The organism is Agromyces zhanjiangensis, assembly GCF_040496055.1.
Taxonomy (GTDB): Bacteria; Actinomycetota; Actinomycetes; order Actinomycetales; family Microbacteriaceae; genus Agromyces; species Agromyces zhanjiangensis.
The window spans coordinates 283,272-664,891 of sequence record NZ_JBEPKB010000001.1; the positions used below are offsets into that span (position 1 = coordinate 283,272).

A 381,620-nucleotide genomic window follows, 5' to 3' on the forward strand; every position below is an offset into this window, starting at 1 on the left:
TCGCGCGCCTGGCGGCGCGCCTGGCCCGCATCTGCCTCGTCGTCGGCGACCTCCTCGACGTCGACCGCATCATCGTCAGCGGCGCAGCGAGCCGCTCGCTCCCGATGGTGATCGACCGCGCCGCGCGGCTGATCGAGGAGAGCGACGATCCGAGCGCGCCGGAGCTGCGCACCTCGGCGCTCGGCGAGGACTGCGTGACATCCGGAGCGATCGAGCATGCGCTCGCCGCCGTCCGGGCCCGCGCGCTGGACCTCAGGCCGACCTCGCGCGGCGCTGCCTGACCCGAGCCGACCTGCTCCGTCGGCAGCGCCGAGCCCCGTGCGGTCCGGCGGCGCCTGCGGGCAGGATGGACCCATGAGTTCCCTCGCCGATCTCCACGCCGTCGTGGACGCGTTCGCCCGAGAGGCCGCGCTGACCGACCCCGAGGCGCAGGTGCGCTCGGCGATCTGGCCGACGGCGGGCCGGATCGTCGACCACCTCGGCACCATCCAGCGATGGGCCGCCGAGCAGGCGCGGACGGGAGCGCCCGCCGATCGGCGCGCATTCCGGCGGCCGGAGGGCGCGGACCGTGCCGCGTGGTTCCTCGAGGGCGCCCAGCAGCTCACGCGCACGCTCGAGGGCTCCGACCCCGAGCGCGTCGTCCCCGTCCTGTACGGCGCGACCGGCACGGTCCGGTTCTGGCAGCGACGGATGGCGCACGAGGCGACGAAGCACCTGTGGGACCTCCGCACGGCTCGCGACGCCGATCCGCGGTTCCCGCCCGAGGTCGACCCCCTCGGCCGGGCGGACGCCGTCGACGAGTTCGGCGACGTGTTCATGGCCGAGGCGCGCCGACGCGGCATCGACCCACTCGCCGGGCCGGTCGCGCTCGTCGCGACCGACACCGCCGACGCGTGGCGCGTCTCCCCGCAGTGGGTCCTCGAACGGGAGCCGGCGGACGCGGCATCCGCCCCACCCGTCGCCGCGACGATCTCGGCCGAGGTCGGCGACCTCGCGCTGCTGCTCTGGGAGCGCGCGGACCTCGTCGCTGACGACGGCCGGTTCCGCGTCGACGGGGACGTCGACGTGGCGACCGCCCTCGCGACGACGCCCGTGCACCTCTGAGCACGCGCGACGCGGCGCTGCTCGTTCGCGCGGGGTTCTTCCGGACGTCACCGGAGCGGCCTAGCCTGAGCGCGGATCCGAACGCCAGCAGAGGAGCTCGCATGTCCATGAGACCCGATCGCCCCAGCACCGCACGCCGCACCCCGCTCGTCGCCGCATCCGTCGCGGCGCTCGCGCTGGGCGCCTCCGTCGTCGCCGCACCGGCGCACGCCGCGCCCGGCGGCGAACCCGGGCGCGCCGACACCGTCCGCGTCGCCACGTACAACCTGTCGCTCAACCGCAACTTCGAGGGCCAGCTCGTGGCCGACCTGTCGACGGGCGCGAACGCGCAGGCGAAGACCGTCGCCGAGGTCATCCAGCGCGCGAACCCCGACATCGTGCTGCTCAACGAGTTCGACTACGTCGAGGGCGGGGTCGCGGTCGACCTGTTCCGCGACAACTACCTCGAGGTCTCGCAGGGCGGGGCCGACCCGGTCGAGTATCCGTACGCGTTCGTCGCGCCCTCGAACACCGGCGTGCCGAGCGGGTTCGACCTCAACAACAACGGCGTCATCGGCGGCGGCGACGACGCGTTCGGCTTCGGCTTCTTCCCCGGCCAGTACGGCATGGCCGTGCTCTCGAAGCACCCGATCGACGAGGGCGCCGTTCGGACGTTCCAGCACTTCCTGTGGAAGGACATGCCCGGGGCCCTGCTGCCGGACGACCCGAGCACGGAGGCACCGGCCGACTGGTACTCGCCCGAGGAGCTCGACGTCTTCCGCCTCTCCAGCAAGTCTCACTGGGACGTCCCGGTCGAGATCGGCGGTCGCACGGTGCACGTGCTCGCCTCGCACCCGACGCCGCCCACGTTCGACGGCGCCGAGGACCGCAACGGCACGCGCAACCACGACGAGATCCGCTTCTGGGCCGACTACGTGAGGCCGGGCGCGGCCTCGTCGTACATCTACGACGACGCCGGCGCGACCGGCGGCCTGACCCCGGGCTCGTCGTTCGTGATCCTGGGCGACCAGAACGCCGACCCGCTCGACGGCGACTCGACGGATGACGCGATCCAGCAGCTGCTCGAGCACCCGCGCATCACCGACCCGCTGCCCATGTCGGAGGGGGCCGTCGAGGCCGCCGCGCTCCAGGGCGGCGCGAACCTGACGCACGTGGGCGACCCGGCCTACGACACGGCCGACTTCAACGACAACCCGGCGCCCGGGAACCTGCGCGCCGACTACGTGCTTCCGTCGAAGGACCTCCGTGTCGCCGACGCGGGCGTGTTCTGGCCGGTCCAGGCCGACCCGCTCTCGGCGCTCACCGGCACGTTCCCGTTCCCGTCGAGCGACCACCGGCTCGTGTGGGTCGACGTGCACGTGCGCGGCTGACCCGACAGTCCGTTCGAACGGCCCGTCCCTCACGAGGAGCGGGCCGTTCGACGCGCCGTCGGCGACTCGGGCGCCGGTCGGCGACTCAGCCGCCGGTCGGCGTCGCTGCGTCGGCCGGCGGCGCCGACGCCGGCATCGGCAGCCCGGCGGCCCGGTGGGCGGACGCCACGAACGCGGGCCGAACGCGCTCCCACCCGTCGAGGTACCCGCCGACCATCGCGGCGTCGCGGACGAGCACCAGTTCGGCCGCGCCGAGGCGGGGGTCGGGAGCATCCGCCGCCTCGAGCACGTGCTCGAGCTCGGACCGGAACCATTCGCGGTGGGCGGCGACGGCCCGGCGCACGCCGCTGTCGGCGTCGGGGTACTCGGCCGCGGCGTTGATGAACGGGCAGCCGCGCGTGTGGTGGCGCGCGATGTCGTCGGCGAGCCCGTCGATGACGAGTCCGACGAGTTCGCGCGGCGCGGCGCCGGCCGCCTCTGCGGCGTCGAACGCGGCGCGGATGTTCGCGTCCTCGACGCCGAGGTAGGCCTCGACGAGATCCTCCTTGCTCGGGAAGTGCCGGTAGAACGTCGCGCGCGTCACGCCCGCCTCGCCCACGATGCGGTCGACGCCGACCGAGTGGATGCCCTCGCGGTAGAAGAGCTCGCTCGCGGTCGCGAGCAGTCGCTCGCGTGCGGCGGAGGCGCCGCTGGAGGTCGTTCGTGCAGCCATGACGAACATGATAGAACGATCTTTCTCTTTATGCTTGACATCGGCCCGGCTGCGTGAGTACGGTCTGGGAATACAACAAGATAGAACGATCGTTCTACTTCACAGGACCGCACGAACCACGAGGAGCAGGACCCATGACCACCACCGCGAAGACCCCCATCGTCCTCATCCACGGGCTCTGGATGACCCCGAAGAGCTGGGACACCTGGGCCGAGCGCTTCCGCTCGCTCGGGCACGACGTCATCGTCCCCGGCTGGCCCGGCATCGACGACCGGTCGGTCGCCGACATCCGCTCGAACCCCGAACCGCTGAAGGGCATCGGCCTGGAGCAGATCGCCGACCACTACGAGGCGATCATCCGCGCGCTGCCGCAGAGGCCCATCATCATGGGCCACTCGTTCGGCGGCGTCATCACCCAGATGCTCGCCGACCGCGGGCTCGGCGTCGCGTACGTCGGCGTCACCCCCGGCCAGACCGCGGGCGTCACGACGCTGCCGCCCTCGACCCTCCGCACCGGCTTCCCGATCCTCTCGAACCCCTTCGACCGGAACGGCGCCACGCCGATCTCGAAGGCGCACTTCCACTTCACCTTCGGCAACGACCTCAGCCGCGAGGCCTCCGACCGCATCTGGGAGGACTACGCCGTCAACAGCTACAACCGCGTCTTCTTCGAGGGCGTCGCGTCGACCCTGAACGAGAAGGGCGGCGTCACGCACGTCGACTACGACCGCGCCGACCGGGCGCCGCTGCTCGTCATCAGCGGCGAGATCGACCACGTCGTGCCGCCGGCCATCGGCCGGGCGATCGTGCGGAAGTACCGGAACACCGGCAGCCCGGCCGTCGTCGACTACCGCGAATTCGCCGGCCGCACCCACCGGATCGTCAGCCAGGACGGCTGGGAGGAGGTCGCCGACTTCGCGCTGGCCTGGGCCCTCGAGCACGCCGAGGCGCAGCCTGCCGCGGCGTGAGCCCCGCGCACTGCGCGCCGCTCGCCGCTCGGCTCACGCGGCCGATCAGGCCGCGCCGGGAAGGCCGGGTCCGAACCGATCGGGCACGGCCTTCACGACGCCCGGGAGCCAGCGGTCGACGTCGGGCCACGCTCGCGCCGTCGGCAGCCGCCGGATGAGCCCGGCGAGCGGCGCGTCGCCCGGCTCCCACGGCAGCACCCGATTGGGCGAGGCCGCGGCCACGACGCCCAGCCACCAGTGCATCCACGTGCCGCGCAGCGACTCGGGCTCGAGCACGACGTAGTAGTCGGGCACCCGCAGCTCGTGCCTGGCGACCGCGTCGATCACCTGCTCGATCTCGAGCTGCAGCACGCCGAGGGTCGACCGCTCGTCGTAGAACTCCACCCAGGCGGATGCCACGTGACCGAGCGGGTCGCGGTCGTGCACCACGAACGGCGCGTGCGAGGTCGCCGACCAGGTGACCACCTCGGCGTCCGTGGCCTCCGTCATCTCGGCGAACGTCGCGCTCTCGACGTTCGCGAGACCGGCGAGGGATCCGATCGCAGCACCGGAATCGTCGCCGACGACGACGAGGGTGGTGCTGCCGGGTGCCTCCATTTCCGGATCATACGTCCGGTCGGGCCGGCTCCGGGAGGGGCGTCATCGGCCCGTCGCACGATCGTTCCGGGATCGCAACACGACGCGCTCGGCGCCACGCTCCGCTTGGGCGTTCAGGCGGTGCGGCCGAGCGCCTCGTCGTCGGCGCCGGCCGGGAGCAGCCACGGCAGCACCTCGTCGAACGGCGTGCCGCCGACCGTCAGCACCTGCCACGCGGCATCCGCTCGCCTGACACGCGAGACCGACAGGTTGTCGAGCTTGGGGTACGTGCGGGCGTCGTGGCCGCTGAGCTCGCCGAGCACGTGACGGATCAGCGTGCCGTGCGCGACGGCGAGCACCCGCGCCCCGGCGTGGTCGGCCGCGATGCGCTCGAGCGCTCGCGCCCCGCGCGGGCCGACCTCGTGCTCGGGCTCCTTGCCGGGGAACTCGCGGCCCGGCCACCGCTCGTCGATCTGCGAGACGAGCGTGCCCTCCGCGTCGCCGAAGTCCTGCTCCACGAGGTCGTCGTACTCGCCGACGACTGGCAGGCCGAGCCCCTCGGCGACGATCGCGGCGGTCTCGCGCGCGCGCCCGAGGGTCGAGCTCACGACGACGTCCCAGTCGGCCGGGTCGAGCGTGCGCGCCGCCTGCTCGGCCTGCGCGCGCCCGGTGTCGTTCAGCGGGATGTCGGTGCGGCCCTGCATGAGCCCGCGGAGGTTCCAGTCGGTCTGTCCGTGGCGGACGAGGGCGAGATGCATGGGTTCCAGCCTAGGCGGCGCCCGCTGGGCGGATGCCGCATGGACGGTCAGTCGGCGGCGCCGGGCCTGACCAGGCCGCTCTCGTACGCGAAGACGACGGCCTGCACGCGATCGCGCAGGCCGAGCTTCGCGAGCGCACGCGACACGTACGTCTTCACCGTCGTCTCACCGAGGTAGAGCCGTGCGGCGATCTCGGCGTTCGAGTAGCCCGCCGAGACCTCGACCAACACGTCCCGCTCGCGCTCGGTGAGCGTGGCCAGCCGCGCCGCCAGGTCGGGGCGCACGCGCGGCGCGGCCGCGAACGACTCGATCACTCGGACCGTCACGGCCGGGTCGAGGAGCGCGTTGCCCGCGGCAACGCTCCGGACCGCCGCGAGGAGCTGTTCGGGCGGGGCGACCTTCAACAGGAACCCGCTCACGCCCACGCGGAGCGCGGCCGCGAGCTGCTCGTCGTCGTCGAACGTCGTGAGGATCACGACCCGCGCGTCCGTTCCCTCGAGGATCTCCCGCGCCGCCGTGATGCCGTCGCTGCGCGGCATCCGAATGTCGAGGAGCACCACGTCGGGCCGGGTCCGGCGCACCGCGGCGACCGCGTCGAGACCGTCGGCCGCCTCCCCCACGACGACGATGTCGGGCTGGTGCTCGAGGAGCATGCGCAGGCCCGCGCGGACCATGGCCTCATCGTCGGCGAGGACCACGCGGATCGGCGCGGCGGTCGGAGCGCCCTGCGCCGCGGCATCCGTCATCGGGTCGCCTCCAGCGGGAACTCGGCGCGCACGTCGAACCCGCCGTCGTCGCCGGGTCCCGCTGAGAAGCGCCCGTGGAACATCGCCACGCGCTCGCGCATTCCGACGAGTCCATGACCGCCGATCGCGGGTGCGACGGAACCGCCGGGCGGCGCCGGCCGCGCCTGCGCCGCGCCGCTCGCCGCGCCCCCGGCGCCCACCGGAACCGGCTCGGGCGCCGTGTTCGAGACCGCCACGACGAGCGCACCGTCCGTCCGCTCGACCGCGACGGTCGTGCGGGCGCCGGGAGCATGGCGCAGCACGTTGGTCAGTGCCTCCTGGAGCACCCGGTACGCCGACACGTCGACACCACGCGGCAGGTCGCCCGGGTCGCCTCGCTGCTCGAACGCGACCTCGAGCCCCGCAGCGCGCACCTCATCGACGAGTTCGCCCGCACGCGCCACGCTGGGCGGTGCGGCGGGCGGCACGTCGTCGGTGTCGCGCAGGATGCCGACGAGGGTCCGCAGTTCGGCGACCGACTCGCGTCCGAGCCGTTCGATGCCGCGCAGCATCTCGGCCTGCGGGGCATCCGGCGAGAGCGTCGAACGCACGGCGCCCACCTGGAGGGTCATCACGCTCACCGAATGAGCGACGGCGTCGTGGATCTCGCGCGCGATGCGCTGGCGCTCGTCGACGAGCGCGGCGTGCTCGCGCGCTTCGCGCTCCGCATCCAGCGCGGCCGCGAGCCTCCCCAGCCGATCGGCCCGGTCCCGCGCCCCGCGGGCGACCAGGCCCACGGCCCACGACACCCACGCGAGCGAGGCGAAGAACAGGTTCTCCCAGACCGCGGCGGCGAGGTCGCGCGACGCCGGTGCGGCCAATTCCCCGCCGACGCTCGCGGACAGCGCCCCGCCGATCGCGACGCCGACGGTCGCGAGGAGCTGCACCGAGGCCGGGGCGATCCACGAGCGTCGCGGCGGTCGGCGGAAGGCCGCCCACCCCGGGAGCAGGAAGCAGGCGAGGACGCCGACGCCGGTCGGGCCGCCCAGTCCGACGGCAGTCGCGACGGGGAACATGAGGGACGCGACGGCGGTGCCGGCGATCGGCGCCACCGTCGCGAGCAGTGTCCCCGAGACGACCGGCAGCAGCACGAGGGCGAGCGCGAGCGGCGCCGAACGGAAGCCCGGGTCGAGTGCGATCTCGACCGCGCCGAGCACCGCGAAACCCACCGCGGCGAGCACCGGGATCAGTCGGGCGGATCGGGGCATGGCGACTCCTCATCGTCGTCGCGGACCGGGGCCGGACCGCGCGGTGGCTCAACGCTAGGCGACGGGCGCCGCCGGAGCGGTCATCCTCGTGGACGACACGGCACGGCTGCACGTCCTCCTCACGGTCCGAACGGTCGGGCCGCCCGGCGGCAGACCGGCACCACCGCCGATTCCTAGCGTGATGACCGCCGCCTCGACCGAGCCGGCACACCGACCCGGGAGGACCACGCCATGACCACCGAAACGCTCGACTCCACTGCCGGCGCCGCCGAACAGCGGCCGACCGATGCACCGCTGACGTCCCGACCCGCCCGCCCCGCGCCGGCCGTGCCGCCGACGCACCGCGCGCTCGCGGTTGCGGGTGCCATCGCGCTCATCGCCGGACCGGCCCTGTTCTTCGCCGGGCTCGCGACCTCGCCGGTGCAGGAGGGCGACGACAAGGTCTCGTACATCACCTCGCTCGCGCTCGATTCCACGCTCACCCAGGTATCGGCCGTGCTCCTGCACTACGGCAACCTGCTCATGGGGGTCGGCGTGCTCGCACTGCCGTGGCTCGTGCGCGGCACCCGCGGCGCGGTCGCCGCGGTGATCGGCGGGCTGCTCGCCGCGGTCGCACTGCTCGGCAACTCGGGCGCACTGTTCGCCGACTGGATGCACCTCGAGCTCGGCCGCACGCTCTACCTCGAGGCCGCGGCCGACATCTCGGACGCCGTGCTCGGCCACCCGGCGTTCCAGCTCAGCTTCGGCCTCGCGCCGCTCATCTCGGTCGGCCTGATCGTCGCCGCGATCGGCCTCGCTCGCGCCGGAGTGCTCGGCTGGTGGAGCATCCCGGCCCTCGTCGCCGGGTACGCGGGCATGCTGTTCCTGCCCTACTCGATCCCGATCCTCCCCGCGCTCGGCACGCTCCCGATGCTCGCGGTGCTGATGCTCGCGGGGGTCCGCGTGCTCGGCCGCGTGCGCGCCGATCGTCGGGTGCGCGACGCCTGAGCCGCGGGATCGCAGCGAGCGGATGCCGCAGGGTGCTGCCCGCGGCATCCGCTCGTGCACGCCGCGGATGACGCACCCCTCGTTCGGACGCGGACCCGGTCAGCCCGGCTCGCCGAGCGGACCGGTCCCCGTCCCGTCCGGGACGGTCCGAACCTGGACGAGCTCCTCGCGGCCGGCGCCGCCGGCGATGTCGAGCGCGAGCAGCGGCCCGACATCGCGCGCGTAGAACTTGTACTCGACGACCTCCGGGTCGAGCGGGGTCGTGTCACGGGTGACGAGCACGTCAGCGAACGCGCCGTAGGGTGCCTCCGCACGCTCGCCGACCCGGAGCACCTCGCCCTCGTCCTCGGCCTCACCCGAGAGGTGCTCCTGCCGATACGCCTGGCCGGGCTGCGGGTCCCCGGGGAGCAGGACTCCCGCCTCCGCGCCGTCGACGCCGGCCTCGAACGATCCGCCGGTCGAGACGACCTCGCCGTCCTCGAACTCGGCGGTGTCCTCTCCCAGGTACCAGACCGATCCGTCCTCGTGCTGCGCGTACCAGTCGAGGGTGTCCTCGACGATCTCGCCGTCGAGGGTCGTCACGGTGTCGCGGACGACGCGGGCCGTCACGCCGTTCGCGATCTCGCGCGTGTCGGTCGTGACGGTGACGACGACCCGGAACTCGCCACCCTCGCCGTCGAGCTCGCGGTACTCCCACTGCGAGCCCGGGGTCATCGGCCAGTACGGATGGTCGATGTCGGGGCTGAACTCGGCGGGGTCGAGTTCGACGTGCGCGTCCCCCTGCGGGAGATCGCCCGGCGAGGCATCCGATCCGCTGCCGTCGGTGCAGCCGGCGAGCAGGATGCCCGTGGTCGCGACCAGCGCGACGACGGGGACGTGCGTCCAGGGTCGCGACCTCATGGTCCACCTCCCGTGGAGGCCCGCGACGGACGTTCGCCGCCGCGGCCCCGGTCGAGTCGCCGCGGGACCGAGGCGGCTCGATGCTACGCCGACCCGGGGCGACGCCGACGGGTACTCCGTCCCGCGCAACCCCTCGACCCACGCGGGACCGAGGGCTACCGTGTCGTCCGGGAAGGAGCACGACCATGGGCATCCTCGCCGTCGACCTGTTCATCACGCTCGACGGGGTCTACCAGGCCCCGGGTGCCGCCGAGGAGGACCCCGAGGGCGGCTTCGCATTCGGCGGGTGGCAGGCGCCGTACATCGACGAGAAGTCGGGCGAGGTGATCGGCGCCGGCATCGACCGTCTCGACGCGCTGATGCTGGGGCGCACGACGTACGACATCTTCGCCGACTACTGGCCGCGCCACACCGACACCCCGATCGGCGCGAAGTTCGAGGCGGTGCCGAAGTTCGTCGCGTCGCACACCCTGACCGACCCCGCGTGGGCGAACACGACGGTCGTGACGGATGTCGCGGCCGAGGTCCCCGCGATCACGGACCGCTTCGAGGAGATCCACGTGATCGGCAGCGGCGCCCTCGCACGGTCGCTGCTCGCCGCCGACCTCGTGGACCGCTTGAACCTGTACCTCTACCCGATCGCGTTCGGCAGCGGCAAGCGACTGTTCGACTCGGGCACCGTGCCCGCGGCGTTCACGCTCGCCCAGCCGCCCGTCGCGTTCCCGAAGGGTGCGATCTCGCTCGTGTACGAGCGTGCGGGCGTACCCGTGACGGGCATCGACATGGATCCCGAAGGGCGCTGACGTCGGTCGACCGGATGCCCGGCCGACGCCGGCGACACGTTCGGGTCAGTCGAGCTCCTGGAAGATCGTGAGCTGCAGCCCTGCGGGCGCCCGCACCCGCGCGTTCACCGAGCGCCACGGCGTCTCGCGAGCGGATGCCTCGAGCTCGGCGCCCCCGGCGACGAGGTCGTCGGTCACCGCGACGGTGTCCTCGACCTCGAGCGCGATCCTGATGCGGTCGCTCCGGCCTCCGTCGGTCTCGACGCGGTCGATGAACCGGACCTGTGCGGGGTTGGAGAGCTCGAGCGTCGCGCGTCCGGCGTCGAGGATCCGCACCTCGGCGCCGCCCTCGCCGCTGTAGGCCTCCTGCTCGGGCATCCCGAGCACGTCGCGGAAGAACTCGAGTGCCGCCTCGAAGTCCTCGGCCTCGACGACGAGGCGGAGCTGCCGCACGCGACCTGCCGACCCGTCGCCGCCTGTGCCCGTGCCCGTGCCGTCCGTCATGCTGCGCCCCCTTCGTCGCCGCCGCGGAGCAGCGCCCGCAGCGTCTGGATCGTGTCCGTCTCCCCCGGCTCCTTGTCGGGCCGGTAGCCCTTCACGCGAGCGAACCGCAGCGCGACGCCGCCCGGATAGCGACTCGAACGCTGCACGCCGTCGATGGCGATCTCGACGACCGTGACGGGCGACACGAACACCGTGCTCGCGGTGCGCCGCGTCTCGATCTCGGGGAACCGCTCGGTCTGGAACCGCAGCAGCTCGTCGGTGAGCCCCTTGAACGTCTTGCCGACCATGACGAACCCGCCGCGATCGCCGAACTCGCCCTCGGGGTCGCGGGCGCCGAGCTGCAGGTTCGACAGCCAGCCGGTGCGCCGGCCCGAGCCCCACTCAGCGCCGAGCACGATGAGGTCGTAGGTGAGCACCGGCTTGACCTTGATCCAGCTCGCGCCGCGACGCCCCGCCGCATACGGCGCGCCGACGCCCTTGACCACGACGCCCTCGTGCCCGGCGGCGAGCGCGTCGCGCGCCACGCGCTCGGCGGCCTCGGGGTCGTCGGTCACCTCGCCCGGGACACGATGCTCGCCCGCCACGCGCTCGAGCTCGGCGAGCCGTGCGGCGAGCGGGTCGTCGATGAGGTCGCGCCCGTCGACGTGGAGCACGTCGAAGAACCACGGGTGCAGCACTACCTCGCGTGCGGCCTCGGCGCCGAATCGCGACATCGTCTCCTGGAACGGGCGCGGCGCGCCGCCCTCGTCGAGCGCGAGCGTCTCGCCGTCGAGGATCAGTTCGCGCGCCGGGAAGCCGCGGACGACGTCGACGACCTCGGGCACGCGGTGCGTGATGTCGGCGAGGTTCCGCGTGAAGACCCGGACGTCGTCGCCGGAACGGTGCACCTGGATGCGCGCCCCGTCGAGCTTGAACTCGACGGACGCCTCGCCGGCCTGCTCGAGCGCGGCCGCGGCGCTCGGCGCGGTGCCGGCGAGCATCGGCAGCACCGGACGGCCGACCCGGAGCCCGACCGCCTCGAGGTCGCCCGGCGCACCGGTGAGCGCGATGCGCGCGGTCTCGCCGAGGTCGCCCGACAGCATCGCGGCCCGACGCACCACGTCGCCCGGGCGCTCGGCGGCGCGCGCGATCGCGTCGGTCAGCACCCCCTCGAGCGCGCCGGTGCGGAGCTCGCCGAGGATCACCCGCGAGACGAAGCCCTGCTCGCGCGCCGTCGCGCGCGCACCGAGGTCGGCGAGCACGCGCGCCCGCTCGGCGGCCGAACCCGAGCCGGCCGCGCTCGCGAGCCGGTCGAGCGCGTCGTCGACGTCGAGGATCGTCAGCGTCGCGGCATCCGCCGGGTCGCCGAGGCCGCCCTCGAGCGTGCGCCAGCCGACGCCGACGCGCCCCTGGCGGGGCTTCGCGGAGAGGAAGCCGACCGTGGGCACGATCTCGTCGGGCGCGAGCCCGGCGAGCAGGCCCGCGAGCGCGTCGACCTTCGCGAGCCGCGACCGCGTGGAGGCGACCCGCTCGACCGTCGTCACGACCTCGTCGAGCAGCACCCGATCATCCTCGCACCGCCCGCCGACACGAACCCTCGCGTTCCCTTGTGGTCCGGGAGATCCGGCGGGCAGGATGAGGCTGCGCGTGCATGAGGCGCGACGGATCGACCGAAGGAGCCCCGTGTCCGCAGATTCCCCGAACGTCCGTCCGTCGGACGTCGTGCCGCTGGACCAGCCGCTGTACGGCGCGACGATGGTCCAGGCGATCTCGCGCTTCTTCCGGAAGTACGCGACGTTCACTGGTCGGGCGAGCCGGAGCGAGTTCTGGTGGACCTACCTCGCGTACATCCTCGCCGGCATGGCGATCTCGGGCCTGCTGAGCGTCACGGGGATCGCGAAGGTGTCGCTGACCGACGGCGGCGACGTCGTGTACGCACCGGGGTACTGGATCGTCTGGAGCATCGGCCTCGTCGTCTCCCTCGCGCTCACCGTGCCGTTCCTCGCCATCTGCTGGCGCCGGCTCCACGACTCCGATCGACCGGGCCCGTTCTTCCTCTTCCTCTTCATCCCCCTGGCCGGACCGATCATCCTGCTCGTGTTCCTCGCCCTCCCGAGTCGCCCGTCGGGCGCCCGCTACGACCGCCCGGCCTGATCCGCGGGCGGACGGTCGGCGGCCGATGGGCCGCTCCTCTCTCAGCCTTCCATCGCGCTCGTGCCGTCGGAGAGCACCGGCGAGATGAGCCCGAAGCCGTTGCCGTCGGGGTCGATGAGGTAGCCGACGCGCCCGACGCCCTGCATGTCCTCCGCGGGCATCATCTCGGTCGCGCCGAGCTCGACGGCGCGTCGCATGACCTCGTCGATGCTGCCGTCGACGCCGATGACGAGGTTGCAGCCGTTGACCGGTGCGCCGACCTCGGGGGCCGGCCCATCGCGCTGCGTGAGACCGCCGTTGATGCCCATGCCGGGCTGCTCGTCGACGTTGCCGATCGCCCCCTCTCCCGTGTCGATCGTCCAGTACGGCATGTCGCCGAACTGCGTGAACCGCCAGCCCAGCAGGTCGCCGTAGAAGTCGACGAGCCGCTGCGGCTCGGTCGCGTGGATCTCGAAGTGCACGACCAGGTTGGCCATCGTTCCCCCTCGGATGCGTCGCGCCGGGCGGATGCCGGCGCGGATGCGCGACACGCTACGCCGAGGGCACGACATCCGGCACCCCTCGCACCGCGTGGTCGGTCGTTGGGGGGAGAATCGTCGGGTGCCCCTCTTCTCGCGCCGGACGGCGCCGGTCGACGACGCGCCGCCGATGCCGCGGCTCGTCGAGATCGGAGAACCCGAACGCGACTGGATCGACGCGCACGTCGCCCTGGTCGCCGACGCGGGCGCCGACCCCGACGACCTCGAGCAGGTGCGCGCGCTCTACGAACGATGGTCGGCCGGCTGGCGTCGCATCAACCCGCCCGAGCGCGACGATCCCGCCATCATGGTCAACGCCCTCGGCACCGCGTTCGGCGACTACGTCGCCCGTCGCACGGGCCTGTCGTGGCGGCTCGCCGAGCATGCGCACGGGCCCGAGCTGGCGCTGTACCAGCCCCGCGGCCAGGTGCTCCTGCACCCCATCGCCATCGTCGAGGAGCAGTGGCGCGCCGAGGAGTCGTCGGGGGTGTTCCTCGTCCGGGCCGCCGAGCGCCTGACGCAGGCGCGCCGGCTCGCGCACGGCGACGGCGGCACCACGCGGCGCCGCTGAGTCGACGCCGCACCGCGAGGTGACGCGAGCGGCTGGTCGCGCCTCGTCGGGCAGCGATTCGCGACATCTCGGGCAGCCCGACGTCACGCTCGGGGTTGACGCGAGCCGCTGCATCCGCTGCAATATATTGCATGCCGCTGCCTGCCCTCGCCTCAGCCGAGCGCCCGAAGTCGATGCGCGACCACGCCTACGCGCACCTGCGCGACGCGATCGTCTCGGGCGAGCTCGCACCCGGCGAGCGCCTGCGCGACCCCGAGCTCGAGGCCTGGCTGGGCGTCAGCCGCACGCCCATCCGCGAGGCGATCGCCCGCCTCGAGGCCGCGGGCCTCGTCCAGACCCGGCGCGCGAAGCAGACCGTCGTCGCCCCCCTCGACACGCGCACCGCGCTCGCCGCGCAGCGCATCGCGGCCGAGCTGCACGCGCTGGCCGTGCGCGAGGCGGTCCCCCAGCTCACCGCCGCCGACCTCGAGGCGATGAGCAACGCCAACGCCGCCTTCGCCAGGGCGCTCCACGACGACGACGTCGACGCGGCGATCGCGGCCGACGACGCATTCCACGGCGTCGCCGTGATGGCCAGCGCGAACCCGCTCCTGCCGGGACTGCTCGAACAGGTCACCCCGCTCCTGCGCCGGCTGGAACGCTCCCGCTTCGGCTCCCTCGCCGGTCGCGGCTCGGTCGCCGACCACGACCGCATCATCGCGCTCTGCGCGGCCGGCCTCTCAGACGATGCCGCCGCCGCCGCCCACGACAACTGGTCGACCCTCGGCCGGTTGCTGAACCTCGACGACGATGACGAGCCCGTCGCCGACGGCGCGGCGGGCGAGCCCGCGGCATCCGTCACGCCCACCCCCTGAAGGAGACACCCATGGCCCTCGCCGACTTCCCCCGCCACCAGCTGACATTCGGGCCGAGCCCGATCCATCCGGTCGACCGCCTGAGCGCGCACCTCGGCGGAGCCCGGGTCTGGATGAAGCGCGAGGACGTGAACTCCGGCCTCGCCTTCGGCGGCAACAAGACCCGCAAGCTCGAGTACCTCGTGCCCGACGCGCTCGCGAAGGGCGCCGACACGCTCGTCTCGATCGGCGGCGTGCAGTCGAACCACACCCGCCAGGTCGCCGCGGTCGCCGCGCACCTCGGCATGAAGGCCGTGCTCGTGCAGGAGCACTGGGTCGACTGGCCCGACTCGGTGAACGACCGCGTCGGCAACATCCTGCTCTCGCGCCTCATGGGCGCCGACGTGCGCCTCTCCCCCGCGGGCTTCAGCATCGGCTTCCGCGACTCGTGGAAGCAGGCGATCTCGGATGTCGAGGCCGCGGGCGGCACGCCGTACGCGATCCCCGCCGGCGCGTCCGACCACCCGCTCGGCGGCCTCGGCTTCGCGAACTGGGCCCACGAGGTCGCGGCGCAGGAGGAGGCGCTCGGCGTGTTCTTCGACACGATCGTGGTGTGCTCGGTCACCGGTTCGACCCACGCCGGCATGATCGCGGGGTTCGCCGACCTTCAGCAGAACTTCGGCGGCCGGCCGCGCCGCGTCATCGGCATCGACGCGTCCGCGAAGGTCGACGAGACGCGCGACCAGGTGGCGCGCATCGCGCGGAACACGGCGTCGACCATCGGGCTCGGCCGCGAGCTGCGCGACGACGAGATCACGGTGCTCGAGGGCTGGGCGGGCGAGTACTACGGCATCCCGGTCGAGTCGACCGACGAGGCCATGCGGCTCACCGGGAGCCTCGAGGGCGTCATCCTCGACCCCGTCTACGAGGGCAAGTCGATGGCCGGGCTCATCGAGCTCGTCTCCTCTGGCGACATCCCGAGGCACTCGAACGTGCTGTACGCCCACCTCGGCGGCCAGCCCGCCGTCAACGCCTACTCCGGCCGCTACCACTGACCGGCAGGCCGCCGCGGTGCGGCGAGGTGGCGCGAATCGTCGGCCGCGCGCCGGCGGCGAGCGGTTCGCGTCATCTCGCGGGCGCCGTGCGGCCGTGGGCTGCGAGGATGGGCGGATGGGAGACGGGATCCGGTACTCGGGCGAGGCGGGCGACCTCGACCGGTCGCGCGTGCACGAGTGGATCTCGGAGCACGCGTACTGGGCGCTCGGCCGGCCGCGCGAGGTGCAGGACGCCGCGATCGACGCGTCGTGGAACTACGGCGCGTACGACGCCGAGACCGGTGAACAGCTCGGCTACGCCCGCGTCGTCACCGACGGCGTCACGTTCGCCTGGCTGTGCGACGTGATCGTGTCGCCGGAGGCGCGCGGCCGAGGCGTCGGCGTCGGCCTCGTCGGCTTCGTCGTCGAGCAGCTCGAGCCGCTCGGACTGAAGCGGCTCGTGCTCGCCACGGGCGATGCGCACACCCTGTACGGACGATTCGGGTTCGAGCCGCTCGACCGACCCGAGCAGTGGATGATCCGCGGAACCGACGCCGTCGAGGAGGCGACATGACCGGACACGACGATGCGCACCATGTCTCGCACGAGCGATACGAGGAGCTCAAGGCCGAGTACTGCCGCCGCTGCGGCATCCACTTCGACGCCGCCTCGGCTCACCTGCACGAGGGCCATCACGATGAGCACGCCTGACACGGCGGCCGGCGCTAGCGTCGCCCCATGGATGCACGCACGCGCGGGCGCGAGCGCCTCGTCGACGCCGCGGCCGACCTGATCGACCGCCCCGACGTGACCGTCGGGCGGATGTTCGGCGCCGAGGGCTACTCGGTGCGCGGCAAGCTGTTCGCGTTCGTCGAGCGCGACGGCGACCTCGTCGTCAAGCTCCCCGAGGAGCGCATCTCCGAGCTCGGGCTCGCGCCGATGGTGATGCGCGGCCGTCCGATGCGCGAGTGGGCGGTCGTCCCCTTCGCCCGCGACGACGAGTGGGCGGCGATCGCGGGCGACGCGTTCGCGTTCGTCGACGAGATCACCCCCTGATCGGGCATCGCCCATCCGGCGGGCGACGCACCCCGGACCCGCCCAGCCCGGCCGCCTATCCTCGACGGGTGACCTCCACCGCCCCGATCCGCGACGCCGTCGTGCTCGAGCCCGCCGACTGGCTGGCCCGCGAGCGGGCGCACGCGCAACGGGCCGACGCCCTGACGGCCGGTCACCGCTCGCGGAAGGCGAGCGGCGAGCGGCATCCGATCGAGGACTTCCTCTTCACGTACTACTCGTACTCGCCGTCGCTGCTGCGCCGCTGGCATCCGGGCGCGGGGGTCGAACTGGCGGATGCCGCGGCCGGGCCGCGCGCGGACTGGCGCTGGTACGCCGCCGGCACCACCGAGGGCGGGCTCGTCGTGGACGCGGTCGCGATGCGCGCCGAGAAGGGCGCGATGCTCGACCTCGTCGAGCGGATGCTGCGGCGCACCGCCGCGCGCCCCGGGCAGTTCGGCTGCTTCGGCCTGCACGAGTGGGCGATGGTCTACCGGCAGGGCGAGCATCGCCATCCGGTACCGCTGCGCCTCGGGCAGGGCGCGACCGACGAGGTCGTCGAGGCGCACGAGCTCCGCTGCACGCACATCGACGCGTACCGGTTCTTCACCCCGGATGCGACACCCCGCAATCGCTTCGCGCCGACCCGGCAGTCCCAGCCCGAGGTCGAGCAGCCGGGCTGCCTGCACGCCAACATGGACGTCTACAAGTGGGCGGTCAAGCTCGGCCCGCTGGTGCCGGGCGACCTGCTGCTCGACGCGTTCGAGCTCGCGCGCGACATCCGGTACCTCGACATGCAGGCCTCGCCGTACGACATGGCGCCGTGGGGCGGCGAGCCCGTGCGCATCGAGACGGCCGACGGCAAGGCCGAGTACGTGCGCCGGCAGCGCGGGTTCGCCGAACGTGCGAACGCGCTGCGCGGCCGCATCCTCGACGCCCTGCCGCTCGGCTGAGCCTCCCGCTGTCGGAGCGGCGACTCGCGGTGTTAGCATCCCGAAGCGCCTCCTCGTGCGGGCGGCGCCACCGCTCCGACGCCCCGACTGGAGGCCTGCATGCCCGGATCAGATGACCTCGTCGCCGGAGCGCCGGCCTGGGTCGACCTGACCACGACCGACCTCGACGGGGCGATCGACTTCTACACGAGCGTGTTCGGCTGGACGGCCGACCGGAGCGAGGACGAGCGGTACGGCGGGTACACGACGTTCCTCCTCGACGGCCGGCGCGTCGCAGGCGCCGGGAGCCGCACCGACGACGATCCGGCGCCGCCCCACTGGACCGTCTACCTGCTGACCTGGAACGCGGCGGCGACGAGCGAGCGGATCGCGGAGGCCGGCGGCACCGTGCTGTTCGAACCGATCGACATCCCCGAGATGGGCGTCATGGGCCTCGCGATCGACGCGACCGGCGCCGTCGTCGGGTACTGGCAGCCCGGCGGCCTGCCCGGGTTCGACGTGTACGACGAGACGGGCTCGGCGACGCGGTTCGAGCTCGCGGCGAGCGACTTCGACGCGGCGGAGCGGTTCTACGCGCACGCGTTCCACTGGGACGTCGAGCACGGCGAGGGCGCGCCGCGGTATGCCGTCTACCGGCATGCCGGCCGCACGTTCGCGCGAATCCTCGACGCGGCCGAGCTGCTCGGCGCCGAGCTGCCGCCGACGTGGAACGTCGGCTTCCAGGTCGACGACATCGAGCAGACCGTGGTTCGCGCGGTCGCCGCGGGCGGCACGCTCGTCGTGCCGCCGTGGGACGTGCCCGACGGACGTCGGGCGGGCCTGACCGACCCGAGCGGCGCGTACTTCGTCGTGGCGTCCCCGACGGCCCCGGCATCCGGCACGTCGGACGCCGAGGCGAGCGCGGCGACGTCCGCGCCCGAGGCGACCGGGTAGCGGCGTGGCCACCTGGGACGTCGTGATCGTGGGCGGCGGCAGCGCCGGCCTCTCCGCCGCGCTCATGCTCGGCCGGTCCCGCCGGAGCGTGCTCGTGGTCGACGGCGGCCGCCCGCGCAATGCGCCGGCCCGGCACATGCACGGCGTGCTCGGCCGCGACCACACGTCGCCGCTCGACCTGCTGGCCGCGGGTCGGGCCGAGCTCACGCGCTACGACGTCGCGGTCGAGTCGGGCGAGGTCGCCGACGTCGCCCAGGTCGAGGCGGATGCCGCCGAGCACGGCGCTGCCGCCTTCGAGGTCGTGCTCGAGTCGGGCGAGCGCCACCGCGCGCGCCGGCTGCTCGTCGCGACGGGACTGCGCGACGAACTGCCCGACGTCCCGGGCCTCGCCGAGCAGTGGGGCCGCGGCGTCGCGCTCTGCCCGTACTGCGAGGGATGGGAGTCCCGCGACCGGCGGATCGCGGTCATCGCGTCGAGCGCGGCGAACGCCCACCAGGCCCAGCTCCTCCGCCAGCTCTCCGCCGACGTGGTGTTCTGCACGCAGGGCGCGGTGCTCACCCCCGCCGCACGTGCCGGGCTCGACGCCCGGGGCATCGTCGTGGAGGACCGCCGGGTCGTCGAGGTGTTCGCCGACGACGGCGGGCGGCTGCGCGGCATCCGCCTCGAGGACGGCAGCGAGTGGGAGGCCGAGGCGGTCTTCGTGGCGCCGCGGGCCGTGCCGCACGACGACCTGCTGCGGCGGCTCCGAGCCAGGTCGATGCGACAGGGCGGCGTCGACCAGGTCCTCGTCGACGAGGATGGCCGCACGAGCGTCCGCGGGCTCTACGCCGCGGGCAACGTCGTCGGGCCGCGATCGTCGGTGCCGTGGGCGATGTCGTCCGGCAGCCTCACGGGTGCCGCGATCAACTCCGACCTCGTCGACGAGGACATCCGGAACGCGATCGACGCGCGCGGCTGACGTCGCCCGGGTCAGCCCGCGCGCGCGGCGGCGTCGGGCACGTGCTCGAGCAGCCACTCGTCGAAGGTCTGCCGCCCGAGGGTCGCACCCGGCCCGGGCAGCGTATCGCCGCGTCGCATCGCCCGGAACTGCTTCATCGGAAGCGACACGGGGATGACCGGTCCGCGGAGCCCGGTCGTCTCCGCGAGCCGGCGGATCATGTCGTCGAGGCGCTCCTCGCGCGGGCCCGCGAGCTCCGGGGCATGGCCGACGGGCGGCCCCTCCGCGAGCTCGACGAGCCGCGCACCGGCCTCGGCCGCCGACACGGGCTGCGTGCGCACGCGGGGGGCGAGGTGCAGCCCGGCGACGGTGAGCGCGTGCAGCATCTGGCCCGCGAACTCGTGGAACTGCATGGCCCGCAGGATGGTCCAGGGGACGGGGCCGGCCTCGACGGCGTGCTCCTGCGCGAGCTTCGCGGCGTAGTACCCGAACGGGGCGCGGTCGATGCCGACGATCGAGAGCGCGACGTGGTGCCGGACCCCGGCTGCGGCCTCGGCGGCGTGCAGGTTCCCGGTCACGGTCGTGAAGAACTCCGTCGCGGCCTTCGCGGACGTCGACGTCAGGTTCGAGGTGTCGATCACGGCGTCGACCGCGTCGAGTGCGCCCTCGAGGCCCGCTCCGGTCATGAGGTCGATGCCGTTGGAGCGCGTGAGCACGACGACGTCGTGCCCGCGCTCGCGGGAGGTGTGGACGGCGTGGCGGCCCACGGTGCCGGTTCCTCCGGCGATGGCGATCTTCATCGGGTCGTCTCCTTCGATGCGGTGGGAGCGGGAGCGGACGCCCCTGGCGCGACCGCGCGGCCGCGCGGCGGCAGGCACAGCGGCACGGCGAGCACGAGCGAGCTCGCGAGGGCGACCGGCTGCGCGATCGCGTCGAGCAGCGGGAGGCCTTCGAGGTGCCCGAGGTGGTACACGAGGTGCGGGATCGAGAAGACGACCCACGCCACCCCGACCGCGACGGACGCGTCGGCCCGGCGCATGAGCGCGGCGACGACGCCGGCGGCGACCAGCGCGAGGTAGAGCGCACCGACGTCGCGGACGAGGTGCTCGTTGTACGGCCCGTCGACCCCGACCCACGCCTCGAACAGTGCGGGGAAGGGGAAGCCGTCGGCGAAGCTGCGGGGCGCGACGAGCGCCCAGGCTCCGACGAAGGCGCCGAGGGCGTTGAGTGCCCAGAGGATGCTGCGTCTCCATGTGGTGTTCACGTCGTTCCGACGACGCAGCGTGCCGGAACGTGAGGTCGCGGCCTCCGTCGGCGTGTCGCCCTCACGTTCCGGCGCGCTGCGTCGTCGGAGTCACGAGGCCGGATGCGGCATCCGATGGGAAGGTGGAGTCATGACGAACGACCGCGGCCACGGCCGCGAATCCGCGCCGGGCTTCGACCCGGTCGCGCTCGACGCCGAGCGCGGCCTGCTCATGAGCCTCGCGTACCGCATGCTCGGCACCGTCGCCGACGCGGAGGACGCGGTGCAGGAGACGTACGCGCGCTGGGTGAGGCTCGCACCCGCGGAGCGCGACGCGATCGAGAACCCGGCCGCGTGGCTCACGCGCGTCGTCGGCCGGGTCTGCCTCGACCAGCTCGGGTCGGCGCGTGCGCGCCGCGAGTCGTACGTGGGCGAGTGGCTGCCCGAGCCCATCCCGGGCGGTGCCGGGATGTTCGCGGCGCCTCGCTCGGAGGATCCGCTCGACCGGATCACGCTCGACGAGTCGGTGAGCACGGCGCTGCTCATCGTGCTGGAGTCGCTGAGCCCCGCGGAGCGCGTGGCATTCGTGCTGCACGACGTGTTCGCGGTGCCGTTCGCCGAGATCGCGGAGATCGTCGGCAGGTCGCCCGAGGCGTGCCGGCAGCTCGCCTCGTCGGCACGCCGCCACGTGCGCGAGCGACGATCGGGCGCGGCGACGCGCGAGCACCACGACGAGGTCGTCCGGGCGTTCATGGCGGCCGCGGCCACCGGCGACCTCGACGACCTGCTCGCCGTGCTCGACCCCGACGTGCGCCTCGTCTCCGACGGCGGCGGGCTCGCCTCGGCGGCGATGCGGCCCGTGCTGGGCGGCGACCACGTCGCGCGGTTCATCCTCGGCCTCAAGGAGAAGCGCGGCCCCGCGCTCGAACTCTCGGTCGCCGAGACGGCGGACGGCCTCACGCTCGCCTTCGGCGAGCGCGGCGCGATCGACACCGTGCTGGTCGCCGACGTGCGCGGGGACCGCATCGCGAGCATCTGGATCATGCGCAACCCCGAGAAGCTGCGGCTGTGGAACCGGCCGGCGTGACGGGCTGATCCGCGCGCACGAGGGCTCGCGACCTCACCCGACGTCGCCGGCGGGGCATCCCGCCGGCCCATCCGGGGGTTCACCGGATGCCCGCCGCAGGCGGCCGCCGATACCGTCGCGGCATGACCACGACCCAGACCGCCGTCACCGCCGCCGAACCCGACCCTCGAGCCGGCGGTGCGCCCGTTCCGACGCCGCCCGCCCCGAGCCGCGGGCGCCTCGGCGCCCGTATCGGCTGGACGTGGATCCTGCTCTCCTCGCTCGCGATCGCGGCGTTCGCGGTCGGGCCCTACCTGACGTCGTCGCTGGCCGCGCTCGCCGAGTCGGGCACCGGCGGGCTCGCGGACCACTACGCGGCGCAGCCGGCGTTCGTCCTCGTGGCCTTCTACGTCCACATCGTCGCGGGCGGGCTCGCGCTCATGGCGAGCCCGTTCCAGTTCTGGCGCGGGCTTCGCGACCGTGCGCCGCGGGTGCACCGCTGGACGGGGCGCGTCGCGCTCGTCGCCATCGCGATCGCGGGCCTCGCCGGACTGGCGCTCGCCCCCGTCAGCGTGGCGGGGATCGTAGGCACGTTCGGCTTCGGTGCGCTCGCCGTGCTCTGGGTCGCGTCGGCGTGGCGGGGGTACCGCGCCATCCGCGTCGGCGACGTGCCGTCCCACCGCGCCTGGATGATGCGCACCTTCGCGCTCACCTACGCCGCGGTGACGCTGCGGCTCTGGCTGCCGCTGCTGATGTTCGCGCAGGTGCCGTTCGCCGGGCCGGCCGGGTTCGACGCGGATGCGGCGTTCGCGAACGCGTACGCGGTCGTGCCGTTCCTCTGCTGGCTGCCGAACCTGCTCGTCGCGGAGTGGCTGATCCGGCGGCGCGGGCTGCCGTCGTACCGACTGACGGCGGCGTGAGCGCCGGGCGGGTGCCGATGCCCGGTGCATCGAGCCAACCGACCCGGGGGCGACGCCCGCTCCCGGGTCGGGGCGCGACTCAGGGCACGCGGTAGCCCGCGGCGCGGACGAGCTCGTACCACTCGGCGCGCGTCAGCGGCACGTCGGAGCCCTGCGCGGCGCCGGCGACGCGCTCGGGCGTCGTCGTGCCGAGCACGACCTGCATGTCGGCCGGGTGCCGCGTGATCCAGGCCGTCGCGATCGCGATCGGCGGCACGTCGTAGGCCGCCGCGAGGCGGTCGATCACGGCGTTCAGCTCGGGGTACTCGGGCGAACCGAGGAAGACGCCCGTGAAGAAGCCGGCCTGGAAGGGCGACCACGCCTGGATCGTGATGTCGTGGAGCCGGCAGTAGTCGACGATGCCGCCGCCGTCGAGGGTGGCCGACTGCTCGACGCCCTGCATGTTGGCCGCGAGGCCCTGCGTCACGATCGGCGAGTGCGTGATCGAGAGCTGCAGCTGGTTCGCGACGAGCGGCTGGGTCACCGAGCGCTTCAGCAGGTCGATCTGCGCGGGCGTGTGGTTCGAGACGCCGAAGCGGAGCACCTTGCCTGAGGCCTCGAGCTCGTCGAAGGCGCGGGCGACCTCGTCGGGCTCGACGAGGGCGTCGGGCCGGTGCAGGAGGAGCACGTCGATGCGGTCGGTCCCGAGCGCGCGCAGCGATCCGTCGACCGCCTCGATGAGGTGCTCGTACGAGAAGTCGAAGTACGGGCCGTCCTTGACGATGCCGGCCTTGGTCTGGATGGTGAACTCGTCGCGCTGCGACGGGGTGAGCTGCATCGCCTCGGCGAATCGGCGCTCGCAGCCGTGGAGCTCGTCGCCGTAGATGTCGGCGTGGTCGACGAAGTCGATCCCGGCGTCGCGGGCGGTGCGGACGAGCTCGCGCACGGCGTCGTCGCTCAGCTGCTCGATGCGCATCAGGCCGAGGACGACGTTCGGGGCGGCGAGGTCTCCGCCGCCCAGCTGGATGGTCTTCATCGATTCGACTCCTGTCGTGGTGGGTGCGGATTCACGATAGGCAGTCGCGATTCAGAAGTCCAACAACTCTCCTTCATGCGATTCAGAAGTACTCTGCATATATGGATCTCCGGCAGATGGAATACCTCGTCACGCTCGCCGACGAGCAGCAGTTCACGCGTGCCGCTGCGATCTGCGGAGTCTCGCAGTCCGGGCTGTCGGCCGCGATCCGCAGCCTCGAGGACGAGCTCGGCACCGCGCTGTTCGACCGCACGACCCGGCGCGTCGAACCCACCGACGCCGGTCGCGCGCTGCTCCCCCACGCCCGCACGATGCTCGCACAGGCGGGCGCCGCGCGCGACGCCGTGCTGCGCACGGCGCACGAGCTCACGGGCAGCCTGCGCATCGGCGCCGAGCAGTGCCTCGGGTTCGTCGACATCGGAACCCTGCTCGAACGCATCCGGCGCCGGCATCCGTTCGTCGACCTCGACTTCACCCAGGCGGGCTCGCGCGACCTCGTCGCTGCAGTCCGCGACGGCGACATCGACCTGGCCTTCGTCGCGGGGACCGACGTGCCGGCGCGGATGTCGCGGACCGAACTCGGCCGTCGCCCGCTCGTGCTCCTCGTGCCCCCCGGCCATCCGCTCGCCGGCGACGCCGCCGTCGACTGGGACGACCTGCGCGACCTCGACTTCGTGGACTTCCAGGAGTCATGGGCCGTGCGAGCCGTGAACGACGCCGCCTGCACCGAGCACGGCACGCCCCGCCGCATCCGCTGCACCGTGAACGACGTCCACACCCTGCTCGACCTCGTGCACCGCGACCTCGGCGTCGCGCTCGTGCCGCAGCACATCGCGGCGAAGCCCCAGGCGACGGGGCTCGTCGCACGGCCGCTGCCCGCCTCGGCACCGCAGTGGGTCGTGTCGCTCGTCGCGGGCGACGCTGCCGCCGCGTCGTCGTCGCTCGTCCTCGAGCTGCTCGACGCCGACCTCGCGCTCAGCGCCTGAGCCGCCGGCCTCGCACTCGTCGCCCGAGCCGCGGGGTCGCGCTCACGGCCCGAACACCTGCTCGAAGAGCCGCTCGTACGCGCCCGCGTTCACCGAGACGTTGCCCGCGTACGGGCGGTCCATGTCGGCCGTCGTGAAGATGACGAGGCCGATGAACAGTGCGAGCAGGCCCGCCATGAGCAGGTGCATGCGGAGGCTCCTGACGCTGATGAACGCGATGAGGATGGCGTTGACGGCGGCCCCGACCCAGATCACGACCCAGATCAGCGGCGGCAGGGCGAGCGCGGTCGCGTCGATGCGCTCGCGGCGGGCGTCGTAGAACGCTTCGAACGCCTCCAGGACCTGCTTGAACTCGGACTGCTCGGTCATGTTCCGCACCTCGACGTCGTGCAGGATCTGCTCGATCGCGTCGACCTGCCGGCTGCTCGAATCCGGCAGCACGCCCTGTCGCTGCTCCGGGAAGTCGGCCTCGATGACGGTGAGCACGTACGTCTCGAGCTCGACCCGCAGCCGGTCGCCGACTTCGTCGGGCAGCGCGGTCGTGGCGCGGACGAGCGCGCCGGCCTCGCCGGCCTCGCGCACGGTGACCGCTCGGGTCGCCGCGTAGTTCTCGTAGACCGACACGGCGACGAGCGCGAGCAGGATGCCGAAGAAGAGCCCGAACGTGCCGATGACATGGGCGAGCGTGCGGTCCCATTCGTCGGGATCGCGGACGAGCCGACGGACGACCGGCTTCAGCGCCCACACGAGGAGGCACGAGACGACGACGAACCCGCCGACGAAGACGGGCAGCGTGATCCAGATGGGGGTGTCGTAGAACCAGTTCACGCGGCCTCCCGGGCCCGTGCGACGCGCCCGGCCGAGGCGGATCGCGGACCGACGGGACCCAGCCTACGAAGCTCGCGAGGTCGGGCGCCAGAGCCCGCGCGGGGCGGCGCGGCGCCGAGTCGGGGCGGCGAGGCGCCGCAGTGCATCGCCCGCCGGGCGGCGACCTAGGCCGAGCGCGGCGCCGACGACGATCCGGGCGGCAGCTCGAGCGTCATGAACACGCTGTTCGGGTCGGGCACGTACCCGGCGAACGGGGCGCACTCGCGGAACCCGTACTTCGCGTAGAGCGTGCGCGCCGGGCGGAAGAACTCCTCGGAGCCCGTCTCGAGGCTGAGACGGGCGTACCCGCGACGGGCCGCCTCGGCGAGGACGTGCTCGAGCAGGCGCGTACCCAGGCCACGGCCGCGGGCCGCGGCATCCGTTCGCATCGACTTCAGCTCGCCGTGCCCGGCGTCGAGCTCCTTCAGGGCGACGCAGCCCAGCAGGTCGTCGCCGTCGCCGATGGTCCACAGCGTCACCTCGGGCACCGACAGCCCGGAGACGTCGAGCGCGTGCACGCTCTCGGCGGGCGAGGTCGCGAACATGTCGGCGAGGTGGTCCTCGAGCAGGCGGATGACGCGGGGGTCGGCGAGATCGGCGGGGAGGATGTCGAGGGCGGGGGCGGTGCTCACCGGTCCATTCTCCCGCGCGCGTGTTTCCCCCTCGTGACGACGGTCGGTGCGGAACGTGCGGCTCGTCTCCTCCACGGCACGCCCGGCCGACGTCAGCTCACGAGGCGGATCGGCGGCTCCGGCGCCTCCGGCTCGGGTTCCTGCGTCTCCCCGTTCAGCCGGCCCATGAGCCCGACCAGGAACCTCGCGACGTCCTCGAGTTCCTCCGGGGTCGGCACCCAGTGCACCGCCCCCGCCACCGAGCTCGCGAGCAGGTCGAACTCCTCCGCGAAGGTGCCGGTCAACGCGGGCACCGAGTACGCCGCCGCGTCGATCAGGTGCCGCACTGCGCGCAGGCGCTCGCCGGCGTCCAACCCGCCTTCGTCGGTCGCGAGCCCCGCACGCAGGATCCGCGCCTGGTCGATGAGCAGGGCGAAGTCGTCGTGCGCGAGCCCGAGTTCCTCGCGCAGCGCCTCGGGCGCCGGATCGAGCGGGATGCGCGACGGGTCGAGGATGCCGTGGCGCTCGAGTCTCGGACGCAGCGCCGCGAACCGCGCGATCTGCCATGCCGAGGCGATCGACGGCAGCACGAGCGCCCGCATCTGCGGCTCGTGGCCGAGCAGCATGAGCTCGGGATCGCGTGGCGCCTCGCGCTGGTAGTAGTCGACGTGCCGCGCGTACCTGACGCCGCGGATCGCCTCCTCGATGAGGGCGTCGCGCTCGGCCTGCGCCTCGATCGCGCGCGCCCGGCGCGCCGTGAAGCAGGCGTACGAGTAGCGGATCTCGATCTCGAGCGACGAGCCGGCCTCGCGCAGCCAGCGTCGGGCGGCGGCGGCCTGCCGGGAACCGCCCGCGGTGCCCGCGCGGCGCGATCCGTCCTCCTCGCCCCAGTCCCCCGCGACCTCCGGGTTGAAGATCATGTAGCAGAGGGCTGCGCGCGAGCGCATGCGGGAGAGCACGCGGTTCGGGTCGCGGCGGGGTGCGGCGCTCTCCTGCTCGAGCAGGTCGATGAAGCGGTCCACGGCGATCCGGACGCGCTCACGGCGACCGGCGACGTCGAGGTCGCCGTCGGCCGATCCGTCGAGGTCGGCGTACGCCGCCCAGTTGCGCGCGGCCATCATGTACAGCGTGAGGGTCCGCAGCAGCATCGCGCGCGGCTCAGGGGCCGGCGGGCGGGACTTCCGTCGATCGTCGATGCGGGCCTGGATCGGGCGGACCCCCTTGCGCAGGTCGGCCGGGTCGAGCCGCGCGGGACCGAGCTCGGCGGCGACCCGCACGTAGTCGTGCCACACCTTCCGGGCGACGCCGGCGAACACCTCGGGCTCGCCGCAGAGCCAGGCGGCCTGGTTCACGATGGGCTCGAGGCGGTCGAGGAACGACTCGATCGAGACGCGGTCCTCGATGGCGCCGTACCGGTCGAACACGCGATCGTACTCGGCGAGGATGCTCGTCGGATCCTCCTCGATCGCGCGGCTCAGGTAGTGCCGGCGCTCCTCGCCCCGCGTCATCCGGGCGAGGCCGAGGAACCCGACCGACTTCCAGCTCGTCGCACGGTAGAAGCCGCGCACGTCGGGGTAGCGCTCGGCCATCGTCATCGCGGTGAACCCGGCGGCGAGCGCGAGGAGCTTCCGGTGCTGGTCGAGCTCGATCGAGTCCCATTCGAGCACCAGTTCGACCTCGTCGAGCGCGTTCCCGTTGCGGCGCAGCGTCGCGATCGCCGACCGCGAGTCGAGGATCGTGACCTGCAGCATCCACGGCGCCGAGTTGAAGAGCACCTGGAAGAGCCAGGCGAGGGCGGATGCCACGCCGCTGCCGCTGCGGTCGGCGATCGCGATGAACTCGCCGAGGTCGGGCGAGCTCGGCCGTTCGACGCGCTCCCTCGGATCGTCGAGGTTGGCGTTGCGGACCTGCATGAGCGCGTCGATCGACCACGCCGTGTTCGTCGAGCCGTCGGACCCGATCACCTTCGCGTCGAGGCGCGACCTGGTCGCGAGGCCCGGTCCGAGCACCCCGATCGCGAGCAGGGCCGACGGAAGGGCCACGATCAGCCACGCCGCCGCGCCGTCCTCGGCGTAGGCCGTCGCGATCACGATCACGACGGGCACGAGGACCACGAGCGTCCAGCCGACGACCCGGAGCACGCCCCCCGTGCGTCGGGTGACCCTCAGGTTGCGGACGCCCGGCAGCAACGCGACGAGCCTCGCGCCGACCGCGAGCACGAGCCACGCGACGAGCATCGCGAGCAGGGCGTCGCCGAGCGGGACGAGCACGCCCTCGACGAAGGTGGCCCACCGCGCGCCGATGGCGGTCGTCCAGGCGCTGATCGAGGCCGTCTCGCCGATCGCGCTCGAGCACCCGGCGAGCGGCACGGCAGCGGCGATCGCGAGCGCCGCCCTCGGCGCTCGGATCGGTCGTGCTGGTGTGCTGGTCCCCCGCATGATCCGCGCCTGCCTGGCGCGATTCTAGTGACGCGGCGCCCCGCGGCGACAGGGCGCACCCTGAACCGGCTCGCCCAACTTCGCGGGGGTGTCGCCGCTCAGCGCCCGATGAGGTCGTTGAGCCAGCTCGGGCCGATCGTCGCGACGCCGCGGGCGAGCCGCTCGCGGAGCCCTCGGTCGGCGGTCACGACGAGCACGCGCTCGCCGGCCTCGGCGAAGCGGGCGGCCTCGTCGACGATCGCCCCGTCGCCGTCGGCCGGCGCGAGCACCACGTCGATCCCCTCCGGCGCGGAGGCCGCCTTCGCCGCGCCCTCGAGCACGGCGACCACGCGGGCGAGCACGACGCTCGGCTCCTCGGCGGCGTCGGCGGCGTCGGGGGCGTCGACCGCGCGTCCGACGAGCCGGGGCATCCGTTCGAGCAGTCGCGTCGCCGCGCCGGCGCGGTCGCGCCACCAGCCGTCGGGCCGCGAACCCACGACGTTGGCGACGTCGACGACGACCACGACCAGCGGGGCGGATGACGCCGGCTCGCCGCCCGGCTCGGCGCTCATCGGCCGGGCTCCCCCTCCTTGAGCGGGAGGATCTCACCGCCGGTCTGGCACTCGGGGCAGTACTGCGCGGTCGTGCTCGCGAAGGTGAAGTCGCGGATCTCGCCGCCGCACCCGCCTGGGCAGGGTTCGCCCGTGCGACCGTGCACCTGCATCGCCTCGACCTTCGCCGCCTTCAGCCGGTCGATCGGGATGCCGCGGCGCGCCTCGATCGCGTCGCGGATCGTACGGGTCGTCGCCTCGAAGAGGCGCTCCAGCTCGTCGTCCGCCAGCGTCGACGCGTGCGCGACGGGCGAGAGCCGCGCCGCGAAGAGGATCTCGTCGGAGTAGGCGTTGCCGATGCCGGCGAGCGACTCCTGCTCCTGCAGGATCGCCTTGAGCTGCTTGCGGCGACCGGCGACCGCCCGGTCGAACTCTGCGCGCGTGAAGGCCGGATCGGCGGGGTCGGGACCGTGCTTCGCGACCGCGGCGACCTCGTTCGCCTCGTCGACCACCCAGCATCCGAGCGAGACCCAGCCGCCGGCGTCCGTCAACTCGAGCGCGACGTCGCCGTCGAACTCGAACGAGACGAGAGCGGGCGGCGGCGGCTCGGCTGTGGCGCCCTCGGGGCCCGGCGCGGCGGCCGCATCGCCGTCTTCGTCGGCGGCCCAGCGCGCCCACCCGTGGCGCCCGAGCGAGACCACGAGCAGCTCGGAGCCGTCGAAGTCGACCGCGAACAGCTTGCCGTGCCGGGTGACGGCCAGCACCCGCTCGCCGACGAGCGTGGTCAGCGGTCGGCTCCGCGTCTTCGTGACGCGGAACTCGACGACGTCGACCGCCGCGACGGTGCGCCCGCGCAGCGTCGACTCGAGTTCGTCGACGAGGGCCTGGACCTCCGGGGATTCCGGCATACGGCCAGCCTCGCACGACCCGCTGTCGCTGCCAACGGCCTTCGGTCACTCCGGACGCACCTCGGCCCGGCCCGAGACCCGGCCGGGCCGAGGCGTCGTCGACGTCAGTGGGTCGCCGCCCAGTTCTTGAGCGTCGTCAGGCTGATCCCCGAACGGGAGTCCTTCTTGCTGAGTCGCAGCGCCTTCGCGATCTGCGTCGCCGAGCACCCGCCGGCGTCGACGACGGTGATCCCCGTGGAGACCCCGGTGCCGTCGACGAACTTGCCCGAGGAGTTCGCGAAGTACTTGCCCGCGGTCGGACGCGAGATGCTGTCGGGCAGCGTGGTCGACGCGCACGAGTCGGCGCTGTCGGCGACGCCGTCGCGATCGGAGTCGGACGTGGTCGCGCTGCCGCCCGAGCCTCCGGAGCCGCTGCACGTGAACGTCCACGTCAGATCGCTCGGGATCGTGCCCGAGGTCTCGAGGGTGGGGAACCTCGCTCTCCGGTCGCGGCGTCGGGTCTCGACGCCGTGCCCGTCGAACGGGCGCGCGACACGCCACCCCGGACACCACACCCCCGCATGGTGATTCCATCGAACACCTGTTGATGGGGTGTTTCCAGAGGGGCTTGCGCGGCGCTGTACGAACAGTCAGAATACTGTACATGCGTACAGCCTCGGTCGCCGACGACGACCTCACGGCGCGCGCCCGGATCGTCGCCGCCGCGCTCGACCGCTTCGCCGAGCACGGCTACGACGCGGCGACCATGCGCGACATCGCCGCCCACGCGGGAGTCAGCACCGCCCTCGTCACGCACCACTTCGGCACCAAGCAGGCGCTCCGCGACGAGTGCGACGCGCGCGTCGCACGGTTCATCGCCGAGAAGCAGGGCGCCGCGGCGCCCACCGACGTGCTCGGCGAGGTGCTCGGCACCTACGGCCCCTACCTCGCACGCATGCTCGGCGCCGGCGGCGCGGCATCCGACGCCCTCTTCGACCGGCTCCGCGAGGTCGCGCGCGCGTCGATCGACGACGGCTCGGCCAGCGGATGGCTCCGCCCCTCCCGCGACCCGGACGCGCAGGCCGTCGCCCTGGTGCTGCTCGGCGTCGCCCCGTTCCTGCTGCTCGACCGGCTGGCCGCGTGGGCGGGCGACGATCCGGGGGCGGCGCTCGCTCGCCTCGCCGTCCCGCTCGCCGAGCTGTACACCGGCGGGCTCGTGACCGACGACCGGCTGCTCGCCGCCACCGGCCTGGTCGGCACCGATCTCGCGGGCGCCGATCTCGCGGGCGCCGATCTCGCCGCAGAGGAGGCACGATGAAGCTGCTGCTCGTCACCGCGGGCTCGCGAGGCGACGTGGAGCCGTTCGCCGCGCTCGCGCGCCGCGCCTCGGCGGCCGGCCACGAGGTCCGCCTCGCCCTGCCCGACCGCTCCGGCGTCGACACGTCCGGTCTCGACGCCAGGAGTCTCGAGGCCGACTTCTCGTCGATCATCGAGTCGCAGGGCGTCTCGCCGCTCGCCGCGATGCGCAACCTGCGCGACGTCGTACGGCCCGTGATGCGCGCGGTCATCGTCAACGCCGGGCACGCGGCGCTCGAGTTCCGGCCCGACGTCATCGCGTGGCATCCGAAGGTGCTCTCGGCTCCGCTCGTCGCCGACGCGCTGGGCATCCCGCACGCGCTCGTCGAGATGGTGCCGGCGATGACGCCGACACGCGAGTTCCCCGCCGCCGGCACCGCCACGCGCGACCTCGGGCCGCTGAACCGGCTCACCTACCGCGCGGCGGCCGCCGCGGGCGGGATGTTCCGCCGCGAGGTCGACGAGGCCGCAGCGGTGGCCGGCGTGCCCCGCGCACGCCGGTCGTCTCCTCCCGCGGCGACGCTGCTGCCGATCAGCCCGGCGATCCTGCCGCGCCCGGCGGACTGGCCGGCGTCGGCCGTGCTCACCGGGGCGTGGCGCGCGACGGCACCATCGACCGATGCGACGACGGCGGATGCCCCGGCACCGGGCGCCGCCGACCCGGAGGCCGACCCCGACCTCGCCGCCTTCCTCGCCGGCGGGCCCTTCGCGTACGCGGGCTTCGGCTCGATGGCCGCCGGCGAGCCGGTCGCGCGCGGACGCGAGCTCGTCGCGGCGGCGCGAGCCCACGGCATCCGCCTGCTCGTCGCGACCGGCCTGGGCGGCATCGCGGTGCCCGACGACGCCCGGGGCGAGGACGTGTTCGTGACCCGCTCCGTCGATCACGCGTCGGTCCTCCCGCGTGCCGTCGCAGCGGTGCACCACGGCGGCATCGGCACCGTGCAGGCGGCGACCGCGGCGGGCACCGTGTCGATCGTGGTGCCGTTCATCGCCGACCAGCCGTTCTGGGGCTCGATGCTCCACCGCCGCGGGCTCGCACCCGCCCCGATCCCGCAGCGGAAGCTCACCGCGGAGCGCCTCGCCGACGCGCTCGCCGCCGCGCCGACCTTCCAGGCGGCCGTGGATGCCGCGGCCGAGCGCATGGCCGGCGAGGATGGTGCGGGCGAGGCGCTCGGCGTGCTCGAACGACTCGCCGCCCGGCCGAGGAGCGACGCGCTGCGCCATCCGTGACCGCCTCGCGGTGCGCCCCGATCGCCGATGCCGTTGTGCCCGCGGCCGCACGGGAGGATCCTGAACCCATGAACGACCGCGAGGAATTCCTGATCTGGATCAACAACTCGCTCGTCCGGGCCGAGCGAGCCCTCTTCAACGGCGACGCCGGTCCCAGGCGGTCGACCTGGTCCGCCTCCGACGACGTGAGCGTGCTGGGTGCGTGGCGCAACGCGGTCGGGCGTTCGGAACTGCTCGACGCGTTCGACGGGGTCGCGGCGAGCTTCGCCGACTGCACCGACTACGCGTTCGAGCTCATCTCCTTCGACGTCTCGGGCGACATGGCCTACACCGTCGGCTACGAGCGCATCTCGGCCATGAAGGACGGCGCGCCGAGCACCTTCACCGTGCGCTCGACGCAGGTGTACCGCCGCGAGGACGGCGAGTGGAAGGTGCTGCACCGGCACGCCGACACGATGGCGTGACGGCCTACAGCAGGATCGAGAGCGGCTGCTCCATGCGGCGCTGGAACGCGGCGAGCCAGCGGGCCGCGAGCGCGCCGTCGAGCACGCGGTGATCGGCGGACAGGGTCACGGTCATGACCTGGCCGACGGTGAGCCCGCCCTCGTCGTCCACCACCGGCATCCGCCGCGCCGCGCCGACCGCGAGGATGCCCCCGTGCGGTGGGCTGATGATCGCCGAGAACTCGGTCGTACCGTACATGCCGAGGTTCGAGACTGCGAAGCTACCGCCCTCGAGCTCGTCCTGGCGGAGCCTGCCTGAGCGTCCTCGCTCGACGAGGTCGGCGACGGTCGTTGCCAGCTCGACGAGCCCGAGCCGGTCGACGCCGCGCACCACCGGCATGAGCAGCCCATCGTCGATCGCGACCGCCACCGCGATGTCGGCGCTGCGATGCCGATGGATCACCGACTCGCCCCACGTCGCATTGGCCTCCGGCACGTCGGCGAAGGCCCCGGCGCACGCCTTCACGACGAAGTCGTTCAGCGAGACCTTGACCGGCGCGGCCTCGTTCACGCGACGCCGGAGATCGAGCAGCTCGTCGACGCGGCAGTCCGCACGGAGGAAGAAGTGCGGCACGCTGGTGGCGCTCTCGGTGACGTGACGCGCGATCGCGCGCCGCATGCGGGTGAGCGGGATGTCCTCGACCGGGCCGGCCGGCGAGGCCGGCGCTGCCGGTGCCGGAGCGGTCGCCGACTCCTGCGATGGCGCCGCGATCGGCGCGGACGACGCGGCCGCGGCATCCGCTGCCTGCGCCTCGAGGTCGCGCCGCACGATGCGGCCGCCGGGTCCGGTGCCCTGCAGCCGCGCGAGGTCGATCCCCTGCTCGCGGGCGAGCCGGCGCACGATCGGGCTCGCGAACCGGCGGGTCGTGCCGGCGTCCGGGCCCTCGGATGCCGCAGCGCCGGGATCCGACGCGGGCGACGACGCCGGCCCCGACGCCTCGCCGCGTCCGGCGAGCGGCGAGCCCGCCTCGGGCTCCGCGACGGGCGCTCCGGACTCGGGATCGGCGGCCGTCCCGGTCGCCGGCGCCGCATCGGGCGCGGTGTCCGGCGCAGCATCGGCCGCATCCGCCGCAACAGGCACCGCTTCCGGCGCATCCGCATCGTCGACGGTCTCCCCCGGCGCCCCGATCACCGCGATCGGCTCGCCGATGGCCACCGCGGCGCCCGGGTCGACGAGCAGCCGCAGCACGGTCCCCTCCGCCTCGGCCGCGTACTCGACGACGGCCTTCTCGGTCTCGACCTCCGCAAGCGGCGTGCCGACGGCGACCTGCTGGCCGGGCTCGACGAGCCACGCCTGCACTGCGGCCTCGGTGACGCCGGCGAGCACCTCGGGCATCCGGATCACGGTCGCCATCACGCACCGCCCATGCCGGTGCGGAGCGCGTCGATGCCCGCGACGACCTCCTCGGTGCGCGCGATCGCCGCGCGTTCGAGCACCTTCGAGATGCTCGGGCTCGCCTCGCCGCCCGTCACCCGCTGGACCGGTTGGTCGAGCCAGTCGAAGCATCGGCGCTGGATCTCGTCGGCCAGCCATCCGCCGTACGAGGTGCCGCGGGCGCCCTGCTCGACGATCAGGACGGCGTTCGTCTTCCGCACCGACGCCTCGATCGTCTCCCAGTCGATCGACGCGCGGTCGAGCCAGCGCAGGTCGATGACGTCGGCGTCGAAGCCCGTCTGCTCGACCGCCTCGAGGCAGTGACGGACCATCGACAGGTAGCTGATGATCGTGGCGTCCGCACCGGTGCGGCGGACGCCCGCCCGGCCGAACGGCAGCTGGTAGTCGAGGTCGCCTTCGGGGATCTCATCGGCGAGTCCGTACAGGTCGACGTGCTCGATGACGAGGACCGGGTCGTCGAGGGCGAGGGCGGCGTTCATGAGCCCGACGTAGTCGGCGGCGGTCGACGGCGCGACGATGCGCCATCCGGCACTCGTCGCGAAGATGCCCGCGGGATCCATGAGGTGCTGCGAGCCGTAGCCCGACCCCATGGCGACCTTGGTGCGGAGCACCAGCGGCACCGGGTTCACGCCGCCGAACATGTGCCGCGCCTTGCCGATCTGGTTGAAGACCTGGTCGGCGGCGACCCACATGAAGTCCGGGTACATGAACTCGACGACGGGCCGGAAGCGGCCGTCGAGCGCCATGCCGCCGCCGAGGCCGGCGAACGCGTTCTCGCTGATCGGCGTGCCGAGCACCCGGTCGGGGAACCGCGCGGCGAGGCCCTTCGTGGCGCCGTTCGTGCCGCCGGCGAGCCGGTGCACGTCCTCGCCCATCACGACGATCCGCTCGTCGGACTCCATGCGGCGGCCCATGACGGAGGCCACGGCGTCGACGAACTTCGACGGCGTCATGGGCACGTCGGCGCCGATCGGCTCGAGCGTGCGGGCGCCGGCCAGTTCGCTCGCGTCGCCGCGGACCCCGACGTCGACGAACTCGGGGTCCGGCCAGAGGCCGGGGCGGATGCGGCGCTTGCCCGGCTGCTCGGGGTCGTCCTCGAGCAGTTCGCCGACGGCCGCGCGCATGGCGGCCTGCGCCTGCTCCCGCACGTCGGCGACGCCCTCCTGCGAGACCTGGCCGAGTCGTTCCATCTCGCGGGCGACGAGGAGCAGGGGGTCACGCTCGCGCCACTCGGCCTCCTCCTCCTTGGTGCGGTAGCCGAAGGCGCTGCCGGGGTACGGGCCGTTCTGGTGGAAGAAGCGGTACACCTCGGCCTCGATGATCGCGGGGCCCTCGCCGGAGCGGATCACCTCCTCGGCCTCGCGCATCGCGAGGTGCACGGCGAGCGGGTCCATGCCGTCGACGCGCCAGGCGGGGATCGCGAACCCGAGCCCGCGTGCCGAGAGTCGCGGTTCGGCCGTCGACTCGTCGACGTTGGTGGACACGGCGTACCGGTTGTTCTCGATGAAGAACGCGAACGGCAGCTGCCACGCCGCGGCGAGGTTCATGGTCTCGAGCACCGAGCCGATGTTCACCGCCCCGTCGCCGAAGTAGCTCACGGTGAGGTCGCTGGTGCCCGCGTGCCGCTGCGCCCACGCATTGCCGGCGCCCATCGGCACGCCGCCGCCGACGATCGCGTTGGTGCCGAGCGCTCCCGCCTCGAACCACTGGAGGTGCATCGAGCCGCCACGGCCACGGCAGTACCCCTGCGCGAGCCCGAGGATCTCGGCAAGCGCCTTCTGCAGGACCTCCTGGACGGGCGGGGTGACGACGCCCTCGAGGTCGTGCCGCCCGCCCGCGACGTGCGTGAGGGCCTTCGCGAGGAACTGGTGGTGCCCGCGGTGCGAGCCGTTGACGGCGTCGCTCGAGCGGAGGCCGATGATCGAGCCGACCGCGCCGCCCTCCTGCCCGATGCTGGAGTGGGCGGGGCCGTGCACGAGCCCGTCGGCCGCCAGGTCGAGGACCGTCTCCTCGAAGGCGCGGATCAGGTGCAGCTGGGCGAGCATGCCCGTGAGCAGCGCGGGGTCGGCCGCCTCCCAGTCCTCGGGCGTGGTCGCGAGTTCGATCCACGGCCGGGCCGGATCGAGCGGTCTGCGTTCGGGCATCGTCCCTCTTCTCCGTCGATGAAGGATGCGTGCGCGCGAGGCGTGCGCTGGTCCCGATGCTAGACCCGATTGCATCCAATCGAAACCCTCAGCCGTGACAATCCTCGACTTTCTCCGTCAAGAGCGTCATGCTTGTATCCAATCAAGGAGGATGCGATGCCACTCCCCGGGATGCGCGGCAGCGACCACCTCGGCATCACGGTGCCCGACCTCGACGAGGCCGACGACTTCCTCGTGCGGGTGCTCGGCGCCGAGCGCTTCTACGAGCTCGGCCCGTTCGCGTTCGACGAGGGCGACTGGATGGCCGAGCACCTGAACGTGCACCCCCGGACCGTGATGCGGCGGCTCCGGTTCTACCGCCTCGGCAATGGAACGAACCTCGAGGTGTTCGAGTACGAGCCCGCCGACGGACAGCGGCCCGTGCCGCGCAACAGCGATCTGGGCGGCCACCACCTCGCGATCTACGTCGACGACCTCGACGCCGCCGTCGAGTACCTGCGCGCCGAGGGCGTATGCGTGCTCGGCGAGCCGACCATCAGCCGCAACGCGAGCGAAGGCCAGCGCTGGGTCTACTTCCTCAGCCCGTGGGGCATGCAGTTCGAGCTCGTCAGCTTCCCCGACGGCAAGGCCTACGAGCGCGGCCTCGACCGCACGCTCTGGCACCCGGCGCACCCGAGCCGGTAGGCATGAGGGCATGACGGTCACGACAGGCGGGCGCAGCACGCGCGGCGGCGACGCGGGCGCGCGCATCGCGGAGCAGCTCCGGGAGCGCATCCTCCGGGGCGAGGTGCCGCCGGGCACGCGCATCCGGCAGGAGGACGTGGCGACGCAGTTCGGCGCGAGCCGCGTCCCCGTGCGCGAGGCGCTCCGCATCCTCGAGCACGACGGACTGGTGACGCTGGTGGCCAACACGGGGGCCTGGGTCTCGCGCCTGACGCTCGCGGAGTGCGACGAGATCTACCAGATGCGCGAGCGGCTCGAACCGCTGCTGCTCCGGCTGAGCGCGCCGCACCTCAGCGGCGCCGACCTCGATGAACTGCAGGACCTGGCCGAGCGGATGGCGGCCACGAGCGACGTCGACGAGTTCCTGGAGCTCGACCGGGCATTCCACCTCGGCGGGTATCGCGGCGCGACCACGACGCAGCTCGGCGAGCTCGTCGTGAAGCTGTGGAACACCACGCAGCCGTACCGGCGGGCGTACTCGCGGTCGATGGACGCGGACGCCGCGCGCATCGTGCATGACGAGCACCACCTCATCGTCGCGGACCTCCGCGACGGCGACGTCGACGACGCCGAGCGCGTGCTGGCGGGCCACATCCGGCGCACGCGGCGGCGGCTGTCGCGGCATCCGGAGCTCTTCGAAGCCCTGCAGGCCTGAGCCCGCCGCTCGGGCCGCACCGGCCGAGTTCGCGCCTCAGCCCAGCGCGGCGACGAGGGCGTCGAGGAGCGACGGGTCGGGCTCGAGCTCGCCGCGCTCGATGCGGTGCGCGAGCGACACGACCGCCTCGTTGACGGGGGTCGGGACGCCGACGCGCCGGCCCTCGGCGACGACGTGCCCGTTGAGGTCGTCGACCTCGCTGTGCCGGCCCTTCCGCCAGTCCTGCAGCACGGTCGTGGTCGCGCCGGGCACGACGAAGCCCGCGAAGAGCTTGTCGGTCATGATGTCGACGACGCGGTCGGGGTCGGCCACCTCGTCGGGCCGGAGCCCGAAGATCGGCAGGATCGGATGGCCCAGGGCGACGCCCACGGCGAGCGCCTCGTTCCCCGCCGCGACCATCACGTCGCGGAAGCGCGGCAGGTGCAGCGCGTCGAGCATCGGCAGCCCGAGGATCGCCGAGGTCACCAGCAGCGTGCTGTTGCTGACGAGCTTCATCCACTTCGCGGCCTGGATGTCGTCGACGGCCTGCACGGTGCCGGAGTGGTGGAGCAGCGCGGCGATCTCGTCGACGCGGTCGGCCGGGCCGCCGGGCAGCGCCCCGACCGCGAACCACGACCGCGGCACGCCCGTGTGGCGCTCGACGATGCCCGGCGAGTCCATCGTCGCGGAGCACTCGATCACCGACCCGATCGCTCGGCGTGCACCGACGACCTCCTCGACCGTTCGGGCGGTCATGCCGTTCTGCACGCCGACCATGAGGCCGTCGTCCTCGAGGTACGGCGCGATGAGCTCGGCCGCCCACTGGGAGTCGTACGCCTTCATGAGCATGAGCACGACGTCGAAGCCGTGCTTCAACTCGGCGACCTCGCAGAGGTGCATCGTGCGCGGCCGCACGTGCAGTTCGCCCTCCGGCGAGTGGATGCGCAGCCCGTCGGCGCGCATGCGCTCGACGTGGGCCGGCCACTGCTCGATGAGCACGACGTCGAGTCCCGCCGCCGTGAGGTCGGCACCGATCGAGGCCCCATTGGCGCCCGCCCCCAGCACCGCGATCCGCTGCTCGCCCATGACGCCTCCGCACCTCCATCGGAACGCGACGAGGATACAGCAGGGATGTACACCGGCGCGCCGTTTCGCTGATAATTTGGACGAAACGAGCCCTCGTTGTTCATCGAGGGTGAACACTCCTCGACGACGAGAGCAGGAGCCATGATCCTCCACATCGCCACGTTCCGCTGGAAGGACGACGTCACCGAGACGGATGTCGCGGACCTCACCGACGCCCTCCTCGAGATGGCCGGCCGCATCCCGGAGATCCGCTCCTACGCCGCGGGCCCGAACCTGCACCTGCGGCCCGCGGGTGCCGACTTCGGCGTCGCCGCGCTGGTCGAGGATGCCGCGGGGCTCGACGCCTACCTCGACCACCCGTCGCACAAAGCCGTCTACGACCGGCTGCTCGGCCGCATGATCGCGGAGCGCAGCGCCGTCCAGCTGCCGGTCGAGGAGGGCTCGTTCCGGTGAGCTCCATGCGCGCCGCGGTGCTGCACGACGTCGGGCGCCTGAGCATCGACGAGGTGCCCGTGCCCGAGCCCGGGCCCGGTGAGGTGCTGATCCGCGTCGGCGTCTGCGGCGTGTGCGGCAGCGACGCGACGGAGTACGGTCGCGGCCTCGTGCTCGCGCAGCCGCCGGTGACGCTCGGTCACGAGTTCGCCGGCACCGTCGAGGCGGTGGGCGACGGCGTGACCTCGGTCGCGGTCGGCGCGACCGTGGTGTGCGGAGCGGGCGTCTCGTGCGGCGAGTGCGGGCCGTGCCGGCAGGGGCGCACGAACCTCTGCCGCAGTTACACGACGATCGGGTTCCATCGCGACGGCGGCCTCGCGGAGTACGTGACCGCCCCCGCGGGCATCGTGCTCGACGTGTCCGACTCGGGGCTGCCGATGGACACGCTGGGCCTCGCGCAGCCGATGGCGATCGGCGTGCACGCGGTGCGCCGCAGCGGGCTCTTCGAGGGACAGCACGCGGTCATCGTCGGCGTCGGCGGGATCGGCGCGTTCATCACGTTCGCCGCCGCGGCGACGGGCGCGAACGTCCTCGTCGTCGACCCGAACGCCGAACGCCTCGAGCTCGCCGAGCGGCTCGGGGCGGCCGCGTCGCTCCGCGCGGGCACCACGCCGCTCGCCGAGCACCTCGAGGGCATCGGCATCGAACCCGACGTGTTCTTCGAGGTCAGCGGATCGGCGCCCGGCCTGGCCTCCGTGATCGAGGCCGCGAAGCCGGGCGCGACGATCGTGCCGGTCGGCGTGCAGCGCGGTGAGCCGCAACTGCACCTGGCGCGGGTGACGCTCGGCGAGTTCCTCGTCGTCGGCACGGTCGCGCACGTCTTCGCGACCGACTTCCCCGAGGCGGTGCGCCTGCTCGCGACGAGGCCCGACTGGTCGGATATCGCGGGCGAGGCGATCCCGCTCGAGCGCGTCGCCGTCGATGCGCTCGAGCCGATGCTGCGCGGCGGTCCTCGCCGGATCAAGACGCTCGTCGACCCGTGGATCTCCGAGGCGCGGCCGGCGGTGCACGTCCGCGGGTAGCGCCGCGCGCCGGCATCCGCGGCGGCGCACCGAGCCCGCCGGAGCCGGCCGACGACGACGGGTCAGGCCCCGAGCTCGTCCATGGAGCGCAGCACGTCGACGGCCGAGCCGATGGCCGGCGAGCCGCTCGCCGTGTCGGACCCGGGCGCCGGCGGCATCGATTGGTTCTGCTGGCGCCGTCCGACGACGAACCAGACGCCCTTCGCGACCGTGTCGCCCTCGTTGACGTAGAGGTGCGGGCGCACCGAGTCGAACTCCAGCGAGTCGCCGGGCCCGAGCGTGTACGTGTCGAACTCGAGGTGCAGCGTGAGCCGCCCCTCGAGCAGGTAGGCGTACTCGACGCCCGCGTGGCGCATGAGCTTGCCCTCGACCGAGCTGCTCGCGCCGGGCTCGTACGTCACGAGGAGCGCGTCGGCCGGGCCACTGCTGCCGACCGCGAGGCGCTCCCAGCGCACCCCGTTCTCCATCTCGATGACGGGATTCTCGGCCGCGCGCTGGACGGGGGGCAGTGCCGGGCCGCGATGCCCGTAGAACGGCGCGGGCGCCCCGCCCGGCGCGCCGATGCCGAGCAGGTCGTCGAGTGAGGCACCGAGGTGGTTGGCCAGGGCGTACAGGGTCGCGACCGACGGCTGCGTCTTGCCGATCTCGACCTGCGAGATGAGGCTGGCCGAGACGCCCAGCGCCTGCGCGACGCTCCGCAGGCTGAGTCCGCGCTGCAGGCGTGCTTCGCGAAGGCGTTCACCGAGGCTGTCCGCCATGTGTGCTCCCCTGTTCCCCGGGCTGCGGCGTACGCCCGCTTCCGGCCCGGCCGTCGACGCCATTCTAGGGCTCGACAGGGCGCGAAATGTTAAGCTGTGCTGTACGCGGCGTACAGTGGCGCGCGGAGGAAACGTCAAGGAGGTCTCGATGAAGAGCACCGGTTCGACCGGACCCAACGCCGTCGACTGGGAGGAGCGCGTCGATATGGCGCGACTCCGCGACGACCGCCTGGCGAGGCTCAAGGCGCAGCTCGAGGCATCCGATCTCGGCGCCGTCCTCGCGTTCGACTTCTCGAACATCCGGTACATGAGCGCGACCCACATCGGCACGTGGGCGATGGACAAGCTCATCCGCTTCGCCCTGCTCACCCGCAACACCGACCCGATCGTGTGGGACTTCGGCTCGGCCGCCAAGCACCACGCGCTCTACAACCCCTGGCTCGACCTGACGACGGCCGAGATGGATGCCGACCCCAACGCCCCGCACGAGGGCGCGAAGCGCCCGCGGCTCGAGTCGGGCGCCCGTGCGGGCATCTCCACGCTCCGCGGCGCCTTCCCGCCCGACGCGGAGATCGCCCGAGGGCTCGCGAAGAAGGTCAAGCGCGAGCTCGAGAAGTTCGGCGTCGCCGACCAGCCGCTCGGCGTCGACGTGATCGAGCTCCCCGTGCTCTTCGCACTGCAGCAGGAGGGCATCGACGTCGTCGACGGCCAGCAGCTCTTCATGGAGGCGCGGCGCATCAAGACGCCCGACGAGATCCGGCTGCTCACCCAGGCCGCGTCGATGGTGGATGCCGCGTACGAGGAGCTCTACCGGTTCCTCCGCCCCGGCGTCCGCGAGAACGAGGCCGTCGGGCTCGTCGCGAAGACGCTCTACGACCTCGGGTCCGAGTACGTCGAGGGCGTGAACGCCATCTCCGGCGAGCGCTGCTCGCCGCACCCGCACGTGTTCTCCGATCGGCTGATCCGCCCCGGCGACCCGGCGTTCTTCGACATCCTGCACAGCTGGAACGGCTATCGGACCTGCTACTACCGCACGTTCGCCGTCGGGTCGGCGAGCTCGGCCCAGCGCGACGCGTACACGCGGGCGCGCGAGTACATGGACCGCGCGATCGCGCTCGTGAAACCCGGCGCGACGACGGCCGACATCGTGAAGGTCTGGCCCACGGCCCAGGAGTTCGGCTTCCCCGACGAGGAGGCAGCCTTCGCCCTGCAGTACGGACACGGCGTCGGCCTGTCGATCTGGGAGAAGCCGATCTTCTCGAGGCTGACCTCCCTCGACCACCCCGAAGAGCTCGAGGAGGGCATGCTCTTCGCGCTCGAGACGTACTGGCCGTCGGCCGATGGCTGGGGCGCCGCGCGCATCGAGGAGGAGGTCGTCGTGACCGCCGACGGCTGCGAGGTCATCACGAAGTTCCCGGCCGAGGAGCTCATCGTCGCCGGCCGCAGGTACTACACGGTGGACGGGCCGTTGAACCTCGAACGCGACTCGCAGTCGCACCGCAACACGACGTGGGGCCGGGGGGAGGCGTGACGACGCTCGGGTTCCTCGGCCTCGGCACGATGGGCAGCGGGATGGCGCGCCGGCTCGTCGACGAGGGCCATGCGGTCGTCGCGTGGAACCGCTCCCCCGATGCCGTGGAGGAGCTGGTCGCGGCAGGCGCCGAGCGAGCGGCGACGCCGGCCGATGCCCTCGCCGCGGACGTCTCGTTCGCGATGCTCGCCAACGACGAGGCCGTCGAGGCGGTGCTGACGGATGACGCGATCCGCGCCGCCGCCGGTCGCACGCACGTCATGATGGCCTCGATCAGCCCCGCGCTCGCCGATCGCCTGACCGAGCGCTTCGACCGCGCCGAGGCCGTGTACGTCGCGGCGCCCGTGCTCGGCCGGCCCGCCGTCGCGGCGGCCGGGCAGCTCAACATCATGGCGGCGGGGCCGACCGACGCGGTGGACGCCGCACTGCCGTACCTCGAGGCCATGGGGTCGCGCATCTGGCGGCTCGGCGAGCGGCCCTCGGTTGCGAACGCCGTGAAGGCGGCGGTGAACTACAACATCATCCACGCGATGCAGGCCCTCGGGGAGTCGATCGCGATGACCGAGCGCCAGGGCGTCCCGGCCGCGCAGTTCGTCGAGCTGCTCTCGAGCACGCTGTTCGGCGGGGTCGTCTACGGGGGCTACGGCGGCATCATCGCGGAGCAGCGCTACACGCCGCCCGGATTCCACATCTCGCTCGGCCGGAAGGACCTGGGGCTCGCCCAGGAGGTCGCCGAGGCGGGCGGCGTGACGCTCGCCACCCTGCCCGCGCTGATCGAGGTGTTCGAACGCGCCATGGCCGATCCCGACCTGAAGGACGCGGACTGGAGTGCGATCGCGGAGGTCAGCCGGCGCGACCTGCTCTGAGCCGGCGCGGCGCGTCCGAGTCGGCGGGCGCGGCGTCGGCGTGCGCTGAGGCTGGACAGCGCGGGCCGGACCTCGCGCCTAGGTGATGCTCCAGCCGCGGTCCACGTAGAGGTTGACCGCAGAGACCCCGCGGTTGCGGAGCAGGAACTGCACCGCGTCGACGACGTCGGCCATCGTGGCCAGCTTGCCGCCGGGCGTGCGGCGCTCGTACTGCTCGAGCACGCCCTCGGGCTTGTTCGCCCAGAACGGGCTGTCGCCGATGATGCCGGGGTGGAGCGCGTTGACGCGGATCGGCGCGAGCTCGAGCGCGAGCGTGTTGACGAGGCCCATAACCCCGCCGTTGATGGAGGAGACGGTCGTCGAACCGGGGTAGGGCAGGTCCTTCGCACGACCGCCGAAGAGCACGATGCCGGTGTCGACGCTCGGCTCCAGCCGGTCGATCAGGGCGTGCACGGTCTCGGTGTAGCCGATGAGCTTCAGCGTGACGAGCCGCGTGGCGCGATCGATGTCGTAGTCGCGGACGGTGTTCTGGTCGCGTTCGATCGCCGCGAGCACGAGCCCGTGCACGTCGCCGATCGAGCGGAGCTGCCCGGCGATCGTCTTGGGTTCGGAGATGTCGAGCGCGACCGCCGTGGCCTCCGGCCCGAGCGAGGCGGCGATCTCCTCGGTGCGCTCCTGGTCGCGCCCCGTGATCACCACGCGGTCGCCGCGCGCGATCGTGTCGCGTGCGAGCTCCAGGCCGATTCCCGACGTTCCGCCGACGATGACGATCGTCCTCGCGTTGTCTCCCACCGCTCAGGCCTCCTGAAAGTGTTACTGGACATCGTTGTGCAGCATTGCTTAACCTGAGTCAAGCCGACCGATTCGGTCGAAGTCAAGCGGCCCACCCGCCGCCGACGCCGTCTCGGCGGCGTGCGCGACGACGCGCACGACTGCGAGTCAAGGAGGATGAGCGTCAGAATGAGCGGCACCCCGGCACCCCAGCCCGGCCAACCCATCGTGTTCCGCAACGGGATCGTCCTGAAGATGGACGACGCCCACACCGTGCTCCCCGAGGGCGACGTCCTCGTGATCGACGGGAAGATCGCCGAGGTCGGCACCGACGTGGCGGCACCCGACGGCGCCTTCGAGATCGACGCGAAGGGCGGCATCCTCATGCCTGGCATGGTGGACACCCACCGCCACATGTGGCAGACCGCCATGCGCGCCTACGGCGCCGACTGGACCCTCACGCAGTACTTCGTCTGGTACTACCTCGAGCACGGCATGAAGTTCCGACCCGAGGACGTCGCGGCCGGCAACCTCGTCTCGGCGCTCGACGCCGTCGAGTCCGGCGTCACGACCGCCGTCGACTGGTCGCACGGCCTGCGCACGATCGACCACGGTGAGGCTGCCTACGAGGCGCTCGCGACCTCGCCGGGGCGGTTCGTCCTCGCGTACGGCAACCTCGCGCAGGCGCCGTGGGAGTGGACGCAGGATCCGGCGATCCGCGGCCTCATCGAGCGCGCGCGCGACGACTCCCGACTCTTCGGCGCCCAGATCGCGTTCGACGTCCCGGGCGACGAGAGCTTCCCCGAGCAGCCCGCGTTCGACACGGCGCGCGAGCTCGGCCTGAAGGTCACCACGCACGCCGGCGTGTGGGGCGCGACGAACGACAACGGCATCCGCCTCATGTACGAGCACGGCGTCATGGAGCCCGGCAACGTGTACGTGCACGCCGCGACCCTGAGCGACGAGTCGTACCAGATGATCGCCGCGACGGGCGGCACCGTCTCGCTCTCGACCGAGAGCGAGCAGACCTGCGGTCAGGGCTACCCGCCCGCCCACGCGCTGCGCAAGCACGGCATCCCGACCTCGCTCTCGGTCGACACGAGCGTGTGGTTCAGCGCAGACATGTTCTCGGCGATGCGCACCACGATCGGCGCGGACCGGTCGCTCGAGCACTACATCGCGCACCAGGCCGGCGACACCGTCACGCACGCGACCATCCGCGTCGAGGAGGTCGTCGACTGGGCCACACGGGGCGGTGCCAAGGCGCTCGGCAAGTGGGACGAGATCGGCAGCCTCGAGCCCGGCAAGCTCGGCGACGTCGTGCTCATCAAGAACGACGACTCGCCGACCATGGTGCCGATCGTGAACCCCTACGGTCACGTCGTCTACCAGGCGGGTCGCGGCGACGTGCACACCGTGCTCGTCGGCGGCGAGGCCGTGAAGCTCGACGGCAAGCTCGTCGCGGGCGACCTGCCGTCGGTGCGGTCGAAGCTCGAGAACACGGTCGACTACCTCCGCGGCGAACTCGGCGAGGAGACCTGGAAGGCGGGCATGAACCCCGAGATCCCGGAGACCGAGATCCTCAGCAACCCCTACCAGTACCGACGGAGCGACGCACAGCACGCGCACTGACCCGGCGCGCGGGCGATCGCACCCCCGACGATCGCGAACCGGAGGCCCGGCCCGATCCCCCAGGCGGCCGGGCCTCCATCATGCGCGGATGACGCTCACGGCGGGCCCTTCGACCCGTGTCGCACCGCGGCGGCCCACGCTAGCCTCGCGCCATGACTGCTGCCACCACCCCGCAGACCGACCGCTGGAACGTCTTCGCGATCATCGGATTCGTGACCGTCTGGTTCACCGTCATCCTCGGTCTGATCTTCGGCCACATCGCCCTGTCGCAGATCAAGAAGACGGGCGAGAAGGGTCGGGGGCTCGCCCTCGCCGCCGTCATCATCGGATGGATCGCGGTCGCGCTCGGCGGGCTCACCGCGATGTTCATCCTGATCTTCGGCGGGCTCGCGATCTCCGCCGACAGCTAGCGGCCGGCGGCGGGGCCTCGGCACCCCGCCGCCCGGCCGCGCTCCGCGGCGTCCTACTGCCGCGCCAGCGCGGCCCGCAGCTCCGCCTCGTGGTCGACGATGTGCTCGCCCGACACGTCGAACACGACGCGCTGGATCGTGCCGGTGAACTCGAACGGCGCGTCGTAGGCATCCGTCAGCGGCGCACCGGCATCGAGCCCCACCGACACCCCCGACGCGAGACCGAGCATGATCGGGATGGTGACCGGCAGGTCGCCGCTGCCGATGGGTTCGCCGTCGACGAAGAGCGTGACGGTGGCCGGCGTGCCCTTGCCCTCGCGGATGCTCGGCTGGCCCGTGGGCGCGAACTCCATGCTGACGATGTGCCTGCCGGTCGGCACGTCGGTGTCGCTCGTGACGTGGAAGTACTCCGCGGCCACGTAGTTGTACGTGTAGACGAGCCGCCCGTCCTTGACGTACAGGCTGTAGCCGCCGTCGACGCCGCCCTGGCTGACGATGACGCCCTCGGCGCCGCCATCCGGGATCTCGACGAGCGCGTTGATGGTGTGCGGACGGTTCACGAGCCGCGGTGCGGCGCTGCCGGCGACCTCGGACGTGTGCGGGAAGTAGACGTACCTGGAGCGGTCCTTCGCGATCACGGGCCGCTGCTCGGCGAAGCGCTGCTGGCCCCGCCCGTCGATCGGCAGGACGTTGTACTTGCCGGCTTCGACGTACCAGAGGGAGATGAGCTCGACGAGCTTGTCGGGATACTGCGCGGCGAGGTCGTGGTTCTCCGCGAAGTCCTCGGCCACGTGGTAAAGCTCCCACCCGTCGGCGTCGAGCTCGCGCAGCACGTCGGCGGTGATCGGGTCGCCGAACGCGCGCCCGGACTCGGTGAACGAGGTTCCGGGCCAGGGGCACACGGCGCGCCATCCGTCGTGGTAGATCGAGCGGTGACCGAGCATCTCGAAGTACTGGGTCGTCCGGGCGGATGGAGCGGATGCCTCGACGAGCGCGTCCTTGAAGCTGACACCCTCGATCGGTGACTGCGTGACGCCGCGGATCGAGGTGGGCGGCTCGATGCCGAGCAGGTCGAGGACCGTCGGGACCATGTCGATGGCGTGGGCGTACTGGGCCCGGATCTCGCCGCGCGCCGGGATGCGGTTCGTCCACTGCACCATGAACGGATCGCTGATGCCGCCGCGGTACGTCTCGCGCTTCCACCGCCGGAACGGGGTGTTGCCGGCCCACGTCCAGCCCCACGGGTAATGGTTGAAGTACTTGGGCCCGCCGAGGTCGTCGATCGCGGCGAGGTTCTGCTCGAGCGAGTCTGGCACGAAGTTGAAGAACTTGTTCTCGTTGATCGACCCGGTCGGGCCGCCTTCGGCGCTCGCGCCGTTGTCGGAGATCAGCATGATGAGCGTGTCGTCGAGCACGCCGAGCTCCTCCAGGAAGGCGAGCAGTCGGCCGATCTGGTGATCGGTGTGCTCGAGGAAGCCGGCGAAGACCTCCATCATGCGCGAGTACAGGCGGCGCTCATCGGCGGAGAGCGAGTCCCAGTCCTGCACGTCGGGATCGTGCCGCGACAGCTCCGCGTCGGCGGGCACGAGGCCGAGCTCCTTCTGCTTCGCGAACACCCGCTCGCGGTAGACGTCCCAGCCGTCGTCGAACATGCCGGCGTAGCGGTCGGTGAACTCCTTCGGCGCGTGGTGCGGCGCGTGCATCGCGCCGGTGGCGAAGTACGTGAAGAACGGCTTGGTCGGGGCGACCTGCTTCGCATCGGCGATGAACGTGATCGCCCGGTCGACGAGGTCCTCCGTGAGGTGGTAGCCCTCCTCGGGCGTCTTCGGCGGCTCGACGCGGTGGTTGTCGTGCACGAGCTCCGGGTAGTACTGGTGCGTGTCGCCCCCCAGGAACCCGTAGTACCGCTCGAAGCCGCGGCCGAGCGGCCACCGATCGTAGGGCCCTGCCGCAGTCGCCTGGTCGGTCGGCGTGAGGTGCCACTTGCCGAGCGCGAAGGTGTTGTACCCCTCGCCCTTCAGGATCTCCGCGAGGAACCCGTTCTCGAACGGCACGTTGCCGTCGTACCCGGGGAAGCCCGTCGAGGTCTCGGTGATCGCCGCCATGTGATTGGAGTGGTGATTGCGACCCGTGAGGATGCACGTGCGCGACGGCGAGCACAGTGCGGTCGTGTGCATGTTCGCGAAGCGGATGCCGCCGGCCGCGATGCGGTCGATGTTGGGCGTGCGGATCGGGCTGCCGTAGCAGCCGAGCTGCCCGTAGCCCATGTCGTCGATGACGATGAACAGCACGTTCGGCGCGCCCTCGTGGGCACGCAGGGGTTCGGGCCACGCCGGCGACGACTCGTCGAACGTCCGCCCGATCACGCCCGGGAACGTGGTCCCGGGTCGGTACTCGTGCAGCTGCGGTTCCTCGGACATGGTCTCCCCCAGACTCGCCCGGGGCCGCGGCGCCGCGGCCCCCGTGGAACCTAACAAGGCGCCGCCGGGGCCTGCGGGCCTTCGGTCCCTTGCGGAGTGACCGAAGGCCGTGATCGACGGATCGAGCGGTCAGCAGATCATCCGGCCTGCTGAACCGGTGCCGCCTGCCGAGTCCGGTCGACGACCTCGAGCCATTCGATGACGGATGCCTCGAGCCGAGCGCCCAGCTCGGCGTCGTGATCGGCGTTCGTGGGGTCGGCGAACAGGTGCGCGGACCCCGGATAGAGCTCGAGGTCGCCGTGCGCCTCGGCGACGAGCCCGCGCGCGACGTCGAGGTCGACCCACGGGTCCTGCTCGGTCGTGTGCACCGCGAGCGGGACGCCGGTCGGCCACGGCGTCTCGAAGGCCGCTGCAGGGAGGCAGCCCGACATGAGCAGCGCGCCGCGCGCGCCGGGCCGGGTCTGCGCGAGCAGCTGGGCCGGGCCGGTTCCGAGCGAGAAGCCGGCGTAGACGAGGTCGGTCGGCAACGACTGCGCCGCCGCGACCGCGCGGTTCGCCAGCTCGGGGATGCCGATCTCGTCACGGTACGCGACGCCCTCGTCGAGCGTGGCGAAGACCTTGCCGTCGTAGTAGTCGGGCGTGTGCACGAGGTGACCCGCCGAGCGCAGCGTCTCGGCGAACGCGAGGACTCCGTCGGTGAGTCCCTGGCCGTGGTGGAAGAGGAGGATCTCGTTCATATTGGACAGTGTACATTTAAATTGGTCGGCGTACAATATCGACATGGGACGAACCGCGGGGCAACGAGCCGGCCTCACCCGGCAGCAGGTAACGGATGCCGCGATGGACCTGCTCCGGTCGGAGGGGCTCGACGCCGTCTCGATGCGACGGGTCGCCGACCGGCTCGGCGTCGCCCCGAACAGCATCTACGCGCACGTGGCCGACAAGGCCGCGCTCGTCGACGAACTCATCGACGCGACGCTCGGCGGCGTCGCCACCCCGACCGACGACGGATGGCGCGCCCGAATCGAACGCGTCATGCGCGACAGCCGGCGCGAGCTGCTCGCCCACCCCGACCTCGTGCCGTTCGCGCTGGTGCGCCAGTCGGTCGGCCCGAACGCGCTCCGGCTCGGCGAGGTGACACTCGGCGCCCTTCGCGAGGCCGGCCTCGACGGCCCGGCGGCGGTGACCGGGCTCCAGGTCCTCCTCGTGCACACGATCGGCTCGGCGGCGTTCGAGACCGGGCGCACCGGGGACCCCGACCCGGCGGCCCGCGGTCGTCGCGGGCGAGAGCGCGCGGCGGAGTTCGGCGGGGTGACCGCCGAGCTCAGCGAGCCGATCTCACGATGGAGCGGCGACGAGGTCTTCGAACGCGGCCTCGGTTGGCTGCTCGACGGGCTCGTGTCGGGTTCCGGCCGCGCGCGCTGAGACGCGGCGTGCGCCGGGGGCCGACGTACGCTGGCGGGAGCGACCGGGAGGATGCCGCATGGCCGGACACGAGCACGAGCACGCGCACGGTAGCGGCCATCACCACGCCGGCGGCGACGCCGACGGCCCGAAGATGTTCGAGCCGCCCGCGTGGGACGAGGCGTACTCCGGCGACGAGGCCCGGTGGAGCGGCAACCCGAACGCGCAGCTCGTGGCCGAGGCATCCGCCCTCGAACCCGGCACGGCGCTCGACGTCGGCTGCGGCGAGGGCGGCGACGTGATCTGGCTGGCGCAGCGCGGATGGCGAGTGACCGGCGCCGACTTCTCCGCCAACGGCCTCGCCCGCGCGGCCGAGCACGCCGCGGTGGCCGGGGTCGCCGACCGCACCGAGTGGTGGCAGGTCGACGCGCGCACCTTCGACGCCGACGGCTGGTCGTTCGACCTCGTGACGACGCACTTCCTGCATCCGCCCGACCACGGGATGGTCGACGTCGTGCGCCGCCTGGCCGGCGCGGTCGCTCCGGGCGGGTACCTGCTCGTGGTCGGGCACGCGCCATCCGCTGCCTTCGAGCACCTGTCGGCGAGCCACCGCGATGCGATGTTCCTCGCGGCGGACCTCCTGCCGGGGCTGCCCGACGGCTTCGAGGCGCTCGTCGTCGAGCAGCGCCCCCGCACGACGGTCCGGGCCGGCGAGCCCATGGAGGTGCACGACTCGACCCTCCTCGCTCGCCGCGCGCGCTGATCCGGCCCCGCGACCCCCGCCGCAGCCGCCCTCGTTCGGACGGAATCGGGCGCTCGGCACCCGCCCCGGCCGCCTAACTTCGTCCAAACGCTCGGCACCCAGCGCCCTCGGCCGATCGGCCGAGGCGACCCGAGCCGCCCGGCCGATGCGCCCCGCGACCCCCGCGGCGACGATCGAGGCATGACCGAGACATCCGCCGCCCGCATCAGCACAGGGCATCGCACCCGCTCCCGCCCGCGCCGCGCCGAGTGGCTCGCGCCCGCCGGCCTCATCGCGCTCAGCCTGGTGCCGGTCGCCGCCGGCGTGTTCCGCCTCACCTCGCTCGCGACCGGCGCCCCGGTGACCGCCGAGAACGCCCGCTTCGTCGACTCCCCCGTGCCCGTCATCGTCCACATCATCGGCTCGGTCGTGTTCCTGGTGCTCGGCGCGCTCCAGTTCGCGCCGTCCCTCCGCCGGCGGCGCTGGCACCGCGTCGCCGGTCGCATCGTCGCGCCCGCCGGCCTGCTCTCCGCGGGCTCGGCGCTCTGGATGACCCTCTTCTACGACATGCCGGCGATCAACGGCCCGGCGCTGTTCGTCATGCGACTCGTGTTCGCCTCGGCGATGGCGGCCGCGATCGTGGTCGCGTTCGCCGCCATCCGTCGCGGCGACATCACCACCCACAGCGCGTGGATGACCCGCGCCTACGCGATCGGCCTCGGCGCCGGCACGCAGGTGCTCACGTTCCTGCCGTGGACGCTCGCGCTCGGCGCGCCCGACCAGGTCATGCACTCGGTGCTGATGGGCGCGGGCTGGGTGATCAACCTCGCCGTCACCGAGGTGATCATCCGGCGCCGCGCGGCGCGGATGCCCCGCGGGCCCCGTCGTTCCCGTACTTCCGGCCGATCCCCGGCGGCGGACGCGCGCCTATCATGAGGGGCATGACGAGCCCCGCCCAGGCGCTGTGGGATGCTCCGGCCGCCTCCCCACCGCCGCCCCGCCGGGTCTGGCGCGACTGGGTGCTCGTCGCGGTGCTGCCGCTGCTGATCGTGCTCGAGGCGACCCTGCGAGCGGATGTCCCGTGGCGCTGGCTCTGGGCGGTCGTGCTCGTCGCGCTCGTGCCGACCCTCCTGTGGCGTCGGGTCCGCCCGTTCACGATGCTGGCCCTGGCCTTCGCGGTCGGCTGGGCCGGCAGCCTCATCTCGGGAGGCGACACCGAGCTCGTCACGACCGCGTACTTCCTCGTGCTCGTCTACGCGGTGATGCGGTGGGGCTCGGGGCGCGCGATGCTCGGCGGCGCGGCGCTCGTGCTGGTCGGCACGTTCGTCTCGCTCCCGCTCGGCGAGACCACACTGGGCGACGTGATCGGCGGCATCGCGGTGTCCGCCACGACCATGACGCTCGGCATCGCGTTCCGTCAGCGCGCGGCCGCGCGGGCGCGTGAGCTCGAACAGGTCCGGCTGCTCGAGCGCGAGCAGTTCGCGCGCGACCTGCATGACACGGTCGCGCACCACGTCTCGGCGATCGCGATCCAGGCGCAGGCGGGGTCGGCGGTCGCCGCATCCGACCCGTCCGCCGCGGTCGAGGCCCTCCGCGTCATCGAGGGCGAGGCGTCGCGCACGCTCGACGAGATGCGGTCGATGGTCGGGGTGCTCAGGCGAGCGGATGCCGCCGAGCTCGCGCCGACGCCCGGCATCGCCGACGTGCGGCGGCTCGCGCGGGTCGGGGGATCGCCCGCGGTCGACGTGCAGGTCGACGGCGACCCCGACACCGTCCCGCCGGCCGTCGGCGCCGCCGTGTTCCGCATCGTGCAGGAGGCGGTCACGAACGCGCGTCGGCACGCACGCGGCGCCTCGCGCGTCGACGTCCACATTCGGGTCGACGGTGCAGGGATCCGGATCGACGTCCGCGACGACGGCGCGGCCGCGGCATCCGTCGCACCCGGATTCGGCCTGACCGGCATGGCCGAGCGCGCCGCCGTGCTCGGCGGCACCTGCGATGCCGGCCCGGCATCCGACGGCCGCGGGTGGGCGGTCACGGCCGTGCTGCCGAGGAGCGGATGGTCGGCATGACCGTGCGCGTGCTGCTCGCCGACGACCAGGAGCTCGTGCGTGCGGGGCTCCGCGTGATCCTGGACGCGCAGCCCGACATCGAGGTGGTCGGCGAGGCCGGCGACGGCGCCGAGGCGGTGGCGCTCGCGCGGGATCTCCGGCCCGACGTGTGCCTGCTCGACATCCGGATGCCGCTGATGGACGGCCTCGAGGCGACGCGCCGGCTCGCTGGCCCGGACGTCGCGGACCCGATCCCCGTCGTCGTGATCACGACGTTCGACCTCGACGAGTACGTCTACGGCGCGCTGCGCGCCGGCGCCCGCGGGTTCCTCCTCAAGAACGCCGGGCCGACGATGCTCGCCGAGGCCGTGCACGCGGCCGCGCGGGGCGACGCGCTCATCGACCCGAACGTGACGGTGCGGCTCATCGAGGCGTTCGCGGGGTCGGACGCCGCGACCGCACGATCCGCGGCGCTGCCGCCGCCCGCCACCCCGCTGACCGACCGCGAGGAGGACGTGCTCGCCGCCGTCGCGCGCGGCCTCGGCAACGACGAGATCGGCCGCGCACTGCACATCTCGCTCAGCACCGTGAAGACGCACATCGCGAGCCTCATGGCGAAGATCGGCGTGCGCAACCGCGTCGAGCTCGCGATCTGGGCGCACGAGCGGGGGCTCACGCGCTGACGCTCCGGCGCGTCGCCTCGGCATGCCCCACGCCGAGGCATCCTCTGGGACATGATGTGCGCATGGAGATGCCTGAAACCGAGGTTTCGAACGGCGGACCCCAGTCGACGTCGGCGAAGTCCTCCCTGATCGTGGGGATCATCGGCGTAGCTGCCTACACCATCGCGAACCCGCTGATCGTTGCCCTGCCGCTGAGTCTGCTGGGGTTGGACTTCGAGACGGAGCTGTTCGTCCGCCTCGTGGTGCCGGTGCTGCTCTGTCTGGCCGCCGCCGTGCTCGGGATCATCGCGATCGTCGGCGGCAAGTCGGCCCTCCTCAGCCCGGATCGCGCTCGCGCAGGTGCGGGTCTGGCATTCGGTGTCGTCGCCGTGTCGCAGCCGATCGTCTACCTGCTCTCGGTTCTCGTGAACTTCGCCTCGTAGGCACAGCTCCGCCCGAGGGCGGTGTGCGCAGTCGTCGCCGAAGATGATCTCGCGCTGACGCTGGTGCGCGAACGCCCGGCCTCGAGATGAGGTCGGACGTTCGTGATGTGCGTGCACGGTGGAACCACCGGTGGCGCTATGGGTGCACCCAGTCCGGACCGGTGGGTTCGTAGACGAGCGTGTCGCGGTCGATGGGCGGGCACTGGAGCAGCTTGGTGTTCGTCGCCGGATCGGACGAGATCAGCGTGCAGCCCTCCGGAAGCGGGACCTCCCGCAGCAGCGGGAACGACCCCGTCGGAGTCTGCGCAGCAGCCTCCTCCGCCGCCTTCCTCGCGGCCTCTGCGGCAGCCTTCTCGGCCGCGATCGCCTCCGCGTGCAACCTCTCCGCCTCGGACGCTGCGAGTAGCCAGCGCGGAACGGCCGCCAGGCCGGTCTCCTCGCCCGCCTCGGCGAGCACCGCCTCGCGTGCGGAACGGAGCTCTGCGAGGGCGTCGGAGGACGCCTTGCCGGAGGCCGCGAGGACGCGGTCGGTCCGCGCCTCGACGTCGGCGACGACGGCGGCTGTCGCGCGCGTCGACGACTCGCATGCCGCGTTCCGCTCGATGGCGGCGAGTCGCATCTGCGACGACTCCGCACCGGCGGACGCGCGGAGGTCGCCGAGCAGGCGGATCTCGTCGAGGAGCTCGGCGCGCGTGGGGGCCGGCGCGTCGGAGTACTGCAGCAGTTCGACGACCTCGGCGGCCGGCCCCGCGATCGCGGCATCCGTTCCCGCTCGAGTGATGGCGGCGGTGCCCATCGTGATCGTCGACACCGCGAACCGGCCGGGTTCGGCGACCGCGGGCTGCAGCAGGCCCGCGCCGTCACGGGCGCACCGGTCGGCCTCGTCGGCGATCGCACGGTCGGCGTCGCCCCGAGCGTTCATCACGTCGATCTCGGTGAGGAGTCGATCCCGTTCGACGGCGAGTTCGGCGCGAGCCTCGGCATCGAGGCCGGCGGTTCGCACGGCGATCGCGCCGGCGGCGGAGAGCGACGAGACGCCCAGCAGCACGACGATCGCGAGCGGGCGGCGGCACAGCCAGGATCTGGCGGCGTCAATGGACATGCAGGGGCTCCATCTGCGGCCATCGGGGTCGCCGCTCCCCAAACGTAGCGGGCCGATCCCACCCGATGAATCACGGAACGGACTCGATCCCCGTACGCGTGCGGCGGTGCCCATCGACCCGGTCAGGATCATCGCCCGCGGACATCGTCGATCACGGTCTGCGCGTGACCCGCACCGCCGGGTCATCCGGGAAGTGCAGGAGCATGGCGGCACCGCCGGCGACGCGGATGGTGCCGCGAACGGCCCTCTCCTCGAGCTCTGGGCGCGGCGCACTTCGCTGCGATCTCATGGACTGGTTATCCTGCCGTTCAAGACGGATCGGATCGGGTCGGGGGAACGATGCGAGGGTCGCATGGCGATGAGGCGACGGAGCGCATTCACGACGTCGGCCTGCTCTTCGTGCACGGCATCGGGCAGCAGCAGCGCGGATCCTTCCTCGTCGAAGCCGGGGACGCAGTCGTCGGCTACCTGAGAGACCGGGACTTCGCAGATCGAGTCGACGCCGCGCCGATGAGTCGACTCGGCAGGGTGCGCATGGCGGCAGACGAACCGCCGAGTGCGGTCATCGAGTTCGATGCGAGCGCCGATGATGACGCCACGCAGCGATCGGCCTCCTGGCTGCTCGCGGAATCGAACTGGGCGAGCGCGTTCGTCCCACCGAGTGCTGGAACGACGCTGCGCTGGATCCTCCTGCGTACGCCCGCCCTGGTGGTCGTGCGCGCCATCGAGAGCCTGCTCGCCGCAGCGCGCGCTTGGGGTTGGCGGCCGCAGTACTGGTGGCGTGTCATCCTCCAGGCGCTCTGGACGGCGGTCTCCTTGCCGCTCGTGGCCGCCGTCCTGATCGTCCTCGTGACGTCAGTCATACTTCGCGCGCTCATCCCGTTCGCTTGGCTGCAGACGCTGTTGGGGAAGATCGAGGTCCTGCTCTCGACTTTCATCGGCGACAGCCTGCTCTTCAGCGAGAGCGCCATCAACTCGGCCGCCATGTCCAGCGTTGTTGCGCACGACGTGAACTGGCTCGGAGCCCGATGCAGAACCGTGATCCTCGTGGCGCACTCGCAGGGTGCAGCGGTCACAGCGCAGGCGCTCGAGCACACGCCACCGGTCCGCACCCTGGTCACCTATGGGGCTGGGATCAGCCAACTCCAGTGGCTCCGATCTGTGTCCCGCTGGGAGAACGTCGTACTCGCCCTGATCAGCCTGCTCGTCCTGGGACTCGTGGGCGTCGTCGCCTTCACGATCGTCGACGTCTTCCGCGGCGGGGAGGTCCCGGACTGGATGGTTGCCCTGCTGCTGTTCGGCTGGCCCGCCGCGGCGGCGTTCCTCCAGGCGATGGCGAAACAGGTCACGGCGGCGACCCGTGACGCACGCCTACAAGCGAACTCGAGAAAGCTCGCGCAGCGCTGGGTCGACCTCTGGGCCTCTGCGGATCCTGTCAACGGCGGACCCTCGACGAAGACCGTATTCGAGCAGGTCGAGGAGATCAGGCTCTGGAATCACGGCAATGTCGTTACCGACCATTCCTCGTACTTCGCCAATCGCACGGAGTTCGTGACTCGGATCGTCGCCTACGCCCTCGATGCCACTCGGAACCTCCCGGCGAGCACCGCGGGATCGCTCGAGCGTCTCGCCCGGGTGCGCGGTGATCTCCGCCAGCGGCGCGGTCGTTGGCTCGAGGCGTTCCGAGCTGCGCTCGCCGTCGGCGTCGTGGCTGCCGTCTTCCGTTTCAGCCCAACGCTCGCCGAGGTTGTGTCACCGGTGATCGACTGGGTTGAAGCGTTGCTCCCGGGTCGCCTCGCACCGATACTCGGAATCGGCCCCGAGGTCATCGCCGCGGGAATCGTCATCGCCCTCATCGGGCTTGCCTGCTACGGATTGGCACTGCTCATCTGGGCGGGTTGGGAATCCATCGAGGAACGCGCGGTCGAGGGGGACGCGGCGTTCGAGCGCGGATCCGCCCCGATGGTCGTCATCGCAGGCCTCCTCACGAACCTCGCACTCGCTACCGCTGCCCTCATCTGGTTCGACTGGAGCGGCGCATCCCGTGTCATGGAGGTCGCCTATACTCTCCCAGTCCTGTGCGCCGTCGCCGTCGGGGCAGTTTGGATCATCGTCCGTATGACCCGTCGCACGTGGAGTCGACGGGCGCGAACCGACAAGGCGCTTTCCGCTCGCGCCCTGTGGTCCGGCTTCCTTGCCGGGCTGCTGCTCTGGTACATGATGGTCGCCGTCGTCGGCCTCGAGCGATTCGAGGCATCGCAGACCGATTGGAGCATCGTGGCACCCGTCGTAGCGAGCGTCGCCGTGCTCTCGATGATGTTCGAATTGTTCCCAGTCCGTAGAACCTCGGGGCACTGGTCGTTCGTGAAAGATCCGCGAACATACCAGCCCTTCAAGTACCTCGCACCGCCGGGCGAAGGTGCGGCTCCGGCATCGAGCGCACTGCTTCTGCTCGGCGTTCTCGCCGCCCAGGTCGCCTTGCTCGTATTCGCCTCCGTCATTCCGCCGGGAGCGGACATCCTCGTGATGGTCCTCGTGCTGGTGCTCCCGTTCGCTGCACTCAACGTGGCGATTTGGGCGGGCGACAAAGGCCTGTCCGGCGCGAGAGCCGCGGTCGCATGGTCGCTCGTGATCGTGAGCATCGCACTGTCGGTACTCTTCGTCGTATTGCAGGTCACCCGCTGACCCCGCCCCGGTGCAACCCGCTACCGGGGCGCGCGACGACCCGGCCCTCGAGTGAGGAGCCGGGCCGTCGTGATTGTGGTCTCGATCAGCGCCGCCGCGGCGGTCCTACTCGACCACCGGTGGCTTAAGCCGCGGCCAGGTCGACCGTCGCGTTCGGCACGGATGCCACGACGAACTCGCCGTCCGCGGCATCCACCCGCACCGCCTCGCCGTCGCCGAGGGCGCCGGTGACGAAGAGGTCGGCGATGCGGTCGTCGATCTCGCGCTGGATCAGGCGCCGCAGCGGACGGGCACCGTACTCGGGCTCGTAGCCGCGCTCCGCGAGGAGCGCCACCGCGGCATCCGTCACCTCGAAGGCGATCTCGCGCGCGGCCAGCCGCGACGAGGTCGCACCCAGCATCAGGCGCACGATCTCAGCGATCTCGGCCGACGAGAGCTTCTGGAACAGCACGATCTCGTCGATGCGGTTCAGGAACTCCGGCCGCATGGCCTCGCGCACCTTGCCCATCACGCGCTGGCGCACGTCGTCCATCGACGAGAAGCCGTTGGCCGCAGCATCCGCCGACGCCACGAAGCCGAGCGCACCCGACCGCGACGCGAGGAACTCCGAACCGAGGTTCGAGGTCATGATGACCACCGTGTTGCGGAAGTCGACCGTGCGACCCTGGCCGTCGGTCAGGCGTCCGTCGTCGAGCACCTGCAGCAGCAGGTTGAACACGTCGGGGTGCGCCTTCTCGATCTCGTCGAACAGCACGATCGAGTACGGGTTGCGCCGCACGCGCTCGGTCAGCTGCCCGGCCTCGTCGTAGCCGACGTAGCCGGGAGGGGCGCCGACGAGACGCGACACCGTGTGCCGCTCGCCGAACTCGCTCATGTCGAAGCGGATGATCGCACCCTCGTCGTCGAACAGCGACGACGCCAGCGCACGCGCCAGCTCGGTCTTGCCGACGCCGGTCGGTCCGAGGAACAGGAACGAGCCCACCGGCCGCTTCGCGTCGCCCATGCCGGTGCGGTTGCGCCGCACCGAGCGGGCGACGGCGGTGACCGCGTCGTCCTGCCCGATGACCCGGGCGTGCAGTTCGCCCTCGAGGTTCGCGAGGCGCTCGCGCTCGCCCTCGGTGACCCGGTTGACCGGGATGCCGGTGGCCCGCGAGATCACGGCGGCGATCTGCGCCTCGTCGATGACGGTCGAGTCGGCTGCGGCGCCATCCGCCGAAGACGCAGCCGATGCCACGGCACGGCCCTGCGCCGCAGCCTTTTCGGTCGCCTCGTCGAGCCGCTCCTGCACCTTCTCGATCTCGTCGCGGATGCGCGACGCCTCCTCGTAGTGCTCGGCGCGGACGGCCGCGTTCTTGTCCGCCTCCAGGTCGGCGAGGCGCTCGATGAGGGCGGAGACATCCACCTTCACGCCCAGCTTCAGGCGCAGGCGCGCGCCGGCCTGGTCGATGAGGTCGATGGCCTTGTCGGGCAGCACGCGGTCGGTGAGGTACCGCGCGGAGAGCTCGACGGCGGCGCGCAGCGCCTCGTCGGTGTAGGTGACGCCGTGGTGCTCCTCGTACGCGGGGCGCAGGCCCTGCATGATGAGCACGGCGTCCTCGATCGAGGGCTCGCCGACCTTCACCGGCTGGAACCGGCGCTCGAGCGCGGGGTCCTTCTCGATGGTGCGGTACTCCTTGAGCGTGGTCGCGCCCACGAGGTGCAGCTCGCCGCGGGCGAGGCGGGGCTTCAGGATGTTCCCCGCGTCCATGCCCTCACCGGCACCGCCGGCGCCGACGACGGAGTGCACCTCGTCGACGAAGACGATCAGCTCGCCCTTGTGCTCGGCGATCTCCTCCATCGTCTTGGTGAGGCGCTCCTCGAAGTCGCCGCGGTAGCGGGTGCCGGCGAGCATGGCGGGCAGGTCGAGCGCGACGACGCGCTTGCCGAGCAGCTGCTCGGGCACGTTCTCCTCGACGATCGCGCGGGCGAGGCCCTCGACGATCGCGGTCTTGCCGACGCCGGCCTCGCCGATCAGCACGGGGTTGTTCTTCATGCGGCGGCTGAGGATCTCGATGGTCTGCTCGATCTCGTCGGTGCGCCCGATCACGGGGTCGAGCTCGCCGTTCGCGGCGCGCTCGGTGAGGTCGAGGCCGAACTTGTCGAGCATGGGCGTGGCGGATGCCGCGGCATCCGTCTGCTCGCCCATGCCGCCCATCTCGGGGCCGGCTGTCGGGTCGGATGCCACGTGCTCCCCCAGGCCGGCCGCAAGCGCCTCGGCGGTGACGCCGGCGCGCGCGAGCACCTGCCCGGCGGGGGCGTCCTGCCCGAGCACGAGCGCGAAGAAGAGGTGCTCGGGGTCGATGTACGTCGACCCGCTCGAGCGTGCGACCTGGTACGCGTGGAACAGCGCGCGGCTGGCCGACGGGGTGATGGTCGCCGCGTTCGCGTCGGCGGTGTCGGATGCCGCGGGCAGCCGCGCCTCGGTCGCCGTGATGATGCGCTCGGGGCTCGCGCCCACGCGGGTGATCGCCTGCGCGACGGACTCGTCCTCGACGATGACGCGCAGGATGTGCAGCGCGTCGAGCTCGGTCTGTCCGCGCTCGAGCGCGAAGCGTCCGGCACGCTGCAGGATGCTCTGGGTGCGCGAGGTCAGGAACCGGCTGAGGTCGATCGACCGCGCCTGCCTGGCCTGCTCACCCGCGAGGTAGCGGCTCAGGAACTCGTCGAACGAGCTCGAGCCGGCCTCGTTGAAGTCGTCTGGCACCTAGGTCCTCCTGGGGGAACTTGAGTTGGGTACGCTCAAGTTCAACACGCGCGGCTCGACGGTATTCCCGCCAGATCTGAGCAACGGGAGGAATGTGAGCACGACCGGGCTCGCCTCCGAATCCCGACTCACTTCTTCCCGCCGTCCCCACGGCTCGGTATCCAACGCTCGCCGCCCGCGTTGCTGCCGACCACTGCACCGCATCGCGAGACGCGCGTGCACCGACGCCGAGGTTACGGAAGACGTCCCGAAGCGCACTGGCCACGCTGCGCCCTTCGCCGACTTGGCACCGCGCGAAAGACACATGTCAGCGCACTGCTCGCGTGGACGGCTCGAACCAGCGCAGCCTTCGACCCCTCAAATCGTGTATCGGAGGTTCAACTCGGGGGTGTGCCGGAACAACATTGCGCAACAGGGCCGGATAGCGCCCGGGGGATGACTCACTGGGACAGCCGGCCCGCGGCCAAACCGATGTACGAGGTGAGCGCCTGGATGATCATCGCTGAACCAAACGACAACGGACCAGAAACACGTGGCACAGGCCTGCAGCCCAGTCGTGGACCCACGATGACCCTGCGGCGGATATCCACGATGCCAAAGCGTGCCGCCACCGGATAGGGGATGAATCTGTATAGCGTTAGAGGGTGACGCACCAGCAAGCGCCCGACGATGGACAGGGCCGTCGTCGAACGTGGATCTGGTGGCCAGCATCCTTCGTAGCGTTTGCCTTGGGGCTCCTCGCCGGACACCGTGACGCCGTCGAAGGCCACCTCGAAGGCATCTACTGGACAGCAGTCTGGTCCCTTGGCGTCTTCTATGCTGTCGCAGCGATTGTGTTTGCGGTTCGCTACGTCCATCGCCTTTGGCAGCGTTGGACGATCCTCCGCGAGAAGGCGCGCGATCACGACAGGATCGCTGCGAACCTTGACCGCTGGAAGGTCGCTGCGGCGAGAGCCACGGCGCGCGCTGATGATGCTGAGCGCCGTATCGCAACTTGGAATCGTGACACCCTAGAGGAGGGACGGCGCCGCCTGCTCGCCGAACTCCGCGCGCATTCGAGTGAGACGGTGTTCACCAAGATGGACTGTGGCGAAGATGGCCACGCGGTACTGATAGGGGCTCAATGGAACGGCGACATCCCGCCAATCGACGCCCGTTACGTTCTGCGTAGCGCCATCTTGAAGGACATCAAGGCAGTGCTTGAGCTCCAGGCAATCAGGGCTGATCGCATTGTCGTCTTTCGCGTTGAGTCGGTGAAGTCCTCGGCGTACCGTTCTAGCCTGATCTCTCAAGCGCACGGGGAGCGAGCGTTTCCGAGCGACCTCGAGATCGTGCCGCGCGAGGAATCAGACCTTGGGAAGGAACCACTATGGCCAGAGAACTAAGAGCAAAGATCGCACGGGTACTGAGCGATCGGAGCGTAGCAATAAACGCTGGCGAGCACGATGGCGTCGAAGATGGTAACGCAGTAATTGTTTGGCGCGTCGTTGAGGTGCGAGACCCGGACACGGACGAGCTCCTAGGCAATGTGCGACTGGAGAATCTGCGACTTGAGGTCAACGAGGTGCACGAACACTTTTCGCTTGCGCGAGTCCGTTACACGGGCTTCGATCCCCTCCAGAGTATGTTTGCACCCAGCAAGTTGATCGTCAGTAGTGAGCGAGCGCTCGACCTCGAGAAAGTTCAACTCAATGCAGGTGACGAGGTCACGGTTCTGATTCAACCCAGCTTACTTGGCGCCATGAGTGAAGCAGATGATATGGACTCTGAGACCGAAGCGGATTCGGACAGCGAATAGCACTTCATCCAGCCGCCGCCATGATCTAATCGCGGTCACATCATCTATTCAGCGGGCGCGAGGCCAGCTGCAGACGCCACACGCCACACGCCACACGCCACACGCCACACGTGAGGATCTCAACTTCCCAACCCATCGAGCCACGACAGTCGCACCTGCTGAAACGATGTGTCCCGAATCTCCTCCACGCGAGCCACGGTATCGGAGGACCACCCGCCCGTTGTCGCGAATGCGACAGCGTCAGCACCCAGGAGAACCGCAGCTTCAAAGCGCTTGATCACAGACCGTTGACGCTTCCTACCGCTTCCGAGAGAGCCGTTCGACTTCGATTCAACGACGATCAGTTCATCGTCGATCAGCGCGATGAGATCGATCTCAAACCGGGTCGAGCCTGTCTCCATTGAAGCAAATTCCAGCTCTTCAACATCAAAGTAGCGTCGGGCTGCCCGCGCCTTGAATTCGCGCGCCACGAGGGCACTCACATCTCCATTTGCGCACAGTAGCTCGCCAAGGGCGGGGTGCAAATCGTAGAACCATACTGGCTCATCTGCAGGCGATCTCCATCGGGCCGCAGTCAGCTGATTACGCGCTTCACACCGCGCACAATTCACGACCTGTCCAAGCTCATCAATTGACACGAACGAAGGTGTGTGACAATCGGGGCAATCAAGGACAATCCCTCGTCGCATGAGACGACCCACGAGAAGCTGATCTAGAATGGACCGAACCTCTGCCCTTCCTGCGCCAACGGCGAATTCTGCGAAGGCATCGAAGGTCAGCATTCGCACTCCATGGAGCACGACACCGTCCTCTTTGGGGAAGTCTGAGCGCGAACTCCCACCAGGTTGAGCCGCGTACTGGAGGCCTGCGCGAAGCGGGCCTGCCAATAGCCCAGTCATCGCATCGCGTCCTCCGAGTCGCTGGGCGACGAGCGCTGAGTTCTGACCTGGTCGTGATAGCCGGGGGACCATTCCCCCGTCGCGAGCACGCGCATTGATCCAGTCAGCGAGTCCTGGAAACCGCAGGCGAGGCCGCGCAAGACGTGACCTTAGGACTGTATTCGACGGGATGAAGCCGTGCGAGGCGGCATGGAATGTGATTCCTGCGCGGCTACTTCGAAGGAGCTCAAATTTGGAATCGACCGCTAGGCAACCCGCGTCGACCCGTCGTGCCCGTGGCATCTGGTTTTCAGGCGTCGCTACGTCTACGAGCCACGCAGGTGACCCCAACCCAGTTAATGGCGGGTCTGTTGGTATCGGTGCGCTCAAGCCCGTGGCGAGTTCGACTGTCCCGCCCGTCTGCTCGCTCGCTGCGAGACTCACTACCTCGCCTACTTCATTCGCCAACATCAGCGAAAGCAGTGCATCTTGCGTTGCCACCGGCTCGCGCATCTCGAGCCAATCACCCTCAGCTGGCGATTCATCTTCGAGCTCAGGTAGGTCGATGGCGGCCAAGATCGACCGGATGATCGGCTCAAGCTGAGGGGGCGCTAGTGACATCGACACCGTGGCTAGCGACGGCTGGACAGCGTTATCTGTTGCGCGCAGGCGGAGTCGCTCCGCGAGCATCCAGTTGTTCGATAACAGCTCTACCGCATCTAGTGTCAGCCAAATCGCGAAGCCGATCGTCCTGTCATAGATCATCGCCATCGAGAAGTCTTCTGGGGTGTCGCCTATGACGACCGCGCCGGCGTCTTCGACGAAGCCCCCGCGAATCATCGCCAAGTCGGGATTTGCCGCATGAAACCATGGTGGATGTTCGGTCGAAATTGAGTCGACATCCTCGTCCACGCCGTAGGCAAGTTCTCGTGGCGGATGCGCCCCGGCTGGGTCAATACACCAGCGGAGCAGTTCAACTTCGTCAGGGACAGGCCGTCCTCCTCCAAGTTCAGCAATTCCCACTCTCGCACCGGCCCAGAGGGCCAGCGGAGAGTCCCACTCGGTTGATCCTGTCAGACAGGACATCGGCGTGACACCCACGCGCGGAGCGGCAAGAAGGGACGACTCGCGAGGCGGCTCGCCAAGTCGCAGATGCTTGATTTGCGGGCCCCGATGCGCCCCGGGGTACGCCAGTGTCGAGCATCTCAAGGCGAGGGTGGCGGCCGCCTTCCGGCCCGCAGCATCAGCGACCATTGGCGCCGAGTCGAGCGCGCGTTCAAGCATCTCCGGCGACATGGTGGAGTCCGCAGTGAAGGTCACTACATCCGGTGCCACCTCGTTCCATGTCGTATGACTGTGCGTCATGAGCGCCACGTAGTCGGGGTCGAACTTCGCGACCGCTTCCGCTATGTCCGGAACGATCGAGCCGGTCGGATCATATGGAACGAGGACATACCCTTCGCCGCCCCAGTGGCGGCTAGCTGTATGGATCGCCAGGCGCGCCCATGCACGCCAATGGTCATCGCCGCGGAAGAGCACAGCAATGCGCGGTGGGCGCAATCCAACAGTGGCAGCAATGGTTCGGGGTGACTCGCGGTTCGGCACAGAGTCACGTTATCCGCCGATAGTCGTCTTGGGCGCGACTGCCATCCATTGCGTTCGAAGGACGCGCGCACGCGAATCACGCCGGGGCCGTCGTCGCGTTTTGGAGGAGAAGCCGCTGACGGAATCAGAACGTTGAGCAAGTCGTCTAGCTTGGGCTCGCGGCGTCCGACGCTACGGCTGCTGGCCGACGACCTTCTAAACATGGCCTCGGGGACGGAGATCGGCCTCGATGCGGTCGAAGCTTCAGATTGGGGATCCCCGACTTCGTCACGCACCGTCCGGCTGCCACGCCGGGCCGACGCCCTCCGGGTAGAGCCACTCCCGTTCGGCGGATTGCTCGGCGGCCACGTCGAGGAAGCCGGCGACCGCGGGGCTGAGCGGCTCGTCGCGCCACGCGATCGACCACGGATACAGGGGTTGTAGCTCCTCGGGGCGGTGGATGGGCAGGCCGTGGTCGCGGTAGCGAATGGCGTACGACTCGAACTCGAGGAGGTAGGCCGCGTCGGCGGCACGCCGCATCCGGGCCAGGCACTGCTCGAAGGTTCCGGCGTTGCCGAGCCATCGGAACGTGGTGCTGAGCCGATGCTCGAGGGCGGCGAGGTACTGGCCGTGGACGTTGAAGGTCGCGGATCCCGTGGGATCCCCGAAGACCTCCAACGGACGGTCGTGGAGGGAGACCGCGTCAGCAGCCGGATCACCCGCTCGTCCGACCAGCCAGAACGGCTCGAGGCGCAGCAGGCGGTGCGACCACCCGCTGGGGTGGTCGGCGGTCATGGCCGGCGTGATGCGGATGATCGCGACATCCAGCTGGCCGTTGAGCAGCGCGTCGAGCTGACGCTTGCTGTCCATTGAATTGGCGATCACGGGGACGGTCGGGAACCGATCCGCGAACGCGTCGGCGACGACGCGACTGGAGTCGAGGTCGAAGATGTGCGCGATGCGGATGCCGGGATCATCCGGCCGAGTCATCCGCTCGGCCTGCGCGATCAGCACCCGCGCATCGCGCAGGAATCGCACGCCCTCGGCCGTGAGCGCGACGTGGCGGCTGTCGCGCGTGAAGAGCCGGAAGCCGAGGTCGGACTCGAGGCGGCGGATCTGCTTCGACAGGGCGGGCTGGCTGAGGTGCAGCTTCGCGGCGGCGCGTCCGAAGTGGAGCTCGTCGGCGAGCGCGACGAAGTAGCGCACCGATCGCAGGTCGAGGTCCATCCGTCCTCCTCCCCCGAAGCGTGCCCCTCCCCCGCCATCCATGCAAGATCGGTTATCGATCTCCCTTCGATCGGTCTTGGACACGACGGGTGCGGCGGGTGTGTGCTGATCATGTCCGCCGAGCGCGAGGAGCCTGATCATGGCCGAGAACCGTCCCGTCGTCTTCATCCACGGCCTGTGGCTGCACGCCACGAGCTGGGAACCGTGGATCGAGAAGTTCCGCGCAGCGGGCTACGACCCCGTCGCCCCGGGGTGGCCGAACGAGGCCGACACCGTCGAGGCGGCGCGCGCGAATCCGGATGCCGTGGCCGACATCGGCATCGACGAACTCGCCGCCCACTTCGGGGAGGTCGCGAACGGCCTCGGCGAGGAGACGATCCTGATCGGGCACTCGTTCGGCGGCCTGATCGCGGAGAAGCTCCTCGGCGAGGGCGTCGGCGCCGGGGCCGTCGCGATCGATCCCGCCCAGATCAAGGGCGTGCTGCCGCTGCCGCTCGCACAGCTGCGGTCGGGCTTCCCCGCGCTCGGCAACCCCACCAACCTGCACAAGTCGGTGGCCCTCACGAAGCCGCAGTTCCGGTACGGGTTCGGCAACGCCGTCAGCGAAGAGGAATCGGACGCGCTGTTCGACCGGTGGACGATCCCGTCGCCCGCCCGGCCGCTGTTCCAGGCCGCCGCGGCGAACTTCCAGATGCACTCGCCGGCCGCGGTCGACACCAAGCGGCATCCGCGTGGTCCGCTCCTGCTCATCTCCGGCACCGCCGACCACACCGTTCCCGATGTCGTCACGCGGTCGACGCTGAAGCAGTACCGGGATGCCATGACGGTCAACGAGCTCCAGCAGTTCGAGGGTCGCGGGCACTCGCTGACGATCGACAGCGGATGGAACGAGGTCGCCGACGCCGTGCTCGCGTGGCTGAAGACCCAGGGGCTGTGACGTGGACCTCGGCTTGGACGGCGCCGTCGCGATCGTCACGGGCGCCGGCCGGGGCATCGGACTGGCCGTCACCTCGACGCTCGCCGACGAGGGTGCACGGGTGCTCGCGGCATCCCGCACGCTCACGCCGGCGCTGCTGGAGCTCGCGGAGCACGGAGCGGTGGTGCCGGTGGATGCGGACCTCACCGATCCGGCCGTCCCCGACGCGCTCGTCGAGCAGGCGGCAGGGCTCGGCCAGCTCCGGATCCTCGTGAACAACGTCGGTGGGGTACGCCCGCGCACGGGGGGCTTCGCCTCCGTCAGCGACGAGGAATGGATCGGCACGTTCCAGCTGGACGCCATGACCGCGATCCGGATGACGCGGGCAGCCCTGGCGCCGATGCGAGCGGCCGGCCGCGGGGCCATCGTGACCGTCGCCTCGGTCAACGCGCGACTGCCCGACCCCGCCGTCATCGACTACAGCGCCGCGAAGGCGGCCGTCGTGAACTTCTCGAAGTCGCTGTCGAAGGAGGTCGGTCGCGACGGGATCCGCGTCAACACCGTGAGCCCGGGTCCGGTGGCGACCGACCTCTGGCTCGGCGACGGAGGGGTGGCGGCGACGGTCTCGGCCGCGGCCTCGGCCGGCGGCGGGGCCGGGGCCTCCCCGGGCGGACGTGGTCGCGGGTGCCGAGGCATCCATGGTCACCGGCCGGTTCACGACCTCCGAGGAGGTCGCCGCGCTCGTGGCGTTCCTCGCGAGCGACCGGGTCGCCGGCAACATCACCGGCGCGGACGTCGTCATCGACGGTGGGCTCACGGCGGAGCTCTGAAGCCTGCCGCGCCCGCCGCGCTCTCGGAGGTCAGCTGCGGAGCCAGGCCCAGGCGGCATCCGGGTCGTCGAAGTACGCCGCCTCCTGCGCGTAGAACGGGGTGGCGAGGTGGGCGAGGCGCTCCTCCCACTTCTTGTGGCCGATGATCGCCATGCGCGCGACCTTCTCGTGGAACTCGCGACCGAAGTGCAGGTCGGAACCCCACGCGCCGACCTTCTCCCACCGGAAGTCGCTGAGGTCGAGCATCAGCTTCACCGTGCCGTGCTCCTCGACCGCGGCCTCGACCGCGGGCGTCATCACGTCGTAGTCGGCCTTCGTCACGTCGCCGGACACGACGAACCCGAGGATGTCACCACTACTGCGGTCGGACTGCGTAATCGTCATCGGAGTGCTCCGCTCTCTCGTCTTCCCTGCCCAGCCTTGCGCGCGGGGGCGTCGGCGTCGAGAGGGCGTTGGTCCTGTTGCCCGCCGCGGACCCTCACCCCATCAGCGCGCCGCAGATGTCGAAGCCGTAGAAGCCCGGGTGCGGACCGTGGAGCGTCACCATCCCGTCTTCGAAGGCGAACGAGGCATAGCCGGCGTCCCTGATGAGGGTCCTCCCCTCCGCATCCAGAACGTGGAAGGGCACGCCGACCCACGTGACGCTGTCGTCCGTGTCGGTCTCGACGAAGTTCTCGGCCAGCTGGATGACGTTGGCGCCTCCCGTGATCACGGCCGTGTAGTGGATGATGAACTGCCCCCGGTCTTCGAAGAACAGGTGCGTCTCATGGGCGTCGACCGTCACGGTGAGCGGAATACCGCAGAGATCCGTGAGCTCGGCGCTGAAATCGTCGTCGACGCCCACGAACCTGAACTGCTCGACCTGATCGGTGTTCGCTGAGGCTGCGCCGACGGGTACCGCCGCCAGCACGGCGGCAGCCAGCACGGCGAAGAGCGCTCGAGTGATCATGATGACCTCCTGATCGATGTTCGTTTTCCTTCTTCCAACCCGCTGATGGCTCATCTGTGGCGTCGCGGCCGGTTCGGCCGCATCATCGCCATGGCAGGATGTCGATTCCGTGTTCGGCGGCGATCCCGACGAGTCCCGGGACATCCCACCCATGCGGAGGCGGCAGCCCCGGCCCGGGCGCCGGGTGGCCCAGCTTGGGAAGCAGATCCTCGATCCCCCCAGGGGCGATGATCTGCCAGGCGCGCAGTGGCTCGCGCGAGGCGACCTCGAACGCATGCGGCACGCGTTGCGGGAGGAACACGCACGCACCCGCCTCGGCGGTCCAGGTTCGGTCGCCGCACTGCACGTCGAGGGCACCGTTGCGGATGAGCAGGGCCTCGTCCTCGACCCGGTGCACGTGCCGGGGCAGACGGAAACCGGGTTCGGCCTGCAGGTCGACGAGCGTGAACAACCCGCCGGTGTCGGCCCGCCCGACGTGGATGGTCACGCGGGCGCCGAGGCACCACCACGACCGGGTGGATCCGGCGGCGGTGACCGAGGCTGCGTCGAGCGACGTCATACGCTCACGATGCGCTCGGCGGCCGCGCCGCGCCATCCCGCATGCCGATGGAGAACCCCCGCAAACAGGGGATGCGGGCTGCGGCCCACGGGACTAGCGTTCGGACCATGGTGGCATCCGCGCTGATCCATGCGCGCGACCGGCTCCTCCAGCACTCCGGCGTCGATGAGGACGTCGACGAGGTCCTCCAGGCCGCGCTCCGCGCGCTGCACGACGTGGCGGTGTTCCGATGGGCCGCCGTGATGACCGTCGACCCACGTACCATCCTGCCCACTGCCGGCGTGGTCGAAGGTTTCGATCCCTCCGCATGCGCTCCGTTCTGGGATCTGGAACTGGTCTCACCGGGCTACAACAAGTTCGCTGACCTCGCCCGGCGCGCGCCGCCCGTGAGCACGCTGTTCGACGCCACCGACGGAGAACTGACCCGCTCGCCGCTGTTCAACGACCTGTACGCCGGGCTGGGCGCCTCCGACGAGTTGCGCGTCGCCTTCGTGCTCGGATCGACCTGCTGGGGAGTCGGCACGCTGATCCGCGACGAACCGAACGGCGCATTCACCGACGCGGAGGTCCGCGACGTGCAGACCGTCGGCCATCTCATCGCCCGCGCCCTCCGCCAGGCGGTGATCCACGGCGAGTCCCAAGCGGATGCCTCGACGGCCATCCTGGTCGTCGACGGCGAGAACCGCATCGAGCACCTGACCGCCGACGGCCACCGGATGCTGGAGTCCGTACGCGGGTTCCGCTACGGCGGCGATAACGCGGCCGACGAACTGCCAGGGCTGCTGCTCGCGCTGCTCACCAGAGCACGGCACAGCAACTCCCAGACGATCATGACCACGCGGATCCAAGCCGCGTCGGGCCGATGGCTGCGCGTCACGGCCGCCCCGACCGAGGCCCACGACGGTCATGTCGCCCTGACGCTCGAACCCGCCCGGCCGGCCGATCTGCTGCCGATGATGCTGGAGACCTACGGGTTGACCGAGCGCGAGATCACCATCGTCATGTCGCTCGCCCGCGGCCTGACGAGCAAGGACATCGCCGCCGAGCTCACCCTCTCGCCATACACCGTGCGCGACCACGTCAAGGCGATCTACCGGAAGTGCGGCGTCAACACACGCGGCGAACTCGTCGCGCGACTCTTCACCGAGCATCTCCGTCCTGCGTTCGAAGAACGTGTCTTCGCAGGCGACTGACACGCTCGGCGGCTGCCCAACGGCCAGCGGCGGTAGCCATCATGTGCGGCCGGCGATGATCGGGTGCGATCCTCCCCGGCCCGACGGCACGATGACGCCGGTCGTCGCCGTGCTGGCGGTGCTGAGCCTGCCCGACGCGCTGAGCTGAGACGGCGGATGACGCGGCCGGCCGCCTTCGGGGTGGCGCGACGCTTCGCCGCCGCTAGCGCCGGCGGGCGGCCGGCGTGGGCGTCTGGGGCGGGCGGCGTGCGCGGGCGGGCGGCGGCATCGCTGCTCGTCGACCCGATCCAAGCGCAGGCGCCGTCGATCCAGTGACGTCCATGCTGATCACGGAGCGCGGCACGCCCTGCTGACTTCTCCTCCACAAGGCGCCTTCGCATCGATTCATCCACAGGAAGAATCGCTGGTCAACGGAGATTTCGAGCGCGAGCGGATGTCGGTGGGTGGGTGCAGGATCGAAGCATGGAAGAGCCCCCGACCCCCGCGCAGCCGACGCACCCGGCGCACGCGGCGGTGCCCGCGCTGGCTGCGCTCGAGCGCGGTGTGGCAGCGCTGCGGGAGACGTGGGCGGGTGCGATGCCGGCGAGTGGGGCGGTTCAGGTCGATGTGGAACGGATGGGCGATGCCGGGCTGGTGCGGGTCGTCGATGCACTCGCCGAGGCACGTCGTGAAGTCGATGCGGTCTTCGCCAGGGTCGCCGCCGAGGTGGCGAAACGGTCCGGGCCCGAGTTCGGCGTCGACGGTCTCGCGAAGGCACAGGGATTCCACAATCCGGTGCGCCTGATCGCGGCCGCGACGGGAGCGTCGCGGTCGGACGCACACCGGCTGATCGCCGTCGGTGCCGCGACCGCCGAGCGGCAGGCGTTCAGTGGTGAGCGGATGCCGGCGCGGCATCCGCATGTCGCAGCGGCGGTCGAGACGGCGACCATCAGCATCGAGGCGGCGGCCGCGATCACGTCGATGCTCGACCGGTCGGCGGCCCGGGCTGAGGTGAGCCGGGTCGACGTGGTCGAGGCGGCACTGGTCGATCTGGCAGCGCGGGTGCCGCTCGAGACGCTGATGCGCGGGGTGCGCGAGGCCGAGGCGCGGCTCGACCCGGACGGAGTCGAGCCCCGCGACGACGAGCTGCGCATGGGGCGCTCACTGATGATGCGCGAAGACAACCACGGGGTGGTGCACCTGCATGCCCGCCTCGACCCCGAGAGCGCCGCACCGGTGAAGGCGGCGATCGAGGCGCTCGTCAGCGATGCGCTGCGCCGGCGCGAGCCGGGGGCCATCAGCCCTGCGGTCGAAGACCGGCGGTCGATTCCGCAGCTCCAAGCCGACGCGCTCGCTGCACTCGCCCGCCATACCCTCGGCTGCAGCCAAACGACGGCGGCGCTCGCGAAGACCACGGTCGTGGTTCGCGTCGACCTCGACACCCTCATCGACGGGCTCGGGCACGCGAGTATCGACGGCCTCGAACAGCCGATCTCCCCCGCCACCGCGCGCCGCATGGCTGCCGACGCGGAACTCATCCCAGCCGTGCTCGGTGGCGACAGCCTGCTGCTCGACCTCGGCCGGGCCGCCCGACTCTTCACCAAGGCGCAGCGGCTCGCGCTCGGCGAACGCGACGGCGGCTGCGCCTCCTGCGGCCAGAACATCGGCTACGTCGAAGCCCACCACATCGACTGGTGGGAACGGGACGCCGGCCCGACCGACCTCTCGAACGGAGTCCTGCTCTGCAGCTTCTGCCACCACATGATCCACCGCGACGGATGGCAGATCCGCCCGGGCCCCACCGAGGTCTGGTTCATCCCACCACCGCGCATCGACCCAGCCCAGGTGCCAAGACTCGGGGGCCGGGCGCGATTCGAGCTGCGCGAGGCGCGCGCGGCATGACGCCGGGCGGATGCGTTCAGCGCGCACTCGGGCATCATGATCACCACACGTCGTCGAACTTCTTGCTGCGAGTTCGTGATCTCGAACAACGGCGACGATGCCAGGCCCGCGCCCGAGCTTCGACATCATCGACGCCCGGGCGACTCGGTCGTCGCCTCGGAACCCCGTCAGTGCCCGCCGTCGGCGAGGATCGCCTCGAGCCGCGCCACGCACTCCGCCACGAACTCCGGGAACGTGCCCCAGTAGTACGGGATGCCGCTCACCGCGACCGCGATCGCCCAACCGCGGGCACGCAGCCACGTCGGCTCGTCGAGGTCGAGCGCGTCCCGATAGGCACGGCGCGCCGCCGGCGGCAGGTCCCAGACTGCGGCGTGCTCGGCGTCGGGTGCCCCCACCGAGAGCGCGCCGAAGTCGATGACCGCGCACAGCCGCCCGTCACGGGCGAGCAGGTTGCCCGGGCGCAGGTCGCCGTGCAGCCACACGTGCGGCGCCGGCGAGTCGGGCAGCGCGAGCGCGTCGCGCCACCACCGTTCGAGCCGGTCGACGTCGAGCGAGTCGCCGACCAGGGGGCGGGACGCCGCGAAGGCGGGCTCCACCCACGACACCGGCTCGCGCAGGCTGCCGCCGCGGTACCAGCTCAGCTCCCTCTCCCGTTCGGCCCCCATCAGGTCGATGCGGTGCAGGTCGCGGACGAACTCCGCCAGGTCGGCGCCGAACCGCGCCCAGTCGTCGACCGTGTCGGATGCCGGCGGGGCGCCCTCGATCCACCGGTACACCGACCAGTCCAGCGGGTACCGATCCGACGGAACACCGGCGTGCACCGGCTCGGGTATGCGCACCGGGAGCCGAGGCGCGAGCCGCGGCATCCACTCGCGCTCCTTTCGCAGCGAAGCGACGCCGCCGGGCGTCCGCGGCATCCGCACCAGCATTTCATCGCCGAGGCGGAACATGACGTTGTCCGTGCCTCCCCCGGCACGGACCAGAGGGAGGTCGGCCCACTCGGGGCGCTCGCGTCGAATGACGGATGCCGCGAGGTCGGCGTCGATCGGGATCTCGTCGTGGTGCAGGGCCATCCACGTCAGTCTGGCACCGGAACGCCTCCCCGAACCGACACCCTTGTTTTATACGCACATAGGTGCGTATAGTCGCGACCATGCCACGACGACGCCCTGGAGTGCTCCTCCCGATCGAGCTCGCGATCCTCGATGCGGGGCTCACCATCCAGCCGCGCGAGGGGTCGTTCTTCGGCTTCGCGCTCGCGCGCACGCTCTCCGAACGGGACGGATCCGCACTGATCGCCCACGGCACGCTCTACCGCGCCCTGAATCGAATGGATGCCGCGGGGCTGCTCGAATCCGAATGGGAAGCGCCCGAGCTGGCCGAAGCCGACGGACGCCCGCGTCGACGCCTCTACCGGGTGACCGGAGCCGGTGAGGCCGCGTTTCGTGCGGCCGCCCGCGCCGAGCAGCAGCGCGGCACCGTGACCGGAGAGGCGCTCGCATGACCGGCCGAAACGACCGAGCGGTCGAACGCGCCGCCCGGGCGACGCTGCACTGGACGCTGCGCTACACGGGCGGGCTCGATCCCCTCGTCGCGGCCGACCGGCAGCACGAGATCCTCTCCGACCTGCACGAGCACACGGCGTGGGCGTCCGACGCCGGCATCGGCCGGCGCGCCACGGCCCGGTCGATCCGAACGCGGATGCTGCGCGGCATCCCGGCTGACCTCGGCTGGCGGCGCGCGCAGCTCACCGGCCGCGAGGGCATCCGGTTCAGCCTGCCGCGCGCCGACGGGCTGCTCCTCGCCGCGGTGGCAGTCATCGGCATCGTGCAGGTCGCGGTCGGCGCGTTCACCGCGGCCCGCCAGGTGCGCGCACTCCTGATCGACGACATCAGTTGGGTCCCGAACTCCGCCGCGCTCACCATCGCCCTCGGCGCGGTCGCGCTCGTCGCCACCGCGCTGTTGTGGCACCGACGCACGCGGCACTGGGGTGCGGCGGTGCTCGCCGTCACCGGCCTCCTGATCTTCGCGCAGAGCGTCGAGGCGCTGTACTACATCAGTGCGACCGCGCTCCTCGTGATCAACCGGGTGACGTGGCTCGAATCCGCCGCCTGGGCCATCGGCACCGGCATCGCGATCCTCTGCCTCGCCGGCACCGCCCAGTGGGCGAACCCGGCGCGCCGCCTCCCGACAGCTGCCGCATCCGTCCCTACCGGAGAGGAATCCCGATGAACATGCAGGACCTGCTCGATGACGAGCGTCGACGCGACGAAGCGCGACGGGGCCGACGGATGCCGCGGCGCCGCGTCGCACTCCTCATCGGCGCCGTCGGAGCGGTCATCGCCCTCGGAACCGGTGCAGCCCTCACCGCAGCGGCCGTCTCCGAGGTCAACCGATACGAGCAGTTGTCGGCCGCGGCGTCGGACGTCCCGCCGACCGCAACCGATTCGGCGACGGACCCGACGCTCACGCCGACCGGCCCCGAGCCGAGTGCGTCGCCGGCAGCGGCATCCGCTTCAGGTGAGGCATCCGCTTCGGTCGACGGCGACGTCGAACAGGCCCCCGGCGGCATCGCCACCATCCTCGGGTACACCGTGTACGACGAGACCTCCGACCTCGACCTGATCCCGAGGCCGTCGGCGGAGTTCGTCGAGAAATGGGCGATCGACGTCGAGGTCGGCCTGATGCAGGACCACCTCGACGCGGCGTGCATGGCCGAGAAGGGGTTCCGGGCGGCCTTCATTCCGATGTGGCAGACCTGGGAGAACGGCGACACGATGGCGGTTCGCGACGAGCTCGACGCCTTCAACGACGCCCGGACTCCCGAATGGCAGGAGGCGTTCTGGGGCGCTGACGACCAACCGCTCGGCGACGCCTACGACTGGACGCAGGCCGGATGCCACGGGGCATCCGTGCACTACACCGGAATGGACGACGCCAACTAGGCCGCACCGCTCGAGGCATCGGACACCGGGCGCGCTCCAGCTCCGAGGACCTCAGGCCGCGTCGCGACGGGCCGTGGCATCCCGCACCGCATCGAGCACCGCCTGCAGCGCCGGCGAATCCGCCTGGCTGCGGCGATGCACGGCCGCGACGCCGCGCACCGACGCCGGCCGCACGGTCGGGATCGCCACGAGGTCATCGGGCAGCTGCGACCGCCCGAGGCGCGGCACCAGCGCAACCCCGAGACCGGCGCGCACGAGTTCGAGGTGGTTCTCGAACTCCATCGACTCGTGCACGATGCGGGGCGCGTTCGAGACGCCGTCGAACAGGCGCCGCAGCCACTGGCGGCAGATCGTCGAGTCGAACGTCGCGACCCACTCCTCGTCGGCGAGGTCCTGCGGCGTGAGCGCCGCGGCCCCGGCGAGCGCGAGCGGATGCTCGCGGCGCAGGATCACGTCCGCGACATCCGTGAACAGGGGCGTCTCGACCAGGTGGTCGGGCATCGCGAGCGCGACGCCGCCCCACCGGTGCACGATGCCGAGGTCGCGCTGGCCCGAGGCGACAAGCGCGATCGTCTCCCACGGCTCGCTCTCGCGCATCGGCACCCGCAGCTCCGGATGCTCCGCCCGCAGCCGCGGCAGCACGTCGACCAGCAGCCCCCGCACCGCCGTCGAGAACGCCCCGATGCGCACCTCGCCCGTGATGCGGCGCGCGGCCGCGCCATCCACCCCAGGCCCCCGGCCTGCGAGATGCAGGTCGGCCTCGATGCGCTCCAGGTCGGCGAGCACCGTCGCCGACGACGTGACGAGGTGGCGACCGGCATCCGTCAGCACCACACCGCGACCCGCGCGCTCGAGCAGCGCGACCCGCGTGCCGCGCTCGAGGCGCTTGATCTGCTGCGACACCGCCGACGGCGTGAACCCCAGCGCATCCGCCGCCGCCGCGACGCTGCCGTTCGTGGCCACCGCGCGCAGCGCAACCACGGCTTCGAGATCGATCATGCAGCAATGCTACCGATTCATGAGGAGAAATGGTCTCTGGTGTTTCCGGATGCCTCGGGCCACCCTTGACCCATGACGAGACGCGACATGCTGCTGGCCGCGCTGGTGGCGACGATGTGGGGCTTCAACTTCGTCGTCATCGACTGGGGCATGGACGGCATCCCGCCGCTGTTCTTCGTCGCCATCCGGTTCGCCGTCGTCGCCCTCGCCGTGGTCCTCGTGCCGCGCCCGCTCGCGAGCTGGAAGACCGTCGTCGGCGTCGGCCTCTTCATGAGCCTCGGCCAGTTCGCCCTGCTCTACACGTCGATCGCACTCGGCCTGCAGCCCGGCATCGCCGCCCTGCTGCTGCAGGCGCAGGTCGTGCTCACGATCCTCGTCGCCGCGCTCGCGCTGCGCGAGCGGCCCACGCGGCTGCAGGTCGCGGGAGTGCTGCTCGGGACGGTGGGGCTCGGCGTCGTCGCCCTCGGTCGCGGCGGCGACGCGCCGGCGCTCGCGGTCGTGCTGTGCCTGCTCGCCGCGCTGTCCTGGGCGATCGGGAACGTCATCTCGCGGAAGGCCGGCCCGGTCGCGCCCGCGCGGCGATTCGGCGCCCTGTCGCTCACGGTGTGGTCGTCGCTCGTCGTGCCGCTGCCCGCGCTCGGCCTGTCGGCCCTCATCGAGGGGCCCGACGCGATCGCCGCCGGCGTCGCCGCATTCGGATGGCGCCCGCTGCTCTCGACGCTCTACACCGCAGGCCTCTGCACGCTCGTCGGGTACGCGATCTTCAACGGGCTGCTCGCGCGGAACCGCTCGGCCTCGGTCGTGCCGTGGGTGCTGCTCGCGCCGGTCGTCGCGATGGCGTCGGCGGCGGTGCTGCTCGGGCAGGTGCCGAATGTATGGGAGACAGTCGGCGGGGCCGTGCTCGTGGCCGGGGTGTTCATCGCGAACGCGCCGGAGCGGCGGAAGGCGAAGGCTGCGGCGGCGCCGGAGGCATCCGCTCTGGAGACGGTGGGGCCGCGGTCGGGATGACGCGATCCCGGCCGCCGAGCGTCCACCATGACGATCAGGCGCCGGAACGCCCGAGCTCAGACCTCGGCGGACGCCGCGAGCCGCTCCCCCAGCCAGGCCCGCGCGCGGGCGTGGAACGCCCGCGTCACGCCGGCGGCCCGGGCGATCGACTCGAAGCCGTGCGGCGCGCCCGGCACCACGTCGACCCTGCACTCGACGCCCGCATCGCGGAGTGCGGCGGCATAGGCGAGATCCTCGTCGTGGAACAGGTCGATGTCGCCCACCCCGATCCACGCCGGCGGCAACCCCGCCAGGTCGGCGCGGCGGGCCGGCACGGCGAAGTCGGGCGTGGTGTCGGCGCCGGGCGCAGCCTGGAGATACGACGACCAGCCGACGAGGTTGTCGCGGTTGGTCCAGGCGAAATGCCGCACCGCGTCGAGGTCGCGCCGCGCCGCGGTGCGGTCGTCGAGCATCGGGCAATACAGCAGTTGTGCGACGGGCTGGGTTCCGCCCTCGTCGAACAGGCGCTGCGCGAGCGCGGCCGCGAGTCCGCCGCCGGCACTCTGCCCGCCGACCGCGACACGGGCCGGGTCGATGCCGCGCGCGGCCGCGGCATCCTGCACCCACCGCCGCGCCGCGACGCAGTCGTCGAGGGCTGCCGGGAACGGATGCTCCGGGGCGAGCCGGTACTCGACCGCCACGACGACGATGCCGAGTCGCTCCGCGAGCCGCGCGCACCAGGCATCATCCTGCGCGGCGGCGCCGATCACGAGGCCGCCGCCGTGGATCCACAGCAGCGCACCGCGAGCGCCGGCCCCGGACCCGGCCGACTGGGACTCGGCCGACCGAGGCTCGGGCGACACGGGCGCAGTGGCGTCCGTGGGCGTGAACACCCGGACCCCGGTGCCGGGGACGTCGAAGTCGACCCGCTCGAACCGCACACCCTCGGCGGGCTTCGGCGTCGGGATGAGCCCGAGGGCGGCCTGCGCCATCCGCCGCTGCCACCCGTGTCGGACCTGCGGGCGGGGGAACCACCGATACGCGCGTCGGAGCTCCGGGTGCAGGTCGGCGATGCGCATGCGCGCGGGGGCGGGTTTCACGTCTTCTGCGCGAGGGCTGCTCGTCATGGTGATCTCGATTCTGGTGCACGCGAACCTCCCAGCAGATTCACGACCACCGTCGACGGTGAGCGATATATCGTTGACATATCGTCGAGACCCGAACAGGGCCCCGGTTCAGGGAGGCAGATCATGAGCGATTCAGGTTCGTACATGGGCGGCGGCTTCGGCAGCGGCTCGGGCAACTGGGGCCGGGGCAACCCGGGGCAGGGCCTCTGGGATGCCATGCAAGAGCTGCGCGGGATGTTCGAGCAGAAGGTCGCACCCCGCATGGGCAAGGGCGACGTCCGCGCGGCGGTGCTCGCACTGCTCGCTGAGAAGCCGATGCACGGCTACCAGATCATCACCGAGATCGCCGAGCGCAGCGGCGGGGCCTGGAAGCCGAGCGCGGGCTCGGTCTACCCGACGCTGCAGCTGCTCGCCGACGAGGGACTCATCACCGCGGAGGAGGAGGGTGGACGCAAGACGTACACGCTGACCGAGGCGGGCACGGCCGAGGCCGAGGCATCCGCTGACCGCACCCCGCCCTGGCCGACCCCGCCCGGCAGCGGCACCGGCGGGAGCGGCGGCGGGCGCGACTTCGGCATGTCGGGCGCGCTGCCCAAGGCCGGCATCGAGCTCGCGCAGGCGGCCGCGCAAGTCGGCCGCACCGGCACCCCCGACCAGGTGAAGGAAGCGGTCGAGGTGCTCGAGGACGCGCGCCGCAAGCTCTACTCGATCCTCGCCCAGGGCTGACCGAGTGCCCTCGACACGTCGGCATCCGGCAGGCAGGATGCCCGATGTGGGGAACACGCGCGCCCGCTACCGGCGGATCCTCCGATTCGCCGCCAGGTACATCATCCAGACCTGGTGGTTCGAGATCGTGCTGCCCCGGTTTGGGCTCGCCCGGTTCGCGGCGCGCGGGCGAGCGGCGCGGCTGACGCGCATCGCCGAACGCTTCCACGTGCTCGCCGTCGACCTCGGCGGACTCATGATCAAGGTCGGCCAGTACCTCTCGTCGCGGCTCGACGTGCTGCCGCCCGAGATCACGCGCGAACTCGCCGGGCTGCAGGACGAGGTGCCGCCCGTACCGTTCGACGACATCCGCCGCCTCGCCGAGGCCGAGCTCGGCATGCCGCTCGAGCGCGCGTACGCGTCGTTCGACCCGACCCCGGTCGCCGCGGCATCCCTCGGCCAGGCGCACCGCGCCCGGCTCTCCTCCATCGACGCCGCCGACATGGGCTACGACGACGCCGTCGTGAAGGTGCAGCGGCCCGGCATCGAGGTGATCGTCGACGTCGACCTCAAGGCGCTCCGCCGCGTCGCCGACTGGCTCAGCCGCGTGCGATTCGTCGCGAACCGCGTCGACCTGCCCAGCCTCGTCGAGGAGTTCGCCACGACGAGCCTCGAGGAGATCGACTACGTCAACGAGGCGCAGAACGCCGAGCGCTTCGCGGCGAGCTTCGCGGGCGACCCGCGCGTCGCCGCGCCCGAGGTCGTCTGGGAGCGCACCACGCGCCGCGTGCTCACCCTCGCCGATGTCACCGCGATCAAGATCAACGACCGCGCGGCGCTCATCGCCGCCGGCATCGACCCGAAGGCCGTCGCCGCGCAGTTCGCGACGGTCATGTTCGACCAGCTCTTCCGCGACGGGTACTTCCACGCCGACCCGCACCCCGGGAACATCTTCGTCACGCCGGTCGGGGTGCTGTCGGGTGAGACGGATGGCGCGGGGTCCGCATCGCTGCCGTCGACGGGCACGGATGCTCCGGGGCCGGCGCCCGACGCGGCATCCGCTGCCCCGTCCGGCCCTGCCGAGGCGACCACCGCGCCCGCCGCGCCCGCCTGGCAACTGACGTTCATCGACTTCGGCATGATGGGCCAGGTGCCCGACGGGCTGCGGCAGGCGCTGCAGCAGCTGATGATCGCGGTGGCGGCGCGCGACGGCAAGCGCCTGGTCGAGAGCTTCCGCAGCGTCGGGTTCCTGCTGCCGACCGCCGAGACCGCGGAGCTCGAGCGGGCCATGACCGAGCTGTTCGCGCGCTTCGGCGGCATGGGCTTCGCCGAGCTCGCGCAGGTCGACGAGCGCGAACTGCGACGATTCGCGATCGAGTTCGGGGAGGTCATGCGGACGCTGCCGTTCCAGCTGCCCGAGAACTTCCTGCTCATCATCCGCGCCATGTCCTTGACGTCGGGTATGTGCAGCTCGCTCGACCCCGAGTTCAACATCTGGGACGCCGTCGAGCCCTACGCCGCCCAGCTGCTGCGCGACGAGCGCGGCAACCTCGTGCAGGCGATCGGCAAGGAGGCCATGTCGGTGGTCGGCACCGCCTGGCGTCTCCCCCAGCGCCTCGACAAGGTCGTCGACCGCATCGAGCAGGGCCGCCTCGTCGCTCAGTCACCGCGCATCGAACAGCGGATGACCCGCCTCGAGCGCACGGCCGGCCGGATCGTGTCGGCGGTGATCTTCGTGGGGCTGTTCCTCGGCGGCATCCTGCTGCGGCTCGACGAACCGGTCTGGGGCGGGATCCTGCTCGGGGTGTCGATCATCCCACTCGTGCACGCCGTGTTCGCGGGGGCGTTCGGGCGGCGCGGGGCGGGGTGAGCGGGCTCCGCCACGCCTGACCCAGCCTGCGCTCAAGGCTGGCGCGAAGAGTCAGCCGCGGCGCGCTGCGAGATACGCCACGACCGCGCGGACGCGACGATTGTCAGACGAGGTCGCCGGAAGGTCGAGCTTCGTGAAGACGTGCTGCACGTGGGTGTAGACGGTGGCCAGGCTGATGGTGAGGCGTTCGGCGATCCCCCGGTCGGAGAGTCCCTCGGCCATGAGCGCGAGAACGGACCGCTCGCGCTCGCTGAGTGCCGCGAGTGACGAGTTCGCGGCGACGAGACGCTCGACGAGCATCGCGTCGACGAACGTGCCGCCGTCCGCGACGCGGGCGATCGCCTCGTCGAGCACGTCGGCGCGGAGGACGTTGTCCTTGAGGAGGTAGCCGACGCGTTCCGGGGAGTGCTCGAGCAGCAGCGCCGCGTACGAGGCCACCAAGTACTGGGAGAGCACCAGCACTCCGATGCCGGGATGGTGACGACGGATGCCGGCGGCGAGCCGGAGCCCCTCGTCGGTGTAGGTCGGCGGCATCTTGATGTCGAGCATCACCACGTCGGGCGCGCTCGTCCTCAAGAGCGCCGGCACCGTCGTCGCGTTCTCCGCCATCTCGACGATCTCGTGGCCGCGTGCGGAGAGCAGCGCGACCAAGCCCTCTCGAACGAGGAGGCTGTCGTCGACGACCATCAGGCGCACGGGACCTCCAGGGTGAGCCGGGTGCCGCCCCCGGGCGGGCTGTCCACGATGAGGGCGCCGTCGGCGGTCGCCAGTCGATCCCGGATGCCGAGGATGCCGGTGCCGTTCGGGTCCACTTCACCCGGCCCTTCGTCGGAGACGCGAATCATGAGCCGGCCGTCGTCCTGCGCAACCGAGACCAGCACCGGAGACGGTGCGGCATGCTTCAGGGCATTCGTGATCGCCTCGCTCGTGGCGAAGTACGCGGCGGCCTCGGTCGCCGCAGCGCAACGAGGGATCGGCGAGGCGATCTCGAGGCGGACCCGTTCGCCGAGCCGCGCGACCAGGTCCTCGAGCGCCGCGAGGAGCCCGAGGTCGGTGAGCACGGCCGGGTGGATTCCGGCGGCGAGATCGCGCAGCTCGGCCAGCGCGCTGGCGAGCTCGGACTCCGCTGCCTCGAGCAACGCCGCGTCGCCTGGTTGCTGCCGAAGCAGCTGCAGTGCGATGCCGATGGCCAGGAGCCGCTGCTGCGCGCCATCGTGGAGGTCGCGTTCGAGCCGCGCCCGCGCGGCATCCGTCGCCGTGACGATACGCGTGCGCGACTCGCGGACCTGCATCAGCTGCGCCCGCACCTCGGCCTGGAGCCGGGTGTTCTCGAGGATGAGCCTGGTCGCGGACCCCGCTGCGGTCAGGAGGGCGGGCTCATCGTCGAGCGAGCGATCGTGGCGGATCAACGCCAGCGGCGTGCCGCCGTCACCATTGCTCACCGGCGTCACCGTGGTTCGGCCGTCCGGCTCGGGTCGCGGCACCAGCCGCCCGTGCGAATCGACGAAGCCTCCATCGATCGGGAACGCGATCGAGAGTTCGGGATCGCGAAGTGCCACGGCCAGCGACCGCTCGAGGTCGGTGTCAGTGCCCCCCGCCAGTTCGACGACGAGCTCGCCGATGGGGCGGTAGGCGAGCCGCTCGTGCAGCAGGCTGACGAGGATACTGAGTGGGATGCCCAGCAGCACGATGAGCTGGAAGGCGGCCAGCGTCCCGGTCGAGACGAGCCACGGGCTGCGTTCGCCCTGCATGGCGGCGGTGACCGTCAGGGCGGCGTACAACGTCGCACTGACCGCGATCGACAGGTACGGCAGGCGAAGCAGTCGGCGCTCCCGTCGGCCCGCCCGACGGTACCGTGCGACCAGGATTGCGACGAGGCCGGCGGCGAGGATCACCCACGCGACGACGAACACGATGGTGACTGCACGGTCGACGGGCTCGGTGATCTCAATGGCGACCAGGTGCCGCGTGCACTCGACGCAGTCATCCGGGCCGGCCACGGCGAACGCCCACCAGAGGCCCTGGAGTCCACCCACGACGTATGCCGTGGACACCAGTCGCCGCTCGCCGGGCCCCTTCAGCCGTCCGCTCGGGTACGACGCGAGGAGGTGCGCCGTGAACGCGACCTGTAGCGGAACCAGGATCGCGACGAGCGTGTCGAGCGCCCGGATGGGGATGGCCTCACTCACGAGCCGAGCGGAGCCGACGAAGTTCGCCGCGAGTACGAGCGTGAGCGCGAGGATCCGACGCGCCAAGAACGAGCGGCGCACCCGCAACGCGACGACGCCCACTCCGATCCATGCCGCGACGAACAACGACTCGCGCACCACGGTGATCACGGACGAGCGATAGGAGACGGTGGCGAGCACCCACGCATCGACCGCGAGCATCAGGATCGTAGCCACGAGCAGGACGAGCGCGGGCCGGTCGAGCGGCGACCGACCACGAGACTCGGAGGCAGTCATCCGAACAGCTCTCTCAGGCGTTCGACGGAGAGTTCGTCCTTCTGCAGGAAGCCGAGCAGCGGAAGGTTCTGCAACCGGTCGCCGAGTCCTCCGCTGGGATAGCTCGAGGTCAGGACCACGCCCGGCGGGCGAGGGAGCCTTGCGAGCGTCTCTGCCACATCGGCTCCGTTGCCGTCGGGCAGCAGCACGTCGAGGAGGACGAGGTCGGGACCCAACCGCCGCACTGAATCGACCGCGTCGGCTGCGGAGTCGGCTTCACCGGCGACGACGTATCCCGCGCGCTCCAGCAGGAGGCGGGCCATCCGGCGGAACCCGCCGTGGTCATCCACGAGGAGCACGGTCCTGGCCACGCTTGATTCTCACACCGGGCCGAGCGGGCGGCGAGGAAATCCGGCCGGAATCAATGGTTTCAGGGAGGCCGCCTCCGGTGCTCACCCGCACCGTGGGAGGAGCACGAATCGAAGGAGTTCATCATGGCCATCGTCACGCACCGTCCGAGGCCGGCCGCCATCCTGGCCACGCTCTCGGCAATCGGCCTCCTCGTGGCCGGCCCCGCCCTGCCTGCGACCGCCGATACGAACGTCGTCGTCACCACGACGATCCAAGCCGCAGTCGATGCCGCCTCACCCGGCGACACGGTCGTCGTACCAGCAGGCGTCTACCGTGAGGTCGTTCGCGTCACCACCTCCGACCTGACCATCCTCGGCGAAGATGGCGCAGTGCTCGACGGGACGGGCCTCGGCGCACCGATCGGCATCCGCGTCCGCAGCACCGACGGGAGCCGACTCTCGGGTTTCTCACTCCACGGGCTCGAGATCCGCGGGTACTCGCTGAGCGGCGTCCTGCTCCGCGGCGTCGACGGCTTCCGCTTGACCGAGGGCAGCTATGTCGACAACCCGCTCTACGGGATCTATCCGATCGCGAGCACCGACGGCCGCATCGACCACAACGAGGTGTCGGGCGCGCGCGACTCCGGCATCTACATCGGGCAGTCGACCGACATCCTGATCGACGCCAACGTCGTCCACGACAATACGGTCGGGATCGAGGTCGAACTCGCCAGCCGCGTCACGGTCCGTCGCAACGTCGCCACCGCGAACGCCGTCGGTGCCATCGTCTTCGCAATCCCCGGCCTGGCGGTGAAGACGACCGAGGACATCCTCGTCGAGGACAACACGTTCTCGGGCAACCGGCGAGCCAACCCGATCACCGACCCCGGCGAGCTGCTCAGCGAGGTGCCCGGCGGCATCGGCCTGCTGAACATCGCCGGGGATCGCGTGCGCTTGATCGGCAACACGGTGAACGGCAACGCCAGCGCCGGCATCGGAGTCCTGTCGCTGCCGCCCGAGTATGCCGTGCTCGACCCGGCGGTGGACCCGACCCCCGACGACGGAGTGGTCTCCGGGAACGTCACCCAGGGCAACGGTTCGAACCCCGACCCGCGACTCGCACCGTTCCCCGCCGTGGACGTCTTCTGGGACGGCAGCGGCATGAACTGCTTCGACGTCGCACGCTCGGCCGATACCTGGTCGGCTCCGCTGCCTGCGTGCCCGTGAGCAGTCGCTGGGACGCCGACGTCCGACGTTCCGAACCTCCAATCGCGATCGACAACCGAAAGGCCGAACCGATGAATGCAGAACGAGCACTCCAGCTCCCCGCCACCCGCCTCGGCAGCGCGTTGGCACGACTGAGCCATGCGCTGGCCGACCTGATGGCGCGGTGGCGCCGTGCGGGAAGCACTGCCGATCACTCGGCGATCGTCGGCACGCAGCTGATGGAGTCCATTGCGGAGGACGTGGCCGAGCGGCCGACCCAGACGCTTGGAGGTACACGGGACGACGACCGCGACGCGACGGGCGAGACCCACGGTCCTGAGCGGTCATCGGCGCCGCCATCGGCCTCGCCCGCGCAGACGAGGTCGGAGGCGAAGGCGAACGCGAACGCGAAGCCGAAGCCGCTCGCCGCGTGGCGTATCGCAGCACTCGATCGCATTCGCGAGCTGCACCTCGCAACTCGCGAGATCGAGGAGACCGCGCCTGAGGACATCGTGTCGGCCATCCGTTCGACTCTCGATTCGGCGAGTGCCGTCGCCTCGTCTGCGCCAATGATCCGCCGCCGGTTCGCCACCGCTTGGCGCGGAAGCGATCTCGAACGGGTCTGGCTCGCCATCCACCGGGCCGAGGTGCTCCTCGTCGAGTGGACCGAGGACCGCGTCGAGAACGTCGCCGTGCTCGACGACATCCGCGAGCGGGCGACGCAGCGACTGAAGCCGCGCGACGTGCGTCTCGTTGCGCTCGACGGCGCCACGGACGCCTTCCCGGACGAGCGGTCCGACACGCTTCGGGCCGGCAGCATGAAGCGCGGCGCGATGGCGCTGCGCGCGTCGTTCGCCGTGAGCGCGGAGCAGCATCGTCAGGTCCGGGACTTCCGCAACGTGCTGATCATCACGAGCGTCACCGTGATGGCCGTGGCGGTTGTCGTGGCATTCGGCGGCTGGATCGCTCCCAACGCGATCAACCTGTGCTGGCCGATCGGAACCGGCCCGGAGCCTGCGTACTGCCCGTCTGGCGGCAGTGCTCCCTCATGGGGTGACGTCGCCGTCGTCGAGATGTTCGGCATCGTCGGCGCCGCCGTGGTCGGCGCCATCGGGATCCGCCACCTCCGCGGCTCGGCCGTGCCGTACTCGGTGCCGCTCTGGTCGATCCTGGTCAAGCTCCCGATCGGCGCACTCACGGCGGTGCTCGCACTCCTGCTGTTGCAGCTCGTGGACAGCTTCACCATCTCGAGCCAGCAGGAGATCGCCGCGTGGGCCGTGATCTTCGGGGTCTCGCAGGAGGCGTTCACCCGCCTCATCGATCGACAGGCCCAGGTCGTCCTGGATCGCATCCCGACGTCGGACAAGAACGATGTCGCGACGCCAGGCCGGGATGGGCCGATTCCGAGTCCAGCTCCGTAGGTGGATCGCCCTGGGACACCCGGGGCGATCCCCTTCGCGGAGCGGCGGCACGTCAGGTCACCCGGTCCAGGTGTTCGCCGACCCACTCGGCGAGCGCGTCGAGCTCGACCTCACCCGCAGCGACCGCGCGGAGGAAACGGTCGGTGGCCCCGACGTCCGTCACCGCGAGGTCGAACCCGTTGAGCTCGAGGAACGCGACGGTGACGAACCATGCCAGGCGCTTGTTGCCGTCGGCGAGCGCGTGGTTGCGGTTGACCGCCAGCAGCAGCGCCGCCGCCTTCTCCTCAAGTGACGGATGGACCTCCTCGCCGAACACGGGCATCGGCGACGCGAGCGCGGAGAGCAGCAGGTTCCGGCCACGAACGCCGTCCTTGTAGCAGAAGCCCTCCTCCTCGAGGAGCGCCTCCACGTCGGAGGGGTCGAGGTACTCCGTCACCGGGCGAGGCGGTCGAGCAGCTCGGCGTCCCGCTCGCGCACGCGAGCGAACGCGGCGCGCGTGCGTGCCGACTTGTCCTCCCGCGCAGCCAATTCATCGAGGGCGATCTGGACCACCTCGGTCTTCGAACGGCCGAACCGGGCTGCGAGCGCTTCGAGGAGCTCGTCGTGGTGCTCGTCGAGCCGGAGCGTCATGGCCATCGAATGCCCTCCCGATCGTTGTGGGCATCCATTCTACGCCGGAGTGGTACCAGCGTGGTATCAGACGCCACCGGAGGAGACGCGCTGGACGCGCTCAGCGAAGGGGTCTACTATAAACATAGTAGTTCCGCTCGACGAAGGAGTCGTCATGCGTGCACCAGATCCCCACCGCGATTCCGCCGCCGCAACGACGGCGTGGGCGCCACCGCTGCCCGAGGCATCGGGCTTCGAGCACGTCACGATCGAGACGGCGGGCCTGCGCACCCACGTCGCCACGATCGGCGACGGCGAACCCGTCGTGATGCTGCACGGCTTCCCGCTGCACTGGTGGCAGTGGCGCGGCGTCGCACCTCGCATCGCCGAGCAGGGGTATCGCGTGATCTGCCCCGACCTCCGCGGCGCCGGGTGGACCGAGGCCGACGACCCCGGCATCGAACGCGAGACGCGGATGCACGACCTTCTCGCCGTGCTCGACGCCCTCGGAATCGAGCGCGTGCACCTCGTCAGCCACGACATGGGGGCGATTACCGCGATGCAGCTCGCCTACACCCACCCCGACCGCGTCGGCCGGGCGGTGCAGCTCTCGGTGCCGCCCGGGTTCATCTCGTTCAGCCCGAAGCTCGTCGCCGCGTTCCGGCACATGCCGAAGCTGCTCTGGCATCGCCCGGGCGCATCGCTGCGGGGCGTCTGGGCCGACCAGTACAACGCGCGGCCGACGCCGGAAACGACGATCGACGCCCATCTCGCACCCATGCAGCGGGCCGACATCGACGGGGCCGTGCGCCCGCTCTACCGCGGCATGGTGATCCCCGAGTCGATGCGACTGAGCCGCGGGGCATACACGCGCATGCGCCTGACCATCCCGACCCTGTTCGCGTTCGGCCGGGTCGACACGAGGTTCGAGGAGCCGCTCATCCGGCGCCTCTGCGGGGACCCCGCGCGATACGCCGACGACGTCGAGTTCGCCTTCGTCGACGACGCCGGCAAGCTGCTCCCCGACGACGCGCCCGACGCGGTCGCGAGCCTGACGCTCGACTGGATCCGGCGAGCGCGCTGACCGACGCGATGACGCGCCGACGGTGCCTTGCGCCGCCGCCGTCAGGCCGCGGCATCCGCCCCGACGAAGTGCTCGAGGATCACCTCGGAGACCGCCTCGGGCGCGTCATCCGTGATGAAGTGCGACGCCCCGTCGATGAACGCGAACTCGAAGCGATCGGCGTACCGGGCCGGGTCGCCGCTCAGCCGTCGCAGGTCGGCCTCGGTGTAGGCGCCGTCGCCGCGGCCGAACACGCAGAGCGTCGGCGGACGGAGCCGCTGCGCCGTGTAGGCGCCCCTGGCGATGCGCATCGCCTCGGGCAGCACCATCCCGCGGTAGAGCGGGCGCACGGCGCCGTCGATCTCCGGGCGTCGCATCGGCGCCAGGTACGCCTCGACCGTGCCGGGTGCGAGTGGCCGGGCCGCGTACTCCGGACCGAAGAGTCCCGCGAACGAGCGGCCGGGCCGGTGCCACACCAGCGGTGGAAGGTGACGCAGCGCGCCCAGCATCTTCGGGCTGAACGACATGAAGGGCGGAGGCGCAGCGAGCCACACGAGCGCCTCGACCCGCTCGGGGTCCGCGTAGGCGAGCTGCATCGCGGTGATCGCGCCCATGTCATGGCCGACCAGTCGCACGCGATCGAGGTCCATCGCATCGAGGATCGCGACGAGATCGCGCAGGCGCGTCTCGCGCTCGACCCGGGGGCTCTCGGCGACGGTCCAGCCGGCACCGCGCAGGTCGGGGCAGATCACCCGATAGCCCTGCTCGGCGAGCCGCGGCCCGATGTCGCGCCACTGCCACCAGTGCTGCGGGAAGCCGTGCAGCATGACGACGGGATCGCCCTCGCCGATGACCGCGACGTGCGAGGCGAGCCCCGGGGTCGTGATGGTCAGGTGCTCGAATCCGGATGCCTCGGGCATCGGCGTGTCCATCGGGGAACCCCCTCTGCAGCAGTGGATACTAGCTTCATAGTGGATCCACTAGGTCCATAGTAGATGCGAGACGGGACGGTGTCCATGCCGACGACGAGGGAACGGGCGCTCGAGGCGGCCGTTCAGTTGCTCGGGTCGGAGGGCGTGCGCGCACTCAGTCACGCCCGCGTGGATGCCCGGGCCGAGCTGCCCCCCGGATCGACCTCGAACTGGTTCCGCACTCGGCGCGCGCTGCTCGCCGGGATCATCGACTGGATGGCCGACCTGGAGCGCGCCGACTTCTCCCCCACGCTGTTCGACGAGCCAACTCCCGAAACGATCATCGAGGGACTCTGCGGAGTGCTGCTCGCACAGACCGGCCCGTTCGCCGTGCGGACGCGCGCCCGGTACGCACTGTTCCTCGAACTCGGAGCCGACGACGAGCTCCTCGCGCCGCTGCAGCGCCAGCGCCGCGAGTTCGAGCAGTGGACCGACCGACTCGTCACCGCCGCCCGCATCCCCGACCCGCTCCCCGCGGGGCGTGCGCTCATGGCCCTCGGCGACGGCCTGATCCTGCACCGCCTCACCGTCGACCCCGAGCTCGACGTGCGCCCCATCGTCGAGCGCGCCGTGCGGGCACTCGCCGCGACGGCGTGAGAGTGGCTCGCCGCGAGCGCGGCGTGAGGGCGGTGCCGGCCGCGACGGCGTGAGCCGGGCGCGGGCGACACCCCGGACGCGCCGGACTCGTCCTCCACAGGGCGCCGATCGCATCATCCATCAACACCGAGAATCGCTGGTCATCGGCGATTTCCGGCGCGAACGGATGTCGGTGGGTGAGTCCAGGATGGAGGCATGGAACTCCCCCGGCCACTCGAGCAGGCGACGCTCCCCGCCGCGGTCGCGCTGGCAGCGATCGAGCGCGACCTGGCCGCGCTCGACGAGGCGTGGGCCGGCGCGATGCCGGCGTGGGGCGTGAACGGCGAGTCGGTGCAGGCCGACGTCGAGCAGATGAGCGATCCGGGCCTCGTGCAGGTCGCCGACGCGCTCGCCGTGATGCGGCGCGGAGTCGAGGCCGTGCTCGCGCGGGTCGCCGCCGAGGTGGCGAAGCGCTCCGGGCCCGAGTTCGGCGAGACCGGGCTCGCGAAGGCGCACGGGTTCCGCAATCCGACCCGGCTCATCGCCGCAGCAACCGGAGCATCGCGCGCCGACGCGCAGCGACTGATCGCCGTCGGCACCGCGACCGCCGAGCGACAGACGTTCAGCGGTGAGCGCGGGCCGTCGCGGCATCCGCACGTCGCCGCCGCACTGGCATGGGCGACGATCGGCATCGAGGCCGCATCGGCGATCACGTCGATGCTCGACCGCGCGTCAGTGAGGGCGGATGCCGCTCCGGCCGACGTGGTCGAGGCGGCACTCGTCGATCTGGCGGGGCGTGTGCCGCTCGAGACCCTCACCCGCGGCGTGCGCGAGGCGGAGGCGAGGCTCGATCCCGACGGCGTGGAGCCGCGCGAGGACGAACTCCGCATGGAGCGCTCGCTCACGATGCGCGAAGACGGCCATGGCATGGTGCACCTGCACGCCCGCCTCGATCCCGAGAGCGCTGCGCCGGTCAAGGCCGCGATCGACGCTCTCGTGAGCGATGCGCTGCGCCGAAGCGATCCTCACGGCGATGCACCGACGCCGGTCGTGGAGTATCGCCGGTCGATCCCGCAGATTCAGGCCGACGCGCTCGCCGCGCTCGCACGCCATGCACTCGGCTGCGCGCAGACCCTCGCGCCGCTCGCGAAGACCACGGTCGTCGTCCGCGTCGACCTCGAGACCCTCGTCCGCGAGATCGGGCACGCCCGTATCGACGGCCTCGACCAGCCGATCTCCGGCGGCACGGTCCGCCGCATGGCGGCCGACGCCGAGCTCATCCCGGCCGTGCTCGGTGGCGACAGCATTCCGCTCGACCTCGGCCGAGCGGCCCGGCTGTTCACCCGGGCGCAGCGACTCGCCCTCGGCGAGCGCGACGGCGGCTGCGCCTCATGCGGTCAGAACATCACCTACGTCGAGGCGCATCACATCCGCTGGTGGGAGCGTGACGCCGGCCCGACCGACCTGTCGAACGGCGTGCTGCTCTGCAGCTTCTGCCACCACATGATCCACCGCGACGGGTGGAGGATCCACGCCGGCCCGAACGACGTCTGGTTCATCCCGCCACCGCACGTCGACCCGGAGCAGGTGCCCCGACTCGGCGGGCGAGCACGATTCGAGTTGCGAGGAGCGCTGGCGGCATGACGCCCGCCGGACTCGGTTCGCCCGTGCGGGGATTCCGGTCGTTCCCCGGGCCCGGGCACGCCGTCTCCCGACGGGCTATCGCCTGGCGACGGTGACCTCGGCCGGGTCGCCGACATCCTTGCCGAGGGCCTTGCGCACCTTCGCGTTCAGCGACACCATGTGGCCGCCCGTCCCCGTCACCATCGCGCCCACGTTCTCGAGTCGGACATCGTCGATGCTCGCGTCGACGCGGACCGATTTGCCCGTGCCGAAGAACTCGGCGGGCCCGGGGATCTCGACGCAACTCCACGTCTCGCCCTTGATATCGACGCCGATCGTGGTCTGGAAGGTCAGCTCGTCCTCAGCCATGACGCCAGCGTAGGCGGGCCCGCCGTCATCGACGCAGGGTCCGGAGACGCGGCCCTCGACGACCGTGCCGCCACGGGAACCGCCCCGCGCTCTCCACTCGCGCCGTGCCCTCGGTCGTCAGGCCAGCGGCGACGGCGACGGTGAGATCACCGAGTCGACGATCGCCTCGATGGCGAACTCCGACGCGCGACCGAGGTCGACCGCGTCGGGATCGAGCAGCCACTGCACCTGCAGGCCGTCCATGACGGCGAGGATGCTGGCCGCGGCGAGTTCGATCGTTTCAGGCGCAGCGACGCCGTGCTCCTCGCACACGACCTCGAAGGCGCGGGCGACCTCACCCCGCAGCGTCTCGTAGCGCTTCTGGAAGAACACGCGCCCCGGGTGGTCGTCGGTCACCGACTCGGCCGACAGCACGACGTACGCCTGCACGATGCCGGCCCGGTGCGCGTTGACGAACGCCGTGCGCACCAGGTGTCGGAAGAGCGCCATGCCGCCCGGGATGTGCTGCTCCTCGAGGTCGGCGACATCCGTCTCGTCGCGGTGGCTCAGCACCTCGAGGAGGAGCTGGTCCTTCGACCCGAAGTGGTGCAGGATCCCGGCGTGGGTCATGCCGACCTGATCGGCGATCTCCTGCAGGGTGCCGCCGGCGAAGCCCTTGTTCCCGAAGATCTCGACCGCGGCATCGAGGATGTCGCGCCGACGCGCGAGCGTCTCGGGCCGCGAACGGGGCTGCCGGCGCTGACCGGTCATCGCTCCAGACATCTGTCGCACCCCCCTTCCCAGCCTGTCGGAACCGAGTCTACGCACGCCCTCCGAGGCTCCAGAACCTGCGCGTTGATTAACTTACTTACTTGATAGTAAGTTAACCCAGCAATCACTCGACGCCGGCGTCGCCCTTCAGGCAGGCACGGTGTCGTGCCCCCACACGAAGGAGAAGCAATGAGGCTCAGTACGTCCCTCGGCGTCGTCGGCATCGCCGCGACGCTGGTGCTCACCGGTTGCGCCGGCGCGAACACCGACAGCACCCCGGCGGAGAGCGGCGCCGCCCTGACGATCGCCAAGCCCGACGGCGCGATCACCACCGAATCGCACAACCCGTACCTCGGCGACTCGTCCGCCTCGAAGTACGGCTACGCCAAGGTGATCTTCGAACCGCTCGCCCTCGTGAACCCGACGGGCGACCTCGGCACCACCCCGTGGCTGGCCGAGTCGGTCGAGTGGAACGACGACTACACCGAGCTCACCGTGGTCCCGCGCAGCGGCGTGAACTGGAGCGACGGCACCGAGTTCACCGGCGACGACATCGTCTTCACCTTCGACCAGTTCCTCACCGGCAGGCTCGCCGACACCTCGGGCCTGAAGTACGAGGGCGCGACCGTCGACGGCGATGCGATCACCCTGAAGTTCGCCGACTCGAAGTACATCGCGCAGTCGCGCGTGCTGCACACCCCGATCGTGCCCAAGCACATCTGGGAGGGCATCGACGACCCGAACACCGACCCGCTCACCGGCGAGGGGCTCGCCGTCGGCACCGGCCCCTACGTGCTCGACACCTGGTCGACCGAGTCGGTCACCCTCACCGCGAACGAGGACTACTGGGGCGGCGACCTGGCCGTGCCCGAGCTGCACTACGTCTCCTACGGCGACAACGCCGCCCTCACGACCGCGCTCGTCTCGGGCGAGGCCGACTGGGCCCAGGCGTTCATCCCCCAGATCGAGGACAGCTACCTGGCCGCCGACGAGGACAACCACTTCCTCGCATCGCCCACCGCCGGCGCCGGCACCCTGTTCATGAACCTCCAGGCCGAGCCGTTCGACGACCCCGCCCTCCGCGAGGCGCTCGCGTGGACCATCGACCGCGAGGCCTACGTCGACATCGCGCGAGAGGGCGCGAGCACGGCGATCTGGAGCGCGACGGGCCTCAGCGGCCTGCTCGAGGACGAGATCCTGCCCGAGTACGCGGACGACGTCTACGAGGTCGACGTCGACCGGGCCAAGGGCATCCTCGAGGACGCCGGCTACACCTGGAAGGACGAGAAGCTCATCGACCCCGACGGCGAGGCCGTCTCGTTCTCGATCTCGGTCCCGGCCGGATGGAGCGACTGGAACACCGAGCAGGCCCTCATCGCCGAGGAGCTCGACGCGGCGCTCGGCATCGAGGTCAAGGTCGACCAGCCCGACTGGGGCGGCTGGGACGCCGCTCGCCAGGAGGGCACCTTCCAGGCGATCATCCACTGGCTCGAGGACACCGGCAACGCCTACGGCCTCTACACCTCGACGATGGACCCGAAGTGGATCGTCGACGACCGCGCGCAGTTCAACTTCGGCCGCTTCGACGACCCCGCGGTCACCGAGGCGCTGAACACCTACGCCAACGCGTCGTCCGACGCCGACCGCGAGGCGGCGCTCGCCGTCATGCAGGCCGCGTTCGTCGAGAACGTGCCGGCCATCCCGCTCGGCTCGCACCCGCTGCTCGGCGAGTACAACACCCGCAACTACGTCGGCTGGCCGACTGAGGACGACCAGTACGCCTCGGCGGACCCGACGCAGCCCGGGATCGTCCAGGTCCTGACCAGCCTGCAGCCCGCCGGCTGACCCGGACCGGGTGGGGCGGATGCATCCGGTGCATCCGCCCCACCCGCCCGTCGGACCTCACGAAGGGAACCCCCACCCATGAGCGACACGTTGCTCTCCGTCCACGACTTCTCGGTCGTGTACGACGTCGACCCGGCCGTGGAAGCGGTCAGGAACGTCACGCTGAACCTCCGCCGCGGCGAGATCCTCGGCCTCGCCGGCGAGAGCGGATGCGGCAAGACCACCCTCGCCTACGGCGTGCAGCGCCTGCTCAAGGCGCCGGCGGTGATCACGAGCGGTTCGGTCGTCTTCCACGACGCGAGCGGCGAGGACATCGACGTCAACGCGCTCGAGGCCGACGAGATGCGCCGGTTCCGTTGGGACAAGGTCTCGATGGTCTTCCAGGGCGCGATGAACTCCCTGAACCCGGTCGCGACGATCGGCTCGCAGCTCGAGGACGTCTTCGAGGTCCACCGCCCGAGCCTCACGAAGGCCCAGCGCCGGGAGGCCGTCGTCGAGCTCCTCGAGATCGTCAAGGTGGGGGCGCAGCGGTACCGCTCGTTCCCGCACGAGCTGTCGGGCGGCATGCGGCAGCGCGTCATGATCGCGATGGCGCTCGCGCTCCGCCCGCAGCTCATGATCATGGACGAGCCGACCACGGCCCTCGACGTGCTCGTCCAGCGCGAGATCCTCCACCAGATCTCGGCGCTGCGCCACGAGTTCGGCTTCTCGGTCGTCTTCATCACGCACGACCTCCCGCTCCTCCTCGAGATCAGCGACCGCATCGCCATCATGCGCGACGGCGAGATCGTCGAGCTCGACACCGCCGAGCGCATCTGGCACGACCCGCAGGACGACTACACGAAGACGCTGCTGTCGTCATTCCCGCGCCTCACCGGAGAGAAGGGGATGGTGCTGCGATGACGCTCCTCGAATTCGATGCCGTCACCAAGGTGTACGCGGTGCGCGGCGCCGGCCACATCACCGCACTGGACGACGTGAGCTTCACGCTCCGCTCCGGCCAGACGATCGGCCTCGTCGGCCAGTCCGGCAGCGGCAAGTCCACGATCGCGAAGATCCTGACCCAGCTCGAGGCCCCGACGAGCGGCGAGGTGCGGCTCGACGGGCAGCCGATCCCGCGTCGCGGCGCGGGGCTGCGCGCCTACCGCCAGCAGCTGCGGATGGTCTTCCAGGACCCGTTCGCGTCCCTCAACCCGTACCACTCGATCCGGTACCACCTCCAGCGCCCGCTCCGGCTCGACCGGATCGTGCCGAAGGCGGAGGAGGACGCCGAGGTGCGGCGCCTGCTCGAGCGCGTCCGGCTCGACCCGGACGTCGTGATCGACCGGCGACCGCACGAGCTCTCCGGCGGCCAGCGGCAGCGCGTCGCGATCGCCCGCGCCCTCGCCTCCCGGCCGAAGCTCCTCGTGGCCGACGAGCCGGTGTCGATGCTCGACGTCTCGATCCGCCTCGGCGTGCTGAACCTGCTCGCCGACCTGCAGCGCGAGGAAGGCCTCGGCGTGCTCTACATCACGCACGACCTCGCGACCGCCCGGCACTTCAGCGACGAGATCCTCGTGCTCAACCAGGGGCGCGTGGTCGAACGCGGACCGGCGGACGACGTCATCCTGAACCCGAAGGACCCGTACACGCAGGCGCTGCGCGCGGCATCCCCCGACCCCGACCAGCACTTCGCCACGGCAGCCGGCATCCACGGAGGTGCGCAGTGACCACGACCCAGCCCCACGTCCACACCCGCGGCGGCGGCCCCGTCGACGCCGACGGGACCACGGGCACGGATGCCGCCACCCTCCCCGACGCGGTCGAGGCGGGCACCACGGCGACACGTGCGGTCAGGGGCCGCTCGCGCGTCCCGTGGCGATTCCTCGGCGGACGCGCCGTGTTCTACCTGTTCACGCTGTGGGCGGCGATCACGATCAACTTCTTCCTGCCGCGCATGATGAAGGGTGACGCGGTCACGCAGTACCTCTCGCGCAACCGCAACGTGAGCCCCGAGGCGGCCGATGCGCTGCGCTCGCTCCTCGGGCTCGACACCGACAAGAGCCTCTGGCAGCAGTACCTCGACTACTGGGCGCTGCTCCTGCGCGGCGACCTCGGCGTCTCCCTGCTGCACGGCCTGCGCCCGGTCACCGAGGTCATCGCCCAGTCGCTGCCCTGGACGATCGGACTCGTCGGCTTCGCGACGATCGTCTCGTTCGCGATCGGCACGATCGGCGGCGCGATCGTCGGATGGCGCCGGGGCAGCCGGCTCGACGCACTGATCCCGGTCACGACGTTCCTCAGCACCATCCCCTACTTCTGGCTCGGGCTGCTCGCGATCGCGCTGTTCTCGGTGAACCTCGGCTGGTTCCCGATCGGCAAGGCCTACGGCGTCGGCATGAGCCCGCAGCTCTCGCCCGAGTTCATCGGTCAGGTCATCCACCACGGCACGCTGCCGGCGGCGACGATCATCCTCGCCTCGCTCGGCGGCTGGATGCTCGGCATGCGCAACATGATGCTCACCGTGCTCGACGAGGACTACGTCATGGTCGCCGAGGCGAAGGGGATGCCCCGCAAGCGCGTGCTCTGGGGCTACGCGGCACGCAACGCCGTGCTCCCCCAGATCCAGAGCTTCGCGCTGTCGATCGGCTTCATCGTGGGCGGCACGATCGTGATGGAGATGGTCTTCAGCTACCCGGGCGTCGGCAAGCTGCTGCTGGACGCCACGAACGCGAAGGACTACGCGCTCATGCAGGGCGTCTTCCTCGTGATCACCCTCTCGGTGCTGCTGGCGAACCTCCTGGCCGACGTCGCCTACGCATTCCTCGACCCGCGCACGCGCCAGACGGAGGCCTGAGCCATGGACACCACCGTGACCGACCGGACGAACGATCCGGCGACGGCCCGCCCGGCCGGGGTGCCGGCGACCGCGACCATCCGCACGGCCGACGAGCCGGGCGACCGCCCGCCGCGCACGCGGCCCACGTTCCGCTCGAAGCTGGGCTCCGCCTTCGCGATGTTCCGCAACGGCAAGTCGATCGCAGGCCTGTCGATCCTCGGGTTCTTCGTGCTCGTCGCGATCTTCGCCGACGTGCTAGCGCCGTACTCGCCGACCGCGGTCGACCACACCGCGCGCTTCCAGCCGCCGTCGGCCGAGCACTGGCTCGGCACGACCCACATCGGCGAGGACGTGCTGAGCCAGGTCATCCACGGCACGCGCGGCGTGATCGTCGTCGGATTCCTCGCGGCGATCATCGCGACCCTCATCGCCATCGTCGTCGGCGTCATGTCGGGCTACCTCCGCGGATGGCGCAGCGAGAGCCTCTCGGCACTCACCAACGTCTTCCTCGTGATCCCGGGCCTGCCGCTCATCATCATCGTCGCGTCGATGTTCGAGGACCCGCCGCTGGTCGTCGTGGCCGCGGTGCTCGGCCTCATCGGCTGGGCGTGGGGCGCCCGCGTGCTGCGCGCCCAGACGATGTCGCTGCGCAACCGCGACTTCATCCAGGCCGCGCGCGCCAACGGCGAGCCGCTCCGCCGCATCATCACGGTCGAGATGCTCCCCAACCTCATGGCGCTCATCGCGGCGAGCTTCGTCGGCACGGTGACCGCGGCCATCCTGGCCCTCACGACCCTGTCGTACATCGGCGTCATCCCGGTCACGACCTACAACTGGGGCACCATCCTCAACTGGGCCGGCGCGCAGGGCGCGTTCCGGCAGAACCAGTGGTGGTGGTACCTGCCGCCAGGGCTCTGCATCGCGGCCATCGGCGTCGCCCTCTCGCTCATCAACTTCGGCATCGACGAGTACGTCAACCCGCGCCTGCGGTCCGCCGGCGAGCGGGCCCGCGCGATGAAGAAGAAGGGGCTGAACGTCAACGACACCGTGACCGTCGTGCGCCCCGCCACCCGGACTGAGGAGAACCCGTGACCACCGCCGATATCGTCGCACCCATGTACCTCGACGCGAACCGCCCCGTCGCCGACCGCATCGCCGACCTCCTCTCCCGGATGACGGTCGAGGAGAAGGTCGGGCAGATGCTGCAGCTCGACGCCCGCGAGGACCTCGAGGACCAGGTGCTGCGGCAGCACGTCGGATCGATCCTGCACGCGTCGCCCGAGCGGATCGCGCTCGCCCACGAGCTCGTCGCGCAGACGCGACTGCGGATCCCCCTGCTCGTCGGGGAGGACTGCATCCACGGGCACTCGTTCTTCGAGGGCGCGACGATCTTCCCGACCCAGCTCGGCATGGCCGCGTCGTGGGACGCCGACCTGCTGGAGCGGGTCGCGCGCGCGACCGCCGTGGAGGTCGCCGCGACCGGGGTCCACTGGACCTTCTCGCCCGTGCTCTGCATCGCGCGCGACCTGCGCTGGGGGCGCATCGACGAGACCTTCGGCGAGGACCCGTTCCTCATCGGCGAGCTCGCCTCGGCGATGGTGCGCGGCTACCAGGGCGGCGGGCTCGACGACGACACGGCGATCCTCGCGACCGCCAAGCACTTCGCCGGCTACTCCGAGACGCAGGGCGGCCGCGACGCGAGCGAGGCCGACCTCTCGCGCCGCAAGCTCCGCTCCTGGTTCCTGCCGCCGTTCGAACGCGTGGCGAAGGAGGGCTGCCGCACGTTCATGCTCGGGTACCAGACCACCGACGGCGTGCCGATCACGGTGAACGAGTGGCTCCTGAACGACGTGCTGCGCGGCGAGTGGGGCTACACGGGCACGCTCATCACCGACTGGGACAACGTCGGCCGCATGGTGTGGGAGCAGAAGGTGCAGCCCGACTACGCCCACGCGGCGGCCGCCGCGGTGAAGGCCGGCAACGACATGGTCATGACGACGCCCGGCTTCTTCCGCGGGGCGCTCGAGGCGATCGAGCGCGGGCTCCTCGCGGAGTCCGACCTCGACCGCGCGGTCTCGCGCATCCTGCTGCTGAAGTTCGAGTTCGGCCTCTTCGAGAACCCCCGGAAGCCGGATCTCGCGCGCATCGACGCGGTCGTCGGCAGCTCGACGCACGCGTCGCTCAACCTCGAGGCGGCCCGCCGGTCGCTCGTGCTCCTGCGCAACGACGGCGTGCTCCCACTCCTGCCCGGTCGGGTTCCGGATGCCGCGGGCCGCGCGATCTCGGACGGCACCCCCCGACGGGTCGCCGTCATCGGCCCGCTCGCCGACGACGCGCAGACGCAGCTCGGCGACTGGGCGGGCTCGTCGGGACAGGCGGACTGGCTGCCCGACGGCCACCCGCGCGGCATGATCACGACCGTGCTCGACGGGCTGCGGCGCACCACGCCGGCCGACTGGACGGTCGAGCACGCCGAGGGTGCGCGCATCCTGACCCTCGACGAGGATCCCGCGGGCGCGTTCTTCCCCGACGGCCAGCCGCGACCGCAGGTGGTCGTGCCCTGCGCACCCGACGAGGCGCTCATCGCCGAGGCCGCAGACGCCGCACGTCGCAGCGACCTCGCCGTCGTGGTGGTCGGCGACCGCATCGAGCTCGTCGGCGAGGGCCGTTCGACCGCGACGCTCGAACTCGTCGGCGACCAGGTCGCGCTCCTCGACGCGGTCGCCGAGACCGGCACGCCCTTCGTCGTCGTGCTGCTCGCCTCGAAGCCCCTCGTGCTCCCGCCGTCGGCGGAGCGCGCGTCGGCGCTCGTCTGGGCCGCGAACCCCGGCATGGAAGGCGGGCGGGCCATCGCCGAGCTGCTGCTCGGACTCGTCGAGCCGAGCGGGCGCCTGCCGATCTCGTTCGCCCGGCACGCCGGCCAGCAGCCGACCTACTACAACCAGATCCGAGGCCAGCACGGCACCCGCTACGCCGACCTCACGCAGAGCCCGGCGTACGCGTTCGGCGAGGGCCTGACGTACACCACCGTCGAGTACGACGACCTCCGGGTCCTCGACGACGCCGTCGCGCCCGATGCCACGGTGCGGGCCGAGGTCCGCGTCACGAACACCGGGACCCGTCCGGCACGCGAGGTGGTGCAGGCGTACCTCCGCGACCAGGTGACGTCGGTGAGCTGGGCGGACACCGAGCTGAAGGCGTACCGCCTCGTCGACCTCGAACCGGGCGAGTCGCGCGTGGTCTCCGTCGAGCTCGCCGTCGCCGACTGCACGCTCGTCGACGCGAACGGCACGCGCGTGGTCGAGCCGGGAACGTTCGAGCTGCTGGTCGGGCCCTCCTCGCGCGACGAGGCGCTGCTCGCGGCATCCTTCGCCGTGGTGGCCGCGCCGGTCGCAGCCACGGAGGGGTGACGGTGCGGGGGCGACGACGGGTTCCGGTCTCGTCGTCGCCCCCATTCCTCCCCACGTGGGCGACGGGGTTGCCCGCGTTGCGGCGGGCGATCGCCGGGGCGAGGATCGGACCATGAGCGACGCCCGGATCCGCAACGTGCACGACGCCCTCGACTCGTTCACGGAGCACTGGCAGCCCCACCGGCTCGCGAGCGTGAACGACTACGACGTGAAGGTCGTGAAGCTCCTCGGCGAGTTCACGTGGCACTCGCACCCCGACACCGACGAGCTGTTCATGGTGCTCTCGGGGCAGCTCGTCATCCAGCTGCGAGCGGGCGACGTGGAGCTCGGGCCGGGCGACGTCTACGTCGTCCCGCGCGGCGTCGAGCACTGCCCGAAGGCCGCGGGCGAGGTCTCGGCGATCCTCATCGAGCCGCAGGGCGTCGTGAACACGGGCGACACCCCGAGCGAGCGCACGACCGAGCTCCGCGAACTCGACTGACCCGGCGCCGAACGCGGCCGGCGCCTCAGTTCGGCAGCTCGATCATGTACGACACGATCTCCGTGATCCGGCCGTCGGCCGCGAAGTCGAAGACGTCGCAGGACGCCACGATCGACACCCCGCCGTCGGCGTCGGTGTAGCGAGCGAGCGCATCGACGACGACGCTGTCCTCGCCCACGACCGAACGGAACCGCTGGAACTCCGTCGTGACGTCGGCGAGATCGGCGGCAGTGCGCTCGATCGCCTTCGCCACCGCCTTCCTGCCCACCAGCGGACCGCCGCCGACGGAGGTCCAGATCACGTCATCCGCGAGATGCTGGAGGGCCAGGTCGAATCGATGGCCCGAGAACGCTCGGGCGATCTGCTCGGTGGTGAGGTCGGTCGTGGTCTCCATGCGGCTCGCTCCCTCGCGCGGCATCCCGCGCCATCGCGGTTGACGTGTTCACCATCGCCCCGTCAGGGCCGTTCGTCAAGATGCATGGGTCGGATGGCGCGTGGATCCCATGGGGCGCCCCTAGGCTCGGCGCATGACCATCCAGCGCATGGACAACGTCGCCATCGTCGTCGACGACCTGGATGCGGCGATCGCGTTCTTCGCCGAGCTCGGCATGGAGCTCGAGGGCCGCCAGCACATAGAGGGGCTGTTCGCCGACCAGGCCGTCGGCCTCGACAGCATCCGGAGCGAGATCGCGATGATGCGCGTGCCCGACGGCCACGGCCGGCTCGAGCTGACGACGTACCTCCGCCCCGAGGCATCCGCCCCGTCACCCGCGATGCCACCGCCCAACACGCTCGGGCTGCACCGCGTGATGTTCGCCGTCGACGACCTCGACGACACGCTCGCCCGCCTGCGCCCGCTCGGCGGCGAACTGCTGCGCGAGGTCGCGAACTACGAGGACGAGTACCGTCTCTGCTACCTGCGCGGGCCTGCGGGCATCATCGTCGCGCTGGCCGAGCAGGTCGGGTGACCCGCCCGCTCGGCCCAGCGCGCACCGGTGACCCGGCTCAGCCCACCGGGGGCACGAAGCATCCGCCCTCCTGCCAGCCCCGCTGCTCGAACTGTCCGAGGTTGCAGACGACCGAGTTCACCGGGTAGTACTCGCCGAGGGTCGCGAACGCCGACGTCCACGCCCCGTCGCGCGGGACGTCCTGCACGGCGTTGTGGAAGTCGTCGCTGACGACCATGTGGCGCATGATCATCGCCGCCGGCACGCCGGCCTCCACGCGGAGCACGGTCGCATCGCCGACCTGCTGGCTGTCGCTGAGGTCCGCCGACGACACGATCGCGGTCCAGTACCCGTCCGCGCCGATGGCGAGCCGCGTCAGGCCGTCGGGGTTCTTCACGGGGTCGTACTCGCCGCTGCCGAACGAGCCGTTGGCGCACGACCAGTTCGCATCCTGCGCCGGGTACGGCCAGACCTTCTTGTCGAGGCAGAGCGAGAAGTACCTCATGTCGTACTCCGCCGGATCGTTGTCGTTCCACGGCACCGGGCTCGCACCCACCGGGACGCGCGGAGCCTTGCCGCGGAAGACGTACACCTCGTCCGGCGCCGGGATGAATCCGGCGGCGAGGTACCCGGCGACCGGGTTCGACCACACGCTGTTCTGCGCCGCGGCCGTGGGCGCGACGAACATCAGCGGCGTCGAGCACGGCGTCAGGTCGGCACCCACGTAGGCGCAGGCGTTCGAGGCGCGCGGGACCGAGCCGTCGGCGGCCGCCCCGAAGAAGTCGCCCTGCACCGGGCTCGCGCTCGACGCCGAAGGGCCGTACCCCGAGCCCGTGCGATTCAGCGGCAGTACGTTGAAGTCCGTGCCGTCGCTGGCGAAGGCGCCGGGACCGCCACCGCTGCAGTCCGTGCCCTGCGGATCGGGCACGAGCCGGATGGTGTACGTGTCCTCGTACGCCGTGCTGTCGTCGACCCACGGGTTGACGGAACCGGCATCCGGTTCGATCTGGAAGTCGGTGTTGTACGACTGGCAGATCGTGCCGGCGCCGTTCTCGTAGTAGTAGAAGTCCATGCTCGAGTCGTAGAGCACGTACGACATGAACAGCTGCTCCTGGAACTGACCGTCGATCTCGACGTGGTCGAGGACGAGTCCGTGGCGGTCCGGTTCGGTGCTCGCGTCGAACGGGACCGCCCAGTACGTGGCATCCGAGTCGGGGAGGAAGATGTCCATGCCGTCCTGCACCGGCGTCGTGTTCCGCGTGTAGTCGCGGCTGTCGTACACCTTGGTGTTGATGCGCGCCCACCAGCTGCAGTACGGGAAGGCCGTGCCCGCGCGAGCGAGGTCCTTCTTCTTGAACCCGAGGTCGGCGGCCATGTCGCGGAAGTGCTGCTCGACGGTCTCGCTCTTCGTGTCGTTGAAGAGGTCGGTGAACGCGTCGGTGTCGGTGATGCGCGTCGGGCAGTCGGGCAGTTCGAACCGCGTGAGGTCGCCGGAGGACGGATCGCGCTTCACGATCGTGATCTTCGGCGGGTCGGCGTCGATGGACAGGCGCCCGTCGGCGGGAACGTACGACCGCAGGAGCATGATCCGGATGTCCTCGGCGAGGTTGCCCGTGCCCTCCGGCACCTTCGTCGAGGCATTCGCGACCGCGGCCTGCAGGCCGGCGGCGGTCGCCTGCGCGCCCTCCGCCGGTGGACCGGATCTCGCACCGGAATCGATCGCGGCGGTCGTGAGCACCAGCCCCACGAGCGCCAGTTGCGCGGCCCACTGCATCGACGAGGACTTCATCAGATCACCCCATTGAGATCTGCGGGGCGCGCTCGTCTCCCCCAGGCGCCCCCGCCGTCACGACCGGTCGTCGCGTACGGCCCCAGAACCTAGCCTCATGCGCGGGGCGCGTGGAGTGACCTTGGTCCCGAGGACGAGGCACGTCGGCACGTGCCGGATGCTTGGCCTGACCCCTCCCGCAGCCGCTCGGCGATCGCGGCGCCGAGCACCCGGGCGCCCTCCTCCGACGGATGCAGCCCGTCGGAGGTCATGCCCTCCGCGAACCGCCCGTCGAGGGTGCGCAGGCCCGCGCAGGCGTCGACGAACCGCCACCCGCGCTCGTCGGTCAGGTCGTCGAGGCGCTCGTTCATCTCCGCCGAACGGGACGCCGAACGCGAGGTCGTTCGTGACGGCGAGGATCACGAGCACGTCGGCCTCGACGGGCGCGACCGACTCCGCCATCCGCTCGGTCGTCGCGCCCCACTCCGCCACCCGCCCGCGAAGGTGAAGCCCTGGTCGACGACGTGCGACGCCCACGACGCGGGGCCCAAGGTCCCCGGTCACGAAGTCGCGGCTGTCGGCATCGGTGATCGAGTCGCCGACGGCGGCGAACGTGCCGAGCTCGGTGCGAGCGGATGCCTCCGACCCCGCCGTCCGGTCGGACGCCGGTACGGAGCATCCGACGATCGCGCTCGCGCAGGCCGCGACGGCGAGCAACGCACCCCCGCGACGCGCTCCCGCACCGCCATGCGCTGCTCCGAGCATGCGGCCAGTCCTGGAACCCGTCGTCGGCGCGTCGGCGCGACCGAACGCGCCGTGTGATCCCGCCCGATCGTGGGGTCCGCGCGCTAGCGTGGCGCTGTCGGCACCCAGCCGAGCACCGATCGTTCCGTCCTGCACCCCCGACCCGTGGAGCACCGATGACCGAACAGTCCACCGCCCCCGCCCGGACCAACGCATGGACGGCCTTCTGGGATCGGGGAGGGTGGTGGAAGGCACTCGCCTTCGTGGTCGTCTACCTTGCCGCGTACCAGTTCCTGCCGCTCCTCGCGTCGCCGCTCGTCAGCGGCGCGATCGATCGCGAGAACGTCTTCGCCACTCCTGAGAGCGTGTTCGTCGCCCTCGCGTTCCCGCTCGTCGTCGGCTCGGTGCTGCTCGTGGCGTTCGCGCTCACCGTGCGCTGGCTGCCCTCACCGCTCTTCGCGCGCCAGCCGGTGCGCGGCCGGTGGTGGATGTGGATCGCCGTGGTGCTCGTGCTGATCCCCGTCGTGCTTCGCGCGCTCGGGACGGACTACGGTCGGTACTCCGTCCCGGTGATCCTGATGGTCTTCGCCACCGGCGCGCTCGTCGGGTTCTCCGAGGAACTGCTCACCCGCGGCGTCGCGGTCGTCCTCCTTCGCCGAGCGGGCTACAACGAGTGGGTCGTCGCGGCACTCTCCGCGCTCCTGTTCGCCGCACTGCACAGCGCCAACTTCTTCACCGGCCAGGACGCCGGGACCGTGAGTTTCACGATCTTCTACACGTTCTGCTTCGGCATCCTGATGTACCTCGTCATGCGTGCGACTGGCAGCATCGTCTGGGCCATGATCCTGCACGGGCTCACCGACCCGACGACGATGCTCGCGAGCGGCGGCGTGGACGAACTGAACAGCGGCACGACCAACGTGTTCATCGGCCTCGTCTCGCCCGCGACCGTCCTGCTGATGGTCGGCGCCCTCGTGCTGCTCGTCTTCATCCGCGGCAACGCCGAGGGCCGAGCGGCCGCGGGCGAGCCCGAGCGCATCGCGCTGCCCTCGCGATAGCGTGACCGCATGGAACTCCTCCGCCACCTCGTCGTCCTCATCCACCTGATCGGCTTCGCCGTGCTCTTCGGCGCCTGGGTCGTCGAACTGTTCAACGGCAAGCGCGGCATCACGCGACTCATGAACTGGGGCCTCGCGATCGCGGGTGTCGCCGGGCTCGCGCTCGCCGCGCCGTGGGGCATCGAGTACGACCTGGACTACGCCAAGATCGGCACGAAGCTCGTGATCCTGATCGTGATCGGCGCACTCCTCGGCATCGGTGCCGGCCGTCAGCGCAAGACCGGGTCGGTGCCGCCGGCGATCTTCTGGCTGATCGGGATCCTGACGTTCGCGAACGCCGCGATCGCGGTGCTCTGGCGCTGATCGCGAACTGAGCACGTCGACGCGAGCTCGGCTGGGCGCTGCTACGCCCAGCCGAGCTCGCGCAGCTTCGCGTCATCCAGCCCGAAGTAGTGGCCGATCTCGTGCACGAGGGTGACGCGGATCCGGGCGCGGAGCGCGTCGAGGTCGGCGCTGTGCTCCTCGAGGTTGTTCTTGTAGAGCGTGATGCGATCGGGAAGCTCGCCGAAGCCGTAGACGCCCCGGGTCGTCAGCGGGTGACCGCGGTACTGCCCGAACAGCCGAGGGCGCTGGGCGACCGGCTGGTCCTCGAACGAGATCGCGACGTTCTCGAGCCCGCGGACCATGTCGTCGGGGAGCGCCTCGAACACCTCGCCGAGCATCCGCTCGAAGTCGTCATCCGAGATGTGCACCATCAGCCGGCCCGCTCCCGCTCAGCACGCCGCGACGCTCACCGCGTCGCCCCGCCCCGCTCGACCGCGACGATGCGGTGGTCCTCGGCGTGCGTGAGCTCGGTGCGCAGGAACAGGTCGTCGGTCGGCAGGCGAAGGTCGAACCGGGCGAACGCCGCCACGCGCAGCTCGCCCGCATCGACGACGAGGTCGAGCACGTGCCCGCCGACGCTGCGGTCGTCGCTCAGGAAGTGCAGGTGCAGCCCCGCCACGGCGATGCCCTGGTAGATCGCCGGCGTCCAGAACCCCACGAGCGTGCCGCGGACGCCGGCGGCCACCGTCTCGACCTGGTGCTCCGTCACCTCGGCGAGGGGCGGGAGCGGATGCCGCTGCCGAGGCGTCACGCGGACGCGGACCTCGGACAGCAGCCCGTCGAAGCGCACCGCGTGGAACAGGTTGCGGCTCGTGAGCGAGGCATCGACGGATGCCGCGAAGCCGGCCATGTCGCGTTCGTGCACCTCGATCGGCGGCACCTCCGGGAAGCGGCACACGATCGCGAACGGGAGGGTCTCGTCCCTGCGCATGACCGCCGGCGGACCGTCGAGCGTGCACTCGATCGCCGACGCGTCGAGAATCACGACCTCGCCGCCCAGCTCCTCGAGGCAGCCGAGCCCGAAGTCGCCGACCGCGCACGCCTCGCCGACCGGCAGGCCGGACTCGTAGGCTCCGGCGAGCAGCGCGTCGAGCACCGCGAACTGCGTCACGGCTGCACCGGTCACGGGTGTCGGGGGCACGCTTGGAGCGTACCCCCGACCGGGGTGCGGATGCCGCGGGCGGCTCCGCGGCGGCTCAGCCCAGGTCGAGCCCGTGCCCGAAGGGGAACAGCGGGTCCACGGTGTCGAACGGCGCGTCGGGGCGGTTCGCCTCGACCGCCGCCATGCTGCGCGGCAGGTCGAACGGCAGGCGGCCCTTCGGGCTCGCCTCGCCGAACAGCACGTCGAGCTCGACCCAGGCCCTCGGCCGAACCACGGCGGCTCGCGTCGCCGAGCACCTCGGCGACGGCGGGACCAGTCCACGTGCGATCGATTGGCACCCCGCGACGGGGAAGAACGCCGACCGTGGCCGCGTTCCCAGTGAGCATGAGAGCGATCGCCTACTCCGAGACCGGCCCGTCGAACGTCCTGCGACTCGTGGAACGCGAGATCCCGCAGCCCGGGTCGGGCGACGTGCGGGTGCGCATCGTCGTGTCCGGCGTCAACCCGACCGACTGGAAGGCGCGCATCGGCATCGGCGGCGCGGCCACGCCGTTCCCCGAGGTCGTGCCGAACCAGGACGGCGCCGGCGTCGTCGATGCGGTCGGCGACGGGGTGACCGGGTTCGCGGTCGGCGACCGGGTCTGGGTCTTCCTCGCCGCGCACGAGCGACCGACGGGGACCGCGCAGGAGTTCACGGTGGTCCCCGCGAGCCGAGTCGTGCACCTTCCGGATGCCGCGGGCTTCGACGTCGGCGCTTCCCTCGGCGTCCCCGCCATGACCGCCCACCGAGCCCTCACCGTGCACGACGGCGGCCCGGCGCGGCTCGGCCCGGGCGCGCTCGACGGCCGCACCGTGCTCGTCGCCGGTGGTGCCGGGGCGGTCGGTCACGCCGCGATCCAGCTCGCCCGCTGGGCCGGGGCCCGCGTCATCACGACGATCAGCTCGCCTGAGAAGGCCGCCCTCGCGACCGCCGCCGGCGCCCACCACGTCGTGAACTACCGAACGGATGACGCCGCTCGCGCCATTCGCGCCGTCGCGCCCGACGGCATCGACCAGGTCGTCGAGGTCTCCCCCGCCCGCAACGCGGCGCTCAACGCGAAGGTCATCGCCAACCACGGCTCGATCTCGGTGTACGCCACCGACGGCGGCGCCGAGATGACGCTCGATGTGCGCCACCACTTCTCGCTCAACGCCCGGTACCAGTTCCTCCTGCTCTACACGGTCGGCGCCGCCGCCCTCGCAGCGGCCGCGGACGACCTCACCCGGGCCCTCGAGGACGGCGCACTCCCCGTCGGCGACGCGGCCGGGCTGCCGCTCACGCGGTTCCCGCTCGAGCGCGCGGCCGAGGCGCACGACGCGGTCGAGGCGGGGACGGTCGGGAAGGTGCTGATCGACGTGACGGTAGGTTGACTGCCGCGAAGGAGCTGTCCACCTGTCACGCCTTCCGCACCGGTTGCCGCAGCACGGTCCGCAGCTTCTCCGGGGCCGTGCGCCGCGGGTCGCTGAGGTAGACCTCGTGATGCGGGCCGTTGAAGGTGAAGCCGTGGGCCGGCATCCACTCGTGGTGGAGCCGCGCGAGCGTCGGGGCCTCATCGGCGAACGGTCCGAGGTGGAGGATCTGGGCCGACGTGCCCTCGCTCAGGCGCATCAGGCGGAGCGCGTCGAGCGAGGGCGTACCGCGACCCTTCGAACGGGCGGCCTCGATGCCCGCCGCGACGGAGGGCTCGTCGATCCAGTCGGGCTGCGCGATGAGCATCGTCCAATTCCATGCGGCCCGGTCGTTCGCGGCGAACGCGCCGGGGTCGTCCGCCCACCAGAGCCCCTCGAGTGGAGCGACCGTGAAGTCGCGCCCGGCCCCGTTCTTGCTGGCGAACTTCACCGCGTACGCGACCCCGAACAGCGCCTCGACCGCCTCGGCATAGGCGGGCGCCGTGTTCGGGTCGCCGTGCCCGTCGACGGCGAGGTACTGCATCGGCGGCACGTCGACGAGCGTGAAGTCCGTCGCCGACGGGGCGTACAGGTCGCGATGCGCGCGCTTGACGTCGTACTTGTCGGGCGCGGTCCCCCGCGGGTTCGAGTGGCCCGGGTCCGGCGCGTCCATGCGTGCAGGCTACGCCGGACCGGTGACGCGCACTCGGGGCAGTCCGTCCACTGCCCTTGTGCCGGCGCGGCATCCGCTGCCAGCATGGCGGGAACCCTACCGACCGGAGGTCGCCGTGCCCGAGACGACGATCCAGCCGACTGATCCCACGCTCTCGACGCTGCCCGGCGCGGCCGTGCTGCACCGCGTTCGGCGCCTGCTCGTCTGGGCCCTCGGCACCGGCGTGGCCTACAGCCTGCTCGGCGGCGCGGGCCGGGGGTACTGCCCCGGCGGGTTCTCGGGCGACGGCGGATTCATCGACGCCGACGGTCGGGCGACGGATGCCGCGGGGCAGTGCGTCACGCTGACGCTCGAGCCGAGCGGCATCGTGTTCCTGGCGATCGCCGTCATCGTCGTGATGACCGTCACGCGCGTGCTGCGGTATGCAGGCGACGAGGCCGACGCGATCCGCCGAGTCGACCGCGCGGTCCGCGTGGTCGTCGGCGTCGTCGCCGCGTGGACCATCGCGACGCACGTGTCGTTCTTCATGATCCCGGTCGAGGACTGGGACGGCGTCGAGCCGTTCCAGCTGCCGGCGACGTTCGGCACGGTCGACGTCAGCGTCACGCCGCTCCAGCGCTGAACGACGCGGGCCCATGCACCGGCCGGTCGCGCCGCCCGGCGGTCATCCCGCTGCGTGACACAGTCGCTCGCGCACCCACCCCGCGGCGTCCGCCTGCGACATCGCACCGGACCCGACCAGCCGGGCGAACTCGATCGCCTCGTCGCTCAGCCGGCCGTCCGCCGACGTGGGCGGGTCGCGCAGCACGACCGTCGTGAGCCACCTCGTGAGGGGGCCGCCGATCCGCGCGGCGACGGCCACGGTGCCCGCGAAGTGCCGAGCCTGGCCGTCGGTCCGGTCGTCGACGTGGCGCCGGAATCCGCGCCCTCGCAGGCGATTGACACCACCGGATGCCGCGTCGAGCATCCAGAGCGGACCGCGACGCACCCCGGCGACGCGCCCGAGCTCCTTCAGGAACCGCCGGTCGGAGTAGCCGCGCTCGGCGAGCCGGTCGATCGAGTCGGCGAGGGCGGCGCAGGCATCCACCCGGACAGGCTACGGGCCCGGCGGGCGCACCCCACCCCCGGTGCGCCGAGCCGAGCCGATGCGCTACGGTGACGCCATGCAATGCCGGTGAGCCGCCCTCGCTCGTTCCCGATTCCAGCGCGCCCGCGCGCCATCGAAAGGCTCACCCATGCACGCATCGCTCCCCCTCGCCGGCCGAACGGCGCTCGTCACCGGGGTCTCCCGCCGACGCGGGATCGGCTTCGCCGTCGCGACCCGGTTCGCGACGCTCGGCGCGAACATCGTCGTCCACCACTTCCGTCCGCACGACCTCGACCAGCCGTGGGGCGGCGACGACCTCGACGCGGTCCGCGCCGGCATCCGCTCGTCGCTCGCAGACGGCGCCGTGATGGGCGACGTCGGCGCCGACCTCGCCGACCCCGCGCAGGTCGAGGCGGTGATCGCGGCGGCGCGAGCGCTCACCGGCGAGCTCGACCTCCTGGTCTGCAACCACGCGAAGAGCGGCGACGACGGCGGCATCCTCGACATGACGCCGGCGCGGCTCGACGCGTTCTGGGACGTCAACGGCCGCTCGACGCTGCTGCTCACTGCCGCCTTCGCGCGCGCGAAGCGGCCCCGATCCGAGGCGGATGCCGCGCCGCTCCGCCCCGGCGAACGGCTCCGCCGCACCGCGCCCTTCGACCGGCCGCAGGGACGGGTGTTCTGGATGACCTCCGGCCAGGTGCACGGCCCCATGCGCGGCGAAGTCGCCTATGCCACGAGCAAGGCCGCGCTCGCGGGCATCACGCCGACGGTCGCCGCCGAGTTGCTCGAGCTCGGCATCCTCCTGAACACGATCGACCCCGGCCCGGTCGACACCGGGTACCTGGACCCCGAGACCACGGATCGGCCGCTCGACGACCTCGAGCGGCACCTCGCGACGACGCCGTTCGGCCGCGTCGGCCGCCCGGAGGACGTCGCGAACCTCATCGGATGGCTCGCCACGTCGGAGGGCGCCTGGGTCACGGGCCAGGTGCTCACGAGCGACGGCGGTTTCAGCCTCCGGTGAGGCCCTGCCCTCCGCTCACCCGACCAGGTGCGCGACCTGCTCCACCACGAGCACGGCGGCCAGCACGATCATCGCCGCACCCGACACGCGCGACACGATCCGCATGGCCGACGGTCGGAGGCGCAGCACCGTCCGCGCGCCGTAGCCGACGACCGAGTACACCGCCGCGCACGCCGCGACGAAGATGAGGCCGAGCACCGCGAGCTGCACCGGGATCGGCCAGCTGCCGGCGGCATCCGTGAACTGCGGGAGCAGCACGACGAGTACCAGCAGGCCCTTGGGGTTGAGTCCCGAGACGCCGGCGCCCTGCAGCAGGCGGAGCCAGGGGCGAGCGGATGCCCCGGCCGGCGCCCCCGCGACCGTGGCGAGGGCGGCCGTGCCGGGCGCGCCGTCCGGGCCGCCGGCCGCACCGCCCGCGACGGCCGCCACCACCGGCGGCTCACGCAGCACCCGCACGCCGAGGTGGGTCAGGTAGGCGGCGGCCGCGAACGTCAGCCCGATGATCACCCACGGCACGGTCGCCACGGCGGCTCCGACGCCGACCGCGACCGCGGCGACGGTCGCGAGGTAGCCGAGCAGGATGCCCGCGAGCGACGGCAGGATGGTGCGCTCGCGCGTGCCCGCCGCGATCAGGTACGCCCAGTCCGGCCCCGGCAGGATGACCATGAGGGTCATCATCACCGAGCACGCGATGAGCAATTGGACGTCCATGACCTCCCCCTTCCGCTCGATACGACGAAGGTACGGAAGTCCGCGTGGAAGCCGTTGCCCAGTTTCACCACGGCACGCCGCCCGCGTGGAAGAATCCACCCCATGGATGCCATCGATCGGAGAATCCTTGCCGAGTTGCAGCGCGACGGTCGCCTGAGCCTCACGGAGCTGGCCGAGCGGGTGCAGCTCAGCATGTCGCCCACGCACCGTCGGCTGCGGGCGCTCGAGGCATCCGGCGCGATCACCGGGTACCGCGCGGTGATCGACCCCGACGCCGTCGGCATGGGCTTCGGCGCCCTCGTCTTCGTCACGATGGAACAGGCGAACCGCGCGACCGTGCCCGCCTTCGACGAGGCGGTCGCGGAGATCCCCGAGGTGATCCAGGCGCTGCGGCTCTTCGGCGACCCCGACTACCTGCTGCGCGTCGCCGTGCCCGACCTGCCCGCCTACCAGCGCCTGTGGGACGAGCGGTTGTCGGCGCTGCCGGGCGTGCGGCGCGTCGAGTCCACGCTCGTCATGAAGACGATCGTCGACGACCGGCCGCTGCCGGTCTGAGGCTCGCGGGCGGGCTGCCCTGATTGGGGCTGGACCGCGCCAGCTCGGTGTGGAAGCATCCGCTACGGAGAGCCGGCACGACGGCGTGACCGGCGGGAAGGCCGGCATGCAGCACAGGAACAGGCGGATCTGGGGCGTCGCAACGATCGCGGCACTCGCTGCCGCGACGATCGCCGCCGCACCCGCGTACGCGGCACCGAACCCCAACTCGGTCAAGAAGCTCGCGAACGCCGTGACGGCCGAGGCCGTGCTCGAGCACCTCGACGCCCTGCAGGACGTCGCCGATGCGAACGGCGGAGACCGCGCGGCGGGGCGCGACGGCTACGCGGCATCGGTCGACTACGTCGTCGGCGAGCTCCGTGCCGCCGGCTACGCACCGGTCGTGCAGGAGTTCCCGTTCCAGTACACGGAGGAGAACAGCGAGCTCGCCCGGATCAGTCCGTTGCCGACCAACTACGTGGAGGGCCAGGACTTCCTGCGGAACGCCTTCGACCCCGGAACGCCCGAGGGCACCGCGACCGGCACGCTCGTGCCCGTCGACCTGAACGTCCCGGCCGGAGGACTGCCGAACAACAGCAACACGAGCGGCTGCGACCCGGCGGACTTCATCGGCTTCCCGCTCGGCGCCATCGCCTTCATGCAGCGCGGCTCGTGCGGCTTCGCCCTCAAGGCGCTCAACGCGCAGGCCGCCGGAGCGTCCGGCGCGATCATCATGAACGAGGGCCAGCCGGGCCGCACCGGTCTGCTCAACATGATCGGCGACGCGACGGGCCTCACGATCCCCGTGGTCTTCACGACCTCCGCGGTCGGCGAGGACCTGTATTCGACGACGCCCGGCACGATCGTCACCGTGACCGTCGACTACGAGGCCGAGGAGCGCAGCGCGTACAACGTCATCGCGCAGACCTCCGTCGGCGACACCTCGAACGTCGTCATGGCGGGCGCCCACCTCGACAGCGTCCAGGACGGCGCCGGCATCCAGGACAACGGCTCCGGCAGCGCGGCGCTGCTCGAGACCGCGATCCAGATGCAGAAGGCGAAGCCGAACAACGCGGTGCGATTCGCCTGGTGGGGCGCCGAGGAGGAGGGCCTGCTCGGCTCGGAGTACTACGTCGAGCAGCTCACCGAGGAGGAGGCCGCGGACATCGCGCTGTACCTCAACTTCGACATGATCGCCTCGCCGAACTACATGTTCGGCGTGTACGACGGCGACAACTCGGGCGGGACGGCACCCGACGGCTTCATCCCCGAGGGGTCCGCCGAGATCGAGGACGTCTTCGAGGCGTTCTACGGCAGCCGCGGCCTGCCCTACCAGGACAGCGAGTTCTCCGGCCGCAGCGATTACGGCCCGTTCATCGCGATCGGCATCCCGGCGGGCGGCCTGTTCACCGGCGCCGAGGGCGTGAAGACCGCGGACGAGGCGGCGCTCTACGGCGGCGTCGCCGGTGCCTCGTACGACCCGTGCTACCACGACCCGTGCGACAACCTGCGAGGCGACGGGCAGGACGTCGCCTTGTACGACGCGCTGCGTGCGGACTACGACCTCGTCGGCAACGTCAACGTGTTCGCACTCGACGTGAACGCCGACGCGGTCGCGGCCGCCGTCGCGACCTTCGCGTTCGACACGTCGACGGTCAACGACGTCCGGGTTCCCGGCAAGTCGCACGGAGCCGGCAAGAGCGCCGACGCGTTCGCCGACCGGTTCCCCGGCTGATCGGACGGCTGCGCGGCGGGTGCCCGAGGGGCATCCGCCGCGCGGCCGAACTCAGGCCATCCGCACCACCACGCTCCCGCGCTTCCGCCCGGTGTCGACGTAGCGGTGCGCCTCGGCGATGTCGTCGAGGTCGTAGGTGCAGTCGATGACGGCGCGGAGGTCGCCCGACTCGGCGAGCGCGGTGAGCCGCGCCATCCCCTCGGCGCCCATCGGGCCACCCGCTTGGTTCACGAGGATGCCGCGGCGACGCGGCCGCAGCGCGGCGCCGATCATGCCGGCGAGGTCGGCGATCACGAGCAGCAGCGCCCCGCCCGGGCGGATGAGGTGCGCGACGCGGCCGAACGGCGCGTTGCCGACGCACTCGACGATCACGTCGTAGCGGGGCGCATCGCCGGGCGCGGCGGCCGCGAAGTCCTCGCGGGTGTAGTCGACGACCTGCGCGGCACCGAGCGAACGGACCAGCTCGGCGTTCCCGCCGCTGGTGACGGCGGTGACGCGCGCGCCGCGGCGGGCCGCGAGCTGCACGACCGCCGTGCCGACGGCTCCGGATGCGCCGTTCACGAGCACCTCGGTGCCGGGGCCGACGTCGACCAGGTCGAGGTAGCGCAGCGCGGTGTGCCCGCCGAAGACGACGGCCGCGGCCTCCTCGAACGAGAGGTTCGCGGGCTTCCGTACGACCTCGCCGCCCTCGGGCACGGTCACGAACTCGGCGTGGCAGCCGAAGCGCGCGCCGCGCATCAGGATCACCTCGTCGCCGGGCGCGTAGCGCGTGACCGCCGGACCGACGGCCTCGACGACGCCCGACGCCTCCATGCCCAGGATCGCGTGCTTCGGGCGGCGGAAGCCGATCGCGGGGCCGACGACGAGACCGAGCCCGCGAGGCACCTCGCGCGTGCGCAGGCGGTGGTCGGCGATGCTCACCGTCGAGGCGTGCACGCGGACGAGCAGCTCGTCGGCGGCCGGCTCCGGTCGCGGCCGGTCCGTGACCGCGACGGTCTCGGGGCCCCCGAATCGGTCGACGACGGCCGCTCGCATCGTGCGGGTGTCGGTGGTGGTCATGATCGCTCCCTTACCTTGTAAGTCTTACGTCGTAAGATACGCGTCGATCCCTGCCGTGTCCATACCCCGGAGCGAGAAACCTCACGTTGTAAGGTGAACAGATGGGGCCGAAGACTGCAGAAGCGCGAACGCGCACGCCGCTCACGCGTGAGCGCGTGCTGCAGGCCGCGTCCGACCTCGCCGACCGCGACGGACTCGAGGCCCTCACCATGCGCGCGCTGGCCGAGTCGCTCGGCGTCGAGGCGATGTCGATCTACTACCACCTGCCCAACAAGGACGCGATCCTCGACGGCGTCGTCGAGCTGACGTTCACCGAGATCGCGGCCGAGGCACCGGGACGGCGCGACGAACCGGCGCAGGCGGATGACGCGAGGTGGGCCGCCGCCGTCCGTGAGCGCATCCTCGGGGCGCGCCGCGTGCTGCTGCGGCATCCGTGGGCCCCTGTCGTCATCGACCAGCGGAAGTCGTTCTCGCCCGCGATGGCGACGCACGTCGACGGCATCGTCGGCATCATGCGCGAGGCGGGGATGTCGCACGACCTCATCCACCACTCGCTCCACGCGATCGGCAACCGCATCTACGGATACGTGCAGGAGCTCTCCGACGACGGGCAGGCCCCGCCGCCCGGGCAGCTCGAGCAGATGCGGTCGTTCGCGCCGCACCTCGCCGCGATGCTCGCCGAGGTCGCCCACGTCGACCTCGAGTCGACGCTCGGCTGGTGCGACGACCAGACCGAGTTCGAGTTCGGGCTCGACCTGCTGCTCGAGGGGATCGAGCGTCGGCGGCTCGCCGAGGCCGCCGCGTAGCGCTCACCGGGCGAGCGGTTCGCGAGCGGCGGCGTGGGCTGGTCCACCCTGATCCCCCGGCGTACGTTTGGAAGGGAACGAGGAGGTTCGCGTGAGCACCACCCGAGAGTCCACCGTCTCCCACGTCGATGAGCAGGAATCGCGAGCGGTCGCCGAGGCCGCACGCGAGCAGGAGTGGCGGAAGCCGAGCTTCGCCAAGGGCCTGTACCTGGGGCACTTCGACCTGTCGCTCATCCATCCGCACCCGAGGCCCGACGCCGAACGGGTCGACCGCGGCGAGACGTTCCTCGCCGACCTCGACGCGTTCCTGCGCACGGTCGACGGCGCCGAGATCGAGCGCGACGCCCGCATCCCCGACGCGGTCTTCCAGGGGCTCGCCGACCTCGGCGCGTTCGGCATGAAGATCCCCGTCGAGTACGGCGGGCTCGGCCTCGGCCAGAGCTACTACAACCACGCCCTCACGATGATCGGATCGGTCAACGCGAGCATCGGGGCCCTGCTGTCGGCGCACCAGTCCGTCGGCGTGCCCGAACCGCTCATGCTCGCCGGCACCGAGGAGCAGAAGCGGCGCTGGCTCCCGCGGTGCGCGGCCGGCGCGGTCAGCGCGTTCCTGCTCACCGAGCCCGAAGTCGGCTCCGACCCGGCCCGGCTGCGGGCGACGGCCGTCCCGAGCGAGGACGGCTCGGAGTACGTCCTCGACGGCACGAAGCTCTGGACGACCAACGGCGTCGTCGCGGAGCTCCTCGTCGTGATGGCACGCGTCCCGAAGTCCGATGGGCACCGCGGCGGCATCAGCGCGTTCATCGTCGAAGCGGATGCCCCGGGCATCACCGTGCACCGTCGGAACGCCTTCATGGGCCTCCGCGGCATCGAGAACGGGCTGACGTCGCTGACAGGCGTGCGCGTGCCGGCCGGGAACCTCGTCGGACGCGAGGGCGAGGGCCTGAAGATCGCGCTCACGACCCTGAACGCCGGCCGGCTCGCGATCCCGGCGATCTGCGCCGGCGCGGGCAAGTGGAGCCTGAAGATCGCGCGCGAGTGGTCGACGGCGCGCGTGCAGTGGGGGCACCCGGTGGGCGAGCACGCCGCGGTCGCGCACAAGGTCGCGTTCATCGCCGCCACCACGTTCGCCCTGGAGGCGGTCGTCGACCTCTCCGGCATGCTCGCCGACGAGGACCGCAAGGACATCCGCATCGAGGCCGCGCTCGCGAAGCTCTGGGCCTCGGAGATGGGATGGCGCATCGCCGACGAGCTCGTGCAGATCCGCGGCGGCCGCGGCTTCGAGACGGCCGAGTCGCTCCGGGCCCGCGGCGAGCGCGCCGTCGGCGCCGAGCAGCTGCTGCGCGACCTCCGCATCAACCGCATCTTCGAGGGCTCGACGGAGATCATGCACCTGCTCATCGCCCGCGAGGCCGTGGACGCACACCTCACGGCGGCGGGCGACCTCATCGACCCGAAGCTCGAGGTCGCCGATCGGTTGAAGGCGGCCGTCTCGGCGAGCGGCTTCTACGCACGCTGGCTACCGCAGCTCGTCGCCGGCAAGGGCGACCTGCCGACGGCCTACGACGAGTTCGGACCGCTCGCGACGCACCTGCGCTACGTCGAGCGCACGAGCCGCAAGCTCGCCCGCGCGACCTTCTACGGCATGGCGCGCTGGCAGGGCGGCCTCGAGCGCAAGCAGGGCTTCCTCGCTCGCGTCGTCGACATCGGCGCCGAGCTGTTCGCGGTCGCGGCCTCGTGCGTGCGCGCCGAGATGATCGGCGCCGACACCCCCGACCGGCGAAGGTCGGCCCAGCAGCTCGCCCACGCCTTCGCCGAGCAGTCCCGTCACCGCACCGATCGACTGCTCGACGAGCTCTGGGACAACACGGACACCACCGACGAGCGCCTCGCCTCGCGCGTGCTCGGCGGCGACTACGCCTGGCTCGAAGACGGGATCCTCGACCCGAGCGAGGGCACCGGTCCGTGGATCACCGAGGCGATCCCGGCGGACGCGATGGAGGACGTGCACCGACGGGTGGTCGGGTCGCCCGGCGACGCCTGAATCTCGGACGCGACGCGGACACCGCGTCGGGTTGCCGACCACAGCGCTTTCCGAGCGGACGCCGCTAGGCTCGCATGAGTCCACCGAGTCCTGGAGGCGTCGAGCACCCCGTGCCCAACCCTGTCGATGGTCCCCGACGCGTTCCCGCGTGTCCCGCCGAGGCACTGTCGTGACCGCGGCCCTCCTGCTCCTCCTCATCGGCATCGTGCTGACCGCCGCGATCATCGCCGCGAACGGCTACTTCGTCGCGCAGGAGTTCGCGTACATGTCCGTCGACCGCGCACGGCTGCGGGCGGCGGCCGAACAGGGCGATGCGGCTGCTGAACGCGCGCTCGCGGTCACCCGGCGCACGTCGTTCATGCTCTCGGGCGCACAGCTCGGGATCACGGTCACGGGCCTGCTCGCCGGGTACGTCGCCGAGCCGTTCATCGGCGAGTCGCTCGGAGCCCTGCTCGGCGGCGTCGGCGTGCCGCCGGCCGTCGGCGTCTCCATCGGCACCGTGCTCGCGCTCGCGCTCGCGACGGTCGCGCAGATGATCTTCGGCGAGCTGTTCCCCAAGAACCTCGCCATCGCGAACCCGGAACCGCTGGCGCGGGGCCTCGCCCGGTCGACGCAGGCCTACCTCGGCGTGTTCGGCTGGCTCATCACCCTGTTCGACGCGGCGTCCAACGCCGTGCTCCGCCTCATCCGCGTCGAGCCCGTGCACGACGTCGACTCGAGCGCCACCGCGGAGGACCTCGAGCACATCATCGACGACTCGCGGGCGAGCGGCGACCTCCCCGACGAGCTGTCGATCCTGCTCGATCGCATCCTCGACTTCCCGCGTCGCGACGTCGAGCACGCCATGGTCCCGCGGGTGCGCGTCGACGTCGTCGCGCCCGACACGCCGATCGCCGACCTGCGGACGATCATGGCGAGCGGGCACACGCGCTACCCGGTGATCGGCGACCGCGAGGAACCCATCGGCGTGGTGCACCTCGCCGACGTGATGCGCGCCGACCCGGAGGATCGTCGCGCGGTGCGCGACATCATGCGCGAGCCGCTCGTCGTGCCGACGCTGATGCCGCTGCCCGACGCGCTCGACGCCCTGACCGAGACCCGGAACGAGCTCGCGTGCGTCATCGACGAATACGGCGGCTTCAGCGGCGTCGTGACGATCGAGGACCTCGCGGAGGAGCTCGTCGGCGAGATCGCCGACGAGCACGACGTAGAGACGACCGCCGGTGCGGCCCGTGACGCGGACGGCGTCTGGGTCATGGACGGGGATGTCCACCTCGACGAGGTGGCGCGCATCATCGGCCGCGGGCTGCCGCGCGGCGACTACGAGACCATCGCGGGCCTCATGATCGCGGAGCTCCGCGATCTGCCGAGGCCGGGTCAGGTGGTGGACGTCGAACTTCCCGTCAGCGGTGCGGACCTCGCGGAGCAGGACGAACCGGAGTCGGCGCGACTGCGCATCGAGGCCGCCGAGATCGATCGGCACGTGCCGTCCGTCGTGCGGGTCGCCCTCATCGAGCCGGAGGCCGAGCGATGAACCCCTGGATCGTCATCCCGGTGACCGTCGGGCTCATCGTGCTCAGCGCCTTCTTCGTGATCATCGAGTTCGCCCTGATCGGGGCCCGACGCCACCGCCTGGAGCAGGACGCCGCCGGCAGCGCATCCGCCCGGGCGGCGCTGCGCGGGATGAACGAGCTCACCGTCATGCTCGCGGGAGCACAGCTCGGCATCACGGCCTCGACCTTCGCGCTCGGCGCGGTCACGAAGCCGGCGGTGGACGAGTGGCTCGGCCCGGTGTTCCTCGGGTGGGGCCTGCCGGAGTGGCTGGCCGGCGGAGCCGCATTCGCGCTGGCACTGCTCATCGTCACCTTCCTGCACCTCGTCGTCGGCGAGATGGCGCCGAAGTCGTGGGCGATCGCACATCCGGAGCGAGCCGCGAAGCTCATCGGCCTGCCCTCCCGCGGTTTCATCCGCATCTTCCGGCCGTTCCTGCTGTGGGTGAACCGGATCGCCAACGCACTCGTGGCGAGGACCGGGGTCGAGCCCGTCGATCGCGCGGCGGTCGGCGGGCGCGACGCCGACACCATCCGCAACCTCGTCGAGTACTCGACGCAGGTGGGCGTGCTCGAGCCCGAGCTGCGGTCGCAGATCACGGAGGTGATCGCGCTGCAGGAGCTCACCGTCGACGACATCACCAGGCCCGACGGCGCTCCGACCGCCGCACCGGCGGATGCGACGGTCGCCGACCTCCGCGAGGCGGCACTGGCATCCGGGCACCTGCGCATCCTCCTCGTCGACCGCACCGGTCGGATGGACGAGGTCGTGCACGTTCGCGACACCCTGCTCGCCGCCGACGGCGACCGCGCGGCCGACTTCGCGCGGCCCGCCTTCCGGGTCGACGCCGCGACCCCCGCCTACGAACTCCTCCGGCGCATGCGCGAGGAGCAGGTGCAGCTCGCCGTCGTGGAACGCGACGGCGAGCTGCTCGGCATCGTCACGCTGACCGACGTGATCCAACGCGTGCTGCCCGTCGCCGGGGACCTGCCCGAGAACCGGTGACCATCCGCGGGACGGCCGTTCCGCATCCGCGCCCCTCCGAACAGGACGGCGGGCCCGGCCGTCGTCCGGCCGGGCCCGCCGTGAGCCGAGCTCAGCGCTCTCCGCGCCTGGCGTGGATGTCGACGTCCTTGCTCTCCTTGGCGAGCAGCACGGCGCCCGCGCTCGCGGCGAGCACGACCATCCAGAAGACCGCGACCGGCCACGTCGCACCGAACCCGATCACGAGGCTCGTGGCGATGAGGGGCGAGAAGCCCGCGCCCACCGTCGAGGCCGACTGGTACGCCGCGGATGCCCCGGAGAAACGCAGTGCGGTGGGGAACTGCTCCGCGACGAAGGCGGCGATCGGCCCGTAGACCATGCCCTGCACGAGTCCGTTGCCCAGGATGATCGCGATCGCGAAGCCCCACACGGTGCCGGTCTGGAGCAGCGTGATGATCGGCAGCGCGAGCACGATGCCCAGCGCGCAGCCGGCGACGATCATCGTGCGACGCCCCAGTCGGTCGCTGGCCTTCGCCGCGAGGATGGAGACGACGACCGTCACGACCGCGGCGGTCGCCTTCCAGTTGAGGACTCCGGTGGGGTCGGCGCCGCTCCCCACCGCCTCCGAGACGCCCCAGACCGTCATGAGTCCCTGCGAGGTGGTGAACGAGAGCACCGCGACGAACGCGATGATCACCGCGCGCCAGTGGTTGCGCAGCACGTCGAGGATCGGAACGCGGCGGCGGGCGCCGATCTGCTCCAACTGCTGGAACATCGGGGTCTCGGCGACGCGGAGGCGGATGACGAGGCCGACGGCGACGAGCGCGATGCTGAACAGGAACGGCACGCGCCATCCCCAGGTGAGGAACTGGTCCTCCGGCAGCAGCGAGAAGAAGCTCAGCATGAGCGTCGCGAGGACGGCACCCACCGGGCCGCCCGCGTTCGCGAAGCTCGCCGCGAGTCCGCGGTGCTGCTTCGGCGCGTGCTCGAGGGCGACGAGGATGGCGCCGCCCCACTCTCCGCCGACGGAGACGCCCTGCACGATCCGGAGCAGCACGAGGAGGATCGGCGCGATGATGCCGACCGACTCGGTCGGCGGCAGCAGGCCCATGATCGTCGAGGCGACGCCCATGAGGAGCATCGTCAGGATCAGCACGACCTTGCGGCCGCGCGTGTCGCCGAAGTGCCCGAAGACGATGCCGCCGAGCGGCCGCGCGAGGTAGCCGACGGCGAAGGTCGCGAACGAGGCGAACGTGGCGAAGGCGGGACCGAGGCCGGCGAAGAACACCTGGCCGAACACGAGGCTCGCCGCCGTCGCGTAGAGGATGAAGTCGTAGAACTCGATCATGCTGCCCATGAAGCTCGACGCGATGATGCGTCGCATGTCCTTCGTGGTCATCGACAGCTGCGTGCCGTCGGCCGCGGTGGTCGGCATCGTCGTCTCGTGGGGTGCGGTGCGGGTGATCTGGGTCATCGTCGACCTCTCTGTCTCAGTGTGTCACGGCGTGCGGGCGCGGTCAGGCCGCGAGCACGCGCTCCCGGGCGAAGGAGATGCGGGCGAGGTCGTCGGGGACGAGGACCTCGAGGTCGGCTCCGGCGGCGGCGCGGAGCCAGGCGTCCGTGGGCAGGTGCCCCGGGACGAGGTGGTGCAGGGCGAGGCGACGCGCGCCGGCCTCCTGAGCCAGGGCGATCGCCTCCTCGACGCTGGTGTGCGACTTCCGGTGGTGGTCGATCGAGGCGCGCGAGGTCTCGTCCTCGCGCGATCCGTAGGCCTCGGCGACCCACTCGAAGCTGATGGCCTCGTGCAGGAGCAGGTCGACGTCGGCGGCGAGCCGGACGGTGTTCGCGCACGGCGCGGTGTCGCCGGAGATCGCGACCGAGCCCTCGTCGGTCGTGAACCGGAACGCGAAGGCGGGCGCGATCGGCGGATGCTGCACGAGGATCGCGTCGACGCGCACGCGGTCGTCCTCGAAGACGGTGAAGGGGTCCATGTCGGGCGTCGGGGCGTCGTTCGGGTGGTACCCGATGCCGGCGGGGATCGCGATGTCGCGCGCGTCGAACAGATCCATCGGCGACGGCCGCAGCGCGTCGAGCACGCGGTCGTTGAGGTCGGTGGCCTGCGCCTCCATCAGGAGCCGGAACAGGTCGGCGGTGCCGGGCGTCGGCAGGTGCGGGGCGACCGGCCGCGGCGGCACGGTCGCGCGCGGCGAGACGGGCGGCAGCGCACCGCGATCGCCGGGGCCGATGATCGGGATCGGCGCGCCCTCCCCGCTCAGCCCGAACATGCCGAACAGCGCGAGGTTCGCGAGGTCGGTGGTGTGGTCGGAGTGGAGGTGCGTGAGGAAGATGCCGCCGAGCTGGTCCATCCGGAACCCCGCGCGGGTGAACTGGCGTCCGGCGCCGAGGCCGGCGTCGACCAGGTAGACGCGGTCGCCGACGGCGACGGCCGTCGAGATGCCGAACCGGGAGTGCGCGTCGATCGGCGTCCACCAGCGCGGACCCCCTGCGGTCCCCAGGGTGACGATGCGGTGCTCGGTCTCGGTCATGCGGTGTCTCCTTCGACGTGCCTGATGAGACCATCGTCGGCGGCGCATAATGTTCTGTACAGCGGAGGTTTTCGAAGGTCTTCATAAGGAGAACCGATGAATGGCGTGACGGTCCGACAGCTCGAGTACTTCGTGGCCGCGGCCGACCTCGGCACGCTGAGCGCCGCGGCCGAGCGGTGCCGCGCCTCGCAGGCCGCGGTGTCGACGGGCCTCGCCGAGATGGAGCGCACGCTCGGCCTCCAGGTGCTCGTGCGGCGCCCGGCCAAGGGGGTCGTCCTCACCCGCCCCGGCGAGCGGATGCTGCCCGTCGCGCGCCGCATCATCGACGACCTCGACGAGCTCGCGCAACTCGCCGGCGCGGAGCAGGACGAGGTGGCAGGTCCGCTCCGCGTCGCCTGCACGGTCGCCCTGTCGCCGCGCGTCCTGCCCCCGCTGGCGGAGGCGTTCGCCGAGCGGCATCCGCGCGTCGAGCTCGACCTCGTCGACGGGCTCGCGAGCGAGGTGCAGGAGCTGGTCCGCGCGGGTACGGCGGATGCCGCGCTGCTCTACCGGCGGCAGCTCGCGCCGGGCCTGGCTGCCCGCACCATCCGCTCCCTCGCGCCCTACGCGGTGCTCCCCGAGGGGCATCCGCTCGCCCAGGCCGACGACGTCGCCTTGGCCGACCTCGCCGACGAACGCCTCATCCTCGTGCAGCCCGCGGGCTCGCGCGGCGTGATCGAGACGCTCATCGAGGAGGCCGGCGTCGTGCCGCGCGCCGGCTGGGCGTTCGCGAACCCCGAGACCGTGCGCGCGATGGTCGCCCGCGGCCTCGGCTACTCGGTGTTCAGCGGCCGCCCGCGCGGCACCCAGAGCTTCGACGGGCGGCACGTCGCGTACGTCCGCGTCCGCGATGCGGTCGAGCCCAACGACGTGGTCCTCGCGATGCCGCACGGGCAGCGGCGCACCGCGCGGCTCGACGCCCTGGTCGGGCTCCTCGGCGAGGCGGGCATGCAGGAGGCGATGGGCTGAGGAGCCCACCGCCTCCCGCCGTTCACCCCTTCAGCCCGGTCTGGGCGAGCCCCTCGACGAACTGCTTCTGCGCGAAGACGAACACGACGAGCACGGGCAGCGCGGTCATGGCCGCCGCGGCGAGCTGGATGTTCCACATCTCGCCGCCGTACGCGTCGGTGTAGCGCGTGAGCGCCTGCGGCAGCGTGAAGAGCTCGGGCGTCTGCAGGTAGACGGTGGGTTCGAGGTAGAGGTTCCACACGTTGAGGAACGTGAAGATCGCGACCGCCGCGAGCGCCGACCGGCTGAGCGGCAGGGCGATGCTCCAGTAGATGCGCCAGCGCCCGAGGCCGTCGATGCGCCCCGCCTCCTCGAGCTCGACCGGGAGCGTGATGAAGTACTGCCGCATGATGAACGTCGCGAGCACGCTCGGCGCGCCGAAGGTCGTGACGAGCAGCAGCGGCCAGTGGGTGTCGATCATGCCCCACGAGTTGAACATCTGGAACAGCGGCACGATCGTGACCTCGCTCGGGATGAGCAGCCCCGTGAGCACTACCACGAAGAGCACGTTCTGGCCGGGGAAGCGGATGCGCGCGAACGCGTAGCCCGCCATCGACGAGAACAGCATCGTGCCGAGGGTCACCAGGATCGCGATGTACATCGAGTTGAAGTACTGCTCGGCGAACGGCTGCTCGGTGAAGGCGCCCACGTAGCCGTCGAGCGTCGGGTTCGACGGCCACAGCTCAGGCGGGAACGCGAAGATCTCGCTGATCGGCTTGAACGACGAGGTGACCATCCACCAGGTCGGGAAGACGAACGGCACGGCGAGCAGGCAGAGCACGCCGTAGAAGACGACGTTGCGCCATGGGCTGCGGGGGCGACGTCCGGCGGGGCGGTGGGTCGGGGCGTCGACGGATGCCGCGCCGAGCGGCGGCACCACCGGCACGGCCGGCTCCGCCTCGTGCCGTTCGCGGAGGGCGACGGACTCAGTTCTCATAGAAGACCCACCTCCTGCGCAGCTGCCACTGCGCGATGGTCAGCACCAGCACGATGCCGAAGAGCAGGATGGCCAGGGTCGATCCGTAGCCGAAGTGATGGAAGTCGAAGGCCTGCTGCACCAGGTAGTAGACGAGCACGGTCGTCGAGATGCCCGGGCCGCCCTGCGTGAGGACCGCGATCTGGGCGAACACCTGCAGCGAGCCGACGATCGTGATGATCGAGGTGAGCAGGATCGTCGGCGAGATGAGCGGCACCGTGATGCGCCAGAACAGCTGGCGATCGGAGGCGCCGTCCATCCGCGCGGCCTCCTGGATCTCCTGGGGCACGCCCTGGAGGGCGGCGAGGAAGAGGACCATGTTGAGGCCGACGTTCTTGAAGACCTGGACGACGATGACGGAGGCCATGGCGGTGGGGCCCTCGCGCAGCCAGTTCGGCCCGTCGATGCCGACGAGCTGCAGCAGGCCGTTGATGCCGCCGTTGTCCTGCATGAGGAACGACCACACGATGGTCCAGGCGACGAGCGAGACCACGACGGGCGAGAAGAAGATCGTGCGGAACGCGGTCATTCCGCGGACCTTGCGGTTCAGCAGGACCGCGAGCAGGAGCGCGAGCGCCAGGTTGCACACGACCAGCCCGATCGAGAAGACCGCGGTGGCCTGGAGCACCGGAGCGAGCTTCGGGTCGGCGACGAGCTTCTCGAAGTTCTCGAGCCCGACCCAGCGGAACGTGCCGGCGAGGACGTTCCACTCGTGGAACGAGTACCAGAAGATGAGCCCGAGCGGCAGCAGGACGAAGAGCCCGATGCCGAGCACCTGCGGTGCGACGAACAGGTACCCGGCGAGCGCGTCGCGCGCCCGGTACGAGGGCACGAGGCGTCGCCGCTGCGGCGCGGGGGCGACCCCGGGCCGGGCCTGGGCCCGACCCGGAGTCGTCGTGGTGGTGGCCATGGAGGGAGTCGCCTTCCTCAGCCCAGCAGGGGGTCGATCGCGGTGCAGGTGTCGGCGAGCGTACCGGGGATGTCGGCGTCCGCCACCCAGAGGGCGTCGAGCGAGCTGCGGACCTCCTGGCCGATCTCGGCCGAGTCGGTGTGGCTCGGCCGGGTGACGCCGATCTCGATGCCGGGGATCACCACGTCCTCGATCTGCTCGGGGGTGAGCGTCGGGTTGGTGGCGGCGAGCGTCTCGACGTTCAGCTGCGAGACGCGGGGCGGCGGGAAGTACTGCGCGAGCTGCTGCGAGTTCTCGGGGTTCGTGAAGAACGCGAGGAAGTCGGCCGCGGCATCCGCATGCGCACCCGACGCCATGACGCCGATGCCGGCCTGGCCGACCATCGAGTACTCGCCCACCGGGCCCTCGGGCAGCGACAGCAGGTCCCAGGCGAAGCTGCCGTCGAGCAGCGACGCACGCGAGATCTGGGTCACGGTGAACGCCGACTCGCCCGCGAAGAAGTCCGCGGTGGTGCCGGGGCCGGGCATCGACTGGGCGTCGAAGGCGGCGTCGTGCAGGAACTCGAACGCGTCGACCATCTCGGGCGCGTCGAAGGTGCACTGCGTGCCGTCCTCGCTCCAGGGCGCGGCGCCCCAGCCCATCCACACCGAGGCGAGGTTGTCCCACGTGGTGTAGTCGAAGTCGCGGATGACGAAGCCGGCCTTGCCGGTGGCCTCGTGCACCGCGGCGCCCGCCTCGGAGACGCCCTCCCAGTTCCAGTCGCCGTTCGCCTGCATCTCGGCGGCGGTCGGCAGGCCGGCCTCGGCGAGCAGGTCGTCGTTGGTGAACATCACGAACGGCGACGTCGAGAACGGGTAGGCGACGAGGGCGCCCGAGTCGTCGTGCCAGAGCGCGGTGGCGCTCTCCGAGAGGTCGTCGAAGCCGTAGTCCGGGTCGGCCTCGAGCGTCTCGTCGAGCGGGAGCAGCGCACCCGAGTCGACGAAGTCGGGGGCGGCGTTCTCGAGGATCCACGCCAGGTCGGGGGCGGAGCCGCCGGCGATCTGGGTCGTCACGGTCGAGGTGTAGTCCTCGAACGGGAGCGGGTCGAAGGTGACCTCGGTCACCTCCGGGTGCTCCTCCATGTACGCCTCGGCGATGGAGTCGAACAGGGCGAGGTGGTCCTCGTTCGAGGTCCACACGGTCATCCGCAGCTCGATGTCCTCCGACTCGGATGACGCCCCGCCTCCGGAGCACGACGACAGGGCCATCGCCGCGACCGACGCGAGCGCGAGACCCGTCAGCACCCTTGCTGATCTCATGGTGGTTTCTCCTAGTATCCGGAGACGCCGTGCGGCCAGTGCAGCTCGACGCCTCGCTGTGTGAGCAGGGACTGGAACTCCTCGAGGAGCCCAGGGGTGGTGCGGATCGCGCGGGGGCGGGACGCACGATCGAGGCAGAAGGCCGCGAGGCGGCCCGCCGCTTCGCCGATGTTCCACTCGACCGGGTGGAGCCGGAACGCTCCGTTGGTGATGTGGGTGGTACCGACGTTCTTGCCCGCCGGCAGGAGGTTCTCCAGCCGTCGGGGGATCAGGGCTCCGAGCGGGATCTCGAAGGGACGCGAGGGCAGGTCGAGGTAGTTGTCGCCGCCGCTGGAGGGGTGGAGGTCGATGCGGTACATGCCGACGCCGACGCTGTCGCCGAACACGGCCGGGCCGTCCTGGCCGGATGCCGCGATCGAGAGGTCGAGCTCGGTGACCGTGGTCTCGGCGAGGATGCGGCGCGACTCGCGGATGTAGGGCGCCATCGCGAGCCCGTCTGGCCCCTGCGTGAGGTCGGGCCGGAGCCGCAGCCCGGGGAATCCGGTGCCCCCGTCGGGCCTGGGCGCCTCGGTCTGCAGCCAGTACAGCATCGACAGGGACTGCTGCCGGGCCGCATGCTCGCGCTCCGCCCGCACCTCGTCCGGCACGTCGACGATCGTGCCGTCGACGTGGTCGATCATCGGCCAGTTCACGAGCACGACGTCGCTCGCGTACGCACCGGGCGTGAAGTTGCGACGCGCCACGATGCGGCGGAACGTCCAGAGCTCGCGGTCGCCGGCGTCCGCGCGCTGGTCGGCGACGAGGTCGCCGGGTGCGTCGTCGTTCGGCGTGAACGTGCGGGTGACGGTCTCCAGCGTGCGCGGGTCGGGCCCCGTGAGCGAGATCATCGGCGCGCCCCAGTACTCCGGCTGCGCCGTGCTCCACGCGTCGTACTGCTCGGGACGGTCGATCGTGTGGTCGCCGGCGACGTGGTCGACGACGAAGCACCAGCTGAACGCCTGCTGGTTGTCGGGCTGCGCCGCTTCGGGGGCGCTCGGCTCGCCCGTGTCGTGGCGTGACTCGAACCCGGTGACGTACTCGGCGCCCGTGAGCGGCAGCAGGTCGCCGAGCTCGGTCGCGTCGATGACGTAGTCGGCGCTCACCGTCGTCTCGTGCCCGTCGTCGAGTCCACGCAGGGTGACGGACTCGACGCGGTCGCCGTCGACCTGCGCCGCCACCGGCACGGCCGGCTGGAGGATCCGGAGTCGCCCGGTCGCGCGGTACGGCGCGAGCATCGACTCGAGCACCGCGACGCCGACGAGCGGCTCGGCGCAGATCCGGCCGACGAGGCCGGCGCCGGGGTTCAGGTGCGGGTCCTCGCGCGCGGCAGCCGTCAGCGGGTAGTGCCGCCGGTAGTAGTCGCGGATGCCGTCGCGGAGGGCACGGTAGCGGGCCGTCGCCCCGAAGGACTCGATCCAGGTGTGCTCGTCCATCGGCACTCCCTGGCTCGTGAGCTGGCCGCCGAGCCAGCGGTACTCCTCGCTGAGGACGACCGAGCGGCCGGCCTCGAGCGCGCCGAGCGCGGCGGCGACCCCGCCCAGGCCTCCGCCCACGACCAGCACGTCGGCGTGGAGCTCGCTCGCGGCACGGCCGGTCATGCGGCGTCCTCCGGGGCGACGAGGGTGGTGCCTGCGATCACGGGGCAGGCGAGCGTCTGGCGAAGCTCCTCGTCCGGCATGTCGTCGTGCGGGTCGAGGATGCGCGCGAGGAGGGTGGTCGCGGCACTCGCGAGCGCGCTCCGAGGCGGGCTGAGCCGGGTGAAGTCGCCCGAGTCGCCGTTCGCGCGGGCCGCGTCGCCGAGCACGATGAGCGAGAGCGTTCCAGGCACCTCGACGCCGGCCGCCGCGGCGAGCCCGCGCAGCCGCACGGCGGTCTCGTGGGTCTCGACCACGAGCACGGTCGCGCCCGCCGTGCGGACCTCGTCGAGCGCGGACCGCAGCGCCGCGTCATCCGCCCCGTCGACCGGCATCGCGAGCAGTTCCGCGGCGGCGACGGGACCACCCCGGCGCTCGAGTTCGCCGACGACGCCGGCGCGGCGGTCCATGACCGACTCGCCAGTGCTGTCGACGTGCACGTAGGCGAACCGCCGGTGGCCGAGCTCCCAGGCGCGACCGACGAGCTCGGCCGCGCCCTGCGCGTAGTCGATGGCCACGTAGGGCACGCCCTCGACCTCGCGACGACCGACGGCGACGAACGGGAAGCCGTCGGCGACGAGTCGCTCGAGCTCGACCGGGTCCATCTCGACGCCGAGCAGGAGGCATCCGTCGGCCAGCCGCAGGCGGTTGTTCTCGTGGAGGAGGCGCCGGGTGCCGTCGACCACCGGGGCGCTCGTGAAGAGCAGCAGGTCGCAGCCGAGCTCCTCCGCGGCCTCCTCGATGCCGCTGAGCAGCGGCGCGTAGAAGTCCTGGCTCTCGGTCGGGAACGCGGGCTCGTAGGTGAAGACGCCGAGGATCTTGTTGCCGAGGCCGGCGAGGCGTCGGGCGGCGGGATCGGCCACGTAGCCGGTCTCACGCAGCACTTGGAGCACGCGGTCGCGGGTCTCCTCGGGGATGCGTCCGGCTCCGTCGGCCTTGTCGTTCAGCACGAGCGAGACGGTCGCCTGGCTCACGCCGGCGAGTTCCGCGATGCGGCGCTGCGTGATGCGTCGCGGCGGGGTCTGGGAAGTCGTCATCGAGATCCTTCGGGTCTTGTCCTGCGGTGCTAATCCGCATTAGCGTAGACCGTACCGGATGCTAATACGGATTAGCAAGCCGGATGTCACAGAAGCCCCAGCGCAGGCCGAGGACGGCCCATCCGCCGCAGGGGCCGTCCGTCGCGGCATCCGACCGGTCCCGCGTATCGAAGGAGCTACCGCATGCCCGTCAGCCGGCGCCCACGCGCCGCCGCCATCGCCGCGATCGCCGCACTCGCGATCGCCCCGTTCACCGCGACCGCCCCGGCGGCCGCGGCCGAACCGTTCCCCGACTTCGTCTACCAGGGCGTCATCACCGACAAGGCGGAGATGCTCTACAACCCGACGAACGAGTTCATCTTCCCGAGCGTGTTCCACGCCGGGGCGTACCTGGACGACCCGCTCGGCGAGTGGTACCTCTACCTCGCCCCGCACGACCGCCCCGCCGGCATCATGCTCATGTACGCCGACAGCCTCGACGGCCCATGGACCGAGTACGAGGCCAACCCGATCATCGCCAGCGACTGGTCGCCGTACTACGACGTCTCGCACGTGTCGTCGCCCGACGCGATCTGGAACGAGGAGGCCGGCGAGGTCTTCCTCTACTTCCACGGCGAGAACTCCGTGACCCGGTACGCGACGAGCACCGACGGCGTCCACTTCGACTACGGCGACGTCGCCGTCACCAACGCGATGGGCGGTCCGGAGGTCACGGAGACGAGCTACGCGCGCGTCTTCGAGCACCCCGACCCCTCGTCCGGGTACCGGTACGGCATGTTCTACATGGCGAACTTCACCGACAACCACCGGCACCTGAAGCTCGCGGAGTCCGTCGACGGCCGCACCTGGGACGTGCGGCCCGGCACCGTGGTCGACCCGGGCACCGGCGACAGCGGCAACGTCTCGGGCGGCAACCTCTGGGAGTGGGGCGGACAGCTCTACGTGATCTACCACAACTCCACGGGCAACGTGATGGCGCGCACCATCGACCCGACGCTCACCGAGGTCGGCGACGCGCAGCTGCTGCACCGCTCGAGCGGCGTCGGCGACGACGTCGGCCGGGTCGCCGCGCCTGAGATCCTGTCGCAGGGCGAGGACACCTGGCTCTTCTACGAGTCCGGCGACCGCCTCGGCGCGACCATCGCATGGGCGAAGGCCGGTCCCGATGTCGAGGGCCCCGGCGGGCCCGACCCCGTCGCCTGGCCCGTCGACCCCGAGAACCCCGTCTTCGACCGGTGCGCCGCACCCGGTTCGGACGAGTTCGAGGGCGACGCGCTCTCGACCGACTGGGACCGCGTCGTCCGCGCGGACGCCGCGCGGCACGCGGTCAGCGACGGCGTGCTCACGATCCCCGCGTACGAGGGCGGCGTGGCCGCGGCATCCCTCCCCCAGCAGGAGCTGCCGGACGGCCCGTGGCAGCTGACCACGAAGGTGACGATCGATGTCGCGGAGCGGTACCAGCAGGCGGGGCTCCTGCTCTACGCGTCCGACACCGTGTACGGCAAGTTCGACCTCGGCCGGGCGACGCCGGGCAAGACGCTGGAGGTCGTGAGGTACCTGAACGGGAACAATCGACAGGACACCGCCGCGCCGGCCGTCCCCGAGGCCGACACCGTGTGGCTGCGCATGACGAGCGACGGCGTCGCGATCCAGTCGAGCGTGTCGTACGACGGCGCGAACTTCACCGACTACGGCCGCCCGTTCCTGTTCTCGGAGACGCCGTTCACCCACGTCGGACCGTACGCCTTCCGCGGCAGCCTCGGCGCCGAGGAGATCGATGCGACGTTCGACTGGATCCGCTGGTCGCCGACGCCCGAGGACTACGAGGCGTGCCTCGCGGAGCTGCTGACCGACGACGACGAGTCGGCGGCGCCCGGCACGGCGGTGCTGAGCTCTACGAGCGGCTGGGAGTACGGCCTCGACGACGGGAACTTCGACGTCCGGATGGACCTCTGGTGGGGCACGAACGCCACCCGGTTCCGGCTCTACCGGGACGACGACCTCATCGCAACGGTCCCCCTCGAGCCGTCGTCGCCCGAGGCGCAGCACGCGAGCGTGCCGATCACGGGCCTGCCGAACGGCACCTACGAGTTCCGCGGCGAGCTCGCGAACTCGCAGGGCACGACGGCCACGAAGCCGCTCACGGTGAAGGTGACCGACGCCGAGCCGGGCACGCCCAAGCTGTCGGACGACGACTGGGACGGCGACGGCACGTTCACGCTCTCGGCCGACCTCTGGTGGGGCACCAACGCCGACTCGTGGCGGCTGCTGCAGGACGGCGAGGAGGTCGCCGCCGGCACGCTCGTCGCGGCGACGCCGGCGGCCCAGCACGTCGAGGTGCCCATCGTGGGCCTCACGGGCGAGCACGTGTTCGTCATGGAGTTCGCCAACGGCGCCGGCACGACCGCGTCGAAGCCGCTCACCGTCGGGTGAGCCGAGCGGGGTCGCGGTGCGCACGGGCGGTGCGCACCGCGGCGTTCCCGGGCGGCTCAGTCGAGGTGGAAGATCTCCGGGAGCTCCATCCACCACTCGCCCTGGCCGCGCTCGGGGTACGGGCGCTGCAGCGGCTCGCACACCGACCACCACTGCTGCGTGGTCGGATCGGCCGCGATGGCGGCCATGTCGGCCTCGAGGTCGTCGCCGACGTACTCCATGTACGCGAAGAGCACGTCGCCGTGGCGGTAGATCGAGTAGTTCCGGACGTTGCTGAGCTTCAGCCGCTCGAGCACCTTCGGCCACACGTCGGCGTGCAGGCGCTCGTACTCCTCGCGGTGCTCGGCGGGCAGGCCGATGACCGAGCCGAGGCGGCGCACGCGGGTCACGCCGGTGCCCCGGGTCGGACCCGTGATCGCGGAGTCGCCGCTCATGCCCGGGCTCCCGCCGCACGAGCGCGGACGTGCGTGACGCCGCCGTCGACCTCGAGCGCCGTGCCGGTGGTCGAGCCCGAGCGTGGGCTCGCGAGGTAGGCGATCGCGCCGGCGACCTCCTCGGGGGTGACCATGCGCCCCGTCGCCTGGCGGGCGTCGAGGGCCGCGCGCTCGGCCACCGGGTCGGCGAACCCCTGGAGCATCCGCTCGACGAACGGGGTCGAGACGGTGCCCGGGCTCACGCAGTTGACGCGGACGCCCTCGCCGACGTGGTCCGTCGCCATCGCGTAGGTGAGGGCGAGCACTGCCCCCTTCGACGCCGAGTACAGCGCGCGCTGCGGGAGGCCGTTCAGCGCGGCGATCGAGCAGAGGTTGACGACGGATGCCGCATCCGATCGCCGCAGCCACGGCAGCGCTGCCGCGGTGACGCGGGCCATCCCCGTGACGTTGACGTCGAGCACGCGCGCCCACTCGGCGTCGTCGTTGTCCTCGACGGTGCCGACCGCGCTGACGCCCGCGTTGTTCACGACCACGTCGATGCGGCCGAACCGGTCGCCGATCGCCGCGACGGCGTCCCCGATCGAGGCGCGGTCGGTGACGTCGGCGGCGAAGCCGACGAGCGGCTCCGGCAGGCCCTCGACGCTGCGATCGAGGACCGCGACGCGCGCACCGCGCGCGGCGAGCTCCTGCGCGGCGGCGAGTCCGATGCCCGATGCGCCGCCGGTCACGACGGCGACGAGGCCGTCGAACTCCGCGGCGCTCATGCCTGCACCAGCTTCTGTCCCGAGCGGCCCAGGCCGTCGATCTCGAGCTCGACGGTGTCGCCGTCCCGGAGGTAGGGCGTGCCCGGCAGCCCGAGCGCGACGCCCGCGGGAGTGCCCGTGTTGATGACGTCGCCCGGCTGCAGCACCATGAACTGGCTGAGGTACCAGATGACGTGCGCGACGGAGAAGAGCATGTTCGCGGTCGAGCCGTCCTGGCGGAGCTCGCCGTTCACCCAGAGGCGCAGGCCGAGCTGCTGCGGGTCGGCGACCTGCCCGGCGGGCACGAGGTCGGGGCCGAACGGGTTGAACGTCTCGCAGCTCTTGCCCTTGTCCCACTGGCCACCGCGCTCGAGCTGGAACTCGCGCTCCGAGACGTCGTGCGAGACGGCGTAGCCGGCGACGTGCGCGAGCGCGTCCTCCGGCGAGTCGAGGTACCGCGCGGCCCGGCCGATGACGACGCCGAGCTCGACCTCCCAGTCGGTCTTCGTGGAGTTCCTCGGGATCAGCACGTCGTCGTTCGGGCCGACGAGCGTGTACGGGTCCTTCATGAAGATGACCGGCTCGGCGGGCAGGGCCGCGCCGGTCTCCTCCGCGTGGTCGCGGTAGTTCAGCCCGATGCAGACGATCTTGCCCGGGCGCGCGATCGGCGCGCCGACGCGGGCGGCGTCGCCGTCGTACTCGGGGAGCGCGTCGAGCGCGTCGCGCACGCGGGCGATGCCGTCGGCGGCGAAGAACGCGCCGTCGTAGTCGGCGGTGACGCCGCGAGCGTCGAGCACGCGGTCGCCGACGCGGACGACGGGCACCTCCCGGCCGGGTGCGCCCAGGCGGGCGAGGGTGAAGCTGTCGGTCATCGTGAGCCTTCCGTGTCGGGGAGCGAGTAGAACCGGCGTGCGGTGCCGGAGAGGATGAGGTCGCGGTCGTTGGCGTCGAGTCCGTCGACCAGCGCCGAGATGCCCGAGAACACGCGCTCGTAGCCGCCGGCGATGAGTGAGACGGGCCAGTCGCCGCCGTACATGAGCCGCCCGGGGCCGAACACGTCGAGCGCGTGCTCGAAGGCGGGGCGGACGGTCTCGACGGTCCAGTCGGCCGGGTCGCCGACGGCCGAGTAGAGGCCGGAGACCTTGGCGTGCACGCGCGGGTTCCGGGCGACCTCGGCGATGAGCGAGGCCCAGGGCTCGTGCTCGTCCTTCCCGATCGGCGGCTTGTTGAGGTGGTCGAGCACGAGGTCCAGGTCCGGATGGCGCTCCGAGACCTCCAGCACCGCCTCGAGGTGCTCGGGCAGGACGCCGACGACGTCGAACGGCACACCGGCCGCCTCGAGGACGCCGAGCCCGGCGTCGACATCGTCGCGGAGCAGCCAGCGCGGGTCGGGCCGGTCGTGGATGAGGTTGCGGACGCCGCGGAACAGCGGCCGGCGTCGGAGCTCCTCGAGCCGCTCGGCCGCGCGCTCCGGCTCGTGCAGGGGCACGTAGCCGACGACGCCGACGACGAGCGGCTCGCTCGCCGCGACCTCGAACATGAGGTCGGTGTCCTCGTCGTCGTCGGCGGACTGCACGAGCACCGTCCCGGTGACGCCGGTCGCGGCGAGGGCCGGGAGCACCTCGTCCATGCCGATGGATCGGTACAGCACGCCGGCCTCCGGCGTGAGCCAGTCGTATCGTGCACGGTCCAGGTCCCAGACGTGCTGGTGGGTGTCGATGATGCCGCTCATGCCGCCTCCTCGCGGTTCGTGGTGAAAGGTCTGATGACTCTGGGTCCAGCACCTATGCTGAGCGCATGGGATCGCGTTCGAACGTCGTCATCGACGGAATCCGCCAGATGATCACCAGCGGCGAGCTCGTCGCCGGCTCCCGGCTGCCGGTCGAGCGCGAGCTCGGCGCCCGGCTCGGCGTCTCCCGCGGACCGCTGCGCGAGGGCGTCCGCGCGCTCGTCGTGCTCGGCGTGCTCGAGACCCGCCAGGGCGACGGCACCTACGTGACCTCGCTCGAGCCGGGCCAGCTGCTCGAGCCGCTCGGCATGCTCGCCGAGCTCCAGAGCCCCGAGAACAGCGTGCACCTGCTCGGCGTCCGACGCGTGCTCGAGCCCGAGGCCGCCGCGCACGCCGCGCTCCGGATCACGGACGAGGAGCTCGCCGAGGCGCGCCGGATCCTCGAGCGCGGCGAGGCGATCCTCGCGGCGGGCGACGACATCGACCTCGAGGCGACGATCGACGTCGACACCGAGTTCCACCGCGTCATCGCGAACGCGAGCGGCAACCCCGCGTTCGCCGCGCTCATCGACGCGCTGGTCGGCCGCACCGCGCGCGCCAGGCTCTGGCGCGCCATCCACCAGCACGGGGCGGTGCACGACACCCAGCGAGAGCACCGCGCCATCCTCGATGCGCTCGAGGCGCACGACCCCGACCGGGCCCGCATCCGCATGAGCGTGCACGTGCTCGGCGTCGAGGACTACACCGAACGGCACGTCGACGAGCAGCCCGTCGACGAGGACTGACGACTCAGGCATCGCGCACGAGCCCCCGCTCGGACAGCGCCCGCCAGAACCCATCGGGGATCTCGGCGCCGTAGCGGGCGACCGTGCCGGCGACCTGGTCGGCGGTGCGCATGCCCACCACGACCGAGACGACGGCCGGATGGCGCAGCGGGAACGCGACGGCGGCCTCGGGCAGCGTCAGGCCGAACTCCTCGCACACGTCGGCGATGGCGTTCGCCCGGGCGATCACCTCGGCCGGAGCGGGGCCGTAGTCGTACGTCGCATCGGTGGCCGGGCGGGGCTTCGAGAGCAGGCCGGAGTTGTAGACGGCCGCGGCGACGATGCCGACGCCGCGCTCGAGGGCGATCGGCAGCAGGTCGTCGAGCGCGACCTGCTCGAGGAGCGTGTAGCGTCCGGCGAGCATCATCACGTCGACGTCGTGCCGGGCGACGAACTCGGCGGGCATCGCCGACTGGTTCATGCCGGCGCCGATCGCGCCGACGACGCCCTCGTCGCGCAGTTCGATGAGCGCCGGGATCGCCTGGGCGTGCGCCTGCGGGCCGTGGCCGTCGGGGTCGTGCAGGTAGGCGATGTCGATGCGGTCGAGGCCGAGCCGCTCGAGGCTCTCCTCGACCGAGCGGCGGACGCCGTCGCGGCTGAAGTCCCATTCGCGGCGGAGCGTCGCCGGGACGGCGAAGCCGCCGTCGTCCATCGTGCCCTCGGGGTACCCGCTCGGCACGAGCAGTCGTCCGACCTTCGTGGAGAGCGCGAACTCGTCGCGGGGGCGATCGCGGAGCGCCTCGCCGAGTCGCCGCTCCGAGAGGCCGAGGCCGTAGTGGGGCGCCGTGTCGAAGTAGCGGATGCCGCTCGCCCAGGCCGCGTCGACCGCCTCGCGCGCCTCGTCGTCGGTCGTCGGCCGGTACAGGTTGCCGAGCTGCGCGGCGCCGAATCCGAGCTCGGTGAGGGCAGCGCCGGACCGCAGGGTGCGACTCAACATCGAGGAACCTCCATGGGACGACAAGACTGTCTAAAGGTTAGATGATTCCGTGCCGAGATTCCATTTCTCTGTCACAATGGACCGAAGCACGGCGCAAAGGTCTCCTGAATCTCTCGCGTCGAACCACAGACATCCGCTGGGAGGATCAATGCTGACCGCCGCGTACACGGGCGACTCGACCATCACCGTCTCGGAGGCCGAACCGCGGCCACCGGCCCACGGCCAGGTGCAGGTGCGGGTCGCCTACGTCGGGCTCTGCGGCACCGACCTGCACATCCTCCACGGCAGCATGGACGCGCGCGTGCAGACCCCGCTCGTGTTCGGCCACGAGATGAGCGGTGAGATCGCCGCGATCGGCGAGGGCGTCGCAGGGTGGAACGTCGGCGACGCCGTGACCGTGATGCCGCTCGCGTGGGACGGCACGTGCCCCGCGTGCCTCGCGGGCAACGAGCACATCTGCCAGAACCTCGACTTCATCGGCATCGACTCGCCGGGCGCCCTCCAGGCGTACTGGAACGTCCCGGCCGACGTGCTCGTCGCGCTCCCCGAGGGCACCGCCCTCGACGCCGCGGCGCTCGTCGAACCCGTCGCGGTCGCCGTCCACGACGTGCGGCGCTCCGAGGTCGCACCCGGCGAGAAGGCCGTCGTCATCGGCGGCGGACCGATCGGCGTGCTCATCGCGACCGTCGCGCGCGCCTTCGGCGCCGAGGTCGCCGTGATCGAACTCGACGCGAACCGCCGCGCGCAGATCGCCGGCCTCGGCTTCGCCACGCTCGACCCGCGCGAGGTCGACCAGGTCGCCTGGGTCGAGGAGTGGACCGGCGGCGCCGGAGCCGACGTCGTGTTCGAGGTCTCGGGGGCCGCCGCAGCGGTGCTCGGCGCGACCTCGCTCGTCAAGGTGCGCGGCACGCTCGTCGTCGTCGCCATCCACCCGCAGCCGCGCGAGATCGACCTGCAGCGCGTCTTCTGGCGGGAACTCCGCATCCTCGGCGCACGCGTCTACCAGCGCACCGACTTCGAGACCGCCGTCGAGCTCGTGGCCGACGGCACCATCCCGAGCGACCTCCTCATCACCAAGGTCGTGCCGCTCGCCGAGACCCGGGCCGCCTTCGACGACCTCGAGGGCGGCCGCGCCATGAAGGTGCTGGTCGACGTCCAGGCCGGCCAGCCGGCGACCGGCGAGGAGGCCCCGGCATGACCGTCAGCTTCGACCTCACCGGGACCACGGCGCTCGTCACGGGCGCCAAGCGCGGCATCGGCTTCGCGATGGCCGAGGCGCTCGCCGCGGCCGGCGCCGACATCATCGCCGTCAGTGCGAGCCTCGAGGCCGAGGGCAGCGCGATCGCCGCGGCCGTCGCCGCCCACGGCCGCAGCTTCGAGGCGCACGCGGTCGACTTCGCCGACCGATCGGCGATCCTCGCCTTCGCCGAGTCGCTCCGCAACCGTCGCATCGACATCCTCGTGAACAACGCCGGCACCATCGAGCGGGCGCCCGCGGCGAAGCATCCGCTCGAGCTCTGGGACCGCGTCGTCGAGGTGAACCTGTCGAGCCAGTTCGTGCTCACCCAGGCCGTCGCGCAGGGCATGCTCGAGCGCGGGCGCGGCAAGGTGATCTTCACGGCCAGCCTGCTGAGCTTCCAGGGCGGCATCAACGTCCCCGGGTACACGGCGGCGAAGTCCGGCATCGCCGGGCTCATCAAGGCCCTCGCGAACGAGTGGACCGCGAAGGGCGTCACCGTCAACGGCATCGCGCCCGGCTACATCGCGACCGACAACACGCAGGCGCTCCGCGACGACCCCGACCGCTCGACGGCGATCCTCGACCGGATCCCGGCAGGTCGGTGGGGCCGCGCCGACGACATCGCCGGGGCGACGGTCTTCCTCGCCTCGCCCGCCGCCGACTACGTCTCGGGCGTCGTGCTCCCCGTCGACGGCGGATGGCTCGGCCGATGATGCTCGACGGCGAGCGGTTCGTCCCGGTCATCGTCCTCGACGACGTCGACCGGGCGGTGCCGGTCGCCGAGGCGCTGCGGCGCGGCGGCATCGGGTGCGCGGAGATCACGCTGCGCACGCCGGCCGGGATCCACGCGATCGCGGCGCTGCGCGACCTGCCCGACTTCACGGTCGGCGCGGGAACCGTGCTCACCCCGGAGGACGTCGATCGGGTCGTCGACGCGGGGGCCCGCTTCGTCGTGAGCCCCGGGCTCGCCGACGACGTCGTCGACCGCGCGCTCGCCCGCGGCGTCGACGTCGTGCCCGGCGTCGCGACGGCGACCGAGGTGCAGCGCGCGGTGCGCCTGGGCCTCACGCACCTGAAGCTCTTCCCAGCCGGCCCGCTCGGCGGGCTCGGGCTGATCCGCGCGCTCGCGGGCCCGTTCCCCGACGTGCGGTTCCTGCCGAGCGGCGGCGTGAGCGCGGCCAACGCCGCCGACTACCTCGCCGACCCGAACGTGTTCGCGGTGAGCGGCAGTTGGATGGCGACCCGTGAGCTGATCGCGGCGGGCGACGTCGAGGCCGTCGAGCGGCTGAGCCGCGAGGCCGTCGCGGCGGTGTCGCCGTGAACGCGCCGGGCTCCCGCGGGGTGCTGACGCTCGGCGAGGGCCTCGGGGTGCTCCGCACGCGCGGCCTCGGCTCGCTCGCCCACGAGTCCGACCTCGTCGTCGGCACCGGCGGCGCCGAGGGCAACGTGGCGATCGGCCTCGCGCGCCTCGGCACCCCCGTGACCTGGCTCGGCCGCGTGGGCGACGACGGGCTCGGCACGCGCGTCGTGCGCGAACTCCGCGCCGAGGGCGTGCACGTCGTCGCGCCGACGGATGCCGCGCCCACCGGCCTCCTCATCAAGGAGACGCCCGCGCCCGGGCGGACCGTCGTGACCTACCACCGCGCCGGCAGCGCCGGCAGCCGGCTCTCCCCCGCCGACCTCGACCTCGTCGACGTCGGTGCGTTCGCGCTGCTGCACGTGACCGGCATCACGCCCGCGCTCTCGAGCACCGCGCACGCCGCGATCGATGGGGCCGTCGACCGGGCGCGCGCCGCCGGGGTGCCGGTCTCGTTCGACGTGAACCATCGCAGCTCGCTGTGGCCGGACCCGGCCTCGGCAGCCATCGTGTACCGCTCGCTCGCGGCGCAGGCCGACCTGGTCTTCGCGGGCCTCGACGAGGCCGAGCTGCTGACCGGGCTGGATGGCGCGGGTGCCACGCCGTCCGGCCTCGCCCGCGCGATCGCCGACCTCGGGCCGAGCGAGGTCGTCGTGAAGCTCGGCGAGGCGGGCGCGATCGCGTTCGCCGACGGCGAGGTGCACGAGCGCGCCGCCGTCCCGGTGGCGGTCGTCGACACGGTCGGCGCGGGCGACGCGTTCGTCGCCGGCTTCCTGGCGGCGCGCCTCGCGGGCGAGGACGTCGACGGGCGGCTCGACCTCGCGGTGCGTACCGGCGCCGCGGCGTGCACGCACCCGGGCGACTGGGAGGGGTTCCCGACCCGGCGCGACCTCGAGCGTCGGCACGGCGACGACCCGGTCACGCGCTGAGCCCGAACGCACCCGGGCGCGCGGCACGCGCCGCCCGCCCTCCCGGACGTCAGCCGAGCCGCAGCACGCCGTCGACGCGACGCGGGATGCCCTCGTAGTCGTCGCGCAACTCGGCGGGCAGCAGCGCCTGCGGCGCGTCCTGCCAGGCGAGCGGCCGCAGGAACCGGCGGATGGCGCTCACGCCGACCGACGTGTGCTGCGAGTTCGTCGCCGGCCACGGCCCGCCGTGGTGCTGCGCCCACGAGACGCGCACGCCCGTCGGGTAGCCGTCGAACACGAGGCGTCCGACGCGCGGCGCGAGCTCGCGCACGAGCGCGGCGACCGCGTCGGCCTCGGACGCCTCGCTGTGCACGGTCGCCGTGAGCGAGTCGGGCACGGCGTCGAGCGCCCGCACGACCTCGGCGTCGTCGGCGTAGCGCACGACGACGATCAGCGGGCCGAAGGCCTCCTCGGTCGCCTCTGCGGTGAGCCCGGCGGCCGTCGTGGCGAGCACGGCCGGCGCGGCCGTGAATCCCGCGCCCGGATCGGCCACGCCCTGCGCGAGCACCTCGAGCGCGCCGTCCGCGACCAGGCGGTCGCGGATCTCGTCGAACGAGGTGGCGATGCGCTCGTTGAGCAGCACGGAGGCCGCGGCATCCGCCGCCTTCGACGCGATGCGCGCGACGAGCGCGTCGCCCGCCGCGCCGGCCGGTACGAACGCGACGCCCGGCTTGGTGCAGAACTGGCCGCTGCCGAGCGTGAACGAGGCGTACAGGCCCTCGGCGATCGCCTCGCCGCGCGCCGCCGCCGCGGCCGGCGTGATGATCAGCGGGTTGAGGCTCGACAGTTCGCCGTAGAACGGGATCGGGCGCGGGCGCGCGTCGATGAGCTCCATGAGCGCGCGGCCGCCGCCGAGCGACCCGGTGAAGCCGACCGCCTGCACGAGCGGGTGCGAGACGAGCACCCGGCCGGCCCCGGTGCCGTAGACGATGCCGATGAGGCCCGCCGGAGCGCCGTGAGCGACCGCTGCGTCGCGCAGCACGGCGTGCGTGGCGCGCGAGGTCTCGAGGTGCGAGGAGTGCGCCTTCAGCACGACGGCGTTGCCCGCGGCGAGCGCCGACGCGGTGTCACCGCCCGCGACCGAGAACGCGAACGGGAAGTTGCTCGACCCGAACACCGCGACCGTGCCGAGCGGCACGAGCATGCGCCGGATCTCGGGCTGGGTGCCGAGCGCGGTCGTTCCGGCGTGGTCGATGGTCGCCTCGAGGACGCCGCCGTCCCGGAGGGCCTCGGCGAACATGCGGAACTGGAAGCTCGAGCGACCGACCTCGCCCGTGAGTCGGGGCAGGCCCAGGCCGGTCTCCCGGTCGGCGATGCCGGCGAGCTCGTCGCGATTCGCGTCGAGCGCGTCGGCGAGCGCGTCGAGCAGTCCGGCCCGCCAGGGGCGGTCCTGGGCGGACGCCTCGGCGAATGCGGCATCCGCTGCCCTGATGACGGCGTCGGCCTCGTCGGGGGTGCATGCGGCGATGCCGGTCGGACGGGTCTCGCCGGTGCGGGGGTCGGTGCTGGTCAGCATCTCGTCTCCAGAGGTCGGTGGGCGCGGGCGGGCTCAGCCCAGCAGGCCGCGCACGGTCAGGGATCGGTAGAGGGCGTCGATGCCGAACGTCCAGGGTTCGGCCTCGGCCGTCGAGCGGACGCGGTTCACGAGCGCGCCGAGGCGGGGCTCGGCGATGCGCACCAGGTCGCCGTCGCGGTGCGTGAACCCCCGGCCGGGCACGTCGCGGTCGTCGACGGGTGCGAACATCGTGCCGAGGTAGAGCACGAAGCCGTCGGGGTACTGGTGGTGCGCGCCGACCACCTGGCCGACGAGGTCGGCGGGGTCGCGGCTGATGCGGGCGAGCTCGCTCGTGCCGTCGAGACGGTAGCCGTCCTCGCCGTCGATGGAGAGGCGCACGACCGAGGCGCGCAGGTCGTCGATGCCGTAGCCGTCGTCGAAGAGCCGGATGAACGGGCCGAGCGATGCCGAGGCGTTGTTGTCCTTCGCCTTGCCGAGGAGCAGCGCGCTGCGGCCCTCGACGTCGCGGAGGTTCACGTCGTTGCCGAGGCTCGCGCCGACGATGCGACTCGTCGAGCTGACGACGAGCACGACCTCCGGCTCGGGGTTGTTCCACTGCGAGGCGGGGTGCACGCCGACGTCGACGCACGGGCCGACCGTCGCGAGCACGGGCGCCTTCGTGAAGACCTCGGCGTCGGGGCCGATGCCGACCTCGAGGTACTGGCTCCACCACCCGCGCTCGATGAGCAGGGCCTTGAGCGCCGCGGCCTCCTCGGAGCCGGGCTTCAGCGCGTCGAGCGAACCGCCGATCGTGCCGAGGATCTCGGCGCGGATGGCCGCCGCCGCGTCCTGGTCGCCGCGGGCACGCTCCTCGATGACGCGCTCGAGCATCGAGACGGGGAACGTCACACCGGCGGCCTTGACGACGTGCAGGTCGATGGGCGAGAGCAGCCACGGGAGCTCGACGTCGCGGGTCTCGGGCGGCGTGTTCGCGAGGAGGTCGTCGAGGGTCCCGAGCACGGGGCCGCCTGCCGCGGCGAGCGCGGCGACCGGGTCGTCGTGCTCGGTGAGCGCCCGCATCGTGGGGAAGGCGCGCGAGACGTCGACGACGCCCTCGGGTCGGAGCGCGACGACGCTCGGGCCGCCTGCAGTCCAGGCGCGGCCGACGAGGGTCGCGGTCTCGGCGTCGTCGGGCAGGATGCCGCGGGCATCGGGCCAGGTCGTGGTGGTGCTCGTCATGGTTCCGGTGGATCCTGTCTCGTCGGTCCGGTCGGGTCGGATGCGCGTCAGCGCCGGTGGAAGACGCCCGCGCGCTTCTCGGCGAAGGCCGCGCGGCCCTCGTGCGCGTCGGCGGTGGCGAAGGTGACCGTCTGCAGGTCGCGCTCGTAGCGCATGGCCTCGTCCTGGGTCATGTTGAACGCGGCGCGGAGGTTCGCCTTCGCGGTCTCCGCCGCGATGGGCGGGCGCGAGGCGATGACGCGGGCGAGGTCGACGGCGCGCGCCAGCAGGTGCTCGGGCTCGACGAGTTCGCTCACGAGCCCCCAGCGCAGCGCCGTCCCGGCGTCGATCGGGTCGCCGGTCATGAGCATGACCGCCGCGTTCGACGGGCCGATCGAATGGGCGAGGAAGGTCGACATTCCGCCGCCGCCGATCCAGCCGAGCTTGATCTCGGGCGCGGCGAAGCTCGCCGTCGTCGAGGCGAGGCGGATGTCGCAGATGAGCGACGTCTCGAGCCCGCCGCCGAACGCGTAGCCGTTGATCGCGGCGATGACGGGCTTCCGCGCCTCCCGGATCGCGTCGCAGTAGTCGGTGCGGTTCCGGAACTCCCACGGCGTGGCGTACGTGTCGAGCGTGCGGATGTCGGAGCCGGCGCAGAAGGCCCGCTCCCCCGCGCCGGTGAGCACGATCGCGCGGATCTCGTCGGCGGCATCCGCCCACTCGACGACCTCGACGAGCGCGTACGACATCTCGGGCGTGACCGAGTTGAGCTTCTCGGGCCGGTCGATCGTGACGATCGCGACGTGGCCGTCGACGTCGAGGCGGATGTTCGGGCTGGTCGGCTGCATCAGGCGGTGCTCCGTTCGCGGGCGAGGGCGTCGAACGCCCGGTCGAGGTCGGCGAGCGCGGCGTCGGGCGATCCGCCCGTGAGCAGGGCTCGGCGCAGGACCGCCGAGGCGGCGGACTGGAACGGGATGTACCCGGGCACGCGCGGGCGCACCCATGCGTCCTCGATGGTCGCGAGCGTGCCACGGTAGAAGTCGCCGGATGCCGCGTTCACGGCGTCGTCGGTCCAGGCGCTCCGCAGGCCGGGCTGGCCGGCGTGCTCGGGGATGAAGGTGCGCTGCGCCTCCGGGGCGAGGAGGCTCGCGAGATGCGCGACCAGCGCGGCATCGGGCGCGCAGCGCCTCGAGATCGCGATCCCGGTTCCGCCGATCGTCGAGCCGCGGCGACCGCCCGCGACGGCCGCTGGCGCGTCGTCGAAGCGCAGCGCGCCGGGCCCGGAAGCGGAGTTCACGTAGCCGTAGACGAGCGGGACGTACGCGATGTCGCGATCGCGCCGCATCCGCTCGAGCAGGCCGATCGGGTTGAGGTCGGCGGAACCCTCGGGCACGCGCGCCGTGAGCTCGGCCATGATGCCGAACGCCTGCGCGCCGACCACGAGGTCGACGAGGCCGCCGCCCGGTTCGACCGCGGGCTCGGCGCCGAGCGCGACGCAGATCGACGCGAACGAGAGGAACGCGTGCGGTCCCGCGAGGCTCAGCGCGACCGGGGCGGCCGTCGAGAGCTCCACGACCTCGTCCCACGTCCGGGGTGCGACGGGCACGAGCTCGGGCACGCGCACCGCCACCTGGGTGGCCGCGTCGAGCGGGAGCGCCCAGAGCCGGCCCTCGAGCGTGTACGACGCCGCGCTCGGGCCGACCGCGCCGGCGCGCACCTCGTCGAGCAGGCTCGGGGGGAACACCTCGTCGAGCGGCCGGATCGATCCCGTCTCGAGCGCATCGCCGAGGTGCGGGTGGTCGAGCACGATCACGTCGTACCGCTCTGCGAGCTCCTCGATGGGTGCCGACTCGAAGCCCTCGAGCGAGTGCACGTCCCAGGCGATGAGCGGAGCGCCCGCGGCATCCGTCGCAGTCTCGGCCGCGCGCTCGAGCGCCAGGCGGCCACGCGGGTGGTCCCAGGTGAGCCCGCGGTAGCGGGCCATCACGCGCTCGCGGCGACCGGCGCCGTCTCGGTCGCGCGCGCCGCCCCCGAGGCGAGCAGTGCGTCGACGGCGGCGTCGTCGAACCCCGCCTCGACGAGGATCTCGCGCGTGTGCTCGCCGACGAGCGGCGCACCCCGGTACACCTGCGGCGGCGTCGCCGAGAAGCGGTACGGGAAGCCGGGGGTCTTCACGTGACCCTCGGTGGGGTGGTCGTACTCGACGAACGTGCCGTTGTGCGCGACCTGCGGGTCGTCGACGAGCTCCTGGTATCCGTAGACCGGGCCGATCCACATGCCGGCGGCGCCGAGCGTCTCGATCCAGTAGCCGGCGGGTTTCTCGCGGAGCTTCGCCGCGGTGCGCTCGTGGATCTCGTCACGGCGCGTCCAGCCCTCGACCTCGCTGCGCCAGCCCTCGAACGCGGGCTCGTCGATGAGGCGGCCGAGTTCGTGCAGGTCGGCGAACGCGAGCGCGACGAATCCGTCGCTCGTCTCGAAGACGCCGTACGGCGCGCGGATGTAGACGTGCGCGTGCGGCTCGGCCGAGCGCTCCTGCGTCTTGCGGCCGACGGTGAACACCGAGAGCTCCTGCATCTGGAGGGTCGTCAGCGCGTCGAGCATGTTGACCGTGACGAGCTGGCCCTCGCCCGTGCGCTCCCGGTGCAGCAGCGCGGCGAGCACGCCCTCGAACGCGGTCGACGCGGTCACGGCGTCGGCGAGGTACTGGCCGGCGGGCGACGGCTCGTCGCCATGGCGGCCGGCCGAGAGCATCGCGCCCGACATCGCCTGCAGCAGCAGGTCCTGGCCGGGGCGGTCGCGGTACGGGCCGTCCTCGCCGTAGCCCGAGATCGACACGTAGACGATCGACGGGTTGATCGCGCGGAGCGACTCGTAGTCGACGCCGAGGCGTGCGGCGACGCCCGGGCGGTAGTTCTGCAGGAAGACGTCGGCGCCCGCGACGAGTTCGCGCAGCGCGGCCCGGCCCTCCTCGGACTTCAGGTCCAGCGCGACCGAGCGCTTGTTGCGGTTGAGCGAGAGGAACGAGACGTTGATCTCGTTGCCCGCCGCGCCGCCGGCCGCGGCGTGGCGCTGCCATTCGCCCGTCGTCGGCTCGACCTTGACGACGTCGGCGCCGAGGTCGCCGAGGCGCTGGGCCGCGAACGGGCCCGCCATGGCGATGGAGCAGTCGAGTACGCGGTAGCCCGCGAGCACTCCGGGCTTCGGGGACTCGTGGGTCTGGTCGACAGGGTCCTGGTCGACGGGGGTCTGGGTCACGCGGACTCCTCGTGCTGGTGGGCGACTCCGGCGTCGGCCGGGCCGTGGACGGCGACCTCGGCGCCGCCGTCGGCGGCGCTGCGCAGCATCGCGTCGATGAGCTCGACTGAGCGCGCGGCGACGTCGGCGTCCGAGTTGTTCTCGGTGCTGGCGCCGGTGATGAGGTCGATGAAGCGGTTCGGCGGCACGATGCACTCGTAGGCGCCCGCGCCGGGCTCGATGTCGAGGTCCCACTGCTGCCCGTCGTAGCGGTGCAGCGAGACGCGCTCGCGCTCGGTGTCGAGGAGCAGCACGCCCTCGGTGCCGAAGATGCGGAGGTCGACCTGGTACGGGTTGCCGTCGGGCAGCGTCGCGGCCCCCGAGAGCGACCCGATCGCGCCGCCGTCGAAGGTGATGACGGCCGCGTCGAACAGGTCGACCGCGGCGCCGCCGTTCGAGACCTTGGCCATGACGGATGCCGCGCGCAGCTCGCTCAACCAGAAGAGCAGCGCGCTCGAGTGCGTGACCTGCCCGTGGGCGTATCCGCCGCCGCGCCCCGGCGACTGCCAGGTGCGCGGGTCGGGCCCGCTCGTCTTCGAGTCCCACAGCGAGCGGATGTGGTTGGTGTCGCCGGCGAAGAGTCCGCGCGTGGGCGAGGCCATGTGGCAGAGCACGTGCTGGATCTCGCCGAGGTGCCCGGCCTCGACGAGTCGCTTCGCCTCGACCGTGAAGGGCATGTAGTTCCAGCCGTACGGGGCGAGGAAGTGCACGCCCGCATCGCGAACCCGATCGGCGAGGTCCCAGCCCTGCTCGGCCGTCAGCGTCACGGGCTTCTCGACGAGGACGTGCAGGCCGCGCTCGATCGCGGCGACCGCCTGCGGATGGTGCAGGTCGTGCGGCGTCGTGATCACGACCGCGTCGAGGTCCTGGTCGAGGAGCTCGTCGTAGTCGCCCGTCGCCATGCCGAAGCCGAACTGCGCGCGCACGTCCTCGAGCTCGGGCCCGATGCCGCACACGCCGACGAGCTCGACGTCCTCGCGGCCCGCGAAGATCGGGAAGTGGTTGCTCGTCGCCCACCAGCCGGCGCCCACGGCGCCGAGCCGCACCCGCCCGGTCATCGGACGAGGCTCCAGCGACGGCGGCCCGCGGCATCCGCCTGCTCGGCCACGACGCCGCGAGCGGCGAGCCGCTCGAGGTTGCCCGTCACGGGGAAGACGGCGTAGTCGAGCGCGTCGGCCGGCCACGGGCCGAGCTCGGCGCCCGCGGTGCGCACCAGCTCGAGCGTCGTGCGCGGGCCGTCGGCGGCATCGAGCACGTCGAAGAGCACCTCGTCGATGCGCTCGGTGTACGCCTCGCTCTCGTCGAGGAACCGCCGCACCCCGGCGCCCTCGTACACCGGGTAATGCGCGGTGAGCAGCAGGTCGGCGTCGAGGTCGCGGAACGCGGAGAGGCTCGCGACGTACGGCTCGACGTCGCGGTAGGTGGGCGGGAACGCGGCGCGGCCGTCGGCGTACGGCACGGTGGTGCCGAGCGTGGCGTCGCCGATCAGGAGCGCGCGATTCGAGGGGTCGTGCACCGCGACGTGGCCCGGGCTGTGTCCCGGGACGTGCAGCACGCGCACGCTCCGGCCGCCGAGGTCGAACTCCTCGCCGCCGGCGACGCGCCGGTCGACCCGGACGAGGTCGGAGACGCTCCGCAGGTACGCGGTCGTCTCGGGCGGGTCGTCGAAGCCGTCGGTCTCGCGGAACTCGCCGTAGCGGACGTCGATGAGTCGCTGGATGTCCTCGACGAGCTCGGTGTCGAGGTCGTGCGCGACGATCTCCACCGTCGGGATCGCCGCCTTCAGCGCGCCGTTGCCGCCCGTGTGGTCGAAGTCGCAGTGCGTGTTGACGGCCCAGCGCAGCTTCTCGCGCGGGATGCCGGCCTCGTCGAGGTACGGCAGCAGCGTCTCGGTGATGCTCTCCCGGATGCCGGTGTCGACGAGCAGCGCGGCGTCGTCGCCCACGAGCAGGTAGAGCGCCACGAAGCGCTCCCCGAGCGGCGCCTGCACGCGGTGCAGGCCCTTCCTGATCTCCATCGGAACCTTCCCGTCCGTCTCAGCGCTCGACGCCGTCGAGCACGACCCGCAGGCCGGCGCGCACCGGGCGCATGTGCGGCCCGGCCGGATTCGCCCAGCCGTCGCCGTTGCGCGCGCCCGCGATGGCGGCCTCGTCGATGCGGATGCCGGCTCCCGGCTCGTCGCTCAGGACGATGCCGCCGTCGGCGAACTCGTGGTCGACCAGCACGCCGTCGGCGAACTCGACGGCCTGGACCTCGGTCGTGAGGTGGTTCGGCACCGCCGTCATGACGTGCGCGACGGCCGGGTTCGCGTTGTAGCCGACGGGGCTGATCGGCAGGTCGCGGGCCGCCGCGGCGAGTGCGAGTCGGTGCATGTGGCTGACGCCCCAGATGGCGCCGGCCTGCACGACGTCGGGCGCGCCCGCCTCGAAGAGCGGACGGAACTGGTCGACGCCCGTGAGGTTCTCACCGGTGGCGACGGCGGCGCGGATCGCCGTGCTGAGGCGCGCGTGGCCGACCGCATCCCAGCGGCGGAGCGGTTCCTCGACCCAGAGCAGGTCGACGTGCTCCTCGAGGGCGCTGACGTAGCGCACCGCCTGCTTGACCTGCCAGGACTCGTTCGCGTCGAGCATGAGCCCCGGCCGGGAGGTGTTCGCGGCGAGGGCGTCCGCGAGGATGCCGAGCCGACGCAGGTCGGCGTCGAAGTCGAGTCCGCCCTTCAGCTTGCCCGCGACGAAGCCGCGATCGGCGAACTCGCCGTAGAACGCGGTCAGTTCCTCGTCGCCGAGCGCGATGTCGAGGCCGGAGGCGTACCCGGGGACGAACCGGTCGCGTCCTCCGAGGAGGCGCCAGAGCGGCTCGCCCGCGGCCTTGGCCTTGAGGTCCCAGAGCGCGGCGTCGAACGTCGCGACGCCGCCGTAGGTCGCACCGGCGTGGCCCGACTTGAACACCTGGGCGAGCATGCGGTCGAACAGCGAGGCGACGCCGCGCGGGTCCTCGCCGTCGATGGCCGGGAAGAGGCGCGCGAGGTCGGCATGCGACCCGACGCCGACGCCTTCGATGCCGGCATCCGTCTCGACGATGACGATCGGCACCTCGGTGACGGCTTCGACGATGTGGCCGTTGACGTCGCCGATGGCGCGCCGCCAGTGCTGCTGGGCGGTGAGGGTGCGGTACCCGGTGATCTTCATGGGTCCCTACTCCTTCGTCCCGCCGGCGGTCATGCCCTCGACGAGGAAGCGCTGCGCGAACAGGAAGATCAACAGGATCGGCGCGACCGACAGGAGGGTCGCGAGTGCGAGCGTCGGCAACTGGATGACGATGCTCGACGCCGTCGTCGGGTTGAAGGCGGGCACGTTCGACAGCAGGTTCGCGAGGCCCACCTGGACCGGGATCTTCTGGCCGCCGACCACGAGGAACGGCAGGAAGTAGTTGTTCCAGTTCGCCACGAAGCTGAAGAACCCGACGAGCGCGATGACGGGCGTCGCGAGCGGCATCGCGACCTGCGCGAACACGCGCAGCTCCCCGGCGCCGTCGATGCGGGCCGCGTTCAGCAGGTCGCGCGAGACCGCGGTCGAGAAGTAGATGTACGTGAGGTACACGCCGAACGGGAAGAACGAGAACGGCAGGATGACCGCGAGCGGGCTGCCGATCAGGCGCACGGCGCTGAGCTCGAGGAAGATCGGGAGCACGAGCGCCGTGTTCGGGATCAGCATCACGACGAGCGTGGTCACGAGCAGCAGGCGCCGGCCCTTGAACTCGATGAGCGCGAGCGCGTAGCCGGCGGGGACGCTGACGATCAGCGTGATCGCGAGGGCCGTGAACGAGTAGAAGGCGGAGTTGCCGAGCCAGACCGCGAACACGCCGCTGCCGAACGCGAACAGCTCGTTCCAATTGGCCGCGAGCTGCTCGAACGACCCGAATGCGAAGGGGCCGCTGAGCAGCAGCTCGGAGTTGGTCTTCGTGGGCGCGAGCAGCAGCCAGATGATCGGGAGGATGAAGAAGGCGGCGAAGGTCAGCAGGAGGAGGGCCACGAACGCGCGGCCGATCCACTGCCCTGGGGTGAGTGCGCGCCGCCTGCGGCGCACGGCGAGGTCAGTCACGTTCGAACAGCTTTCCGCGGAAGATGAAGATGGTGGAGAGGCCGAGCGCCACGACCAGGAGCATGACCGAGATCGCGGCGGAGCCGGAGAAGTCGCCCTGTCGGAACGCGTAGAGGTAGGCGAGCTGGTTGAGGGAGTAGTCCTCCGGCACGACGTTCTTCGTCGCCTGCGCGAGGACCTTGGGCTCGACGAAGAGCTGGGTGCCGGCGGCGAGCGACATGATGCCCATGTAGCTGATCCACTTGGTGAGCATCGGCAACTGGATGTGCCAGGCCACCTGGAGGGCGCCGGCTCCGTCGATGCGCGCCGCTTCCATGATGTCGGCGCTGATGTTGTTGAGTGCGCCGTACATGATGACGATCCAGCCGCCGGCCCCGGCCCAGAAGGCGATCACCGTGAAGACCACGGGGAGGTTGCCGACCGCGACGACGTTGACGAGGGACTCGTAGCCCATCGCACGCAGCAGCGCCGAGACCGGGCTCACCGAGGGGTCGAGCACGAAGAGCCAGAGCAGCACGCTCGAGGCGCCCGCGATGGCACCGGGGATGTAGAAGAGGAAGCGGGCGGTGTCGCCGAGCCAGCGGACCCGGATGCCGTGCACGACGATCGCGAGGACCACGACGAGGACGATGAGGCTGACGAGCCAGAAGACGACGTACAGCGCGACGTGTCCGACGGCGGGGAGGAACCGGTAGTCGTCGAAGACCCGGACGAAGTTGTCGAACCCGACGAAGACGCCGTTCCTCGTGAAGGAGAGGAAGAGCGCGTAGAGCGTGGGCAGCAGGCCGAACGCCACGAGGAGCAGCGTGTAGCCGCTGACGAAGACGTAGCCGAAGCGGGACTGGCCCGCGTTCGACCGGCTCGCGCGCCGGCGCTCCGGCCGGCGCCGCCCCGAGGGGACGACGCCGGCAGGAGCCGGAGGTGCGGTGACGGTCACGTTACTCGACCGTGTACCCGTTGACGGTGGCCTCGTTCTCGAGCTCCGTCTGCCATGCGGGGAGGAGGGAGACGACCGACTCGCCCTCGGCCATGCCGGGGATGACGACCTTGGCCCAGGCCGTCTCGGGGCTCCACGGGGTCACGTTCCAGCCGCTCCAGATCTGGCCCGCGGCATCCGACATGACGGTCTCGAAGTCGTCGTTGACGAAGTAGCCGGCCTCGGCCTGCTTGGCGAGCCACTTCTCGGCGGCCGTCGTGTACGCGGGGTAGCCGGATGAGGCCTCGACCTGGAACTCGTCCGCGCTCGTCACGAACTCGAGGAAGGTCGTGACGGCCTCGAGGTTCTCGGAGTGGCGCGAGGCGTACCAGATGCCGCCGCCGACGTTGCCGGCCGCGACGTCGCCGCCCTCCCACTTCAGCGGGGGTGCGACGCCGATCTCACCGGCGGGCGTCGCGAGGCCGCCCTGGAAGATCGCGCCCGTGTACCAGACGGGGCCGGGCACGCCGACGAGCTTGTCGGCGTAGTTCGCGGCGAACTCGGCGCTGAAGAAGCTGTCCTGCACGAGGGTGCCGTTCTCGAGCATGCCGTCGATGATCTCCGAGATCTTCTGGGTGTGCTCGTCCGAGGTGTCGGAGTGGAACACGCCGGTCTCGGGCGACTGGAAGACGGGCGACTCGGAGCCGCCGTAGTAGACGTACGTCATGAAGCTGTCGCCCATGCTGCCGAGGATGTAGCCCGGGTGATCGGCCGCGAGCTGGTCGCCCAGCTCCGCGTACTCCTCCCAGGTCGTCGGCACCTCGTAGCCGAACTCGTCGAGCAGCTTCTGGTTGTAGTAGAAGACGGTCTGGGCGAGGTCGTTGCGGAGCCCGTAGACGGTGCCGTCGATGGTGGCGTAGTCGAGCGAGCCGTCGGCGAAGCCGTCGAGGAAGTCCTGGTCGATGAGGCCCTCGTTGAGGGGCGCGGCGAAGCCGGCCTCGCCGTTCGGGGTGTCCTTGGACGCCCAGATCGCGTCGTTCTGCTGCGTCGAGAAGACGACGTCGGGCCAGCCGTCGCCGGCCTGGTCCATGAGCGAGATCTTGCTCTGGAAGGAGCCGCTCCCGCCGGCGTTGCCGTCGTAGGTCTCGAGCACCACGTCGATGTCGGGGTAGGCCTCCTGGAAGGCGGTGACCGCCGGTTCGCGCGAGGCGTCGACCCAGACGGTGATGGGGCTGTCGGCGACCTGCTCCGCCGCGGCGAAGCCGTAGGTGTCGTCACCGCCCGCCTCGGCGCCCGTGGAGCATGCGCTCAATACGAGGAGTCCGGTGGCCGCGACGGCCCCGGTGGTGATCAGCCGAGTTGCTCGGCGTCGGAAGGACGAGTGCTGTGACATGTCGCGCATTCCTGTTCTGGTCGGCGTCTCTGACGACTGGGCACACCCGGGGGTCGGGCTTGAAGCGAGTACATCATACGTCTTACAAAGACGCAAGAGAAGATCATAGGTATTACCACTTTCGGCGGCTATGCTGTCCGCATGTCCATCGAGACCCGCGCCGGTGCGGAGCGATCCGCCGCCTACCCGACGATCGCCGCGCGCCCGCGGACGCCTCGACTGGGAGTGACCGTCGTCGCCGACCTCGTCGACGCGATCGTGCGCGGCGACCTCGCCCCCGGCACGTCGCTGCCGCCCGAGGCCGTGCTCTGCGAGCAGTTCGGAGTGAGCCGCACGGTCATCCGCGAGTCCGTCAAGCGGCTCGAGGAGAAGGGCCTCGTGACCGTGGCCCAGGGCCGCGGCACCCAGGTCCTCGGCGCGCAGTCGTGGAACATGGTCGACGCGACCGTGCTCTCGGCGCTCGTCGCCAACGACGCGACGCTCGGCATCCTCGACGACCTCAGCGTCGTGCGCGCGTCGCTCGAGGGCGTCATCGCGCGCGACGCCGCCGCCAACCGGTCGCCGGAGGAGCTCGAGCGACTCCGCGAGGCCCTACACCTCATGCGCGACACCATCGAGGACGAGCCGGCGTTCAACGCCGCGGATGTCGTGTTCCACACGACGGTCGGCGAGATGAGCACGAACCGGCTCGCCGTCAACCTCGTGAACATCCTCTTCGGGCAGGCACGCGAGAGCGCCCGCTTCCACCTCCACAGCCGCCTCGAGACGACCCTCGAGGAACACGAGCACGTGTTCGCCGCCATCGAGGCCGGCGATCCCGACGCGGCCGAACTTGCGATGCGCTCGCACATCGCGGACGCGTGGGAGCGACGCCGTCCGCCGAGCCCGCGCCGCTGACCACCCGCGCGAATCCGCCCGGAAGCGTCAGAGCAGCCGCCCGATCATCGCCGCCGCGCGCGCCGCGCCATCCGTCTCGACGTCGCGGTAGTCGACGACGCGGCCGAGCTCCTCGGCCATCGCCGCGACGAGCGCCTCGGGCTCGAGCTCGTCGTACTCCATGAACCGGCCGGCGCGGTAGCGGTCGAGCCGGGCGCGCACGTGGAAGCGCTGCTCGAAGTGGTGCTGCAGCGGCACGTAGATGAACGGCACCTTGGCCGCGGTGAGCTCCATCGTGGTCGTGAGCCCGCCCTGCACGATCGCGAGGTCGCAGGCGGTGAAGTGGTGGTGCAGGTCCGGCACGTACGCGCGGTACTCGACGCCGGGCACCTGCGGGAGGGTCGCGGGGTCGATGCGCGGGCCGGTCACGATGATCATCCGCAGGCCGGGGATGGCGCGGTGCGCCGCCTCGGCGGCCGCGACGATGCGACGCAGCAGCGAGACCCCGACGCCGGAACCGCCGACCGCCGCGATGACCACGCGCTCGTCGGGGCGGTACCCGAGGCGCTCCCGCAGTTCGGCCTTCTCGCCGAGTGCGGCGGGGTCGAACCCCGTGATGTACCCGGAGAAGTCGAAGTGCTCCTCGGTCCAGTCGCGGATCCGCGGCAGGCCGGGGCCGAACGTGTCGGGCACGATGTCGTCGGCGGAGCCGACGAAGACGGCGGCATCGCGGATGCGCCCGAAGCGGTCGACGTGCTCGATCATCTCGAGGTTGTAGTCCGCGGCGACGGCCGCCTCGCGGGGCCCCCTGGAGGGCATCGGCAGGTAGCCGACGAAGTCGGTCATCCAGGCGAACGCGCCTCGCTTGAGGTTCGGGTTCTCGAAGAGGTAGTGGTCGACGTCCCACGCCTCGTCGGCGATGACGAGGTCGTACTCCCCCGAGGCGACGACCTCCTCGAACACCATGAAGTTGTGCAGGAGGATCTCGTCCATGTCGCGGAGGGACTGGAACACCGCGAGGTCGTGGTCGCCGCTGTCGTGCTCGATGTGCGTGGACTCGCTGGCGAGGGCGGCGGATGCCGGGTGCAGGCGCTCGTTCGCGACGGCGAGCACGCGGGTCACCGGGTCCTGGGCGAGCCAGTCGATGCGCGTGTTCGGATGGAGCGCCCGCAGCTCCTGCGCGATCGCGAGGTCGCGACGCGCGTGGCCGAGCCCGATCGGCGACGACAGGTAGAGCACCGACTGCTCGCGGCCGGGCCCCACCCACCAGGTGCCGTCGAGCCGGGTCGTGCCGAAGACGCGATCGGCGAAGGCGCGGATGGCGTGGTTCACGCGTACCGGGAATCGGACGTGGGGCGCGTGGCCGGCGTGCTCGATCTCGAGCAGTTCGGCGCCCGGGATGATCTCCTGCATCACGCGCGAGGACGCGAAGGACGTGATGCGGTCGTCGGTGCCGTGGATGAGCAGCATCGGGACCGCGAGCGCTTCGAGGCGGCGGCGGAGCTCCTCGACCGTGAGCTCGTCGTAGTCGTCGGTGATCGACCAGGCGAGGACGTCGGGTCGCTGGTCGAGCCCCCATTCGACGAGGTCGTCCCAGGCCTTCGTCGAGTGCGGGTCGGATGCCACCTGCGACATGAAGAACTCGACGAAATCGGGCCAGTCGCGCTGCCAGTAGTCGACGTCGAACTTCGCCCAGCCTCGCGGCTCCGGATTCGCGACCGCGTCGTACGGGACGTCGGGGGCCCGCTCCGGCAGCGGCACGATCCACGGGTGGTGGCCGGCGATCGAGATGATCCCGGAGACCCGCTCCGGGTGCATCGCGACGAGGTTGATCGCGATCTCGCCGCCCATCGAGTAGCCGACGACCACGGCCGATTCCGTCCCCGTCGCGTCGAGCACGGCGATCGCGTCCGCGACGCGGTGGCCGAAGCTGTACCGCGCCGGCTCGAGCGGTCGCGACGAGCGCCCGGCACCGACGGCGTCGTAGATCACCACGCGGAAGTGGCGCCTGAGGTAGGGCAGCTGCATCTTCCAGACGCGTTCGTGCACGAGCTCCCAGGTCGGCAGGAGCAGGATGGTCGGCCCGGCCTCGCCGTAGACCTCGTAGTGGATGGTGGCGCCGGCCCGCTCGACGTCGCCCTCCGACGTGGGCGTCGCGACCTCCATCACGCGACCTCCCGATCCATCGCCCGCTCGCCGGCCACGATGAGCGCGCCGATCGCGCGGAGCGACTCGCGCAGCGGCAGTTCGTCCTCGTGGCCCGAGAGGATCAGGAGCTCGGCGCCGATGAACGCCGCGGACGTCAGCGCGACGACCTGGTCGATCGTGAGCGGACCGAACGAGAACCCCTGGGCGGCGTGCGCCCGCGCCGCGGTGGTGAGCACGTCGGACCAGCCGTGGATGATGTCGTGCACCCGCTCGCCGATGAGCTCGTTCGACAGGCCCGCCGCCATCATCTCGAGCAGCACCCTGACATACCCGGAGTCGAGGTCGTCGTCGAGGTAGTCGCATGCGGTCGCCCACTGCTGCGAGAGCGGTTCGTCCTCCGCGTACATCGCGCCCTGACGCTCGAGCAGCTGCGCGTTCTCGGCGTCGAGCATGCTCAGCACGAGCAGTTCCTTCGAGCCGAAGTGGTAGTGGATCTGCGAGAGCGGCACGCCGGCCAGGTCGGCGACCTTGCGCGTCGACAGGGCGGCGTAGCCCTGCTCGACGACCAGGCGACGCGTGGCGTCGAGGATGCTGGTGACGGTCGTGTTGGTCGGCATCTCGCCTTCCCCCTCGTTTCGTTCGGTCGATCGACCGATTTCGTGACCGACGGTACTCCCGGGCACGCGACACGTCAAGACCCCGCGTCCGATCCGGCGCGACGCGGTCGCGCGGCCCCTTCTACCCGGCAGGCAGCGCCGACTCCACCCACGCTCGCAGCTGCGCGGCCGGCACGGCGCCGACCTGGCGGCCCACCTCGGCGCCGTCGCGGTAGAGCAGCAGCGTCGGGATGGCAGTGATCCGATGCCGGCTCGACACCGCCGGCGACCGGTCGGCGTCGACCTTCACGACCTTCAGGCGCCCCGCGAGCTCGCGCGAGAGCTGCTCGACCACGGGCGCGATGGCGCGGCACGGGCCGCACCAGACCGCCCAGACGTCGACGAGCACGAGCATGCGGCTCGCGACCGCGTCGTCGAAGCTCAGGTCGCCGGCCTCGACGAGCCAGGGGAGGTCGGCGTGGCAGTTCGAGCACCGCACGCGTCCGCGACCGCTGAACGGGACGCGGTTGCGGGTGCCGCATGCCGGGCACGCGACGACCGTGCCGGGTCGATCGTTCGTCGCCATGGCGCTACCCCTGCCTGGTCCGCGCGTAGTGCCGGCGCGCCTTGGCGCGGTTGCCGCATGTCTCCATCGAGTGCCACTTCCGCGAGTTCGCGCGGCTCGTATCGATGAGGAAGTGCTGGCAGTCGGATGCCGCGCAGGGCCGGATCCTCGAACCCTCGGCGCCCTGCAGGCTCGCCCACTCGAGCATCGCTCGCGCACCGATGCGTCGGGCCGGCTCGATGTCGTCGAGCCACGTGACGCCGTCGGCACCGAAGACCGGGTGGCGGGAGACCGCGGCCGTCCACGGCTCGAGCTCGGCGAGTCCTCGCTCGCCGCGCAGGAAGCCCACGAGCACGGGGCGCACGGCGCGCGCGTCGGCGATCTCGCCGACCGTCCCCCCTTCGCCGTGCGCGACGAGCCAGGCGGATGCCGCGGCATCCGTCTCGAGGTCGTCGTGCACGCCGTCCGGCTCGACGATGCGCGAGTTGACGAGGTCGAGCAGCATCGAGCCCGCGGCATCCGTCGTCATGCGCTCCCCCGTTCGACCGGCGTGCGGAGTCGTTCCCCGCACCATCGATTCTAACCCCTTCAGCGTGCAGAAGGGGTTTGCCCTGCCGTCGAGCCGGAGCGGCGCCGATCAGCCGCGGGCGTCCTCCAGGTGCGGCGCGCCGCGGCCGAGCACCTTGACGACGAGGTTGTGTCGACGCAGGGTGCGGATCGTCCGGGCGACCTCCTCGGGCGATCGTCCCAGTGCGAGCTCGTTGACGACGACCAGCACGTCGCCCGCCTGCAGCGTCGCGAACAGTCGGCCGAGTCGCTGCTCCCACGTCTCGGGCATGTCGGGCGTCGGGTAGCGGAAGTCGAGGATCTGCACGCCGAATCGCGTCAGCGCCGTGCGCTGCTCGAGGATCGGCGGCATGTCGTCGCGCGGCACGACGAGCCCGACGAGCCGCGACCCCTCGGGTCGCGCCTTCCACCAGTCGTGGTTCTGCTGCAGCTCCACGAAGCACTCGGGGCAGCCGATCGCGTGGTGCCCCGGCGTGTGCATGCCGTTCGCGGCATCCGTCGTCGCATCCGCCTGCTCACCCATGTCGATCACCCTCGTCGTCACCCGTCCGCGTTCCGGTTCCATTGTCGCCGACCGAGCGGCATCGGCGTACGCTGACCCCGATCGCGCGCCGCGCGCGACCCGGACGAGGGGGTTCCGATGGCCGAGCTCGCACCGATCCAGCCGTGCCTGTGGTTCGACGACCAGGCCCGCGAGGCGATGGCGTACTACGTCGAGGTGTTCCCGAACTCCTCGATCGACCGCATCGACGAGTATCCCGACGAATCGCTCGACGAGCACTTCCGCGGCATGTCGGGCAAGGTGCTGAACGGGCGGTTCACACTGGACGGCGTGCCGTTCACGTGCCTCGACGGCGGCCCGCTGTTCACCTTCAACGAGTCGGTCTCGTTCATCGTCGCGTGCGCCGCCCAGGCCGAGATCGATCGCTACTGGGAACGGCTCTCGCACGTGCCCGACGCCGAGGCGTGCGGCTGGTGCAAGGACCGCTTCGGGGTCAGCTGGCAGGTCGTCCCGGCGAACATGGGCGAGCTCACCCGGCGGCCGGAGCAGGTCCAGGCGATGATGCGGCAGAAGAAGATCGTGATCGCCGAGCTCGAGAACGCGTGACCGGCGGATGCCTCGGAGCCCCCATGTCCCGGACGCGTTCGACGTCGTGACACTCGTCGTGCTGCGGCGCCCGGCGAATGCGCCGGAGCTCTCGGAGGCCGAGCTCGACGAGCTGCAGTCGCGCCACCTCGCCTACCGGGCCGAGCTGCGCCGCAGCGGCGTGATCGTCGCGAACGGCCCGTTCGGCGACCAGAGCGACCCGTCGTACCGGGGCATGTCGATCTTCGCCTGCGACCTCGCGGAGGCGGCCCGGCTCTCGGCCGGCGACCCGTCGGTCGTGGCCGGCCGGCTCGCGTACGACATCATGGAATGGTGGGTCGCGGCGGGCTCGCTCGCGTTCCCGGAGGCCGACGGGCCGGTCGGCGAGCGCCGGTCCATGCCGGACTGAGCCGCCGCGAGCAGGTCGTCCGCCATGACTACGAGCCGCACGTGGTTCGGCGCATCCCGGCCCCGCAGGAGGGTTGACCCCGACGGCCGCGCCCGTCCGGGCCACCACGCCGTCCCCGAGTGTGAGGAAGGTCCACCATGCACGCCACGAACCAGAACCGCCGTCGTGGCCCGATCCGCGTCGCGATCGCCGTCGCGACCGTCGCCGCCGCGGCCGCGCTCTCGGTCGCGATCCCGGCCACGGCCGATGTCGCGCGGGCCCCGGCCGGGCCGAAGCCGACCATCGTGCTCGTCCACGGGGCGTTCGCCGACTCGTCCGGATGGAACGACGTGACCGAGCGGCTGCAGAAGCGCGGCTACACCGTGCTCGCGGCATCCAACCCCCTGCGCGGGCTGCTGACGGATGCCGCCTACGTCCGCTCGATCCTCGAGACGATCGAGGGGCCGATCGTGCTCGTCGGCCACTCGTACGGCGGCGCGGTCATCACGAACGCCGCGACCGGCCTCGACAACGTCGAGGCGCTCGTCTACGTCGCCGCCTACGCGCTCGACGAGGGCGAGCGACTGGTGGACGCGAACGCGCTGGGCGGCGGTCACACCGACCTCGCCGACCACATCGTCATCCGACCGTATCCGGGCGCCCCTTCAGGTGACGCCGACGGCTACATCGATCCCGCGTACTTCCGCGAGCTGTTCGCCGCCGACCTGCCGAAGAAGCAGACCGACGTGATGGCCGCCTCGCAGCGACCCGCAGCACTGCAGGCGCTCTTCACCCCGTCGGGCGAGCCCGCGTGGAAGACGATACCGAGCTGGTACGTCGTCGCCTCGCAGGACCACACCATCCCGCCGGAGGCGGAGCGGGTCATGGCCGCGCGCGCCGGATCCACGACGATCGAGATCGACAGCTCGCACGTCGTCATGATGAGCCACCCGGGCGACGTCGCGAACGTGATCCTCGACGCCGCCGAGTGACGGATCGGCGGCGGCATGCACCGGCACCGTGGACGTCGGCGGCACCGGCCTACAGCCCCTCAGCGATCTCCTTGATCGCGGCCAGGCGGCGATCCCACTCGGCGCCGATGGCCTCGAGCCGGCGAGCGGTCTCGCCGAGCCGCGCACCGAGCACGCGATAGCGCACCTCGCGGCCCACTCGGATCGGCTCGACGAGGCCGACCTCCTGGAGCACCGCGAGGTGCTTCGCGATCGCCTGCCGGGTGACCGGCAGGCGCCCGGCGAGGGCCGACGCGGATGCGTCGCCCTCGCCGAGTGCCGCCAGGATGCTCCACCGGGTCTCGTCTCCGAGGGCGGCGAACACCGGGACCAGCGCCCCCGTGGTCACGCGGCGCCCTCGCGGACCCCGGCGAGCCCGTCGCCGCCGAGGAGCGCGACGAGCTTGTCGAGCTCGTCCACCCAGCCCTCGCCGTGGGCGCGCATGTTCGCGACCGGGTCGGACGTGCGGTCGAATCCGGTCTCGACGACCGTGAGCTCGGTGGCCCCCGCCGCTCCGCCGCCGACCGGGGCCGCGGCGACCGGCTCGAGGGTGAAGGTGAAGACCGTCGAGGTGGCCTCGTCGACCCGGTCGGGCAGGTGCCCGAGGGCGTCGTCGTTGCCCCAGCGGTAGGTGATCGAGCGCGGCGCGTCGATCGCCTCGATGCGGATCGGCACGGCGCCGTAGCCGTCGAAGGTCATCGTGCCCTCGGCGCCGACGCCGGAACCGTCGAGCACCGTTCGCCCGAACCAGCGGGAGATGTGCTCGGGTTCGGTGACGGCGGCCCAGACCTTCTCGACGGGTGCGTCGATGCGGATGGTGCGTCGCACCGTGTAGGTGCCCTCGTCGATGACGGAGGCCGGGTTGTCGGTCATGTTCACCATGATGGTTCCTTTCGAGTCGATATGCAACCCAATAGCTGCAACTCGCCATCCATTACGCAACCCATAGATTGCATGTGATCGATTTCCGTGCTGTGCACGGATGCCGCGACGAGCCACTCGGGCGAACGTCTCCGCCATGAACGCACACGCACCCGCAGCAGTCGCGTCATCGGACGCCGCACCGGAACGGACCGCGCAGGAACAAACCGCCCAGGAACAAACCGCCCAGGAGGAAACCACACAGGAGGAGACCCCACAGGACCGGGCCGCCCTGCAACCCGGACGGCCTCGCCGGATCCCGACGTGGATCCGTGTGATCATGACCGTCCTCGTCATCGCCGGCGGTACGGCGATCGTCGCCGGAGTCGTCGCAGCGCCGGCGTCAGCGCCCATCGACGCCGACGCGCTCTGCCGCGACGCGGCGACCGCGCGACTCGAGCAGCGCGGGCACACCGACGTCGAGATCGCGACGTCGTTGGAGCAGGCCGAGGCGGATGGCGCGCAGCGCGTGTCGGGCACCCTCACGTTCGTCGACGAGTCGGGCGCGACGCACCACGCGCTCGTCCGGTGCGTGGTCCGCACCGACGGCGGCCGCGCGCGCGTCGCGAGCGTGCGGTTCTTCGACTGACGACCTCGGTCGTTCCGCGTCGACCCATCCGAAGCGTCCCGTGCTCCGAACCCCCTGCACGGGCGCGGACCCGACGCCCACGATACGAGGGAGTACGACATGAGGAACGCACCACGCATCATCGCCGCGACCGCGGCGAGCTTCGCCCTGGCGCTCGGCGGCGCGACCGCCGCATACGCCGGCCACGACGACAACCCGTCCGACCGCGTCGCGAGCTACAGCTACGACCTGAACGCGGTGCAGCCCGCCGACGTCCCGGAGAGCCGCGCGAGCGGCACGACGCGCGTCAAGGCACTGCCGAACGGCAAGCTGCAGGTCACCGTCGAGGCCTGGGGCCTGTCGCCGAACCTGCCGCACGCGATGCACCTGCACGGCGTGCCGGGCGACGCGACCGACATGGGCTGCCCCGGACCGGCCGCGGCCGGCCCCGACGGCGTCGTCACCGTGCTCGACGGCGCACCGTTCTACGGCGGCATCCTGACGTCGCTGACCTCGACGGGCGACGTCTCGCCCGCGAGCGCGCTCGCGCTCGACCGGTTCGCGACGGCTGACGCCGACGGCCACCTGTACTACCAGCGCACGTTCACGGACGTCCCGGGATACACCGACGCCGGAACCGTGCAGGTGGTCGTGCACGGCATCGACTTCGACGGCAACGGCATGTACGCGTTCAACGCGGCCGACCCGTTCTCGAGCCGCTCGTCGTCGCTCGGCGCGAGCATCCCGCTCGAGGCGACGGTGCCGGTGCTCTGCGGCGGCATCGCAAACTGAGCCGCGCGTCGCGCAGATCGCAGGCCGCGGATGCCGCGGGGAGGGGGATCCCCGCGGCATCCGTCCGCCCGGCCCGACGAGCCGCACGGCCGCCACGGACCGCAAGGCCTATCGATCGCGCGCCGTTCTTGCCAGACTGCACCCGAGCCCACCAGGCAGGGAGGCCGACGATGCCGCGACGCGTCACCAACCGGAACTTCACCCGTGCGGAGTCCACGCACCACTTCGCGGCGCAGGCGAGGCGGACACCGGTGAACCGCTTCCACCACGAGCGCGAGCCGCTCGTCGAGTCGTGGGCGATCCGCCCCGACCCCGACGTGCTCCACTCGCACGCCGTCGTCGACGTGAGCCGACGCGCGACGGTGTCGCTCGCGCCCTCCGACGAGTACCAGGCGGACGTGCTCGTCGACGAGGCGCACTACGTGCTCGCCGTCGTCGGCCCCGGCGAGTCGGTCACCGTCGCGAATGCGGACCTCACGCGCGGCACGCACCTCTACGTGCTCGGGCGCACGGGCGTCGAGGGCGGGCTCCCGCGCGCACGCGAACTTCAGGACCTCAGGCGGATCACCGCGGCCACGTCGTACCCCTACCGGGCCAGGGCCTACGACGACGCGTCACGCCGATCGGTCGCCGCGAGCCTCGCGCGCCGGGCGGCCGACGTCGACCTGACGCGCGCCTTCGGCACGAAGCGCGACACGGATCGCGACGCCCACCTCGTCGGCACCGCGATCGGCTGGGGCAGCCTGCCCGCCGAGCACGGCGTGTACTTCGAGGCGGTGGCGACGAGCAGCGGATGCGAGATCTGGACGTTCGAGCCACCGCCCGTCGATCCCGACCGCGGCTCCTACTCGGTGCTGAAGTTCGACGACGCGGGTCGTCTCGATCCCGTGCGCGGCGGCTACCCCGGCCGCGAACTCGTCCGGAACGGCGACGGCAGCATCAGCATCCGGTTCGGCGGCCCGTCGTGCGCGGCTCAGCCGAACGTGATCCCGGCCGCCCCGGGCGAGCGCTTCCGCTACGCGATGCGGATCCGGCGGCCGCGGAGGGTCGACCAGGCGCGCGCGTACGTCGCCGCGCTGCGCGCGCAGCGGCTGGAGACCGTGATCACCTGACGACCGAGGCGCGCGGACGGTGCGTCCGTCGCCTCACGCCGCGGGCGCAGCGTGCAGCCACGGCGGTTCGACGTCGTCGATGTCGGCGGGGCCTGACGGCGGCGGAACGGGTTCGGGCGACGGCGGTTCCGCGCCGGATCGATCGGCCAGGTGGGCGAGCGGCGCCACGGCCGCCCGTGAACTCCGCGGGACGGGATCGAACGGCACCTCCGGGTGCGTGCGCAGCACGTGACCGGCGGGCGACGTCCAACGGATGACACCTCCGGGCTCCTGGGCCACACGCCATCCGCTCTCGTGCTTCAGCCGGTGGTGCCTCCTGCACAGGTGGGCGAGGTTGTCGGCCTCGGTGCCGCCGCCGTGCGCCCAGGCGGTCGTGTGGTCGATGTCGGATCGGACGGCGCGGCGCGTGCACCCGGGGAAGCGGCAGCGGCCGTCGCGCACCCGCAGGTACCCGGCGAGATCGGCGCCGACGCGGTACGAGGTGCGCCCGTACGACAGGGCGGCACCGGTCTCGGGATCGACGAGCAGGCGGCGCACGGTCGGCGCATGGGCGGCGATGATGCGCGCGGTCTCGGCGTCGATCGGTCCGTACCCGTCGAGCTCGGCCGGCTCGTCGGTCACGCCGAGCAGGCTGAGGACGGGAACCGTCACCGTCACGCGTAGAGCGATGCGACGCGTCGCGGGCGCGGCGTCGCCGCCGAGGATGCCGGACATGAGGAGGTCGGCGGCGAGGTCGACACAGCGCTGCACGGGTGTCCGCACGTCGCTCTGCCCGACTGCGCGAGGTCCGGCCGAGCGAGGTCCGGCCGAGCGAGACCCGACGGAGCGAGACCCATCCGAGCGAGCGACGGATGCCGCGGCCAGCGAGTCGAGCCGGTCGACGATCGCGACCGCGCGTTCGGCCTCCATGAAGAGGCTCAGCCAGGCCATGCCGTCGGGCGCCGGATCGAGATGGATGCGCCGTTCGTCGGCCGCACGGCGGCGACGGGTCGCGAGCGGCTCCGGGTGCACCCGCTCGCGCAGTCGGCGTACGCGCTGCCGGAAGGCGCTGCTCGTCCGCTGCGCGGCGCCGTCGAGCGATCGCCGCTCGAGTTCGTCGGCCGAGTCGACCGGCAGGTCGCTCGTGAGTTCGAGCATCGACCGCACGTGCGGCACGCCGACCGAGCCGGCGGTGAGCGCGGCGAGCGTGGCCGATCGCGGTCCGGTGAGCCGGCCGGCATCCGCTGCGAGCCGGCCCGCCGTCGCCTCGGGCGCGACGAGCACGGTCGCGAGCTCGGCGATGAACGACCGGGTCGCCATGTCGCGTTCAGCCGACCCACTCGACCCGGTCACGCCCTCGACCTCGGCGTGGAGCCGCCGCGCCGCCTCGACCGTGCGGTACTGCTGCGCCTGCGCCCACCGGATCATGCGCTCGAGCGCGGCGACGTCGGCGAGCGCGTCCCTGAGCTGGTCGCCGGCACCGGGCTCGCGTCTGACCGAATCGCCGAGCACCCCGATCGGTGCGGTGCGCTCGAGAGCGGCGGTCGGCTGCGGCGTCATGCGACGAGTCAACCAGCACCCACCGACATTGGAGACCTCTGGAAATCCCAGACGAGGACCGATTTCCGCACATCGTTGGGAGTCGTGCGACGAACCGAATCCGCCATCGCCGCGCAGGCCGCCGGCCGGGGTCGGCTCGCCGAGGTCGAGCACGACGCGTCTCGTTCGCCGCCTGCTCGAATGAAGTGACGGATGCCTCGAGCGCACTCCCGCGGCGTCCCGTCGCCGTAGCCCGACTCGACTACCGAGTCGGCTGGGGCTCGTGCTCGGCCGCGAGCACACCCGCGGCATCCGTCACAGAAGACCGACCCGACTACCGAGTCGGCTGGGTCTCACCCTCCGCCACCTGCGCGTCGCTGCCCTCGCCGGTCGCATCGCCCGCGCCGGCCGCGGCGCCGGCCGCATCGTCCGCCGATCCGGGCGTGTCCGACGCCGGCTCCGCGCCGTGCACCGGGTGCGTCCGCTCGAGCGCGGCACCCTCGACGTCGACGTTCGGGAGGATCCGGTCGAGCCACTTGGGCAGCCACCACGCGGACTCGCCGAGCAGGTGCATGACCGCGGGGATCAGGAGCATCCGCACGATGAACGCATCGAAGAGCACGCCGATCGCGAGGCCGAAGCCGAGCGGCCGGACCATCGTCAGGTGCGAGAAGACGAAGCCGCCGAACACCGAGACCATGATGATCGCGGCGGCCGTGACGACCGCGCGCCCGTTGCGCATGCCCGCGACGACCGCGGTGCGGGCCGGCACACCGTGCACCCACGCCTCGCGCATGCCCGAGACGAGGAACAGCTGGTAGTCCATGGCGAGGCCGAACAGGACGCCCATGATGATGATCGGGGCGAAGTTCAGCACGGGGCCCGGGTCGTGCACGTCGAAGACCGCGCCGAGCCATCCCCACTGGAAGATCGCGACCACCGCGCCGAACGCGGCGAACAGCGACAGCACGAAGCCCGCGGTCGCGATGAGCGGCACGAGGATCGAGCGGAACACCAGCACCAGGATGACGAGCGAGAGGCCGACGACCAGCGCGAGGTAGATCGGCAGCACACCCGCGAGCTTGGCGGAGATGTCGATGTTGCCGCTCGCCTGCCCGGCGACGCCGAGGTCGAGGTCGCCGTCGAGGCCGGCCGCGTCGCCCACGCCCGCCTCGCCGGCGTCGAGCGGTGACAGCGCACGCAGGTCGTGGACGAGCTGCTCGGTCGACTCGCTCGACGGGCCGTCGACCGGCACGACCTGGAACGCGAGGAAGTCGCCGTCGTCCGACACTCCGACGGGCGCGACCGCGACGACGCCGTCCTCCTCGAGCAGTCGCTCGGCGAGGTCGGCCTGCACGCCGACGACGGCGTCGTCGTCGACCGACTCCGGCAGCGCGACCGTGACGAGCAGGGGCCCGTTCTGGCCCGCGCCGAACGCGTCGGCGACCGCCGTGTAGGCGCGGTACTGCGTCGAGTCGGCGGCCTCCGACGAGCCGTCGGGAAGGCCGAGCCGCATCGAGAGCGCCGGGATCGCGACGACGAGCAGCGCGACGATCGCGACCGTCGCACGCACGAGGGCGCGCCCGGTCCTCATGGGCGTCAGCTCGGGGCGCGCGTGCGCGTCGTGCCCGACCTGCGCCCGTGCGCGGCGGTTCAGCACGCGGATGCCGATCAGCCCGAGGAGTGCCGGCGTGAGCGTGACGGCGATCAGCACGGCGACGAGCACGCACACCGCGCCGACCGTGCCCATGACGCCGAGGAAGGGGATGCCGGTGACGTTCAGCGCGAGCAGTGCGACGAGGACGGTCGACCCGGCGAAGACGACCGCGTTGCCGGAGGTGCCGTTCGCGAGCGCGATCGACTCCCGGAGGTCCATGCCCGCGAGCAGCTGTCGACGGTGCCGGTTGAAGATGAAGAGCGCGTAGTCGATGCCGACCGCGAGGCCGAGCATGACGCCGAGCACGGGCGTGACCGACGACATGTCGACGACGCCCGAGAGCGCCATCGACCCGGCGACGCCCACGCCCACGCCGACGAGCGACGAGACGATCGGCAGGACGGCGGGCAGCAGCGTGCGGAACATGATGACGAGCACGAGGAGCGCCAGCACGACGCCGACCACTTCGCCGACGCCGATGAGTCCGTCGATGCTCGCCGCGATCTCGGTGGAGTAGTCGACCCGCACGCCGTCGATGCCGGCGCCGTCGAGCTCGGCCGCGACCTCGGCCTTGAGCTCGTCGGAGAGCGTGAACAGGTCGTCCTCGAACATGACCGCGCCGGTGGCGACGCTGCCGTCCTCGGCGACCGTCCGGATCTCGGATGCCGCGTCGACGAGCCGCCGGCCGTCTTCGAGCTGCGCGCGCTGCGCCGGGAGCTCGGCCGCGCCCGCCTCGAGCTCGGCGCGCTGGGCATCGAGCTGCGCGCGGTTCCGGTCGAGCTCGGCCTGCTGCGCCTCGAACTGCGCGGCGGCGAAGGGGTAGGTGCCGTCGGCCTGCGCCTGCGCGACGGCCGCGTCGAGCTGCGCCTGACCGACGTCGAGCTGCTGCTCGCCCGCATCCAGCTGCGCCGTGCCGGCATCGATCTGCGCCTCGGCGTCGTCGAGCTGCTGCGCGCCATCGGCGAGTTGCTGCTCCCGGTCGGCGCGGTCGGACGCCGCGGCGAACGGGTCCACGACGTCCTCGACGCCGTCGAGCCCGGCGATCCGGTCGAGCAGGTCGCCGATGGCCGACTCCCGGTCGTCGGTGAAGGCCGAACCGTCGTCCGTCTGGAACACGACGGTGCCGGTCGCTCCCCCGAGCCCGTCGAGCTCGTCGGTGAGCTGCTCGTTCACCCGCTCCGTCTCGGTGCCGGGAATGCTCATGCTGGAGGTGAGCGTGCCGCCGAATGCGAGGAACGCGCCGACGGCCATGGCGAGGACGACGACCCATCCGACGATGACGGCCCACGAGCGTCGTGCGGAGAACCGGCCGAGCCGGTAGAGGAGTTCTGCCATGCCGTAGCTGCCTTTCGGATCGCGAGGTGGGCGGCGCACCGTCGAGCCGGAACGAGGATAACCGACGAATGTCGGATTTCCGACATTCGTCGGCGAACTTGCAGGCGCGACCCGAGGCGGCTGGCAGAATCCCCGTATGGACGTCCGGGTCGAGCGCACGCGCCGCGCGCTGCAGGAGGCGCTGTTCGCGCTCGCGCGCGAGCATCCGCTCGAGGAGGTCACGGTCGCCGACATCGTGAACCGGGCGGGCGTGAACCGCAGCAGCTTCTACCAGCACTACTCCGACAAGGAGACGCTGCTCGCCGACGCGCTCGACGCGGCCGCCGAGCAGGCGGGCACCGACCTCCCCGAGATCTCCGAGCCGCTCGCCGGGCCGCCCCAGGCCCTCTTCGAGTACCTCGCGCACCTCGACGAGAACGCCGAGGTCTACCGCCGCGTGCTCGGCCCGCACGGCTCGGCGATCGTCATGGCGCGCCTGCGGGCGCGACTCGAGTCGATCGTGCAGGAGGGGATCACGAGGGCGGACACGCCCGCGTTCGACGGGCTCCCCCTCGACGTCGTCGGCGCCGGCATCGCCGGCTCGGCGCTCGGCGTGATCGAGGCGTGGCTCGCCCGCGACCCGCGGCCGCCGGTGACGGTCGCCGCCGACTGGCTGTGGCGCGTGCTGCTCGGCCCGGGCGGGTCCTGGCCGGCACGGCCGTAGCGCGGGTCGGCGCGCAGTTCGCCGGCGGATGCCCCGTGCACGGGACTCCCGGGCTGAGGACGTAGTCTCATCTCACCGTCCCTTCCTCGAGAGGAGTCGCCCTGCCATGAGCAGCGCCACCGCCCTGGATGTCTTCGACCGTCGCGAGTCCGAGGTGCGCGGGTACGTCCGCGCGTTCCCGACCGTGTTCGACCGCGCCGCGGGCTCGACGCTCGTCGACGCCGACGGCCGCGAGTACCTCGACTTCTTCGCCGGGGCCGGCGTGCTGAACTACGGGCACAACAACCCCGCGTTCACGCGCGCGCTCATCGAGTACCTCGAGCACGGCGGCATCATCCACGGCCTCGACATGGCCACCTCGGCCAAGAAGGCGTTCATCGAGGCGTTCGAGCGACTCGTGCTCGCCCCCCGCGGTCTCGACCACAAGCTCCAGTTCACCGGCCCGACCGGCGCGAACGCCGTCGAGGCGGCGCTCAAGGTCGCCCGCCAGGCGACCGGCAGGTCGAACGTCGTCGCGTTCACGAACGCCTTCCACGGCCTGAGCCTCGGCGGACTCGCCACCACCGGAAACAGCCACTACCGCGCCGCCGCCGGCGTCGGGCTCGACGACGTCGCGCGCCTGCCGTTCGACGGCTACCTCGGCCCCGACGTCGACACGCTCGACCTGTTCGAGCGCATGCTCGACGACCCGGGCTCGGGCCTCGACCTGCCCGCGGCCGTCATCGTCGAGGCCGTCCAGGGCGAGGGCGGCATCAACGTCGCGAGCCCCGAGTGGCTCCGGCGCCTCCGCGCGATCACCGAGGCCCGCGGCATCCTGCTGATCCTCGACGAGATCCAGGCCGGCGTCGGCCGCACGGGCGCGTTCTTCGCGTTCGAGGAGTCGGGCATCGTGCCCGACATCGTGACCGTCTCGAAGTCGATCTCGGGATCCGGACTCCCGATGTCGCTCGTCCTGCTCCGCCCCGAGGTCGACGTCTGGAAGCCCGGCGCGCACACCGGCACCTTCCGCGGCAACAACCTCGCGTTCGTGTCGGCGCGCGTCGCGCTCGAGACCTACTGGGCCGACGACGCGTTCATGGAGGCGGTCGCCGCGAAGTCGGCCCTCCTCCGCGCCGAGCTCGACGCGATCGCCGCCGAGCACCCCGAGCTGGGCTTCGTCGTCCGCGGCCGCGGCCTGTTCCACGGCATCGCGTGCGACGCCGACCGCGCGCTCGCCGGTCGCGTCTCGAAGGCCGCGTTCGAGCGCGGCCTGGTCATCGAGACCTCGGGCGCCCACGACGAGGTGCTGAAGTTCCTGCCCGCGCTCACGATCACCGAGGACGAGCTCCGCCGGGGCCTCGCGATCGTGCGCGAGAGCCTCGCCGCGGTGCTCGCGGGCTGATCGCGACGCGTCGCCGCACCGCCTACCGCGTTGGCGCGTCCTGCTCCCCGCCGCCCTGCAGGAACGCGAGCACGGCCGCGACCCGTCGATGCACGCCCGTCTCCGGCAGCCGCAGCTTGGTGAAGATCGCGTTGACGTGCTTCTCGACGGTCGACGACGAGAGGAAGAGCGCCTGCTCGATGCCGGCGTTCGTGCGGCCGCGCGCCATCTCGCGCAGCACCTCGAGCTCGCGCGGCGACAGCGCCGAGAGCGGGCTCGACGCGGCCGCGCTGCGCCGCCGCACGAGCGTGTCGACGATCTGCGGGTCGATGACCGATCCGCCCGCACGCACCTCGCGCAGGGCGTGCACGAGGTCCTCGAGGTCGCCGATACGATCCTTCAACAGGTATCCGAGCCCCGCCGACCCATCGGCGAAGAGGGCCATCGCGTAGCTCTCGTCGGCGTGCTGCGAGAGCACGACGACGCCGGTCTCCGGCGAGGAGGACCGGATGTCGTGCGCGGCCTCGATGCCCTCCATGTGGTGGCCCGGTGGCATCCGGATGTCGGTGAGCACCGCGTCGGGGGACATCCGCCGCACCGCGTCGCGCAGATCCGTGCCGTTGCCGACCGATGCGACGACGTCGACCTCGCCGGAGTCCTCCAGGAGCCGGCGCACGCCCTCGCGCACGAGGTAGTTGTCCTCGGCGATGACGACGCGGAGCATCACGCGCTCATCCGAGGGAGGCGTCCGGCGCTCATCCACGCGGACCACCCGGTCCACGTGGAGCGGCCACCGGCAGTTCGACGAGCACCTGCGTGCCCGACGGCTCGTTGGGACCGACGCGCACCGTGCCGCGGAGTGCGGCGACGCGATCCCGGATGTTCGCGAGCCCGCCGTGCGACGCGTGCAGCACCGCCGTCGCGGTGACTCCGACGCCCTCGCCCGCCGCCTCGTCGATCCCGCATCCGTCGTCGCTGATGGCGATGCGCAGCGTGCCGTTGCGCCGCGTGAGGGCGACGCTCGCATGCGTCGCGTGCGCGTGCTTCGCGGTGTTCGCGAGCGCCTCGCGCACGACGTAGTACGCCGTGGTCTCGACGTCGTCTGCGAACCGCTCGGCCCGCATCGCGGCATCCGCCTCGACCTCGAGCGGGATCGGGAATCGCGCGACGCCCGACTCGACCGCGGCGACCAGGCCGTTGTCGCTGAGCACCGGCGGGTGGATGCCGCGGGCGAGCTCGCGCAGGTCGGTGAGCGTCGCACGGGCCTGATCCTGCAGTTCCGTGAGCTCGGCCGCGGTCAGCTCGCCCCGCCCGAGGCGATTGCGCGCCAGCCGGAGGCCCGCGATCTGCGCGACCACGTCCTGCTGGATTCCGTCGTGCAGGTCGCGTTCGAGCCGACGCCGCTCGTCGTCCTGTGCGGCGACGAGACGCTCGCGCGACGCGGTCAACTCGTCGAGCTGCGCCGCCAGTTGCGCGGTCAGTCGCAGGGTCGCGACGGATGCCGCGGCCTGGCCGGCGACCGTGCGCAGCAGCGTCCGCTCGTCCTCCGAGTAGTCGCCGCGCCGACGCGGACCGAGCTCGATGCGCCCGAGCACGGCGTCGCCGTGGACCAGGTCGCAGGACTCGACCGGGTCGGGGGCGTCAGCATCGAGGCGACCGGCGACGACGTCGGGCAGGACGTCGACGGCGGCGATCCCGTCGACCGGTGCCGCCGCGCCCTCCCCCCCAGACGCGCGGATGCGCACCCAGGTCGCATCGAGCCCCACGCGCACGGCTTCCGCGAGCCGGCCCAACAGGTCCCGGGGCTCACCCGCATGCTCGAGCTGCGTGCCGAGCTCGGCGAGCATCGCGACCTGGCGGTCGCGATCGCCGAAGAGCACGCGATGGAGTCGCCGGTTCAGCCACGCGCGGACCGGGAGCAGGGCGACCGCGACCCCCGTGGTCAGCAGGATCGCGGGGATCGCCCGGAGCGGCGGCGTCAGCAGCACGGCGGGCGTCGCCACGGCGGCGGCGTAGACCACCGTGATCAGCAGGCCCGACGATCGCGCGACGAGCCGGCCGCGGTCGCCCGGCGCGATGTCGAACGCGCCGTATCGGAGGATCCCGTGGATCGCGGCGAGCGGCAGGGCGATCAGTGACGCGTAGACGAGCAGGTCCACGCCGGGTATGCCGGGGATGAGCACCCAGAGCCCCATGGCGACCATCGCCGCGGCGGCGGTGATCGCCATCACGCGGGTCCGGGTCCGCACGTCGGGCGTTCCGAACAGCGCACGGCTGCCGAGCACGGCGAGCCCGAGCGCCACCGCGGGCCATGGCTGCACCTCCACCGCGGGCGCCGCCCACTCCAGCCACGGCACCGCGTACGGGTTGGGGATCCCGTCGCCGCTCACGCCGACGTACCGCGAGATCACGACGTGGGGCGTGGTCAGGAGTTGGAGGAGTCCCATCAGGGCGGGGAGCCAGAGGATCGGCATCACGGCGCGCTGCCAGCGCCGCTCGGGCACCCCGTCGGGGAACGCCGCGAACACGACGAGGAACGCCGCGGCCGAGACGCCGTCCGCGGTGAGCCCGAGGGCGTTGAGCAGGGGGAACCACGGCTCGCCGATGACCTCGACGTTGCGTTGCACGAACGCCTCGTACGCCGCGCTCGCGAGCATCGCCGTCGCGGCGAGCGCGATGAACACCGCGGTCCGCGACCTCGACACGGTGAGCAGCCACATCCCGAACACGAAGAGCGGCAGCACGCCGAGCATCGGCCACGCGAGCCGGTGATCGGCGTTGCCGTCGACGAACCCGCGCACGACGACGACGTACGCGAGCGACGCGACCCCGATCGGGCCGAGTACGGCCAGGCACACCCACCTGCGCTCCACGCCTCCATGGTCCTCCTGTCGGCGCCTCCACGGGAGGGGGTCCTCCGCGTCCGCCCTTGGAGGCTGGCCCCCACCCGTTCTGCGGGCCGCCGCCACGCAGCCTCCGGTTCCCCGCGATCCGGCGGGCGAGCGACGCGAGGAACCTGTCCCTCGAGCGGATGCCGCGTCCGGCGGCCCGCACGAACAGGGAGTGGGATCATGCAGAAGCTCTACATCGGCCTCGCCTGGACCGTCGCCGGCGCCGTCGTCGTGCAGGCCGCCGCGATCGCCTTCGCGTTCGGCGGCATGCTGCACCTCGTCTCGGAGGGCGGCGTCGTCGACAAGGCGCTGCTCGAGAGCTTCCACGCCGCCGGGGTGGGCGAGGCCGGCTTCATGATCCACGGCCTCGTCGGCGGCATCGTGATCCCGCTCGTCGCACTCGTGCTGCTCGTGGTCTCGTTCCTCGTCCGCGTCCGCGGCGCGAGGCTGTGGGCGGCGATCACGTTCGGGCTCGTCGCGCTGCAGGTCACGCTGGGGTTCTCGATCACCGACGTGCCCCACCTCGGGCTCATCCACGGCGCCAACGCGCTCGCGGTGGTCGCCGCGGCCTCGATCGCGGCGCTGCGGGTCCGGCGAGGCGGCCCGGCCGCCGCCGCACCGACGACCGGCGAGGGGGCGACGTCGGATGCCGTCGCGGCGTGACCTCGTGCGGTCCGGCGTCGTCGCCGTCGCGGTCGTGACCGCGCTCAGCGCCGGCGCGCTCGCGTGGAGTTCCACGCTGCTCGGGGAGTACTCGGTCATGGACATGGGCTCGGGCGGCCACGGCGACGCCGCGCACGCCCACGGCACCGCGGCGTCCGGCACCGGAACGGCCGCGGGAACCCGCGGCGAGGTCGACGTGACGGAGCTCGTGGCGGATCCCGACCGCCCGGCCGACGTGCGCGTCGACCTCGTCGCGCGCGCCGAGACCATCGACATCGACGGCGGACGCCCCATCGAGGGCTTCACCGTGAACGGCACGTCGCCGGGCCCGGAGATCCGGGCGACGGAGGGCGACCTCGTGGAGGTGACGCTGGAGAACGAGTCGGTGGCGGACGGCGCGACGCTGCACTGGCACGGCATCGACGTGCCGAATGCGGCCGACGGCGTCGCGGGCATCACGCAGGACGCGGTGCCCGTCGGCGGCCGGTTCACGTACCGCTTCGTCGCGGAGGACGCGGGCACCTACTGGTACCACTCCCACCAGGTCTCGCACGACCAGGTGCTCCGCGGCCTCCTCGGCGCGATCGTGATCGATCCCGCCGATCCGGCCGACGCCCACCCGGCCGACCTCGACGTCACTGCGGTGCTGCACGTCTACGGCGGCCAGCACACGCTGAACGGCGGCGCCGAGGACGAGCGCGTCGCCGCAGAGCCCGGGTCCACGGTGCGCGTGAGGGTGATCAACACCGATTCCGGCACGGCCGCCGTGTGGTCGTCATCGCCCTTCCGCGTCGTCGCGGTCGACGGCCGCGAGGTGAACCGGCCGACCGATGTCGACAGGGAGCGCCTACTGGTCCCCGCCGGAGGGCGGGCGGATGTCGCCGTCACCGTGCCGCCCGAGGGCAGCGCACTGCGCTTGCGCACGGGCGGCGCGCGGAGCGTCGTCGTCGGGGACCCGTCGGGCCCCGCGCCATCCGCCCCGCCGCCCTCGGAGACCCTCGACCTGCTCGACTACGGCACGCCCGACCCGGACGCCGTCGCCTTCGATCCGACGTCGCCCGACCGCAGCTACGAGTACGCCATCGCCCGGCGCCCGGGAATGATCGACGGCCGCCCGGGCTACTTCTGGACGATCAACGGCCGGCTGTTCCCCGACGTGCCCATGTTCGAGGTCGCCGAAGGCGACGTGGTCGCCATGCGCCTCCGCAACGACTCGGGCGAGGTGCATCCGATGCACCTGCACGGGCACCACGTGGTCGTGCTCGCGCGCGACGGCGTCGCGACCTCGGGCAGCCCGTGGATCGTCGACTCGCTCGACGTGCATCCCGGCGAGAGCTACGACATCGCCTTCCTCGCCGACAACCCCGGCATCTGGAGCGACCACTGCCACACCCTGCAGCACGCGGTCGACGGCCTCATCACGCACGTGATGTACGAGGGCGTCACGACGCCGTTCACGATCGGCCCGGAGTCGGGCAACCGGCCGGACTGATCAGGTCGTGGAGACCGTGACCGGCCGCGCGTGGGCCAGCGCCCACTCGAGCGCGTGGTCGGCGACCTCCTCCCAGCCGGGCTCGGCGCAGATCCAGTGCGAGCGCCCGGGGAACTCGACGTACTCGGTGACCGCCGGCGACTTCGCGTAGTGCTTCGCGTTCGACTTGTTGACGGACGGCGGCATGATGTGGTCCTTCTCGCCGCCGATGAAGAGCAGGGGCGCGCGGTCCTTGGCGTAGTCGACCCAGGTCTCCTGCATGCCCGGCTTGAAGTTCGCGATCAGGCCGTACGCCCAGATCCACTCGCCGGGCGCACCGATCGCGTACTTCTCCCACACCGCGTCGGAGTCCTCGCGCGAGAGCGTGTTGGCGAAGGCGTAGTGGAACTCCTCGGGGGTGAAGGCGACGGCCCTGTGCCGGTTCGCGGGGTTCTTCAGCGCCGGGAAGAGGGACCTGACCTGCGACAGCGGCGTCACGCGGACGCCCTCGGTCGGCGCGGAGTCCATCACGACGGCAGAGGCGCCGAGGCCCCGCGCGAGCAGGAGCTGGGTGAGGGTGCCGCCGAACGAGTGCCCCATGATGATGGGCGGCCTCGGCAGCGCCTCGATGACGCCCGCGAGGTGGTCGACGGTCTCGGGCACGGTGAGCTTCGCGATGACGTCGGGGTTCTCGCGCAGCGCCTCGACCTCGATCTCGAAGCCGGGATAGGCGGGCGTGAGCACGGTGAAGCCCTTCGCCTCGAAGTGCGCCTTCCAGCCCTCCCAGCTGCGGGGCGTCATCCAGAGGCCGTGCACGAGCACGATGGTGTCGGGCGCGGCGGGGTCGGGGGTGGTCTGGTCGGTCATGATCGGTGTCCTTCCGGGAGTGGGGTGCGTCGGGTCAGGAATCGATGAACGCGAGCAGGTCGGCGTGCAGCCGGTCGCGGTCGGTGTCGGGCAGCCCGTGGGCGCCCTCCTCGTAGACGAGGAGGGTCGCACCGTCGACCATCTCGGCCGAGCGCCTGCCGCCCACGTCGAACGGCACGATCTGGTCGTCGTCGCCGTGGATCACCAGCGTCGGCACGTCGACCTTCGCGAGGTCGTCGCGGAAGTCGGTCGCCGAGAACGCCGCGATGCACTCGTACGCGGCGCGGTGCCCGCACGCCATCGACTGGAGCCAGAACGCGTCGCGGACGCCCTGCGAGACGTCGTTGTTGCGGTTGTGGCCGAAGAACGGCCCGTCGGCGAGGTCGCGGTAGAGCTGGGCGCGATCGGACGCCTCGCCCGCGCGGATGCCGTCGAACACGTCGATCGGCAAGCCCTCCGGGTTGTCGTCGGTGCGGAGCATGAGCGGCGGCACCGCCGAGACGAGCACGAGCTTCGCGACGCGAGCGCTGCCGTGGCGGCCGAGGTAGTGGACGATCTCGCCGCCCCCCGTGGAGTGGCCGACGAGCGCGAGGTCGTTCAGGTCGAGGTGGTCGACGAGGCACGCGAGGTCGTCGGCGTACGTGTCCATCTCGTTGCCGTTCCAGGTGCGGCTCGACCGGCCGTGGCCGCGACGGTCGTGCGCGATGGCACGATGGCCGTGCTCGGCCAGGAACCGGGCGGCGGCGGCCCAGGCGTCCGAGTTCAGCGGCCAGCCATGGCTGAGGAGGACCGGAGTGCCCTCGGCGCCCCAGTCGGTGTAGAAGATCTCGGCGCCGTCATCGGCGGTGACGTACGGCATGGCGGCCTCCCGGATGGCATCGGGCTCGCGGCGGCGAGCGAGCGGATGCCTCGATGCTCTCGCCGGGGCCCACCCGACCGAACCACGTGGGGCTCGTAGTCGTGACGCTCAGCCGATGGGCAGCTGCTCGGCGAGCTGTCGGCGCGAGGCGACGCCGAGCTTCCGGAACACCTTCCGCAGGTGGTAGTCGACGGTGTTCACGCTGATGAAGAGGGTGGCGCCGATCTCGGCGTTGGTCCGGCCCTCGGCCGCCATGCGGGCGACGGTCTCCTCCTGCGGGGTGAGCGCCTCGGCTGCGGAGCCGCCTGGTTCGCGGTGCGGCACGTGCTCGCCCGTCGCCTCCAGTTCGCGACGTGCCCGCGCCGCGAAGGCCGGGGCCGCGATGCGCGTGAAGAGGTCGAGCGCGAGGCGCAGCTGCTCGCGCGCCTCGCGACGGCGCTTCATGCGACGGAGCCACTCGCCGTACACGAGATGCGCACGGCCGAGGGCGGGCTGGGCCGTGGAGCGCCGGAGGTGGTCGATCGCCGCGACGTAGTGCGTCTCGGCGACGTCGTCGTCGGCGAGCAACGCCGCACTGCGCTCCGCGAGGCCCCGGATCCAGGGCGTGCCGCTCACGGCGGCGAACATCTCGAGCTGCGCGACCGCGCCGCGGACCGCGTCGGCGTGCCCGCTCCGGGCGCCTGCCTCGACGAGCTCCGGCAGCTGGTGGGCGGTGACCTGCAGGAAGTCGCGGGCGACCATGGGCTCGAAGCGGTGGAAGGCGTCGCGGTAGTGGCCGTCGGCGATCTCGCGGACCCCGAGCCCGTTCATCGCGAGCGTCCACGCGCCGGCGAAGCCGGTCTGCAGGATCGCGCCCGCGATCTGCTCGACGAGCTCAGGAGGCGCGCCGGACCAGGCGAGGTACGCCGCGTTCACGACGTGCTCCGCGTCCCAGCCGATCGCGCGGCGGAGCTCCCGCACCTGCTCGACGTAGCGACCCGACGCCGCCGGACCGCTGCGCTCGAGTTCGAGGAGGCTCAGCAGCCAGAGCATGGTGTCGATGGCCTGCAGGCTTCCCGCCTCCCGTGCGGCGTCCGCGATCCGCTCGAGCAGCGCGAGGCACGTGCGCTCGTCCCAGGCCGCCACGGTGATGGCGGCGACGAACGACCCGAATTCGAGGAGCTCGGCGTCCTCCGCCGCGACGAGCTCGTCGAGCGCGGCCCGCATGACGGGCAGCGACTCGGCATACGGCAGCCCGATGTGCGCACCGATCGCGCGGAGCGCGACCGCCCGCAATCCCTCGGCGACCTCGGCCCCCTCGGTGGCACGGCGGCCGAGTTCCGCGAGCGAGGTCCCGCGGAGCGCCCACTCGGCGGTCATCGCCGACTGGAACGCGACGATGAGCGCGCGCTGCTCGAGCTCGGGGGCCCGGCCGTGGAAGAGCTCGGCGGCGCGGAGCATCGTCGCGGCGCCGGAGAGGATGCCGTCCGCGTCCGCGACGAAGTGCGCGAGCCCGACGCCGAGCATGAGCCGGCGCCCCTCGCCGACCGCGTCGAGCCGGCCGACGTCGATGCGCGCGAGCAGCTCGAGCGCGAGCTGTGCCGCGCCCGCGCCCATCGCGGCCTCGGCGGCGGCGAGCAGCCGCGCGTCGCGCACCGGCCCGTCGGGCGTCAGCTCGGCCGCACGGGCGAGCAGCCTCGCGCGCGATGCGGTCCCGCCGCGTCCACCGGCCGAGTCCGCGGCCAGCTCCATCCGGTCGGCCACGGCCGCGTCGGGCCCCGTGGTCGCGGAGGCCGCGTGCCAGGCCGCCAGGTCCGGGTGACCGCGCTCGTCCATGAGCTCGCTCAGCGCGTCGTGCACGCGGCGACGTTCGGCGGCCGGCATGCCGTTGTAGGCCGCCAGTCGCACCAGCGGATGCCGGAACGCGACGCCGTCGCGCACGGACACGATGCCGGCCAGCTCGGCCGCCGACGAGGCATCCGCCGGGAGGCCGAGTCGGAGCGCGGCAGCCGTGATGGCCGATTCGTCCCCGGTCGACTCGGCTGCGGCGACGAGGAGCCAGCGTCGCGTCGGGGTGGGCAGGGCGGCGAGGCGCGAGAGGTAGTGCTCCTCCAGGCGATGCCCGATCGGGGCGGGCGCCTCGGACAGGGACGACGCGGTCAGCTCGCTCGCCGTGAGCTCGTGCGCGAGGTCGATGAGCGCGAGCGGGTTGCCGCCGGTCTCGTCGGCGATGCGCACGGCGAGGTACGGATCGATCGGGTCGGGCGCCGAACTCGTGAGCAGCCGGACGGCGTCCACCGTGCCGAGGCCGGCGAGTTCCAGCGTGGGAACGCCCTCGACGCGCGGCTGGGGCAGCGCGTCCGCACGCCCGGCGAGCAGGAGCGCCGCCCGCTCGGCGTGGAGTCGCCGGGCCACGAACGCAAGCACGTCGAACGACTCCGGGTCGAGGAAGTGCGCGTCGTCGAGGACGCACACGACGGGTTCGACCTCGCCCGCGGCGGCGAGCAGCGAGAGCGTGCCGAGCCCGACGAGGAATCGGTCGGGAGGCTCCCCGCGGTCGAGGCCCACCGCGATCCGCAACGCGGTGGCCTGCCGAGGAGGGATCGACGCGAGGTGGCCGGCGAACGGCGCGCCGAGCCGCTGCAGCCCGGCGAAGGGCATCTCCGCCTCCGCCTCGTACCCGTCGGCGCGGACGACCCTGAGCCCGCTCGCGGTCCGCACCGCCTCGTCGAGGATCGTGCTCTTGCCGATGCCGGGCTCGCCGCGGATCAGCAGCGCACCGCCGCGCCCGTTGCGCGCGCCGCCCAGCAGCGCACCGAGCCGTTCGAGCTCGTCGGTGCGCCCGAGGACCGGGGGCATGGGGGCGTCGATGCGGCATAACCTACCCGTCCGTCGTCGGCGTGGATAGGGGTTACCCGACCGGCTGGGGCGGGCGCCGCGTCGCAGACGGCCGGCGATCGCGGGCCGTCGTCAGAGCGCCGCGCCGACGAGCGCCTCGCCGAGCGGCGTGCGTTGGTGCAGCATGCGCGAGCCGTCGCGGCGACTGGCCACGAGACCGGCCTCGCGGAGCACCGTGAGGTGGTGCGACGCGGTCGAGATCGCGAGGCCCGAGTCGGCCGCGACCTGCGACGTGGTGCGCGCCTCGTGCGCGGCGAGCAGGATGGCGGCCCTGGCGGGCCCGAGCAGCGCGCCGAGCGCCTCGGCGAGCGCGGTGGCATCCGTCGCCCAGTTCTCGGTGACGCCCTGCGCGGGATAGAACAGCGTGGGCTGCGCGGGCGGCTCGGTGAGCACCATGCAGCGCCCGCCGCCGAGCACCGACGGCACGAGCACGATGCCCGAGCCCCGGCAGTCGAGCACCTCGGAGTGCTGGGTGAGTTCGACCCGCAGGGCGCCCTCGTGCCACTCGACGGCGTGATGCAGGCCGACGGCCATCGCGGCGATGCCGTCCGTCGCGATGCGGCGCGCGCGCACCGCGATGTCGGCCCGCACGATCCGCTCGAGCCGCGGCCACACCGGCTCGACGAGGGCCGACCACAGCTCGAGCCAGGCGTCGGCGACCATCGCCCGCGTCCGCGGCAGGTCGTCGAGCATCCGCAGCACCGCCTGCTGCCGCGCGCCATCGGAGCGGGCGGCGACCTTGCCGAGGTCGACCCGCATGAGCTCGTCGGGCACCTCGCGGAGGCGCGCGGCCTCGTCGGCCGGCTCGAGGTCCCACGTGGGCGTCGTCGTGAGGAAGTCGGGGAAGTAGCCCGACTCGCGCACGAGCACCGTGAACAGCTCGAACGCGTCGCGCGGCACGCGGTCGCGCACGCTCCGCAGCCAGCCCCACTGCAGCGGATGCTCCGCCGGACGCTGCAGGACCCGGACGGCGTGGCACACCTCGTGCCCGGGCGAGACGCCGAAGCGGATCGCCGACACGTCGCCCGGCGCGAGCCGGAAGTCGACGTAGCGGCGCTCCATGCCGTCTCCTACAGGAACCGCTTGAACCCGACGTGGGACGCCTCGAACCCGAGACGCTCGTAGAAGCGGTGCGCGTCGTCTCGGCGCGCGTCGGACGTCAGCTGCACGAGGCGCGCGCCGCGCTCGCGCGCGTGGTCGATCGCCCACGCGATCATCGCCGAGCCCAGGCCGAGTCCGCGCATCGGGTCGGCGACACGAACGGCCTCGATCTGCATGCGCGTCGCGCCGCCGCGCGAGAGGCCGGGGATGAACGTGAGCTGCATGGTGCCCGCGAGCTCGCCGTCCGGGCCGTCGACCGCGACGAGCACCTGCGCGGCATCCGCGTCGATGGCCTCGAACGCCGCGACGTAGCCGGCGCGATCCTCGGGCGTCGCCCCGAACTCGGCGGCGCGCAGCGCGTCCGCCGCGATCAGCGCGATGAGCGCGTCGACGTCGTCGCGACCCGCGCGCCGGAGCACGAACGCCGTGCCGGATGCCTCGAGCGTCACCGGTTCCACCCGGCCAGCCTCCCACACCGGGCCGCGATGTTTCGATGCAGATCGAAACAGTTCCCGAGCGGATGCCTCGGGCGGGAGCCTTGCCCCAGGCACCGCAGCACCCGCCGCACGGCACGAGCCGCGGCATCCGTCACCGTCACCCACCACGAATCGAGGGACCCATGAACCCCGCCGAGATCACGCTCGCGCCGACCGCGGCGGCGCCGACCGGCGACGTCATCGTGACGGCCGACTCGCTGCGCATCGGCACGGGTCGCACGCGCCGCTTCGTCGGCCTCGACCACGGCGCCGGCATCTCGTACTTCTTCGTCGACAACGAGCCCGGCGAAGGGCCCGGCCTGCACTGGCATCCGTACTCCGAGACCTGGGTCGTGCTCGAGGGCACGGCCGAGATCACCATGGGCGAGCGCCGCCTGACCGCCACGGCGGGCGACACCGCGACCGTGCCCGCCGGCGTCTGGCACCGCTTCGAGAACGTCGACGACGGCCGACTGAAGGTGCTCTGCATCCACGCGTCCGCCGTCATCGTCCAGACGTGGGCCGACGACGACTGAACCACCCGTTCCGACCCATCACCTCGCCACCGAAGGAGCACCGCATGTCGTTCCAGGCCTACCTCGACAACATCGAGGCCAAGACCGGGCTCACCCCGCGCCAGTTCGTCGCACTCGCCGAGGAGCAGGGCTTCGGGCCCGGCACCAAGGCGACCCCCATCGTCCAGTGGCTCGCCGAGGACTACGACCTCGGCCGCGGCCACGCCATGGCCCTCGTGCACGTCATCACGAAGGGCCCGCAGATCAGCACGAAGCACGTCGACAGCGGCGGTGCGCACAGCGACCCCGCCGACACGCTCTGGCTCGACGGCGCCGCGACGAACCCGAACCGCTGACCCCCGTCCCGCCCCGGAGGATCAGATCGGGTGGCCCTGGTCGTCGGTCCGGTCCGACTGGGTGCTGAACCGCGACACGAACGCGTCGAAGTCGCCGTCCGGCCGCTCCACCAGCACGGCCCCGTCCTGCCAGGTGCCGTTCTCCGGCCACCACTGGGATCCGGCGGGGTCGCCCTGGTTCTGGTGGACGTTGTGCACGCCGAGCCCGCCGGCGTCGAAGGGCTCGCCCCAGACGAGCGTGCGCCGGCCGACGACGAGGATCGACTCCAGCGCGGTCGATGCCTCCGCGAAGTCGCCGACCGTCCACGGCTTCCGGCGCGCGCCGAAGACGAGGGCGATGCAACCGGGATTCGCCGCGAACGACAGGTGCCGGATCAGGTCGATCGCCCCGGCCTCGCGCGTGCGCGCCAGCTCGTGGTACCCCGGTGTCGCGTCACCCGCGGGTGCCACCGTGGACCGTCGGATGCTCAGCAGCTTCCAGTGCACGCCGATCTCGGACTTCTTGCTGTCGACGTCGACGGCCACCTTGTACGTTCCCGCCGGAGCGACCAGGCGCAGGTTGACGTGGAACCAGCGCCCGACGTCGTCGGGCGGGTCCCGGAAGTGCTGGGAGAGCGCGCCCACGAGCACGCCGTAGGCCGGGAGCGGCACGCGCCACACGCTACTCCTCCGGCGCCCCGGCCTCGTCCCCCGTCCGGGGGTCCGGCTACGCTGGCGTCGCACCCCGCACGCGGACCGTCCGCGCGGGCGCGCAGGAGTCAACCCGATGACGCAGACCGACCCGACCACCGCCGACCGGACCGACGCCGAGCGGACCGACGCCGAGCGGACCGACGCCGAGCGGACCGACGCCGAAACGACCGCCGAGCCGGCCGCGCCGCCGCTCGGAACGCCCACCGAACTCAAGACGCCGCTCGGCTCGTTCCCGGCGGTGTCGGGCGACGGGGTCGTCCGGGTGCGCAACGTCAGGTACGCCACCGCGCGCCGCTTCGAGGAGCCCGTGCCCGCCGGCATCCAACCCGACGAGGCATCCGATCGACGATTCCAGCGGCTGGCCTGCCCGCAGCCGGCGAGCCCCAGCGACGAGCTGCTCGGCGGGCCGCTCCGCGGCGTCGAGTTCGACGAGGACTGCCTGCGGCTGACCATCACCGTGCCGGAGGGTGCGCCGGACGAGCCGATGCCGGTGCTCGTCTGGGTGCACGGCGGGTCGTACGTGTCGGGTGCCGGCGACCTCGCCGGCTACGACCCGGCCGCCATCGTGCGCGAGCAGCGGGTCGTCGTCGTCGCCGTGACCTCCCGCCTCGGTCTCCTCGGGTACCCGACCGGCGACGCGCACCCCGCCAACCTGGGGCTGCTCGACCTCGTCGCCGCGTTCCGGTGGGTCGGCGAGCACATCGCCGCGTTCGGCGGCGACCCCGAGCGGATCACCGCCGTCGGCCAGTCGTCGGGCGGCGACGCACTGGCCCACCTGATCGCCGCCGACTGCGCCCGCGGGCTGTTCCACCGGGTCGTCCTCCAGAGCCCGCCCCTCGGCATCCGGACGGGGCGCGCCGTGATGCAGCGCCGCATGGCCGACGCGGCCGGCCCCCTCGATCCGGGTGCCCCGCTCGACGAGGTGTTCGCCGCGCAGGCGCGGGCGAAGGAGGCCGCTGCCGGATCCGGGCTCCGGTCGGCCATGCCGTTCGGACCGAGGGCCGGCGCCGCGCCGCTCCCCGCGGAGGGCGACATCGAGGCGGCCTGGCGCGAGCACGCCGCCGACCTCGAGGTGCTCGTCACCTCGAACCGCGACGAGACCGCGTTCTTCTTCGAGGTCGACCCCGGGCTCGCCGCGCTCGCCGCCCGACCGGTCATCGGCCCGCTCCTGCGACGCGCCGTCATCGCGCACACCACCCGGGCGGTCTACGGCCGGGGCGCGCGCCGGTTCGCGCGCGTGCTCGCCGGCGGCGGCGCCGACGTGCGCGTCGCCGAGTTCGACGGTCACCCCGACGGGAGCCGGATCGGGTCGGCGCACGCGATCGAGGTCGCGCTGCTCTTCCCGTCGACCGAGGCGTGGGACGGCACGCCGCTGCTCGCGCCCGACGGCGCCCGGAGCCTCGTCGCGGCGGGAGCCGCGCTCCGCGCGGCGTGGGCGGCGTTCGCCCGCGACGGCGAGTTCCCGGCCGGGTACGTCCCGACCGGCCACGGCTGGGCGGGCAGCCTGCTGGCGAGGCGGGTGTGAGCGCCGAGAACGCGCCGGTCGACGAGGCCGCCGCCGCCGCGCTCTGGGAGGAGTACCGCGCCGCCCACCCCGAACGCGCCATCGACACCGAGCCGCCGAGCGTCGAGGTGTTCGGCGACCACCCCTCGCTCACCGACGAACTGCTCGGGCTCGTGCTCGACGGCACGAAGCGGGCGACCGCCTCGCTCGTCGCGGAGTTCCGGCACGAGGGCCAGCCGCTCCCCCGCGTCGGGAGCCATTGGATCGCGTGCGACTCGGCCGGCCGGCCGAGGGCGATCATCCGCAGCACCGAACTGCGGATCGGCCCGTTCTCGAGCGTCGACGCCGCGTTCGCGTACGACGAGGGAGAGGACGACCGGACCCTCGACTCGTGGCGGGACAACCACCGACGCTACTGGCAGCGGGTCTGCCCGGGCATCGGGGTCGACTGGCACGACGACCTCGACGTCGTGTTCGAGCGATTCGAGGTGGCGTGGCCGCGGGAGGTCGCGGACCGCTGACGCGGCCGCCGCAGGCGCGCCGCCGCGAGGCCGCCGCCGCACGTCGACCCCTCGCGCGTGTCGGTGGCATCGGCGAGCATGGCGGCATGCGCGACGATGTCATCACCTGGCTCCTCGACGGCGACCCGAGTGTGCGCTGGCAGGTCATGCGCGACCTGCAGGAGGCACCCCACGACGAGGTCGCCGCCGAACGCGCCCGCGTCGCCACCGAGGGCTGGGGGGCGCGGCTCCTCGCCGGGCAGGCCGACGACGGCTACTGGGGCGGCGCCGTCTACGGCCCGAGTCGCGAACGCGACTCGGTCATGTGGACGCTCCAGATCCTCCGGAACCTCGGTGCACCACCCGATGCGCCGCCCGTGCGCGAGGCGATCGACCGCGTCGTCGCCGGGGTCGTCTGGGACGAGTTCGACGACCTGCCGTACTTCAGCGGCGAGGTGGAGGAGTGCGTGAACGGCGGCGTCCTCGCGAACGCCGCGTACTTCGGCGTGCTCGGCGAGGGCAGCGACCGGATCATCGCCCGCCTGCTCGACGAGGTGCTGCCCGACGGCGGATGGAACTGCGAACCGGCCGACGAGTCGCAGCGCTCCTCCTTCGACTCCACGCTGTGCGTCATCGAGGGCCTGCTCGCGTACGAGCGGGCGACCGGGTCGACGGACGCCGCGGTGATCGCCGCCCGACGCAGCGGCGAGGAGTACCTGCTCGAGCGCAGCCTCTTCCGCCGCAAGTCGACGGGCGAGCTCGCGAACCCGCGCTACCCGAACTTCACCTTCCCCACGTACTGGTTCTACGACGTGCTGCGCGCGCTCGATCACTTCCGAGACGCCGGCGGTGACGCCGACTCGCGCCTGCGACCGGCACTCGACCTGGTGCTCGAGCAGCGCGACGACGACGGACGATGGCGAGCGGGTCGGCGCTGGCCCGGCCGCAATCGGTACGCGGTCGACGCCCCGGAGGGCGAACCCAGCCCCTGGAACACGCTGCGCGCGATGCGCGTGCTGCGGTGGGCCGATCCGACGTCGAACGAGCGACGATGACGATCGAGGTGCGCGAGGCATCCGTCTTCGCCGACGTCGCCGCGGTCATCGGCCCGAAGCGGCCCGACGCGAACGTGTGCTTCTGCCTCAGCTACCGGCTGACCTCGTCGAAGGAGAACCGGTCGCTCGAGGGGCCGGCTCGCGGCGAGCGCGTCCGCGAGCTGTGCGCGGAGGACCCCGCACCGGGCGTCATCGCGTACGACGGCGACGTGCCGGTGGGCTGGGCGGCCATCCATCCGCGGGCCGACACGAGCTTCGCTGCGAACCGGCGCATCCCCCGTCTCGACGACCTCGACGTGTGGTCGCTGTGGTGCGTGCGCGTGCGGCCGGGACATCGCGGGCAGGGCATCTCGCACCACCTCATCGCCGGGGCCGTCGCGTTCGCGCGCGAGCACGGCGCGCCCATGGTCGAGGCGTACCCGGTCGACAACCGCGGCGGGAAAGTCGACCTCACGATGGCCTACGTCGGCACGCGAGCCGCGTTCGAGCGCGCCGGCTTCGAGAAGTCCGCCGACACGACGAGCGTGCTGAACGGCTTCCCGCGCGTCCTCATGCGCCTCGACCTGCGCTGACCGGGCAGTCGCCCCGAACTCGCCGTGGCGCATTGCGTGATCCACGCGCCGGGGTTAGGCATGAGCACGTGACGAACCGCGACGCGACCTGGCCCGACCGAACCCGCCTCCCGATCCGACCCCATCAGGACGTCGGGAGGATCGACCGCACGGTCGCGGGGTCGGATCCGATCGAATGGCCGCGGGAGGTCACCGCGCCGGACGGGGCGCCGAACATCCTGCTCGTGATGACCGACGACGTCGGGTTCGGGGCGAGCGAGGTGTTCGGAGGCCCCGTTCCGACCCCCACCTACGCCCGGCTCGCCGAAGGCGGGCTCCGGTACAACCGCTTCCACACGACGGCGCTGTGCTCGCCCTCGCGCGCGGCGCTGCTCACCGGGCGCAACCACCACGTCGCTTCGACGGGAATCATCATGGAGTTTTCGACCCCGTTCCCCGGGTATCACTCGATCGTGTCGAAGAGCGTGGGCACGATCGGCGAGATCCTCACCTCGAACGGCTACGGCACCGCGTGGTTCGGCAAGAACCACAACGTCCCCGACTGGCTGACGACACCGGCCGGACCGTTCACGCTGTGGCCGACGGGCCTCGGCTTCGAGTACTTCTACGGGTTCCTCGGAGCCGACGCCCACCAGTTCCGCCCGGCGATCTTCGAAGGCACGATCCCCGTCGACCCGTATCTCGGCCGAGAGGACGACTACCATCTCGACGCCGATCTCGCGGACACGGCCATCTCGTGGATCCGCCGCCAGAAGGCGATCTCACCCGACAAGCCGTTCTTCGCGTACTACACGCCGGGGACCGCGCACGCACCGCATCACGCGCCGAAGGACTGGATCGAGAAGTTCCGCGGGGCGTTCGACCACGGCTGGGACGAGCAGCGCGTGCGCACCTTCGAGCGGCAGCGCGAGCTCGGCGTCATCCCGGCCGATGCCGTGCTCAACCCGACGCCCGACCATTATCGACGCTGGGACGACCTCAGTGAGGAGATGCGGCGTGTCTGCGCGCGCGAGATGGAGTGCTACGCCGCCGCGCTCGCGCACTGCGACCACCAGATCGGGCGGGTCGTCGACGCGATCGAGGAGCTCGGCGAACTCGAGAACACCCTCGTCATCTACATCCAGGGCGACAACGGATCGAGCGCCGAGGACCCGACCGGTCACGGCATGACGAGCGAGATCGCCACGCTGGTGAACGGCGTCGTCGATCGCGAGGACTACATGCTCGAGCACATCGACGAGTTCGGCGGCCGATGGTTCCAGAACCACTTCTCGCACGGCTGGGCCCACGCCATGAACTCGCCGTACCAGTGGGACAAGAAGATCGCGAGCCACCTCGGCGGCAGCCGCACCTCCATGGTCGTGTCGTGGCCGAGGCGCATCGCCGATGCGGGCGGCCTGCGCAGCCAGTTCACCCACATCACCGACGTCGTGCCGACGATCCTCGAGGCGACCGGCATCCCCATGCCCGACACGATCGACGGCGTCGAGCAGCTCCCACTCGACGGGGCGAGCCTGGCACCGTCGTTCCAGGATCCGGTCGCCCCGGAGCACCACACGACCCAGTACTTCGAGGTGATCGCGAACCAGGGCATCTACCACGAGGGGTGGATGGCGAACACGGCGCCGAAGCGCCTGCCCTGGGTCGGGATGGGCGAGTCGACCGCCGACCCGTTCGAGGAGTACGAGTGGGAGCTCTACCACCTCGACGAGGACTTCACCCAGTCGCGCAACCTGGCCGCGGAGCATCCCGACAAGCTCGAGGAGCTCCGCCGGATCTTCCTCGACGAGGCTCGTCGCAACCAGGTGCTGCCGCTCGACGACCGGTACATCGAACGGGTCCGTCCCGAGAATCGCCCCCAGCGCAATGCCGGCCGCACGACGTTCGCCTACTACCCCGGGACGACGCGCATCACGGAGGGGATGGCGCCCGACACCAAGAACAGGTCCTATCGCATCACCGCGACGTTCGGCGTGCCCGAGGGTGGCGAGGTGGCTCGCGCCGACGGCATGCTCATCACCCACGGAGGCTGGTTCGGAGGCTACGCGCTCTACCTGCTCGACGGCCGACCCACCTTCGCGTACGCACGATCCCATTACCCGGAGCACAAGTACGTGGTCGCGGCCACTGATCCCGTCGGGCAGGGCGAGCACGAGCTCGTGCTCGAATTCGAGTACGACGGCGGTGCCCCGGGGAGCGGCGGCACCGCCGTGCTCGTCCTCGACGGGGCAGAGGTCGCTCGGGGCCGGATCGACGAGACGGTGCCGGTTCGCTACTCGGCCGACGAGACGCTCGACGTCGGCGAGGATTCGGGCACGCCCGTGGTCCGCGACTACGACGTGCCGTTCCGGTTCCGCGGCGTCCTGCACCGGATCGTCGTCGAGCTCGCGCCCGAGGGCTGACGACGGCGAACCGCGTGCGCTGGGGCGGTGCACGCGGCATGATCGACGCATGCCTGCAGCCCCGCCCGAGTCCCCCGTCGCCCTCGCCGTCGACATCGGCGGCACGAAGGTCGATGCGGCCCTCGTCGACGCCGCCGGCCGCATCGTCCCAGGCAGCCGCCATCGCGCGCCGACCGGCGCCGCGCAGGCGCCCGAGACGTTCGCCCGCGCGATCGCCTCGGTGTGCGAACAGGCCACGGATGCCGCGAGCCCGGCGCACCGCCTGGTCGGCGTCGGCGTCGGCACGGCCGGCCCGCTCCTCGGCGACGGCACGCACGTGTCGCCCCTGAACATGCCGGGCATCCGCGACGTGCCGCTCGTGCCGACGGTGGAACGCTTCGCAGGCGCCGCGCCGGTGCACGTCGCGCTCGACGGCACGTGCATCGCGCTCGCCGAGATGCGGTTCGGGGCGCTCCGCGGCGTGCGGAACGGCATCGCCATGGTGGTCTCGACGGGGATCGGTGGCGGGATCGTGGCCGACGGCCGGGTGATCCGGGGCGACACGGGCAATGCGGGGCACGTCGGACAGTCGTGGGTGCGGCGCCCGTCGCCCGACGATCCCGTCGCGGCGACCGTCGAGGCCGTCGCGTCGGGTCCGGCGACCGTGCGCTGGGCGAGGGCGCACGGCTGGTCCGGCGCCGACGGGCTCGAGCTCGCGGCGGACTACCGCGCGGGGCATCCGATCGCGGTGCAGGCCGTTCGCCGGTCGGCGGAGGCCGTGGGGCAGGCGATCGCGTCGTTCGGCGCGTTGCTCGACCTCACGACGGTCGCCGTCGGCGGCGGCTTCTCACGAGTGGCCGACGACTACCTGACCCTCGTCGAGGAGGCCGCGCACCGCACAGCGGTCCTCCCCGCCGCCCGGGTGGTACGCGTCGTGCACGCCGAGCTCGGCGACGACGCCCCACTCGTGGGGGCGGCCCTGCTCGCGTTCGCGGACTGAGCGGAGCCGCGCGCGACCGCCCCCGTCAGACGACCTCGAACCGCGCCGGTCCGTCTTCCGCGGCGAGCGCGGCCTCGATGCGGGCGCGGTGCTCGGCGTTGACGGCGCCGAGGTCGTCGGGGTCGTGCCATCCGAGGTCGGTCATCTCGCCGTCGGCGGGGTGAGGCTCGCCCTCGAGCCAGCTGCACCGGAACGTGAGGTCGAGGTAATCGGCCTGGTCGCCGTTGCCGTAGACGACGCGCGGGACCTGGTGCACCCAGGCGAGCCGGTCGACGCGGATGCGCACGCCGGCCTCCTCGTGCGCCTCGCGGGCGGCGGCCACGGCCGGCTCCTCGCCGGGGTCGACGATGCCCGTGATCGGCGTGAGCGCGCCGGTGTCGGAGCGTCGGCCGAGGAGCACGCGACCCTCGCGCAGGATGACCGCGGTGACGCCGACGAGCGGCAGCGGCGCGGTCCCGACGTGACGTCGGAGCTCGAGGACGAAGTCGGGCGTGGGCATGGCGAAACCCTATGCGAGGGCCGACCGCGCCACCGCACGCCGGACGGCGGACGCCATCGATTCGCAGGATGAGCCGCGCCACGAACCGCTGCACGGCGCCATGCCGGCGCTCATCCTGCGACCTCGCAGCAGAGCAGACCTGCGAGCCTCCGTTCGTCGCGCAGACACCGCCGTTCGTCGCAGGGGGCTACCGCTCGGCGCAATCGGTGCGCTATGGTCGGATTTCCAACCGAACGATCGGTCGGGAAACCCGCAACGGCGCACCACCCCCGCGCCGCCCCCCGTTCCAACCCTGCACAGAACAACGGAGTTCGCATGACTGCAACTACCCAGGAATCCGCGCGCACCGGGAGGATGTCCACCGAGGAGCGCAAGGTCCTCGCCGGCACCCTCGTGGGCACGTCCATCGAGTGGTACGACTTCTTCATCTACGCCCAGGCGGCGGGCCTCGTCCTGGCGCCGCTCTTCCTCGCCCCGCTGGCCGAGTCCAACCCGACGCTCGCACAGGTCCTCGCCTTCGCGACCATCGGCATCTCGTTCCTCTTCCGCCCGCTCGGCGCGGTCGTCGCCGGCTGGCTCGGCGACAAGCTCGGGCGCAAGAAGATGCTCGTCTTCACGCTCATCCTCATGGGCCTGTCGACCTCGCTCATCGGCTTCCTGCCGACGTACGCCGCCATCGGCATCGCGGCGCCGATCCTCCTGATCACGCTGCGCATCCTGCAGGGCTTCTCCGCAGGCGGCGAGTGGGGCGGCGCGGCGCTCATGTCGGTCGAGCACGCCCCCAAGGGCAAGCGCGGCTTCTTCGGCGCCTTCCCGCAGATCGGCGTGCCCGTCGGAATGATCCTCGCGACCTTCACGCTCTGGGTCATCACCTCGACCATGTCGCCCGAGGCGTTCATGGAGTGGGGCTGGCGCATCCCGTTCATGTTCTCGATCGTGCTGATCGTCGTCGGCTACCTGATCCGCCGCGCGGTCGAGGAGAGCCCGGTCTTCAAGGAGCTCCAGGAGCGCAAGCAGGAGTCCTCGGCCCCGCTCAAGGAGCTCTTCCGCAGCAACACGAAGAACGTCGTCCTCACCGCGATCATCTTCATCGCGAACAACGCCGCGGGCTACCTGCTCATCGCGTACTTCGCGACGTACGCGGTGACCGCGCTCGGCATGGACCGACCCACGGTGCTGCTCGCCACGACGTTCGCCTCGTTCGGCTGGCTCGTGTTCACCCTCTGGGGCGGGCGCCTCTCCGACCGCCTCGGCCGCATCCGCACCTTCCAGATCGGGTACGCCTTCCTCGCGCTGTGGGCGATCCCGATGTGGTTCCTCATCGACACCGGGAACATCGTCTGGTACTTCGTGGCGCTGTTCCTGATGACGTTCGGCCTCGGCCTCTCGTACGGCCCGCAGGCCGCGCTCTACGCCGAGATGTTCCCGGCGAAGGTGCGCTACTCGGGCGTCTCGATCGGCTACGCGCTGGGCGCCATCCTCGGCGGCGCGTTCGCCCCGATGATCGCCGCGGCACTGCTCGGCGAGACCGGCCAGTCGTGGACGATCGGCCTGTACATCGCGATCGCCGCGGTCATCTCCCTGATCGGCGTCTCGCTGGTCAAGGAGACGAAGGACGTCGACCTGAGCGTCTGACCCCCTGATCGCGCGAGAGGCGGATGCCGCGTGGCATCCGCCTCTCGTCGTCTCCGCGGGCGCGCACCCGCGCCCGACGTCAGTGCCCGGCGCCGAGCTGCCCGGCGAGGCGCGCGTGCATCGCCGAGCTCGCCTCGTTCAGCCCCTCGATGACGACGCGCTTGCCGTGGTGCTCGTACTTGGTCGTGATCGCATCGAGCGCCGCCACGGTCGACGCGTCCCAGATGTGCGAGCCCGACATGTCGATCACGACCCGGTCCGGGTCGTCGGCGTACTCGAACTGCGTGGTCAGGTCGTTCGACGAGGCGAAGAAGAGCTCGCCGTCGACGCGGTAGTGCGCGGTCGGCACCGGCTCGTCGAGCGAGACCCGACGCGTGACGGTCGCGAAGTGCGCGACGCGACGGGCGAATGCGACCATCGCCACGAGCACGCCGACGATGACGCCGATCGCGAGGTTGTGCGTGGCGACGACGACCACCACGGTCGCGACCATGACGGTCGTCTCCGACTTCGGCATCCGCCGCAGCGTCGACCAGCGGACCGAGTGCCAGTCGAAGGTGGCGACCGAGACCATGACCATGACGGCCACGAGCGCGGCCATCGGGATGATCGCGACGAGGTCGCCGAGCCCGACCACGAGGATGAGCAGGAACACGCCGGCGAGGAACGTCGAGATGCGGGTCCGCGCACCCGAGACCTTCACGTTGATCATCGTCTGCCCGATCATCGCGCAGCCGCCCATGCCGCCGAAGAGGCCGGAGAGCATGTTGGCGACGCCCTGGCCGAGCGCCTCGCGCGTCTTGCGCGAACGGGTGTCGGTGATGTCGTCGACCAGCTTCGCCGTCATGAGCGACTCGAGGAGCCCGACGAGCGCCATCGCGAGCGCGAACGGCGCGATCGTCGCGAAGGTCTCCCACGTGGGCGGCACGTCCGGGATGAACAGCTCGGGCAGGCTCTCGGGCAGCGCGCCCTCGTCGCCGACGGTGGGCACCTGCCAGCCGGCCGCGACCACGACGACCGTGAGCACGACGATCGCGATGAGCGGCGCGGGGACGGCCTTCGTCAGGCGCGGCACGCCGACCATGATCACGAGGCCCGCGGCGACGAGCGGGTAGACGAGCCACGGCACGCCGACGAGGTGCGGCAGCTGCGCGGCGAAGATCAGGATCGCGAGCGAGTTGACGAATCCGACCATGACGCTCCGCGGGATGAAGCGCATGAGCTTGGCCACGCCCAGGACCCCGAGCACGAGCTGGAACACGCCCGCGAGGATCACCGTCGCGATGAAGTAGTCCATGCCGTAGTCGCGTGCGACGGGCGCGATGACGAGCGCGACCGCGCCGGTGGCCGCGCTGATCATCGCGGGGCGCCCGCCGAGGAAGGCGATCGACACGGCCATCACGAAGGACGAGAACAGCCCGACCCGCGGGTCGACGCCCGCGATGATCGAGAACGAGATCGCCTCGGGGATCAGCGCGAGGGCGACGACCAGTCCGGCGAGCACCTCCCGGGTGAGCAGGCGGGGCGTGCGGAGCGCGGTCAGCACCGACGGCTGGTCGCGCACGCGTGCGCGTGCCGCCGCTCGGGCGTCGGCGGGCTCGGCGGGTCGCGAAGGCGCGGGCATGGGTCTCCGATCGGCGGGGCTCGAGTCGAGCCGGATGGTGTCGTTCGAGCGCCCCGTCGCGCGCGGCCGCGGTGGCCGTGGTGCGGCCCGGATTGGCGCGGGCCGACGTGCCACCATACCTGTTCCGCACGCGCGCGGCCGACCCGGTCCTCCCGCCGTCGTTGCGGCGGTCGGGCGGCCCGCCATATGTTGAGGGGTGATCAACTCCACTTCGGGGGGAGTGTGAGACATGTCCTCGGCATTGCACGCGCTCGGACGTTGGGCCTATCGCGCCCGCATCCTCGTCGTGCTCGTCTGGGTCGGCGTCCTCGCCGTGCTCTTCACGATCGCCGGGCTCGTCGGCACGGGCACGAACAACACCTACGCGTTCCCGGGGACCGAGTCGCAGGACGCCCTCGACGCCCTCGCGCGGACCTTCCCGCAGTTCTCCGGCACCTCGGCGCAGCTCATCGCGGTCGCCCCCGAGGGCGGCGACGTCACCGACGACGACTTCGAGTCGGCGGTCGAGGACGCGATCACCGCGATCGAGGCGATCCCCCAGGTCTCGACCGTCAGCTCGCCGTACGACGACGGATCGTCGGCCGACATCGCCTCCGACTCGTCGGCCGTGCTCGTCACGATCCAGTTGTCGGTCGGCACCGTCGACGTGCTTCCCTCCACGTCCGACGCGCTCCAGGCCGAGGGCACGACCCTGCAGGGCGACCTGCCCGACGGCTCGCAGGTCGCCGTCGGCGGCTCGCTGTACTCGCAGGTGAACCCGGGGATCGGCATCAGCGAGCTCACGAGCATCCTCATCGCGCTCGTCGTCCTGTTCGTGACGTTCGGTTCCCTCGTCGCCGCGGGCATGCCGATCACCACCGCGCTCGTCGGCGTCGGCGCCGCGGTCGCCGTCGTCCTCACCGCGACGCGCTGGCTGACGGTCACCTCGACCGCGCCGCTCCTCGCCGTCATGCTCGGACTGGCGGTCGGGGTCGACTACTCGCTCTTCATCGTCTCCCGGCACCAGGACCAGGTGAAGCGCGGGATGCCGCCCGACGAGTCCGCACCGAGGGCGGTGGCGACCGCGGGTTCCGCGGTCATGTTCGCCGCGACGACCGTGATCATCGCGCTGCTCGGGCTCTCCGTCGCGCGCATCCCCTTCCTGACGATCACCGGGCTCTCGGCGGCCCTCGCCGTCGCGACGGCCGCGCTCGTCGCGCTGACGCTCACGCCGGCCCTGCTGTCGTTCGCGGGATGGCATGTCGTGCCGAAGCGGTTTCGACCGGGGCGCGAGGGGCACGACGGGAACGACGGGCACGGGACGGCGCCGGCGGACGCGGCGAGCGCGGACGACGCGGGTGCCGAACCGACGGCGCCCGCACCAGGGGGCGCCGCGCCCGAGGCGCCGGACGCGCCATCCGACGCCCCGGCCCGGGAACCGGCACCCGACTCCAGGCCCGGCGGGTTCTTCGGCCACTGGGTGCGCGCCGCCATCCGCTGGCCACCGGTCACGGTCGTGCTCATCGCCGTGCTGCTCGGCCTCGCCGCACTGCCCGCCGCGAACCTGCGACTCGCCCTGCCCGACTCCGGGTCCCTCCCGGAGGGCGCGCCGGGGCGGGTCACGTACGACCTCATCGCCGAGCACTTCGGCGCCGGTGCGAACGGACCGCTCATCCTCACGGGGTCCGTGATCCAGAGCACGGACCCGGTCGACCTCATCGACGACATCGCGGCCCAGGTCGCCGACGTGCAGGGGGTCGCAGCCGTGCCGCTCGCGACGCCGAACCAGACGGGCGACACCGCCGTGATCCAGGTGATCCCCGACGGCGCGCCGGACTCCGAGCAGACGGAGCAGCTCGTGCACCGACTGCGCGGGATGCACGACGCGTTCCTCGAGGACTACGCCGTCGACCTCTCGGTGACCGGCTACACGGCGCTCGGCGTCGACATCTCGGAGCGGCTCGGCGGCGCACTGCTGCCGTTCGGGCTGCTCGTCGTCGGGCTCTCGCTGGTGCTCCTCGCGATGGTGTTCCGCTCGATCGTGGTGCCCGTGACGGCCGCCCTCGGGTACGTCCTCTCGATCGGCGCCGCCTTCGGCCTCACGAGCCTCGTCTTCGTGGACGGGGTCCTCGCCGGACCGCTCAACGTCGAGTCGGTCGGGTCGGTCACGAGCTTCATGCCGATCATCGTGATGGGCGTGCTCTTCGGACTCGCGATGGACTACGAGGTGTTCCTCGTCAGCCGCATGCGCGAGGACTTCCTGAAGCACGGCGAACCGCGCCCCGCGATCGAGCGCGGCTTCCACGCCTCGGCGCGTGTCGTCACGGCCGCGGGCATCATCATGTTCACGGTGTTCGGCGGCTTCATCCTGAACGGCGAGGCGTCGATGCAGCCGATCGCGTTCGGCCTGGCGACGGGGGTCGCGATCGACGCGTTCATCGTCCGGATGACGCTGACCCCCGCGGTGCTGGCCTGGTTCGGGCGGCACGCGTGGTGGTTCCCCGCGGGACTGGATCGGGTGCTCCCCCGCTTCGACGTCGAGGGCGAGGGGCTCGCCCGCGAGGACGAGCTCGCCGACTGGCCGGAACCGGGCGACGCGCTCGCGATCGTCGGGCAGGGCGTGGCGGTGCGGCGCGAGCCGCGCCTCGTCGACGTCGACGTGCGCGTGCCCGCCGGCGAGGCGCTCGTCGTCGCCGGCGCGTCTCCCGAGGAGCGCCGCGCGATGCTGCTCGCCCTCACCGGGCGCCGGCCGGTGGTCGACGGCCGGCTGAAGTGCCTCGGGCTCGTCCTGCCCGTCCGGGCGGCGAGCGTGCGGGCACGGAGCGCCGTCGTCGAGGTCGCCCGGGTCCCGGACCCGATCGCCGCCGTCGTGGATGCCGCGGCCGACGGCCCGGAGCTGCTCGCGATCGACGGCGTCGACCTCCTCGCCGACCCGGCCGCCAGGGACGAGCTCCGCGAGGTGCTCACGGGCGCCGCGAGCGGCGCCGAGCGCCGGACGGGCCATCCGCTGACCGTACTCGTCTCGTGCGAGCTCGCACCGGCCGCCGACGCGGTGCTCCCGCACGGGCTCGCCCGGACAGTACTCGAGCCCGCCCCCTCCGCTCGATCCGCCAGGGAGGCGGCGACGACGGGGACGACGACGTGAGCGACCCGACCTTCTCGTCGGCGCAGGGCGCCGAGCGGCTCGGCGTCCTCGGGGTCGTCGGCGTCCTGCTCCTGCCGCTCGCGGTCGCCGGGTTGCTGGCGTGGGGGCTCGCGGCACCGGTCGGCGACTTCGACCGGGTCACCGCGGCCGTCGTGAACGACGACCAGCCCGTCGAGCTGAACGGGCAGACCGTGCCGCTCGGTCGCGAGTTCGCGGCCGGCCTCATCGGCGGCATCGCCGGCGAGGGCGCGCCCGACGACCCCGGGCCGGATGCGACCGCGACGCCCGCGCCGAGCGAGCCGAACTTCACGTGGATCCTGACGAACGACGAGGATGCCGCCTCCGGGCTCCGCGAGGGGCGCTACGCGGCGGTGCTCACGATCCCGCCATCGTTCTCGGCGAAGGCGACCTCGATCTCCGGGCCCGCGGCGGACGCCGTCCATGCCACGCTGCACGTGCAGACCACGCCCGCCTCGGCCTACCTCGACCCCGCGCTCACCGACGTCATCACGCAGGCGGCCGTGGCGACGTTCAACGCCCAGCTCACGGAGCGCTACCTCGGCAACGTGTACCAGGGCTTCAACACGATCAACGAGCAGATCGGCCAGGCCGCCGACGGGGCCGCCGAACTGGCGTCGGGCGCATCCTCGCTCGCGAGCGGCGCGGGCTCGCTCGCCGAGGGGACGTCGCAGCTCGCCTCCGGGCTCGACTCGCTGGACGCTGGGGCGGCGTCGCTCGCAGCGGGGCTCGCCCAGCTCGACGCCTCGGTGCAGTCCCTGCCGTCGGACACCGCGCAGCTCGCGACGGGCTCGGCGCAGGTCGCCGCAGCGCTCGACGCGATCGCGGCGGCGTTCGACGGGGCGACCGCGGACGTCGCCCGGGTCGTCGACGACCTCTGCGCCGTGCGTCCCGGCGCCGCCTGCGAGCGCGGCCGGAGCGTGCTCGCCCGAGTCCAGGCGGTCGACGGCGACATCGATGCGCTGGCCGCCGGCGCCGACCAGGTCGCCGCCGGCAACGCCGAGCTCGCGGCGGGCATGCCCGGCCTCGTCGCGGGCGCCGATGCCTCGTCGACGGGGGCCGACGAGGTGGCGGCCGGGGCAGCGGAGAGCGCCGCCGGCGGCGAGCAGGTGAACGCCGGCGCGCAGGAGGTGGCGTCCGGGGCCGACGAGACGTCGTCGGGTGCCGCGCAGCTCGCCGACGGGCTCGCCGAGGCGGTCGAGCAGATCCCCACCTACTCGGAATCCGACATCACGACCCTCTCGTCGGTCGTCGCGCAGCCCGCCCGCACCGACATCGCCGTTCCCGCGAGCGGGACGCAGTCGGTGCCGCTGTTCGCGACGTTCGCGCTCTGGGTCGGTGCGATCGTGCTCGCCCTCGCGCGCCGGGCGGTGCCGGGACGCCGCCTCCTGACGTCGGCGTCGACCGTGTCGATCGCGGCCCGCTCGATCTGGCCGGGTGCGGCGCTCGGTGCCGCGCAGGGGCTGATCGTCGGCCTCGCCCTGCAGCCGGCGCTCGACGCCGATGCCGCAGCACGGACGGGCTTCGCCGCGGCCGCGATCGTCATCGGCACGGTGTTCGCGCTCGTGAACCACGGCCTCGCGGCCGGCTTCGGCGGTCCCGGCCGGACGGCCGCCGCGATCGCCGCCGTCATCGGACTGGCCGCCGGGGTCTCCTCGACCGTGCCCGCCGCGATCGCGAGCTCCGCGAACCTCATCCCGACGGGACCGGGGCACAGCCTGCTCCTCGCGGGGCTCGGCGTCGGCTCGGGCTGGGGCGACCTCGTCGCGCTCCTCGTCTACTCGCTGATCGGCGCGGCGCTCGTGGTCGTGGGCGTCTCGCGGCACCGCACCGCCGCGGGCTGAGACGGTCGGGCACCCGGGCTGCGGCGCCGGCCCGCCTGCGGACGGCGGCTCAGCGCTCGCCCGCGGCCTCCGCGGGCGCTTCGGCCGACGCCTCGAGCGAGCGGATCAGGCTGCGCGAGTCCCACGGGCCGATGTGACGTCGGCCGTTGACGAAGAAGGTCGGCGTGGAGTGCAGGTCCATGAGCTCGGCGTCGATCTGGTCGTCCTCGACGCGCCGCACGACCGCCGGCGATCGCAGGTCCTCGAGGAACCTCGGCACGTCGAGGCCGAGCTCCTCCGCGTACCGGCAGAGATCGTCGGCCTCGAGCGCGTCCTGGTGCTGGAAGAGCGTGCGCGACATGTCGAGGAACCGTCCCTGCAGCGCGGCCGCCTCGTACGCCTGGGCCGCGAGCTTGGCGTGCTGGTGCACCCCCTCGAGCGGCAGGTGCCGCCAGACCCAGCACACGTCGTCGCCGAACCGCTTGATCACCTGGTCGATCGAGCCCGTGGCACGGCTGCAGAACGGGCACTCGAAGTCACCGTATTCGACGATCTGGTGCGGGGCGTCGGGTCGGCCGCGGTAGTGGTCGCGCTCGGGGTCGAACGGCCGGGCGAGTACCTTGCCGACCGCCTTCGGCGGGTCGAGGCGATCCGCGATCGCGAAGATCGCCCACCCGAGGCCGAACGCGATGAGCGATGCCGTGAGCACGCCGACGCGACCGTGGTCCTGCGCCTCCCCGTCGGCGAGCGCGATCCCCACGATGAACAGCGAGATCGTGAACCCGATGCCCGACAGCGCGGCGCCGCCCGCGATCCGCGGCATCCCGAGTCCCGGCGCGAGCTTGCCCATCCCGGTCGCTCGCACGATGGCGGTCGCCGCGGTGATGCCGACGAACTTGCCCACGACGAGGCCCGCGATGATGGCCCACGTGAGCGGCGACGTGAAGGCCGCCGCGAGCGTCTCGGCGTCGAGGTGGACGCCGGCGTTCGCGAGCGCGAAGATCGGCAGCACGAGGAAGGCGATGTAGGGCCCCCACTCGGCCTGGAGCCGGTCGTTGATCGAGAGCGACTCGCGGAGGCTCCGGTTCACGGCGGCGGCGTACTGGGCGCTCGGCGACTCGCGGAACGCCCTCGTGAGCTCGGCGGTCCGTTCGACCTCGGTCCTCCGCGGCGGGAACACCGGGATGAGGAGCGCCACGGCGACGCCCGCGAGGGTCGGGTGGATGCCGGCCATCGCGATCGCGACCCAGAGCCCGACGCCGAGCACGCCGTACGCGAGGCCGCGCCCGGCCCGCAGGTACCTGACGAGCGCGATCGCCACCATGAGCACGGCGGCGACGGCGAGCGGCACGAGGTCGAGCCCGGTGTTGTAGAAGATGCCGATCGCGAGCAGCGCGCCGACATCGTCGACGACGGCGAGGGTGAGGAGGAAGGTGCGGAGCCGGGCGGGGAACGGCGGGCCGATGATCGCGAGGGCCCCCAGGAGGAACGCCGTGTCGGTCGAGATCACGACGCCCCACGCGCTGAGCTCGCCCGTCGGCAGCGCGATGACGACGAAGAGCAGCGCGGGGATCACGAGGCCCGCGACGGCGGCGACGATCGGCACGATCGCTCGCGAGCGGTCGTTGAGCTCGCCGATCGTGAACTCCCGCTTCACCTCGAGGCCCACGACGAAGAAGAACAGGGTCATGAGCCCGTCGTTCACGACGTCGTGCAGGGTGGCGTGCAGCTGCCAGCCGCCGAGGCCGATCTCGAGCTCGGTCTCCCAGAACGCCTCGTAGGTCCACCCCCACGGCGAGTTCGCCCAGAGGATCGCGAGCACCGTGCCGGTGAGCAGCAGCGCGGCCGCCGACCGGTCGCTCGATCCGCGGCGCAGACGGACCTTGCGACGGGCGGCGCTCGTCGTGGTGTCGGCCGCGGGGGCTGGCGCACTCATGCGCCAATGCTAGGGGCGGATGCCGCGAACGCGGGAGAACCCGGCGACACCGGCCTCCGACCCCGTTCGGGGGCCGACGGGTCGCTCGGGTCTCAGATGAAGAGCGTCGTCCCCGACTTCTCCGCCTCTCCGAGGAAGGTCGCGACGCCGCCGAACTCGATGTCCTCCATCAGGTCGGACTCGGCGATGCCGAGGAGGTCCATCGTCATGGTGCACGCGATGAGCCGGGCACCGCCCTCGCGTGCGGCGCTCATGAGCTCGGGCACCGATTGCACGTCGTGCTCCTTCATCACGTGCTTGATCATCGCCGGGCCCGCACCCGCCATGTTCATCTGCGAGAGCGGCAGCCGGTCCGGCCCCGAGGGCATCATCATGCCCATCATCCGCTCGAGCGCGCCGTGGTCGCGCTTCGGCGCGTGCTCGCGCCGCAGCGCGTTCAGACCCCAGAACGTGAAGAACATCGAGACCTGCTGTCCCATCGCGAGGGCGCCGTTGGCGATGATGAACGCGGCGAGCATCTTGTCGAGGTCGCCCGAGAACACGACGAACGACGTCTGGTTCCGCCGCTCGACGGCGGCGGTGGTCCCGGATGCCGCGGCGCCGCCCTTGCGGAACGCCGCGACGTAGCCCGGACCGTCGGGCGTCATCGACAGCAGCTCGTGCCCGTGGCTCGCCGCCCAGGCGGGCCCGTCGCTGACGAACCCGGGGTCGGAGACGCGCACGACGACCTCGTCGCCCACGGCGAGGTCGCCCATCGTCGCGGAGAGCCGCATGATCGGGCCGGGGCACGCGAGCCCGGTGCAGTCGAGGTCGACCGACTTCCCCGTGCCCTTCGTCGCCGCGATCAGGTCGACCGCCTCGGCGTAGGCGATCTCGGGCGGCGGCGCGACGGTCGACGCGGGCTCGACCTCGTGCCGGAAGCGGAACGTGTTCGACCCGCCCGACAGCGTCGCGACGTCCGTGAAGCCGCGCTGCACGAGCAGCCGGTACGCGAGGTAGCTGCGGAAGCCGACCGCGCAGTACAGGCGGACCGGCACCGAGCGGTCCCACTCCGCGCTCGCCGCGCGCAGCGTCGCGAGCGGCACGTTCTCGGCGCCCGGGATGTGCCAGATCCCGAACTCCTCGGGGGTGCGCACGTCGACGAGCCGCGCCCCCTCGACCCCGGCAGGCCAGTCGCTCGCGTACCAGAGCACGAGGTCGCCCCGCAGCACGTTGCCCGCGACGAAGCCCGCCATGTTGACGGGGTCCTTGGCCGACCCGAACGGCGGCGCGTAGGCGAGCTCGAGCTCTTCGAGGTCGTGCACGGTTCCGCCGAGCCGGACCACCGTGGCGAGCACGTCGAGCCGCTTGTCGACCCCGTCGAACCCGGCGACCTGCGCGCCGAGGATGCGCCCCTCGACCGGCGAGAACAGCAGCTTGAGGTGCATCTGCGCGGTGCCCGGGTAGTAGCCCGCGTGGCCGGACGGGTGGATGTGCACGGCGCGGTACTCGATTCCCTCGGCCACGAGCTGCCGCTCCGTCGCACCGGTGCCGCCCGCGACCATGTCGAAGACCTTGACGATCGACGTGCCCTGCGTCGAGCGGTACTCGGTGTCGCGCCCGCACATGTTCTCCGCGGCGACGCGCGCCTCGCGGTTCGCGGGCCCGGCGAGCGGGGTGATCCACGACCCGGGGAGGACCGTGTGCGGGGTCTCGACGGCGTCGCCCGCCGCCCAGATCGACGGGTCCGACGTGCGCATGTGCGTGTCGACGCGGATGCCGCCGCGCGGCCCGAGCTCGAGGCCGGCATCCGCGGCCAGCCCCACGTTCGGCCGGACACCGGCCGACAGGATCACCAGGTCGGCGTCGACGAACCGGGTGTTCGTCAGCTCGACCGTGAGCCCGCCGCCGCGGCGCTCCGAGAACGCCGCGGCGCCCGTCGAGAGGAAGAGCTCGACGCCGCGGCTGCGCAGGTGCTGCTCGACGGGCACCGAGACCTCCTTGTCGAGCGGCGGCAGGATCTGGTCGGCGAGCTCGACGATCGTCACCGAGGCGCCGCGGTGCTGGAGGTTCTCGGCCATCTCCACGCCGATGTAGCCGGCGCCGATGACGACCGCCTTCACCGGCGTGCGCGATCGGCCCGGTGCGGATGCCGCGGCCGCGAGCGCCTCGTCGAGCTGCGCCTTGATCTCGTCCATGTCGGCGACGTTGCGCAGCACGTGCACGCCGGGCAGGTCGATCCCGGGCAGCGGTGGCCGGAGCGGATCGGCGCCCGGGCAGAGCGCGAGCCGGTCGTAGGACTCGACGTACTCGCGACCGGACGCGGTCTCGCGCACGGTGACGGTCTTCGCCGCGCGATCGAGCGCGACGACCTCGGCGCCGACGCGCACGTCGATCGCGAGCGACTCGTGCAGGCTCTCGGGCGTCTGGAGCAGCAGGCGGCTGCGATCGGTGATGACCTCGCCGATGTGGTAGGGCAGGCCGCAGTTCGCGAACGAGACGTAGTCGCCCCGCTCGAGCACGACGATCTCGGCGAACTCGTCGAGGCGGCGTGCGCGCGCTGCGACGGACGCCCCGCCGGCCACCCCTCCGACCACGACGATCTTCATGCTGCGCTCCATCCGCTCGGGGCCGGCGATGCGTGCCGGCCGTCGCGCCCGATGGTAGGCGGCCGACTCGGCCGTCGGCCGGGTCATCGGTCCCGCGACGAAGGAGTCGGTCGCCGACGCTCCCTTCCGCAGGAGCACGCGCGGGGAGTACCGTGACGTTCGGGCGGAGCGGCGGGCGCCGACCGTCCGGGGGGACGCGATCATGGCGCGGAATCTGGTGCTCTGCCTGGACGGGACGGCCGGCCAAGTGCGGGGCGATGCCGACTCGAACTGCGTGCGGGTGTACGAGCTGCTCGACCTCTCGGACGAGACCGCGCAGGTCGCGTACTACGACCCCGGCGTCGGCACGTTCGCTTCGCCGGGCGCCTGGACCCCGCTGGCGCGCGGACTCTCCCGACTCGGCGGGCTGGTCTACGGGGCGGGGATGCGGCAGAACCTCGGCGAGGCGTACGCGTGGCTCATGCGGACGTGGCAGCCCGGCGACCGGATCTTCGTGTTCGGGTTCAGCCGCGGCGCGTTCACCGCGCGTGCGCTGACGGGGATGCTCCGCCTCGTCGGGCTCATGCGCCCGGGCTCGGAGAACCAGCTCCAGTACGCGGTCGCGAAGTACGCCCGCCGCGGCGGAGAGCGGCGGATCCCGTGGGACGAGATCCACCGCTTCTCACGCCTGTTCGCACAGCAGGTCGACGGCCGGAGCACGATCCCGATCGAGTACCTCGGGCTGTGGGACACGGTGAAGGCGCTCGGCGTGGTGCGCATCGCTCCCGACTGGCCGTACACGAGGCAGCTGCCGAACGCCCTCCACATCCGGCACGCCATCTCGATCGACGAGCGGCGTCGCCCGTTCCGCGAGTACGAGGTGCGCACCAAGGCCCCCGAGACGCTCGAGGAGGCGTGGTTCGCGGGCATCCACTCCGACGTCGGCGGCACGTTCGCCGACGACCCGAAGCTCTCCACCATCGCGCTGAAGTGGGTGCTCGAGGGCGCGGTCGACCGTGGCCTGAAGCTCGACGCGAAGCGCACCGCGAAGGCGTTCGAGGGGTTCTCCGGCGCGCACGCGGCCGGTGCCGCGCACCGGAACGGAGCGGCGTGGAGCCTGCTGGTGCCGCGTCGGCGACCGATCCCCCCGGGTGTCCGGGTGCACGCGAGCGTGCGCGAGCGGATGTCGGCGACGGACTACCGGCCGCGACTGCCCGCCGACGCGACGTGGGTCGACGACGACTGGACGACCCTGCGGATCCGCTGACCCGTCGATCGCGCGCCGGGTCAGGGGATCCGGAAGCGCACCTCGCTCCAGAGCCCGTCCGGGGCGGCGTGGAAGTCGAGGTCGTCGTCCCCCCGGGCGCCCGCCTCCGGATCGTCCGCGCGGATCACGTGCGCGCCGCTCTCGTGCAGCGCCTCGAGGATCTCCGACTTCGGGATGTTGTCCTGCCATGCCTTCACCGTGCCGACGGGAACCATGGCCACTCCGCCGGCGCGGACGAGCTCGCGCGCGACCGGCTTCGGCGTCGCGTTGTGCGAGCCGTGGTGCCCGACCTTGTAGAACGCGGCGCCGGTCACGAGCGCCCTCGACTCCGGGGCGTCGAGCACGTGCTCCCACGCGCCCTGCTGCGAGTCGCCCACGAAGACGAACCGGGTTCCGCGGACGTCGAGCACGAAGAAGAGGCTGGTGTTGTTCACCGAGCGTTCGAGGACGGATGCTGCGCGCAGCAGCGCCTCCTCGTCGAGCGCGAGCTGCCCGAGGCGCATGGCGTTCCGCGCTCGCACCAGCTGGATCGGGACCCTGGCGGAGACCTCGTCGCGCGGCACCTCGTACATGCGGTCGAAGATGTCGTCGTCCTCCTCGCGACCGAGTTCGGCGGCCGCCTCCTCGAGCCAGTGCACGGCGGCGGGCGGGTCCATCCGCTTGAGCTCCTGGGGGTCGCGACTCGGCCCGAGCACGTGCACCACGGCACCGTCGACGGGCAGCTCGACGCGGTTGGCCGCCGCGTCGCGCTTCGGCAGGAACCGGACCTGGTGGTGCTCGACACCCCCCTTGAACCCGCCGTCGACCAGTCGCCTCGCCGCCGCGAGGTTCGGACCGGAGTTCACGGCGAAGTCCAGCGCGAGCGCCATCGAACGTCCGAGCGATTCGACCGGCCGCCCGCCGGCGGCCTGCTCCACGAGTCCCTGCAGGGCGGTCGCCGCGACGGAGAGCCCCTGGCGGAGGCCGATCGCGTCGGAGTCGTGCTCGTCCTCGACGAACGGCACCCACACCTCGCCGACGTCGACCGCTTCCCAGGCGTCGTCGGCGAACCCCGACACGTGGTCGGAGTGGCGGTGGGTCGCCACGACGACGTCGAGCCGCGGCGTCCCGTCGTCGCTCTCGGCCGTGAGCTGGGCGATAACGGCGTCGACCACGTCGCCGATCTTCCGCGGCACGTCGCCGACGCGGGCGCGGCCGTGGCTGTGCACGCCGCAGTCGACGAGCATCCGCCAGGTCGCGTCGTCGTCGGCGACGGTGACCAGGAAGCAGTCGCCGAAGCCGGGGTTGTACATCCGGATGGTGACGGTCGCCGCGGACATGGCTCAGTCCTCCTCGGGTGCGTGCAGGCTCGCGAACGTCAGCCGTCCGACCGCGGGCTGGTCGAGCCAGATCGCGAGCGGGTCGCCGTCCTCGACCTCCTCGAACCAGTCGTGGATCTCCTCGAGCCGCGCGACGCCGGCAGCGTGCTGATGGCGGCCGTGCGTCCGGAGCGGTTCCGGCAGCTTCGCGAGCTCGGCCGGGCGCGTGTACGGCAGCGGCTTCGGCACGAGCCAGGCGACGCGACCGTCGACGTTCGCGATCACCGTGCAGGCCGCGTGGAGGCGGGTCCGGGTGTCCCGGTCGGGTCCCGACTCGAGGTCCTCGCGCCGCTGCACGATCTGGATGAAGATCCTCGGGTGCGGCTGGCCGTCGCCGCCGCTCTGGAACCCGACGTGCATGCCGAGGACCCGGATCCGTCCCGCGCGGGGGTCGAGGCCGAGTTCGACGGCGTGCGCCTTCGCCCAATTCACCGTCTGCGCGTACACCGCCCTCGAGCGCTCCTTGGCGGCGTTGCCGGCCGCGGTGACCGAGGACGCCGCGGGGTCAAGCTTGATCGTCGAGTCGAGGATCAGCTGCCCGAGGTCGACCGTCGCGTCGCCCGTCGTGAGGTTCAGCGGGATGGTCGGACGGCGCCAGAGCAGCGCCTGGTCGGCGAGCGAGACGACGCCGGGCGGGAAGATGCCGCGGCGTCGCAGCGCCTCGACGAGGTGGCCGCGGAGGTGGATCCGGTCGTCGGGGAACAGGTCGCGGTCGGCCGTGATGATGGCGCGCACGACGTCGCCGAAGGTGACGTCGACCGCCGGCAGGTAGTCGAATCCGCGGACCACCATGCCGAGGATCCGGTCGGCGTTCTTCACGGCCTCGCCGGCGATGCGGCGGACGAGGTCGGGCGAGAGCTCGCCGTCGGAGAGCACGCCCGAGCCCCCCGTGGCGAGCCGGCGGAGGTCCGCGATCCGCGATCGGTAGGTCGCGAGGTACGCGTCGAACACGGCGGCCACGAAGATCGCGCCGCGGCGATGCGGCTCGCGCGCCGCCTGGAAGTCCCCCGGGTCGGGCGCCGACCCGACCGCCGAGCGCAGCGGCCCGCCGCGGCCGGTCGACCGGCCGAACTCGTCGGCCAGCGAGAGCAGCGCCGTGGCGTCGGAGAGCTCGCTGCGCGAGCCGGCCACGAAGTCCTCGACGATGTCGGTGAAGAGGAAGTGGTGGAACAGGGCGACGAGGTCGGCGAACGCCTCGTGGAACGCGAACACGTCGGAGTTCGTCGCGATCGTGAAGAGCGGCCGCATCCGGTGCACGATGGCGTGGGTGACCTCGTGGGCGATGATGTCGACCGAGAGGCAGGTGAACATCAGCTGGTGCGGCAGGCTCGCCTGCGTGTCGGTGTCGTCGGCACGGTAGTAGCCGAACAGCACGGCGCGCCGATCGGGATCGAAGTACGCGTTACGTCCGTAGAAGGCGTGCGGCACGAGCCGGAGCCGGTCGTCGCCGCGCCAGCGGAAGCGACGACCGGTGAACCGCTCGAACCGCTCGATGACGCTCATCGTGATCGCGTAGACGATCTGCTGGTGCGACCGCGGGTCGCTCTCCGACGGTCGCAGCCCCTCCTGGGCCAGCACCGGCGGGTCGTCGAGGTCGACGGGGTGGTACCAGCGGCGTCGGGTGGCGTCGTAGTCGACCACCTGGACGAGCTCGCCCTCCGGGCCGGGCCTGAGGCCGATCTCGAACGGGATGTCGACCGTGAGGAACTGGCCGCTGAGCCGCGAGCTCATCGGATCGAACGCGAACGCGCGCAGGAGGCGGCGATCGGGTGCCTGGACGGCGGGCACGTTGTGGTTGGAGAGCATCGCAGGCCTCCTCGACAAGGCTGGAACGCATGATGCTGCCGTGCAGTGCCGAACCTAGCGACCCTCGAACCGCCCGGCAACAGGGACGACCCTGAGGGCTAGCATCGAACGGTCATGACGAATCCAGCACCGGCGTCCGCGCCGCTGATGTCGCACAGGCAGATCCTCTTCGTGATCTTCGGCCTGATGGCGGGCATGTTCCTCTCGGCCCTCGACCAGACGGTCGTCGGCACCGCGATCCGCACCATCGGCGACGACCTGAACGGGCTCAGCCAGCAGGCGTGGGTGACCACCGCCTACCTGATCCTCTCCACGATCTCGACCCCGATCTACGGCAAGCTCTCCGACATCTTCGGGCGACGCCCGCTGTTCATCGCCGCGATCGTGATCTTCATGGTCGGCTCGCTCCTCGCGACGTTCTCGACCTCGATGCTCGAGCTGGCCGCCTTCCGCGCCATCCAGGGACTCGGGGCCGGCGGCCTGATGTCGATGCCGCTCGCGATCATGGGCGACATGCTCGCGCCCCGCGAACGAGCGAGGTACCAGGGCTACTTCCTCGCCGTGTTCGGGATCTCGAGCCTCATCGGGCCGCTCGTCGGCGGCCTGTTCGCCGGCGCCGAGGAGATCCTCGGGATCGCGGGATGGCGCTGGGTCTTCCTCATCAACGTGCCGATCGGGCTCGTCGCCCTCGCGATCGTCCTGCGATTCCTGCACCTGCCGAAGCACGCCCGGCCCGGCGTCAGGATCGACTGGTGGGGCGCCGCCACGATCATCATCGGGCTCGTGCCGCTCCTCCTCGTCGCCGAGGAGGGCCGGGACTGGGGATGGACCAGCCCGATCGCGATCGCGTGCTACACGGTCGGCGTCGCGGGACTCATCGCCTTCGTGCTCGTCGAGCGCGCCATGGGCGACGACGCGCTGATCCCGCTGAAGCTGTTCCGCTCGAGCACGTTCTCGATGGCGACGGTCATCGGCGTGTTCGTGGGGTTCGGCATGTTCGGCGCGATGCTCACGATTCCGCTCTACCTCCAGCTGGTGTTCGGGTCGACCCCCACCGAGAGCGGATTCCAGATGCTGCCGATGATCCTCGGGCTCATGACCGCGTCGATCCTGAGCGGCCAGATCATCGCGCGCACCGGCCACTACCGGATCTTCCCGATCCTCGGCACGGCCATGCTCGCGGCCGGCTTCCTCGACCTCACGACCCTGGAGTACGACTCGTCGTACTGGGTCATGGCCGGCGCCATGGTGCTCATCGGCCTCGGCCTCGGGCAGCTCATGCAGACGCTCACGATCGCGAGCCAGAACTCGGTCGGACTGCGCGACATGGGCGTGGCCACGAGCGCCTCGACGTTCTTCCGCCAGATCGGCGGCACAGCCGGCACCGCCGTGCTGCTCTCGCTCCTGTTCACGCTCATGCCGTCGAACGTGACGGGGTCGCTCTCCGACGAGGCGACGCTCTCCGACGCCCTCGATGCGGCCCTCGACCCGACGGTCGCCGCGGCGCCCGCGAACGAGGAGATCATGGCCACGATCTACGCGCCGATCGTGGAGCCGATCACCGCGAACCTGCCGCCGCAGGTCGACCTGGCCGACGACGCGGAACGGCAGCAGGTCGTGGAACGGGCGCTCCCCGCGGTGCAGCAGGCGTTCGACGAGGCGCAGTCGGGCGAGGGCGACGAGGCCTCGGTCGGCGGCAGCGCGCTCGACGACACGTCGTTCCTCACGGGCGCCGACCCGCGGTTGGCCAAGCCGTTCCTCGTCGGGTTCAACGAGTCCGCCGTGCAGGTGTACTGGGTCGCGCTCGTCGTCGTGCTCATCGCGTTCGTGCTGTCGCTGTTCTTCCGCACGCCGCCGCTGCGCGCCAAGTCCGCGCTCCAGGAGGCGGCCGACGAGCGGGCGGCAGCGGATGCGGCGGGCGCCTCCGCGCCGACCCGCGCGGCCGGCGCATCCGGTGCTGCGGGGGTCGGCACGGTCTCGGCCGAGGAGGAGGAGCGCGCCGACACGGGCGTGATCGCGACCCTCGCGGCCGAGGAGTTCGGCGCCATGGTCGAGCCGGGGGGCGACCCGAGCCTGCACCGAGGACACGAGTCACGCGACTGAGCCGGCGCCGGCACGCTCGGCTCAGGCGTGGGGCGCCGTCTCGGACACGCCCTCGAGCCGGGCGATCCGCGCCCGCGCGTTCTGCTCGCTCGGCGACACCCGCCCGAACCGGCGCACGCCGATCGCGAGCACCGCGCGGGTGAGCGTGACCGCCGGCCACCACGGCCGCCGCAGTCCGAGGAGACTGCGCTCGCGCGCGTCCAGCGAGGCGACGGCCCCGCCGAAGAGGATCGGGTAGATCCGGCCGACCACGCCGGGCAGGCCCGGGCGGCGGAGGAACCGCACGGCCTCGGCGACGCGCTCGTCGGGCCGGGCGTCGGCGAGGAACCCGTCGAGTTCTGCGCGCAGGCCGGCGAGCGAGGTCGGCGGTTCCCGCACGCCCATGAGCCGGCCCGCCTCCGCCCATTCTCGGACGTACGCGTCGGCGCCGCCCGGGATGGGCCCGCCCCATCGCTCGTGGGCACCGATGAACGCCTCGGTGAACGCGTCGTGCACCCACCGCAGCAGGTCCTCGTCGTTGGCCGCGTAGGCACGGGTCTCGCCGCGCGCATCGACGTACGTCCCGGTCACGCGCTCGTGCAGCCGGGACACCGCGGCGCACGCGGCCGCGGCGGCGCGTCGGTCGCCGAAGGTCGTCGTGGCGACCCAACGCACGGTGCCGTCGAGGCGCCCGAGCGGATCCTCCCGGTAGCGCGAGTGGTCGTGGACGCCCGCCATCGCACCCGGGTGCAGGGTCTGCAGGAGCAGCGCGCGGATGCCCGCGACGAGCGTCGGCAGGGCGCCGTTGACCGCCCACACGGCGCTGCCCGGCCCGAAGAGGCCCGCGTCGTCGCCCTCGGCGAGCGCCAGGGTCCAGGCCGGCGGCTCGTCCCGACGACGACGCACCGGACTCCATCGCGCGTGCCCCGCGCGAGCCCCGGCGCCGTCGCGCCCGCCCTCGGCCATGCTTCCGACGCTAGGCGCTCGCGCCGCGGAGGCACCTGCGGATTCGCTGCGAAAGGCCCTACTGTCGAACCGACTGACCGGCGAACCGGCACGCGGCGGAGGGAGCACGATGGGCGACTCCGTGCTGCTCGTCGCCGGACTGCTCGCGCTCATCGGCGGCGCAGAGCTGCTCGTGCGCAACGGCACGCGGCTCGCCGCGCGGCTCGGCATCTCTCCGATGGTCATCGGCGTGACCGTCGTCTCGATCGGCACGAGCGCACCCGAACTCGCGATCGGCATCGACGCGGCCCTGCAGGGCAGCGGCTCGCTCGCGCTCGGCAACATCGTCGGCACGAACACGCTGAACGTGCTGCTCATCCTCGGCATCGCCGCGCTCATCAGGCCACTCACGCTGCGCTCGCACGCGATCCGGCTCGACCTGCCGGCGATGGTGGTCGCCGCGGTGACCCTCCTGCTCCTCTGCGCCGACGGCGTCGTCACGCGCTTCGACGGCGCGCTGCTCGTCGTCCTCGGGGTCGTCTACACGGTGGTCATCGTGCGCGCGGCGCATCGGGAAGGCTTGGCCGCCCGCTCCGAGTTCGCGCGCGAGTTCGGCGAGCCGCGGGCCCGTGTGGCGGTGGCCGGTGCCCGGGCCCGAACCGTGCGCGACGCGGTCCTGCTCGTCGCCGGGATCGCCGTCGTCGTCGTCGGCGCCGACTGGCTCGTCGACGGCGCGGTCGCCCTCGCCGCGGGCTTCGGCATCCCGGTCTCGGTGATCGGCCTCACCATCGTCGCGATCGGCACCTCGTCGCCCGAGCTCGTGACCGCGATCGTGGCGACCATCCGGCGCGAGCGCGACATCGCCGTGGGGAACCTGCTCGGCAGCAGCGTGTTCAACATCCTGTTCATCTTCGGCATCACGAGCCTCATCCCGGCCGACGGCATCGGGGTCGACCCGGGGATCCTTGTGATCGACCTGCCCGTCATGGTCGGGGCGACGGTCGCGTGCATCCCGGTCTTCCTCACCGGGCGGCGGATGCAGCGGATCGAGGGCGCCGTGTTCGTCCTCGCCTACCTCGTGTACCTGGCCGGCCTCCTCCTGTTCCGGGCGTGACCGGTCGGCGTGACCGGTCGGCGTGACCGGTCGGCGCGACCGGCGTGGGCCCGGTCTCCACGGTCACGGTGCGGTCACGACCTCCTGCGAGTCAGCCGAGCGGATGACGCGTGCCCGGCCCATCGCGTCTAGCGTGCGGTGCATGGCACGAGGCACGGGTCGGGCAGCCGCACCGGGCGCCGCCGCCGCAGATGCGCCGGGGATGGGCGCGTCCGGCGGCGTCATCCCAGCGGCCGGTGCGCCACCCGCGGAGGCACGCTCGGCCGGCTCCGGCTCAGCGCTCTCGCCCGCGCCGCGGCATCCGTGGTTCTCCGCCGCGCGCCGGATCCTGCTCGTCGCCGCCCTCGCGTTCGTGCTCGGCGGACTCACCTCCTGGGGCCAGCTGGTGCTGCCGCCGGAGACGGCGTCGCTCGCGAACTCGGCCGGCGGTTGGACGATCCCGACCGCGATCCTCGTCCTCTGGCTGGCGCGCGGGTACCCCGAGGCGGCGATCGCGGGCGGCGCGGGCTTCCTGGCGCTGACGCTCGGCTACGCCGTGGCATCCGGATGGCGCGGGATCGCGTTCGACCCGACGACCTGGGCGATCATCGGCGCGTTGGCCGGCCCGGTCATCGGATGCGCCGCGCATTCGCTGCGCCGACGTGGCCTGCAGCTCGCGCTCGGCACGTCGGTGCTCGCCGGCGTGCTGGTCGGCGACGGCGCCTACGGGCTCACGGTCGTCGCCGACACGACGAGTGCGGTGTGGTGGTGGATCGAGATCGCGGCCGGCACGGTCGTGCTGGTCGTCGGCGCGCTGCGCGCGCGCCCGTGGGGCCTCGCACTCGTGGCGGTCACCGGGACCGTGCTCGTGTCGGGACTGTTCTGGTCGGCGTTCGTCCTGCTGCCGATCCTCGTGTTCCGCGGCTGAGCCGTCCGGGTGCGCGTCCTCGGCGATGATGGAGGGCATGACGCACGACGCCGCTCCCGCCCGACCGCGCGTGCTCGGCGCGGTCGTCGACGACGAGACGCGCTGCGTGCACTACCGCACCGAGGTCGACATCGTCGCGATCCGGTTCGCCTGCTGCGGCGAGTACTACCCGTGCCACCTCTGCCATGAGGAGGCCGCAGGGCACCCGGCGCGGCAGTGGCCGCTCGCCGAGCGCGACGCGCGCGCCGTCCTCTGCGGCGCCTGCGGTGCCGAGCTGCCCATCGCGACCTACCTCGGCGTCGAGGCGTGCCCCGCGTGCGGCGCCGCGTTCAACCCGCGCTGCCGGCTGCACACGCACCTGTACTTCGAGACGGAGGGCTGACGGGCGGTGCCGACGACGCCGGACGCCGAACGGCGGACCTAGGCCGCCAGGAAGTCGATCGCCGCGCGCCGGAACTCGCGCGAGCCCGGCGCGTTGAAGTGGTGCCGTCCGGGGATCTCGGCGAACGAGCCGCTCGGCGTCGCCGCGGCGAGCGCGCGCGACTGCTCGATGATCGCGTCCTCGGTGCCGGTGGCGAAGAGGATCGGCTGCGGCGGCGGGTTCGTCGGGTCGGGGTCGGCGTCGCCCGCGCGCATCCCCTCGGCGAGCGCGACGAGTGCGAGCAGGTCGTTGCCGGCGACGCGCTCGGCGAGCGTCACGTAGTTCCGGGTGACCGGATCGTCGACGGGCGTGCGGTGCTCGGCGTACGCCCGGGCCTGCTCGATCTGCATGCGTGCGAGCGGCCGGCCGTCGGGGATGCCGCCGAGCACGGCCCGCTCGATGCGCTGCGGCACCTGCACCGCCGCCTGCCAGCCGACCCGCGCGCCGAGCGAGTACCCCACGTAGCGCACGGCGTCGACGAGGTAGGTGTCGAGGACCGTGACCAGGTCGTCGACGAACGCGTCCATGCCGTAGGCGGATGCCTCGTGGGGCGTGTCGCTCGCGCCGTGTCCGCGCTGGTCGACGCCGAGCACCCGGTAGCCGGCGCGGAGCAGGTCGCGCACCCATCCGGTGCTCACCCAGTTGTCGCGGCAGCTCGACGCGAACCCGTGCACGCAGAGCACGGTCGACGCGTCCTCCTCGCCCCACGAGTAGGTCGCGATGCGGCGGCCCTCCCCCGACATGACGAACTGCGGCGCGGGCATCTCGGTCAGCGAGGGGAACGCGGCATCCATGTCGGCCATTCTGCCGCGCCGGAGGCTCGGGTCGCTGCACTCAGGACGTCGCGGACTCGGCAGGCTCCCCGGGCACCGTCGGCCGCTGGCGATGCTGCCTCGCGTACTCCTGCAGGATCGCCTGGGTGTCGTCGCCTCGACGCATGAACCGGTCGCGGAGCACGCTCGCGAAGTCGTCGATCGCCTCCTCGAGCATCTGGCCGCTGTTGCGGACGGTGCGATCCGACGAGCGCCGTGCGAGCCGGGCCAGGTGCAGCGCGTAGGGCAGCTGAGCGGCGAGGGAGGCCGTCTCCTCCGCCTCGGTGAAGTAGTACGACTCGGCGTTCTGCCACACGTCGACGCGCGACTGCGCGAGGTCGGCGGTGAGCGAGTCGAGCAGTCCGCTCGACGTGGCCGACTCCATGTTGAGGAGGTGACCGGCCGTGTCGGCCCGCCGGATGAGGGCGATGCGGAGCGCGAGCGCGCGTCGACGGCCGAGGTCGGGGTAGAGCTGGAGGAACCACGCGACCGCGGCGGTGAGCAGCGCGAACCCGATGAGGCCCTGGATCGGCGCGAAGATGCGCAGCCACGGGTCGGTCGGGTAGACGTCGCCGAGACCGAGGGTCGACATGCTCACGGTGGAGTAGTAGAAGGCCTCGACGATCGCGGGGTAGGCCTGCGGGTCGATGCCGGGTTGTACTCGAACCCGTCGGGTACGAAGGGCAGGTACACGAGCGCCCAGCCCACGACCTGGAGCGTTCCCCAGACCATGATGACGGCCACCACGGCGACGGGGCCGGCGACGGTGCGGCCGCGGCGGCCGAGCCGGGAGGTCAGCGCCCACGTCGAGCGCGCGGCGAGGTGGGAGAGGCGACCGCGTCCCGTCGGGTGCAGCACCGTGTGGAACACCTCATCGAGCCCCACCACGATGAGGACGACCCCGGCGACGACCCACAGCACGCTCACCCGCCCATGCTACGAGCGGGCACGGCGGGCCCGGGGTCGCCCGCCCCGTCCGCTGTCGCGGTCGCCGAGGCCGGCGTGCCCGCGGCATCCGCCCCCCTGCCCCGGATCAGGAAGCCGAACCCGAGTGCGACGAAGAACATGAGCACGCCGTACACCGCGGCCGGCAGGCTCATCTCGACGCTGCCGATCACGGTCTGCGCGATGACGATCGCGAGGGTCGCGTTGTGGATGCCGATCTCGAACGAGCTCGCGATGGACTGGCGTCGTTCGACCCGGAGCAGTCGCGGCACGAGGTAGCCGATCCCGAGGCTCAGCAGGCAGAACAGCACCGTGATGCCCGCCAGCCGGCCGAAGTTCTCGACGAGCAACTCGAGGTTCGACGCGATCGCACCCGCGATCACGACGACCAGGATCACGATCGACGCAATGCGGACCGGACGATCCATCCGATCGGCGAATCGCGCGTTCCAGCGGCGTACGAGCATGCCCGCGATCACCGGGAGCAGCACGATGGCGAAGACCTCCAGCGTCTTCGCGAGCTGCAGGCCCAGCCCGTCGTCGCCCGGCAGGAAGTACGCGATCGACAGGTTCGCGATGAGCGGCAGGGTGAACACGGCGATCACGGAGTTGAGCGCGGTGAGCGAGATGTTCAGCGCGACGTCACCGCGGAACAGGTGCGAGTACAGGTTCGCGGTCGTGCCCCCGGGCGACGCTGCGAGCAGCATCATGCCGACCGCGAGCACCGGCGGAAGGTCGAAGAGGAGCACGAGCCCGAAGCACACGGCCGGCAGGAGGAGCAGCTGGCAGGCGAGGGCGACGACCACCGCCTTCGGCTGCGTCGCGACCCGCGCGAAGTCTCGCGGAGTGAGGCTGAGGCCGAGGCCGAACATGATGACGCCCAAGGCGACCGGCAGGCCGATCGTCGTCAGTGGACCCATTGATCACTCCTTCGTGAAGACGGTGCTCCACAGTCTGGAGTGCGGCGGCGGGTCGTGTCACGCGCTCGCCCCGATCAGCCCTGGAAGTCCTCCGGGTCGACGTCCTCGAGGAACTTCTTGAACTCCTCGAGCTTCTCCTCGTCCTCGCTGTCGTGGTGCTCGACCATCTCGGCGGGGATGCCCGCGTCATCCATCACCGCGTCGGCGACGAAGAGCGGCGCGTCGACGCGCACGGCCATCCCGATCGCGTCGGAGGGTCGAGAGTCGATCACGAGCGGACCGGTCGGGGTGACGAGCGTGAGCTCGGCGTAGAAGGTGCCCTCCTCGATGCGGGTCACGTCGATGCGGTCGATGCTCCCGCCGACCGCCTCGACGAGGGTCACCATGAGGTCGTGCGTCAGCGGGCGCGGGGCGTGGTCGCCGCCCAGCGCGATGAGGATCGAGGTCGCCTCCTGCTCGCCGATCCAGATCGGCAGCACCCGTCCCTCTGCCGACTCCTCGCCGAGCGGTTTCAGCAGGACGATGTGCTGCCGGGCCGCGTCGAGCGCGATCCCGAGGACGCGGACCTGGACCATGGCGCCTCCCGTTCGCTGGTCGGGCGTGGTCCGGCCATCGTACGACCGACGACGCCCGGCCACCGGCGGAAGGTCCCGTCAGGCCTTCCGTCCGCCGAGGTCGCCGAAGAGGAAGTCGCTGCCCTCCGCATCGCCGCGGCGGGTCACCTCCATCGGATCGATCTCGGCGCCGCCGGTGCGACGCACCTGGTCGGCCGCGGCCAGCTCCGCGGCATCCGGTTCGAGGTGGACGCTCGGCGCCTCGGTCGCGAGGCGCTTGCGCGCGGCACGCTCGACGAGCACGGGCACGAAGTCGCGGACCGGCCGACCGTCGAACCGGTGGTGCTCCTCGTCGACGATCGAGTGGACGTGATCCTCGGTGAGGGAGGGGAAGCGCTCCAGCAGGCGCGAGACGACGTGCTCGACGGCCTGCTGCTCATCGGCCTCAGTGGTCATGGATGCAGTGTGCGCCGTCGCGTCGCCCTGTGCAAGCGCACGGAATCTAACTAGAATTCGAAATCATGGCGGAGACGACGGAGCGCCGCGCGGCCGAGGCGCCGACCAGCAAGTCGGCGCGCACTCGCGAGCGCATCCTCGATGCCGCGGCGCACGTGCTGAGCCGCAAGGGCTATGCGGGCACCCGGCTCGCGGACGTCGCCGCGCACGCGCAGCTGCAGGCCCCGACGATCTATTACCACTTCGCCTCACGCGACGAGCTCATCGAGGAGGTCATGTGGGTCGGCGCGGCCCGCGTGCACGCCCACGTCGTCGCGGAGCTCGAGGCGCTCCCCGCCGAGACCTCGCCGCTCGACCGGATCCTCACGGCCGTCGAGGCGCACCTGCGTTACGAGCTGCTCATCTCCGACTACACGACCGCGTCGATCCGCAACGCGAATCAGGTGCCCGAGGGGCTGCGCGCGAAGGCCGCCGCCGAGGAGGCGGCCTACGCCCGGCTGTGGCGCGACCTGTTCACGGCCGCGATGGACGCCGGCCAGCTCCGCGCCGACCTCGACATCACGGTGACGCGCATGCTGCTGCTCGGCGCGATGAACTGGGCGGCGGAGTGGTGGAACCCCCGCCACCGCACGCTCGACGACCTCGTGCGCGCGACGCAGGACATGGTCCGGTACGGGATGGCGCCGGCGACCGGTTAGGTCGCCGGCGCCGTCGTCCTGCCGCCGGGGGCCGCGGCTAGGACATCGCCCCCACCGGCTCGCCGAAGAGCGCGAGCCGGCGCCGGAGCACCTCCTCCGCGTCGGCGACCGTGCGGCGCACCACCTCGCCCGCCGTCGGGATGTCGCGGATGAGACCCTGGACGAGTCCGACCGTCCAGATCCCCGCATCGAGGTCGCCCTCCTCGAACACCCTCCTGCCGCGCGCCCCGGCGACGAGCGGCTGCACGTCGGGGAACTGCCCGCCCTTCGCGAGGATGTCGACGACCTCGTCGCTCACGGCGTTCTTCGCGACGCGAGCCGTGTTGCGGAGGCTGCGGAAGATGAGGTTGGTGTCGAGCTCGGTGGCGTCGACGATCCGCTGCTTCACGGTGTCGGAGATGGGCGACTCGACCGTGCACATGAACCGCGAGCCCATGTTCACGCCGTCGGCGCCGAGCGCGAGCGCCGCCGCGAGGCCGCGGCCGTCCGCGAACCCGCCGGAGGCGATGAACGGGATGGTGAGCGCGTCGGCCGCCGCCGGGATGAGCACCAGGCCGGGCACGTCGTCCTCGCCGGGATGACCGGCGCACTCGAAGCCGTCGATCGACACGGCGGTGACGCCGAGCCGTTCGGCCTTCAGCGCGTGCCGCACGCTCGTGCACTTGTGGATGACCCGGACGCCGTGCTCGCGGAACATCTCCATGTGCGGCTCGGGGCTCGACCCGGCGGTCTCGACGATGGTGACGCCCGCGTCGACGATCGCCCGGCGGTACTCGTCGTAGGGCGGCGGGTTGATCGACGGGAGGATCGTGAGGTTCACGCCGATCGGCTTGTCGGTCAGCCGGCGGGCGCGCTCGACCTCCCTCACCAGGTCGGCGGGCGTCGGCTGCGTGAGCGCGGTGATGATGCCGAGGCCGCCCGCCTCGGACACGGCCGCCGCGAGCTCGGCGCGGCCGACCCACATCATGCCGCCCTGGACGATCGGATGCTCGATGCCGAGCGCCTCCGTGAACCTGTTCGACAGCACGTTCGCCTCCTACTCGTAGGTCTCGCCGGACTCGGCCTTCGCGACGAGCGAGGCCGGCGGCAGGAACCGGTCGCCGTACGCCGCTGCGAGCTCGTGGCAGCGAGCGACGAAGCCGGGAAGCCCGCCCTCGTACTGGTTGACGTACTGGAGCACGCCGCCCGTCCAGGCCGGGAACCCGATGCCGTAGATCGAGCCGATGTTCGCGTCGGGCACGCTCGTGAGCACGCCCGAGTCGAGGCAGCGGACGGTGTCGATCGCCTCGGCGAAGAGCATGCGCTCCTGCAGGTCCTTCAGCGGCAGCACCGTGCGGCCGGAGCCGTACTGCTCGCGCAGGCCGGGCCAGATGCCGACGCGCCGGCCCGACTCGTCGTAGTCGTAGAAGCCCCGGCCCGCCCGACGGCCGGGCCGCTGCACGTCGTCGACCATCCAGTCGATCACGGCGTGCGAGGGATGCGTGCGGATCTCGCCGCCCTCGGCGACCACCGCCGCCTCGGTCTCGTGCCGGATCTTCTGCGTGAGGGAGAGTGTGAGCTCGTCGAAGAGCTGGAGCGCGCCGGCCGGGTAGCCCGCCTGCAGCGCGGCCTGCTCGACGGAGGCCGGCTCGACGCCCTCGCCGACCGCGGCGACCGCCTCGGCCATGAACTCGCCGATGACGCGCGAGGTGAAGAACCCGCGCTGGTCGTTGACGACGATCGGCGTCTTCCGGATCTGCATGACGTAGTCGAACGTCTTCGCGAGCACCTCGTCGCTGGTGTTCTTCCCTCGCACGATCTCGACGAGCGGCATCTTGTCGACGGGCGAGAAGAAGTGGATGCCGATGAAGTCGTCCGTGCGCTTCACGCCCTCGGAGAGCAGCGTGATCGGCAGGGTCGAGGTGTTGGAGCCGAGGACGGCGTCCGGCTCGACGACGTCCTCGATCTCCCGGAACACGCCCTGCTTGACGGGCACCGACTCGAAGACGGCCTCGATGACGAAGTCGACGCCGGCGAAGTCGGCCGGGTCGGCCGTCGCGGTGATGCGGGCGAGCAGCTCGGCGCTCCGCTCGGCCGTGGTCTTCCCGCGGGCGAGGGCCTTGTCCTCCAGCGCGCGCGAGTAGTCCTTGCCCTTCTCGGCCGCCTCGAGCGAGACGTCCTTCAGCACGACCTCGATGCCGGCCTTCGCCGACACGTACGCGATCGCGGCGCCCATCATGCCTGCGCCGATGACGCCCACCTTGCGGGCGGTGTACTTCGGGAAGCCGTCCGGACGGCTGCCGCCGGCGTTGATGTGCTGCAGGTCGAAGAAGAACGCCTTGATCATGTTCTTCGCGACCTGGCCGTGCGTGAGCTCGACGAGGTAGCGGGTCTCGACCTTCGAGGCGGTCTCGAAGTCGACGTAGGCGCCTTCGACGGCGGCGGCCATCGCGGCGCGCGGTGCGGGCAGCGGTGCGCCCTTCAGCTGCTTGCGCAGCATGGCGGGCATCGCGGCGAGCATCCCGGCGACGCCGGGCGAGGTCGGCGCACCGCCGGGGAGCTTGAAGCCCTTCTCGTCCCACGGCTTCACCGGTGCGGGGTTCGCGGCGATCCAGGCGCGCGCGGCCGTGTCGAGCTCGTCGGGCGTCGAGACGAGTTCGTCGACGAGGCCCACGGCGAGCGCGTCGGACGGCGAGAACTTCGTCGCGGGCAGGATGACCTCGGAGAGCGCCCGCTGCAGCCCGAGCATGCGCACGAGTCGCGTGATGCCGCCGCCGCCGGGCAGGAGCCCGAGCGAGACCTCGGGCACGCCGAACTGGATGCCCCTGGCCTCCACGGCGACCCGATGGTGGGCGAGGAGTGCGACCTCGTAGCCGCCGCCGAGCGCGGTGCCGTTGAGGGTCGCCACGACCGGTCGGCCGAAGACCTCGAGCCGGCGCATGAGGTGCTTGACCCGGTCGATGTGCGCGGTCTCCTCCGCCGACTTCGCCGGGTCGGCGGCACGGAGGAGGTTCAGGTCGCCGCCGGCGAACCAGCTCTTCTTCGCCGAGGCGAGGATGACGCCCGTGATGTCGTCGCGCTCGGCCTCGAGCCGGTCGACGGTCGCCTCGAGCGCCGCGGTGAAGTGCGCGTTCATGGTGTTCACGCTGCTGTCGGGGTCGTCCATCGTCACGGTGACGATGCCGTCCGCGTCGCGCTCCCACGCGTAGCCGGTGTAGACCGCGGCCTCCACCGCGTCGCTGTCCAATGCGATGCTGCTCATGTCCCTCTTCCTCACACCCGCTCGATGATCGTGGCGATGCCCATGCCCGCGCCGACGCAGAGCGTCGCGAGCCCGCGCTGCTGATCCCTGCGCTCCAGCTCGTCGAGCAGCGTGCCGAGGATCATGGCGCCCGTCGCGCCGAGCGGGTGCCCCATCGCGATCGCGCCGCCGTTGACGTTGACCTTCTCGTGCGGGATGTCGAGGTCCTTCATCCACTTCATGACGACCGACGCGAAGGCCTCGTTCAGTTCGAACAGGTCGATGTCGGAGACATCCAGCCCCGCCTTGTCGAGCGCCTTGCGCGTGGCCGGCGTCGGACCGGTCAGCATGATGGTCGGCTCCGAGCCCGTCACCGCAGTCGCCACGATGCGGGCGCGCGGCGTGAGGCCGAAGCGCTCCCCCACTTCCTTCGAACCGATGACGAGGAGCGCGGCGCCGTCGACGATGCCCGACGAGTTGCCCGCGGTGTGCACGTGCGAGACCCGCTCGACCGCGTGGTACTTCTGCAGCGCGACCGCGTCGTAGCCGGCCTGGTCGCCCACGCCGGCGAAGGCGGGCTGCAGCGCGCCGAGCGACTCCACGGTCGAGCCCGGGCGGCGGTGCTCGTCGGTGTCGAGCAGCGTCACGCCGTTCTGGTCCGTCACGGGCACGATCGAGCCGGAGAAGAAGCCCTGCTCCCACGCCGCCTCGGCGCGCCGCTGCGACTCGCTCGCGAACGCGTCGACCTCCTCGCGGCTGAAGCCCTCGATCGTCGCGATGAGGTCTGCGCCGATGCCCTGGGGCACGAAGTAGAGGTCGTAGTTCGTCGTCGGGTCCTGCACGTAGGCGCCGCCGTCGGAGCCGATCGGCACTCGCGACATCGACTCGACGCCGCCGGCGAGGATGAGGTCCTCGAAGCCGCTCGCGACCTTCTGGGCCGCGGTGTTCACGGCCTCGAGGCCGGAGGCGCAGAACCGGTTGAGCTGCACGCCCGCGACCGACTCGGGCAGCCCCGCGACGAGCGCCGCGGTGCGGGCGATGTCGCCGCCCTGCTCGCCGATCGGCGAGACGACCCCGAGCACGATGTCGTCGACCGCGGCCGGGTCGAGCCCGGGATTGCGCTCGAGGAGCGCGTCGATCAGGCCGACCACGAGGTCGACCGGCTTGGTGCCGTGCAGCGCCCCGCCGCGGTTCTTGCCGCGCGGGGTGCGCACGGCGTCGTAGATGTATGCCTCGCCCACGTGATTCCTTCCGTTCACAGGCCCAGGCTCCGACCGACGATCTCCTTCATGATCTCGGTCGTGCCGCCGTAGATGGTGGTGATGCGCGCGTCCTCGTAGTCGCGCGCGATCCGGTACTCGCGCATGTAGCCGTAGCCGCCGTACAACTGCAGGCAGCGGTTCACGATCTGCACGTACTGCTCGGTCGTCCAGTACTTCGCGGCCGCGGCATCCTCCGCCGACAGCTCGCCGCGCGAGTGGCGCAGGATGCACTGGTCGATGTACGCCCGGCTCACCTGCGTCGCCGTGAACATGTCGGCGAGCTCGAACCGGGTGTTCTGGAAGGTGGCGACCGGCCGGCCGAACGCCTGCCGCTCCTTCACGTACGTCATGGCACGCTCGATGACGCCCTCGCTCGAGGCGACCGCGGCCGCGGCGATCGAGAGGCGCTCCTGAGGGAGATTCCGCATGAGGCCGAGGAAGCCCTGGCCCTCGGCGCCGAGGAGGTTCGCGACGGGCACCCGGACGTTCTCGAAGACGAGTTCGCTCGTGTCCTGTGCGTGGAGCCCCACCTTGTCGAGGTTGCGGCCGCGCGAGAAGCCGGGGCTGTCAGCCTCGATGACGAGCAGGCTGAGGCCCTTGTGCGGGTCGGACCCGGTGCGGACCGCGGTGACCACGAGGTCGGCGTTCTGCCCGTTGGAGATGAAGATCTTGCTGCCATTGACGACGTAGTCGTCGCCGTCTCGCACCGCGCTGGTGCGGATGCCCGCCAGGTCGCTGCCCGTGCCCGGCTCGGTCATCGCGACGGCGGTGATCAGCGTGCCGGCCGCGATGCCGGGGAGCCAGCGGCGCTTCTGCGCGTCGTCGGTCAGATCGAGGAAGTACGGGATCACGATGTCGTTCGACAGTGCGATGCCGGCCATGCCGTCGGAGACCGGGTTGCGGGCCAGCTCCTCCCCCATCACCGCGTTGAAGCGGAAGTCGTCGGCGCCGCCGCCGCCGTACTCCTCGGGGACGGTGAAGCCCAGGATGCCGGTCTCGGCCGCCTTCTCGAAGAGCCAGCGGTCGACCTTGCCCGCGGACTCCCAGCGCTCGGCGTTCGGGCGGGCGTAGCGCTCGACGAAGTCGCGCACCATCTCGCGGAACTGCTCGTGCTCCTCCTCGTAGACGGTGCGGACGCGGTCCGCCGCCTGGAGAGACGTCTGCGGCATGTCTCGATCTCCCTCGATCTCATGGGGTGTTCCCCGTGCAGGTCGAGTGTACGTCCATCCGTGGCCATTTTCTACATTGGATTAGAAAATGTCTGCGCGAGCCCTTGCCCGCCGCCCGACTCTCCCGCAGAATCAGGACGACGGATTTTCTAATCCCGATGAGAAGACGGATGCCGCAGGCGACATCCCGGAGTCGCGAGGAAGCGAATGGACCACGAGCCGCCCACCATCGACCGACTCGTGCACCGCGTGCGCGACTTCGTCCGCGACGAGGTGATCCCGGTCGAGGAGGCCGAGCGCGGCGTCGCCCACCGCCACGCGGACGGCGAGCACGTCGACGCTCGCGATCGCGAGCTGCGCGACGGGCTGCGCGCCGCCGCGCGCGACGCGGGGCTGCTCGTCCCCCACCTCCCCGCCGACTGGGGCGGACACGGTCTCACGACCCTCGAGCAGGCCGCCGTCTTCGAGGCGGCGGGGTACTCGCTCTTCGGCCCGCTCGCCATGAACATCCAGGCGCCCGACGAGGGCAACATGCACCTGCTGCTGCACGCCGCGTCGGCCGAGCAGCAGGAGCGTTGGCTCCGTCCGCTCGCCGCCGGCGGGATCCACTCCGCGTTCGCGATGACCGAGCCCCCGCCGGGCGCGGGCAGCGACCCCCGGGCGCTCGCGACGAAGGCCGAGAAGGTTGCCGGCGGCTGGCGCATCTCGGGCGAGAAGTGGTTCATCACCGGTGCCCGCGACGCTGGCGTCGTCATCGTGCTCGCCCGAACCTCGGGCGAGCCCGGGGACGCGGGCGGCGCGACGATGTTCCTCGTCGAGGGCGGCGCCGCGGGCATGGAGCTCGTGCGCGACGTCCACACGATCGACGCCGGCCTCTACGGCGGGCACAGCCTGCTGCGCTTCGACGGATGCCTCGTGCCGGATGACGCCGTGCTCGGCGAGGTCGACGGCGGATTCGCCGCGGCGCAGGTCCGGCTCGCGCCCGCACGCCTGACGCACTGCATGCGCTGGCTCGGCCTCGCCGGCCGCGCGCAGGACCTCGCGCTCGCGCACGTCTCGGAGCGGCGCGGGTTCGGCTCGCGCCTGGCCGACCTCGGCCTCGCCCAGCAGCACCTCGCCGACAACGAGATCGACCTCGCCGCGTCGCGTTCGATCGTCCGCGAGGCCGCGCGCGTGCTCGACGCCGGCGACGCCGCAGGCCCCGACGCCGGGACGGCCTCGTCGATCGCCAAGACCTTCGTCGCCGAGGCGGTCGGCCGGATCGTCGACCGCGCCGTGCAGCTCGCGGGTGGGCAGGGCGTCTCCGACGAGCTGCTGCTCTCGCGGTACTGGCGCGAGGTGCGCCCGTTCCGCATCTACGACGGATCGAGCGAAACGCATCGCTGGTCGATCGCGAAGCGCGCGGTGAGCGCGCACGGGAAGGGAGTCCGCCATGACCTGGCACGATGACGCTGCACCGACCGCGACGGATGCCGCCTCCGCACCGCGCGCGGCCCTGGTCACCGGCGGCTCGCGCGGCATCGGGCTCGAGATCGCCCGGGCGCTCGCCGCCGACGGCTTCGCCCTCACGCTCTCCGCGCGCTCCCCCGAGCCGCTCGAGGCCGCGGCCGCCAAGCTCACCGCGTCCGGCGCGAAGGTGATCGCGATCGCCGCCGACGCATCGGAGCCCGACGACCTCGACCGCCTGCTCGCAGCGCACGAGGAGCGGTGGGGGCGCCTCGACGCACTCGTCATGAACGCCGGCATGGGGCACGGGAGCCGCATCGCCGAGACGCCGCTCCGCCGGGTCGACAAGCACTACGCGCTCAACGTGCGCGGCACCTTCGCCCTGCTCTCGTCGGCGCTGCCGCTGCTGCGCGAGACCGCGGCATCCGACCTTCGCGGCGCGCGCGTCATCGCCCTCGCCTCCCTCGCGGGCCTCATGGCCGAACCCGGCCTGGCGGCGTACAGCGCCACGAAGGCTGCGGTCGTGTCGCTGTGCGAGGCGGTGTGCGCCGAGGAGGGGCCGAACGGCGTGAACGCCACCGCCATCTGCCCGGGGTACGTCGACACCGACATGGCCGCGTGGAAGCACGACGAGATCCCGGCGTCCGAGATGATCAGGGCCGCGGATGTCGCCGAGCTCGCGGTCTCCCTCACGCGCCTGTCGCGCAACGCCGCCGTGCCCGTCCTGGCCGTGCATCGCGCAGGCGGCGGGCTTCGCGGCGCCTGAGCCGCGCCGCCGCACGCACCCGGCCCACCCGACGCTCACTTCCGCGGATATACGATCGGGCGCGCCGTTCTCTCGGGCATGCCGACCGGGTGGTCGATCGTATATCCGCCGATCGGGGCGGCTGGTGCCGACGGGAGCGGGCCCTGGTCAGTCGGCGCCGCCGCCGGGCAGCCGGCGGACGGCGCCGCCGAGCGCGGCGCGGGCGAGCCCGACCAGCCCGTACGGGAGGAAGAACGCGAACGCGATGAGCACGATGCCGTAGGCGGCGCCCGTCGCAGCAGGGCTGATGCTCGAGGTGAGCGTCGGCACGACCTGCACGAAGATCGCGCCGAGCACCGCGCCCGGCACCGTCGCGAGGCCGCCGACGACGATGAGCGTCACGAACGAGATCGACAGCGTGAGGTTGAAGTTCTCGGGCCCGACGAACTCGAGCAGCATCGCGTAGAGGCCCCCGGCGACGCCGGCGTAGACGGCGGATGCCGCGAACAGGCGCGTCTTCGTCTGCCACACGTCGACGCCGAGCGTCTCGGCGACGAGCTCCGCATCGCGCACCGCGACGAACGACCGGCCGAGCCGGCCGCGCGCGAGGCGCCGCGTGACGAGGTAGCCGAGCGCGGCGGCCGCGAGCGCGAGGTAGTACACCCACTGGTCGTGGTCGAGCGGCGCCCAGGCGGGCGGATCGCCGTCGATCGCGATGCCCCGGCTGCCGTGCGTGAGCGGCTCGAGCGCGCGGATGGCGGCGGGCGTCGCCATGGCCATCCCGAGCGTCACGAGCCCGAGCTGCAGCCCATGCAGGCGGAGGGCGGGCAGTCCGACCAGGTAGCCCACCACGAACGGCACGATCCCGGCGACGAGGAGCGTCGCGGGATGCGACATCCCAGCCTCACCGCCGACGGCCACCGCGTACGCACCGATCGCGAAGAACGCCGAGTGGCCGAGCGAGACCTGGCCGCCGAAGCCGACGAGGAGGTTCAGGCCGAGGCCGACGATCGTCCAGATCATGACGAGCGTGACGGTGAGGTTGACGTAGCTCGGGTTGACGAGCGGCACGACGACGAGCGCCGCCGCGGAGGCGACCGCCACCAGCACGGCGAGCCATCGCGGCGGTGCCAATGGCGGTCGCGGGCGACGAAGCCACTCGATCGCCGAGCCGCGCCGGCCCCGGCCGGCGAGGAACGTGCGGACGGGCGAGGTCGCCGTCGTGGTCGTGGTCGTGGTCGTGGTCATGCGCGAACCACCTCCCTCCGGCCGAAGAGGCCCTGTGGTCGCACGAGCAGGACGACGACGATGATGACGAGCGCCACGACCTGCTTGACCTCCGAGCCGTTCGGCAGGTAGCTGCCCGCGAGGTTCTCGACGACGCCGACCACGATGCCGCCGACCAGGGCGCCGACGGGCGACTGCAGCCCGCCGAGCGTGGCCGCGGCGAACGCGTAGATGAGCACCGGCGCCATCATGCCCGGGTGCAGGAACAGCTCGGGCGCGATGAGCGTTCCCGCGAGGGCGCCGACCGCGCCCGCGATCGCCCAGCCGATCGTCATCGTGAGGCCCGTCGATACGCCCGACAGTTCGGCCGACTCCGGCGCGGACACCGCGGCCCGCATGCGGAGGCCGACACGGGTCAGCCCGAACAGCGCGGCGAGGCCCACGGCGACGACGATCACGGAGAACACGATCCCGACGTCCTGGCGCGACACGGCGGCGCCGCCGAGCTCGACCGAGCCGGCGCCGAAGAGCGCCGGCACCTCCTTCGTCTGGTAGGTCCACGCCCAGCCGATGATCGCGTTCAGGGCGATCATGAGCCCGAGCGTCACGATGATGAGCGGCAGCGCCTGGTGACGGCGCACGAGCGGGCGGATGAGCACGCGCTCGATGCCGGCGGACAGTGCGGCCAGCACGACCATCGAGATCACGACGGCGATCCAGATCGGCACGCCGCACGCGGCGAGCTGCCACGAGACGTAGGCACCGAGCAGTGCGAGCTCGCCCTGGGCGAAATTGAGCGTCCGCGAGGCCCGGTACACGAGCACGATCGCGAGTGCGAGCGCGCCGTAGATGGCGCCGGTCGCGATCCCGTCTGCGAGTTGCTGCAGGAGCATCCGTCGTCCCCTCTCACACGCCCAGGTAGGCCCGGCGCACGTCGTCGTTGCCGCGCAGCTCGGCGGCCGAGCCGCGCACGGTGACCCGGCCGCTCTCGATGACGAGCGCGTCCTCGGCGATGCCGAGTGCGACGTCGGCGTTCTGCTCGACGAGGAGCATCGCCGTGTCCGTCTCCCGGCCGAGTTCGTCGAGCGCGGCGAACAGGTCGGTCGTGACCTTGGGGGCGAGTCCGAGCGACGGCTCGTCGAGCAGCAGGAGGCGGGGCGCCGACATGAGGGCCCGCGCGATCGCGAGCAGTTGCTGCTCGCCGCCGCTCAGTCCCGAAGCGGGACGCGCGCTCCGTTCGCCGAGCCTCGGGAAGCGCTCCATCCACCGGTCGGCCTCCGCGGCCGCCGCCCGACGGGGCCTCGTGGACCCGCCGACGAGCAGGTTCTCGCGGACCGTCAGGTCGCCGAACGTCCCCCTGCCCTGCGGGACGTGGGCGAGCCCCGCGACCGCGATGCGGTGCGGCGACCTGCCGACGAGCTCCCTGCCGTCCAGGCGGATCGACCCCTCGGCCCGGCAGAAGCCCGAGATCGTCCGGAGCAGGGTGGTCTTGCCGGCGCCGTTCGCGCCGAGGACCACCAGCCGCCCGCCGGCGGGCACCGCGAAGCGGATGTCGCGGAGCACGGTCGCGGGACCGTAGCCCGCGGCATCCAGCTCGACGCTCATGAGGCTCATGCGGCGCTCCCCAGGTAGGCGGCGACGACCTGCGGGTCGCGTGCGACGTCGCGCGGGTCGCCCTCGGCGATCAGGCGCCCGAAGTCGAGCACGACGACGCGATCGCAGACCGACCTGACGAGCCCCATGTGGTGCTCGACCAGCAGGATCGCCGCACCGCGCTCCGCGGCCAGCCGGCGCAGCGTCGCCCCGAGCTCGATCACCTCGCCGTGCACGAGCCCGTTGGCCGGCTCGTCCACGAGGAGGAGTCGCGGCTCGCCGATCAGCGCCCGACCGAGCTCGATGCGCTTCAGGGTGCCGAACGGCAGGGTGCCGACCACGCGCCCCGCGACCTCGGCGAGGTCGAGTTCGGCGAGCAGGTCGAGCGCCCGGGAGCGGTACTCCCGTTCGGTGCGACGGATGCCGGGCAACGCCAGCGCGGTCGCCCACCACCCGCCGCGCGTCGCGTGGTACGCGCCGGCGAGCACGTTCTCGAGCACGGTCCGGCTCGGCAGGAGTCCGATGTTCTGGAAGGTGCGGCCGACGCCCAACCCGGCGATGCGGTGGCGCGGCAGGTCCGTCACGTCGCGCCCGGCGACGCGGATGGTGCCCGACTGGGGGCGGTACAGCCCGCTGATGCAGTTGAACAGGCTCGTCTTGCCTGCGCCGTTCGGGCCGATGAGGCCCACGACCTCGCCGTCGTCGACGGTCAGGCTCGGCCCGTCGAGCGCCTGCAGGCCGCCGAACGAGAGGCGCACGTCGCGCACCTCGAGCAGCGCGTCCATCGCGTCCTCCTCGTGTGGGGTGTCTCGTCTCGGGGGTCGGGTGTCGGGCGGTGGCGGCCGGGGCCGGCTTCCCGACCCGGCCCCGGGCCACCCGTCAGTCGACGGTGTAGGTGCCCTCGGCGAGGTCCCAGTTCGAGCCGTTGAAGACCTGCACGCCGATCTCGCTGAACGCGTAGGGGTAGTCCGGCGCCGTGGTGACGGCGACGGGCGCGAGGTCGAGCTCGAGGCCGTCGAACGAGGTCGCCGCGTCGAGGAGCGCCTCGCGCGTGCAGCCCTCCATCTGCTGGAGCGCGGCCTCGAGCAGCTGCGCCGTCTGGTAGCCGGCGGCCGCCGGAGCGGACAGCGCGTTCACCTCGTCGGGGTGGGCGGCGGCGAAGTCGGTCCAGGCGTCGAAGCCCGGGTCGCCGGCGAGCGACGGATCGGTGATGTCCTTCGTGTAGGCGATCGACACGACGCCGTCCGCCGCGCCCTCGCCCGCGGGCTTGAGGAAGAACGTCGCGTCGGCGGCGGGGGCGTTGATCACGGTCGTCGCATCCCACCCGAGCTCGAGCTTCTTCTTCAGGGACTGCGTCGCGAACGCGCCGACGGCCCAGTCCAGGAAGAGGTCGGCGCCGGATGCCGCGAGGCTCGTGACCTGGCTGTCGACCGAGGCGCTCGCGAGTTCGTACGATTCGGCCGCGACGATCTCGATGCCGGTCCCCTCGAACGCCGCCTCGAACCCGGCACGGATGCTCTCGCCGAAGTCGTCGTTCTGGTAGAGGATCGCGGCGGTCGAGCCGGGGTGGTTCTCGACGAGGTACTCGGCGAGCGCCTGGACCTCGAACCCGTACTGCGGCATGAAGCCCGTCGTCCACGGATCGCCCTCGTGCAGGGCGAGGATCGCGTCGCTGCCGGTGCCGACGAAGAGGTTCGGCACGCCCTCCTCCTCCACGTAGGGCGCGACGCTGATGGCGGCACCGGTACCGAGCACGCCGGCCAGGGCGAACACCTCGTCCTGCTCGACGAGCGTGCGGACGTTCGCCGCGGTCTTCGCGGGGTCGTAGCCGTCGTCGATGACGGTCACGGTCACGTCCCGAGTCGACCCGTCGGCGAACTCCAGTCCGCCGTCGGCGTTGACGTCGTCGAAGTAGGCCTTCAGCGCCTGGCCGATGGCGCCGTACGCCGCGGCCGGCCCGGAGAGCGGGATGCTGTTGCCGATCCGCACCTCGGTGTCGGTGAACCCCGGGCTGCACGCCTCGGCGACGGGTTCGGCGGTGTCGTCCGCGGCGTCGCGGCCGGCGCATCCCGACAGGGCGAGTGCGGTGACCGCGATGCCGGCGACGGCGGCGGGCAGGAGGCGGATGCGTCTGGTGCTGGGTGCGATGGACATGGTTCCTCCTCGGAACGTGGGTTGCTGGACGTGTCGGGTGCATGGTGGGGGCCGCGCAGCGCAGGGTGCGCGGTGGTGCGGGCCGGGCGGTCGGTGGTGCCGCCCGGCCGGATCGGCTCAGTCGGGTGGGGCGATCGCGACGTCGCGGTCGTCGTCCCGTTCGAGCACGAAGTAGTAGCTGCGGCCCGCGTCAGCGGTGCCGCGACCGGTCATGACGCCGAGCACGGCGTCGGGCGAGAGTCGGACGAACAGGTCGATGATCGGCTGCCCGTCGTAGGCCATCGCGGCCGTGACGACGCCGTCGTGCGCCATCCGTCTGAGGCTCGCGCCGCCCTTGGCCAGCGCGGGGTCGGCCACCAGGTCGCCGGCGTCCGTCTCGCGGACGATGGGGGCGACGTCGTCGTCGGAGCGGAAGAGCTTGCCGTACCACCGGCTGCGCGTCAGCAGGCGGTGCGCGGCGTGACCCGTGCTGAGGCCCGTTCCTCGCCAGAGTCCGCGCAGGTCTGCCGGTTCGACGGCCGGGAGCGATCGCCACAGGGCGGGGAGGTCGCTCTCCGGGACCCGACCGGAGAGCAGCCGGACGAGCAGGTCGCACGGCGAGCGAGGCGGGGTCGTCCGCCGATCCACCTCGCCGTCGGCGTCGGCGCGCGACATCCGAAGCACCGGCTTGATCGAGCGCCCGCTGCGCGCGGCGCCGACCGCGGCGTCGACGTCGGCGAACTCGTAGGGCGAGATCAGCTGCTCGACGGGCAGGCGCCCGGCCCGCCACATCGCCCCGAGCATGGGGAGGTCGCGAGCGATGTCGGCGTCGCCCTCAATGACGCCCGTGATCGTGCGACCCCAGAGCAGCTTCGACTGCGAGATCGAGACCCGGTTCGACCCCGGCTTGAGCGCGACGGTCGCGCAGGTGCCGCGTGCCGCGAGTGCGCCGAGCGCGGCGTCGACCGAGTCCTGCGAGCCGACCGTGTCGAGCGCGGCCTCGAACTGCGGGCGACCCCGGAGCGCCGCGGCGAGCGCGTCGGGTGCGTGCGCCTCGGTCGCGCCGAGCTCGAGCGCGAGCTCCCGACGGGCGGGGATCGGGTCGCTCACGACGATCCGGGCGAGCCCGCGATGCCGCGCCGCCATGACCGCTGCGAGCCCGGTGGTGCCCGCCCCGAGGACGAGGAGCGAGTCCACCGGACCCGGGCGGAGCACGTTCAGGATGGCGCCGGCTCCGGTCAGCACACCGCAGCCGAGCGTTGCGGCGACCGCCCACGGCACGTCCTCGCCGATCGCGACCGCGCTCGAGGCGCGGACGACCACGTGGGTCGACCAGGCCGACTGGCCCATCCAGCCCGCGGTGACGGGCTCCCCCGCCGCGGCGAAGTCGACCGGCGCGCCCTGGTTGAGGGCCGCGAACCGCTCGCAGTAGGCGGGATGGCCATCGAGGCAGGCCGGGCACTCGCGGCACGAGGCGAATCCGAGCGCCACGCGGTCGCCGGGCCGGAGCGTCTCGACGCTCGCACCGACCGCCTCGACGACCCCGGCGCCCTCGTGCCCGAACACCGCGGGGAAACGGTCGCCGGCGCCGCCGTCGATGCCGAACATGTCGGTCGGGCACACGCCCGAGGCCATCACCCGGACGAGGATCTCCTCGTCGCCCGGCGCTCGGAGGGTCACGTCCGAGAGCGTGACGGATCCGCCGCGCTCGCGGACGAGCGCGGCCACTGCCGCGGTCATGGCCCTAGACCTGCGCGGGCTCTCGGTCTGCGGCGCGCAGCGCGACCTTGTTCACCTTGCCGCCGGCGTTGCGCGGCAGGACCTCCATGACCACGACGTGCTTGGGCTGCTTGAACCGGGCGAGCTTGTCGGCGAGGAACGCGCCGAGCGCCTCGACGGTGAGCTCGGTCTCGGGAACGAGCACGACCGCCGCGACCGGGACTTCGCCCCAGCGCTCGTCGGCCCGCCCGTAGACGGCGACGTCGGCGACGTTCGGGTGGGAGGCGAGCACGTTCTCGACCTCGGCGCAGTAGACGTTCTCGCCGCCCGAGATGATCATGTCCTTCTTGCGGTCGACGACCCAGACGAAGCCCTCCTCGTCCTGGCGGACGAGGTCGCCCGAGTGGAACCAGCCGCCCTCGAACGCCTCCGCGGTCTCGTGGGGCTTCCGCCAGTAGCCCTTCATCATGGTCGGCCCGCGGTAGATGATCTCGCCGACCTGGCCCGGGGCGACGTCGTTCATCTCGTCGTCGACGACGCGGGTCTGGATGGTCGGGATCGGCTTGCCGACCGAGCCGAGCTTGCGCAGCGAGTCGGGCCCGCGGAGCACGCACGTGATGGGCGACATCTCGGTCTGGCCGAAGACCGCCGTGTTGAGGGCGTTCGGGAAGGTCTCCTCCATCTGGCGGAGCAGCGTGTCGCTCGCGGGCGCGGCACCCCAGCTGATGATGCGGAGGGCGAGGTCGCGATCCTTGATGCCGGGCAGCGCGCAGATCGCCTGCCACTGCTGCGGCACGTTGAAGACGATGGTCGCGCGCTCCTTCTCCCATGCGTCGACGATCGCGGCGGGGTCGAACGCCCCGAGCGGGTGGATGATCGTCGGAATGCCGATGATGAAGTTCGGCGCGATCGAGCCGAGGCCGGCGATGTGGAACAGCGGTGCGGTCATGAACGCGATGTCGGACTCGTCGACGACGCCGTTCGCGCGGATGCAGGTGATCGCCTGGGCGTAGAGGTTGATGTGGTCGAGCATCGCGCCCTTGGGGCGGCCGGTCGTGCCCGACGTGTACATGATGAGCGCCGTGGCATCCTCGGGGATGTCGGGCGCCTGGAACCCGTCGAGGTCCTCGGCGATGAGGTCCTCCAGCGCCTCCTGCCCCTCGCCGGCCTGGGTGCCGAGCACGATCACGCGCTCGACGCGCGAGGTGAACTGCCCGACGACGCCCACGAGCGGTGCGAGCGGCGCGTCGACGACGATCACCGAGGCGTCGGCGTCGTCGACGATGTACGCGATCTCGGGCGGGGTGAGCCGGATGTTGATCGGCACCGCGATCGCGCCGAGCGTGTTGACCGCGAAGACCGTCTCGACGACCTCGGGGCTGTTCAGCGTCAGCATCAGCACCCGGTCGCCCTCGGCGACCCCGCGGCGGCGGAGCGCGGCGGCGAGGTGCGTCACGCGGTCGTGGACCTGCGACCAGCTCCAGTCCCGGCCCAGGTAGCGGAAGGCGAGGGCGTCGGGCTGGTTCGACGCGTGGATCGCGACCTGGTTCATCCAGTGGTTGCGACGTGCCGACCGCGGGATGACGGGGGCTTCGGTGCTCATGCGGGGTTCCCTTTCGTACTTCGCTGTACCGCCGTCGGGTTCGGGCCCGATGGCTCAGGTGATGCCAGTATGCCTCGCCGCGAGCCGCTTGTCACGGATTTTGTTAATTTCAATTCACACCGCTTGTGAACACCGATTCACGCCGACCTCTTGCCCCGCCTGCGCTAGCCTGTGGGGATGGGCACGATGGGGGCGCCGACCGCGGACGCAGGGGTCCGCCGGGTCAGGCCGAAAGACCGGCGCCAGCAGATCGCCATGGCCGCCGCCACCCTCTTCTCCGAGCGCGGGTTCCACCAGGTCAGCCTCGGCGAGGTCGCCTCGGCCGTGGGCATCTCCGCCCCGGCGCTGTACCGGCACTTCCCGAACAAGTACGCGTTGTTCCTCGACGCGGCGCAGCGGCTCGCGCGCGGCCTCGTCGAGGCGACGGACGACCTCGTCGCGGCGCACGCCGACGATCCCGATGACCCTGCGACGGCGCGTACCGCCTACGACGAGATCGTCTCGGCGATCGTCGAGACGACCATCGACAACCGGCTGACGGGCGGGCTCTACCGCTGGGAGGGCCGCTACCTCGAGCCAGACGATCGGCGCCGGCTCCAGGACGAGTTCGCCGAGCTCGCGGGCCGCGTGCGGCGGCCGCTCGAGCGCATGCGCCCGGGCCTGCCCGACGACGATGCGCGCCTGCTCGCGGCCGCCGCGCTCAGCGTCGTCGCGAGCATCACGTCCCACCACGTGAGCATGGGGCGTCGCGCCCTCGCCGACCTCCTGCTGGCCTGCGCCGACGATGTCGCCGCGACGGAGCTGCCGCGGCCCGCTGCCGGCGCCGAGACGGATGCCCCCGGCATCCCGAGCGCGTCCAAGCGCGAGCTCATCGTCCGCGAGGCACTCGCCCTCTTCCACCGCGACGGCTACCACGACACGGGCATCGAGGACATCAGCGCCGCGGTCGGCCTCACGCCCTCCGGCTTCTACCGCTACTTCGAGAGCAAGTCCGAGCTCCTGCTCGAGGCGTGCGTCCGCGCGGCCGAGCGGCTGAACGCGACGACCGCCGACGCCCTCGAGGGCGCGGCATCACCCGACGAGGCGCTGCACCGGCTCGTCGACGCCTACGTCGCCCACAGCTTCACGCATCGCGAGCTGATGAGCGTCTACTTCTCCGATGTCGGCGCGCTCCCCGACGCCGAGCAGGAGCGACTGCGCAGCATCCAGCGCCGACACGTCGACGAGTGGGTCTCGCTGCTGCGCACGTCGCGGCCCGACCTCTCTGGGAGCGCGGCCCGGGTGCGCGTGCACGCGGGGCTCAACGTCGTCGTCGACGTCGGGCGGATCGTCCACTTCGAGAACTCGCCGTCGACGCGGGCGCGGGTCGCGGCCCTCGTCAGGGCCGCCCTCGGCGTGCGCGGGCGACCGGCCGCCTGACCTCGCTCGGCGCGCCCACCGGGGCGTGCTCGACGCGCACCACGGACGTGCGCCGACGCGACCACCCGTCGGGGGCGACCGCGCCGGCGCGGCGTCGCCGGGTCAGCGCTTCGCGCCGCCCTTGGCGTGCAGCATGTGGAGCATCCGCTCCGCCAGGTGCATGTCCTTCTCGGACCGGTCCATGGTGAGCAGGTCGATGAACGCCTTGCTCTTCTGGACGGCGATCGACTTGGCGACGCTGAACTCGCGCAGCCCGTCGGCGCCGTGGATCCGGCCGAAGCCCGACTCGCCGCGGCCGCCGAAGGGCAGCCCCGGGATGCCGCCGAAGCCGAGCACCGAGTCGATGCTCACGGCGCCGCAGCGCAGCCGCTCGGCGATCTCGAGCCCGGCGGCATGGTCCTTGGTGAACACCGACGCGGAGAGGCCGTACTCGCTCGCGTTCGCCTTGGCGACGGCCTCGTCGACATCGGCCACGCGGTCGACCACGAGCACCGGCCCGAAGGTCTCCCGCTGCACGACCGCGCAGTCGTCGGGCACGCCGGTGAGGATCACCGGGCCGACGTAGCCGTCCTTCACGGAGTCCGCCCCGCCGAGGACGGCGGTCGCGCCGCGCTCGAGGGCGCCGGCGATCTGCGACGAGATCACCTCCGACTGGCGCGCGAGGGTCATCGGCCCGTAGCTGGCGGATGCCTCGGGGCCGGGCTTCAGGCGAGCGGCCGACGCCACGAGCTTCTCCATGAACGCGTCGTACACCGGCGCCTCGACGTACACGCGCTCGACGCCGGCGCAGGTCTGGCCGGCATTGCCCATGCCGCCGAACACGGCGAAGCCGACGGCCGCGTCGAGGTCGGCCTGCCGGGTGACGATCATGGCGTCCTTGCCGCCGGCCTCGACCACGATCGGGGTGAGGTTCCGGGCGGCGGCGGCCATGACCTTGCGGGCGGTGCCGGGCGACCCCGTGAAGGCGACCTTGTCGACGGCGGACGACGCGAGCGCCTCGCCCGTCGCCCCATCGCCGACCACGACCTGCAGCACGGGCCGGTCGGGGGCGACGCGGTTCCATGCCTCCTCGATCCACTTGGCGGTGGCGGGGGTGAGCTCGCTCGGCTTGAACACGACGGCGTTGCCGGCCGAGAGCGCGTAGCCGATGGACCCCATGGGCGTGTAGAACGGGTAGTTCCACGGGCCGATGACGCCGACGACGCCGAACGGCTCGTAGCCCACGCTCGCGGACTGGTTGTAGTTCGCGAGGCCCGCCGCCACCTTGCGGCGGCGGAGCACCTTCCGGGCGTTCTTCGACGCCCAGTCGAGGTGCGTGAGGGTGAGCACGACCTCGAGCAGCGCGTCATCCGGTGTCTTGCCCGTCTCGCGGGAGATCACGTCGGCGAGGTCGCGGGCGTTCGCAGCGATCTCGGCCTTCCAGGCCTGGAGCACCTTGAGGCGGCCGTCGAAGCCGCGGTCGCGCCACCACGGCGCGACGACGGCGGCGGCGGCGACGGCGCGATCGACGTCGGCCGGGCCCGCGACCGGGTAGGTCGCGATGGCCGAGCCGTCGCGCGGGTCGGTGGTGGTGAGTTGCGTGGCGGTGGGCCCGTCGGCGATGAGTGTCACGGCCGTCCCTTCGTCGTTGAATGAACCGAACCAAGAAGTGAATCTTGATTCACACTACGCCGAGGTGGTCCTCGGCACAAGGTCGAGATGGCCGGATGCCACCTCGAGCAGCTGCGGCACGCCCGCCTCGAGCCTCGGCGCGAAGCTCGTGTCGTCGGGGCGCTCGCCCGCCCGCCAGCGCGTGTAGATCGCCTCGCTGAAGACGGCGGACTTCCAGAGCGCGAGGGCCTGGTACCAGGCCAGTGCGCTCGTGTCGGCCCCCGTCAGGCGCGCGTAGCGCTCGACGAGGCCGTCGCGATCGGGGAACCCCTCGAGTCGGGTCACGGGCGAGAGCTCCATGGTGGTCGCGGGCGACCCCGGCTCGCTCCACGTGGCGGCGAGGTAGCCGAGGTCGGCCAGCGGGTCGCCGAGCGTCGACATCTCCCAGTCGAGCACCGCGCCGACCACGGGCTCCGCCGCGGGGGCGAACATGAGGTTGCCGAGCCGGAAGTCGCCGTGCACGAGCGCCGGGCGAACCGTCGCGGGCAGCGAGGCGGCGAGCCTGTCGGCGACCTCGTCGACGAGCGGCAGCTCGCGTCGCGAGACCGTGCTCCACAATCCCCGGAATCGCGACACCTGCCGTTCGAGGTAGCCGTCGGGCCGGCCGAACCCGCTGAGCGGGCCGGTCGTGACGTCGATCGCGTGCAGCCGGGCGAGCGCCTCGACGGCCGCGTCGGCCATCCGCGCGCGCTGCTCGGGGTCGTCGAACCGTTCGGGCACGTCGTCGGTGACGACGTCGCCCTGGAGGTGGCCCATGACGTAGAACGGCACGCCCAGCACCGCGGGGTCCTCGCACGTCGTCAGGATCTCGGCGACCGGGTAGCCCTCGGCGTGCAGCAGCCGCTGGATGCGTGCCTCGCGCAGCATGTCGTGCGCCGACGGCGGCAGCGGCGGCCGCGGTCCCCGTCGGAGCACCACCTCGGCGCCGCCGCGGCGCAGCAGGAACGTCACGTTCGACTGCCCGTCCCCGATGCGCGCCCACTCGATCGGACCCTCGCCGATGCCGTGCTCGTCGAGGTGGCGAGCGATCCCATCGAGCACGAGCAGTGGCGGCGAGACCAGGGCGGATGCCTCGGCCCCCGTCGCGACGACGTCCCGCCAGTCGGGCTCCGACGACAGGTGCGGGCCGGCGCCGATCTCCGACTCGGTCTCGGGCGCCTGCTCGGTCTTACGCGCCCGCTCGGTCTCGTGCACGCTCATCGGTTGCTCACCCTTCCGAACAGTCCCGCGATGGGTGCCAGCACGAGTGGTCGCGCGGCGACCCACGCGGCGGCGATGACGAGGAGCGACACCGCGAAGACGGCGAAGCCGACCCAGTCCACGGCGTCCTGGCCGCCGTACATGTGGTTGAGGTTGCGCAGCGCCCCCGTCGCGAGCACGAGCGCGACGTGCGCGACGACGAACGCGATGAAGTACAGCATCACCGGGAAGTGGATCACGCGGGCGAGCTCGACCGGGTAGATGCGGCTCAGCGCCGTCGCGCGTGCGGGCCAGAGCCCCGACATCCGCACGCCCGTGATCACCGCGAGCGGCGCCGCGACGAACACCGTCGCGAAGTACGCCAGCTGCTGCAGGCCGTTGTAGTGCACCCAGCCGTTCTCGGTCGGCCAATCCAGCGACGCGTACTGCAGCCCGGCCGAGATCGCGTTCGGGACGACCGCCCAACTCGTCGGCACGATCCGCATCCACTGCCCGGTCGCGAACAGCAGCACCGCGAACACGACCCCGTTGACGAGCCAGAGCAGGTCGAGGGACTGGTGGAACCAGAGGTTCAGGCCGATCTTGCGCGCCGGGTTCCAGCGCGGCGTCCAGTAGGCGGCGGGTCGCCGCTCGCGGCGGACCTGCCAGCCCGACCGCACGATCAGCACCATGAGGAACACGTTGAAGAAGTGCTGCCAGGCGAGCCACGCCGGGAACCCGACGGGCGCGCCCTCCGGCATCGGCGCCTCGCCCGGGTACGCGATGAGGAACTCCTGCACGCCGTCGAGCGTGCGCAGCCAGCGGGCGACGAGCACGACTGCGGCGGCGCCGAGGACGAGGCCCACGGCGGCGAGCGCCCGGCGGACGGACACGCGGGTCGAGGCGGATGCCTCGGGTGCCGGCGCGCCGTCCACCTGCGCCTCGACGGCCGCACGGTCGAGGCCGGCGATCGCGGTGTGCGCCTCGGCCGTCACGGGGGCGGATGCCTCGACCGCCGATTCGGGCGCGCCCGCGACGGGCGCGAAGCCCGCGGGCGGCCACGACGCACCACCCGGTCGGCGCGGGAGGCCGCGGCGGACCGGGCGTCCGTGGAGCGCGGCGGCGGCATCGGCGGGCGGCACCCCATCGATGCCCGGAGCGACGATCGGATCGGTCGGTCGTCCCACGATGCCGGTCCCGACCGCCGCGGGCGCGGCATCCGCCATCGGCCCTGCCTGCGCCGACACCGTCACCGTCGCCGTCGCCCCGGCATCCGCGGGGGCGAACCCCGAAGGGGGCCACGGCTCGCCGCCCCGGCGACGGGGCAGGCCTCGCCGTACCGGTGGCCGCGTCATGGTCACGAGCGGACCGTCCGCGTCTCGAGCGCCGTGATCAGCTGCGGCACGACCCGGAACACGTCGCCGACGATGCCGAAGTCGGCGATCTCGAAGATCGGTGCGTCGGCGTCGGTGTTGATCGCGACGATGGTCCTCGCGGTCTGCATGCCCGCGCGATGCTGGATCGCCCCCGAGATGCCGAGCGCGACGTAGAGCTGCGGCGAGACCGAGACGCCGGTCTGGCCCACCTGCTGGCTCTGCGGCACGAAGCCCGCGTCGACGGCCGCACGCGAGGCGCCGACGGCGGCGCCGAGCGCATCGGCGAGCTCCTCGACGAGTGCGAAGCGCTCCTCCGAGCCGAGGCCGCGCCCGCCCGAGACGACCCTCGCCGCGCCGCGCAGCTCGGGACGACCGGTCTCGGCGACGCGCGCCTCGACGGACTCCACGGTCGCCGCGCGGCGGCCGGACGCCGCCACGGCGAGCGGCTCGGACCGCGGCGGCTGCGCCTCGGCCCGCACGTCGACGGCGCCGACGCGGACCGTGATGACGAGCGGCCCGAACGTGGCCGCCGAGACGACGTCGTAGGCGCCGCCGTAGACCGAGTGGTGGGCGACGACGCCCTCGTCGTCGCGCGAGATCGCGACCGCGTCGACCGCGAGTCCGACCCGGGTCCGGGCCGCGAAGCGTGCGGCGACCTCGCGACCCTCGATCGAGTGCGACACGAGCACGGCGTCGGGGCGGATGAGCTCCGCGGCCGCGACGAGCGCGTCGACCGCGGGGACGGTGAGCTGCGACGGGCCATCGGGACGCGCGACGAGCACGCGCGTCGCGCCGAGGCGGCACGCGGCATCCGTCACCTCGTCGCCGCGCTCCGGCGGGGCGACCACGACCGCGACCGGAACGCCGACACCGGCCGCGGCGCCGAGGAGGCCGGCCGCGCTCGGCGCGAGTCCGCCATCGATGGTCGTGTCGAGCAGGACGAGGATCGGTGCGTCGCGACGCTCGTTCGCCCGGGCCTCCATCAGCCGACCCCGTTTTCGACGAGCCGGTGCTCGACCAGGAAGGCCGCGAGCCGCTCGCCCGCGTCGCCCTCGTCGGTGATCTTCGTCCCGCCCGACCGGGGCGGTCGCTCCGAGATCGCGATCATGATCGATCGTGCGGTCGCGGCATCCGCTGCGTCGAGGTTGAGGTCGGCGAGCGAGAGCGTCTCGAGGGGCTTCTTCTTCGCCGCCATGATGCCCTTGAAGTTCGCGAAGCGCGGGTCGGGCAGGCGCTCGGTGATCGAGATCACGGCGGGCAGTCCGGCCGTCACGCGCGCGGTGCCGCCGTCGGTCGCGCGAACCCCCGAGACCGCGCCGTCGGCGATCTCGACGGACTCGAGCCGGGTCGCCTGCGGCACGTCGAGGAACTCGGCGACCATGGCCGGTACGACGCCGCCGGAGCCGTCGGTCGACTGGTCGCCCGCGACGACCAGGTCGAAGCCGACGTGGCGCGCCGCGGCCGCGAGGACCTCGGCGGTGAGCACGAGGTCGGCGCCGAGGAGCGCCTCGTCGAGGACGTGCACGGCGCGGGCCGCGCCCATGGCGAGCGCCTTGCGCAGTGAGGCGGCCGCGGGCTCGGCGCCCATCGTCATGACGACGACCTCGGTGCCGGGGTGCTCGTCGGCGTGGCGCAGGGCGACCTCGAGGGCGCGCTCGCCGATCTCGTCGACGACCCGCTCGCTCGCGTCGCGGTCGGCGAGGCCGGTCTCGAGGTCGAGCCGCCGGTCGGCGTAGGTGTCGGGGACGTCCTTCACCAGGACGAGGATCCTCATCGTCGATCGCTCCTTCGCGGATCTTGCCGGCCGGAGCCGGATCACTACGCAGCATTCTGTGCAACGTTCGAAGAACAGTCAAGTCTGACTTTTTTGGGAGCGAAGTCCGCCGGATGAGCCGTCCGATGGGTGCCCCACGGGGCGGATGACCCGGCTCATCCTGCTTTCGCACCGGCACCTGCAGCATGCGGCCCGCCCAGTGCACCCCGTCGCGGCCGCGGCGCCCTCCGCGCGCCGGGCGCCGCCGGCTCAGTCCTCGAGCAGCTGCTCGCGCGCGAGCGCGCGCCAGAGCCCGAGGTTCGGCTCGCTCGCCGGGTCGGCGCCCGTGATCGCGTAGGTCATCGCCGTGCCGCGCATGCTCGTGACGAGCAGCTCCATGAGCGGCGCGAACGCCGGGCGGGCCGACAGTTCCGTACCGAAGAGCCGCTGCTGGATCTCCAGCAGGATGCCGCCCATCCGTCGCTCGGTCGGCAGCAGCGCCTCCCGGAGCCCCTCGTCGTGCCGCGCGGCGAGCCACAGCTCGAGCGAGGCGAGGTAGACCGGCTGCCCGTTCGACGCCCACATCGCCGCGATCGCGGCGTCGATGCGCGCTCCGGGCTCATCGGGGAGGTCGATGTCGACCAGCAGCTCGTCGAGCCGCGCCGCAGCGAGGTGGTGGACCGCGGCGACCAGCAGCTCGGTGCGCGACCGGAAGTGGTGCAGCAGCCGGCCGCGCGAGACGCCGGCGCGCTCCTGGACGCGAACGGTCGTCGCCGCGGCGTAGCCCTCCTCGGCGAGCACCTGCACCGCCGCATCGAGGATCGCCGCCTGCGTGCGGACCGCCCGCTCCTGCACGGGACGCCGGGCGGCCCCGGTCGCTTCCTCCGACATCGCCCTCCCCCGGCCCTCCCCCGCGCGTGCGTCGACGCACGCGCCGCAGCCTAACGGACCGCCTACGCGATGAGGAACCGCGCGATCAGCCCGTCGCGCAGGTCGAAGGTGAAGACGCCGGGGCCGTTGTAGCCCTCGCCGGTCACGGTGAGCGTGACGAGGAACTGCCCCGGCATCCGTCCCGCCCTGATGCCGTGCACGTCGAAGTGCGACCGCTTGCCGATGTTGTCGGTCTCGTTCCAGCTCGCGACGCCGTCGCGGCCGTGGAACTCGCGCCCCCAGTCGTTGAGGTAGGCGTCCTCGGTGAACGCGGCGACGAACCCCTCGGAGTCGCCCGCGTTCGTGGTGTCGACGAACGCCCGGATGGCGTCGGGCATGGCGGTGTCGGACATGGGGCCACGATACGACCGGATGCCGCGCGCCGCAGCCCGCGCCGGGCGCGCGTCCGCGCCACCGCCTCGCCCGCATTGCGTTCCCAGGGAAGCCGAACGAGACTCTGTCCATGGGTTCACCCGAGAGCACGTCGCGCGAGGACAACGAGCAGCGCAGCGTCGACGAGGTCATCGACCGTCTGGCGAAGAAGTTCCCCCAGCTCGATCGCGAGGAGATCCGGCGCATCGTCGACGAGGAGCACCACGCGTTCGACGGCCGGCCGGTGCGGGACTTCGTCCCGGTGCTGGTCGAGAAGGGCGCGAAGCGCCGCATCAAGCGAGGGCTCGACGCGGCCTGACGCACCGCGCGGCGTGCCGGCGGCACCCGGCGAGTCGCCGCGACGTGGAACGACCGCGGCCGCGGCATCCGTCTCGGGACGCCGCGGCCGCAGCCGGTTCGGGCCTGGCAGGGAGGCTCAGCTCGGCGCGTTCACCGTCGTCGTGCTGAAGTTGGTGCCGCCGCCACCGGGCTTGTAGTTCTTCTCGATGTTGCCGGCCGCATCGACGGAGACCACTTGACCTTCGTACCCGCGGGCACCGTGATCGTCTCCCCGCCTTCGCGGACGCCCGCGGAGGCGTACAGCGTCGAGGCGAACGTCGGCTTCGACCCGTCGACGGTGTAGAACACCGACGCCGGCTCCGACGTCTCGAAGACGATGTCGACCATGCCCGCCTCGGCGCTCGCCGAGACGACCACCGAGCTCGACGGCCGCTGCGAATCGGTCTGGAAGTCGTACGCCACGCGCATGAGCTCGACCAGGCCGTTGGCGAATTCCTGCGACTCGGCGTGCGCCGACGCGCCCATCGGGTTCTCGTTCTCGAACGGCGGCTGGAACTGCGTCCCGACCTCGAAGTTCCAGGCGTAGATCCCGTACTTGTACGAGAGCATGTCACCGGAGTTGCCGGCAGGCCACGACGTCGGTGGCCGCTGGCAGACTCGGACCATGAGCGGATCCATCGGCACGCCGGGTGGCACGCCTGAGCGACCGGCCCTGTTCTTCTCCGGCCCCGCCGAGTTCCGAGCGTGGCTGGAGGCCAACCACGAGACCGAGACCGAACTCTGGATGGGCCTCTACAAGAAGGGCGCCCCCGAGCGTGGGCTCACCTGGGAGGAGGCCGTGCCCGAGGCGCTCTGCTTCGGCTGGATCGACTCGGTGTCGCAGCGCATCGACGAGGTCGCGAGGCGCCAGCGCTGGACCCCGCGCAAGCCGAAGAGCAACTGGTCGGCCGTGAACATCGCGCACGTCGAGCGCCTGACGGCCGAGGGCCGCATGCGGCCGGCGGGCGTCGCGGCGTATGAACGCCGCAGCGACGACCGGTCGGCGATCTACTCGTTCGAGAACCTCGAGCAGGCACTGCCGCCTGAGTTCACGCGCGTGCTCGAGGCGGATGCTGCGGCATCCGCGTTCTGGGAGGCCGCGACGCCGAGCTACCGCAAGCTGGTCGTGCACTGGGTGGTGTCGGCCAAGCGGCAGACGACGCGCGAACGACGGATGTCGCAGCTCGTCGAGCACAGCGCGGCCGGGCAGCTCGTGCCGTTCCAGCAGTACGGCGACACACCGAAGTGGGTCGAGCGCGCTGCGGCGGCGGCTCGGGCGGCGGCCGACGCGAACGGCCACGCGCCCGAGTCACCCTGAGACCTGAGCGGCCCCTCAGCCGGTCGGACCCTGCCCGATGCTCAGCCAGCCGTCGGGTCCCTGATCCACGCGGTCAGCCGCGGCCGCCGAGCCCGGGCCCGCGGCATCCCGCATCGACTGCATCTGCCGGTCGATCTCGGCCTGCGCCGTGATCGCCGCGAGCTGCCGCTCGATGTCGGCGTCGGGCGCCGCGGTGAGGTCCTTCAGGACGCCGCTCGAGAGCAGCTCGTCGGTCGCCGCGGCGCGGGCCTGCATCTGCGCGACGCGGTCGCGCGCGCGATCGAGGCTCGTGCCGATGTCGTCGATGTTGGCGCTGAGCCCCGCGACCGCCTCGTTCGCGCGGACCTGCGCGGCCGACGCGGTGTAGGTGGCCTTGATGGTCTCCTTCTCGACCCGGAACGCGGCGATCTGGTCGGTGAGCCGGCGCTCGCGCTCCTGGAGCTGCGATGCCTGCTTCTCGAGCGAGGTGTACTGCGCCTGCAGCTTCGCGACCTCTCCCTCGAGCAGCGCGCGACGCTCGAGCGCGGCGCGCGCGAGGTCCTCGTGGCCCTGCGTCAGCGCGTCGCGGGCCTGTACGCCCAGCCGCTGGTAGCGCCCGCCCATCTCCTGGCCCTGCAGTTCGATGCGCTTCTTCGCGGTCGCGACCTCGGCGACCGCGCGCCGCACCTCGTGCAGCAGCTTGACCTGCTGGTCGTAGCTGTCGTCGAGGGTGTCGCGCGGGTCCTCGATCCGGTCGAGGGCCTTGGTGGTCTTGCTCCGGAAGATGGTGCGCATGCGGGAGGTGTTGTCGCTCATGGTCGGTTCCCCTTGTCTCGAACGGGTGAGCTGTCGTGCACGGTCGCGGGGTCGCGGACCGTCGAGGTGGTGGGCCGCAGGGTCGGGTCGGCCGCGATGTCGCGGAGGCTCAGCGCGTGGAGCTCCTCGACGCCCGCGCGGAGCGCGGCGACCTCGCGGTCGACGTCGGCGCGGAGGCCCGTGAGGCCGTCGTCGCTCGACCCGGCGAGGGCGGATGCCACGGCCGAGCGGATGCGTCGGACGAGCGCCTCGACCTGGCCGACCCGTTCCTCGGCGGCCGGAAGCTCCGAGGTCAGCACCGACCGGTCGATCTCGCTCTCCATCAGGCGCAGCTGCGCATCGAGCGACACGCCTTCCTCGCGGATGCGCCGGAAGATGCCCGGGAGCTCGCCGCGCGGACCGGGGCCGGTCGCGGCGAGGTCGACCGCCGCCTGGCCGCTCGCGAGCGCGTCGTCGAGCCGCACCCGGAGGTCGAGGATGGTGCGCTGCGGGCCGCGGCTCACCCTGGCCCGCCCGCGCATGAGCGCGCCGTCGACCCGGCGGCTGTAGCGGATGCGGCGGTAGACGTGCCGCACGATGAGCACGACCGCCACGAAGCTCGCGATCCCGAGGAGCACGATGACACCGAGCGCCGCCAGCACCACCTCGAGCCCGGTCATGTCCGGCTCCCCCGCCGGCTCGCGCGGAACCCTCCGCGCCCATCCGAATCCATGCGCCGCCCCTCCCCGTCGCGTCGTCGCTGCGGTCGTCGCGCCGACGACGCGATATAACGTGTCTTGACGCGATATATCGCAATCTACGCCAGGTCGGCCGGAAACGGCAGGGGGGCGTGCGAATTCGCAGGGCGCGCGCAGGACGTGGGGCTTCCGGAGTGCTCGCGTTGCGCGCCGAGCGGTGCGAGCATGACCGCATGACAGCCCAGACGGTGGACGAGTACGTCGCCTCCTTCCCCGACGAGGTCGCCGACCGCCTGAGGCGCGTGCGCGCCGCGATCGTCGCCGAGGTCCCACCCCCGGCGGAGGAGAAGATGCGGTACGGCATCGCCGCCGTCATGCTCGGCGGCCGGTACGCGCTGCACTTCGCCGGCTGGAAGCACCACATCGGGCTCTACCCCGTGCCGACGCTGCCCGAACCGCTCGAGTCGGAGGTCGCTCCGCTCCGCACGGGCAAGGACTCGGTGAACCTCCCGCACAGCGCCGAGCTGCCCGTCGAACTCGTCGGCCGCATCGCGGCGGCGATCGTCGCGATGCGCGGGGCGTCCGCGGACTGACCGTTCGGCGCGCTCAGTCCCCGCCCACGCCGCCTCCCGGCCTGACGAGCCCCGCTTCGTAGGCCGCGATCACGAGCTGCGCGCGGTCGTGGGCGCCGAGCTTGGCCATCACCCGGTTCACGTGCGTCTTCGCGGTGTGACGGGAGATCACCAACCGCTCGGCGAGGTCGTCGTTCGACAGGCCGCCGGCGACGAGCACGAGCACCTCGTGCTCCCGGTCGGTGAGCGACGCGAGCGCGGCGCCGAGCGCCGACGTCGCAGCCGGGGCCGGCACCGGGCCGGGCCGCACGTACCGCTCGATGAGCACGCGGGTCGCGGATGGCGAGAGCAGCGACTCCCCCGCGTGCACCGTGTGCACGGCCTCGACGAGCGCGTCGGGGTCGGTGCCCTTGCCGATGAAGCCCGACGCCCCGGCGTGCAGCGCACGCACGACGTTCTCGTCCTCCTCGAACGTGGTGAGGATGAGCACCCGCACGTCGGAGAGGTCCGGGTCCGCGCCGATCCGGCGCGTCGCCTCGATCCCGTCGAGTCCGGGCATCCGGATGTCCATGAGCACGACGTCGGGTCGGAGTTCGCGGACGAGGGCGAGCGCCTCGTTCCCGTCGGCGGCCTCGCCGACGACCTCGAGGGTCGGCTCGACGCCGAGCAGCGCGGCCACCGCCTGGCGGATGAGCGGCTGGTCGTCGACGACGAGGATCCGGGCGGTCATCCTCGGGCCTCCGATGGCGGAGCATCCGGCCCCGGGGCATCCGCCTGCCCGACCGCCCCACGTGGCCCCACGGGGAGTTCGGCGCGCAGGCGGAAGACGCCGTCGTCCTCGCCCGTCGCGAGTGTGCCCCTGACGGCGGCGACCCGCTCGCGGAGGCCGAGCAGTCCGTGGCCGCTCGACGCGCGCTCGGTGCGGCCGGGGTCAGGCCCGGCCGCGACCCGCGCCGCGTCGCGCGACGCGGCGTTCGTCACGGAGATCGCGAGCTTCGACGCGCCTCGCTCGACGAGCACGTGGGCGCGCCCGTCGGAACCGTGCTTGCTCGCGTTCGTGAGCGCCTCGCGGACCACGAGGTACGCTGCGCGGTCGACGGTCGGAGGCACGTCGCCCGCGTCATCGGCGACCTCGAGGCGGACGGTCGCGCGGAGGCCGGCGGAGGCGAAGTCGTCGACCAGCCGGTCCAGGTCGGCGAGGCCGGCCGCCGGGGCCGAGGGCGTCGCGTCGTCGGAGTCGGTGCGAAGCGTGGAGAGCAGGTCGCCGATCTCGCCGAGCACCTCGCGTGCGGCCCGCGCCGCCGTCGCGACGGAATCGCGCGCACGTCGGAGGTCGGGCTCGCGACCCTCGGCGATCGCGCGCTCGGCGACGCTCGACTGCAGGTTGATGACGGCGATCTGGTGGGCGACGGCGTCGTGCAGGTCGCGCGCGATCCGCAGCCGCTCCTCCGCGACCCGACGCCGGGCCTCCGATTCGCGGGTGGCCTCCGCCCGCTCGGCGCGCTCGGCGAGCGCGGCCACGTACGCACGGCGCGAGCGCGTGGCATCCCCCGCCGCGGCGGCGAACGCGAGGAGCGCCGGCACGGGGATCAGCCGCGGATCGAATCCGGCGCCCGCGCCCGCGACGAGTTCGACGCCGATGAGGAGGACGATCGAGGCGACCACGACGACGAGGACGGTGCGCCGCGGCGACCGTGTCGCGAGGACGTAGGCCGCGATGGCGGCGGGCACCACGAACGGCAGTGCGCTTCCGACGATCAGCGTGCCGGCGGCCATGAGCGCCCAGACCACGCCGTACGTGACGATCGGGACACGGCGGCGCAGCAGGAGCACGGGCGCCTGCGCGAGCGCGAGCGCGAAGGCGACCGGCGACTCGACCGCGAGGAACGCGGGCGTGGGGCCGCGGTAGGGCGCGCACGCCGACGCGATCGCGACGACCACGACGACGACGTCCCACGCCCAGGCGGGCAAGGTCCGGTGCGCTGCCACCCGGTGGGATGCGCCGAGCCCGCTGACGCCGTCGCTCATGCCTCGATCCTCGCGCATCCGCGTCGTCGCGGATGGGCCGGGCACCCCCATGCCCGACCCATCCGCTCATCCATCGCGCCGTCTCCTACTCGTACCGGAGCGACTCGATGGGGTCCTGCCGGGCGGCGCGCCCGGCCGGGATCGTGCCGGCGAGGAAGGCGATCGCCATCACCAGCACGATGATCGATGCGACCGAGATCGGGTCGAACGCGATGAGCGTGAGGCCCGGGAGATCGGCGAACATCGTGGTCGCGAGCGCGTCGCCGACTGCCGTCCCGGCGACCATTCCCAGCACGACGCCGACGGCGGAGCCGAGGAAGCCGATGAAGGTGGCCTCGGTGCTGAACAGCCCGAACACCCGGCCCGAGCCCATGCCCATCGCCTTCATCAGGCCGATCTCGCGGGTGCGCTCCTGCACCGACATCAGGAGGGTGTTCACGATGCCGAAGCCAGCGGCGAGGAGCGCGATGACCGCGAAGGCGTTGAGCACGAGCACGATGCCGTCGATGACCGACTGGAAGGCGCCGATCTGGTCCTCGACCGTGGTCGCGGTGAACCCGGCCTCGTCGAGGTCGTCCTTCAGCGCCTGCGTCGGCGTCTCGCCGAGTTCGGGGTCGAACGTGACGACCGCCGATCCGTAGAGGTCGGTCTGCCCGATCGCGCCCGTCGCCTGCGCGGCGTAGAGCTCGTCGGTGAGCGCGGTGTTGGGCGAGACGCTGTTCCCGCTGCCGATGAGGCCGGCCTCGGAGACGCCGACGACCTCGGCCATGACGACGTGCTCGACGCCGGTGGCATCCGCGACGCCGAACGCGACCTCGCTGCCGAGCGCGTCGGCCTGCGAGTCGAACCCGAGCGGCTCGACGAAGTCGACGGGGATCGCGACCTGGGCTGCGGCCGCGTCGGCGTCGGGCTGCTCGCCCGAGGCGAGCACGAGCTCCATGCCCGGGATGAACGACCCCACCGAGACCTCGTAGCGGGTGCCGTCGTCGTGCTGGACGTAGTCGACCGACACCTGCTTGAGCGGTTCGACGGCCTCGACGCCGTCGATGGCCGCGATCGTCGCGAGGTCGTCGTCGGTGATCGGGTCGATGCTCCGGCCGCCGCCCGGTCCGTCGGCGCCGAGCCCGGAGGCCGTGACGGCGTCCGGGTCGTACTCGCGCGGGCCGTCGTCCGTCGTCTCCTCTGCCTGGTGCGCGACCGTCATGACGTCCTCGGCGCCGATCTCGGCGACGGTCTGGTCGATGTAGCGGTTGATCCCGGTGCCGAGCCCGGTCGTGATGGTGAGCGTGAACGCGCCGATGAAGATCGCGAGCACGGTGAGGATGGTGCGGGTCTTCGACCGGAAGGTGTTCGCGACGGCCGAGCCGACGACGTCGGCGGGGGTCATGCGGCCACCTCCTCGGACGGGCGACCGGGTTCGCCGGTCGCGGAGGCGGTCGCGGCGGCGGTCGGCGCGGTGGCGGATGCCTCGATCCGGCCGTCGCGCACGGTGATCCGGCGGTCGCAGCGCGAAGCGAGCTCCTCGTCGTGCGTGACGACCACGAGCGTGATCCCGCGCTCGCGGTTCAGTCCGAACAGGAGGTCTTCGACGGCGGCGCCGGTCGTCGTGTCGAGGTTGCCGGTCGGCTCGTCGGCGAAGATCACCTGCGGGTCGTTGACGAGTGCGCGGGCGATGACCACGCGCTGCTTCTGCCCGCCCGAGAGGTCGATCGCCTTGTTCTTGGCCTTGTCGGCGAGGCCGAGCTGCTCGAGCACGGCCATCCCGCGGCGCTTGCGCTCGCCCCGCCCGACGCCCGCGATCTTCAGCGGGAGGATGACGTTCTCGAGCACCGTGGCGCTCGGGGTGAGGAAGAACTGCTGGAACACGAACCCGAAGGTCTGGTTCCGCACCCGGTTGAGCTCGCGGCCGCGGAGGCGGTCGGCCGGAACGCCGTTGAGCTCGACGCTCCCGGAGGTCGGACGATCGAGCAGCGCGAGCAGGTGCATCAGGGTCGACTTGCCCGAACCGGACTTGCCGACGATCGCGAGCGACTCGCCGGCGCGCACCTCGACGTCGACGCCCTTGAGCGCCTCGAAGCGGGTCGGACCGCGGCCGTAGGCCCGGTGGAGGCCCTCGACACGCAGGACTGGGGTGGACATCGTGCTCCTCTCGGCGGGGCGATCGCCGAGTGCGGCGACCGTGCTTCGAGTCAACGCGGTGCGAGCGGATGGCGCGTCCTCCGATCGCCCGATCTTCGGGTACCGCGATCGCAGTACGCGCCGGCGGCGGCACGCGCCGCCCTGGTCAGGCGGGCTCGCCGGGTGGCAGTTCGATCCCCCGCTCCGCGAGCATGCGCCGGTAGTCGGAGACCTTCGCGCGGATCACCTCGCGCGCGGCGATCAGCTGCTCGATCTGCTCGTCGAGCGAACGCGCATGCGCCTCCATCAGTGCGACCCGCTCGCCCTCGTTCCCGCGCCCGGCGCGGACGAGATCGGAGTACGCCGCGATGTCGGAGATCGGCATGCCGGACTCCCGGAGCCGCGCGAGGAGTCGCAGCCAGCGCACGGCGTCCTCGCCGTAGACGCGACGGCCGGTGGCGGTGCGCGGCACGTCGGCCGGGAAGAGCCCCTGCGATTCGTACCACCGAAGCGTGTGGACCGTCATCCCGGTGCGGTCGGCGAGCTCGCCGATGCTGTAGGTGCGCTCCGCGGTCGTCGCGTCGATGGCCATCGCCCCTCCTTGACTTCGAGTGCACTCGAGATCCTAGCCTCGGGACATGGTCACCACACAGGACATGATCGCCCGCCAGCACGCGCTCGATGCCGGGTTCGGCTATCGGACCACTGCCGCCGAGGTGATCGCCGGGCACGACCTCGCAGGGAAGCGCGCGATCGTCACCGGCGGGTACTCGGGGCTCGGGCTCGAAACCGTGAAGGCGCTGTCCGCTGCCGGGGTCTCGGTGCTGGTCCCCGCTCGGCGTCCAGACGCGGCATCCGCTGCCCTGGCCGATCTCGACGGCGTCGAGGTGCGCACCATGGACCTCGGCGATCTCGACTCGGTCGCGACGCTCACCGCCTCCGTTCGGGACGACGGCCACCCCATCGACCTCGTGATCAACGTGGCCGGCGTCATGGCGTCGCCCCACCAGCAGACGCCGCAGGGCTGGGAGTGGCAGTTCGGCACGAATCACCTCGGCCACTTCGCCCTGGTCGGCGGCGTCGCCGACCTGCTCGCCGACGGCGCGCGCATCGTCTCGTACTCATCGACGGCGCACTACCGCTCCCCCGTCAGGTTCGAGGACATCGACTTCGAGACGACCCCGTACGACCCGTGGATCGCGTACGGCCAGTCCAAGACCGCCAACGCCCTCTTCGCCGTCGGGCTCGACGCGCGCGGCGGCTCCCGCGGCATCCACGCCTACTCGGCCCACCCCGGCGGCATCATGACCGACCTCCAGCGCCACATGCCGCGCGAGGAGCTGGTGGCCCGCCAGTGGATCGACGAGGAGGGCAACCCGAATCCGCTCTTCAAGACCCCGGCCGAGGGTGCGTCGACCGGCCTGTGGGCCGCGACCGCGCCCGAGCTCGAGTCGCGCGGCGGCGTGTACTGCGAGGACTGCTCCCTCAAGGGCGTCGTGCCCCCGGATCACGCGGACCTCCGGACGGGCGGCGTCAAGGAGTGGGCGATCGACGTGCCGTCGGCCGAGCGGCTGTGGGAGCTCTCGGTCTCGGCGACCGGCGTGGACCCGCTGGGCTGATCCCCGGGGCTGCCGCGGCGCGCCCGACGACGGACCCTCGATCCACGGGTCGGTTCATCCGAAAGTATGTTTCGGCCTCGCCACTGGGCGCGCAGCATGTGCTCCAACCGGGAGGAGAGCACCTCAGCGCCCTCCTCCGAATCGGAATCGAAGGGGATCCGACATGAAGAAGGAACCGCGATGACCTCGAACACCCCGAACCCGCCCGCGCAGACGATCCGCGAGGAGTCGAAGGCCGCCCTCCTCGGCACCGCGCTCGTGCTCGTGATGGCCGCGCTCGTCGTCGCAGCCGGTGCGATCCTGTCGGTCGCCGCCATCGTGCTCGGCGACACCTCGCTGCAGCTGCCGTAGCCGGATCGGCGCCCGGCTCAGGCCCGGGCGCCGTCCACGGGTCGCAGGGTCGGGGCGATGACGTCCCAGTGCTCGACGATCCGGCCGCCCTCGACCCGCCAGAGGTCGTTGAACACCACCGGCCCGCCGAAGTCGCCCTCGCACCGCGCGAACACGAAGTCGCCCTCGGCGACGACCTGCCGCCTCGCGACGTACGTGAGCCGGCGCCCGGTTTCCGCCCACGCGGCAACGGCCGCGGCCAGCCCGTCGAGTCCGTCGCCGACTTCCGGATTGTGCTGGGCGTAGCGCTCCGTCGAGACGTACTCCGCCCGCACCGCGCGATCGCCGCCGATGAGCACCCGATCGATCCAACCGACCACGAGCGCCCGGTTCTCGGCGGTCCGGTCGTGGCCGGTCGGCTCGACGGGGCCGTCGGTCTGCGATCGGCCGCCGACCGGCTCGTCCACGACCGGCGTGCGCGCGGCCCAGTGCTCGACGATGCGCCCGTCGACGAGGCGGAAGAGGTCGAATCCGACGAGCGGGACCGGACCGAGACCGTGGTGCAGGCCGTGGACGACGACGAACTCCCCCTCGGCGATCACCCGCACGGGCTCGAAGCGGTACGACGGGGGCAGCCCGCTCACCAACGCGCGCAGCTCGGCTCCGGGGGCGACGTACTCGTCGAGCGCCGCGATGTCCCGACGCCCGAACAGCGCGGACATGGCGGCGAGCACAGTCTGCTGAGGCGACACGGCGGATCCTCCCTCGGACTTCGACCCGGCGCCGGTGCACCGGGCGCGCACCCAACCGTAGGCACCCCGCACCGCGAGCGGAAGGGCGGCGTGGGCGGCCCCGCCGGATGCGGATCAGCCGCGCGGCGTCCAGCCCGGCGGCAGCGGACCGTCGACCGTCGCGCGCTCGATGTCGGCCTGCGCCGACCAGCCCTGCGCGGCATCCGTCGCCTCGAAGCCGCCGCGCGCGACCCGGAAGCCGACGTCCTCGTGGTGCATGCGCGGCGCTCCCCCGCGGCGCACCGACGCCCTGACGCTCCAGGCGTCGTCGGCGAAGCCGCCGCCGCGGAACACCCGGTACTCGTCGTAGCGGGCCGGGTCCAGAAGGTCCCAGCACCACTCCCACACGTTGCCGAGCGTGTCGAACAGCCCGTTGAGGTTCGGCAGCTTGCCGCCGACGTCCTGCGGGGCGGTCACGCCGTCGGCGCTCGTCCACGCCACGTCGTCGAGCGGGCCGTAGTGCGGGGTCGTCGAGCCGGCGCGGCACGCGAACTCCCACTCCGCCTCGGTCGGCAGGCGGAACCCGTCGGCGTCGACGTGCCAGGTCACCTCCTCGCCGTCGAACGCGTAGGCGGGGTCGAGCCCCTGCCACTCCGACGCGGCGTTGCAGAAGCGGATGGCGCGGAGCCAGCTCACGCCCGTCGCGGGTCGGCGCGGGTGCGTCGCCGTCTCACCGAGGAGTTCGGCCAACTGCTCCTGCGTGACCGGGTACACGCCGATCTCGAACGGCTCGATCTCGACGGTCCACCGCAGCCTGCGGCGGGCGTCGTGCATCGCGACGGTGCCGCCGTCGATGCGTGCGAGCTCGATGTCGGCGGTCATCGGGGCAGTCTTGCACGTTCGACGAAGGCCTACCCGATCGCGTCCGCGTATCCGTTCGCGATGCCCGCGACCTTGTCGACGTACGACTCGAGGTGGTTGTACGAGAAGACGGCAGCGCGCCATCCCTCCGGGGTCGTCATCGGGCCGGACGCGCACAGGTAGCGAGCGGCGGCGTAGGCGGCATCGTCGATCTGGCTCGGGTCGGCCGCGCCGTCGCCGTTGGCGTCGACGCCCCACTGCTCCCACGTCGAGGGGATGAACTGCATCGGCCCCACCGCGCGATCCCACCTGGCATCGCCGTCGAGGGCGCCGCCGTCCGTGTCGTGGATCGCGGCCACGCCGTCGCCGTCGAGCGCCGGGCCGAGGATCGTGGGCTGGACGACCCCGTCGGCACCCAGCACCGAGTCGCCATGGCTCCCGTGCGACGACTCGACCGCGCCGATGGCCGCGATCGTCGTCCAGTCGATGCCGCACGTGGGCTCCTCGGCGGCGATCGAGACGTGCGCGAGCGCGTATGCGGACAGGGCCCTGGCCGGGATGCCGGTCGCCGAGGCGACGGACGTCAGCCAGTCGGACTCGACCTCGGGCTCGGCCTCGGGTTCGGGCTCCACGAGGGGGGCCACCTCCGACCCGGTCAGCGCGTTCGGGTCGTCGGCCGCCTCCGCCCCGGCGCCGACCTGGGCGCCGCCGTCGGCCGGCGCCGCACTGACCGGCGGAAGGGGCGCCCCCCGCCCCGATGCGGAGGGAGCGGCGAATCCGCCCGGCTTCGCCGCGACGCCCCAGACGGTCACCGCGACGACGGCACCGACCACGAGGACGACGACCGCGGTCACGAGGCCGAGGTAGCCCGCGACCTGCAGGAGGACCTCGCGCCCGGACGCACGCCGATCGGGATCGCGCCGGCGATCGCCGGCGGATTCGTCGTCGTCCCAGGTCATCGGTCGCAGCTCCGTTCGGGCGGTGGATCGAAGTTCGTGCCCGCCGGGTCGGCCTCGTCGCCGTGTGCCGGAGCATCGCGCCGCGACCCGTCCGATCAGGCTACCCGCGCTCCGAGCGGCTCCGCCTGAGAAGGTGCCGTACGTCCGGGCTACGAGCCATCCGCCGAGGAGTTCGGTATTCAGTGTTGCTATCCACCGGTACTCTTGGTTACTATGTACCGGTACTCAGCAACACTGATTAGTCGAGGAGGCCCGATGGGCAAGCAGGCGACCGAGATGCTGAAGGGCACGCTCGAGGGCATCGTGCTCGCGGTCCTGTCCGGCCGGCCCGCCTACGGCTACGAGATCACCTCGTGGCTGCGCGAACAGGGCTTCACCGACATCGCCGAGGGCACCATCTACGCCCTGCTCGTACGCATCGAGCAGCGCGGCCTCGTCGACGTCGAGAAGGTGCCGTCGGAGAAGGGACCACCGCGCAAGGTGTACTCGCTCAACGCACGGGGGCGCGACTCCCTCGACGAGTTCTGGAGGACGTGGAGCTTCCTCGCAGCACGCATCGAACAGCTCCACGACATCGAACCGCTCCACGAAGAGGAGAAGTGACCATGGCCGCGAAGTGGATCGAAGCCCTCACGGGCTCGCTCGAGCAGAAGAAGCAGTACCGGCAGTACAAGGCGCGCATCGCCGCCCTGCCCGAGCCGTACGCCGGCGCCGCGAAGGCGTTCGAGCGGTACTTCATGTACTACGGCGGCATCACCGACGGCGACACCCTCGTCACGATGCTCGGCGACTTCGCCGACCTGTTCGAGCGCGCCGCCATCGACGGCACGCCCATCGGCGACATCGTCGGCGACGACCCGGTCGGATTCGCCGAGACGTTCACCCAGGCGTACGGCGGAACGCAGTGGATCGACAAGGAGCGCGCACGCCTGACCAGGGCGATCGACGACGCCAAGCGCGACGAGGAGGAACCGCGATGATCGCCGCAGCGCCCGCCGCACCCGCGGCGCCGGCAGCGCAGGCGATCCGCATTCAGGGCATCGAGAAGTCCTTCGCCGACGTGCACGTGCTCCGTGGCGTCGACCTCGAGGTCGCCACGGGCAGCATCGTCGCTCTGCTCGGCTCGAACGGGGCCGGCAAGACCACCCTGGTGAACATCCTCTCGACGCTGCTGAAGGCCGATGCCGGGACCGCGACCGTGCAGGGGTTCGACGTCGGGGCCGCGCCCGCCGAGGTGCGACGCTCGATCAGCCTGACCGGGCAGTTCGCCGCGGTCGACGAGGTGCTCACCGGCCGCGAGAACCTCGTGCTCGTCGCGCGGCTCCGCCACGTGGAGGACCCGGGCGCCACCGCCGACGACCTCCTCGAGAGGTTCTCGCTCTCCGAGGCCGGAGGGCGCCGAGCGGCGACCTACTCGGGCGGCATGCGGCGCCGCCTCGACATCGCGATGAGCCTGATCGGCGACCCGCCCGTGATCTTCCTCGACGAGCCGACGACCGGGCTCGACCCGCAGTCGCGCATCGAGGTCTGGAAGGCGATCCGCGCCCTGGCCGACGGCGGCACGAGCGTGCTGCTCACCACCCAGTACCTCGACGAGGCCGAGCATCTCGCCGACCGGATCGCGATCCTCCACGAGGGCGCGATCATCCGGAACGGCACGCTCGCGGAACTCAAGCGGTTGCTGCCGGCCGCGAAGGTCGAGTACGTCGAGAAGCAGCCGAGCCTCGAAGAGGTCTTCCTCGCCCTCGTCGGGGAGCCCGCCCGGGCCGACGAGCCCGACCCGGCGCCCGGGAAGGAATCACGATGACCACCCATGTCCTGAGCGACACCCGTGTCCTCACCGCGCGGTCGCTCACCCACATCGTCCGCAGCCCCGACACGATCCTCACCACGGCGGTCACGCCGATCGCGCTGATGCTGCTGTTCACCTACGTCTTCGGCGGCGCCATCCGGACCGGCAGCTCGGAGTCGTACATCGACTACCTGCTCCCCGGCATCCTGCTCATCACGATCGCCTCGGGGGTCGCCTACACGGCGTACCGGTTGTTCCTCGACCTGCAGGGCGGGATCTTCCAGCGCTTCCAGTCGATGCCGATCGCGAGGTCGAGCGTGCTGTGGGGGCACGTGCTCACCTCGCTCGTGGCCAACCTGGTGTCGGTCGCGATCGTCGTGGGAGTCGCCTTCATCATGGGCTTCCGCACCGGGGCGTCCGTCGGCGCGTGGCTCGCGGTGATCGGCATCCTGATCCTGTTCACGCTCGCACTCACGTGGATCGCCGTGATCGCCGGGCTCTCGGCGAAGACCGTCGACGGGGCGAGCGCGTTCAGCTACCCGCTGATCTTCCTCCCGTTCATCAGCTCGGCGTTCGTGCCGACCGACTCGATGCCGGGGCCCGTCGCCTGGTTCGCCGAGAACCAGCCGGTGACCTCGATCGTCGACACGACGCGCGCACTGTTCGCGGGCGAGCCCGTCGGCACCGACATCTGGGTCGCGCTCGCGTGGCTCGTCGGCATCATGGCGGTCGCCTTCGCGTTCGCCATGCGGATCTACCGGCGCAAGGCCGCGTAGGCCGGCTCGAGACGGCGAGCGGATGTCCCGGGGCGCGTGCCCCGGGGCATCCGTCGTCGTCGCCCGTTCAGTCGAACGGGGTCGCGGTGTCGCGCGGGTACGCGCCGCCCGCGAGCTTCACGAGGCGGGCGTGCGCGTACTCGCACACGAGGGCGTGGCGGTAGACCATGCGCGGCACGTCGACGTTGGAGTCCATCCAGAGGCTCATGCCCGCGAGCTTCCAGTGCCGGAAGGTGTCGTCGTCGGTGACGAGCGCGAGGATCTCGAGGAACGAGTCGTCGAAGCGGATCGAGTGCACGGCGCGGCGGTACTCCTCGACGGTGAGCGCCATCGAGAACGGGATGTTCATGACGCAGAGCGCGGTCTGGATGTCGAGGCGCAGCAGCCGGCGACGACCCCGCTCGGCGTCGAGCGGTGGCACGTCGAGCTGCGAGAAGTCGAGCGTCTCGGGCTTGGCGAGCTTCACGTCGTCGAGGGCGATGAGCACGTCGTAGACGTTGACGTCGTGCTCGACGACGGCCTGGTCGCCGAGCCCGGAGAGCTTCTCGGGCCGGAGCGTCACCGGTTCCATGTCGACCGGGGTGTTCCGGATGATGAAGTTCACGAGGTTCGTCTCGACGACGAAGTGCCGGATCAGCAGGTCGACGGCATCGGGCGAGACGAATCGGCGGAGGAACCACACGCAGAGGACGTCCATGGTGTGCAGCGGCATCCACCGGAACGGCAGCACGCGCTTGACGATCGAGATGAGCGCGACGAGCACCCGTGAGACGACGCGCGCGATCGGGTAGAGCCACCGCCGCGACAGGCGCCGCTGGTCGTTGATGATCTGCCGCACGAGCGCGCGGTCGAGCGGCACCGACGGGTCGGCGTAGACCGCCTGCCACATGCTCGGATCGGAGCGGACGTACTCGGGGACCCTCGGCACCTGCATCTTCGGCACCTGCACCCTCGGCACCTGCACCTTCGGCATCTTCGGCACGTCAGCGGTCCAGCTCTTCGAGCTGCAGCGCGTAGAGCCGCGCCACGACCTCGGCGCAGCGGACGATCTCGTCGGCGGCCGCGTCGTCGATGATGCCCGAGTCGAGGATCGCCTGGAGGTCGCCCGTGTGCGCCCCATCTGCCTCCTGGTGGTACTGCATGAAGTGCACCTGGTTGTCGGCGAGACCGAGCACCTCCTGGAACCGCGCCGCCCAACCCGCTGCCCGCTTCGCGCCGAGTCCCTCGATGATGAACATCGCGCCGAGGAGCCCGACGGGGTTCGGCCGGTCGGCGTAGGTGAACATGTAGCCCGAGAGCGCCTCGGAGCCGAGGTTCTTGCGGCCGGCGCGGAGCTCGTCGAGCGATCCGCCGATCGCGACGTAGTCGCGCTCGAGCATCAGGTAGTCGCGGTGCTCCTCCTCGGCGTGCTTGATCGCCGCGGCGCGGAGCGTGAAGTGGTCGATGTCGAAGTTGGAGGCCGCGCGGCTGATCCACGGCGACCCGTCGACGACCTGCTGCCGCAGGTTGTAGAGCAGCCGTCGGTAGTCGTCGATCGTCACGGTGCCCTCGGCGAGCGCGCGGAGGATCGGCACCCGGTCGAGGCGTTCCTCGAGCTCGACCCACACGTCGGCGAGGCGGTCGGAGAGCGCGGCGGGGTCGGCGGGCGAGGCCGCGCCCGAGGCATCCGTCGTCGCGGCGGCGGACGTCGTCATGTCGGTCGTCATGTCGGGGCTCCTTGCTGATCGGGTGGGGCGACCACGGTGAGGTGGGCGAAGGCGAACGAGAAGCGCCCCGATTCGGGGACGGCGAGCAGGATCGTCTCGCCGGGCGCGAACCGGCCGGTGCGCCACGCCTCCTCGAGGGCGATGAAGATGCTGGCGGCGCCGGTGTTGCCGCAGGTCTCGAGGTTCGAGAACCAGCGGTCGGTGTCGAGCGTCGGGATGCGCTTGCGGAGCCCGTCGAACGCGAGGTCGCGGAACGCGTTCGTGCTGTAGTGGCAGACGACGTGGTCGAGGTGGCTCACGTCGACGAGGCCGATGTCGACGAGCTGCTCGAACTCGCGGAGCCCCGCGCCCGCGAGGTCGTCGAGCACGCTCACGTCCTGTCGGAGCACGAACATGCCGGATGCCTCGGCGTCGCCGATGCCGACGTCCTGCCAGGTGCGCCCGACCTCGGGTTCGAGCCCGTCCATGCCCGCACGCATGCAGACGTCGTGCTCGTGCGCGAGGGAGACGTGGCGCACCCAGTCGACGCGGAGCGACGGCCGCGAGGGATGCGGCTGGAACTCGACGACCACGGCGCCGGCGCCGTCGGAGAGCATCCACCGGAGGAAGTGCGAGTCCATGCCCGCGCGGATGCCGTCGAACCGGCGCTGCCTGAGGCTGCGGCTCGCGAGCTCGGACCCGACGACCGCGACGCGCGGATGCTCGCCGAGCTTGACCTTGCCCACCGCCGCGTCGAGGGCCTGCAGGCTCGAGGCGCATACGCCCGACGCCGACAGCAGCTGCATGGGCCCGCCGCCGAGCCGGCCGTGGACCATCGACGCGAAGCCCGGCACGAGCACGTCGCCGATCGTCGTCGCGGTCGCCAGCATGCGGAGGTCGTCGGCGCGGATGCCGCGGTCGTCGAGCGCCGCGCGGAGCGCCTTCACGGCGAGCTCCTCGTTCAGCTCGGTCGGCTCGCCGTCGTCGTCGAGCGCGTAGTGCCGCTGCCGGATGCCGTTCTGGTCGAGGATCATGCCGCGGATCCGGGCGGTGACCGGATCGTCGCCCCCGAGGCGCGCCACGATGCCGTCGTTGTCGACCGGATCTCCCGGAAGGTACCGGCCGAAGCCGGTGAGGTACGCAGACGCCGTCGTGCCCATGGGATGACAGTAGGGCACGGGGGTGTCACGGCCGTGGCACCCGTCCACGGGACATCCGCGATGCATTCCGCATGCGCCGCGGATGGGAGACTGATGCGGCGGCGGCGGACGCCGGATCGCCGTGAAGGTTGGGGTACGAGACGAGATGATCACCGACGCCGCACGCGAGTTCCTGGCCGAGCGCCACCTCGCGACGCTCTCGACGATCGGCCGTGACGGCCGGATCCACTCGGTGCCCGTCGGGATCACCTACCTCGACGGCATCGTCCGGGTGATCGGCAGCCGCGGATCGCAGAAGTTCCTCAACGCCGAGCGCCACGGACGCGCGAGCGTGAACACGGTCGACGGAGCGAGGTGGATCAGCTTCGAAGGGCCGGTCCGCATCCTCGCGGATCCCGAGGCGGTCGCGTTCGCCGTCGAGCTCTACGCCGCCCGATACCGCCAGCCGCGCCCGAATCCGAATCGGATCGTGCTCGAGCTGACCGTCGAGCGGGTGCTCGGTTCGACCGGCATGCGGCCGGACGCAGGCTGACCAGCACGCTATTCGCCCGAGACCGGGCCCGATCTACCCCCCGTTCGGGTCGATGTTCAGGGATCTGAACGCGCGACAGGTTCTCCTGCGTCGCGAGCGTGCCTAGCGTCGATCCGACGGCCTCCCGAGGGGGGAACGGCCGAACGACTTGGAATGGGAACGACGCATGAAACGACGCATCAGACGCGCGGGCGTGGCCTCGGCCACCGCGCTCCTCACCGCGGCCGCCGTGTTCGGCAGCGCACTGGTCGCGCACGCCGACACCATCGCCGATTCGATCCAGGCGTCGGATGCCCCGCTGACGCTCGTCGCTGGAAGCGCGACGACGCAGGGCGCCGGAATCCGTCTCATCGCGAACAGCGCGGGAGGTGGGGGCGGCATGGGAGGCGACCCCGATGACGGCTGCAATATCGACGCCGGGGACGCGCCGCTCGTGCTCGACATCGTCACTCCCGCAGGGGTCAACGCGAACCCCGATCCGCTGGAGATCACGTCGTGCGGCGTCTTCTTCACCGTCACGTTCTCCGCCGAGTCCGGCGCCGAGAGCGGCACCGCCACGGCGACCATCCTCTCCGGGCCGGCCGGCGGAGGCAAGTACCTCAACGACGTGGTCATTCCCATCGTTGTGACCCAGCCGCAGCCGACGAACACGAAGCCGTCGGTCACGGTCCAGGGCGTCTCGGCCCAGCCCTACGAGATCGGCTCCGAGCCGACGCCCACGTGCGCCGTCACCGACGCCGAGGACGGCCCGAGCTCCTTCCCCGCGGTCGTCACCGGCACGCTCTCGCACGGCCTCGGCACGCTGACCGCCACGTGCGACTACACCGATCAGGGCGGCCTGGCTGCCGACACCGCGACGGTGACGTACTCCATCGTCGACACGGGCGCGCCGACGATCGGTCACACGATCGACCCCGCCACCCCCAACGCCGCCGGCTGGTACAAGACCGAGGTCGACGTGACGTTCGACTGCGCCGACCTCGGCGGCTCCGGCATCCAGTCGTGCACCCCGAAGACGACCCTCGGCGAGGGCGAGAACCAGTCGGTCACGGGCACCGCGGTCGACTGGGCCGGCAACACGGCCACCGACACCGTGACGGGCATCAACATCGACCTCACCAAACCGACGGTCGGGTTCTCGGGTTCCTTCGGCTCGTCGCACTACTTCGGCGAGGTGCCGGCCGCCCCGACCTGCGACGCCTCCGACGAGCTCTCGGGCCTCGCGTCGGCGTGCACCGTCACCGGCTACAGCACGGCCGTCGGTCCGCACACGCTGACCGCGACCGCGACCGATCGCGCGGGCAACGTCGCGACCACGACCCTGTCGTACACCGTCCTCGCGTGGAACCTCGGCGGCTTCTACAGCCCCGTCGACATGGGCGGCACGTGGAACACCGTGAAGGGCGGCAGCACCGTGCCGCTCAAGTTCGAGGTCTTCGCGGGCGCGAAGGAGTTCACCGACACCTCGGTGGTCGACCGCTTCACCGCCACGCCGACGACCTGCCCGGGCGCCACGGCGAAGATCGACGATATCGAGTTCACCACCACCGGCGGCACTGCGCTCCGGTACGACGCCACGGGCGGCCAGTTCATCCAGAACTGGCAGACCCCGAAGAAGCCGGGCGCCTGCTACACGGTCACCATGACGACGGACGACGGGTCCAGCATCAGCGCGAACTTCATGCTGAAGTAGGCACGGTCGGCCCCTCCCCGGGATCGAGGGGGTCGCGAGCATCGCTCGCGGCCCCCTCGATGATGTTCGCCGGCGCTACTGCTCGAGCAGGCGGAACGCGCTGGCCCGATCCCGCACGGACAGCTTCCTGAGCACGGATGACACGTGCACCCGCACCGTCGTCGGCGACAGGAACAGCCGTCCGGCGACCTCGTCGGTGCTGTTGCCCTGGCGCAGCAGGTCCATGACCTCCCACTCGCGCGTGCTCAGCTTCGCCGCGGCCGGCGACCCACGCCCGAACCGCCGCCGGGCCGGCCCGCGGAACTCGTCGAGGATCCTCGTCACGAGTGCCGGTGGCATCGCCGCCTCGCCCGCGAGGACGCCGCGGAGCGTGTCGGCGAGCGACTGCGGCGCGGCATCCTTCAGGAGGTACCCGACCGCGCCCGCCCGGAGCGAGTCGAACAGGTCGTCGTCCTCGCGCGACTGCGTGAGCATGACGATCGCGGTCGTGGGGACGGCGCGGCTGATGTCGTCGGCGGCCCGGATGCCGTTGCCGGGCATGTGGATGTCGAGGAGCGCCACGTTCGGGCGGTGCTCCACGACGAGCGCGACGGCCTCGTCGGCGGTCGCCCCTTCGCCGACCACGCGGCATCCGCCCGCCTCGAGCCCACGCCGAACGGCGTCGCGCATCGGCGCATGGTCGTCGGCGAGCACGACGGTGATCGGTTCGGCTACCACGTGACCGTCACCGTGCTTCCGCTACCGGGAGCGGACTCGATCCGCATCGCCCCGGGCAGGCGCTTCGCCCGGTCGCGCATGCTGACGAGCCCGTAGCCGCCGGTCGTCCCCGCGTCGACGTCGAAGCCCGAGCCGTCGTCCTCGATCGTGAGCCGCCGCGCGCCGCCAGCCTCGAGGAGGCGCACGCGGACGAGCCGAGCGTCACCGTGCCGCACGGCGTTGACGACCGCTTCGCGCATGATGCGCACCAGGGCGTGCCGCTGGTCGCGATCGGCGGTGATGGAGTCGTCGAGGTCGACCTCGAGGTGCACGTCGTAGCGCCCCGCGAGTTCGCGCGCGGCGCGATGCAGCACGTAGCCGAGGGGTTCGTCGTCCACGCTGCCGAGCGCGTTGACCGCGGCCCTCGCCTCGTCGAGCGCGCGCACGGCCGCCTCCGAGATCTGCCGCTTCGACGCCGTCTGCTCGGGCAGCATCGAGGACTCGACGCGGATGTATGCCAGTTCCTGCATGACTCCATCATGCAGTTCGCGCGCGAGCCGCCGACGGTCCTCGACCACCGCGACCTGCGATTGCGCGCTCCAGTACAGCTGCAGCTCGCGGAGCGCGCCCACGAGCAGCAGCACGTAGCACGCCGTGCGAAGCGCGTCGCCCGTGTACAACCAGTCCGTGTAGAGCGACGGGTACAACAGGTAGTTGAGACGCGCGAAGCCCGCGAGCGTGCACGCGGGCGCGAGCCAGCGCAGCAATTCGTCGTTGCGGTGAGCCGCCTGCCGGGCGACGATCACCGAGGCGACGAGGAATGAGAGGGCCCCGACGGCCTGGCCGGCGATGAGCAGCGGATGCCCCGCGAGCAGGGGGTCGACCGCCGAGTCGTCCGTGAGATCCTCGCCGAGCGCGATCGGCAGCAGGTCGCCGGCCGCCCACAGCACGGTCGCGACGACGGCGATCAGCAGCACCGGCGCGGCCATCGTCCAGCGACGGAGCCACCGCGGGCCGATGCGGTCGCCGACGAGCGCCGCGGCGAGCACCGTGATCGCCCCGATGACCCGCATGGTCAGCGGCAGCCAGACGTTGAGCCGGCCGTCGCGGATGCCCACGACGTCCTCGATCACGTACGTGACCACGAGGCTCGCGAGGCCGAGGAGCACGAGCGCCTCGCACAGCAGCCAGTCCTGGAGCCGGCCCCGGCGGATGAAGCGATTGTGGAGCAGGTAGGCCACGAACAGGGCGACGCAGCTGTCGATCGAGTCGAGCACGAGATGCAGTGATCGGTTCGGGAACCCGAACGCGACGTACGGACTCCACAGCATGGAGGCCGTGACGAGGATGCAGAAGGCCCAGGTCGCGACCGTGAGCGGCGACCACGAGCGCGGATGCCTGGGGGTCGGCGTCGGGGCGGAGGGCGGCCGGCGGGAACCCGGTCGCACGCCACGTCTGCTCGAGGCGCCGGGCACCGCACAGCGAAGAGAAGCCGTCTCGACCTCGTCACCCACGAACGCACCCCCGGTTCGCCCTGCGCGCGGCGGCTGCGCCGCTCGGTGCAGCGATTCTAGTGGGGCCGACGGCCGAAGCCGGGTCGTTCGGGGCGTATAAGTTGTGCACAATTCAATTGTGTGCAATCATTCTGCGATGGTCGTGACGGATGAGATGGTGTGCTTCTCGCTGTACGCCGCCTCCCGGGCGACGACGCAGCTGTACCGCACGCTGCTCGAACCCTGGGGCCTGACCTACCCGCAGTACCTCGTGCTCGTCGCGCTCTGGCGCGAGGGCGAGCAGACCGTCACCTCGCTCGGCGACCTGCTGCAGCTCGACTCGGGCACGCTCTCGCCGCTGCTGCGCCGAATGGAGCAGTCCGGGCTCGTCGCTCGGGCCCGGAGCTCGTCCGACGAACGGGTCGTCACGGTCGCCATCGGCGAGCGCGGCACCACGCTGCGCGCCGAGCTGGCGCACCTCCCCGCCCGGATCGCCGAGGCGGCCGGGGTGCGCGAGGGCGACGCGGAATCGCTCATCCGCACGCTGCAGGGCGTCACGGCGTCGATGCACGCGGCCGCGGCGTCCGGGCCCGACGCGACCTCACCCGCCGGCGGCTGAGCCGGCTCACCTGACCTCGGCCGCCCTGTCGGCGGCCGACGAACGCGAAACGAAAGGAGCCGCGTCATGCGCGCCCTCATCCACTCCACCTTCGGCGCCCCCGAGACCGTGCTCGCGGTCGAGGAGCGGCCGCTCCCCGAGCCGGGGCCGGGCCAGGTCCGCGTCCGCACGCTGCTCGCGACGATCCACAACCACGACCTGTGGACGGTGCGCGGCACCTATGGCTTCAAGCCCGAGCTTCCCGCCGCCGCGGGCACGGAGGCCGTGGGCGTCGTGGACGCGCTGGGCGACGACGTGACCGGGCTCCAGGTCGGCCAGCGCGTCGTCACCGGCGGCACGTTCGGCGTCTGGGCCGAGTACTTCGTCGCCGGCGCCGCCGGGCTCATCCCGGTGCCGGACGGGCTCCCCGACGAGGCGGCGGCACAGCTCGTCTCGATGCCGTTCAGCGCGGTCAGCCTGCTGCACTCGCTGGACCTGGAGCCGGGCGACTGGATGGTGCAGAACGCGGCGAACGGCGCGGTGGGCCGCATGGTCGCGCAGATCGGAGCGGCGCGCGGGATCAACGTCATCGGTCTCGTGCGGCGCGCCGAGGGCGTGACCGAACTCCGCGAGCAGGGTATCGCGAACGTCGTGTCGACCGAGGCCGACGGATGGCGCGACGAGGTCGCCGCGCTCACCGGCGGCGCGCCGATCGTCGCGGGCGTCGACTCGGTGGGCGGCGACGCGTCGGCCGACGTGGTCTCGCTGCTCGGCGACCAGGGCACGCTCGTGGTGTTCGGGGCGATGCACTCGCCCGACATGCGCATCCCCTCCGGCGACGTGATCTTCAAGCAGCTCACCATCCGGGGATTCTGGGGCAGCCGAGTGAGCCGCGACATGGACGCCGACACCAGGTCGATGCTGTTCGGTCAGCTCATGGGGCACGTCCTCGCGGGCGAACTCACCCTGCCGGTCGCCGGCACGTACGCGTTCGACGACATCGCCGAGGCGGTCGAGGCGAGCACGACCGCCGGCCGGGTGGGCAAGGTGCTGCTTCGTCCGTAGCCTCGGGCCCGACCTCCGGCCGCGCTAGATCGCGATCCCGCGCGCCCGGAGGTCACCGGCGAACGCCGTGCGCAGGTCGTCGTCGACCGCGAGGTCGACCGCGGCGAGCGAGTCGACGACCGAGTCGATCCGCGTCGAGCCGATGACCGGCCACGCACCGGGCATCGCGTCGAGCATCGCCGCGAGCGCGGCGCGATGCACCGAGACGTCCCGATCGAGGGCGATCGCCGCGACGTGGGGCACGTGCGTCGCGAGCGGGTCGGCCTTCGGTCCGCCGAACGGTGCGTAGGCGAGGAACGGGATGCCGGCGTCACGGCAGTAGCGGTACTCGGCGGCCTCGTCGATGCCCAGCGCGAACCGGTTCTCGACGGCGTCGAGCGTCGTGATCGAACGGGCTCGCTCGAGCTGCTCGACCGTCGCGTTCGACAGGCCGATCGCCTGCACGACGCCCTCGTCGCGGAGCGCCGCGAGCTCGCGGACGGACGCGTCGAGGTCGTCGACCCGATCGGTCCGGTGCAGGAGCAGCAGCGACGGCGGAGCCCCGAGCACCTCGCGGCTGCGCAGCGCGTCGGCCCGGACGCGCTCCGCGCTCGTGTCGGAATCCCAGGCGGCCCGGCCGAGCCGGAAGTGCCCGGCCTTGGTGATGATCGGGATGCCCGGCGACTGCACGCGAGCCGCCTGCGCGATCCGCTCCCCCGCCGCATCGTCGTCGACCGTGGCGTACGCGCGAGCCGTGTCGATGGCAGCCACGCCGGCGTCGACGGCGGCTCGCACCACGGCGAGCGCCCCGTCGATCGTCGCGCCCTCCTTGAGCACCAGGGAGGCGACGCCGAGCACGATGCCCGGGGCCGGCAACGCCAACCCCGTCATCCGATGCCTCGCTGCGATGCGGACGCCACGCCCGTAACCTACCGCGATCCGGCCACCGGCGCGGAGCACGAGCGGACGGGAACGGCGGGCCACCCGAAGGCGGCCCGCCGCCTCAGCTCGCTCGAGTGGCGGTCACTCCTCGTAGGTGAGACCGAAGCCGAACGGGTAGAGCGCCCCGTCGTCCGTCTCGTCGTAGCCCGGGGTGTCGCTGTGCTGCTGGACGATGGCCTCCCGCGTTCCGGCGAGCGCGAACGGCATCCGGCCCTTCGGGCTGAACTCGCCCGACACGACGTCCATCAGCGCCGACGTGCTGTTGCCGAAGTGCGGTGTTCTCCGCACCCACCTCCGACATGACCTGCTGGACCGTGTCGAGCGACGGCGTGACCTGCCACGACTCGGCGTCGGCCATGCCGGTGAAGTCGGTGACGCTCGTCTCCCACGGGAACGAACCGCCGAATCGCAGGCGATCGTCCGTGCAGGCGCCCCCGCCCTGGATGACGCAGACGTCCGACTCGCCGTAGAGGCTCTCGCCGTCGAGGCCCTCGTACCCGTCGATGACCGGCGACCCGAGGCCGTGGCGCACCAGCTGCGCCGGCGCTGGACCGGCGACACCCCGACGTCGACCCCCTGGCACTCGATGTCCGCCCGATGCGGATGCTGCGGCGCGGCGCCTTCCGGAGTACCGTTCGCCCCGATGGCGCGCGTCGACGCTCGTCACGAGGTCGACGCCGCGCCCCTGACGAAGGGGAAGCGGAGATGGCGAAGTACCTCGTGCTGTACCGGGCCGACGTGAGCGCGGAGGAGCAGATGCAGCAGTCGCCCGAGGAGGGCCAGGCCGAGATGCAGGAGTGGATGGCGTGGGCCGGCAAGGTCGGCGATGCCCTCGCCGACTTCGGATCGCCGGTCGGCAACGGCCGGGCCGTCGGCGCGTCCGGCGCCTCCGCGTCGTCGTCGGATGTCGCGGGCTACTCGATCGTCGAGGCGGCGGATGCCGACGCGGCCGTCGCCCTCATGGACGCCCACCCGCACCTGAAGGTCGGCACGATCGAGGTGCTGGAGGCCCTGGAGATCCCGGGCATGTGACCAGCGCCGCGGGTCAGGCGCCGCCGGCGTCGACCACCCGCATCGTCTCCCCCGCCCGCGCCGCGAACGCCGTCGCCTCCGCCGCGATCGTGCGTCGCATGACCTCGACGGCGGCGGTCGGCGCGACGTCCGCCGGCATCGCCAGGCTGATCGTCCGGTCGAGCGCGCGCTCGGCGAGCCGCACCGCGCGCAGCCCGGGCCGGTCGATGAGTACGAGCGCGGGCACGATGGCGACGCCGAGTCCGCGCTCGACGAACCGGAGCACGGCGTCCATCTCCGCACCCTCGAGCACGACCTCGGGGTCGAGCGATGCGGCGCGGAACGCGGCATCCGTCGCCGCCCGCAGGTCGTAGGTCGAGCTGAAGACGACCTGAGGCAGCCTCGCGACCTCGGCGAGCGAGATCGTCTCGCGCGACGTGACGGGCGGCGCAGCAGCGGATGACACGACCACGAGCTCCTCGACGAGCAGCGGCGTCACGGTGACGCGGCCCGGGGACGTGGCATCCGTCGTGGTCACGAGCGCGAGGTCGAGCTCGCCGCCGGCCAGCTGGTCGAGGAGGGCCCGCGAGCCCCGTTCCGAGAGGTGCAGCTCGATGGCCGGATGCTCGGCGTGGAAGGTGCTGAGCACCTCGGCGACGAGGCTGATGCAGAGGGTCGGCGTGGCGCCGAGGCGCACGCGGCCGCGCTCGAGGCCGGCGAGTTCCGCGAGTTCGCGCCGCACCGACTCGGCGTCGGCGAGCATGCGGCGCGCGAGGGGCAGCAGCGACTCCCCCGCGACCGTGAGCGTGGAACCGCCCCGGGCGCGGTGGAAGAGCTCGGCGCCGAGGTCCTGTTCGAGTGCCGCGATCTGGCGGCTCAGCGACGGCTGGGCGAGGTAGAGCTCCTCGGCGGCGCGCGTGAAGTTGCCGAACCGCGCGACCTCGACGAACGACCGGAGTTGCTCGAGGTTCATATCCATAGCCTAAACGCATCATCCTGACACTGAAGATGCATTGGACGGATGTAACCGCCCAACCTAGCGTGGTTCGCATGCCTGCATTCGCCAACGCTCGGGAACGCCAGCTCTCCACGACCGTCCTCGTCATCGGCACGGGCGGGTCGGGCCTGCGCGCCGCGATCGAACTCGCCGAGGCGGGCGTCGACGTGCTCGCGCTCGGCAAGCGCGCCAGGTCCGACGCGCACACCTCGCTCGCCGCCGGCGGCATCAACGCGGCCCTCGGCACGATGGATGCCGACGACAGCTGGCAGCAGCACGCCGCCGACACCCTGAAGGAGAGTTACCTCCTCGCCGACCCGCGCACCGTCGAGGCCGTGACCAAGGGCGCGGCCCGCGGCATCCAGGACCTCGAGCGCTACGGCATGCCGTTCGCCCGCGAGGAGGACGGCCGCATCTCGCAGCGCTTCTTCGGCGCGCACACCTACCGCCGCACCGCGTTCGCGGGCGATTACACCGGCCTCGAGATCCAGCGCACGCTCGTGAACCGCGCCGCGCAGCTGAACGTGCCGATCCTCGACACGGTCTACGTCACGCGCATCCTCGTGAACGACGACGGCGCGGTCTTCGGCGCCTACGGCTTCGACCTCGAGGACGGCACGCGCTACCTCATCCACGCCGACGCCGTCGTCCTCGCCGCCGGCGGCCACAACCGCATCTGGCGCCGCACCTCGTCGCGGCGCGACGAGAACACGGGCGACTCGTGGCGCCTCGCCGTCGAGGCGGGCGGCCGGGTGCGCGACCCCGAGCTCGTGCAGTTCCACCCCTCCGGCATCCTCGAGCCCGAGAACGCCGCCGGCACGCTCATCAGCGAGGCCGCGCGCGGCGAGGGCGGCATCCTCACGAACGCCCTCGGCGAGCGCTTCATGGCCAGGTACGACCCCGAGCGGATGGAGCTCTCGACCCGCGACCGCGTGGCGCTGGCCGCGTACACCGAGATCAAGGAGGGCCGCGGCACGCCCGACGGCGGCGTCTGGCTCGACGTCTCGCACCTGCCCCGCGAGACGATCATGCGGCGCCTCCCCCGGGTGTACCAGACGATGCTGGAGCTGCAGATGCGCGACATCACGCAGGAGCCGATCGAGATCGCGCCCACCGCGCACTACTCGATGGGCGGCGTGTGGGTGCGCCCCGACGACCACGGCACGGATGTCCCGGGGCTGTACGCGATCGGCGAGGCCTCCTCCGGCCTGCACGGCGCGAACCGCCTCGGCGGCAACTCGCTCATCGAGCTGCTCGTCTTCGGGCGCATCGTCGGGCAGGCGGCCGCCGCCTACTCGCGTGGGCTCGACGCGCAGCGGCGCTCGTCAACCGCGGTCGCGGCCGCCCGCGCCGAGATCGACGACCTGCTGGCAGCGGATGGCCCGGAGAACGTGCGCGCGCTGCAGCGCGCCATCCGGAACACCATGACCGAGCACGCGGGCGTCGTGCGTGATGAAACCGGGCTGCTCGCCGGCCTCGCGGAGCTCGACGCGATCGAGGCCCGCATGGCCGACATCGGCGTGCACCCCGACCTGGCCGGCTACCAGGACCTCGCCCACGCCTTCGACCTGAAGTCGGCGGCGCTCGCCGCTCGCGCGACCCTGGACGCCGCGCTCGAACGACGCGAGACCCGCGGATGCCACAACCGCTCCGACTTCCCCGAGACGGATGCCGCGCTGCAGGTCAACCTCGTCTGGTCGCCGTCGACCGGGGTGACCCGCGAGGAGATCCCCCCGATCCCGGGCGAGATCGCGGCGCTCATGGAGCGCGAGGTGTCGACGGTCGGGAAGCTCGTGGAGTAGTCGCGCGCCCGCCGATGTCGGCGACTCAGAGGTGCGTGACCCCGAGGACGCGGTGGCCGATGTTGATCGACTCACCCGAGACGGCGCCCGCACGCGGGGACACGAGGAACGCGACGAGGTCGGCGATCTGGTCGGGGCTGGACTCGCCGGCGCGGGCGACCTCGACGTCAGCGGACGGCGTGTCCGTCACGAGGCCCGGGCTGACGACGTTCACGGTGACGCCCGTGCCGGCCGCCGCGTCGGCGAGCCCCTTGGCGGCGATCGTCAGCGCCGCGTTCCGAACCGACCCCGTGACGTTGCCGGTCAGGTAGGCGTTCTGCCCGCTGATGCCGACGATCCGGCCGAATCCGGCCTCCTGCATCGGCCCGAGCGCGGCGTTCGCCAGTCGCAGGAAGGTCATCGCCTTCCGGTCGACTCCCTCGAGCACCTGGGCGGGGTCCGAGTTCTTCGACGGGTCGAGCGTGCGCGCCGACGGCGCCGCCGTCACGACGAGCGCATCGAGTCGCCCGAAGTCCTCCAGGATCCGGGCGAACCCGGCGGCGACGGATGCGTCGTCGCCGCCGTCCATCACCAGTTCGGCGGTGTCGCGACGCGACGCCGCCACGACCTCGGCGCCCTCCTCGCGCAGTCGGGAGACGATCGCGGAACCGATGTACCCGGACCCGCCGACCACGAGCACGACGCGACCCTGCAACTGGAGATCCATGCCGGCGACGATACCGGTCGGCTCGGACCCATCGATCGCCGCCGTGAGTCCTTTCACGGGTGCTGACACGGGATCGCGGCGCTCAGCGCGCGAGCCACCCTCCGTCGACGGGCAGCACGACCCCGTGCACGTAGTCGGCGTCAGGCGACGTGAGGAAGGCGACCGCGCCGGCGATGTCGTCCGGGCGCGCCCACCGTCCCGCAGGGATCCGCTCCGAGATCTGCCGGTGGCGCACCGGGTCGGCCTGCAGCGCGTCGTTCATGTCGGTCGCGACGTAGCCGGGGGCGATGGCGTTGACGTTCACGCCGGATGCGGCCCATTCGTTCGCCAGCGCCTTCGTGAGCTGCGCCACCCCGCCCTTGCTCGCGGCATAGCCGGGCACCGTGAGTCCACCCTGGAAGCTTAGCAGCGAGGCGACGAAGACGATCCTCCCGCTCCCCCGCCGCACCATCCCCCGGCCGAACTCGCGCGCGAGGATGAACGGCGAGCGCAGGTTGACTCCGACGACGTCGTCCCAGTCCAGCGTGGAGTGCTCCACTGCCGGTGCCCGACGATTGATGCCGGCAGCCTGCACGAGCACGTCGGGCGTGCCGTGCTGATCCTCGATGCGCTCGGCGAGGCCGAGCGCGGCGTCCGGATCCGCGAGGTCCGCGGCCATCGGATGGAACCGCCGTCCCAGACGGCGCACCTCGGCGGCGACGGCCGCGAGCCCGTCGATCGATGAACCCGCCCCGACGATGTCGGCACCGTCCCGAGCGAGTCGCAGCGCGATCGCACGACCGATGCCCCTGCTCGCACCCGTCACGACCGCGAGACGTGGCGTCCGCTCCGAGACCCCCGCCGCGCTCACGCCACGTTCCCGGGAGCCCCCATCGACGCGGAGATCTCGCCCGCGGTCTCGATGATGCGAGCACCGAGGTCCCCGGCGGCGTCGGGCGTGACGCGGGTCGCCGGGCCGGCGATGCTGACCGCGGCGATCGCTCGGCCCTGGAAGTCGAAGACGGGGGCGGCGAACCCTCGGATGCCCTCCCGATTCTCCTGATCGTCGATCGCGTACCCGCGCTCGCGCGTCTCGGCGAGATCGGCCTCGAGCGCCGCCTCGGAGTCGATGGTGTACGGCGTGCGGGCCACGAGCGGCTGCGGCACGTGGGCCGACCGCGTGCTCTCGGGAGTCCAGGCCAGGATCGCCTTGCCGATCGCCGTCGCATATGCGGGCACCGCGGTACCGACACGGCTGAAGACGCGCACGGGGTGCGGACTGTCGACGAGCTCGATGTAGACGACGTCGGTTCCGCTCAGCACGCCGAGGTGCGCGGTCTCCTGCGTCTCCTCGACGAGGGCCCGCATCGAGGGAAGGGCCGCCCTGCGCAGGTCGAGCCGGTTCAGGTACTCCGCCCCGAGCTGGACCGTCGCGAGGCCGAGCGTGTACACGCCGAGCTCGTCGTCGAATCGGAGGAACTGCCGCGCTTCGAGCGTCCTCAGGATGCGCATCGTCGTCGGCTTGGAGTAGCCGAGGATCGAGCTGCAGGCGGCGAGCGTCAGACCCGGCGGCGGACTCTCCGCGACCTGGAGCAGCACCTGCAGCGCGCGGTCAACGCTTTGCGTTCCAGTCGTGCCTCCGGCATCGCGCCGGCTCGCAGACGTGTCGACCATCGGGGTTCCTCTCGGAGTGGGTTCTGTGGTGCCGACCGGATGTCGCGGGGTGGCCCCTACGGTAGCGGCCACCGGTCTCATGCGAGTGCCGTGACGGCGACCTGGTCCATGTCGGTGAACGCCTGGTTCTCGCCGGCCATGACCCAGACGAACGCGTAGTCGGTCGTGCCGGAGCCGAAGTGGACCGACCAGCTCGGCGAGATCACCGCGTCCCGATCCGACAGCACGAGGGTGCGCGTGTCGTCGGGTTCGCCCATCACGTGCTGGACGCGATGACCCTCCGGCAGGCCGAAGTACAGGTAGATCTCGGTGCGACGGTCGTGCGTGTGCGGCGGCATGCTGTTCCACACGCTCCCGGGCTCGAGCGAGGTGATGCCCAGGACCAGCTGGTCGCTGCGAACCCCGTCGGCGTGGATGTGCTTGTGCACGGTGCGCCGATTCGCGGTCGCGGCATCCCCGGTCCGCGTGGTGAGCGCGTCCTGCAGGCGGACGAGCGTCGTCGGGTGACCGCTGAACGAGAGCGCCGAGGCGAGGTAGAACGCGGCCTCGCCGGCACTCGTGGCGCCGAACGTGATGCTCCTGGATCCCTGGCCGACGTAGAGCACGTCGCGGTGCTCGAGTGCGTACTCGACGCCGTCGACCGTGACCGTGCCGGCCGTGCCGATCTGCACCACCGCGAGTTCGCGCCGATCGCAGAATCGTTCGCTGCGCAGCGCGGCGGGCGCCTCGAGTTCGATGGGGGCACCGGGGATCGGCATGACGCCGCCGATGACCATGCGGTCCTCGTGGGTGTAGACGAGCACCTGCTCGCCCGGCACGAAGAGCGCATCGGCGACGAAGCGCTCGCGCAGTGCGGCCTTGGACAGTGCTGCGACGTCGTCGGGGTGTGAGGCGTGTCGGATCTGCATGCGATGTTGCTCCCTCGATGGATGGTGCTCGGTGGGTGTCGCCGGTAGGTGGCGCTAGCGGATGACGTTCGTCGGCTCGCCGGAGGCGAACGCGAGGATGTTCTCGGCGGCGAGGCGGAACACGTCGTCGGCCTCGTCGGTGTGGAAGCCGATGTGCGGGGTGAGCACGGCGTTGCTCGCGATCGCGGGCAGTCCGTCGGTCGCGGGCGGCTCCTCCGTGAACACGTCGATCCCGGCGCCGAAGATGCGCCCTGCGGCGAGCAGGTCGTCGAGCGCCCGGCCGTCGACGACCTCGGCGCGTGCGGTGTTCACGAAGATCGCGTCGTCTCGCATCCGCTCGAGCAGCCCGCGACTCACGAGCCGATCAGTCTCGGGCGAGTGCGTCAGGTGGACCGACACGACGCGCGAGGTCTCGAAGAGCTCCTCGAGGCTCACCTGCTCGGCGCCGAGGGCGGCGCTGCGGTCGGGGTCGACTGTGCGGCTCCAGTAGACCGGCTCCATGCCGAGCCCCTTCGCGAGGCGGATGACGCGGCCGCCGATGGCGCCGGCGCCGACGACGCCGATGCGCGAGCCCGCGAGCTTGAGCCCCTGGTGCTTCGCCCAGCCGCCCGAGCGCACGATGCCGTCGCCCTCGACGACGCGGCGCGCGACCGCGAACATGAGGGCGATGGCGTGCTCGGCGACGCTCTGGCTCGCGAAGTCGGGCACGTTCGTCACGGTGACGCCGGCGCGCTCGGCCTCGGCCATGTCCACGAACCGGCGCGCACCGGTGCCGACGAAGCTCACGAGCTCAAGCGACGGCGTCTGCTCCAGCAGCCCTGCGGGCAGCGGGCCCTGGTCGCCGATGATGTAGAGCGCCTCGAAGCCCTGTGCTGCGGCGATCGCCTCCTCGGGCCGGTCGAATCGCCCGCCCTCGATCCAGGCGAACTCGTGGCCTGCGGCGCGCAGGGGTGTCACGACGTCGCGTTCGATGATCTCGCGGTACTGGGCTTCGGTGTCGATGCAGACGATGCGCATCCGGGTGGCTCCTTCTCGGGGTCGTTCGTGTGGTGCGCCGCGCGGATGCCGCGGCCGGCCGGCCGGCCGGCCGCGGCATCCGCTCGGTTCGGGATCACGGGGTCACCAGGTCACTCGCCGACCCAGCGGTTGAACTGGTCGAGCACGGCGTCGATGTTCTCGGAGTAGTAGCCGATGTCCTGGCGGATCGAGTCGGTCACGTTGTCGCCGATGGGGAGGAACTGCTGCACGCCCGAGGGGAACGAGGCGGGCTCGAGGCCGACGACCGACGCGGGGATCGGCGTGGGCACCTTGCTCGCGAAGGCGATCTGCCCGTCGGTGTTCTCGATGACGTTCGCGAGGAGCTCCTGCGCCGCAGCGGCGTTCGGCGCGTCGGCGGGGATCGCCCAGACGGAGTTCGAGTAGCCGGCCTCGTTCCACGTGATCGACGCGGGGAAGCCGTTCTCGGACGCCGCGACGAACGCGCGGTTCGCCCAGAGGATGCCGATGTCGCACGAGCCGTTCTCGAAGGACTCGATCGACTGGGCGCCGCTCGTCCACCAGGTGATGTCGTCCTTGATCTCGTCGAGCTTGGCGAGGGCACGGTCGACGTCGAGCGGGTAGAGCGCGTCGGGAGCGACGCCGTCGGCGAGGAGCGCGGCCTCGAGGGTCCAACCGTACTGGGGGTTGTTGAAGAAGCATCGCTTGCCGGGGAACGTGTCGAGGTCCCAGAGGTCGGCCATCTCCGACGGCTTCTCGCCGGGGTACGCCTCGTCGTCCCACGTGAGGACCATGCCGAACGTGCCGACTTCGATGCCGTAGTCGCTGTAGGTGCCCTCGACGAGCTGGTCGACGGGCACGATCGACGTGTCGATCTCGGCGAGGTACCCCTCCTCGGCGGCCTTCTCGGCATCGTTCACGGTGGGCAGGAACGCGAGGCTCCACGGCACCTGACCGGCCTCGGCGGCGGCGAAGAACTTCGTCGCGGCTTCGTTGTAGTCGTCGGTCACGGTGACGCCCGTGGCGGCGGTGAAGTCGGCGAACAGGGTCGCGTCGAGCTCCTCCCACACCTGCCCGCCGCTGGTGTCGTAGAAGAGGATGTCGCCGCTGAGGGCGCCGTCCTCCGACGAGGCGCCGGTGCCGCTCGACGCGCACGAGGTGAGGGCGATCGCCGAGGCGAGGGTCGCCGCTCCTGCGAGGAGGAGGCGGTGACGACGGATGGTACTCATGGCTGCTCCTAGGTGTCTCGTGGTGCTGGTTGGTGATGCGTGCTGTGGTGGTGCGGTGGTGGTGCGTGCTGTGGTGGTGCGGTGGTGCGGACGTGACGCAGGTCGGGCCGATGCCGCGACCGCGCACTACTCGGCCGCGACGAGCGCGACCTCGCCGGGCCGCACGAGCAGCGAGACCTGCTCGCCGACGACGGGCACGGGGGCCGAGGGGTCGAGGTCGGCGGCGCAGGCGATGCCGTCGGCGTCGAGGTGGATGCTGCGGCGCTGACCGAGGAACCGGACCTCGGTCACGGTCGCGGCGGCGAGCCGTTCGAGGCCGGGCTGCGCCGGGTCGCCGACTGCGCCGAGGACGAGCTGCTCGGGGCGCACCGAGCAGACGACGTCCTCGCCCTGGATGGCGGGGTTCGCGCGGGCGGCGAGGTCGTGGTCGCCGACGCGCACGAGTGCGGATGCCCCGTCGCGCCCGGTGAGGCGCCCGGGGAACAGGTTCGTCTTGCCGAGGAACTTCGCGACGAAGAGGTCCTTCGGTTCGCGGTAGAGCTGCTCGGGGGTGCCGAGTTGCACGATGCGCCCGTCGCGCATGACGCCCATGCGGTCGGAGAGGATGAACGCCTCCTCCTGGTCGTGCGTGACGTAGACGGCCGTGGTGTTCGACTCCTGCTGGATCCGTCGCACCTCGGCGCCGAGCTCCTCGCGGAGGCCGCGATCGAGCGCGCCGAGCGGCTCGTCGAGCAACAGCACGCGCGGGTTCTGCGCGAGGGCGCGGCCGAGCGCGACTCGCTGCTGCTGCCCGCCGCTGAGCTGGGCCGGGTAGCGGTCGGCGTAGCCGCCCAGGGCGACGAGCTCGATCATCTCGGCGACGCGGGCCGCGCGCTTCGCGGCGGGGAGCTTTCGCACCTTGAGGCCGTACTCGATGTTCTCGGCGACCGTGAGGTGCGGGAACAGCGCGTAGTTCTGGAACACGAACCCGATGTCGCGCTTCTGGGTGGGGGTGCGCGTGACATCCGTTCCATCGATGTGGAGGGTGCCGCGCGCCGGGTCGAGCAGTCCCGCGATGATGCGGAGCAGGGTCGTCTTCCCCGAGCCGCTGGGGCCGAGCAGGGTGAAGAACTCACCGGCGTGCACGTGGAGGTCGGTGTCGGCGAGGGCCGGCACGCCGTTGTAGTCGAGGCCGATGTCGGACACGACGACCTCGCCGCGGCGTTCGCCCACGGCGGCGGCGTGGGGGCCGTTCGCACGGCGGAGCGTCGAGAGGGTCATGGCTTCTCCTGTCGGGCTGGGGGCCGGACGGTCCCTCGGCGGGCGGCGCGGTCGGCGGTCGCGCGGTTCAGCACGCTGCGCACGACGACGATGAGCACGACGACGAGCACGAGCAGTGAGGCCACGGCCGGCACGGTGGGCACGATCCCGCTCTCGAGGTACTTGTAGATCGTGACGGGGAGGGTCTTGGTGGGTCCGGTCTGGACGAACAGTGCGAGCACGACCTCGTCCCACGAGGTGACGAACGCGATGGCGAAGGCGCCGACGACGCTCGGCATGATGCCGCGCACGACGATGGTCCAGAAGGCGCGGGCGCGCGAGGCGCCGAGCGTCCAGGCGGCCGCTTCGATCCCGCGGTCGGCCGAGCCCATCGCCGCGCTGATCAGGGCGTAGCTCAGGGGGAACGCGATGATCGTGTGTGCGAAGACGAGCCCGATCACGGTGCCGGTGAGGCCGAGCCTGAGCTCGACGTCGAAGATGCCGATCGCGAGGAGGATCGCGGGCGTGACGATCGGCGCGAAGGCGAGGCCGCCGATGACGGCCTTGCCGGTGGTCGAGGTCATGCGGCTCGTGATGCGGGCGAGCACGAGCGCCATCCCGACCGAGAGCACGGCAGTGCCGAGCGCGACGATGAGGCTCTGCGTGATCGGTCCGAGCCAGGTCTGGCTCGTGAAGACCTCGCCGAACCAGCGCAGCGTGAAGCCGCGCGGCGGGAAGACGACGGTGCCCGTCTCGCCGACGGCGAGCGGGAACACGAAGAGCACGGGGATCACGAGGAACGCGATGGTGACGACGCTCACGACGGCCGACCCGGCCATCCACGGCGACCAACGGAACGGCAGCGACGTGCTGACGCCCTTCGCCTGCGCCGAGCCGATCCCGCCGGGCTGGAAGCTGCCCGCGACCCTGACCACGCCGACGTAGCAGATGATGGTCGCGATGAGCAGGAGGATGCCCATCGCGCTCGCGATGCCCCACTGGTACACGTCGATCTGCTGCTGGATGTAGACCGAGATGGTCTGCTCCTGCGGGCCGCCGAGGATCGCCGGTACGAGGAAGAAGCTGAGGCCGAGGATGAAGACGAGCAGCGCGCCGCTCACGATCGAGCCGCGCACCATGGGGAGGTAGACGGTGAAGAAGGTGCGCACCGACGAGGCGCCCATGGTGCGCGCGGCGAGCACGAGGTTGTCGTCGACCGAGGTCATGCCCGCGTAGAGCACGAGCACCATGTACGGCAGCAGGTACATGACCGTGCCGACCAGCGTGCCGGCCTGCGTGTACAGCAGGGACGTCTCACCGAGTCCGAGTGCGAGGCTCAACTGGTTGACGATGCCGTTGGGGCTGAGGATCGACGTGACGGCGAAGAGGCGCACGACGATGGAGACCCAGAACGGCACGAGGATGAGCAGGAGCAGCAGGCCGGCGGTGCGCTTCGAGAGCCTCGAGATGAAGTACGCCGTCGGGAACGCGAGGAGGACGGTGAGCAGTGTCGAGTTCACGGCGAGCAGCACGGTGCGCCATTCGATGCGCAGCAGGAAGTCGTCGACGAAGATCTTCTGGTAGTTCGAGAGGTCGATCACCGGCGCCGCCGCGTCGAAGCGTCCGTCGGGACTCAGCGATCGCAGCAGTACGCTGAACACGGGCCAGACGAAGAAGACCAGGTAGATCGCGACGACCGGTGCGAGCAGTGCGACGCGCGCGGTGATCGCGCCGATGCGTCGCCGGATGACCGGGTCGGCGTTGATCGCCACGGGTGTCGTCGGGGTCGTGGTGTCGGTCGCAGTCATGTCAGCTCCTCTCGCGTTCTGTTCGGTCGGTGGATTATGAAACACCGTACCGAAATTGGATTTCGATCAGATGTCGGCGGTGTTCCGGTGCGTTTCCGCACCCCCGGACGGGTCCGCGACCGGGGCATCGAAGATCGTGTAGACCTTCCGCACGGTCGCCGTGACTCGCCACGTCCCGCTCCAACCGGGCTGGAGCACCAGCACCGTGCCGGGCGCGATCCCGGTCACGGCCCCGTCGTCGTGCTCGATCGAGCCTTCACCGGTGAGGAACTGCATGACCTCGCCGCTCTCGGGCTTCGCTGACGCGAACTCGCCCGGCGTGACCTCCCACACCCCGACCTCGACCCCGTCGCGCGCGGCGAACACGTGTTCCGAGGTCCTGGGATCGCCGGCGAGCACCCGGGCGGGCGCCCCCGTCGGCTCGAGGGCGAGTGCGAGGAGGTCGATGGGCGAGTAGTCGGCGGCGAGGTTCATGCGTGCTCCATGGATGCGGTCGGTTCGAGCGAGAGCGCGGGCGTCGACGATGCGGAACCCGTTCGATCCGCGAGTGCGGCGCGATTGACGAGCGAGGGGACCTCGCGGCCACGCAGCACGGCTGCGCACCGCTCGGCGAGGCGCTCCCGCAGGCGCGCCTCCGACGCCTCGGAGTACCAGGCGAGGTGATTCGTGATGATCGCGTTCGGTGCGGAGAGCAGGGGATCGTCGGCCGTGGGCGGCTCGGCCTCGAGCACGTCGAGGGCGGCACCCGCGAGTCGCCCTTCGCGCAGGGCCGCGGCGAGCGCGGCACCGTCGACGAGGCCGCCTCGCGAGACGTTCACGAGCGTCGCGGTCGGCTTCATGCGCGCGATGGAGTCGGCACCGATCAGGTGATGCGTGTCCGAGGTGAGCGGGCAGTGCAGGCTCACCACGTCCCCGTCGGCGAGTGCGGTGTCGAGATCCACGAGCTCCACGTCGTCGAGCGCGCTCGCGTACGGGTCGTGCGCGATGATCCGACCGACGAACGGCCGCATCATCCGGATCACCTCGCTCCCGATACGGCCGACGCCGATGAGCGAGAGCGTCGCCGTCGAGAGCGGCGCGATCGGTCGCAGCCTGGTCCAGTCGGCCCATCCGCCGCGGCGCACGAGCGAGTCTGCCGCCGAGATCCGACGGGCGGCGTTGAGGATCAGCGCGACGGCGTGCGTCGCCACCTCCTCCTCGCAGTAGTCGGGCACGTTGACGACGGAGATCGATCGGGCGGATGCGGCGGCCACGTCGACCGTGTCGACGCCCACGCCGTACCGGCCGATCACCTTCCAGCTCGGGTTCGCGTCCATGTCCGCCCCGGTGATCGGACCGTACTGCACGAGGACGCCGTCTGCGGGCCCTGCGCCGATCCGGCTGCCGTCCGCGTCGCGGGCATCGCGCACATCGACGTCGAATCGGGCAGCGGCCGCGGCCTCGAGTTCGATGCCGCCGTAGGAGGAGTCGAGCACCTCGAGCATCGGTGCCCCACCGTCGTACCCCGCTGTCGTCGCCATTCCCGATCCTTCCGTGCGATTTTGGAATGGTATTTCATTTTTTGTTCCAGGCGCAAGGGTGGCATCTGCGGAGGTCGTGCATCACCACCTGCCTCGACGGCGCGCCCGCTCCCGCCCGACCTCGGCGGTCCGACCTCGACGCACGCACGGTCGAGGGGACCGGCGCCCCGTCGCGCGCGATTCGGCGTGCGCAGTCGAGCTCCGAAATAGACTCACGACGAGATGACGTACGAGGTTCCGCGGATGGACGCGCTCGAGTCCCGGGCGTGGCTGTCGTTGGTGTGGACGGCCGAGCTGCTGCCCGCGGCGCTCGACGCGCAACTGCAGGCGGAGTCGGGCATCACCCACTTCGAGTTCATGGTGCTGAGCATCCTGCAGCAGTCGGAGGGTTCGTCCCTGCGGACGAGCGACCTCGCCTCCGCCGTGAACGCCACGATGCCCCGCCTGTCGCGTGTCGTCGGGAAGCTCGCGTCGCGTGGACTCGTCGAACGAGCGGGCGACGAGCAGGACGCCCGCATCGTCAACGTGCACCTGACGACCGCCGGCCGGCGGGTGCTCGTCCGCGCCGTCCCCGGCCACATCGCACTGGTCAGGGAGCTCGTGGTCGATCGGCTCGATCCGGAGCAGCTCCGCGCGCTGGCCGACATCCTCGAACCGCTCGTCGATCGGCTCGATCCGGAGCAACGGCGCGCGTTCACCTCGGCCCGTCGCTCTCCGTCGGGCTGACCGCAGGGCGGCGATGCCGTCAGGCCGCGGCGTCGGCCGGCCCCAGCGCCGCACGCACCGCGGGAAGCACCTCGGTGGCGAGCAGCTCGATCGAACGCAGCGTCTCGCGCTGCCCGAGCCCCCCGAGCCCCACCTGGGCGAGGAAGCGGGTGTGGCCGAGCATCTCGTGCTCCCACAGGATCTTGTCCACGATCTCGGCGGGGCTTCCGGCGAACAGCGCCCCTCCGGGCCCGGCCCACGCGTCGAACGCCTCACGGTCGAGCCGCCCGCCGCGGGGCATGTTCTCCGCGAAGTAGGCGGCGTAGTGCGGGAAGAACCGGTCCCGGGCGTCCTGCGACCGCTCGGCCGCATGGAAGTGGGAGGTCACGCCGAGCCGCGGTGCGTCGTGCCCGGCGCGGGCCGCGGCGTCCCGGTGCAACCGGGCGAGCGCGCGGAAGCGCGACGGTGCGCCGAGGATGGCGAGGTACATCGGCAGGCCGAGGCTGCCGGCGCGCAGCGAGGACTCGGGCGTGCCGCCGACCGCGATCCAGACGGGAAGTCGCTCCTGGACGGGGCGCGGCCAGATCCCGGCGTCGCGCAGGGGTTCCCGCGTGGTGCCGCTCCAGGTGACGGGGTTGTGCTCGCGCAGCTCGAGGAGCAGGCCGAGCCGATCCTCGAAGTACTCGTCGTACCGACCCAGGTCCTGCCCGAACAGGGGGAACGACTCGACGTACGCTCCGCGGCCGGCGGTGATCTCGGCTCGGCCCGAGCTCAGCAGGTCGAGCGTGGCGAACTCCTCGAACAGCCGCACCGGGTCCGCGCTCGAGAGCACGGAGACGGTGCTCGTCAAGCGGATGCGCCGCGTCTCCCGCGCGGCGGCGGCGAGCACGACCTGCGGGGATGACACGGCGAAGTCGGGGCGATGGTGCTCGCCGACCCCGAACACGTCGAGCCCCGACTCGTCGGCCACGCGCGCCCATTCGAGGACCTGCTCGAGGCGGGCCCGCGGGTGGCCGCGTGCGCCGTCGGCGTCGCGGGTGAGCTCGCCGAACGTGAAGATGCCGATCTCGAACGGATGACTCGGAGCATCCGTGCTCATCGGTCGACCGCCGCGAGCTGCTCGGCGAGGAAGTCGCGGACGTCGGCGAACTCGCGCGAGTCGATGCCGTGGCCGAGGCCGGGATACCGACGGTCGGTCGGCGTCGAGTGGGTCGGCAGCCACGCGTCGGTGCGCTCCACGGCCGCCGCTGCGATGACGTGGTCGTCGGCGCCGCGCCCCGAGAAGACCGCCGGGCGCGTGTCGCGGAGCCGGGCATCGCCCGGCTGCGGGGCCGCCTGCACGAACCCGCCGAGGATGACCGGTGCGAGCACCCGGTCGGGGGCGGTGCGGAGGAGCTGGGAGGCCATGAGCCCGCCCTGCGAGAAGCCGATCGGCACGATCCGGGTCTCCGGCGACAGCGCGGCATCCGCCCACTCCCAGATCGCGTCGGTCGCCTCGGCGACGACCGCCGGATCCGGGTTGCCGGGCCGGGTGATGTGGAACCAGGCGAACCGTTGCGGCTGGACCTCGAGTGGAGCCCGGAGGGACGCCCAGGGCACGCCGGCGGGCAGCGCGGGTGCGAGCGCGATGAGGTCGCGCTCGTGCGAGCCGAAGCCGTGCAGGAAGAGGGCGACGGCCGGCGCCGCATCCGTCGCGGGCGACGCATCCGCCCACCCCGACGAGGTGATCGCGTGGAGGGTCATCGCGCGAGCACCTCGTCGACGTCGGAACCGCCCATCGACACGGTGACCTGGGTGCCCCACGGGTCGGCGACCACGATGGAACGGCCGTCGTCGGCGAACTGGAGCGCGCGGTGGGTCAGCCGGGCGGCGAGCGCGTCGAGGTCGTCGCGCGCCGGGACGGTGATGGCGACGTCGCCCAGTCCGAGGCTCGCCGCCCGGGGGCCGGCGCCGGCACTCCGCCACGTGTTCATCGCGACGTGGTGGTGGTAGCCTCCGGCGGCGGCGAAGAGCGCGCCCGGGTAGGTGCCGACGGTCGTCTCGAAGCCGAGCGCGTCGACGTAGAAGGCTCGCGCGGTCTCGACGTCGCCGACCTGGAGGTGGACGTGTCCGACCTTCCCGGCCTCCGTCGCCACGGTCTCGATGGTGTGCTCGTCGAGGTGGCGCTGCAGGTAGGCGTTCGGGTCGAGGCGGAGGGTCGACATCTGCAGCTCGCCGTTCGCGTACTGCCACTGCGACCGATCGCGATCGGTGTAGAGCTCGATGCCGTTGCCCTCGGGGTCGGTGAAGTAGAACGCCTCGCTCACCAGGTGGTCGCTCGACCCCACGAACCGGCTGCGCGGGTCCTGGGCGGCGCGCAGGACGGTCGCGGCGAGCGCCGGGGCGTCCTCGAACAGGAACGCGGTGTGGAACAGCCCGGCCTGGCGGGGGTCCACCGGCGGCAGCCCGGGGGTGCCGATCAGTCGCACCATCGGCGTCCGTCCACGACCGAGCACGCGGTGCACCTCGACGCCGCGGGCTCGCTCCTCCAGCGGCTGGAGCGCGAGTGCGTCGGCGTAGTACGACGACATCAGCTCGAGGTCGCCGACGCGGAGCGTCACGGCATCCATGCCCGTCTGCACGTTGAGGACCCGCTCGGGCGCGGTCCCCCGGCCGGTGCCGGTTTCGGTGGCGGTCATCGGTCTCTCCTCTGCATGGCCTGTGGCATCCATCGCCTGTTGTTGTATCTACAACTGAATGGGATCGGCGTTCATTCCCGCGCCCGTCGCCGCCCCCGACCCGGAGCGCTGCGCTGCGCCGAGCCGAGGCAGGGCGCCGGCTCGCGCCGGCCCCCTCCAGTGATCAGCGCATTGCCCGCGCCAGGCGCCCTCAGCCCGCCGACGGGCCGGACGGCCGACGCCGATGGCGCCGGAACCACGCGACGACCTGGCCCGGAAGGGCACGGATCCGCAGCCGCGCGACCCGAACGTGCGCGGCAGCGTACCGCTCGCGCGACCGGCCGATGCCGATGATGGCGATGCCGAGCAGCAGGAACGCGAACAGGATGCCGCCGATGTAGGCGAACGCCGACCCGTATCCGGCGACGTGCGGGTCGAGGAACCCGTACGGGTACCACCACGGCGCACTGCCGTCGGGGTTCGGCACGAGCTCGCCGCGGATCAGCGTGTAGGTCGTCCAGGCGAGCGGGTAGCTCAGGATGACCGTGAGCGCCCGCCACGGGAGCCCGCGACGCCGGGACGCGAACAGCAGGTCGACCACGAAGTAGAGCGGCAGGACGACGTGGAGCGTCTCGGTCGCCCACGAATCCAGGTTGGCGACCCAGAGCGGATCGGTGGCCGCGATGGCCGGCGGTTCGCCGCGCAGCAGGACGTTGAACACCACGCCGAGCAGGATCACGGGTCCCGTGACCGCGGCGAGCGCCAGCGCGACGCCGACCGGCTCGGGCGTCCGCCCCGGATGCCGGCGCATCCAGTGCGCCGCGACGCTCAGCACGATCACGCTGAGGATCGACGACACGATCGTGAACATGCTGAAGTAGTTCGCCAGCACGAGACCGAGATCCTGGCCGTCGCGCGTCGCGCGATCGACGTTGACCAGAAGTCCGGCGAGGATGCCCGAACCCGCGACGATCGCGGCGGCCACCCTGAACCATACCCAACGCATGAGAACCCCCCAGTTGCACTGCAGTCGAGTTCGGGTTGGGCAAGTTGTAGCGCCTCGCGGGGTTCCGCCGCGGAAAGTCTGACGGGAAGATTGAGGAAATCTCGACCGATTGCCGTTCTCGCTGTGGGACAGCTCCAAAAACCTGAGGACACCCTCAGGTTCGCCATCCGCCTCGGCCGCGCTTCGGCGATGACGGGGTCCCCGGCGCCGCGCTCCGAGAACACCGCGGTACGCGCGCTGATGCCGGTCAGCGCGGCAGCGGGTTCGGGCCGGTCGCGGTGACGAGTCGCTGCGGGACCCAGCCCTCGACGTGACGGATGCCGTCGAACGTCGCTCCCTGCAGCTCGACGACCTCGCGGAGCGACCGCTGATGGAACTTCACGTGCGTGAAGTCCTCGAACAGCACGTAGTAGGGCTCGTTCCACTCGTTCTGGAACTGCTGCCCGGTCAGCACTGCCCGATGGCGGCGGGAGAACTCGTCGGCCTCCGCGCCGACCACCACGCCGAAGTGCTCCATGCCCATCTTGTAGACGCGTTGGTGCACCGGCGGGATGAGCTCGATGAGCGGGATCGACTTGCCGTCGAGCACGCGGAGGGGTTCCGCGAGGAGCAGCATCGACATCGGCCGCCCGTTCCAGACGCCCTCCACGTTGGCGGTGACATGGCGTTCGAGCAGGGTCCGCACGTGCACGTACTGGTCCCACTCCGGCAACCGGAAGGCGAGGTGACTGAGCGAGTACGGGGAGATGTCGATCCCTCGCGCGAGCAGTCGGTCGCGCTGCTGCGCGGTGAACGCGGCGTAGTCCCCGATGATGTCGCGCACGGGATCGGCCATCGCCCGCCTCCCCTCGGCGTCATCATAGGACCGCCCATTCCGCGCGGCCACCGTCGACGGGGTCGCTCCGCACGAGCGCGACGCCGGACGGAACCCGCACCGTCACGCCGGATCGGTCGGCGTGCACGAACAGGTCGCCGAGCGGCGTCGGCACGACCGCCGACGCCCACTCGAGTCCGCCGAGGCGCGGCTCCACCTCGAATCGTGCCCAGCCGTCGTCGAGGGGGCGGAGTCCGAGCACCGCCTCGGGGATGAGCGCGGCGGGCCCGGCAGACCAGGCGTGGCAGAGGCTGCGGCCGAACGGTCGGCCGTACATCGCCAGGTGGTCGCCGCCCGATGGCCCCTCCTCCCAGAAGGTACCCGGGCCGGCGTCGAGCATGGCGCCCCAGATCCGCTCGATCTCCTCGAGCACGGCGTCGTGCTCGCCAGCGGCGAGCCTCGCGCGGAGCCGGAACGCGGTCATGAACGGCGTCCCCGAAGTCCCGGTCCGGATCGACGTCGCGACCCCATCCGGCACGCCGTCCGGGTGCATCCCCGCGAGCACGGCGAGGAAGTTCGCGTACGGAGCGGGCGAGGAGGTCGTGGCGTCCGCGCCGAGGTAGTCGGCCCAGCGATCGGCCTCGGCGAGCCATCCGCTCGATCGCACGGTGGACTCGACGCGGTCGGCGAGAGCGCTCCACCGCGACGCGCCCGCGTGCCCGACGCGATCGAGCAGCCGCGCCGCGCCGCGGAGCGCCCAGCACCAGAGCATCTGCAGCGCCACCGGGTCCCGACCGTGCTCGATGGCGAGACCCCAGTCGAGGAACACCGATCCGGGACCGGAATCCACGAACCCGCCGCGCTGCGCCTCGGGTCGGAAGACGCCGCGTTCGTCGGCGAACCGGGCGAGGTCGGCGACGAACGCGTCGACGTGCGCCGCCTCGCGCTCGGCGAACGCGTGATCGCCGAAGTACCGCACGTACAGGTCGGCGTTGACGACCCACCAGAGCGAGTAGTCCGCGATGCCGTTGACGTAGCCGTGATCGGGTCGGCCGAGGGCGACGAGCCCGTCGGCCACGACCCCGCCGTCCCCGAGCGCGAACGCGTTCGCGAGCGTGCTGAGCGCCTGGTCTCCGGCCCACGGCATCCGGTCGCGCTTGATCCCGTCGATCATCAGCCCCTGGTCGCAGACGCGGAGCGTGTACTGCGCCGCCGCCCAGATCCGCGTCAGCCGATCGTCCGAGCACGCGAACGCACCGGGGCGCGCGACCGGCGTCACCTCGGCGCGCACGCGCACTTCGGGCGGCGCGGCACCCGCCTCGACCGCCAGGTACCTGAACCCGAGCGGATGCCTCGTGGCCCAGCCGTCATCGACCCGGACCACGTCGTGGCGCGTCTCGCGATCGGCCTCGTCCGCGAGCGCCTCGGCCTCGCTCTCGCCGCTGCCGACGACCGGCTGCGGACCGCGCGGGAGGATCGGCGTCCCGAGGATCGGGGCGCCGAGGTCGTACAGCCCGTCGGCCCGACGCATCGCGGCGACCTCGACGTGTCCGGGCGACTCGAGGTGCGGCGCGCGTTCGCCGCCCGGGCGCAGCTCGATCGGCTCCCACGGACCGTCGTCGCGGCTCGCGGACCAGTCGCCGAGCGGCGCGTCGCCCGGCAGGCCGAGCGCCGGCACTTCGCCCGAACGGGCGACGACGTCGAACTCGACGAGGGCGCCGACGGCCGGCACCTCGAACCGGAGGGAGTCGCCGGCGACCTCGACCCGCGCGAATACGGCCGGCCCTGCGGCATCCGCTCGCACCGAGACCTCGGCCCGACCCGCCATCCGGACCGTCACCCGCCCGACGGACGTCGCGACCGCACGGAATCGCACGCACTGCGCCGGCCGGCCGTGGTTGCGCGGGTAGTGAACGTGCCGGTTCGCCGCGAACCCGTCGTCGACCAGCCGCCCGAGCAGCGCGAGCTCGTACTGGTCGCGCCCGTACGCCCACACGCGATCGGCCGCGCGCGGCACCACGTCGGCGTCGTCGAAGGGCTGCGGCGAGCGGGCTCGGACCCACCGCCGCAGCTCGTCGATCGAACGCGGCGGCCGCTGCGGCATCCGTCAGCCCTTCACGGCGCCGGAGGTCATTCCGGCGACGATCTGACGCTGGAAGAAGATGTACATGATCAGCGGCGGGATGGTGATGAGCAGCACGTCGGCGAAGAGCAGGTTGAACGAGCTCACCGACTGCGAGATGTAGTTGAACGTCGTCAGCTGCACCGTGGCGTTCTCGTCGCCCGGCAGGAAGTACAGCGCGTACGTGAAGTCGTTGAACACGAACACGGCCTGCACGACGATGACGGTCACGATGACCGAGCGCAGCAGCGGGAAGATCACGCGGAAGAACAGCTTGACCGGGCCGGCGCCGTCGATGATCGCCGCCTCGTCGAGCTCGCGCGGGATGGTCGCGACGAACGCCCGGAACAGCAGGATGCAGAACGAGAGCCCGAACGCCACGTGGACCGCGATGAGGCCGATGAGCGTCTTGAAGAGGCCGAGGCCCTGCAGCACCCAGATCGTCGGCACGACGGCCGGCGGGATGATGAGGCCCGCGAGCACGAGCGTGTTGACGAGCGGGTTCCAGCGCGACTTCCGGCGCTGGAGCACGTACCCGACCATCGCGCCGAGCACGACCATGATCGCGACGGCACCGACGGTGAGGACCGTGCTGTTGACGAAGGCGCGGACGAGCAGCCAGTCCCGGTTCTGCAGCACGGTGGCGATGTTCTCGAAGAACACCCACTCGGTCGGCCAGCTGAACTCGAGGAACGAGGCCTCGGCCTGGGTCTTGCCCGCGGTGAAGACGATGAACGTGAACGGGACGATGAAGATCACGATCGCGACGAGGATGGCGACCGAGCCGCCGCCCCACTTCCAGGCGACGTTTCTCATTGGTCGGCCTCCTTGCGGTTGAGCCACCACGAGAGCGGGAAGATGATCGCGGCCACGACGAGGAACAGCACGACGTTGCCCGCGGTGGAGAGGCCGAAGAACCCGGCCTGGTACTGCTTGTAGATGACCGAGGCGAGTACGTCGCTCGTGAAGCCCGGGCCGCCGCCCGTCATCGCCCAGATGAGGTCGAACGAGCGCAGGCCGCCGATGAGCGAGAGGAGCACGACGGTGACCGTCGCGGGGCGGAGCAGCGGCAGCGTGATGTGGCGGAAGTTGTTCCAGGCGCCCGCGCCGTCGACCTTCGCGGCCTCGTAGTACTCCTGGGGGATCGCGACCATGCCGGCGATGTAGATGAGCGTGGCGAGGCCGACGCCCTTCCAGATGTCGACGAGGGCGACGGAGAGCAGTGCGATCGAGGGGTCGGTCAGCCAGGCCGGTCCCTGGATGCCGAGGACGGCGAGCGACTCGTTGATCGGGCCGTCGAACGGGTCCATGAGGACCTTGAAGAGGATGCCGACGCCGATCGTGCTGACGAGCACGGGGAAGAAGATCGTGGCGCGGAGGAAGCCGCGGCCGACGATCTGCGAGCTGAGCAGGACGCCGAAGAGGAGGCCGAGCACGACCTTCGCGCCCGAGGTCAGGAACGCGTAGATGAACGTGTTGATGAAGCCCGTGACGAGCTGCGGCTCCTGGAAGAACCGGATGAAGTTGTCGAAGCCGATGAACTCGACGTCGAACAGCGTCCAACGCGTCAGCGAGAAGTAGAACGACGCGACCGTCGGAACGAGGAACAGCACGACGTAGAAGACGCCGGCGGGGATGAAGAACCACGAGGGGTAGGGGCTCTTCATGGGCTTCCGCTTGGCGGGCTTCGGAGGCGACGTCGCCGTCCTGCCCGTGGCGGTGCGGCCGGTGGCCGTCGCGGTGGTCATGGTGGATCTCCCGGATATGGCTGCGGGGCCGGGCGGGCTGCCCGGCCCCGCAGTGCGGTGGTACGGCTTACCAGCCCTCGATACCGAGCTGCTGGGCCTGCTTCTTGACATCCTCGTCGTACTGGGCGGCGCCGTCAGCAGCCGAGGTGATGCCGGATCCCACGGCGACCGTGATCTGCTCCAGGGCCGGGCCCTTGATGGGCGAGAGGAACTCGAGCGCCAGGTTGGTCTTGCCCTCGTCGAAGTACTGCTGGAGGTCGGAGACCATGGCGGGCACGTCGTCCGGGAGCTCGCAGCCCTCGACGACGAACGGACCCTGCGGGGCGTTGGCCGCGGCCTCGATGTCGCAGGCCTCGGGCGTCGTGAGGAACTCGAGGAACTGCTTCGCGGCGTCGAGCTTGGCGCCCTCGGTCGACTGCGGGACGAAGACCGTGTAGGTCGGCATCCACACCGTCAGGCCGAAGGTCGAGGCGTCGTCGCCCGGGATCGGGAACGAGCCGACGGTGTCGGTGGCCTCGGGGTTCGTCGTCGCCAGCTGCGAGGCCGCGAACGTGAGCATCGGGTAGTGCGCGCCCTCGCCCGTCGCGACCATCGAGACGCCGTCGGCGTAGGTCGCCGAGGCGAAGTCCTCGTTGAAGAGACCTGCGTCGAACGCGGCCTGCAGGTGCTCGAAGCCCGCGAACGCCGGCTGGTCGACGTACTTCGCCTCGTTGTTCGTGTACTCCTCGGCCCAGTCGGGGTTCTCGGCGAGCACGTTGTTGAAGTCGCCGAGCACGAAGAGCTGCGAGGTCCAGGTGTCGCCGTAGGTCTGCACGATCGGGGCGGCCACGCCGGCCTCCTTGATCGCTTCGCTGTTGGCGATGAACTCGTCCCAGCTCTCGGGGATCTCGAGGCCGAGGTCGGCGTAGATGTCCTTGTTGTAGAGCATCGCGCCGGCCATCGACTGGCCCATCGGGACGCCGTAGACGCCGTTCTCAGTCGCGACGCTCTTGACGAAGTTCTCGTCGAGCTTGTCGACGTAGGCCTCGTCGGCGATGTTCACGAGCGTCTGGTCGGGGTTCAGCGCCTGAAGCAGCGAACCCGAGTTGTACTGGAACAGGTCGGCCATCTCGCCGGTGGCGAGGCGGGTCTTCACGACGTTGTCACCGTCGGCACCCTGGGGGCGCGTCTCGACCGTGATCGTGATGTCGGGGTTCTCCTCGGTGAACGCCTCGGCGAGCGCCTCGGCCGTCGCGACCGTCGATTCGCCGTTGTCGACGAGGAACGACAGTTCGACCGCTCCACCGTCGGAGTCGGAGTCGCCGGCGCTGCAGCCGGTCAGTGCGAGCGACAGGGCGAGACCGCCTGCGCCCAGGGCGACGATCGAGCGTCGCGTCGTACGGGGGACCATCTTCTTTACCTCCATGTAAAGCAACTGCGCTGGTGGGGAGCGCCGAGGGATTTCGGTGCTGTGGCGACTGCCACGTTAGGAGCGTGCCGAGCGTTTGTCAACCGATCTACACAACCGTGACGTAAATCGGTCTACACCAAGTGCTCGTTGGCGTAGATCGATCTACCGTTTTCCGCTGGAACGTGTACAGTGACAACGAGTTCGCTCCTGACGACGAAGAGAGGAGAGCGGCATGACCGACGCGAGGGCGGCGACCATCGAAGACGTCGCGCGGCACGCCGGCGTCTCCCGTGCTGCGGTCTCGAAGGTCATCCGCAACGCCTACGGCGTCAGCCCGGCGATGCGCGAACGCGTGACCGCCGCGATCGAGGCGCTCGACTACCGTCCTCGGGTCGCGGCACGCGCGATGCGCGGATCGAGCTTCACGCTCGGCATCGAACTGCCGCACATCGGCAACCCGTTCTTCACCAAGATCGTCGCGGGCGCCACCGCCGCCCTGCAGGGCACCGGCTACCAGCTGATCATCGCGCCCGCCGACGAGAACGGCGACGAGGGCATCCGGGCGCTCGGCGCGCTCGCCGACCGACAGGTCGACGGGATCATCGCGATCTCGCCGCTCGTCTCGACCGACTGGCTCGAGCGACTCGGCGCTCGCATGCCGGTCGTCATGATCGGCCGCCACGATCGATCCGAGCACTACGACACCGTGACCGGCGACGACGCCTCGGGCACGCGACTCGCGATGGCGCACCTGTTCGAGCTCGGCCACCGCCGGATCGCGCACCTCACGCGAAGCGAGGACGTGACGGAACCCGGCTCGGGCACGCCGCACGCGATCCGACTCGAGGAGTACCTGGCCGCCATGCGCGCCGCCGGGCTCGAGGACGAGATCCGGGTCGTCCGCACCGGCATGACCGAGGATGCGGCGCGGCTGGACACGCTCGCCCTCCTCGACGACGACCGGCCCACCGCGATCTTCGCGGGCAACGACGAACTCGCGCTCGGCGCGCTCCGCGCGGTCGGCGAAGCCGGCCCGACCTCGGCGGACGTCTCGGTGGTCGGCTACGACGATGTCGACATGGCCAGCCACCCCGCGATCTCGCTGACCACCATCGACCAGTCCGGTGTCGAGATGGGCGACCGCGCCATCCGCCTGCTGCTCGAACGCATTCGCGATGCTCGCACCGAGCCAACGCACTTCTCCGTGACCCCGGTCCTGAAGCCGCGCGCCTCCACCCGCGCCGTTCGGGCCGAGTAGCCCCTCGAACCATCGCCGGCTCCGCCGGCCGCTCCCCCGGAAGGACCTCGATGTCCACGACGCTGCCTCCATTCGAGACGACCGACGTCTCCGCGCGCGTGCACTCGCTGCGCACCCAGTACCCCGACGGACTGCTCGGCGTGCCCGCCCGGGGTGTTCGGCTGTCGTGGCGGGCCGAGGCCGACGCGCCCCAGCTCGGCTACCAGGTTCGCTGGGCGGGCGACGCGGGCGGTGTCTCCGACGCCATCGCATCGGACGATCCGATCGGCGTGCTCGCCCCGGGCGGCGACGTGGCTCCCGGCTCGGAGCGCCGCTACGCCGTGCGGATCGCGACCCGCGACGGCTGGTCCGACTGGAGCGACGAGGCCGTCGTCGAGGCCGCCCTCGACCCGGCCGAGCTCACTGCTCGGCCGATCGGCGGCACCGGTCGCGTCGACGACCCGGTCACGCTCCTCCGCACCTCGTTCGACCTGCCGGCGACGCCCGTCCGCGCGCGACTCCGAGCCACCTTCTGGGGCGTCGGCGACATCCGGATCAACGGCGACGACGTGCTCGGCGAGCACCTCTCGCCCGGCTGGACGGCGTACGACGACCGCATCGTGCTCGGCACGTGGGACGTCACCTCCGCGCTCACCGCGGGCGAGAACGTGCTCGGCACGCTCCTCGGCGACGGCTGGTACCGCGGCCGGCTCGGCTGGGAGGACGAGGTCGAGCACTACGGCGCCGAGATCGCCGCACTCGTCCAGCTCGACGTCGAGTGCGCGGACGGCACGCACGTGCGCGTCGGGAGCGGGCCGGACTGGCAGCGCTCCACCGGCGGCATCCGCTTCGCCAGCCTCTACGACGGCGTCGACGTCGACCTCGCGGCCGACCCGACCGGCTGGGACCGTCCCGGCTTCGACGCGTCGAAGTGGGAACCTGCCCAGGAGGTCGCGGTCGACACTTCGGTCGTCGAACCCCGCATCACGACCGGCGTGCGCACGGTCGGCGAATGGCCGGTCGAGGCGCAGCCGCGCGGCGAGCACACGTTCCTCGACCTCGGCCAGAACATCGCCGGATGGCTCCGGCTCACCGTCCGCGGGCGCGCCGGCGACCGCGTGGTCGTGCGGCATGCCGAGGTGCTCGAGATCGACGGCACCCTGCACACCGCGGCGCTCCGCACCGCCCGGGCGTCGGACACCTACGTGCTCGCGCACGACGGCGAGAGCGTCCTCGAGCCGCACTTCACCTTCCACGGGTTCCAGTACGCCGATGTCACCGGCGCCGAGGTCGTCGAGGCGACCGCCGTCGCGATCTCCAGCGCCGACCGGCCGCGCTCGAGCTTCGAGTGCGCCGATCCGCGGCTCGGCCTCCTGCACTCGAACGTCGCCTGGTCGCAGCGCGACAACTTCGTGTCGCTCCCGACGGACTGCCCGCAGCGCGACGAGCGCCTCGGCTGGACCGGCGACGCCCAGGCGTTCGCACCGACGGCCTCGACCCTCTTCGACGTCGAGTCCTTCTGGACGAGCTGGCTGCGCGACGTCGAGCTCGACCAGGACGAGGACGGCGCGGTCGCGGCCGTCGTCCCGAACATCCTGACGCGTGACGCGTTCCCCGCCGACGGCGGCGCGCACAGCGTGATGGGCCGGGCCGGCTGGGCGGATGCCGCGACCATCGTGCCGTGGGCCGTGTACGAGTCGTACGGCAGCGAGGAGGTGCTCGTCCGCCAGCTCGACTCGATGCGACGCCACGTCGACAGCCTCGAGCGCCGCGCCGGCGCGCGCGGGCTGCTGCCCACCGAGTTCCAGTTCGGCGACTGGCTCGACCCGGACGCCCCGGGCGACCAGCCGTGGAAGGCCAAGGTGTCGTCGGACTTCGTGGCCAACGCGTTCTTCTCGCGGAGCGCCCGCCTGCTGGCCGACGCCGAGCGCCTCGTGGGCGACCCGGCCCGGGCCGCCGACGCCGACCGCATCGCCGACCGCGTGGCCCGCGACACCTGGGCGGAGTGGGGCGAGGCCGCGATCCGGACGCAGACGGGCGCGGCGATCGCGCTCGAGTTCGACCTCGCTCCCTCGGCGGACCGCGAGCGCATCGGCGAGTCGCTCGCCGCCAACGTGCGCGCCGAGCACGGCCGCATCGCGACCGGCTTCCTCGGCACGCCGCTCGTGCTCTTCGCCCTCGTGCACACGGGCCACGTCGAGGAGGCCTACCTCATGCTCCTCCGCCAGGCACCGCCGTCGTGGCTCTACCAGGTGGAGATGGGCGCGACCACCGTCTGGGAGCGGTGGGACGCGATCGGCCCCGACGGCAGCATCCACTCGGGCGAGATGGCCACGGGCGACAGCTCGGGCATGATCTCGTTCAACCACTACGCCTATGGCGCGGTCGTCGACTGGATCTACCGGTACGTCGCCGGCATCGCCCCCACGACCGACCGCCCCGGCTACCGTCGCGTCGTCGTGGCGCCGCGCCCGACCGCGTCGATCCCGTGGGCTCGCGCCTCGGTCGAATCGCGGCTCGGGCCCGTCGCGATCGATTGGACGCTGACCGACGGCGACCTCGCGATCGAGCTCGAGGTGCCGTACGGCGCCGAGGCGGTGCTCGACCTGCCGGTGACGGATGCCTCCGAGGTCACCGTCGACGGCGTGGCCCTCGTGTCGGACCGCCTGGGCCCCGGTCGCCACCGCATCGCGGCGACCGCCGTGCGCGTCGCGGAGGTCCCGTCGATCGAGACGAGCGCGGCGGCCGGCTGACCGGCTTCACGCCTTCGCCTGAACACGGAGAAGGGCCGGTGCGGCAGATGCCGCACCGGCCCTTCTCGCGTACGCGCTCGCGGGTGGCGACCGCTCGGTGATCTGGCTCCGCACGCCGAAGCCGGGTGGGCGGGAAGCTCGTTCCCGCCCACCCGGCGTCGGGCTCCGCGCCTACTTCACGGCGAAGGAGGCCGCGGCATCCGCGTCGACGGAGCCGCCGACGGTCACCTCGTAGGTGCCGGCCGCAGTGGCCCAGTCACCGGCCGCGGTGTCCCAGTACTCGAGCAGGTGCATGTCGGCGAGGTCCTCGGCCGACAGCGTCACCTGCACGTTGCGGTGCTCGCCGGGCTCGAGACTCACGCGCTCCCACCCGATGAGGCGCTTCGAGGGCTCACCGGTCGAGCTCGGCAGCTCGAGGTAGACCTGCGCGACCTCGGTGCCCGCGACGCCACCCGTGTTGGTGAGGCGGAACCGCACGCGGATCTCCTTGTCGCCCGAGGTCGACTTCGGCGTGACGCTGACCTTGTCGTACACGAACTCGGTGTAGCTCAGGCCGTGTCCGAACTCGAACAGCGGCTCGATGCCCTCGGCCTCGTACCAGCGGTAGCCGACCTTCAGGCCCTCGCTGTAGTCGACCTGGAGGGTTCCCTCGGCATCGGCGATGCCCGGGTACTGCGCCTCGGACTGCGCCGTCGGCGTGTCCTCGACGGAGACCGGGAACGTCATCGGGAGCTTGCCCGACGGGTTCACGTCGCCGTACACGAGCTCGGCGAGCGCCGGGCCGAACTGCTCGCCCGAGTGCCAGGCGTGGAACACGGCGTCGACGTCGTCGATCCACGGCATCTCGACCGCCGAGCCGGCGTTGAGCACGGCGACGGTCTTCGGTGCCGCCGCGGCGACGGCCTCGATCAGCGCGTCGCCGTTGCCGTCGAGTCGCAGGTCGGAGAGGTCCTTGGTCTCGCCCATGGTGTAGTACCCGAAGACGAGGGCGACGTCGGCCGCCGCCGCGACATCCGCTGCCTGCGCCGGGTCGGCACCGTTGTCGTAGACCACCGAACCGCCGGCGTCACCGACGCGCTCGGTGAGCGCGGTCAGCGGGTCCACGATCGCGTTGCAGTTCAGCGCTTGATTTCCGGGAGGACCGAACGGGAAGTCCCACGCGCAGCCGGTCTTGGCGCTGACGCCGCCGGTCGGCGTCGTCGAGGCGGTCTGGCCGATGACGGCGACCGTGAGGTCGCCCTCGGCGAGCGGCAGCACGCCCTCGTTCTTCAGCAGCACGGTGCTCTGCTCGGCGATCTCCTTGGCGAGCGCCTTGTGCTCGGGCGTCGACACGTCCGCGACGGGCGTCGCGGGCACCGGGTGGTCGAAGAGCCCGCCCGCGATGTAGGAGTGCACGACGCGGAAGGCGGCCTCGTCGATCCGCTCCTGGGTGATCTCACCCGCGGCGAGTGCGGCGTCGAGTCGCGCGGGGCTGAACCAGCGGGGCCGGTTGAGCTCCTGGTCGAGTCCGGCGTTCAGCGACGGGGCGGTCGAGTGCACCGACCCGAAGTCGCTCATGACGTAGCCCTCGAACGGGTAGTCCTGCCGCAGGCTCGTGGTGAGGATGTCGTTCTCGCACGCGTACACGCCGTTGACCTGGTTGTACGAGCACATGAGGCTGCCCGGGTCGCTCTGGCGAACGGCGATCTCGTACGGCAGGTCGTAGATCTGCTTGAACGTCCGCTCGTCCATGTTCGACGAGCTCGACTGGCGAGCCTCCTCCTGCTCGTTCGCGACGTAGTGCTTCAGGTTCGCGATGATCGGCTTGTCGGGGTTGCCGTCCTCGAGTCCGCGCACGTTCGCCGCGGCCATGAGGCCGGAGAGCACGGGGTCCTCGCCGAAGTACTCCGAGCCGCGGCCCGAGAGCGGGGTCCGGCCCGAGGCGATGCCCGGTCCGAGGATGACGGCGCTCCGCTTGTCGAACGACTCGCTGCCGTGCGCGATCGCCTTCTCCTCGCCGAGCTCGAGGTTCCAGGTCGCGGCCACCGCGATCGGCCCGGGCCACGCGGTCGTGCCGGCCGAGAGGTAGACGCCGTCGGGGCCGTTGGCGTAGACGACGACGGGCGTGCACGGCAGCTGCGCCGGGTACACCACGTTCGCCTCGCCCGAGAACGCGGGGTTCCAGGTCGTCCGGGTCGGGTCGTTCGCGGGCTGTTCCACGAGCCAGCGGTACTTCTGGTGCTGGCTGCTGGCGTCGAGCAGTGCATCCGCCCGCTCGCCCGCGCTCAGCGACGTGTCCATCCACGGCACGGCCGCGCAGTCGACCTCCTCGGCCGCCGCCGGTGCGGCGACCGTGAAGAGCGCCGGGACGGCGAGGGCGGATGCCGCGAGCACCGCGACCATTCCCCTGCGACGTCGAGCGGAGGTCGGGACGGTCACCGCCCCCGGCGATTGATTCGTTTCACGATCACGCACGTGTCGTGGGGTGATGGGCAACTTCATGGTGGGAATCCCTCTTCCTCGAGGCCTCGATCCGTAGATCGATCTACACTTTGTTGACCGTTCTACACTCGCAAGGTCGGGCTTCAGATGTCAAGGGGATGACGACGATCGTGACGAGCAGTTTCGGACGCAGACCCGCGCCGCTCGCTCCCGCGCGGCATGCGGTACGCCGCGGACGGGTGTCAGACTCGACGCATACGTCGAGGCGAGGAGGCCACGATGCGCACCGACCCCGCGGCATCCGCTGCCGGCAGCCCCGACGACTACCGGCGATTCGGCCTCGACCCGACCACGATCGAGCCATGGGAGGACGGCGCCCGCACCGAGAACCGCCCGGGCACCTACGAGTGGTGGTACTTCGACGCTCACCTCGACGACGGCTCGAAGCTCGTGGTGGTGTTCCAGAACAAGGACGCCGTCTCACCGAACCGGCCGCTGTCGCCGTTGCTGCGCATCAACCTCGACCTGCCCGACGGCCGCACGATCGAGAAGCTGCAGCCCCTGCCCGCCGACTCGTGGTCGGCCGCGACCGATCATTGCGACGTGCGCGTCGGCGCCAATCGCTTCGAGGGCGACCTGCACACCTACCGCATCGCCGCGGCGGTCGACGAGGTCGCGATCGAGGTGACGCTCACCGGCGACATCCCGCCATGGCGGCCGGCCACCGGCCACCTCGTCTTCGGCGCCGAGCGGACCGACGTGTTCGCCTGGCTCCCATCGGTGCCGCAGGGCACGGTGACCGGCACGCTCACGCTCGACGGTGCGACGCGGGCGATCTCGGGCGTCGGGTACCACGACCACAACTGGGGCAACGTGCCGCTGCCGAGCATCGTGCACGACTGGTACTGGGCGCGCGGGCAGGCGGGCCCGTACAGCGTCATCGCGTCGACCATCACGGCGGTCGAGAAGCTCGGCTACCAGGCGATCCCGGTGTTCATGCTCGCGCGCGACGGTGAGATCGTGGCGGATGACGCGTCCCGCGTGCGCTTCGAGACCGAGGACGTGTTCACCGATGAGCTCACCGGCAAGCCCGTGGCATCCGTCGTTCGCTGCACCTACGTGGACGGTGACGACGAGATCGTCGTCGAGTTCACGCGCGAGCGCGACCTCGTGCGTGCGCGAATGGCCGACGAACTGTCGCCGGTCAAGCGACTGCTCGCCCGACTCGCCCGCTTCGACGGCGCCTACCTCCGCTTCGCCGGGCCCGTCACCGTCACGGTGCGTCGCAGCGGCGCGCTCGTCGAACGGCACCGCGACGAGGCGATCTGGGAGCTCATGTACTTCGGGCGGGCGCGGGCGCTCCCTGTGCAGGACGCGCCGTTCGACTGAACGGCAGCGCCGTACGATGAGCGGATGCCGCTTTTCGACCACCTCGGAATCTCCGTCGAGGACCTCCCTCGCTCGATCGCCCAGTTCGACCCGGTGATGACGGCCCTCGGCTGCACCCGCCTGGACGCCGACGCCGGCGTCTCCTGGTTGAAGGGCCGGGAAGAGCTCGTCCTCATGCCCGCCCGCGAGCCCGGCACCGGACCGCACCGGCACGGCCGCGTCGGATGGCAGCACCTCGCCTTCGCCGTCGACACCCGCGACGAGGTCGACCGCCTGCACGCGATCGCGATGGACGCGGGCTGGACGGCGGTCCGCGAGCCCAAGGCCTACCCGCGCTTCAACGAGCGCTACTACGCGTCGTTCGTCGAGGACGACAACGGCATCCGCATCGAGTTCATGTTCAACCCGCCGCGGGAGGATGTCGACGGCTGACCCGGGAGCGGGGCGAGCTGCATCATGACCGGCCTCCCCCGGTGCACCGGGCGCCCACGGTCTGGTCCTCGTCGTCACACCGCCCGCACCGGCGCCCACTGCGTATCCTGACGGTGCGACGAGGCGAGGAGGCCCGCGATGAGCGACCTGCCCATCGGCCAGCATGCGCTGCTCTCCGACCGGCACTCCGCGGCGGTGGTCACCAGCGACGGATGCGTCGCCTGGCTGTGCCTCCCCCGGTTCGACAGCGAGTCGGTCTTCGCGTCGATCCTCGACGACGACGGCGGGCACTGGTGGATCCGACCCACGGAACCCGCATCGGTCGAGCGTGCGTACGTGGACGGCAGCATGGTCCTCCGCAGCACCTACCGGACCGGGTCGGGCTCGGTCGAGCTCGTCGAGGCGCTCGAGCTGCCCGCCCCCGCCGATCCGCACCGGATCGGCGTCGATGCACCGCACACCCTCCTCCGCGTCCTGCGCTGCACGGGCGGGTCGATCGACCTCGAGCTGGAATTCCGTCCCCGTCCCGGCTACGGCACGGTCGTCCCCCACCTCGATCCGGTGCCCGGCGGGCTGGTCGCGACGGGCGGCGCCGAGACGCTGACGCTCTCGTCGACCGTGCCCTGCGTCATCGCCGGCGGCACGGCCACCGCACGGTTCCGGATGCACGACGGCGACGAGATCGCGCTCGCGATGCAGTTCCAGGAGGCCGGCCGGCCGTCGTCCCCGCCGTACTCGGCGGGCCGGATCATCACCGCGATCGACACCACGGTCGCGGCCTGGCGCGACTGGTCGGACCTGCACCAGACCTACCAGGGGCCGTGGCGCGACCTCGTCCACCATTCGGGTCGGGTGCTGAAGGCGCTCAGCTACCAGCCGACGGGGGCGATCGTCGCGGCGGCGACGACGTCGCTGCCCGAGGTCGTCGGCGGTGCGCGCAACTGGGACTACCGCTATTCCTGGGTCCGCGACGCGAGCTTCACGATGCAGGCGCTGTGGGTCGCCGCGTGCCCGCACGAGGCGAACGACTTCTTCGGCTTCATCGCCTCGGCCGGCGCTGCCGCGCTCCCCGAGGGCCACCTGCAGATCATGTACGGGGTCGGCGGAGAGCGCGACCTCACCGAGCGCACGGTGCCGCACTGGGCCGGATGGCGCGGCAGCGCCCCGGTCCGCATCGGCAACGGCGCGTGGAACCAGCCGCAGCTCGACGTGTACGGCGAACTGCTGGACGCCGCCACGATCCTCGCCGACCAGCTCGCGCCGTTCCCGCCCGACCTGCGGGACTTCCTCGCCTCGCTCGCGGATGCCGCCGCCGTGCACTGGAACGAACCCGACCATGGGATCTGGGAGATCCGCGGTGCACCACGGCACTACCTCTTCTCCAAGCTCATGTGCTGGGTGGCCCTCGATCGCGCCGCCGCATTGGCCGACCGGCTCGGCCTGCGCGACCGCGTCGACGGATGGCGCGGCACCGCCGATCGCATCCGGGACGCCATCCTCGCTGACGGGTGGAACCCGCGGGTCGGGGCCTTCACGCAGTCCTTCGGCTCCGATCACCTCGACGCCTCGGCGCTCATGATCCCCCTCGTCGGACTCCTGCCGCCGGACGATCCGCGCGTACGTTCCACCGTCGATGCCATCACCGCGCACCTCATCGACGATCACGGCCTGGTTCGCCGCTACCTGGCGGGACCGGAGGTCGATCGCCTCCCCGGCACCGAGGGAAGCTTCCTGCTCTGCACCTTCTGGCTCGCGCGCGTCCTCGCGGACGACGACCGCGTTCCGGAGGCTCGTGCCGCGTTCGAGCGTGCCATCGCCCACATCAACGACGTCGGGCTGCTCGCCGAGGAGGTCGACTCCGGCACCGGCGAGCAACTCGGCAACTTCCCGCAGGCCTTCAGCCACGTCGGACTCGTCAACGCGGCCTGGGCGATCTCGCTCGCAGAGGAGCGGGCCGCGACTCGCCCGGCATCCGACGGAATGCCCCGCCACGCCAGACGTTGGAGACGTGTATGAAGCGCATCGGTTTCCTCTCGTTCGGCCACTGGTCGAACTCCCCCGGCTCGCAGACACGATCGGCGTCGGACGTGCTGCTGCAGTCGATCGACCTGGCGGTCGCGGCCGAGGAGGTCGGAGCCGACGGCGCGTACTTCCGCGTGCACCACTACGCGAACCAGCTCGCGAGCCCGTTCCCCCTGCTCGCGGCGGCGGGCGCGAAGACGAGTCGCATCGAGCTCGGCACGGGCGTGATCGACATGCGGTACGAGAACCCGCTGTACATGGCCGAGGATGCCGCCGCCGCCGACCTCATCGCGGGCGGCCGCCTCCAGCTCGGCGTCTCGCGCGGGTCACCCGAGCAGGTCATCGACGGCTACCGCTACTTCGGCTACGCGGCGCCCGAGGGTTCGACGATGGCCGACGTCGCCCGGAACAACACCGGGGTGTTCCTCCAGGTCATCGACGGCGCACGGTTCGCGGAGCCGAACCCGCGCCCGATGTTTCCGAACCCGCACCCGGGGCCGCTCGGCATCCAGCCGCAGTCGCCCGGCCTGCGCGACCGCATCTGGTGGGGCGCCGGATCCGACGCGACCGCCGTGTGGGCGGCCGAGCAGGGCATGAACCTCATGAGCTCGACGCTCAAGGAGGACGAGTCGGGTGAGCCCTTCCACGTGCAGCAGCGGAAGCAGATCGAGGCGTATCGGGCCGCCTGGACCGAGGCCGGCCACGAGCGCGAGCCGCGCGTCTCGGTGAGCCGCTCGATCTTCGCGATCGTGAACGACATGGACCGCGCCTACTTCGGCGGCGGCCAGCGCGACGAGTCCGACCAGTTCGGCGTCATCGACGACTTCCGCGCCGTCTTCGGCCGCAGCTACGCCGCCGAGCCCGACGCGCTCATCGAGCAACTCCGCGACGACGAGGCGATCGCCGCCGCCGACACCCTGCTGCTCACCGTGCCGAATCAGCTCGGCGTCGACTACAACGCGCACGTGCTCGAGTCGCTCCTGACGCACGTCGCGCCGGCGCTGGGGTGGCGGTGAGCGAGGGCCGAACCGGCTGACGCGAGGGGCTGCTGCCGGCCGGGCCGGATCCGGGTCCGACTCAGCTTCGCGAAGCCCGCCAGGCCACTTGAGCAATGCTCAGATACCCCATGTCGGGGGGAGGCCGCCCACGCGTCCTTCGCGCTAGAGTCTGAGCGCTCTCAAGGGGATCGGAGTGGGTGATGCTCGGCTCTCGCACGCAACTGCGCCACCGGAGATCGAGGTTGTCTGGATGGGTGGTGGTCGCCGCAGTCTTCTTGAGCGGTGGAGTCGCCCATGCACCGGCACACGCCGAGGGGGAGACTGACCCGCTCGCTCCATGGGCGCTCACTGCACGGGTCGAGTATCGCCACGTCACCGATCGGATCAACCACACGAGGCTCGCCACGTTCATCGACAGTGACTCGGAGAGCATGAATTTCGAGTTCACGGCATCCGAGACCTATAGCCGAAGCCCGTCGTGCCCTGACAACGGTCTCCCCGGTGACGGCGGCGAGAACTACAGCGGCTCCGTGTCCGGCACCGGGTACTACAGCCGCAGCTTCGGCTTCCCGAGCGAATGGACGGGACTTCCGCCCGCCATCTCCTACACAGGGCTGTACACCAACCCCACTCCCAGCACGTTCGCCAGGACGGGAACGATCGGGCTCTGTGGCAGCAGCATCCCGCTGAATGACTTCGCGGGCACCGTCCTCACCGAAGTGGTCCTGCTTCCCGGTACAGACGAACTCGAAATCGCCTCGCCCGGAACGACCCTCGACTATACGTACACGAAGCAGTCCATCGACGGACAGCAAACGTGGTCAGTGAGCGTCTATGCCGTGAAATTGGGCGCCGGACCCGACCTCGACGGCGACCTCATCATCGACAGTGAGGACAACTGTCCTGCGGATGCGAACGCCGACCAAGCAGATCTCGACGGGGACGGACTCGGCGACGCGTGCGACAGCGATATCGATCAGGATGGCATTCCCAACGATCTCGAGGTTCAGATCGGCTCCAGCCCGTTCTCCGCCGACACTGACGGCGACGGAATCGGGGATTCCGTCGAGACCAACGGTGGGCAATGGGTGGATACCGACGGAGACGGGACGCCGGACGCCGCCGACGAAGATTCCGATGATGACGGCATCCCCGATGTCGTGGAAGGGGTTCCGGACTGGCGAGTTCCGGCACACGCAGTCGTCGATGGCACGCTCGTCGGGATCTACTCGTTCACCGGTGAGCCATTCGACCTGGCGGGTGGCCTGACCGCCCGCGTGACCGGCGCCGCAAGCGAGGACATCACAGCGTTGTGCATTTCCTCGCAGTGGACGGCGCGAGCGCAGGTGAAGGAAGAAGGCGGGACAGTGGGTTTCTACTGGAATGACCAGATCGCAGCAGGATGGGACCTCGACCCTGACAGCGAGTCGGACCAAGTACAGTCGCTCGGGCCCGGATCGTACGTCGGACCCTTCTACGACGAAGCCATCCAGGTCACTTGGTGCAGAGCCCCCTCAACCATCACGAATGGGATTGTCGCGGCCAACTTCAACATGCCGCTGAGTCTGACGTCCTCCCACACGGTCGTATCGCTTTCACACCGTGCAACCGTCTGGGCCCAGGTCGCGGACCAGGTCGTGGCGAGCGTTGAACTCGGCAAGTCGACGTCGAGAGAGAAGAAGGACATCAGGTGGACGAAGCAGACGTCGATCGACTTCGCCTATTGACGATCCTCAGTGCTCTCCGAACGAACTGAGCTCCTCAGCCCCTCCCGCCGTTCGACGAGGCACGCGCCGAGGTCTGCGCCATCCGGTGGTCTGCTCCCGCGCGCGTCGACCGTCGTCGCTGGCGAAGTCAGCGCAGGAAGGTCTCGGCCAATCCTTCCGGACCACCATGCCGGCGCCAAGATGCGGCGATCACGCGGTATGCGCGCTCACCGGCCTCCCGGCACTCATCACGCACCTCGGGATCCCGGACGACCTCGACGCACGCCTTGCGCACGGCCGGTCGCCGCAGCAGGACAGCGGCCGAGACCGCCGCTGCAGCGCCGAGGGGGAAGAGCATCAGCCAGGGGTTGCTGCCGTTGCGAGGGCGCGCCTCGTAGTGCGGCTCGCTCGTTCCGGTTCCGGTCCCGGTCCCGGACGAGGGCGTGTCCTGCTCCGACCGCTCCGACCACACCGGCAGTGCACTCATCGTCATGATGATCTCCCTATAGAGTGGGCTCATACGGGTGCTAAGTTAGCCCCACATTAGCCCGAGTATAGGCACGAGGTTAGGGTAGGTGTCAAGAGTGGCGACCCCGCGCGCAGATCCGAAACCCCGCCTGACCGCGCAGGCATCGGTACTCAAGGCGTGGGGGCGGGAGTGGCGACGCGCCAACGGCAAGGGCCAGCAGGAGCTGGGGCGAATCGCCGGATATGGAAGCGACGAGAGCCCGAAGAGCGCCGCCGTGGCGATCTCCCGCATCGAGTCCGGCAAGACCGACCCCACCGGTCGGTACCGCCGACGTCTCTTGGACGCGCTCGGGCATACCGAGGCAGAACTCGAGGAGGAGACGGAGCGAGCGCTCGCGGCGCTCTCGCGCCCCGGCGTCTTCGCCCGTGCCATGGCCGGGCCGATCTACATCGAGAACGAGGCCCGGAGAGCACAGATCATCGCATCGTCGAACCTGCTCACCGAACGGGTCACGTTCCAGGTCCGCAACTCCGAGCGCACGCTCGAGCGAGCGTCCAATGGATTCGTCCTGCCGTTCCTCGAGACCGCCGCGAGGCTCGACTGGCGACTGCGGCTCGATACCGAGGATGCCGGGGCGACCGACGAGAGGGCAGGATCGCTCGAGGGCGAGATCCGGCAACTGAGGGAGCAGACGGAGGCCGGCGTCCTGAAGGCGATCACCGAGAGCGCGGCAGGCGCGGGCGCCGGAGGTGGGCCGGGTTCAGGAACCGCGGCCGGCGTGCTCATCGCCCTCTCGGCCGCCGGGACGGCATCGACCGGGGCTGCGATCGCCTCGCTCTCCGGCGCGGCTGCCTCCAGCACCACGCTCGCGTGGCTCGGAAGTGGTTCGCTCGCAGCCGGTCGCATGGGCGTGGCGGGCGGCGCGGCGGTCCTGACCGGCATCGTCGCCTTGCCCGCGCTTCTGGCCATCGGTGGAGTGCTCGTGTGGAAGGGCCGAAAGCTCCGCAAGGAAGCCGAAGCTGAAGCCGAGAAGCTCGATGCCGCGCAGCAGGCGCTGGAGGACATGCAGGACGCCCTGCCGCGTGCGGAGAGGTGGAACGAAGCCCAACAAGCCATCATCCAGCGCGCTGAGCTGCTCGGACGCGCCATCCGATCCCGCTCTGCAGAGGCACCTCCGTTCGTCCCAGCACCCGGGCATGACGCGAGCCGCCGGATCGAATGGGACGCACTTTCCCCCGACGCTCAGAAGGCACTCGAGATCGAGCTCAAGCTGGTCAGCATCATTCTCGACACGCAGGCGCTGCCGGTCTGGCTGGGTGTGACGAGCGTCAATGAGCCCGACCTCACGCCCTCCCAGGAAGAGACAGCGACCGTGTCAGAGGAGTGGATCGACGAGAGTCTGACACTCGCTCAGTTCGACCTCGACGAGTACGAAGAATGGGTCCGACGCCTCCTGGCCCAGTACTAGTGGTGCCCCCGGCGGACGCGCGCCCGCCGTCCTCATCGCGCAACGCGCCGGCGGGATCACCCGGGGCGGGTGAGGTGGAGAAGGTCGGCGAGATCCACGAGGTACTCCTTCACTCGGGTGGGACGTTCGGTGTGAGTCGTCACTCCTGTCTGACCGCGAGCCGTTCGGCTTTGGGAGATTCTCGAGGACGACACGGCATCCGCCGGGAACGCGAGCAGCTGTGCGACGACAAGGCGATCGCCGACGCCGATTACGGCCAAGGCCGACCTCCCGCCCCTGATCGAGGCGGGAGGCCGGCCGCAGAACGAGCGGCCTGCGCCGCTCTTCGCACTGGGTGATCGTGCTCTACGAGCCCGTCCCGGCGGCGCGTTCACGCTGCCGGGTCGTCACAGCTCCGAGGACCATCGCCGTGACGGCCCAGAGCACGGCGAGCACGGTGAGGCCGGCAGTGGGCCAGACCGAACCGAGCAGTACGTCGTTCGGCGGAATGGAGCCGTCCGGGGCACCGGCGACGTCATCCGCGTGGTACCCCGCCAGGGTGCCGAGCACGATGGTCGTCACCGCCAGGACTGCGGCGAGGATCCAGTAGCCGATGATCGCCCGTCTTGTGAACATCCCTGACTCCGATCAGTTGCAGACGCTGGCCATGAAGCCCCAGTACCCCTTGTCAGGGGCCCACGACTCCAGGTTCCACGAGTCCTTGAACGTCGTCACCGGGCGGTAGTCGTAGTGACAGTAGAACTGGTTCTCGAGGGTGCTCGTCTGCGGCACACCCTTCTTCTTCGTCTCGGACCAGGCCTCCCAGCGTGCACCCCAGCCTGCACCGCCACGACCCCACCACGTGGGATACACGTGGTATCGGTAGCCCTTCCCCGAATACCAGGTCTTGGTGACCTTGTCGATGAGGGCGATCCCGAGCCACGGGTCGGCGACGACCGGGTACGCGGTGCCGGCGCCGTGGTCGATGACCTGGACGAGTGCGTCGCCCGAGATCTCGTAATGCGTCGCGACCGGGTCGCCGTTCGCGTCGAGTGCCCACGCCGGTGCCACACCGGCGAGGAACCCACCGTCCGCGTCGAGGATCTTGACCAGACCGGTCTCGGCGTCCTCGCCTACGGTGGCATCGGCCGGGATGTCGAGTGCGTACGCGTAGTCCGTCGGCGCGGTCGAGTCCTCGATGACGGTCATGATCTGGACCGAGCCGTCATCCTTCACGACGGGTACCGTGACGGAACCATCGCCGTTGTCGTACGAGACCACCCCTTCTGCCTCGACGACGGCGTCGTCAGCCGACCGCGCGCTCGGCAGCCCGACGCCGATGGTCAGGCCCGTCTCCACGTTCGTGACCGCGATCCCGTCCGACGGATCGATCGGCACTTCGACCTCGACGCCGTTGACCTCGTCCGACGCGATCGCCGTCGTCCCACGAGATTTCATCGTCGCCTCGGCGACCTTCGTCAGCACCTGCGGCGCGACCCGCTCGATGGCGTCCAGCGGTCCCGCATCGGACGATGCCGCGTTCGCCGGAGCGACGCCGGCAACGGCCAGCAGTGCGACCATCCCAGCAGTGGTAGTTGCGAGTCTCATGCGTTGCATGGGCCCCCCATTTCTCTTTGATTATCGGAACGCGCACCGACGGATACCGACTCCCGCGACCCCCGTCGATCGAGAGCGGACCAGCACGACACGCGAATCACGAGCCTACTGGGCGGCCGCCACGACCTCGGTGACGACATACGGTGTTTCACTCTCCGTTTCTTCGGGCGCTACGAACGGGCAACCAGATCCACACCCGCAAGGCAGGCGTGCACTCGCCGTCAACCCGTTTCAACCGTCGCCGACGGGCCAGCGACGCTTGTCGGGGCCGCCTCGGCAGGTCTAGCCTGCTGGCAGGACCGCCCGGGTCGCGAGGGCTTCCATTGCCCCCCGGCCCACAGGTAGCGGGGAGGCACCCATGCCACTGACTCAACAAGAACTCGACGCCCTGACGCGACGGGCGGAGTTGCTGTCTGCGAAGGTGACAGCGCTGGAGCAGAACGGATTCTCACGGCAAGAGGCGTTTCAGATCCTCTTCGCCGAGATTCAAGCCGGAATGAACGCGTTCGGGACGGTGGCCCCGGCAACGACCGCCGGATCGGGTGCCCCGATCGCCGAAACGCCGCCAGCTGTCCCCGCCACCCCGTTCGACCTGTCGAACCTGATCGGCAGTTGGAACATCACGCCGACGCCGCTTCGCGAGGACTGCTTCGCCCTGCAAGGGGGGCTCTCAGTCGGAATGAAGCTGCCGTCGACAGCGAGTGCGACGGCGATCGACATCTCATTCTCCGGCGCCGGCCAGTCGAGGCTTTCCATGGTCTTCCGCGGGTCGGACGGGTCCACAGCGCGGGCCGAGGGTTCTGCGTCCAGCACAGGCGACGTGACCTTCGAATTCTTCGGCGAGTTCGATGTCAGTCGCGTCCGACTGAAGGTGGAAGGCACCATGAACGGCACTGATCAGGAAGTCGTGATCAGGTTCGAATACGAAGGAACTCCCGGCTACAGCCCGTGGACCAACGTGGGAAACTGCCGCGCCAAGAGCTTCCCGCGGACCCTTGTTCGGGTCTGAGAGCGGGGCCTCCCAGACCATCGGGCGACCCTCCGCCGTCCACCACGGCCGCAGCGGCAGGTCGCTTCACGCCGTCCTCGCGATGGAGCCGAAGGAGATCCGCTGACCGCTGCCGTCGCCAGTCCGACCGGATGGCACGCATTCCCCTCCCGCATTCCACACAGGCATCCACCACTTCGCGCGCATGGCATGCTTATCGCCGTGCATCCAGGTGTCACGACGCGGGCGTCGATGAAAGAGCTCTTCAGACGATTCATGTCGCTCCCGATCTCGGTGAAGGCGGCCGCCGTCGGCGCGGTCCTGATCATCGTCCTCGGCGTCATCACGATCCCGGTGGCCGCGCTCGCCGCCGACGAGCGCGATCGGCAGCTGTTCCTCGAGGCCGCGGCGAAGGAGGCGGCAGCCGAGCAACGGGTCGCGGCGGAGGCGGCGCATGCCCTCGCGGCCGCGAAGGATGATGCGGCCCGCTTGAACGCAGACTTCGCCGGACTCACCGCCTCGCTCGGGGCAGCGGTGCATGCCGACGCCGCGTCGGCCTTCGACGGCGCCCGCATGGAGCTCGCCCTCGCGATCTCGAGCGGCGACATCGACGAGCTGAGGGCGGCCGTCGCCGCCGTCGACCTGGCCTTCGACGACCTCGTCGCGAGTGCCAAGGGTCAGGCCGAGGCACTGATCAGCGCGAGCCCGCTCGCCGGCGCTTCGCGGGACGCGCTCACGAAGGCGGTCGGCGAACTCACCGAAGCCGACGACATGGTGGCCGCGCTCCTTCGAGTGAAGGATGCCTCGGACGCCGTCGTCGCAGCCCAGAAGGCCGGCGCTGCGGCGGCCGAGGCCGCTGCGCGTGAGAAGGCGGAGGCGGAGGCCCGAGCGGAAGCGGACGCCTGGTCCGGGAACGACTGGTCCGGTGGCGACCCCACCGGCGGCGGGGGCGGGCCGGTCGTCGATCTGTACGATCCGGGAATGCTCGAGATGACGCCCGGTCCGCGCGGCATCTGCGGAGACCCGGCCGGTGGGACCACCTCGTTCGACATGAAGTGGGTCGCCCGCGAGGGCAACACCGTCGACATCCTCTACGCCTACACCAAGGGCGACTACCAGGCCACGGGCGGATACACCCTGCTCGCATCCGGTCGCGGATCGACCGGGACGATCAGTATCCCGGTGCCGTGCCCACCTTGGCCGGAGCCGACCGTCTACGTGACCGTCAGGGCGGTCGCGTCCAACTCGCTCGGGTCATCCACGGCCTACATCTGGGGGTACTGACGCGTCGCGTCGTTCCGACCGGGCCCTTGCGCGAGCGGCTGGCGCCTCACCCCTCACGCCCGCTCGACCGGCAGCCACAACTCGGTCGTGGCCGTGCTGAAGTCATCGGCGCGCTCGAGCACGGCGACCATCGACGGCCCGGGCCGCAGCTGCCACGGGTTCGACGGGAACCAGTCCGCGGCCGTCGCCGCCCACGTCGCCTGCAGTGCCTCCGGATACGGGCCGGACGAGCGGAACACCGCCCATGCGCCCGCCGGCACCTCGATGGGATCGAGGTCGTCGGGCACCGCAGTGTCCGACGCGACGGCGACGCCGTGCAGGTAGGTCAGCTCGCTGCCCTCGGCGTAGTCGGGGTCGACGTCGTCGCTGACCTGCAGCAGCCCCGTCGGCGTCGTGTCGCCCAGCGCCTTGAGGCGCGCGTGCTCCTCCGGCGGCAGCGACGCGATGTGCGCCTGGATGTGCGGGTTGGGCCCGTCGTGGATGAGCGGCACGCGCGCGGCGTGGCCCACGAGCCGGAAGGCCGGTCGGTCGGCGATGCGAGTGTCCATGGTGGTGTTCCCTTCGATGGTCAGGCGGAACCTGAGCTGCGGTTGACTGCGAAGGGGGCCGCCGTCACGGCGCACGTCACCGGGACCGACGCCGTGGACCGAGCGGAACGCGCGGGTGAAGGCCTCGGTCGACCCGTACCCGAAGCGCACCGCGACATCCAGCAGGTCGCCGCCGTCCAGCACATCTGATGTCGCAACGGTCATCCGCCGCCGTCGGACGTACTCGGACAACGGCATGCCCGCGAGCGACGAGAACATGCGCCGCAGGTGGTACTCCGTCGTGCCGAGTCCGCGCGCCAGCCCGGCGAGGTCGATCTCACCATCGGTGAGGTGCTCCTCGACGGACTCGACGAGCCGATTCAGCGCAGCGATCACGGTGACCCCTTTCGTCATCCAGCCTGCTCATCGCGCAGGGGACGGACCCGACTATCGTGGTCCGATTCGATCGCACCCACCCCCCGCGCGAATGGTCAACCCGCCGCGGACGGCGACGGGTTCACTGATCCGGCTCATGTCCGACTCGACACTGTCGCTTGACCCTCACACCGTGTCATGGTCGAACGTGGTCTCCACCATGTACACCATCGGAGAGTTCGCCGCCTTCGGACGCGTGAGCGTGCGGATGCTGCGCCATTACGATGCGATCGGGCTGCTCGAGCCGGCGCACGTCGACGAGCACAGCGGGTACCGCCGGTACTCGAGTGCCCAGCTGCAGCGGTTGCTGCTCGAAGGAACAGAGACCATGAGCGACCACATCGAATACCGCGCCGTCGGGCCCGTCACCGTCTACGCGACCAGCACGGTCGCGCAGGGGATGGGCCCCGAGAACGTGGGTCCCGTCGTGGGCCCTGCGATCGGCCGGCTCGACGACGCACTGACCGCCGCCGGCCGGCCGATCATCGAGCCGGGCATCTTCTGGTACGAACCGGTCGAGGGCAGCGACGACCTCGCGGTGCACGTGTCGTACACGGCCGAGCCGGATCCGCAGTCGGGCGAGGGCTACGACGTCGTGACGCTGCCTGCCGTCGCAACCATGGCCACGTTGATCCACCGCGGCGACATGACCGGCATCGGGCAGTCCTGGCGCACGCTGATGGACGGCATCGTCGCCGAGGGGTATCGCATCACCGGCCCCACTCGCGAGGTCTACCTCGTGGCTGACGGGCACGAGCCCGGCCCCGACTGGGTGACCGAGCTGCAGGCACCTGTCGAGCGCGAGGCCTGAGCCCGGAGCCCCGACCGCGTTCGGTTCCCATTCCCGGCCAGGGCTGGCATCATCGTGGCATGGCACCGTGGCCGAGGCAGATGAGATGACCTCACCGTTGCCGCTGGTCGGTCGGGACACGGAACGCGCGCAACTCGACCGGCTGCTGCATCCGGACGGCCCATTCGTGGTCAACGTCACCGGGCCGGAGGGTGTCGGCAAGTCGGCGCTGGTCGAGCGCGTGCTCCAGCGCACCACAGGTCGCTTCGCCGACGTCCAGCACCTCGAACTGCGAACCGAGGGCATCGGCGACGTGATGCCGGCGGTCCGGAGCTTCACGGCCCGCATGCCGTTGTCGCTCCCCGGCGGGAACCGTGATCGGTCGTTGCTGGTGATCCATCGAGGCGATCCGCTTGCCTCGCAGGCCGAGTCGCTCGTGCGGCTCGCCGCACAGGACGGCGCCCTCACCATACTCGTCGAATCGGTGCCGGAACTCCGTGCGCCGGGCTGCGCACCCGTGCTCGTCGGGCCGCTCGAGGCGGATGCCGCTGCTCAGCTGTTCCGTCAGGCCGCCGCGAGCGTCGGGGTCGACGTCGGCGACGGACCGGAGGTCGACGACCGCATCCGTCGGATCTGCTCGTCCGTCGACGGCAACCCGCTCGCGATCGAACTCGCCGCCTGCAGGCTGCCGTTCATCCCCCTGACCCACCTCGATCCGCTCCTGTCGGATCCCCGCCGTGCCCTCGACGTGCTCACCGCCCCGATCGGTGCGGGCGATCGCGCGCGCGGGGTGCGCGATGCGGTCCTGACGACCCACGAGATGTCCTCCGCCGCGGCGCAGCGGTTGCTGGAACTGCTCTCGGTGTTCGCCGGTCCGTTCGCCATCGAGGCCGTCGAAGCGGTCTGCGAGGGCCTGGTCGCATCGTGCTACAACCCCCTCGGCGAGCTCCTCGACCTGCGATTGGCCGAGCTGGATTCGGCGACGACGCTCGGCCGGTACCGGCTCAGTCGACTCGTCCAGGGTTTCGCACGCGAGCGGCTCGAGACGTCCGGGCACGCCTCCGAAGCGCGCGATCGCCACGCCCGCCACTTCTCGGACCGGGCCCGTCGTGCGGCGGAGGCGGTCGAGGACGCCGACGAGGACGCCGCACTCGCGATCATGGGCGAGGACTTCCCGGAGTGCCTGCACGCGCTCCACTGGCTCATCGAGCACGATGCTGCGAGGGCGCTCCGCCTCGCGGCGGACCTCGGCTGGGAGGCGCAACGGCGCGGAACAGGCGAACGAGTGCTGCACCTGCTGCGGCATCTTCTCGATGCGCCGGGCGCCGGCGATCCGAGCGCACGGCGCGACGCGCTCATCTGGTCGGCGCAGCTCGAGAGCCTGACGCCCGATGCCCAGGACAAGGCCGGTGTCATCGCGGCTCGGGTGGCCGAGGCGCTCGTCCTCGCCCATGACTCGGGCGCCCCGCTTCCCCTCCTCATGGCGCTGCGCACCCAGTTCCTGGCGGTGTCCGCCACCCGCGACGTGCCGGCGGCCTTCGCGGCCTGCGCCGAGGGGATGCGCCTCGCCGGGGAGCTCGGGCATACGCGGTGGACGGGTCGATTCGAGGTCTCGGCGAGTTCGATGTACGGCAATCTCCGCCGGTACGACGAGGCTGCCGGGCTCGCGAACTCGGGGCTCGCACGGGCCATCCGCTCCGACGACCGGCGCACGGTGGTCTTCGCGGCCTTGGTGCTGCACTCCCTCCCGACGGGGACCCTGCCCGATCAGGACGGCCGCCTTCGCCTCGAGGACGTGCTCGAGATCGCCCGCGATCTCGACGACACGCCGCGCGAGCTGCACGTGCTCGCCGCGCTCGCCCTTTCGGCGGTCGACCGCGGCGACGCCGCGGCGGCCGCGTCCTGGCTCACCATGCGTCAGTCCGCCCTGCGCCGGGTCGACCTCCTGAACGGCCTGACGGTCTCGGTCATGCTCGCCGCGCTCATCGCCGACATCCGCGGCGACCACCGCGTCGGAGCGAGGCTGCACGGCGCCATCGCATCGCACGTCGATGCGGTGCTGGCGCTGGCAGCACCGGAGCACGGCGAGCGGTACCGGGCGGCCGTCGACCGGTTCCGCGCGACGCTCGGCCCGGCCGCATTCGCCGCGGCCGTCGCGGGCGGGCAGGTTCTCGATCGCGAGCAGACGCTGGGAGAACTCGGGGCGTACCTGCCGCAGATCGCGGACGTGCCGACGCCGGCCGAGAGCGCAGCCTCCCCGACCACTGCGATCGTGCCGCTGACTGCGCGCGAACTGCAGGTGCTCGAACTGCTGACGCGCGGTCTCCGAAACAAGGAAATCGCCGTCGAGCTGCGCATCACCCCGAAGTCGGTCATGCACCACACGAGCGCCGTGTATCGCAAGCTCGGCGTCCGCACTCGTGCCGAGGCCGCCACGAAGGCAGCGACGAGCGGGCTGGTGCGATTGGACTGAGCCCGTCGATCGGGGGTGCTCGACGGGTCCTGAACGAGGCGGGCAAATGCCCGATGCCGTCGCCGACGGCACCTCCTATCGTGACGGCGTTCGACATGCGCGTCGTCGACGCGGCGGCGCCTGGCCCGGGAGGTTCACGATGAAAACGCTCGCAACCCACGTGGCCGCCGCGGCGGTCGTCGCCATGGCGCTGGCGGCCGGAGTGACGCCCGCGGTGGCGGCCGACGGGGTCCCGGAGATGATCCTCTTCGACGATCCGTACTACTCGGCGCCGGTCGGCGAGGAGTTCGCCGGCCCCATCCGGGCGGTCGTCACCGACGACGCCGGGCAGCCGGTGGTCGGCGTCGAGGTGACGCTCTCCGTCGTCCCGGACACGTGGCAGGGCGCCACGGTCGCGCTGGACACGTACTCGGCGATCACGGGCGCCGATGGTGCGATCGTGGTGCACGCGACCGCCGGCGACATCGGCGGACGCGCCGTGCTGCGCGCCGATGTCGGTGACGACGTTCGAACCGGCGCGTGGATGATCGTGCGACCGCCGGGCTTCCGGCCGGGCGAACAGCTCGCCGGCATCGACGCCGAGGGCGAGGACGGCGCTCGCCACAACCTCCGCGACACCGTGCAGAAGGGCACGTACACCATCGTCGACGTCTGCGCCGCATGGTGCGGGCCATGCCGCTTCTACGCGCCGATGCTGCGCGATGCGAGTGCGAAGCTCGCGACCGACTACAAGGTCGACCTCGCGATCGTGACCGTGCTCCAGCAGGGCGCGAACGCCGGCGAACCGAGCACGCGATCGGACGCCGTCGCCTGGGAGGAGTCCCTCGGACTGACGAACACCGTGCTGCACGCGGAGGGCGACTCCGATTCCGATCTCGCGCGGGCCGCTGAGTTCTTCCTGCTGGACGACGACGCCGGCGTGGGCCAGGCGGTTCCCACGAGCCTGCTCATCGGCCCCGACGGCACGATCCTCGACCGTGTGGTCGGAGCCCAGGCGAGCGTCGAGGAGATCATCCAGCGCGTCCTCGACAGCGGGGCGAAGGCCCACCGGCCGAAGGCGCCCAAGCCGGACAAGTCGCTCACCGGTGAACGGGTGACCGCCACCCTCGACGGGGATTCCGCGTCGGTCGTCTTCGACCCCTCGGGCACCCAGCAGTACGAGCAGACGCCACTCGGCATCCTCGGACATCGGTCGGACGACACCGATCCGTCGATCGCCGTCCGGAACTTCTCGTTCTACGAACCGTCCGGTCTCCCATCGTCCGGCGAGCTGACACTCTCGCTCGAGCGCCTCGACCCCAAGCACGCGAAGGAACCGCTCACGTCGACCACGCTCTACGTGTGGGTGACCGGACTCCTCACGCCGGGGGACTTCGACCGTCAGGCCGGCGCCTGGGTCGAGTTGCCCGCGACGTCCGTGAAGGGCGTCACCACGGTCGACATCGACCTGGCCGCGCTGCGCATCCCGTACGAGCAGGCGTTGCGTTCGGGCGAGTACGAGGACTACGGCACGATCGGCGAACTGACCGACGCGGACATCGACGCCCTGGTGGCGAACATCGCCGGGGTCGAGGTGGAGGCCGTGTTCGCTCGGAAGTGACGGCTGCTCCGGTCGTGGGCGGTGCGTGATCGCGCATCGCCCACGACTGAGCCACCGTCCGCAATGTCGCATCCGCTCGCACGAGCGGATGGCGCGCAACGAACGCCTGCTCCTCGTGCAGCGGCCGAGCTACTGATGGATGAAGGCGAGGATGTCGGAGTTCAGGACGTCCGCCTGCGTGGTCAGCATCCCGTGCGGGAAGCCCTCGTAGATCTTGAGGGTCGAGTTGCTGAGGAGCTCGTGCTGCTTGAGCGCGGCCTGCTGGTAGGGCACGATCTGGTCGTCGTCGCCCTGGAGGACGAGGACGGGCACCGAGATCGCCTCGAGGTCCTCGGTCTGGTCGGTCTCCGAGAACGCCTTGATGCCCTCGTAGTGCGCGAGCGCGCTGCCCATCATGCCCTGACGCCACCAGTTGGCGACGACGGGCTCCGATACGGTCGCACCCTCGCGGTTGAAGCCGTAGAACGGGCCCGACGCGACGGCCTGGAAGAAGTCGGCTCGGTTCGCGGCCAGCGCGCTGCGGAACCCGTCGAAGACCGACATCGGCAGCCCTCCGGGGTTCGCGTCGGTCTGGAGCATGAGCGGGGGAACCGCCGCGACCAGCACGGCCTTCGCGACACGACCCTGCGGCTCACCGAACTTCGCGACGTAGCGGGCGACCTGGCCGCCGCCGGTCGAGTGGCCGACGTGGATCGCGTTGCGCAGGTCCAGGTGCTCCACGACGGCGGACGCATCGCTGGCGTAGTGGTCCATGTCGTGGCCGGTGCTGATCTGCGACGAGCGGCCGTGACCGCGACGGTCGCTGGCGATGACGCGATACCCCTTCCCGAGGAAGTAGAGCATCTGGGCGTCCCAGTCGTCCGAGGACAACGGCCACCCGTGGTGGAACATGATGGGCTGGGCGTCGCGGTCGCCCCAGTCCTTGAAGTAGATCTCCGCACCGTCGTCCGTGGTCACAAAGGACATGACCGACCTCCAGATTCCTCTTCAGCCGAGGCTCTGCCCGACCATCGTGGTTGGATGCTCTCCGATCGAAGGACGCACCGCTACCCCCTTGCGGAGACGTCTGAGGTACCGGTCCCGGACGGTCTCCGACTACGCCGTCCACCACGGCCGCAGCGGCAGGTCGCCGACTCCCCCGCGCTCGTCGGGCTTCACCGCCAGCACCTGGTGCAGCTGGATGCCGCCGCGCTCGAACTGGAGCCGCGAGCCGGCCATGTAGAGCCCCCACACCTTCGCGGTCGGCAGGCCGACCTCGTCGACCGCCTCGTCCCAGTGCTCGACGAGGTTGGCGCACCAGTCGCGCAGCGTCAGCGCGTAGTGCGGGCGCAGGTTCTCCTCGTGCAGCACCTCGAGGCCGACATCCTGCGCCTCGGTGATGATGCGCCCGGACCCGGTGAGCTCGCCGTCGGGGAAGACGTACCGGTCGATGAATCCACGGGTGGATGCTTCGGACCGGTTGTCGGGGCGGGTGATGCAGTGGTTGAGCAGCAGTCCGCCGGGGCGCAGCCGCGACTGCAGGAAGCGGAAGTACTTCGCGTAGTTGCGCACCCCGATGTGCTCGAGCAGCCCGATCGACGACACCGCGTCGAAGCCGGTGTCGGCGACATCGCGGTAGTCGGCGTGCCGCACCTCGGCGAGCTCGCCCAGGCCCTCCTCGGCGATGGCGCGCTGCGCCCACGTGGCCTGCTCCTCCGACAGCGTGACGCCGACCACACGGATGCCGCGGCGCGCCGCGTAGCGCACCATGCCGCCCCACCCGCAGCCCACGTCGAGCAGCCGGTCGCCCGGCGACAGGTGCAACTTCTCGAAGACCAGCCGGTACTTGTTCTCCTGCGCCTCGTCGAGGGAGGCATCGAGGCGCGGGTAGCACGCGCAGGTGTAGGTCATCGACGGCCCGAGCACCCACTCGTAGAAGGCGTTCGACACGTCGTAGTGGTGGTGGATGGCCTCGGCGTCGCGCGCCTTGCTGTGCCGGCGGCCCGTCGCGACCCGGCGCCAGCGCGGCGGCGCCTCCCCCGGCGGCGGCGCGATCGGCTTCAAGTGCTCGACGCCGATCGAACGGAGGATCTGCGCGATCGCCCGTGGCGGCGGCATCCGGAACACCAGTTCGTCGGCGAGCGCGCGGAGCAGTTCGTAGGGGTCGCCCGGGTGCACGCCGTGGATCTCGAGGTCGCCGGCGATGTAGGCGCGCGCGAGGCCGAGGTCGCCGCGAGCGGTGGCGAGGTAGGTCGTGCCGCGCGGGGTCTTCAGTTCGATCCCGATGGCGGCGTCGGGCGGGCCCGCCGAGCTGCCGTCGTACGCGGTGAACCGCAGCGGGAGCTGCCCGCCGGCGACGAGCTCCAGGATCTCGGCAAGGGTGAGCCTGCCCGCGGCATCCGGCTTCGTCGCGGCATCCGCCGTCGTGGCATCGGCCTTCGTGGCATCCGCCGTCGTCGCCGACCCGGGCCCTCGCTCCTTGAACGTCGTCATCGTCGTTGCACCGCCTTCGCAGAGAGGTCGAGGAACCGCGGTCGGGGTCGTACGGCCGCAGGAGCGGACACCCCACACGCTAGTCCGCATGAGCCGCTGCCGGGATGGTTCCCCCGCCGGCCCCGGGTCTCAGTGGGCCGGCCGGCTATCGCCTCACGGTGCGATGACGAGCCTCGCGATCCGATCCCCGTCGAGGCCGAACCTGTAGCGCAGGTCGACGACGCCGCCGGGGAAGTCGCCCTCGAGGTGCGCCAGCACCGTCCACTGCTGAGGACCCTCCTGGCGCTGGCCGGTGAGCGTCGTCGTGTAGGTGTACTCGCTGCCGGTCTTGTCGAGCCAGGCGCGGATGCCGTCGCGGCCGTCGTAGTCGATTCCCTCGTCGGTGACGCGGGCGTCCGCCGTGAAGGCCTCGAGGACCGACTGCCGCCGATCGTCGTCGCCGTGTGCGCGGAGGTATCGGGCGACGACCGGTGGCACGGTCGCGGTGTCGTAGGAGTCGAATGCGTCGGTGTGAGACATGGGTGTCCTCCAGTTCGTGTTCGGTTGACCGTCATGCACGGCATCCGGGATGCCGACCTCCGCCGAGGTGGAGTCCCGTGATTCGTGCGTGTCTCCACGCTCCCGCTTCCCCTGAGGGGAAGGTCAAGCCGACTCGTTCGCGCTCAGCGGACAACTCGGAAGATCGGCCATCCGATCTCGGTGACGGTGTGCGAGTCGATGCCGGGGAGCCCTTCCACGTAGACCTCGCGGACGGGAGCGTCTGTCGCGAGCTCGTGACGTGCGACGTGTTCGCCGAGTGCGGCGTAGACCTGCGGGATCGTCTCGTCTGGCCCCTCGTGGCGTGCGACGGCGAGCTCGACCGGGGGCAGCTCGACGAAGGTCGCCTCGCCGTCGATGGCACGTTCGGCGATGTCGTCACCGACGGTGAGGAAGACGGTGGCCAGTCCTCGTCCGTCGGCGAACAGCTCGTTGGGCCAGATGCCGCCGTAGTGGCCGGTCGACGACGGGTCGGATCCTGCGGCGATGTGCCGGAGCATCGCCGTCGAACGACGGAACCAGCTTGCGAGGTCGCGGAGGTCGATGACCTCGCTGACCGCCACGGCCCGGGTCTCGGGCACGCTGCGGTGGACGATCTCGACCGGCGCCGGAGTGGGGGCGAGGATGTCTCGGAGGTTCTGCACGGCGATCCGCGTGTCATCGAGCTGTCGCTCCATCCGCTGGAGGTGCTGCGCGAGCAGTTCGGTGCGCGCTGCAACGTCCGGAGCGGCGAGCACGTCTCGGATGGACTGGACCGGCACGTGGAGCTCCCGCAGGGTCTTCACGATCCGGGCATCCGCGATCTGGTCGGCGGCGTACAGCCGATAGCCGTTGCGGTCGTCGACGAGCACCGGGGTGAGGATGCCGTTCCGGTGGTAGAACCGCAGGGCCTTCGCAGTCATGCGCACCGCACGCGAGAAGTCGCCGATGGTCATGAGGGAACCCTCATGCGACGTCAGGTGGTCGGGGTGCACTCTGCGATTCTTCCTCAGCTCGGCTTCGGCGACCGGGGTCGAGGGCGGGCCAGCGCGCGCTGCTCAGGGAACCTCCAGCCGAGGAGGACGGCGAGCAGTCGAGCCGCGGTGGTCACGCCGACGCAGATCAGGCCGGCGATGGGCACTGGAGTGCCGACTTCGGTGAGCAGGACGAGCACGCCGACGCCGGACCCGGCGGCGACCGCGTAGAGCGTCCCGATCTGGAGGAACGAGACCGGCAGGCCCAGAAAGACATCCCGCAGCAGTCCCCCGCCGATCGCGCCGATGATGCCGACCACGAGCGCGCCGACCTCGCCGACGCCGAGCGACAACGCCTTGGAGGCACCGATCGCGCCGAACAGTCCCATGACGACGGCATCGAGCGCGGTGATGACCCAGCCCACATGGGTGAACAGGTGCTGGAGGATCATGCCGAGGATGGCCGAGCCGCCGGCGACGACCAGGTACCAGTTCATCCAGATGACGACGGGCGGCTGGTCGAGGACGATGTCGCGCAGCAGGCTGCCGCCGAGCGCGACCACCAGCCCGATGACGAGGACGCCGAGCACGTCGATGCGACGACTTCGGTGTTCGGCTGCGAAGAGGGCGCCTTGGAGGCCGCCCAGTCCCGCGGCGAGCAGTTCCACCCACAACGAGACCTGGAACGGTGCGACATCCATCCGAATCCTCCCCTCGTCGCTCGGGGCCGGTCCGCTCCAGGCGAGCGAACCGACCCCGGAGTCGATGCGGCGTCAGCGCGTCGCGCTGCGCTCGGCTGCGGTGGCGATGACGTCGGCGACCACCTCGGCCTGCGAGATGAACGCCGCGTGGCTGCCCGGGACGTGGGTGATGTCGGCCCCGATGCGCGTGGCCATGTGCTGGAGCATGGCCTGGTCGAACGCCTTGTCCTCCGTCGAGATCACGGCCCAACTCGGCTTGTCGCGCCACGCGGCCGCGGTCACCGCGGTGCCGAACGCCGACATGTCGATCGGAACCTGGCTGTCGGCGAGGAACATGGCGTCGGCCTCGCTGAGGTCTGCGGCGAAGCCGGCGTGGAACGCCTCGCGGTTGAGGTAGCCGTACCCGTCGTCGCCCACGTCGATGACGAACTCGGGCGTCGGCGCGAACCCTTCGTACTGCTGCGACGTGGTCTCCCCGGAGTCGGGCGCGAGTGCGGAGACGTACACCAGGCCGGCGACCTTGGGGGGCATGCCCGCCTCGGTGATGACGGTCCCGCCCCACGAGTGGCCTACGAGGATCGTCGGCCCGTCCTGAAGCTCGAGCACCCGGTTGGTGGCCGCCACGTCGGCCTCGAGCGAGGTGAGCGGATTCTGCACGATCGAGACCCGGTAGCCGCGAGCGGTGAGCAGGTCGTAGACGCGGCGCCATCCGGATCCGTCGGCGAAGGCCCCGTGCACGAGGACGACGTTGGTGATGTCGTGTTCGGTGTTCATGTCGTTCCTTCCGTAGCGGCCGTTCGGCCGATTCATTGCGGTCATGTGATGCAACACCGGCGATGTGCAATATATTGCATGTTGCAAAGGATCGGCAAGAGCCGAAGCGTCGACTTGCACCCGGGCCCCGGAGTGTGGGCAATATATTGCATGCCGATTCCCCGGAGCATCCCCGGCGTCGACCGGTCGCTGTTGCGCGATGACGTGTTCCGCCGGCTCCGGGACGCGATCGTCGACGGCACGTTCCTGCCCGGCGAACAGCTGAAGGATGCCGAACTCGCCGAGTGGCTCGGCGTCAGCCGGACCCCGGTTCGCGAAGCACTCCTCCGTCTGGGTGCGAGCGGACTCGTGGTCGCGGTGCCCGGGCGATCGACGACGGTCAGCGCCATCGACCCGAAGGCCGTCCGGGACGCACGCGACGTGGTCGCCGCCATGCACGTCCTGGTCGCGCGGGAGATGGCGGGCAACCTGTCCGACGCCGAGGTGGGGCGGATGCGTGACGCGAACGACCGCTTCGCCCGGGCCGTGAACGCAGGCGACACCGCCGCCGCCCTCGACGCCGACGAGGAGCTGCACGCGATCCCGGTGTCGATCCTCGGGAACCGCGCCATCGAGTCGGTGCTCGACCAGTTCGGCCCCGTCGTGCGTCGAGCGGAACGCGAGCGCTTCGCCGCGGGCGGTCAGGCCTCGATCGAACGGCATGAACGGCTCATCCAGCTCCTCGCGAGCGGCGACGCCGAGCGCGCGTCGGAGCTCACCTTCGAGATCTGGCACAGCCTGCCCGCGGAACGCGCCACTCCCTCGGAGTGACGAGCCGTGCAGAGCCGGTCAGGTCGACGGCGCCCCGCCCGACGCCGACGCCGCCGGCCGTACTGCGCGCTCGATCAGCTCGCGGACGTCGCGGACCTCGCGGAGCTCGCGAACGAGCTCGCCGACGTCGTCATCGTCGTTGCACCGCCTTCGCGTAGAGGTCGAGGAGCCGCGAGTCGGGGTCGTACCGCCGCTTCGCGGCGCGGTAGGCGTCGCCGCCGTAGAGCGCGTCGAACTCGTCGCGCGGGTAGAAGGCGTCGGAGTACAGCGACTTGTGCCCGTCGAGTTCGCCGACCTTGTGCTCGATGAGCCGGTTCGTCGCGCCTTCGGTCGCGCCCACGGGCACGGTCGACCAGAAGCCGACGTTCACGTAGGTGCGGTGGGGCTCGAGCGGGTACAGCGGCCAGTCGGTGTCGTCGCGCGGTCGGAGCGGGCACAGCCAGATCGGCTCGATCGGCACCTCGGCGAGGAACCAGTCGAGGAACTCCGCGGTCCGCTCGATCGGGATCTCGACGTCCTGGATGACGCGCTCGCGCGGCGGCCGGCCGCGGAACCGTTCGATGCGGTTTCCGATGTCGTACCGCCGTTCCAGCTTCATGAGCTTCCAGTACGCGCTGCTGCGCCGGTAGCGCCGCGGCCAGAGCCGGCGAACGAGCGGATGCTGCGCGCCGAACGCCTGCGAGCACCAGAACCAGTCGGTGTCCCACCGCCACAGGTAGTCGTGGATCGTGAGCCGGTCGTGCGTCGCGCCATCCGCATGCTGGATGGAGCGGTAGAAGATGCGCTGCCCGGTGTAGTCGCTGGTCGGGCCGGATGCCGCGGTCTGCACGCCCACGCAGAGGTAGCTCTCGTCGGCGCTGAAGACGACCCCGTCGAGGTAGTCGACGCGGGTGCCGTCGTCGAGGGCGCCGGTCTCGACGATGCGGCCCATCGTGGCGAAGAGGTCGGTGAGGGTGTGGAAGCGCAGGTGCGTGAGCGCGACGAACGGCTGCACTGGCTCCAGCTCGATGCGCAGGCGCACGGCGTAGCCGAGCGTGCCGTACGAGTTCGGGAACGCGCGGAACAGGTCGGCGTGCTCCGTCGGCGACGCGGTCACGACCTCGCCGGCGCCGGTGAGGATGTCGAGCTCGAGCACCGACTCGTGCGGCAGCCCGTTTCGGAACGACGTCGACTCGATCCCGAGCCCCGTCACCGCTCCGCCGAGGGTGATGGTCTTCAACTGCGGCACCACGAGCGGCGCCAACCCGTGGGGCAGCGTCACCGCGACGAGATCCTCGTACGTGCACATGCCGGCCACGTCGGCCGTCCGCGCCTCCGCATCGACCGCGATGACCTGCGTCAGCCCCGACGTGTCCAGCCCGCGGGCCTCGACCCGGTCGCGCGACCGGAACAGGTTCGACGTCGGCTTCGCCAGCCGCACCGTCGCCGTCGCGGGCAGGGCCCGATAGCTCGCCAGCAGGCGCTCCACGCCGTCAGCGTGAGCGGCTCGTGCGTCAGTCGCGTCGGTCGCAGGAGCGGACACACCCTCACGGTAGTCCGCAGGGGCCGAAGTCCGCATGCGGAGTTCCCTCGGCGACCGACGCCCCCGCTCCGCTGCGTCCATCGGCGCCGATGGGGCCGGCGGTGCGTCGTCGGATCAGGGGCCGTCGGTCCGGATGCGGTACGTCGAGGCCGTCTGGCGATGGGCCGTGCGATGGCTCTCCCGCCCCACGTCCGCACCGCCTATACGCGCGTCCGCTCCTCCGGCACCGGTGCCGGTATCGGTGCCGCCGTCTTGCCGAGTCGGATCCCAGCGAGGATGAGCCAGACGACCATGAGTGGACCAGCGACTCTGAGCAGCACCAGGGCGGACTCGGTGAAGGCGCCCCCGAGGGAGGAGCCCGCCAGGCCGAACGCGGCGAGGAGGCCGATCCAGCGGGAAACGCCGTGTTGGGCCCAGCTCGCGCCGAGCAACCACGTCGCGGCGGCGAGATGGATTCCCCAGCGAAGCGGATCGATGATCTCCGTACCCACGCTGTAGAGCGTCAGCATCAGGATCATGTTGTCGACGACGACCCAGACGTAGCCTGATGCCCTCGCCCATGTCGGGGCGGGAAGGGCGGAGATCACGGGCAGCAGGGCGAAGTGGAACGCCAGTCCGGCGAACACGTAGATGATCACGCTCGGCGGCGGGGAACCTTCGAACTCGTTCCGCACGCCGAGGCCGATGATCACGATCATCCCGAGGACGAAGAAGACCGCGGCGGCATACGCGAATCTGGAGGCGACGGTGTCGTTCATCGCGTGCATTCCCTGCGAGGGCGTCTCGAACGACGGCGTGCCGTCGATTCGGCGCCGGCTCACGAACGCGGCCGCGATTCCGATCGCGAGTGTCGCAACGGCGATCAAGGACGACGTCACCGCCGGCCCGGCGTGGTCGATCCACATCCAGCGGACCGGCCCGCCCGCCGCCGCGGACGCGATCGCGTATCCGATCGACTGCGCGAACGAGAGCACACTCACGGTGAGCGCGACGATCGCCACCGCGACCCACCACCCACGTCTGCTGCGGTTCTCCATGAGCTGCCTCCGTCCAGTGCGACCTCAGTCGGCCGTGTCCGCGTGCGTCCGGATCTCGACCTCGGCTCACCGTCGACGCTACGGGCGCCGACGACCGTCGCGACATCCGGGATTCGCATGATGCGTTGCGGAATCCCGGAACCCCGATCGGGGTGTCCAGCGGGCCTGGCTCAGATGGGCCGCGCGCGACGCTGGTCGTCGAAGAACGCGAGCACCGCGGCGACCCGGCGGTGCACATCAGGCTCGTCGGCGAGTCCGAGCTTCGTGAAGATCGAGCCCAGGTACTTCTCGATCGAGGATTGGCTGAGGTGCAGCCGCTCGGCGATCGCACGGTTGCTGGCACCGCCCGCGACGAGGGCGAGCACCTCGTGCTCGCGGTCGGTGAGGGCGAGCAGCGGCGAGTCCGCGTTCCGGCGTGAATGCGCCACCATGGTCGCGACGACGTCGGCGTCCACCACCGACCCGCCGTCGACGACCTCACGAATGGCCGCGAGCAGCTGCGCGGGTCGCCCGACCCGTTCCTTGAGCAGGTACGCGAGCCCGCGCGTGCCTTCCCGGAACAGCGACATCGCGTAGGCGGGATCGTTGTGCTGCGAGAGCACGACGACTCCGATCTCAGGGTGCGCGGCGCGGATCGCGAGCGCGGCGTCCACGCCCTCGGTGCGATGATGCGGAGGCATCCTGATGTCGGTCACGACGGCGTCGGGTCGCTCACGCTCGACCACCTGGGCGAGCTCGACCGCGGTCGAGACCGCGGCGATCACCGTGAGCCCGCCGTTCTCCACGGCGTGGCGGACCCCTTCGCGGACGAGGTAGTGGTCCTCGGCGATCGCGATACGCAGCGGTTCAGGCATCCTCGAACTCCACCTCCCGTGCGTCCAGTGAGGCGCGCACGAGGGTGCCCCCGCCCCCATAGCGTGCCACGGTCAGCGACCCGCCGAGCGCTTCGATCCGATCGCGCACGCCCGCGAGGCCACGCCCGATGCCGAGCGGGTCGCCACCCGGGCCGATCCCGTCATCCGCGATGGCGATCTCGAGGCGCGCGCCGTTGCGACTGAGCGTGATCTCCACCCGATGCGCCTCGGCGTGCTTCAGGCTGTTCGCGAGCGCCTCCGCGACGATGAAGTAGCCGGCGCCTTCGATCGCCTCATCGAATCGTGCCGTGCGCAGGTCGGCATCCGCCCGGACGGTGACGGGAATCGGATGTCGCGCCGAGAGGGCCTCGACGGCACCGAGGAGTCCCTGGTCGGTGAGCACGCTCGGATGGATCCCCGTTGCCAGGTCGCGGATGTCGTCCAGCACGCGGGTCAGGCCGTCGCGGAGCAGGTCCATCGCGGTCGGCTGGACTGCGGGTTCCGTGTCGAACTGCCCGACGAGCGCGATGAGCGCGACGAGGTCCTGCTGGACGCCGTCGTGGATGTTGCGCTCGATGCGTCGCCGCTCGCCCTCCTGGGCGTGGACGAGGCGGGTGCGCGACGCCGACAGCTCGGCCGCCTGCGCGGCGAGCCGCTGGGTGAGGCGCACGTTCGCGACCGCGAGCGCGGCCTGCTGCGCGAAGGTCATGACGACCGCGCGGTCCTCGGGCGACCATGCTCCGGCTCGCTTGGGTCCGCACAGCACGTCACCGACGTGGGCACCGTCGAGCACCACCGGAGCGGCGAAGACCGGCGCCTCATCAGGGGTCGGGCCGGGCTCGTCGGCATCGGTGATGCTGACCCGCACCCACGTGATGCCGAGTCCGTCTTCGAGCGCGGTCGACATGCGCGGCAGGAGCGTGCCCAGGTCGAAGGTCTCGGCGAGCGTCCTCCCGAGCCGCGCGATGGCGACGGCGGGATCGGGCCGCGCGCCGAACAGCCAACGATCGGCGACGCGCCCCAGCGCGCGCTGCGCCGGCGCGAACAGGGTCGCGATCACGACGGCCAGGAGCACCGCCCACGGCACGGTGAGGTACTCGCTCGCGGTGACGCCGATGAGGGACGCCGCCCCGACGAAGACGGCGGCGATCGCGATCCACAGCACGGCCGCGACGAGCCCGCGCCGCAGGATCCGGTCCGGGTCGAACCGACGGGGATCGACCACCCCGAGGATGGCCGCGGCGGTCAGCAGTGGCGGGTAGAACACGAACACCGCGTACACGGCGACGGTCACCGCGCCCGCGTTCTCCCGCAGGACGAGGTTCACGACGAGGACGACCCCGATCAGCGCGAACGGCGGGAGCAGCCAGCGCAGGCGCCGGCGGATGCGGGGCCCGCTCGTCACGTAGCGCACGATCAGGAACGCCGGCGCAAGCAGGGCCGGCAGCCACACCGCGCCGAGGATCACCTGCACCGTGCGGTCACCGATCGCGAACGGCAGGACGTGAAGCGGATTCGGTTCGCCCGAGACCTGCACGAACCACTCCAGGGGCAGGTTCTCCGCTCCGAAGGTGACCAGGGCGACGGTTGCGTACATGAGCGAACCCGTCGCCCAGAGCACCGGGACGGTGTACGGCAACGGCCGCCCGTCCGGGTAGATCCGGAGCGCGACGAGCATCAGCAGGAGTACCCCGACGGTGAGGCTTCGCCGCGCGAGCAGGAGCCAGGCCGCCGACGCCTCAGCTCCCAGCTGCAGAGCCTGGTCGGTGAAGACATCCATCCCGGTTCCGACGGCGCCCAGGCCCGTGGCGATGACGATCCAACTGATGACTCGATCGCCCCGATAGCGCAGCCGCGCGATTCCCGCGATCACCACGGAGCACAACGATGCGACCAGCCAGGGCAGGCTCACGGGCCATCCCGCCAAGGCGAGCGCGAACCCGGCGACGGTGGCGACGAGCCCCGTTGCCACCGAAGCCTCGGCCCAGAGGCCGTGGACGCGGCGGGCTTCCATGCCGCCATCGTCCCGCACTTCGGCGCAACTGGCGATGCCGTGGCCTGCAAGGGACGATTCCGGAATATCGCAATCGACTCGCGTCAGAGCCGGCGAACGAGCGGATGCTGCGGGCCGAACGCCTGCGAGCACCAGAACCAGTCGGTGTCCCACCGCCACAGGTAGTCGTAGATGGTGAGCCGGTCGTGCGTCGCGCCATCCGCGTGCTGAATGGAGCGGTAGAAGATGCGGCGGGCCGTAGCGGCTCGAAACCGACGCCGGGGGCCGTCGACCATCAGTCCGTGTGCGGTCGGGGCCGCTCGATCCCCTGTTGCCCATGGCCGGCCGCAATGACCTACACTTCCGTGGCAGCAGGCTTCGGCACCTTGTAGACGCCGTTGGCCCGGTACTTGCCATTCGACGACTGACTGAACGAGACAAGCAGGCGCCCGATGTTGCCCGCAACGTGATCCGAGTACACGCCAGCCCAGCGTTCATGATCAACGTCGAACTCAGTGATTACGAGGCCATCCCGCGAGACGACTCCCATCAACTCGCCCGCATTCTTCCCTGCAGGTCGCGGCATGAACGTAACCTCAGCCTTGAGGCCGCGGGCGGCCTCGCTGTACTTGGCGAAGAGCGCCGCAAGGGCTTCCTGGTATTGCTTCGCCGTGGAGAAGTAGGGGTATTCCTCCTTCTCTCGAGGCCTCGACCAGCCTCCGGGTGCTAGCGACCGCGCCCAGGATTCCACCTCGTAGTACCCCGGCACCTTCACCGCGAGATACGCAGGAACGTAGTCGCCGCGGCGGATTTCGCCAGGTAGACACACAGGCTCGAGTCCAGCCTGGCGGCGCGCGCGAAGGGCCGCGTGGGCCTTCGAAACGAAGCGCGACGGCATGTCACCGACACGCACACCGTCGATTCGCGCGGTGATTCCCTCGCCGCGATCCCAGGCGAACAACTCCACCTCGGCGAATCGCGGGATGCGACCGGTCAAGAGTCCCTGGTAGTCGCCCACGCCTTGTACGTTGACCCATTCCTCAGCGGCCGTGAGGTCCCGGACCGGGAGCTTCCGCTCAGCGCGGATCGCGGCGACTTCACGGTTCGTTCCTGTGAGCCACACGCCGAAGTTCGGGCGGTCGTCCGTGCCGCCGGAGAGTACTGCTCGCATGAACACCAGCAGACCCTTGTCTGCGGCGCTCTTCACCGCTGGCTGCCACTTCGCCGACTCCCCGCTTGGCAGGTAGCCGCACTTCTCGCGTTCATGGCCGTAGACCAGATCAACCCGCACGGCACTCCCGCTCTTGCTGTGCGGATTGCCTGGCTCGGCGACGAGCATTCCGTAGAGCGGTCCTGAATCTTCGCCGCTGGACCGGTCGGCCTCGATGAGCGTCTTGATCCGACTGATCCCAGCGAGGTAATGCGATTCGCCGACCACCTCCCAGTCCGATTCCCCATCGTCCATCGTGAGTCCCATGACCTCAGTTGGGACGACGGGAGCGTACGCCCATTCCCCGAGGGGAGCGAACGGCTCGCCCTGGAACGTGAACTCCTCGAAGCGCGGATCGACAACTGTTTCGACGTTCGGCGCGACCTCGGCCGTCGTCTTCGCCGGTTGGCGAGCACTCTCCTGATCCGAACTGTAGGAAGGTGTATTTGCGTCCTTCTTGCGGAATCTGCTAAGCCAGCCCACGGGATCCTCCATCATGCCGTCTCGGGTAACGGCGCTAATCGGATGCTAGCGATGTGGCCCCGCCGGTCCGTCGCGCGTGACCACTTCGCGGGCCAGCCCGCCGGTCTCCGCGAGCGAGCGGGCGGGTTTCAGGCCGCTGCTACACCCTTCACTCCGAAGAGCCCGCGAAGGGGTCGCTGGACGAGACTTGGATTCTCGGTCGAAACCCACACCCTCACAACTGCACGGTGTCGCTGAGTTGTCGCGTCGCAGATGACCCGCCCGCCGAACTCGCACGCGGCGGAACCTCATCTGAGGCACATTCCGAAGCAGTTCCGCGAAGAGGCGCCGAACTTCATCCCGGATAGAGCCACTGATCCAGGCACGCCTCGATCCTTGCGATGGTGTGCAAGTCCGGCCACGACCCACCCGCGAGGATGTTTCGCAGGGTCCCCTCGTCCACGCCCGCATCTTGCGCCACTGACCTGACGCTGCGCCCCCCACCGCGAGGCTTAGGTTCAGCACGAACTGGCGGGCGACCTCGCCGTCTGGATCGGGCGACTCGATGTCGGGCCATGAGGCCGTCAGTCGGCTGGGCTTGTCCCGACCCGTCCGCCCCATCTCAGACCGCCTCACAGCGTATCTGTCGATATCCCGGCATTCCCATGGCTCAAGTACCTCGTTCAGGGTCAAGAATTCTGAACCGGGTCAACTTCGATGTATCCGTGGGTCAACTACCGTGACGTCTCACACACGGACCTAGAAGTCCCAGTCCTCGTCCTCCGTATTGACCGCCTTGCCGATCACGTACGACGAGCCCGACCCCGAGAAGAAGTCGTGGTTCTCGTCGGCGTTCGGCGAGAGCGAGGCGAGGATCGCCGGGTTCACGTCGGTGACCGAAGAGGGGAACATCGACTCGTAGCCGAGGTTCATGAGGGCCTTGTTGGCGTTGTAGTGCAAGAACTTCTTGACGTCCTCGGTGAGACCGAGACCGTCGTAGAGGCTCTGCGTGTACTGCACCTCGTTGTCGTAGAGCTCGTAGAGCAGCGAGAACGTGTAGTCCTTGATCTCGTCGCGCTTGGCCTGGTCGACCAGCTCGAGTCCGCGCTGGAACTTGTAGCCGATGTAGTAGCCGTGCACGGCCTCGTCACGGATGATGAGGCGGATCAGGTCGGCCGTGTTGGTCAGCTTCGCCCGGCTCGACCAGTACATGGGCAGGTAGAAGCCCGAGTAGAAGAGGAACGACTCGAGCAGCGTCGAGGCGACCTTGCGCTTCAGGGGCTCGTCACCGCGGTAATACTCCATCACGATGGAGGCCTTCTTCGGCAGGTGCTCGTTCTCGACCGACCAGCGGAAGGCGTCGTCGATGTCCTTCGTCGAGCACAGCGTCGAGAAGATCGACGAATAACCGCGAGCGCGGCCGTTCCGCGATCAGGTCACCGCGTGAAGGAGAACTCGGCGGCATGGACCGCGCCGTCGCCGAGGCTGAGCTCGAGCGTCTTGCACGAACCGGCGTAGGCCTTGGGCGTCGCCCAGTTGTACTGGTAGGTGCCGCCACCGAGGTGCTGCAGGCCGCTCTGGCCGGCGGCGGACTCCTCGACGAGGTTCGGCGTGTCCCCGAGGTCGCATGCCCGGGACGACACGCGCACCTTCACATCCGCACCCGAGAGATCGGCGGGCGTGCCGTCGACGCCGGCGACGGCCGTGAACACGAGCGGGACCGTGCGTCCGGCCTTGACCACGTTGACCGCTCCCGCGTCGAGCGGGGCGCCGAAGCCGCCGAAGCCGAACGCCACCCGGTAGTCGACCGACTCAGTCGCCTGGTTCCCGGCCACGTCTGTCGCCGAGCATTCGATGGTGAACGTCCCCGCGCTGCTGGTGTCGAGTGGATTACCGTCATTGCACGACGCATCGGCCACGCCCGACCCCGAGTCGGTGGCACCGGGATCGACCGTCACGACGTCGCCCAGCGCGAGGGGCGATGCGACCGATGGTGCGAGCGTCGGAGCGATGGTGTCGATGCTCCAGCTGTGCTCGGCTGGAGACGTGTCGTTGTTCCCCGACCGGTCCGAGGCGTAGACGGTGAAGGTGTGCTGACCGTCTGCGAGCCCCGTATAGGTCGCGGGGCTGGTGCATGCGACCGGTTCCGCGCCGTCGATCGAGCAGAAGAAGTCGAGGTCGAGGTCGACGCCGTCGGAGCCGCTGAACTCGAAGGTCGCCGATCCGGACGCGGTGAGCACTGCCGGCGCCGAGTCGATCGTGGTCTCGGGCGGCGTCTGGTCGGCGACAGCGTACGTGATGCGGATCAGGCCGTTGCCGCGATCTCCCGATACCCCGATCGCGCCCTGCTCGACCTGCTCGTTGACGAAGGCACTCTGGCCTCCTGCCCCGCCACCACCGGTGGCGTACCTGTTGTCGATACCGACCGCCTCGCAGGCGCCGCCCGCGCCGCCGCCGCCGCCGCCCTTCAGCCCGCCACCGCCGCCGCCACCGGTCGCGACGCCGGCCGACGGGTTGCCGCTGCCGTCCTGCGCGAATCCACCGGGGCCGCCATAGCCGCCGGTGGCGCCCTCCCCGTGCTGGGGGTAGGGGAGGGTGCACCCATCCCCTGGCGTGCCCTGGCTCGAATCGGGCGCTGCTTTGCCGCCGCCGCCCGGAACCGGGTAGACGACGCCGTTCGCCGTGCCCGAGCTCGCGCCGTCCTCGCCATCCTCGCCGGCATCGCCGCCGTCGCTCTTCGAGAACGTCACCTCAGGCTTCCAGACGACCCCTCCGTACCACCCGCCGGCTCCTCCTCCGCCGGCCGCGATGGCCACCAGCAGGGTTTCGTCGCCGCTCACCCGGGCGAGGAGGCTCGACCCGCCGCCACCGCCCGCGCGCCCAGCGAAGTCGAGCAGATGGGCGCCGGAGCGGCCGCCGTCGGGATACCCGCCTGCGCCGAATCCCAGTGATCCGTCGCCGACCACGATGCTCCCGCGAGGCATGCCGTCCGCGCCTGCGCCCCCGATACCGAGCAGGAACTGATCGCCGACCTGGGCAGGGGCCGTGAGCACGACCGCGCCGGCACGGCCGCCTTCGCCGGCGCCGTTCCCGCCCGAGCCGCCGACGACGACGGCGGTGAACGTATCGCCGATGAAGTCGGCAGGGACGGTCCACGTCCCCGGCGCCTGACCGGTGAACGAGAACACGCAGGAGCGCTCACCATCTGACACGGTGCACGTGGAGGGCGCGCTGTCGGCCGCGAGCGCGGGCGCGGGGGTCGCCAGCAGAACCGAGGTCAGCGCCACCGCCGCGAGTGCCGCCCCGGCGCGATGCGGGTGAGTGAGCATGGGGTCCTCTTCTCTCACGCGCGACGCCGTCTGCGCCATCGCTGCAGTCAGGCAAGCACGCGGGCCCCGGTGCGCACATCGGGCAAATGCCCGGACTCTGACGGCGGGCGCGCGCGTGACGCCAGAGCTACCCCAGATGCTCGGTCGGCTCCGCTTCGAGCACCGTTTCCTGCACGGTGTTGGTCAGCCCACCGAGCAGGCCTCCCGTTCCGACCAGGCTGACGCCCTGTCAGGCCAGAGCGCAGATCCACCGTTTCTCTGACACGCCCTGACGAATCGATCGGCTGAGGAGGATACGTTCTCGGCACTTGCCGAGTGCGGAAGGGTCGCGCGGCGGACCTAGAAGTCCCAGTCCTCGTCCTCCGTGTTGACCGCCTTCCCGATCACGTACGACGAGCCCGACCCCGAGAAGAAGTCGTGGTTCTCGTCGGCGTTCGGCGAGAGCGAGGCGAGGATCGCCGGGTTCACGTCGGTGACCGAGGAGGGGAACATCGACTCGTAGCCGAGGTTCATGAGGGCCTTGTTGGCGTTGTAGTGCAGGAACTTCTTGACGTCCTCGGTGAGACCGAGACCGTCGTAGAGGCTCTGCGTGTACTGCACCTCGTTGTCGTAGAGCTCGTAGAGCAGCGAGAACGTGTAGTCCTTGATCTCGTCGCGCTTGGCCTGGTCGACCAGCTCGAGTCCGCGCTGGAACTTGTAGCCGATGTAGTAGCCGTGCACGGCCTCGTCACGGATGATGAGCCGGATCAGGTCGGCCGTGTTGGTCAGCTTCGCCCGGCTCGACCAGTACATGGGCAGGTAGAAGCCCGAGTAGAAGAGGAACGACTCGAGCAGCGTCGAGGCGACCTTGCGCTTCAGGGGCTCGTCACCGCGGTAGTACTCCATCACGATGGAGGCCTTCTTCTGCAGGTGCTCGTTCTCGACCGACCAGCGGAACGCGTCGTCGATGTCCTTCGTCGAGCACAGCGTCGAGAAGATCGACGAGTAGCTCTTCGCGTGCACCGACTCCATGAACGCGATGTTCGTGTACACCGCCTCCTCGTGCGGGGTCAGCGAGTCGGGGATGAGCGAGACCGCGCCGACCGTGCCCTGGATGGTGTCGAGCAGCGTGAGACCCGTGAAGACCCGCATCGTGGTCTGCTGCTCGTCGGGCGACAGTGTGTTCCACGACTGCACGTCGTTCGACAGCGGCACCTTCTCGGGCAGCCAGAAGTTGTTGACCAGGCGGTTCCAGACCTCGAGGTCCTTGTCGTCCTGGATGCGGTTCCAGTTGATCGCGTTGACGTGGCTGACCAGCTTGACCGGCGCGGCGTGGGCCGGGTCGTTGGTGGCCGAGTTCACCGGGTCGGTGAGAGTCATCCGTTCATTCCTCTTCTCGAGTCATCCGTAATGTGAGAAATGCTCATCAAAGCATGCACGAGACGCACTCGGACATGTTCGTGCCCTCGAGCGCGAGCTGACGCAGCCGGATGTAGTAGATCGTCTTGATGCCCTTGCGCCACGCGTAGATCTGGGCCTTGTTGATGTCGCGGGTCGTCGCGGTGTCCTTGAAGAACAGCGTGAGCGAGAGGCCCTGGTCGACGTGCTGCGTCGCCGCGGCGTAGGTGTCGATGACCTTCTCGTAGCCGATCTCGTACGCGTCCTCGTAGTACTCGAGGTTGTCGTTCGTCATGAACGGCGCCGGGTAGTAGACGCGACCGAGCTTGCCTTCCTTGCGGATCTCGATCTTCGACGCGATCGGGTGGATCGACGACGTCGAGTTGTTGATGTACGAGATCGAGCCGGTCGGCGGCACCGCCTGCAGGTTCTGGTTGTAGATGCCGTGCTCCTGGATGGAGGCCTTCAGCTCCTGCCAGTCGTGCTGCGTCGGGATGTGCACGCCGGCGTCGGCGAACAGCTCGATGACCCGCGCGGTCTGCGGCACCCACGCGGCATCCGTGTACTTGTCGAAGAACTCGCCCGACGCGTACTTCGACTCGGCGAAGCCGTCGAAGGCCTCGCCGCGCTCGATCGCGATCTGGTTCGACGCGCGCAGCGCGTGGAAGAGCACCGTGTAGAAGTAGATGTTCGTGAAGTCGATGCCCTCCTCGCTGCCGTAGTGGATGCGCTCGCGGGCGAGGTAGCCGTGCAGGTTCATCTGGCCGAGGCCGATGGCGTGCGACTTGTCGTTGCCGTCCTCGACGGACCGCACCGACGAGATGTGCGACATGTTCGAGACGGCGGTGAGGCCGCGGATGGCGGTCTCCACCGTCTTGCCGAGGTCGGGCGAGTCCATCGACAGCGCGATGTTCATCGACCCGAGGTTGCACGAGATGTCCTTGCCGATCTGGGCGTAGGAGAGGTCTTCGTTGTAGGTCGTCGGCGTGTTGACCTGGAGGATCTCGGAGCACAGGTTCGACATGTTGATCCGGCCCTTGATCGGGTTGGCCTTGTTCACCGTGTCCTCGAACACGATGTAGGGGTAGCCCGACTCGAACTGGATCTCGGCGATCGTCTGGAAGAACTCGCGCGCGTTGATCTTCGTCTTCTTGATGCGCGGGTCGTCGACCATCGCGCGGTAGTTCTCGGTGATCGGCACGTCGCCGAACGGCTTGCCGTAGACGCGCTCGACGTCGTACGGCGAGAAGAGGTACATGTCCTCGTTGTTCTTCGCGAGCTCGAACGTGATGTCGGGCACGACGACGCCGAGGGAGAGCGTCTTGATGCGGATCTTCTCGTCGGCGTTCTCGCGCTTGGTGTCGAGGAACCGCATGATGTCGGGGTGGTGCGCCGACAGGTAGACGGCGCCGGCGCCCTGGCGCGCGCCGAGCTGGTTGGCGTACGAGAATGAGTCCTCGAGCAGCTTCATCACGGGGATGATGCCCGACGACTGGTTCTCGATCTGCTTGATGGGCGCACCCGACTCGCGGATGTTCGAGAGCAGGAGCGCCACGCCGCCGCCGCGCTTCGACAGCTGCAGCGAGGAGTTGATGCCGCGCGAGATCGACTCCATGTTGTCTTCGATGCGGAGCAGGAAGCACGAGACGAGCTCGCCGCGCTGCGCCTTGCCCGTGTTGAGGAAGGTCGGCGTCGCCGGCTGGAAGCGCCCGGCGATGATCTCCTCCACGAGGTCGGTCGCGAGCTGCTCGTCGCCCTGCGCGAGACCGAGCGCGGTCATGACGACCCGGTCCTCGAAGCGCTCGAGGTACCGCTTGCCGTCGAAGGTCTTCAGCGTGTAGCTCGTGTAGTACTTGAACGCGCCGAGGAAGGTCTCGAAGCGGAACTTCTTCGAGTACGCCAGGTCGTTGAGCTTCTGGATGAACTCGAACGAGTACATGCCGAGCGTCTCGGGCTCGTAGTACTCCTTCTCGACGAGGTAGTCGAGGCGTTCTTTCAGCGAGTGGAAGAAGACCGTGTTCTGGTTGACGTGCTGGAGGAAGTACTCCCGCGCCGCCTCCTTGTCCTTCTCGAACTGGATCTTCCCGTCGGCGCTGTAGAGGTTCAGCATCGCGTTCAGGGCGTGGTAGTCCATCCCCGAGTTGCTCGAGCGCGGTGCGTCGATGACCGCTACGCCACTGTCGCCTGCGGCGCCTGCTGCTGCGTTGACCAAAATGCGTCCAATCCCTCGTCGACGGCGCGAACGTCGTCTGGTGTTCCGAATACTTCGAAGCGGTAGAGGTGCGGCACATGGCACTTGGCGGCGACGATGTCGCCGGCGAGGCCGTAGGCCGCACCGAAGTTGGTGTTTCCAGCGGCGATGACGCCGCGGATGAGTGCGCGGTTGTGCGGGTCGTTCAGGAACCTGATGACCTGCTTGGGCACGGCGCCCTTGCCGTCCCCACCCCCGTAGGTCGGAACCACGAGGACGTATGGTTCGTCGGCGACGAGCGCGGCATCCTTCGCGTGGAGCGGGATGCGCGTCGCCGGCCGACCGAGCTTCTCGATGAAGCGCGCGGTGTTGCCCGACACGCTCGAGAAGTAGATGAGGTTCGTCATGACTGCTCCAGGTCGTGCATCTCGACCCCCCGGTCGATGCGCCCGGGAGCCGTTACGCGAGCCGAGAGGCCAGCTCGTCGATCTTGTCGGGTCGGAAGCCCGACCAGTGACCTTCGTCGGTGATGACGACCGGGGCCTGCAGGTAGCCGAGTTCCTTGACCGCGGCGAGGGCGGTCTCGTCCTGTGACAGGTCGAGCACCTCGTACTCGATGCCCTTGCTGTCGAGGGCTCGGTACGTGGCGTTGCACTGGACGCAGGAAGGCTTGGTGTAGACCGTGACCGTCATCTCTGTGACCCCTCTTTCTCAGGCTCCTGGAGGAGCCGTTCCCCCGGTGTTGCTTCGACTCATCGATACTACATCTTGTGTCTGGGCAATTGCACGACCACAAGATGATGTAGTTACATCCGTGTAGTTTTCCACCGCGTTCTCCACCGTTCACTCACAGGCCGAAGCCGGTCTGATCGGCGGATTTCCGCGGTTCGGATTCGGGTTCTCCACAGGCCTGCTCATCTGTGCAGAGCCGGCCTGTGAATGGATGTCGGGCGTGTCGTCGGCGTGTCGCCCACGCACCACGCCGGCACGAGGCATCCGCACCGCCCGTGCGACGATGCCACGACCCCCGCTGGCGACGGCTTCACGCGACATACCGGCTCCCCCGACCCGACATCTGGCCCTCATCGGCCCGCCGACCACAACATCTGGTGGCGTCCGGTGGTAATGCTGCCACCACCCACCGACATTCCCGCGACGGATGCCACGGCGCGTCGTGGCATCCGTCACCTCGCTTCCCGCACGCGCGCTCCGGCGCCGCGCCTCGCGACCCCTATCGACATCCCGCCGCCCGGGGTTAGCCTGACGGCGGACCAGACCGACGCAGCCCAGCACCGGCGCAGGCAGGCAGCCTGCGAGGGAGGACCGCATGTCCCACACCGTCATCTCGCACGACGGCGCCTCGATCGCGTACGACCGCGAGGGCGAGGGCCCGCCGGTGGTGCTCGTCGGCGGCGCGTTCCAGTTCCGCGCGTTCGATCCGACCACGAAGCAGCTCGCGACGGCGCTCGCGAAGCGCGGCTACACGGTGGTCAACTACGACCGGCGCGGCCGCGGCGAGAGCGCGCACGATGTGCCGATGGGCCTGCACGAGACGCTCGCCGACCTCCGCGCGATCGTCGCGGAACTGCAGCGGATCCACGAGCTCGGCGAGGGCGTCGCACTGTTCGGCAACTCGTCGGGCGGGGCGATCGCGCTCGCGGCCGCCGCGCACGGGCTCCCCGTGACCGCGATCGTCGGCTTCGAGGTGCCGATCGGCGCCGAGCAGGGGGCGGAGGGCGAGGAGTTCCTCGCCGGCATCCGCGAGCGCGTCGCGGGCGACGACCCGGACGCGGTCGTCGAGTACTTCATGAAGGACATGCCACCCGAGTGGCTCGAGCAGGCCAAGGGCACCCCGTCCTGGCCCCTCATGGTGCGGATCGGCCCGAGCCTCGAAGCGGATGCCGAGTCCCTCGCCTGGGCCCAGTCCGCGCCGCACTCCGAACTGTTCGGGTCGATCCAGGCGCCCACGCTCGTGCTCGTCGGCGACGAGGACGCGCCGAACGGGATGGCGCCCGCGGCCGACGCGATCGTCGCGGCGATGCCGCACGCCGAGCGCGGCACGGTGCCCGCCGTCGCCCACTCCTGGCAGCCCGAGAGCATGGCGGCGGCGATCGCCGACTTCCTCGACGCGCACGTCGAGCGCTGAGCGCGGCGCGTCGTCGGACGTTCCGGTCGGCACGCCGACGCGGCCCGGCGCGCCGCGAGGTTCGTCCGACGAACGGCCGGCCGTGTCCGCCAGCGACGACGAGGGGCGTCGGTGCGCGGTCGCGGCACCCGTGCGGCGCCGCGTTCACCTGCGCGACACAGCTCACGGGCAGGATGCTGCACATGAGCGAACCCGAACACCTCATCGTCGGCGCGGGGCCGGTCGGCACCGCCCTCGCCCTCCGGCTCGCGGATGCGGGCGAGCGCGTGCGCGTCGTCACGCGCTCGGGCCGCGGGTCGCGGCAACCGCTCGTCGACCTCGTCGCGCTCGATGCCGCCGATCCCGACCGACTCGCCGACGCCGCACGCGGCGCCCGAGTCGTCTACAACTGCGCCAACCCGGGCGCCTACCCGCAGTGGGAGCGCGTGTGGCCGCCGCTCGCGGCCTCGATCCTGCACGCGGCCGAGGCATCCGGCGCGGTGCTCGTCATCATGGGCAACCTGTACGGGTACGGGCCCGTCGACGGACCGATGCGGCAGGGCACGCCGCTGCGGCCGTCCGACCACAAGGGCGCGCTGCGCGCCCGCATGTGGGAGGAGGCGCTCGCCGCGCACCGCGCCGGCCGCGTGCGGGTGGCCGAGGCGCGGGCGTCGGACTACCTCGGGCCGACCGCGCCCGTCGCGAACGGGCTCCTGCCGAGGTACGCCGCGGCGACGCTCGCCGGCAGGCCGGCCACCGTGTTCGGCGACCCCGACGCCCCGCACTCCTGGACGGCGGTCGACGACATCGCCGCGACGCTCGAGGTGCTGGGCCGCGACGAGCGCGCCTGGGGCCTGCCGTGGATCGTGCCGTCGAACCCGCCCGCGAGCGTCCGCGAGGTGCTCACCGCCCTCGGCGAGCGCGCGGGCACCGGCGAGCCGACACTGCGACGGATGCCGCGGTCGGCCCTCTCCGCGCTCGGCCTCGTCGTCCCGGTGCTCCGCGAGGTGCGGGGCGTGCTGTACCAGTTCGAGCAGCCGTTCGTCATGGATGCCGCGGAGACGACGGAGACGTTCGGCCTCGTGCCGACGGACTGGGATGGACTGCTCGATGCGACCGCGCGCGCGTGGCACGAACGGGCGGTCGCGGGACGCTGACGCCGGCCGCTACTGCTTCGCGGCCTTCGCCGCCGCCTTCGCGGCCTGCTTCGTGGCGCGGACCTTCGCGAGCGACTCCGGGTCGACGATGTCGGCCACCGAGGCGAACGACCCCTCGTCGCCGTAGTGCCCGGCGGCGGCGCGCCATCCGCTGGCCTCGAGCCCGCACTGCTTGCCGAGCAGCGCCAGGAAGATCTTGGCCTTCTGCTCGCCGAAGCCCGGCAGCGCCTTGAGCCGCTTCAGCACCTCGGGGCCGTCGGGGTCGCCCTGCGTCCAGATCGCGGCGGCGTCGCCGCCCCACTCGTCGCGAACCGCGACGGCGAGCGCCTGCACGCGCCCGGCCATCGAGCCCGGGTAGCGATGCACGGCAGGCGGCCGCTTGAACGCCTCGACGAATCGCTCCGGGTCGACCGCCGCGATCTCCGCGGGCTCGATGGTTCCGACGCGGTCGCGGATCTTCGCCGGCCCCGCGAACGCCGTCTCCATCGCGACCTGCTGGTCGAGGAGCATGCCCGTGAGCAGCGCGAACGCGTCGTCTCCCAGCAGTTCGTCGGCAGCGGCATCCCCGGTGATGTTGAGCGTGGTCATGGGGTCCATCCTCCCACCGGGACATCCGTTCGTATTCCGGACAGGAACTGACCGCATTGCTGGCCACACTGGTCTCGACAGCCCGGCCGGGGCATCCGCCGCCCGGCCCGAACAGGAGGACCACCATGGACTGGAAGATCGAGCTCATCTTCGTGCCCGTCACCGACGTCGACCGCGCCAAGGCCTTCTACGTCGACAAGCTCGGGTTCAACGCCGACCACGACCAGCGCGTGAACGACGACCTCCGCTTCGTGCAGCTCACCCCTCCCGGCTCGGCGTGCTCGATCGCGATCGGCGAGGGCCTCGGCGGCACGCTCGAGCCGGGATCGCTCGACGTGATCCAGGTCGTGATCCCCGATGCCGACGCCGTGCTCGCCGACCTGCGCGCCAAGGGCGTCGAGGCCGAGGGCGTCGACGAGCAGGCCTGGGGTCGTTTCATCTCGCTGCGCGACCCGGACGGCAACCGCTGGACGCTCCAGCAGCTGCCCGACTACTCGGCCGCCTGACGCGACGGATGCCGCCCGGCCGGGCGCGAACGTGAGCGGCACCGGAGCGGCTCGAGCCGCTCAGCCGAGCGGCGCCGCCGTGCTCGCCCGCACCACGAGCTCGGGAACCCGCGCGGTGCGGTCGGGCGCCACCGCCTCGTCGCGCAGCACGTCGGCGACGGTCGCCATGATGTCTCGGCCGAGCGAGTCGAAGTCCTGCCGCATGGTCGTGAGCGACGGGGTGAAGAACGCGGCCTCGGGGATGTCGTCGAACCCGACGACGCTGAGCTCGCCCGGCACCGGGACGCCAGCCTCGTGGCAGGCGTGCAGCAGGCCGAGGGCCATCTGGTCGTTGCCGACGAACACGGCGGTCGCCCAGCCCTCGTCGAGGAGGCGGCGTCCCGCCGCGTGACCGGATGCCGCGAGCCAGTCGCCCGCGACCGGGTCGCGCACCTCGAGCCCGCGGGCCTCCAGCGCGGCCGCGAAGCCGCGGCGGCGTTCGGCGGCGTCCATCGAATCGGCGGGCCCCGCCACGTGGGCGATGCGCCGGTGCCCGAGCCCGATGAGGTGCTCCGTCGCGAGCCGCGCGCCCGCCGCCTGGTCGAACGAGACGCGGTGCATGCCGGGCTCGACCTCGGAGGCCACGGCCACCACGGGCACCCCCGCGTCGATGCCGCGCAGCACGTCGACGCCCTCTCGCTCGCCCGAGATGAGCACGATCGCCTCGACTCGCTGCAGCACGAGCCGGTGCACGGCCTGGGTGAGCACGTCGGCGTCGAGCGTGCGCATGCTCGCCTGGCTGACCGCGTAGCCCGCCTCGCGGGCGGCCTCGTTGAACCCGAGCGCGGCGCTCGAAGGGCCGTAGTCGGGACGTCCGGCCTGGATCAGGCCGATGGAACCCGACCTGCGCTGCGCCATCGCCCGCGCCGTCGGCGACGGCGTGTAGTTCAGCGCCGCGATCGACTCGCGCACGCGCACCCGGGTCGCGGCGGCGACGCCGGGCAGGTCGTTGAGCACGCGCGAGACGGTCTGGTGCGAGACGCCCGCGTGGCGAGCGACGTCGAACATGGTCGGCACGCCCGCCGCGGACGCCTCGACCGGGTCGTCGCCGACCCGCACCGAGGCATCCGCCCTGCTCATGGGGTCCTCCTTCAGAGGCCCTGCGCGAGTCGGTAGTAGGCCTGGTTCCACCGTACTTCGCGCTCGAACCCGCGCTGCGTCGTGTCCTCGTCGATGACGAGCAGTTCGACCTTCGCCATCTCCGCGAAGTCGCGGAACACGTCGACGCCGACCGCGGTCGACATGACGGTGTGGTGCGCGGCGCCGGCGGTCAGCCAGGCGGCGGCCGACGTCTGGAAGTCGGGGGCGGGCTTCCAGATCGCGCGGCCGACCGGGAGCTTCGGCAGCGCCTCGCGCGGCGCGACGTTCTCGACGACGTTCGCGGTGAGGCGGAACCGGTCGCGCATGTCCGACATCGCGACGACGACGGCGGGGCCGGGGTCGGCGGTGAAGACCAGGCGAACCGGGTCCTCCTTGCCGCCGATGCCGAGCGGGTGGATCTCGAGCGAGGGCTTCGCGGTCGTGATCGACGGCGCCACCTCGAGCATGTGCGCGCCGAGGATGAGCTCGTCGCCGGGGGTCATGTCGTACGTGTAGTCCTCCATCAGGGTCGCGCCGCCGGGCAGGCCCGCGCCCATCACGTTCGCGACACGCACGAGGATGGCGGTCTTCCAGTCGCCCTCGGCGCCGAAGCCGTAGCCCTCGGCCTGCAGGCGCTGCACGGCGAGACCCGGCAACTGGCGCAGCGCGCCCAGGTCCTCGAACGACGTGGTGAACGCGCCGAAGCCGCCCTCCTCGAGGAACGAGCGCAGGCCGATCTCGATCGCCGCGCCGTAGCGCAGCGACTCGTGCCGCTCGCCGCCCTTCCGCAGCTCGGGTGCGACCTCGTAGAGCTCCTCGTACTCCGCGACGAGCGCGTCGATGTCGTCGTCGGATGCCGCGTGCACGGCGTCCGCGAGCTCGTTCACGCCCCACGTGTTCACCTGCACGCCGAACCGCAGCTCGGCCTCGGTCTTGTCGCCCTCGGTGACCGCGACGTAGCGCATGTTGTCGCCGAACCGAGCGAGCTTCAGGTCGCGGGATGCCGCGAGGCCGGCCGCCGCACGCTGCCACGTGCCGAGCTCGCGCTGCACGCGCGGGTCGGAGGCGTGGCCGACGATGGTCTTCCGCGGCACGCCGAGGCGGGTCTGGATGTACCCGAACTCGCGGTCGCCGTGCGCGGCCTGGTTGAGGTTCATGAAGTCGAAGTCGATGTCGGCGTACGGCAGCTCGACGTTCGCCTGCGTGTGCAGGTGCGCGAGCGGCTTCTGCAGCGCGTCGAGGCCGGCGATCCACATCTTGGCGGGGCTGAAGGTGTGCATCCACGCGATCACGCCGATCACGTTCGGCGCGGCGTTGGCCTCGAGCGCGACCTGCTTGATCGCGGCCGAGTCGGTGAGCACGGGCTTCCAGACGACCGTCACGGGCACGTCGGATGCCGCGTCGAGCGTCTCGGCGATGGTGCGCGACTGCTCGGCGACCTGCGCGAGCGTCTCGGGGCCGTACAGGTGCTGGCTCCCGGTGAGGAACCAGACCTCGTAGCCGTCGAGCGAGGTGGTGAGCGGAGTGCGGGTCATATGCGTGTCCTTCGTGTGGTTCCGGGTGCTTCGGTGTCTGGGATGTCTGCGGTGTCTGGGATTGCCGGGGCGCCGGTCGGTGGATGCCTCTGGCGGAATGTCTCGGGCGTCGGCACCGTCACAGCGCCTCGACGGCCGCCGCCTCGGCGGCGAGTCCGGCGGCGTAGCGGTCCAGGTAGGCGGCGAAGCCGGCGACATCCGTGGGGTCAGGCTCGGCGACGTCGATCGCCGCACCGGCGAAGACGCGCTGGTCGAGGTAGGTGCCGAGGTCGGACTCGTCGGCGTGCGCGAGGTAGGCGGCGAGCACCGCGATGCCCCACGCTCCGCCCTCCGAGGCGGTCTCGCCGACGGCGACCGGCGCGTCGAGCGCGCCCGCGAGGAAGCGCTGCGCGACGCCCGCGGTGCGGAAGATGCCACCATGCGCGAACATGCGGTCGAGCCCGACGCCCTCGCCGTGCAGCACGCGCATGCCGAGGGCGAGCGTGCCGTAGACGCCGTAGATCTGCGCACGCATGAGGTTCGCGAGGGTCAGGCGGCTGTCGGGCGTTCGGACGACCATCGGCCGCCCCTCCTCGAGGCCCGCGATGGGCTCGCCCGCGAGCTGGTTGTACGCGATCAGGCCACCGGCGTCCGCCTCGCCCTCGAGCGCCTCGCGGAACAGCGCGCCGAACACGGCATCGCCGTCGAGCTCGACGCCCGCCGCCGCCGCGAACCGTCCGAAGACGCCCGCCCACGCGGCGAGCTCGCTCGCGCCGTTGTTGCAGTGCACCATCGCGACGGGGTCGCCCGCCGGCGTGGTCACGAGGTCGAGCTCCTCGTGCGCGTTCGCGAGCGGATGCTCCAGCACGACCATCGCGAAGATGCTCGTGCCCGCGCTGACATTGCCGGTGCGCGGCGCGACCGCGTTCGTGGCGACCATGCCCGTGCCCGCGTCGCCCTCGGGCGGGCAGAACGGGATGCCGGCGCGGAGCGCACCCGTCGGGTCGAGGAGCGCGGCGCCCGCCTCCGTGAGCTCGCCCGCGACGCGACCGGCGGGCATCACCTCGGGCAGCAGGTCCGCGACCTGCACGCCGGGCGCGCGGTCGGCGACGAGGTCGTCGTAGATGCCGATGAGCCTCGCGTCGTAGTCGTTCGTGGCCGAGTCGATGGGGAACATGCCGGATGCGTCGCCGACGCCGAGCACGTTGCGGCCGGTGAGCTTCCAGTGCACGTAGCCGGCGAGGGTCGTGACGTTCGCGATCTCGGGCACGTGCGGCTCGTCGTCGAGGACCGCCTGGTGCAGGTGCGCGATCGACCAGCGCAGCGGGATGTTGAGCCCGAATCGCTCGCTGAGCTCGGCCGAGGCCGGACCGGTCGACGTGTTCCGCCAGGTGCGGAACGGCACGAGCAACTCGCCCTCGCCGTCGAACGCGAGGTAGCCGTGCATCATCGCCGAGACGCCGATCGCGCCGAACGTCTCCGGCACGACGTCGTGGCGGCGGCGGAGGTCGGCGACGAGGTCGGCGTACGCGGCCTGCAGGCCCGACCAGACGGACTCGAGCGAGTACGTCCAGCGTCGGTCGACGAACTCGTTCTCCCACTCGTGGCTGCCGACGGCGAGCACCTCGGTCGGGTCCTCGCCGACCAGGCAGGCCTTGATGCGGGTCGACCCGAACTCGATGCCGAGCGACGTGCGCCCCTCGAGGATCGCCGCGCGCGCGGCATCCGTGGTCATGGTCTCGCTCATCGTCGGGCGTCTCCACTCTGTCCGTAGACGTTCTGGTACCGGTCGTACAGCCGGTCGATCGAGTCCTGCGGGATCGGGATCAACGGGCCCGCCTCCCGCGCCAGGTGCACCGTGCGCGCCACGTCCTCGACCATGACCGCGGCCTTGACCGCGTCCTTCGCATTCGCACCGATCGTGAACGGCCCGTGGTTCTGCATCAGCACCGCACGCGACCGGTGCCCGCGGAGCGTCTCCACGATGCCCCGGCCGATCGAGTCATCCCCGATGATCGCGAACGGGCCCACCGGGATCGGCCCACCGAACTCATCGGCCATCGCCGTGATCACGCACGGGATCTCCTCACCCCGCGCCGCCCACGCCACCGCGTACGTCGAGTGCGTGTGCACGACGCCGCCGACCTCGGGCATGTTCCGGTACACGTACGCGTGCGCCGCCGTATCCGACGACGGGCTCCGGTCGGCGCCCGGCGTGCCCGGGATCACGTTGCCGTCCAGGTCGCACACGATCATGTTCTCCGGCGCCAGGTCGTCGTAGCTCACACCCGACGGCTTGATCACGAACAGGTCCGCACCCGGCACCCGACCCGACACGTTCCCGCCCGTCCACACCACGAGCCCGTAGCGGGTCAACTCACCATGCAGGCGCGCGACATCCGCACGCGTGCGGGCGATGGCCGCATCGACCTCGGGGGCGAACGTCGTCTCCGTCGCGCTCATGCCGGCACCGCCGACGTGGCGGCGACGGCGGCGTCGAGCCGGGGCGCGACGGCATCGCCGAGCCGGGGCGCGATGCCCGCCGCCTCCACCGCGGCGGGCATCGCGTTGCGGAGGACATGCACGCCCTCCGGGTTCCGGGGCGCGCTGCGATGCCGACGGGCGGATGCTCCGCTCCGATCGGAGACGGGCTCGACGAGCCTCACGTGGCGCTCGGGCGCGGCATGCGGCATACGGGACTCCTTCGTCTGCTTCGTTAGCGCTAACAATTGCCAATGTTAGCGCTAACGAAGCCCGGAACCAAGCCCCACGGCGCCCCACGCCACCCCGACACCTCGCCCTCGCGCGCCAGCACCTCGCCCTCGCGCGCGTACGGGAGGAGAACTCCGACGACACGCCGAGGGCAGGCCCCGACACGCCGGACACAAGCCAGAAGTTCCTCCCGACGGGCGGGCCGGCACCGACGAGCCGGTCCGGCAACGACAGGCGGGGCGGCCCGCCACCGCGAGCCGGCCGGAGCCGGGACACGACGAGGGGCGGATGCCACGTGGCATCCGCCCCTCGCCGTCTCAGGAGGAACTGCGCGTCAGTGCCCGCCCGACCGACGCTTGTTGTACACGTCGAACGCCACCGCGAGCAGCAGCACGAGGCCCTTCACGGCCTGCTGCCACTCGATGCCGATGCCCATGATCGACATGCCGTTGTTCAGGACACCGATGATCAGACCACCGATGATCGCGCCGCCGATCGTGCCGACGCCGCCCTGGACGGCCGCGCCGCCGATGAACGCCGCCGAGATCGCCTCGAGCTCGAAGCCGTCGCCGGCCTTCGGTCCCGCGAGGTTCAGGCGCGCCGTGAAGATGAGGCCGGCGAGCGCCGCCAGGAAGCCCATGTTCACGAACAGCCAGAAGTCGACCCGGCGGGTCTTGATGCCCGACAGCTCGGCCGCGTGGCGGTTGCCGCCGATCGCGTAGATGTGACGGCCGAACACGGTGCGGTTCATCACGACGCTGTACACGAGCACCAGCACGCCGAGGATGATCAGCGTCACCGGGATGCCCTTGTACGACGCGAGCGCGTAGGCGAAGAACCCGATCGCCGCCGAGATCAGCACGAGCTTGGTGATGAACCACGCCAGCGGCTCGACGTCCTGGCCGTACTTCACGCGGCCGCGGCGGCTGCGCACCTGCTGCACGACGAGGATCACGATCGCGAGGGCGCCGACGCCGAGCGTCAGTGGATCGAGCTCGAATTCGCCGAACACGTTCGAGAGGAAGCCGTTGCCGAGTGCGCGGTACTCGGTCGGGAACGAGCCGATGTTCGCGTTGCCCAGCACGACGAGCGCGAGGCCGCGGAAGATGAGCATGCCGGCCAATGTCACGATGAACGCCGGGATGCCGACGTATGCGATCCAGAAGCCCTGCCAGACGCCGACGAGGGCGCCGATGCCGAGCGAGAGGATGACGGCCAGCCACCACGGCAGGCCCCATTGCACCGCGAACACGCCGGAGCACGCACCCACGAACGCCGCCACGGATCCGACCGAGAGGTCGATGTGGCCGGCGATGATGACCATCACCATGCCGATGGCGAGGACGAGGATGTAGCCGTTCTGGACGACGAGGTTCGAGATGTTCTGCGGCCGCAGCAGGATGCCGTCGGTGAGGAAGGCGAACAGCACGACCACCGCGATCAGAGCGATGAAGATGCCGTTCCGGCCGAGGTCGCTGAGCACGTGGCTCAGCCGGTCGGTGAACTTGTTCGAGACCGGGTTGACGTTGCTCCCGGCCGCGTGCGACTCCTCGATGGTGGGAGGGTTCGGATTCGACATGGTGTCTCCTGGGGGTGTTCCGTCAGCCGCGGGCTAGCGGGGCTTTTCCATGGTCATGAGCTTGAGCATCGACTCGGGCGTGGCCTCCTCGACGGGGAGCTCGCCGGTGATGCGACCCTCCGAGAGGGCGTAGACGCGATCGCAGATGCCGAGGAGTTCGGGCAACTCCGACGAGATCACGATGATGCCCTTCCCGGCGGCGGCCAGGCGGTTGATGATCGTGTAGATCTCGTACTTCGCCCCGACGTCGATGCCGCGCGTGGGCTCGTCGAGGATCAGCACGTCGGGATCGGAGTAGATCCACTTCGAGAGCACGACCTTCTGCTGGTTGCCGCCCGAGAGCTTGCCGGTCTTCACCAGGACGCTCGGCGCCTTGATGTTCATCGACGTTCGGTACTCGTTGGCGACCGCGTACTCCTCGTTGTCGTGCACGAGGCCGTACTTCTCGAGCTTCTTCAGCGACGCCATCGAGATGTTCCGCTTGATGTCCTCGATGAGGTTGAGGCCGTAGGTCTTGCGATCCTCGGTGGCGTAGGCGATGCCGTTCGAGATCGCCTCGGCGACGGTGCGGGTCTTGATCTCCTTGCCGCGGAGGAAGACCTTGCCGGAGATGCGCGAACCGTAGGAGTGGCCGAACAGGCTCATCGCGAACTCGGTGCGACCGGCGCCCATGAGACCGGCGATGCCGACGATCTCGCCGGCGCGCACGTGCAGGTTGACGTTGTCGACGACGACCCGGTTCGAGTCCTGCGGATGGTGCGCCGTCCAGTCCTCGACCCGGAGCAGCTCCTCGCCGAGGTTCGGCGTGTGGTCGGGGTACCGGTGCTCGAGGTCGCGACCCACCATGTCCTTGATGATGCGGTCCTCGGTGACGTCCTGCTTCGCGATCGTCTCGATCGTCTTGCCGTCGCGGATGACCGTGACGGTGTCGGCGACCTTCTTGATCTCGTTCAGCTTGTGGCTGATGATGATCGACGTGATGCCCTGCCCCTTCAGGTGCAGGATCAGGTCGAGCAGGTGGTCCGAGTCCTCGTCGTTGAGCGCGGCGGTGGGCTCGTCGAGGATCAGGAGCTTGACGCGCTTCGAGAGGGCCTTCGCGATCTCGACGAGCTGCTGCTTGCCGACGCCGATCTCGCGGATCTTGGTCGTCGGGTTCTCCTTCAGGCCGACCCGGGCGAGGAGCTTCGACGCCTCGAAGTTCGTCTGGTTCCAGTCGATGAGACCGCCGGCGCCCTTCTGCTCGTTGTTGAGGAAGATGTTCTCGGCGATCGAGAGGTAGGGGCTGAGGGCGAGCTCCTGGTGGATGATCACGATGCCCTTGGCCTCGGAGTCGGTGAGGTCCCTGAACTCGACCTCCTCGCCCTCGAAGACGATCGCGCCGTCGTAGGTGCCGTGCGGGTAGACGCCCGACAGCACCTTCATCAGCGTCGACTTGCCTGCGCCGTTCTCGCCGCAGATCGCGTGGACCTCGCCTCGCTCCACGCCCAGGTTGACGTTCGCGAGCGCCTTGACGCCCGGGAAGGTCTTCGTGATGCCGCGCATCTCGAGAATGTGGTTGGTCATCCCTTGCTCCTGCTCCATTGCCGGTGTGGGGCCGGCCGGGTGGCGGATGCCGCGGCCGGGACCTGAGGCGAGAGTACTCCCGTCGCAGGTCCCGACACGCGGTGGATCATCCGTTGGGGATCAGCGGCTCGTTCAGCCGTTGATCTCCTCTTCGGTCCAGTAGCCGGAGTCGACCAGGACCTCGGTGATGTTGTCGGCGACGACGATCTCCGACTCGAGGAGGTACGAGGGAACGACCTTCACGCCGTTGTCGTAGTCGCTCGTGTTGTTGACCTCGGGCTCCTCGCCGTTCAGCAGGGCGGTCGCCATGTCCACGGCGACGGCCGCGAGGTTGCGGGTGTCCTTGAAGATGGTCGAGTACTGCTCGCCGGCGATGATGGCCTTGACCGAGTCGAGCTCGGCGTCCTGGCCGGAGATGATCGGCCACTCGTCGCCGACCGAGTAGCCGGCGTCGGTGAGGGCCGAGATGATGCCGCGCGAGAGGCCGTCGTACGGCGAGAGCACGGCGTCGACGGTCGAGCCGTCCGAGTACGTCGAGACGAGGATGTCCTCCATGCGGCTCTGCGCGACCTCGCCGTCCCAGCGGAGGGTGGCGGCCTGCTCGAACTCGGTCTGGCCCGACTTCACGACGAGGGTGCCCTCGTCGATGTAGGGCTGGAGCGTGTCGATGGCGCCGTTCCAGAAGAACGTGGCGTTGTTGTCGTCGGGCGAGCCGGCGAACAGCTCGATGTTGAACGGTCCCTCCGGCGCGTCGGCGGCCTCGGCGCCCTCGAGGTCCGTGAGGCCGAGGCCCGCGAGGAGCGAGGTGGCCTGCTGGACGCCCACGATGTAGTTGTCGAACGACGCGTAGTAATCGACGTTCTCCGAGTCGCGGATGAGGCGGTCGTAGGCGATGACGGGGATGTCGGCGTCGGCGGCGTTCTGGAGCACCTCCGAGAGCGTGGTGCCGTCGATCGAGGCGACGATCAGGGCCTCGGCGCCCTTGGTGATCATGTTCTCGATCTGCGAGACCTGCGTGGGGATGTCGTCCTCGGCGTACTGGAGGTCGACCTGGAAGCCCTGCTCCTCGAGCTGCTCCTTGACGGCGTCGCCGTCCTGGATCCAGCGCTCCGAGCTCTTGGTGGGCATCGCGACGCCGATGAGGCCGCCGTCGCCCTCGCCCCCGCCGCCGCCGCTGCCGCCGGAGCACGCGGCGAGCGCGAGCATCGAACCGGCCGCCAGGGTGGCGAGGAGCACCTTCTTCGTGGTGTTCACGGTGTGTCCTTTCACTGTGTGGTCATGGACGTCGTCGTCTTGGTGACGTTTCGGATCCGGCCTCGTCCATGACGACCGGCTCCCAGCGGCATCCGTCGTGACCTCGGATGCCGCAAGCTCTTCAGTTGCGTTTCGCCTTCGTCCGCGGGGCGTCGGCGTCCTTCTTCGCCGACGGCCGGCCGGCCGCGGCGTCGCGTCGGGCGTCTTCGGCCTGTCCGGCTGCGCCTCCTCGTCGGGCGTCTCCACTCTGTCCGTAGACGTTCTGGTACCGGTCGTACAGCCGGTCGATCGAGTCCTGCGGGATCGGGATCAACGGGCCCGCCTCCCGCGCCAGGTGCACCGTGCGCGCCACGTCCTCGACCATGACCGCGGCCTTGACCGCGTCCTTCGCATTCGCACCGATCGTGAACGGCCCGTGGTTCTGCATCAGCACCGCACGCGACCGGTGCCCGCGGAGCGTCTCCACGATGCCCCGGCCGATCGAGTCATCCCCGATGATCGCGAACGGGCCCACCGGGATCGGCCCACCGAACTCATCGGCCATCGCCGTGATCACGCACGGGATCTCCTCACCCCGCGCCGCCCACGCCACCGCGTACGTCGAGTGCGTGTGCACGACGCCGCCGACCTCGGGCATGTTCCGGTACACGTACGCGTGCGCCGCCGTATCCGACGACGGGCTCCGGTCGGCGCCCGGCGTGCCCGGGATCACGTTGCCGTCCAGGTCGCACACGATCATGTTCTCCGGCGCCAGGTCGTCGTAGCTCACACCCGACGGCTTGATCACGAACAGGTCCGCACCCGGCACCCGACCCGACACGTTCCCGCCCGTCCACACCACGAGCCCGTAGCGGGTCAACTCACCATGCAGGCGCGCGACATCCGCACGCGTGCGGGCGATGGCGACCTCGATCTGGGGTCCGAAGGTCGTCATGCGGCGACCGCCCGCCCGGTCGGGGCGACGGATGCCGCGGCGCGGGGGGCGGTCGTTCCGGTGCCGACGGACGGCGTCCCGCTCGAGACGAAGCCGCGCCGGGGGTCGGCCGGGCTGGTGGGCCGGCCGGGGGCGGTCGTGTCGATCACGCGGGACTCCTTCGTCGTGTGCTGCGCACGCCCTCGAGGGGGCGATGGTGGAACGTCCGGCGATGTGACGCTCCATGTGACCGTTCACATCGCGAGACTCATGTTAGCCACACGTTTCGCGATCCTGTCAACTGCGATTGGTCACGGAACGGTAACGGCGCGTCCGGAGGTGCCGTCCGTGCGCCGTGCGCCCCTAGAACGCCGGTGCGCCGACGGAGTCGCGGACGATGAGCTCGGGCACGATCGTGCCGCGGTACTCGGGCGCGGCATCGTCGAGGTCGCCGAGGAGCAGCGCGACGCAGCGCCGACCGAGCTCCGCGAAGTCCTGCCGCACGGTCGTGAGCGGCGGCCAGAAGTGCGCGGCCTCGGGGATGTCGTCGAAGCCGATGATCGACACGTCGCGCGGGATCTCGAGGCCCGCGTCGCGCACGGCGTGCATGACCCCGAGGGCCATCTGGTCGTTCGACGCGAAGATCGCGGTGAAGTCGCGAACGGTGAGCAGCTCGCGCCCCGCGTAGAAGCCGAAGTCCGCCGTCCAGTCGCCGAGGATCGGCGCCGTGGTCGCCACGTCCTGCGCGCCCATCTCGTCGAGGAATCCGCGCATGCGCGCCTCCGCCTCGATCCAGTCCTGCGGGCCCGCGAGGTGGTAGATCGACCGGTGGCCGCGCTCGATGAGGTGCCGCGTCGCCATGCGCGCGCCCGCGATCTGGTCGACCGAGAGCGTGTGCTCGGGGTCGCGGCCGGTCGACTGGAGCGTCACGTACGGCACGTCGATCGACAGCTGCGCGAGCGTGTCGAAGACGCGCACCTGCGGGGCGATGACGACGAGGCCCTCGATGCCCTGGGCCCGCAGGTGGGCGAGCCCGTCGGCGATCGACACGGCGTCGGCGGACTCGATGTTCGCGGTGCTCACCCAGTAGCCCGCGGCGCGGGCCGCCGCCTCGATCGCGGCGATGCTCGAGGCGGGACCGTAGTGCGTGCTCGACGCCGACAGGATGCCGAGCGTGCGCGAGCGGCTCGTGACGAGCGCACGGGCGGCGCGGTTCGGCGTGTACTGCAGCTCGGCCATGACGTCGAGCACCCGCTGCTTGGTCTCGGGCCGGATGCTCGGATGGTGGTTGAGCACACGCGACACGGTCTGGTGCGAGACGCCGGCGACCCGCGCGACGTCGCGGATGCTCGGCGCACGCCCCTTGGGCGGCTCCTGCGACGGCTCTGGCACGGTGACCTCGATCGATTTCGGCATGTTCACGGTCACACATGCCGGCGACACCATTATGCACATCCCTGCGGGGAATGTGACCGTCACAATGTGACCGTCACATGAACACGGCGCCCGCGTCCGTGCTGGCGAGGCGGCGTATTCCGCTCTCGGCCGCTACTCCCCCGAGGCCGGCGCGGCCGCCGACTCGCCGGCCGGCGCCGAGGTGCCCTGCACCGGCGTCCGCCACCCCTCGGGCGGCCGCACCCGCGATGCGAGCAGCACCCCGACGAGGGCGATCGCTGCGGTCACGGCGAACTCGGGCGCGAACGCGCCGGCGGCGGCCACGCTCGCCACGAGCGCGGTGACCGCGAGGGCCACGGCGCCGCCCAGGGACTCGCCGATCGTCAGCGCCGCGCTGTTGAACCCCTGCACCGACTGCGGCGACTGCTCGAGCACGGACACCGAGAAGCGCGGGTACATGAACCCCATCGCGGCCCCTGCGAGCGTCCACACGACGAACACCGCCGCCGGCGGCCACGAGAACAGCGCGATGGCGAGCACGCCGACGAGCGCCACCGCGAGGGTGAGTGACCCGATGCGCACGACCTCGGTGTGCGACAGCCGAGGATCGAGGCGGCCCTGCAGCCACGACGCCGCCGCCCACGACAGCCCCGCACCGGTCAGCACGGCGCCGGCCAGGCCGGCCGGGAGGTCGTAGCGCTCGATGAGCATCTTCGGCAGGTAGATCTCGGCGCCGAAGAACGCGCCCGCCACGATCGCTCGCATGAGCACGGTCGCCGGGATCCCGCGCACCGCCCGGAGCGTGCCCGCCGGGAGGAGCGGCCGAACGGCGACCACGGCGATCGCGATCGACAGCACCGCGACCACCCAGCGCCAGGGCTCGTCGAACTCCGCGGCCAGGCTGATCCCGAGGGCCGCCCCGGCTGCCAGCACCGACCAGCCGACCCGGCGAACGCTCCACGGCACGCTCGGGTCGCCCTGCACGCGGTCGAGCACGCGCAGCAGGGGCGCGAGCATCATCAGCGCGGCGGGCAGCACGAGCGCGATCACGCCGAGGAACACCCAGCGCCAGTCGAGGTGCTCGGCGACGTACCCGGCGACCGTCGGCCCGACGATCGAGGGGATGACCCACGCCGCCGCGAAGCCCGCGAACACGCGCGCCCGCACCGACTCGGGGTAGACGCGCGCCACGATCACGTAGAGCGGCACGATGACGGCCGCGCCGCCGATGCCGTGGACGAGGCGCCCGAGGACCAGCACCGGCATGCTCGGTGCCAGCCCGGCGATGACGAGACCGACGACGAAGAGCCCGCCCGCCGCGAGGAGCGGCGGAAGCGGGCCGGAGCGATCGCTCCAGTTGCCCGCGACCACCATGCCGACGACGCCGGCCGCGAGCGGCACGGAGAACGCCAGGGCGTAGAGGCCCTCGCCGTCGAGGTCGGCTGCGACGATCGGCATCGCCGTCGTCACGGCGAGCACCTCGAACGCGGCGAGGAAGATGAGCGCGAACATGCCGAGCGAGAGCCACCGCCACGACTTCGCGAACACGCCCCCGGGCGGGACGACGTCGTCGGATGGAGCGGGGGTGGAGCGGTCGGTCACCTGATCGAGCCTACGTCCGCCCACCGGCATCCGCTGCGCTCGAATCGGTCGCCGTTCGGCACGACGCCGCCATCGTCCGCAGCAGCGCGACGCCGCAGCGGCCTACATCTCCTCGTGCGTGTCGGGGTCGGCGCCCCAGAGGCGCCCGCGCTCGAGACCCGAGATCGCCTCGACCTCGCCGGGCTCGAGCTCGAGGTCGAACACGTCGAGGTTCTCGCGCCGGCGCGCGGCATCCGCCGACTTCGGGATCGGCACCGCGCCGAGCGCGAGGTGCCAGGCGAGCACGACCTGCGCGGGCGTCGCCTCGCGGCGCTCGGCGATCTCGACGATGACGGGTTCGGCGAGCAGTTCGCTGCGCTTGGCGAGCGGGCTCCAGCTCTCGGTGCGGATCGAGTGCTCCGCGTGGTACGCGCGCAGCTCGGCCTGCGGGAAGTACGGGTGCAGCTCCACCTGGTTCACCACGGGCATCAGCCCGGTCTCGGCGAACAGGCGGTCGAGCATCGGCGGCGTGAAGTTCGAGACGCCGATCGAGCGCACGACGCCGCGCTCCTTGAGCTTGATCATCGAGCGCCAGCTGTCGACGTAGCGGTCGCGCTTCGGGTTCGGCCAGTGGATCAGGTAGAGGTCGACCCAGTCGAGGTCGAGGCGCTTGCGCGACTGCTCGAAGCTCGCGAGGGTCTCGTCCACGCCGTGATGGCGCCCGGGCAGCTTCGTCGTCACGAACAGGTCGCTGCGGTCGACCTCGGCGCGGCGGATCGCCTCGGCGACGACCTCCTCGTTGCCGTAGTTGTAGGCGGTGTCGATGAGCCGGTAGCCGTCGTGGATCGCCGAGACGATCGCGTCGACCCCCGACTGGTCGTTCAACCCGTACGTACCGAGCCCGATCGCGGGGATCGTGTTGCCGTCGGCGAGCGCGTACGCGTGGGCAGTCATGCGCACCATCCTCCCCCGGGAGCGCCCGCACATGCCAGCCGACCTGCGGCATCCGGTCCGATTCCCAGCCGAACGGAGGCCGCAGACCGCCGTCGGGCGACGCCTCAGGTCGCGGCGACGGGACCGGGGACGGGTCGGGCTGCGGGGATCGGCGACCCGGAACGGGCGGATCGACCGCGACCGCTCACGGCACGAGCTCGGCGTCCGCCGGGACGACCCGCACCGCGGCATCCGCATCGAGCACGGGCGAGCGCCTCGCCCGCACGCGGCGCACGATCGTGACGACGATGGCGGCCGCGGCCAGCACGATCGGCATGACGAGGTTCTGCCACGCGAGCACGAGCAGTCCCGCCGTGAGCACCGACGCGACGATCGCGAGCCACCAGCCGAGCGAGAACCGGCGGAGGATGATCGTCGCGGCGAGCATGCCGGCGGCGTAGATCGCGACCATGTTGCTCGTGTGGATGAGGATGAAGCCCGTCAGGTCGAGTTCGTTCCAGAGCATCAGGACGAAGTAGACGACGATGAGCGCCGCCGTCAGCGCGAGCGCCCGGCGCGGCACGGCGCCGTCCTCGGCGCCCTTCGCGAAGAACCGGGGCAGGTCGCCGTCGCGGCCGAGCGCGGCGCCCAGCTTGCCGAACGCGGGCAGGTAGGCGTTCAGCACGCCGACCGTGACGATCGCGGCGACGATCGCGACGAGCACCGACCCGATGCCCGGCGCGGTCGTCTCGACGAGGTCGAGCAGCGGCACCTGGCTCGCACCCGCGCGGTCGCCGAGCACCGCGACGGTCACGAACTGCAGCGCGAGGTAGCCGACGCCGACCAGCGCGATCGCGATGCCCGTCGCGATCGGGATGATGCGGCGCGGGTCGCGGAACTCGCCGGCGATGTGCGTGCCGACCTCCCATCCCGCGAACGCCCAGACGAAGAGGCTGATGGCGACGCCGACCCCGCCCCAGCCGTTCGGGAGGAACGGGGTGAAGTTCGCCGCGTCGGCCGCGGGGAAGGTGACCGCGACGACGCCGACGACGACCGCGAGCAGCAGGCCCGTGAGCACGAACTGCACCCATCCGGCGACGCGCACGCCGAACCAGTTGGAGATGAGCGGCGGCAGGAAGACCGCGAATCCGATCACCGGCACGGCGGCCCGGTCGACGCCGAGCACCGCGACGACGTACTCGCCGCCGAGGATCGCGACGACGGGAGCGCCGACGCAGACGCCGAAGAAGAACCAGTATCCGGTCATCCGCGCCGCGGTCGGTCCGAGCGCCCGGCGGACGTAGCTGGCCACGCCGCCCGGGTCGGGGAACCGCGAGGCCAGCGCGGCGAAGGTGCCGGCGAGCGGGATCGACAGGACGAGCACCGCGGCGACGGCGAGGACGGAGGCGGGACCGGCGGCCTGCGCGGCGAGCCCCGGGAGCACGAGGATGCCGGTGCCCAGCACGCTCGCGACGTAGAGGGCCGTGCCCTGGACGAGGCCCAGCCGGCCGTGGTGCGCTGCTGCGGCGGTGCCGACCGGGGGCGCGACATCCAGGGTTCTCGAACTCACCCGCTCATCGTGCCGGAAGTCGCCGGTGCGCGCGCTGGCAGGAAAGTCAGTGTTCGTCGAATTCCTGCCAACGGCGGCGGGCGGTCGCTACATCCGCCCGAGCGCCCCGTCGATGTCGGCGAGCAGGTCGTCGACATCCTCGATCCCGACCGACAGGCGCACGATCGACTCGGGCACCTCGGCCTCGGTGCCCTTGACCGAGGCGTGGGTCATCTCCGACGGGTAGTTGACGAGCGACTCGACCCCGCCGAGCGACTCGGCCAGCGTGAAGAGCTCGGTCGACTCCGCGAACCGGCGCGCCGCCTCGCCGCCGCCCGCGAGGTCGATCGACACCATGCCGCCGAAGCCCGACATCTGGCGCGCGGCGAGCGCGTGGCCGGGGTGCGACTCGAGGCCCGGGTAGAGCACGCGGGCGACGGCGGGGTGCTCGTCGAGCCGCCGGGCGATGGCGAGCGCGTTCTGGCTGTGGCGCTGCATCCGCACGCCCAGGGTCTTGATCCCGCGCGTCGTGAGGAACGCGTCGATCGGACCGGACACCGCGCCGGCGGCGAACTGCGTGAAGCCGACGCGCTCGGCGAGCTCCTCCTGCCCGGGCGCGAACACGAGCGCGCCGCCGACGACGTCGGAGTGGCCGCCGAGGTACTTCGTCGTCGAGTGCACGATCACGTGCCCGCCGAGGGCGATCGGCTGCTGCAGCGCGGGGCTCGCGAACGTGTTGTCGACGACGACGGTGAGGCCCGCCTCGTCGCCGAGTTCGGCGAGCGCCGCGATGTCGGAGATCTTCATGAGCGGGTTCGAGGGCGTCTCGACCCAGAGCACCTTCGTGGTGCCGAGCTCGATGGCGCTGCGCACCGCGTCGAGGTCGCTCGTGTCGACCGTCGAGTGGCGCACGCCCCAGTCGCCGAAGATGCGGCGGATGAGCCGGTGGGTGCCGCCGTACACGTCGTTGCCGACGACGACGTGGTCGCCGGGCTTCAGCACCGACCGCAGCAGCGCGTCCTCCGCCGCGAGTCCGGACGCGAACGACAGGCCGCGGATGCCGCCCTCGAGCGCCGCGAGCTGGGTCTCGAGCGCCGTGCGCGTCGGGTTGCCGCCGCGCGAGTACTCGTAGCCGCCGCGGAGGCCGCCGATGCCGTCCTGCGCGTACGTCGAGGTCACGTGGACGGGCGGGATCACCGCGCCGGTCGTGGGGTCGAACTCCTGGCCCGCGTGGATGGCACGCGTGTCGAACCCCTGCTGCAGCATCCCGAATTCAGGAGCGTTCATGTCGATCATCGCCTTTCGGATGGGGAGTGAAGTCTGTGGGCTTGAATTTCGGTGGGGCGGATGCCTCGGGGGGCGAGTCGTTCCTGAATTCCGAACCCCTGCCCGGCTCGCCTGCGGGCTGCGGCGGCCGTGCGAACGAGCAGCCGCCGCGGCGGGCGGCGGCCTCAGGAGGAGAGGTAGGAGAGCAGGTCGGTCCGCGTGATCACGCCGAGCGCCTTGCCGCCGTCGGTGACGAGCATCGCCGGGGCCTCGCCGAACGCCTGCCGCGCGGTCGCGACCGGCTCGTTCACGCCGATGAGCGGCAGCGCGTCGCCCACCACCGCCGAGACCTCGTCGGTGAGCTTCGCGCGACCCGAGAACACCTGCTCGAGGAGTTCGTCCTCGTGCAGCGCACCGACCACCTCGCCGAGCACGACGGGCGGCTCGGCCGAGAGCACGACGAGCTGGGAGACGCCCGACTCGGTCATCCGGTCGATCGCCTCCCGCACGGTGTCGTTCGGGTGCACGTAGACGAGGGGTGCCGTGCGGTCGGCCTTCGCCGCGAGGATGTCGCGGATCGTGTGCCCCGCGGGCGCGTTGCCGAAGCCGTACGCGCGCAGCCACTTGTCGTTGAAGATCTTGCCGAGGTACCCGCGACCCGAGTCGGGCAGCAGCACCACGAACACGTCGTCGGGTCCGGCGGATGCCGCGGCCTTCAGCGCCGCGACGACGGCCATGCCACTCGACCCGCCGACGAGGATGCCCTCCTCGCGCGCGAGGCGACGCGTCATGTGGATCGACTCGGCGTCGCTGACGGCGATGATCTCGTGCGGCACGCTCGGGTCGTAGGCGGTCGGCCAGAAGTCCTCGCCCACGCCCTCGACGAAGTACGGCCGACCGGTGCCGCCGGAGTAGACCGAGCCCTCGGGGTCGGCGCCGATGATCCGCACCGTGTCGCCCGAGACCTCGCGGAGGTAGCGCCCGGTGCCCGTGATCGTGCCGCCGGTGCCGACGCCGGCCACGAAGTGCGTGACCTTCCCCTCGGTGTCGCGCCAGATCTCGGGCCCGGTCGTCTCGTAGTGCGAGAGCGGTCCGTTCGGGTTCGAGTACTGGTCGGGCTTGAACGCGCCCGGGATCTCGCGGGCGAGCCGGTCGGAGACGCCGTAGTACGACTCGGGGCTGTCAGGTGCGACCGCGGTGGGCGTCACGACGACCTCGGCGCCGTACGCCTGCAGCACGTTGCGCTTGTCCTCCGACACCTTGTCGGGGCAGACGAACACGCAGCGGTAGCCGCGCTCCTGCGCGACGAGCGCGAGGCCGACGCCGGTGTTGCCCGACGTGGGCTCCACGATCGTGCCGCCCGGCTTCAGCTTGCCCTCGCGCTCGGCCGCGTCGATGATGTTGCGCGCGATGCGGTCCTTCGAGGAGCCGCCCGGGTTCAGGTACTCGAGCTTGACGAGCACCGTGGCATCCGTCACGCCCTCGGTCACGTGGTTGAGCTTGACGAGCGGCGTGTTGCCGACGAGTTCGGTGATGTGGGCTGCGTACTTCATTCCGCTGGTTCGATCCTTGGTGTCGTGTGCGTCGAGGGGCGCCCGTTCGGCGCCCGACGCGAGGGAAGGGGTCGCGCCTTCAGCGACGACAACACCGGCACGAGAGGCTCACCCGGCCAGCCTAGCGAATGACGGATGCCTCATGGCAGGCGTCGTCGGCTCACCCGCCGGTCGCGTCCGCACGGGCTCGGCGCCGGGCGGACCCCTTCGGCGGCAGCAGCGTGTCCGACTCCTCCAGCGACATCCCGTTCGTCTCCGGGATCTTCGCGAGCACGAAGAAGAAGGAGAGCGCGGCGAAGGTCGCGTACATGCCGTACGTCAGCAGGAGCGACGTGTTCGCCAGGAGCGGGAACGTGACCGTCACGACGAAGTTCGCGATCCACTGCGCGGCGGCGGCCAGCCCCAGCGCACGGGCGCGGATGCGGTTCGGGAAGATCTCGCCGAGCAGCACCCACACGAGCGGACCCCACGAGAAGCCGAAGAAGACGACGAAGAGGTTCGCCGCGACGAGCGCGATCGGCCCCCAGGCGCCGGGCAGCGAGATGTCCTCCCCGGAGCCGCTCGCATTGCCGAACGCGAGGGCCATCGTCGCGAGCGAGATCGCCATGCCCGCCGACCCGACGAGGAGCAGCGGTCGACGCCCGACCCGGTCGACGAGCGCGATCGCGACGAAGGTCACGAGGATGTTCGTGATCGAGGTGAACACGCTGATGGCGAAGGCGTTCGACTCGTCGAACCCGACCGCGCTCCACAGCGTCGTGGAGTAGTAGAAGATCACGTTGATGCCGACGAACTGCTGGAACACCGACAGCAGGATGCCGATCCAGACGATGCCGCGCAGGCCGAACACGGGCCCGCGGAGCGCGCCCTTCGCCTGCTTCGCCTCGGCGTCGGCCTTCATGGTGTTGCGGATGTCGCGGACGGCGCGCTCCACCTCGCCGGGCTGGATGCGCTCGAGGACGACGCGCGCCTCGTCCTCCTTCTCCACGCGCATGAGGTAGCGGGGCGACTCCGGCAGGGAGAACGCGATGAGGCCGTAGGCGACGCTCGGCACGATGCCCGCGAGGAACATCCAGCGCCAGGCGTCGAGCCCGAACCAGAACGGCTCGGCGGCGCCGCCCGCCGCCCACGCGAACACCGCATCGGAGAGCAGGGCGGTGAAGATGCCGAACACGATCGCGAGCTGCTGGAGCGACGCGAGGCGTCCGCGCGCTCGTCGTGGCGAGATCTCCGCGATGTAGGCCGGCGAGACGACCGAGGCGATGCCGATGCCGAGCCCGCCGATGACGCGCCACACGATGAGGTCCCACACGCCGAGCGCGAGGCCGGACCCGATCGCGGAGATGAGGAACAGGCTCGCACCGAGGATCATGACGGGGATGCGCCCGAACCGGTCGGCCAACCGGCCCGCGAGCTCTGCGCCGAGCGCGCATCCCAGCAGCGCGCTCGCGATCGCGAGACCCGTGAGTCCGGCCGAGAGGTCGAACTCCTGCTCGATCGCGTCGACCGCGCCGTTGACGACCGACGAGTCGAAGCCGAACAGGAACCCGCCGACGGCACCGGCGACGGCGAGCGCGATCACCCGCCGGTTCAGTCCGCTGCCGCGGCCGGCGTCGCTCCCGTCGGGCTCGCCCGCACCGGCGACCGCGACGTCCGGATGATCGATGTCCTCGCTCACGCGCCGACCTCCTCCGCCGGCCTCCGACCCGGACTCGCTCGAGCGGTCCGCACGCGGCCCCCACGCCGGCACATTCGGATGCTAGACCCGGGGTCGGGCGAATCCGCGGCGGCGCACGGGTGACGGCGTTCTCCCAGCCCGATACGTTCGTATTGGTATCTCGCCCCACCCCGCTCGAGGAAGGCCCCGCGTGAGCGCGACCCAGCCCGGAAAGAAGCCCACCGTCAAGCAGCAGCGTGCTGCGGAGCGCGAGCGCAAGCTCGAGGCGTACCGCAAGCGCGAGGCGCAGATGAAGCGGAATCGCCTCATCGCCATCTGGAGCTCGGTCGGCGTCGGCGTCGCGATCGTCGCGCTCATCATCACCTCGATCGCGCTGACCCCGCAGGCGGCGAACTACACCGCCGGCGGCGACGGCACGGAGATCGAGGGGGTCGAGACCTTCGAGAACGCCTCCGAGCACGTCCAGGGCGTCGTCGACTACGAGCAGACGCCGCCCGCCGGCGGCCAGCACAACCCGGCCTGGCTGAACTGCGGCGTCTACGAGCAGCCCGTGCCGAACGAGAACGCCGTGCACTCGCTCGAGCACGGAGCCATCTGGGTCACGTACGACCCCGACGCGCTCTCCGACGACGACATCTCGACCCTGCGGTCGAAGCTCCCGCGCACCTACGTGATCCTCTCGCCCTTCGAGGGGCTGCCCGCTCCGGTCGTGCTGAGCGGTTGGAACTCGCAGCTCCAGGTCGACGGCGTCGACGACCCGCGCATCGAGGCCTACCTCGAGGAGTACTGGCAGAGCCAGAACGTGCCCGAGCCCGGCGCGGCCTGCACCGGCGCGATCGACGGCCCCGGCAAGGTCGCGTGAGCACGGAGCACGACGAGGACGACACCCGGTCGCGCCGATCGGGCGTCGGGCGCTGGGCGGTCGTGCTCGCCGCATCCGTCGCCCTCCTCGCGGTCGCCGGCGCGGCGTTCGCGATCGGACGGCTCTCGACGCTGGGCGAGGAGACCCCGGCGAACGCGAGCGCCGAGGCGGGCTTCGCCCGCGACATGCAGGTGCACCACCAGCAGGGCGTCGAACTCGCGATGATCGTGCGCGACGCCACCGACGACCCCGCCGTGCGGCTGCTCGGCTACGACATCGCCGTCGCGCAGGCGCAGCAGTCCGGCCAGATGTACGGCTGGCTGGCCGAGTGGGGGCTGCCGCAGGCGGGACCCGAGCCGTCGATGACGTGGATGACCCGGCCCGCGGCCGACGGCGGCACCCACGACGGGCACGACGCCGGGTCGGGTGGGGCCGCGCACGTGCCCGGCGAGCCGATGCCCGGCCTCGCGACGCCCGAGCAGGTCGCCCAGCTCGGGGAGCTCGACGGGGTCGAGGCCGAGCGGAGGTTCCTCGAGCTCATGATCGCGCACCACGAGGGGGCCGTCGTCATGGCCGACGCGGTGCTCGAGCGCTCGACGTACCCGGTCGTGGTCTCGCTCGCCGAGTCGATCGCCGCGAGCCAGCGGGCCGAGATCGAGCTCATGGAGGACATGCTCGCCGAGCGCTCGTAGCGCCGGGCGCGGCCGCGCGGCCGCAGGCGGCACGCCGATTGCGCACGGCGCACTCAGGCGGTCGGCACCTCGGGCTGCTCGGCCTGCTGCCGGTACAGCGATGCGTAGACGCCGCCCTGCGCGAGCAGTTCGGCGTGCGTACCGTGCTCGGCGATGCGGCCCGCGACGACCACGAAGATCACGTCGGCCGACACGACCGTCGACAGGCGGTGGGCGATCGCGATCGTCGTCCGCCCGCGGGAGGCGTCGTCGAGCGCGGCCTGCACGACGCGCTCGCTGATCGTGTCGAGCGCGCTCGTCGCCTCGTCGAGCACGAGCACCGCCGGGTCCTTCAGCAGCACGCGCGCGATCGCGATGCGCTGCTTCTCGCCGCCCGAGAGGCGGTAGCCGCGCTCCCCCACGACGGTCTCGTACCCCTCGGGGAAGGACGCGATCGTCTCGTGGATGTTCGCGGCGCGGGCGGCCGCCTCGAGCTCGGCGTCCGTGGCATCCGGTTTCGCGTAGCGCAGGTTCTCGGCGATCGAGGCGTGGAAGAGGTAGGTCTCCTGGCTGACGATGCCGATGTTCGACACGAGCGACTCGTGCTCGAGGTCGCGCACGTCGACGCCCGCGAAGCGCACCGAACCGCCGGTCGTCTCGTAGAGGCGCGGCACGAGGTAGGACACCGTGGTCTTGCCCGCACCGCTCGGCCCGACGAACGCCGCGTACTGGCCCGGCTCGATCGTGAACGACACGTCGTCGAGCGTCGGCCGCCCGTCGTCGTCGGCGTCCGGATACCGGAACGAGACGTGGTCGAACTCGACGCGGCCGAGGGGCGCCCGGCCCGAGGCATCCGCCCCCGTCGGCACCTGGCGCGCGTCGGGCGCATCGCTGATCGCGGGCCGCAGGTCGAGGTACTCGAAGATGCGCGCGAACAGCGCGCCCGAGGTCTGCAGGTCGAGCGCGACCCGCATGAGCGCCATGAGCGGGAACAGCAGGCGCGCCTGCACCGTGGTGAAGGCCACGATCGTGCCGGCCGAGATGTCGGTCGTGCCGCCCGTGATCAGCCAGCCCGACGCGAGGTACACGATCGCCGGGATCGCCGACATGAAGATGCCGACCATCGCGAAGAACCACTGGCCGGTCATCTGCTGGCGCACCTGCAGGGCGATCTGGTTCTCGTTCTCGTCGCTGTACCGCGCGATCTCGCTGCGCTGCCGGGTGAAGCTCTTCGACAGCAGGATGCCCGAGACCGACAGGGTCTCCTGCGTGATCGCCGTCATCTCGGAGAGCGACTCCTGCGTCTTCGCCGCGATGCGCGCGCGCACCTGGCCCACGCGACGCTGCGCGATCACCATGACCGGCAGGAGCACCAGCGCGATGAGCGTGAGCTGCCAGTTCAGCAGCAGCATGGCCACGAACGCGGCGAGCACCGTGACCGTGTTGCCGAGCACGCTCGACACCGTGTTCGTGAGCACGGATGCCACGCCGCCGACGTCGTTCTGCAGGCGCGACTGGATGACGCCCGTCTTCGTGCGCGTGAAGAAGCTGAGCTCCATGCGCTGGAGGTGCGTGAACATCCGCACGCGGAGCGCGCCCATCACCCGGTTGCCGACGGTCGCCGTGAGCCAGGTCTGCCACACGCCGAGAAGCGAGGAGACGATGAAGACCGCGAGCATCGCGACCACGATCGCGGTGAGGACGGGCAGGTTCGGCCCCATCACCTGTCCGTCGGCGCCGACCGGGAAGAGCCCCTCGTCGAACGCGCGCTCGGTGAGCAGGGGCGGGATGACGCTGAGGGCGGCGCTCACGAGCACCAGCACGATCGTGACGGTGAGCGCGACCTTGTGCGGCGCGAACAGCTCGACGATGCGTCGCATCAGGTGCGGGATCTTCGGCGCCTCCGCGTTCTCGGCGCGCTGGGCCGATTCGTCGGCCGCGCTGATGCGGGTGCGGGGCTTGCCCATGCGCCCCGACTGGCCGCCCGGGGAGCTCGCGTGCATGCTCATGCATCGAGCCTAGGCGCGGCCGCCGACGGGTCGGCCGCCCGGCGGCCGGTCGCGGGCGTCCGTTCGCGGACGGCGTGATGACGTCGCGCCTCGACGGCGACGCGGCGGGAGCCGAAGCCCCCGCCGCGTCGTTCGAAGTCGCCGACTACCCGCCGGTGACGATCAGGCAGGTCGCGACGAGCTTGCCCTGGCCCTCGGCCGTCGGGTCGAGGTTCGGAAGGCCGACCCTCGACTCGTAGCCCCGACCGTCGCCGGTCGGGTCGGCGGCGTGGGCGCCCTGGGTCTGTCCACCCTCGGCGGCGACGAAGTCGCGCGTCGCCTCGCCCCAGTTGCACTCCGGCGGCGCGGCCGCGGCCGGCGACGCCATCCCGATCGCGAGTGCAACGGCGGCCGCTCCTGCGAGCATGATCCTCTTCATCGTGCGGTTCCCCTTCCCCCTTGACGGATACCGTACGTGCGCACGATATGAGGGCTGCTCACGTGCGTCAAGGCCGCGCGGACGCGACGACGGGGCGGATGCCGCCACATCCGCCCCGTCGACGTGCCGTGGATGCCGCGGCATCCGACCGCTCGATCAGCCCTTCGTCGCGCCGGCCAGCAGGCCGCGCACGAAGTACCTCTGGAGGCTGAAGAACACGATGAGCGGGATCACGATCGAGATGAACGCGCCGGCCGTGAGGAGCTCCCACGCCTGGCCTCTCGTGCCGGTCAACTCCGCCAATCGCTGGGTGAGTGGCGCCACGTCCTGTGTGCCGCCGGAGAAGATCAACGCGACGAGCAGGTCGTTCCACACCCAGATGAACTGGAAGATCGCGAACGACGCGATGGCCGGGGTGGCCAGCGGCAGCACGATCCGGAAGAAGATCTGACCGTGCGTCGCGCCGTCGACGCGTGCGGCCTCGATGACGTCGCCCGGGATCTCCGCGATGAAGTTGTGCAGCAGGAAGATCGCCAGCGGCATCGCGAACATCGCGTGCGCGAGCCACACCGGCGCGTAGTTCTGCTCCGGGATGATCGGGATGACGTCGTGCAGCCAGGCCTGCATCGGCCGCAGCCAGGTCGAGAAGATCTGGAGCAGCGGCACGAGCGCCATCTGCAGCGGCACGATCTGGAGGGCGAACACGAAGATGAACAGCGCGTTCGCGCCCCGGAACTTGATCCACGCGAACGCGTACGCGGCCATGGTCGCGAGCACGAGCGGGATCAGGGTGCCGAGCAGCGTGATCGCGATCGAGTTCACGATGTACGCGCCGAGCTGCGGCGACGACGACGACGGCGAGAGCAGGACCTCGGCGTAGTTGTCGAACGTGAAGCCGGGGTTCTGGAAGATCGTCCACCACCCGGTCGTGCGGATCAGCTCCGCCGGCCGGAACGACGAGATGAACAGGCCGAACGTGGGGATCGTCCAGAGGATGGCGATGATGAGGGAGACGATCGTGGCGGTGCGCGAGGTCAGGCGCTTCTTCACGCGCGCCGTCTTCGGCCCGCGGCCGTACTCCGCCTCCTCGGCGGCCTCGATCGAGCCCTTGTCCTTGCTGACCGGGAGGTCGGCGGGTGCGACGCTGCTCATCGGATCTCCCTCTGCTTCCGGAGGACGTTGACGTTGTAGATGACGATCGGCATCACGAGGAGGAACAGGATCAGCGCCAGTGCCGAGCCTCGTCCGATCTCGCTCGCGCGGAACGCCTGGGTGTACATCTCGTTCGCGATCACGCTCGTGTTGAAGTTTCCGGCGGTCATCGTCCGGACGATGTCGAAGACCTTCAGCGTCGCGATCGAGATCGTCGTGATCACGACCACCAGCGCGCCCCTGATGCCCGGCACCGTGACGTTGATGAAGCGCTGCCACGCGTTGGTGCCGTCGAGCTGCGCCGCCTCGATCTGCTCCGTCGGCACGCCCTTGATCGCCGCACTCAGCAGGACCATGGCGAAGCCCGTCTGGATCCAGATCATGACGACGATCAGCAGGAACGTGTTGATCGGGTCGGTCTGCAGCCATTGCACCGGTTCGCCGCCGAACGCCACCACCAGGGCGTTCAGGAGGCCGATCTGGTCGCGCTCGCCCGAGCGGTACTCGTAGACGAAGCGCCAGATGATGCCGGCGCCGACGAACGAGATCGCGATGGGCATGAACAGGATCACCTTGTAGTACTTCTCACCACGCGACTTGTCGATGAAGACCGCGTAGGCGAGGCCGATCGCGGTCGAGATCGTCGGCACGAGCAGCACCCAGATGATCGTGTTGATCAGCGTGCGGATCGCCGTCGGTTGCGTGAACGTCCAGATGAAGTTGTCCCACGTGAACGCGCCCGAGGAGTCCTGGAACGCCAGGATGCTCGTGCGGATCGCCGGGTACACGAGGCCCACGGCGAGGAAGAGCAGCGCCGGGGTGAGGAACCCCGCCAGCTGCCAGTAGTCACGGCCCCGTTTCGGGGCCTTGTCGATGAAGAAGATCAGGAGGCCGATGATCGCCGCGAAGATCGCGAGCCCCATCACCACCTGGAGGATCTTTCCGAGCAGGTCGCCCGTGGTCATCATGCCTCCCGGTTCGTCGTTGAATCTGGGGGTTCCCGAGGGGCGGGGTACCTCACCCCGCCCCTCGGTCATACCGCGTGCGACCCGTGGGGCGCGCGCGGCGCGCTGGCGATCAGCTGCTGGGCCAGCTCGCCTCGATGGTGTCGAGCACCGACTCGGTGCTGTCTCCGCTCACCCACGCCACGATGCCCTTCCAGAAGGAGTCGGCGCCGACGGCACCGGGCATCAGGTCGGACCCGTCGAACCGGAACGTCGTCTCGGGATCCTGCAGGATCTCGATGGACTGCACGAGCAGCTCGCTCGACGCGTTCTCGGGGTCGACGCCCTGGTTCGCGCTGATGACGCCGCCCAGGCTCACGCGGTTGTTCGCCCACGTGTCGCTCGACAGGAACGTGCGCACCGCCTCGACCTCCTCGGCGTCGGTGAATGCGACGACGATCTCGCCGCCGCCGGTCACCGACAGCGGGTCGTCGGCGTTGGCCGGCGGGAGCAGGAAGCCGAACACGGTGCCGTCGGAGGCGACGGTGTTCTCGTCACCGCCCTCGGGGTTCCAGAACGTCTCGTAGAACGACGCCTGGTGGTGCAGCGAGCACTCGCCGTCGAGGATCGGCAGGCCGGCCGTCTGGAACGCCTCGGTGATCTGCGTCGACACGTCGCCGATGCCGCCGTTGACCATGTCGTCGCTCTTCAGGTACTCGCCGACCGCGTCGAACGCCTCGGCGACCTGCGGGTCGTTGAACGGGATCTCGTGCGTCACCCACTGGTCGTAGACGTCGGCGCCGTGCAGCCGCAGCATGTAGTCCTCGACCCAGTCGGTGCCCGGCCAGCCCGTGGCCTCACCGGACTCCAGTCCGACGCACCACGGCTTGTGGTCGCCCTCGTCGGCGATGGTCTGGGACAGCTCGGAGAGCTCGTCGAGGGTCTTCGGGATCTCGTACCCCTTCTCCTCGAACTCCGCCGGCGAGTACCAGACGTAGCCCTTGATGCTCGCCATGAGCGGCGCGCCGTAGAACGTGTCGTTGTAGGTGCCGTAGCCCTTCCAGTCCTCCGACCACCATTCGTCGACGTTCGCCTCGACCGACTCGGACGCCGGGATCAGCCATCCTCCGTCGGAGAGCCGCTGCACGAGTCCGGGCTGCGGCACGAAGCCGATGTCGGGCGCGTTGCCGCCCTCGGCGAGGACCGCGATCTGCGCCTCGAACTCGCTCGAGCCCTGGTAGTCGATCGAGATGCCGGTGCAGGTGGCGAAGTCGGACCAGGATTCGACGAGCCGGTCTGCCTCGAGGTCGAGGATCGTTCCACCGATCGTGACCTCGGCGCCGTCGAACGTGCCGTACTCCTCGTAGTCCGCGCAGTCGACGTCGCCCGCGTCCTCGTTCGCGATGTCGCCGGTACACGCCGTGAGCGCCAGGCCGGCCGCAGCGGCCACCGCGACGGGGGCCGCCCAACGGCGATGCCGTGTGAGTCTCATGTCATCTCCTCGTTGAGTGTGGTGCAGGGCGGAACCGGGAACCGGTTCCAGACCCCACGCTAGGCGACCGCGACAGCGCTGGGCAAGGGCGTGTCGGGTCACGATCGAGTGACGGATGTCCCGAGTGTGGCACCGGTTCCACAGGTCCGGCGATTCGCGTACACTCCGTTCGCAAGCCCGATGGAGGGAGCGTGATGACCGCGATCTCGGATGTCGCGCGCCTCGCCGGCGTCTCCAAGTCGACGGCCTCCCGGGCCCTGACCGGTCGTGGCTACGTCTCGGAGGCCACGCGACTCCGGGTCGTCGAGGCCGCGGCCGAGATCGGCTACATCGCCTCGCCGAACGCGGCGAGCCTCGTCACCGGCCGAACGAAGAACGTCGGCATCGTCATCCCGTTCGTGAACCGCTGGTTCTTCGGCGAGGTGCTCGAGGGCATCGAGCGGACGCTGCTCGCCGCCGGCTACGACCTCACGCTCTACAACCTCGCGCTGGCCGGCCCGGAGCGCGACCGCGTCTTCGACTTCTTCCTCGCGCGCAAGCGCGTCGACGCGGTCATCGCCGTGGGCGTCGACCTCACCGACCGCGAGGTCGAGGTGATCGAGGGCCGCGGCAAGCCCATCGTCGCGCTCGGCGGCACCGGCCCGGGCGCGCCCCGGCTCGCCATCGACGACCGGGGCGCCTCGCGGCTCGCGACCGAGCACCTCATCGACCTCGGCCACGAGCGCATCGCCCATCTCGCCGGTGCCGGCGCCGGCTCCGCGGCTCGCAGCGTGCAGGCCCTCCGCAGGGCGGGCTTCGCCGATGCGATGCGCGAGGCGGACCTGCGCCCCGTGGGCGAACCGGACGGGATCGTGGAGGCCGACATGACCGTCCCCGGCGGGTACGCGGCCGCGCTCCAGCTGCTCGGCCACCCGGCGACGCGCCCCACCGCCATCTTCGCGGCATCCGACGAGATCGCGTTCGGTGCGATGCGCGCGGCCGAGCGGCTCGGGATGTCGCTGCCCGGGGCCCTGTCGATCGTGGGGTTCGACGGCCATGAGCACGCCGAGCTCTTCGGGCTCACCACGATCGAGCAGTTCCCGCGCGTGCAGGGCCGCTACGCGGTCGACGCCGTCATGCGGCTGCTCGGCGAGCCGACGGGCGATGCCGACCCCGTGACGCCCGACGGGCTCCCCGACTTCGACCGGCCGCTCGAGACGAGGCTCGTGGTGCGCAGCAGCACCACCGCGCCGTCGGCGAAGTCGCTCGTGGCGCGCTGAGGGCGCGAGTCATCTCAGGGGCAGCCCGGTGGCCACGGGCGCGCGTCCTCCGTAGCGTGCCCCGCGGGCCGTCATCCGGCACCGAACGGACGGCAGGGGCCCGACTCGGACGAAGGAGGACATCATGAGCGCCGAGGGAATCACGCTGCAGCGACTGGCCCGCGGGGGCGGGTACGACGGGCCCAACGACGGCAGTCCCGGGCCGGGCACCTGGCGGGCCCTGCAACGGCTCGTCACGGGCTACGGGTACACCGGCCCGATCGACGGTGCGCCCGGCACGAACACCTGGCGGGCGCTCCAGCGCTTCGCGGCGCTCGGCGGCTACGCCGGGCCGATCGACGGCGTGATGGGGCCGCAGTCCTGGATGGGCGTCCAGCAGCTGCTCTCGCCGTTCAGCTACGTGGCGCCGGTGGACGGCGTCCCGGACGCGGACACCTATCGTGCCCTGCAGACGATGGCCCGGATCGGCGGGTACTTCGGGCCCTACGACGGCGTCATGGGCCCGAACTCCTGGCGGGGCGTCCAGACGATCCTCGCCGGCGCCGGCTACACGGGGCCGATCGACGGCGTCGCCGGACCGAACACCTGGCGGGGCATCCAGCGGATCGCCCAGCGCGGGGGCTACTCGGGCCCGATCGACGGCGTGCCCGGGCCGAACACGTACGCCGGGATCGAGGCGCTGCTCGTGCGCAGCGAGCACGATTGAGGGCGACCCCGCGCCCAGACGACGGATGCCCCGTGCCGAATCGGCACGGGGCATCCGCGTGTTCAGGTGACGCAGGTCACCTCAAGCTGCGACCCTCTCGCGAGGGCGGCGATTACTTGAGGGTGACGGTCGCGCCGGCCTCCTCGAGCGAGGCCTTCGCCTTGTCGGCGGTCTCCTTGTTCGCGCCCTCGAGCACGGCCTTCGGAGCACCGTCGACGACGGCCTTCGCCTCGCCGAGGCCGAGCGAGGTGAGCTCGCGGACGACCTTGATGACCTGGATCTTCTTGTCGCCGGCAGCCTCGAGGATGACGTCGAACGAGTCCTTCTCCTCGACCTCCTCGGCAGCGGCGCCACCGCCGGCGGCGGCCGGGCCGGCAACGGCGACGGGGGCGGCCGCGGTGACCTCGAAGGTCTCCTCGAACGCCTTGACGAACTCCGAGAGCTCGATGAGGGTCAGGCCCTTGAACTGCTCGAGCAGCTCCTCAGTGGACAGCTTCGCCATGATTCTTCTCCTTAGATTTGCTGGTAACTCACCGCTTGAGAGGCTCGCGCCTACGCAGCGGACTCCTGCTTCTCACGCAGCGCGTCGACCGTGCGAACGGCCTTCGAGAGCGGTGCGTTGAACAGATATGCGGCTCCGAACAGCGAGGCCTTGAAGGCGCCGGCGAGCTTCGCCAGGAGCACTTCGCGGGACTCGAGGTCGGCGAGCTTGCCTACCTCTTCGGCGGTCAGGGGCTTGCCATCGAAGTAGCCGCCCTTGACCACGAGGAGGGGGTTCGCCTTGGCGAAGTCACGCAGCGACTTCGCGACGGCGACCGGGTCACCGTGCACGAACGCGATCGCCGACGGGCCCTTGAGGTCGTCGTCGAACGCGGAGATCCCGGCCTTGTTGGCCGCGATCCTGGTCAGCGTGTTCTTCACCACGGCGTAGCTCGCGTCCTCACTGATGGACTTGCGCAGCGTCTTGAGCTGGGCAACAGTGAGGCCGCGGTATTCGGTCAGCAGAACGGCGGTCGAGCTCTCGAACAGGTTCGTGAGTTCGGCAACCGAGGCTTCCTTGTTCGCCATGGCCACTCCTTGTGTCTTCAACGTGCATCGCGGTGGCGATGCACGGCCTCGGAGCGCTGGCGCAAACTCGTGGGAAAGAAAAAGAGCTCCGGCGCAGTTGCGCGGAGCTCGGCCCGGATCGGGAAGTCTTCGTCACACCTGCGCGGGCACCTGTTCTCACAGGACTTCGGTCGTCTTCGCGTGCGAACACGACAACCAGCGGTCTTCGGCTCAGACCACCATAACGGATGCCCCGGCCCCGGCCAAATCGCGCCGACTCGGAATAGTTGACCGAGATCCAAAGTTGACATGATTCAACTACCTGTCTATGGTTGACCGCGATCAACTTTCTCGGAGGACCTCACTCTCGTGTCAGCAGCAGCAGCAGCTCCCGTCGCCTCGGCCGAGGCGCCCTCGCGCACGCCGCGCGAGGTCTTCATCGCCCTGTCGGGCCTCATCGTCACGATGTTCGTCGCCGTGCTCTCCGGCACGGTCGTCTCGACCTCGATGCCCCGCATCATCGCCGACCTCGGCGGCGACCAGGCCGCCTACACGTGGGTGATCACCGCGAGCCTGCTCGCGACCGCGGTGTCCACGCCCATCTGGGGCAAGCTCGCCGACCTGGTGAACCGCAAGGTGCTGCTCCAACTCGCCATCGGCCTCTTCGTCGTCGGCACCGCGATCGCCGGGTTCGCGCAGGACACGACGACGCTGATCGCCGTCCGCGTCATCCAGGGCCTCGGCGCCGGCGGGCTCATGTCGCTCGTCATGATCATCGTCGCGCTCATCATCTCCCCGCGCGAGCGCGGCAAGTACATGGGCGTCGTCGGCGGCATCATGGCCGTCGCGACCATCGGCGGCCCGCTCCTCGGCGGCGTCGTCACCGACGCATGGGGCTGGCGGGCCAACTTCTTCCTGCCGCTGCCGCTCGCCGTCATCGCGCTCGTGCTCATCCAGCTCACGCTGCACCTCCCGCAGACGCCGAAGCGCGCCGTGAGGATCGACTTCGCCGGCGCGATCCTCATGGCCGTCGGCGTCTCCCTCCTCCTCGTCTGGGTCACGCTGGGCGGCAGCGAGTTCGAGTGGGATTCGGTGACGAGCCTCGTCATGATCGGCATCGCCGCGGCATCCCTCATCGCCTTCATCGTCGTGGAGTTCTTCGTGGCCGAGCCGATCGTGCCGCTGGCCCTGTTCCGGAACCGCACGTTCGCGCTCGCGGTCGTCGCATCGATCGCGATCGGCGTCTCGATGTTCGCGACGAGCGTCTTCCTCGCGCAGTACTTCCAGCTCGCGCGCGGCGCCACCCCGACCGAGTCGGGCCTCATGACCATTCCGCTGATCGTCGGCCAGATGGGCGCCTCGATCCTCATCGGCGCACTGATCAGCCGCTTCGGCAAGTGGAAGGGCTTCATGGTCCTCGGCGCCGCGCTCACGGTCGCAGGCACCGTCCTGATGACGACGCTCCGCTACGACACCGACTACCTCTGGGTGAGCGTCGCGATGGTCGTGCTCGGCGCCGGCCTCGGCATGGTGATGCAGAACCTCACCCTGGTGGTGCAGAACGACACCCCGGTGTCGCAGCTCGGCGCGGCCTCGTCGAACGTGAACTTCTTCCGCTCGATCGCCGGCACGATCGGCGTCACCGTCATGGGCTCCCTCCTCGCGACGCAGGTGCAGGACCACATCGCGAGCGGCTTCGCGGGCTTCGTGCCGTCGACGCCCGAGGAGGTCGCCGCGCTCCAGGGCCTGTCGAGCGGTGCCGTGCCGAACGTGCACGAACTGCCCGAGCCGATCCGGGTCGTCATCGAGTCGGCCTACGGCCACGGCATCGCCGACGCCTTCTGGATCGCGGTCCCGCTCGCGGTGCTCTCACTCATCGCGATCGCCTTCCTGCCGAACAGGTCCCTCTCCACCAGGACCGCGGCCGAGTCCCTCGCCGACGAGGCGGAGGACGCGGCGATCGACCTCGCGGAGGCCGAGATCGGCGCCGCGGTCCCCTCGGCGGAGTCGTTCGAGGCGGACGCTCGCCGCGAGCTCGTCTCGACCGCCACGGGCTCGATCGCCTCGGTCGACGGGACGGATGCGCCGGGGACGCGTCGCTAGCATGGCCGTCATGACCGCCGACCCCGAGCTCGACGCCGCCATCGCCGCCGTCGAGGACCAGTTCAGCGTGCTCTTCAGCCGAGCTCGCGCGGTGTGGTCGGAGTCGGCCAAGCAGGTCCACCCCGACCTGCAGCCCGCGGGCTACAAGCTGCTCAGCATGATCGCCCGCGCGGGCGAGACGAACGCGCACGTGGTCGCCGAGCAGCTCGACATGGACAAGAGCGCGGTGAGCCGGCAGGTCAGGCAGCTCGAGGAGGTCGGGCTCGTCGAGAGCCGCGTGGACGAGCGCGATGCGCGAGCGCGCGTCCTCGTCGCGACGCCCACCGCCCTCGAGCGCCTGCGGTCGGTCCGCACGCGGAACCAGGAGCGGCTCCGCTCGGCGCTGGAGGATCGATCGGTCGACGACCTCCGCGTCGTCGCCGACGTGCTGCGGCGCATCACCGAGGGCTGAACCGGCGGCCGGGCGGGGTCAGGCGGGCAGCTCGACGGCGAATTCTGTGCGGCCTGGCTCGCTCGCGACCTCGACCGTGCCGCGATGCGCCTCGACGACGGCCCTCACGATCGCCAGGCCGAGGCCGGTGCTGCCGGCACGCCGCGACCGCGACGCGTCGCCGCGAGCGAACCGCTCGAACAGGCTCGCCCGCACCGCGGGGTCGATGCCGGGCCCGTCGTCGGTCACCGTCACCCTCACTCGGGCGGGTGCCGAGGAACCGGATGCCGGGCGCACGCGCGCCACGCGGACGACGACCTCGGTGCCCTCCGGGGTGTGCACCCGGGCGTTCGCGAGCAGGTTCGCCACCACCTGGTGCAGGCGACTCGCGTCGCCGGTCACGGTCACCTCGTCGTCGGGCACCTCGACGCGCCACTCGTGCCCGGGTGCGGCCACCTGCGCGTCGCCGACCGCGTCGATCACGAGCTGCGTCAGTTCGACCGGCTCGCGGCGGAGTTCGCGCCCCTCGTCGAGCCGGGCGAGGAGCAGCAGGTCCTCCACGAGTTCCGTCATCCGGAGCGACTCGGACTCGATGCGGCCGAGCGCGTGCACGACGTCGGGCGGGAGCTCGCCGCCGTGCAGCCGCGTGAGCTCCGAGTAGCCGCGGATCGAGGCGAGCGGCGTGCGGAGCTCGTGGCTGGCGTCCGCCACGAACCGGCGGACCTTCCGTTCGGACTGCTCGCGGGCCGACAGTGACGCGGAGACGTGGCCGAGCATGCGGTTGAAGGACGTCGCGAGCCGGCCGACCTCGGTGCGCTCGTCGTCGACGGGCACCTCGTCGGGGAGCGCCACGTCGCCGCGGGCGAGCGGCAGCTCGGAGACGAGCGTCGCGGTCTCGGTGACGCGATCGAGCGGTCGGAGCGCACGCCCCACGATGACCGCGCCGAGCGCGAGGGCGGCGACGGTCGCGGCGAGGGCCACGATCGCGATGGTGACGGCGAGTTGCGTGGTCGTCGAGTTCACGTCGGCGAGCGGGAAGGCCACCACGTACGCGTAGTCCTGCACGAGCGGCACGCCGATGGCGCGGTAGTCGCCCAGCCCGTCGAGGTCGATCGTCGCGGGCTCGCGGTCGGTGGGCACCGACGCGAGCGCGACCTGCGCGCTCGGCGACAGCTGCACGATGTCGCCGTCCTCGTCGATGGTGGCGGTCGCGGCGACCACCCGGTCCTGCTCGCTCGTCACCAGAGCGACGATCGTGCCGACCGGCTGGCCGGGGATCCGCAGCAGTTCCTCGGCGCCGATGTCCGGGCGGGGGAACTGCTCGTTCGGCTCGTCGTCGTCGACCGCGCGTGCCGCGCGCTCGGTGGCCTGGTGGAGCTGCCCGTCGACCCGGGCGACGAGCTGGCCGTGCAGCACGGCGGTGCTCACGACGCCGACGATGACGCTCGCGAGCACCACGAGCGCGGCCATGACGATGACGAGGGTGCGTCGCAGGGTCCGCGGCGCGCGCCGCGTAGGCGCGCCGTGCGGGGGCTCGGCGGACGGCCCGGCGCCGCCGGGCGCGGACGCACTGCCGCCGCCCGTGGCATCCGTCGCCTGCGCGCGCTCGGACGCGGCGCGCCGTGCGGCGGCCGCGTACCCCGGAGCACCCGGATGCGTCATCCGGCCGCCTTCAGCATGTAGCCGGCACCGCGGACCGTGTGGATCATGGGGTCGCGGCCCGCGTCGATCTTCTTGCGCAGGTACGAGATGTAGAGCTCGACCACCGACTCCTTGCCGCCGAAGTCGTAGTTCCACACGCGGTCGAGGATCTGCGCCTTCGAGAGCACGCGGCGGGGGTTCCGCATGAGGAAGCGGAGCAGCTCGAACTCGGTCGCGGTCAGCTCGACGGGCACGCCGTCGCGCTCGACCTCGTACGAGTCCTCGTCGAGCGAGAGGTCGCCGACCCGGAGCACGGGGTCCTTCGCCTGGGCGAGCGTGAGCGTCGAGCGGCGGATGAGTCCGCGCAGGCGCGCCACGACCTCCTCGAGGCTGAAGGGCTTCGTGACGTAGTCGTCGCCGCCCGCGGTGAGGCCCGCGATGCGGTCGTCGAGCGAGTCCTTCGCGGTGAGGAAGAGCACGGGCGTCTCGGTGCCGTCGGCGCGCACGCGCTGCAGCACCTCGAGCCCGTCGATGTCGGGGAGCATGATGTCGAGCACGATCGCGTCGGGCCGGAACTCGCGCGCGGTGCGCACCGCGCCGAGGCCGTCGGAGGCCGTCCGCACCTCCCACCCCTCGTAGCGCAGCGCCATCTTCAGGAGGTCCGTGAGGGAGTTCTCGTCGTCGACCACGAGGACGCGCACGGCGCTGCCGTCCGCCTTCGCGATCTGCGGTCGGTGCGCGGTTCCGGTGCCGGTCTCCATGCTCATGTCTTCCGAGTATGCGCGCATTCCTGTGCGGTTCCTATGACCTGAGCGGATGCCGCCTGTGACCTCGCAATGAACCCGGGACCTCCCCCGCTCATATCCGATCCATAGGGGCGGCATCGGCGCGGCACAGCGCGCGTTCGTAGCGTCCGAGTCGGACCCGCGATCGTCGCGGCCGAACGACCCGATGAGGACCCCGCATGTTCTTCACCTACCTCCGGCGCGAGCTCGCCGGGCGCCGCCGGCAGACCGCGATCGTCGCGGTCGGGATGGCGCTCGCGATCGCGCTCGTCATGATCGTCAACGCCGTGGCGGTCGGCGTGCGCGACGCACAGGCCGCCGTGCTCGAATCCGTGTACGGCGTCGGCACCGACCTCACCGTCTCGCAGGCGTCCGGCCCGCCCGAGGAGGGCGAGGGCGGCGGCCCCGGCGTGCGCTTCGAGTTCGGCACGGAGGACGGCGAGACCACCGACGACGGCACGGCGCTCAGCAACTCGCGCCTGACGGTCGACCGGGGCACCTCGACGTTCGACGCCTCGACGCTCGACGCCGTCCTCGACGTCGACGGCGTGGCCGCGGCATCCGCGACCCTCAGCCTTACCAACGTCACCTTCGACGGCGAGCTGCCGGAGCCGCCGACCGGCGACCAGGCCGCCGCGGGCGACGGCACCGTGCCCGCTCCGGGCGAGGGCGGCGGAGGAGGCGGCTTCGGCGGCGGGGCATTCGACGTCACGAGCGTCACCGTGACCGGCGTCGACCCCGACGTCGCGGCGATCGGCCCCCTCAGCGCGGTCGAGCTCGTCGACGGACGCGGCCTCGGATCGGGCGACGCGGGTGCCTACGTCGTCGTCCTGGACGCCGAGTACGCCACGAGTGAGGGCCTCGTCGTCGGCGACGCGATCGACCTCGGCGGCACCGAGTTCGAGGTCGTCGGCACGGTCACCTCGACGTCGGCGGATGCCGCGACCGCGTCGAACGCGTACATCCCGCTCGACGTGGCCCAGGCCCTGTCCGGCATGGAGGGCCAGGTCTCCGACATCTCGGTGCAGGCCGCGTCGGCCTCCGACATCCCTGCCGTGAAGTCCGCCCTCGAGGACGCCCTCCCCGACCAGACCGTGAGCACGCAGGAGGACCTCGCGGCGAGCGTCTCGGGCTCGCTCGGCAGCGCGTCGTCGCTCATCTCGAGCCTCGGCCTCTGGCTCTCGGTCGCAGTGCTCGCCGCCGCGTTCCTCATCGCGATCCTCTTCACCATCCAGGGCGTCACGCGCCGCACGCGCGAATTCGGCACGCTCAAGGCGATCGGCTGGTCGAACCGCCGCATCGTCGGCCAGGTCGCCGGCGAGTCGCTCGTGCAGGGCCTCATCGGCGGTGCCGCGGGCCTCGCGCTCGGCTTCATCGGCATCGGCGTCATCAACGCCATCTCGCCGAGCCTCGCGACCACCTCCTCCCCCATGGCCGCCGGCCCCGGCGGCGAGGGCGGCATGGCCGGCGGCTTCGGCGGCGGGCCGATGGCGGCCGCGCAGGAGACGACCGAGGTGATCCTGAACGCCCCCGTCACCGTGACCGTCGTCGCGCTCGCGGTCGGCCTCGCCGTCCTCGGCGGCCTCCTCGCCGGGGCCGTCGGCGGCTGGCGGGCGAGCCGGCTGCGGCCGGCCGAGGCCTTGCGCAGCGTCGCCTGACGAACCCCGCGGCATCCGTCGCCAGGCCACGGACCGCCCAGACCTCCGGACACCGAGAGAAGGACCCCCACACATGTACACCCTCGAGAACGTCACCAAGACCTACCGACACAAGGAGCGGACGATCCACGCGCTGAAGGACGTGAGCCTCACGATCCCCGCGGGCCAACTCGTCGCGATCCAGGGCCCGACGGGCGGCGGCAAGTCCACGCTGCTGCAGATGCTCGGCGCGCTCGACCGACCGACCTCGGGTCGCATCTCACTCGGCGAGGCCGACCTGTCGGGGATGCCGGATGCGAAGCTCGGGCGGATACGGGCGACCGAGATCGGCTTCGTCTTCCAGGGCTTCAACCTCATCCCCACGCTCACCGCGCAGGAGAACGTCGAGACCGCGCTCGAGCCCCTCGGCGTCGCCGCCGACGAGCGCCGCCGCCGCGCGACCGCCGCCCTCGAGGCGGTCGGGCTCGGCGATCGCACGCACCACGTCCCGAGCGAGCTCTCGGGCGGGCAGCAGCAGCGCGTCGCGATCGCGCGCGCGCTCGTGAAGGAGCCCGACGTGCTCCTCGCCGACGAACCCACCGGCAACCTCGACGAGCAGACGCGCGACGAGATCATGGAGCTCATCGAGGGCCTCCACCGCGACCGCGGGCTCACGCTCGTGATCGTGACCCACGACTCGGCCGTCGCCAGGCGCGCCGAACGTCGGCTGCACCTCACGCACGGAACGGTGACCGAGCGGGCGTAGCCGACGGGGCGGATGCCGCGGCCCAGCCCTCCGGCCGCGGCATCCGCCCCAGCTCCGCGCGTGCCCGTGCCCGCGCGGTTCAGATGAGCTCGTTGCGCAGCGCCCAGGCCGCCGCCGCAGCGCGCGACGGCACCCCGAGCCTCGAGCGGATGTTCGCGACGTGGCGGTGGACCGTGTGGACCGAGAGGACGAGGTGCGCGGCGATCTCGGCGTCCGTCTCGCCGCGGGCGACGAGCCGCAGCACCTCGCGTTCGCGATCGGTGAGGTGCGGCGTCCCGCCCGGCGCCGCGCCCGTCGCGCCGGGAACGGACGCGTCCGCGTCGACCGCCGAGTCGACGCGGTCGCCGAGGAACCGACGGGTCTCGCGCACGATCGCGTCGGCGTCGCCACGCCACGGGAAGTGGTCCTCGCCGAGGAGCGGGACGAACCGGGCGTGCGGGATCCGCTCGGCGACGTCCCGGCCGAGCGCGAAGGCGATCGCACGATCGTCGCGCCGATGCAGGACGAGGGTCGGGGTCCGGATGTCGCCGAGGTGCGCCGTCGAGTCCATGGCGTAGACCTCGGCGAGCGAGGCGAGGGCGGCCTCCGGCGTCGCGGCGCGGCGCTGGAACTCGACGAACTCGTCGCGTTCGGCGGCGGTGGCGTCGGGTTCGAACAGGTCGGAGAGCACGCGCGACCCGATCCCCCAGTGCTGCCGCACCACGGCGAGCAGTGCCTCGCGCGCGGCCGGCGGCGCGAGGTCGGCGCCTCGGGCGTAGGTGCCGTAGAGCACGAGCCGGTCGACGGCGTCGGGATGCCGCGCCGCGAACAACGAGGCGACGCCGCCGCCCGACGACGCGCCGAGGAGGGACACCCGCTCGACCCCTGCGGCCGCGAGCACGGCTTCGAGCACCGTGAGCTCCTCGTCGAGGGTGCGCGGCGGCATCCGCCCCCGATCGGACGCGCCGGTCCCGGGCCGGTCGTACCTGATGATCGTGCGGCCCTCGGCCAGGCCCGACGCGAAGCGCCGGAAGCGGGACTGGCGCCAGTCGAGGTCGAGGTGGCTGCACCACCACCCGCCGAGGACCAGCGGCGGGCCGTGGCCGATCGCGGACCACGCGATCGCCCCGCCGTCGTGTTCCGTGTACCGGATGACCTGGTCTGCGGCCTCCACGGCCCCAGTCTAGGAAGGCGGGGATGCCCGGGCCAGCGGCGCGGCGCCCGCCGCCCGGTCGCCTGGCGACGAGGTCAGCGGTCCCCGGCGAACATCCGCGACCAGAGGCGGCGGATGCCGAGCGACAGGTGCTCGGCGGGGCGCTCCGACCCGGTCCACAGCGTCCGGAGCACCTCCGGGAGCTCGTCCACGTGCTCCCGCAGCATGCGGCGCGCCGAGTCGAACTCGGCCCGGCCGCCTCCGTCGAGCAGGACCGGGACGAACTCGCCGGGCAGGAACACCTCGCCGGCCGTGCCGGCGACCGGGGCGACCGGGCGCAGCAGTCCGAGCTCGAGCTGCTCGGCGAGCCAGCGGCGCGATTCCCCGAGCGAGACGCCCGCGAGCGCCGCGAACGCGGCCGCATCGACCGGACCGGCCTCGAACAGCACCTGGTAGTAGCCGCGCGAGACGCCGTGCGCGATCGAGGCGTAGGCGAGCGGGCCCACGTCCACGGCGGAGGGCGAGGGCGGGACGCGGGCCGGGACGACGGGCGCCGGAGTGACGCGTGCTGCGGCGACGGGTGCGGGGGCGATGGCGGTGGACATGGTGGCTCCTGGTGCTCTGGCCCCGAAGGGCGGATCGACCCTTCGAGTCCACTCCGCAGCGGCCCCGCGCACATCGCGAGTCCGGGCCATCCGCGCATGGCCGATCCGGGCCATCCGCCGGGAGCTCGACCCCCGCCCACGCCGCGGCGGGCGGGCGGGGGGGGGGGGGGGGGGGGGGGGGGGGGGGGGGGGGGGGGGGGGGGGGGGGGGGGGGGGGGGGGGGG

At 71.5% G+C, this 381,620-nt stretch carries 364 protein-coding genes and 3 pseudogenes (1 of these 367 only partly in view); 153 read left to right on the forward strand and 214 right to left on the reverse strand.

Features of this window, described 5'->3' with window-relative positions; genetic code table 11:
• The 3 genes from ABME02_RS01320 to ABME02_RS01330 all read left to right on the forward strand — a co-directional run.
• On the forward strand, positions 1-281 hold the final stretch of the coding sequence (locus ABME02_RS01320; protein ID WP_353813458.1) for an ROK family transcriptional regulator. The gene continues 964 nt to the left of window position 1, outside the view; the window shows 281 of its 1,245 coding nt (coding positions 965-1,245); its start codon lies off the left edge, out of view; the stop codon is at positions 279-281.
• Between the two features lie 73 nt (positions 282-354).
• Positions 355-1,104: a maleylpyruvate isomerase N-terminal domain-containing protein gene (locus ABME02_RS01325; protein ID WP_353813459.1), complete on the forward strand. Its 750-nt coding sequence runs from the start codon at positions 355-357 to the stop codon at positions 1,102-1,104.
• Positions 1,105-1,205: 101 nt separating this feature from the next.
• On the forward strand, positions 1,206-2,474 hold the full coding sequence (locus tag ABME02_RS01330; protein ID WP_353813460.1) for an endonuclease/exonuclease/phosphatase family protein: 1,269 nt from the start codon (positions 1,206-1,208) through the stop codon (positions 2,472-2,474).
• Between the two features lie 85 nt (positions 2,475-2,559).
• Here the strand turns inward: ABME02_RS01330 and ABME02_RS01335 are convergent, their stop codons facing one another.
• Complete coding sequence (locus tag ABME02_RS01335; RefSeq protein ID WP_353813461.1) at positions 2,560-3,186, reverse strand: TetR/AcrR family transcriptional regulator; 627 nt, start codon at positions 3,184-3,186, stop codon at positions 2,560-2,562.
• Positions 3,187-3,320: 134 nt separating this feature from the next.
• Here ABME02_RS01335 and ABME02_RS01340 point away from each other — a divergent pair, with 134 nt between their 5' ends.
• The gene (locus ABME02_RS01340; protein ID WP_353813462.1) at positions 3,321-4,154 is read left to right on the forward strand and encodes an alpha/beta hydrolase; all 834 of its coding nucleotides are present in this window, start codon (positions 3,321-3,323) and stop codon (positions 4,152-4,154) included.
• Between the two features lie 45 nt (positions 4,155-4,199).
• On the opposite strand, the gene ABME02_RS01345 is transcribed toward ABME02_RS01340, so the two are convergent.
• The 4 genes from ABME02_RS01345 to ABME02_RS01360 all read right to left on the reverse strand — a co-directional run bounded on the left by ABME02_RS01345 (position 4,200) and on the right by ABME02_RS01360 (position 7,481).
• Positions 4,200-4,751, reverse strand: a complete 552-nt coding sequence (locus ABME02_RS01345) for a hypothetical protein (RefSeq protein WP_353813463.1) — start codon at positions 4,749-4,751, stop codon at positions 4,200-4,202.
• Between the two features lie 113 nt (positions 4,752-4,864).
• On the reverse strand, positions 4,865-5,488 hold the full coding sequence (locus tag ABME02_RS01350; protein ID WP_353813464.1) for a histidine phosphatase family protein: 624 nt from the start codon (positions 5,486-5,488) through the stop codon (positions 4,865-4,867).
• Positions 5,489-5,535: 47 nt separating this feature from the next.
• Positions 5,536-6,234: a response regulator gene (locus ABME02_RS01355; protein ID WP_353813465.1), complete on the reverse strand. Its 699-nt coding sequence runs from the start codon at positions 6,232-6,234 to the stop codon at positions 5,536-5,538.
• The gene (locus tag ABME02_RS01360; RefSeq protein ID WP_353813466.1) at positions 6,231-7,481 is read right to left on the reverse strand and encodes a sensor histidine kinase; all 1,251 of its coding nucleotides are present in this window, start codon (positions 7,479-7,481) and stop codon (positions 6,231-6,233) included. The genes ABME02_RS01355 and ABME02_RS01360 overlap by 4 nt, the downstream gene beginning before the upstream one ends.
• Positions 7,482-7,712: 231 nt before the next feature.
• On the opposite strand from ABME02_RS01360, the gene ABME02_RS01365 reads away from it, so the two are divergent.
• The gene (locus ABME02_RS01365) at positions 7,713-8,468 is read left to right on the forward strand and encodes a hypothetical protein (RefSeq protein WP_353813467.1); all 756 of its coding nucleotides are present in this window, start codon (positions 7,713-7,715) and stop codon (positions 8,466-8,468) included.
• A 99-nt stretch (positions 8,469-8,567) separates the two neighbouring features.
• Here the strand turns inward: ABME02_RS01365 and ABME02_RS01370 are convergent, their stop codons facing one another.
• On the reverse strand, positions 8,568-9,368 hold the full coding sequence (locus ABME02_RS01370) for a hypothetical protein (protein ID WP_353813468.1): 801 nt from the start codon (positions 9,366-9,368) through the stop codon (positions 8,568-8,570).
• Between the two features lie 185 nt (positions 9,369-9,553).
• On the opposite strand from ABME02_RS01370, the gene ABME02_RS01375 reads away from it, so the two are divergent.
• On the forward strand, positions 9,554-10,171 hold the full coding sequence (locus tag ABME02_RS01375) for a dihydrofolate reductase family protein (RefSeq protein WP_353813469.1): 618 nt from the start codon (positions 9,554-9,556) through the stop codon (positions 10,169-10,171).
• A gap of 45 nt (positions 10,172-10,216) precedes the next feature.
• On the opposite strand, the gene ABME02_RS01380 is transcribed toward ABME02_RS01375, so the two are convergent.
• Both ABME02_RS01380 and ABME02_RS01385 read right to left on the reverse strand, forming a co-directional pair.
• Positions 10,217-10,654 carry a VOC family protein gene (locus ABME02_RS01380; RefSeq protein ID WP_353813470.1) on the reverse strand — a complete coding sequence of 146 codons (438 nt, stop codon included), beginning with the start codon at positions 10,652-10,654 and terminating at the stop codon, positions 10,217-10,219.
• Positions 10,651-12,195 carry an ATP-dependent DNA ligase gene (locus ABME02_RS01385; protein ID WP_353813471.1) on the reverse strand — a complete coding sequence of 515 codons (1,545 nt, stop codon included), beginning with the start codon at positions 12,193-12,195 and terminating at the stop codon, positions 10,651-10,653. The genes ABME02_RS01380 and ABME02_RS01385 overlap by 4 nt, the downstream gene beginning before the upstream one ends.
• Positions 12,196-12,316: 121 nt before the next feature.
• Between ABME02_RS01385 and ABME02_RS01390 the strand changes: the two genes are divergently transcribed.
• Entirely contained in the window at positions 12,317-12,787 is a 471-nt protein-coding gene (locus ABME02_RS01390) for a DUF805 domain-containing protein (protein ID WP_353813472.1), read from the forward strand.
• A 41-nt stretch (positions 12,788-12,828) separates the two neighbouring features.
• Here the strand turns inward: ABME02_RS01390 and ABME02_RS01395 are convergent, their stop codons facing one another.
• Positions 12,829-13,263, reverse strand: coding sequence for a VOC family protein (locus ABME02_RS01395; RefSeq protein ID WP_353813473.1), 435 nt, complete (start codon positions 13,261-13,263; stop codon positions 12,829-12,831).
• 124 nt (positions 13,264-13,387) lie between these two features.
• On the opposite strand from ABME02_RS01395, the gene ABME02_RS01400 reads away from it, so the two are divergent.
• The 9 genes from ABME02_RS01400 to ABME02_RS01440 all read left to right on the forward strand — a co-directional run bounded on the left by ABME02_RS01400 (position 13,388) and on the right by ABME02_RS01440 (position 19,640).
• On the forward strand, positions 13,388-13,876 hold the full coding sequence (locus ABME02_RS01400) for a DUF3806 domain-containing protein (protein WP_353813474.1): 489 nt from the start codon (positions 13,388-13,390) through the stop codon (positions 13,874-13,876).
• A gap of 131 nt (positions 13,877-14,007) precedes the next feature.
• On the forward strand, positions 14,008-14,730 hold the full coding sequence (locus ABME02_RS01405) for a GntR family transcriptional regulator (RefSeq protein WP_353813475.1): 723 nt from the start codon (positions 14,008-14,010) through the stop codon (positions 14,728-14,730).
• Between the two features lie 11 nt (positions 14,731-14,741).
• Positions 14,742-15,764, forward strand: a complete 1,023-nt coding sequence (locus ABME02_RS01410) for a 1-aminocyclopropane-1-carboxylate deaminase (protein ID WP_353813476.1) — start codon at positions 14,742-14,744, stop codon at positions 15,762-15,764.
• A gap of 115 nt (positions 15,765-15,879) precedes the next feature.
• Complete coding sequence (locus ABME02_RS01415) at positions 15,880-16,317, forward strand: GNAT family N-acetyltransferase (protein WP_353813477.1); 438 nt, start codon at positions 15,880-15,882, stop codon at positions 16,315-16,317.
• A complete protein-coding gene (locus tag ABME02_RS01420; RefSeq protein WP_353813478.1) occupies positions 16,314-16,454 on the forward strand; it encodes a hypothetical protein in 141 nt (46 codons plus the stop codon). Before ABME02_RS01415 ends, ABME02_RS01420 begins: the two co-directional genes overlap by 4 nt.
• Positions 16,455-16,481: 27 nt before the next feature.
• Entirely contained in the window at positions 16,482-16,799 is a 318-nt protein-coding gene (locus ABME02_RS01425; RefSeq protein ID WP_353813479.1) for a hypothetical protein, read from the forward strand.
• Positions 16,800-16,867: 68 nt separating this feature from the next.
• Complete coding sequence (locus tag ABME02_RS01430; RefSeq protein WP_353813480.1) at positions 16,868-17,749, forward strand: 3-methyladenine DNA glycosylase; 882 nt, start codon at positions 16,868-16,870, stop codon at positions 17,747-17,749.
• A gap of 99 nt (positions 17,750-17,848) precedes the next feature.
• Positions 17,849-18,682: a VOC family protein gene (locus ABME02_RS01435; protein WP_353813481.1), complete on the forward strand. Its 834-nt coding sequence runs from the start codon at positions 17,849-17,851 to the stop codon at positions 18,680-18,682.
• A gap of 4 nt (positions 18,683-18,686) precedes the next feature.
• A complete protein-coding gene (locus tag ABME02_RS01440) occupies positions 18,687-19,640 on the forward strand; it encodes an NAD(P)/FAD-dependent oxidoreductase (protein ID WP_353813482.1) in 954 nt (317 codons plus the stop codon).
• 11 nt (positions 19,641-19,651) lie between these two features.
• Here ABME02_RS01440 and ABME02_RS01445 read toward each other — a convergent pair whose 3' ends face one another.
• Complete coding sequence (locus ABME02_RS01445; RefSeq protein ID WP_353813483.1) at positions 19,652-20,419, reverse strand: SDR family oxidoreductase; 768 nt, start codon at positions 20,417-20,419, stop codon at positions 19,652-19,654.
• Entirely contained in the window at positions 20,416-20,883 is a 468-nt protein-coding gene (locus tag ABME02_RS01450) for a hypothetical protein (protein WP_353813484.1), read from the reverse strand. The genes ABME02_RS01445 and ABME02_RS01450 overlap by 4 nt, the downstream gene beginning before the upstream one ends.
• Positions 20,884-21,013: 130 nt before the next feature.
• On the opposite strand from ABME02_RS01450, the gene sigJ reads away from it, so the two are divergent.
• Both sigJ and ABME02_RS01460 read left to right on the forward strand, forming a co-directional pair.
• Positions 21,014-21,949 carry an RNA polymerase sigma factor SigJ gene (gene sigJ, locus ABME02_RS01455; RefSeq protein WP_353813485.1) on the forward strand — a complete coding sequence of 312 codons (936 nt, stop codon included), beginning with the start codon at positions 21,014-21,016 and terminating at the stop codon, positions 21,947-21,949.
• A 122-nt stretch (positions 21,950-22,071) separates the two neighbouring features.
• Positions 22,072-22,848, forward strand: coding sequence for a DUF2306 domain-containing protein (locus tag ABME02_RS01460; RefSeq protein WP_353813486.1), 777 nt, complete (start codon positions 22,072-22,074; stop codon positions 22,846-22,848).
• A 79-nt stretch (positions 22,849-22,927) separates the two neighbouring features.
• On the opposite strand, the gene ABME02_RS01465 is transcribed toward ABME02_RS01460, so the two are convergent.
• Positions 22,928-23,863: an aldo/keto reductase gene (locus ABME02_RS01465; protein WP_353813487.1), complete on the reverse strand. Its 936-nt coding sequence runs from the start codon at positions 23,861-23,863 to the stop codon at positions 22,928-22,930.
• A 101-nt stretch (positions 23,864-23,964) separates the two neighbouring features.
• Between ABME02_RS01465 and ABME02_RS01470 the strand changes: the two genes are divergently transcribed.
• The gene (locus ABME02_RS01470) at positions 23,965-24,849 is read left to right on the forward strand and encodes a LysR family transcriptional regulator (protein WP_353813488.1); all 885 of its coding nucleotides are present in this window, start codon (positions 23,965-23,967) and stop codon (positions 24,847-24,849) included.
• A gap of 42 nt (positions 24,850-24,891) precedes the next feature.
• On the opposite strand, the gene ABME02_RS01475 is transcribed toward ABME02_RS01470, so the two are convergent.
• From ABME02_RS01475 to ABME02_RS01500, 6 genes are all read right to left on the reverse strand, one after another.
• A complete protein-coding gene (locus tag ABME02_RS01475; RefSeq protein ID WP_353813489.1) occupies positions 24,892-25,677 on the reverse strand; it encodes a bestrophin-like domain in 786 nt (261 codons plus the stop codon).
• 164 nt (positions 25,678-25,841) lie between these two features.
• The gene (locus ABME02_RS01480) at positions 25,842-26,348 is read right to left on the reverse strand and encodes a GNAT family N-acetyltransferase (protein ID WP_353813490.1); all 507 of its coding nucleotides are present in this window, start codon (positions 26,346-26,348) and stop codon (positions 25,842-25,844) included.
• Between the two features lie 92 nt (positions 26,349-26,440).
• Entirely contained in the window at positions 26,441-28,765 is a 2,325-nt protein-coding gene (locus ABME02_RS01485) for a hypothetical protein (RefSeq protein WP_353813491.1), read from the reverse strand.
• 98 nt (positions 28,766-28,863) lie between these two features.
• The gene (locus ABME02_RS01490) at positions 28,864-29,316 is read right to left on the reverse strand and encodes a hypothetical protein (RefSeq protein ID WP_353813492.1); all 453 of its coding nucleotides are present in this window, start codon (positions 29,314-29,316) and stop codon (positions 28,864-28,866) included.
• Positions 29,313-30,203 carry a DNA-formamidopyrimidine glycosylase family protein gene (locus ABME02_RS01495; protein ID WP_353813493.1) on the reverse strand — a complete coding sequence of 297 codons (891 nt, stop codon included), beginning with the start codon at positions 30,201-30,203 and terminating at the stop codon, positions 29,313-29,315. The genes ABME02_RS01490 and ABME02_RS01495 overlap by 4 nt, the downstream gene beginning before the upstream one ends.
• A 104-nt stretch (positions 30,204-30,307) precedes the next feature.
• Positions 30,308-30,757 (reverse strand): hypothetical protein, encoded by a 450-nt coding sequence (locus tag ABME02_RS01500; protein WP_353813494.1) that lies wholly within the window; start codon positions 30,755-30,757, stop codon positions 30,308-30,310.
• 89 nt (positions 30,758-30,846) lie between these two features.
• Here ABME02_RS01500 and ABME02_RS01505 point away from each other — a divergent pair, with 89 nt between their 5' ends.
• The 3 genes from ABME02_RS01505 to ABME02_RS01515 all read left to right on the forward strand — a co-directional run bounded on the left by ABME02_RS01505 (position 30,847) and on the right by ABME02_RS01515 (position 33,232).
• A complete protein-coding gene (locus ABME02_RS01505) occupies positions 30,847-31,500 on the forward strand; it encodes a TetR/AcrR family transcriptional regulator (RefSeq protein WP_353813495.1) in 654 nt (217 codons plus the stop codon).
• The gene (locus tag ABME02_RS01510; RefSeq protein ID WP_353813496.1) at positions 31,497-32,768 is read left to right on the forward strand and encodes a glycosyltransferase; all 1,272 of its coding nucleotides are present in this window, start codon (positions 31,497-31,499) and stop codon (positions 32,766-32,768) included. Before ABME02_RS01505 ends, ABME02_RS01510 begins: the two co-directional genes overlap by 4 nt.
• Before the next feature lie 68 nt (positions 32,769-32,836).
• Positions 32,837-33,232, forward strand: a complete 396-nt coding sequence (locus ABME02_RS01515) for a nuclear transport factor 2 family protein (protein ID WP_353813497.1) — start codon at positions 32,837-32,839, stop codon at positions 33,230-33,232.
• A 4-nt stretch (positions 33,233-33,236) separates the two neighbouring features.
• On the opposite strand, the gene ABME02_RS01520 is transcribed toward ABME02_RS01515, so the two are convergent.
• Together ABME02_RS01520 and ABME02_RS01525 are read right to left on the reverse strand one after the other, a co-directional pair.
• Positions 33,237-34,625 carry a dihydrolipoamide acetyltransferase family protein gene (locus ABME02_RS01520; protein ID WP_353813498.1) on the reverse strand — a complete coding sequence of 463 codons (1,389 nt, stop codon included), beginning with the start codon at positions 34,623-34,625 and terminating at the stop codon, positions 33,237-33,239.
• The gene (locus ABME02_RS01525) at positions 34,625-36,811 is read right to left on the reverse strand and encodes an alpha-ketoacid dehydrogenase subunit alpha/beta (RefSeq protein WP_353813499.1); all 2,187 of its coding nucleotides are present in this window, start codon (positions 36,809-36,811) and stop codon (positions 34,625-34,627) included. Before ABME02_RS01525 ends, ABME02_RS01520 begins: the two co-directional genes overlap by 1 nt.
• 156 nt (positions 36,812-36,967) lie before the next feature.
• Here ABME02_RS01525 and ABME02_RS01530 point away from each other — a divergent pair, with 156 nt between their 5' ends.
• Positions 36,968-37,495: a VOC family protein gene (locus tag ABME02_RS01530; RefSeq protein ID WP_353813500.1), complete on the forward strand. Its 528-nt coding sequence runs from the start codon at positions 36,968-36,970 to the stop codon at positions 37,493-37,495.
• Between the two features lie 10 nt (positions 37,496-37,505).
• Complete coding sequence (locus ABME02_RS01535; RefSeq protein ID WP_353813501.1) at positions 37,506-38,189, forward strand: GntR family transcriptional regulator; 684 nt, start codon at positions 37,506-37,508, stop codon at positions 38,187-38,189.
• A gap of 36 nt (positions 38,190-38,225) precedes the next feature.
• On the opposite strand, the gene ABME02_RS01540 is transcribed toward ABME02_RS01535, so the two are convergent.
• Positions 38,226-39,254: a ketopantoate reductase family protein gene (locus tag ABME02_RS01540; RefSeq protein ID WP_353813502.1), complete on the reverse strand. Its 1,029-nt coding sequence runs from the start codon at positions 39,252-39,254 to the stop codon at positions 38,226-38,228.
• Positions 39,255-39,395: 141 nt separating this feature from the next.
• On the opposite strand from ABME02_RS01540, the gene ABME02_RS01545 reads away from it, so the two are divergent.
• Together ABME02_RS01545 and ABME02_RS01550 are read left to right on the forward strand one after the other, a co-directional pair.
• Positions 39,396-39,707: a Dabb family protein gene (locus ABME02_RS01545; protein WP_353813503.1), complete on the forward strand. Its 312-nt coding sequence runs from the start codon at positions 39,396-39,398 to the stop codon at positions 39,705-39,707.
• A 5-nt stretch (positions 39,708-39,712) separates the two neighbouring features.
• Complete coding sequence (locus ABME02_RS01550) at positions 39,713-40,768, forward strand: zinc-dependent alcohol dehydrogenase (protein WP_353813822.1); 1,056 nt, start codon at positions 39,713-39,715, stop codon at positions 40,766-40,768.
• A gap of 62 nt (positions 40,769-40,830) precedes the next feature.
• Here the strand turns inward: ABME02_RS01550 and ABME02_RS01555 are convergent, their stop codons facing one another.
• Complete coding sequence (locus ABME02_RS01555) at positions 40,831-41,526, reverse strand: helix-turn-helix domain-containing protein (RefSeq protein WP_353813504.1); 696 nt, start codon at positions 41,524-41,526, stop codon at positions 40,831-40,833.
• 148 nt (positions 41,527-41,674) lie between these two features.
• Between ABME02_RS01555 and ABME02_RS01560 the strand changes: the two genes are divergently transcribed.
• Positions 41,675-43,057 (forward strand): M24 family metallopeptidase, encoded by a 1,383-nt coding sequence (locus tag ABME02_RS01560; protein ID WP_353813505.1) that lies wholly within the window; start codon positions 41,675-41,677, stop codon positions 43,055-43,057.
• A complete protein-coding gene (locus tag ABME02_RS01565) occupies positions 43,054-43,923 on the forward strand; it encodes an NAD(P)-dependent oxidoreductase (protein WP_353813506.1) in 870 nt (289 codons plus the stop codon). Before ABME02_RS01560 ends, ABME02_RS01565 begins: the two co-directional genes overlap by 4 nt.
• Positions 43,924-44,001: 78 nt before the next feature.
• Here ABME02_RS01565 and ABME02_RS01570 read toward each other — a convergent pair whose 3' ends face one another.
• Complete coding sequence (locus tag ABME02_RS01570; protein ID WP_353813507.1) at positions 44,002-44,715, reverse strand: SDR family NAD(P)-dependent oxidoreductase; 714 nt, start codon at positions 44,713-44,715, stop codon at positions 44,002-44,004.
• 168 nt (positions 44,716-44,883) lie between these two features.
• On the opposite strand from ABME02_RS01570, the gene ABME02_RS01575 reads away from it, so the two are divergent.
• Both ABME02_RS01575 and ABME02_RS01580 read left to right on the forward strand, forming a co-directional pair.
• On the forward strand, positions 44,884-46,326 hold the full coding sequence (locus ABME02_RS01575) for an amidohydrolase family protein (protein ID WP_353813509.1): 1,443 nt from the start codon (positions 44,884-44,886) through the stop codon (positions 46,324-46,326).
• Between the two features lie 152 nt (positions 46,327-46,478).
• Positions 46,479-46,736, forward strand: a complete 258-nt coding sequence (locus ABME02_RS01580; RefSeq protein ID WP_353813510.1) for a DUF4190 domain-containing protein — start codon at positions 46,479-46,481, stop codon at positions 46,734-46,736.
• Positions 46,737-46,789: 53 nt separating this feature from the next.
• On the opposite strand, the gene ABME02_RS01585 is transcribed toward ABME02_RS01580, so the two are convergent.
• Both ABME02_RS01585 and ABME02_RS01590 read right to left on the reverse strand, forming a co-directional pair.
• Positions 46,790-49,156 (reverse strand): arylsulfatase, encoded by a 2,367-nt coding sequence (locus ABME02_RS01585; RefSeq protein WP_353813512.1) that lies wholly within the window; start codon positions 49,154-49,156, stop codon positions 46,790-46,792.
• Between the two features lie 137 nt (positions 49,157-49,293).
• Positions 49,294-49,893, reverse strand: coding sequence for a dienelactone hydrolase family protein (locus ABME02_RS01590; RefSeq protein WP_353813513.1), 600 nt, complete (start codon positions 49,891-49,893; stop codon positions 49,294-49,296).
• Positions 49,894-49,936: 43 nt separating this feature from the next.
• On the opposite strand from ABME02_RS01590, the gene ABME02_RS01595 reads away from it, so the two are divergent.
• From ABME02_RS01595 to ABME02_RS01620, 6 genes are all read left to right on the forward strand, one after another.
• Complete coding sequence (locus ABME02_RS01595; RefSeq protein ID WP_353813515.1) at positions 49,937-50,581, forward strand: TetR/AcrR family transcriptional regulator; 645 nt, start codon at positions 49,937-49,939, stop codon at positions 50,579-50,581.
• A 58-nt stretch (positions 50,582-50,639) separates the two neighbouring features.
• Positions 50,640-51,323 (forward strand): class I SAM-dependent methyltransferase, encoded by a 684-nt coding sequence (locus ABME02_RS01600; protein ID WP_353813516.1) that lies wholly within the window; start codon positions 50,640-50,642, stop codon positions 51,321-51,323.
• Positions 51,324-51,503: 180 nt separating this feature from the next.
• Positions 51,504-52,238, forward strand: coding sequence for a DUF2306 domain-containing protein (locus tag ABME02_RS01605; protein ID WP_353813517.1), 735 nt, complete (start codon positions 51,504-51,506; stop codon positions 52,236-52,238).
• Positions 52,239-52,243: 5 nt separating this feature from the next.
• On the forward strand, positions 52,244-53,374 hold the full coding sequence (locus ABME02_RS01610) for a sensor histidine kinase (protein WP_353813518.1): 1,131 nt from the start codon (positions 52,244-52,246) through the stop codon (positions 53,372-53,374).
• Complete coding sequence (locus ABME02_RS01615; protein WP_353813823.1) at positions 53,371-54,036, forward strand: response regulator; 666 nt, start codon at positions 53,371-53,373, stop codon at positions 54,034-54,036. The genes ABME02_RS01610 and ABME02_RS01615 overlap by 4 nt, the downstream gene beginning before the upstream one ends.
• Before the next feature lie 62 nt (positions 54,037-54,098).
• Positions 54,099-54,458 carry a hypothetical protein gene (locus ABME02_RS01620; protein ID WP_353813519.1) on the forward strand — a complete coding sequence of 120 codons (360 nt, stop codon included), beginning with the start codon at positions 54,099-54,101 and terminating at the stop codon, positions 54,456-54,458.
• Between the two features lie 136 nt (positions 54,459-54,594).
• Here the strand turns inward: ABME02_RS01620 and ABME02_RS01625 are convergent, their stop codons facing one another.
• Complete coding sequence (locus tag ABME02_RS01625) at positions 54,595-55,560, reverse strand: hypothetical protein (protein WP_353813520.1); 966 nt, start codon at positions 55,558-55,560, stop codon at positions 54,595-54,597.
• 708 nt (positions 55,561-56,268) lie between these two features.
• Between ABME02_RS01625 and ABME02_RS01630 the strand changes: the two genes are divergently transcribed.
• Positions 56,269-58,245 (forward strand): hypothetical protein, encoded by a 1,977-nt coding sequence (locus ABME02_RS01630; RefSeq protein ID WP_353813521.1) that lies wholly within the window; start codon positions 56,269-56,271, stop codon positions 58,243-58,245.
• Between the two features lie 124 nt (positions 58,246-58,369).
• On the opposite strand, the gene ABME02_RS01635 is transcribed toward ABME02_RS01630, so the two are convergent.
• Entirely contained in the window at positions 58,370-60,988 is a 2,619-nt protein-coding gene (locus ABME02_RS01635) for an ATP-dependent Clp protease ATP-binding subunit (RefSeq protein WP_353813522.1), read from the reverse strand.
• A gap of 644 nt (positions 60,989-61,632) precedes the next feature.
• On the opposite strand from ABME02_RS01635, the gene ABME02_RS01640 reads away from it, so the two are divergent.
• Both ABME02_RS01640 and ABME02_RS01645 read left to right on the forward strand, forming a co-directional pair.
• Positions 61,633-62,373 carry a hypothetical protein gene (locus tag ABME02_RS01640; protein WP_353813523.1) on the forward strand — a complete coding sequence of 247 codons (741 nt, stop codon included), beginning with the start codon at positions 61,633-61,635 and terminating at the stop codon, positions 62,371-62,373.
• A complete protein-coding gene (locus ABME02_RS01645; protein ID WP_353813524.1) occupies positions 62,358-62,786 on the forward strand; it encodes a FlgT C-terminal domain-containing protein in 429 nt (142 codons plus the stop codon). The genes ABME02_RS01640 and ABME02_RS01645 overlap by 16 nt, the downstream gene beginning before the upstream one ends.
• 119 nt (positions 62,787-62,905) lie before the next feature.
• Here ABME02_RS01645 and ABME02_RS01650 read toward each other — a convergent pair whose 3' ends face one another.
• Together ABME02_RS01650 and ABME02_RS01655 are read right to left on the reverse strand one after the other, a co-directional pair.
• Positions 62,906-64,576, reverse strand: a complete 1,671-nt coding sequence (locus ABME02_RS01650; RefSeq protein ID WP_353813525.1) for a hypothetical protein — start codon at positions 64,574-64,576, stop codon at positions 62,906-62,908.
• A 960-nt stretch (positions 64,577-65,536) separates the two neighbouring features.
• On the reverse strand, positions 65,537-66,475 hold the full coding sequence (locus tag ABME02_RS01655; protein ID WP_353813526.1) for a LysR family transcriptional regulator: 939 nt from the start codon (positions 66,473-66,475) through the stop codon (positions 65,537-65,539).
• Positions 66,476-66,614: 139 nt separating this feature from the next.
• On the opposite strand from ABME02_RS01655, the gene ABME02_RS01660 reads away from it, so the two are divergent.
• From ABME02_RS01660 to ABME02_RS01670, 3 genes and pseudogenes are all read left to right on the forward strand, one after another.
• Positions 66,615-67,412, forward strand: a complete 798-nt coding sequence (locus tag ABME02_RS01660; protein ID WP_353813527.1) for an alpha/beta hydrolase — start codon at positions 66,615-66,617, stop codon at positions 67,410-67,412.
• Position 67,413: 1 nt separating this feature from the next.
• Positions 67,414-67,932, forward strand: a pseudogene (locus tag ABME02_RS01665) (SDR family NAD(P)-dependent oxidoreductase); the annotation flags it as partial.
• 157 nt (positions 67,933-68,089) lie between these two features.
• Positions 68,090-68,221 (forward strand): SDR family oxidoreductase, encoded by a 132-nt coding sequence (locus ABME02_RS01670; RefSeq protein ID WP_353813528.1) that lies wholly within the window; start codon positions 68,090-68,092, stop codon positions 68,219-68,221.
• A gap of 30 nt (positions 68,222-68,251) precedes the next feature.
• Here the strand turns inward: ABME02_RS01670 and ABME02_RS01675 are convergent, their stop codons facing one another.
• The 3 genes from ABME02_RS01675 to ABME02_RS01685 all read right to left on the reverse strand — a co-directional run bounded on the left by ABME02_RS01675 (position 68,252) and on the right by ABME02_RS01685 (position 69,765).
• On the reverse strand, positions 68,252-68,605 hold the full coding sequence (locus ABME02_RS01675; RefSeq protein ID WP_353813529.1) for a SpoIIAA family protein: 354 nt from the start codon (positions 68,603-68,605) through the stop codon (positions 68,252-68,254).
• Positions 68,606-68,699: 94 nt separating this feature from the next.
• Entirely contained in the window at positions 68,700-69,314 is a 615-nt protein-coding gene (locus tag ABME02_RS01680; RefSeq protein WP_353813530.1) for a hypothetical protein, read from the reverse strand.
• The gene (locus ABME02_RS01685; protein ID WP_353813531.1) at positions 69,253-69,765 is read right to left on the reverse strand and encodes a cupin domain-containing protein; all 513 of its coding nucleotides are present in this window, start codon (positions 69,763-69,765) and stop codon (positions 69,253-69,255) included. The genes ABME02_RS01680 and ABME02_RS01685 overlap by 62 nt, the downstream gene beginning before the upstream one ends.
• 71 nt (positions 69,766-69,836) lie before the next feature.
• On the opposite strand from ABME02_RS01685, the gene ABME02_RS01690 reads away from it, so the two are divergent.
• Positions 69,837-70,922, forward strand: coding sequence for a LuxR C-terminal-related transcriptional regulator (locus ABME02_RS01690; protein ID WP_353813532.1), 1,086 nt, complete (start codon positions 69,837-69,839; stop codon positions 70,920-70,922).
• Positions 70,923-71,384: 462 nt separating this feature from the next.
• Positions 71,385-72,803 carry an HNH endonuclease signature motif containing protein gene (locus ABME02_RS01695; protein ID WP_353813533.1) on the forward strand — a complete coding sequence of 473 codons (1,419 nt, stop codon included), beginning with the start codon at positions 71,385-71,387 and terminating at the stop codon, positions 72,801-72,803.
• Between the two features lie 167 nt (positions 72,804-72,970).
• Here ABME02_RS01695 and ABME02_RS01700 read toward each other — a convergent pair whose 3' ends face one another.
• Positions 72,971-73,876, reverse strand: a complete 906-nt coding sequence (locus ABME02_RS01700; protein ID WP_353813534.1) for an aminoglycoside phosphotransferase family protein — start codon at positions 73,874-73,876, stop codon at positions 72,971-72,973.
• A gap of 80 nt (positions 73,877-73,956) precedes the next feature.
• Between ABME02_RS01700 and ABME02_RS01705 the strand changes: the two genes are divergently transcribed.
• The 3 genes from ABME02_RS01705 to ABME02_RS01715 are packed head-to-tail and all read left to right on the forward strand — an operon-like array spanning position 73,957 to position 75,748.
• Positions 73,957-74,307 carry a PadR family transcriptional regulator gene (locus ABME02_RS01705; protein WP_353813535.1) on the forward strand — a complete coding sequence of 117 codons (351 nt, stop codon included), beginning with the start codon at positions 73,957-73,959 and terminating at the stop codon, positions 74,305-74,307.
• Entirely contained in the window at positions 74,304-75,035 is a 732-nt protein-coding gene (locus ABME02_RS01710) for a hypothetical protein (protein ID WP_353813536.1), read from the forward strand. Before ABME02_RS01705 ends, ABME02_RS01710 begins: the two co-directional genes overlap by 4 nt.
• A complete protein-coding gene (locus ABME02_RS01715) occupies positions 75,032-75,748 on the forward strand; it encodes a hypothetical protein (protein ID WP_353813537.1) in 717 nt (238 codons plus the stop codon). The genes ABME02_RS01710 and ABME02_RS01715 overlap by 4 nt, the downstream gene beginning before the upstream one ends.
• A gap of 51 nt (positions 75,749-75,799) precedes the next feature.
• On the opposite strand, the gene ABME02_RS01720 is transcribed toward ABME02_RS01715, so the two are convergent.
• Positions 75,800-76,747 carry a LysR family transcriptional regulator gene (locus tag ABME02_RS01720; RefSeq protein WP_353813538.1) on the reverse strand — a complete coding sequence of 316 codons (948 nt, stop codon included), beginning with the start codon at positions 76,745-76,747 and terminating at the stop codon, positions 75,800-75,802.
• A 72-nt stretch (positions 76,748-76,819) separates the two neighbouring features.
• Between ABME02_RS01720 and ABME02_RS01725 the strand changes: the two genes are divergently transcribed.
• Entirely contained in the window at positions 76,820-77,755 is a 936-nt protein-coding gene (locus ABME02_RS01725; RefSeq protein ID WP_353813539.1) for an EamA family transporter, read from the forward strand.
• A 56-nt stretch (positions 77,756-77,811) separates the two neighbouring features.
• Here the strand turns inward: ABME02_RS01725 and ABME02_RS01730 are convergent, their stop codons facing one another.
• On the reverse strand, positions 77,812-78,834 hold the full coding sequence (locus tag ABME02_RS01730) for an alpha/beta hydrolase (RefSeq protein ID WP_353813541.1): 1,023 nt from the start codon (positions 78,832-78,834) through the stop codon (positions 77,812-77,814).
• A 150-nt stretch (positions 78,835-78,984) separates the two neighbouring features.
• Here ABME02_RS01730 and ABME02_RS01735 point away from each other — a divergent pair, with 150 nt between their 5' ends.
• Together ABME02_RS01735 and ABME02_RS01740 are read left to right on the forward strand one after the other, a co-directional pair.
• The gene (locus tag ABME02_RS01735; protein ID WP_436408225.1) at positions 78,985-79,587 is read left to right on the forward strand and encodes a PadR family transcriptional regulator; all 603 of its coding nucleotides are present in this window, start codon (positions 78,985-78,987) and stop codon (positions 79,585-79,587) included.
• A 37-nt stretch (positions 79,588-79,624) separates the two neighbouring features.
• On the forward strand, positions 79,625-81,436 hold the full coding sequence (locus tag ABME02_RS01740) for an ABC1 kinase family protein (RefSeq protein ID WP_353813542.1): 1,812 nt from the start codon (positions 79,625-79,627) through the stop codon (positions 81,434-81,436).
• A gap of 51 nt (positions 81,437-81,487) precedes the next feature.
• Here the strand turns inward: ABME02_RS01740 and ABME02_RS01745 are convergent, their stop codons facing one another.
• From ABME02_RS01745 to ABME02_RS01755, 3 genes are read right to left on the reverse strand one after another with little or no spacing between them, the layout of a single operon-like run.
• Positions 81,488-82,123 (reverse strand): LuxR C-terminal-related transcriptional regulator, encoded by a 636-nt coding sequence (locus ABME02_RS01745; RefSeq protein ID WP_353813543.1) that lies wholly within the window; start codon positions 82,121-82,123, stop codon positions 81,488-81,490.
• Positions 82,123-83,901 carry a sensor histidine kinase gene (locus tag ABME02_RS01750; RefSeq protein WP_353813544.1) on the reverse strand — a complete coding sequence of 593 codons (1,779 nt, stop codon included), beginning with the start codon at positions 83,899-83,901 and terminating at the stop codon, positions 82,123-82,125. The genes ABME02_RS01745 and ABME02_RS01750 overlap by 1 nt, the downstream gene beginning before the upstream one ends.
• On the reverse strand, positions 83,898-84,251 hold the full coding sequence (locus ABME02_RS01755; protein ID WP_353813545.1) for a response regulator: 354 nt from the start codon (positions 84,249-84,251) through the stop codon (positions 83,898-83,900). Before ABME02_RS01755 ends, ABME02_RS01750 begins: the two co-directional genes overlap by 4 nt.
• Positions 84,252-84,374: 123 nt before the next feature.
• Between ABME02_RS01755 and ABME02_RS01760 the strand changes: the two genes are divergently transcribed.
• Both ABME02_RS01760 and ABME02_RS01765 read left to right on the forward strand, forming a co-directional pair.
• Positions 84,375-85,457: a parallel beta-helix domain-containing protein gene (locus ABME02_RS01760; protein ID WP_353813546.1), complete on the forward strand. Its 1,083-nt coding sequence runs from the start codon at positions 84,375-84,377 to the stop codon at positions 85,455-85,457.
• 71 nt (positions 85,458-85,528) lie between these two features.
• Positions 85,529-86,857, forward strand: coding sequence for a hypothetical protein (locus tag ABME02_RS01765; protein WP_353813547.1), 1,329 nt, complete (start codon positions 85,529-85,531; stop codon positions 86,855-86,857).
• 52 nt (positions 86,858-86,909) lie between these two features.
• Here ABME02_RS01765 and ABME02_RS01770 read toward each other — a convergent pair whose 3' ends face one another.
• Entirely contained in the window at positions 86,910-87,293 is a 384-nt protein-coding gene (locus ABME02_RS01770) for a type II toxin-antitoxin system death-on-curing family toxin (RefSeq protein ID WP_353813548.1), read from the reverse strand.
• Positions 87,290-87,493: a CopG family transcriptional regulator gene (locus ABME02_RS01775; RefSeq protein WP_353813549.1), complete on the reverse strand. Its 204-nt coding sequence runs from the start codon at positions 87,491-87,493 to the stop codon at positions 87,290-87,292. The genes ABME02_RS01770 and ABME02_RS01775 overlap by 4 nt, the downstream gene beginning before the upstream one ends.
• Positions 87,494-87,641: 148 nt before the next feature.
• Between ABME02_RS01775 and ABME02_RS01780 the strand changes: the two genes are divergently transcribed.
• Positions 87,642-88,550 carry an alpha/beta fold hydrolase gene (locus ABME02_RS01780; RefSeq protein ID WP_353813550.1) on the forward strand — a complete coding sequence of 303 codons (909 nt, stop codon included), beginning with the start codon at positions 87,642-87,644 and terminating at the stop codon, positions 88,548-88,550.
• Positions 88,551-88,591: 41 nt separating this feature from the next.
• Here ABME02_RS01780 and ABME02_RS01785 read toward each other — a convergent pair whose 3' ends face one another.
• A complete protein-coding gene (locus tag ABME02_RS01785) occupies positions 88,592-89,461 on the reverse strand; it encodes an alpha/beta fold hydrolase (RefSeq protein ID WP_353813551.1) in 870 nt (289 codons plus the stop codon).
• 84 nt (positions 89,462-89,545) lie between these two features.
• Between ABME02_RS01785 and ABME02_RS01790 the strand changes: the two genes are divergently transcribed.
• Both ABME02_RS01790 and ABME02_RS01795 read left to right on the forward strand, forming a co-directional pair.
• The gene (locus ABME02_RS01790; RefSeq protein ID WP_353813552.1) at positions 89,546-90,097 is read left to right on the forward strand and encodes a TetR/AcrR family transcriptional regulator; all 552 of its coding nucleotides are present in this window, start codon (positions 89,546-89,548) and stop codon (positions 90,095-90,097) included.
• A 195-nt stretch (positions 90,098-90,292) separates the two neighbouring features.
• A complete protein-coding gene (locus tag ABME02_RS01795) occupies positions 90,293-91,720 on the forward strand; it encodes an HNH endonuclease signature motif containing protein (RefSeq protein WP_353813553.1) in 1,428 nt (475 codons plus the stop codon).
• A gap of 75 nt (positions 91,721-91,795) precedes the next feature.
• Here the strand turns inward: ABME02_RS01795 and ABME02_RS01800 are convergent, their stop codons facing one another.
• Together ABME02_RS01800 and ABME02_RS01805 are read right to left on the reverse strand one after the other, a co-directional pair.
• Complete coding sequence (locus ABME02_RS01800; protein WP_353813554.1) at positions 91,796-92,068, reverse strand: DUF1905 domain-containing protein; 273 nt, start codon at positions 92,066-92,068, stop codon at positions 91,796-91,798.
• Between the two features lie 117 nt (positions 92,069-92,185).
• Positions 92,186-92,818, reverse strand: a complete 633-nt coding sequence (locus ABME02_RS01805; protein ID WP_353813555.1) for a TetR/AcrR family transcriptional regulator — start codon at positions 92,816-92,818, stop codon at positions 92,186-92,188.
• 189 nt (positions 92,819-93,007) lie between these two features.
• Between ABME02_RS01805 and ABME02_RS01810 the strand changes: the two genes are divergently transcribed.
• The 7 genes from ABME02_RS01810 (at position 93,008) to ABME02_RS01840 (ending at position 101,372) form a co-directional block, all read left to right on the forward strand.
• The gene (locus ABME02_RS01810; RefSeq protein ID WP_353813556.1) at positions 93,008-94,663 is read left to right on the forward strand and encodes an ABC transporter substrate-binding protein; all 1,656 of its coding nucleotides are present in this window, start codon (positions 93,008-93,010) and stop codon (positions 94,661-94,663) included.
• A 78-nt stretch (positions 94,664-94,741) separates the two neighbouring features.
• Positions 94,742-95,566 carry an ABC transporter ATP-binding protein gene (locus ABME02_RS01815; RefSeq protein ID WP_353813557.1) on the forward strand — a complete coding sequence of 275 codons (825 nt, stop codon included), beginning with the start codon at positions 94,742-94,744 and terminating at the stop codon, positions 95,564-95,566.
• On the forward strand, positions 95,563-96,372 hold the full coding sequence (locus tag ABME02_RS01820) for an ABC transporter ATP-binding protein (RefSeq protein WP_353813558.1): 810 nt from the start codon (positions 95,563-95,565) through the stop codon (positions 96,370-96,372). Before ABME02_RS01815 ends, ABME02_RS01820 begins: the two co-directional genes overlap by 4 nt.
• Positions 96,369-97,499: an ABC transporter permease gene (locus tag ABME02_RS01825; RefSeq protein WP_353813559.1), complete on the forward strand. Its 1,131-nt coding sequence runs from the start codon at positions 96,369-96,371 to the stop codon at positions 97,497-97,499. The genes ABME02_RS01820 and ABME02_RS01825 overlap by 4 nt, the downstream gene beginning before the upstream one ends.
• Positions 97,500-97,502: 3 nt before the next feature.
• Positions 97,503-98,573: an ABC transporter permease gene (locus tag ABME02_RS01830; RefSeq protein WP_353813560.1), complete on the forward strand. Its 1,071-nt coding sequence runs from the start codon at positions 97,503-97,505 to the stop codon at positions 98,571-98,573.
• A 23-nt stretch (positions 98,574-98,596) separates the two neighbouring features.
• Entirely contained in the window at positions 98,597-100,891 is a 2,295-nt protein-coding gene (locus tag ABME02_RS01835; RefSeq protein WP_353813825.1) for an exo-beta-d-1,3/1,6-glucosidase, read from the forward strand.
• Between the two features lie 112 nt (positions 100,892-101,003).
• The gene (locus ABME02_RS01840) at positions 101,004-101,372 is read left to right on the forward strand and encodes a cupin domain-containing protein (protein ID WP_353813561.1); all 369 of its coding nucleotides are present in this window, start codon (positions 101,004-101,006) and stop codon (positions 101,370-101,372) included.
• Between the two features lie 25 nt (positions 101,373-101,397).
• Here the strand turns inward: ABME02_RS01840 and ABME02_RS01845 are convergent, their stop codons facing one another.
• Entirely contained in the window at positions 101,398-101,766 is a 369-nt protein-coding gene (locus ABME02_RS01845; RefSeq protein ID WP_353813562.1) for a nuclear transport factor 2 family protein, read from the reverse strand.
• Positions 101,767-101,899: 133 nt separating this feature from the next.
• Here ABME02_RS01845 and ABME02_RS01850 point away from each other — a divergent pair, with 133 nt between their 5' ends.
• Positions 101,900-102,340, forward strand: a complete 441-nt coding sequence (locus ABME02_RS01850) for a VOC family protein (RefSeq protein ID WP_353813563.1) — start codon at positions 101,900-101,902, stop codon at positions 102,338-102,340.
• Positions 102,341-102,377: 37 nt separating this feature from the next.
• Here ABME02_RS01850 and ABME02_RS01855 read toward each other — a convergent pair whose 3' ends face one another.
• The gene (locus tag ABME02_RS01855) at positions 102,378-104,108 is read right to left on the reverse strand and encodes a hypothetical protein (protein ID WP_353813564.1); all 1,731 of its coding nucleotides are present in this window, start codon (positions 104,106-104,108) and stop codon (positions 102,378-102,380) included.
• Positions 104,109-104,203: 95 nt separating this feature from the next.
• Positions 104,204-104,458: an SGNH/GDSL hydrolase family protein gene (locus tag ABME02_RS01860; protein ID WP_353813565.1), complete on the reverse strand. Its 255-nt coding sequence runs from the start codon at positions 104,456-104,458 to the stop codon at positions 104,204-104,206.
• A 549-nt stretch (positions 104,459-105,007) separates the two neighbouring features.
• Between ABME02_RS01860 and ABME02_RS01865 the strand changes: the two genes are divergently transcribed.
• A complete protein-coding gene (locus tag ABME02_RS01865) occupies positions 105,008-105,889 on the forward strand; it encodes a CPBP family intramembrane glutamic endopeptidase (protein WP_353813566.1) in 882 nt (293 codons plus the stop codon).
• A gap of 9 nt (positions 105,890-105,898) precedes the next feature.
• Positions 105,899-106,252, forward strand: a complete 354-nt coding sequence (locus tag ABME02_RS01870; protein WP_353813567.1) for a Fe-S protein — start codon at positions 105,899-105,901, stop codon at positions 106,250-106,252.
• A gap of 41 nt (positions 106,253-106,293) precedes the next feature.
• Here ABME02_RS01870 and ABME02_RS01875 read toward each other — a convergent pair whose 3' ends face one another.
• The 3 genes and pseudogenes from ABME02_RS01875 to ABME02_RS01885 all read right to left on the reverse strand — a co-directional run.
• On the reverse strand, positions 106,294-106,644 hold the full coding sequence (locus ABME02_RS01875; protein ID WP_353813568.1) for a metallopeptidase family protein: 351 nt from the start codon (positions 106,642-106,644) through the stop codon (positions 106,294-106,296).
• Positions 106,645-106,679: 35 nt separating this feature from the next.
• The gene (gene budA, locus ABME02_RS01880) at positions 106,680-107,414 is read right to left on the reverse strand and encodes an acetolactate decarboxylase (RefSeq protein ID WP_353813569.1); all 735 of its coding nucleotides are present in this window, start codon (positions 107,412-107,414) and stop codon (positions 106,680-106,682) included.
• 55 nt (positions 107,415-107,469) lie between these two features.
• A pseudogene (locus ABME02_RS01885) lies at positions 107,470-107,622 on the reverse strand (glycoside hydrolase family 3 C-terminal domain-containing protein); the annotation flags it as partial.
• A 137-nt stretch (positions 107,623-107,759) separates the two neighbouring features.
• Between ABME02_RS01885 and ABME02_RS01890 the strand changes: the two are divergent.
• Positions 107,760-108,785, forward strand: a complete 1,026-nt coding sequence (locus tag ABME02_RS01890; RefSeq protein WP_353813570.1) for an NADPH:quinone reductase — start codon at positions 107,760-107,762, stop codon at positions 108,783-108,785.
• A gap of 25 nt (positions 108,786-108,810) precedes the next feature.
• Here ABME02_RS01890 and ABME02_RS01895 read toward each other — a convergent pair whose 3' ends face one another.
• Positions 108,811-109,476 carry a GyrI-like domain-containing protein gene (locus ABME02_RS01895; protein WP_353813571.1) on the reverse strand — a complete coding sequence of 222 codons (666 nt, stop codon included), beginning with the start codon at positions 109,474-109,476 and terminating at the stop codon, positions 108,811-108,813.
• Between the two features lie 115 nt (positions 109,477-109,591).
• Here ABME02_RS01895 and ABME02_RS01900 point away from each other — a divergent pair, with 115 nt between their 5' ends.
• The gene (locus ABME02_RS01900; RefSeq protein ID WP_353813572.1) at positions 109,592-110,098 is read left to right on the forward strand and encodes a hypothetical protein; all 507 of its coding nucleotides are present in this window, start codon (positions 109,592-109,594) and stop codon (positions 110,096-110,098) included.
• A 42-nt stretch (positions 110,099-110,140) separates the two neighbouring features.
• Here ABME02_RS01900 and ABME02_RS01905 read toward each other — a convergent pair whose 3' ends face one another.
• Positions 110,141-110,563: a hypothetical protein gene (locus ABME02_RS01905; protein ID WP_353813573.1), complete on the reverse strand. Its 423-nt coding sequence runs from the start codon at positions 110,561-110,563 to the stop codon at positions 110,141-110,143.
• A gap of 148 nt (positions 110,564-110,711) precedes the next feature.
• Between ABME02_RS01905 and ABME02_RS01910 the strand changes: the two genes are divergently transcribed.
• Entirely contained in the window at positions 110,712-111,590 is an 879-nt protein-coding gene (locus ABME02_RS01910) for an SDR family oxidoreductase (protein WP_353813574.1), read from the forward strand.
• A 15-nt stretch (positions 111,591-111,605) separates the two neighbouring features.
• Here the strand turns inward: ABME02_RS01910 and ABME02_RS01915 are convergent, their stop codons facing one another.
• On the reverse strand, positions 111,606-112,301 hold the full coding sequence (locus ABME02_RS01915) for a LysE family translocator (protein WP_353813575.1): 696 nt from the start codon (positions 112,299-112,301) through the stop codon (positions 111,606-111,608).
• Positions 112,302-112,403: 102 nt separating this feature from the next.
• Here ABME02_RS01915 and ABME02_RS01920 point away from each other — a divergent pair, with 102 nt between their 5' ends.
• Together ABME02_RS01920 and ABME02_RS01925 are read left to right on the forward strand one after the other, a co-directional pair.
• Positions 112,404-112,856, forward strand: coding sequence for an Lrp/AsnC family transcriptional regulator (locus ABME02_RS01920; protein ID WP_353813576.1), 453 nt, complete (start codon positions 112,404-112,406; stop codon positions 112,854-112,856).
• A gap of 106 nt (positions 112,857-112,962) precedes the next feature.
• A complete protein-coding gene (locus ABME02_RS01925; RefSeq protein ID WP_353813577.1) occupies positions 112,963-114,570 on the forward strand; it encodes a M20/M25/M40 family metallo-hydrolase in 1,608 nt (535 codons plus the stop codon).
• A 51-nt stretch (positions 114,571-114,621) separates the two neighbouring features.
• On the opposite strand, the gene ABME02_RS01930 is transcribed toward ABME02_RS01925, so the two are convergent.
• Positions 114,622-115,629, reverse strand: a complete 1,008-nt coding sequence (locus ABME02_RS01930; RefSeq protein WP_353813578.1) for an NAD(P)-dependent alcohol dehydrogenase — start codon at positions 115,627-115,629, stop codon at positions 114,622-114,624.
• Between the two features lie 101 nt (positions 115,630-115,730).
• Here ABME02_RS01930 and ABME02_RS01935 point away from each other — a divergent pair, with 101 nt between their 5' ends.
• The 4 genes from ABME02_RS01935 to ABME02_RS01950 all read left to right on the forward strand — a co-directional run bounded on the left by ABME02_RS01935 (position 115,731) and on the right by ABME02_RS01950 (position 121,035).
• On the forward strand, positions 115,731-116,435 hold the full coding sequence (locus ABME02_RS01935) for a TetR/AcrR family transcriptional regulator (protein WP_353813579.1): 705 nt from the start codon (positions 115,731-115,733) through the stop codon (positions 116,433-116,435).
• Between the two features lie 91 nt (positions 116,436-116,526).
• Positions 116,527-118,479, forward strand: a complete 1,953-nt coding sequence (locus ABME02_RS01940) for an acyl-CoA dehydrogenase family protein (RefSeq protein WP_353813580.1) — start codon at positions 116,527-116,529, stop codon at positions 118,477-118,479.
• Between the two features lie 169 nt (positions 118,480-118,648).
• A complete protein-coding gene (locus ABME02_RS01945; RefSeq protein WP_353813581.1) occupies positions 118,649-120,013 on the forward strand; it encodes a hemolysin family protein in 1,365 nt (454 codons plus the stop codon).
• Positions 120,010-121,035, forward strand: coding sequence for a CNNM domain-containing protein (locus ABME02_RS01950; protein WP_353813582.1), 1,026 nt, complete (start codon positions 120,010-120,012; stop codon positions 121,033-121,035). The genes ABME02_RS01945 and ABME02_RS01950 overlap by 4 nt, the downstream gene beginning before the upstream one ends.
• Before the next feature lie 91 nt (positions 121,036-121,126).
• Here ABME02_RS01950 and ABME02_RS01955 read toward each other — a convergent pair whose 3' ends face one another.
• Positions 121,127-122,488 (reverse strand): MFS transporter, encoded by a 1,362-nt coding sequence (locus ABME02_RS01955; protein ID WP_353813583.1) that lies wholly within the window; start codon positions 122,486-122,488, stop codon positions 121,127-121,129.
• Positions 122,489-122,531: 43 nt separating this feature from the next.
• Entirely contained in the window at positions 122,532-123,560 is a 1,029-nt protein-coding gene (locus ABME02_RS01960) for an MBL fold metallo-hydrolase (RefSeq protein WP_353813584.1), read from the reverse strand.
• A 96-nt stretch (positions 123,561-123,656) separates the two neighbouring features.
• Here ABME02_RS01960 and ABME02_RS01965 point away from each other — a divergent pair, with 96 nt between their 5' ends.
• The gene (locus tag ABME02_RS01965; protein ID WP_353813586.1) at positions 123,657-124,568 is read left to right on the forward strand and encodes a LysR family transcriptional regulator; all 912 of its coding nucleotides are present in this window, start codon (positions 123,657-123,659) and stop codon (positions 124,566-124,568) included.
• A gap of 22 nt (positions 124,569-124,590) precedes the next feature.
• Here ABME02_RS01965 and ABME02_RS01970 read toward each other — a convergent pair whose 3' ends face one another.
• The 5 genes from ABME02_RS01970 to ABME02_RS01990 are packed head-to-tail and all read right to left on the reverse strand — an operon-like array spanning position 124,591 to position 130,501.
• The gene (locus ABME02_RS01970) at positions 124,591-125,544 is read right to left on the reverse strand and encodes a carbohydrate ABC transporter permease (protein WP_353813587.1); all 954 of its coding nucleotides are present in this window, start codon (positions 125,542-125,544) and stop codon (positions 124,591-124,593) included.
• Positions 125,534-126,493: a carbohydrate ABC transporter permease gene (locus tag ABME02_RS01975; protein WP_353813588.1), complete on the reverse strand. Its 960-nt coding sequence runs from the start codon at positions 126,491-126,493 to the stop codon at positions 125,534-125,536. The genes ABME02_RS01970 and ABME02_RS01975 overlap by 11 nt, the downstream gene beginning before the upstream one ends.
• A 17-nt stretch (positions 126,494-126,510) precedes the next feature.
• On the reverse strand, positions 126,511-127,791 hold the full coding sequence (locus ABME02_RS01980) for an ABC transporter substrate-binding protein (protein ID WP_353813589.1): 1,281 nt from the start codon (positions 127,789-127,791) through the stop codon (positions 126,511-126,513).
• 11 nt (positions 127,792-127,802) lie between these two features.
• The gene (locus ABME02_RS01985) at positions 127,803-129,428 is read right to left on the reverse strand and encodes an FAD-dependent oxidoreductase (RefSeq protein WP_353813590.1); all 1,626 of its coding nucleotides are present in this window, start codon (positions 129,426-129,428) and stop codon (positions 127,803-127,805) included.
• On the reverse strand, positions 129,425-130,501 hold the full coding sequence (locus ABME02_RS01990; RefSeq protein WP_353813591.1) for a LacI family DNA-binding transcriptional regulator: 1,077 nt from the start codon (positions 130,499-130,501) through the stop codon (positions 129,425-129,427). Before ABME02_RS01990 ends, ABME02_RS01985 begins: the two co-directional genes overlap by 4 nt.
• A 183-nt stretch (positions 130,502-130,684) precedes the next feature.
• On the opposite strand from ABME02_RS01990, the gene ABME02_RS01995 reads away from it, so the two are divergent.
• Complete coding sequence (locus ABME02_RS01995; protein ID WP_353813592.1) at positions 130,685-132,934, forward strand: beta-xylosidase family glycoside hydrolase; 2,250 nt, start codon at positions 130,685-130,687, stop codon at positions 132,932-132,934.
• A gap of 56 nt (positions 132,935-132,990) precedes the next feature.
• On the opposite strand, the gene ABME02_RS02000 is transcribed toward ABME02_RS01995, so the two are convergent.
• From ABME02_RS02000 to ABME02_RS02015, 4 genes are read right to left on the reverse strand one after another with little or no spacing between them, the layout of a single operon-like run.
• Entirely contained in the window at positions 132,991-133,368 is a 378-nt protein-coding gene (locus ABME02_RS02000; RefSeq protein ID WP_353813593.1) for an L-rhamnose mutarotase, read from the reverse strand.
• Positions 133,365-134,132, reverse strand: coding sequence for an SDR family NAD(P)-dependent oxidoreductase (locus ABME02_RS02005; RefSeq protein WP_353813594.1), 768 nt, complete (start codon positions 134,130-134,132; stop codon positions 133,365-133,367). The genes ABME02_RS02000 and ABME02_RS02005 overlap by 4 nt, the downstream gene beginning before the upstream one ends.
• On the reverse strand, positions 134,129-134,983 hold the full coding sequence (locus ABME02_RS02010) for a fumarylacetoacetate hydrolase family protein (RefSeq protein ID WP_353813595.1): 855 nt from the start codon (positions 134,981-134,983) through the stop codon (positions 134,129-134,131). Before ABME02_RS02010 ends, ABME02_RS02005 begins: the two co-directional genes overlap by 4 nt.
• The gene (locus ABME02_RS02015; RefSeq protein ID WP_353813596.1) at positions 134,980-135,843 is read right to left on the reverse strand and encodes an amidohydrolase family protein; all 864 of its coding nucleotides are present in this window, start codon (positions 135,841-135,843) and stop codon (positions 134,980-134,982) included. The genes ABME02_RS02010 and ABME02_RS02015 overlap by 4 nt, the downstream gene beginning before the upstream one ends.
• 65 nt (positions 135,844-135,908) lie before the next feature.
• Here ABME02_RS02015 and ABME02_RS02020 point away from each other — a divergent pair, with 65 nt between their 5' ends.
• Positions 135,909-136,625, forward strand: coding sequence for a FadR/GntR family transcriptional regulator (locus ABME02_RS02020; RefSeq protein WP_353813597.1), 717 nt, complete (start codon positions 135,909-135,911; stop codon positions 136,623-136,625).
• 4 nt (positions 136,626-136,629) lie between these two features.
• Here the strand turns inward: ABME02_RS02020 and ABME02_RS02025 are convergent, their stop codons facing one another.
• A complete protein-coding gene (locus tag ABME02_RS02025) occupies positions 136,630-137,601 on the reverse strand; it encodes an aldo/keto reductase (RefSeq protein ID WP_353813598.1) in 972 nt (323 codons plus the stop codon).
• 148 nt (positions 137,602-137,749) lie between these two features.
• On the opposite strand from ABME02_RS02025, the gene ABME02_RS02030 reads away from it, so the two are divergent.
• From ABME02_RS02030 to ABME02_RS02045, 4 genes are read left to right on the forward strand one after another with little or no spacing between them, the layout of a single operon-like run.
• Positions 137,750-138,799, forward strand: a complete 1,050-nt coding sequence (locus tag ABME02_RS02030) for a zinc-dependent alcohol dehydrogenase (protein ID WP_353813599.1) — start codon at positions 137,750-137,752, stop codon at positions 138,797-138,799.
• Entirely contained in the window at positions 138,796-139,554 is a 759-nt protein-coding gene (locus tag ABME02_RS02035; RefSeq protein ID WP_353813600.1) for an SDR family oxidoreductase, read from the forward strand. Before ABME02_RS02030 ends, ABME02_RS02035 begins: the two co-directional genes overlap by 4 nt.
• Positions 139,551-140,162, forward strand: a complete 612-nt coding sequence (gene eda / locus ABME02_RS02040) for a bifunctional 4-hydroxy-2-oxoglutarate aldolase/2-dehydro-3-deoxy-phosphogluconate aldolase (RefSeq protein WP_353813601.1) — start codon at positions 139,551-139,553, stop codon at positions 140,160-140,162. Before ABME02_RS02035 ends, eda begins: the two co-directional genes overlap by 4 nt.
• Entirely contained in the window at positions 140,159-141,127 is a 969-nt protein-coding gene (locus ABME02_RS02045) for a sugar kinase (protein WP_353813602.1), read from the forward strand. Before eda ends, ABME02_RS02045 begins: the two co-directional genes overlap by 4 nt.
• 49 nt (positions 141,128-141,176) lie before the next feature.
• Here the strand turns inward: ABME02_RS02045 and ABME02_RS02050 are convergent, their stop codons facing one another.
• From ABME02_RS02050 to ABME02_RS02100, 11 genes are read right to left on the reverse strand one after another with little or no spacing between them, the layout of a single operon-like run.
• Positions 141,177-142,682, reverse strand: coding sequence for an aldehyde dehydrogenase family protein (locus ABME02_RS02050; protein WP_353813603.1), 1,506 nt, complete (start codon positions 142,680-142,682; stop codon positions 141,177-141,179).
• Between the two features lie 33 nt (positions 142,683-142,715).
• On the reverse strand, positions 142,716-143,900 hold the full coding sequence (locus ABME02_RS02055) for a fumarylacetoacetate hydrolase family protein (RefSeq protein ID WP_353813604.1): 1,185 nt from the start codon (positions 143,898-143,900) through the stop codon (positions 142,716-142,718).
• A gap of 47 nt (positions 143,901-143,947) precedes the next feature.
• Positions 143,948-144,727 (reverse strand): enoyl-CoA hydratase/isomerase family protein, encoded by a 780-nt coding sequence (locus ABME02_RS02060; protein ID WP_353813605.1) that lies wholly within the window; start codon positions 144,725-144,727, stop codon positions 143,948-143,950.
• Entirely contained in the window at positions 144,727-145,863 is a 1,137-nt protein-coding gene (locus tag ABME02_RS02065) for a hypothetical protein (RefSeq protein WP_353813606.1), read from the reverse strand. Before ABME02_RS02065 ends, ABME02_RS02060 begins: the two co-directional genes overlap by 1 nt.
• Positions 145,863-147,134: a CaiB/BaiF CoA transferase family protein gene (locus ABME02_RS02070; RefSeq protein ID WP_353813607.1), complete on the reverse strand. Its 1,272-nt coding sequence runs from the start codon at positions 147,132-147,134 to the stop codon at positions 145,863-145,865. The genes ABME02_RS02065 and ABME02_RS02070 overlap by 1 nt, the downstream gene beginning before the upstream one ends.
• Positions 147,131-148,231: a Gfo/Idh/MocA family protein gene (locus tag ABME02_RS02075; protein ID WP_353813608.1), complete on the reverse strand. Its 1,101-nt coding sequence runs from the start codon at positions 148,229-148,231 to the stop codon at positions 147,131-147,133. The genes ABME02_RS02070 and ABME02_RS02075 overlap by 4 nt, the downstream gene beginning before the upstream one ends.
• Positions 148,228-149,190: an MBL fold metallo-hydrolase gene (locus ABME02_RS02080; RefSeq protein ID WP_353813609.1), complete on the reverse strand. Its 963-nt coding sequence runs from the start codon at positions 149,188-149,190 to the stop codon at positions 148,228-148,230. Before ABME02_RS02080 ends, ABME02_RS02075 begins: the two co-directional genes overlap by 4 nt.
• Positions 149,191-149,209: 19 nt before the next feature.
• Complete coding sequence (locus ABME02_RS02085; protein ID WP_353813610.1) at positions 149,210-150,361, reverse strand: mandelate racemase/muconate lactonizing enzyme family protein; 1,152 nt, start codon at positions 150,359-150,361, stop codon at positions 149,210-149,212.
• A 6-nt stretch (positions 150,362-150,367) separates the two neighbouring features.
• Positions 150,368-151,273, reverse strand: a complete 906-nt coding sequence (locus ABME02_RS02090) for a carbohydrate ABC transporter permease (RefSeq protein ID WP_353813611.1) — start codon at positions 151,271-151,273, stop codon at positions 150,368-150,370.
• Positions 151,266-152,210 carry a carbohydrate ABC transporter permease gene (locus ABME02_RS02095; RefSeq protein ID WP_353813612.1) on the reverse strand — a complete coding sequence of 315 codons (945 nt, stop codon included), beginning with the start codon at positions 152,208-152,210 and terminating at the stop codon, positions 151,266-151,268. The genes ABME02_RS02090 and ABME02_RS02095 overlap by 8 nt, the downstream gene beginning before the upstream one ends.
• A gap of 1 nt (position 152,211) precedes the next feature.
• On the reverse strand, positions 152,212-153,501 hold the full coding sequence (locus tag ABME02_RS02100) for an ABC transporter substrate-binding protein (RefSeq protein WP_353813613.1): 1,290 nt from the start codon (positions 153,499-153,501) through the stop codon (positions 152,212-152,214).
• A gap of 222 nt (positions 153,502-153,723) precedes the next feature.
• Between ABME02_RS02100 and ABME02_RS02105 the strand changes: the two genes are divergently transcribed.
• Positions 153,724-154,479, forward strand: a complete 756-nt coding sequence (locus ABME02_RS02105) for a FadR/GntR family transcriptional regulator (RefSeq protein WP_353813614.1) — start codon at positions 153,724-153,726, stop codon at positions 154,477-154,479.
• A 27-nt stretch (positions 154,480-154,506) separates the two neighbouring features.
• On the opposite strand, the gene ABME02_RS02110 is transcribed toward ABME02_RS02105, so the two are convergent.
• The 5 genes from ABME02_RS02110 to ABME02_RS02130 form a co-directional block, all read right to left on the reverse strand.
• The gene (locus tag ABME02_RS02110) at positions 154,507-156,624 is read right to left on the reverse strand and encodes an alpha/beta hydrolase (RefSeq protein WP_353813826.1); all 2,118 of its coding nucleotides are present in this window, start codon (positions 156,622-156,624) and stop codon (positions 154,507-154,509) included.
• Positions 156,624-157,223: a TetR/AcrR family transcriptional regulator gene (locus ABME02_RS02115; protein ID WP_353813615.1), complete on the reverse strand. Its 600-nt coding sequence runs from the start codon at positions 157,221-157,223 to the stop codon at positions 156,624-156,626. Before ABME02_RS02115 ends, ABME02_RS02110 begins: the two co-directional genes overlap by 1 nt.
• 121 nt (positions 157,224-157,344) lie before the next feature.
• Positions 157,345-157,788 carry a thioredoxin gene (gene trxA, locus ABME02_RS02120; protein WP_353813616.1) on the reverse strand — a complete coding sequence of 148 codons (444 nt, stop codon included), beginning with the start codon at positions 157,786-157,788 and terminating at the stop codon, positions 157,345-157,347.
• Between the two features lie 4 nt (positions 157,789-157,792).
• Positions 157,793-158,296, reverse strand: coding sequence for a CGNR zinc finger domain-containing protein (locus tag ABME02_RS02125; RefSeq protein ID WP_353813617.1), 504 nt, complete (start codon positions 158,294-158,296; stop codon positions 157,793-157,795).
• Between the two features lie 108 nt (positions 158,297-158,404).
• Positions 158,405-158,878, reverse strand: coding sequence for a recombinase family protein (locus tag ABME02_RS02130; RefSeq protein ID WP_353813618.1), 474 nt, complete (start codon positions 158,876-158,878; stop codon positions 158,405-158,407).
• 96 nt (positions 158,879-158,974) lie between these two features.
• Here ABME02_RS02130 and ABME02_RS02135 point away from each other — a divergent pair, with 96 nt between their 5' ends.
• The 3 genes from ABME02_RS02135 to ABME02_RS02145 all read left to right on the forward strand — a co-directional run bounded on the left by ABME02_RS02135 (position 158,975) and on the right by ABME02_RS02145 (position 160,801).
• The gene (locus ABME02_RS02135) at positions 158,975-159,442 is read left to right on the forward strand and encodes a VOC family protein (protein ID WP_353813619.1); all 468 of its coding nucleotides are present in this window, start codon (positions 158,975-158,977) and stop codon (positions 159,440-159,442) included.
• A gap of 7 nt (positions 159,443-159,449) precedes the next feature.
• The gene (locus tag ABME02_RS02140; protein WP_353813620.1) at positions 159,450-159,830 is read left to right on the forward strand and encodes a YciI family protein; all 381 of its coding nucleotides are present in this window, start codon (positions 159,450-159,452) and stop codon (positions 159,828-159,830) included.
• A gap of 137 nt (positions 159,831-159,967) precedes the next feature.
• Complete coding sequence (locus tag ABME02_RS02145; RefSeq protein ID WP_353813621.1) at positions 159,968-160,801, forward strand: alpha/beta fold hydrolase; 834 nt, start codon at positions 159,968-159,970, stop codon at positions 160,799-160,801.
• A 49-nt stretch (positions 160,802-160,850) separates the two neighbouring features.
• Here ABME02_RS02145 and ABME02_RS02150 read toward each other — a convergent pair whose 3' ends face one another.
• Both ABME02_RS02150 and ABME02_RS02155 read right to left on the reverse strand, forming a co-directional pair.
• On the reverse strand, positions 160,851-161,168 hold the full coding sequence (locus ABME02_RS02150) for an ArsR/SmtB family transcription factor (RefSeq protein ID WP_353813622.1): 318 nt from the start codon (positions 161,166-161,168) through the stop codon (positions 160,851-160,853).
• On the reverse strand, positions 161,165-161,701 hold the full coding sequence (locus ABME02_RS02155) for an SRPBCC domain-containing protein (protein ID WP_353813623.1): 537 nt from the start codon (positions 161,699-161,701) through the stop codon (positions 161,165-161,167). Before ABME02_RS02155 ends, ABME02_RS02150 begins: the two co-directional genes overlap by 4 nt.
• Positions 161,702-162,020: 319 nt before the next feature.
• On the opposite strand from ABME02_RS02155, the gene ABME02_RS02160 reads away from it, so the two are divergent.
• The 3 genes from ABME02_RS02160 to ABME02_RS02170 all read left to right on the forward strand — a co-directional run bounded on the left by ABME02_RS02160 (position 162,021) and on the right by ABME02_RS02170 (position 164,212).
• A complete protein-coding gene (locus tag ABME02_RS02160; protein ID WP_353813624.1) occupies positions 162,021-162,329 on the forward strand; it encodes a hypothetical protein in 309 nt (102 codons plus the stop codon).
• 99 nt (positions 162,330-162,428) lie between these two features.
• The gene (locus tag ABME02_RS02165; RefSeq protein ID WP_353813625.1) at positions 162,429-163,100 is read left to right on the forward strand and encodes a cupredoxin domain-containing protein; all 672 of its coding nucleotides are present in this window, start codon (positions 162,429-162,431) and stop codon (positions 163,098-163,100) included.
• 170 nt (positions 163,101-163,270) lie between these two features.
• Positions 163,271-164,212 carry a hypothetical protein gene (locus tag ABME02_RS02170; RefSeq protein ID WP_353813626.1) on the forward strand — a complete coding sequence of 314 codons (942 nt, stop codon included), beginning with the start codon at positions 163,271-163,273 and terminating at the stop codon, positions 164,210-164,212.
• 33 nt (positions 164,213-164,245) lie between these two features.
• On the opposite strand, the gene ABME02_RS02175 is transcribed toward ABME02_RS02170, so the two are convergent.
• Both ABME02_RS02175 and ABME02_RS02180 read right to left on the reverse strand, forming a co-directional pair.
• Positions 164,246-165,751, reverse strand: a complete 1,506-nt coding sequence (locus ABME02_RS02175) for an HNH endonuclease signature motif containing protein (protein ID WP_353813627.1) — start codon at positions 165,749-165,751, stop codon at positions 164,246-164,248.
• Positions 165,752-166,064: 313 nt separating this feature from the next.
• On the reverse strand, positions 166,065-168,722 hold the full coding sequence (locus ABME02_RS02180) for an MMPL family transporter (protein WP_353813628.1): 2,658 nt from the start codon (positions 168,720-168,722) through the stop codon (positions 166,065-166,067).
• Positions 168,723-168,858: 136 nt separating this feature from the next.
• On the opposite strand from ABME02_RS02180, the gene ABME02_RS02185 reads away from it, so the two are divergent.
• A complete protein-coding gene (locus ABME02_RS02185; protein WP_353813629.1) occupies positions 168,859-169,425 on the forward strand; it encodes a TetR/AcrR family transcriptional regulator in 567 nt (188 codons plus the stop codon).
• Positions 169,426-169,531: 106 nt separating this feature from the next.
• Positions 169,532-170,806: a diaminobutyrate--2-oxoglutarate transaminase gene (ectB, locus tag ABME02_RS02190; RefSeq protein WP_353813631.1), complete on the forward strand. Its 1,275-nt coding sequence runs from the start codon at positions 169,532-169,534 to the stop codon at positions 170,804-170,806.
• Between the two features lie 22 nt (positions 170,807-170,828).
• Here ectB and ABME02_RS02195 read toward each other — a convergent pair whose 3' ends face one another.
• On the reverse strand, positions 170,829-171,509 hold the full coding sequence (locus ABME02_RS02195) for a response regulator transcription factor (RefSeq protein ID WP_353813827.1): 681 nt from the start codon (positions 171,507-171,509) through the stop codon (positions 170,829-170,831).
• Between the two features lie 31 nt (positions 171,510-171,540).
• Entirely contained in the window at positions 171,541-173,658 is a 2,118-nt protein-coding gene (locus ABME02_RS02200; protein WP_353813632.1) for a sensor histidine kinase, read from the reverse strand.
• Positions 173,659-173,856: 198 nt separating this feature from the next.
• Between ABME02_RS02200 and ABME02_RS02205 the strand changes: the two genes are divergently transcribed.
• Both ABME02_RS02205 and ABME02_RS02210 read left to right on the forward strand, forming a co-directional pair.
• A complete protein-coding gene (locus ABME02_RS02205) occupies positions 173,857-174,339 on the forward strand; it encodes a hypothetical protein (RefSeq protein WP_353813633.1) in 483 nt (160 codons plus the stop codon).
• On the forward strand, positions 174,323-175,831 hold the full coding sequence (locus ABME02_RS02210) for a multicopper oxidase family protein (protein WP_353813634.1): 1,509 nt from the start codon (positions 174,323-174,325) through the stop codon (positions 175,829-175,831). Before ABME02_RS02205 ends, ABME02_RS02210 begins: the two co-directional genes overlap by 17 nt.
• On the opposite strand, the gene ABME02_RS02215 is transcribed toward ABME02_RS02210, so the two are convergent.
• The 5 genes from ABME02_RS02215 to ABME02_RS02235 all read right to left on the reverse strand — a co-directional run bounded on the left by ABME02_RS02215 (position 175,832) and on the right by ABME02_RS02235 (position 181,972).
• Positions 175,832-176,677 (reverse strand): alpha/beta hydrolase, encoded by an 846-nt coding sequence (locus ABME02_RS02215; protein ID WP_353813635.1) that lies wholly within the window; start codon positions 176,675-176,677, stop codon positions 175,832-175,834. It abuts the gene before it with no gap.
• A 34-nt stretch (positions 176,678-176,711) separates the two neighbouring features.
• On the reverse strand, positions 176,712-177,536 hold the full coding sequence (locus ABME02_RS02220) for an alpha/beta fold hydrolase (RefSeq protein WP_353813636.1): 825 nt from the start codon (positions 177,534-177,536) through the stop codon (positions 176,712-176,714).
• A 108-nt stretch (positions 177,537-177,644) separates the two neighbouring features.
• On the reverse strand, positions 177,645-180,374 hold the full coding sequence (locus tag ABME02_RS02225) for a helix-turn-helix transcriptional regulator (protein ID WP_353813637.1): 2,730 nt from the start codon (positions 180,372-180,374) through the stop codon (positions 177,645-177,647).
• 111 nt (positions 180,375-180,485) lie between these two features.
• Positions 180,486-181,475, reverse strand: a complete 990-nt coding sequence (locus ABME02_RS02230; RefSeq protein ID WP_353813638.1) for an ArsR/SmtB family transcription factor — start codon at positions 181,473-181,475, stop codon at positions 180,486-180,488.
• Between the two features lie 8 nt (positions 181,476-181,483).
• The gene (locus tag ABME02_RS02235) at positions 181,484-181,972 is read right to left on the reverse strand and encodes a GNAT family N-acetyltransferase (RefSeq protein WP_353813639.1); all 489 of its coding nucleotides are present in this window, start codon (positions 181,970-181,972) and stop codon (positions 181,484-181,486) included.
• Positions 181,973-182,133: 161 nt separating this feature from the next.
• Between ABME02_RS02235 and ABME02_RS02240 the strand changes: the two genes are divergently transcribed.
• The gene (locus ABME02_RS02240; RefSeq protein ID WP_353813640.1) at positions 182,134-182,526 is read left to right on the forward strand and encodes a cupin domain-containing protein; all 393 of its coding nucleotides are present in this window, start codon (positions 182,134-182,136) and stop codon (positions 182,524-182,526) included.
• Between the two features lie 44 nt (positions 182,527-182,570).
• Positions 182,571-182,861: a DUF4287 domain-containing protein gene (locus ABME02_RS02245; protein ID WP_353813641.1), complete on the forward strand. Its 291-nt coding sequence runs from the start codon at positions 182,571-182,573 to the stop codon at positions 182,859-182,861.
• Between the two features lie 21 nt (positions 182,862-182,882).
• Here ABME02_RS02245 and ABME02_RS02250 read toward each other — a convergent pair whose 3' ends face one another.
• A complete protein-coding gene (locus ABME02_RS02250; protein WP_353813642.1) occupies positions 182,883-183,512 on the reverse strand; it encodes a DUF2278 family protein in 630 nt (209 codons plus the stop codon).
• Between the two features lie 115 nt (positions 183,513-183,627).
• Between ABME02_RS02250 and ABME02_RS02255 the strand changes: the two genes are divergently transcribed.
• The 6 genes from ABME02_RS02255 (at position 183,628) to ABME02_RS02280 (ending at position 190,566) form a co-directional block, all read left to right on the forward strand.
• Positions 183,628-185,079 (forward strand): carboxylesterase family protein, encoded by a 1,452-nt coding sequence (locus ABME02_RS02255; protein WP_353813643.1) that lies wholly within the window; start codon positions 183,628-183,630, stop codon positions 185,077-185,079.
• Positions 185,076-185,579: an ASCH domain-containing protein gene (locus ABME02_RS02260; RefSeq protein WP_353813644.1), complete on the forward strand. Its 504-nt coding sequence runs from the start codon at positions 185,076-185,078 to the stop codon at positions 185,577-185,579. The genes ABME02_RS02255 and ABME02_RS02260 overlap by 4 nt, the downstream gene beginning before the upstream one ends.
• 86 nt (positions 185,580-185,665) lie before the next feature.
• The gene (locus ABME02_RS02265; RefSeq protein ID WP_353813645.1) at positions 185,666-186,613 is read left to right on the forward strand and encodes a prenyltransferase/squalene oxidase repeat-containing protein; all 948 of its coding nucleotides are present in this window, start codon (positions 185,666-185,668) and stop codon (positions 186,611-186,613) included.
• Entirely contained in the window at positions 186,610-187,185 is a 576-nt protein-coding gene (locus tag ABME02_RS02270) for a GNAT family N-acetyltransferase (RefSeq protein ID WP_353813646.1), read from the forward strand. The genes ABME02_RS02265 and ABME02_RS02270 overlap by 4 nt, the downstream gene beginning before the upstream one ends.
• A gap of 68 nt (positions 187,186-187,253) precedes the next feature.
• Positions 187,254-189,587 carry an arylsulfatase gene (locus ABME02_RS02275; RefSeq protein ID WP_353813647.1) on the forward strand — a complete coding sequence of 778 codons (2,334 nt, stop codon included), beginning with the start codon at positions 187,254-187,256 and terminating at the stop codon, positions 189,585-189,587.
• A gap of 49 nt (positions 189,588-189,636) precedes the next feature.
• Entirely contained in the window at positions 189,637-190,566 is a 930-nt protein-coding gene (locus ABME02_RS02280) for an ROK family protein (RefSeq protein ID WP_353813648.1), read from the forward strand.
• 25 nt (positions 190,567-190,591) lie between these two features.
• On the opposite strand, the gene ABME02_RS02285 is transcribed toward ABME02_RS02280, so the two are convergent.
• Positions 190,592-191,065, reverse strand: coding sequence for an NUDIX hydrolase (locus ABME02_RS02285; protein WP_353813649.1), 474 nt, complete (start codon positions 191,063-191,065; stop codon positions 190,592-190,594).
• A gap of 315 nt (positions 191,066-191,380) precedes the next feature.
• On the opposite strand from ABME02_RS02285, the gene ABME02_RS02290 reads away from it, so the two are divergent.
• Positions 191,381-192,700: an MFS transporter gene (locus ABME02_RS02290; RefSeq protein ID WP_353813650.1), complete on the forward strand. Its 1,320-nt coding sequence runs from the start codon at positions 191,381-191,383 to the stop codon at positions 192,698-192,700.
• A 79-nt stretch (positions 192,701-192,779) separates the two neighbouring features.
• Here the strand turns inward: ABME02_RS02290 and ABME02_RS02295 are convergent, their stop codons facing one another.
• Positions 192,780-194,324, reverse strand: coding sequence for a SulP family inorganic anion transporter (locus ABME02_RS02295; RefSeq protein WP_353813651.1), 1,545 nt, complete (start codon positions 194,322-194,324; stop codon positions 192,780-192,782).
• Positions 194,325-194,553: 229 nt separating this feature from the next.
• Between ABME02_RS02295 and ABME02_RS02300 the strand changes: the two genes are divergently transcribed.
• Together ABME02_RS02300 and ABME02_RS02305 are read left to right on the forward strand one after the other, a co-directional pair.
• The gene (locus ABME02_RS02300) at positions 194,554-197,448 is read left to right on the forward strand and encodes an MMPL family transporter (protein WP_353813652.1); all 2,895 of its coding nucleotides are present in this window, start codon (positions 194,554-194,556) and stop codon (positions 197,446-197,448) included.
• Positions 197,445-199,310 (forward strand): YhgE/Pip domain-containing protein, encoded by a 1,866-nt coding sequence (locus ABME02_RS02305; protein ID WP_353813653.1) that lies wholly within the window; start codon positions 197,445-197,447, stop codon positions 199,308-199,310. The genes ABME02_RS02300 and ABME02_RS02305 overlap by 4 nt, the downstream gene beginning before the upstream one ends.
• Before the next feature lie 49 nt (positions 199,311-199,359).
• On the opposite strand, the gene nhaA is transcribed toward ABME02_RS02305, so the two are convergent.
• Together nhaA and ABME02_RS02315 are read right to left on the reverse strand one after the other, a co-directional pair.
• A complete protein-coding gene (nhaA, locus tag ABME02_RS02310; RefSeq protein ID WP_353813654.1) occupies positions 199,360-201,225 on the reverse strand; it encodes a Na+/H+ antiporter NhaA in 1,866 nt (621 codons plus the stop codon).
• A gap of 92 nt (positions 201,226-201,317) precedes the next feature.
• Positions 201,318-203,813: an FAD-dependent oxidoreductase gene (locus ABME02_RS02315; RefSeq protein ID WP_353813655.1), complete on the reverse strand. Its 2,496-nt coding sequence runs from the start codon at positions 203,811-203,813 to the stop codon at positions 201,318-201,320.
• A 202-nt stretch (positions 203,814-204,015) separates the two neighbouring features.
• Between ABME02_RS02315 and ABME02_RS02320 the strand changes: the two genes are divergently transcribed.
• Positions 204,016-205,059 carry a T6SS phospholipase effector Tle1-like catalytic domain-containing protein gene (locus tag ABME02_RS02320; RefSeq protein WP_353813656.1) on the forward strand — a complete coding sequence of 348 codons (1,044 nt, stop codon included), beginning with the start codon at positions 204,016-204,018 and terminating at the stop codon, positions 205,057-205,059.
• A 20-nt stretch (positions 205,060-205,079) separates the two neighbouring features.
• On the opposite strand, the gene ABME02_RS02325 is transcribed toward ABME02_RS02320, so the two are convergent.
• A complete protein-coding gene (locus tag ABME02_RS02325) occupies positions 205,080-206,378 on the reverse strand; it encodes a ComEC/Rec2 family competence protein (protein ID WP_353813657.1) in 1,299 nt (432 codons plus the stop codon).
• A gap of 3 nt (positions 206,379-206,381) precedes the next feature.
• Entirely contained in the window at positions 206,382-208,223 is a 1,842-nt protein-coding gene (locus ABME02_RS02330; RefSeq protein WP_353813658.1) for a gluzincin family metallopeptidase, read from the reverse strand.
• A 114-nt stretch (positions 208,224-208,337) separates the two neighbouring features.
• Between ABME02_RS02330 and ABME02_RS02335 the strand changes: the two genes are divergently transcribed.
• Positions 208,338-210,326 (forward strand): MDR family MFS transporter, encoded by a 1,989-nt coding sequence (locus tag ABME02_RS02335; RefSeq protein ID WP_353813659.1) that lies wholly within the window; start codon positions 208,338-208,340, stop codon positions 210,324-210,326.
• A gap of 21 nt (positions 210,327-210,347) precedes the next feature.
• On the opposite strand, the gene ABME02_RS02340 is transcribed toward ABME02_RS02335, so the two are convergent.
• Positions 210,348-211,271, reverse strand: coding sequence for an oxygenase MpaB family protein (locus ABME02_RS02340; RefSeq protein ID WP_353813660.1), 924 nt, complete (start codon positions 211,269-211,271; stop codon positions 210,348-210,350).
• A 109-nt stretch (positions 211,272-211,380) separates the two neighbouring features.
• On the opposite strand from ABME02_RS02340, the gene ABME02_RS02345 reads away from it, so the two are divergent.
• The 3 genes from ABME02_RS02345 to ABME02_RS02355 all read left to right on the forward strand — a co-directional run bounded on the left by ABME02_RS02345 (position 211,381) and on the right by ABME02_RS02355 (position 213,653).
• Positions 211,381-212,364: a calcium/sodium antiporter gene (locus tag ABME02_RS02345; protein WP_353813661.1), complete on the forward strand. Its 984-nt coding sequence runs from the start codon at positions 211,381-211,383 to the stop codon at positions 212,362-212,364.
• Positions 212,365-212,506: 142 nt separating this feature from the next.
• The gene (locus ABME02_RS02350; RefSeq protein WP_353813663.1) at positions 212,507-213,271 is read left to right on the forward strand and encodes a DUF6518 family protein; all 765 of its coding nucleotides are present in this window, start codon (positions 212,507-212,509) and stop codon (positions 213,269-213,271) included.
• Between the two features lie 37 nt (positions 213,272-213,308).
• Positions 213,309-213,653, forward strand: coding sequence for a CHY zinc finger protein (locus tag ABME02_RS02355; RefSeq protein ID WP_353813664.1), 345 nt, complete (start codon positions 213,309-213,311; stop codon positions 213,651-213,653).
• Between the two features lie 38 nt (positions 213,654-213,691).
• Here the strand turns inward: ABME02_RS02355 and ABME02_RS02360 are convergent, their stop codons facing one another.
• The 6 genes from ABME02_RS02360 to ABME02_RS02385 all read right to left on the reverse strand — a co-directional run bounded on the left by ABME02_RS02360 (position 213,692) and on the right by ABME02_RS02385 (position 217,379).
• Positions 213,692-214,486 (reverse strand): alpha/beta fold hydrolase, encoded by a 795-nt coding sequence (locus ABME02_RS02360; RefSeq protein WP_353813666.1) that lies wholly within the window; start codon positions 214,484-214,486, stop codon positions 213,692-213,694.
• Between the two features lie 40 nt (positions 214,487-214,526).
• On the reverse strand, positions 214,527-215,096 hold the full coding sequence (locus ABME02_RS02365) for a potassium channel family protein (RefSeq protein WP_353813828.1): 570 nt from the start codon (positions 215,094-215,096) through the stop codon (positions 214,527-214,529).
• Positions 215,097-215,098: 2 nt separating this feature from the next.
• Positions 215,099-215,431 carry a hypothetical protein gene (locus ABME02_RS02370; protein WP_353813667.1) on the reverse strand — a complete coding sequence of 111 codons (333 nt, stop codon included), beginning with the start codon at positions 215,429-215,431 and terminating at the stop codon, positions 215,099-215,101.
• Positions 215,428-216,369, reverse strand: coding sequence for a bile acid:sodium symporter family protein (locus tag ABME02_RS02375; protein ID WP_353813668.1), 942 nt, complete (start codon positions 216,367-216,369; stop codon positions 215,428-215,430). The genes ABME02_RS02370 and ABME02_RS02375 overlap by 4 nt, the downstream gene beginning before the upstream one ends.
• Before the next feature lie 74 nt (positions 216,370-216,443).
• Positions 216,444-216,944, reverse strand: coding sequence for a bifunctional nuclease family protein (locus tag ABME02_RS02380; RefSeq protein ID WP_353813669.1), 501 nt, complete (start codon positions 216,942-216,944; stop codon positions 216,444-216,446).
• 78 nt (positions 216,945-217,022) lie between these two features.
• Positions 217,023-217,379 carry a three-helix bundle dimerization domain-containing protein gene (locus tag ABME02_RS02385; RefSeq protein WP_353813670.1) on the reverse strand — a complete coding sequence of 119 codons (357 nt, stop codon included), beginning with the start codon at positions 217,377-217,379 and terminating at the stop codon, positions 217,023-217,025.
• A 65-nt stretch (positions 217,380-217,444) separates the two neighbouring features.
• On the opposite strand from ABME02_RS02385, the gene ABME02_RS02390 reads away from it, so the two are divergent.
• On the forward strand, positions 217,445-218,077 hold the full coding sequence (locus tag ABME02_RS02390; protein ID WP_353813671.1) for a TetR/AcrR family transcriptional regulator: 633 nt from the start codon (positions 217,445-217,447) through the stop codon (positions 218,075-218,077).
• 37 nt (positions 218,078-218,114) lie between these two features.
• On the opposite strand, the gene ABME02_RS02395 is transcribed toward ABME02_RS02390, so the two are convergent.
• Genes ABME02_RS02395 through ABME02_RS02410 form a run of 4 tightly spaced genes read right to left on the reverse strand, consistent with a single transcriptional unit; the run spans position 218,115 to position 223,728 of the window.
• Entirely contained in the window at positions 218,115-219,104 is a 990-nt protein-coding gene (locus ABME02_RS02395) for an NAD(P)H-dependent flavin oxidoreductase (protein WP_353813672.1), read from the reverse strand.
• Positions 219,105-219,113: 9 nt separating this feature from the next.
• Positions 219,114-221,318 carry a 3-hydroxyacyl-CoA dehydrogenase NAD-binding domain-containing protein gene (locus ABME02_RS02400; protein WP_353813673.1) on the reverse strand — a complete coding sequence of 735 codons (2,205 nt, stop codon included), beginning with the start codon at positions 221,316-221,318 and terminating at the stop codon, positions 219,114-219,116.
• 11 nt (positions 221,319-221,329) lie between these two features.
• Positions 221,330-222,538: an acetyl-CoA C-acetyltransferase gene (locus ABME02_RS02405; protein ID WP_353813674.1), complete on the reverse strand. Its 1,209-nt coding sequence runs from the start codon at positions 222,536-222,538 to the stop codon at positions 221,330-221,332.
• A 14-nt stretch (positions 222,539-222,552) separates the two neighbouring features.
• On the reverse strand, positions 222,553-223,728 hold the full coding sequence (locus ABME02_RS02410; protein ID WP_353813675.1) for an acyl-CoA dehydrogenase family protein: 1,176 nt from the start codon (positions 223,726-223,728) through the stop codon (positions 222,553-222,555).
• Between the two features lie 207 nt (positions 223,729-223,935).
• Here ABME02_RS02410 and ABME02_RS02415 point away from each other — a divergent pair, with 207 nt between their 5' ends.
• Positions 223,936-225,177 carry an acyl-CoA dehydrogenase family protein gene (locus tag ABME02_RS02415; protein ID WP_353813676.1) on the forward strand — a complete coding sequence of 414 codons (1,242 nt, stop codon included), beginning with the start codon at positions 223,936-223,938 and terminating at the stop codon, positions 225,175-225,177.
• Positions 225,161-225,940, forward strand: coding sequence for an SDR family NAD(P)-dependent oxidoreductase (locus ABME02_RS02420; protein ID WP_353813677.1), 780 nt, complete (start codon positions 225,161-225,163; stop codon positions 225,938-225,940). Before ABME02_RS02415 ends, ABME02_RS02420 begins: the two co-directional genes overlap by 17 nt.
• A gap of 147 nt (positions 225,941-226,087) precedes the next feature.
• Here ABME02_RS02420 and ABME02_RS02425 read toward each other — a convergent pair whose 3' ends face one another.
• The 7 genes from ABME02_RS02425 to ABME02_RS02455 form a co-directional block, all read right to left on the reverse strand.
• A complete protein-coding gene (locus ABME02_RS02425; protein ID WP_353813678.1) occupies positions 226,088-227,167 on the reverse strand; it encodes a branched-chain amino acid ABC transporter permease in 1,080 nt (359 codons plus the stop codon).
• A complete protein-coding gene (locus ABME02_RS02430; protein WP_353813679.1) occupies positions 227,164-228,039 on the reverse strand; it encodes a branched-chain amino acid ABC transporter permease in 876 nt (291 codons plus the stop codon). The genes ABME02_RS02425 and ABME02_RS02430 overlap by 4 nt, the downstream gene beginning before the upstream one ends.
• A 13-nt stretch (positions 228,040-228,052) precedes the next feature.
• The gene (locus ABME02_RS02435) at positions 228,053-228,760 is read right to left on the reverse strand and encodes an ABC transporter ATP-binding protein (protein WP_353813680.1); all 708 of its coding nucleotides are present in this window, start codon (positions 228,758-228,760) and stop codon (positions 228,053-228,055) included.
• On the reverse strand, positions 228,757-229,524 hold the full coding sequence (locus ABME02_RS02440) for an ABC transporter ATP-binding protein (protein ID WP_353813681.1): 768 nt from the start codon (positions 229,522-229,524) through the stop codon (positions 228,757-228,759). Before ABME02_RS02440 ends, ABME02_RS02435 begins: the two co-directional genes overlap by 4 nt.
• Before the next feature lie 94 nt (positions 229,525-229,618).
• Complete coding sequence (locus ABME02_RS02445; protein WP_353813682.1) at positions 229,619-230,893, reverse strand: ABC transporter substrate-binding protein; 1,275 nt, start codon at positions 230,891-230,893, stop codon at positions 229,619-229,621.
• Positions 230,894-231,010: 117 nt separating this feature from the next.
• The gene (locus ABME02_RS02450) at positions 231,011-232,612 is read right to left on the reverse strand and encodes an alcohol dehydrogenase catalytic domain-containing protein (protein ID WP_353813683.1); all 1,602 of its coding nucleotides are present in this window, start codon (positions 232,610-232,612) and stop codon (positions 231,011-231,013) included.
• A gap of 4 nt (positions 232,613-232,616) precedes the next feature.
• Entirely contained in the window at positions 232,617-234,194 is a 1,578-nt protein-coding gene (locus tag ABME02_RS02455) for a long-chain-fatty-acid--CoA ligase (RefSeq protein WP_353813684.1), read from the reverse strand.
• Between the two features lie 255 nt (positions 234,195-234,449).
• On the opposite strand from ABME02_RS02455, the gene ABME02_RS02460 reads away from it, so the two are divergent.
• On the forward strand, positions 234,450-235,613 hold the full coding sequence (locus tag ABME02_RS02460; RefSeq protein ID WP_353813685.1) for a TetR/AcrR family transcriptional regulator: 1,164 nt from the start codon (positions 234,450-234,452) through the stop codon (positions 235,611-235,613).
• 102 nt (positions 235,614-235,715) lie between these two features.
• On the opposite strand, the gene ABME02_RS02465 is transcribed toward ABME02_RS02460, so the two are convergent.
• The 7 genes from ABME02_RS02465 to ABME02_RS02495 all read right to left on the reverse strand — a co-directional run bounded on the left by ABME02_RS02465 (position 235,716) and on the right by ABME02_RS02495 (position 242,854).
• A complete protein-coding gene (locus tag ABME02_RS02465) occupies positions 235,716-237,224 on the reverse strand; it encodes an aldehyde dehydrogenase family protein (protein WP_353813686.1) in 1,509 nt (502 codons plus the stop codon).
• Positions 237,225-237,278: 54 nt separating this feature from the next.
• The gene (locus ABME02_RS02470) at positions 237,279-238,463 is read right to left on the reverse strand and encodes a phosphotransferase family protein (protein WP_353813687.1); all 1,185 of its coding nucleotides are present in this window, start codon (positions 238,461-238,463) and stop codon (positions 237,279-237,281) included.
• Positions 238,460-239,668 carry a cytochrome b/b6 domain-containing protein gene (locus tag ABME02_RS02475; protein ID WP_353813688.1) on the reverse strand — a complete coding sequence of 403 codons (1,209 nt, stop codon included), beginning with the start codon at positions 239,666-239,668 and terminating at the stop codon, positions 238,460-238,462. The genes ABME02_RS02470 and ABME02_RS02475 overlap by 4 nt, the downstream gene beginning before the upstream one ends.
• A 131-nt stretch (positions 239,669-239,799) precedes the next feature.
• On the reverse strand, positions 239,800-240,801 hold the full coding sequence (locus ABME02_RS02480) for an electron transfer flavoprotein subunit alpha/FixB family protein (RefSeq protein ID WP_353813689.1): 1,002 nt from the start codon (positions 240,799-240,801) through the stop codon (positions 239,800-239,802).
• Positions 240,801-241,592, reverse strand: coding sequence for an electron transfer flavoprotein subunit beta/FixA family protein (locus ABME02_RS02485; RefSeq protein WP_353813690.1), 792 nt, complete (start codon positions 241,590-241,592; stop codon positions 240,801-240,803). The genes ABME02_RS02480 and ABME02_RS02485 overlap by 1 nt, the downstream gene beginning before the upstream one ends.
• Before the next feature lie 249 nt (positions 241,593-241,841).
• Positions 241,842-242,462 (reverse strand): TetR family transcriptional regulator, encoded by a 621-nt coding sequence (locus ABME02_RS02490; protein WP_353813691.1) that lies wholly within the window; start codon positions 242,460-242,462, stop codon positions 241,842-241,844.
• Between the two features lie 62 nt (positions 242,463-242,524).
• Positions 242,525-242,854 (reverse strand): nuclear transport factor 2 family protein, encoded by a 330-nt coding sequence (locus ABME02_RS02495; protein WP_353813692.1) that lies wholly within the window; start codon positions 242,852-242,854, stop codon positions 242,525-242,527.
• Positions 242,855-242,964: 110 nt separating this feature from the next.
• On the opposite strand from ABME02_RS02495, the gene ABME02_RS02500 reads away from it, so the two are divergent.
• Positions 242,965-243,192, forward strand: a complete 228-nt coding sequence (locus ABME02_RS02500; protein ID WP_353813693.1) for a three-helix bundle dimerization domain-containing protein — start codon at positions 242,965-242,967, stop codon at positions 243,190-243,192.
• A 131-nt stretch (positions 243,193-243,323) separates the two neighbouring features.
• Here ABME02_RS02500 and ABME02_RS02505 read toward each other — a convergent pair whose 3' ends face one another.
• Positions 243,324-243,839: a chitobiase/beta-hexosaminidase C-terminal domain-containing protein gene (locus ABME02_RS02505; RefSeq protein WP_353813694.1), complete on the reverse strand. Its 516-nt coding sequence runs from the start codon at positions 243,837-243,839 to the stop codon at positions 243,324-243,326.
• On the opposite strand from ABME02_RS02505, the gene ABME02_RS02510 reads away from it, so the two are divergent.
• The gene (locus ABME02_RS02510) at positions 243,838-244,530 is read left to right on the forward strand and encodes a YdeI/OmpD-associated family protein (protein WP_353813695.1); all 693 of its coding nucleotides are present in this window, start codon (positions 243,838-243,840) and stop codon (positions 244,528-244,530) included. The two genes, ABME02_RS02505 and ABME02_RS02510, sit on opposite strands and share 2 nt — an antisense overlap.
• Positions 244,531-244,545: 15 nt before the next feature.
• Here the strand turns inward: ABME02_RS02510 and ABME02_RS02515 are convergent, their stop codons facing one another.
• Together ABME02_RS02515 and ABME02_RS02520 are read right to left on the reverse strand one after the other, a co-directional pair.
• On the reverse strand, positions 244,546-245,325 hold the full coding sequence (locus ABME02_RS02515; protein ID WP_353813696.1) for a PspA/IM30 family protein: 780 nt from the start codon (positions 245,323-245,325) through the stop codon (positions 244,546-244,548).
• Positions 245,322-245,984, reverse strand: a complete 663-nt coding sequence (locus tag ABME02_RS02520; protein ID WP_353813697.1) for a hypothetical protein — start codon at positions 245,982-245,984, stop codon at positions 245,322-245,324. Before ABME02_RS02520 ends, ABME02_RS02515 begins: the two co-directional genes overlap by 4 nt.
• A gap of 251 nt (positions 245,985-246,235) precedes the next feature.
• Here ABME02_RS02520 and ABME02_RS02525 point away from each other — a divergent pair, with 251 nt between their 5' ends.
• Positions 246,236-246,595 carry an iron chaperone gene (locus ABME02_RS02525; protein WP_353813698.1) on the forward strand — a complete coding sequence of 120 codons (360 nt, stop codon included), beginning with the start codon at positions 246,236-246,238 and terminating at the stop codon, positions 246,593-246,595.
• 13 nt (positions 246,596-246,608) lie between these two features.
• Here ABME02_RS02525 and ABME02_RS02530 read toward each other — a convergent pair whose 3' ends face one another.
• The 5 genes from ABME02_RS02530 to ABME02_RS02550 all read right to left on the reverse strand — a co-directional run bounded on the left by ABME02_RS02530 (position 246,609) and on the right by ABME02_RS02550 (position 251,312).
• Positions 246,609-247,304 carry a response regulator gene (locus tag ABME02_RS02530; protein ID WP_353813699.1) on the reverse strand — a complete coding sequence of 232 codons (696 nt, stop codon included), beginning with the start codon at positions 247,302-247,304 and terminating at the stop codon, positions 246,609-246,611.
• Complete coding sequence (locus ABME02_RS02535; RefSeq protein ID WP_353813700.1) at positions 247,301-248,602, reverse strand: sensor histidine kinase; 1,302 nt, start codon at positions 248,600-248,602, stop codon at positions 247,301-247,303. The genes ABME02_RS02530 and ABME02_RS02535 overlap by 4 nt, the downstream gene beginning before the upstream one ends.
• 85 nt (positions 248,603-248,687) lie before the next feature.
• Entirely contained in the window at positions 248,688-249,989 is a 1,302-nt protein-coding gene (locus tag ABME02_RS02540) for an ABC transporter permease (RefSeq protein ID WP_353813701.1), read from the reverse strand.
• Positions 249,986-250,741 (reverse strand): ABC transporter ATP-binding protein, encoded by a 756-nt coding sequence (locus ABME02_RS02545; protein ID WP_353813702.1) that lies wholly within the window; start codon positions 250,739-250,741, stop codon positions 249,986-249,988. The genes ABME02_RS02540 and ABME02_RS02545 overlap by 4 nt, the downstream gene beginning before the upstream one ends.
• Before the next feature lie 145 nt (positions 250,742-250,886).
• Positions 250,887-251,312: a MerR family transcriptional regulator gene (locus ABME02_RS02550; RefSeq protein ID WP_353813703.1), complete on the reverse strand. Its 426-nt coding sequence runs from the start codon at positions 251,310-251,312 to the stop codon at positions 250,887-250,889.
• Positions 251,313-251,358: 46 nt separating this feature from the next.
• Between ABME02_RS02550 and ABME02_RS02555 the strand changes: the two genes are divergently transcribed.
• Together ABME02_RS02555 and ABME02_RS02560 are read left to right on the forward strand one after the other, a co-directional pair.
• A complete protein-coding gene (locus ABME02_RS02555; protein ID WP_353813704.1) occupies positions 251,359-252,339 on the forward strand; it encodes an oxidoreductase in 981 nt (326 codons plus the stop codon).
• Between the two features lie 180 nt (positions 252,340-252,519).
• Positions 252,520-252,690 (forward strand): hypothetical protein, encoded by a 171-nt coding sequence (locus ABME02_RS02560; protein WP_353813705.1) that lies wholly within the window; start codon positions 252,520-252,522, stop codon positions 252,688-252,690.
• Between the two features lie 17 nt (positions 252,691-252,707).
• On the opposite strand, the gene ABME02_RS02565 is transcribed toward ABME02_RS02560, so the two are convergent.
• The 3 genes from ABME02_RS02565 to ABME02_RS02575 all read right to left on the reverse strand — a co-directional run bounded on the left by ABME02_RS02565 (position 252,708) and on the right by ABME02_RS02575 (position 255,220).
• Positions 252,708-253,421 carry a nuclear transport factor 2 family protein gene (locus ABME02_RS02565; RefSeq protein ID WP_353813706.1) on the reverse strand — a complete coding sequence of 238 codons (714 nt, stop codon included), beginning with the start codon at positions 253,419-253,421 and terminating at the stop codon, positions 252,708-252,710.
• A 114-nt stretch (positions 253,422-253,535) separates the two neighbouring features.
• Positions 253,536-254,282, reverse strand: coding sequence for a formylglycine-generating enzyme family protein (locus ABME02_RS02570; protein WP_353813707.1), 747 nt, complete (start codon positions 254,280-254,282; stop codon positions 253,536-253,538).
• A 29-nt stretch (positions 254,283-254,311) separates the two neighbouring features.
• Positions 254,312-255,220: a lytic transglycosylase domain-containing protein gene (locus ABME02_RS02575; RefSeq protein WP_353813708.1), complete on the reverse strand. Its 909-nt coding sequence runs from the start codon at positions 255,218-255,220 to the stop codon at positions 254,312-254,314.
• 255 nt (positions 255,221-255,475) lie between these two features.
• On the opposite strand from ABME02_RS02575, the gene ABME02_RS02580 reads away from it, so the two are divergent.
• Genes ABME02_RS02580 through ABME02_RS02595 form a run of 4 tightly spaced genes read left to right on the forward strand, consistent with a single transcriptional unit; the run spans position 255,476 to position 257,788 of the window.
• On the forward strand, positions 255,476-255,823 hold the full coding sequence (locus tag ABME02_RS02580; RefSeq protein WP_154347171.1) for a PadR family transcriptional regulator: 348 nt from the start codon (positions 255,476-255,478) through the stop codon (positions 255,821-255,823).
• Between the two features lie 2 nt (positions 255,824-255,825).
• On the forward strand, positions 255,826-256,200 hold the full coding sequence (locus ABME02_RS02585; protein WP_353813709.1) for a DUF1048 domain-containing protein: 375 nt from the start codon (positions 255,826-255,828) through the stop codon (positions 256,198-256,200).
• Positions 256,197-257,027 carry an ABC transporter ATP-binding protein gene (locus tag ABME02_RS02590; protein WP_353813710.1) on the forward strand — a complete coding sequence of 277 codons (831 nt, stop codon included), beginning with the start codon at positions 256,197-256,199 and terminating at the stop codon, positions 257,025-257,027. The genes ABME02_RS02585 and ABME02_RS02590 overlap by 4 nt, the downstream gene beginning before the upstream one ends.
• Entirely contained in the window at positions 257,024-257,788 is a 765-nt protein-coding gene (locus ABME02_RS02595; protein WP_353813711.1) for an ABC transporter permease, read from the forward strand. The genes ABME02_RS02590 and ABME02_RS02595 overlap by 4 nt, the downstream gene beginning before the upstream one ends.
• 67 nt (positions 257,789-257,855) lie before the next feature.
• Here the strand turns inward: ABME02_RS02595 and ABME02_RS02600 are convergent, their stop codons facing one another.
• Genes ABME02_RS02600 through ABME02_RS02610 form a run of 3 tightly spaced genes read right to left on the reverse strand, consistent with a single transcriptional unit; the run spans position 257,856 to position 260,633 of the window.
• On the reverse strand, positions 257,856-258,761 hold the full coding sequence (locus tag ABME02_RS02600) for a DUF6999 family protein (RefSeq protein ID WP_353813712.1): 906 nt from the start codon (positions 258,759-258,761) through the stop codon (positions 257,856-257,858).
• Positions 258,762-258,771: 10 nt separating this feature from the next.
• On the reverse strand, positions 258,772-259,494 hold the full coding sequence (locus tag ABME02_RS02605; protein ID WP_353813713.1) for an iron-containing redox enzyme family protein: 723 nt from the start codon (positions 259,492-259,494) through the stop codon (positions 258,772-258,774).
• Complete coding sequence (locus ABME02_RS02610) at positions 259,491-260,633, reverse strand: 3-oxoacyl-[acyl-carrier-protein] synthase III C-terminal domain-containing protein (RefSeq protein WP_353813714.1); 1,143 nt, start codon at positions 260,631-260,633, stop codon at positions 259,491-259,493. The genes ABME02_RS02605 and ABME02_RS02610 overlap by 4 nt, the downstream gene beginning before the upstream one ends.
• A 145-nt stretch (positions 260,634-260,778) precedes the next feature.
• Between ABME02_RS02610 and ABME02_RS02615 the strand changes: the two genes are divergently transcribed.
• Both ABME02_RS02615 and ABME02_RS02620 read left to right on the forward strand, forming a co-directional pair.
• Positions 260,779-261,165, forward strand: a complete 387-nt coding sequence (locus ABME02_RS02615; protein WP_353813715.1) for a PPOX class F420-dependent oxidoreductase — start codon at positions 260,779-260,781, stop codon at positions 261,163-261,165.
• Positions 261,166-261,331: 166 nt separating this feature from the next.
• Positions 261,332-262,858 carry a PxKF domain-containing protein gene (locus ABME02_RS02620; protein WP_353813716.1) on the forward strand — a complete coding sequence of 509 codons (1,527 nt, stop codon included), beginning with the start codon at positions 261,332-261,334 and terminating at the stop codon, positions 262,856-262,858.
• A gap of 75 nt (positions 262,859-262,933) precedes the next feature.
• On the opposite strand, the gene ABME02_RS02625 is transcribed toward ABME02_RS02620, so the two are convergent.
• A complete protein-coding gene (locus ABME02_RS02625) occupies positions 262,934-263,575 on the reverse strand; it encodes a response regulator (RefSeq protein ID WP_353813717.1) in 642 nt (213 codons plus the stop codon).
• Entirely contained in the window at positions 263,569-265,002 is a 1,434-nt protein-coding gene (locus tag ABME02_RS02630) for a sensor histidine kinase (protein WP_353813718.1), read from the reverse strand. Before ABME02_RS02630 ends, ABME02_RS02625 begins: the two co-directional genes overlap by 7 nt.
• Positions 265,003-265,204: 202 nt before the next feature.
• Here ABME02_RS02630 and ABME02_RS02635 point away from each other — a divergent pair, with 202 nt between their 5' ends.
• Together ABME02_RS02635 and ABME02_RS02640 are read left to right on the forward strand one after the other, a co-directional pair.
• The gene (locus tag ABME02_RS02635) at positions 265,205-265,666 is read left to right on the forward strand and encodes a MarR family winged helix-turn-helix transcriptional regulator (protein WP_353813719.1); all 462 of its coding nucleotides are present in this window, start codon (positions 265,205-265,207) and stop codon (positions 265,664-265,666) included.
• Positions 265,667-265,732: 66 nt separating this feature from the next.
• A complete protein-coding gene (locus ABME02_RS02640) occupies positions 265,733-266,710 on the forward strand; it encodes a zinc-binding dehydrogenase (RefSeq protein ID WP_353813720.1) in 978 nt (325 codons plus the stop codon).
• Between the two features lie 24 nt (positions 266,711-266,734).
• On the opposite strand, the gene ABME02_RS02645 is transcribed toward ABME02_RS02640, so the two are convergent.
• Complete coding sequence (locus ABME02_RS02645) at positions 266,735-267,571, reverse strand: aldo/keto reductase (protein ID WP_353813721.1); 837 nt, start codon at positions 267,569-267,571, stop codon at positions 266,735-266,737.
• A 141-nt stretch (positions 267,572-267,712) separates the two neighbouring features.
• Positions 267,713-267,919 carry a glycoside hydrolase family 3 protein gene (locus tag ABME02_RS02650; RefSeq protein WP_353813722.1) on the reverse strand — a complete coding sequence of 69 codons (207 nt, stop codon included), beginning with the start codon at positions 267,917-267,919 and terminating at the stop codon, positions 267,713-267,715.
• 417 nt (positions 267,920-268,336) lie between these two features.
• Between ABME02_RS02650 and ABME02_RS02655 the strand changes: the two genes are divergently transcribed.
• Positions 268,337-268,663 carry a YciI family protein gene (locus ABME02_RS02655; RefSeq protein ID WP_353813723.1) on the forward strand — a complete coding sequence of 109 codons (327 nt, stop codon included), beginning with the start codon at positions 268,337-268,339 and terminating at the stop codon, positions 268,661-268,663.
• 13 nt (positions 268,664-268,676) lie between these two features.
• On the opposite strand, the gene ABME02_RS02660 is transcribed toward ABME02_RS02655, so the two are convergent.
• The gene (locus tag ABME02_RS02660; protein ID WP_436408226.1) at positions 268,677-269,615 is read right to left on the reverse strand and encodes a LysR family transcriptional regulator; all 939 of its coding nucleotides are present in this window, start codon (positions 269,613-269,615) and stop codon (positions 268,677-268,679) included.
• A gap of 77 nt (positions 269,616-269,692) precedes the next feature.
• On the opposite strand from ABME02_RS02660, the gene ABME02_RS02665 reads away from it, so the two are divergent.
• On the forward strand, positions 269,693-271,441 hold the full coding sequence (locus ABME02_RS02665) for an L-aspartate oxidase (RefSeq protein WP_353813725.1): 1,749 nt from the start codon (positions 269,693-269,695) through the stop codon (positions 271,439-271,441).
• Between the two features lie 25 nt (positions 271,442-271,466).
• Here the strand turns inward: ABME02_RS02665 and ABME02_RS02670 are convergent, their stop codons facing one another.
• The 10 genes from ABME02_RS02670 to ABME02_RS02715 form a co-directional block, all read right to left on the reverse strand.
• Entirely contained in the window at positions 271,467-272,147 is a 681-nt protein-coding gene (locus ABME02_RS02670; protein WP_353813726.1) for an SDR family NAD(P)-dependent oxidoreductase, read from the reverse strand.
• Between the two features lie 82 nt (positions 272,148-272,229).
• The gene (locus ABME02_RS02675) at positions 272,230-272,997 is read right to left on the reverse strand and encodes an SDR family oxidoreductase (RefSeq protein WP_353813727.1); all 768 of its coding nucleotides are present in this window, start codon (positions 272,995-272,997) and stop codon (positions 272,230-272,232) included.
• Positions 272,994-273,800: an IclR family transcriptional regulator gene (locus tag ABME02_RS02680; protein ID WP_353813728.1), complete on the reverse strand. Its 807-nt coding sequence runs from the start codon at positions 273,798-273,800 to the stop codon at positions 272,994-272,996. Before ABME02_RS02680 ends, ABME02_RS02675 begins: the two co-directional genes overlap by 4 nt.
• A gap of 77 nt (positions 273,801-273,877) precedes the next feature.
• A complete protein-coding gene (gene kduI, locus ABME02_RS02685; RefSeq protein WP_154347125.1) occupies positions 273,878-274,708 on the reverse strand; it encodes a 5-dehydro-4-deoxy-D-glucuronate isomerase in 831 nt (276 codons plus the stop codon).
• 54 nt (positions 274,709-274,762) lie between these two features.
• Positions 274,763-275,725 (reverse strand): 2-hydroxyacid dehydrogenase, encoded by a 963-nt coding sequence (locus ABME02_RS02690; RefSeq protein ID WP_154347123.1) that lies wholly within the window; start codon positions 275,723-275,725, stop codon positions 274,763-274,765.
• A gap of 110 nt (positions 275,726-275,835) precedes the next feature.
• On the reverse strand, positions 275,836-276,933 hold the full coding sequence (locus ABME02_RS02695) for an extracellular solute-binding protein (RefSeq protein ID WP_353813729.1): 1,098 nt from the start codon (positions 276,931-276,933) through the stop codon (positions 275,836-275,838).
• Between the two features lie 126 nt (positions 276,934-277,059).
• On the reverse strand, positions 277,060-278,193 hold the full coding sequence (locus tag ABME02_RS02700) for an ABC transporter ATP-binding protein (protein WP_353813730.1): 1,134 nt from the start codon (positions 278,191-278,193) through the stop codon (positions 277,060-277,062).
• On the reverse strand, positions 278,190-279,980 hold the full coding sequence (locus ABME02_RS02705; RefSeq protein WP_353813731.1) for an ABC transporter permease: 1,791 nt from the start codon (positions 279,978-279,980) through the stop codon (positions 278,190-278,192). Before ABME02_RS02705 ends, ABME02_RS02700 begins: the two co-directional genes overlap by 4 nt.
• A 66-nt stretch (positions 279,981-280,046) precedes the next feature.
• Positions 280,047-280,454: a cupin domain-containing protein gene (locus ABME02_RS02710; RefSeq protein ID WP_353813732.1), complete on the reverse strand. Its 408-nt coding sequence runs from the start codon at positions 280,452-280,454 to the stop codon at positions 280,047-280,049.
• On the reverse strand, positions 280,451-281,500 hold the full coding sequence (locus ABME02_RS02715; RefSeq protein WP_353813733.1) for a C-terminal binding protein: 1,050 nt from the start codon (positions 281,498-281,500) through the stop codon (positions 280,451-280,453). Before ABME02_RS02715 ends, ABME02_RS02710 begins: the two co-directional genes overlap by 4 nt.
• A 222-nt stretch (positions 281,501-281,722) precedes the next feature.
• Here ABME02_RS02715 and ABME02_RS02720 point away from each other — a divergent pair, with 222 nt between their 5' ends.
• Positions 281,723-282,226 carry a MarR family winged helix-turn-helix transcriptional regulator gene (locus ABME02_RS02720; protein ID WP_353813734.1) on the forward strand — a complete coding sequence of 168 codons (504 nt, stop codon included), beginning with the start codon at positions 281,723-281,725 and terminating at the stop codon, positions 282,224-282,226.
• A 19-nt stretch (positions 282,227-282,245) separates the two neighbouring features.
• Here the strand turns inward: ABME02_RS02720 and ABME02_RS02725 are convergent, their stop codons facing one another.
• The 9 genes from ABME02_RS02725 to ABME02_RS02765 all read right to left on the reverse strand — a co-directional run bounded on the left by ABME02_RS02725 (position 282,246) and on the right by ABME02_RS02765 (position 291,942).
• Complete coding sequence (locus ABME02_RS02725) at positions 282,246-283,304, reverse strand: LLM class flavin-dependent oxidoreductase (protein WP_353813735.1); 1,059 nt, start codon at positions 283,302-283,304, stop codon at positions 282,246-282,248.
• Positions 283,301-283,948, reverse strand: coding sequence for an alpha/beta hydrolase (locus ABME02_RS02730; protein WP_353813737.1), 648 nt, complete (start codon positions 283,946-283,948; stop codon positions 283,301-283,303). The genes ABME02_RS02725 and ABME02_RS02730 overlap by 4 nt, the downstream gene beginning before the upstream one ends.
• Positions 283,945-284,883 (reverse strand): VOC family protein, encoded by a 939-nt coding sequence (locus ABME02_RS02735; protein WP_353813738.1) that lies wholly within the window; start codon positions 284,881-284,883, stop codon positions 283,945-283,947. Before ABME02_RS02735 ends, ABME02_RS02730 begins: the two co-directional genes overlap by 4 nt.
• Before the next feature lie 190 nt (positions 284,884-285,073).
• Positions 285,074-285,847 (reverse strand): Pr6Pr family membrane protein, encoded by a 774-nt coding sequence (locus ABME02_RS02740; RefSeq protein WP_353813739.1) that lies wholly within the window; start codon positions 285,845-285,847, stop codon positions 285,074-285,076.
• A gap of 268 nt (positions 285,848-286,115) precedes the next feature.
• Complete coding sequence (locus tag ABME02_RS02745; RefSeq protein ID WP_353813740.1) at positions 286,116-286,703, reverse strand: VOC family protein; 588 nt, start codon at positions 286,701-286,703, stop codon at positions 286,116-286,118.
• A 22-nt stretch (positions 286,704-286,725) separates the two neighbouring features.
• Positions 286,726-288,786: an alpha-L-rhamnosidase-related protein gene (locus ABME02_RS02750; protein WP_353813741.1), complete on the reverse strand. Its 2,061-nt coding sequence runs from the start codon at positions 288,784-288,786 to the stop codon at positions 286,726-286,728.
• Positions 288,787-288,789: 3 nt separating this feature from the next.
• Complete coding sequence (locus tag ABME02_RS02755; RefSeq protein ID WP_353813742.1) at positions 288,790-289,620, reverse strand: carbohydrate ABC transporter permease; 831 nt, start codon at positions 289,618-289,620, stop codon at positions 288,790-288,792.
• On the reverse strand, positions 289,617-290,552 hold the full coding sequence (locus ABME02_RS02760) for a carbohydrate ABC transporter permease (protein WP_436408227.1): 936 nt from the start codon (positions 290,550-290,552) through the stop codon (positions 289,617-289,619). The genes ABME02_RS02755 and ABME02_RS02760 overlap by 4 nt, the downstream gene beginning before the upstream one ends.
• 67 nt (positions 290,553-290,619) lie before the next feature.
• On the reverse strand, positions 290,620-291,942 hold the full coding sequence (locus ABME02_RS02765; protein WP_353813743.1) for an ABC transporter substrate-binding protein: 1,323 nt from the start codon (positions 291,940-291,942) through the stop codon (positions 290,620-290,622).
• A 232-nt stretch (positions 291,943-292,174) separates the two neighbouring features.
• On the opposite strand from ABME02_RS02765, the gene ABME02_RS02770 reads away from it, so the two are divergent.
• Positions 292,175-293,200 (forward strand): LacI family DNA-binding transcriptional regulator, encoded by a 1,026-nt coding sequence (locus tag ABME02_RS02770; RefSeq protein ID WP_353813744.1) that lies wholly within the window; start codon positions 292,175-292,177, stop codon positions 293,198-293,200.
• Positions 293,201-293,250: 50 nt separating this feature from the next.
• The gene (locus ABME02_RS02775; RefSeq protein ID WP_353813745.1) at positions 293,251-295,932 is read left to right on the forward strand and encodes a family 78 glycoside hydrolase catalytic domain; all 2,682 of its coding nucleotides are present in this window, start codon (positions 293,251-293,253) and stop codon (positions 295,930-295,932) included.
• Between the two features lie 171 nt (positions 295,933-296,103).
• On the opposite strand, the gene ABME02_RS02780 is transcribed toward ABME02_RS02775, so the two are convergent.
• A complete protein-coding gene (locus ABME02_RS02780) occupies positions 296,104-298,350 on the reverse strand; it encodes a beta-glucosidase (RefSeq protein ID WP_353813746.1) in 2,247 nt (748 codons plus the stop codon).
• A gap of 282 nt (positions 298,351-298,632) precedes the next feature.
• On the opposite strand from ABME02_RS02780, the gene ABME02_RS02785 reads away from it, so the two are divergent.
• The 5 genes from ABME02_RS02785 (at position 298,633) to ABME02_RS18445 (ending at position 304,921) form a co-directional block, all read left to right on the forward strand.
• A complete protein-coding gene (locus ABME02_RS02785; RefSeq protein WP_353813747.1) occupies positions 298,633-299,742 on the forward strand; it encodes a DUF7064 domain-containing protein in 1,110 nt (369 codons plus the stop codon).
• Between the two features lie 24 nt (positions 299,743-299,766).
• A complete protein-coding gene (locus ABME02_RS02790) occupies positions 299,767-300,174 on the forward strand; it encodes a VOC family protein (RefSeq protein WP_353813748.1) in 408 nt (135 codons plus the stop codon).
• 138 nt (positions 300,175-300,312) lie between these two features.
• Positions 300,313-302,190, forward strand: a complete 1,878-nt coding sequence (locus tag ABME02_RS02795) for a glycoside hydrolase family 15 protein (protein WP_353813749.1) — start codon at positions 300,313-300,315, stop codon at positions 302,188-302,190.
• On the forward strand, positions 302,187-303,212 hold the full coding sequence (locus ABME02_RS02800; protein ID WP_353813750.1) for an LLM class flavin-dependent oxidoreductase: 1,026 nt from the start codon (positions 302,187-302,189) through the stop codon (positions 303,210-303,212). The genes ABME02_RS02795 and ABME02_RS02800 overlap by 4 nt, the downstream gene beginning before the upstream one ends.
• A 239-nt stretch (positions 303,213-303,451) precedes the next feature.
• A complete protein-coding gene (locus ABME02_RS18445) occupies positions 303,452-304,921 on the forward strand; it encodes a thrombospondin type 3 repeat-containing protein (RefSeq protein ID WP_436408228.1) in 1,470 nt (489 codons plus the stop codon).
• A 127-nt stretch (positions 304,922-305,048) separates the two neighbouring features.
• Here ABME02_RS18445 and ABME02_RS02810 read toward each other — a convergent pair whose 3' ends face one another.
• The gene (locus ABME02_RS02810) at positions 305,049-305,393 is read right to left on the reverse strand and encodes a hypothetical protein (RefSeq protein ID WP_353813751.1); all 345 of its coding nucleotides are present in this window, start codon (positions 305,391-305,393) and stop codon (positions 305,049-305,051) included.
• A 91-nt stretch (positions 305,394-305,484) separates the two neighbouring features.
• On the opposite strand from ABME02_RS02810, the gene ABME02_RS02815 reads away from it, so the two are divergent.
• On the forward strand, positions 305,485-306,837 hold the full coding sequence (locus tag ABME02_RS02815) for a helix-turn-helix domain-containing protein (RefSeq protein ID WP_353813752.1): 1,353 nt from the start codon (positions 305,485-305,487) through the stop codon (positions 306,835-306,837).
• A 345-nt stretch (positions 306,838-307,182) separates the two neighbouring features.
• Here ABME02_RS02815 and ABME02_RS02820 read toward each other — a convergent pair whose 3' ends face one another.
• Positions 307,183-307,452, reverse strand: coding sequence for a hypothetical protein (locus ABME02_RS02820; protein WP_353813753.1), 270 nt, complete (start codon positions 307,450-307,452; stop codon positions 307,183-307,185).
• A gap of 12 nt (positions 307,453-307,464) precedes the next feature.
• Complete coding sequence (locus tag ABME02_RS02825) at positions 307,465-308,424, reverse strand: DUF2599 domain-containing protein (protein ID WP_353813754.1); 960 nt, start codon at positions 308,422-308,424, stop codon at positions 307,465-307,467.
• 367 nt (positions 308,425-308,791) lie between these two features.
• Here ABME02_RS02825 and ABME02_RS02830 point away from each other — a divergent pair, with 367 nt between their 5' ends.
• Positions 308,792-309,442, forward strand: a complete 651-nt coding sequence (locus tag ABME02_RS02830) for a hypothetical protein (protein WP_353813755.1) — start codon at positions 308,792-308,794, stop codon at positions 309,440-309,442.
• A 255-nt stretch (positions 309,443-309,697) separates the two neighbouring features.
• Positions 309,698-310,705, forward strand: a complete 1,008-nt coding sequence (locus ABME02_RS02835) for a hypothetical protein (RefSeq protein WP_353813756.1) — start codon at positions 309,698-309,700, stop codon at positions 310,703-310,705.
• A 53-nt stretch (positions 310,706-310,758) separates the two neighbouring features.
• On the opposite strand, the gene ABME02_RS02840 is transcribed toward ABME02_RS02835, so the two are convergent.
• On the reverse strand, positions 310,759-311,646 hold the full coding sequence (locus ABME02_RS02840) for an AraC family transcriptional regulator (protein WP_353813757.1): 888 nt from the start codon (positions 311,644-311,646) through the stop codon (positions 310,759-310,761).
• Between the two features lie 154 nt (positions 311,647-311,800).
• Here ABME02_RS02840 and ABME02_RS02845 point away from each other — a divergent pair, with 154 nt between their 5' ends.
• From ABME02_RS02845 to ABME02_RS02855, 3 genes are all read left to right on the forward strand, one after another.
• Positions 311,801-312,478: a MerR family transcriptional regulator gene (locus tag ABME02_RS02845; RefSeq protein ID WP_353813758.1), complete on the forward strand. Its 678-nt coding sequence runs from the start codon at positions 311,801-311,803 to the stop codon at positions 312,476-312,478.
• Positions 312,479-312,545: 67 nt separating this feature from the next.
• On the forward strand, positions 312,546-314,930 hold the full coding sequence (locus tag ABME02_RS02850; protein ID WP_353813759.1) for a helix-turn-helix transcriptional regulator: 2,385 nt from the start codon (positions 312,546-312,548) through the stop codon (positions 314,928-314,930).
• A gap of 139 nt (positions 314,931-315,069) precedes the next feature.
• Positions 315,070-316,530, forward strand: coding sequence for a thioredoxin domain-containing protein (locus tag ABME02_RS02855; RefSeq protein ID WP_353813760.1), 1,461 nt, complete (start codon positions 315,070-315,072; stop codon positions 316,528-316,530).
• 129 nt (positions 316,531-316,659) lie between these two features.
• Here ABME02_RS02855 and ABME02_RS02860 read toward each other — a convergent pair whose 3' ends face one another.
• The 6 genes from ABME02_RS02860 to ABME02_RS02885 all read right to left on the reverse strand — a co-directional run bounded on the left by ABME02_RS02860 (position 316,660) and on the right by ABME02_RS02885 (position 321,967).
• Positions 316,660-317,496 carry an alpha/beta fold hydrolase gene (locus tag ABME02_RS02860; RefSeq protein ID WP_353813761.1) on the reverse strand — a complete coding sequence of 279 codons (837 nt, stop codon included), beginning with the start codon at positions 317,494-317,496 and terminating at the stop codon, positions 316,660-316,662.
• Between the two features lie 129 nt (positions 317,497-317,625).
• Positions 317,626-319,002 (reverse strand): class I SAM-dependent methyltransferase, encoded by a 1,377-nt coding sequence (locus ABME02_RS02865; protein ID WP_353813762.1) that lies wholly within the window; start codon positions 319,000-319,002, stop codon positions 317,626-317,628.
• A gap of 153 nt (positions 319,003-319,155) precedes the next feature.
• Positions 319,156-319,521 carry a hypothetical protein gene (locus ABME02_RS02870; RefSeq protein ID WP_353813763.1) on the reverse strand — a complete coding sequence of 122 codons (366 nt, stop codon included), beginning with the start codon at positions 319,519-319,521 and terminating at the stop codon, positions 319,156-319,158.
• Between the two features lie 143 nt (positions 319,522-319,664).
• The gene (locus tag ABME02_RS02875) at positions 319,665-320,474 is read right to left on the reverse strand and encodes a MerR family transcriptional regulator (protein ID WP_353813764.1); all 810 of its coding nucleotides are present in this window, start codon (positions 320,472-320,474) and stop codon (positions 319,665-319,667) included.
• 53 nt (positions 320,475-320,527) lie between these two features.
• On the reverse strand, positions 320,528-321,193 hold the full coding sequence (locus ABME02_RS02880) for a trimeric intracellular cation channel family protein (protein WP_353813765.1): 666 nt from the start codon (positions 321,191-321,193) through the stop codon (positions 320,528-320,530).
• A 72-nt stretch (positions 321,194-321,265) separates the two neighbouring features.
• A complete protein-coding gene (locus ABME02_RS02885) occupies positions 321,266-321,967 on the reverse strand; it encodes an alpha/beta fold hydrolase (protein ID WP_353813766.1) in 702 nt (233 codons plus the stop codon).
• Positions 321,968-322,117: 150 nt separating this feature from the next.
• On the opposite strand from ABME02_RS02885, the gene ABME02_RS02890 reads away from it, so the two are divergent.
• A complete protein-coding gene (locus ABME02_RS02890) occupies positions 322,118-322,777 on the forward strand; it encodes a GntR family transcriptional regulator (RefSeq protein ID WP_353813767.1) in 660 nt (219 codons plus the stop codon).
• A gap of 130 nt (positions 322,778-322,907) precedes the next feature.
• On the opposite strand, the gene ABME02_RS02895 is transcribed toward ABME02_RS02890, so the two are convergent.
• From ABME02_RS02895 to nrdH, 12 genes and pseudogenes are all read right to left on the reverse strand, one after another.
• Positions 322,908-324,245: an FAD-binding oxidoreductase gene (locus ABME02_RS02895; protein ID WP_353813768.1), complete on the reverse strand. Its 1,338-nt coding sequence runs from the start codon at positions 324,243-324,245 to the stop codon at positions 322,908-322,910.
• Between the two features lie 254 nt (positions 324,246-324,499).
• Positions 324,500-325,336, reverse strand: a complete 837-nt coding sequence (locus ABME02_RS02900; RefSeq protein WP_353813769.1) for a hypothetical protein — start codon at positions 325,334-325,336, stop codon at positions 324,500-324,502.
• Positions 325,337-325,506: 170 nt separating this feature from the next.
• A complete protein-coding gene (locus ABME02_RS02905) occupies positions 325,507-326,190 on the reverse strand; it encodes a response regulator transcription factor (RefSeq protein ID WP_154347091.1) in 684 nt (227 codons plus the stop codon).
• Positions 326,183-328,204: a sensor histidine kinase gene (locus ABME02_RS02910; RefSeq protein WP_353813770.1), complete on the reverse strand. Its 2,022-nt coding sequence runs from the start codon at positions 328,202-328,204 to the stop codon at positions 326,183-326,185. Before ABME02_RS02910 ends, ABME02_RS02905 begins: the two co-directional genes overlap by 8 nt.
• Before the next feature lie 83 nt (positions 328,205-328,287).
• Positions 328,288-328,479, reverse strand: a complete 192-nt coding sequence (locus ABME02_RS02915; RefSeq protein ID WP_353813771.1) for a hypothetical protein — start codon at positions 328,477-328,479, stop codon at positions 328,288-328,290.
• 59 nt (positions 328,480-328,538) lie between these two features.
• The gene (locus ABME02_RS02920) at positions 328,539-329,891 is read right to left on the reverse strand and encodes a hypothetical protein (RefSeq protein WP_353813772.1); all 1,353 of its coding nucleotides are present in this window, start codon (positions 329,889-329,891) and stop codon (positions 328,539-328,541) included.
• A 723-nt stretch (positions 329,892-330,614) separates the two neighbouring features.
• Positions 330,615-331,271: pseudogene (locus ABME02_RS02925) on the reverse strand (ribonucleotide-diphosphate reductase subunit beta); the annotation flags it as partial.
• 20 nt (positions 331,272-331,291) lie between these two features.
• A complete protein-coding gene (locus tag ABME02_RS02930) occupies positions 331,292-333,184 on the reverse strand; it encodes a PxKF domain-containing protein (RefSeq protein ID WP_353813773.1) in 1,893 nt (630 codons plus the stop codon).
• Between the two features lie 339 nt (positions 333,185-333,523).
• Positions 333,524-334,543, reverse strand: a complete 1,020-nt coding sequence (gene nrdF, locus ABME02_RS02935; protein WP_353813774.1) for a class 1b ribonucleoside-diphosphate reductase subunit beta — start codon at positions 334,541-334,543, stop codon at positions 333,524-333,526.
• Positions 334,544-334,589: 46 nt separating this feature from the next.
• The gene (gene nrdE / locus ABME02_RS02940) at positions 334,590-336,695 is read right to left on the reverse strand and encodes a class 1b ribonucleoside-diphosphate reductase subunit alpha (RefSeq protein WP_353813775.1); all 2,106 of its coding nucleotides are present in this window, start codon (positions 336,693-336,695) and stop codon (positions 334,590-334,592) included.
• A 35-nt stretch (positions 336,696-336,730) separates the two neighbouring features.
• The gene (nrdI, locus tag ABME02_RS02945) at positions 336,731-337,159 is read right to left on the reverse strand and encodes a class Ib ribonucleoside-diphosphate reductase assembly flavoprotein NrdI (RefSeq protein ID WP_353813776.1); all 429 of its coding nucleotides are present in this window, start codon (positions 337,157-337,159) and stop codon (positions 336,731-336,733) included.
• Positions 337,160-337,211: 52 nt separating this feature from the next.
• A complete protein-coding gene (gene nrdH, locus ABME02_RS02950; protein ID WP_154347074.1) occupies positions 337,212-337,445 on the reverse strand; it encodes a glutaredoxin-like protein NrdH in 234 nt (77 codons plus the stop codon).
• 634 nt (positions 337,446-338,079) lie between these two features.
• On the opposite strand from nrdH, the gene ABME02_RS02955 reads away from it, so the two are divergent.
• Positions 338,080-338,898 (forward strand): alpha/beta fold hydrolase, encoded by an 819-nt coding sequence (locus ABME02_RS02955; protein ID WP_353813777.1) that lies wholly within the window; start codon positions 338,080-338,082, stop codon positions 338,896-338,898.
• A 182-nt stretch (positions 338,899-339,080) separates the two neighbouring features.
• Positions 339,081-340,034 (forward strand): NAD-dependent epimerase/dehydratase family protein, encoded by a 954-nt coding sequence (locus tag ABME02_RS02960; RefSeq protein WP_353813778.1) that lies wholly within the window; start codon positions 339,081-339,083, stop codon positions 340,032-340,034.
• 9 nt (positions 340,035-340,043) lie between these two features.
• On the opposite strand, the gene ABME02_RS02965 is transcribed toward ABME02_RS02960, so the two are convergent.
• The gene (locus ABME02_RS02965) at positions 340,044-340,631 is read right to left on the reverse strand and encodes an HhH-GPD-type base excision DNA repair protein (RefSeq protein ID WP_353813779.1); all 588 of its coding nucleotides are present in this window, start codon (positions 340,629-340,631) and stop codon (positions 340,044-340,046) included.
• 116 nt (positions 340,632-340,747) lie between these two features.
• Between ABME02_RS02965 and ABME02_RS02970 the strand changes: the two genes are divergently transcribed.
• A complete protein-coding gene (locus tag ABME02_RS02970) occupies positions 340,748-341,128 on the forward strand; it encodes a glyoxalase superfamily protein (protein WP_353813780.1) in 381 nt (126 codons plus the stop codon).
• A 60-nt stretch (positions 341,129-341,188) separates the two neighbouring features.
• On the opposite strand, the gene ABME02_RS02975 is transcribed toward ABME02_RS02970, so the two are convergent.
• From ABME02_RS02975 to ABME02_RS03055, 17 genes are all read right to left on the reverse strand, one after another.
• The gene (locus ABME02_RS02975) at positions 341,189-342,247 is read right to left on the reverse strand and encodes a LacI family DNA-binding transcriptional regulator (protein ID WP_353813781.1); all 1,059 of its coding nucleotides are present in this window, start codon (positions 342,245-342,247) and stop codon (positions 341,189-341,191) included.
• 11 nt (positions 342,248-342,258) lie between these two features.
• Positions 342,259-343,782 (reverse strand): L-arabinose isomerase, encoded by a 1,524-nt coding sequence (gene araA / locus ABME02_RS02980; protein ID WP_353813782.1) that lies wholly within the window; start codon positions 343,780-343,782, stop codon positions 342,259-342,261.
• A gap of 118 nt (positions 343,783-343,900) precedes the next feature.
• Positions 343,901-345,508: a xylulokinase gene (locus ABME02_RS02985; RefSeq protein ID WP_436408229.1), complete on the reverse strand. Its 1,608-nt coding sequence runs from the start codon at positions 345,506-345,508 to the stop codon at positions 343,901-343,903.
• A complete protein-coding gene (locus ABME02_RS02990; protein WP_353813783.1) occupies positions 345,505-346,224 on the reverse strand; it encodes an L-ribulose-5-phosphate 4-epimerase in 720 nt (239 codons plus the stop codon). Before ABME02_RS02990 ends, ABME02_RS02985 begins: the two co-directional genes overlap by 4 nt.
• On the reverse strand, positions 346,221-346,454 hold the full coding sequence (locus tag ABME02_RS02995) for a hypothetical protein (protein ID WP_353813784.1): 234 nt from the start codon (positions 346,452-346,454) through the stop codon (positions 346,221-346,223). Before ABME02_RS02995 ends, ABME02_RS02990 begins: the two co-directional genes overlap by 4 nt.
• Positions 346,455-346,807: 353 nt before the next feature.
• Entirely contained in the window at positions 346,808-348,052 is a 1,245-nt protein-coding gene (gene mmsB / locus ABME02_RS03000) for a multiple monosaccharide ABC transporter permease (RefSeq protein ID WP_353813785.1), read from the reverse strand.
• A gap of 33 nt (positions 348,053-348,085) precedes the next feature.
• Entirely contained in the window at positions 348,086-349,615 is a 1,530-nt protein-coding gene (mmsA, locus tag ABME02_RS03005; protein ID WP_154344948.1) for a multiple monosaccharide ABC transporter ATP-binding protein, read from the reverse strand.
• Positions 349,616-349,747: 132 nt separating this feature from the next.
• Positions 349,748-350,821 (reverse strand): multiple monosaccharide ABC transporter substrate-binding protein, encoded by a 1,074-nt coding sequence (gene chvE, locus ABME02_RS03010; protein ID WP_154344950.1) that lies wholly within the window; start codon positions 350,819-350,821, stop codon positions 349,748-349,750.
• Between the two features lie 169 nt (positions 350,822-350,990).
• Entirely contained in the window at positions 350,991-351,803 is an 813-nt protein-coding gene (locus ABME02_RS03015; RefSeq protein WP_353813786.1) for an L-ribulose-5-phosphate 4-epimerase, read from the reverse strand.
• Positions 351,800-351,952: a hypothetical protein gene (locus tag ABME02_RS03020; protein WP_353813787.1), complete on the reverse strand. Its 153-nt coding sequence runs from the start codon at positions 351,950-351,952 to the stop codon at positions 351,800-351,802. The genes ABME02_RS03015 and ABME02_RS03020 overlap by 4 nt, the downstream gene beginning before the upstream one ends.
• A 193-nt stretch (positions 351,953-352,145) precedes the next feature.
• On the reverse strand, positions 352,146-353,198 hold the full coding sequence (locus ABME02_RS03025) for a LacI family DNA-binding transcriptional regulator (protein WP_353813788.1): 1,053 nt from the start codon (positions 353,196-353,198) through the stop codon (positions 352,146-352,148).
• Positions 353,199-353,330: 132 nt separating this feature from the next.
• Positions 353,331-354,779, reverse strand: a complete 1,449-nt coding sequence (locus tag ABME02_RS03030) for an MFS transporter (protein WP_353813789.1) — start codon at positions 354,777-354,779, stop codon at positions 353,331-353,333.
• Between the two features lie 102 nt (positions 354,780-354,881).
• Positions 354,882-355,712 (reverse strand): aldo/keto reductase, encoded by an 831-nt coding sequence (locus ABME02_RS03035; protein WP_353813790.1) that lies wholly within the window; start codon positions 355,710-355,712, stop codon positions 354,882-354,884.
• A gap of 184 nt (positions 355,713-355,896) precedes the next feature.
• Complete coding sequence (locus tag ABME02_RS03040; protein WP_353813791.1) at positions 355,897-357,261, reverse strand: APC family permease; 1,365 nt, start codon at positions 357,259-357,261, stop codon at positions 355,897-355,899.
• A gap of 87 nt (positions 357,262-357,348) precedes the next feature.
• Complete coding sequence (locus ABME02_RS03045; RefSeq protein ID WP_353813792.1) at positions 357,349-358,527, reverse strand: cystathionine gamma-synthase; 1,179 nt, start codon at positions 358,525-358,527, stop codon at positions 357,349-357,351.
• 164 nt (positions 358,528-358,691) lie between these two features.
• On the reverse strand, positions 358,692-360,059 hold the full coding sequence (locus ABME02_RS03050) for a cystathionine beta-synthase (protein ID WP_353813793.1): 1,368 nt from the start codon (positions 360,057-360,059) through the stop codon (positions 358,692-358,694).
• Positions 360,060-360,219: 160 nt separating this feature from the next.
• Positions 360,220-361,641, reverse strand: a complete 1,422-nt coding sequence (locus tag ABME02_RS03055) for a sugar porter family MFS transporter (protein ID WP_353813831.1) — start codon at positions 361,639-361,641, stop codon at positions 360,220-360,222.
• 286 nt (positions 361,642-361,927) lie between these two features.
• On the opposite strand from ABME02_RS03055, the gene ABME02_RS03060 reads away from it, so the two are divergent.
• Positions 361,928-362,599 carry a thioredoxin-like domain-containing protein gene (locus ABME02_RS03060; protein WP_353813794.1) on the forward strand — a complete coding sequence of 224 codons (672 nt, stop codon included), beginning with the start codon at positions 361,928-361,930 and terminating at the stop codon, positions 362,597-362,599.
• On the forward strand, positions 362,596-363,291 hold the full coding sequence (locus ABME02_RS03065) for a DUF305 domain-containing protein (protein WP_353813795.1): 696 nt from the start codon (positions 362,596-362,598) through the stop codon (positions 363,289-363,291). Before ABME02_RS03060 ends, ABME02_RS03065 begins: the two co-directional genes overlap by 4 nt.
• Before the next feature lie 53 nt (positions 363,292-363,344).
• On the opposite strand, the gene ABME02_RS03070 is transcribed toward ABME02_RS03065, so the two are convergent.
• The 5 genes from ABME02_RS03070 to ABME02_RS03090 form a co-directional block, all read right to left on the reverse strand.
• On the reverse strand, positions 363,345-365,279 hold the full coding sequence (locus ABME02_RS03070; RefSeq protein ID WP_353813796.1) for an ABC transporter ATP-binding protein: 1,935 nt from the start codon (positions 365,277-365,279) through the stop codon (positions 363,345-363,347).
• 145 nt (positions 365,280-365,424) lie between these two features.
• Positions 365,425-365,697 (reverse strand): hypothetical protein, encoded by a 273-nt coding sequence (locus ABME02_RS03075; RefSeq protein ID WP_353813797.1) that lies wholly within the window; start codon positions 365,695-365,697, stop codon positions 365,425-365,427.
• Between the two features lie 156 nt (positions 365,698-365,853).
• Positions 365,854-366,849 carry a carbohydrate ABC transporter permease gene (locus ABME02_RS03080; protein WP_353813798.1) on the reverse strand — a complete coding sequence of 332 codons (996 nt, stop codon included), beginning with the start codon at positions 366,847-366,849 and terminating at the stop codon, positions 365,854-365,856.
• The gene (locus ABME02_RS03085; protein ID WP_353813799.1) at positions 366,846-367,814 is read right to left on the reverse strand and encodes a carbohydrate ABC transporter permease; all 969 of its coding nucleotides are present in this window, start codon (positions 367,812-367,814) and stop codon (positions 366,846-366,848) included. Before ABME02_RS03085 ends, ABME02_RS03080 begins: the two co-directional genes overlap by 4 nt.
• 112 nt (positions 367,815-367,926) lie before the next feature.
• Complete coding sequence (locus tag ABME02_RS03090; protein ID WP_353813800.1) at positions 367,927-369,285, reverse strand: ABC transporter substrate-binding protein; 1,359 nt, start codon at positions 369,283-369,285, stop codon at positions 367,927-367,929.
• Positions 369,286-369,479: 194 nt separating this feature from the next.
• Here ABME02_RS03090 and ABME02_RS03095 point away from each other — a divergent pair, with 194 nt between their 5' ends.
• Both ABME02_RS03095 and ABME02_RS03100 read left to right on the forward strand, forming a co-directional pair.
• A complete protein-coding gene (locus tag ABME02_RS03095; protein ID WP_353813801.1) occupies positions 369,480-370,544 on the forward strand; it encodes a LacI family DNA-binding transcriptional regulator in 1,065 nt (354 codons plus the stop codon).
• A 124-nt stretch (positions 370,545-370,668) separates the two neighbouring features.
• Positions 370,669-371,250: a peptidoglycan-binding domain-containing protein gene (locus ABME02_RS03100; protein WP_353813802.1), complete on the forward strand. Its 582-nt coding sequence runs from the start codon at positions 370,669-370,671 to the stop codon at positions 371,248-371,250.
• 112 nt (positions 371,251-371,362) lie between these two features.
• Here the strand turns inward: ABME02_RS03100 and rplL are convergent, their stop codons facing one another.
• Positions 371,363-371,752 (reverse strand): 50S ribosomal protein L7/L12, encoded by a 390-nt coding sequence (gene rplL, locus ABME02_RS03105; protein WP_067947898.1) that lies wholly within the window; start codon positions 371,750-371,752, stop codon positions 371,363-371,365.
• A gap of 50 nt (positions 371,753-371,802) precedes the next feature.
• Positions 371,803-372,318 (reverse strand): 50S ribosomal protein L10, encoded by a 516-nt coding sequence (rplJ, locus tag ABME02_RS03110; RefSeq protein WP_353813803.1) that lies wholly within the window; start codon positions 372,316-372,318, stop codon positions 371,803-371,805.
• A 444-nt stretch (positions 372,319-372,762) separates the two neighbouring features.
• On the opposite strand from rplJ, the gene ABME02_RS03115 reads away from it, so the two are divergent.
• The gene (locus ABME02_RS03115) at positions 372,763-374,400 is read left to right on the forward strand and encodes an MDR family MFS transporter (protein WP_436408232.1); all 1,638 of its coding nucleotides are present in this window, start codon (positions 372,763-372,765) and stop codon (positions 374,398-374,400) included.
• Positions 374,401-374,410: 10 nt separating this feature from the next.
• The gene (locus tag ABME02_RS03120) at positions 374,411-374,851 is read left to right on the forward strand and encodes a MarR family winged helix-turn-helix transcriptional regulator (RefSeq protein WP_353813805.1); all 441 of its coding nucleotides are present in this window, start codon (positions 374,411-374,413) and stop codon (positions 374,849-374,851) included.
• 18 nt (positions 374,852-374,869) lie between these two features.
• Here ABME02_RS03120 and ABME02_RS03125 read toward each other — a convergent pair whose 3' ends face one another.
• Both ABME02_RS03125 and ABME02_RS03130 read right to left on the reverse strand, forming a co-directional pair.
• Positions 374,870-376,492, reverse strand: a complete 1,623-nt coding sequence (locus tag ABME02_RS03125; protein WP_353813806.1) for a sensor histidine kinase — start codon at positions 376,490-376,492, stop codon at positions 374,870-374,872.
• A complete protein-coding gene (locus ABME02_RS03130; RefSeq protein WP_353813807.1) occupies positions 376,489-377,238 on the reverse strand; it encodes a response regulator transcription factor in 750 nt (249 codons plus the stop codon). The genes ABME02_RS03125 and ABME02_RS03130 overlap by 4 nt, the downstream gene beginning before the upstream one ends.
• A gap of 197 nt (positions 377,239-377,435) precedes the next feature.
• Between ABME02_RS03130 and ABME02_RS03135 the strand changes: the two genes are divergently transcribed.
• Together ABME02_RS03135 and ABME02_RS03140 are read left to right on the forward strand one after the other, a co-directional pair.
• Positions 377,436-378,914 (forward strand): ABC transporter permease, encoded by a 1,479-nt coding sequence (locus ABME02_RS03135; protein ID WP_353813808.1) that lies wholly within the window; start codon positions 377,436-377,438, stop codon positions 378,912-378,914.
• A 73-nt stretch (positions 378,915-378,987) separates the two neighbouring features.
• Positions 378,988-379,659, forward strand: coding sequence for an ABC transporter ATP-binding protein (locus ABME02_RS03140; protein WP_353813809.1), 672 nt, complete (start codon positions 378,988-378,990; stop codon positions 379,657-379,659).
• A gap of 79 nt (positions 379,660-379,738) precedes the next feature.
• Here ABME02_RS03140 and ABME02_RS03145 read toward each other — a convergent pair whose 3' ends face one another.
• The gene (locus ABME02_RS03145) at positions 379,739-380,812 is read right to left on the reverse strand and encodes an alpha/beta fold hydrolase (protein WP_353813810.1); all 1,074 of its coding nucleotides are present in this window, start codon (positions 380,810-380,812) and stop codon (positions 379,739-379,741) included.
• Between the two features lie 74 nt (positions 380,813-380,886).
• Positions 380,887-381,396 carry a hypothetical protein gene (locus ABME02_RS03150; protein ID WP_353813811.1) on the reverse strand — a complete coding sequence of 170 codons (510 nt, stop codon included), beginning with the start codon at positions 381,394-381,396 and terminating at the stop codon, positions 380,887-380,889.
• Positions 381,397-381,620 lie beyond the last annotated feature (224 nt).

Coding starts and splice junctions, on each gene's coding strand:
- ABME02_RS02485 (WP_353813690.1), bottom strand. CDS start 241,592: ATGAGGATCCTCGTCCTGGTGAAGGACGTCCCCGACACCTACGCCGAC.
- ABME02_RS01695 (WP_353813533.1), top strand. CDS start 71,385: ATGGAAGAGCCCCCGACCCCCGCGCAGCCGACGCACCCGGCGCACGCG.
- ABME02_RS02955 (WP_353813777.1), top strand. CDS start 338,080: ATGTCCCACACCGTCATCTCGCACGACGGCGCCTCGATCGCGTACGAC.
- ABME02_RS02005 (WP_353813594.1), bottom strand. CDS start 134,132: ATGAGCGCCGCGGAGTTCGACGGCCTCGTCGCCGTCGTGACCGGCGGC.
- ABME02_RS02140 (WP_353813620.1), top strand. CDS start 159,450: ATGCCTCGGAGCCCCCATGTCCCGGACGCGTTCGACGTCGTGACACTC.
- ABME02_RS02375 (WP_353813668.1), bottom strand. CDS start 216,369: ATGGGTCCACTGACGACGATCGGCCTGCCGGTCGCCTTGGGCGTCATC.
- ABME02_RS02160 (WP_353813624.1), top strand. CDS start 162,021: ATGACCGTCCTCGTCATCGCCGGCGGTACGGCGATCGTCGCCGGAGTC.
- ABME02_RS01445 (WP_353813483.1), bottom strand. CDS start 20,419: ATGAAGATCGCCATCGCCGGAGGAACCGGCACCGTGGGCCGCCACGCC.
- ABME02_RS01760 (WP_353813546.1), top strand. CDS start 84,375: ATGGCCATCGTCACGCACCGTCCGAGGCCGGCCGCCATCCTGGCCACG.
- ABME02_RS01910 (WP_353813574.1), top strand. CDS start 110,712: ATGCACGCATCGCTCCCCCTCGCCGGCCGAACGGCGCTCGTCACCGGG.
- ABME02_RS03025 (WP_353813788.1), bottom strand. CDS start 353,198: ATGCCGAAATCGATCGAGGTCACCGTGCCAGAGCCGTCGCAGGAGCCG.
- mmsA (WP_154344948.1), bottom strand. CDS start 349,615: ATGACCAACCACATTCTCGAGATGCGCGGCATCACGAAGACCTTCCCG.
- ABME02_RS02265 (WP_353813645.1), top strand. CDS start 185,666: ATGCGCGACGATGTCATCACCTGGCTCCTCGACGGCGACCCGAGTGTG.
- ABME02_RS03100 (WP_353813802.1), top strand. CDS start 370,669: ATGAGCGCCGAGGGAATCACGCTGCAGCGACTGGCCCGCGGGGGCGGG.
- ABME02_RS01470 (WP_353813488.1), top strand. CDS start 23,965: ATGGATCTCCGGCAGATGGAATACCTCGTCACGCTCGCCGACGAGCAG.
- ABME02_RS03135 (WP_353813808.1), top strand. CDS start 377,436: ATGTTCTTCACCTACCTCCGGCGCGAGCTCGCCGGGCGCCGCCGGCAG.
- ABME02_RS02660 (WP_436408226.1), bottom strand. CDS start 269,615: ATGAACCTCGAGCAACTCCGGTCGTTCGTCGAGGTCGCGCGGTTCGGC.
- ABME02_RS01535 (WP_353813501.1), top strand. CDS start 37,506: ATGACGGTCACGACAGGCGGGCGCAGCACGCGCGGCGGCGACGCGGGC.
- ABME02_RS02710 (WP_353813732.1), bottom strand. CDS start 280,454: ATGAACCTCGCCGCCGACTACTCGCCCATCGACCTCCTCGCACTCGCC.
- ABME02_RS02900 (WP_353813769.1), bottom strand. CDS start 325,336: ATGGAGAACCGCAGCAGACGTGGGTGGTGGGTCGCGGTGGCGATCGTC.
- ABME02_RS01425 (WP_353813479.1), top strand. CDS start 16,482: ATGGATGCACGCACGCGCGGGCGCGAGCGCCTCGTCGACGCCGCGGCC.
- ABME02_RS01930 (WP_353813578.1), bottom strand. CDS start 115,629: ATGACCACCACCGACACCCGCACGATGCGAGCGGCCGTCGTCGACCGA.
- ABME02_RS01815 (WP_353813557.1), top strand. CDS start 94,742: ATGAGCGACACGTTGCTCTCCGTCCACGACTTCTCGGTCGTGTACGAC.
- ABME02_RS01975 (WP_353813588.1), bottom strand. CDS start 126,493: ATGGCCACCACCACGACGACTCCGGGTCGGGCCCAGGCCCGGCCCGGG.
- ABME02_RS01490 (WP_353813492.1), bottom strand. CDS start 29,316: ATGAGCGCCGAGCCGGGCGGCGAGCCGGCGTCATCCGCCCCGCTGGTC.
- ABME02_RS02280 (WP_353813648.1), top strand. CDS start 189,637: ATGCCTGCAGCCCCGCCCGAGTCCCCCGTCGCCCTCGCCGTCGACATC.
- ABME02_RS01340 (WP_353813462.1), top strand. CDS start 3,321: ATGACCACCACCGCGAAGACCCCCATCGTCCTCATCCACGGGCTCTGG.
- ABME02_RS02245 (WP_353813641.1), top strand. CDS start 182,571: ATGTCGTTCCAGGCCTACCTCGACAACATCGAGGCCAAGACCGGGCTC.
- ABME02_RS01345 (WP_353813463.1), bottom strand. CDS start 4,751: ATGGAGGCACCCGGCAGCACCACCCTCGTCGTCGTCGGCGACGATTCC.
- ABME02_RS02380 (WP_353813669.1), bottom strand. CDS start 216,944: ATGGTCCAGGTCCGCGTCCTCGGGATCGCGCTCGACGCGGCCCGGCAG.
- ABME02_RS02655 (WP_353813723.1), top strand. CDS start 268,337: ATGGCGAAGTACCTCGTGCTGTACCGGGCCGACGTGAGCGCGGAGGAG.
- ABME02_RS02460 (WP_353813685.1), top strand. CDS start 234,450: ATGGCCGCCGCCACCCTCTTCTCCGAGCGCGGGTTCCACCAGGTCAGC.
- ABME02_RS02400 (WP_353813673.1), bottom strand. CDS start 221,318: ATGAGCAGCATCGCATTGGACAGCGACGCGGTGGAGGCCGCGGTCTAC.
- ABME02_RS02500 (WP_353813693.1), top strand. CDS start 242,965: ATGGGTTCACCCGAGAGCACGTCGCGCGAGGACAACGAGCAGCGCAGC.
- ABME02_RS02390 (WP_353813671.1), top strand. CDS start 217,445: ATGGCGGAGACGACGGAGCGCCGCGCGGCCGAGGCGCCGACCAGCAAG.
- ABME02_RS01980 (WP_353813589.1), bottom strand. CDS start 127,791: ATGAGATCAGCAAGGGTGCTGACGGGTCTCGCGCTCGCGTCGGTCGCG.
- ABME02_RS02745 (WP_353813740.1), bottom strand. CDS start 286,703: ATGGCCGATCCCGTGCGCGACATCATCGGGGACTACGCCGCGTTCACC.
- ABME02_RS01890 (WP_353813570.1), top strand. CDS start 107,760: ATGAGAGCGATCGCCTACTCCGAGACCGGCCCGTCGAACGTCCTGCGA.
- ABME02_RS01585 (WP_353813512.1), bottom strand. CDS start 49,156: ATGTCCGAGGAACCGCAGCTGCACGAGTACCGACCCGGGACCACGTTC.
- ABME02_RS01575 (WP_353813509.1), top strand. CDS start 44,884: ATGAGCGGCACCCCGGCACCCCAGCCCGGCCAACCCATCGTGTTCCGC.
- ABME02_RS02010 (WP_353813595.1), bottom strand. CDS start 134,983: ATGACCGACAGCTTCACCCTCGCCCGCCTGGGCGCACCCGGCCGGGAG.
- ABME02_RS01410 (WP_353813476.1), top strand. CDS start 14,742: ATGGCCCTCGCCGACTTCCCCCGCCACCAGCTGACATTCGGGCCGAGC.
- ABME02_RS02735 (WP_353813738.1), bottom strand. CDS start 284,883: ATGACCGCCACCGAAACCGGCACCGGCCGGGGGACCGCGCCCGAGCGG.
- ABME02_RS02775 (WP_353813745.1), top strand. CDS start 293,251: ATGTCCACGACGCTGCCTCCATTCGAGACGACCGACGTCTCCGCGCGC.
- ABME02_RS03130 (WP_353813807.1), bottom strand. CDS start 377,238: ATGAGCATGGAGACCGGCACCGGAACCGCGCACCGACCGCAGATCGCG.
- ABME02_RS02575 (WP_353813708.1), bottom strand. CDS start 255,220: ATGACCTGGGACGACGACGAATCCGCCGGCGATCGCCGGCGCGATCCC.
- ABME02_RS01625 (WP_353813520.1), bottom strand. CDS start 55,560: ATGTCCATTGACGCCGCCAGATCCTGGCTGTGCCGCCGCCCGCTCGCG.
- ABME02_RS02700 (WP_353813730.1), bottom strand. CDS start 278,193: ATGACCCTCTCGACGCTCCGCCGTGCGAACGGCCCCCACGCCGCCGCC.
- ABME02_RS02475 (WP_353813688.1), bottom strand. CDS start 239,668: ATGGCGGATGCCGCGCCCGCGGCGGTCGGGACCGGCATCGTGGGACGA.
- ABME02_RS01540 (WP_353813502.1), bottom strand. CDS start 39,254: ATGGGCGAGCAGCGGATCGCGGTGCTGGGGGCGGGCGCCAATGGGGCC.
- ABME02_RS02705 (WP_353813731.1), bottom strand. CDS start 279,980: ATGACTGCGACCGACACCACGACCCCGACGACACCCGTGGCGATCAAC.
- ABME02_RS01510 (WP_353813496.1), top strand. CDS start 31,497: ATGAAGCTGCTGCTCGTCACCGCGGGCTCGCGAGGCGACGTGGAGCCG.
- ABME02_RS02085 (WP_353813610.1), bottom strand. CDS start 150,361: ATGAAGATCACCGGGTACCGCACCCTCACCGCCCAGCAGCACTGGCGG.
- ABME02_RS02715 (WP_353813733.1), bottom strand. CDS start 281,500: ATGGCGACGACAGCGGGGTACGACGGTGGGGCACCGATGCTCGAGGTG.
- ABME02_RS02065 (WP_353813606.1), bottom strand. CDS start 145,863: ATGGCCCGCTACCGCGGGCTCACCTGGGACCACCCGCGTGGCCGCCTG.
- ectB (WP_353813631.1), top strand. CDS start 169,532: ATGAGCAGCGCCACCGCCCTGGATGTCTTCGACCGTCGCGAGTCCGAG.
- ABME02_RS01870 (WP_353813567.1), top strand. CDS start 105,899: ATGGAACTCCTCCGCCACCTCGTCGTCCTCATCCACCTGATCGGCTTC.
- ABME02_RS02335 (WP_353813659.1), top strand. CDS start 208,338: ATGACGAATCCAGCACCGGCGTCCGCGCCGCTGATGTCGCACAGGCAG.
- ABME02_RS02560 (WP_353813705.1), top strand. CDS start 252,520: ATGACCTCGAACACCCCGAACCCGCCCGCGCAGACGATCCGCGAGGAG.
- ABME02_RS02430 (WP_353813679.1), bottom strand. CDS start 228,039: ATGCTCCTGCAGCAACTCGCAGACGGGATCGCGACCGGCGCCATCTAC.
- ABME02_RS02885 (WP_353813766.1), bottom strand. CDS start 321,967: ATGAACACCGAACACGACATCACCAACGTCGTCCTCGTGCACGGGGCC.
- ABME02_RS02720 (WP_353813734.1), top strand. CDS start 281,723: ATGACGTACGAGGTTCCGCGGATGGACGCGCTCGAGTCCCGGGCGTGG.
- ABME02_RS02215 (WP_353813635.1), bottom strand. CDS start 176,677: ATGACCGACCAGACCACCCCCGACCCCGCCGCGCCCGACACCATCGTG.
- ABME02_RS02730 (WP_353813737.1), bottom strand. CDS start 283,948: ATGACCCTCCACGCGATCACCTCGTCGGGGTGGGCGGATGCGTCGCCC.
- ABME02_RS02965 (WP_353813779.1), bottom strand. CDS start 340,631: ATGGACCCCATGACCACGCTCAACATCACCGGGGATGCCGCTGCCGAC.
- ABME02_RS02570 (WP_353813707.1), bottom strand. CDS start 254,282: ATGACCGCCGACATCGAGCTCGCACGCATCGACGGCGGCACCGTCGCG.
- ABME02_RS01790 (WP_353813552.1), top strand. CDS start 89,546: ATGCCGACGACGAGGGAACGGGCGCTCGAGGCGGCCGTTCAGTTGCTC.
- ABME02_RS02580 (WP_154347171.1), top strand. CDS start 255,476: ATGGGCAAGCAGGCGACCGAGATGCTGAAGGGCACGCTCGAGGGCATC.
- ABME02_RS02525 (WP_353813698.1), top strand. CDS start 246,236: ATGACAGCCCAGACGGTGGACGAGTACGTCGCCTCCTTCCCCGACGAG.
- ABME02_RS02530 (WP_353813699.1), bottom strand. CDS start 247,304: ATGACCGCCCGGATCCTCGTCGTCGACGACCAGCCGCTCATCCGCCAG.
- trxA (WP_353813616.1), bottom strand. CDS start 157,788: ATGGCGACGAACGATCGACCCGGCACGGTCGTCGCGTGCCCGGCATGC.
- ABME02_RS01520 (WP_353813498.1), bottom strand. CDS start 34,625: ATGGCGACCGTGATCCGGATGCCCGAGGTGCTCGCCGGCGTCACCGAG.
- mmsB (WP_353813785.1), bottom strand. CDS start 348,052: ATGTCGAATCCGAACCCTCCCACCATCGAGGAGTCGCACGCGGCCGGG.
- ABME02_RS01660 (WP_353813527.1), top strand. CDS start 66,615: ATGGCCGAGAACCGTCCCGTCGTCTTCATCCACGGCCTGTGGCTGCAC.
- nrdI (WP_353813776.1), bottom strand. CDS start 337,159: ATGACGAACCTCATCTACTTCTCGAGCGTGTCGGGCAACACCGCGCGC.
- ABME02_RS02870 (WP_353813763.1), bottom strand. CDS start 319,521: ATGTCTCACACCGACGCATTCGACTCCTACGACACCGCGACCGTGCCA.
- ABME02_RS01615 (WP_353813823.1), top strand. CDS start 53,371: ATGACCGTGCGCGTGCTGCTCGCCGACGACCAGGAGCTCGTGCGTGCG.
- ABME02_RS02820 (WP_353813753.1), bottom strand. CDS start 307,452: ATGTTCACAAGACGGGCGATCATCGGCTACTGGATCCTCGCCGCAGTC.
- ABME02_RS02695 (WP_353813729.1), bottom strand. CDS start 276,933: ATGAGTACCATCCGTCGTCACCGCCTCCTCCTCGCAGGAGCGGCGACC.
- ABME02_RS03150 (WP_353813811.1), bottom strand. CDS start 381,396: ATGTCCACCGCCATCGCCCCCGCACCCGTCGCCGCAGCACGCGTCACT.
- ABME02_RS02690 (WP_154347123.1), bottom strand. CDS start 275,725: ATGCGCATCGTCTGCATCGACACCGAAGCCCAGTACCGCGAGATCATC.
- araA (WP_353813782.1), bottom strand. CDS start 343,782: ATGACCCGCACTCCGCTCACCACCTCGCTCGACGGCTACGAGGTCTGG.
- ABME02_RS02165 (WP_353813625.1), top strand. CDS start 162,429: ATGAGGAACGCACCACGCATCATCGCCGCGACCGCGGCGAGCTTCGCC.
- ABME02_RS02125 (WP_353813617.1), bottom strand. CDS start 158,296: ATGACGACGGATGCCGCGGGCTCGATGCTGCTCGACCTCGTCAACTCG.
- ABME02_RS01810 (WP_353813556.1), top strand. CDS start 93,008: ATGAGGCTCAGTACGTCCCTCGGCGTCGTCGGCATCGCCGCGACGCTG.
- ABME02_RS02990 (WP_353813783.1), bottom strand. CDS start 346,224: ATGAGCGCGACGGAGACGACGTTCGCCCCCGAGGTCGATGCGGCCATC.
- ABME02_RS01915 (WP_353813575.1), bottom strand. CDS start 112,301: ATGGACGTCCAATTGCTCATCGCGTGCTCGGTGATGATGACCCTCATG.
- ABME02_RS01970 (WP_353813587.1), bottom strand. CDS start 125,544: ATGAGAACTGAGTCCGTCGCCCTCCGCGAACGGCACGAGGCGGAGCCG.
- ABME02_RS02595 (WP_353813711.1), top strand. CDS start 257,024: ATGACCACCCATGTCCTGAGCGACACCCGTGTCCTCACCGCGCGGTCG.
- ABME02_RS02770 (WP_353813744.1), top strand. CDS start 292,175: ATGACCGACGCGAGGGCGGCGACCATCGAAGACGTCGCGCGGCACGCC.
- ABME02_RS02000 (WP_353813593.1), bottom strand. CDS start 133,368: ATGAGCGGCGACTCCGCGATCACGGGTCCGACCCGGGGCACCGGCGTG.
- ABME02_RS02055 (WP_353813604.1), bottom strand. CDS start 143,900: ATGACGAGCACCACCACGACCTGGCCCGATGCCCGCGGCATCCTGCCC.
- ABME02_RS01605 (WP_353813517.1), top strand. CDS start 51,504: ATGACCGAGACATCCGCCGCCCGCATCAGCACAGGGCATCGCACCCGC.
- ABME02_RS01525 (WP_353813499.1), bottom strand. CDS start 36,811: ATGCCCGAACGCAGACCGCTCGATCCGGCCCGGCCGTGGATCGAACTC.
- rplJ (WP_353813803.1), bottom strand. CDS start 372,318: ATGGCGAACAAGGAAGCCTCGGTTGCCGAACTCACGAACCTGTTCGAG.
- ABME02_RS02075 (WP_353813608.1), bottom strand. CDS start 148,231: ATGACCGGGCGGGTGCGGCTCGGCGCCGTGGGCGCCGGCTGGTGGGCG.
- ABME02_RS01990 (WP_353813591.1), bottom strand. CDS start 130,501: ATGACGACTTCCCAGACCCCGCCGCGACGCATCACGCAGCGCCGCATC.
- ABME02_RS02545 (WP_353813702.1), bottom strand. CDS start 250,741: ATGTCCACCCCAGTCCTGCGTGTCGAGGGCCTCCACCGGGCCTACGGC.
- ABME02_RS02340 (WP_353813660.1), bottom strand. CDS start 211,271: ATGGCCGAGGGCGGGCGCGACGGCGCCGGGGCTCGCGCGGGGCACGCG.
- kduI (WP_154347125.1), bottom strand. CDS start 274,708: ATGCAGATCCGACACGCCTCACACCCCGACGACGTCGCAGCACTGTCC.
- ABME02_RS01555 (WP_353813504.1), bottom strand. CDS start 41,526: ATGGCGGACAGCCTCGGTGAACGCCTTCGCGAAGCACGCCTGCAGCGC.
- ABME02_RS02350 (WP_353813663.1), top strand. CDS start 212,507: ATGGCACGAGGCACGGGTCGGGCAGCCGCACCGGGCGCCGCCGCCGCA.
- ABME02_RS01325 (WP_353813459.1), top strand. CDS start 355: ATGAGTTCCCTCGCCGATCTCCACGCCGTCGTGGACGCGTTCGCCCGA.
- ABME02_RS01405 (WP_353813475.1), top strand. CDS start 14,008: ATGCCGCTGCCTGCCCTCGCCTCAGCCGAGCGCCCGAAGTCGATGCGC.
- ABME02_RS01700 (WP_353813534.1), bottom strand. CDS start 73,876: ATGGCCCTGCACCACGACGAGATCCCGATCGACGCCGACCTCGCGGCA.
- ABME02_RS01835 (WP_353813825.1), top strand. CDS start 98,597: ATGTACCTCGACGCGAACCGCCCCGTCGCCGACCGCATCGCCGACCTC.
- ABME02_RS01960 (WP_353813584.1), bottom strand. CDS start 123,560: ATGACCGAGACCGAGCACCGCATCGTCACCCTGGGGACCGCAGGGGGT.
- ABME02_RS02205 (WP_353813633.1), top strand. CDS start 173,857: ATGCAGAAGCTCTACATCGGCCTCGCCTGGACCGTCGCCGGCGCCGTC.
- ABME02_RS02195 (WP_353813827.1), bottom strand. CDS start 171,509: ATGCTCCGCGTCGTCATCGCCGAGGACAACTACCTCGTGCGCGAGGGC.
- ABME02_RS02615 (WP_353813715.1), top strand. CDS start 260,779: ATGATCACCGACGCCGCACGCGAGTTCCTGGCCGAGCGCCACCTCGCG.
- ABME02_RS03090 (WP_353813800.1), bottom strand. CDS start 369,285: ATGAGACTCACACGGCATCGCCGTTGGGCGGCCCCCGTCGCGGTGGCC.
- ABME02_RS02510 (WP_353813695.1), top strand. CDS start 243,838: ATGAGCGGATCCATCGGCACGCCGGGTGGCACGCCTGAGCGACCGGCC.
- ABME02_RS01610 (WP_353813518.1), top strand. CDS start 52,244: ATGACGAGCCCCGCCCAGGCGCTGTGGGATGCTCCGGCCGCCTCCCCA.
- ABME02_RS02610 (WP_353813714.1), bottom strand. CDS start 260,633: ATGGGCACGACGGCGTCTGCGTACCTCACCGGCTTCGGCCGGTACCTT.
- ABME02_RS01380 (WP_353813470.1), bottom strand. CDS start 10,654: ATGACGGACGGCACGGGCACGGGCACAGGCGGCGACGGGTCGGCAGGT.
- ABME02_RS01675 (WP_353813529.1), bottom strand. CDS start 68,605: ATGACGATTACGCAGTCCGACCGCAGTAGTGGTGACATCCTCGGGTTC.
- ABME02_RS03125 (WP_353813806.1), bottom strand. CDS start 376,492: ATGACGCATCCGGGTGCTCCGGGGTACGCGGCCGCCGCACGGCGCGCC.
- chvE (WP_154344950.1), bottom strand. CDS start 350,821: ATGCTCGCGCTCGCCGCGTGCTCCGGCGGCAGCGGCGGCGGCGGGGGC.
- ABME02_RS02590 (WP_353813710.1), top strand. CDS start 256,197: ATGATCGCCGCAGCGCCCGCCGCACCCGCGGCGCCGGCAGCGCAGGCG.
- ABME02_RS02080 (WP_353813609.1), bottom strand. CDS start 149,190: ATGGAGATCAGGAAGGGCCTGCACCGCGTGCAGGCGCCGCTCGGGGAG.
- ABME02_RS02355 (WP_353813664.1), top strand. CDS start 213,309: ATGACGCACGACGCCGCTCCCGCCCGACCGCGCGTGCTCGGCGCGGTC.
- ABME02_RS02495 (WP_353813692.1), bottom strand. CDS start 242,854: ATGTCCGACACCGCCATGCCCGACGCCATCCGGGCGTTCGTCGACACC.
- ABME02_RS02665 (WP_353813725.1), top strand. CDS start 269,693: ATGCCTGCATTCGCCAACGCTCGGGAACGCCAGCTCTCCACGACCGTC.
- ABME02_RS03070 (WP_353813796.1), bottom strand. CDS start 365,279: ATGAGCATGCACGCGAGCTCCCCGGGCGGCCAGTCGGGGCGCATGGGC.
- ABME02_RS02605 (WP_353813713.1), bottom strand. CDS start 259,494: ATGACGACCGACATGACGACGTCCGCCGCCGCGACGACGGATGCCTCG.
- ABME02_RS02230 (WP_353813638.1), bottom strand. CDS start 181,475: ATGGAGCGCCGCTACGTCGACTTCCGGCTCGCGCCGGGCGACGTGTCG.
- ABME02_RS02920 (WP_353813772.1), bottom strand. CDS start 329,891: ATGATGGAGGATCCCGTGGGCTGGCTTAGCAGATTCCGCAAGAAGGAC.
- ABME02_RS01370 (WP_353813468.1), bottom strand. CDS start 9,368: ATGAGGTCGCGACCCTGGACGCACGTCCCCGTCGTCGCGCTGGTCGCG.
- ABME02_RS02865 (WP_353813762.1), bottom strand. CDS start 319,002: ATGACGACGTTCAAGGAGCGAGGGCCCGGGTCGGCGACGACGGCGGAT.
- ABME02_RS01655 (WP_353813526.1), bottom strand. CDS start 66,475: ATGGACCTCGACCTGCGATCGGTGCGCTACTTCGTCGCGCTCGCCGAC.
- ABME02_RS02345 (WP_353813661.1), top strand. CDS start 211,381: ATGGGCGACTCCGTGCTGCTCGTCGCCGGACTGCTCGCGCTCATCGGC.
- ABME02_RS01395 (WP_353813473.1), bottom strand. CDS start 13,263: ATGGCCAACCTGGTCGTGCACTTCGAGATCCACGCGACCGAGCCGCAG.
- nrdH (WP_154347074.1), bottom strand. CDS start 337,445: ATGACGGTCACGGTCTACACCAAGCCTTCCTGCGTCCAGTGCAACGCC.
- ABME02_RS03085 (WP_353813799.1), bottom strand. CDS start 367,814: ATGACCACGGGCGACCTGCTCGGAAAGATCCTCCAGGTGGTGATGGGG.
- ABME02_RS03120 (WP_353813805.1), top strand. CDS start 374,411: ATGACCGCCGACCCCGAGCTCGACGCCGCCATCGCCGCCGTCGAGGAC.
- ABME02_RS01365 (WP_353813467.1), top strand. CDS start 7,713: ATGACCACCGAAACGCTCGACTCCACTGCCGGCGCCGCCGAACAGCGG.
- ABME02_RS01595 (WP_353813515.1), top strand. CDS start 49,937: ATGGGACGAACCGCGGGGCAACGAGCCGGCCTCACCCGGCAGCAGGTA.
- ABME02_RS02270 (WP_353813646.1), top strand. CDS start 186,610: ATGACGATCGAGGTGCGCGAGGCATCCGTCTTCGCCGACGTCGCCGCG.
- ABME02_RS01840 (WP_353813561.1), top strand. CDS start 101,004: ATGAGCGACGCCCGGATCCGCAACGTGCACGACGCCCTCGACTCGTTC.
- ABME02_RS01580 (WP_353813510.1), top strand. CDS start 46,479: ATGACTGCTGCCACCACCCCGCAGACCGACCGCTGGAACGTCTTCGCG.
- ABME02_RS01780 (WP_353813550.1), top strand. CDS start 87,642: ATGCGTGCACCAGATCCCCACCGCGATTCCGCCGCCGCAACGACGGCG.
- ABME02_RS02450 (WP_353813683.1), bottom strand. CDS start 232,612: ATGACCGCGGCAGTGGCCGCGCTCGTCCGCGAGCGCGGCGGATCCGTC.
- ABME02_RS02490 (WP_353813691.1), bottom strand. CDS start 242,462: ATGTCGGAGGAAGCGACCGGGGCCGCCCGGCGTCCCGTGCAGGAGCGG.
- ABME02_RS01850 (WP_353813563.1), top strand. CDS start 101,900: ATGACCATCCAGCGCATGGACAACGTCGCCATCGTCGTCGACGACCTG.
- ABME02_RS03015 (WP_353813786.1), bottom strand. CDS start 351,803: ATGACGACCTTCGGACCCCAGATCGAGGTCGCCATCGCCCGCACGCGT.
- ABME02_RS02890 (WP_353813767.1), top strand. CDS start 322,118: ATGCCGATTCCCCGGAGCATCCCCGGCGTCGACCGGTCGCTGTTGCGC.
- ABME02_RS01355 (WP_353813465.1), bottom strand. CDS start 6,234: ATGACGGATGCCGCGGCGCAGGGCGCTCCGACCGCCGCGCCGATCCGC.
- ABME02_RS03050 (WP_353813793.1), bottom strand. CDS start 360,059: ATGAAGTACGCAGCCCACATCACCGAACTCGTCGGCAACACGCCGCTC.
- ABME02_RS03115 (WP_436408232.1), top strand. CDS start 372,763: ATGTTCGTCGCCGTGCTCTCCGGCACGGTCGTCTCGACCTCGATGCCC.
- ABME02_RS02755 (WP_353813742.1), bottom strand. CDS start 289,620: ATGAGAAACGTCGCCTGGAAGTGGGGCGGCGGCTCGGTCGCCATCCTC.
- ABME02_RS01800 (WP_353813554.1), bottom strand. CDS start 92,068: ATGGCTGAGGACGAGCTGACCTTCCAGACCACGATCGGCGTCGATATC.
- ABME02_RS02155 (WP_353813623.1), bottom strand. CDS start 161,701: ATGGTGAACATGACCGACAACCCGGCCTCCGTCATCGACGAGGGCACC.
- ABME02_RS02535 (WP_353813700.1), bottom strand. CDS start 248,602: ATGAGCGACGGCGTCAGCGGGCTCGGCGCATCCCACCGGGTGGCAGCG.
- ABME02_RS02325 (WP_353813657.1), bottom strand. CDS start 206,378: ATGTCCGCGGCGACCGTCACCATCCGGATGTACAACCCCGGCTTCGGC.
- ABME02_RS01685 (WP_353813531.1), bottom strand. CDS start 69,765: ATGGCGCGGCGCGGCCGCCGAGCGCATCGTGAGCGTATGACGTCGCTC.
- ABME02_RS01545 (WP_353813503.1), top strand. CDS start 39,396: ATGATCCTCCACATCGCCACGTTCCGCTGGAAGGACGACGTCACCGAG.
- ABME02_RS01505 (WP_353813495.1), top strand. CDS start 30,847: ATGCGTACAGCCTCGGTCGCCGACGACGACCTCACGGCGCGCGCCCGG.
- ABME02_RS02785 (WP_353813747.1), top strand. CDS start 298,633: ATGCGCACCGACCCCGCGGCATCCGCTGCCGGCAGCCCCGACGACTAC.
- ABME02_RS01805 (WP_353813555.1), bottom strand. CDS start 92,818: ATGACCGGTCAGCGCCGGCAGCCCCGTTCGCGGCCCGAGACGCTCGCG.
- ABME02_RS01415 (WP_353813477.1), top strand. CDS start 15,880: ATGGGAGACGGGATCCGGTACTCGGGCGAGGCGGGCGACCTCGACCGG.
- ABME02_RS02225 (WP_353813637.1), bottom strand. CDS start 180,374: ATGCCCCCGGTCCTCGGGCGCACCGACGAGCTCGAACGGCTCGGTGCG.
- ABME02_RS02855 (WP_353813760.1), top strand. CDS start 315,070: ATGAAAACGCTCGCAACCCACGTGGCCGCCGCGGCGGTCGTCGCCATG.
- ABME02_RS02035 (WP_353813600.1), top strand. CDS start 138,796: ATGACCGTCAGCTTCGACCTCACCGGGACCACGGCGCTCGTCACGGGC.
- ABME02_RS02255 (WP_353813643.1), top strand. CDS start 183,628: ATGACGCAGACCGACCCGACCACCGCCGACCGGACCGACGCCGAGCGG.
- ABME02_RS02175 (WP_353813627.1), bottom strand. CDS start 165,751: ATGACGCCGCAGCCGACCGCCGCTCTCGAGCGCACCGCACCGATCGGG.
- ABME02_RS02880 (WP_353813765.1), bottom strand. CDS start 321,193: ATGGATGTCGCACCGTTCCAGGTCTCGTTGTGGGTGGAACTGCTCGCC.
- ABME02_RS02680 (WP_353813728.1), bottom strand. CDS start 273,800: ATGGTCGACACGTCTGCGAGCCGGCGCGATGCCGGAGGCACGACTGGA.
- ABME02_RS02635 (WP_353813719.1), top strand. CDS start 265,205: ATGGTCGTGACGGATGAGATGGTGTGCTTCTCGCTGTACGCCGCCTCC.
- ABME02_RS01795 (WP_353813553.1), top strand. CDS start 90,293: ATGGAACTCCCCCGGCCACTCGAGCAGGCGACGCTCCCCGCCGCGGTC.
- ABME02_RS01920 (WP_353813576.1), top strand. CDS start 112,404: ATGGATGCCATCGATCGGAGAATCCTTGCCGAGTTGCAGCGCGACGGT.
- ABME02_RS02320 (WP_353813656.1), top strand. CDS start 204,016: ATGGCGCGGAATCTGGTGCTCTGCCTGGACGGGACGGCCGGCCAAGTG.
- ABME02_RS02315 (WP_353813655.1), bottom strand. CDS start 203,813: ATGAAGATCGTCGTGGTCGGAGGGGTGGCCGGCGGGGCGTCCGTCGCA.
- ABME02_RS02520 (WP_353813697.1), bottom strand. CDS start 245,984: ATGACCGGGCTCGAGGTGGTGCTGGCGGCGCTCGGTGTCATCGTGCTC.
- ABME02_RS02930 (WP_353813773.1), bottom strand. CDS start 333,184: ATGCTCACTCACCCGCATCGCGCCGGGGCGGCACTCGCGGCGGTGGCG.
- ABME02_RS02210 (WP_353813634.1), top strand. CDS start 174,323: ATGCCGTCGCGGCGTGACCTCGTGCGGTCCGGCGTCGTCGCCGTCGCG.
- ABME02_RS02135 (WP_353813619.1), top strand. CDS start 158,975: ATGGCCGAGCTCGCACCGATCCAGCCGTGCCTGTGGTTCGACGACCAG.
- ABME02_RS01865 (WP_353813566.1), top strand. CDS start 105,008: ATGACCGAACAGTCCACCGCCCCCGCCCGGACCAACGCATGGACGGCC.
- ABME02_RS02170 (WP_353813626.1), top strand. CDS start 163,271: ATGCCGCGACGCGTCACCAACCGGAACTTCACCCGTGCGGAGTCCACG.
- ABME02_RS01750 (WP_353813544.1), bottom strand. CDS start 83,901: ATGACTGCCTCCGAGTCTCGTGGTCGGTCGCCGCTCGACCGGCCCGCG.
- ABME02_RS01925 (WP_353813577.1), top strand. CDS start 112,963: ATGCAGCACAGGAACAGGCGGATCTGGGGCGTCGCAACGATCGCGGCA.
- ABME02_RS02550 (WP_353813703.1), bottom strand. CDS start 251,312: ATGGCCATCGACGCGACGACCGCGGAGCGCACCTACAGCATCGGCGAG.
- ABME02_RS02915 (WP_353813771.1), bottom strand. CDS start 328,479: ATGGTCGACGGCCCCCGGCGTCGGTTTCGAGCCGCTACGGCCCGCCGC.
- ABME02_RS02470 (WP_353813687.1), bottom strand. CDS start 238,463: ATGAGCGTGCACGAGACCGAGCGGGCGCGTAAGACCGAGCAGGCGCCC.
- ABME02_RS02290 (WP_353813650.1), top strand. CDS start 191,381: ATGACTGCAACTACCCAGGAATCCGCGCGCACCGGGAGGATGTCCACC.
- nrdE (WP_353813775.1), bottom strand. CDS start 336,695: ATGGACTACCACGCCCTGAACGCGATGCTGAACCTCTACAGCGCCGAC.
- ABME02_RS01485 (WP_353813491.1), bottom strand. CDS start 28,765: ATGCGGGGGACCAGCACACCAGCACGACCGATCCGAGCGCCGAGGGCG.
- eda (WP_353813601.1), top strand. CDS start 139,551: ATGATGCTCGACGGCGAGCGGTTCGTCCCGGTCATCGTCCTCGACGAC.
- ABME02_RS01335 (WP_353813461.1), bottom strand. CDS start 3,186: ATGGCTGCACGAACGACCTCCAGCGGCGCCTCCGCCGCACGCGAGCGA.
- ABME02_RS01360 (WP_353813466.1), bottom strand. CDS start 7,481: ATGCCCCGATCCGCCCGACTGATCCCGGTGCTCGCCGCGGTGGGTTTC.
- ABME02_RS01735 (WP_436408225.1), top strand. CDS start 78,985: ATGAGCGATTCAGGTTCGTACATGGGCGGCGGCTTCGGCAGCGGCTCG.
- ABME02_RS01600 (WP_353813516.1), top strand. CDS start 50,640: ATGGCCGGACACGAGCACGAGCACGCGCACGGTAGCGGCCATCACCAC.
- ABME02_RS01515 (WP_353813497.1), top strand. CDS start 32,837: ATGAACGACCGCGAGGAATTCCTGATCTGGATCAACAACTCGCTCGTC.
- ABME02_RS01530 (WP_353813500.1), top strand. CDS start 36,968: ATGCCACTCCCCGGGATGCGCGGCAGCGACCACCTCGGCATCACGGTG.
- ABME02_RS02810 (WP_353813751.1), bottom strand. CDS start 305,393: ATGACGATGAGTGCACTGCCGGTGTGGTCGGAGCGGTCGGAGCAGGAC.
- ABME02_RS01705 (WP_353813535.1), top strand. CDS start 73,957: ATGCCACGACGACGCCCTGGAGTGCTCCTCCCGATCGAGCTCGCGATC.
- ABME02_RS01860 (WP_353813565.1), bottom strand. CDS start 104,458: ATGAACGAGCGCCTCGACGACCTGACCGACGAGCGCGGGTGGCGGTTC.
- ABME02_RS01465 (WP_353813487.1), bottom strand. CDS start 23,863: ATGAAGACCATCCAGCTGGGCGGCGGAGACCTCGCCGCCCCGAACGTC.
- ABME02_RS02960 (WP_353813778.1), top strand. CDS start 339,081: ATGAGCGAACCCGAACACCTCATCGTCGGCGCGGGGCCGGTCGGCACC.
- nrdF (WP_353813774.1), bottom strand. CDS start 334,543: ATGACTCTCACCGACCCGGTGAACTCGGCCACCAACGACCCGGCCCAC.
- ABME02_RS01670 (WP_353813528.1), top strand. CDS start 68,090: ATGGTCACCGGCCGGTTCACGACCTCCGAGGAGGTCGCCGCGCTCGTG.
- ABME02_RS02145 (WP_353813621.1), top strand. CDS start 159,968: ATGCACGCCACGAACCAGAACCGCCGTCGTGGCCCGATCCGCGTCGCG.
- ABME02_RS02875 (WP_353813764.1), bottom strand. CDS start 320,474: ATGACCATCGGCGACTTCTCGCGTGCGGTGCGCATGACTGCGAAGGCC.
- ABME02_RS02995 (WP_353813784.1), bottom strand. CDS start 346,454: ATGCCGCATGCCGCGCCCGAGCGCCACGTGAGGCTCGTCGAGCCCGTC.
- ABME02_RS02505 (WP_353813694.1), bottom strand. CDS start 243,839: ATGGTCCGAGTCTGCCAGCGGCCACCGACGTCGTGGCCTGCCGGCAAC.
- ABME02_RS02445 (WP_353813682.1), bottom strand. CDS start 230,893: ATGTCCATCGCACCCAGCACCAGACGCATCCGCCTCCTGCCCGCCGCC.
- ABME02_RS02480 (WP_353813689.1), bottom strand. CDS start 240,801: ATGGAGGCCCGGGCGAACGAGCGTCGCGACGCACCGATCCTCGTCCTG.
- ABME02_RS02295 (WP_353813651.1), bottom strand. CDS start 194,324: ATGCCCGCGCCTTCGCGACCCGCCGAGCCCGCCGACGCCCGAGCGGCG.
- ABME02_RS02970 (WP_353813780.1), top strand. CDS start 340,748: ATGGACTGGAAGATCGAGCTCATCTTCGTGCCCGTCACCGACGTCGAC.
- ABME02_RS02180 (WP_353813628.1), bottom strand. CDS start 168,722: ATGGCAGAACTCCTCTACCGGCTCGGCCGGTTCTCCGCACGACGCTCG.
- ABME02_RS01680 (WP_353813530.1), bottom strand. CDS start 69,314: ATGTCCCGGGACTCGTCGGGATCGCCGCCGAACACGGAATCGACATCC.
- ABME02_RS02030 (WP_353813599.1), top strand. CDS start 137,750: ATGCTGACCGCCGCGTACACGGGCGACTCGACCATCACCGTCTCGGAG.
- ABME02_RS01745 (WP_353813543.1), bottom strand. CDS start 82,123: ATGGTCGTCGACGACAGCCTCCTCGTTCGAGAGGGCTTGGTCGCGCTG.
- ABME02_RS02670 (WP_353813726.1), bottom strand. CDS start 272,147: ATGGATCTCCAGTTGCAGGGTCGCGTCGTGCTCGTGGTCGGCGGGTCC.
- ABME02_RS01620 (WP_353813519.1), top strand. CDS start 54,099: ATGGAGATGCCTGAAACCGAGGTTTCGAACGGCGGACCCCAGTCGACG.
- ABME02_RS02385 (WP_353813670.1), bottom strand. CDS start 217,379: ATGACCACTGAGGCCGATGAGCAGCAGGCCGTCGAGCACGTCGTCTCG.
- ABME02_RS01435 (WP_353813481.1), top strand. CDS start 17,849: ATGCCCGGATCAGATGACCTCGTCGCCGGAGCGCCGGCCTGGGTCGAC.
- ABME02_RS01985 (WP_353813590.1), bottom strand. CDS start 129,428: ATGACCGGCCGTGCCGCGAGCGAGCTCCACGCCGACGTGCTGGTCGTG.
- ABME02_RS02830 (WP_353813755.1), top strand. CDS start 308,792: ATGCCACTGACTCAACAAGAACTCGACGCCCTGACGCGACGGGCGGAG.
- ABME02_RS02540 (WP_353813701.1), bottom strand. CDS start 249,989: ATGACCCCCGCCGACGTCGTCGGCTCGGCCGTCGCGAACACCTTCCGG.
- ABME02_RS01725 (WP_353813539.1), top strand. CDS start 76,820: ATGACGAGACGCGACATGCTGCTGGCCGCGCTGGTGGCGACGATGTGG.
- ABME02_RS03075 (WP_353813797.1), bottom strand. CDS start 365,697: ATGAAGAGGATCATGCTCGCAGGAGCGGCCGCCGTTGCACTCGCGATC.
- rplL (WP_067947898.1), bottom strand. CDS start 371,752: ATGGCGAAGCTGTCCACTGAGGAGCTGCTCGAGCAGTTCAAGGGCCTG.
- ABME02_RS02825 (WP_353813754.1), bottom strand. CDS start 308,424: ATGAGACTCGCAACTACCACTGCTGGGATGGTCGCACTGCTGGCCGTT.
- ABME02_RS02420 (WP_353813677.1), top strand. CDS start 225,161: ATGACCTGGCACGATGACGCTGCACCGACCGCGACGGATGCCGCCTCC.
- ABME02_RS02600 (WP_353813712.1), bottom strand. CDS start 258,761: ATGCCGAAGGTGCAGGTGCCGAGGGTGCAGGTGCCGAAGATGCAGGTG.
- ABME02_RS02060 (WP_353813605.1), bottom strand. CDS start 144,727: ATGCAGCCGACCAGCCCGAACATCCGCCTCGACGTCGACGGCCACGTC.
- ABME02_RS01550 (WP_353813822.1), top strand. CDS start 39,713: ATGCGCGCCGCGGTGCTGCACGACGTCGGGCGCCTGAGCATCGACGAG.
- ABME02_RS01950 (WP_353813582.1), top strand. CDS start 120,010: ATGAACCCCTGGATCGTCATCCCGGTGACCGTCGGGCTCATCGTGCTC.
- ABME02_RS01460 (WP_353813486.1), top strand. CDS start 22,072: ATGACCACGACCCAGACCGCCGTCACCGCCGCCGAACCCGACCCTCGA.
- ABME02_RS01845 (WP_353813562.1), bottom strand. CDS start 101,766: ATGGAGACCACGACCGACCTCACCACCGAGCAGATCGCCCGAGCGTTC.
- ABME02_RS02050 (WP_353813603.1), bottom strand. CDS start 142,682: ATGCTGACCAGCACCGACCCCCGCACCGGCGAGACCCGTCCGACCGGC.
- ABME02_RS01690 (WP_353813532.1), top strand. CDS start 69,837: ATGGTGGCATCCGCGCTGATCCATGCGCGCGACCGGCTCCTCCAGCAC.
- ABME02_RS01820 (WP_353813558.1), top strand. CDS start 95,563: ATGACGCTCCTCGAATTCGATGCCGTCACCAAGGTGTACGCGGTGCGC.
- ABME02_RS03095 (WP_353813801.1), top strand. CDS start 369,480: ATGACCGCGATCTCGGATGTCGCGCGCCTCGCCGGCGTCTCCAAGTCG.
- ABME02_RS01350 (WP_353813464.1), bottom strand. CDS start 5,488: ATGCATCTCGCCCTCGTCCGCCACGGACAGACCGACTGGAACCTCCGC.
- ABME02_RS02840 (WP_353813757.1), bottom strand. CDS start 311,646: ATGACGAAAGGGGTCACCGTGATCGCTGCGCTGAATCGGCTCGTCGAG.
- ABME02_RS01830 (WP_353813560.1), top strand. CDS start 97,503: ATGGACACCACCGTGACCGACCGGACGAACGATCCGGCGACGGCCCGC.
- ABME02_RS01740 (WP_353813542.1), top strand. CDS start 79,625: ATGCCCGATGTGGGGAACACGCGCGCCCGCTACCGGCGGATCCTCCGA.
- ABME02_RS02750 (WP_353813741.1), bottom strand. CDS start 288,786: ATGCCGCAGCGGCCGCCGCGTTCGATCGACGAGCTGCGGCGGTGGGTC.
- ABME02_RS01855 (WP_353813564.1), bottom strand. CDS start 104,108: ATGAAGTCCTCGTCGATGCAGTGGGCCGCGCAACTGGCGCTCGTGGGG.
- ABME02_RS03080 (WP_353813798.1), bottom strand. CDS start 366,849: ATGAGCAGCGTCGCACCCGCCGACCTCCCGGTCAGCAAGGACAAGGGC.
- ABME02_RS02025 (WP_353813598.1), bottom strand. CDS start 137,601: ATGTTGAGTCGCACCCTGCGGTCCGGCGCTGCCCTCACCGAGCTCGGA.
- ABME02_RS02435 (WP_353813680.1), bottom strand. CDS start 228,760: ATGAGCCTCATGAGCGTCGAGCTGGATGCCGCGGGCTACGGTCCCGCG.
- ABME02_RS01785 (WP_353813551.1), bottom strand. CDS start 89,461: ATGGACACGCCGATGCCCGAGGCATCCGGATTCGAGCACCTGACCATC.
- ABME02_RS02910 (WP_353813770.1), bottom strand. CDS start 328,204: ATGGAAGCCCGCCGCGTCCACGGCCTCTGGGCCGAGGCTTCGGTGGCA.
- sigJ (WP_353813485.1), top strand. CDS start 21,014: ATGACGAACGACCGCGGCCACGGCCGCGAATCCGCGCCGGGCTTCGAC.
- ABME02_RS02300 (WP_353813652.1), top strand. CDS start 194,554: ATGTCCTCGGCATTGCACGCGCTCGGACGTTGGGCCTATCGCGCCCGC.
- ABME02_RS02790 (WP_353813748.1), top strand. CDS start 299,767: ATGCCGCTTTTCGACCACCTCGGAATCTCCGTCGAGGACCTCCCTCGC.
- ABME02_RS01995 (WP_353813592.1), top strand. CDS start 130,685: ATGCCCGTCAGCCGGCGCCCACGCGCCGCCGCCATCGCCGCGATCGCC.
- ABME02_RS03035 (WP_353813790.1), bottom strand. CDS start 355,712: ATGACTGCCCACGCGTACGCGCTCGCCGACGGCAACACGATCCCCGCG.
- ABME02_RS01715 (WP_353813537.1), top strand. CDS start 75,032: ATGAACATGCAGGACCTGCTCGATGACGAGCGTCGACGCGACGAAGCG.
- ABME02_RS01495 (WP_353813493.1), bottom strand. CDS start 30,203: ATGCCGGAATCCCCGGAGGTCCAGGCCCTCGTCGACGAACTCGAGTCG.
- ABME02_RS02015 (WP_353813596.1), bottom strand. CDS start 135,843: ATGAGCGGCATCATCGACACCCACCAGCACGTCTGGGACCTGGACCGT.
- ABME02_RS02285 (WP_353813649.1), bottom strand. CDS start 191,065: ATGCCCACGCCCGACTTCGTCCTCGAGCTCCGACGTCACGTCGGGACC.
- ABME02_RS01765 (WP_353813547.1), top strand. CDS start 85,529: ATGAATGCAGAACGAGCACTCCAGCTCCCCGCCACCCGCCTCGGCAGC.
- ABME02_RS02425 (WP_353813678.1), bottom strand. CDS start 227,167: ATGACCACGACCACGACCACGACCACGACGGCGACCTCGCCCGTCCGC.
- nhaA (WP_353813654.1), bottom strand. CDS start 201,225: ATGAGTGCGCCAGCCCCCGCGGCCGACACCACGACGAGCGCCGCCCGT.
- ABME02_RS01560 (WP_353813505.1), top strand. CDS start 41,675: ATGAAGAGCACCGGTTCGACCGGACCCAACGCCGTCGACTGGGAGGAG.
- ABME02_RS02800 (WP_353813750.1), top strand. CDS start 302,187: ATGAAGCGCATCGGTTTCCTCTCGTTCGGCCACTGGTCGAACTCCCCC.
- ABME02_RS02725 (WP_353813735.1), bottom strand. CDS start 283,304: ATGAGCACGGATGCTCCGAGTCATCCGTTCGAGATCGGCATCTTCACG.
- ABME02_RS03140 (WP_353813809.1), top strand. CDS start 378,988: ATGTACACCCTCGAGAACGTCACCAAGACCTACCGACACAAGGAGCGG.
- ABME02_RS02440 (WP_353813681.1), bottom strand. CDS start 229,524: ATGGACGCGCTGCTCGAGGTGCGCGACGTGCGCCTCTCGTTCGGCGGC.
- ABME02_RS02905 (WP_154347091.1), bottom strand. CDS start 326,190: ATGCCTGAACCGCTGCGTATCGCGATCGCCGAGGACCACTACCTCGTC.
- ABME02_RS02985 (WP_436408229.1), bottom strand. CDS start 345,508: ATGAGCGAGACCATGACCACGGATGCCGCGCGCGCGGCGATCCTCGAG.
- ABME02_RS01895 (WP_353813571.1), bottom strand. CDS start 109,476: ATGGACGCGCCGGACCCGGGCCACTCGAACCCGCGGGGGACCGCGCCC.
- ABME02_RS02110 (WP_353813826.1), bottom strand. CDS start 156,624: ATGGAGGTCGCGACGCCCACGTCGGAGGGCGACGTCGAGCGGGCCGGC.
- ABME02_RS02220 (WP_353813636.1), bottom strand. CDS start 177,536: ATGCCGTACGTCACCGCCGATGACGGCGCCGAGATCTTCTACACCGAC.
- ABME02_RS02185 (WP_353813629.1), top strand. CDS start 168,859: ATGGACGTCCGGGTCGAGCGCACGCGCCGCGCGCTGCAGGAGGCGCTG.
- ABME02_RS01935 (WP_353813579.1), top strand. CDS start 115,731: ATGGGGCCGAAGACTGCAGAAGCGCGAACGCGCACGCCGCTCACGCGT.
- ABME02_RS02360 (WP_353813666.1), bottom strand. CDS start 214,486: ATGGATGCCGCGTTCCCCTCGCTGACCGAGATGCCCGCGCCGCAGTTC.
- ABME02_RS02240 (WP_353813640.1), top strand. CDS start 182,134: ATGAACCCCGCCGAGATCACGCTCGCGCCGACCGCGGCGGCGCCGACC.
- ABME02_RS02415 (WP_353813676.1), top strand. CDS start 223,936: ATGGACCACGAGCCGCCCACCATCGACCGACTCGTGCACCGCGTGCGC.
- ABME02_RS02640 (WP_353813720.1), top strand. CDS start 265,733: ATGCGCGCCCTCATCCACTCCACCTTCGGCGCCCCCGAGACCGTGCTC.
- ABME02_RS02330 (WP_353813658.1), bottom strand. CDS start 208,223: ATGCTCTCCAACCACAACGTGCCCGCCGTCCAGGCACCCGATCGCCGC.
- ABME02_RS02795 (WP_353813749.1), top strand. CDS start 300,313: ATGAGCGACCTGCCCATCGGCCAGCATGCGCTGCTCTCCGACCGGCAC.
- ABME02_RS01375 (WP_353813469.1), top strand. CDS start 9,554: ATGGGCATCCTCGCCGTCGACCTGTTCATCACGCTCGACGGGGTCTAC.
- ABME02_RS01710 (WP_353813536.1), top strand. CDS start 74,304: ATGACCGGCCGAAACGACCGAGCGGTCGAACGCGCCGCCCGGGCGACG.
- ABME02_RS01590 (WP_353813513.1), bottom strand. CDS start 49,893: ATGAACGAGATCCTCCTCTTCCACCACGGCCAGGGACTCACCGACGGA.
- ABME02_RS02105 (WP_353813614.1), top strand. CDS start 153,724: ATGTCCATCGAGACCCGCGCCGGTGCGGAGCGATCCGCCGCCTACCCG.
- ABME02_RS02860 (WP_353813761.1), bottom strand. CDS start 317,496: ATGTCCTTTGTGACCACGGACGACGGTGCGGAGATCTACTTCAAGGAC.
- ABME02_RS02555 (WP_353813704.1), top strand. CDS start 251,359: ATGGTCACCACACAGGACATGATCGCCCGCCAGCACGCGCTCGATGCC.
- ABME02_RS02765 (WP_353813743.1), bottom strand. CDS start 291,942: ATGGTCCCCCGTACGACGCGACGCTCGATCGTCGCCCTGGGCGCAGGC.
- ABME02_RS01965 (WP_353813586.1), top strand. CDS start 123,657: ATGAATGGCGTGACGGTCCGACAGCTCGAGTACTTCGTGGCCGCGGCC.
- ABME02_RS02975 (WP_353813781.1), bottom strand. CDS start 342,247: ATGAGCAGGGCGGATGCCTCGGTGCGGGTCGGCGACGACCCGGTCGAG.
- ABME02_RS01720 (WP_353813538.1), bottom strand. CDS start 76,747: ATGATCGATCTCGAAGCCGTGGTTGCGCTGCGCGCGGTGGCCACGAAC.
- ABME02_RS01875 (WP_353813568.1), bottom strand. CDS start 106,644: ATGGTGCACATCTCGGATGACGACTTCGAGCGGATGCTCGGCGAGGTG.
- ABME02_RS01775 (WP_353813549.1), bottom strand. CDS start 87,493: ATGGCCATGACGCTCCGGCTCGACGAGCACCACGACGAGCTCCTCGAA.
- ABME02_RS02515 (WP_353813696.1), bottom strand. CDS start 245,325: ATGAGCGACAACACCTCCCGCATGCGCACCATCTTCCGGAGCAAGACC.
- ABME02_RS02760 (WP_436408227.1), bottom strand. CDS start 290,552: ATGACCACCGCGACGGCCACCGGCCGCACCGCCACGGGCAGGACGGCG.
- ABME02_RS02585 (WP_353813709.1), top strand. CDS start 255,826: ATGGCCGCGAAGTGGATCGAAGCCCTCACGGGCTCGCTCGAGCAGAAG.
- ABME02_RS02455 (WP_353813684.1), bottom strand. CDS start 234,194: ATGAGCACCGAAGCCCCCGTCATCCCGCGGTCGGCACGTCGCAACCAC.
- ABME02_RS02365 (WP_353813828.1), bottom strand. CDS start 215,096: ATGTCGACCCTCGGTCTCGGCGACGTCTACCCGACCGACCCGTGGCTG.
- ABME02_RS02620 (WP_353813716.1), top strand. CDS start 261,332: ATGAAACGACGCATCAGACGCGCGGGCGTGGCCTCGGCCACCGCGCTC.
- ABME02_RS02115 (WP_353813615.1), bottom strand. CDS start 157,223: ATGCCGACCAACACGACCGTCACCAGCATCCTCGACGCCACGCGTCGC.
- ABME02_RS02020 (WP_353813597.1), top strand. CDS start 135,909: ATGGGATCGCGTTCGAACGTCGTCATCGACGGAATCCGCCAGATGATC.
- ABME02_RS03045 (WP_353813792.1), bottom strand. CDS start 358,527: ATGAACGCTCCTGAATTCGGGATGCTGCAGCAGGGGTTCGACACGCGT.
- ABME02_RS01645 (WP_353813524.1), top strand. CDS start 62,358: ATGGCCAGAGAACTAAGAGCAAAGATCGCACGGGTACTGAGCGATCGG.
- ABME02_RS02835 (WP_353813756.1), top strand. CDS start 309,698: ATGTCGCTCCCGATCTCGGTGAAGGCGGCCGCCGTCGGCGCGGTCCTG.
- ABME02_RS01330 (WP_353813460.1), top strand. CDS start 1,206: ATGTCCATGAGACCCGATCGCCCCAGCACCGCACGCCGCACCCCGCTC.
- ABME02_RS01955 (WP_353813583.1), bottom strand. CDS start 122,488: ATGACCCAGATCACCCGCACCGCACCCCACGAGACGACGATGCCGACC.
- ABME02_RS01420 (WP_353813478.1), top strand. CDS start 16,314: ATGACCGGACACGACGATGCGCACCATGTCTCGCACGAGCGATACGAG.
- ABME02_RS02410 (WP_353813675.1), bottom strand. CDS start 223,728: ATGCCGCAGACGTCTCTCCAGGCGGCGGACCGCGTCCGCACCGTCTAC.